Source organism: Gleimia hominis (assembly GCF_002871945.2).
GTDB classification, from domain to species: Bacteria; Actinomycetota; Actinomycetes; order Actinomycetales; family Actinomycetaceae; genus Gleimia; species Gleimia hominis_A.
In genome coordinates this window covers 1,383,815-1,845,187 of record NZ_CP126963.1, presented here as the reverse complement: position 1 = coordinate 1,845,187, position 461,373 = coordinate 1,383,815, and the positions used below count along the sequence as shown (strand labels likewise).

Here is a 461,373-nt window from a genome sequence, read left to right as displayed (position 1 = left end):
AAAGATTGGCGGCAGTCAGAGGTAGGCTGTCGCTCTGCGCCGATCAGGCGGCTGCTGCGAAATGGTGGTTGAGCATGCCCATGGCCTCCGTCAGCGCCGAGGGCCCAATGCCAAAAGCTCTCTCCACAAGGCGCACCTCGCCCCTGATGCCGGGCTGCAGGCACCAGGGGCGAGCCTGTCCTTTGCGCAGGGCTCGCATGACTTCGAATCCCTTGATCGTGGCATAGGCCGTGGGGATCGATTTGAAACCGCGCACCGGCTTGATCAGTATCTTGAGCTTTCCGTGATCGGCCTCGATCACGTTATTGAGATACTTCACCTGCCGGTGGGCCGTCTCCCGGTCCAGCTTTCCTTCGCGCTTCAATTCGGTGATCGCTGCACCATAGCTCGGCGCTTTGTCGGTATTGAGCGTGGCAGGCTTTTCCCAGTGCTTCAGGCCTCGCAGGGCCTTGCCCAGGAACCGCTTCGCTGCCTTGGCGCTGCGGGTCGGCGACAGGTAGAAATCGATCGTGTCGCCCCGCTTGTCGACTGCCCGGTACAGGTAGGTCCACTTGCCCCGCACCTTGACGTAGGTTTCATCCAGGCGCCAGCTCGGATCAAAGCCACGCCGCCAGAACCAGCGCAGCCGCTTCTCCATCTCCGGGGCGTAGCACTGGACCCAGCGATAGATCGTCGTATGGTCGACCGAAATGCCGCGTTCCGCCAGCATTTCCTCAAGGTCGCGATAGCTGATCGGATAGCGACAATACCAGCGCACCGCCCACAGGATCACATCACCCTGGAAATGGCGCCACTTGAAATCCGTCATCGTTCCGTCCGTCCAATCTCCGCCAAGCATGCTCAAGCTTCACGATTTTTGCAACAGAGCCATATCGACAACCTCTCGCGCAACCAAGACATCGCGGTCGGACTGCAAGTGATCTTGAAGCCACGGGCCCGTCCCACCCCGACATGGACCTCGATGCCCGAACGGACGTTAGATTTCGAGTTCTAGGCGTTCTGCGATGAAGGTTGGATCCCAGCCGGGATTGAAAGTGTCGACGTGGGTGAATCCGAGCCGCTCGTATAGGCCACGCAGGTTCGGGTGGCAGTCGAGCCGCAGCTTGGCGCACCCCTGCGTTCGCGCGGCATGGCGGCAAGCCTCGATCAGCGCGGAGCTGACACCCCGGCCCGCATGTGTCCGTCGCACCGCGAGCTTGTGCAGATATGCGGCCTCCCCCTTGAGGGCGTCGGGCCAGAACTCGGGATCCTCGGCCGACAAGGTGCAACAGCCGACGATGCCGTCGCTGCAACTCGCGACTAGGAGCTCGGATCTCAGGACGAAGGTCTCCGCGAATGTCCGGTCGATCCGCGCGACGTCCCAGGCGGGCGTTCCCTTGGCGGACATCCACGCCGCAGCGTCGTGCATCAGCCGCACAACCTCGTCGATATCACCCGAGCAGGCGACCCGAACGTTCGGAGGCTCCTCGCTGTCCATTCGCTCCCCTGGCGCGGTATGAACCGCCGCCTCATAGTGCAGTTTGATCCTGACGAGCCCAGCATGTCTGCGCCCACCTTCGCGGAACCTGACCAGGGTCCGCTAGCGGGCGGCCGGAAGGTGAATGCTAGGCATGATCTAACCCTCGGTCTCTGGCGTCGCGACTGCGAAATTTCGCGAGGGTTTCCGAGAAGGTGATTGCGCTTCGCAGATCTCCAGGCGCGTGGGTGCGGACGTAGTCAGCGCCATTGCCGATCGCGTGAAGTTCCGCCGCAAGGCTCGCTGGACCCAGATCCTTTACAGGAAGGCCAACGGTGGCGCCCAAGAAGGATTTCCGCGACACCGAGACCAATAGCGGAAGCCCCAACGCCGACTTCAGCTTTTGAAGGTTCGACAGCACGTGCAGCGATGTTTCCGGTGCGGGGCTCAAGAAAAATCCCATCCCCGGATCGAGGATGAGCCGGTCGGCAGCGACCCCGCTCCGTCGCAAGGCGGAAACCCGCGCCTCGAAGAACCGCACAATCTCGTCGAGCGCGTCTTCGGGTCGAAGGTGACCGGTGCGGGTGGCGATGCCATCCCGCTGCGCTGAGTGCATAACCACCAGCCTGCAGTCCGCCTCAGCAATATCGGGATAGAGCGCAGGGTCAGGAAATCCTTGGATATCGTTCAGGTAGCCCACGCCGCGCTTGAGCGCATAGCGCTGGGTTTCCGGTTGGAAGCTGTCGATTGAAACACGGTGCATCTGATCGGACAGGGCGTCTAAGAGCGGCGCAATACGTCTGATCTCATCGGCCGGCGATACAGGCCTCGCGTCCGGATGGCTGGCGGCCGGTCCGACATCCACGACGTCTGATCCGACTCGCAGCATTTCGATCGCCGCGGTGACAGCGCCGGCGGGGTCTAGCCGCCGGCTCTCATCGAAGAAGGAGTCCTCGGTGAGATTCAGAATGCCGAACACCGTCACCCTGCTGCGTAACATCGTTGCTGCTCCATAACATCAAACATCGACCCACGGCGTAACGCGCTTGCTGCTTGGATGCCCGAGGCATAGACTGTACAAAAAAACAGTCATAACAAGCCATGAAAACCGCCACTGCGCCGTTACCACCGCTGCGTTCGGTCAAGGTTCTGGACCAGTTGCGTGAGCGCATACGCTACTTGCATTATAGCTTACGAACCGAACAGGCTTATGTCCACTGGGTTCGTGCCTTCATCCGTTTCCACGGTGTGCGTCACCCGGCAACCTTGGGCAGCAGCGAAGTCGAGGCATTTCTGTCCTGGCTGGCGAACGAGCGCAAGGTTTCGGTCTCCACGCATCGTCAGGCATTGGCGGCCTTGCTGTTCTTCTACGGCAAGGTGCTGTGCACGGATCTGCCCTGGCTTCAGGAGATCGGAAGACCTCGGCCGTCGCGGCGCTTGCCGGTGGTGCTGACCCCGGATGAAGTGGTTCGCATCCTCGGTTTTCTGGAAGGCGAGCATCGTTTGTTCGCCCAGCTTCTGTATGGAACGGGCATGCGGATCAGTGAGGGTTTGCAACTGCGGGTCAAGGATCTGGATTTCGATCACGGCACGATCATCGTGCGGGAGGGCAAGGGCTCCAAGGATCGGGCCTTGATGTTACCCGAGAGCTTGGCACCCAGCCTGCGCGAGCAGCTGTCGCGTGCACGGGCATGGTGGCTGAAGGACCAGGCCGAGGGCCGCAGCGGCGTTGCGCTTCCCGACGCCCTTGAGCGGAAGTATCCGCGCGCCGGGCATTCCTGGCCGTGGTTCTGGGTTTTTGCGCAGCACACGCATTCGACCGATCCACGGAGCGGTGTCGTGCGTCGCCATCACATGGGCTCTGTTGCAAAGATTGGCGGCAGTCAGAGGTAGGCTGTCGCTCTGCGCCGATCAGGCGGCTGCTGCGAAATGGTGGTTGAGCATGCCCATGGCCTCCGTCAGCGCCGAGGGCCCAATGCCAAAAGCTCTCTCCACAAGGCGCACCTCGCCCCTGATGCCGGGCTGCAGGCACCAGGGGCGAGCCTGTCCTTTGCGCAGGGCTCGCATGACTTCGAATCCCTTGATCGTGGCATAGGCCGTGGGGATCGATTTGAAACCGCGCACCGGCTTGATCAGTATCTTGAGCTTTCCGTGATCGGCCTCGATCACGTTATTGAGATACTTCACCTGCCGGTGGGCCGTCTCCCGGTCCAGCTTTCCTTCGCGCTTCAATTCGGTGATCGCTGCACCATAGCTCGGCGCTTTGTCGGTATTGAGCGTGGCAGGCTTTTCCCAGTGCTTCAGGCCTCGCAGGGCCTTGCCCAGGAACCGCTTCGCTGCCTTGGCGCTGCGGGTCGGCGACAGGTAGAAATCGATCGTGTCGCCCCGCTTGTCGACTGCCCGGTACAGGTAGGTCCACTTGCCCCGCACCTTGACGTAGGTTTCATCCAGGCGCCAGCTCGGATCAAAGCCACGCCGCCAGAACCAGCGCAGCCGCTTCTCCATCTCCGGGGCGTAGCACTGGACCCAGCGATAGATCGTCGTATGGTCGACCGAAATGCCGCGTTCCGCCAGCATTTCCTCAAGGTCGCGATAGCTGATCGGATAGCGACAATACCAGCGCACCGCCCACAGGATCACATCACCCTGGAAATGGCGCCACTTGAAATCCGTCATCGTTCCGTCCGTCCAATCTCCGCCAAGCATGCTCAAGCTTCACGATTTTTGCAACAGAGCCCCCAGATCTAACCCACATCCCACCAAGGCCAAGGAGGACCCGCGATGGACGCCACCCGGAACCTGATCACCAACCACCTGGAGATCCCCGCCGACGCCGCCCCGCACGGTGAGATCCAGACTGCCGCCGAGATCCCCTTCAGCGTCCTCGACGAGCTCGCCGAGGAGGTCGGGGCCGAGAAGATCCCCATCCACACGCTCAGCCGCATCGGCTGGCACTACACCAAAGCCGACCAGATCATCGCCCTGGCCAGGCAGCGCGGCCTGTCCGATTGGCGCTACGGCGGCTTCGACACCGACCAGGTGGTCGCCAACTTCCGCGCCACCTACTGCTAGCCCCTCGCACCGTCCCGACCCCCAAGGATCAGGACTGGCCCCACACTCTCCGTTTCGCCCCACACGGTTGGGGCTTTTCTTATGCCCCGAGGAAGGAGCTGCCGCCACGATGACGAGCACGTATCAGCCAACCCGGTTCATGGCCGACGGCTCCACCTACAACCAGCGCAAAGCGGATTTCGCTGTCGCATTCATTCAGGCGCTGCGCCACACGAAAGGCCGCTGGGCAGGCACACCCTTCACACTGCTGGGTTGGCAAGAACAGATCGTGCGCGACCTGTTCGGCACCATCAAACCCGACGGCTACCGCCAGTTCACCACCGCCTATGTGGAGATCCCCAAGAAGCAGGGCAAGTCCGAGCTGGCTGCCGCGATCGCGCTGCTGCTGACGTGCGGGGACGGGGAGCAAGCCGCCGAGGTCTACGGATGCGCGGCCGACCGGCAGCAAGCCAGCATCGTCTTCGAGGTCGCCGCCGACATGATCCGCCAATCACCGGCCCTATCGAAGCGGGTGAAAATCCTCAGCAGTCAGAAGCGCATCATCTACAAGCCGACCAACAGCTTCTACCAGGTGCTCTCGGCTGAGGCGTACTCCAAGCACGGGTTCAACATCTCCGGTGTCGTCTTTGACGAGCTGCACACCCAACCCAACCGGGCCCTGTTCGACGTGATGACCAAGGGCTCTGGTGATGCGCGCACCCAGCCGCTGTACTTCCTCATCACCACCGCAGGCACCGACACCCACAGCATCTGCTACGAGCAGCACCAAAAAGCGCGCGACATCCTGGCGGGCAAGAAACACGACCCCACCTTCTACCCGGTGATCTACGGCGCAGACCTGGATGATGACTGGACGGATGAAAAGGTCTGGCACAAGGCCAACCCCTCGCTTGGCGTCACGGTGCCGGTGGAGAAGGTGCGGGCCGCGTGCAACTCGGCTCGCCAGAACCCCGCCGAGGAGAACTCGTTTCGCCAGCTGCGGCTTAACCAGTGGGTCAAGCAGTCCGTGCGGTGGATGCCCATGCACATCTGGGACGCATGCGCAGACCCGGTAGACCTAGACGAGCTGGAGGGCAGACCTTGCTACGGCGGGCTGGACTTGGCCTCCACGACGGATATCACCGCGTTCGTGCTCGTCTTCCCGCCCTACGGGGAGGACGAGAAGTACCGGATCGTCCCGTGGTTCTGGATTCCCGAGGACAACCTCAAGCTGCGGGTGGCGCGTGATCACGTGCCCTACGACCTGTGGCACGCCCAAGGCTTTCTTGAGACCACGCAAGGCAACGTGGTCCACTACGCCCACATCGAGCACCTCATTGAGCAGCTCGGCGAGAGGTTCGATATCCGCGAGATCGCCTTCGACCGGTGGGGCGCAGTCCAAATGAGCCAAAACCTCGACGATGCCGGTTTCACCGTCGTGCCCTTCGGGCAGGGCTTTAAAGACATGAGCCCACCGAGCAAGGAGCTGATGAAGCTCGCACTCGAAGGCCGCCTCGCCCACGGGGGCCACCCGGTGCTGGCCTGGATGGTCGACAACATCCATGTACGCACCGACCCGGCAGGAAACATCAAACCCGACAAGCAAAAGTCCACCGAGAAGATCGACGGGGTTGTCGCCACCATCATGGCCCTTGACCGCGCGATCCGAGGCGGCAGTAGCGATACGGGCACATCCGTGTACGACTCGCGCGGGCTGCTCGTCTTCTAACGCTCACGACAACGCAAAAGGAGGCCCCTGTGGGACTTTTCGACTGGCTACGCGGCACCAATGCCCGGCAGGTGTCGAACCACCAGCTGTCCTCGAGCTACAGCTTCCTGTTCGGGCCCACCAGCTCCGGGCGCACAGTCACCGAACGCTCAGCGATGCAGATGACCGCCGTTTATTCGTGCGTGCGGATCCTGGCGGAGGCGATCGCGGGCCTGCCCCTGCACGTCTACCGCACCGAGAAAGACGGGTCGAAGGTCAAAGCCACCGACCACACGCTCTACCGGCTGCTGCACGATGAGCCCAACCCGGAGATGACCAGCTTCGTCTTCCGCGAGACCCTCATGACGCATCTGCTGCTGTGGGGCAACGCCTACGCACAGGTCATCCGCAACGGCCTCGACGAGGTCATTGGCCTGTATCCGCTGATGCCCAACCGGATGAGTGTGGGCAGGGATGAAAATGGCAGGCTCTACTACGAGTACCAGACCACCAGTGACGAACCCGCCGGTGAGTGGTCTCGCATCCGGCTGTCGCCTGCTGACGTGCTGCACATCCCAGGGCTCGGGTTTGACGGGCTGGTGGGTTACTCGCCGATTGCGATGGCGAAAAACGCGATCGGCATGGCGCAGGCCTGCGAGGACTACGGGGCGTCGTTCTTCGCCAACGGGGCCGCCCCTGGCGGGGTGTTGGAGCATCCGGGCACGATCAAAGACCCGTCTCGGGTGCGCGAGTCCTGGCAGCAAACCTTTGGTGGGGCCCGCAACGCCAACAAGGTCGCGGTGCTCGAAGAGGGCATGAAGTACACGCCCATCTCCGTCTCCCCGGAGCAGGCGCAGTTCTTGGAGACACGCAAGTTCCAGATCAACGAGATCGCCCGGATCTTCCGCATCCCACCGCACATGGTGGGCGACCTCGAAAAATCGAGCTTCTCCAATATTGAGCAGCAGTCCTTGGAGTTCGTGAAATACACCCTCGACCCGTGGGTCATCCGCTGGGAACAAGCCCTGACCAAGACGCTGCTTAGCCCGCGTGAGAAGCCGAGCGTGTTCGTGAAGTTCAACCTCGAGGGCCTGCTGCGCGGCGACTACGTCTCGCGCATGAACGGCTACGCCGTGGCCAGGCAGAACGGGTGGATGAGCGCCAACGACATCCGCGCCCTCGAAAACCTCGACCGCATCGCTGCCGCTGATGGCGGCGACTTGTACCTGGTCAACGGCAACATGCTGCCGCTATCCATGGCCGGGGCCTACGCCACCACCCAGCGCACGCAGCAGGACGCACCGCCTGGAGAAGAGCAGCCTTCGGTGGAACAACGAGTTGAAAGGAGGAGCCGGTGAGACGGTTCTGGAACTGGGAGCCACCCGCTCCCGACATTGATAGCCCGGCAGGTAGTGATACCAGCCGGGTTTTGCGTATCAACGGGGTGATCGCTGAGGAGTCATGGTTTGACGACGACATCACCCCGGCCCTGTTCGCCTCCGAGCTGGCTGCAGGTTCCGGTGATGTGACGGTGTGGATCAACAGCCCCGGCGGAGACGTCGTCGCGGCAGCCCAGATCTACAACATGCTCATCGACTACCCAGGCCACGTCCGCGTCCATATTGACGGGATCGCGGCCAGCGCCGCCAGCGTGATCGCCATGGCAGGTGAGGTCGTGGCGATGAGCCCGGTCTCGATGCTCATGATCCACAACCCGGCCACCCTCGCCGTCGGTGACGCCGACGAGCTGGGCCGGGCCATCGACATGCTCGCAGCGGTCAAAGAATCCATCATCAACGCCTACGAGCTGAAAACCGGGATGAGCCGCGCCAAGCTCGCACGCCTCATGGATCAAGAGACCTGGATGGACGCGCGTGCCGCCATCAGCATGGGCTTTGCCGACGACTACCTCACCGGCAGCCGCACCCCACCCGACCCAGACGACGAGGACGGCGAGGAGCCGGACAAGCAGAAACCGTGGCCGCCGACGTCACGAAACCCCGCCCCGCTGGGCGATGCCGCCAGCGGGGTGTGTTTTGCCCGCAAGCCCGCCGAGCAGCGTCTCGTCGCACACCTGACCGACACGCCACCGACCACCCCGCCACCAGCCCCAGAGCCCACGCGGCCTGCGGGTCGAAAAGTGGTGGACCTGTACGCCGCCCTGATCAACCACACCCACTAACCAGCAAGGAGAATCTTTCCCATGTCCACGATGACGATTTCTGACCTTCGCGCCCGCCGCGCCGACACCTGGGAGAAGGCCAAGGCCTTCCTCGACGAGCGCCGCGGCACCACCACCGGCTGCCTTTCCGCCGAGGACGACCAGACCTACGCCCGCATGGAAGCCGATATCGACAAGCTCACCAACGAGATTGCTCGCGCCGAGCGCGCCCAGCGCCTGGACGCTGATCTGGCACGGGCCACGAATGCGCCGCTGACCTCGATGCCCGGCCAGACCGGCGAGGAGAGCGAACCGAAGACCGGCCGCGCCACCGCCTCCTATAAGCGGGCGTTTTGGGATGCGATGCGCCTGAACGCCTCTCCCATGGAGGTGCGCAACGCCCTGTCGGAGGGGGTCGATTCCGAGGGCGGCTACCTGGTGCCCGACGAGTTCGAGCACACCCTCGTGCAGTCCCTGGTTGAGCAGAACATCATGCGCGGGCTTGCCAACGTCATCCAGACCACCAGCGGGGATCGCAAGATCCCGGTCGTGTCCACCCACGGCAGTGCTGGGTGGCTCGATGAGGGCAAGCCCTACACCGAATCCGACGAGACGTTTTCCCAGATCACGCTCTCGGCGTTCAAGCTCGGCACGTTTTTGAAGATCAGCGAGGAACTGCTCGGCGATTCGGTCTTCGACGTCGAGGCCTACCTCGCCGCCGAGTTCGCCCGCCGCATCGGTGCCGCCGAAGAGGAGGCGTTCCTGGTCGGTGACGGCAAGGGCAAGCCGACCGGCATTTTCGACGCCACCGGTGGCGGTATCTCGGATGTGACCACCGCGAAGGCCGCCGACATCACCGCCGATGAGCTCATCGACCTGCACTACAGCTTGCGCGCACCGTATCGGGCTCGGGCAGTGTGGCTGATGAACGACGCCACCGTGAAAACCGTGCGCAAGCTCAAGGACAACCAGGGCCAGTACCTGTGGCAGCCAGCACTCACCGCTGGTGCCCCGGACATGATCCTGGGCAAGCCGGTGCACACCTCCACGTTCGCACCCGAGATCAAGGCGGGCGCGAAGACAGTGGCGTTCGGTGACCTGTCCTACTACTGGATCGCTGACCGGCAGGGACGCTCCTTCAAGCGCCTGAACGAACTGTTCGCCACATCCGGCCAGGTCGGTTTCCTCGCCTCCCAGCGCCTGGACGGCAAGCTCGTCCTGCCCGAGGCCGTCAAGATCCTCACCCAGAAGACCGGAGCCTAAAACCCCCACGCAACGAATAGGAGGTGGCAGCCATGAACCACCAGCTCATCGACCAGGTCAAAGCCAACCTCATCCTCGCCCACGACGCCGACGACGAGCTCATCGCCAACCTGGTGGCAGCTGCCACCTCCTATGCCACCGCCTACCAGCACCTACCCGGCGACTATTACGAGACTCGCGAGATGCCAGGGTCGACCCGGCAGGCGATTGTGATGCTGGCCAGTCACTTCTACGAGTCGCGTGACGGCTCCACGGCCGGGTTCTGGTCCGACAAACCCGATGCCGCCAAAGCCATGTGGGCCGCGGTGAACACGCTGCTGCGCCTTGAGCGCGAATGGAAGGTGTAACCCATGGCAGGCATTGGCAGTATGCGAGAAACCATCAACCTCATCACCCCCGTAGCCCGAAGGGACGCTGCGGGTTTCACGGGCAGCAGCGAGCAGGTGGTCGTCACGGTGCGCGCCTACCGCCAGATGAGGCACGCCAGCTCAGCGTGGGTCGACCGTGCCGCCTACACGCAGGCCACCGTCTTGTTCCGCATCCGCACCATCCCCGGGCTCACCGTCTCGGAGGTCATGCACATCGCCGCTGCCGATGGCCGCTACGTCATCGACACCGTCGAGCCCATCGGCGGCTACATCGAGATCCTTGCCCACCGTCTGCAACCGGAAGGAGCCCATCATGGCGCGCGTCCAGATCCGACTCCCCAATAAGTACATAGACGCACTCGAGGCCACCTCACGCCTGCTGGACACTGCAACCGACGAAGTTCTGACAGCTGGCGCGAACGTGGTCGAACCACGCATGCGAGCCAACCTCGCCGCCGCGATCGGGCAGGCGACCACCACGCCGTCGCGCTCAACCGGCCAGCTCCTCGGGGCCCTGGGTGTCACGAGCGTGAAGGTCAACTCACGAGGCGATCACAACGTCAAGGTCGGTTTCGCCGAGAACCGCCGCGATGGCAGGTCGAACGCGCTCATCGCCAACGTGCTTGAGCACGGCAGGAGCAACCAGCCCGCACGCCCGTTCCTGGCACCGACACGCTCCCAGACCAGACGGGGCGCGATGGAGGCGATGAAAACCGTGCTTAAAGCCAAGCTCGACGGGATCACACCATGACCATCCCGCTTTTGGAAACCCTCACCACGGTCGCTGACCGGCTTGATCTGCCGATCGCGGTGAGCCTGTTTAGCGCCTCGCCCGCACCGGATACCTATCTGGTGGCCACCCCGATCGGCGACACGCTGGAGGTGTTCGCCGACAACACCCCGAGCGTCGAAGTCGAAGAAGTCCGCCTCGGCCTGTTCACAACTGGCAACTACCTGACCTGGCGAGACACGCTCACCCACGCGCTCGTCGACGCGGGGCTGGTGGTGACCGCCAGACGCTACATCGGCTTCGAGGACGATACGGGCTACCACCACTACAGCTTCGATATCAGCTGCCACCACCCGTTTTAACGAAAGGACGAATCACCCATGGCCACGATTGGTCTTGACAAGCTCTACTACGCCACGATCACCGAAAACCCCACCACCGGCGAGGAAACCTACGCCAGCCCGAAGCCACTGGCCAAAGCGATCTCAGCGGAACTCTCCGTCGAGGTCGCCGAGGCGATCTTGTATGCCGACGATGGGCCCAGCGAGATCGTCAAGGAATTCAAATCCGGCACGCTCACCCTCGGCGTGGACGACCTAGGAGCAGAAGCCGCAGCGGCACTGACCGGTGCCACCCTGGATGCCAACGGGGTGCTCATCTCGTCCTCGGAAGACGGCGGCACACCGGTAGCGATCGGGTTCCGTGCCGCCCGCTCCAACGGCACCTTCCAGTACTTCTGGCTCTACCGCGTCAAGTTCGCCCTGCCAAGCACCACGCTTGCCACCAAGGCCGACTCGATCACGTTCTCCACCCCGAGCATCGAGGGCACGATCCTGCGCCGCAACAAGCCAGACGCGAAGGGCCGCCACCCGTGGAAAGCCGAAGCCACCGAAGGCGACCCCAAGGTCAAGGCCGAGATCATCACCGGCTGGTACCAGTCCGTCTACGAGCCCGCCGCCACCAGCCCCGGCAAGTAAAGGAGCCCGCTCATGACAAACACATCCTCGATTGATGCTGCCGGGCGCAGTGCGACCGTGACGATTGGTGGGAGCGAGTACGAGCTGGTGCTCACCACCAAGGCCACCCGGCTGATCGCCGAGCGCTACGGCGGGCTGGACAAGCTCGGAGCCGCGTTGGAGACCTCCGAGGACCTCGGCCAGACACTGACCGAGGTGATCTGGCTGATCACGCTACTGGCCAACCAGTCAGTGCAGATCCACAACCTCATCCACCGCGACAACCCGCGCCCGCAGTTGACGGAGGACGAGGTGGAGCTGCTGACGGTTCCTGCCGATATCGCCGACTACCGGGGTGCGATCGCTGAGGCACTGCAGCGAGGCACCCGCCGCGACATCCTCACCGAGCCAGCCCCAAAAGTGAGCCCGGCAGCGGACGGATAGTCGAATCCGACCGGGCAGTGTTCACCCGCCTGACCTACATCGGTTTAGCCCACCTCGGCCTGAGACAAGACGAGGTGGGCCTGATGGTCTTTGGTGAGCTCCTTGACCTGGTGGACTGCTGGCGGATCGAGACAGGACGAGCGAAACCAGCACGGGTGTGGTTCATCGACGACATCATCCCGCCCGGGATCTAACCCCACTGACAGGCAGGTGAATCCTCATGGCTGACTCATCGTTTGGTCTCAAGATCGGTCTGGAAGGTGAACGCGAGTTCAAGCGGGCCATCACCGACATCAACCGTGAGATGCGGGTGCTGGGCTCGGAGATGAAACTGGTGGCCTCCCAGTTCGACAAGAACGACAAGTCCACCCAGGCGCTGGCCTCCCGCAACCAGGTGCTGACCAAAGAGATCGAGACCCAAAAGGCCAAGATCGAAACACTCAAGGCCGCGCTGGAGAACTCGGCCGCGTCGTTCGGGGAGAACGATTCGCGCACGAAAAACTGGCAGATCCAGCTCAACAACGCCGGTGCCGAGCTCAACGAGCTGGAAAAAGAGCTCAAGGCCAACAATGATGCGCTCGGCGAGTTCGGTGACGAGGCCGACGGTGCAGGCGATGATGCGAAAGACGCTGCCAAGGATGCCGGGCATTTGGAGGACGCGGTCGATGATCTCGGCGACGAGATGGACGACACCGGGGATAAGACCCGGATCTTCGGGGACGTGCTCAAAGCGAACCTGGCCGCCGAGGCGATCGTCGCTGGTGTCAAGGGCATCGGCAAGGCGATCACGAGTATCGGCCGGGGTATGGCCGATGCGTTGAAGGACGGGGTGGAGTACAACGCCCGCATGGAGCAGTACACCACCAGCTTCACCACGATGCTCGGCGATCAGGCAAAAGCCCAACAGCTGGTCAACGACCTGAAAACCCAGGCCGCGAAGACCCCGTTCGGCATGGAGGATTTGGCGAAGAACACCCAAACCCTGATGGCGTTCGGTATCAGCGCCGACGAAGCTACCCGCAGACTAGGCCAGCTCGGTGATATCTCCCAAGGTGACGCGCAGAAGATGGAGTCACTGACGTTGGCGTTCGCCCAGATGTCCTCGACAGGCAAGCTGACTGGCCAGGACCTCAACCAGATGATCAACGCCGGGTTCAACCCGCTGGAGGAGATCTCCCGCAAGACGGGCAAGTCCATCGGCGAGCTGAAAGAGGAGATGGCCAAGGGCGCGATCAGCGCGGACATGGTCGCTGACGCGTTCGCTTCGGCAACCGAGGAAGGCGGCCGTTTCCACGGGGCGATGGAAGCCCAGTCGAAAACCTTCACCGGACAGCTCTCTACCATGCGCGACGGCATCGACAACCTCAAGGGCCTGCTCGCCCAAGGTTTGACCGACGCGCTGGCTGGCACGGTCATGCCGATGGTCAACGGGTGGATCGATGAGCTCACGGCAGCCTTCGAGCAGGGCGGCGCCCCGGCGTTGATCGACAAGCTCGGCGAGATCCTGCAAGAAGCACTCGCGTTCATCGCCGAGCAGCTGCCGATGGTCGTAGAGACCGGCATGTCGATCCTGACCGCCCTGCTGGAAGGCATCATCGAGGTGTTGCCGTCGGTTGCCGAGACAGCGGTGATGCTCATCGTTGCCTTGGTGGAGGCGATCATTGAATCCCTGCCAGCGTTACTGGAAGCAGCCCTGCAGATCATCGCCACCTTGGTCACCGGGATCGGTGAGGCTCTACCTGAGCTGATTCCGGCAGCAGTGGAGATGATCGTCGCCCTAGTGCAGGGGCTGGTCGATAGCCTGCCGATGATCTTGGATGCCGCGCTACAGCTCATCCTTGGGCTCGCGCAAGGCTTGCTGGAAGCGATCCCGGTGCTCATTGAGGCGCTACCACAGATCATCACCTCGATCGTGGAGTTCCTGGTCGCTGCGATCCCGCAGATCATCGAGACCGGTATCGCGTTGTTGACCTCCTTGGTCGACGCGCTCCCGGAGATCATCACCGCGATCGTGACGGTGCTGCCACAAATCATCACCGGCATCATCACCATGCTGCTGTCGGCCCTGCCGCAGCTCATCGAGGCTGGCGTCAAACTACTCACCGCCTTGATTGGGGCGCTGCCGCAGATCATCAGCACGATCGTGGCCGCGCTGCCGCAGATTATCGCAGCGATCGTCTCGGCGATCGGTGGGGCGATTCCGCAACTGGTCATGGCGGGTGTCGAGCTGTTGACCGCGTTGATTACGAACCTGCCGCAGATCATCTCGACCATCGTGGCGGCGATCCCGCAGATCATCACCGGGATCGTGGGCGCGGTCGGTCAAGGGGTCGGCCAGATGGCCTCTGCTGGCGCGGACCTCGTGCGGGGCTTGTGGAACGGCATCCAGTCGCTGGCAGGCTGGCTCTGGGACAGGGTTACAAGCTGGTGTTCTGACATTTGGGATGGCATCACGGGCTTTTTCGGCATCAACTCGCCGTCCAAGGAAATGGCGTGGGTCGGTGACATGCTCACCCGAGGCCTGGCCGGAGGTATCGAAGACACCGGAAGCCGCGCAGTCGCAGCCGCCGAGGACTTCGCCGCAGACACCCTTAAGGCCATGAGCGAGCTCACCAGCGGTATCGACGTGCCGATCACCACCAGCCTGGAGCCGGTCGATCTGACCCCAACCCACCTGCAACCACCGCTTGCAACCACCAGCCACAGCGCTGTCGGCCAGGAGGCAGGGCGCGCAGGAGAGGTGGCGGGCATCGTCGACCAGACCGCCCGGGCACTGCTGGAGGCCATGGACATCAAGGTCGTGCTCAACGACGGCGCGCTGGTGGGCAAACTCGCTCCCGGCATCAACCGCCAGTTGGCTCGTATCAACTCCCACCACACGGTGCTCGCTACAGGAGGAGGTGTCTGATGCATGGTTTCACTCTCGACAAGACAGTGTCCTCAACGTCGCTGGGCCTGAGGCTCACCGGCCCGGTCGACCTACCTGTCGCCGAGCGGGTCACAGACGATATTGAGGTGGCGGGCAGGGCCGGGACGCTGACCCGCCTGGGCGGCTGGCATGACACGTCGATCACGTTGCCGCTCGCGATCAAAGGCAGCCTGGCCGCCTACCACAAAGCCGCACTGGCGCTGACCCGGGCGGCGACCATTCACCTGTCCCACCAGCCCGAGGCGTTCCACAAGATCAAACACGCCTCCATTAGCCCGCTGCGCACGGACATGTCCTCGTGGGGATTCTTCGAGGCGCACCTGGTGTGCGAGCCGTTTAGCTACCTGGATTCTGGGCTGACCACCCACACGCTCACCGCCTCCGGGCAGATCACCAACCCTGGCCTGGTGGATGCGGCACCGATCATCACGATCAGGGGCACCGGGGCGTTGACGCTGACGATCAACGGGGCCGCCTATCGCGTTCAGTCACCGGCAGGGCAGATCACCCTGGACTCGGCGCGGCTTGTCGCGCACGTGGCAGGCCGGGTGCATACCGACGCGCTGACCGGCACGTTCCCGATCCTTACTCCAGGGGTCAACCGGGTCACTTTGGGTAGTGGCATCTCCAAAGTCGAGATCACCGGGAACTGGCGAAACCCCTAACCCGGCCCATCTCTTTGCTCCCAGTGCGCCCGTAGCCGTTTCTTTGGCTGCGGGTGCACGTCTGTGAAAGGAACACCACCGATGCTCACCGTGCATGCCCCGACTGCCACCACGTTCACCGCCACCGGCGAGGGTGTCCTCGACCCTGAACTGATCGACGCCCGGGTCGTTGAGGAACTCGGCGGAGCCTACCAGCTGACCGTCACCTATCCAGCCGATGGGCCGCTGGCCTCAAAGCTGGTAGTCGAGGCGATCATCGCAGCCCCTGTTCCCGGCACCACCATCCGGCAAGGGTTTCGTATCCACGAGGTCACAACGAGCCTGGACGGGCTGTTGGAGGTCACCGCCTTCCATCTGTTCTACGACCTGGCAGGCAACTTCATCGCCGACACCTTCGTGGTCAACAAAACCCCCAAGGCAGCCCTCGATCAGCTCCTTAGGTCTGCGACCACGCCGCACCGGTTCACCGCGACCAGCTCCGATACGGCCACCAGGGCCTCTGCGCGCGTGGTGCGGATGAACCTTGCCGCCGCGATCATGGACCAGGGGTCGGATAACACGTTCGCCTCCCGGTGGGCCGGAGAGCTCACGCGCGATAACTGGCACATCCACCACGCCGCCACACGCGGCGCGGATCGTGGGGTCGTGATCCGCGATCGCAAGAACCTCACTGGTTACACCTCGACCATCGATCTGACGAGCGTGGTCACCCGGATCGTGCCGGTCGGGTTTGATGGGATCACCCTGCCCGAGCTCTACGTCGACTCGCCACACCTGAATGCCTACGCGATCCCGCATATCAAGGTGATGCGCTACCCGGACATCAAAGCGATCGCCGACGCAGATAACCCCCGCGAGGACGAAGTACCTCTGCCGCAAGCACACGCCCTTCTGCGTCAAGCCGCTAAGACCGAGTTCACCACCAACCACGTCGATACGCCTGCCGCGAGCTACACCGTCTCGTTCGTTGATCTCGCATCGACTGCCGAGTACGCCGACCTCGCCGAGCTGGAGACCGTCCTGCTGGGAGACACGGTGACGGTACAGCACGCCGACCTGGGCGTGTCCCTGTCAGCGCGGGTCGTCGGCTACGAATACGACCCGCTCCAGCAGGCGTATGTCTCGGTGGAGCTCGGGTCGGTTGCAGGGAAGTTCACCCAGATCACCCGCCAGATCACCACCGCGCAGACGGCCGCCCAGATGGCTGCTGATCTTGCTGGCGTGGCGCTGGCATCAGCGGACGGGAAATCCACCAACCATTACGGGCCGAAACAGCCCGCTGCCGCCCGCCTCGGGGACACGTGGTTTAGGGACAATGGCGAGAGCATCGAGATCTGGATCTACCAGCTCACCGACACCGGCGAGCCCGGCTGGGTTGCCCTTGCCACGGACCTCAACCATGCTCAGGTCAGCGCTGAGCTCGCCGAAGCTCGCGCTGAGGTGGAGGCCGCGAAAACCGCTGCTGACGATGCCCAAGCTGCCGCTATCGCTGTCGCTGCTCGCCTCACCGTAGCCGAAGCCGAGATCGGCCAGGCGCGCGAAGCAGCCAGCCAGGCCGAAGCCACAGCACGGGAAGCTGAGGCTGTAGCCGGTGAGGCTGGCATGAAGGTGACCGGGCTTGAGAGTTCAGTCTCCCAAGCACAGCACCGTGCCGATACGGCCTACGAGACGGCACGGCAGGTTCAAACCAGCAGCGAGGCCCGGTTCACTGAGCTGACGAACGCGGATAACAGCCTAGCCTCGTCGCTTTCAATGATGGCCAGCGACCTGAACCTGCGTGTGCGCTCAAGCGAGATCGTCTCCCAGATCAACATCTCACCCGAAACCATCTTGATCGCCGGTGAGCGCATACACATCACCGGCCGAACCAGTATCGATGACGCCACGGTCACTACCGCGATGATCGCCAACGCGGCGATCACGGACGCCAAGATCTCCAACCTGTCGGCTGCCAAGATCACCACCGGCACGCTCGCGGCTGCCAGGATTGCGGCAGGCTCTATCACCAGTGACAAGCTCACGATCGCTGATGGGTTCATTAAGACGGCGATGATCGCGGACGCGGCGATCACGGACGCGAAAATCGGCTCGTTGTCGGCATCGAAGATCACCACCGGCACCCTGTCTGCGGCGAGGATCGCGGCCGGGTCGATCACGAGCGACAAGCTCACAATCTCCAACGGGTTCATCAAGACGGCGATGATCGCGGATGCGGCGATTACCTCGGCGAAGATCGGTGCGCTCGACGCGGGCAAGATCACCACTGGTGTGCTTAATGCCTCGCGTATTGGGGCGAGGTCGATCACGGCGGACAAGCTCGCGGCGAACGCGATCCAAGTAGGACTGGCGGGCTGGACGAGTTCGATCCGGATTACGCCAACACAAATCTCGTGGTACTCCGGGTCCTCATTGGAGGGGACGATCACGTCGTCTGGTCTGCGGTTTTGGTACGGGACGCGTTACATCGGTGAAATGGCCCGCCGGGCGAAAAAGGATGCCACCGATATCCAAGGCATCGTCAACCAGTTGGCCTACCGGGGGGACTACGTCGCTTGGACGTATCAGACGACCTCCACCGGCGACTATTTCACGTGTCTGACGTTGGATCCAAAGGGCAAGTTCTATGGGCGGGCAGGGATCCACCTGGGCGCTGACCTGCGGATCAACGGGAACAAGGTCTACACCTCTGACACCCGCTACGTCATGTTTCAAGACGTAGCTTTCAGCGGGAAAGGCACCTACGCCACTTTGTCGGGTTCCAGCGGGCTGGCACGGATCGGGTTCCACACCTACGACCTGCTCATCACCACGAATGGCACGTTCTACAACATGTCGCGGGCCTTCGACCGGCTCAAAGACCTGATGACAAGGGTCAACGAGATCATCCGCCGACTGAACTACGGCTGGATCGTCTCCATCTCCGGCTCCGGGTCGAACATCACCTGGACCAACTACAACAACACCGGCTTGTCGGCCATGTCCACCAGCCTCGTCTAGAAAGAACCTTTACGCATGCGTGTACTGATCGCTAACCGTCACCTCGGACCCATCCACGACCTTCTCGAAACGATGTCCCTCAAGCCCGCTCAATCGCGGGCGCGCTCCAAACTGCTCAAGTTGGTCAAGGACGCGCAGTTGCGGTTCGGCCAGGACGAATACGACCTCGTCACCACCCACGCCATCCTCGACGAGGAGGGCAAGCCCGTCATCAGCGAAGACGGCACCTTTCAACTCACCGGTGGCACCGACCTCGCCGAATTCCTGACACTGCGCGAGCAGCTGTTGGACTCAGTGGCTGAGGTGGATGGCCCCACTTACGCCACCCACCTCACCGATATCGCACAGCTGCTAGCCGACTACGACGAGCCCTTAGCCGGTGAGCAGGCGGAGGCATACAACGTTCTGTTCGACGCTGTAGAAGCAGCCCAACATGACGCAGTGAGGACAGCGGAGGTCGGTGACACCGATGAGTGAGAAAACCTCAGCCGAAGCAGGTGATGGCGAGGAAGTGGTGATTCACCCGATCGAACCAGCCCAGCCCGACCCGGTGCCTGTCCCACCAGCCGAAAACAGCCCCGAACACGTCGAGGAAGTCGGTCCGTCGACCGGCAGCCTCGACCTAACCGACACAGTTTTGGACGTCCTCACTAGCCCCAACCTGTAAACCACATCTGGCTTACACGGAAAGCCCGTACCCCGACCACCTGGGTGCGGGCCTTTGTCGTGTGCCCACAAACGGGAAGGAACCCACTTTCTATGTCGCTCAAAGCTATCTGGGCCACGATCCAAACCGGCCTGGCCGGGGTCGGGGCCGTCATCGGCGCGTTCCTCGGAGGCCTCGACGGCCTGGTGTACGCGCTCATCGCCTTCGTCGTAGTCGACTACATCACCGGCGTGCTCGCCGCGATCGCCGAACGCCGCGTCTCCTCAGCCATCGGTTTTCGAGGGATCAGCCGCAAAGTCGTGATCTTCACCCTGGTCGGACTTGCCCACCTGCTCGACGTGCACGTCATCGGAACACCTGGGGCGCTACGCACCGCCACCGTCGTGTTCTACCTGTCTAACGAGGGCATCTCCTTGATCGAAAACGCCACCCGCCTCGGGTTGCCTGTACCAGCCCACATCCGGCGCGCCCTGGACCTGGTCACCCGTGACGTGACAGGCAAACCCGACCTCGAACACCACCCCAACCAAACCACCACCTCAGCAGAAAAGGAGAACCTCTGATGAAGAACTGGGCCACCCTCGAAGCCGACGAAAACCGGCTGATGAACAAGCACTACAGTGCCGGGCGAAGCGGCCGGAAGATCAACAAGGTCATCATCCACCACAACGCAGGCAACCTCACCATCAAGTCCATCTGGGACGTGTGGCAGACCCGCCAAGCATCCGCCCACTACCAGGTCGACTCAGGCGGCCGGATCGGCCAGCTCGTCTGGGATCGCGACACCGCCTGGCATGCAGGCAACTGGGAAGCCAACACCACCTCCATCGGTATCGAACACGCCGACATCTCCTCCAAGCCCTGGCGTATCTCCGAGGCCTGCCTTGACAACGGTGCCCACCTCGTCGCCGCCATCTGCCACTACTACAAGCTCGGACGACCCGTGTGGGGCAAGAACGTGTTCGGCCACAAGCATTTCTCTGCCACCGAATGCCCGGCCTCGCTGGCAGGAAGCCAGCATGCGGCCTACATGGCACGCGCCCAGTACTGGTACGACCGCATGAGCGGCACCAAGCCCGCCCCGACACCACCGGCAAAGCCCACACCGCCCGCACCCAAGCCCTCCGCCAACATCGACGCCCTCGCCGACGCGGTCATCCGAGGCGAGTACGGCAACGGCGAGGAACGCAAACGCCGCCTGGGAGCCAACTACGCGGCCGTGCAGAAGCGCGTCAACGAGAAGCTCACCGGAGGAAACCCCACCAAGCCCTCCGTCAACATCGATGCCCTGGCTGATGCGGTGATCCGTGGAGACTATGGCAACGGTGAGGAACGCAAGCGCCGCCTCGGAGCCAACTACGCCGCTGTGCAGAAACGCGTCAACGAGAAGCTCGGCATCAGCTAACCCACGCGAAATCAACCCTTGGCCCCGTCATCACCTTCATCGAGGTGGTGGCGGGGCCTTTTCTGCGTTTGCGGAGCTGGTGTTTACCGCAGGTCGTCGAACGGGTCGATGACGGACTGCACTCCACAGCTCGGGCAGATGAACGCGATCCTGATGCCTTGACCTTCGCCTGCAGCAAACGGGTCAGGGACACAATCTGAGCCGCATTCTGAACAGGTTCGGTACGACTGGTCGTCGAGAAACACCGGGAGTTCAAAGTCGTCGCCAGTCATCTTCACCCGCCCTTGCTCTGTCGCGGTTCACACGTCGATCGGCCCGCATTGTGAATTGAGCAAAGAATAACTGCCTTATCTGAATAGAGGCGCAGATCCCAGCCACGGGTGCGAACGCGGCAGGGAGCATTGTTTCTGCTGTCCGGTTTCGTCTGGTGCAACCGGCGTATAGGCGACCACCTTTCGCCTCGTTGCCAGGAGGGCCTGCTCATGGCTCTGAACCAGACTAATCACCATCACATCCAGATGATGCGCGCTGCAGGGGTTGCCTACTCTCGTATTGCCGCGCACCTGGATCTGAACGCCAACAGTGTCAAGACCTATTGTCTGCGACACGGCATCACCGTCGACCCTGCCGTTGAGCAGGTCACGGACCCAGTTGGAGTGTGGTGTTTGCACTGCTGCAAGCCAATCGAGCTCCGGCAAGGATCGAAGTTCTGCTCCACGGCCTGTCGACGAGCCTGGTGGGCCACCCACCGCAGAGTGGTCACCGAAGAACTGGTCTGCGCGAACTGCCACCGACAGGTCACTGTTGCTCGCACGAGCCAGGTGAAACGCAAGTACTGCTGCCACCCGTGCTACATCCAGCACCGCTTCAACACACGTGGCGGTAAACGATGAACATGGCAGCCGAGCTGACGGCTCATCACCAGCTCACGCAGGTCAAGAAGCTTCTCGAACGCGGCATCCTCACCCCACGCGAAGCCATCACCGTGTGCCAGCGCCTCGACACCCCCGATGCGCCGCTAGCCGCCCTACAAAGAGCCAGTTTCGTTGACTATCTCGAGGGTTTGAGTGATGTATGGATACAACCTGAAACCCTGTCTGACTAGGAGAAATACCTTGAAGAGAATGGAGCAAATCACCCCGCCACCGATCAGCACTTCTCCGCTTGTGAAAGTGGCAGCGTATGCCCGCATCAGCATGGAAACCGAGCGCACACCGCTGAGTTTGTCCACCCAAGTTTCCTACTACCAGCAACTCATTCACGACACTCCTGGCTGGACGTTCGCCGGAGTGTTCGCCGATTCTGGAATCTCTGGAACCACCACGCATCGACCCCAGTTCCAAGAAATGCTGGCCCTTGCCCGGGAAGGGGCAATCGACCTGATCCTCACCAAGTCGATCTCGCGGTTCGCTCGCAACACCGTCGACCTGCTCGAAACCGTTCGCGAGCTGAAAGACCTCGGGGTGGAGGTGCGATTCGAAAAAGAGAACATCTCCTCAACCAGCGCTGACGGAGAACTCATGCTCACCCTGCTGGCGTCTTTCGCGCAGGCAGAATCGGAGCAAATCAGCCAAAACGTGAAGTGGCGCATTTGGAAAGGCTTCGAAGAAGGCAAAGCGAACGGCTTCCACCTGTACGGTTACACCGACTCCGCTGACGGCACCGACGTGCAGATCATCGAAGAAGAAGCAGCCGTGGTGCGTTGGATCTTCGCCCAGTACATGAAGAAGACCTCGTGCGAAAAGATGGCCGCGCAGCTCATCGCTGACGGTAGGGTTCCACACCTGGCTGACAACAAGATGCCCGGCGAATGGGTCCGTCACATCCTGAAGAACCCGCACTACACCGGCGACCTCCTGTTGGGCCGTTGGTCGACTCCGGAAGGCAGGCCTGGACGAGCAGTACGCAACACCGGCCAGTTGCCGCAATACCTGGTGGAAAACGCGATCCCCGCCATCATCGACCGCGACACCTTCACCGCTGTACAAACCGAGATCGCTCGACGTCGCGAGCTCGGTGCCCGCGCGAACTGGTCCATCGAAACTGTGGCGTTGACGTCGAAGATCAAATGCGTGTCCTGCAACTGCTCGTTCGTGCGCAACGTACGCAATCCGAAAACCCAAAACTCGATCTCCACCGAGCACTGGATCTGCACCGAACGCAAGAAAGGCCGCAAAACCGGATGCGGCACCTGCGAGATCTCTGACACGGCACTCAAAGGCTTCATCGCGCGAGTCCTGGGTATCGATACCTTCGACCAAGAGGTGTTCAACGAGCGTATCGACCACATCGAAGTGCAGGGAAAAGACCATTACACGTTTCATTACACCGATGGCACCAGCAGCTCGCACACGTGGCGACCAAACCTGAAGAAGAGCTCGTGGACCCCAGCAAGAAAAGCCGCCTGGGGTGAACTCTTGCGTGCCCGCTGGGCAGAAGCCAAAAGGCTCGGGTTGAACAACCCACGGCAAGCACCAACACCACCAGAAGCATTGGCGAAGTACCGGGCCGTGGCCAAGGCAGAGGCTGAGCGCCTGCGCGCCGAGCGAGGCGAACGCTAAATGGCCCGCACCGTCACAGCAATCCCCGCCACCCGAGCGCTCCACACTGGTGCTCCACTTGGACAGACAACCCTGCGCAGGGTCGCCGGGTATGCCCGCGTGTCCACCGACCACGACGATCAGGTGACGTCCTACGAAGCCCAGGTCGACTACTACACCCGCTACATTAGCGATCACGCGGGCTGGCAGTTCGTGAAGGTCTATACCGATGAAGGCATCACAGGCACCTCAACCAAACACCGCGCTGGATTCCAGCAGATGGTCACCGACGCGCTCGACGGCAAGATCGACCTGATCATCACCAAGAGTGTGTCCCGGTTCGCCCGCAACACCGTCGACTCGCTCACCACCGTTCGAGCCCTCAAAGACAAAGGCGTGGAGGTCTTCTTCGAGAAAGAAGGCATCTGGACCTTCGACGCCAAAGGCGAGCTCCTCATCACCATCATGAGCTCGCTGGCGCAAGAAGAAGCCCGCTCCATCTCCGAAAACGTCACCTGGGGGCACCGCAAACGCTTCGCCGACGGCAAGGTCACCGTCCCATATTCTCGGTTCCTCGGATACGACAAAGGCGAAGACGGCAGCCTCGTCATCAACCCCGAGCAAGCCAAACTCGTGCGCCGGATCTACAACATGTACTTAGGTGGCATGTCCATCGGAACGATCGCCCGCACCCTCACCGACGAACCAGAGACCTTCACCGCCGCAGGCAACAAGACCTGGTATTACCGATCCATACGAGCGATTCTCACCAACGAGAAATACAAGGGTGACGCTCTCCTGCAGAAGTCGTACGTCGCTGACTACCTGACGAAACGTCAAGTCATCAACCAAGGCGAAGTACCCCAGTACTACGTCACCGCCAGCCATGAGGCGATCATCAGCCCGGCAGTGTGGGACTTCGTCCAAGCCGAAATAGCTAAAGGGGCTAGAGATCAGCGAACCCAGCATCGCACCCGGCCCTTCTCATCGACCTTGGAGTGCAGCCAGTGCGGGCACTTCTTCGGCTCGAAAACCTGGCACGCGGGCAGTAAGTACGAAAAGGTCATCTGGCGGTGCGGCCACAAATACGCAGGCCAGGAAAAATGCGCCACCGGGCACATCAGCGATCAACGACTCAAGGACATGTTCCTTAAGGCCATTCGCCTTCGATTCGGCTCATCGACCGACACAGGTGTCAACCAAGCCGTTCTCGACGCCCTCGACACGAGTGACCTGGAGGTTGAGGCCGCCGGGTTTCTCGCTCAGATCAACGAGGTGGCCAAAAAGCTCCAATCGATGATCGCCCACAACGCACGAGTCGCTCAAGACCAGCAAACCTACGAGAAGGCGTTCAACGCTAGCCACGAACAGCACCAGGCGCTGTTAGCTGATCACGCTGCCGTGGTCGCCGAGATCCAGAACAAAAACAACCGACTGGCCGCCTACCACTATTACATGCAGGAGACCGCCAACCTTGATCTTGAACGCTTGGTCTTCAGCCCATACCTCTGCGTAGCTTTGCTCGATAAAGGCACCGTCGACGTCGACGGCAACGTCACCTTTCAATTTCGCGACGGCAGCACCCAAGTAGTCGCCATCAAGCAGTAACCCAGTATCCACATCTAAGCGCCTGCCAGAACCTGGTGGGCGCTCGCGTAGTCTTGGAGTGGTGGATTGCTTACAATTGAAAATTCTTCAGCAAGTTGAGGACTACGTGACGCCGTTCCAGGTGGTCGAGGGATTCGATGACCGCTGGTGGCACGACAGGGCTGGACGAGTCGGCGACGACACCCTGGGTGGCAAAGAGTACATCCAGTTTCTTGCCGATAGTGTGGAAGTCGGGCGTGCTGAGGTGACAGATTGGCCGCTCTCCGATAGCTATATCGGAGTTGACTCGACGGTGCCAACCAAAGAGATCTGGTTCTTTGAAATCCGCCATGACCTTCGCCGACAGCACTATGGGGCTGAGTTTGCAAGGCATCTGATCAGCCACTACGCAGGTTACCCCTTGATCGCTTTCTCCGAAGGCGCTGACGAGTTTTGGGCAGGAATTGGCTGGCACTATTACCCGCGTAAAGACGGGGATCCCCATTACCGCAAGCTCTTCGTTTCCCGGAAGATCGGCCCATGACCCTCGCTCGCTGGAAGTGAACCAGTCAGGCGGCTAAATCGTAGTTGGCGCGCGTTTGTATCCGTTGTGACATGAAAGTTTCCAGCACACGCCCCTCAAATGGTTGCAGCATTTCCACCAGCGTTTGCACGACGGAGCGTGGCGTATAGAAAGCTCCACCTTCCTTACCCGTTTCTTTGCCTGCAAACTGGCCAAGAAAATACTCGTACACAGAACCGAGAACGTCGTCAGAACCATGATCGGCATCCGATCCAAACCCGATCGTACCAATCAGATCAACAAGCTCACCAAGGCGTTTTTTGTCCAAACCTTCCCGGCCATAGTTGCGCGGGAGGACACCTCGCAGTGACGGGTTTTCACGCTCGATCAGCTGCATCGCCTCATCAATAAGCTGACCGATCTCTGGCTGCTTGGCTTTATCTTGTAACTCGTGCCAGCGGGCTCCTTCGGGCACCCAGAACACGTTGTGCCCCGCATACTCGTCGCGGTCTTCGAGGAAGCTGCTGAACTGTGCATCATCGATGCCGTCTTCGCGTAGTTCATCTTTGAGCACTTTGCGGCGTTCCTCAAACCTGTCAGAAACATATTTGAGGAACACCAGCCCCAGCACGACGTGCTTGTACTCAGATGGTTCCTGGTTTCCACGGAGCTTGTCAGCCGCATCCCAAAGCGTCTGCTCCAAAGTTTTCTTCTTAGCGGCCATATGCTTCCCCCTGCATGCAACTAATCCGATCTACCAAGTGGTAACACACCTAACCTAAAAACAAGTATCAAAAAACCAATCTGCTTCTAATCCTACAAGCTGCACACCTCTAATCGCCTGACAACCCCCGTAAGTAGAGTTGTGACAGACCATTTTCGATTTTGTCGGTTATTTCCAATCTTTCACCGGTTGCTCGCCTCCATTTAATTGTTCTCTGCCCTATCCAACGGCGTTTGACTGCTTCGCGCACGACCCAACGCCGCCTCAATCAAACCTGCGAACAGGGGGTGGGGGCGGGTTGGGCGCGACTTAAACTCCGGGTGCCCCTGGGTTGCCACAAAAAACGGGTGATCCGCATACTCCACGAACTCCACCAGTGACCCATCCGGCGACGTACCACTAAACCGCAACCCCGACTCCCGTTCAATGCGCTCCCGATACGCATTATTCACCTCAAACCGGTGCCGATGCCGCTCCGTCACTTCCGTAGAACCATACGCACGGGCCACCACCGACCCCTCAGCTATCACCGCCGGGTACGCTCCCAAACGCATCGTCCCACCCAAATCAGCCTCACCACTCACAGCCGCCACCTGCTGCTGCATCGTCGCAATCACCGGCTCAGCCACCCCCTCATCAAACTCTGTTGAAGACGCCCCCTCAATCCCAGCTAAACGCGCCGCCTCAATCACCACGCACTGCAAACCCAAACAAATCCCCAAAAACGGCAGGCCATTCTCACGTGCAAACTTGACTGCGCCTAACTTACCTTCAATTCCCCGGGCACCAAACCCACCGGGCACAATCACCGCATCCAAACCCGCGAGCGCCGCCCGCGCACCCCTACTGGTCTCACAAGAATCCGCTGGCACCCACCGGATCCGCGCCCGCCGCCGATGCGCAAAACACGCGGCCCGCACCGCCTCTGCAACCGACAAATACGCGTCATGCAACTCCACGTACTTCCCCACAATCCCAACATTCACTTCCCCAACCGGGTGATGCACCGCCTCAAGCAAATCACGCCAACCACCCCACTCAACGTCTTGGAAAAGCAAGTTCAAGCGGCGGATAACAAACGTATCTAAATGCTCGTCGTACAACACTTTTGGAATATCGTAAATAGACGCGGCATCCGGGCAGGCAACCACCCCTTCTTCACTCACGTCACACATCAGCGCCACCTTTTTCTTCAACGCTTGAGGTAGTTGCCGGTCCGCGCGCAAAATCAACGCATCCGGAATAATCCCAATACTGCGCAGCGTCGCCACGGAATGCTGCGTGGGTTTGGTCTTCAACTCACCGCTTGGCGCTAAATACGGCACCAGAGAGGCGTGCAGAAAAAACGTGTTCTCGCGGCCAACCTCGCGGGGAATCTGCCGCACGGCCTCCAGGAATGGCTGCGATTCAATATCGCCGATCGTGCCCCCGATTTCGCAAATCACCACGTCCGGGGTATTTCCATCCTGGTCAGGCGCTGACATCGCGAGAATATGTTTCTTAATCTCATCGGTAATATGTGGTATCACCTGGATGGTGCGGCCCAGGTAGCCTCCGCGGCGTTCACGCGCAATCACGTCCGAATAGATCCGCCCCGTAGTCACATTCGATTCTTGAGTAAGGCAGCGGTCTAGGAACCGTTCGTAATGCCCCAAATCCAGGTCTGTTTCTGCCCCGTCTTCCGTGACGAACACTTCCCCATGTTCATACGGATTCATCGTCCCCGGATCGACATTCAAATAGGGGTCAAGTTTCTGCATGGTCACCTTCAACCCTCTTGCGATGAGGAGGTGGCCTAAACTGGCTGCCGACAGACCCTTCCCTAAAGAAGAGACAACCCCGCCGGTAACGAAAACGTACTTGGTGTCCGCGTGTGCGCTGGAGCGCGAAATCATATTACTCACGGACCTCCAGTTTACGGCAACGGTGATACCAAATAAAAGTTCCGTCCCATGAAATTTTCGTCACTATTCACGTGTTGGCTTGTAGCACAGTTTTCTGGCGCCTGCGAAAGGCGTGCTTTTGGTCAACTGCGGCCTAGTTGTGGCAGATCAGAGGTGCGGCCGCTTCCACCAGCGCCGACTTTGCAGCGGCGTGGCGGAAGCAGTGCAGCTTAGTGTTTTACCGGCGCTTCCGCTTACGTAAGAGCAGGCCACCGCCCAGCGTTAACAACGCTACAAGCGACACTAAACCAACACCCGCACCCGTAGCGGAGAGCCCGCCAGGCTTACCCTTCTGGGATTTTCCGCTGTGCCCCGGCTTGGTGTTGCCAGGTTTTGTGTCTCCTGGTTGCGTGTTGCCAGGCTTGGCGGTGCCAGGTTTAGACGGCGTGGGTTTACCCTGCTCAGGCTCGGTATTCCCTCCGTTACCGGTTTGCCCGCCAGAACCCGGATTCGCTTCCGCACCATTGCCCGGATCGCCAGGCGTGGTTTGCCCACCAGCTCCCGTGCCCGGCTGCTTTGGTTCCACTAGTCGCAACGCCAGAATGTGCGCGGCGTGCGCATACCCCTGCGTCTCTTCCCAGTTATTGGACTCCGACGGTGGTTCATCAATCACACCATCACCACCCACCAGCAACATCGGCATGCCCTTCATATCCTCAGAGAACGCCACCGCACGCCCAAAACGCGCGTGCTCCGCCGGGCTCGTGAGCGTTTGCACCGCGCCACCCAGATCCTCCAGCTTCGAAATCCCCTCAGGAACCTTCGCTGCATCCACCCGGTAAACCCGGCCACCTCCGGCTGCATTAGCTGCCCCAACCGCTAACTCGGCCGCAAGCAACTCATCCCCGGGACGGGCATCCAAGCTATAACCCAAACCAGCTTCGGCAGCGCCCGTAACAACCCGCACGTGCTTGTCCAACGCAGCTGGATCCGACGGAGCAAACACGCGTTTCGGCGCAGACGCACCAGAAATACCAGAACCGTCCGACGCACCAGATGCACCAGAGGTGCCAGAAGCATCGGACGCGCCCGACGAACCAGAAGTACCGGAATCACCCGGCTTGCCCGGTGCCTCATGGGAATCTTTAACCCCATAAACAATGGCGAAACCGCCGCTGCCAGTGTTCATGATCTCGCCGCCATCGAACCCGATCGCGAACTCGTCCGTGCCATCACCATCCAAGTCACCCAGATCGGCCACCGACGTTCCCGCACCGAGCCGCACGGAAACATCCGACTTCACCTCAAACTCATAACCCGCGTAACTACCAGCCAAATCAACCGACCGACCGGGCTTAGCTGCATTCTGCGCCACAGAAGTAGCACCAGCCGCGACAGAAGTAGCCCCAGCCGCAGCAGAATCTCCAGCCTGCGAACTCGCGTCATCACCAAGCGGCGCACCGTAAACCACCCAGGCTTTACCGGGCACAGTCCCCTCGGGTGACATGGCATTGAAATCCGTAACTACCCAGTCACGCACCCCATCACCATTCACGTCCCCCACTCGGGTGAACGAGTTCATCGTATGCCCATTTGGCATATCAATCCGCAACAACACCGAATTATTAGGCGCATACAAATCCGTCATATCAATTGATTTCTTATACGCCCCACCTTTAATGACAAATGCGGTGCCCGACGTCTTCTCATGCTGGCCCATCGCATACCGCGAATTCGCCACCACAAACCCAACATCGGCCTTACCATCGCCATCCACATCACCTACGCGAGTAATGTTAAACGCCGGCGAACCATCCGTCGGCAAATGAACCTCAAAGCCCTTCGCCGGGTCCAAATCACTCAAATCCACCCCACGCAGGCCCTTACCGCCGTACAAAACCCACACGCGACCCATCGTGTGCGACCCAACTACAATGTCATCTACCTTGTCACCATTCACATCACCCGCACACGCCACGGACAGGCCAATATTCGCGTCCACCGCCGGATCCTGCGTCTTCACCGGCCCGTTAATCTGTATTACTTCTTCCTGAGGTAAGGTGCCACCCGGTGCTTGCCCCGGGATAACCTGCAACTGCCCGGTTACGTTAAACACCCACCCCTTCGTTTCTGTGTCCGCGTAGTAGGGGTCGAACTTCCATTCCGAACGCACCGCAGTCGACGCCACAATGTCCGCCACACCATCGCCAGTTACATCACAGGCTCCACGGGCAATCGCCCCACCGAACCCAGAGGTAAACTCACCGAGCCAACTGCGTTTACCATCCTCATTAACCGGCTTCATCGCCGGCTGAGCTGTGGGATTAGCAGGCTGTGGCACCGACGGCTTCACAGTCTCAGAACCACCCGGTTTCTGCGCTTGCCGCGACATATCCACAGTCCACACATCCACTTTTCCCCGTGCGTCTGCCGTGTAAATCCCCGTGAGGTTATCGCTTCCTCTACGTGGAATCACCCCCACGTGCGTGCCATCGGTCGCATTCGCATCTTCAGTGGCTGCGAACCACGCCCACTGCCCACCAGGAATGTGGTCTACCCCCTGGCCCCGCACCCAGTCTTTCGTGAGCGCGTTTTGCGAAATCAAGAGCGCTCCCGCATGCTCATCGTTCACCGGCCGGCCCGCCAGCAACGCACCGGGCTGCCCGTAACCATCTACCCACGCAACAGAAATCCCGAACCGGCCCTTCACGTTCTGACGCAGCACGCTCCCTGCCCGCCGCCCACCAGAAACCACCAGGTCACCTTCCGTTTTCGTGAAGTCCACAGTGATTCGCGCGTTCCGTTCTTCCATATTCACGAGGGCCACCGCCCCCGCGTTATTCCACGCCCCCGGCGCCCCTACTGCCAAGTCGGTTCGCCCATCTTCGTTGAGGTCCCCGGTTGCCGCTAACGCCGCCCCAAACTCACTGCCGGGCGTCGCGGTGATTGCCTGCGCGTTTTCACTGAGGTCTACTTGTGCCTGCTTCAACTTTGGAGCGAACACTAACACCGTGTCTTTACTTGGAATACCTGCCGCGATGTTCGGCTTCCCATCAACTGCTGACGACACTTCCGCGAGCGCCTTTACTTCTCCGGGGGCCACAAACTCACTATCGGGCTGCAAACTCAGGCCAGACTGGTTTCCCTGCGCGGATGCTTCCTTTCTGGAACGCTTCTGCTCCTCGCGCGGCAGCACGTCTTTCGGTTCAATGGCCTGCGGCTGTTTTCCGCGCGATAAGCTACCTAGTTTTTGCGCGTCGTAAATTCTGATTTTCGTCCCCATGGCGACTGCGAGCAATGGTTTACCCAGCGGCGAAGTGGTTGCCGTAAGTGCAGTTACTTCACCGGGCAGTTTAATCTTGACAACGGCCGAGTCCTCAGCTGTCCCTTCACCACCAGTGCGGTCATCAGTTTTATCGCCTGTCTGGATTTCTGCTTGTTCACCCGCTTGCTTTTCTGCTTGTGCGAAAACTTGCGGCTGCAAGAGTACCAACTCATTACCTGCAGCAACAGCCACCGGCACTGCCTGCGTATTCTTAGGAGTCGCAACTTCATCTTTACTCAATTTCGCACTAGACACACACGTGACCAACGGAGTGTTTTGCTTTCCGGCAGACAGCGGCAAGACAACTTTACGCACCCCGGTTTCCTCAGCAATATTTTTAGAGACCTCTTCACCCGGGTCGCCGTAGGGAATGTGGTCCACTACCGACAGGATATTAGAGTTTGCGAAAATCATGTCCGGCTTACCGTCACCTGTAACGTCACAGCTGGGGGAAGCGAACGCGCCCCCATCCACGTACGCCACGCGGTCTGTTTTCCGCACCACGTCACCATAACGCCCAGTTTTATCACCCGACCACTTCGGGTCGTTTGAATCGTTGTCCGTAGCTTCCCCAGGTTTCTCACCCGCATTAGGAGCCGCAGATTTCAACGCAAAGTTCGGTTTGGTCGCGGCCAAACTTGTGGCTCCAGGAGCCGCGAACGTTGCGCACAGTGCGATGATGGGAATCCCAGCGGCCAGTGTGCACCAACGCTTCTTCCCACTGAGGTTAGTTTTATTAATCATTTTCCACCTTCAGGTCAACTAGGTAAGGCTCACCTAATTTACCTGAATTGTGGAGAAAACCTAAATACTCAATCCATTAAGACAAACCGCCACAGAAGAGCAGTTACCGCACACAAATCGCATTCACTTCTTTGCGAATAACTAGCCGGTGATCGCAAACCGGGGTCCTCATTGGAAAAACTCAGCAGTCGTCGCAAACAATTGGCGCCTCATTGTAAAAATCTTTTGCAATTAGGTTTGTAATGAGGGCCTACTGGATATCTAACCGGCCTCCACCGTAACGGTAATGACGCGTGAACACGATAAGTAAATACAAGACCAAAGCCAACAACGCCACCGCTTAAACGAGCGAATTAAATTCTTGGTAGTTTGGGTTTTTACCTAGACTTTTACCTTGTTTTCTATTATTTATAACGACTTGTGTTGTTGCCAGTATTCATCTTCGATTTCTTCTGGTATGTGGTAATCGAGACCCGCATGTAGGCGGCCTGGTTCGGACGCAAAAGAAGCCGAGGCTGCTTTCATCAGCTCGTTCGTGGCCCTCAACTGCTAAACCGCGGGGCGCAGAGCCGCGTTCTCGGCAATCAAATCTGCCTGTTCCCGTTTCAGCCCGCCGCTTTTACTAGCCGCCTGGACCCTGGCCGTATACCAATAGCCTCCAGCTTCAAAGCGATGGCCTTATCCGCGACCTGGAACGAAAGAAAACCAAAACCACTTCAAAAACCCCTACCTTGTTTACCCCATCGATACGCCACCAAGCCCACAAACCCCAACCAACCCCTCCCACACCTTCAAACGGGAAGAGCCTCTAAAAAGACATTACTCGGCTTTCGATCGTCGCCATTTTAAAGTCTGCGCTAAGTACGTTATGCCACAGACTATTGCACAAATCATTAGAGGCGCAGCAACCCACCATTTCCCAAACCAGGAAATATTGGCAGATATAGATGCGCTTAATAAACAGATAACACCAATAATAAATAGTTTCTCATCAGGTTTCTTTGTCATTGAGATCACCAAGCTGTGTTAGTCAGAAAAACAACCAGTAACAACACCTTCAACAGAGAAGAACTCGAGAAGCAAGTTGAAGGCTTGTCCTCCACCGTTAACTGCGACTGCTTCGCTAGCTTCAGCTATTGCTTGAGACCGGCTAAGGTTTTTATCATTACGTGCAATTTTATATGCCTTAACAGCCGTTTGAGCTACAGCTTTCGCGCCGCCAGCTGCTTTGATAACAGTCTTTAGTTTTGCAACTTTTGAAAACACAAAAATATTTGCCGCAAGTGCTTTTGTTATCCCCCATGCACATGCTCCTATGCTGGCACGGGATTGGCCAACAAAAAGATTTTTACTCTTCCACTGCTCGAATGCTTGCTCATTTTCTAATGCGTTTTCTGGAATGGATTCGATAATCTTAAACGCCATCTCAAGTTCGTTCTCATTCAACTCACCGAAACTGTCAGTATTTGAAGTATGACCAACGTGCGAGTTTTGAGTTTGCGTCTGTGCAGCAACAACAGATCCCATGCTTGCAATAGATAGCGCGCCAGCTGTTAGAAAGGCAGTCAAGGAATAGAAGATGTTTTTCTTGGTTTTCATAATGTTTTTCCTTGTGTTTCATTCCAAATAATTTGGTTATTCCTGGGAAAGCATCCACGCTCAACCTTCAAAACGTGTGTCGGCAACACAATAGAACCCGTACACGGCTCCCTCATGCTTTGCAGGGCTTTATGGTCTGATACTGCTACGTGCATTGTACCGATCAGTCCGGTACATCTCTTGAGTTATGCCCTAAAAATTAACATACCCTTTAGAGTACCTCAACAGAAAAGCCTTATCATTCACTGAAGAACCGAAATTCCCCACTGGTTATACACCGACGAAACCACTTGCCCGGCACCGCGGGGGATGGCGCGGTCACATCCGAAAATAGATCAATATGCCACGAGAGTTCTAGGCTCAAAGTAACCGCATCACACGCGGCTTGCAATGACACTCCCTAGGCAAGAATGCGGTCTTCCACCAAACAAATCACACGGTCTTTCACTTCTTTATGAAACCTTTTTCGGCATAACCCAAATATTCCCATCTACTTAAACGGAAGAAAATGGGAACACTTCAATACCCCTGACCTCATTAACAATGAGGATCTAGCGGATGTCTAACCTACCTCCACCGTGACGGTACGGGCGCGTAAACACGATAAGGCAGTATAAAACCAGCGCCAACAACGCTACCGCACCGGCGGCCAGCATCATCCCACGAAAACCCAGTGGATCCACCAAAGCACCCAGCACAGCCGGCGAGATTCCAGTCCCCATATCCACAATCAGAAAGAACGAGGACACGGCCAGACCAGACCGCGCCACCCCCACTCGATCGACTGATATTGCCTGACCAGCTGAAACGATCGTGGCGTACCCCATGCCAAGAAATGCCGCGCCAACTAACAATACCAGCGGTGAATGCGCCAGTGCGGTTAAACAAATCCCAGCTATTGTGGAAATAATGAGGGGAATAACTACAATGTCGTCACCCTTACGATCTTGAATAATTCCCCCAAGTGGGCGGGCAACTAAAATCACCACACCGTACACTAAGAAATACCACTGGCCTGCAGACACCAACCCAATCTGACGTGAATACGCATCCATAAATGTCAACGCCGCACCGAACGCAAACGCACACATCGCAACAATCGTTGCGATCGGCACCGCTCTAAGATCAAAATAACTACCAAAATCTAGCCAGTGCGAACGCGCCACGCGCCGAGGACGTTTCCGCTCACGCCCCTCCTCAGCCTCAATAATGCGTGCCACGGCATGTGACGTGGTTTCCACAACCCCATCTTTCACATCTAAATGTCGGGCCGCTAACAGGCACATCACCCACGCTAAAACCGCCATTGCGAACACGAAAATGAACACTAGAGTCTGCCCATGCTCAGAGTTATAAAACAGCATTCCCAAAAACGGTGCAAGCCCCGTAGCTAAAGACAAACCCGTGGTGAACCAGCCTGAACCTTCCGCCCTGCGCGACGCCGGCACCTTCATCATCACCGCGCCCGACAGCGCGGTCTGCACCATGCCGTACAAAAACCCGTGCGCAATCCGGATAAGCACCGTAACAGGTAGTGACACCGCCACAAAATACAAGCCGGCCGCCACCATATTCAACGACACCGACCACACAATAATGCGTTTAAACCCCACGGTTTGCGTAAGCTTACCCCCCACAATCCGTGATGCCATCGCCCCCAGCACGAACACGGAGTTCACCAGACCCGCACTCGTATTAGACGCCGCGAACTGCGAAATAGCGAACGAAGCCATCGTTGCCATGGTCATAAAGAACCCCATGGCCACCCCAAAGTTAGCGACGGTGAGCATCGTGAACACCGGGGTCCACAACTTGGGTTTAGATCTAGAGTTTTCAGGCATTAACGGCTCAGGCTCTCCCTTTCTCGCTCAAACTTGGACAACACTCACCTCAACACCGGCCTCGCGCAATTGTTCCACCACGGTGCTGGGCGTGTGCTGGTCGGTGATTATCGTGTCGAAGTCGGTAGTTGGCCCCACTTTGTACAGCGCAGATTTAGCGAACTTTGATGAGTCTACCACCAGCACTTTTTTACGCGCCGCCGCGATCATAGCGCGTTTCACCCGCGCCACATTCTGATTCGGGTGGTACACCCACTGGGCGGAAAGCGCGGTAGCGGACATTATGCACACGTCAATGCGTAACTGGTTCACCGCCGCTTCCGCTAAATCCCCAAAATAAGACTCCGCCCACGCCTCATACTCCCCACCCGTCAAAATCAGCCGCACACCCTGCATTGCCCGCACTTTGCTAGCAACGAATTCTGCGTTCGTCACCACGGTTATAGGCGCGTAGTCCGGTAAATATTTCAACAGGGGAATATTCGATGAGGAATCGTCCATAACCACGGAACAACCCGGGCTTAGGAACTGCCGAGCCTGTGCCGCTAAAGCCCCTTTCACCCGCGGGTTAATCGCCACCCGCACGTGCGCCGCCGCCTCTGTTAAAGACGTTTCTGCGGGCACCACTTCCCCCCGGTTCAGTGACACCAATTGGCTGCGTTCCAACTGCGCTACATCCCGGTACACCGTCATTGTGGACACGCCCAGCAAGCGAGCGAGCTGATCCACGTGAGTCGCCCCCGCCTGCACCACGTGATCCATAATTGCCCGGCGCCTAGACTTCGGGTCCTTCCCACCCGCATGACCATCTGCTGTGCTAGCGTGCAGCCCACCCGCATGACCATCTGCTGTGCTAGCGTGCAGCCCACCCGCATGAGTATCTGCCACCCTAGGGTCCACCTCACCAGTGCGCACAGAAGTGGGAGAGTCCTTCTTATTCTTACGCACGGGGCAGTACCGCCTGCGCCACCACGTCTTTAACGGGCTCAGTGGTTTCCTCATTGAGAATACTCACCACCGCGTTCAAAAGAGGCAGCTCATCTGCGATATCCGCCGCATGCTGACGCACAAACTTGATCGCCAGCCCCGCCGCCGGTACTCCCTCAACGGTCTGTTCCAAACGGTCCATTTCCGCAAGTGCCTGCGCTGGGTTCTCACCCCGCCCCAACCTCACGCCATAAACCTTATTGCGCCCAGACAGGCCCGTGACCTCCAAGTCACCCACGCCAGGCAAACCAAACGCGGTTTGCGGCTTCGCGCCCTGCGACTGGCCCAGCAGCGACATTTCCTTAACCGCCTGCGTAAACGTTGCGGCCTTCAAGTTGTGGTGCGGCACGCCCGTGGCTTCCTCCAGGCCATCTGCAATCCCAAGTGCGATCGCGTAAACATTCTTCATGGGCGCGCAAATCTCTACCCCCACCTCATCATCCGTATGCTCAATCGCATAGTTTTGGGTGGCAGCCGCCTGCGCATACTTCTTCGACACCGCACCATCAAGACAACCAAAAATAGTGGCCGTGGGTTTACGGCCCGCACACTCGTTCGCCTTCACTGGCCCTGCGATCGCCACAATCGGCGGGAGCTCGTTGTAACCGTTTTCTTGCGCAATCCTGCGAATCGCAACGGGAAGCTGCTCAACAGTTCCATCCGGGGCCTCACAGAACCCTTTCGACGTCATCCATAGCGCATCCGCTTTCGCAATTCCCGCGAGCGCCAGCTCCGTCACTTTCGGCACGCCCACTGACGCCACGGACATCACCACCACGTTCGCACCCTCCAGGGCCTCTTCCAACTGGTTCGAACGGTACAGGTGCACGCCCTGTGCAAGAGGTTCTTTGGTGCGCGGATGTGGTTTACCCTGCTCCACCGCGTCCAGGAGGTGATCGTCCAACCACGTTCCCCACAGACGCACTTCCCACCCGGCGTCCACCACCGGGGTGCAAAGCGCGGATCCCATAGCCCCAGCACCTAGTACGGTTATGACTGTCATTGTTCCTCCTTATAGTTCCGCAGCGGGCGATTCCGGCCGCGTAGACGGGTACTTCTCTGCCAGTTGATGTAAGTGTTCAAACGTGTCTTTTAGTTTCGGGTACAGTTCCCGCTGCACGCTCGCTATTTCTTGGTAGCGTTCATGCAGCTTGAGGTCCGGTTCCACGGTATCGCCGTAACGCGCCATCTGTTTAGCTGCGCGAGCCACATCGTCATCGCCAAAAGCATGCACTCCCGCCATCGCGAGCACGGCGGCGCCGAGCGCGGAAATCTCCTCTTCCGCACACACCCGCACGGGCAGGCCCGTGCAGTCCGCCATAATTTGGCGCCACAGCGCAGACTTGGTACCTCCACCCATTGCGCGCAGGCCCCGCAGTGTGACACCGGTTCCTGCTTCTACCGCGTCCAGGTTCAACCGCATCTCAAACCCGATGGATTCCAATATTGAGCGGTACATGTGTGCGCGCGAATGAGTGCCGCGCCACCCCACCACGGCGCCGCGCGCCACGGAATCCCAGTACGGGGATTGCACCGCATTCCAATACGGTAGCGTCACCAACCCTTCGGCCCCCGGGGGTATGTTTGCTGCCGCTCGGTCCAGAGCCGGATCGGGTTCGCCCAGTAGTTTCGGATCCCCAAGAGCCTGCCGGAACCAGCCGGCCAAGTACGATCCGGATGACTGCAGGACCTCAAACACGTAATTACCTGGAATGCCCGACACGTGGGTGCGGAACACGGAATCGTACTTATATTCTGGGCTTTCCACGCCCGCGTTCACCGCTGTGCCAAGGTTTAAGAATCCCACTTCCGGTTCGACTGCTGCCGCCCCTATTCCCGCGGCCTGCCCGTCGCCTAGACCCGCGATCACCGGGATTTCACCGATTCCCCATTCGTTTGCTAATTCCGGTTTCAGGCGCGCCATTTCATGCGACGGCTCCACCAGGTCTGCCATCTGCTCGCGATCCACCCCTGCAATTTCAAGCAGTTCGGGTGCCCAGTCGCGCCGTTTAATGTCGAATAGCCCGAGGGAATCTGCAGCTGCTTGCGAAGTTACCCACTGTCCGGTGAGGTTCCACGTGATGTAACCGTGTACTTCCACCACTTTGTGGGCTTTTTCGAAAACCTCCGGTTCGTTTTGTTTTACCCACGCCATCTTGTAAATCGCGGGCGTAACCCCAGCGGGTTTACCCGAAAGCTCGTGAATATGCGCGTTGCCGTACTGTCGGATCTGATTAGTGGCGCGGCCATCTAACCACAAGATCCCTTTCCGTAGGGGCCGACCATTCGCATCGAACGGAGCGAACGATTCGCGCTGGTGCGTGATCCCGATTGCAGCTACGCGCTGCCGGTTACGGCGAGAGAGTTTCGCAAGTACCTCACCAATAACCGCGTGCGTGGTTTCCCACCACCTAATTGGATTGTGTTCGTACTGGTCCATCGCGGGCGTGTGAAGCTGAATGTTCCGCCGCGCCGTGTACCAAACGTTGCCGCCCACGTCGACAATAATTGCTTTAGTGGACGTGGTGGATGAGTCGATAGCCACGACCAGTGGCCCGCTGCGCATCCGGTTAGTTGGGCTAGACATGTTGCCTCGCATTCTTCGTTGAATGGTGAACTCTGAACACGTACAACCATAACCCGATTCATAACAGAAAACAACATGTTTCCTGTTGTTTTTCACAGCTATTTGTTTCAGCTGGGTGGGTGAGAAGTTTTCAGCGACTTCATATGCGAATCTACACCTGAACCGAGCCCATCAGTATACGGTTCAGCAACAATTGAATTCATACAGTTCTCTCAATCTTTTACACATGCATATCTAGGCAGTTATTTTTTGCCTGGCGAACCTGCGTCAGTGTAGACATTTACGTAAGTATTAGCCGGAAACAACAGCAGTAACATCATTGTTACTACCATACTTAAACTTCTCATCACCGCGCAGGTTTCGAGCAGACGTTTGCACACTACCTCATGCACAATTTCTTAAATATTTGACCAAATTGCGTGAAATAAACCCGTATGGGCCAAAAGTCCCCTATAGTTCTTCTATAAGCGTGTGCGCTGAGGCACATGCAGTTACCCGTTGGTGCGTAACCTCTCTCCACGCACACTTCGATAGTTGTTCGTGTTGTCAATGCCCATCTCAATGAAAGGAGTTCCCCAATGAGTAGCCCTAAGATCCCTAAAGACTCACCGATCTCAGCTGGATCGCAATCAAATAAAGACGAAACAATAATGCCTCCTGGTCGCCCATGGATCCGTCACCTCGGTGGCCTCGTAGGTGGCGTAATCGCAGCAATAATCATCTACCTCATCTTCCCCAAACACCTGTCCCCCGAACTCGCGTCTACGCTCGCGGAAAATGACGTAGAAACCAGCGGCAACATAATCGCAATGACAGCCGCTGTTGCAGTGCTCATGGGGATTTGGTGGATGACAGAAGCAATCCCCCTCGCCGCAACCGCGCTGGTACCAGTCACCATCTTCCCCATCCTCGGGGTGGCAACCTTCAAAGAAGCCGGCTCCCCCTACGCCTCATCAACCATCTTCCTATTCATGGGTGGGTTCTTCCTCGCCCTCGCGATGCAACGATGGAACTTCCACCGGCGGCTCGCGCTAAACATCGTCCTCCTAGTCGGAACTAAACCCAAACGGTTAATCCTAGGATTCATGATCGCATCCGGATTCCTCACCATGTGGGTATCCAACACAGCTACAGCCGTCATGATGCTCCCAATCGGCATTTCCGTACTCACCACAGTGGGACACGTAAAAACTGACGGGGGTAAACCGATCGTCTCGAAGTTTGGGACCGCACTAATGCTCGGAATCGCCTACTCCTCCTCAATCGCGTCCCTATCGACCCTGATCGGTACACCACCGAACGCCCTGCTGCGCGGCTACATGATGGACACGCACCACGTGACCCTAAACTTCGGTAAATGGATGCTGTTCGCCGCCCCCATGGCCTGGATCTTCCTGATCGTCGCCTGGCAAGTACTGATCCGCCTATACAAACCCGAGATCGAAGAAATCCCCGGTGGGAAACAACTAATCCGCGGTGAGCTAGAAAAAATGGGGCCCATGAGTTCGCAAGAAAAAACCGTGTGCGCCATATTTATTTGCGCTGCACTCGCCTGGATCATCATTCCAACCATCTGGCCAGATGGGCCCATTAGCGACGCGACTATCGCGATGGTACTCGCCTTAGTTTTGTTCATCACTCCCGCAAAACCCAATGAGGGAGTAGCGATTCTGGATTGGAACACCGCTAAGAAAATCCCCTGGGACGTGCTCCTCCTGTTCGGCGGCGGCCTATCCCTATCCGCAGTATTTGGAATCTCCGGGCTCTCCCTATGGATCGGTAACCTAGCGAAAGACCTCTCTGGCCTACCGATCGTGGTGATCATTATCTGCGTGACAGTACTCGTGCTCGCCCTAACAGAAATGACGTCAAACACCGCTACCGCAGCGGCATTCCTACCGATCCTCGGGGCAGTTGCTGTGGGCATGGGCATCGACGTGCAACTACTCGTAATCCCCGTGGCCCTGGCTGCCACCACCGCGTTCATGCTTCCCGTAGCCACCCCGCCCAACGCGATTGCCTACGGATCCGGCTACATAACTATTGGGCAAATGGTTAAAGCCGGTATCTGGCTAAACATAATCGGCGTCATCTTCATAACCGTGTGGACCCTAACGTTCGGACCCATGATCCTCGGCATAACCATATAACCCAACCGTCCACAGACCTAACAGAACTCGGGGCCGCGCCACACCAGCGCGACCCCGAGATTTGTACTGAAATAAAAATCCTCGAGCAATTAGTTCTGAAGTTACGTTAAGTAAGTTACGTTAAGTACTAGCTGCCGCTGTGAAACCGCAGGTATGCTGGTTATATGACAGACCATAAGTGCGGCGAGAATCTCCTACGCCTTCAACTCGTACGGGAGAAGTTTATGACTGTGCTTAAAGATAATGGCATGTACGATCCAGCAGTGTTTGGGTCTTCCGCTCGACAAGAAGATTCAGACCAATCTGATCTGGATATTGTAGTGTCAACAGATAAGCCTTTAGGGTTTTTTTCCCTAGCCGTCGTACAAGAAAAATTATCCAACCTTGTTGGCGTACCCGTCGACCTGGTCTATAGACAATCTTTGCTCCCTGATGTTTCGAAACAAATTGAACAAGAATCTATTGCAATATGAAGAAAAACAATCTTGATCTTAATTGAGGAAGCAAGACAATTGGGCAGCGATACGGGGAATGCGAAATCGAATTGTTCACGCTTATACCGGTGTTGACCACACAATAGTTAAGGCTACCGTAAGTAATGATCTTCCAATTCTGGAGCAGTCATTGAAGAAAGCGAAAACCAGACTTGATGAAAGTCCGCAAGACTAACCTCGGGGCCGCGCCACACCAGCGCGGCCCCGAGAACCTAGAGGTTCCCAGCACCTCAAGAAGAAAAAACTACAGCATGCACGACACGCAATCATCCACCTGCGTGCCCTGCAACGCTAACTGGCGGATACGCATGTAATACATGGTCTTAATTCCCTTGCGCCACGCGTAAATGTAGTTCCGGTTCAAATCCCGAGTGGAAACCGTGTCCGGGTAGAACAAGGTTAGTGACAAGCCCTGATCAACATGCTGCGTCGCCACCGCGTACGTGTCAATGATCTTCTTCGGACCAATCTCGTACGCATCCTGGTAGTACTCCAAATTGTCGTTAGTCATGTACGGCGCCGGGTAGTAAACGCGCCCGATCTTACCTTCCTTACGGATCTCAATCTTCGACACAATCGGATGAATCGAAGACGTCGAATTATTAATGTAACTAATCGACCCAGTTGGGGGCACCGCCTGCAGATTCTGGTGATACATCCCGCCCTCACGAATATCAGCTGCTAACTGACGCCAATCCTCCTGCGTTGGAATGTAAATCGTGGACGCATCCAAAAGCTCCCGGACCTTATCCGTCTGCGGCTCCCACACCCCCTCAATGTACTTCTCGAAATACTCACCGGAATAGTACTTTGAATCCTCAAACCCAACAAACGACTCCCCACGCTCACGCGCAATCTTATTCGACGCCCGCAACGCCTGGTAAGCCACCGCGTAAAAATACATGTTCGTGAAGTCCAATGCCTCTTCACTACCGTAAAACACGCCTTCACGCGCCAAGTAACCATGCAGGTTCATCTGCCCCAACCCGATCGCGTGCGACATCGCGTTCCCCCGCTCAATCGACGGAACCGACGCGATATTCGACAAATCAGAAACAGATGTTAAACCCCGGATTGCCGTCTCAACCGTACCCGCGAAATCCGGTGAATCCATAGTCTTCGCAATATTGAGCGACCCCAAGTTACACGAAATGTCCTTACCCACATGCGAGTAAGTCAGATCCTCATTAAACTCCGAAGCCTCCGACACCTGCAAAATCTCAGAACACAAGTTAGACATCGTGATCCGACCCTTAATCGGATTCGCCCGATTCACCGTATCCTCAAACACAATGTACGGGTAACCAGACTCAAACTGGATCTCCGCGATCGTCTGGAAGAACTTCCGCGCATCCACCTTCTTCTTATGAATCCGCTTATCATCCACCATCTCCCGGTACTTCTCCGTAACCGAAATCTCCGTGAACGGCACCCCGTACACCCGCTCCACATCATAGGGGCTGAACAGGTACATCGGTTCCTTATTACGCGCCAACTCAAACGTAATATCCGGAATCACCACGCCAAGAGACAGCGATTTAATCCGAATCTTCTCGTCCGCATTCTCCCGCTTAGTATCCAAAAAACCCATGATGTCCGGGTGGTGCGCATTCAAATACACCGCACCCGCACCCTGGCGGGCACCCAACTGGTTCGCGTAACTGAACGAATCCTCCAGCAGCTTCATCACCGGAATAACCCCGGAAGACTGGTTCTCAATCTTCTTAATCGGCGCACCCGACTCACGCAAGTTAGACAGGTTCAATGCCACTCCACCGCCGCGTTTAGACAACTGCAAAGCCGAGTTAATTGCCCGGGCAATCGACTCCATATTGTCTTCAATCCGCAGCAAGAAACACGACACCAACTCGCCACGCGCCTTCTTACCCGCATTCAAAAAAGTAGGTGTCGCAGGTTGGAACCGCCCATCGATAATCTCATCCACCAAACGCTGCGCCAAGGCCTCATCACCCCGCGCTAAATACAGGGCCACAATCGTCACCCTGTCCTCGTAACGCTCCAGGTAACGCTTGCCATCAAACGTCTTCAACGTGTACGAAGTGTAATACTTGTAAGCCCCCAAGAACGTGGGGAACCGGAACTTCTTCCCATACGCCCGCTTGTAGAGGGACTTCACGAAGTCGAATGAGTACTGCTCCAAAACCTCAGGTTCGTAGTAGCCTTCTTCCACCAAATAATCTAGCTTTTCCTTCAAATTGTGGAAAAACACGGTGTTCTGGTTAACGTGCTGCAAAAAGTACTGACGTGCCGCCTTGCGGTCCGCGTCGAACTGAATGTTCCCATCCTTGTCATACAGGTTCAGCTGAGCGTTCAGCGAATGGTAATCCAACTCCGGCGGCAGTGACGTCTCTAGACCCGTATCCGTTAAATTGTTTGCCAAAACTCTTCCAATCCTTTGCGGACCACATCCACGTCCCGTGGTGTGCCCAGTAGTTCAAACCGATACATGTGCGGGACGTTCAACTTCTTAGCAATAATGTCCCCCGCCAGACAATACGCTTTACCAAAATTTGAATTCCCACCTGTGATCACGCCGCGGCACAAATCTCGGTTCTCTTTCACATTCAAGAACTTAATCACCTGCTTCGGCACAGCGCCCCCCACGTTGCCACCCCCATAGGTAGGTACGACCAGCACGTACGGTTCATCCACGTACAAGAACGGGTCGCGGGGACGCAGCGGAATTCGTTTCGCTTCAAAACCGAGCTTATCCACAAAACGTTTCGTGTTTTCCGTTACCGAAGAAAAATAAACGACATGCACCACTTTCGGGTTGACCTCACCTATAAAACTAAATGACTTCTGTGTATTCTGCGCGGCTGCACTATTCGCGTGGCCCGCCTTACCTGGCTGCCGTGGCTAGTGCGCTTAGTGGGTTTAGTTCGCTACCGCGAGTTCTTTCGCCATTTTCTTAATGAGGTCCGGCCGGTATCCCGCCCACTGCTGGTCGCCAGCCACCACCACGGGTGCCTGCGCAAACCCCAGGGAAGTCACGTACTCGTACGCCTGCTGGTCAACAGTGATGTCAACTGTTTTGTACTCCAGTTTTTGGCGGTTCAACGCCCGCTTCGTAGCATCGCACTGTACGCACATGGGTTTACTGTAAACCGTGATCATTCTGGCCCTTCCGGTTGGTCCGCATCCCTTTTTGGAATGCGTTCTTGAATCTCGCTTGGTGAAAAATCCTACGGTGTAAACACTACACTTAGTGGTTGAGTTTCGCACTACCCACTAAATAGCGTGTTTCTCACAGTTTTCCGCCCACACGTAGTTTTGCGCATTTTAACGCGCTTTCACACGCCTTCGCGCGCTATTAGCCTGAGGGAAAACCGTGGACACCCACTGCCTGCACTAGCATTCCACCACGTTTACCGCTAGCCCCCCGACCGAGGTTTCTTTGTACCGCGAATGCATGTCCTGCCCGGTTTGCCACATCGTTTCAATCGCCGCATCCAGTGGCACCGTGTGCCGACCGTCCCCCCACAGAGCCATGCGGGCCGCGTTAATCGCTTTCACCGCCGCTATAGCGTTGCGTTCAATACATGGGATCTGCACTAGGCCCCCAACCGGGTCGCACGTCATGCCCAGCGAATGCTCCATCGCGATCTCCGCCGCGTTCTCCACCTGCATCGGGGTACCACCCAGTGCCTGCGCAAGCCCAGCAGCGGCCATCGCGGAAGCCGAACCAACCTCGCCTTGACACCCCACTTCCGCGCCCGCGATCGACGCATTCGTCTTAATCAACCCGCCGATCGCGGTGGCTGCCAACAAGAAGTCACGCCTACCCCGCACCGGGTCGGCCTGTCCCTCAGGGCAAAAATGCAGCAAATACCCCAAAACCGCGGGAATCACCCCAGCCGCCCCATTCGTTGGCGCGGTAACCACTCGGTGACCGGCCGCGTTCTCTTCATTCACCGCGAGCGCATACAGGTTCACCCAATCCATTGCCCGCAGCGGATCCGCGTTCGTCCCCACCCACGCGCGTGCGTCGCAGGCAGCGGGCTGGTCACTGGTGCGGTCTTGCAGGTTCGCAAACAGTTTCGAAGCTCGGCGAGCCACGTTCAACCCACCCGGCAGCACCCCCTGGGTGGTGCAGCCCGCTTCTATGCACTGCGCCATTGCCGCCTCAACCGCGTCCAGGTAGTTGTCCAGTTCCGCGTGGGAGTGCGCTACCTCTTCGTTTGCCCGCACCAGCTGCGCGATCGACAGGCCCGCTTGTTCGCACCGGTCCAGTAGTTCACGCGCGGTTGCGAACGGGTAGGGCGCGGCAATTTCGTGGGTTAGTTTCGCGTCGTCAGTTACCAGCGCGGCCACATCCGGGTGGGTTGGGTCGTCTGATTCGTCAACCATCACGAACCCACCGCCGATTGAATAGTAGGTTTTAACTACGCTACCGCCTTCATACTCCGCCGTGAGGGTGAGGGCATTCGCGTGGTACGGCAGTGTCGTAAGGGGGCGGAACACAATGCTTTCCCTGGTGAACGGCACGTCCTGTCCGTTAACACGCAAGCGTTCTTGCTTCGCCACCCGCTCATCAATCCCAGCCACCACTTCGGCTGGCACTGTGGCGGGTTCATAACCTTCCAACCCCATCATTACCGCGCGGTCTGTGGAGTGACCACGACCCGTAGCACCCAGCGACCCAAACAGGTCGACCCTCAGGCGGGTAGGGTGGATGCGTTTTTTCTGGAGGTTCCGTGCAAACGCGGCTGCCGCCAACATGGGCCCCACGGTGTGTGAAGACGAAGGGCCGATTCCGATGGTGAACATGTCGAACACCGAAAGGGGTCTGGGCGTCGTTTTCGCCTCCATCTCACCAGCCATCATCGCGGCTGGGGATGCCCCGTGTGTTTTCTGGATTGAAACCATACTTTCCCCTTCAGGTTCCTCTTGCGAAGCAGCTCAGCACTCACGCACGTACAGTTATATGCCAAACGATACGCGTTTAGCCGCTGATTTACCCGCCGGATCTTACCCGCGCAGCACCAGCCGGATCTTACCCCGCCGCCCCGCTGGCCAACCGGTGTCTCCCACAGCACCCGCCGCCCCTGCCGCCAACAGGTGTCCCCAGTCGGCAACGCGTGTCCCACACCAGCAGTTGCAGTGAGCAAAAGAGGGGCTGTAACCTCAAGCAAATACTGTGGAACAATGTGAGCATGACGACTAGCCCGAATCTGAATCCTGACTCCACTTTTAACAACGATTTTGAAGCTACGTTTAAAACCGCTGGTTCTGATGCGGCCCGCCCGCAGATAGTGATTGCTACTGCCATGCCTATGGAAGCTGCTCCTTTTCTGGAGGTCCTTGCTGCCCAGGAGGGGTTTAAGCAAACTAGGGAGGCTGGGTTAGACATGGCGGTCGGCACCATCGCCGGCAAGCGGGTTGTGGTGGTGACGACGGGCATCGGGTTGGTTAACGCCGCGTATGCCGCCACGATTATGTGCACGCGTTACCGCCCGCAGTTTTACCTGTGTGCGGGCACTACCGGCGGGTTGGCGGCAAGCACGCGGGTGCGGGACGTCTGCGCGGGTACGGACTACACGTATTCGCGGGCAGACGCAACCATGTTCGACTACGAACCCGGGCAAGTACCCGGCATGCCCGCCACGTATCCGGCGGGTGAAACCCTGTTGGCAGCGGCGCATAGTTTGGAGGTACCCGGGTTAACGTTTGGGCAAGTGGCATCTTCTGACGCGTTTATAACCACAGAAACCGTGGAGAATATGCGCACCACCTTCCCCCGCGCCATCGGTGCGGACATGGAAAGCACCGCCGCCGCCCAAGTGTGCGCAAAAACAGGTGTGGAATTCTTATCCATACGCGGCGTATCGGACCTGTGCGGCCCACAAGCTGGGGAAGACTTCCACGTTGACGGGTCCGAAGCCGCCCAAGTGTCCGCGAACGCGGTTCAAGCCCTCCTGCGGGCTCTTCCGTAACCAAGCCTGCTGCAACGAGTAGGTTTAGTGGTTCATTTATGAGGTCTTGCGAGCCCGGTTATTGTGAGGCCTTGCATGCGCGGTTACTGACCCAAAGATGGGGTTTCAAAGCGGGTTTGGAACGCGCCGGCAGCGAGGTCGCGCAAGCCCGTCCAGTTGAACCCAGGCCAGCCGTGAATGCGTTCTAGCCACTCGGCGGGAATCGCAGCAAGTCCCCACGCGGCCCCAAGCACCGCGCCGGTTAATGCCGCCACAGTGGCACTATCCCCACCGGCACGCACCGCCGCTTCAACCCCCACTTGCACGGGGTTGAGCCGTGGGTTGCGTTCAGATTCTTCGACTGCAACCGCGAGCGCCGCATGCATCCCCGCAAGCGCATCCAACGCAGACAACCCGGCTCCCCGCACTCCCCCACCAATCGCCTCTTGAATCAAGGGCCGCTCCAGTTCCGACACCAGTGAACTCGCCAGATGCGGGCGGATCCGAGCCACCGGCTGGTCTTTCACCGAGTGGATTGCCTCAAAAATAAGGGCACTCAAATACCCCGCTGCCGCCACCGTGTGTGGATGCGCAGAAGTAAGACGAGCCACCGACTCCGCCGCGACCGCAGCCTGCCCCACGTTCGTGGCTGCCAACGCGGACAAACCCGAATGCAAAATCAGGTTGTCAGCAAACCGCTCCCGCACCCGCTGCCCTTCGAACCGCTTGTTCGCCAGCTGCGTCAACCCCCCGGTTTCTAAGGTTATTCCCCCGGTTTCGCCTACCCCACCGGTCTCGGCTGTTAGTTCCCCCGCGTCCACTGCGGCCGACAAGAGGGTTTGCACCCCCGAGGGTAAGTCTCGTTCGCCTGCCTTAAACCAAGCGAGCATACGGGTGGACAACTTGTGCAGCCCCGCGGGAGTGGAAAGGCCCGCGGGGGTGGCTTGCGCAGCTGGTGTATACGGAGCGGAAAAACCCGCCTCGTCTTGCGCAACCTCCAGCACTAAAACCGCTAGTTCAACCGGTTCACCCCAGCGGCCCGAACGCATGCGAACGGGCTCGTCATCACGCGGTGGCTGGCGCAGCGACCACGGACTTGCCAACGCGGAACCGCACGCCGCACCCACCGCGGCACCCACCGCCCTCATGAGCCGGTCAGAACTACCCCGCGGCACCAAAACCCCAGGCAAACTCACGATGCGAAAACTCCAAGTAAACTAACGGGATAAAACCCCAGGTGGATTAACGGCACAAAACCGCAGGCAGAACCAGTGGGGTTAAACCCAAGCTTGGGCAAGTACCTCGTAGGAACGCCGCCGCAAAGTCGGATCCCACACGTTCGTCACCACCATCAACTCATCCGCTTCCACATCGGCCGCGAACGCCTCCAACTGATCCACCACCTGCTCGGGCGCACCCGTAATATACGTCGGATCCACCCCGCCGGGCGCATCCTTTGGAACCGGACGGTCCTGCACCACCCAGTCCTCACGCGGGGGCGCCAACTTATCTAACCGCCCGTGAATCAACCCAGACTGCGCCTGCAGCTGCGTGGTCATCAAATAGTCCGCTTCCTGCTTCGTAGGCGCCACCACCACGTTAACCGCCGGCATCAAATACGGAGCAGCACCGGGCGTGCCCGCAGCCTGCGCGTCAAAATACGCCCGGTACGTCTGCGCCGCCGGCTTCAACAACTTCGGCGCAAAATGCGACGCAAACGAATACGGCAAACCAAGCGCCGCCGCGACCTGCGCCCCACCCAAAGACGAACCCAACATCCACAGCGGCACCTGCGTGCCCTCACCGGGAATCGCCCGCACCTTCCGGTGCACCACCCGCGGATTAGCCTGCACCCCCAGCACCGCGGCCTCCGCGCCAGACAACCCCTCATCGGAATCATCAGGAACCGGACCCAAATACGCACGCAACTGCGCAACCGAATCTGCAAAATCATTCAAATCCGCAGACGACCGGTGAAGCGCCCGCGCCGTCACCGGATCCGTCCCTGGCGCGCGCCCCAAACCCAAATCAATCCGATCACCATAAATAGTGGCAAGCGTCCCGTAGTACTCCGCCACCATGAGCGGCGTGTGATTCGGCAACATCACGCCCCCGGCACCCACCCGGATCGTGGACGTGTGCTCCGCCGCGCGCGTCAACAACAACGACGTCGCAGACGACATGAACGTGCGCGAACCGTGATGCTCCGCCATCCAGTAACGCCGGTACCCACACTGCTCCGCCAGCTGCACCAGCTCCAACGAATCATCCAGCGCGTTCTTGCGGGTACGCCCCTGCGACGTTGGTGACAAATCAAGTATTGAAATGGGGATCCGCGTTGACATTTACCATCACCTCACCGGCAATTCTAACCGAAAGCAAACCCGCGGGGCTATCGCGGCCCCACTACAACTACCCGGGGTTACACCCGCAAGCGCGCAGCAGCAACCATCGACAATTAACTGCAACTACCCGCAGCCGATTGCGCAAACCAATGGTTAGTTGCGGAAACCGTGGTTAGTTGCCCAAACCGTGGTTAGTTACGGAAACCGTGCACGGGCGCGGGAAGCCGCCCACCTCTTTCCACCAGGGTTTGCGAAGAAAACTTGGACACCGAGATAACCGGCGCGCGGCCCAGCAAGCCACCGAACTCCACAACGTCCCCCACCTGCGCACCCGGCACCGCAATCAGCCGCGCCGCCGTCGTCTTGTGGTTCATAATTCCAATCGCGGCCTCATCCGCAATCATGCCCGCGAGGGTCTGCCCCGAAGTGTCACCCGGCAGTGCGATCATGTCGAACCCAACCGAGCAGATCGACGTCATCGCCTCCAACTTATCTAAAGTAATAGCCCCCGCCTGGACCGCCTCAATCATCCCAATATCTTCCGACACGGGAATGAACGAGCCCGACAAACCACCCACGTGAGAGCACGCCATCAAACCACCCTTCTTAACCGCGTCGTTCAACAGTGCCAACGCGGCGGTAGTGCCGGGTGCCCCCACTCGCTGCACCCCAATTTCCTCAAGGATTCGGGCAACTGAATCCCCCACTTCCGCGGTGGGGGCAAGCGATAAGTCCACAATCCCAAACCGCACCCCCAAGCGCTGCGCAACCATGCGGCCCACCAGCTGGCCCACGCGCGTGATCTTAAACGCCGCCTTCTTAACTTCCGCGGCCACCACGTCAAAGGACTCACCACGCACTTTTTCGAGGGCACGCTTCACCACCCCGGGGCCAGAAACCCCAACGGAAATCACGGCATCAGGCTCCTCCACCCCGTGGAACGCACCTGCCATAAATGGGTTATCCCCCACCGCGTTCGCGAACACCACCAGTTTTGCCGCGCCTAAACCCGACTGGTCCGCCGTCTTAACCGCCGCCTGCTTCATCACCTCACCCATGCGAGCCACCGCCGACATGTTGATCCCCGCACGCGAAGACCCCACATTCACCGACCCGCACACCACCTGCGTTTGCGCCAACGCATCTGGCAAAGAGTCCATCAGTACCTCATCGGAATGGGAAGCGCCCTTTTCAACCAGTGCCGAAAACCCACCGATGAAATCCACTCCCACTTCCCGTGCCACAGCATCAAGCGTCTGCGCAAACGGAACGTAATCATCCACCCCGCTCGCGGCCGCTACCAGCGCAATTGGGGTAACCGAGATGCGTTTGTTAATAATCGGCACCCCGATCTCCGCTTCCACCTCCCGAGCGACACTCACCAGGTCTTTCGCCTGCGTAGTGATCCGTCCATAAATCCGCTCCCGCGCCCGCTGCGGGTCCGCATCCGCACAATCCAGCAGGTTAATGCCCATCGTGACAGTGCGGATATCCAGTTTGTCTTCCTCGATCATCTGGATAGTTTCGAGGATATTCTGTGCCGTATCCATATTTACAACCGGTGCATTTCGTCGAACAACTGCGCGGCCTGCAGGCGGATCTGCAGTTTCTGCTGCTGCGCCACCTCATTCATATCCGCTTGCAGCTGAGTGATTGGAACCTCATTATTATCGAACTCCAAATGCATGATCATCGTAAAGTAACCATCCATCAAAGTTTGCGAAACGTTCAGAATATTCGCCTGCCGCTTAGCAACCGCGCTGGCGACAGCCGCCACAATCCCCGTGTGGTCCACGCCCGTAACCGTCATAATCGCTTTCATACATCCAATACTGCCAGAAACTGCAAAATCGTCAGTAACCACATTCGGACCGTTTTCATGAGGGCAGTTGGTACAACTAAGCCGCCAGTAACCACGAAGGTGCCTGTGACCGTGAGCGTGGGGAACACCACGCTCGGGGTGATTTGCGTTTGCCCCCTGCGTTTCGATAGGCTTGCAAAGCCTTAAAGCTCGGGTGGCGGAATTGGTAGACGCGCACGGTTCAGGTCCGTGTGCCCTTACAGGCATGGGGGTTCGAGTCCCCCCTCGAGCACCAGTACTTGTGTTTCGAAATCCGTTTCCGTTTTCGGCGGATAACTCAGTTAGTTTAGAAACCCGCAGATAACTAGTTTGCTCTAAATGTCCGTGATTTAAGACGGTCTAAAAGCATTCATTCACATTATTTTCCCTCGAAGGCACACAACTATTCTAGGCACCTACGCGGTAGTAAAGTAAGGTGTATGTAATCGCAGGTCTGCTGCGTACAATGAATACGATTATTAAGGGGTGTGAATGGGACTGCTAGACCGGTTCGAATCCACGGTTGAGAAGGGTGTTAATGGTATTTTCTCCCGTGTTTTCCGCTCTGCCTTAAAACCCGTTGACATTACCTCTGCTGTCCGCAAGTCCATGGAAAGCCACGTTCAAGAGTACTCCCAAGATCACCAGGTGGTGCCCAACGAGTACCGGGTTAAGATTTCCCCTTCAGACATGCGGAACCTCGAAGACATGGGCCTGGACGTGCTCGCCCAAGAGATTCAAGACGGCGCCATGCAGTACGCGCAAGATAACGATTACGCTCTGGTCGGCCCCATTAAAGTATCGTTCGAACCCGGTTCCGAAGAGCTCACCGGCCAGTTACAGATTGACGCGTCCACCCGTCGGGGGGCGGTAGCGCCCGCAACCGGCCAGTCCGCTTCGACCCAGAATCCAATTATTGACATTGAGGGGGAACGGTGGATTTTAACTGAACCCGTGACCATTATCGGCCGGGGCCGCAGCGCGGACATCACGGTGAATGACTCCGGGGTCTCACGCGAACACTTAGAACTGCGGCAAACTCCCGGCGGGGTGATCGCCACTGATTTAGGTTCCACAAACGGCTTGTACGTGGAGGGTCACAAAGTGGATGCCGCCACCCTCGTGGACGGAAACCAGATTGTGATTGGCCGCACCCGCATACTCTTTTGGACTTCCGCAGCGGAGGATCAGTAAATGGCTAGCGACCTGGCATTCAACGTTTTCCGCCTCGCATACCTGCTGTTGCTGTGGGTACTGGTTTTAGGGTCCGTATCCGTGTTGCGACGCGACATTTTCGGTACCGTCATTACGCCGCGCGGTAAAGGCCGGTCGGTTAAAGGCCAGAAGCGGCGGCGCGAAGAAGCCCGTTCGAAACCCACCCAACCCACGTCACTACTCATCACAGGTGGGCCACTGGCTGGCACCACCATGAGGCTGGGGAGTGCGGATATTATTATCGGCCGCTCCCCCACTTCCACCCTCGTTATCGACGACGATTACGCGTCTTCAAGACACGCCAGGTTACATTCACAACAGGGACAATGGTGGATCGAGGACCTCGGTTCCACCAACGGAACATTTGTGGATGATGAACGACTCGCCCGCCCCCGGGCCCTGAACTTGGGTGACAATGTCCGCATCGGTCAAACCACCTTGGAGTTGGTGCACTAATGCCCGTTGATTTCCGTTTCGCTGCCCGTTCTGACGTTGGTTTAGTTCGCAAGAACAATCAAGACTCCGGTTACGCTGGCCCGCACCTACTAGTTTTAGCTGACGGGATGGGTGGCCCAGCCGGTGGGGACATCGCCTCCGCCGTAGCGATCGCGCACCTAGCGCCACTGGATTCCGACGATCACCGTGCAGAAGACATGCTGCACCTCTTACGCTCCGCCCTGCGCGATGCCCACGAGGACTTGATTGAACGATCTTCGAACGATTCGGACCTCAAGGGATTAGGGACCACGTGTATCGCTCTGCTGCGATCGGGAAACAAGATGGCGATGGTGCACGTGGGGGACTCGCGCGCGTACGTGCTGCGCGACGACCAGTTGACGCAGGTGACTACCGACCACTCGTTTGTGCAGTACCTGATTCAAACTGGGCAAATCACCCCTCAGGAGGCACAAAACCACCCACAACGTTCCGTAGTGCTGCGAATCCTGGGGGACACCGACGGAGATGTGGCAGCAGACGAATCCGTGCGCGAAGCCGTGGAGGGCGACCGGTGGCTCCTGTGTTCTGACGGCCTCTCTGGCGTGGTGTCCGCCGAAACCATTGCGCAAACCCTCGCGCAAGTAGACGACCCCGGTCAGTGCTGTGAAAAACTCATCCGCCTTGCGCTGCGCGCCGGTGGCCCAGACAACATCACGTGCGTTATCGCGGACATCGTGCCCGCCGGCCAAGAACCCGTGCAGGCACCACAAATTGTAGGTTCAATCGCAGTGGACCGGGCCGCACCCACCCGCGGAGGCTCCTCCGCAGCCGCCCGCGCCGCCACCCTAAACCCTCAAGCCCCAGAGGAAGATGAGGAAGACGAAGGGGAAGATACCGTACCAAAACGGAAACGGTGGATCACCCCATTTTTCACTCTGCTGCTAGTTGCCCTTCTCGCGCTCGGTGGGTGGGCCGGATACGTGTGGAGCCAAAACCAGTTCTTCGCCAAGGCTAACAACGGTTCCGTAGTGATCTACCGCGGTATCCCCCAGTCGCTCGGCCCGTGGAAACTATTCCACCCCGTAGAAGTCACCCCAATCAAAGTTGAAGACCTGAAACCAGTGGAACAATCAAGGCTTCAAGACCCGGTGCGCCGCTCCTCACGCGAACAAATCGACGCGTACATAAACTCTTTGAACAACGAAAAGAAAGCCTCATCCGCCGAAAAGAAAGACCCATCCGCCAACGCACCCGCGGACGGTGATCACTAAATGGCAACCGCGACAATCACGCCGGCGCGGCGACGCCCGTTCGTTGAACTACTCTTGTTAATCGGCGCGATAGCAGCTGGTTTAGGCGGGTACGTGCTGACCTACATTAACCGCACCGACACTTTACCGACGAACGTGGGATTGCACGCGGGCCTACTGGTAATTATCGCGATTGTCGCAGACCTGGGGGTACGCAAGTTTGCGCCCTACTCCGACCCCGTTATCCTCCCCATGGCGGTGGCCCTATCAGGCGTGGGGATGGCCATGATTTTCCGGCTCGACATGTCGTATAAGCTGCTCGACCAACCGCAAACGGGAATCAAACAGCTCCTCATGACGGCCGCCGGCCTGCTCGCCGCCGCCCTAGTACTCATTTTTGTTAAAGACCATCGGCTGCTGCGCCGCTACACGTTCACCGCGATGATCATCTCTTTGGTGCTGCTCCTGTCGCCCCTGGTGCCGGGTCTCGGAGTGGAACACTTCGGGTCGCGGATCTGGTTGAATCTCGGGTTCGCTTCCATCCAACCCGCGGAGTTCGTGAAAATCACCCTCGCCGTGTTTTTCGCTGGCTATCTGGTGGATAACCGCGACAAACTCTCAATCGGGGGGCCCAAAATACTGGGTTTACGTCTGCCGCGCGGGCGCGATCTCGGCCCCATTATCGTGGTGTGGCTAACGTCGTTAGCGATCCTCGTGTTCCAACGCGACCTGGGGACTTCCCTGCTGTTCTTCGGCCTGTTCGTAGCCATGCTGTACGTGGCCACCAACCGGGTGTCGTGGCTCGTGATCGGCGCGATCTCTTTCATTCCCGCCGCATGGGCAGCGATGCACACGTTCTCGCACGTTCGGCAGCGGATAAACATTTGGTTGCACGCGTTCGACCCGCAGGTATACAACGCGATCGGCGGTTCCGGCCAGGTGGTGCAAGGTCAGTTCGGTATGGCGTCCGGGGGGTTGCTTGGAACCGGGTGGGGGCGCGGCTACCCGCAGTTAGTTCCCTTCGCCCAGTCTGACTTCATCCTGTCTTCCCTCGCTGAGGAACTGGGGCTCACCGGGCTGCTTGCCATCCTCCTCATGTACCTGGTGTTAATCCAACGTGGGCTTCGCGCCGCAATCGGGGTGCGGGATGGCTTCGGTAAACTCTTAGCTTCCGGCATCTCATTTTCCCTAGCCTTGCAACTGTTCGTTGTTCTAGGTGGAATCACGCGCATAATCCCCCTGACGGGTCTGACGGCACCGTTCCTAGCACAAGGGGGCTCGTCGATGATCGCGTCGTGGATTCTGATTGCCTTGCTGCTGCGCATTTCTGACGCGTCCCGCCGGCCCACGCACACGCAGGAGGTGAAGTGAGTGAACGCTCAGATCCGCCGCCTTTACATCCTGGTTGTCGCCATGCTCGCCGCGCTGGCTTTAGCTGCCACTTATATTCAGTTCATCGCCGCGCCCCGGTTGAACGCGGATTCGCGTAACTCCCGCACTTTTTTGCATGCTTCTGAACGTGACCGCGGTCCAATTGTCGTGGCCGGGCGGGCGGTCGCGGAATCCACTCCGATTCCCAAGACTAAACGTTTTGAACGCACGTACCCCGGTAAGGCCCTCTACGCGCCCGTGACCGGGTGGTTTTCCGTTAACTTGGGTTCAGCAACTGGGTTAGAGCAGTATGCGGACACGATTTTGGAGGGCAACGCCCCTTCCCTGTGGACGCAGCGCGTGCAGAACCTCCTTACCGGTGCGGACCGGCAGGGCGGCGGTGTTTCCCTAACTCTCAACCCGCGTATGCAGCAGGCTGCTGCGAAAGGTTTGGGGGGTCGCAAGGGCGCCGCGGTGGCGTTGGAAGCGAAGACGGGCAAGATCCTCACGCTTTATTCTTCACCTTCATACGATCCAACGGAACTGTCTAGCTCTGACAACAATAAGGTCTTAAAACGCAGTGAAGAACTGAGTAAAGATCCGAATAAACCGCTGGTGAACCGCGCGATTGCAGGTAACCGCTACCCGCCCGGTTCGGCATTTAAGATCATCACTGCGGCCGCCATGTTGGAAAGCGGTAAGTTTAACCCCGATTCCACGGTTGAAGGTGGGGCTGCGATCACCCTGCCGGGAACGAACACGAAGCTGCCTAATATTACCGGAATGCAGTGCGGCGATGGGCATCCAACCATGGCGGAAGCGTTCGCACGTTCGTGTAACACGTCGTTTGGCCAGTCCGCCGTCACGGTTGGCGCGGAGGCGTTGCGCAAGCAGGCGCGCGCGTTCGGGTTTGACGAATCACTGCAGATTCCCATGCCTGTCACCGAGTCTGTTTTTCCAGATAATTTGGATGAGGCACAAGTCCCCCTGGCGGGTATTGGCCAGTCGGATGTGCAGGTTACCCCCATGCAGATGGCGATGGTGGGCGCGGCAGTAGCTAACCAAGGTACCCTCATGAAACCGTATTTAATTGACCAAGTACTCAGTTCGGATTTAGAAAAACTGAAAACCACAGATCCGGAGGAACTGGGCCAACCAATCAGTGCGGATACAGCTAAGAAACTGCAGGCAATGATGTTGGATGTGGTGTCTAAACCATACGGCACGGGGCAATCTATGCGCACGGATGCTGCGAAAATAGCGGCGAAAACCGGTACGGCAGAAACGGGAAGCGATCGCACTACCGCCTGGGTGGTTGCGTACAACACGGGGTCGGATAACCCGATGGTGGTGGCCGTGGCTGTGGAAGGTGACGAAACGAGCCCGCACCCCGGTGGTGGTTCGGATGCCGGGCCAATTGCCCGAGCGATGTTGGAAGCGGGGCTCAATGGCTAGTATTTACGCAGGTATGACCCTGGGGGGCCGCTACATGCTGATCCGCCAGATCGCGGTGGGTGGCATGGGTGAAGTGTGGTCCACGCGCGACCAGGTTACGGGCCGGATGCTGGCTGCGAAAGTGTTGAAAGCCGACCTGATGGGGAACCAAACGTTCCTCGCGCGCCTGCGGGTTGAGGCGCGTAATGCCATGGAGGTAACCCACCCCAATATCGCCGCGGTGCTTGATCACGGTGAGGACGACGGTATCGGGTGGATCATCATGGAGCTGGTGACGGGTCGGCCGTTTAATGACTACTTGAAGGGTGGGAATCGGATTGCGCCCGCGCAGCTGCTGCCCGTGTTGATTCAGACGGCGTACGCGCTGCAGGCTGCGAAAGATAAAGATATTGTGCATCGCGACATTAAGCCTTCGAACTTGTTGATTACGCCTGATGGGCAGGTGAAATTGACGGATTTCGGGATTTCTACCACGTCCACGCAGGCGACGATGACGGAGGCGGGGATGGTTATGGGTACCGCTCAGTATTTGCCGCCGGAACAGGCGATGGGTGAGGTTGCGAATCACGTTGGTGACTTGTATGCGTTGGGGGTTATTGCTTATGAGGCACTGGCGGGTCGGCGCCCATTTTCGGGTAAAACCCAAGTGGATGTGGCGTTTGCGCACGTGAACGACCCGGTTCCGCCTCTGCCAGAGGACGTGCCGCACGAGCTCGCGCAGATTGTGATGTCACTGCTTCGGAAGAAACCTCAAGATCGGCCGCAAGATGGCGCAGCTCTTGCGAAACAGTTGACGCAGGTGGCGCGCAAGCTTGGGATTTCCCCGGCTCCCACTGCGCTGACACTACCTGCTAGAACAGACAACTCTAATGCCTCTGGTCACCACAAAATGGGAGAAAGCCCAAACACACCAGTAGCTGTCAACTCCGCCAACTATGGTTCCGCTAATGCGCAACTAGTTGCGTCCCGCTCGAAAACTAGCCCTGCCTCCACGACGTCAAGCTCACCCGCGGAACCGAGTGCCACCAATAGGGCCACTCCCCAGCCGAGCACGCCTGGGTTGCACGATTCCTCATGGCGACATGCAACTAGCCCACCCACATACACTGTGGAACTAGTCGGATTAGCAATAGTTCTATTTGCCATCACTTTCGCAATCGTATTTTGGACCCGCAGCGCCACCGCGAGCGCCTCCCCACCTCAAACGCAGGCAGCGTTAGTGACCACCAGCTTTGACCAAAAACTAGACTCTCAATTAAACGCTACGACAACGGAGGTAATCCCATGGGTTCCGATCAGCCCCAGCTGCTAGCGGGCCGCTACGAGATTAGGGCCATGATAGGTCGCGGTGGTATGGCCCAGGTGCACCTTGGGTTCGACACGCGCCTGTCACGCATCGTGGCGATCAAGATGCTGCGCACCGACTTGGCGCGCGATTCAATCTTCCAAACCCGGTTCCGGCGTGAAGCTCAGGCGGCGGCGTCTTTGAACCATCCTAATATTGTGGCGGTATATGACACGGGGGAAGAGAGTATTACGACCCCGGACGGCAGCCAGGTTTCCATCCCCTACATTGTTATGGAGTACGTTGAGGGCCACACTGTGCGCGACCTTCTGTCGGGTGGGGCGCCTGTTCCTATTGATGAGGCCGTGGAGATCATTTCGGGGGTGCTCAGTGCACTAGAGTACTCGCATTCGATGGGTCTGGTTCACCGCGATATTAAACCCGCGAACATCATGCTAACGAACACCGGCAAGATCAAGGTGATGGACTTTGGGATTGCCCGGGCGATCACGGATTCGCAGGCCACGATGACGCAAACCAACGCGGTGGTAGGTACCGCCCAGTACTTGTCGCCAGAGCAGGCGCGGGGAGAAACCGTGGACGAGCGCTCCGACCTGTACTCAACCGGGTGTGTCCTGTTTGAACTGCTGACGGGTCAGCCGCCGTTTAAAGGTGATTCCGCGGTTGCGGTGGCGTACCAGCACGTGTCTGAGGTACCTCCCACTCCTTCGTCGATAACGGCGGATGTGCCCGAAGCGATTGACCGCGTGGTGTTGAAAGCGCTGGCGAAAGATAAAGCTAAGCGCTATGAGAGCGCGCAGGTTATGAACATGGACTTGCAGCACGCGCTGCGTGGCGGTGCGGTTACCGCCCCCATGGCGTCGGTTTGGCAGAATGAACCCACGCAGACGCGCATGATTAATGCGGCGCAGATGCCTGCTGTGGCACCGACTCGGGTGCAAAAACGTGAAGAGGACAGAGAACCTCAGGAGGAAGAAGAAAACAAGTCACGCAAAGGCTTGTGGATAACACTGGTGTTAGCGGCGCTGGTGATCGCGGGGCTCGTGGCCACATGGTTGTTTATTTCAAACCGGCCGGATCCGAAAGAAGAGATGGTCACAATCCCAACTGGAATCGTGGGGGTTACGCAAGATGAGGCGCGGGCCCAGTTGACGGACGCGGGTTTGAAGATGGTGGTTGGAGACCCGGTTGCGGACGAGACGATTCCGCAAGATTCCGTGGTTTCTGCCGATCCGAAACCGGGCAGTGAAGTGAAGAAAGGCAGCACTGTAACGGTCCGACTGTCTTCTGGCCCGGCGTCCGAGAAGGTCCCGGACCTGGGTGGGCTCACGCAGTCTGAGGCGCGCGACCAGTTAGAGAAACTGGGGTTGAAGATCGGGAACGTGAACTCGGTTGACGACCCATCTGTGGATAAGGACCGCGTGGTGTCTACCGACCCGAAAGCGGGTACGGACGTGAAGCGCGGCGACGTGGTTAACCTAAACATTGCGAGCGGTTACGTTACAGTGCCCGATGACCTCACGGGTAAATCGGAACAGGAAGTGACGGATATCCTTCAAAAACTGCGTCTGTCTACCCGGTCCACGCAGGTGGAAACGTCGGATGCGCAACCGGGAACGGTGATGGATGTGCAACCGGTGGGGTCGGTGAAGATTGGGGACACGATCACGATTACGGTGGCGAAGGCAGCGCCCACCCCGACGCCGACGGTTACGCAGCAACCGTCAGAGGAACCGCAAGAGGAACCGTCGGAAGACCCAAATAATAATGGGGAAAACCAGCAGAACTAGTTAAACAACCAGCAGAACTAGCCGAACAACGGATAGAACTAGTTAAACGGTGGGCTGAACTAGTTAAACGGTGGCGTCTCCTAGGTGGAAGTATTCTTGTGCCCACGGGAAACCCCACTCTAGGAGCGCGTACGCGACCGCGAGGATCAGTATTATCGATTCGATGACCTTCAGCCATTTCGGGCCGGGCAGGTGTTTGAAAATCCAACCGTACATTTACTTCGCTGCCTTTCCGAGTAGTTCCGCTGGTTTACCGGTGTCGCGTGGCACCCAGTGGTGGAGTTTTGAGTACAGAATGTAGCGTTCTGAGTTGCCGAATTCGGGGTGGCACGTTGTGAGGGTCATGAGCCGGTCTTTTGGCTGCACGTCCCACTGGTGGGGTACTGGGTTAAGCACTTCACCGGCGTCGGGGTCCACTATCTCGTGGTCTGTTACTTCGTAAACGAGCCATGCTTTTGGGGTTTCGAATACCATGCGGTCACCGGGTTTCATGATGTCGATGCGCCTGAAGGAGTTACCGTAGGTGCGTCGGTGCGCCGCCATCGCGAAGTTACCTAGTTCCCCGGGTTGTTGAGTGGTGTCGTAGTGGCCTGCGTAAGACAGGTCGAGCAGTCTTTGGTCCGTGCCTTCCACGACGGGGATCTGCATGTTCCATTTAGTGTTGTGTAGAACTCCCATGACTTCACCGTGTTTTACCCGGTCGAACTCGGGTGGGTCGTCGTAGCGTTCTTCCCCTGGTTTTTCACTTGCTGGCTTGAGGTTCTTTTCGAACTGTGCCACTGCCGCTGGATGGTTGTCGGAAACCTGCCAAGAGGTCCAGTACAGCTGCCAGAACACGTACAGGCCGAGGATCAGGCCGATTGTAATCAGAATCTCGCCGATCACACCGATGATACGCGACAACATGCTTGGTCCTGATTTTTCAGCAACTGCTGTGTGTCTGGGCATACCTACTCCATCGCTTTCGCATACTTTAGTTCCGCCATTTTTTCTGGCGTCTTAATCGTAATCTCACTATTGTCTTTAACGCTAAACCCTAGGCCGTATCGCACCACATATGCTTGAATGACTTGTATTTGAGGGTCGTTGTTAAGTGCGCGGTGTAGCTGCGCGTTGTTGCCGATTGCGCTGATCTCGTATGGGGGTGAGTACAGGTGCCCGTCGATGTTAATCACGTTGCCAACACACCGGATTGTGGACGTCATGGTCACATTGTTTCCCTGCACGCTCACAGCTTCTGCCCCTCCGGTCCAGAGTGCGTTCAGGGTCGCTTCAATGTCTTGTTGGTGTATTACGAGGTCGTCCACGTTCGTGTCTTTCGGCAGCGTATCGGGAACCACCGCGTCCGTTAGCGTCACGGTTATTCCGGATCCGGTTATTCCGCTGGGCACACTGGGTTCCGTTGCATTTGCCGGCCCTTGGTTTTCCAGCTGTTTGTTCAGCTGTGTTGTTAGTTCACCGCGTAGCTGCTGGTTTTCAGTTTTGATTTGGTTTACGACCTGCTGTTTTTTCATCACGAGGGCATGCACATCGGTGCCGGTGTACCGCGCGGTTCCATGGGGATCACCGTGGGGTAGCATGAACAACAGACCGGCGCATGCGGGAACGAGGAATCGTGCGAGCATGGCTGTTACTTTTTTTGACGCACCGCGTCGATCGTTGTTCGCCGCTGGCTGTTCCACCGTTCACCCCCTCATGTTCATAATGGTCCGTGGTTTACTTACAGGCCCTTACTTCTTGATACGCTATGCACGTTAAAGAATCTTGAGGCAGTTCAACTGTAGTGGGCTAACCTTAAAGGTTACGGAAGGGACACTCGTGGCACAGTCAGGTAAGCGCAAGAAGAAGCATAATGAGGATGATAATGAGATTAAGCATTGGACCGATGGGATCCCAATGTCACCCAGCTGGTGGGCTCCCGCGTTCTGCACCATCCTCGTTCTGGGTTTGATTTGGCTGGTTATCACCTACATGACCGGTGCCCGTTACCCGATTCCCGCGATTGGTAGTTGGAATACGGCGTGCGGAGTTGGCTTGTTACTAGTTGGGTTCCTAATGACCCTGAGGTGGCGTTAACTCGAAGCTGTTGTAACTTGGTTGCTGCTTTGTCGGATTGCCTATTTTACATTGTGGTTGGCTGACGGGGGTCGAGTGCTGATTATGATTGCGGGGATGAGGAAGAGTAGTCCAACTAGTCCAAGCGCCCAGCAGACCTCTCGGCTGGCCAGACCTACCCTAACGCTAGTTGCGGCAGGCCAATGTACCAGTAGAGTCCTGCGGCTAGTAATGTGAGCACTAATGTAATTCCCACGAGAGTGAGGATGTGCGCGCGGCGCAGCTGCCTCGGCCCGTTGTACTGTTTTTTGTTCCCCACTTTTACAAGTAGCCACGTGGTGATGGCGCCGGTAATCATACCGCCCAGGTGTGCTTGCCACGAAACGTTAGACACCATGAACCCGTAGATGAGGTTCACTGCGAGCAGCACGACGATGGCTCTGGTGTTCATTCCCGCGTGACGCTGCAGTATGTATATGGCGGTGAACAGGCCAAATAACGCGCCAGAAGCACCTACGTTCCACGTCAGTAGCGCTCCTGATCTGGAACTGGTGATTGCTTCTACAACGGCCCACAGAAGGACCGTGACTGAACCTCCTAGAGCAGAAATAAGGTACAGGGCGGTGAACCTCCAGCCACCCAACGCTTGTTCTACTGACGGACCAACCACGTAGAGCGTAAACATGTTTAACGCCAAGTGGATTATCCCACCGTGCACGAGCACTACGGTAAGCAGTGTCCAGGGCCTCAACCAACCCATTATTGGTAGGTAGGCGAGGTAGTTTAGAGTGCTGTTAGCCAGTTCCCCCAGCGCGCCAGTGGGGATGGGGAGGCGTGTGATTAGGGTGAATGCGGACACAACCACGGTCACAACGAGGATGGTTCGCGTGACCGTGGCTGCGCGTAGTCCGCTTAGATTGTTATAGGAACTCAAGTTTTTCAGCCTGAGGTTACTCGGTTATATCAATGGTGGAAATGGTAACGTCTTCGACGGGTTTGTCGTTCATCCCTGTGGATACGTTCGCGATTTCATCCACCACTGCTTTGGATTCTTCGTCCACTACTTTCCCGAAGATCGTGTGGTGACCTTGCAGGTGTGGTGTGGGTGCAACAGTGATGAAGAACTGTGATCCATTGGTGCCGTGTCCACCACGTTTACCCGCGTTTGCCATGGCAAGCACGTAGGGTTCGTTGAAGTTCAATTCGGGGTGGATCTCGTCGTCGAACTGGTATCCAGGGCCACCCACACCAACCCCTAGGGGGTCACCACCTTGAATCATGAAACCGGGGATTACGCGGTGAAAAATAACACCGTCGTAAAGAGGAGCAGTGGTTTTCTCTCCGGTTCCCGGGTGGGTCCATTCCCGTTTTCCTTCCGCGAGTTCCGCGAAGTTCTGCACGGTTATTGGCGCGTGGTTAGGAAATAGTTCGAGGCGAATGTCACCTTTGTTCGTATGAATAGTTGCTTTCATAGTGTCCAGTTTCCCAGATTTAACTGTCTATGTCTGCTTTGCCGTGAGGGTATCGCGCTAAGTGAAACAGAATTCCCGTGCATTCACGGCTTTTTCAAGGCACAATAGAGTTAGTGTCGCCATTTGTTATCGAGATGGCTTAGTACTCGTTCGATTGAGAGGATTGCACATGGGCAAGAAATTTGACCGTGACACTGAAGCTATTAAGGACGCTGCTCTGCGTCATGCAGAGGAATGGGCCGCTCGGGCACAAGATCTAGCTGAGCAGGGTTACGAGTGGGCAGCTCCGAAGGTAGAGGAAGCTGCGCAGAAGGCGCGTCCCTACTTGGATAATGTTCACGAGAAGGTGGTGGACGACTACCTGCCGCGCATTGAGGAAGCTTCGAAGGAAGCCCGGAAGGCAGCTGCTAAGGACGGCACTTTGATGGAGCGTGCGCAGCGCGCTGGGGATGCTACCCGCAAGTCGTTGTCGAAACCGGTTAAGAAGAACCACCGGTTCGCGAAGTGCCTGGGTTGGTCGCTGTTGGGCACCGCGGTTGCTGGTGCGGGGTATTTGCTGTGGCGTCGCAGCCAGCCGATTGAGGATCCGTGGGCAGAAGAGTACTGGGCGGACCTAGATGCGGATGCGCAGACCACTACGGAACCAGCTCACAAAGAGGAGGCTGGGAAAGACGCTTCTAACGCGGATAAAGCCGGTGAGAAAGCGGACGAAACCGCAGATAAGGTAAAGGGTGCAGCCACGCAAGCCAAACACAAGGCCAAGGAAGCTGGCGAGTCCGTTAAAGACACTGCTAAAGACGTGAAGGATTCTGTTAAGGATTCTTTTAACAACAAGTAGGATAAGCGCTAATAAGCCGATTGGCTACAGTGACTGTAATTGACAGTAACCGTAATAATTGAATGCAGTAATGGGGGCGGGTGTTTCACCCGCCCCCAAAGCTTCTTCTCCCCCTGAGAGTTTCCCCACCTTAGAGTTTTCCTCACCCCAAAGCTTTCACCCGCACCCAAAGCATTTCACGCCACATTCTGAAATTCTAATTTAGATAACTCGGTTTGTGGCTTCGGTGGTATTAATGAACTCAATCAAATTGTCTAGCGCGTGGTCCACCATTTCTTTTACCGCATTCGCCGTGTAAAACGCGATGTGCGGCGTGATCGTTACATTCGGGAAGGACCTCAGGCTGCGCATAATGTCATCCTGAATCGGTTCGTTGTTCCAGTTACTGTTGAACAGCGGCTGGTCACCTTCCACCACATCCAAGGCCGCGCTCATTATTTTTCCGCTTTTTAGCGCGTCTATTAGCGCATGTCCGTCGATTAGTTCTCCGCGCGCGCAGTTCACTAGGCATACCCCGTTTTTCATTAGGTTGAACTCGCTTTCGCCGAGCATGTGATAGTTTTCACCGGTGTACAGGGTGTGGAGTGTGATCACGTCGCTGCGTTGCAATAGTTCGTCTAGTTCCACGTATTCCACGAGGCTCTTGAGGGATTCGTTTGGATATGGGTCGTACGCAAGGATTTCACAGCCGAACCCGGACAGGCACCGAGCTACGGTGGCGCCAATGTTTCCCGCTCCAATGATCCCGACGGTGGAGTTCGATAGCTGATGCCCATCTAAACCGTTCAAAGAAAAATCCTGGATATCTGAATGCCGCGTTATCTGGCGGGCTTTACGCATCGTCATAAGGATCAGCATTACCGCGAACTCCGCTACCGAAGCGGGTGAATAAGAACTGTTAGAAACCTTTATACCCAGCTGTTTTGCCACGTTCTCATCGACGGAATCGTATCCCACTGAACGCAGCGCAAGATATTTTACACCGTTGGCGTGAATATCCGTTAGGAGTGCTTCATCGAAGATTGATTCGAGTACGCACGCCCCCTCATAACCTTTAAGTTCACCTACATTGTCGCGATTTAATGCCTGAGGGATGAGGCGAATCGTATGCCCGTGTTCTTTCCCATACTGTTCAAAGAACGCTTTCTCATCTGGGCGCACGCCAAAGGCGATCAGATCTGACATCTTTTTCCTTTCCAGGTCACAAGTTCGACAGATTATTCAGTTAACCAAGTGATTATTAGTCAAGTAATTAATAGCACGGAAAAAAGCCTTCCAAATCAGACTTTAGTTCGTTTTCTTGAGGTCCTAGCAACTCTTCAAATATGAGCTGACTGTATTGACAACATCCGACTCTTTAGGTGTGTGGGGGTACCTCAGGAGGAAACAAGTAAGCCTGTTTTAGAGCGGAAATCAGCTCTCATTGAGGTGAGAAAACATCGTTTTGAAGATACGAAAAACGCCCACCCGCTAAAAATGCGGTGGGCGTTTGTGCGTAAAACTGTTGTTTTACTTAACTACTGTTTTACTTATCGCTACCTGCGATTGAAACCATGTAGCCGATCATCGCTAGGTTCTTGAAGAAGTGGAGTTTCTGCGCGTTCGCCGCTTCCTCTGTTTCTTCTGACCAGAACTGGTGGCCTGCCACAGTAGTTAACGCTAGGGATGTTGCTAGCCCCGCTGCTGCGGTTCGTTTAAATATCCCCAGGCTCAAAGCCGCCGCACCAGCCATCTGTGCGTAAGCATTGAACTTAACCAGTGAGGACGCTTCCACCGGTAGATCACTCAAACCGACCTGTTCCATCTGCTTTTTAATCATCGGGGCTAATGCTTCCGCATTATCGAGCGCGCTCTTGGCACCCACGATCAAAATTGGAGCCACCGCTAAACGACCAGCAAAATCCGTTAGTTTACTTAACATAGTTTTCCTTTCTCCCCCTTCTAATTCTAACTGGAAACCAAGGGTTTAACCGCGTGAAATCCAGTATCGTTCCTCGATGAAGTCGACATTTGGAACCGGTTAGTACCACTGATTTATCACTTCACAAACAAAGAACCCGTCCGGTTTACTCTCGAACGGGTTCTAGCAAATTCCACTTGGTGGAGCTAAGGGGACTCGAACCCCTAACCCCCTGCTTGCAAAGCAGGTGCGCTACCAATTGCGCCATAGCCCCATTGGGAAAGTATTTTCCCGATGATGTGGTGTACGAACTTAGCTTGGTGGGCCCGGCTGGACTCGAACCAGCGACCTCTTCCTTATCAGGGAAGCGCTCTAACCAACTGAGCTACGGGCCCGCCTAGCGGCGTATCGCACGAATAAAGGTTACACAAGTTACCACACGCGAATCAAACCGATGACAGTGAGTTGCACCACCCAGTCATTTGGAGCGGTGAAACAACTGCACACACTGAAATCCACCGGCTGCTAGCCACGCTAATCACTCGTCCATCAAAGTGATCTTAATACCCCCCACCAACGCGGTAACGAGGTTATACACAAGCGATAATACCGTGGACAGGGCAGTTAACACCACGATATTAACCACCCCGATAAGGGTCGCCATAGACATAACTTGTGGCAGCCTCAAGTAATTCATCATGCCCATAAACGACTTCGCACCCAAAGACGCTAAGAACTTCTCAATCTCAGAAAACACGTGCATACCATCGAGCATCAACCACACAATCAATGTGGCCACCACGCCAGCGATCGCCACCGCAACGGACAGTAGAAAACTAACCTTCATAACCGTCCACGGGTCGATGCGCGTAACCGCCAGCTGAATCTGCCTGGGTGTGTGAGCCGCGTTCTCCACCTCAGCTACGGGCGGTTGGTTCTTCTGGCTCATTACGCCTCCTCATTTTGCGGGTCCGAACCCACAACGTCTTCCGATTGAGATTCCGTGTTAACAGTTTCTACTGATTCCGACTCATCTTCAACAGCCACGGGCTCCTGCGCGTCCTCATCATCTAGATCCGTATCCAAATTACGGGCAACCGCAATAATCCGATCATGATCCCCAGGACGAGCAAACGTAACTCCCTGCGTGTTCCGCCCCGTTCTTGGCACCTCCGAAACCGCAGAACGAACGATATTACCACTAGCCATAATCACCAGTACCTCATCGTCCTCACTGACTTTCAAAGCACCAACCAGGCCACCGCGGTCCTCAACCAGATTCGCAACCTTCACACCTAACCCACCACGGCCACGCGTTGGATACGTATCGATCGCGGAACGCTTCGCGAAACCAGCCTCGGTAACCACCAGCAGATCCGACCCCGGTTCCACCACCTGCATAGCCAGCAGATAATCACCATCGCGGAACTTCATGCCCCGCACACCAGACGTAGCACGCCCCATTGGCCGCACCTGCTCATCATCTGCGTGGAACCGTAAAGACTGACCATCGTGAGACACGAGGATCACATCATCCGTCGCGTTCACAAGGGCAGCCCCAACCAACTCATCCAGGTTTCCGTCCTCATCCTCACGCAAATTAATCGCAATCAAACCACCAGTGCGGGGCGAGTTATACTCCTCCAAACGCGTCTTCTTAACCAACCCAGACCGAGTGGAAAGCAACAAGTAATCTGCCTGCTCATAATCGTGAATCGCGAGCACGTTAGAGATCTGTTCACCAGGTTGGAATGCCAACAGGTTCGCAACATGCTGACCGCGCGAATCACGTCCACCTTCCGGCAGCTCATACCCCCTGATGCGGTACACCCGCCCCAAGTTAGTGAAGAAAAGAAGCCAGCGGTGTGTGGAAGTGACGAAGAAGTGTTCCACTAAATCATTCTCCCGCAGCTTAGCGCCCCGCACACCGCGCCCACCTCGGTGCTGCGACCGGTAGTTATCCACGCGGGTTCGTTTCGCGTACCCATCACGGGTTATGGTGACCACCACTTCCTCTTCAGGAATCAGGTCTTCATCATTCATTTCCCCACTGAAGGGCAAAATGTGGGTGCGGCGCTCATCCCCGTACTTATCCACAATCCCCGTTAGTTCTTCACGCACAATCAGGCGCTGCCGGTTTGGCTGAGCAATGATCTCACGCAAATCCTCCACGCGTTTAACTAACTCCGCATGCTCATCCAGAATCTTCTGCCGCTCCAGAGCAGCCAACCGACGCAGCTGCAAAGCAAGAATCGCGTCTGCCTGAACCTCATCAATATCCAACAGACCCATCAAACCGGTACGCGCTTCCTCAACCGTGGGGGAGCGGCGGATTAAGGCAATAACCTCATCGAGCGCATCCAATGCCTTCAAATAGGCCTGCAAAATATGCAGCCGCTCCAACGCTTTCGCCAGGCGGAACTTGGTGCGCCGCACAATCACGTCCATCTGGTGCTTAACCCAGTAGTGCACAAACCCATCTAGTGACAAAGTGCGCGGCACCCCGTCAACGAGCGCGAGCATATTCGCTGGGAACGAATCCTGCAGCTGCGTGCGCTTGTAAAGGTTGTTGAGAACCACCTTCGCAACCGCGTCACGCTTCAGCACAATCACGAGCCGCTGACCAGAACGCCCAGAAGACTCATCTCGAATGTCCGAAATCCCCTGGATCGTTCCTTCTTTAACGTGCTGCGCAATCCGCGCCGCGAGATTGTCTGGGTTGACCTGGAATGGGAGTTCAGTTACGACCAAACACTGCCGGTTGTGGATCTCCTCCACGTTCACTACCGCCCGCTGCACAATCGACCCGCGGCCCGTGCGGTACATTTTGTCTATCCCTGTGCGCCCCAGGATCGTAGCGCCCGTTGGGAAATCCGGGCCCTTAATAATCTTCAGTAAAGCCTCAAGCAGCTCTTCCCGAGTGGCCTCCGGGTGGTCGAGGTACCAGAACACCCCTTCTGCCACTTCCCGAAGGTTATGCGGCGGAATCCGCGTGGCCATACCAACCGCGATGCCTTCAGACCCATTTACCAACAGATTTGGAAAACGCGAAGGTAAAACTGTGGGTTCTTGGGCGCGCCCGTCGTAGTTATCCTGGAAATCCACAACATCTTCGTCGATGTCGCGCACCATTTCCATTGCCAGGGGCGCCATTTTACATTCGGTGTAACGCGGGGCAGCGGGCCCGAGGTTCCCGGCGGAACCAAAGTTACCTTGCCCAGCCACCAGTGGGTAACGCATGTTCCACGGTTGTACTAGGCGCGCGAGGGCACCGTAAACGGCTGCGTCACCGTGTGGGTGGAAGTGAGCGAGGACGTCCCCAACTACGCGCATACACTTGTAGAAACCGGCGTTCGGCCGGTACCCGCCGTCGTACATTGCATACAGGATCCGCCGGTGCACGGGTTTCAACCCATCTCGCACTTCCGGCAGTGCCCGCCCCACGATCACAGACATTGCGTAGTCGAGGTAGGAACGCTGCATTTCCGACTCAATGTCAACTACGGAAACTTTATGTGCTACCGGTCCTTCAATCTCGGTATTAGCGTCTGCCCCGTGGTTTATTTCGTTACCTTCACTCACTCTTAATCCATTCTCCAAGCTCTACCACAATTGACATTGTTGTCTAAATATCTAGGAAACGAACGTCTTGCGCATTGCGTTGAATGAACGCGCGGCGCATTTCTACGTCGTCCCCCATGAGTAGTGAGAACACCTCATCAGCCGAAGCCGCCTCAGACAATTCCACGAGTTTAACAGTGCGTTTTTCTGGGTCCATCGTGGTCTCCCACAGTTCTTGATCGTTCATTTCACCAAGACCCTTGTACCGCTGTACGCCACCTTCTTTTGGTAGCCGCCAACCGGCCTCGCTACCGTCCCGCAGGTGCTCGTCCCGTTCCCTATCGGAGTACACGAACTCGTGTGGAGCATTCGTCCACTTCAACCGGTACAGCGGCGGTTGTGCTAAGAACACGTGCCCCGCCTCAACAATTGGCCGCATGTATCGGAATAGTAGGGTAAGCAGCAGCGTCGTGATGTGCTGCCCGTCCACATCCGCATCCGCCATCAAAATAATCTTGCCGTAACGCAGTTTTGACAGGTCAAATTCTTCACCGATACCGGTACCTAGAGCGGCGATGAGAGCTTGAATTTCCTGCGAATCCAATGCGCGATCCACCCGGGCTTTTTCCACGTTGAGGATTTTCCCTCGCAGCGGAAGAATCGCTTGAATCCGCGGATCACGGCCCTGTACCGCGGAGCCACCGGCGGAGTCACCCTCAACAATAAAAATCTCACACTCAGCTGCGTTGCGCGACGAACAGTCCCGCAACTTACCCGGCATGGACGCCGACTCGAGCACTCCTTTGCGCCGAGTAGCCTCGCGCGCCTTCCGCGCTGCCAAACGCGCATCCTGAGCGGAAAGTGCTTTCAAAATAATTGCTTTCGCATCGGTGGGGTGTTGCTCCAGCCAATCTCCGAACCGCTGGTACACCTGCTGCTGCACGAACGTGCGCGCTTCCGTGTTCCCCAGCTTCGTCTTGGTCTGCCCTTCAAACTGGGGTTCGGTGAGCTTAATCGAGATGACGGCTGTGAGTCCTTCACGGATGTCGTCACCCGAAAGGTTCTCCCGCTTTTCTTTAATCAGGTTCTTCTCGCGCGCATACTTGTTAACCACAGTCGTCAGCGCGGTGCGGAACCCTTCTTCGTGGGTACCACCTTCCGTGGTGTTGATCGTGTTCGCGTAGGTGTGGATTGATTCCGAGTAGGCCGTGGTCCACTGCATGGCTACTTCGAGCGACATCGTGTCGGTGTCGTTTTCCACCTCAATGTCAATGATGTCGTCGTTGATTACATCCGACTTTTTTGACGCATTCAGGGTTTCTACGTAGTCGCGCAAGCCGTTTTCGTAGCAGTAGGAGACCTGACGGAAGCCTTTCGGTGTCTCCGGCTGGTCCTCACCCACCTCACCGGCTATTTCGTCACCTTCGTCAACCACGCCTTCGCGTTCATCCGTGAGGGTAATGCGCAGACCCTTGTTTAAGAAAGCCATCTGTTGGAAGCGCTGCCGCAAGGTTTCAAAAGAAAACTCTACGGTTTCAAAAATCTCTGGGTCCGGGTAGAACGTCTGGGATGTGCCCGTCTGGTCTGTTTCTTCACCGCGCTTCAGTTCGGTAACCGCGTGCCCGCCATTACCGAACGATTGCCGCCAAACATACCCTTGCCGGCGCACTTCCGTATCAACGCGTTTTGACAGGGCATTCACCACGGAGATACCAACGCCGTGCAAACCACCGGAAACCGCGTATCCACCGCCACCGAATTTACCGCCGGCGTGCAGCACAGTCATAATGACCTCAACGGTGGGCCGCCCCTCGGTCGGGTGCATGTCAACGGGAATACCGCGTCCATTATCTTGAACCCTTAGGCCCCCATCATTTTGGATCGTCACCTCAATGTGATCGCAGTAGCCCGCTAGAGCCTCGTCTACAGAGTTATCGACAACCTCGTAAACCAGGTGGTGTAAGCCGCGTTCACCGGTGGACCCGATGTACATACCGGGGCGTTTACGAACGGCCTCCAAACCTTCGAGTACCGTGATATCAGCCGCCTCATACGTATGTTCCTGCGCGGCGTGTATTGTCTGGTCAGACAAACTGACCTCCCTCACAATCCTTTTAGCCCAAGCCGGGCTGCTAACTAGTTTGTAAACAGCCTTCGAAACCCACTGCTGCCCACCGGTTCACCTGCGCTAGAAACCGTGCAGCCGATTCGATTCTCAAGGGTGTTGAAACTGAATATTACAGCTGTCTTTTCTATTATTTTTCCGCTATTATTTTACCATTTTTGCGGGCCTTTCCCGCGTTCCAAAGCGCTCTTAACGCAGGCAAAAATGTGATGTAGATCCACCCATAAAACCGTGCTCAAACCAGCTAGCCATAAGTGTCTCGCGGCCCTCTGCCAGGTACGCGCCAACCACCTTTTTTCACCCATTTAGGGTTCGCTGGGCCGCGGATAATCACCTGTTTTACAATGCCGCTGCCCAGTTCCTCATCAATCCGTCTTTGCACGGTAGGAAGCAGAATCCGCATTTGGTTCGCCCACGCAGTTGAGGTGGCGCGGACAACGAGGACGGATTCATTAAAACTCTCTACTTTTAAGTGCTGCGAATTCTTAGGCCCAACAATCCGCGTCCAATGCGCAGCAATGGAGGCCACCGACAGCATCCGCGTCCAACCCAAGTGGCTACTCATATTCCCCAGTACGTTGGCTAGTGGCTGGGGGTCAAATCGTGATCGCCCGGTACCTAGTTTTGAAGATGCCATGCCTGGGCGCGTTACCCAACCTTTGTTTTCCGCGTTTGGACCCGCACCAGCGCTGGGGCCATGCTGTTTAGACTGGGAGTTAGATTTGCTGCGTGCCAGCGCAGATGCAGAGCGCGGAAACTGCCCCTTGCTACGCGCCAGTTCCCGTTGCTTTTGTAATGCGCTTGCAGCAAGGTTTTCCGGCTTTTGCTCCGCCCCCTCCTCAGTCTTCTGTTCTATCGTCGGCTCCTTCTTTGGCTCCGTCCGATTTGCGCTGCTAATGCCCAGGTCAGATACTTCCGATTCTTTCTGCGCTTTTTCACTGGACCGGTGGTGTTTATTCATCGCGGTCACCACTACCCGCATCCGCGCTATCTACGTGGGCGCCGCTATCTACATGGGCACCAGCGTTATCCGCCGGCCCAGTGTCAACCCTGTCTACGGTTTGTAACTGTGTTCCCTGGTTTTTATCCCAGACCACGCTAACTGTGTGTGCTTGGATCTGTTCGGGTAGATCGGTACCCACGGCCGCGGTAATAATGGTTTGTTCCGCGCGTTCTATGACTTCCAGTAAGGCACTTCTGCGAGCCGCATCAAGTTCAGAGAACACGTCATCCAAGATCAGCACCGGCGGGTCCACTTCACCAGTGCGCCGATCTTTACTGAGGACTTCAAATGCGCCCAAGCGCAGCGCTAACGCCACCGACCAGCACTCCCCGTGCGACGCGTACCCTTTCACCGGCAAATGATCCAGGTGCAGCTGCAGATCGTCGCGATGCGGTCCAACTAGATTAACCCCACGCGCAATCTCGCGTTTTGCTACATTCGCTAGTGCGCTCGCCAGTCGATCCTCATATCCTTCTATTCCGTCAACTCCGTCTACCGCACTCAATGAGCTTTCATACGATAGGTACAGTTCTCTCGCAGCTTCAGATACCGTTTCGTGTGCCTTGTGAGCCGGGTCTTTTAGCAGCTCGACCAGTTGGGTTCGATACTTCACAACAGCGCTGGCGGATTCTATGAAAGGTTTGTTCCACACTTCTAACGTCGCCGGGTCCACTGGTTGCCCTCGACGTTTTTGCTTTCCAAGCTGTTTTAGTAGCGCCCCGCGTTGACGCGCCACCTTGTCGTAGTCAGATTTGTATGAGGAATAAGCGGGCCAAAGCTGCACCGCCAGATCATCTAGGAAGCGTCGGCGCGCTCCCGGGTCACCGGTCACCAGTTCCATGTCCTCAGGTGCAAATACGACGGTGCGAACCAGACCCAGCAGGTCCCGGGGGCGAACGGAGTTGCGGTTCACTCTCCCGCGGTTAGCTTTACCGCGAATAATCTCTAGCTCAATTACCCGCTCGCGCCCCAAGCTGTGGGATTTCGCTCTAACTACAGCTCCGGGCACTGGATTCTCGCCGGGCATGGGAGCGCGCACAAGTGCAGTGTCGGCTGCGACGCGGTGGGAAGAAAAGCTAGACAGGTATGCGAGTGCTTCCACCAGATTCGTTTTTCCCTGCCCGTTTGCGCCCAACAGTACTGTTGTTCCTGGTTGGAATTCCAGTACTGCGTGGCGGTAAGAGCGGAAATCGTCGAGTGCTATGTGAGAAACAAACACTGAGAATTATTCTTGCAAACTAGGCGGTTGGGTACAGTTAAATTCCAAACCGGATTGGCATCAGTAGGTACCGGTACGTGAGGTCATCTTCCCCGTCTTGTTCGTTTTGCCCCGTAATCACAGCTGGCTTCATGGGTTCGGTGAAAGAGAACCGAACGTAGTCGGTATCTAATGCAGATAGTCCGGCTTGTAGGAAACTGGGGTTGAATGCCGTTTGGAGTGCTTCCCCATGCAGCGCCACGGGTACTTGTTCGGAGGCTTGTGACGAGTCATCTTGCCCGGCCCGCAACGTTAGTTCTTCTCCCTCAAATATCAGCCTCACCGAGGTTTTTTGTTCGGCCACCAAGGATACGCGTTTCACCGCTTCTAGGAGTACGTCGCGTTTCACTACGGCGTGGACATTGGTTTCTTCTGGGAAGAGGCGTCGCACAGGTGGGTATTCCCCATCCATTAGCGTTGAGGTGGATTGGCGCGCTCCGGCGGTAAAGCCTACCAGGGAGTTAGGCCCGGTTTGTTCTATGTCAAAGGCAAAGTCCACGCTTCCAGCAGAAGTCATAGATTTAGCGACTTCTGACAGCGTTGAGGCTTTCACTAGCAATGAGGTGGAGACACCTGCTTCGGAGGGGTTCCATTTGAACTCTTTCATCGCTAGTCGGTACCTGTCTGTACCTAGGAAGGTGATGGTGTCGTCGTCAATTTCGATGCGTACCCCGGTGAGAAGTGGGATTGTGTCGTCGCGCGATGCCGCGATGGATACTTGGCTAATGGCTTCTGAAAGCACTTTGGAGTCGAAACTACCGCGGGTTTGTGGCATTACCGGCATAGTTGGGTATTCATCCACGGACATTGTGGCGAGGACGAAGTGGGCTGCCCCGCATTCGAGTTTCATCCGGGTATCCTCGAGTTTGCAGCGCACTGGTGCGTTCGGCAGGCTCTGGGTGATTGATGCTAGGAGTTTACCGGGAACCAGGATGTCACCTGGCACATCTACTTCCGCTGGGATTTGAGAGCGAGTAGAAGTTTCATAGTCGTATGAGGAGAGTTCAAGTACTCCATCCTCAGCAGTTAAACGGATTCCAGCTAGAATGGGCACAGATGGACGTTTAGGCACTGTCTGTGCTGTCCACTTAACGGCTTCTTTAAGGATATCCCGGGGAACGGTGAAATCCATGGTGCCTACCTTTCAGTGCGAGGATGACAAGAACTCTGCTGTACAACTTTACGCGATTTGTGATCTAAGTTCATATCTGTGAGAGAACTGTTCATTTGGTTTTCAAGGCGACATGCCGAGTTCGCGTTTCTCCACATGCGGGGAAATGAGATTTTTTGTAATTAGTTAGTTCGTAGTAGTTATAGGGGCTGTGAATTGTGTGCAAATGTTGTAATTCACGCGTCTTGCTGCGGATTAAATGGTGGATAACAATTGGGCACAACCTGTGGATAAGTGGATGGAACTGTGGAAATCTGTATGTATCCCTCAAAGTTATCCACAGATTTTGGTCTGAAAAACCAATTTTTCCCCACTTATCCACAGCTTTCCACAGGCTGTCTGTGGATAACACTAGTGTTGGCGGGCTTTTTGTTAATTCTTCCGGTTAGTTCGGTGACGTGGTTGTAAATTTCGCGCTTCATAGTCATCTCTTTAGAGATCTTCCGATTGGCATACATAACCGTGGTGTGATCGCGCCCACCGAAGGCTTGACCGATTTTAGGTAAAGACAAGTCGGTGAGCTCGCGGCACAGATACATCGCTATTTGACGTGCTTGCACGAGTTCGCGAGAGCGGTCGGCAGAGCACAGTTGTTCCACAGTGATGTTGAAGTACCCGGTTATCTCGCCCATAATCAGCGAAACCGTGATTTCGGTTTCGTCACTGTCCGAGAGAATATCTTTCAGCACCAGTTCCGCGAGCTCTCGGTTAATGCGTTGGTCCGTGAGGTTTGCGTACGCGGTTACGCGAATTAGGGATCCTTCTAGTTCGCGAATGTTAGAGGCGATGCGTGACGCAATGTACTCAAGTACCTCAGGGTCAACATCCAGGTTCTCCGCAGTGGCTTTCTTACGTAGAATCGCGATGCGTGTCTCCAGGTCTGGTGGTTGAATGTCAGTGAGTAGCCCCATTTCGAAACGTGAACGCATCCGGTCTTCGAATCCAGACAGTTGTTTCGGTGGAACATCGGAGGTAATCACCACCTGCTTATCCGCGTTATGCAAGGTGTTGAAGGTGTGGAAGAACTCTTCCACTGTCTGTTCTTTACCTTGAATGAACTGGATGTCGTCGACGAGGAGGATGTCGATTTCGCGGTAGCGGCGTTGGAAATCTTCTGCTCGATCGTCGCGGATTGAGTTAATGAAGTCGTTCGTAAACTCTTCAGAGCTGACGTACCGCACCCGCAAATGTGGGTATAGAGACAGTGAGTAATTACCGATGGCGTGCAGTAAGTGCGTTTTCCCCAGCCCTGACCCACCGTAGATAAATAGTGGGTTGTAGGCTTTTGCTGGCATTTCACTAACCGCGGTGGCGGCGGCGTTGGCAAATCGGTTGGATGAGCCGATTACGAACGTGTCGAAAGTGTATTTGGGGTTGAGTCGCGTATCCACATCGGTCCCGGTGGGCACATTGGCACTGGTGGGCGCACTGGGTTGGGTGGGGGCGTTTGGTTTTTCTTGAGGTTCATCTGCCTCACCGGTGGAAGGTGACTGCTTAGTTTCGCTGTCAGTTTCCGCGTCGGTGGCCACGGCTTGTTCTTCGATGTAGCGGTTTTCGAGGCTGGTGTCGACTGAGAAGGCGATGCGCACGCTTTGGCCCATTACTTGCGCGAGGTTTTCGGTGAGGGTTTCGTATACGCGTGACTCGAGGTAGTTCTTAGTGAAGTCGTTGGGCACGGCAACGAGGATGGTGCCTTCAATAATGCCTAGGCATTGGGTCATTTGGATAAACGCGTATGCGGCGGGGCCAATTTCTTGAGCGTCGAGCTGTGAGATCGTCTGGTCCCACGCTTGCTGCAGGGATGGACCTTCCAATTGGGCTCCTCACCTTCTCGTGATGTTTAACACTGTCTAATATCTGAGCGTATCCCCTAGTGTGTCACTTTTGCACAGAAATCAAAAAGTTATCCCCAACATGGGGACAAGCTTGTGGATAAACACTAGTGAGATTACATGAATGTGATTATCTTGCGCTTTCTGGGAATTGTCCGAATTGCACAGCCTGTGGATAAATAGTTTTCAACAGTTTCACGCGTGTAGTTATCCCCACCTCTATCCACAGGTGTGGAGAACTTTGTGTGAGGGGAACTAAACGTGGCTGCATTGACGGAACTATAGGCTTTTATTAGGCTGTGATAGTTGCATAAGTGCGCCCTTTTGGGCGTGAAACATGGCGCGAGGGGTTTGCGAGGGTGTTAGCTCGATTTCTTTCGTGTCACCGAGGTAGCTTCGAAGGCTGTGGCCTTCAAGAACGAGTAACGAGGAGAATATCGTGACTAAGCGAACTTTCCAGCCGAACAACCGTCGCCGCTCACGCAAACACGGTTTCCGTCTGCGTATGCGCACTCGCGCGGGTCGTGCGATTCTTTCAAACCGCCGCCGCAAGGGTCGCGCTAAGCTGTCTGCTTAAGTGTTACCGGCCGAACATCGTTTGCGGGAACCGGAACTTTTTCGGCTAGCGACGCGCCGTGGACGGCGGAGCGGTAATAGCGAACTAGTTGTTCACGCAGTAACCGGCGAGGAAATACAAGGAACCCTCGTCGGTTTCGTCGTACCTAAGCGGGTGTATCCGCGGGCGGTGGATCGGAATCGGACGAAGCGGCAACTGCGCCACCTCATGCGCGAAAGATTAGTGATTATCCCAGATCAGACGCTGGTTGTGGTGCGTGCCTTACCGGGAATCAGGGGAAGGTCTTTCGCTGAGATTGAAACTTCATTAGACAGTGCTTTGACGCGCACATTAGCGAAGTTAAAACGGTTTGAACGCGAGCGATTGCAGCAGATGAAACGGAACCGAGGGAAACTATGCGAAGCATTTTAGCGCGCGTACTGATGGTTCCAATTCGGTTCTATCAGCGCTTCATTTCCCCTGGTTTGCCGCCTACTTGCCGGTATTATCCGTCGTGTTCAGCGTATGCAGTTAAAGCGCTTGAGGTGCACGGTCCGGTAAAGGGTTTGATTTTAGCTGTGTGGCGTTTACTGCGGTGTAACCCGTGGTCGTTAGGCGGTGTGGATCATGTGCCGAAGGTGGGCAGGTGGAAACCGGAACCTTACGTGCGTCTCCCGTTGGACGAGTTCGAGTGCGAGTCTAATGAGGCTCCCAGCTGCGAGTTGGAAGGGGACCGCAGTAGTGAGTCTGATGAGGATTTTGGGGATAAACCCTCTAAGGTTCTAGGGGAGAAATCCTCTAAGGTTTTACAGGAACAGCCGGGTAGCCTGGCTAACAACAGCGGTGGCGAATGCGCCATCAGGAATCATTAAAGGAGCTTAAACCGTGTGGTTTGACAAACTTCTCTACCCGTTCAAGGTAGTGGTGGCTTGGATTATGGTGCGCCTGCACGACCTGTTGGTGTTCCTCGGGATGGATGACGGGCCGGGTATCGCATGGATTTTGTCCATCGTGGGCCTGACTGTGCTGGTGCGCATTATTTTGATTCCTCTGTTCTTTAGGCAGATTCGTGCCTCACGCAATATGCAGCTGGTGCAGCCGGAGCTGAAGAAGCTGCAGGAGAAGTACAAGGGAAAAACGGACCAGGCGAGTAGGCAGCGTCAGAGTGAGGAAATGATGGCGCTCTACCGGGAGAATGGGACGAGCCCGTTCTCTTCGTGCCTGCCGATTTTGGCGCAGATGCCGATTTTCTTTGCTCTGTTCCGCGTGTTGGCATCCACTTCCCAGATTGCGGCCGGTACGTACGCGGGGGGTGCGAATATTGGGCCGTTGAACTCGCGGTTGGCATCCGATATTGAAAACTCCACGCTGTTTGGGGCTCCGCTTTCAGCGAGCTTTACGACGACTAACCTGTTCTCGTCGAAAGTCGTGATTGTGGTGATGATTCTTCTGATGGTGTTCACGCAGTTCATCACTATGCGGCAGTTGACGATGAAGAACATGCCGGCGTCGGCAACCAGTTCGGATAACCCGATGATGCGTAGCCAACGCATGATGATGTACATGATGCCGGCAGTTATCGGTGTTTCTGGGTTCTTCTTCCAGGTGGGTGTGCTGATTTACTGGTTCACCACGAACTTGTGGACGATGGGCCAGCAGTTCTGGACTATCGCGCGGATGCCCACGCCGGGTTCGGATGCATACAATAAGCTGACGGTGCGGCGTCGGAAAGAGTATGTGGAGTGGGCGCGCCCGGAGTTTGAGAAATATGATGAGCAGTACCGTTCACTTTCGGATGATGATTCACAGGAGCGGGAGCAGCTTTTAGCGCGCACCCTCAAGAGCATTAAATCGCAGGCACGTAAGCAGAAGGTGCCAACGAAATTTCCTGATGATGTGACGCCTGAGGTACAGTTGTCGGCCTATCGGGAATTGGCGTTTAACGAGTGGGATGGTTTGCCCGATGAGCGGTGGGCGAAACGGTTTAAACCCCGCGCTGCGACGAAGCAAAGGCGTGGTGAACAGCCGAAACGTTTAACGAAGCGGGAGCGTGATCAGAAGGCAGCTGCGGCTAGGCGGCGTGCTGAACGTGAAGCGCAGATGAAGAAGCGGAAGAAAGCGAAAACTAAGTTGTCTGCGCAGGAGTTGGAGCAGCGTAGGCAGGAACGTCGGAAGCAACGCCGGGAAGCCGGTAAGAAAAAGAAGAAGGATAAGTAATGTCTGAGGAATCTAAAGAGCGCGTGGCCGACCTCGTTAAAGAGGGCGATATTGCTGCGGATTTTCTAGAGGAACTGTTGGATATCGCTGATTTTGATGGGGATATCGAACTGGATGTTGAGAACGACCGTGCGATTGTGGACATTGTGTCTGATGAGGCGGATTCGGATTTGGAACGCCTGGTGGGTGCGGATGGGCGCGTGCTAGACGCGTTGCAGGAGTTGACACGGCTTGCGGTGCAGACGCAAACCGGTGAGCGGTCACGGTTAATGTTGGATATCGCGGGATTCCGTGAGGATCGCCGGCAGGAGCTGCGCGAGATTGCCGGGGAGGCGGTTGCGCGTGTACGGATGCACGATGAGCCGGTTAAGTTGGACCCGATGAATCCGTTTGAACGCAAGATTTGTCATGATGTTGCAGCGGAGGCGCAGCTGCATTCGGAGTCTGAGGGCGTTAACCCTAACCGGTGCGTGGTGATTTACCCCGCTGATTATGAGGTTGCGCAGGCCGATGATGATCAGGATTATTCTGAGTCCGATACCTATGAGGGTAACAATGGTTCCGCGGTGGAGTCTGAGTTGGCTGACGGCTCCGACCAGGATTCCAATCAGACTGCTGATCAGATTGCTGATGAGGACTAATCGTTAGCTGTGGAAAACGATCTGGGTTTCGGTAATGCGCAGGAGCGGGGCCAAGAACCGGCAGAATCGAGTGATTTCGGCAAATTGGGCGATTTAGACCAGACGCCTGAGGCTGCGGGTTCGTCTACGCAGCCGGGGCGCGGCTGGGAAGGTGTGGTGCCTGCGCGTGGGGTGGACTTGGCTGAGTTTGATTCTTTGGAGCGTCCTAATGACACTTTGGGGCATCCAAATGATGTTTCGGAGCAGCCCAATGATGCTTTGGAGAAGCCCAATGAGGCCGTGAAGAAGTTTTTTGGACCCGCGTTTAGTGCGATTGAGCATTTTGCCGCCATGCTTGAAGACGAGGGGGAGTTGCGCGGATTGATTGGCCCGCGTGAGCTTCCACGGCTGTGGTCGCGACACTTGGTGAATTCCGCAGCGATTGTTGATTTTATTGGTGCGCGCAAGCAGGTTATGGATATTGGATCTGGAGCAGGCTTTCCCGGTATAGTCCTTGCTACAATGCGCCCTGATTTGGATGTTCACCTTACCGAACCTATGGAGAGACGCGTCGAGTGGCTTGAAGACGTGGTCTATGAACTGGGTTTGGATAATGTGACGATTCATCGGGCGCGAGCAGAAGATCTGCATGGTGTGGGTGTAGCGGATGTGGTTACTGCGCGCGCGGTGGCTGCGCTACGAAAGCTGGTGCCCATGACGCTGCCGTTGGTTGCCTCTGGTGGTTCATTAGTGGCTTTAAAAGGCCGGCAGGTGGACGCGGAGATTAATAATTCGCAGAAAGTGCTGCAAAAGTTTCACGTGAAACATGTTGAGGTGCATGAAGTGCCGTCGATCATGGAAGAGGAATCCACACGGGTGCTGGTAGCAACGAAAGCGAAACGCCACCCCAGTAATCGAAGCAGAACTAAACGCGGTGGGCGCGATAGTAGAAAGTCAAGTAGACAACGGCGCGCTCGATAGGACTTCTTTACCCTCTGGGCTAGCAAACCTCTACAGTCGGCATTTAGCAGAGCTTTGTTAGCTTGGCACCACTATTTAAGTGACCCTGCCGATTTTAACCGGTTGGTTTTTACGCTGCCGATTATTGCTCGCGTTCACTTGTTCTCTTAGATTCTTACTATGCTTCATAGTTCCTCTAAGTTTGTTGCGATTGCTCATCTCTTCCTTTGTAGTTGTTACTGTCCGTCAAGGCCTGCCCGACAGGCGTTTCCCTTCAAAAATCCTACTTGCCAATCGCGAGGAACGTTGATATTCATGGGTTCTGCTTGCTAATTGCCTACGGGTGTTGCTCTTCATGGGTTCTGCTCGCTACTGGCTTACGGACGTTACTCTAGGGGGTTTTACTTGCTAATCACTTACAGGCGTCGCCCCTAAGGAATTGTGCTTTCTATTCGCTTATAGGAATTTCGTTTTCATAGGTAGATTTATGGTGCGAACCGCGGGTCATTAGGTTTTAGCCCTCCCACGCTACTACCTTCATTTCACCAACCATCAAGCCGCGTGTTTCACCTAGGTGGCGTAGGTACCTCAACGGAATGAAAATGTGGATAAATAGCGGAAATACGCCGCAAATGCACAAGTAAAACCAGGGGTAATAATGCACTATACACAGGTTGCGGGTTGAGTGTCTTTTATGTGGGTTCACCGATTAGACTTAGTGGGTAAGAAAGGAGATCCGGTGGCCCTAGAGTCGAAGGAATCATTCGCGGACGAGCTAGCACGCTTAGCCCAAGAACGCGCGGAATTAGAGGGAATTAGTTTTCAGCACCCATCCCGCACACAGGTGATTACCGTTGCGAACCAAAAAGGTGGCGTAGGTAAAACCACCTCCGCAGTGAATCTTGCGGTTGCTTTAGCACAGGGTGGGTTAAAGGTTATTGTTATTGACTCTGATCCACAGGGGAATGCTTCCACAGCTCTTGGTATTGATCATCAACCCGAAGTGCCTTCTACTTACGACGTACTGCGCGGTGATAAAGAACTAGCGGACTGCCTATATCCAAGTGAAGAGTCAGAGAACTTACTGGTTTGCCCCGCTACGATCGATCTCTCGGGTGCTGAGCTGGAGTTATCTTCCGCTGCCCAACGTGAGTACATTCTCCGTCGCGCCCTGGAGATTTTCCTTTCCGTCCACCGGGATGTGGATACAATTATTGTAGATTGCCCACCATCTTTGGGGCTGCTAACTTTGAACGCATTTGTTGCGGCAGATCAGGTGCTTGTTCCGATTCAGGCAGAGTATTACGCACTTGAGGGTCTCTCAATGCTGTTGGGAACGATAGAGAGAATAAAGGAGTATCTGCATCCGAAGCTCGACATTGGTGGGATTTTGATTACTATGTTTGACCGTCGCACTAATCTTTCTTCGGAAGTAGCTGAAGAAATTCGCCGATACTTCCCTGAACAGGTTTTCAAATCAGTTGTCCCGCGGTCAGTGAAATTATCTGAAGCACCTAGTTTCGGAACGAGTATATTTGGCCATGATCCACGAGGCGCAGCTGCTCTGGCATATAAGAAAGTGGCGTTGGAATTAGCAAATAGAATGGCAGGAAAGTGAAGATGGCGGAGAAATCGAGACGTGCACTAGGGCGAGGTTTGGGATCGTTGATTCCGACGCGAGAAGAGAATGTTTCACGTGAAACAATTTCGCACGCTGACAAACCCCGCGATGTGTTCTTCCCTGCATCGGACAGTACTGCCAATAGGCAAGATAGTATTCGGCGTACTTCTACCTTGGCTCAGGAACTGCTTAAGCCTTCAGATCGGAGGAGGAAAAAAGCGAGCAAGACGAACGAGAAAGAACCTACTCGAAGCTTCACCAGTTCCGCAAAGAAGACTCCGAAGCTAAAGGATGCTGATGGAGTACCTCCGAATAAAGGTGCCGATAGCAAGACCAAGCAAGCACAAGAGCCAAAAGTGTCCAGCGAAGCATCCACTAACGTGAAAACTGGAAACAAGGAAGCACAGCTGGAAAAAAGGGATACTAAAAGTCGCGCCAAAGGTAAGGTCAAGCGCGATAGCTATGCGCGCAAAGACGGTAGCACAGTGAAAGCGAATGACACGACTACGACAATGAAGCTTTCCGGTAATGGAGTCAATGAACAGTCGTTGCAGTCCGCTACAGATGATTCCGGGCTTGTTCCAGTTCCAGGTGCTTCTTTTGCCCAGTTGGATGTGGATGTCATAATTCCGAACGTGCGGCAACCCAGGCAGGTATTCGATGAGGATGAACTGGCTGAGTTGGCAGAGTCGATTGCACAAATGGGGGTTTTACAACCAGTTGTTGTGCGTCCTATAGCGGACTTGGATGATCCGCTATATGAGGATGTTATTGGGAAACGAAAAGAAATTGGACTTGATCGTGCTCCTCAATATGAACTGATTATGGGCGAGCGGCGGTTGCGGGCTTCAAAAGACGCTGGTTTAGAAAGCATTCCAGCGATTGTTAGGGATACCGATGATACACAGATGCTGCGCGAAGCACTGCTGGAGAACTTGCACCGGTCTCAGTTGAATCCAGTGGAGGAAGCTAGTGCTTACCGACAGCTTTTAGATGATTTTGGTTGTACCCAAGCGGAACTCTCAGCAAAGATTGCGCGCTCACGCTCTCAGATAGCCAACACTTTGCGGCTACTGAAGCTACCGGCGAGTGTTCAAATGAAACTTGCTTCGGGTGTACTTTCAGCTGGGCATGCGCGGGCACTTCTCGGACTCGACTCTAAACAGGAGATGGAGACGCTTGCCGACCGGATTATTTCCGAAGGACTGTCCGTTCGCACAACAGAAGAGATTGTGGCTCTAGGTGAAGTTAGTTCGAAAGCGCGGCCTAAACGCAAAACGCGGATATCAACTAAGCCTTTATCTGCAAATGCTTCAGCAGTTGTAGATCGGCTTACCGACATTTTTGACACAAGGGTAAGTGTAGTAGAGGGTAAAAAGAAGGGACGTATTGTCGTTGAGTTTGCCGGGGAAGAGGACTTGGCACGCTTAAAAGAGCTTATTGGAAAGCTAGCAGCACGCGATTAGAAGGTGCTGGGAAATTCCGGTTTACGCTAACTATGCTTTGCATATCGCGTAGACGGTGATTTAGTTAGCACGGTCTTTCTCAGCCTGCGGCTGACCAACAGCATATGAAAGTACATACCGTTAATAACTGTTTGTTTATCGGGAACGTTTGTGTCCTTGATGAGTCCGGGAAATATGGGTTCACTCGAGAATATGGTGTTTGGAGTACCAAGAGGGGCGGATTGTTTCACGTGAAACAATCCGCCCCTTGCCTACATCCTTCGATTTCTATTGTCTGAAGTATCGGCATTTAAAAATGGAATTCAGTTTTAGGATTCGAAAAGGGCTCTGGAGACCCGAGCAATTGGGTCTAAGCAACGCGAGTGCGGTGCTCTGCAAATAGGGGTTAGAATCCTGTGTTAAGTGTGTTAGTTTCAGTGTCTATAGGTCCACCTTCATATTTAGGTAGGTCACGAAGAATCCTGCAGGGGTTACCCACTGCGATAACATCAGCGGGTATATCTTTGACAACAACTGATCCAGCTCCGATAACGGAGTTATCACCGATGGTAACCCCTGGGCAGACAATAACCCCGCCACCGAGCCAGACGTTATCACCTATGGTTATTGGATCTGCAGCTTCCCAACGCGCTTTTCTTGGTTCAACTTCAAGCGGGTGCAGTGCGGTAAGCAATTGAACGTTGGTTGCGATCTGACAGTTCTTGCCAATGGTTACTCGCGCGACGTCGAGGCATGCGAGGCCATAGTTAACAAATGTGCCTTCGCCAATGTAAGTATTGCTTCCGTAATCGAAGCGAGCTGGTGGGCGAATGTGTACATCTTCGCCGATACCGCCTAGCAGAGCTTTGTATTCTTCTTGGGCTCCGGCGGGGTCGTAAGGGTAGCGATCTTCTGCGCGCCGCATTGCGAGGAGAGCTTTTTTGTATTGTGCGGCGAGTTCTGGGTCTTCTGCAATGTACCAGTCTCCAGAGTCCATGCGTTGTTTATTGCTGCGTTCGTCGTGCCGAAAATTATTAGTCCTCATAGTAACTAGCCTACTGTAGCGCGCTGATGTAGGACACATGAACATAAGCAAGGAGCTCTGTAGTTAGCGTGCAGGTGCGGTTTTGATAAGGATGTTATCCCGGACGATTGAATCGGAACATTTACCTCGTATAGAAGTGTTGCCTAGTGGGAGAATATTTAGTGGAAGTGGAATACCTGGTGGAAGTACAACATCTAGTGAGTGGCAACGTCTACATAGAGGCACTATTTGGTAGAAGAGCAATGTCCAGTAAGAGAGTGTTAACTGGTATAGAAACGCTATGTGGAACATAGGAGTTTCGTATCCGCCAGTTGACCGTCGAGTTCGTGAAATAGTGCGGTTGGGAATAGGGTGCGCGTAAGTCGAAGAGACTATGGATTTCGGGATAGTAAATGCGTCATAGAGCGGTAGTCAACAATGGCAAGAAATCCATTGGATAGTGCTAGTAGGAATTATCAGCTAGTGTAGCGCAGAGCACTTCAAGACGGTAGAGAGAGGTATCAACAACTGCTCGCAACTCTTCTGTCGCATACACTTGCATCCTTCTATTGATTCTTCATGCAGCTCCGTAATAGATTCCCTCAGGACAATTTAGGTGTTGTTAGTTTGCTTTGTGATCAGTAGTTGTTCCGGTGTAGGAACTCTTCTGGAACGTAGCTCCAAGGGTACGGAGATCATCTGCACGCCTGAGAGTTAATAGAATAAGAACCAATGTGTTTCACGTGAAACAATTCTGATCAAGACCCATGCTGTACTGTTACGGATTCTGCGCAGAACTCAATCGTGATGAGCAAGGACTTACTTAACATGAGTCGCTTACGCAAGAGCCGCTTTTAGCCTCGTACAGAAGCGCTAAAGGCGAAAGCGTGTACAAGAACTCTACGCAGTGTCTAAAGTAAAAACTTCACTGGGTATCTGACACAAACGCAGCCAGTTGCTCGCTTATGAACCTGAATTACCTGCATAAAGAAAAACCAACACTAGTTGATAAAAGAGTCAAAAGAACAAATACGTCATTTGTTGGTAATTCTGAGAGAGCATTGCACTTTTACAAACTGAGCTCTCCGAGCTGAGATCGGTTACCGCCTGCTCTTTTTGGGAAGTGAGTAGTTTTGGGAAGTGGGCAGTTTGGAAAGTGGATAGTATGAGGTGACGTTCCTTGGCAGTATCCATTACAGAGCTAGCGCATTGGGAGACATGTATTCGCGGGCCTTGCGTCCGTGGAGTCTGGTAGTTCTGATGAGAAGGGGACATTCCGATCGGGTCGAGGCTTTGAGTATTCGAGTGTCTTAGAGAAGCAATCTCTAGGGGTAGTTTTCTTGAGAAATGATGATTATGAGTATTGTCCTTCCTAAGAGCTGCCATCCAATTCACTATTGGGATCTGCCAACCAATTTGTTAATAGGATTTGCCAACCAATTTACTTCTAGGACCTGAAAACCAATTCGCTTTTAGGACCAACTCACTTATTTCCCCTCATGACCTTACAACTCATTCGCTAAAAATTAACGGGCAGCTTTGAAACGTTCGTTCAAGACTCACTGGGACAAAACTGGCAAAACAAAATATAGGTAACTGGACACAGTCAAATGAAAACGCGCCCCAAGAAGACTGTTAGTACAATTGCAGTACTAGTGCATCAGTGTTAGTGTAATTACACGCAGTGCGGTTTGGTAGTCAAAGTGTTGGTGACGTAGCTAGCACACCAAGACGCAGGAACAGGAAAAGAATGTCAGCATTTCTTGCAGTATTAGCGATCATTCTTACGATCCTGGCAGGATTCCTCATGGTAAAAGGATATAAACCGGTGATAGTCCTTTTAGGCACCGGGTTTGTTCTGCTCGCTGTATCGCTAATAGTAAACCCCTCTGTTTACCTACTTGAAAAAGACATCACCTCGGGATCGCGATGGTTCGACATTCTCGGGCTGTTCGAGAGAATTGCAGGAAGCCAACTGACCGGTGTCGGGCTCATAATTATGGCAGCCGGTGGTTTCTCCGCATACATGAACAAGATCGGTGCTGCCCGCGCGCTAGTAGAAGTCGCCTCGGGTGTAGTGTCGCGAATCCGACGCCCGTACCTACTCCTAATTATCGCGTACTTTCTGGGGCAACTACTAATGATGGTCATTCCATCGGCAGCTGGCCTGGCGATCCTACTACTCGTAGTGCTACTACCAATCCTGAAAAACGCGGGCGTTAACCCCGCCGCAGCAGGTGCCGTGATCGCCACATCCAGTGCCTTACCGATGGGGCCAGCAACCGGCACCACTGTTCTTGCAGCCGACATCGTCGAAATGTCCCCAGCAGTTTACTTCGTCCAAAACCAACTGATCGTAGCGGTACCCACAATTATCGCAATCGCCATTACTCACGTATTCACACAAAAGTACTTCGATAAGCGTTCAAAGGCCACCACTGTAGATAAAATGGATGAAAAAGATGAGGGTTTAAAAGCCCCTAAATGGTACTCAATACTCGTGGTGTTACCCATCATCCTCCTGGTTATCTTCAGCCCGATTATCAACGACTCGATAGAACTATCAACCGTGTCCGCGTTCGTACTGGTATGGGCCATCGCAAGCGTAATCGAAGCAATCCGTGGTCGCGGCGGAAAACAAATAGTCAACGGCTCTACTGAGTTTTTCCAAGGAATGGGAAAAATGTTCGGATCAGTAGTGGCCCTAATTATCGCCGCGCAATTCTTCGCGGAAGGCCTCAAAACAACTGGCCTAATAGACCTGCTCATCAACTCCGCAGAAAAAACTGGGTACGGAGTAACACTCATGATTGTCATCTTCGCGTTAACCGTTGGGTTAGTAACCTTCCTAACTGGCTCCGGTGTGGGTGCATTCTCTGCATTTGCCAAACTCGCCCCACAAATCGCCACAGGGTTAAACTCGTCGGCCACACAACTAGTAACCCCAATGCAGTTTGCTTCCGGTCTATTCCGATCCATGTCGCCGGTTTCCGGAGTGGTGATTGCCGTCGCAGGTGGTCTCGGAGTGTCCCCCCTTGAAATAGTTAAACGAACCGCAGTGCCGATGATTGTCGGCAGCATAGTGATGACCGTCCTCTCAATGACACTCATCTAAAATCGCTTGTTCCGCTCAAACCAAAAACAGAAAGGTCAAAATGGGATTCGGTGCACTCAACTCATCCTTAAGTAAGAAAGGCTATGTAACCTCAGAATTTGCCCAAATATGGGACGAAGTAGCGGTACTAAAAGCAATCGTAAACGTGGAAGTGGCGCTCGCGAAAGTTCAGGGTGACAACGGGATGATCCCAAAAAACGCTTCCCAACTAATCAGTGAGCACGCGAAAATAAGCGACGCCCTGGTAGAAAAAGCGCGTGCCGGCAAAGTCGGTAACCCCCTCATAGCAGCGTTAGACGCAATCAGATCACAAGTGCCAAACGAAGTTCGCGGATGGGTGCATTTCGGTGCAACCAGCCAAGATATTCTCGACACCGGGCGAGCACTACAGATCAAACAAAGCTACAACTGGTTGTTCCACCAGCTCGATGAACTGAAGCAAAAAATGGCGACGCTAGCGGAGGAACACGCTGATACTTTAATGGTGGCGCGGACAAACGGTCAACATGCTCTACCCACCACCCTCGGAACCCGTTTTGCCCGCTGGCTAGCAGAAATAGAACGTTCACAACAACGTCTGCATGACGGATACGAGCGGGCAACATTAGTTCAATTCTCCGGTGCCGCGGGCACATACGCTTCCATGGGGAAAGAAGGAATGTCTGTGGCCCAGTCAATCGCGGCAAAGCTTGAGTTGTCGTTTGAACCCGTGCCATGGCATGCTTCACGTGACGCAATCACGGAGCTTTGCTGCACCTTGGCGATCTATGGGCAAAGCCTGGCGAAGATAGCTGAAGACCTATTCGACATGCAACGCACTGACTTGGCGGAAGCGCGGGAGCAAATGGATGCACACGCATCAGGCTCATCCACGATGCCTCAAAAACTGAACCCGTTCACAACAATGAAGATTTCTGTGGGCGCTCGGCTGGCAGCGGGGTTAGCGGCCACAGTCTTAACTCAACCACCAGCGTCGTTCGAACGTGACCACCGGAGTTTAGAGGTCGAACGAGACGCGCTACCACAGATTTTTATTGCTGTAGAGCACGCGGCCGCGAAACTTTTGCGGTTACTAGACCAACTAGCTTTTAACGAAACCCAGCTGGTTAACAACACGTTGCTTGAATCGCCGCTGCTCATGACGGAGGGAATCATGATGGTGCTGGCGAAACATATTGGCCAAGAAGCAGCGCACGATTTACTACAGGACTTCGCTAAAGAATACCGGGTTAACCGCACGCCGCTGAAGGAGTTTATGCTTGCCAGCGAGTACGCGAATGAAGTTGAAGATATTGATTTTGAGGCACTAGAGGACCCGAGGGGATATTTAGGGATGTCAAGTGAAATCTCACGCGATGCAGCTAAGCGGTTTCAAAATCAGTTGGGTGAATAAAAAGATCTAACTCGTCGTTAACGGATTCTAGAAGCTGTGTTCTTTCGGTCGAAGTGTCACTGTTCAGTGTTTCAACTGCGTATAGGAGGGACTCGAGGGTGAGCAGCAAGGTGGCTCTACTTTTGAATCGCGCACTTGCCGAACTGTTAATCAGCAGAAAGTGATCCGCGTAGCGGCGCAAAGGCGTGGTGGGACGATTGCTCAGCAAAATAGTTGTGCCACCACGTTTCTTTGTGAACTGTAGAATCCGGTAGGTGAGTTTTGGATGCCGGTCAAACGAAGTCGCTAGTAGCAACGAATTGTCCGTAATATCAACCAGGTCATGCGCTGTCATATCTGGCGCACTAATTAGGTTCACATCGGGACGCTGGTATTTAAGCATTAATGCGAAGTAGTTGATGAGAGTCCGCCCGGTTGCGAAAGACGCCAAATATACTGGTCGGGATTGGTCAGCTAAAAGTTTACTTATGGCAATGAAATCCTCACGTGAATACAACGCTAGTGTTTGCTGAATGTCTTCGAGAGCTAGTGAGAATTGTTGTTCTAGTTCAAATCCAGGTTCCTGAGGTATTTGCGCCGTGGAGGAGCGCTGCAAAGGCCGGTCGAAACTCGTGGCAACCTCGGTGCGAAGTGCATTAGAGAAATCCCGGAAGTTCTCGTAACCAAGTTTTCGAACAAACCGGGTGATACTCGCCGTGGAAACTCCGGCGCCTTCACACATGGATGCTAAATCTCGGAATGCCAAATTTGGGTAATCGGAGGCAAAAAAGTCTGCGATCTGCTGATCCGCAGGCGTAGGGTTGTCCAGCAGTGCTATGCGTTCAAAAAGCCCTTTATCGCTCGGTTTAGTGTCAGTCATTACGCCTCCTGGTGAGTATTTTAGTCTAGCAACGCCCGCAGTAATAGAACGGTTGCTCGTATAAGGGTCGGTTATATAACTGTCGGTATAACAGCGAAATGCGCCTCGCAAACGTTGCCGTAGGTTTCCAGTTAATTTAAGAGTTAATCTATGAGACGAGTATTTTAAGCCGAATAACCTCAAGTGGGCATTCCGATATTCACCGAAATAGGGAAATAGTTCGGTTTGATCTGCATAAACATACAGGACTTTCAGCACAAGGAAAATGTGATGCAGATTATATACTGAAAGTGCCTGGGAACAAAACCTGTTCACTTGGGTAACATAGCGAGGTAAATTTCATGAAACGGGAAGCTGAAACGAACGTAGCGTTCACACATGGAAAACTCATTGACGGTACCGGGGCAGATCCAACGGAGGACAGCCTCGTGCTGATTAAAGGCCAGAAAATCGAATACGCTGGCCCCTACAAAAAAGTACCCCAAGAATACGTGGAAAGAAACATCAGTGAGAAAACAATAATGCCCGGGCTGATTGACTCCCACGTGCACTTCACAGGTAACGAAAGTGACGACGACACCCAGTGGGTGCTGGACGACCCAACCGAAAAAACAGTTATCGCAGTGCAGCAAGCGCGCGATGCCGTAGAAAGTGGTTTGACCACGGTGGGGGAAATCTCGCGCTCTGGCGTAGCTATCCGCAACACCATCAACGCCGGCATAATCCGCGGGCCACGCATGGTGTGCACGGGCCTGGGATTCTGTAGAACCTCCGGCCACGGAGACTCGCACAAACTCCCCCTCGACTACAACAATGCATCCCACCCCTGGGCGCAGCGCGTAGACGGACCCTGGAACCTCAGGCACGCAGTAAGAAACCGGCTACGTGAAAACGTGGACGCCATCAAAATCTGGGCGACCGGCGGGGGTATTTGGCGGCACGACGACAAACTGCTGCAGCACTACACGCAAGAAGAAATTAACGCGGTAGTTGACGAATGCCGCATGGTGCACATTCCCGTGTGGTCGCACGCAGAAGGGTACGAAGGGGCGCTCGCGAGCGCGAAAGCGGGGGTGCACCTGATTATCCACGGGCAGACCCTCAACGAAGAATGCCTCGACATTATGGCGGAAAAAGGAATCTACTTCTGCCCAACCATTCAGTTCTTGGAACAGTGGTTCAAGACATATCCTCCGGAGTACAACCCGGAACAAGACAAGTACCCCGGTGAAACTCGGGAGGAACGCGAACTGGCGCGCGTGTACGACAACTTGCGGAAAGCGGACGCAAAAGGAATCACCCTGGTTACTGGTTCGGACTCGTTCTGCTCCTCACTCACTCCGTACGGGACGACGCTGATTGGTGAAGTGTACGCATTCGTGGAGAAAGCGAAGTTCTCCCCCGTTTACGCAATTCGCTGCGCGTCTTCAAATGGCGCGAAAATGCTGGGTGTTGATGAGGTAACCGGCTCGCTCGAAAATGGGAAAGCCGCAGACCTGCTGGTAATCAACGGGGATCCAGCTACAAATATTCGTGACCTGAAGCGCGAAAACATGGACGTGATCATGAAAGAAGGTGAGTTTATCTACGGGTAGTGCATCGCTCCACCAACGCGGACTAGCTCGTTAAAAACGCAGGCTGACCCGCAGAGCAGGCGGGTTAGTTTCATCGCGAACACGGGTTAGTCCGCAAAACAGGCGGGTTAGCTGACAACTCCTCGGTTAGCCCGCAGCAAAAGCGAGTTAGCTGACAACTCCTATTAACAGTGAGGCAATCATGAGTGAGACACAAACTACAGGGATGAAGAAGTCGCTCAGCCTGTGGAACTACTTCACCATGGGTTTTGGTGCGATCGTTGGTACCGGCTGGGTACTACTCGTTGGGGACTGGATGATCATGGGTGGCGGCCCCATCTCCGCGATGCTGGCATTCGCCGCTGGCGCCCTGTTCTTACTACCCATCGGCGCGGTCTTTGGGGAACTCACCGCCGCTATCCCCATTTCCGGTGGCATCGTAGAATACGCCGAACGGACCTTCGGTAAAACCGCGGGGCACATGACCGGCTGGTTCCTCGCCCTGGGTAACGCCATCTTGTGCCCGTGGGAAGCCATCGCAATCAGCGCGCTGCTGTCGAGCATGTGGGCGGACCTACCGGGCTTAGAGTGGATCACCAGCATCAAACTCTACGAAATCGCAGGGTCACCCATCTACCTGATCCCCACTTTGGTTGCCGAAGCGGTATGCCTGCTAGTGATCTACCTGAACTTCCGCGGAGCCAGCGCCGCCGCGAAACTCGGCAGCTTCCTCGCCAAAGCCCTATTGGCTGGCATGCTGCTCGCCATGGTTACCTCACTGTTCATCGGATCCCCATCCAACTTACTGCCCACATTTGCGCGCGTGTCCGCACAAAACTCCGGTTCAGTTGCGGGGGTAACCACCACCGCCGGCACGTTCCTAACCGCGTTCCTCGCTGTCCTCGTAATCACCCCGTTCTTCTACACCGGGTTCGACACGATCCCTCAAAGTGCAGAAGAAGCGGGCCCAAACTTGAACTGGAAAAAATTCGGCCGAATCATCGGTCTAGTCTTACTCGCATCCGGCCTGTTCTACGTGATCTGCATCTACGCGTTCGGAACCATATTCCCCTGGCAAGAATCCGTTGCCGACCCCGTCCCAGCCCTGTCATCAATCCTGAAAATCTCCATATACCTATACATCCCCATGCTGGTGATCGGCACAATCGGCCCAATCGGGCCCATGAACGCGTTCTACGGTGCCACCGCGCGAATCCTGCTGGCGATGGGACGCAAAGGACACCTCCCGCGCTCGTTCGCAAAAATCCACCCCAAAACCGGCACCCCCGTGGTGCCGAACATAATCCTGGCGGTAGCCACCGTTGTCGGACCGTTCCTAGGTGGGAACCTGCTGATCCCACTCACCAAAGTAGACGCACTCGCCTTCGTAGTGGCCTGCACCGTAGCGGCCGCCGCTTGCCTGAAGATGCGGTTCACCGAACCCGACCTACCACGACCCTACAAAGTACCCGGAGGCAAAATTGGAATCGGAATCGCAGTGCTAGCAGGCCTAATTTTAGTTGGCTTACAAGTAATCCCCGGTTCCCCCGCAGTTCTGGATCCAGTCTCGTGGTGCATCGTAATCGTGTGGTTAATCGCCGGCGTGGCACTACGTTGGGTGGCTTCACGTAATTCAAGTAAACCAACGCTCGCGGCGTAATGCGGCTAGACAGTATGCCAAAACGCTTGCGTAAGCTCTTTGCGATCCGCCGTAGTAGTCTTCTTCAAAATATTGTGCACGTGCACCTTAACCGTGGATTCAGACAAAAATAGTTCGTTTGCGATTTCCCGGTTCGTGCGGCCCGCGAGGATATGGGTAAACACTTCCACTTCCCGTTCCGTCAAATTGCTTGAGGCCCCAAAAACCCGAACGGCCGACAGCAAGAACACTTCGTCGGGCCCCACCGACTTCTCCGGTGGTTCCTCAAAGTGAGCGTGCAGAATCCGCGCGCCACTACCCAAAATGAACACCATCCACGTGAGGTACAAAAGATTCTCCACAAAATTGCGCTCAGGTAAAAATGGGCGCTCATTAGCCACCCCACTGTGCCCGGGGAGAATTAAAATAAACACCACATTCCACACAATCGTACCCACCGCTAACAACGCTGTTAACACGTACAATAAGCGGTGGCGTTTAAGCCTAAAGCGCTGCACCCTCCCAGATTCTCGGAAGTACCTCACCGCTAAAAAGACCAATAGGGCAATTAGCGCTAACCCACGCACAGTGAAAAAACAAAACTCCGCGTACTTCTGCTCCTCAATTAACAGTAAAGCAGCGGTCGAAAGAACCAGCACGGAAACTACGGGCACCACCGCCCAACGCAAATCCACTTCAATAAAAGCCAAACAAACAAGCCACATACAGCCCGTTAATATAGCCGCAAGAATCATAGATTCCACAGGGCTTGTAATCGAATAGATAGTGCGGGGCTTGTGTCCCATCACGAACGAAGAACGCAGCACCAATGCTACGTCGAAGAAGTAAGTGAAAAAGCAAAGAGCGGCGAATAGGTACGTGTTACGGCGTGAAAGTAAGAATATTGAAACGCAAATAGCTGACGTCAAACCCGAGGTTAGTAGTACTACAAGAGTGTAGTAAAACAATGGAAATGACATCTCTCAACTTTCGGCTATATGAATGCGGACGCACTGGTATATTACCAAGATGCGTCCGCAATCAATATAGGTTTAGTTGAGTTACGAGTAGATCATAACCTGAGCTACCAAACAGACTCCACCGAATCCAAAGACAAATACCACCATTGGCCAGACGAACTTCAACCAGTGCTGATATTTCATATCTAACATCTGTAGCGTTGCCATCACCAAACCGGTTGGTGCCAAGAACAGCATTGCGTACTGGCCCCACTGGTAAGCACACACGATGATCCACCGTGGGATCCCAACCGCGTCGGCTAGCGGCGCCATAATCGGCATGGACAACACCGCCAAACCAGATGAAGACGGAACCACGAATCCGAGCAGGAAGAAGATCACCAGCATCATAATCGCGAACAGCGGACCACTCATCCCAGAGACCATCTGCGTTGCGCCGTGCAGCAGCGTGTCAGAAATCAACCCCTCGTTCATCAACAGGTTGATACCGCGAGCCAGACCAATAATCAGCGACACCCCAACCAGTGAAGAAGCGCCCTCAATGAACGCGTCGTTCAGCTGCTTCTCACTCAACTTGTCTTCACCAAACACGGACAGGAACATCACGATCACAGCGATCGTTAGGAACGAAGCGGCCATGGTGGGGAACCACCAGCCCTTAGCCATAACGCCCCAAACCATAATCGGGAACGCAGCCACAAACAGGCACAAGCTAAGTTTCTTCTGCCAGTTGAAGTTCTTCGCTTCACTACCACCCATAGACCACTGCTTCTGGAACTTCTCGTGATCCTCATAGGTAAGGCTCGACGTCGGATCTTTCTTAACCCGGTTGCAGTACCGCCACAGGTAAGCGATAACCACCGCGCCACCAACTACGCAGCCAGCGGCCCTCCAGATAATCCCCTCCGTAAATGGAATACCAGCAGCAGACGAAGCGATAACTACCGAGAACGGGTTAATGGTAGAGAACGTGGTGCCCATTGAACCAGCGAGGAAGATGGCGCCCACGCACACGATCGAGTCGTATCCCATCGCTAAGAATATGGGCACCAAGATCGGGTAGAACGCAACCGCCTCTTCTTCCAAACCACACAGGGAACCACCCACGACCATGAATAGCGAAACGAAGAACACCAATAGGAACTCGTGTCCCTTAGTTTTACGCGTCAACGCTATCAGGCCGGATTCGAATGCCCCCGTGGCTCTCACCACCCCGATGAGTCCGCCCAGCACAAAGATGAACACCATGATGTCCACCGCTTCAATTGTGCCGCGCACCATCGCGTTCGGAATGTCAGTGATACCAGCTGGGTTAGATTCCAACCGCTCATACGAGTTCGGAACCGAGATCGGTTTATCCAGAGCACCCGAGGTGAACTGTTTAATATCGATCTTTACACCCAGGTCATCCAAAGTTTCTTGCGTCGCTGGAAGATCTTTAGTATCACCCTTAGGTTCCAACACCTGTAGTTGAGAAGTGTCAGTGTTATAACTTAGTTTTGCGTACGCACCGGCAGGCACAACCCATGTGGCGATCGCAGCTGCGACCGTCAAGATGAACAGGATCGTAAACGCGGTGGGAACATTAAAACGCCAATGATGCTTCTTACCCCGGCGCTTAGTTTGCTTATCTTCGACCGCAGTGTTTTCACCGGCAGTCGCACTGTGTTCACTCATCGCAGTTACCTAACTTTCTAGCCGACGATCGACGTGCCGGCGCGGTGGTTCAAACCATCCTTAGCTTTCGCCAAAGACGTGATGATCGCTTCTGCCCCCGGGTTGTTCTTAGCGAACTGAACACAAGCCTCTACCTTTGGCAGCATGGAACCTTTAGCGAACTGGCCGTCAGCCATGAAGCCCTCCATAGCCTCAACACTTTCCTTGCGTAGCTCACGCTGGTCAGGCTGGTTGAAGTTTACGTACACGCTGTCCACAGCCGTCAAAATCAGCAGGGTGTCCGCACCCAGCTCCGAAGCCAGGAGGGCGGCGGAACGGTCCTTATCGATAACCGCTGGTACACCGCGGAACCCATCGCCCTCAGCGACAACTGGAATGCCACCACCGCCGGAGGCAACCACCACAGTATCGGTCTCTGCGAGAGTCTTAATGGTCGGCATCTGCACGATCGCCTTCGGCAGCGGAGAAGCAACTACCCAGCGCCACCCACGGCCTGAATCCTCCACGTAGGTGTTACCCGTTTCTTCCATCAGCTTCTTCGCTTCGTCCTCAGTGAAGAACGCGCCAACGGGTTTCGACGGAGCTTCGAACGCTGGGTCGTTCTCATCAACCTCAGTTTCCGTCACCAAAGACACGGCCTGGCCAGGAAGGTTACGACGCGTAATCTCCGCGTCGATTGCCTGCTGCAAGTGGTATCCAATGTAGCCCTGGGACATTGCGCCGCACTCCGCAAACGGAATAACCGGGGTGCCAGCACCCGCTTTAGCGGCCTCATCCGTAGCCACCTTAATCATGCCTACCTGAGGACCATTACCGTGAGTGACGATAACGTGCGCACCCTCTTGAACAATGTCCACAATAGATGTGGCGGTCTGCTTGATTAGCTCTAGTTGCTCCTCAGGTGTTTTCCCAAGAGCATTTCCCCCCAAAGCAATAACAATTGTTTTACCCATTAAAAGACCTCAATATCTTTCTAAAAGTCGGCATAGAGCCCGTAGCTTAAGTGCCGAACCCCTGGCGTTACCCACCGCGTGCACCACCACTCGGGGCAGCGCACATAGTGGAATCGAATTTGTAAAATTTGCTGTGAAGGGGACTTGCCGGATCGTGTGAGGCAAGTCCCCTGCGCGTCCAAAAGACGCTACCTAGCAGACCAAAACCCAACCGGCTTAAGTGCGCCGGCAACGGTTTTAGCCTTCAGGTTCGAATGCTTACCGCAGTGACGCCACCATTACAGCTTTGATGGTGTGCATACGGTTCTCGGCCTCGTCGAACGCAATGTTAGCGCTGGACTCGAACACATCCTCCGTTACCTCAATGCCGTTGGCCAGATCCGGGTACTGCTCCGCAATCTGCTCGCCAACCTTGGTTTCAGAGTTGTGGAACGAAGGCAGGCAGTGCAGGAACTTCACGTTCGGGTTCCCAACCTTCTTCAGCATCTCTTTGTTTACCTGGTACGGCATGAGCATGTCGATACGCTCACCCCACGACTCGATTGGCTCACCCATGGATACCCAAATGTCGGTGTACAGGAAGTCCACATCTTTAACACCGGCTTCCACATCTTCGGTTACCGTGATGCGTGCGCCCGACTCTTCTGCGAACTTACCGCACATGTCCTGCAGTTCCTTGGTGGGCTGCAAAGACTTAGGCGCTACGATCCGCACGTCCATCCCCAGTTTTGCACCAATGAGGAGCAGGGAGTTCGACACGTTGTTGCGGCCATCGCCCACGAAGGCGAACGAGATCTTGTTGATCGGCTTGTCGGTGTGCTCACGCATCGTCATGACGTCAGCGAGCATCTGGGTGGGGTGGAACTCGTCGGTCAGGCCGTTCCATACCGGTACGCCGGCGTAGTCAGCGAGTTCCTGAACCAGTTCCTGTTTGAATCCGCGATACTCGATGCCGTCGTACATGCGGCCCAGTACCCGAGCCGTGTCTTTCATGGATTCCTTGTGGCCAATCTGTGAACCCGTCGGATCCAGGTAGGTGACCTGCGCACCCTGGTCGTGTGCAGCAACCTCGAAGGAGCAACGCGTACGTGTCGAGGTCTTCTCGAAGATCAGGGCGATGTTCATGCCCTTCAGCAGCTGCTGTTCCACACCCGCGTACTTAGCGCGTTTGAGGTCCCGCGCCAGGTCGAGCAAGTACATGATCTCTTGCGGTGTGTGGTGTACCAACGACAGTAGGTTACGGTTCTTCAGGTTTACAGCCATGAAAAATTCCTTTCCTCGTCGACGCATCTTCGCATCTTCGCAGTGAGGACGATTCAGCGCCGAAATGTTTTTCTTGCGGCACAGCTCACACTTCCACACTGGCTCAGGAACCGAAACGTTTAAACCAGGTTGAATCGAGGATAGATCCGGGTTTAGATCACCCTAATTAGTATCTAGAATCCGCTACACCCTAACTAAACCCGCAGTTTTAAAACCGATCTGAGTTGTCAAAGAGTACGCGAGGAAAGCGCGTGCACCCCCGATTACTTCGCTATGCGCGCCTTCTAAACCACGCGTTCGGGGCTAGGCTCGCGAACTTAGCACTGCGCGGAAGCTATTCTTTCGTATTCTCCAGGTCGGCTGGGTCAGTTCCCTCTTCCGCACCGTCGGTATCATCCACCGCCGTGTAAGCCAACTGGTTCAGAATCTGCGTGAACGAACTATCCGCCTGCGCAGCTTGAGGGAAAAGCGACGTATCCGTCATTCCGGGCACCACGTTCGCGTCAATAAACCACGGCGCACCCTCATGGTCAACAATCAAATCAATGCGCGACAGGTGGCGCATACCGAGCGCCTCATGCACCCGCACAGCCACGTCCTTAACTGAATCTGCTTCATCGTCACTCAAACGTGCGGGCACAAAAAACCGTGACCGCCCCGGGTTGTAACGCGCGTCATAATCATAACGCCCATCCTCAGCAACAATCTCCACCGGGGGAAGTGCACGCGCAGTATCCGTCACATCCAACACAGAAACCGCGACCTCACGGCCCTCAACAAAATCCTCCACCATAACTGCATCCCCATACGAAAACGCATCTACCAACGCGGCACGCAACTGGTCTTCGGAAGTGGCCAGCGAAATCCCCAGGGCCGAACCCCCATCTGCGGGCTTCACCATAACTGGAAAGCGGAACGAATCATCAATCGCGCGGATAATCCCCTCCGCACCCACCTGGCGGAACAATGACTGCGACAAACTAACCGAAGCTGGCGTCAACACCCCATACTGCGACACCAACGCCTTCGCCGACGGTTTCGACGACGCCAACACACACGCATCCGGCGTGGAACCCACATACGGGTACCCAAGCAAGTACAACAAGTCCTGCAAAGACCCATCTTCACCCACAGAACCGTGAATCATCGGCCACACCAAATCTGGGTCAAACTCCGACAACGTGGTAAACAGCTGCGCGTTCAAATCACACACCTTAACCGCGTGACCCTCCCGGCGCAGCAGCGTCGCCACCCGCCGGCCAGACCGCAAAGACACGTCCCGCTCATGCGTTAAACCACCAGCAACAATCAGAATCCGCAACGTCACACCCGTCTCCTAAACACTAAACCCATCAACGCTGATCTGGTGCGGGCGCACTCACCGAATCATCCGACACGCGTGCCCGCACATTAGTACCAAACATCTCAACCAACTCCTGCTCCGCCGAAATCACCCGCGAAAGGCGGCGCACCCCCTCACGAATCTCCTGCGGAGTCGGATAACAAAACGAAAGCCGCATATGGTCACCACCCCGACCATCCGCATAAAACGCCGTGCCCGACACGTACGCAACCAAACCGGTCACCGCGCGCGGCAACATCGCCTTCGCATCCAACCCATCCGGCAGCGTCACCCACGTGTAAAAACCACCATCCGGCTTAGTCCACGAACACGACGGCAAATAATCCTCCAACGCCTTCATCATCGCCTGGCACCGCTCCTCATACATCCCGCGGTACACCTTCACCTGCGAATACCAATCGTAGTTAGACAAATAATCCTCGATCGCCATCTGCCCAACCATCGACGGCGAAAGAATCGCGGACTCCGACGCCAATACCAACTTATCGCGCACCGCATGCGGCGCCAACGCCCACCCAATGCGGAAACCCGGGGCGAACATCTTCGAAAACGAACCCAAATACACCACGCCCTCAGGATTCAAAGACTGCAATGCCGGCAGTGGATCCGCCCCAAACCCCAGCAGGCCATACGGATTATCCTCCACAATCAACACGCGTTCACGCCGGCAAATTTCCACCACCTGCGCACGCCGCTCCTGCGACATCGTCACTCCCGCCGGGTTGTGGAAATTCGGGATCGTGTACAAAAACTTAATTTTCCGCCCCGAGGCACGCACTTGCTTAATCGTCTGCTCCAACGCATCCGGCACTAAACCGTCATCATCCATCTCAATGTGGACAATATCGCCCTCATACGCCCGGAACGTGCCCAACGCCCCCACGTAAGACGGGGCTTCTGCCAACACCACGTCACCGCGCTCAAGGAACAGTTCCGACACCAAATCTAACGCCTGCTGCGACCCCGTCGTCACCACCACGTCATCGGGATCCGCGGTAATCCCGTCGTACGTCATCACTTCTGTAATGCGTTCCCGCAACGGTTCCCAACCCTGCCCAGAACCGTACTGCATCGCCTGCGTCCCATCACGGCGAATCAACTCCGCCGCCGACTGCGCCAAACGGTCTAACGGCAAATCCTTAATATTCGGCATGCCACCCGCCAAAGACACAACCTCGGGGCGCGACACGACCGCGAACAACGCGCGGATCTCAGACGAACGCAACCCGTGCGCTCGGGCGGCGTAAGCATCGAACCAGGGGTCAAGCCTCGTACCCTCATTCACACTCCGCGCATCGCGATCAGTCACGTTGTCCTCAATTCATAGAAGTAAACACACTAACCCTGTCCATTGTGCCACCCGTTACACAGAAGAGAAAAGAAAACGCGCATCCGTGGACAAAACCCACGCATGCGCGCTTTCTAAAACCGAAACCTAACCCGGCGGGAAGTCATCCCGGCAACTTAACTTAGCCCGGGGGAACCTGTTGCCCCGCTCCGGGGAAAACTGCTATCCCAGCTCGGGGGCCAGCTGTTATCCCAGTAGCGGCTCAATTTCGGACTTCAACTGTACTTTTGGCCGACCCCCAACGATCGTTTTCACAGCCTCCCCATCTTTGAACAGGATCATGGTGGGGATAGAAACAATCCCGAACTTCATCGCGGTATTTGGATTGTCATCCACGTTCAACTTCATGACCTTCAACTTACCGTCCAGATCTGCAGCTACCTCATCGATAATCGGTGCCATCTGCCGGCACGGGCCACACCACGGCGCCCAAAAATCAACCAAAACCGGGGTAGTGGAATCCACAACCTCCGCCTGGAACTTAGCATCTGTTACATCAAGAACCTCAGACATAAAAACTCCTTAACCCAAATAGTGCTGTGCATCCAACGCTGCCCGGCAACCCGTGCCCGCAGCAGTAACTGCCTGCCGATACGTGGAATCCACCACGTCACCGCACGCAAACACCCCCGGAATCGGGGTGCGGGTAGACGGTTCATCCACCTTAATGTAACCGCCCTCCAGCGGTAACTGATCTTTCACCAAGTCCGTGCGAGGCTCGTGGCCGATCGCCACAAACAAACCGGACGCGGGTACATCGCGGCGTTCACCCGTGACCGTGTCCTCCAATGTTACGGACTCCAGGGTCTGCGTTCCCTTCATGTCCACAACCACGGAATTCCACGCGAACTCAATCTTCGGATCCGCCATCGCCCGATCTGCCATGACCTTCGAGGCACGCAACTCGTCGCGGCGGTGCACCACCAGCACAGATGATCCAAAACGGGACAAGAACGTCGCTTCCTCCATTGCGGAATCCCCACCGCCAACCACGACAATCGGTTTGTCGCGGAAGAAGAACCCGTCACAGGTAGCGCAGTAGCTTACGCCACGGCCCGCAAACGTTTTCTCACCCTCCAAACCCAGCTCGCGGTAGGCGGAACCGGTGGCGATAATCACGGCGCGTGCCCGGTACGTATCCTCGTCGGTCTCCACCTCTTTAACCTCGCCCTGTAGGCGCAAAGCAGTGGCGTCTTCCATGCGGATGTCCGCGCCAAAACGTTCAGCTTGGCCCCGCATATTCTCCATCAGCTCCGGCCCCAAAATCCCTTCTGGGAAACCCGGGAAGTTCTCCACATCCGTGGTGTTCATCAGCGCACCCCCGGCGGTAACCGCGCCCGCTAACACCAAAGGCGCCAAGCCCGCGCGGGCTGCGTAGACCGCGGCCGTGTACCCGGCTGGGCCCGAACCTACGATGATCAAATCGTGTACGTTCTGTTCAGTCATAAAACTCCACTGGTCAATCACAAAGAGTTACAGCACTAATCGTTACAGTACTCATCCAACAACTAACACAACTCTACAGGCACCCACTTTATTCCCGCGCCCCAAGCCGCATGCGCTTCCAGCGAAACACAGGGTCGCGAGCCCCGAAATCTGCGCCCCATCCGCGCGCGCCAGGAGCGCCCCCAGAGCACACCCTACGGCCTATTTGACACGCAGTTCGTTTATTTTCACGCGGTAATGCGATTCGTCATCCACGGGTAGGGACACGAAGTCGAGTGTCACCACTTTCCCTTTCGTCACCTCAGAAGGCTTCAAGGTGGTCGTCCCCTTCATTGCCGCGGACGTCAACACTTTCGTTTCGAACGGCTTGGACCCATCGCCTACCCGCAGGTCCACTTGCCCACCTTCAATCGGCCCGTCGAATGAAACTTCCTTCACGTCCGCATCCGCTTTCAGGTGCACGATCAGGCGGATCGTGTTCTCCGGGGGCAGGTCCGGGTTCATAAAGTACCGGCTTTGCCACCCCGTATCTGGGTTCCCGTCAAACATTTGCGCGGCCTGATCCGGGTGGTCGCCACCGTCATTTTGGAACGAAACCACTTCTATAGAATCCACTTGCGGCGCACTAGTTTGCGGTTTATTCGCTTGAGGCTCCTTCTTCTCCTGAGGTTCTTGCGTCTCTTTCTGCGGTGCTGCCGCCGCGGGTTTGGGTGAGTCTGACTTGGTGAAAACACTCGGCAGAGAAGTGTTGAACAACGTCAGTGTGGCAATCAGCGCAGCCACCACGGTGAGGGAGGCAAACAGGATAATCGTTGGCCGCGTCGGGTCCACGCTCGCGCCCTCGTTGAACTCGTCGAACGAAGTGCGCACGCTATGCAAAGAATGCGACAGTGCCCGCGTCCCAGACGGTAGAGACAGGACGCGTCCCCGCCCCCGCTTCAAGGTCTGCAACCACGGTTGCCCCTCTTTTTCCGCTGTATCCGCGGTATCAGCGCCAGGTTCCCCATCGGTAGAGCCAGCCGACTCCGCCTCACCGTCCTCGTGGGCTCCACTTGTGGGCACCACCTGGGGAATACCCGTGGTCCGCAGCTGCGTTTCTTCCGCGTGGTCAGCGTCCGTATCCACCGGTGCCTGAGGTTCAGTTTCAGACTCCTTCGGCACGGGTAGCGCCCGCCACTTCGGCAACTGCGACAACGCTCCTTCCCCATCGAGTGGCTGCGCGTTAACCACCTCATTCACAAACGCCTTAGTCGTGTCTTCCGGTTCCGCTGCACTTTCACCCGGTTCCGCCGTTTCAGACACCTGAGGGGCTGGCGCACCTTTCGGTTCTCCTGCCGACGTGGGTGTCTTATCCGACGCCCGCATCTGATCTAGCACGTCACCACGCGAATGCCGAGGCTCATGCTGATCGACCTGCGGGTCAACCAACAGGTCCTCAAAATCTGGTAAAGACGCGCGCTCCCCAAGATTACGCCGCGCCTGCTTACCCAACCGCTCTCGCAGCTTCTTCTGCAACGCCTGGGTAGACATCGACTGGTTAATCCGCTTTAGCGCCCCGGTAACAGCTTGAGTGAACGAACCGGTGGACTCATCCGGGGTGTCCGGCTTCGGCGTAGACTGATCTTCACGCTCAGCATCAGACATGCGCAACCCCCTCAAAAAACACGGTAAAAACCAACAAAATATTCACACTCAGCTTAACGCAACGCGTATCCCACCGGCGCATACGCACCGTTTAACAACACACACGCGGTGCAAATCACTACAAGAACCGGCGCAGCGGCGGAATCCGGCGCGACAACACCACCAGCGCCCGCTGCGAATTCGCCCTATCGAACGCAATCAAGAAACCGAAGAAAACACCCGTCACAATCACGCCGGTAAACAAGCCCCGCCAGAGGGCACCCAGCAGACACACCAGGGCCGAACCCGTCGCAAACGGGCCCACCACGTGCAAAAACGCGGCCCCCACCAAAGCGGCGGAAATAGCAAAAAAACCGTAGCGCAGCGCGTCGTTAATAACCCGCAGCGGATCCGCGTCCGGCAGCTTGTGTTTCACGTAGAACGCGGCAATCACCCCCTGCGCAATCCGCGACAGCGAATCCGCAACCGAAGCTCCGAGCAGCCAGAAAGTCGGGTGGATAAACGCCTTCAACGTCCACGCCAGCGCAATCCCACACAGCGTAGGCACCAGCACCGTGAAGAACACCGGGCGCCCATCCTCAAGGGAATAAAACACGCGTTGCGAAAACAAAATTACCGCCGCCCCAGCCAAACCCGGCAGCAAAGCAATCAACACGTCCACGAAACCCGACAGGATCTCAACCGAATTGTTAGGCCCCAACGCCTGAAAAACCGGGGCTGCTGCCGCCCCCACGCACGCCGCTAACCACAGCGTCAACATAGACGTGATACGAACCCCAAAATGGTACTGCTGCGCCATCATCAAATGATCATGATCCGCCGCAGACGCCGCCAGGCGCGTGAACAACGCCGTCGCAATCGAAACCGAAATAATCGACTGCGGCAACATATACACCATAAACGTGTACGACATTGCGGCGTTAGCGGGCGCAAACGTGTCGTGCGCAACCCCCCAACTGTTCGCCGCCGCCGCAATATTCGAAGTCGACAAGTACCCCAACTGACCCACCGTCAACGTGGCGAACACCCACGCCGTCAGTTTGGACGCCGAACGCAAGTTCGCGCCTCGGAAATGAAAATCAAGCCGCAACCGCACGCCCGCGGAACGTAAAAACGGGATCAACATAACCGCCTGCACCACTACCCCCAGCGTGGTGGGGGCTGCTAACAGGGCGGTGCGACTCCAATCCCACGTGGCGGCGTCCAACAGGTCCCCGCCGGTGCCGTACACCATCATGAAAACCAGCAGACCCACAATGGCGACCACGTTATTAACCACCGGTGTCCACATGTACGGGCCGAACACGCCGCGCGCGTTCAACGTTTCTCCCAACAGGGAATACAGGCCGTAGAAGAAGATTTGTGGCAAGCACCAGACCGCAAAAATAATCGCCAAATGCTTCCACTGCGGATCCATCTGCGCCGCAGAAATCTCCACCAGCACACCCGCCCCAATCACCATCAGCGTGGTGAGCCCCAGCAGAATCAACCCCGCTAACGTGAGCAACCGGTTCACGTACGCGGACCCACCGCGGGTTTTGAACGCCCGCACAATTTGAGGCACCAAAATCGCGTCTAAAAGCCCCGCAGCCAGCATGTTGAACACGGTGTTAGGGAGGGTATTCGCCACTTGGAACGCATCGTTAGCACCCGTGCCCCCAACCGCGACCAGCAGCAGGCCCCAGCGGACGAACCCGAGTAGGCGCGACACGATTGTGCCCGCCGCCATAATCGCCGTGGAACGAGCAATAGACGTCTGCTTCGGATCCCCCACCAGCTCTTCGTTATCTGGGGACATTAAACCTCCTTGGATGTAGAGGCACGTCTACCACCTCGAATACTACGCACAACACCTATCACTAAAAGCACTGCCAGCGCAGCACCGATAGCGAACGTTCCTTTTGACTCCCACCCGGCACGCACCCGCACCACGATTTCACGTGGTGGGTGTAACGCTTTACCCTGCGGATTCGTTAAGGATACGCGAACTTTTACGTTACCGGAACCAATGCCTTCGGTGGGAATCCGCACCAGTTTTGCGGTCCGCCCCGCCACCTGTGTTTTCTGCGCACCCCCGAGGCGCAAACGGGGGTCCAACGTGGTGGCAGTGACGGTTACGTTCGCGGTGTCCGCCAGTTTGTTACTCACCGTTATCGGCAGGTTCGCTTTGGAATCCAGCAGGTTAATGGGCGCGGACCGGGCGACCACCAGCGCTGTTGAGATTGCCTGAGCCCGCTTCTTCAGATCCGTTAAAATCTGCTCTCTTTGCTTCGCCGTTTTGACACTGCGGGCCACCAGCAGGGCATCTTGACGCAGCCGTGCCGGTTGCGTATCCGTGTCCGCCACCGCGGCGGCAACCGCGTTCGTGCTGGCGAGCGCCGACATGGTTGCTTCCGCTTGGCTCGCGTTAATCCCACTGGTGGGGCGGTGTTCCACCAGTGTTTCCCGCACTCGCGCTTGCGTTATGTCCGCGTTCAAAAGCGCGTTTAGGGGGGTCGGTTTCACCCACGAATTATTCATGAGGGCCCGCAGCCGCTCTACGGTATTACTGGTGAGCTCCGTGGGCGCTGCAACCGCGATCGACCGGGGTTCGTATGGCAGTTCGCGGGTGATTATCGCGGTGCTGGCGCGCAACAGTTGACGCACGTTGAACTCTTCCGCAGGGGTTTTCGCCGGCTGGGCAATTAGATTGTCGATACTCTGCTTGGTGGCAATGATGCGCGTACCCGCGTTCGCCGCATCCCCCTGCAGCGTGACGCCCGAGCGGGGGTCAACACTGAACACGGCACTGGGCGTGTAACTGGGGTAGTAAACCGGTGCGAGCGCCTCGTCAGATGTGATGATCACCCGGTCTGCCCACGCGCGCACGGTAACGCGATCCAAAGCGGTACCCCGCGCCCACACGACGTTATCAACGGTCGGTAACTGCGCCTCATCAGCAGCTTTATGCACCCCAATAGATGCTTTCGCCAGCTTAATGAACGCCTTGTTTTTGGTATGCGCCAAATCTGCCAGGTTCGCGCCCAACGCCGGTAGCGTAACCGGGGTTTGCCGCGCCGAAACCAAGTCTTGCACCAGCTGCTTATCCGTATTTAGTAACTGCGATTCCACCGCAACCGCCACCCCCGGGACCGTGGTCAGCCGCGGCACCAGGGGACCGGCCGGGAACTGCGGCTTAAGGTTCTTATCCAACTGCGTCCCAACCGGCACCAGCGCCGTTACTCCAACTGGCTGCAGGTCCGTTTGCGAATCCCAAATAATCACCGACCGCGCCGCCGCCTGCACGGCCTCACCCTCGTCGTTTCCGGCAGTTGCCTGCTTGTCCGCTCCCTCGCCGGCAGTTGCCTGCGTACCCGCTCCTTCGTTAGGAGTTACCTGCGTACCCTCATCCGCATCTGTATCTTGCGCGGATTTCTCCTGCGTGGCCTGCACGGACACCTCCACCCCCCGCGGCCCCCAGTTGAACGCGTCATATATAGGGAGCGAATGCGTCGGCACCGTGAACTTCACCGTCCGCGTCTGCTCCGCCTGCAGGCTGGGTAGTTCCTCTTGCCCAACCGCTAAACCACCGCCCCCTTTTCCGCGCAAATAATCCGTTAACGCAGCCATCGTCGCGGCAGAATCCTCCCGCACACTCAAGGTCGCTAACGCGCGTTCAAAACCTTTTGAATGCGCCGTCACGGTCGCCGTCACCGTAACTTCCGTCTGGTCCGTTAACACCTGAGGGGATATCGACTCAACCGTAACCTCCAACGGCGGCGCTTTAGCGGGCTCTGTTCTTAACCCCTCCAGCCGGCCCACACCTGCTGGTTTCGCATGGGTCCGCACAACCTGAGGGTATCTAGTTAGCGGTTGAAGCTCGGCGCGGGACACCTCGGGGGTACTAGTCGAAACCCGTGCAGTGGCGCTCGCGGAAGGGGTTGCTAACCCGCTCCACACCAAGGTAAACAAGGCGGTCAGTACCCAGCAGACCACCAAAACCGGGCGGGCCGCGTGCCCGCGGCTGCGCCGCCTCACAGGCGCACCACCTCAGGGGGGTAAAGTAAGTCAATCGCTAACGCAACGATACGACGCTCATTCGGATACACAAGGCGTGCAGAAACGCGGTCTAAACGAACCCACGCGGCATCCTCCGCCTCGTGATCCGGATCGTTCTCAACCGTTATCGAACCCGACTCGTACTCCAACAAATAATGGTGCACCACCTTGTGAATCCGCTTGTCAAAAGAAGAAAACCAGTAGTCAATAGACGCCAGCGGTGCCACCACCTGGCCCGTGATCCCAGTTTCCTCCGCGATCTCCCGCACCGCAGCCACCGGGGCGGACTCACCCGGTTCCAAATGTCCCTTCGGTAAACACCACTCAATCTTGCCCGCCCGGTTCCGCCGCGCAATCACCGCCACGTACGGGTGACCCTTCTCAATGCGCACTACCAAGCCGCCCGCACTAGTTTCATCCACCACCAGCGTTGGGGTTTTACGAGCTCGAAAACGCCGCTTCCGCGGAGGGCGCGGTACCCCCAGCGGGTGGCGACGATTACGTGAAGACATACCCCTACTCTATTAGGCGAGCGCAAAAAAGTGTCTATTCACCAACGTTAGCGCCTAGCGTTCTAGCGCCGCCGCTGCATTTCTGGCACTCTTATAGGGATGGATACGACGAACTATGTGGGTTGTGGGTCGCAAACCACGCTACTGGCGAACGCTCACGCGGCATTCAAACACCTGCCGAAACAAATCGTGGAACTCGGACACGTGTTTACCGACGCCGGGTTCGAACTCGCCCTCGTGGGCGGCCCTGTGCGCGACGCGTTCCTAGCGAAAACCCCCCATGACTTCGACCTCACCACCAACGCTCGCCCCGACGACACGCAAGAACTACTGCGCAAATGGGGAGCGAACACGTGGACGGTAGGGAAAGCATTCGGCACCATCGGCGGGCAAAAAGCGGGTCTCACCGTTGAAGTCACCACCTACCGCACCGAAGAGTACGACAGTACCTCACGCAAACCCACCGTGCAGTACGGCGACCACCTGGAAGGTGACCTTTCGCGCCGCGACTTCACCATCAACGCGTGCGCAATGCTGCTGCCACAGCTGAAACTCGTGGACCCCCACGGTGGGTTAGAAGACCTGGCGGAAGGCGTGTTAAAAACCCCGGTTTCCGCCCAGCAGTCTTTTGACGACGACCCGCTGCGGATAATGCGGGCCGCCCGGTTCACCGCCCAACTGGGCATTGACGTGTCCGAAGACGTGATGGCCGCAATGTCCGCGCAAGCTCCGCGCCTGCAGATCGTGTCCGCAGAACGCATCCAAGCGGAACTGCACCGGCTCATGATCAGCCCGTATCCGCGCCGCGGTTTAGAACTCATGGTGTACACCGGGGTGTGCGACGAAGTGCTCCCGGAGTTCTCCGCGTTACGCGACACTGTCGACGAACACAACCGTCACAAAGACGTGTTTGAGCACACCCTCACGGTATTAGACAACGCGATGTCCATGGAAACTGACGAAACCGGCCCGGTTCCCGCCCCCGACTTCATCCTCCGTTTCGCCGCGATCATGCACGACGTGGGCAAGCCCGACACCCGCAAATTTGAACCCGATGGAACGGTTTCTTTTCACCATCATGAGGTCGTGGGGGCAAAGCTTACGCGGGCGCGCATGCGAGCTCTGAAGTTCGACAAAGCCACCACCAAAGCCGTGACCAAACTGGTGCGCCTACACCTGCGGTTCCACGGTTACGGTGAGCAGGGGTGGACGGACTCGGCGGTGCGTCGCTACGTGGCTGACGCCGGTGACCTACTGCAACGCCTCCACCGCCTGACCCGTGCGGACTGCACTACCCGCAACCGACGCAAAGCCAACTACCTGCGGGCCGCGTACGACGACTTAGAGGCGCGGATCGACCAGCTTGCCAAACAGGAAAAACTCGATGCGGTACGCCCGGACCTCAATGGAGATCAGATTATGAGCATCCTCGGATTAGAACCGGGTCCACAGGTGGGACAGGCCTACCAGTTCCTCCTCAAACTCCGCATGGAAGAAGGACCTCTGGGGCAAGAACGGGCCGAAGAAGAGCTTGTGCAATGGTGGAAAACGCACAATAAGTAACATTTACGTAAAAACGTATTACCCTTATTTAAGACAAGCGATTATTTAAGGAGCAGTATGACAATCGAAACTCCAGCTCCAGCGTCAGCCGACATCGGCGTGTGGGGAATGGGCGTGATGGGATCGAACCTGGCTCGAAACCTCGCGCGCAACGGCTACGACACCGCGGTGGGCAACCGGACGGAACCGAGAACAGAACAGTTCATCCAAAAGCACGGTAGTGAAGCCGATTTCGTGCCCGCCCCAACGATGGAAGACTTTATCGCAAGTCTGCGCCCACCCCGCGTGGGAATCATCATGGTTAAAGCCGGTGCCCCCACCGACGCCGTGATGGAACAAATGGCCAACCTGATGGACGAGGGTGACATCATTGTTGACTGCGGTAACTCCCTGTTCACAGACACGATTCGGCGTGAAAAATGGTGCCGAGACCGCGGCCTTCATTTCGTTGGCGCAGGTGTTTCTGGGGGTGAGGAAGGTGCCCTGTGGGGCCCATCGATCATGCCTGGGGGCACCGCGCAATCTTACAAGCGTCTTGGCCCCATGTTCGAAAAAATCTCGGCGCACGTAGACGGCAAACCGTGCTGCATGCACATCGGTGCGGACGGTGCTGGCCACTTCGTGAAAATGGTGCACAACGGGATTGAATACGCAGACATGCAGGTGATCGCCGAAGCCTACGACCTGCTCCGCGCCGGCCTGGACCTATCCCCCCTGCAGATAGCAGACATATTTGACCGGTGGAATGAGGGGGAGCTGAACTCGTACCTCATTGAAATAACTGCGCAAGTACTGCGGCAAGTAGATGAAGAAACCGGTAAACCCCTAGTTGATTTGATTGTGGATGCGGCGTCGCAAAAAGGGACGGGTAAGTGGACGGTGCAGAACGCGCTGGACCTCGCAGTACCCGTAACCGGGATCGCCGAAGCCACGATGGCGCGTGGCGCCTCTTCCTCACAAGAATCTCGTTCTCTAGCGCAAGCGCGCTTCAAAGGCCAGGTGAGCGAGTGGAACATCACGGACCCAGACGCGTTCATTGAGGACGTGCGCCAAGCCCTGCTGGCATCAAAAATCGTGGCGTACTCGCAAGGTTTCGACCAGATTACCCGCGCCGCCACGGAATACGGATGGGACATTGACCGAGCCGGGTTGGCGCAAATCTGGCGGGGCGGCTGCATTATCCGCGCCCAGTTCCTAACTGACATCACGCGCGCTTACGAAGCCGACCCCACCCTGGCTCTGCTGATGGCCGGAGACTACTTTGCGGAACGGATCGAAGATGTGGAACCCGCGTGGCGACGCATCGCCTCCGCCGGCGTGCAACACGGCATTCCCACCCCCGTGTTCTGCTCCACGCTGGCTTACTTCGACCAGATCCGGGCGCAACGCCTGCCGGCAAGCTTAATCCAGGGGCAGCGGGACTTCTTCGGTGCCCACACGTACCAGCGGGTAGATAAACCCGGTGTGTACCACACGCTGTGGGCCCAGGAGGGGCGCCCTGAAGAAAGGCAATAAAACTTGAGTGACACCCACGGTCGTAAACCCAAACGTTCCGGCCTGCCGAAACGCCAAGACCTGAAACGCAAACGCGCAGAAGAAGACTACGCGGCCAACCAGGCGCGCCGGAACTCGGATTCCACCGGCCCGAACCGCTCCCACTCCAACCGTGACACCACGCACCACAGCAGTGGTGGACGCGGGGGAGCCACTGGGAGTACTGCCCGCGGTGAAACCGGGCGCGGTTCACAACCAAGGTGGAAACCACGCGGCGGCAGCGCGAGCGAATCGCAGCGCAAGACGGGAACGAAACTGGTGGGTGCCTCAAGCGGGAAAAAAGCGAGTGCTAAAGGCGCGAGCCAAACCGTTAGAAGCGGGAAAAACAGGAAAACCGCAAGCGAGAACGGGCGCAAACCCCAGCGGAAATGGCCCAAACGGTTAGGCGTGGGCCTGCTGTGCACATTCCTGGGGTTAATTATCGTTGGGGTGGCGGGATTCGCAATCGCATACGCCACAATCCGCGTGCCAGAACCTGGGGAGTTCGCGCTCGCGCAAAAAACCACGGTGTACTACGCGGACGGGAAAACCGAAATGGGCACGTTCGCTGAGATGAACCGCACCATCATCGACACCTCCCAGATTCCCGACTACGTCGGGCAAGCAGTGGTGTCTTCCGAAGACCGCACCTTCTTCACAAACTCCGGGATCGACCTGAAAGGTATCGCCCGCGCCTTCATTAACAACATTACCGGCGGGGACCTGCAGGGGGCCTCCACACTGTCACAACAATACGTGGAGCGCTACTACCTGGACACCACCACCGGGTACCTGGGGAAAGCTAAAGAGGCGATCTTGGCCCTCAAGATCAATAAGCAGCAAAGTAAAGCCGAGATCCTCGACAACTACCTGAACACCATCTATTTCGGACGCGGCTCATACGGCATTGAAGAGGCCGCAAAGAATTATTTTGGAATCCACGCGAAACAACTGAACGTGTCGCAGGCGGCAATGCTCGCGGGAATCATCCCGGCACCATCCGCGTGGGACCCGGCGCAGAACATGAATATGGCGCAGCAGCGGTGGGAACGCGTGCGTAAACGCATGGTGGAAGACGGGTGGATTTCCAGTGACGACGCCAAAAAAATGAAGTTCCCCGACACCATCAAAGGCGTCAAAAACGAATCCATGAAAGGTACCAACGGGTACCTGATGCAGCAGGTGCGCAGTGAACTGGCTTCGCAAGCTGGTATCAGTGCGGAACAGGTGGATTCGGGTGGCTACAAAATAATCTCCACGATCGACCAGAATAAACAAAAAGCCGCGGTCGATGCCGTGAACGCGCTGCCGGAAGGGGCGAGCCCAAACCTGCACGTCGCCCTGTCGTCCGTCAACCCAGAAAACGGGGAGACTTACGCGCTGTACGGCGGTAAGGACTACCAGAAGATCCAACGGAACGCAGCCACGCAAGATATTGCGATGGCCGGGTCTACTTTTAAACCCTTCGGGTTGGTTGCTTATGCCGCTGAGGGAGGTTCGTTGCACGATCGCTACAGTGGCAACTCCCCGCTGACGCTACCCGATGGCACCACGGTGCATAACTACGCGAACCAGTCTTACGGCACGGTGGACATGGTGCGCGCTACCGCCCTGTCGATCAACACCGCGTTCATTCAAATGAACCAGAGCATGGGGGCGGCAAAAACCCGCGATGCGGCAATCAAACTGGGGATCCCAGAAAAAACCCAAGACTTGGACGAGAACCTAGGTAATATTCTGGGTTCATCCGCGCCCCACAACATTGACCTAACCCGCGCGTATTCCACGATTGCTGCGGGTGGGCAGCGGACCACCCCGCACATTGTCCGCGAGGTCACGGACACGGCCGGCAACACACTTTACCGCGGTTCCACAGCGAAAGAGGAAGTGTTTAAAGCCGAAGACATGTCGAAAGTACTGCCGGGGTTGAAGGCAGCAGCCCAGTGGGGGTCAGCGGACAAAGCGCGGAACTTGGGGCGGCCGGTAGCTGGTAAAACCGGTTCGTCAGAAGAAAACAAGTCCGCCCAGTTCGCGGGGTTCATTCCGCAAATGGCCACGGTAGTCACCATGTACCAGGAGGGGGATAACGGGTCGGTCCAGTCGATCACCCCGTTCGGTGGTTACGGTGAAATCACGGGTGCCACCATCCCGGGCGACCTTTGGCTCAAGTACATGGCTGCGGCCACGGACGGGATGGAAGTGAAAGACTTCGACTGGGTCACCACACCATCAGGTGGGTCGAGTTTCCAACAGGCACCCCCGCCGCCCGCGCAGCCGCAGCAGGAGGAACCTAGTGAGGAACCTTCCGAACAGGTGCAAGAAGAGGAAGAGCAGCCGCAAGAACCTCAGCGGCCCCAGCCAGAACCTTCCCAAGAGCCTGCGGAACCAGAACAACCGGAAGCACCCTCCCCAACGGAAGAACCAGACCAGTAACTGGCGGGTAACTGGCGAATAGCTGGCGGACCGGGTTTGAAGGTCTGTGCCGGAAGTCTGCTTTCAGTCGCATCCCTGGCGCGCAAGCTGCAGGTCTTGGTTATACATACCGGTTCAGCGCAGCAAAAAGGCCGCCTCGGAAAGAAAATAACCGGGGCGGCCTCTAATAGAATCCGGGCTTAACCAGAATCTAGTTAGTACTCACGCAAAATCAGTATTAAAGCTAAAACGCGTGGGTTACTTAACGGCGATTACGCGGACCTTGATTTTTGCGTGAACATCCGCGTGCAAGTTAACCTGCACGTCGTAGTCACCGACATACTTGATCGCGTTCTCAACCACGATGCGACGGTTGTCTACTTTAATCCCGGTCGCAGCCTCAATGGACTGAGCGATCTCTTTGGTGGAAACCGCGCCATACAGAGCGTCTGTCGCGGACGCGCGTTTCTCAACCTCGTAGAACTTAACTTCCTCAAGCTTGTCGCGGGCCTCGCGGGCATCATCGATGCTGTCGTAAGCCTGCTTGCGGCGACGTTCGTTCAGTTCGTCAATTACCCGCTGTTGCCCGGGTGTCCACCGCGCAGCGAGGTTGCGGGGAACCAGGTAGTTACGAGCGTAACCGTCTTTAACAACAACGACATCACCGGCGAAACCGAGGTTAGGGACGTCGTGGGTCAAAATGAGTTTTGCCATTGTGAGTCTCCTTCCTTCGGTTTAGCGGCCAGAGCTTGAGTAGGGCAGCAGAGCCATTTCGCGCGCGTTCTTAACGGCCTTAGCGATCAGACGCTGCTCTTGCACGGACACGCCGGTTACGCGACGAGCCCGGATTTTACCGCGGTCCGACACAAACTTGCGTAGCAGTGCGGTGTCTTTGTAATCGATTTTCCCGATCTTAGGTGCCCGTGGAACGGTCATCTTCTTCTGGATCGGCTTGCGAAGTTTAGGCTTCGCCATAGTTGATCTCCTTGAAAATACGTTGACTTTAGAAAGGTGGGTCCTCGTTGTAAGCGGGCGCCCCATCAGTTGCCCACGGGTCGTCCGACGACCCACCGGGGGCCGCGTTGTAATTACCCGTGTTCTGCTGCTGGTAGCCGCCCCCGAACGAGCTTTGACCACCGGAGTTGTTCATACCACCCTGGTTGTAACCGCCACTACCGCCGTAGTTCGACTGGTTGCGGGTAACCTGTGCGCGCGCAAACCGCAGCGCGGGGCCTACCTCGTCAACCTGCATTTCAACTACGGTCCGCTGGCCGCCGTCACGCGCTTCGAAACTGCGTTGCGTCAACCGCCCCTGCACAATTACGCGCATGCCTTTCGACAGGGAATCCGCTACGTTCTCGGCTGTTTCACGCCACACGGAGCAGCGCATAAATAACGTGTCGCCGTCTTTCCAACCACCGGACTGGCGGTCGAAGGTGCGTGGTGTGGAAGCTACCGTGAAGTTAGCTACTGGCGCACCAGAATTGGTGTACCGAATCTCCGGGTCGGCAGTTAAGTTACCGACAATCGTGATGATTGTGTCTCCGGCCATTGTGGACTCCTAAGGTGCTGGTAGTGGTTACAAAAAGTGGTTAAGAACAGTGCTACTTCGCGTTGGGGCGCAGTAGTTTAGTGCGCATCACTGTTTCGTTGAGGTTCAGAACACGGTCCACTTCTTTCGCCATGTCAGGCGTGGTGGTCATGTTCACGACCACGTAGATGCCGTCAGAGAAGTTCTGGATCTCGTACGCCAGCCGACGCTTACCCCAAATATCGACGTTCTCGATGGTGCCGTCCGCTTCAGTTACCTTAGCGAGGACCTTATCCATCGAGGGGCCGATCGTGCGTTCGTCAACGGTGGGATTGAAGATCACCATCAGTTCGTATGCACGCATTACTCCCCACCTCCTTTGGACTCAATCGGTCACGGTCGTTCCGTGACAGGAGGGATTATGCGGTTGGTTCCCACAGCCTCACGCGAAAACCCGTAAGAATATGCGAACCAACAAACAATGTTACCGGGAAAGCGGTGTAAAAACTAGAGGAAGAAGTGTGTTCTTCATCGGCACCCCGCGGTTTCGTTTAGGCTGGAAGTACGCGGGCAAGGAGGCGACACGTGGACCAGCAGGCGATATGGCTAGACCGCCAGCACGTGGCGGTACCGAAGTGGGTTGGTGGCGGCGTGCACATGCTCATCAGCGGCCCCGAATGGGCACACCCGGGGGATGCGTACACGCAGCGGGTCGTCCTCGAAAACGCAGGTGGGCAAATCCCTCCCGGTGGGGTCGACTGGCAGACAGGTGGGCCGCACGGGGAAACGCGCGGGTGGCGCGGCCTGGTTAAAAGCGAAGACTACCGGGTGATGCACCTACCCACGTCCGTGACGGACGAGGTGCTGCGCCAGTGGCTCACGTGCCAACTATTGGTGGAAGGTGAACGGGGAGAAACTGGGATCCAACTCGCGGGTGTGCTCGACGACGTGTACGCACCGGCGCGCCATGCCCGGCTCGGAGCGTACGTAGCCGGGATGGGATGGCGGTTCGCCCTTTGGGCCCCCACGGCACGCAACGTTTCGCTCAAAATATGGCACGGCGACAAACCCCAAACGATTCCTGCTCGGCGCGACGACCTGACCGGGGTGTGGGACGCGTATCTGAACGCGGAAGAAGACGATGAATACCTGTGGATAGTGGACGTTTACTCCCCGGCGGTGGGCCGGTGGGTGGTGAACGAAGTTACCGACCCCTACGCCGTGGGTCTAACCGTGGACTCGCGCCGATGCGTGCTAGTGGACATGGAAAACCCCGCGCTCTTTCCAAAACATTGGCCCACCCCCGAGCCCATCACCAACCCGTGTGAACGCGTTATCTACGAACTCCACGTGCGCGACTTCTCCGCCGCTGACACGTCAATCCCCCTGGCGGACCGGGGGACCTACCGGGCGTTCACCCACCCCGACTCCGATGGGATGAAACATCTGGCGAAACTGCGGGAAGCCGGGGTGAACACCATCCACCTGCTTCCCGTATTCGACTTCGCTACCGTACCCGAAAACCCCGATCAGCAACACAACCCCGTGATTGAACGGGCACGTGGGGCGGCGCTGGAACCTCAGGAAGAAATTGGGCGGGTGCGTAAAAAAGACGCGTACAACTGGGGGTATGACCCGCTGCACTATATGACTCCGGAAGGGTCGTATGCCACGCAGGGGCATCAGCGTGGGGGTGCGCGCGTACTGCAGTGCCGGCAAATGATCGCTGCGCTAAACGCGACAGGGTTTGACGTGGTGGTCGACCAGGTATTTAACCACACGTACGCGGCGGGGCAGGATCCGCATTCGATTCTGGATCGGATTGTGCCCGGCTACTACCATCGCCTGTGCGGAAACGGCCGGGCGTATTCCACCACGTGCTGTCCGAATGTGGCGACGGAACACATGATGGCGGAAAAACTCATGGTGGAAGCCGTGGCGTTTTGGATCCGCAACTACCGGGTTGGCGGTTTGCGGTTCGACCTGATGGGGTTCCATTCGCGCCAGAACATGGAGAAAGTGGTGGCGCAGCTACCGGCCTCCGCCTACGTTTACGGGGAGGGGTGGGATTTCGGTGAGGTTCAAGACAACGCGGTGTTCTACCAGGCGAAACAGGGGCAGTTGGACGGCACCGGGATCGGTTGTTTTAACGACCGAGTGCGCGACGCGCTGCGCGGGGGAAGTCCGGTGGACGCGTCCATGCGGTCACGGCAGGGGTTCGCATCCGGATTACTTTCGGCACCTAACGGGGTCAGTACCCTGGGTTGGGACGCGCAGCATGAGGCCCTGGCGCGCGCTACCGACAGAGTGAAACTGGCGCTGGTGGGGAACCTGCGTGATTACCCACTGGAGCCCACGGCCGAGTCCGCGCCGGATCCTTCAACTACGCCAGGAGTGAGCGCGAAGGCGTCCTCAACGCCAAATGATGTCTTCGCGGCCGCGGCGGCGGGCGCGTTTGCGACACAACCGGCCGAGAGCGTGAACTACGTGGAAGCCCACGACGACGAAACCCTGTACGACGTGATGGCGTATAAACTACCGACCCACACGTCTACGCGGGAGCGGGCACGGGCCTGCATGCTGGCGCTCGCGGTGGTGACGTGGGGGCAGTCACCGGTGTTTTGGGCGGCGGGCATCGAGATTTTGCGGTCCAAATCTATGGACCGCGATTCGTTTGATTCGGGGGACTACTTCAACGCGATCGATTGGACGCTGCACACGCATAACTTTGGGATTGGCTTGCCGCCGCGCTGGTCTAATGCGCAGAACTGGGGCCTGATGGCACCGCTGCTTGAGGACGCGCGGCTGCGCCCCACCACCGCGGACATGCGCTGGTCGTTCGCTGTTGCCCGCGAGTTCTTACGAGTCCGCACGCGCTACCGGGCACTCACCCTCGGGGACACGCAGCAAATTATCCGCCGCGTCTTTTTCTTGCCCGCCCCCGCCGGGGTGGTGGTGATGCATATTAATAATGAGGGTGGCTGCGGGCGCGAACCCCACCTGCTCGTGTGCATCAACGGGTGGGCGCAGCAACAAACCGTGGCCTGCCCCCAGCTGGCTGGCACGCGCTTGCGTGTAAACCCGGTGCAACGCGACGGCGCAGACCACGCCGTCATGGCCACCGTGCAGTGGGACCAGGCCGCGGGAAAATTAACCCTCCCCGCCCGCACCGCCGTGGTGCTCACCGACTAGTGTTTTAGATGCATCCACGCGCCGCCGCGTACCCTCAGGCCCGTGGTAAGGGCGCGCATGCCGGTGAACACGACTGCGAAAGCGGCCCACACGAACACCACCACCCAGGTTTGCCCCGCGGTATCTAGTGGCCGTGCTCGCGTGGAAAGATGGGCAATGAACCACAGTAATGGCAGGTAGGGAACCAGGTTGATTACGCCCGCGAGCGCGAGATACCGGTTGTCGCCAGCGCCGATCAGGATGCCGTCCATCATGAACACGAATCCGGCGAGGAACTGGAACAGGCCCGCCACCAGTAGGCCCGCGGTGGCGGCGCGGCGCATCGCGGGGTCGGTGCCGAATATCCAGGGCAGCAGTGGGGAAACCACCATGAGGGCCACGCCAATCACCGTGCCCGCCGCGATTCCCCAGATGACGATTTTGCGCACTACCATGCGGATTTGGTTGGGGTTGGCGGTACCGCTGTCTTCTTTCCCGAGGGCGTGGCCAACCAGTGCTTGCGCGGCAATCGCGAGGGCGTCTAGGGCGAATGCGGCGAAATTCCACACGGTGTTCACCACCTGGTGGGCGGCGAGGGCGACGGTGCCGGCACTGGCGATGGTCCACACGGTCGCGAGGATCGCTAGGCGCAGCGTGAGGGAGCGCAGCAGGAGCGGGAAGCCGGCCACGGTGGATTCCCACACGGCCCGCAGGTTGAATCCGAACCGCGCGTGGTGTTGGCGGGCGCTGCTAACTACCACGGAGCTGAGCACGATCGCCATCAGGGTTTGCGTCAGAGCGGTACCGATGGCACTGCCCTTTACCCCCAGGTTCAGTCCGTAGATGAGGATCGCGTTCAAGATCGCGTTCACCACCGCCCCACCGGTCGCTACGTAGAGCGGGGTTTTTGTATCCAGCGCGCCCCGCAGCGTTCCTGTGGCAGCGAGTACCACCAGCATGCCCACCAACCCGGGGGAGCAGTAATGCAGGTAGTCAAGTGCGTGTGGGAGTACCTGCGGGTCCGCTCCGAAGAATATGAGGAGGGGGCGGGCGAAAATCATGAACCCGGCTGCTAGTGCGGCGCCGAGCACGGCAGCTAACCACATTGCGTTGATGCCCGCCTGCATGCCTTCACCAACTTTGCCGGCACCGAGGGCGCGTGAGGTGATGGCGGTGGTGGAGTACGCCAAGAACACGCATATACCCACCGCGGTCATCAGCACTGTGGAAGCGAGGGATAGGCCTGCCAGTTGCGCGGTACCCAGGTGGCCAACCATCGCGGAGTCAATGGTGGTTAGCAGTGGTTCGGCAATTAGTGCGCCCAGGGCGGGGAGGGCGAGGGTGATGATTTGCCGGTTCAACGACTGGCCAGAAGTGGGGTCGTTTGTGGGTGGGGTGTCGTTTTTATCCACCAATTTCGCTACCAATCTTTTTACACAGGGTGTGGACAACTCTGTGGACAACTTACCGCAGTTTCGCGGCGTTTGCCCGCTTCGTGACGTGCGAAACATCCACCCGTTTTCCACAACTTATCCACAGGTTTGGGTATTAATTCACTATTTATCCACAGATTTGCGTGGTTTATTCACAGCCTGAGGTTGAGTTAACGCCTTCGTGTGGGTATCCTCAGCGTGCAAACCACACGGGTTTGCCACACAAAGTTTTCCACGGGGTCGGAGGTAGTAGGCGTTGGCGTCTGTTGAGTTTGACCGCGTCCCCCCTCAAAATATTGAGGCTGAACAAGCGGTCCTAGGGTCCATGATGCTGGACAAGGATGCGATCACAGACGTCGCGGAAATCCTGGTGCCAGAAGATTACTACCGGCCCGCTCACGAAACTGTGCACCTAGCGATCATTGAACTGTACTCGCGGGGCGAACCGGTGGACGCACTAACCTTGTCGGCAGAACTGAAACGCAACGGAGACTTGGAACGCATTGGTGGGGGCGAGTATCTACACACCCTCATGGCGTCCGTGATTACGCCGGCGAACGCGGATTACTACGCGCGGATTGTGCGGGAACGCTCCCAACTGCGTTCCCTGGTGGAAGCGGGTACGCGCATCGTCCAGCTTGGTTACGCCGAAGCCGGTGGGGACGTTGATGACATTGTTGACGCGGCCCAGTCAGAGATTTTCGCGGTTTCAGAACGCCGCCACTCCACGGACTATGTGGCGCTGTCCGAACTGTCGGACCCGCTGCTAGCGGAACTAGAGAAGATTGAGAAGAACAAAGACGTCTCCCTGGGTGTTCCTACGGGGATTCACGATTTGGATTCGCTCACCACGGGGTTGCAACCGGGGCAGATGGTGATTGTGGCGGCGCGCCCCGCGATGGGTAAGTCCACGCTCGCCCTGAACTTTTTACGGTCCGCCGCGATCCACAACGACATGGCGTCAGTTGTGTTCTCACTAGAAATGTCGCGCGCAGAAATTGGGATGCGCCTGGTGGCCGCTGAATCCCAGGTGCGGTTTGGGAAAATGCGGCGCGGTGACATGAATGCGGACGAGTGGCGCAAAATCACCCAAACCATCGCGGAGATTTCCGAAAAACCCCTGTTTATTGACGATTCCCCGAACATGGCGATGAACGAGATCCGCAGTAAATGCCGGCGCCTGAAGCAGCAGAACAACTTGAAGCTCGTGGTGATCGACTACTTGCAGCTGATGACGTCGGGCCGCCTGGTGGAGTCGCGCCAGCAGGAAGTGTCGGAGTTCTCGAGGTCCTTGAAACTGTTAGCGAAAGAACTGGAAGTGCCGGTGGTGGCGGTTGCGCAGCTGAACCGTGGGCCGGAGCAGCGGACGGATAAGAAACCCATGCTCGCGGACCTGCGTGAATCCGGTTCGCTAGAACAGGATGCGGACGTGGTGATGCTGCTGCACCGCCCCGACTATTATTCTGAGGACGAACGGCCCGGGGAAGCGGACATTATTGTGGCGAAGCACCGCAATGGGGAAACCCGCACTATTCCAGTGGCTTTCCAAGGTCACTACGCGCGGTTCACCGACCTGGCTCGTGACATGGGGTAAACGCGGGCTGCGTGGTATGAATTAATTGATGATTACTAAGGGAAACTCCAGTACTGGCACTGGGTCTAAGAGGCGTTCCCGCTCCAGTAAGCCGGCTCCACTGTGCCCGCTTCGCCCCGGGGAACCGTGCACCCTGTGCCAAGCGTTCGTCACCGGACCTCAAGACTGTCAGACGGTGCGGCTGGTAATGGAAGATCCAGAACTAAGGGCGATCCTGGCGGAAAAACGTCGGGCCTATAATGAGCAGCAGAAGAAGTTGAAGCTGAGGAGTTAAGATGTCACAAAAACCACCGGTCGCAATGATCGTCGCAGGGTCGGAGGCCACGGGGGCAGCAGGAATCCAGGTGGATTGGAAGACGCTGCACCAGTTGGGCGTGTATGGCATGGGTGCCATCACCTGCATCGTTTCGATGGATCCGAAGAACAATTGGGATCACCGGTTTGAACCGGTTCCACCGCACATTATTGCCGACCAGATGGAAGCGTGCATTAACGCGTTTGAACCCGACACCGTGAAGCTCGGGATGATGGGTACCGTTCCTACAATTGACACGGTTTCGAAAGCGTTGAGTGAGCGCGAATGGAAGAACGTTGTAGTTGACCCCGTTTTGATTTGTAAAGGCCAGTTTGAGGGCCCGGGGGCTGAGGTGGATGAGGCGTTGCGCGACAAGCTGCTACCGCTGGCAACCGTGGTTACCCCGAACGTGTTTGAGGCCTCCACCCTGTCGGGCATTGAGGTGACGGACGAGAAAACGTTGGCGCAGGCCGCGCAGCGAATCGGCGAGATGGGGCCGCGTTACGTGCTCGCTAAAGGCGGGATGGAACTACCTGGTGAGGAAGCGGTGGACCTGCTTTGGGACGGTCAGAAGATCACCCGTTACGCCGTTAAGAAAGTTGGGGATAAGCGCGTTAACGGTGCTGGTTGCACGATGGCCGCTTCGATTACCGCGTACTTGGCGCGGGGGGAAGATGTGCATGAGGCCGTGCGGCGCGCTAAGCAACTGGTGACCGCCGGGATTGAAGCTCAGATCAGCTCGAACGTGCCTGTGCCGGCACTGTGGCAAGGTGGTGGCGTGAACCGCGGGTAGTGGCGCGGCATAGACGCGGGTTGATTTATTACAGCCTGACTTAGACCACCTACGTGCCTTGCATAGGGCGAGACTCCTCGAATGGGGAACCGGTAACTCGGTTTTCTTTTCGGGGAGTTTTTGCATGCGCAACGCACCTGGCGGTGGAGTGCGCTTAGTTACGTGTAGAACCTCGTGATGTAATGCACCTCATGTCAAAAATGTATCCCAGGGAACGCGTAGGTTAACAAACCGAAACAGGAGCTAAAAGCTTAGAAAATACGCTACAAGTAGCAGAAACTTCTGTTTACACTCGAATTTGTGCCAGGTAAAAACTGTTTTGAACAGGTTGTATCCCAACTGGTCACACCTCTTGTTTTCGAAAGCACACCACACGTTTCGTAAGAAAGTAAACAGGAATGCTTGAACTGACCGAGATTAAAAAATCGTTCGGCGACAACCGCGTGCTCGACGGCATTAGCCTCACTTTGGGAAGCGGCGAAATCATGTCGATTCTAGGCCCCTCAGGCTGCGGTAAAACCACTTTGTTGAACATAGTTCTAGGCATCACTGAACTCACGGGCGGGCAGATTGTGTACAACGGGGAAAACCTGACGGACACGCCCATGGAAAAACGTGGGTTCAACATCGTGTTCCAAGACTACGCACTGTTCCCCAACCTCACGGCATACGAAAACATTACGTACGGTCTGCGGAACAACCCCGATCTGTGCACGGAAGACGAGATCAAAGATATGATCAGCCTGCTGGGCCTTGAAGATCACTTGAACAAGAAAATCGACGAACTGTCTGGCGGACAAAAGCAGCGCGTTGCCCTAGCCCGAACGCTCGTGATGAAACCGCGACTCCTGCTGCTAGACGAACCCCTGTCCGCCCTCGATGGGGTAATCAAAGAATCCATTAAGACAAAAATCCGTCAGATCGTGGACCAGTACAATCTGACCACCATCATGGTTACGCACGACCCCGAAGAAGCGTGCACAATGAGCGACCGGGTGCTGATCTTAAACGACGGTGGAATCGCCCAATACGACACACCTGAGAACATCATTGAACACCCCGCCAGCGACTTCGTTCGCCAGTTCATCTTGCGCCAGCTGGAAGTTAAGCGCGACAACATTTTCTCGCTGTTCCAAGAGGGACTCCCCACCTCAAACAGTGACCTCGACTCACAAAATGCAGCGCAGACCGGGGCAAAAGAAGTGCGCGAACCCGTACTGTCTGGCAAGGTTGAAGGCTAAGACACATGTCCATTACCGCAGTGAAAAACCGCTCCCGCATGCCCAAAAACGAAGCTCTCCAAGCGCGCAAAAGCCGGCATCGACAACCGGAACTGTGGACGCTGTTGACAGTGGTCAGTGCCGCGTTCTTACTGTTCTTATTCATCCCCCTCGCGCTCGTCATCTGGAACTCGTTCAACACGGGTACCGGGCAGATAACGCTGTCGAACTACGCGGCGGTGCTACACCGCCCAGACTTCATCCAGTCGGTCATAAACTCCCTGATTGTCTCTGCCCTCGCAGCTGGCATCGCAGTTGGGATCGCGTTCTTACTCGCGTACACGGTGAACGCCACGAACGTTCCGCGCGGCCTCAAGCGAATAATAAAACTGTTTACGCAACTCCCCATGCTGCTGCCCACCATCACGTACGGGTTCGCGATCATCTACTCATTTGGTAAACACGGGCTGATCACCCGCATTTTCGGGTTCCAACTGTTCAACATCTACGGGTTCAACGGGCTGCTGATCGGCTACGTGGTGTACACGCTTCCCACGTGCTTTTTGCTGATCCACAACAGTTTCCAGTTCGTAGACAAGAAGTTCATTATCGTGTCGCACATCATGGGGGACCGGCCGCTGAAAACCTTCTTGAACACGGTGGTGCGGCCCCTGGTGGGCACGATGTGCGTGGCGTTCATCCAATCTTTCTTCCTGGCGTTCACCGACTACGGTATTCCCACGTCGGTGGGCGGTGAATACGACGTGCTCGCGATGACGCTGTACAACCAGATGCTGGGGTCGATCCCGAACTTCCACCGCGGCGCCGTGATCGCCGTGTTCATGCTGATTCCATCTATCATTTCGATCATCCTCATGACGATCCTGGAGCGGTACTCCATTCGGTATGCGAAAATCTCCCAGGTGGATCTGCCGCGCGGGGTGCGGCGCGACTTCTTCTGCGGCACCGCGTCAATCTTGTCGCTCGGCGCGGTGCTGAGCTTGTTCCTGGTGATCATCATCATCCCGTTCGTGTCCGAATGGCCGTTCAACCCCGCGCCCACGCTGCGCCACATCACCGCCCTGTTCACCGACCCGAGTTTGAACATGGTTTACACGAACTCGTTGTACGTGGCGGTGATGACCGCGATCGTCGGCTGCCTATTCGCCTACGCCACGGGCCTGGTCACGTCCCGCTCCCGGTTGCCCCGCGGGGTCCGCCGGGTGGTTGATTCCATTTCTGCAATAGTGAACACCGTTCCCGGCATGGTGCTCGGTATCGCATTCCTTCTCACGTTTTCGGGCACCAGTTTGCAGAACACGTTTTGGATTCTGATTGTCGCGAACGTCGTCCACTATTTCGCCACGCCCTACCAGATGATTAAAGATTCGCTCACTAAGATGAACGCGTCTTGGGAAACCACTGCCCGTCTGATGGGGGATAGTTGGTTTAAGACAATCTTGAGGGTCATCACACCTAACGCTTGGCCCACTATTTTGCAGGTATTTGGGTACTATTTTGTGAACGCGATGGTCACGATCTCTGCGGTCGTGTTCCTCACGGGAGCGCGCACGCAGGTGGTGACCACTGAGATTTCTGCGTTACAGCACATCGCGAAGTTCGATTCCGTGTTTGCCCTGTCCCTACTGATTCTGGTTACGAACCTGCTGGTCAAAGGTGGGATTGCGCTCGCTACTCGCAACCGCCGGGCGGTTAAAGCAAAGAAGCGGGCGAAGTCTAATATTCCCGTTAACCCCGCGCAGGTGGCGGATACGCGGACAACGGTGCGCCGGGACAGCCGGGTTACCGCCGGGAAGCAGTTGGAAGCGTCGGGGTCGCGCAACTTCCCACTGCCCACAACCGGGAACCGGAAGGCCCGCAATATCCTCACGGGCGTGTTCGCCGCGTTGCTAACCAGTTTCCTGATCCTGTTTGGCACGGGCGCGCTCTCGTCTGCGTCCGCTACGCGCGGGCAGGTGGTGATTTACACGAATGCGGACGATGAGGCCGTGGTCGCCTTCCAAAACGCGCTCGACAAGCATGGGATGAAGGGCCAGTACATTGTGCAAAACTTCGGTACCTCAGAGCTCGGCGGCAAGATCCTCGCGGAAGGCAAAGCCCTAGAGGCGGACGTGATTACGATGAGTTCTTACTACATTGATTCCGCGCAGCATCGCAACAGCATGTTCTTACCACTAACAGATATTGAGTCTCGCCTTTTGGGGGATTCTGGGATTGCGCAGGCTCCGAAGTACCGCCGGCCCGCCACCGCACAAGAAGGTGCGTTGATTATCAACAAACCCGCTCTTAAAGCCGCGGGCGTGCCCGCACCGAAGAGTTTGAAAGATTTGGCGGACCCCAAGTACGAGGGGTTGATTGCAGTTCCGGACATGGAGGGTTCGTCCACCGGTTGGCTGATGGTGCAGGCGATTGTGGATGCCTACGGGTTAGATGGGGAAGGTAAGCAGGTGATGACCGGCATTGCCCGTAACGCTGGCCCGCACATGGAACAGTCTGGCTCCGGCCCGCTCAAGGCGGTGCGTTCGGGTGAGGTTGCGATTGGGTTTGGGTTGCGCCACCAGGCGGTTGCGGATAAAGCCCAGGGCCTCCCGATTGATTACGTGGATCCGATGGAAGGTAACTATTCGTTAACCGAGTCCGTGGCGGTTCTCGATAAGGGCGAGTCGGCTAATCCGAAGGCGCAGAAAGTGGCTGCTATTTTGATTGATGAGGGGCGGGAGGAGATTCTGTCGACCTACCCAACACCACTGTACGAAGGTGAGCATAAGGCGAAGAACGCGTCCGTGCGGTCGAAGTTCTTCCCGCAGTCACTCACCGTGGATTTGTTGCAAAAGCACCAAGATTTTTCGTCTGCTTGTAAACGCGCAGCTGGAAGGAAGTAGGAATAATGCAGAAAAACTACAAGTTGCTCACCCCCGGTCCGCTCACAACTACGGATTCGGTGAAGCAGCAGATGCTGTTTGACCACTGCACGTGGGATTCAGACTACATGCAGATTACCGAGGGGATTCGCGCTCGGCTGCTGGAGTTGGGGCACTGTGATCCAGCTGAGTACACGGTGGTGCTCATGCAGGGTTCGGGCACGTTCGGGGTGGAGAGCGTTTTGACGTCCGTGGTGGGTATGGACGACAAGGTGCTGCTGTGCACGAACGGGGCGTATGGCGACCGGCAGGTGCAGATGTGTGACCACGCGGGCGTCAACTACGTGCGCTATAACGTGGAGTACGACCAGGTGCCGGACCCGCAACGGATCGAGCAGATTCTTGACGCTGACCCGTCCATAACCCACGTGTCGATGGTGCATTCGGAAACCACGTCGGGGTTGCTGAACGACATCCAGCCGGTCGGTGAGTTAACGGCTGAGCGGGACATCACGTTTATTGTGGACGCGATGAGTTCGTTTGGGGGAATGGAAATCCCAGTGCAGCAGTGGCACATTGACTTCCTAGTTTCTAGCGCTAATAAGTGCATTCAGGGAGTGCCGGGGTTCAGTTTTATTATTGCGCGACGCCAACCGTTGGAAGCTTCGAAGGGGCAGGCGCGGTCTTTGTCATTAGACCTGTGGGATCAGTGGCACACGTTGGAGCAGGCCGGTGGGAAGTGGCGGTACACGTCCCCAACGCACGTGGTGCTTGCGTTCGCACAGGCGCTTGAGGAGCTGGCGGCAGAAGGTGGGATTCCTGCCCGCGCCGCCCGGTATGCGCACAATAACCACCGGCTCATCACCCGCATGTGCGCCCTCGGATTCCGCACTTATCTAGAGGACCACCAGGGCCCGTTCATCACCACGTTCTATTACCCGGATGCGGTGCAGGTAGATTTTGCCGACATGTACGCGTTCATTAAGGAACGTGGGTACGCTATTTACCCCGGTAAGCTCACAAACGAAGAGACATTCCGGGTGGCGAACATGGGGGAGATCTACACGTCTGACATTGACCAAGTTACCGACCTGTTCGCCCAGTACCTGGATGCGCGTGGCCTGTTGGGAAAGATTGGGTTTGATTCGCTTGAGGACGCGCGCCACGCCATGGAACAGGCAAGTGCTTAGCCTGGGCCAGGCACCTGCGGAGCACAGGGATTTAGCGAGGTTCAGCAAGAGCCTTAGGTGGGGAAGAATTCACCGAAGCTGGGCAAGGACCTCGGGCGGACAAGAACCTCAGGCGTGCAAGAACCTCAGGCGAGAAAGAAAATAGAACTAGAAAAGTGAGGGAGTTTTGATGGCTAGTAAACGGTTTGACGCAGTGGTGTTCGACTGGGCGGGCACGACGGTGGACTACGGGTGTTTTGCGCCCGTGCAAGCGTTTATGGACGCGTTCAAAGAGTTCGGGGTGGAACCCACGGTAGCGCAAACGCGTGAACCCATGGGGATGAGTAAACGCGACCACGTGGCTACCATGCTGAAAATGGAGGGGATCGCAAACGCGTGGCAGCAAACGCATGGGAGCGCCGCGAGTGAGGCGGACGTGGACGCGGTTTACGCGAGATTTGAACCGAACCTGTTCGCGATTTTGGAGCAGTTCGCGGCCCCGAAGCCGCACGTGTTAGACGCGGTAGCTAGCTTGCGGGACATGGGTGTGAAAATCGGTTCCACCACGGGGTACACGGATCAGATGATGCACGTGGTGGCGCCAAAAGCCGCGGAGTTGGGATACGAGCCGGACTGCTGGTTCTCCGCTGATTCTACAAACGGTTTTGGCCGCCCGTACCCGTACATGGTGTTCCGGAACCTGGAGGCACTGCACTGCCAGGATGTGCGCCGCGTAGTCAAGGTGGGGGACACGGTGTCGGACATTCAAGAGGGCAAGAACGCGGGGGTGTTCACCGTAGGAGTAGTTGAGGGAAGTTCCGCGATGGCGCTGTCGGCAACTGACTTCAACGCGCTGAGTGAAACCGAGCAGGAAGCCGCGCGTCAGCAGGTGCGTTCCGTGTTCGTGCAAGCGGGAGCGGACGCTGTCATCGACAACATGGCGCAGCTTCCCGGGCTGGTGGCGGACCAAAGGTAGCCCCGAACTAGCTGTCCGCATCACCTAGGTTTCGAACTGCTGCCGGCCCCAACGCTACTGGAAGTTCTTGAGGACCTGTTCGGCCACTTCCGTGAGCCCGTCGATGGTAGCGTTATCCGAACCGGAACTGACGGTGAGGAACGCGTTGCCCACCACAGCGTGCACCGCTTTTTCATTCTGCCCACTGAACGTGCCTTCCACGGATTTTTCTACCCCGAAGGCAGGTTCCGTGCCGGGCAGGTCCACGTCCGTCACCTTTGTACTAACTTTAGTTGGGGGTGTACCCGGTTTGTTCACGGTCTTCGTGGGGCACTGTTTAGACACGTCCTCATACTTCTTAGCGGCCTTGTCTAACCCGCCGTTGTCGAAACGGAACACGGACACGATAATCGAGTTGTCATCCGTTGCCGCGGAAGCCGCTAGCGTAATCGTGTTTGTGAAGTCAATATCGAGCCAGCGTTCCGTGTCCGGCGCGCAGTTATCCGGGTCCACGCTCACGTCCCGCAGGTAGTACGACTGCCCAGAATCCGTTTCGCTCTTAATCGATTCCGTTAACGAGGCACTATCCTGATCTACGTGCAGCGGGTACCCCCCAACGGAGATGCCCGCGAGTTTCTGGTCGATCTGCGCCCCGGTCAGGTCGTTCAACTTGTATTGAGGCTGTGGGGATGCCGGCGCGGTCGCCGACGCGCTCGCGGAAGCAGTTGACGGCGCCTCAGATTGCGGGGCAGTGCTGCTAGAGCACGCCGCCAGACCCAAAGAGAGGAACGCGGCTGCCGATACCGCCACCGCCGTGCGAGCCAGCGAGCCCATTGATTCAGTATTTTTACGTGCAGTACGCCGACGCGGATGTCGTAACATTACTTCCCCTTGGATCCACTGAGCATTTTCTTCTTAGATGTTAACAGCAACCCGAATCACTAACCCTAGGCCCCAAGGAATCTCCCACCCCGGCTTGCGCGCAGATCCCCACCCGGGTTTACGCAGAAACCCCCACCCCGGGTTTACGCAGAAACCCTCTACCCACTGGAATATGGGGTTTAATCCAGTGGGCAGAGGGCAGTTCTAAGGCAGCCCGCGCTGTTACGCCAGTGCCTGCAGGGCCTTAAATGACTTCTCCGCGCTCTTCTTCGGACCTCCGTCCGCCGGGGGTTCCTCATCAATCATGATGTCTTGTTCCAGCACGTAGTACCCGTCAAACCCGGCTTTGTTAAGTGCCTCAACGACGGCTTTGAAGTCGATATCCCCATCGCCAATCGGGGCGAACATACCGTCTTTAACGCCTTGCGACCACGTGAGTTCCCCGGGCAGTAACTTATCCGTCATCTCTTTGTGCACATCTTTTGCGTGCACAATGTCCACACGGTCCGCGTACTTTTGCGCGAGCGCCACCACGTCCGCACCACCGGCTGCCAAGTGTCCGGTGTCCAAGCACAACCCCACCTTGGAGTTATCCAGCACCTTCTCTACCTCATCCACGTTCTGCACCATCGTGCCCCAGTGCGGGTGAATGCACGCGGTCACCCCCGCTTCCTTACACACATCCGTGATGCGAGAAAGGTTCGTGAACAGAGTCTGCCACCCCTTTTCATCTAGCACGGGGCGGTTGTCGTAGCCTTCCTGCCCAGAATCGGCAGCGAGAATCAAATACTCACCACCGGCCACTTTGAACGCCTCCAACTCTTTTTTCACCATCGGAATCGGGTCAAAATCCGGGTCGTGCATTACCGCTAAGAAAAACGCACCCACCGGTTTCAGTCCGTACTTATTCACCACTTCTGCACGCGCCTGAGGTTCTAGCGGCAACCATCCCTGAGGGCCAAACTCCGTGGCCGTCAACCCCATTTCTTTCATTTCCGTCAGTACGCGGTCTGGGGACATCTGGTACCCCCAACCGGGAACCTCACATACGCCCCAAGAAATAGGTGCTCCAGCAATCTTCATTTTGTTCTCCTTACGATTTTTATTCGTGAGGACATGTGGTCCTCACCAGGTAACTCTTCATGTTTCCCACAAGCACGAGTGTGGGTGCTCTGCTATTTACAGTTCGACAACCTTGCCTGACCGCGCGGACTCGTCCGCCGCCTGGGCGATCTTTAGGGCGACGATTCCATCCTCGATCCCAGGGGTGAAGTCGCGCTGGCCGTTAACTGCCTCAATAAACGCATCCAACTCGTTGTAGTACGCAGCTTCGTAGCGTTCTAAGAAGAAATCCAAGTACGGGTCCAACGCGTCAGAATGCTCCCGCTTAGACACGCGCACCGTGGTGGGCCGCACGTTCTCTGCGAACGCCGAGCCTTCCGGGCCGGACACCTCAAGCCGCTGGTCGTAACCCGTGGCGCAGTGCCGGTTGTTAATAATGGTCGCCACCTTCCCATCCCTATTGGTAAGAACAATAACGGCGGCGTCAAAATCACCGGTGTCCTTCAGGTCCTCTTCCAGGTTCTGCCCGGTTGCAGACACCGTAGCAATGTCCCCTAGGAAGAAGCGGGCCATGTCGAAATCGTGGATTGTCATGTCTTTGAAAATCCCGCCGGAAACCTTAATGTAATCTTTCGACGGTGCTGCGGGGTCGCGCGAAATAATGGTCACCTGCTCAACCGGGCCCAGTTCCCCCGCCTGTGCAACGGTGTGAATCTTCGCGAAATTCGGGTCGAACCGGCGGTTGAAGCCCAGCATAACCCGCGCATCCTCGCCCTCTAGCTGAGCGCGGATACCTTCCGCAGCTTCCACTTCCATCGCAATCGGCTTCTCACACAACACCGCTTTACCAGCTTTCACCCCCGCCACAATGTGCTCAATGTGCAAAGGAGTGGGGGAGCAGACTATAACCGCGTCTATCTCGGGGTCGTTAAAAATGTCCGCTGCGTCGGCTACGGCTTTCACACCGTATTCTTGCGCAAGGGCTTCGCGGGCCTCCTCAACCGGATCTGAAATGGCCACCAGCTGCGCGTGCGGGTGCTGACTAGTCGACCGGGCATGCACCTTCGCGATGCGGCCGGCCCCGATAATTCCAAAGCGAATCATTAAGCTCTCCTTTGAGTGCGATTAGGGTAAATATTAGATGTTGTTGGGGTGAATATTAAGCGATATTCGAATCCGTATTATGAGGTTTTGGCACGGCAGGTGGGGCTAGCCACCCCACCCACCGCACCGACCACCTGGCTTTAGCATCCGCATTACCTGCTGGTTTTCACAAGTACTTGGCTTCTCAGTTAGCTAAGTGTGTATTCAGGTAGCTGCGTAGCGTTCGACAGCTGCGTTTGCTGGGTTTAAGGCGCGGGAACAATCACGTCTCGTACCAGCGCGTCCAAATCTGAGTCCGCATTCAAGAACTGGCGCAGGGTCTTGCGGGTGGCCCCGAAGTCCTCAAACTCTTCCGGCGTCATACCATCTTCCTCATAACTGCGGATGAACTCCGGGATTCGCCGCAACTGCTCCAGGTAGTACTCATCGACCGGAATGTCCATGCGCGGACCCTCAAACTTGTAATCCGAATCGTTAATCAGCTTCTGCCACTTGAACGGTGGGGAAACCACCACGTCACCACCTTGGAACTCGCTCCACTGCAACACGTTGCGGAATGCAGCGGCAAGCAGGCGGGCGCGGAAACCACGTTCTTTGAAGATCTTGTACGCGTGCTTGAACGCTGCAATACCAGCCCATTCTAAAGCGGAAGGATCAATAAAAATGCCCTCGCGCTTGACGCAGTCCTTCAACCAGTCATCGAGGCGACCCACCATGATCGTCACCACGGGCCCCATGTTCTTAGTTTCCAAACCCTCGGCATCACGTTTCTTTAGGCCCCGTTCAATCGCCTCGGCGGCTTTCACAGCCTGTGCAACGGTGAACGAAACCGTCACGTTAACGGACACGCCCCGGTAGGTGGCGTCTTCAATCGCTTCTAACCCCGTCTTAGTGGCGGGAATCTTCACCACAATGTTGTCCGCCATCTTGTGGAACTCTTCCGCCTGGTCAGCGAGCTTTTTCGCATCCCGATGGAAACGCGGGTCGGTCTGTACCGATAGGCGGCCGTCGCGCCCATTCGTTTCTTTGAACGCCGGTTCCAGCAGCTTGGCCGCTTCAATTGACATGTCTTTTACTGCCCGCCAACCAATCTCGGACTCGCCCCACGTGGGGTTGTCTGCGGCAATCTTGCGGATCCGATCGGTCCAGATCTCTGGATATTTTGAGATCGTGGTGTAAGCAATGACGGGGTTGCAGGTGGCGCCCACACCGCCGTAAGAAATTGATTGTTTCAGTTCGTTCAGATCAGACGAGTCATTCCACAGGGCCGTGGGCGTGGCTTCAACCGCGTCACGCAGTGGGCCGGGGGTGGGCTTGATCTGTGCCATCGAGCATCTCCTTTGTTTGCTTTCTTGGCGCGTGGCAGGCCACTTTGCCCGCCGTTGGCGCTTGTGTGTACATACTCATTTAATGACAGTTGTCACCGGCTTGTCAAGCGATTGTCATAACAAAGTGTGGGGCGGGGTGTGTCACTGTGCAAACAGTGTAAAGCGGAATGAGTACAGGGATGGGCGGTACACGTGGCGACCCACCTCAACTACCCGGCCTTCCGCGGTATAGGCAGTGCGTTCCATGGTTAGCAATGCCGCTTTCGGCTCGTCGCCCAGGATCTTGGATTCTTCTGCAGTGGCCGCGCGTGCACCCACTACCTGCGTGGCAGAGGCAATGTGGATGCCTTTTTGTTCGAACGAATCGTACAGGCCGGTTTCTTGCAGCTGAGACCATTCGGGCGCTAACTCTAGTGGCATGTGGTTCGTCAGTATCGCCAGAGGCTGTCCATCCACGCTGCGCAAGCGCGATATTTTCAGCACCCCATCGCCTTCAGAAAGCCCAAGCATCTGGGCTTCGTCCGCGCTGGCCTCAATAATCTCGTAGCTGAGGACCTTCGTGGTGGGGGTAAACCCGGCTTTAATGAGGTCTGCGTTCAAAGACGACAGGGCCAGCGGGCGATGCACTTGCGAAGGGGTCACCCGGGTACCCACGCCGCGGCGGCGGGTTAATAGCCCGCGATTCACCAGCTCTTGCAACGCCCGCCGTGCGGTGGGGCGCGATACGTCCAGACGTTTCGCCATTGAGATCTCGTCTTCAACCAGTTCGCCAGGGGGAACAATACCGCTAACAATTGCTTGTTCAAGCGGTTCTGCGATTTGCTGGTAAAGAGGCTTCGCACCGTTGCGATCTATTGTCACCTGTACCTCAAAGGGCTGATTCATAGTTTTCACCTGTTTACTGCGCCTACTCATAGGTCGTTGTCCAAATCCTTGCACGTGCCGGGTTCGTGCAGCAGCTGCACGACATCTCGATAGTCAATAATATGTCAGGTTAATACGTTTATGGGAACGGACAAAGTCACTCCTGTGCCATCTTAGTTGGCGCGCGCTAATGATTTGTAGGGTCAAATGCCTTGCAAGTGCAAACATTTGCTTTTAGAGTACAAGAGTGTCGGCAGTTGATGCGGTGAAAGACCACCGCGTGGGCGCGGAAGCTGCAAACGTAGGCTTAAAATACGCCTCACTGCCCTAATAGCATGCGAGGGAGCAAACTATGAAGGAAAAGAAAACACTGGGTGTAGGTGTCATCTCTTTAGGGTGGATGGGTCGCTTGCACACTCGTTCTTACCGCGCGTTAGCGGAAAAATTCCCGGAACTAAACGTCGACATCCGCTTGGTGGCGTGCGCGGATATTTTAGAAGAGAACCAAAAATGGGCTACGGAAGTGCTCGGCTTCGAGCGGGCTACTGCGGATTACCACGAAGTAATTGAGGATCCGCAGGTGGACGTAGTTTCTATCTGCGCACCAAACTATCTGCACCACGAAATCGCGCTGGCAGCCGCGCAGGCTGGGAAGCCGTTTTGGATTGAAAAACCCATGGGGGTGAGCGCGCAGGAATCCAAAGAGATCGCGCAGGCCGCGGCGAAAGCGGGGGTGGCGACGTCGGTTGGGTTTAACTACCGGCACACGCCAGCGATTGAACTGGCTCGAAAACTCATCCGTGACGGCAAGATTGGGCGGGTAACGAACGTGCGTTGCTGGTTGATTGCCGATTACGCATCCGCTCCAGAAGGGCCTTTGACGTGGCGTTATTCGCGTGAACGCGCGGGCGCTGGCGTGGTGGGCGATCTGATGAGCCACGGCGCGGACCTGGTGCAGTACCTGGTGGGGCGAATCGCCTCGGTGTCGGCGCTGACGGACACGTTCATTAAGGAACGGCCGATTCCAACCAAGATGGGTGTGGGCCACGGCGGTTACGAAGTTGGTGACGAAGTGGGGCCGGTGCAGAACGAAGACTACGTGGCCATCATGATGCGCTTAGACAACGGGGTCGTGGGCACGCTTGAATCTTCCCGCGTTGCAGTTGGGCCGCGGGCGGAATACGTGATTGAGGTTTACGGTACGGATGGGTCCCTGCGCTGGAACTTCGAACACCTCAACGACCTGCAAGTTTGTATTGGCAAAGACAACGGATTCCAACAGGGGTACGTGCGGGCCATGGCCGGTGGGGACTTCCCCGAGTTCTTGCGGTTCCAACCCGGGGCGGGTACCTCCATGGGCTTTGACGACATGAAAGTGGTGGAAGCCAAGCAGTTCATTGAGTCGGTGCTGACCGGCGAGCAGGTAGCTCCCTCTGCAGCGGACGGGTGGTCGGCTGCGGAAGTGGACGAGGCCACGGTGGCTTCTGCGGCGGATGGGCAGTGGCACGACGTTGCCCGCGTTGAAGGCGCCACCACGTTCGACAAGTAGGGGCCGGCAGTGAGCAAGATAAATATTGACAGTACAAAGCAAGAAGTTAGTGCTGCAGTTGCAAAAACACCAGCAGCAGGTAAACACCGGTCTGTTGGGGTTGTAGCAGCGGTCGCCACCCTCGGTGGGTTCCTGTTCGGTTACGACACGGGCGTGATTTCGGGTGCGTTACCGTTCATGTACATGCCCCACGCGGCGGGTGGTTTGCATTTGACTGCTAATGAGGAGGGCGCGGTTGGCGCCACCTTACTGCTCGGCGCCGCGCTGGGTGCGCTGATTGGTGGGCGCATGTCCGACCGGTGGGGGCGGCGGCACAATATTGTTCTGCTGGCGGTCGTGTTCCTGATTGGTGCGTTGGGCACCGCGGCGGCCCCGAACGTATGGGTCATGTATGTAGCACGAGTTATCTTAGGGTTCGCCGTGGGTGGTGCTTCCGCTACCGTGCCGGTGTATTTGGCGGAGACCGCGCCGAAGCGGATCCGCGGCCGGATCGTGGCGGTTGACCAGGTGATGATCGTGACGGGCCAGTTGATGGCTTTCACGTTCAACGCGATCATTTCGCAGATTTACGGTGGCCCGCAGATTGATATTGAGAAGGACCCGGGTGGGTTACTGGAACCGGGTATGCAGTCGTTTGACAATGTGAGCCACTTAGCGTCCTCAAAAGGTGGAACGCTGGACCCGGCCACGTGGTTCGACTACGTGTCCAACCTGGTGGTCGCGGGTGGTAACGGGAACGGGTGGCGGATCATGCTGCTGCTGTGCTCTGTGCCCGCGATCGCCCTGTGGATCGGGATGCGTCTGATGCCAGAGTCGCCCCGCTGGTATGCGGCTAATCAGAGGTATTACGAGGCGATTGGGTCCCTCAAGCAGGTTCGTGACGAGGCCAAGGATGGGCCTGTGGAAACGGAAATGCAAGAGATCCTAGAGAAACAGCGGGAAAAACGGGAGGAAGTGAAGGGGACGTTCGCGGATATTTTCCGCACCCCCTGGATGCGGAAACTGTTTTTCGTAGGCGTGTTCTTAGCGATTTGTAACCAAACTACGGGCGTGAACACGATTATGTACTACGCCCCGAAAGTGTTGCAGTACGCGGGGATGGGCACGTCCGCGGCGATTACCGCGCAGATCGCGAATGGGGTGATGTCGGTGATTGGCTGCCTGTGTGCCCTGTGGATGATCACGGCGTTTAGGCGCCGCCAGATTCTGATTACCTGTTTGTTCAGCGTGTTCGTAACGCTCGCGGTGATTGCCAGCCTGTTCCATTTCACGATTCAGCCGGCAATGGATTCGCACGACGTACCACCCCTGTGGGCACCGCTGGTGATCCTGGCGATGATGGGTGTGTTCATGCTGGTTGTGCAGGCTGGTAACGGCCCGGTTGTGTGGACGATGCTGGGGGAGATGTTCCCTGCCCGCGTGCGTGGGATCGCGAATGGTGCGGCTGTGTTCTGCATGTGGGTGGTGAATGCGTTCATCACGTTCACGTTCCCGCACATGATGGAAGCGTGGGGTGGGGCCGCGACGTATGGTTTTTACGCGGTCATGAACCTGGTTTTCGGGTTCATTTTGCTCAAAATCATGCCAGAAACGTCCGGTTATTCGCTTGAGGAACTGGAGCTGCGCATGGAGCAGCGTTACTCGTAGCACTGGCTGGTCCGATCTAGTGTGGAGCAGTTCTAGCGAGGAGCAGTTCTGGCACTAAATAGGGGTGGTGGTCACGCCTTTGAGGCATGACCACCACCCTTTTATTCACTTGTGGCAGACGTATTCACTTGCGGCACAAGCGCGGTGTTTAACGAGTTGTTGAACCCCGCGCAGGTTACGCAGTAGTGCGGTTTAGCGGATGCGCCGCTTCAGCAGCCACGCGCCCCCTCCGATGGCTAGTGCTAATGCACTCAGCAAAATGACGGTGCTGGCGGTGCTACCGGTGCTGGCGATGTGCGTGCCGGCTTGATTCGCACCCGGTTTACCCGCCTGGTTCGCGTTTACCGAACCACTGCCGGGTTTGCCCGCCTGGTTCGAGGTCGGTTGGTTCGCGCCAGGCTTGCTGCTGGGGTGGTTGTCCCCTGGTTTGTCGGGGTTGTTCACACCGGGATCACCTACGCCCGGTTTGTCTGGGGTTTCCTCACCCGGCTGGCTTGGTTCACCGGTCCCGGGGTTCTCTGTGTCCACCTTCTTTTCGAGGTCAAAACCGACGATGGCGCTGTTGTGGTCTGAAGCGCGGAACACGTTGGGGTTGTAGTAGTTGGTGCCGGTGGCCATGAAGTTTGAGTACTGCCTGGCTTGGCTTTCGTACGCGTTCGCAGTCCAGATGTCGTGGCCCTTGTAGAAGTCCATTCCGGCTTTGGAAACCATGATGTGGTCCAGTGAGCCGAGCATACCGCCGTACGAATACGTGTATTCTGCCCAGTCGGTCATGGATCGTTTCGTGGGGTGCTCTGCCGTGTTCATCAGGTCTGCGTAACCGGACTGTTTCAGGATCTGGATTGGGTCTTCACCGGAGTAGGAGTTGAAATCGCCAACCAGTAGGGTGAAGTCCGGTTTAACTGCATCTGCTTTTGTAGTGACAACGTCCACTAGGTCTTGTGCCTGTCGGGTACGCTCCCCGTTGTTGTTGCCCACATCGTACGCGGGGCCTTGGGTTTTCCCCGGATTGTCGTTGTCTGAACCGCTGAGTTTACTGCCTTTACTCTTGAAGTGGTTGTTCACTACCAGCAGTTTCTTACCGGATTCCTGGTGCTTAAAAACTTGCGTTAATGGTGCGCGGTCTAGTGTAGCTGCTTGAGGCCGGCTGCTAACCCCATATTCCGCGTCACCCACAAGGCTGACAACACTGGAGCGGTAGAGGAACGCTTGCCGGATCGCGTCGTCGGTACCGAATGCCGGTTCTTTCTTCGGGGTTGGCACGTAGTTCCACTTCTGGCTTGGGTCGGCTTGGTTTAGAGCTTTCACGAGGTGCTCGAGGCTCTGGTTGGGGTTCGTTTCGAACTTCTTGTCGTTCTCAATTTCTTGCAGAGCCACGATTGCTGCGTTTTGCTTGCCGAGCGTGTTGATGGCGGCAACGATCTTGTCTTCTTGACGCTTCAACCCGTTTTCGTCCCATGCGCCGCGGAGGGGGCATTCGTAGTTACCTGCTACGGGCACCGACTGGTCCCAACGATTCATCTTTGGAGAACACAGGGGTTTACCGTTCTTATCTTTCTCTGTGGAGTTCACACCCAAGCTGGTGAAGTAGTTCAGCACGTTGAACGTCGCTACTTTCAGGTTGCCACCCACGTCAGCGGGTTCCGCTTCGGCTACGTCAGAGAAACTGATGAACTCATCTGCCGCTGGAATAGAAGTGGTGGGGTCGAGCACCCACTTGCCGCGCGTGTAGGTGATGACCGCTGGGCTTTTGAACGTGACTTCTGCGCCTAAGGTTGGTCCTGCTTGCGCGTTGTCTGCCACGAACGGCAGGTGTTTAGGCGGAGTAACCTGGGCTTTTGCACTGTTGGAGTCAAACAGGTCGTCACTGCCATCATCAACCGTGATGAGGTGGGTTTCGTTGTACTGCGCCTGAGCTTTTGCTTCCGCCGAACCGGGAGTTCCCACCTGGGTGGGTTGTGCCGGGGCTTTATCTCCGTCGGTGAGCGAAATCTGGCCGGTGGTGGGTAGTTTGTACGAGTCCGTTAACCGGAACTGCCCCTGCGGGTTAATCACCATGCTTTGGATCTTGTTGGCTTCCTCAGGGGTTTTCGGTGCGGGTACCTGCGCGGGTTTCACCAGGCCGGTTTTCTCACTGCCCAGGGTTTCGACGTTCTTCACGGAGGTGGTTAGGGTCGTTACCCCATTTGGGTCGCTAACCTTACCGTCCACTTGCACTTCGTCGCCCACGTGCAGTGTTTTGGACGGGTTGGAAAGTTTAACGAATACCGCTTGCGACCCTTCGTACCCCTCAGGTACTTCACTTGTTGGCATTTGCACGGTGAAGCCGTCGCGACCATCCCAAACAGCGGTGACGATTCCTTGGATTGCAACCTGCTTGTTCTTGTAATTTTTCGGGTTCCCTTGGATGTCACTGATCGCCACCGTGTCCGCAGCGCGCGGCGTGGCTTGAGTGGTTTCGTCCGAGGTACCCGCGTCCTCATTTTCGTCCGAGGTACCCGCCTGCTCGTCTGCGCTCTGGGAAGTGTCTTCAGAGGTTGTCGAGCCGGTGGGGGCCGAGGTGTTTTCACCGGTTGGATCCGGGGCAGCGCTCGCGGTGGCTGTGGAATCGGTGCCGGTTGGGTCGGAGGTAGGAACTGCGACGCCGGTGAGTGGAGTCGACAGGACGAGTGCTATGGAAGCCGCTAAAGCGGCGGATGAAATGGGTTTCAACACACGCATAAACGACACTTTCGTCTGTGGTGGACAGTAACGATAAAAGCGTATAACTGCCAGCACGCTCCGGTTGGGCGATCGATAGAAATGCCTGCAATTAGTTCAAAAAGTGAACGATGATTAACCCAACTGGGCTGCGGGGTGTAACGCGCACTTAACGATTCGGTAACCTACCCCACGATTCGACCTTTGTTATAACAAATGCTTGACTTTGGCCTCAAATGTCGTAATACTGAAATAGAGCAAAGACGCGGCCGCAGGTAAATTTGTGCAAACGGAAAAGAATGCGCAACTACTCACGGCAGAAAGGAACCAAAGATGGCTCAGGCACACAAACAGTACGAAGTGGTGACCATAGGGCGCAGCGGAGTCGACATTTACCCTCTGCAAGTAGGCGTTGGCCTGGAAGAAGTGGAGAGTTTCGGCAAGTTCCTCGGCGGCTCCCCAATGAACGTGGCGGTCGCTGCAGCGCGCATGGAACACTCCAGCGCAATCATCACCGGAGTGGGGGACGACCCGTTCGGAAACTACGTGCGGCAAGAAATGAAACGCCTCGGCGTATCCGACCAGTATGTAGTTACAAATGAGAACTATAATACGCCGGTCACGTTCTGCGAGATCTTCCCACCCGACCACTTCCCCCTGTACTTTTACCGTGAACCATCCGCACCCGACCTCGAGCTGAAGAACCAAGACATTCCCCTCGAAGTGGTTAAAGACGCCAAAATATTCTGGCTGTCGGTAACCGGTTTGTCGGTAGACCCCTCGCGTTCTGCGCACCACACTGCGCTGGACGCGCGGAAAAAGAATGGGTGGACCATCGCTGACCTGGACTACCGGGACATGTTCTGGGAGTCAGAAGAGGTAGCGCACCGCGAAGTGTCCCGAATGCTAGAAAAAGTGAACGTCGCGGTGGGTAACAAAGAGGAATGCCGCATCGCGGTTGGGGAAACCGAACCGGAACGCGCTGCCGACGCGCTACTGGAACGCGGTGTGGAAGTCGCGATCGTGAAGCAAGGCCCCCTGGGTACCCTCGCGAAAACGCGCGAAGAACGCATTACCGTGCCCGTCACCAAAATCGAAGCGATGAACGGGCTTGGGGCCGGTGACTCCTTCGGTGGTGCGCTGTGCCACGCACTTCTGAGCGGCTGGGACCTACCAAAGGCAATCCAGTTCGCCTCAACCGCGGGTGCGATCGTGGCTGAACGCCTAGAGTGCTCCACCGCGATGGCTACGGAACAGGAAGTGTTCGACAAGATCGCTCAGCACCCCGAGACCGAACCCATAGTGGAGGCCCTGTAATGTCTGTTATCGAACAGATCGCAAACATCCGGGCGTACGAACCCGAAAAGATTGCGCAGGCCCTCAAGAAACGCCCCAAAGCGCAGATCCCAAAAGACCAAAAGCTGCTGATCATCGCGTGTGACCACCCGGCTCGCGGGGCTTTGGGTGCGGGGCGTAAACCAATGGCAATGGGGTCGCGTGAAGACCTGCTAGAGCGGTGCGCAGAAGCACTTTCGCGCCCCGGCGTGCACGGATTCCTTGGAACCGCGGAGATGATAGAAGACCTCACGCTGATGGGGGCGCTGGATAACAAACTGGTGTGGGGGTCCATGAACCGCGGTGGGTTGCAGCATTCCAAATTCGAAATGGACGACCGGTTCAACTGCTACACGCCCAAAGGAATTGAGGAAGCGGGGTTGAATGGGGGGAAAACCCTGTCGCGCATCAACTTCGAAGACCCCGCAACTGTCGCCACCTTGGAGTCAACGGCGCAGGCAATCAACCAGTTGGCCGAGCGCAAACTCACCGCGATGGTGGAACCGTTCATTTCGGAGTGGAAAAACGGCACTGTGGTCAACAACCTCAGCACCGACGCGGTGATCCGGTCGATTACGATCGCGGCGGGGCTGGGCACCACGTCGGCCTACACCTGGTTGAAACTTCCATGTGTGGACAATATGGAGCGCGTAATGGCATCAACTACCCTTCCATCGCTTATCCTAGGAGGAGAAGTTCCCGACGACCCCGATGAAGCACTGAAAGGTTGGGCTGGTGCGTTGAAGCTCCCGAACGTGAAAGGCTTAGTAATTGGGCGGTCGTTACTGTTCCCACCGACGGGAACGGTGAGCGAAGCAGTGGATGCAACCGTGAGTTTGCTGTAACCACTCGCTGAGAGATTTTTTGTGAGGACATGAAACATGAATGACAACGATAAATACGTAATCCGCGCGGGAGAAACCGCACACGACCAGTTCGAAACAGACCTGACGATCGAGCGGGCCGGCTGGGAATTCAGCGCCATCGCAGTGCTCGGGCTGGAGGCCGGGCAAAGCCAGACCCGCAACAGTGGAGACACAGAACTCCTCGTGCTTCCCTTCGAAGGGGGCTGCACCGTAGAGGTAAACGGTGAAACGTTTGAGATTAAAGGCCGTGAATCCGTTTTTACCGGCATCACAGACTACATATACATTCCCCGCAACACGGAGTTCACCGTCACCTCCAAAAATGGGGGTCGGTTCTGCCTGCCGGCAGCGAAAGCCACCAAGGACCTCCCGGTGCGGTACTGCCCGGTAGAAGAAGTGGTGACGATGCTACGCGGCGCGGGTAACTGCTCGCGGCAAGTTAACAACTACGCGCTCGGCAACGAACTGGAAACCTCACACCTACTGGTCACAGAGGTGCTGACGCCGGGCGGAAACTGGTCGTCCTACCCGCCGCACAAACACGATGAACACAACGAAAACGAACGCGTGCTCGAAGAGATCTACTACTACGAGGTCCGCGAAGGTAACGGGGGGAAGAACGGGAAAGAAGGGTTCGCGCTGCAACGTATCTACCCCTCACCGGGTAAACCAATCGACGTGTGCACCGAAGTGCGTTCGCGTGACATCGTGATAATGCCCTACGGCTACCACGGTCCCTCCGTCGCAGCGCCCGGCTACGACCTGTACTACTTGAACGTGATGGCGGGGCCGGCGGAAGACTCCACGTGGCTCATGACCAACGACCCGCACCACGATTGGGTACGCGAAAACTGGAGCGATCAAGCAATCGACCCGCGCCTACCCATGACCCCGATGAACGACTAGTCGTCACCCACGTTATTAAGGAGAAACAAACATGAACCCAGATGTGCAGACCGTGCGTCTAACGGTTGGGCAAGCCGTGGTGCGATTCCTGGTGAACCAATACGTGGAACGCGACGGTGAACAAGACCGTCTGATCGCCGGTGCGTTCGGCATTTTCGGACACGGTAACGTGGCTGGCCTGGGGCAGGCCCTACTGCAAAACGAGTTGGACCCAGACGCGGACGGGGGCGCAATGCCCTACTACATGCCGCGCAACGAACAGGGACAAGTGCATGCGGCGGCCGCATTCGCGAAGGCGAAGAACCGGCGCCAAGCCATGATGTGCACCGCCTCCATTGGCCCGGGGTCGTTAAACATGGTCACGGGAGCTGCCCTGGCCACCACGAACCGGGTGCCGGTGCTCCTGTTCCCCTCAGACCAGTTCGCCACCCGCGTGCCCGACCCGGTGCTGCAGCAGGTGGAGAACGAAATGACGTTGGACACGAGTGTGAACGACGCGTTCCGCCCTGTCTCCCGGTTCTTTGACCGCATCAACCGACCCGAACAGCTGATCCCCTCTTTGATGCATGCGATGGCAACGTTGGTGGATCCGGCGGACACCGGGGCGGTGACGATCGCGCTGCCACAAGACGTGCAGGCGGAGGCGTTCGACTGGCCCGTAGAGTTCTTCAAGAAACGCGTGTGGTACATTCCCCGCACCCCCGCGGACCCAGCGGCAATTGAGCGGGCAGTGAACCTCATCAGACAGGCGAAACGTCCCATGGTGATCGCTGGGGGCGGCGTTAAATACTCTGAGGCAAGTGAAGAACTGCGCGAGTTTGCCCGCATCACCGGAATTCCTGTGGGGGATACGCAGGCGGGTAAAGGGGCGATTAACTTCGACCACCCAGCGGCGATTGGTGGGGTCGGTTCAACCGGTGGGGATTCGGGTAACCACATTGCCGACAAAGCGGACCTCGTAATCGGGATTGGTACGCGTTACTCGGATTTCACCACGGCGTCGCGCACGGCATTCAAGAACCCGGATGTGCAGTTCGTGAACGTGAACGTGAAGCCGTTTGACGCGGTTAAAAATGCCGCCCAAATGGTGGTTGGGGATGCGCGTGAGGTTCTGCGTGCTCTAACCGACCAGTTGCGCGACTACCGGGTGAGTGAAGCCTACGAGCAAGAGGTCACGGCGGAACGGGAAGCGTGGCTCGCGAAAACCCACGAGTTGTACCACCTGGATCACCAGCCGCTCCCGAGCCAGCTGGAGGTGTTTGGGGCGCTGAACGAGATGATGGGTGATAACGACATTGTCATCAACGCTGCCGGTTCTATGCCCGGTGACCTGCAGGCCCTGTGGCAGGCGAAGACCCCGTTGCAGTACCACGTGGAGTACGCGTTCTCTTGCATGGGCTACGAGATTCCCGCGGGGATGGGGGTGAAGATGGCACATCCAGACAGCGAGGTAGTTGCGATCGTTGGCGATGGCACGTACCAGATGCTGCCGATGGAACTGGCGACGGTGGTGCAAGAGAACCTGAAGGTCATTTATGTTCTGCTGCAAAACCACGGGTTCGCGTCCATTGGGGCGCTGTCGGAGTCCCATGGGTCGCAGCGTTTCGGCACGCGTTACCGCGCGGGGGCGGGGGCGCCTCATAATGAAGATGGTGATTTGCTGCCGGTAGATATTGCGAAGAACGCGGAGTCTTGGGGGCTGAAGGTCTACCAGGTGCACACGATGGAAGAGTTCCGGCAGGCGTACCGCGAGGCGCAGGCAGATGATCGGGCCTGCATGATTCACATTGAGACGGACCTGTATGGGCCGAATCCGCCGAGTTCCTCGTGGTGGGATGTGCCTGTTTCGCAGGTGTCACGCATTGAATCGACCCAGCAGGCGTACGAGCAGTACAAGCAGAATAAAGCGCGGCAACGTCACTATTTGAAGTAGTTTCTTGAGGTGTGGCGCCGCTGCTTGCGGTTCTGGCAGGCGGCGGTGGCACGCGCCTCTTGGGGCGCTGTGGCTCTTGCGTTTTTGCGGCGCATAAAAATAACCGGAACAGTTGTTATGACTGTTCCGGTTAATCGTTTGCGGTTGATTTTGAACTATCTGTGGTCGCGTCGTCGTTGTCGCGGTGCATGGGTTACTTCACTTCCGCAATCAGGTTAATGGAGAAGCCGATTGCGATTGCGGCGGTCATCAGCCCACCCACGATGGTTAAAACGGGGCTGGAAACCAGGATTCCACCGATGGTAATGGCGGAAGAAGCGACCAGCAGCAGGGTGAACAGTAGTGGCATCAGGGTGGCGATGGACGCTACCGTGATGTCGCGACGCGCTTCTACAAGTGCAGTTGAGTATGTCATTAAATGCTCCTTTACTTCTTTGTGCAGGAGCCGTGTCCGTGCTCCTGCACGGACGTTGTGCTGTTGTCCCAGGTGATTCGCGATGGCTGAGAACCTCGCGTCACCCATCGACACTTCTAATGTACGAACAAATGGGTTGAATAGTCGACAATTTTTGGTGTAGATCTGCTCACAAATCCCGCTGTGAAGCGGAAAGCGTATGTAAAGAGATGTGCCTGAAAACTCGTGCGATCGTTAATGGCCGGGATGCCGGCAGGAGATGCCTAGCGACGGATAGTTGGGGGCACCTCCTTTAAAATAAATGTAATGACAAATTGGGTTTGGGACGTTAGACTTATATGCGTAAGCCACAGGGCACCACCGCTCCGTGGTGCTAACGACGAACACGACGAGGAGTTCGATTTAATAATGGAAACACTGAAGCTTTGGATTAATGGGGAGTACTACGACGGGGAACCCGCCGAGCAGGTAGATGTGGAGAATCCGGCTACGGGCAAGGTGGAGAGCAAACTGAACCTCGCCTCAAAAGCAGATTTGGACCACGCGGTAAAGGTCGCTAAAGAAGCGCAGAAGAAGTGGGCGAAGGTCTCCCTTGCCAAGCGCGTGGAGATCATGTTCAAGATGCGTCACTTGCTGCTTGAGAATCAAGATCACATGGCGAAGCTGATTGTGGCGGAGCATGGGAAGACGTACACGGATGCGATTGGGGAGATTCAGCGGGGGCGCGAGACCCTGGATTTCGCGTGCGGAATCAATAATGCGCTCAAGGGGCAGATGTCGTCGCAGATTTCCACTGGCGTAGATATTCATACTGTTCAGTACCCGGTGGGGGTTGTGGCGGGGATTTGCCCGTTTAACTTCCCCGCGATGGTGCCGATGTGGATGCACCCGCTGGCTTTGGCGACTGGGAACGCGTTCATTTTGAAGCCGGCTACTACAACCCCGTCGGCGTCCTTGTTCACGGCGGAGTTGTACAAGCAGGCGGGGTTGCCGGACGGGTTGTTCAACGTGCTGCCGGGTAACCGGGAGATCGTTACCGAGATTTTGACGCACCCGGGGATTGACGCGATTTCGTTTGTGGGTTCCACCCCGGTTGCGCACATTGTTCAGGACACGGGGGTTACCCACGGTAAACGCGTGCAGGCGCTTGGTGGGGCGAATAACCACGCGATCGTTATGCCGGATTGCGATTTGGAGTTCGCGGCTAAGCACATTAGTGCCGCTGCGTTTGGTGCGGCGGGTGAGCGTTGCATGGCGCTGCCGATTGTGGTTGCTGTGGGTGGGATTGAAGATAAGCTCACGCAGCTGGTAGCGGATGAGGCGAAGAAGATCAAGGTTGGCTCTGGTTTGGATGAAGAGAACGAGATGGGCCCCGTGATCGACAAGGCTGCGAAGGAACGCATTGTTGGCCTGATTGATGGTGCTGAGAAGGCAGGTGCGGACGTGGTCTTGGATGGTCGTGATTACGTCGCGCAGGGTTATGAGGGCGGCCACTGGTTGGGCCCAACGATTGTTGAGAACTGCCCGACGGACACGGATCTGTATAAGCAGGAGGTGTTCGGCCCGGTCCTCACGGTGGTTACGGCGAAGGATTACGATGAGGCCATTGAGATTGTGAATGCCTCGGAGTTCGGTAACGGCGCCGCTATCTTCACGAATGACGGTGGGGTTGCCCGCCGGTTCACAAACGAGGTGGAAGCCGGAATGGTGGGGATCAACGTGCCGATTCCAACGCCGGTGGCGTACTACTCGTTTGGTGGGTGGAAGGAATCGCTGCTTGGGGATCACCACATTCATGGTCCGGAGGGCGTGAATTTCTACACGAAGGCGAAGGCGATTACGTCGCGTTGGCCGTCTGAGGCTGGGATGTACGAGGCGACGATGTCGTTCCAGCGTGAGGAGTAGGTTCTGGCGGAAGAGTAGAACATTTGTGAACCGCAGCTCACCGCCTGTGTGAGTATTGGGTTTGCGCGTGTTTTGGTGGCGTGGTGGCTGTATGGCTGCCGCGCCACCGCTTGTTTATGCGGTACCCTTAACGGGTGAACTGGCTGTTTGACCTGTCTTTTGCGGAAGAATACGCGCTGTCACCCCAGCGCGTGGTTTCGGCTGCTGGTGTGGATCGGCCAAGTGATTTGCAGGATAGGCATTTGCGGGAGTTACCTATGTTCGCGGGGCTAAGGGATACGCAGACGCGTCGGTACTTGGTGGCGACGTTGCGTGATTCTATTCGCAAGCGGGAGCGCTTGTGGTTTATGCCGATGACGCAGCCGGTGTGGGAGGAGTGGTCTGCGTATTTGCCCGATGGGGTTTTGGAACCGTTGGGTGGTGTGCATGAGGTTGCGGGCGAGCAGGTGGTGCCGGTTGGGATCGCGCCGATTAAGTTGGTGGAGGCCCTGGTGGATCGGGGTGGGCGCGCGGATTTGGAGTTTTTGACGCAGGCGCTGCGTGATGTGGATGGGTTGTTGATTAGCCCGCGGGTGTATAAGAAGTTGCTTGCGGCTGGGGTGCCGATTATGAAGCGGATGTTGTTGACGCGGTATGCGACGAATCCGCGGGTGATTGCGTATGCGGTGGTGATTATTTATTCGGCGTTACGGGCGTTGCCGGTGATGTTTGTGCCGCAGTTTCATGGGTCTGTGGCGGTGTTGTGGGCGATTGATTTGGGGACGGCGATTCCGTATACGTGGGGTGTGTTGGCGATGGTGACGGCGCCGCGGTTTCGGATGCGTTTGCTTGGCATGGTGGTTACGGTGGCTACGTTTATGGCGCCGTATATTTATTTTGGGTTTTATGGGGAGCATTACCCGCCGTGGATTTGGGGGATTATTGCGCTGCTTATTGCGGGTACTTTTGTGCTTGAGGGTTATAAGTGGTGGGGTGATCGGCGGATTTCACGGGCGCTGGTTAGGACGGTCGGGCCGGCCGCGCCAGGTGCGTAGGGCTGATACGCCGAGGATCCAGATGCCGCTGATCCACCAGGGGATGCGCAGCCACATGGGGATGTGGGGGAAGGTCCAGACCATGATGGCGGTGGAGGTGACCCAGATGATTGCGGCAACTGCGTTTATGGCGCGGTATTTTTTGACGCGGAACGGGTGGAGCCATTTCCAGGGGACGACGGCGAGGATGGTGAAGACGATGACGACGAGCCAGTTGACGATGGGGCCGGAGTGGAAGAGCCAGAGAATGAGGACGACGATGTTCCATGCGGCGGGGAAGCCTACGAAGTACCAGTCTGCGGATTTCATGCGGGTGTTTGCGTAGCAGAACATGGATGATGCGAGGGCGCATATGGCAGCGATTATCGCTAGTGGGGTTGGGCCTAGTGGGATTACTTTGACCATGAATACTGCGGGGATGAAGGTCCACGTCATGTAGTCGACGACGTTGTCCATCATGGTGCCGGAGAACCAGGGGATCACTTCTTGTACTTTTGCCTTGCGGGCTAACGGGCCGTCGATGGCGTCAACAATTAGGGAGACGATTAGCCATCCCCACATGGCTTTGTAGTGTCCTTCGCCTAGCGCGCGTGCGGCCAGTAAGACCCAGAGGAGACCTGACATGGTGAACGCGTGTACGCACCAAGCCCACACGTATGCGGACAGTGGCCACGTTCTTGTCTGGCTGGTGGCGGTGTTATCCAAAATAAAACTCCGTACACTCCGATCGCAACGCCCAAATAGACGTCTTTCCTAGTGTAAACAGCCTGAGTGGATTTTTGAACAACCCGCAGGTATACCGCGCGTATCCAGGTGTGTTCATATTGTGGCTTGGGTTGTATTTTGAGTTTATGAGTATGAGGGAGCTTGTTTTCTCAATGGTTTGGAGAGCACTTTGAGAAGTATATGTGTGCTAGCCAATTGGTGGTTTAGCCCAGCTGAGTTGATTGCTCAATAGATCACCACTTCAAGAGTATTTGTAATATCATTTAGGAATGGTTATTACTCTACGAAATTTGCTATTCGAGAACCCAAGATAAGGGTGGTATATGGCGTGTCTAAAGGGTTATGTGTTTTCCTAAACCGTCTTCTAGCTGTATAAATAAGCTTATAAAAAGAGTGGACGTTGCTTTTTTGTCAACCATCGTCTATCGTTTGTAACGACAAGTGAAGGTTGGTTGTGCGAGGTTGCGGAACCGGCTTTTGCTGAAGGCTCCACTTAGAATAATGAATCCAACGACGGATGCCGAGCAAGCACAGGAGAACACATGAGTGACCAAAAGCAGGTGAGTTCGTTTACAGACGGCGAACTCAATGACCTCATTAAGAAAACCCCACCCAACGGTAAAAAACGTTCAATCCCGCTAATTGCAGCGGTAGCTACCCTAGGATCACTACTCTTCGGGTACGACACCGGGGTGCTCGCTGGAGCCCTCCCGTACCTATATATGCCAAACGCCGCAGGTGGGTTACATTTGAACCCAGTGGAAGAAGGGCTCGTCGGTGGCCTGCTAATGGTTGGCGCCGGCTTCGGAGCGATAATCGGGGGGCGACTTTCAGACCGGTACGGGCGGCGCCACAACATCCTGCTGCTCGCCGCCATTTTCTTCTTCGGTGCCCTTGGATGCTCACTGTCTCTCAACTTCTGGATGCTGTGCATTTTCCGCATAATCCTCGGGTTCGCAGTCGGAGGTGCTTCCGCCACCGTTCCCGTTTACCTTGCGGAAACCGCGCCCAAAGAAGTCCGCGGACCAATTGTCGCGATCGACCAGTTCATGATCGTGTTCGGACAATTCCTCGCGTACTCCATGAACGCCATCATCGCCCGCATCAACCACGGGCCACACGTAATCACCGAAGCCGGCGAATCCATCGACTGGGACCACGCGAAAGCCATGAGCGACCTCGTAGTCGTTGGTGGCAACGGAGCTACCTGGCGGTACATGCTCATCCTCGCCACTATCCCTGCCATCGCACTGTGGATCCTCATGCGCACAATGCCAGAAACCTCCCGCTGGTACGCCGCTAAACACCGCTACCACGAAGCCATCGCCTCCCTCAAACGCGTGCGCGACCCCAAGAAACACAACCTGGGGCTAGAAGTGCGTGAAATGATCGAGGTTAACCGCGAATACGAAAACCAACCCCAAATGACACTCCGGCAAGTATTCGCCACCCAATGGACCCGAAAAGTACTTTTCCTCGGCGTCGCAATCTCAATAATTGACCCGCTCACAGGTATCAACACCGCGATGTACTACATGCCGAAAGTACTGCACGCAGCTGGGTTCTCATCCGAAAACGCGATCATGCTGAACGTGGTCACCGGCTTCTTTTCTTGCATCGGCGCTGCAATCGGAATCTACTTCGTCGCAAGATTTGCCCGCCGCCACGTCGCAATGTACCAAGAAACTGGGATCGTACTATCCCTATTTGGGCTCGCCGCCCTCTTCTTCTGGGTTATTGAACCGCACATGGATGAGGCCGGGAACATCGCCAGCACAGTTCCCACGTTTGCGCCTTGGGCAGTGCTCGTCATAATCACCGCGTTCCTGTTCTTCAAACAATCCGGAACCGTCACCTGGGTGCTCGTCTCCGAAATCTTCCCCGCTAACACGCGGGGCGTCTCGCAAGGCACCGCGGTGTCCGTCAACTGGTTCGCAAACGCTGTCATCACAGCCATTTTCCCGTCCATGATGGCGTACCTCGGAGGGGCAAAAACCTACCTCGTTTTCGCCCTCATCAACTGCGTTTCCCTGTACTTCTACACGAAGATACTGCCGGAAACCAAGTACCACACGCTCGAGGAACTGGAGGCCGAGTTCGAAAAACGCTACTCCAAATAAGCGTGCGTCCACGCGAATTCGGACTGTCTCGAACACGCGGTGACCTTCGCGGCAAACAGGTGGTGAGCACGCCTCGCGCTGGGGAGTCTCGCACGAAGGCGCGCGGGGAGCGAAGAATCCCCGTAGAAGGGCGCATATAGAACGCCCAAGCACGCAGGCACGCAGGAAGCGAAGGCCATCGTAGAAGGCGTATATGGAAGGCCCACGTAAGCCGGTTTCAACACCGCAGTGGGCCTTCAGTGCCTCAAGAATAAAACCGTCTAAAGCACCAGGTAGATTGAACTGATAACCGTCAGCGTGATGACAATAGGGTCGAACACGGACTGTTTAATGTAGCGAATTACCCAGCGTCCAAACAGCGCACCAATAATCACAAAAATGGCGAGCGCGGCGTCCACAGGTAAAATCGCGGGGGTGATCAGGCCAATCCCAATTGAAAACGGCAACTTCACCACGTTAATCAAGAAGAAGAACCACGCGGTCGTACCTAAAAAGCGTTTAACCGGAAAGCGTGACCACAAGAAATACAACGTCATCACCGGACCGCCAGCGTTCGCAGCCATCGTGGTGAACCCGCCGAGCATTCCATAGAACGTGCGGGCAAACCCGTTTTGCGTGCGTTCATCCGACACTTCTGCATCCGTTTTTACCCTTGAGGCCCCCGCTGAATCACCGGCACCCGGCTTGTCGGCGCGTTTCGAAGCCCGCATGTTGAACAGGGTTATCGCCGTCAACACCAGTACTATCCAGCCGATTGACCGCTTCATAACCAGGTCGGAAGTGAAGTTCAAAAAGATGGCGCCGACCACCACCCCAACCACCACGGTGGGCAGTAGTTTGCGCAGCGTATGCCAATCCGCGTCCCGCCGGTATGTCCAAATTGCAATCAGATCACCAGTTAACAAAAGCAGCAGCATCATGGCGGTTGACGCGCGCGCTGGGATCACTGCTGCAAACATCACCACCGACAGTGTGGCCGAACCCGGGAAAGCTGTTTTAGACAGCCCAATAAAAAGCGCGGCTGCGATCAGAGTAACCCATTGTAAAACGGTGAGTGAGGCCATGGTCTAATAATACCTACAACCACAACTGAGGATCATTTGTAAACACAATATGGTGAAACCTCTTCCAATTCATTACCGCATAAGATAGGCTATTAGCGCGCGCCAAAACAAGTGGGTGGAGCCTCCACGTATTGGTGAGCAATATTTGCTAGGTCAAAGCTGAAGGGTGTGCAGCGGCCACCACCTCAGGAAGAAAAGAACAAAAAACAACACGGAAGGATTCGGCAATGACGTCGAAAGCACGTAACCTAGACAACCCCAAATTCTCAAAACTCGCCATTGGCGTGTGCCCCGACCAGTGGGGCGTGTGGTTCCCCAAAGACGACAAACAAATGGACCCGCGCCAAGCGTGGGAAGAAATGGCTGAAGCGGGGTTCGAAATCATCGAAACCGGGCCATTCGGATACTTCCCAACCGATCCGAAAGAACTACAAAAATGGTGCGACGAATTCGGCATGAAAGTAGTGGCCGGCACCGGATGGGGCGTGCTGCACAAGAAAGATCAGTGGCCCACAACCGAAAAAACGTTTCGCGCAATCGCAGAAACGCACGCGGCTGTAGGAGCGGAATACATCGTGCACCTGCCGCCCCTGTACCGCGACGACAAAACTTGGGAATGGACCGACGACCGCGTGCTGTCTGACGACGCGTGGAAACTGTACGTAGAGAACGCGAATAAGCTCGGGCAAATGCTGCTAGACGAATACAACTTGAAGATGGTGCTGCACCCGCATGGGGACTCGCACATTGAAACCCCAGAAGAGATCGCCCGAATTTTCGACGCCACCGACCCAACGTATGTGAACTTCTGTCTAGATTCCGGGCACGTGGTGTACGGCGGTGGGGACCCCGTGCAGTTAATTAAGGACTACCCGGAGCGCATCACGTACGTGCACATCAAAGCGTTCGACGAAGACATCACCCGGGAGGCGCACGAAAAAGACTGGCCGTTTGGCGAAGCAGTGGCGAAGGGGGCGTCAGTTTGCCCACCCAAGGGACTGCCAGAAATGCACGAGTTTGTAGCCGCGCTAGCCGAGCTCGACCGCGATATCTACTGCATCTGCGAGCAAGACTGCTACCCGTGCGACCCCTCGTTCCCCAAGAACAATGCGATAAACATGCGCAATTACTTGGCCGAATGCGGACTGGGAATGAAATAAGGAGGAGTTATGTCTGAGCTAAAAATTGGTTTGATTGGCGCGGGAGGAATGGGCCGCGCACACGTAGACCGCATAGAAAACGAGCTATCTGGAGGGCGAATTACCGCAGTTGCGGACCTGAACCGTGATGCTGCGCGGGAAGTGGCGGAACCTTTGGGTGCGCGTGTGTTCACTTCGGGCCGGGAGTTGATTGAATCCGACGCTGTGGACGCGGTGCTCATCGCGACGTTCGGTAAGGTTCACAAACCGGACGTAATCCGTTGCATTGAGGCGGGTAAATACGTCTTGTGTGAGAAGCCGCTCGCCACCACGATCGCGGATTGTGAAGCGATATTGGCAGCGGAGCAAAAGGCGGGTAAAAAGCTCGTTACCGTTGGTTTCATGCGGCGTTTTGACGCCGGGTACCAGCAGATGAAACAGGTGCTTAAAGCCGGTGAACACGGGTATGCAACCCTGGTTCACAACCGACACCGGAACCCGTCGGTGCCCGAGAACTACACGTCGCGCAACGCGATTGACGACACTGCGATCCACGAAATCGACACGATGCGGTGGCTGTTGGATGAAGAAATCACGTCGGTGCGCGTGGATCGGCCGCGGCTGACCTCTAACCGTTTTGAGGATTTGGTTGACCCGATTGTGCTGGTCATGTACACGGAGTCGGGCGTGCGCATCGATGATGAAGTGAATGTGAATATCGACTTCGGCTACTCCATTGAATGCGAGGTGGTGATGGAAAAGGGTACAGCGCGCCTGGGGGATCAGGAACAAATCTTTATCCGCGACCGCGCTGGGAACCGTAACGCTATTTGCCGTTCGCATATTGATCGTTTTCACGCTGCTTTTAACCAGGAGGTTCAAGAGTGGATCAATGCCGTCAAAGCGGATCGTCACACGGGTTCCACCGCGTGGGATGGGTATGCTGCCACGGTGGTGGTGGAAGCTGCATTAGATTCCGCTTCTAATGCGGCGGAAACTGGTGGTGGGCCACTGGTGGATGTGCAGATGATTGATAAACCTGCGCTGTATAAATAGCGCCGGTTGCGGGCAGGTAGGGCCTGGCTTAACGCGCGTTAGAATTATGCGCTACACTCATATGTAAGAACATTATGGTTGATGTTGGTGAGGGTGCCGACGATGGCGCCCTCACCATAAAGAACTACAAAACTATTGGACGAAGAGGACATGATGGTTGATATTGCACTAGATCCAAACATGTACTACCTAAACATGTCGGCGCCTGAAACGATCCATAAGGCAGCGCAGCTGGGATACGAGTATGTGGAGCTGTCACCGCGGCGCGATTTCCACTTTTGGCACCACTATCCGAAGGCCGACGACAGGTATATTGCCGAGTTGAACCAGGCGGTTAAGGACACGGGAGTGAAGATCCGGACGCTGAACCCGGTGTTTAACTGGTCGGCGGTTGATGAGCAGGAGCGGCAGGCGCAGGTGCGGAACTGGAAGCGACTGTTGGAGATCGCTGACCAGTTGGATGTGCGCACCATTACGTCGGAGTTTTCTGGTGACCCGAATACGCCTCGTCAGTGTGAGCACCAGTGGTACAAGTCAATGTTCGAGCTGGTGCCGACGTTCGAGAGGTATGGGATTGAGCTGAACATGGAGGCTCACCCGTACGACTTTGTGGAGCTTAATGACCCGGCGGTAGAGATTGTGCGGGGCATGAACTTGGATTGGGTGAATTACGAGTATTGCTGCCCACACACGTTCCATCTGTCGGACGGGGCGGGGGATGTGGAGCGGATGCTGCGCTACGCCGGGCCTAAACTCAAGGCGGTGCACGTGGCGGATGTGTATAACCACAAGATTAACGATGGGAACCGCTACATCATTAACCCGCCGGGTGTGGATGCACGCGTGCATCAGCACAACGAAATTGGGGACGGGGAGGTACCGTGGGACGAGCTGTTCGCTACGCTACGGGACATGAAGTTCGATGGGGTCCTCACGGTCTGCATGTTTGGTTGGATTGAGAAAGCGGATGAGGCGAATGTGCGGATGCGCGAGAGGTTAGAGAAAGAGTTTTCCGCGTAGACTTGGGCGTATGAATCAGGTTACGCAGGCAGACGTGGCGCGCGAAGCGGGGGTTTCGCGCGGCCTCGTTTCTTTGGCTTTGTCGGATTCTGCGAATGTTGCTGAGGGGACGAAGCAGCGGATTCTTGAGGTTGCACACCGGCTGGGGTATTCGCGTAACTTGGGGGCGGCGATGTTGGCGGCCCGCAGTTCGTCTTTGGTTGGGGTTTTGTTGCCGAACTTGCGTAATCCGTTTTTTGAGTCGGTGGTGTCTGCGATTCAGCAGGTGGCTGATGGGCGGGGTGTGGTGGCGTTTACTGCCACTGGGAATTCGCAGGTTGAGCGCGAGAAGCAGGTGTTGCGTTCGTTTTGTTCTTTGCGGGTAGGTGGGGTGATTGCGGTTTCCCCCATGCTTTCTGCTGCGCAGCTGGCGGATGTGGTTGGGAATACGCCGGCTTGTTTGGTGGGGGCCAGTAGTTATGGTGCTCCGGTTAGCGCTGTTCATATTGATGAGGGTGTGGCCGCGCGTTTAGCAGTCGATCATTTATTGGAGCAGGGCTTTGGTGAGCTGGTCGTGTTGTGTCCGGCGGGTGAAGCTAAGGACGCGGCGATGCGGGTGAGGTCTGAGGAGCTGGTGAGGGCTGCGAAAGCTAGTGGCGCCTCGCTCCGCATGTGTCCTACGGATAATCCGTATGACGAGGTTCGTAGGGTGCTCGATGCGGCGCGGGTTTCGTTGCCAAATGAGGGCCGCGCAACTGCAAGTTCGACTGTGCTAGGCGGTGGCGCGCCCCCGTCAGAGCGTTCTGTTGCGAATAAAAGACTGGGGATTATTGCGTATAACGACCAGATTGGGGTTGAGGCAGTTTCAGCAGTGCGGTCCCTGGGGCTGCGTTTGGGGGTTGAGGCTGGGGTTTTGTCTTACGACAATACGTTTTACGCTGATCGTGGTGAGCGCGGAATAACCTCGATAGATCAGACCCCGGTGCGGATGGCGGAAGCTGTTTTTGAACTGTTGGAGGATACGAACGGGGTGGCTCGGGACGTCACACTGGAACCACAACTAGTGGCGCGTGCTTCCACGGAAGCGCAGTAGAGCAGATCGTAACAGATTAATAACAGAAGTTGCGCACTCTAGTTTCTCAGGCGCTATTTCAGCGTAATTAACTTAGCACGCACGGTTTATTTTATTGGCCTAGCAGAACTGTATAGCACAGGGGGGGCGAAGATGTTCAAAGAGTTTTCGCGTTTTAGAGGTGCGCGGGTGGAGCCAGTGTTTTCGGGCTTGAACTGGGTTGCGCCGCTCGTGGAGGTAGTGCTGGGTAGTTTTTTGGTTTGGTATTTTTGGACTCATCCGAATGAAGTGGAGGGGACACCGTTGTGGGTGATTCCCAAGATTGCAGCAGCGGCGATGGTGCTGATTGTTATCAGTGTAGTAGTAGGTTATTTTAACTCCGCATTTTCTGCGCGTTGGGCCGTTAATCTCCTGTTTTTTGTAGCGGTGTTGATCCTCGCTGGAGTGATGGTCGGATACGTGGGGGCATTCAAAATGATCACGCAGGTTCCCGATGTTGCCACTGGGTTTTTCCATGGGGTAACCGTAAGTATCACTTCAGTGTTAACGCTGGGGTTCGTAGGTGCGGGGGTGTCCGCGTGGCATTTGTTGCGCCGACGTGGTGAGCAGCCGACGTGGTGAGTAGGCAGCATGGCGAATAGACGACGTGGCGAGTAACCAGCGCCTAAGAGCGTAAAAGTTAGAACGTAGAGACGCGGTAGTCAAAAAACATTGCCTGTGGCCACCCAGCTGCAAAGCTAGGTGGCCACAGGCGTTTTGTTCGCAGCATCCACATGCTCCACGAAAAATCTATTGACAGGACAAATGGTATGTGTTTAACTAGAAACAACCTTAACGCGCGTTAAAAGAGTCGCGGTAGCTTTTGGAGAAAGCCTTTTTCGGGTTTAGAACCGGCTTGCGCGCGTTGGGTACGACAAGGATGTTGAGTATTAACCTGAGGGGGAACCGAAGATGCAGCAACTCTCTGTAGCCGTGATTGGTGCGGGCATGGCGGGCCGCACGCACGCGAATGCTTGGCGGCAAGCAGCTACGATCTACCACGCGCCTTTCCCGCACGTGCGTCTCGCGACGATTGCAGATGCGTACAAACCATTCGCACAGTCCGCAGCGAAAGACTACGGGTTCGAACACGCCACTGATAACTGGCGGGACATAGTGGAAGACCCCAGTATCGATATCGTTTCCATCGTCGTTGCTAACAAACTGCACCGTGAAATGGCGCAGGCCCTCATAGAGGCTGGCAAACACGTGTTGTGCGAAAAACCCCTCACGGACACGCTTGAAGACGCGAAAGCAATGGCGCAGCTAGAAGCGGAAGCAGACGTGGTTACCGGACTGGGTTACACCTACCGGCGCAACCCCGGTATCTCTCAGATCGCCCGCATGGTTAAAAACGGAGACTTCGGCACAATAAACCACTTCGATGCTCGGTACTGGTGCGACTACGGGGCAGACCCCAAAACACCGATTGCCTGGCGGTACACCGGCCCAATGGGCTCGGGTGCGCTTGGGGATGTGGGCAGTCACCTGATTGACACGGCCGAATACGTGATGGGGCCAATACGGTCAGTTTCCGGGGCGCGGCTGACCACAGTAATTAGCGAGCGGCCACAAATGGACGGGGTGGTTGCTGGTGGCCGCGGCGTTTCAGTAGACGGGCCCGCTAAAATGAGTGCGGTCACTAACGACGACGTCGCCACCTTTACCGCCGAGTTTGAAAACGGTGTGAGCGGCACGTTCTCGTGTTCCCGCGTGGCTTTCGGGTACCCCAATGCCCTCATGTTCAACGTAATAGGAACGCAAGCAACCGCGGGGTTCGACATGGCACGCGCAGGGGAGATTACAGTAGATGACCAATCTGGACCAGAACACTTAAGGGGGCAGCGGCGCGTACTGGTGAACCCAGAGTTTCCGTACTTCAAAGACGGTTCCTCCATGGCATTCGCGGGGGTTGGATTTACGCAAATAGATCAGTTCACCATTCAGGCACACGCGTTCATCCAACAGGTGCTCGGTATCGATGATGGCCTGCCGAAGTTGCCGTCATTCGCACACGGGTACCGGTCTATGCGGATCCAGCAGGCAATCGCGCGCTCAGCCGCAGACGGTGGAACTAGCGTAACAATCGAGTAGGCGCGCGGGTGCCATCAAGTAGCCGCTGCACGGTAATGAAGCAAACGCAGCGAAGCAAACGAGTGCCCGCAGCGAAGCAATCAATCAGCACGCAGCAATCAAATAACTAGGAAAAGGAAAAAACAATGGCGTTAACACTTGGAGCTTACACCGCTTGCATATCTAACCAGACGTTGGGGCAGGCATTGGATACCCTCAAGAAAATGGGGCTGTCGGGTGCGGAAGTGAACGTGGGTGGATTTATCCCCTCCCCGCACGCACCTGTGGAATCCCTGCTTGCTAGCCAGACAGCGCGCGAAGAATACCTGGGGGTGTTCGAAGAAAAAGGGATGAAACTGGCGGGGTTTAATACTTCTGGTAACCCGCTGTCGCCGTACAAGGGGACGGGGCAAAAACACGCGAACGACCTCAAAGCAGCAATCAAACTCGCGGGCCTGCTGGGGGTAGAAGAAATCGTGTGCATGTCGGGCCTACCTGGGTCTGATGAAAGCGCGAAATACCCAAACTGGGTGGTGAACCCGTGGGATAACGTGTACATGGAGATTAAACAGTATCAGCGCAGCGTTGCCATCCCGTTTTGGAAAGAAATGGACCAGCGCGCGCAAGACGCCGGTGTAAAGCTGGCGCTCGAACTGCACCCGCACAACCTCGTGTTCAGCCCCAATGGGTTCCTAAACTTCGCTGAAGACATTGACGCTAAAAACGTGGGAGTGAACATGGACCCCTCCCACCTGATGTGGCAGGGGCTAGACATTGTGCAGGCCACCAAGTATTTGGGCGAACATATTTTCCACGTGCACGCAAAAGACACGGCGATTGAACCGGGGGTGCGGGTGAAAGGTGTGCTCGACGCCGAGTTCGGTTATGTCCCAGAAAGTGCGCCCGATGAACAAAAGTACCCCACGGGGCCGGCATCGTGGTGTTCGGTTTGGCCACAGGATCCAGCGTGGCGTTTCGTAGCGCTCGGGCTGGGCCGCAACCACGCCGGTGTTGAACACAACGTGGACTGGTGGGCAGCCTTCCTGCGTGAAATTGCGGCGATCAACCCGGATATGAATGTAAATATTGAGCATGAGGACAAGGCTTACGGCCCGCTGGAGGGGTTGAAGATCGGCGCGGACACGCTTTTGGCGGCGAATCGCAAACTGTGACAGCCGGGTAATCAGCCACCCGCTAAACTAGGGGGTATGGTTCGACGGGTGACGCAGGCGGATGTGGCGAAAGCCGCGGGGGTTTCGCGTCAACTCGTTTCGCTGGTGGTGCGTGGGGACAAACGGGTCTCCCCCCAGCGCCGCACAGCGGTTTTACAAGCAATCGAAGAACTGGGCTACCGTCCGAACGCGGCAGCCCAGTCTTTGGCTTCTAGAACCACGAACAACCTGGGGTTATTGGTGCCTAGCTTTGAAAACTCGTTTTACGGCGAGTTCGCGGAAGCGTTTACGCGTGCGTGTGCGCGGCGTGGTTTAACCGCGTTGGTGAACGTGAGTTTGTCGGACCCTAACCGGGAGCAGGAAGCGATTGACCGGTTTGTGGAACTGCGGGTCGATGGCTTGGCGTTGATTTCCCCGCTGATTGACCAAGGGGTGCTGCAGCGAGCAGCCGATGAGATGTCGGTTTGTTTAGTGTCGAATAATGTGGCGCCACAGAACGTGGACCTGGTGCATACGAATGATTTTGAGGGTGCCCGCAGCTGCGCGCTGCACCTGCTTGATCAGGGGTATCGTGACGTGGTGTTCCTCGGTCCGTTTCGCAACATTAAGGGTGATACAACTTATGAGCGCATTTATGGTTACCGCGCAGCGATGGAGCAGCGGGGCCGGCGCGATGACATCACGGTGATTATTGTGGACGATCGGGCGGATGTTGCGGCCCGCGAAGTGCTCGATGAGTTCGGGGCAGACACCGGCATTGTTTGCCACAACGATTTGCTGGCGGTGGAGCTTCTGATGGCGATTCACAACCGCGGTTTGGTACCGGGCGCCCACGTGGGGGTTACCGGGTTTGATAACACGCGCCTTGCGTACATGCCGGAGCTTTCGCTCACTTCTGTGGATCAGCAGCTTGAGGGGTTAGCGGAGGCGAGTGTGTCGGTGCTGATGGAACGGCTCGATAATCCGGATGCGCCGCAGCGTGATATTGTTTTGGAACCGCGGTTAATGCCGCGCGGATCCTCAAATCCGCATCGCTGCGGAGAGTACGGACCGCGGTCGCTCCCGAAAACCAACTAGTAAATGTAAGTACAAAGCCCTAGCGACGGTTGCTATTTGTGGCTATGCTGGGACTGTAATCTACTTGCGGCAAAGCGGGATTCGCCTCAAGTGGCAAACTAAAGAACTGAACGCATTAACTTCAAAGGAGTTGTTATGTCAGTACAAATACCGGAAACGATGAAAGCTGCGGTGCTTCGCGATTACGACAAGGGCTTGGAGGTAGAGGAGATCAAAACTCCGCACCCCAAGAACGCAGAAGTGCTAATTAAGGTCTCAGCGTGCGGCATGTGCCATTCTGACCTGCACGTTATCTCTGGTTCGATTGAGTTCCCTTTGCCGTGCGTGCTGGGCCACGAAGTGGCGGGCGAAATTGTTGAACTGGGGCCCGGAAATGAACACACGGGGCTCAAGGTGGGGCAGAAAGTTGCTGGCGCGTTCTTGATGCCGTGTGGGCAGTGTGAGTTCTGTGCGCAGGGCCGTGATGATCTGTGCTCAACTTTCTTTGACCTCAACCGTCTTAAAGGCAAGTTGTACGACGGGAAGACTCGGTTGCAGAGCCTGGATGGCGAAGAGATCGCGATGTATTCAATGGGTGGTCTAGCCGAGTACGCGGTGATTCCATCTACGTCGGTGGCACCGGTTGCCGATAACGTGGATCCGGTTGCGGGCGCGATCCTTGGGTGCGCAGCTTTGACCGCGTTCGGTGCGGTGCGTAACGGTGGGGACGTGCGTTATGGGGACACGGTTGCGGTGGCTGCCACGGGCGGTGTGGGGTCGAATATTATTCAAATCTGTAAGGCGATTGGTGCCGACAAGATCGTTGCGATTGATATTGATGACGAGAAGCTGGAGGCCGCGAAGAAGCTTGGTGCCACTCACGTTGTGAACTCTGCTAAGCAGGATGTGCGCGAAGCCGTGTTTGCTGCGACCGATGGTGTGGGCGTTGATATTGCGTTTGAGGCACTGGGCGCGCCCGCTACCTGGAAGTCTGCGTTAGATTCGTTGCGCGATGGTGGAAAGATGGTTCCGATTGGTTTGGGCGCGGGGGTGCAGACCGCGGATGTGGAGATTAACCGTACGGTCCGCCGGTCGCAATCCATTATCGGTAATTACGGTGCGCGCACGCGGAAAGATTTGCCGCAGGTAGTGAAGCTGGCGGCGCAGGGCGATATTGATTACAAGTCGATCGTCACCACTCACTACTCACTAGAGCAGGCGAATGAGGGATACCAGAAGCTGCGTGAAGGCAAGATTCTTGGCCGCGCTGTAGTGGATATGTCTCTGTAGGTGCTGTAGTGGATATGTCCCTGTAGATACCACGAGTACTTGACGGCGCTACTGTTTTTACGTGCTGTCAGTACGCACACATTTGCTGCGCGCCCCAGTTCGGATTCTTATCTGCCCCTCAAATCGGGTTTTTATCTGCCCGATCGGGTGGGTTGTCTAAGTAATCGAGTGTGGGCGCGCAGCTAGTTCCTGGTTGCGAGGATCATGTGGTCTAGGTCGTCTAGGATCTCGGCGATTGCACCCGGCTCGATCCCAGGTTCATTGCGGGCCCGCAGCAGTTCGTCTTGCGCGGCTTTCAGCGCTCCAATCCGAAGTTCTTTGGTCTTTTGGATCAACTGTTTTCGATCTTCTTTACTGCGCTCGGAGTTTTCCTTATAGCGAGCAAAACGGTTCTTCAACTCTTCCTGGGCTTCTTGGCGTGATCTTGAGTTAGGGCGTCCCTTCTTTTCTAAAATGTAGTTCGCAGCGGCTTTGCGCGCGCGCTTTTGCAGGTCGTCAATGGGCTGGGTAGTGTCGTTTAGATTAAGAGTCCGCATGAGGGATGGAAGGGTCAGCCCGGGGATAACCATGGTTACCACCAGGAACACCAGGGAGATTACCGAAGCTTCATGGTGGAGTGTGGCAGAGGCGCTCGCGGGAATAGACAGGGCTAACGCTAAGGTGACTAGGCCGCGCATCCCACCCCACGTCATCACTAGCACTTCTTGTATGTCTAGTGGAGCAACAAAGCAGCGTTTGCGCCGCTGATTAATTTTTGTCGCAATAAGCATCCAAATAAAGCGCACGATAATTACTGCGACTCCCAGTACCAGCCCAACTAAAGCGGCGTGCCACAGCTCGGTGCCGATTTCGTCTATTGCGGCGCTAACGGAAAGGCCGATTAACCCAAATGCCACGCCTGTGAATAGCATTTCGATTGTGTCCCAAAACGCGGCTCCCGACAGGCGGTCCGCTGCGCTTAGACGGGCTCTGGAGGTCAGTTCAATCGCGACTATAACGACTGCGATAACACCGCTCGCCTCAATATGCTCAGCAACTGCATACACCGCAAAAGGTAAAACCCAGGTCAAAGCATTTCGGGCTGTGACGTTGTTGACATGGTCGCTGAACCACGCTGCTGCTCGCCCCACCGCTAGCCCCAGTATCACCGCGGCTACCACAGCCCATAAAAAGCTCTTGATGCCATCGGCTAAAGATAGTTCGGAGCCAGCCAGTAGCGCGTTTAACCCTAGGTTGAATGTCACGATCGATGCGGCGTCGTTAAACAGGCCTTCGGTCGATAGGGTTGAGGTGATGCGTCTAGGGATACCTGCGGATACTGCAATAGCATCAACTGCCACCGGATCTGGTGGCGCTAAAGCTGCAGCCAGCACGATTGCTCCAGCCACGCCCACCACCGGGAGGAGCCATAGTATTAACCCGGTGAGCACACCGATCGTAACGAACACGAGAGCGATTGACAGTGAGGCGATCGTCGATAGTTGAGTTTTGATTGCTCCCCACGTCATTTTGCGTGCAAGGGCCCACAGTAGGGGCGGGCACCGGACATGGTTTATCTACCTGGATTTAACGCGGATGAGCTGGTGGATGCGCGGTTGATAGCGGCACTTAACGCACTGGTTGATGATGGGCTGATTGGTGCGTGGGGAGTGCGTGCGCGCACGGTGAAGCAGGCGATGCGGGCAATGACGTTCTTGGGGTTACAAAATGTGGCAGTGAGTCCGCGTGAACTTGGGGACGCGGCAATCGCAGGTTTGGTTGCCAGCGCGAAGCGTGCCCGTAAGCAACTATCGGTTGTGGTGGAAAGTGAAGTAACGCCAAGTTTATTGAAACCAGTTGCGAAACCTGCGTAAGCGGTTGAATCAGGTGTTTCAGAATGGGTAGATCAGTGTTGGGTTACGTATTCCAGAACCGGCAGGTCGATGCTGAGTTACGAATTCCAGAACTGGGAAATTGGAAAACGCTTGATGCCTAGCGCCAAAAGTGTGGTTAACAGCGGAAGGGCCCAGGCAAACAACACATGGTTTTGCGACGTTAGAACGTTCCAGGTGCTGCTTGACTCGGGGGGAATGAGGAGGCCAAATATAAGGGTGGCGCCCGAGGGGAGGATCCATGTGTAGCGGGCGCCCAGAGTTTCACGTGAGATAATGCAGGTGGCCCACAGGAAGCAGAACAACCGTGGAATTGCTAATACGTATAGGTCATTGCCCCAGTATCCAAGCCAAACACCAAGTAGTAAGCAGGTGGTCAATGCGCCTAAATTCCAAGCAAGATCGAAGCCCTTACGTGCATGGCAGCTGTAGTCTTGTTCGAAACCGGGGGTGGTTAGCGAGAATAGAGATATAGGTATAAGTAGGCTAATAATCCGTCCCAGGGGAGTTACCCCGCCAGGTTGGGATAGTGAATGCACTTGTGCGTGCCCACCAATAAGTAAACTTGCGACAAAAGCAGCTATACAAATGCATGTGACCGCACAGAGGTGACGCACGCGGGCGTGGGTTCGTAATATCTGGAACATGCTTAGTGCTTTTGAGTAGAAAGTTTGAACTGCTGATTTGCCCATTGTTTTTGAACGTGTTTGGGCTGTTTTAATACGTTCTTTACCCGTTCGATTGTCGGCTCGTCGTACAGTTCTGGTGTTGTCTCCGAGTTTGGGTGCGACTCGAAAACTTCTTCTAGCTCGGTGTGTCGTTTAATATTGTTGTAGTTCGCCCCTGTCAGAGCTGCGGTGAAGAGCCAGAGCTCTAGATTACTGCGTGCTTCGCTAGCTTGTGGGGTCATGTCTAGGCCTGTGTAGTAGCGGTTCGTAACAGTTAAAAGGTAGCTTGTTCGTAGTTGCGCCTGGTTGGTGCGCATATTTGCAGTTATGGGGATGGATTTTGACGCGTTAGCGGTTCCATCCAAACCGAGTTCTTCTATTCTTGAGGAAAGATGCATCCCAGTTGGTAAATAGTGGGACAGTGCTTGGGTAAACTGTGAAAGTGGCTGTAATGCCCACTTGTGTTCGTGCCAAACACAGATCTGCGGCGAAGATGCGGTGCAGATTGGATCCGCTGGTGTGCGTAATACAATCTGCGGACGAATGGTCGCCACTCCCATCGGAGTGGCGAGAACTACCGCAATAGTTGCGGCAACTAGAAATTTTTGAGGATTAGAAATAACTGGGTAGGTGTTGATTGCTAGTAAGAACATAGCAATAGTAGCGGTAACTAGCGCAAGTAACGTCCTTTTATCAATGTCTTGGTAGGGTTCCGTAGTTCCATATTGAGTGCAGAACAATCCGGCTGCAAAACTTAGGATAAATGCGAGCACCGGGGATACGGTACGGGGTAACGCGAGTGCGGTGATAACGTGACCGCAGGATATGGATAGCAGCATTAACGCTAGGTAGCCTGCGATGGGTCCCCATATTGGAATTGCGTCGGGACTGCTCATTTCCTTATATGAAATAATGTTGGCGAAAACCACGAGGCTGAGGGCGCATAAGAATGCGACTAGGAGCACAGGGCTGATGGTGCTTAGATTAGCTTGTAGTTTCTTGCGAGGGGTAAACCTCATCCAATTGCGTAGGTTTAGTGATGCCTGTCCGCGACTTATATGACATTGGATAGAAGCAAATATTGGGCTCAAGAAAAGTAGGGGCAGTAATCCCATAGAGGCAGTTGCCGTAGGGGAAACAAGCCAGTTGTTACGCTGCCATAAAAGGAGGGCGCAGGCCGCCGTCGTGGATATTGCATAAAGCAATGCGAGGTTTTTCAGTCGGATAAATGTGGGTGGTGTTTGCGAGGTCATGCTCTTGTAATAAAACTAGGAATGTGGAATAAAGTTCTCTTCTGCTACTCGTTCAAAATTTGCGCTAGGCCTGCTTCTGCTTTGCTCATATTTGCAACTATGCTGTTTTGAGCAGCAGATTCGAGGTTGGTTACTGTGCCGTCGAAATGTAGTTGTTTATTGTGGAGCACAATGACCCGGTTTGCTATATGTTGAACATCTTCAAGCAGGTGTGTGGAGATGAGCACTATAGGTGCTAAGTCGGCTTGGAGGTACTTGCGAAATTGTAGTCTTTGCACGGGGTCGAGACCGACGGAAGGTTCGTCTAGGATCAGAAAATCAGGTTCACCTATAGTGGCTAAAGCAAGCCCAACTCGACGTAGCTGGCCGCCTGATAGGTTGCCCATTTTATCGTGGGTAAGCTTCGTTATTTCAAATCTATGCAGCGCCAGCTCTATCTCCGAGGTAAGTGATTTCCTGGTGATACCGCGCATCCAAGCTACGTACGCTAGGAACTGGGAGACCTGTAGGCGTGGGTCGTAGCTCATGCGTTGGGGAAGATAACCGATACGACTGGTTATGGTCGTGTCTCTGTTGGTGTAAACATCAGCCCCATTTAGTAGGATGCGGCCGACTTGAGGTTTTAGTTGGCCGGCGAGCGTTCGTAGGAGCGTTGTTTTCCCAGCGCCATTTTTCCGAGCAGTGCAATCGTTCCACATGAAAGTTCGGTGGAGATTCCTTCAAGTACGGTGGTTCGACCGTATCCTTGCTGAAGCTTCTCGATCGTTATGCATGGACGGTGCATAGCACCTATCCTCTCATGCCGTCCCTATTGTTGGAGCCTCTTCGGAGTAGTACCTTTTGAGTCCGTTGCATTAGAAACGACGTCTGTTGAGGTCTTGTCTGTTCGCGAGAGGTCGGCTGTTTGCGCACGTACTTTAGGTTTGCGGGTCACTAGTTTGTGTCCGCCCCACAATGCGAGGAATGCGAACAAACCAATGTATGTCGACAGCACGGAGGTGAATGACGCGGTACCACGGAAGAGTTCGTGGTTCTGCCCAATAATCACGACCAGCACCATAGCTAGCGCCACGATCGGGCCTGCCGGGTAGAACCGTGCTCTAAATGGTAGCTCACTCAACTTGTGTCCTTGCGCTAAGAACGCGCGTCGGAACTTGTAGTGACACCAAGCTACGCCCGCCCAGGTGACGAACCCCGCTAAACCAGAAACACTCACCAACCACAAATATGCGGCACCATCACCAATTAACGAGGTTAGGAACGCGAACCCACCCACCGCAGTGGTTGCGATCAACGCGTACATGGGAATCCCACGGCTGTTCACCCTCGTGAAAATCTTGGGTGCTTTACCGGAAACCGCCATCGAGTACAGCATCCGCGAAGATGCGTACATGCCGGAGTTACCAGCCGAAAGAATGGCGGTTAAGATTACGGCGTTCATGAGGGTTGCTGCCCCTAAAATACCGGCTCTTTCAAAAATGAGGGTAAATGGTGACACCGCCACATCCTCCACGTCGGAGGCAAGCAGGTGGGGGTCAGTGTACGGAAGTAAGAAACCGATCACTATGATTGCCCCGATGTAAAACAGTGTGATCCGGAAGAACACGGCGCGCACAGCCCGGGGAATTGTTTTCTCAGGATCATCGGCCTCCCCAGCAGCAACAGCCAGAAGCTCCGTGCCCTGGAAAGAAAAGCCAGCGATAATGAAGATCCCGAAAGTGCCGAAGAACCCCCCAACAAACGGGGCGTCCCCCGTGGTCCAATTGGAAAAGCCTGGGCTTTCACCAATGATCCCTAAAATCATGGTGACCCCCAGGGCTAAGAAAATAATAACTGTGACCACTTTAATTAAGGAGAACCAGAACTCGGTTTCCCCGAATCCTTTTACGGTGAACGCGTTCACCAAAAATAGGAGCGCGAGAAAAATGGCGGACCACACCCAAGCGGGCACGCCCGGCAACCAGTACCGCATCACGATCGCAACTGCTACCAGTTCGGCCGCCACCGTGATTGCCCAGTTGAACCAGTAGTTCCAACCTTGTGCGAAACCGAATGAGGGGCTCACCCACCTGGTTGCCCACGTTTCGAACGAACCTGAGGTAGGTAGCCACGTGGACATTTCGCCAAGCGACTGCATCAGCAGGTACACCATTATGCCGATCCCACCGTAAGCTACGAGCGCTCCACCGGGGCCGGCTGTTGAAATAGACCCACCGGATGCAACTAGCAGGCCCGTACCAATCGCACCACCAATCGCGATCATGTTCAGGTGGCGAGCGCGTAGGCTTCGGTGAAGGTTCTCTTCGCCCGGCGCGCCAGTGCTGCTTCTTGGCTTAGACATGCATAATTCCTCAGGCTTCAACGATAAAATCGGTATAGGGTCAAAGTATCCCGCACACTAAAGATTTGCAAAGTACCACGCCTGTTTTAATCAATGATCGCGTGTTGAGTTCGCCGCAATTCAATTAATCTGCCGCTAATCTGCCGGTGTGGAATCTGTTGCTAATCTGCCGGTGTGGCATCTGCCGCTAATGTGTCGGTGTTGACTCCATCGCGATCCCACTGTTAATCGTGCGGGTGCTGAAGAAACAATATGAGTACTAGAGAGAGAAACAATACGAGTAGTAGTGAAAGCAGGGACATGACGCGCACTCCGCCTGCGTACCGCGGGGTATACCCTACGCGCGTGTGGCATCCGCGCGCTCACCAGATTCCGCTGGAAGGTAGTGTTCGCGATTGGTTCGCGCAGCGTTACCCCACCTTGTCGCCCACCCAGTTAGATCAGATTTTTGAGGGCGGCTGGGCTGTCGACCGCTGGGGGCAGCCGATCCCAGCTACTGCACCAGCAGCTGTGCTAACCCGGGGCGTGTGGCTTTACCGGCCGATTGCGGACGAAGTGCGTGCTCCCATTGAAATCCCAGTTGTTGCGCGCGGTGATGGGTGGCTGGTGGCAGATAAGCCAGCGGGTATCGCCACGATGCCGCGTGGCGCATACGTGGCGAGGTCACTGACTGTGGCGTTGCGCCGGCAAGAACACAACGATCAGATTGTGGCGGCCCACCGGTTAGACCGATTGACTTCTGGTTTGGTGCTTTGCTCAACGCGGGCCTCTACCCGGGCGGCGCTGCAACGCCAGTTTGAAACTCGGCAAGTCGCTAAGGCTTACGCGCTGCGTGCCCCCGCATTCGATTTGGAGGCCCCGCAGATTTCCGTTCGCACAGTTGATTTTGAAACGATTAGACATAAGTACCCCGTGTTGTGCGACCTGACCGAAGCTGGTGCTTTCAAGAAGTTTTGGGAGAATTTGGCTTTGGATACGTATTGGCTGGAGGTGCGGAGCCGCATTGAACGCGACCCAGAGCGCATGCGGATGCGGGTAGGTACCGGAGCGAGTAACGCTACAACACTTTTCGCACCGCTACCGCAAGTGAGTTCACAAAAGACTGCATCGTACCGCACGACTGAGACGGGGGCTATGTCGTTGCGAGAGGCCGGAGTGGCGACTTCACCGTACCGGGTGAATTCGCAAGAGACTGCGTCGAACGGGCAAATGCCGAACGATCAAATTGGGGCGGAGAAATCTACCCAGTACCTAGCGATTCCAATAACTGGACGCACCCATCAGATTCGCCTGCACTGCGCAGCTCTTGGAGCTCCGATAGAAGGCGACCCACTTTACGGGCTTGACGCACGCGGTTGCAGCCCAGGTGATGGGGTGGAACCCGGATCCTCGCAACCAGTGGAACCCGGGTCCTCGCAACGAATTGATGCGTATGAGGAACCCGACTGCGGCCCTGGGGTAGCGCTTAGATCAATTGCTTTAGGGTTCGCGGATCCCTCAGGCAAAAAGAAAATAATTATTACTGGATAATAGGGAACGGTCTTGTGAAACAGACCTTTTGAATATGAAGAACATAGAACATGAAGAGCATTTAATATGAGGAACGCTGAAGATAAGGACCATATTCTGAATCCGAATGGCTCTTACACACGCAGGGAGCGATGGTGAAGATTTGGAAGAAAAGGCGGCCGGGGGCGTTACTTGCGGAAGTTTTCCGCTTAGAGCACAAGAATCTCGAAGTTAAGACTCTTAGGGTAGCAGTTATTAAATAAAGGCGATAGGCTAAAAGTGTACTGGGTATCACACAATGTGTTACCTCGGAAACCATTGAGATTCGGAGTGAAAATGTCTGAGAAAAAAGATGTCAAACCAGGCCCTAACGGAGGGGTAGTTAAGGACGTTGCCAAGAAGGATCCGGCTGGCAAAGAGGTAGCGCCAAAGATTGGTCAGGAAAAGAATGGTAAGACCACTATCGCTGATCAGGTTGTAGCAAAAATCGCTGGCTTGGCAGTGCACAAGATCGAGGGTGTGCACGACGTAGGTGGCGCGTTCTCTCGCGCACTCGGCTCCGCCCGCGACCTAGTGGGAGCAAACGAGAACATTAAGCAGGGCATCTCCGTTGAGGTAGGCGAAGAGCAGGCCGCTGTTGACCTCACAATCGTAACTGAGTACCCGTACCCCGTGTACGAAGTGGCGGACAAGGTTCGCAAACACATCATCGACGGGATCCAGGACATCGCTGGCCTGGAAGTTACCGAAGTGAACATTGAAGTTGCAGACGTCTACATTCCCGAGTTGGACGATAAGGACGACGAAGAAGAAGACGACAAAAAAGACGAACCAAAGAAAAGTGAGCGCGTAAAGTGAACCATACTCAAGCAGGCATGTTTGCCGGCGCCATCCTAGCGGTCGTCGCAGTGGTGCTGGGTTTCTGGCCTTTCCTACTCACCGTCGTATTCATGGCAGTGGGCGGACTACTTGGTAAAGTGCTAGCTGGTGACATTGACGTGCGCGACCTTACGGATTCGCTGGCGGGTAACCGATCAACGACGTCCGATTAGGGGGCGGCGTGAATAAGACCAGTAAAGGGCACACCACTGTCCGCGCGAAAGCACTGCGCTCAGTGGCTTTGGCTGCAGCCCAAAAAGAGTTCCGCGTCCCCAGCTCACAAATCACTGTGAACCTGGTTGACGACGGTTCTCGCCTGGGCCTGCAGATACAAACGCCCGTCCGCGCCGATCAAGTTGACGATGTCGCAGCTGGTTCAAACACGATTTTTGAGGTAGTAGACGCGGCCCGCACCCGGATGAAAACCGCGGTGGACCACACTGGTGGCCACGCGGTGGGTGCGATCAACGTCGACATCAACGGCGTGTGGGCGGACAACAAGCCGAAAAGGAGGGTGCGATGAATAACCGGCATGTCAACTACATGATTCGTCGTGAAACGCACTCCCCACGAGCAGTACTAACAGGCGTAGTAGCCCTCATTGTCGGGGTGCTGGCAACTTGGTTAGCTGTAGAAACCATTCTCTACATGGCGAACACAAAACCACTACTGGCATCCCCACCACAAATGGCTGAGGCCATTAAAAACCCAGGTAGTTACGGCGCTCCAGCAGCGATCATCACAGTTGCTGTTATCGCCGCGCTGATTGGGCTCTTCCTGATCATCGTTGCTCTGAAACCCGGACGCCTCGACTGGCACGGGTTAAATGACCAGCGAACAGCATTTGTGGTAGACGACAGGGTAATCGCCTCCGCGCTATCGAAAACTGCACGTGAAGTGGCAGGGCTACCAGCCGGGCAAGTAACCACCCGACTCTCCGCCCGCACCGCGGAAGTAACCGTAACCCCCACTTCTGGGCAAGCAGTAGATAAGCAAGCGATTCAAAGTGCCGTCCAGAAACAAATCGAATCACTCGGATTCGCTGAACAAGTGAACGCAACCGTGCGGATAAACGAGCGAGGGAGGGTACCGAACTAATGAGGCACTACCCCAGAACACTGAACCGGCTATTCCTCGGAATCGTTGGTTTAATAATGCTCGCCATCAGCGTTGCACTGATCCTCACGTTTGCGATGGACCAAGCCCTCAAAATGTGGGAAGACACCATTCAAACGTCAACTGAATGGATCGCTAGCATTCACGAACAAACGATAATCAACGCGAACACCTCCTGGATAGGAGTAGCCGCAGTGGCTATCGCCGTGATCATAGTGATCCTTATGCTGACTGCGATTTTCGGTCAAGGTGGCGGCAAATCCCGCCGCGTCGGCCGGCAACAGTCCGAAAACACTGAGGGCCGAACCCGCACAAACATCGGTTTTGTACGCGACATCGTGCACCACGAGCTGGAAGACAACCAGTGGATAGTGGGAGTAGGCGCACAAGCCTACAACGTGAAAGGAGACGACTCGATCCTCCTGCGCGTATCCACCCACAAAGGCGCGCCACCCGAACAGGTGCGTGCCGACGTGACACGAGCGATACAAAAACTCGATTCCGTACTCGGAACCGAACCACCGATATGCGTGCGGATCCAAAGCGACTGGCGTTCAATCGGACGCAGCGCAGAACGCGTGCAGTAACCAAATAACTAAACGCACTTCCCACCTGGATAAAGCAGGTGAGATAGCGTGAAACCAGAGGGCGCATCTACAATAGGTGCGCCCTCTGAACACGTACTTACGCTATGGCAAACATAACTGCGGACCCCCAACAGGGACCTGCCGCTGACGCACGCCCTAAACACCGAACGGAGCCACGATGCGGAAACAACCCGGATGGCCCAGTACACAAGTGGGAGCGATCGTACTCGCCGGCGGAACCGGCCGCCGCCTTGGAGGACAGTCAAAACCAAACCTGAAACTAGCGCAAAAACGACTCCTCGACCACGTGCTCGACGGGCTCCTCAAATCCGGATTCACCGCCCCCAACATTGCTGTAATAGCCCCCGAAAACGTAGACGTACCCCCAGGAGTTCAACGCGCACTAGAAAACCCGCCACACGGCGGACCCTTAGCCGGGCTCGCCGTGGGGTTAAAGGCTCTAAATAACTGCGAAGCCGTTTTTGTAACCACGTGCGACGCCCCGTTCTCCGCCCAACTCGCAACCCAGCTAATTGACGCACTCCACGCGTGCACTGCCGACGGTGTTTGCGCCATAGGAACCGGCAACTATGCGCAGCACCTACTGGCGGCATACCGCACGCAGTCCCTCAAGAAAGAAATTGAAAAACGAGGTGGGCAAGTGCGGAACGTATCTGTAAAACGGTTCGTTGCCCCCATGCGGCTGCGCACGCTGGAGCTTGACGACGACGCGCAAATGGATATTGACACGTGGGAAGATTACGGGCGCGCTGAAGAGTGCTCAAGCAGCGGAAAAGTGCTGGGCGGAAACGATTCAGTGGTGAACACGAGTGAAACAGTGACCTGAAGCTAGGTAAGGTTGCTTCTGGGTGAGCCTTTATACTGATTGAACCGAGTTTTCGTGAAAGTGGAGTAGAAGTATGACTGAGGAGAATTCGCAAGAGCACCCCTTCGACAATGCATCGAACCGGGATGCGGAACCCGCCCCACCACCCCCACCGCCACCGAGCCGACCAAAACACGCGGAGCGTAGCGATCAGGAAGCAGAGATTCGGCCTTCGCACGCGGAAACCAGAGATGAGCGGGTCGAAACCAGCCGAGAGCACATGGAACCTGACGCCGGCGCGGTGAAAAATGAAGCGCAGCAAGTGGAAGCCGGTGCGCAGAATGCGGCACAGCAAAACAATCCGTGGCAACAAGCCGGGTTCCAGGCGCAGCAATCGCACAACGCGCAGAACACGGATCTGGGTGGCAGTTTCAAAGCCGGGACGCTGATCGGCTTGACCCTGGTGCTAGCGCCCCTGGTGGTCTTGCTTGTGCTTGTGGCGTTTAGTTTCGCCAGTGATAATCCTCCGAGTGCGTCCACTTACTTCGGAGGCGCACTTCTGTTACTCAACTTCGTGTTTGGTGGCAAACTTGGTGCCGAATTGGTGCCCAGCAACATTGATCCGACTGGGCTACTTGAAAGTTTTGGCGCGAGCATGCAGTCCACCGCAACCGTGCAAGTATTTCTAGTTACCTTCACTGCGGTGGCGTTCTTCTGTGCCGCAGCAGTGGGAAAACGCGTGGTTTCGCGCGATCCTCTTGAAAAAACTGCGCAAGTCGGAACAGCTATTGTTTCCACCTGGCTCAGCGCGTACTTGATATACGCCATTTTGCAGCTGATTGGCAGCTCACTAGACTCCACTACCACCTTCCATCCCGACTACGGACGCCCACTGTTCTGGTTACTGATTATCGCGGCAGTCACCGTCATACGCGTGGGTTCGAAGACGGGACTGAAGGATGCGCCCGGCCCAAACAAGGTGGTGCGCGCATGGCGTTACTGCAAACCCGCTGTCGGCACGTACCTCATGAGCTCCCTGGTGGTTATTGTGACCTTGTTCGTGTTGATTCTGGGCAGCGCCATAATTGCAGGCGAATCTGGCGAAAGCTACATTGCGCTCATCGCCGCCACGGTCTTACTGTTTGTGAACCTACTTCTCGCCGCGCCCGCGTTAATACTCGGAACGGCTGTTACTAAAACCGATGGGGATATGCAGTACGCCAGCATCTGGGGCTTGTCGCCCACGCTGACGCTGATCCTGATTGTGATCCTTCTAGTGTTTATTGCAGTCACAATATACGTGCGTACGCGACTACGAGGTTTCGACACATCATGGAAGAGCTACCTAACTGACATCGCCGTGTTCGCAGTGGGAGGCATCCTGGCGGTACTAACCTTCAGCTTCGTACTGGACGGTATGCCAACACTGGCCACAGAGCTGCTGAATATTGGGGCGATCTCGTTCAAGCTCAGTGCCTCCGCGGTTTTGATCCTCGCTATTTACGCAGCAGTTATTTTCGCAGTGCAAAGCTGGGGAGTGCCGTGGTTGATCCGGAACTTCTCATTCGTCTCGAACCTGTTTGCCCGCATAGTCACCAGGCCCACCGGCCGGTTCTTCCACACATTTAGTGAAACTGATCTAGTGGTAGCCGGGCTGCCCCGAACGGACGAACTGCAACGTAAGTTTGAATCAGTGAAAAACCGTTTCGCACGCCCGCCACACAAACCCGCACCGTGGCAAACACAAGCGTCTCAGGATTCGCAAGGTGCGCAAGCGCCTCAAGAGAAGCAGAATCCGCAAGGTGAGCACAACTCGCAAGGAAAGCAGGGGTGGCAAGGCGAGCAAGCGCCTCAGGGGAAGAATGATCTGGGTAATTATGGTACAGATCAACCCCCGTTTGAGGAGCCAGATTCTGGTGATGAACGGTAAATTAGATACCAGATACTGAAACGCGTAACGTCCCCACGGTGCAAAAGTGCCGTGGGGACTGTGCGGAAACGGTAGCTCAAATAACAGTAGCTGGAATACGGGGTCAAGAACGTTCGATACGCGGCGTGAGAAGAGACGGCAGTGGAAGAGAAAACGCAGGTAGGGGACCTGGGGGAGATCCTGGGGAATGTGGCGGCGCTGAGCCCCGCGCAAAACGCTACCCTCACCGCACTGTCCGACGCGGTGGAACCACTCACCGTAGCGCGGATCGCTAAGATTCAGGGCGTGCACCCGAACTCAGTTCGCGACACGTTGAACGCGCTAGTTGAAAACGGGTTAGTGGTCCGGTCACGGCAAAATCCAACGGGTCGGGGCCGTCCATCTTGGGTGTATGAGGCCGTGGCTCCCGCCTCGCTAGATGGTTTCGCAATGCAGTTCGCCACCATGTGCGCTGCCGTTGCCGACTACCTGCAAGACACGAGCACAGACCCGTACGCCGCCGCCCGATCCGTAGGACACCGGTGGGCACACCGAGTTGCGAAAGCAGAACCAGCCGCAACCTTTGAACCAACACAGCGCAGCGCAGATGATTCCGTTAAGAAGCCTGCGCAGACTGGGGGAGTGGACGGCTCAGGAAAGAAATCTGCCCAGGCCGGAGGGGTGGGCGATTCGGTTAAGAAGCCTGCGCAGACTGGGGCGGACGCTTCCGTATCCACGCGGCCAGGTGAGGGCAGCGAGCTGAACTTAAATCAGTGTGTTACTCAACTGCGGATGTTTCTCTCATCCCTAGGGTACGCAGCCACAATGGGTCAGCAGCCCGGTGTGATCGAGCTTCGGCACTGCCCGATCCGCGGGCAGATCGGGCCGGCACGCAGCGCGAGTGGCAGTGGGAAACAGGAACGCAACCAGATGCCGCTGGTGTGTGCGATTCACCAGGGAGTTCTAGAAGGCCTCATGGAAATTAACACGCATGGCCGCGCCGCCGTGACCCTCCAAGCTATGAGCAGCCCCGGCCGGTGCACAGTATGTGTCCAATCCCTGCCGGAAGCACCGCATTCAAGTGTGCATCCAAACCCTGCCGAAAGCACCGACTTCGCTCGAGAAGGAAAAATCTACAAGAGTGGAAGCACTGCCCAGGTGGACGGCAACAGGTCCTAAACTTGCTACTTAAGTGTGGTGCGTCAGAGTTTCATGATCCCGATGTGTAGGAGTATCTAACTGGAACGTGCAGTGCTCCACCGCAACGGGAAAATGCTCCGCTAAACAATCCTGCAGCTTATGCAACACATCTGGCCCACAACCATCCCGGTAGCAACGCGGATCCACCGTCACGTGCGCAGTGAGTGCCACCAACCCCGTCGAAACCGTGGACCCATGCATATCGTGCACATCAATCACATGCTCAATGCGCATCATATGCTCCCGCACCTGCTGCAAATCCAAACCCTCCGGAGTTTTCTCAAGCAACACATTAACCGCCCGCACAAACATCCGCGCAGCCCGCGGCCCCATCAGACACGCAATAATCAACGACGCAATCGGGTCTGCAGCCGCCCAGCCCGTCCAGTAGATAACGCCCGCTGCCACCAGCACAGCAATCGAACCTAAGGCGTCATTAAGAACCTCAAGAAAAGCGGCCTGCAAATTTAAACTCTGATCCCGATGCGACAGCAAAATCACTAACCCCACCGCGTTCGCCAGCAAACCAACAACCCCAAAAACAGCCATTTGCGGCGCCAACACGTGCGCAGGTTCGAAAAACCGGGTGATGGCTTCGTACGCCACCCACACGCAAACAACCATGAGGATACCCGCCTGAAACGCAGCAGAAACCGCTTCGACACGGACAAAACCCCACGTGTACTCATCACTGCGGGGCCGGCGTGAAAGAACCGCGGCCACCAGGGCGATCACCAGGCCCATCGAATCGACAAACATGTGCCCAGCGTCCGCAGCTAGCGCCAGCGAACTGGTCCACCACGCACCCACCAGCTCCGCAGCGAACACCGTGGCGGTGAGCGTCAGAACGATCGCTAACGGCCGCACTCCCGCAGCGCCCGCATGTGAATGAGAATGATCATGAGACATAGCACAATGGTTGCGCAGCAGCATAATAGAAGCATTATCATCTCAAAAACTGAAACGGTCTTGCGTGGGACGGATTTAAGATTTCACGAGGCGCGTTATCGCCTGCATGGCTTCCGCAAGTTTATCATCGGCCTGCGGCCCACCCGCCTGCGCAGCGTGCCGCACACAATGATCCATGTGGTCTTCCAACAAGTGCAACGCCACGTTCTCTAACGCAGATTTCATCGCAGAAATTTGAGTGAGCACGTCAATGCAATACACATCCTCATCGATCATCCGGTGAATCCCCCGCGCCTGCCCCTCAATACGCTTCATGCGCATCAAATACTTCTGCTTATCACTCGTATAACCGTGCTCCACCGAAATCCTCCTGCCCTAAACCACGCCCAGTAGCCGCCGCGTCGTGTAGCTGCCGACGCCTGGTGTATTTGCCGCTGCTTCTTGTAGTTGCTGCCCCGGGGACCTGGGGCAGTTACGCCCGGCCCTAGCAGTTACGCCCGGCCCCTAGAGAACCTCCGCCCCCTACGAGAAAACCTCACCCAGGAAGTGGGTAAAAACCACCGGCGCGCCTTTAGTGTAACGCGCCGGTGGCACAACCTGAATCTAGAAAAGAACCAATTCGCCGCCTAACGGACTATCACCACGTGCAGGTTCCGGGGCCCATGAACCCCGTTCACACGGATCAACTCAATGTCCGAGGTGGCAGACGGGCCCGCCACCCACGTAGTTGGACGCGTCGGATGCTCCCCCAACAGTTTCACCGCCTGAGGGACCGTGGGGAACACGTGGTCCCCACGCACCACCACCACGTGTGTGTCGGGTACGAGCGTGAGGGCCCGCCGACCCTGATCTTCAGTGCCGTCCAGCATGATCGTCCCCGTGTGCGACACGGCGCACCGCGACGCTGTGACGACCGCGTCAATTTGATCCAGCTGGTGGTTCGTGAGCGGTGCCTCAGGTTGTTCAACCGTCACCGTCACCGCGTCTAAACCAGCCCGCCACTCTTGCGGTAACCCTCGTGGAATCACCGCGGTAGCCACCCCCTCAAGCGCCTTTTGAATCGCCGCAGGCACACCCTTCTCGTCCGTGATCTGCACGTGCGCGTTGTAATCCTCCAACGCCTTTACAAACACGTCAATCACCGGGTCTGAACCAGGCGCGTTCTCCCCCTCCTGAATATAATCTCGAGATACCTGCACGGGCGTAATCGGATTATCCCGCAGTGCGTGGCGTATGCGCCGTAGCACCTCTGCTTTCGCCACATTATCTTCAGCCATAGTCCGCATGCTAGTTCTGCTCCTTCCACCACGAACGGAACGTCTGTTTCGGCGGCACCGGAATATCGTGCGAACGCGTCCAAGTGGACACCACCGGCAGGGGAAGCGGACCGATCTTACCGGCCTTACCACCCAAAATGTTACCCAGCGAAGCTGCGTTCCCAGCGGTTTCCATCCGCTGCCCACTGCGCATCACCTGCGACGCCGCCCGCATCGCCAAATCCCAACCCGAAGGGATCCCCTTGCGACCCGCATCCTGGTACTTACGGCGGTTCTCCACAATAATGCCCGGCAAGTCAATATGCACCGGGCACGCATCCGCGCACGCGTTGCACAGAGAACATGCGAACGGCAGGGTTGAATCCGGATCCGAATGGTCGAACCCATCCACCATCTGCGGGGTAAGTGAAATCCCAATCGGCCCCGGATACACCGAGTTGTAGGCGTGGCCCCCGACTTCCTCGTACACCGGGCATATATTCAAGCACGCTCCGCAGCGAATACACGACAGCGCCTCGTGCCCCACCTCGTCCGCCAACACTCGCGTGCGACCATTATCCATGAGGATCAAGTGGAACTCTTTTGGCCCATCTCCCTCATGCACCCCCGTCCACATCGACGTGTACGGATTCATCCGCTCACCCGTCGCCGAACGAGGCAGAAGCTGGGTGAACACCTCATAATCACGATAAGACGGCACCAGCTTCTCAATCCCCATCACGGTAATCAGCGTTTCCGGCAGAGTTAAACACATCCGGCCGTTACCCTCAGACTCAAAAACCGACAGGGTACCCGTCTGCGCAATCCCCATGTTCGCACCCGAAATGGACACTTTCGCATCCAAGAACTTCTGCCGCAAGTGCGCGCGCGCCGCCATCGTCAACTCGCGTGGCTGCGCTGAAATATCATTCGGAATATTGCGCATTTTTGCTTTAAAAATTTCTCGCACTTCCGCGCGGTTACGGTGAATCGCTGGAACCACCACGTGCGACGGCATGTCCTCACCCAACTGGACAATCATTTCCGCCAGGTCTGTTTCCCACGCGCTGATCCCCAGCTTCTCTAAATGCTCGTTGAGGTTAATCTCTTGCGTCGCCATGGACTTGACCTTAACCACGTCGTCCACGCCTTTATCCTGCAAGATCCCAGACACGATCCGGCATGCTTCCTCACCGTCCCGAGCCCAGTGGACAATCCCCCCGTTCTTCTTCACGTTCGCTTCGAACTGCTCCAGTAACTCCGGCAGCATCGCTTGCGTGCGTTGCTTAATCGCCCCGGCAGCTAACCGCAACTGTTCCCAATCCGGCATTTCGTCTACGCGCTGACCGCGTTTGTTCCGAATCGTGTTCGTCGCATGCCCGATATTTCGCCGCAACTGCGTGTTCTGCATCTGCCGTTTAGCCGAAGACGCGAAGTACTCTCCCCACCGCAACGGGTCGTCCGGAATTGGCACGCCCGGTGTCCAAGACTGCGGCTGCTCAGAAGAATGCGCGCTGCCCGTTTTCTTCCCAGAATGCTTTTGCGCCAATAGTTCAACCAACATTGGTGTTATACCCCCACTTTCGTTGTCGTCTCCGGAGCTGCCCACGGTTCATCCTGAGTGGGAGCCAGTACCTCCGCAATATGAATCGCACGAATCCCCGCATTAGCACGGGCAAGACCGCCCCCAATATGCATGAGGCACGAGTAGTCACCCGCGACCACCATTTCCGCGCCCGTAGACTGAATATTCGCCATCTTTTTCGCCAGCATCGCGGTAGACACGTCCGCGTTCTTGAGGGAGAACGTGCCCCCGAAACCGCAGCACGCACTGGCGTCCGGCAAGTCGATAAGCTCTAACCCACCCACCTTGTTTAACAGCCGGTAAGGTTTGTCCCCCAGCTTTGTGATCCGCAGTGAGTGGCACGTGGAGTGATACGTGACCTTGTGTGGGAAGTACGCGCCCACATCTTCCACGCCCAACACGTCGATCAGCAGTTCCGGCAGGTCGTAGGTGAGGTCCGCGATCCGCTGCGCGGCTTTAGCGAGCCGGTGTTCCTCAAGCGAATTCGCTACCAGAGCCTGCTGGTGGCGGATCGAACCGGTACACGAACCAGACGGAACCACGATCGCGTCCCACTGCCCGTCAAGCACGGGTTTGAACGTGTCCACATGGTTCTTGATGAGCGGTAAGGCCTCGTCGTAATACCCCGTATTAATGTGCATTTGGCCGCAGCACCCTTGCTGCTGGGGGAAGTAAACGTCGTGCCCTAACCGCCGCAGCAAATGCACTGTGGCCTGCGCGGCTTGCGGAAACATGACGTCTGAAATGCACGTCGCGAAGAGTGCGATTTTCATACCGTTTTCCTTTCGAGGAGGTTGACTATCTGGAGGTTCTAAATGACGTGATGCAGGCCGACCAGCAGCGCAAGTGCCACGAGCATTAACGCGGAGATTGGGGCTAGACGGCGCAGCAGTTCGGGTTCGGAGTTCGGTTTGTCAATTGCCCCAGCTGCGATCGCGAGGTTCTGGGGTGACACGATCTTGCCGATCCCGCCACCGATTGTGTTTGCGGACAGCAGGAGGGACGGGTTCGCCCCAACGGTGTGTGCCGCAGTGGTTTGCAGGTCGGCGAACAGGGCGTTTGCGGATGTGGCGGAGCCAGTTACGGCGGTGCCGATCCACCCGAGCACGGGGGAGATCAGCACGAACGCGCCGCCCGCACCGGACATCCACGCGCCAATAACCCCGGTTTGGCCCGAGAAGTTCATGACGTACGCCAGCATCATCACCGTGGCGATCGTGAGGATTGCGATGCGCAGACCATAAATGGTGGTGCCCAGGGTTTTGAAACCTTGTCCAACAGTGAATGGGAACTGCTTGTTCGCCGTTTTGGCGTATACGAAGGTTACGACGATTGCGGTGAGGGCAATGAGGGTGCCGGGTGAACTCAGTGTCGCCAGGGAGAACTGGGTGGAGGGGTTCACCGCCCCATCTGCGGTGAGCAGGTGCCCGTCCAAACCGGGCCAGCCGAACTTGATATCCGTAGCTTTCAACGCTGCCGGCAAGTCGAACCCGATGGTCCACAGTTTCGCCACCCCGAACACCAGCACCACCAGCCAGTAGGGCATTAGTGCGAGGGTAGCGCGTTTGCCGGTGAGTTTCGCATCTGTTTGCGTGCGTTCGGTTTCGGGCGTGGTGGGTTTCCACACTTGCAGCAAGCCGGTGACCGCGGCGAACCCGAGGAGGGACGCGAGGATCGCGGTGAGTTCATACGAGAAGTAGGTGGCGACCGCCCAGTGCCCGAGCGCCGTCACGATTCCGGATGCTAGTGCCACGGGCCAAAGCTGCTTTAACCCCCGTTTCCCATCGAGAAGTACCAGCAGGCCCAGGGGGACGAACCCGGCGATGAACGGGGTGATGATTCCCATTTGTGCGGCTACCTCGAGGGGGTTTTGCTCCCCGATTCCCGCGGCGGTAGTAACCGGGATGGCCACGGCACCGAAACCAACGTTGATTGCGTTACCAGTGATCGTCACGACCGCCGCTTTGATGGGTTCCACCCCGATCGCCACGAGCATTGCGCACACGATCGCGACGGGCGCACCGAAGCCCGCTAGGCCCTCGAGGATTCCGCAGAAACTAAAAGCAAGCAAAAGCGCCTGTATCCGCCGGTCTCCGGCTCCGACCACGTTGAACGCGGCGCGCACGTCCGCGGATCGGCCACTGCCCTCAGACAGGTTATAAAGCCAAACGGCAGTGATGATGATGTACAAAATGGGAGTAAAAGAAAACGCCAGACCCTGGGAACCAGAAAGTAAAGCCAGGGAAACCGGCATTTTGAACCCAATCACAGCCACCACCAGTGCGGTCGCCAGTGAAATGAGTGCACACCAGTGGGTTTTAACTTTAAAAACACCCAGGAGAATGAAGAACACGAGCAGCGGGAGTAAACCCACTAACGCGCTTATGAAGAGTGAACCACCAATAATGTGCTCACCCGGAGTGAAAGTTACGGCAACCGGCATACCTCGGACCTCTATCATCGTTGATCGAAACTTCGCTGCAACAAGCAACGCGTTACGTAAAACTCTATGCTATGGCCCAGGTAACACCAGAAAACCGCTACAACCCGCGGGTTCTGGGCTCAACGTCCTAGACAATTTGGGAGCGCATGTGTTGCCTAATTGTCAGGCGTGAGCCCGGGGGAGAGACCGGTGTTTAGTTGCCCTCCCACAGGCGGATTGACCCACCTGGAATCGCGTTAATGAGGTTAGCGGTGTAGTCGCGCTGCGGGTTTTTGAACAGCTCATCAGTTTTATTTGCCTCAACGACCCTGCCGTGCTGCATCACCACCACGTCATCGGCCATTTGCCGCACCACCGCGAGGTCGTGAGTGATGAACAGGTACGTCAGCAACCGTTCGGTCTGCAAACGCGACAGCAGCTGTAGAATCTGCTCTTGCACCAGCACATCCAGGGCCGACACGGCTTCGTCCAGCACAATCACCTCGGGGCCTAAGGCGAGTGCCCGGGCGATTGCAACGCGTTGGCGCTGCCCACCCGACAGTTCCCCGGGGTAGCGGCGCATCGCAGACCGGGGAAGCTGAACGGCATCCAACAGTTGTGCCACACGTTCTTGCCGCGCTTTCTTATTTCCGCGCTTATGCACCCGCAAAGGCTCTTCTATACAGCGGTAAACGGAGAATGTGGGGTCCAGTGAACCGTAGGGGTTTTGGAACACCACCTGCATTTTGGAACGCATTTTGAACAGTTCTGTTTCTCCCACCGTCGATAGGTCCGTGCCCTTGTAGAACACTTTCCCGGACGTGGGGTTGAGGAGGTTCAAAATAATGTTCGCCACCGTGGATTTACCTGACCCAGATTCACCCACTAGCGCGAGCGTGGTACCTTGCCGTACGGTAAACGACACGTTGTCCACCGCCCGCAGTTTGGATGCCGCCCCTCTTTGGCCGCGCACATCAAAGTCTTTAACGAGTTTTTCAACGCGAATTATCTCGCGCGTATAGTCGTAACCTTCGACGCTTTTATTCAATAATTCGTCTGAGGTCTCCCCCTGCTTGAGTGCCGCTTGGATCCGCTGCGACGCCAGCGATGGGGCAGCGGCAACTAAACGCTGCGTGTACGGATGCTGAGGCTGCTGAAGAATCTGTAGGGCCGGGCCCGATTCAACGACGCGGCCGCGGTGCATCACCACCAGGTGGGAAGCGCGTTCTGCCGCCAACCCCAAGTCGTGGGTAATGAACAACACCGCGGTACCAAGCTCGTGCGTCAGGTGCTCCAAGTGGTCCAGAATCTGGTGCTGCACGGTTACGTCCAGCGCGGAGGTTGGCTCGTCCGCAATCAGCAGTTTCGGCCGCGCCGCCAGGCCAATGGCGATCAATGCCCGCTGGCGCATCCCGCCGGAGAACTCATGGGGGTACTGCTTGGCCCGCCGTTTCGCGTCTGGCAGCCCCGCTTGTTCCAACAGTTCGGCAACGCGCTCGTGGGCGGCACTACCTTTTGTAATGTTGTTTGCGGTGAGTGTTTCTTTAACTTGCGTTCCGATTCGCCACACGGGGTTCAGGTTCGACATGGGATCTTGAGGTACCATGCCGATCTGACTGCCCCGCAGCTCAATTAGTTCCTTCTCTGAAAGCCCAACGAGTTCGCGCCCATCGAACTGGATGGATCCGCCCGTTACTTGCCCGCTGCCGGGCAGGAGGCCGTTGATGGAGCTGGCGAGTGTGGATTTACCCGAACCGGATTCACCCACGATCGCTACCGTCTGCCCGGGGTACACCGTGAGGTTTGCTTTCCGTACCGCTGGCACCATGCCGGTGGAAGATTGGAAGGCTACTTCCAAATCCGTAATTTTTAACAGTTCTTTCATTTCTTTCGTGCCTTTGGATCTAGAGCGTCGCGCACCACGTCGCCCATCATGATGAAACTCAAAACGGTGAGTGCCAGTGCGCCCGCCGGGTAGAACAGCACCATCGGACGGGTCCGCAGGGAAGCTTGGGCTGCGTCTATGTCATGTCCCCAAGACACCACGTCGGGTGGCAGTCCAATCCCGAGGAAGGAAAGGGTTGCTTCGGCCACAATGAACGTGCCAAGCGCAACCGTTGCGTACACGATTATGGGTGCCGCCGCGTTGGGCAGGACGTGTGCGACGAGGGTGGAGAACCCGGGTCTGCCCAGTGCTTTCGCAGAGGTTATGTATTCGTTTTGCTTAATGCTCATAACGGCCCCGCGGGTAATCCGAGCGATCTGCGTCCACCCGAATGCTCCCAGCACCACGGCCACGGTCACGACCGTGCGGGAGCCTTTGAACATTTGCATCACCACGATCGCAGCCAGAACAAATGGGATCGCGAAGAAAATGTCGGTGATACGCGACAGAATCGTGTCTACCACGCCACCGAACCAGCCGGCGACCGCGCCGAAAAGCACGCCGACGATCACGGCGATCGCGGTGGCTAGTACCCCCACAGTAACGGAGGCGCGGGCACCATAAATGGTGCGGGCGTACACGTCGCAACCCTGCCGGTCAAAACCAAACCAGTGCCCAGGTTCGGGGGTTGCTAAAGACTTCGTCAGTTCGCAGTACGCCGGGTCAGTGCCCGTAAATAAACTGGGAAATGCGCTAACAACCACGGCTACTGCGATGATAGCAGCGGAGACCCAGAACACTGGGCGGCGCCGCAAGTACTTCCACGCTTCCCCCCACATGGACGATGGCGCAGACTCGTCCCTAACTGCGTCCACAGCCCCCAGACCGGTCTCGTCAATATCGCTAACGTAGTGTTCCTGGCCCGGTAAAACAGTTTTGAAATCAGCCATTGCTCAAATCCCCTTCCTTAGGAGTACCGGATCCGCGGATCCAAGGCTGCGTACAACAGGTCAACCAGGAGGTTCGCAATAATGTAAACCACCACCAGCACAGTGGTGAATGAAACCACGGTGGCGGCTTCCCCACGCACAATCGCCTGGTACATCGTGCCACCCACACCGTTGATAGCGAAAATACCTTCGGTAACAATCGCTCCGCCCATCAACGCTCCCAGGTCACCACCCAAGAACGTGACCACGGGAATCAGGGAGTTACGCAAAATGTGACGGTTCATAACCGCGGTGCGCCCCATGCCTTTAGCCCGTGCGGTACGCACGTAATCCGCCGACAGGTTCTCTGACACGGATTGGCGCGTGAGCCTCAAGACGTATGCGAAAGACACGGCTCCCAAAACGATCGCGGGCATTAAAAGTCGGTAAAAAGACGTATCTGGCCCAACGGTGGCGGGCAGCAGCTTCCACTGCACCCCCACAACGAACTGGAGGACGAAACCGATTACGAACGTGGGGACGGAAATCACGAGCAACGAAACCACCAAAACGGTGGAATCGAACAGGCCTCCGCGCCGCAAGCCAGCTACCAGGCCGAACCCTATGCCGAGCACAGCCTCAAAAATAAGGGCCATAACCGCCAGTTTTACGGTTACTGGGAACGCGCCCGCCATCACTTCGTTAACGGAACGGCCCGAAAACGTGGTGCCGAAATCGAACGTCACCACGCCTTTCAAATAAAGCAGGTAGCGCACCAAGAACGGTTTATCCAGGTTGAACTTAGACGCTATCTCTGCGCGCATTTCTGGGGTCATCCCCCGGTCCCCACCGAGCGCAACCACCGGATCACCAGGCATCAAATACACCATGGCGAAAATCAGGAAAGTCGCGCCCAAGAACACAGGAATCATCTGCAGTAGGCGCCGGCCGACATATCGCAGCATCGAACTTCCTTTGAATAAGTAGAAAACAAAAAATGTGTACACGTGGGGGCGGCCCGCTCGCAAGAGCCAAGTTGGCCGCCCCCAGTGTTTAAAGACGGTACAGAACCGCTATTTCTTCACGATCTTGTAAGCTTCCGGCACGCCCTGCCAGTTGAATACGACGTTGTCGACGTTAGTTGACCAGGCGCCAACTGAGTTGTCGTACCACGTGGGGATTGAGGGGAGTTCCTGCAAGAGGATCTCTTCCGCCTGCTGGTACTTCTGGTTCGCGTCGTCAACCGACGTGGCCGAGTCCCCTTCGTTCAGAAGCTTGTCGAACTCGGGATTCGAATAATCCACGTCGTTCGCACTTCCATTGGTTTTAAAAATTGGTGTGAGGAAGTTTGACAAGCCCGGGTAATCCGCCTGCCAACCGGTGCGGAACGCGGTCTTAATAGTGCGGTCCGTAATCTCGGTGCGCAGTGACTTAAAGTCTGGGTAAGACTTCCCCTGCGCGTTAATGCCGAGCGTGTTCTTAATCGAGTTCGACACGGCATCCGCCCACCCCTGGTGGCCCCCATCCGCGTTGTAAGCAATCTCAAAAGTGCCAGAGAACTTCGCGATTTCATCGGCCTTCTGCCACAGTTCTTTAGCCTTTTCCGGGTTGAACTGGAGAACTTCATTGCCCTTTAGTTTATCCGTGTAACCGTTGATAACGGGAGCGGAGAAGTCTTTAGCGGGCGTGCGGGTCTTGTGGAATACCGTGGACGTAATTTCGTCGCGGTCAATCGCCATGGAAATAGCTTGGCGCCGCAAACGCCCCTCCTCATCGTCTTGGAAGTGTTCAATGTAGGGGATGGAAAAGCTTTGCGACGTTGCGACCGGCTTGTTAGAGAACCGGCCGGCCACGTCCTGCTCATAGGTGGCGAACGCGGACTCGTCTACAGCATCAAGCACGTCCAGGTTGTCGGCAAGTACATCCGCGTAAGCGGCATTCATTTTCGTGTAGAACTTGTATACCAACCCATCGTTTTGAGGTTTGCGGTCCCCCTGATAGTTCGGGTTCGGCACCAGGGTGGCTTGCACATTGTGCTCCCAAGCGCCCTCTTCTTTCATTTTGTAGGGTCCGTACCCAACGGGATTCTCTCCGAACTCGTCCGTTACCTTGCCGTCGTTGTCGAACGCGGAATCAGGTAGGGGAGCGAACGCGGAGTAGCCTAAGCGCAGTGGGAAGTCGGCAGTCGGTTGGTTTAGTTCCACGGTGAAGTGGTAATCGTCCACCTTCTTCAACCCGGTCAGTTCGGAATCCTCTTTGTCGGAGTACCCCTTGATCGGTTCCATGAATGCGCCAGATAGGCGTGCATTCGACAGCTTACCCGCGTCATTCCAAGCTTTAATGAAGTTGTCGGCCTTCACTTCCGTGTCGTCGGAGAACTTCAAGCCTTTCTTGAGCTTGATGTCGAACTTTGTGGAGTCGCCGTTCGCATCAATGGATTCCGCGATCTCATTGTGCGCCTCGCCTTTTTCGTCATAGTAGACAAGGCCTGCGAACACCATGTCGATAATTCGTCCGCCACCCACTTCATTGGTGGCGGAGGGGATCAGTAGGCTCTGCGGTTCCGTTCCGTTTAAGGTCACGTAGTTGGAACCACCGGTTGCTCCCGAGTCGCCAGACTCGTTGTCCCCACCGGATCCGCACGCAGCGGTTGTGAGGGCCAGAGCGGCCGTAGCAGCAAGAGCTGCCATTCTTTTCAGGTTCATTATTCTTCCTTCGCTCGCACAACTGTTGGGGATAGGTCGTTGTGTAACTGTGGACTCTACCAAAGCGATATTGCCCTCAGAAAGAAGTCTTACTAAGTGAGAAGAAAACGTTCAGCGAAGTGATATAACCGTGTGAGTTGCAGAATATTATGCCCCCGTAATCCGGCGCTGGTTCACCATCTAGCGAGTGGAGTGAACGCGCTGCCTACAGTGCGGAAATTATTGCCTCCACCGAAGCCTTTGCGTCGCCGAACAACATCTGGGTGTTGTCTTTAAAGAACAGTGGGTTCTGCACGCCGGCATAACCGGTAGCCATGGAGCGTTTAAATACGACCACGTTCGCGGCCTCCCACACGCGCAGCACCGGCATTCCCGCAATTGGGGAGCCCGGTTCTTCCGCAGCGGGGTTAACCGTGTCGTTTGCGCCGATCACGAGCACGACGTCGACGTCACCGAAGTCGTCGTTAACCTCATCCATTTCTTTAACGATGTCGTACGGTACTTTCGCTTCTGCCAAAAGCACGTTCATGTGTCCAGGCAGGCGCCCAGCTACCGGGTGGATCCCAAACTCCACGTCCACCCCGGATGCGCGCAAACGATTCGTCAGATCTGCAACGGGGTACTGTGCCTGCGCCACCGCCATGCCGTAACCGGGTGTGATCATAACCTTCGAGGCGTCTTTCAGTAGTTGCGCGGTTTCACTCGCTGTGATCTCGCGGTGCTCACCCTGTTCCTCATCTTTGGATGCGACTGCGCCATCGGAACCAAACCCACCTAAAATGACGGACACGAACGAGCGGTTCATGGCTTTACACATGATGTAAGACAGGTACGCACCCGAGGAACCAACCAGGGCCCCCGTGATAATCAGCAGGTCGTTGCCCAGCATGAACCCAGCGGCTGCGGCAGCCCACCCGGAGTACGAGTTCAGCATCGACACAACCACCGGCATGTCCCCACCGCCGATAGCTGCCACCAGGTGCAAGCCGAGCGCAAGCGCGATTATCGTCATAACTACCAGCAGGGTGATTCCCAAACCGGTTACGCCGTCTTGGCGCACAAAGAACACCATCAGCACGACCGAGATGATGATCGCCGCGAGGTTAAGCAGGTTCCGCCCCGGCAGAGTCAGGGGCGCGCCCTTCATCTTCCCAGATAGCTTCAGGTACGCGATAATAGAGCCGGTGAACGTGACGGCACCAATAAAGACCCCGAGGAATACTTCCCCCAGGTGGAAGCCACCCAGGGCAGCGGACGCCCGGTCTGGCGCCAAATAAGAGTTGTACCCAACGAGCACTGCGGCTAAACCAACGAATGAGTGCAGCAGAGCGATGAGTTCGGGCATCCCCGTCATCTCAACCCGTTTGGCTCGGATAATGCCGATCACTGCGCCTGCCGCCATCGCGACGGCAATCAAAATTGCGGTAACTAGTACGCCCCGGTCTGGATGCGAGGTTAGCGCCAGTGCGATTGTAGCGGCCACCGCGATGGTCATGCCGATCACCCCGGCGTTGTTACCTTTTTGCGCGGTCTCTTGGTTAGACAGGCCCGCTAGCGCGTATATGAATAGTAGTGCGGCCGCAATGTAGGCCAGTGCAACAATCGAGTTCAGTCCAATTCCGAGCATGGGGCCTAATCCTTCTTGAACATGGCGAGCATCCGGTGGGTGACCGTGAATCCGCCGAAGATGTTAATGGACGCAACCATGATGGCAACTACCGACAGGGCAGACACCAGGAGGTTTGCGGAGCCGACTTGCAAAATAGCGCCCACCAGGATGATCCCGGAGATCGCGTTCGTAACAGACATGAGGGGCGTGTGCAGTGAGTGCGTGACGTTTGTGATCACGTAGAACCCAACCACCACCGCGAGTGCGAGCACCATGTAGTGGCCAATCACTGCGGTGGGGGAGGCCAGCACGAGCGCGGCCAGCACCAGGGCGGCGAGGCCACCGCCGAGAATCCGGTGGCGCTTCTTCGCGGCTGCCTTGCGGGACTGTTCAGCTTTCTGCTTTGCCTCTGCCGCCGGATCTGGTTTCGCAGCCGGAGTCGGGCGGGCCGCAGACACTTTGATGGGCGGCGGTGGCCACAGGATGTCGCCGCGGTGGGTAACGGTAATGGCGCGCACCACCTCGTCATCCAAATCTAAGTTCAGCTGCCCATCCTTATTGGGAGTGAGTAGTTTCAACAGGTTCACCACGTTCTGCCCATACAACTGGGAGGACTGGGCGGGCAGGCGAGCGGGAAGGTCCGTGTAGCCGACGATCAGCACCCCGCTGTCCGTGGTGGTGACTCTTCCGGCTTCAGTGAGTTCGCAGTTACCCCCGTTTGCCGCCGCCATATCGACGACGACGCTACCGGGTTTCATCTGCTCCACTGCGCTGCGGGTGAGCAGCACGGGGGATTTGCGGCCCGGTACGTTCGCCGTGGTGATTACAATGTCTGCCTGCGCCGCCTGCTGCGTGTACAGTTTCTGCGCCGCATCTAGGTCGTCTTGGGACAGTTCTTTAGCGTATCCATCTGTGGATTCTTGCTGCGCCACGGGAATCGGCACGAATGTTGCGCCCATGGATTCGACTTGTTCCGCCACTTCCGGACGCACGTCAGTGGCGTACACTTGCGCGCCCATTGAGTTAGCGGTACCGATTGCTGCCAGACCAGCCACGCCCGCACCAATTACGTACACGCGTGCCGGAGGCATCTTCCCAGCTGCCGTGACCTGGCCAGTGAACAGGTGGCCAAAAACGCTCGCGGCTTCAATCACCGCCCGGTAACCAGCCACGTTCGCTTGAGACGACAGCACATCCATCGACTGGGCCCGCGAAATGCGCGGCACCGTATCCATTGCGAGCGCAGTGATCTTGCGTTCCGCCAGGCTATCGGCCAGGTCTTCATTGCGGGCGGGGGCAAGTTGAGCGATCAGCGTGGCCCCTTCTTTCATGAGGTCCAACTGCTCGGTGGTGGGCGTGCCAACGGACAGGACGATGTCTGCTCCCCATGCGGAGGGGGCGTCACCGATGTGCGCGCCCGCGTCCTCAAACTGGTAATCCGGGTAGTGGGAACACTCCCCAGCACCGGATTCCACCGTCACTTCGTAACCTAACTTAATTAGGTTCCCCACCGATTTGGGTGTGGACGCAACTAAACGACGCTCCGTCCCCTCATTGGGCACACCTATGCGCACGACGTCTCCTTCGAAGTTTCACATTTTGTTAACAATTGATCTTGTAAACAATTGGAGGATATACGAATATCGATCCTAAATCAGCATAAATCTAAACCCGCATTCGCGTGGTCTTATGGCCCCCGGGTAGTGCTTATAGTGCTTGCGCGGCGGCGCGAGCAGCTGGGCCGAACGCGTCTAGGATCGCCCCCACGTTCTCGTCCGTGTGCGCACTGGACACGAACCAGGCTTCGAACGGGGAGGGTGGGAGGTAGATGCCCTCGTCCAGCATGGCGTGGAAGAACGCGCGGTACGCGTCCGTGTTCTGCGCTTTGGCTTGCTCGTAGTTATGCACGCCGTGTTCGGCAGGGCCTTCCCCCAAGAATAGCGAGAACAGGTTCCCCGCGTTGTTGATTGTAAATGGAACCCCTTCGGCTTGCAGTGTTTGCGCGAGGTTCGAACGCAGCACGGAAGAGACGGAGTTTATCCGTTCGTACATGAGGGGGGTGGCAAGCTCTAACGTGGCGAGCCCCGCCGCGGTCGCCAGGGGGTTGCCCGACAGGGTCCCGGCCTGGTACACGGGCCCGAGGGGAGCGAGTAAATCCATATATTCTGCGCGCCCACCCACGGCCGCCAGGGGCATTCCGCCACCAATCACTTTGCCGAACGTGAAGATGTCCGGGGTGTACGCCGCGATTGAACAGGAGGGGTTCGTCGCCGCTTTCTCACCCAGCGCTTCGTACCCCCAATATCCGGAGGGGGAGACGCGGAAGCCAGTTAGGACCTCGTCAAAAATCATGAGGGCCCCGTGCTCGGAGGTGATTTCGCGGATCGCCTGGTTGAATCCCTCGGGTGGGGTAATGACCCCCATGTTCGCGGGCGCGGCTTCAGTAATAACCGCGGCGATTTCGTTGCCGCGCTGTTCAAAAACGGCGCGGAGGGCCTCGGTGTCACCGTAGGGAATTACGATGGTGTCTTTGCTAGTGCCTTCGGTGACGCCAGCTGAACCAGGCAACCCTGCCGTGGCCACTCCCGAACCAGCTTCGGCAAGCAGTGAATCTGAATGCCCGTGGTAGCAGCCAGCGAATTTTACGAGTAGGTCGCGGTTTGTAGCGCCGCGCGCCAGGCGGATAGCCGTCATCGTGGCTTCCGTACCGGTGGAAACAAACCGGAGTTTCTCTGCGCACGGAACGCGCTCTTGCACGGCCTGCGCCAAACGGGTTTCAGAGGCGGTGGGCGCGCCAAAACTCAACCCTGCCTCGGCGGCTTTTTTCACGGCCTCCACTACTTCTGGGTGGCAGTGTCCCAGCAGAGCCGGCCCCCACGACCCAACGAGGTCGACGTACACTTGCCCTTCCACATCGCGGACCAGGGCTTGCCCCGCGGATTCAATGAAACGCGGTACACCCCCCACGTTGCCGTAGGCACGAACCGGGGAGTCCACACCCCCGGGAATCACAGTTTTAGCGGCTTCGAACAGTTCTTTGTTCGACAACTGCGTTGACGCAGTGGGGGTTTCGTCCGAATCAAAATGTGTTTCAACCATGGGATCAGTCTAATGTAGGCGCCGCACCTACCGCAGAAACACCCGTAAAAACTACCGCAAACTCCGCCGCTCACAGACGCAAACGCGCTGCTGCCCACGAGTAAACGCGTGGTTGCCAGAAGCTGGCGTTTAGAGCAAACCCGCCGTCCACGTGAGTGCGTAGTACGGCAGCGTCACGGTTTGTTCGGTGGCATACCCCAGGTGGTCAAACAAGTACCAGCGCAGGTTGTCTTGCATACGCCCCCGGTTGCGTGGCGTTGACCGCAGGTAGCTGGAGCGGGTTCGGGCCAGCGCCATTATTGGTTCTGGTAGCATGCGCACAGTGAACGTGTCCACCGTCAGTTCGGGGCGGGTAAACTGCGGGCCCAGTTTCGGGGGCGTGTCTGGCCTGTGCACATCCCCCGACCGCATAATCCGCGTGAGGCGGTGCACCCACTCGATGCGCACATCCAACTGGTTAAAAAGTATCGCCACGGCCCCGTCTGGTTTGAGGATCCGAGCCAGTTCCGCGCTCGCGGCCTGGGCGTCGACCCAGTGCCAAGACTGAGCGAACGTAACCAGGTCTATGCTTGCCGCAGGCTGGTGGGTATCTTCCGCGGTCGCGTCAATGCAGTTCACCCCCCGTTCCAATGCTTGTTGTCGCATCGCGCGAGCGGGTTCCACGCCCTTGACCTGCGCGTTTGGGGCCGCGTCCATTAACTGCCGGGTGAGGATCCCCGTGCCACACCCCACGTCCAACACCTCACCGTCGCCCGCGAGATTAGCCAGAGCAGTGATCGTGGACTGCGGGTAGCGCGGCCGGTACTGGTCGTACTCACCGGTTGCGCGTTCAAACGCGTTTTGAGGTGCGTGTCGGTCCCAAGGTTGCTTATCGCCCACCGGGTGTGGCCGGCCTGGTTCGGTGGGTGGCAAAGCTGGGGGAATGCGCATGCCCATCAGCATAGCGCGGTGCCTCAAAAAGCATAAAAAAGAAGGTAATCCAACAGAATACCAGTATTAGAGACGCTTTGCGGGGCAAATCAGGGAAGTTGGTACGATGCATGGAACCATCAACGGGTTGGAAGAAGAGAGTACCCAAATGAAGTTTCGTGATAGTAAAACCTATACGTTAGTCATCACGGGCCTGGCGCTGTTCGCCATGTTCTTTGGTGCTGGTAACTTGATTTTCCCCATTATGATCGGGGTGGACGCCGGTACAAACGTGTCGTGGGCACTGATTGGGTTCCTGTGCACGGGCGTGCTGCTGCCGGTGCTGGGCATGATTGCGGTGGCAACGTCACAAGATGGGATAACGGGGATTGCGAATCGGATTGGGCGAGTGCCCGGGCTAGTTTTTACCGTCACGGTTTTCTTGTCGACCGGCATGCTCTACGCGATTCCGCGGGTGGCAACCGTCAGTTACGAAATGTCGGTTAAACCCCTCCTCACTTCTGGTGGGCAGCCGTCGGACATAACTTCGGCGGACGCCGTTGGCCTGGCGGTGTACACGCTCGTGTTTTTCGCGGTGGTGACCCTCATGGTGCTTAACCCCACGGAATTGTTGGAACGCATTGGAGCGTGGCTCACGCCTGCGCTGGTGATTTTGCTGGTCGTACTTATTTCGGCGGCGTTCTTTAAGCTCCCGTCCACAGCGGTGGCGCCGGCAGCTAAGTTTGCGGACAATCCGATGCCCACCGGCATAATCGAAGGCTACTTCACAATGGATGCGCTCGCCTCGTTCGTGTTCGGCATCGTAATTATCGTGTCGCTGCGCAACCGCGGCTTCAAGACGAAGCAGCAGGTGTTTTCGGGAACTGCGAAAGCCGGAGTGATCGCGGGTACCTTGCTGGCACTCGTTTACATTGGGCTCACCCTGTTGGGTAACCGCGTAGCCGGGCAGGGGCTGACGAATGGGGCGCAAGCACTTGCCACCGCTGCGTCTTCTTTGTTCGGCCACGGTGGGCAAGTGATTTTTGGGCTCATCGCCTTGCTCGCGTGCCTTACCACCGCAGTCGGTTTGGTGGGGGCTTCCGTTCAGTATTTCCGCACCCTGTTCCCCCGCGTTGGGTACAAGCAGATGGTTGCCGTGCACATTGCGGTTTCCCTCTTGTTGGCAAATATGGGTCTGGAGGCTATCCTCAAGGTTGTTGCGCCCCTCAACCAGTTCATTTACCCAGCTGCGATCTGCGTGATTGTGGTGTGCTTGGTGGACATTCCGGTGCCGGGAAAGTTGAAGTGGGCGTATCGCCTTCCCGCTTGGGTAGCGTTCTTCATTTCTGCGTTTGAGGCCCTGTATTCAACCGAGCTACCAGCTTTTGAAGGCCTGCGCTACTACATGGACATGCTTCCGCTGGGGCAGGTGCAGATGGCTTGGGTTATGCCCGCGCTGGTGGCGCTCATTGCAGGCATGGTTCTTGATGCGTACCAGGGGCGCATTAAGCACGAGTTTGAGGACGTGGCTGAATCTGACGGCGCGATCCTGGAGGGTGCACGCGGCTTATAAAACAGTCTCTTGAGGCACAGGGCTAGTCAATGCTCGGTGCGCAAGGTACCTAAAGGTCGGGGCGGCAAGCGAGCGAGCCCCGGCCTTTAGGGTATGTCCAGGGCGTGCGCCACTTCGTCCACTATTTGCCGCATCGCGATCCGCGCCTGCTCGGGTTTGCCTTCCCACACGGCTGCGCCCACGGCCTCATGCGCATCTAACGCTTCTGGTTTTGGACGCTGCGGGTACATGTGCAGTTCCACGCGGCCGCGCAAAACGGTGGCCACCACGTCGGCGAAAGCAGAGAACAGTTCGTTCCCAGAGTGGCGCAACAAGGTGGTGTGGAACTGGATGTCGAGCACGTGGAACTCATCGAGCTCACCGGCTTCCCCGGTGCGGCGCAGCTGCGCCGCCAGCACGGGCATCAGGGCGCGTACTTGCGCAGGCGCCACTTGCGCGGCCGACGCGGCGGCAGCCGGTTCGATCGCTAACCGCAGTTCAGTCAGGTCAAGCAGTTGTTGTTTACGGTGGGTGGAAGCAAGTTTCCATTGAATTACCTGCGTGTTCAACGCGTCCCACTGCTGCACCGGGTTTGGCACCAGTCCGACGCGACGCCGAACAGTCACGGCGTTCACCGCTTCGAGTAGTTTCGCAACCTCGCGCGCCACTGTGCGGGAGATTCCGAACCGGTGCTGGATTTCTTCTAGCGTGAGCGCGGTCTTCTCTGGCCAGTCGCCATCGAGGATTTCCACAGCCAAGGTAGTGCAGATGCGTTCGTACAGTAATGCCTCTCTTTGCTGCTGATTGTCCAACATAGCTCCCCGCTCTCCCGCGCACTAATTCTTACATATTTCTATATGCGGGTGGTATTTTGTCCCCTCATGCTTATAATAAGTACTACGATTTGATCGATAGGTGCTACCTAACGGGTGTGGCGGCCTACGTGTGGCTACCGGACCGACGACGAAGTTGAAGGAGAACGCATGAGCATTCACGTAGTTGTGATGGGCGTTGCTGGCAGTGGCAAATCCACTGTTGCAGAGGCGATACACGATCAACTGGGATACACGCTCGCAGAGGGAGATGAGTTCCACCCTCAGGCAAATATTGACAAAATGTCCGCTGGCGTACCTTTAAATGACGAGGATCGCTGGCCGTGGCTACGTTCCATAAACACGTGGATGAAAGACAAGGCGGAGGCAGGCGAGTCCACCGTCGTGTCTTCGTCAGCGCTCAAACGTGCGTATCGGGACGTGTTGCGCGACGACGTGCCCGTATTCTTTATTCACCTGGAGGGAACCGAGGAGGTTCTGGCGCAGCGGATGAAGGAGCGGCCCCACCACTTTATGCCCGCCTCACTGCTGCGCAGCCAGTTCGAAACCCTGCAGCCCCTGGAGGCTGATGAGGGAGGCGTAGTGGTGAACGTCGACGGCAGTAAAGAATCGGAAATACAGCAGGCAATCGCCGCAATCGAAAAGCTCCAGGCTGCGCACTAGTTAAAGGATGCGAACTCGGTAAACGCGGAGCATTAAGAAAATCAGTGCCGCACCACATAATCGCGGCAGATTAATTAAACAGGGTTAAACAAACAGGGTTAAGTAGAGCAAAGAAGCTAAAATATGAGTTTGATACTTGCTGCTTTGGCGGGCATTATCGTCATTGTTTTGTTGATATCGCTGGGGAAGGTCCACCCGTTTATCGCACTCATGGTGGGGTCGTTCACCATGGCGGTATGCGCGGGGGTGCCGTTCGATAAGTCGTGGGACTCGTTCACCGCCGGCGTGGGATCCACCGTAGCTGGAGTTGGATTACTAATCGCGTTCGGGGCGATTATTGGCACCTTATTGTTCGCCTCCGGTGGGGCGGACGTAATCGTGGACACGATCATGGGGAAAACCCCAATGCAACTATTGCCGTGGGCCCTCACTCTGATTGCGTTCGTAGTGGGGATCCCCATGTTCTTCGAAGTCGGGGTCGTGATCTTGATTCCCGTGGTCTTGTTCGCGGCAAAACGGTCTAAACTACCCGTCATTTTGCTGGGCATTCCCGCGCTCGCGGGCCTATCTACCCTGCATGCGTTCGTACCCCCGCACCCGGGGCCACTGGTAGCTATCTCAGCTCTTAACGCGAACCTCGGATTAACGCTTGGGCTCGGGTTGCTAGTTGCGATTCCGACCGTGGTGGTGTCGGGGCCGCTGCTGGGCAAAGTACTGGCCCGGATGCCGCTGGACACTCCGGTTATTGGTGAGGACGCACGCGGGGCCGAGCAAGAGCTGAAGCGCAAACCCTCGTTCGGGCAGGCGATGAGCGTGATTTTGCTGCCAGTCGTCTTGATGCTAGCCGGTTCCGTGGTGGACCTACTCGGCATGCAGGAGCAGGCGTGGGGCCGGGCAATTGCGTTCATCGGCCACCCCCTCAGCGCCCTGTTCATCACCACTATCGTTGCCATGTTCGTACTTGGATTCATGCAAGGTGGAACCCGCGACTTCATTAACGGACAGGTGGGTAAATCGCTCGCTTCCGTTGCGTCGATCCTCCTAATCGTTGCTGCCGGTGGTGGTTTCAAACAGACCCTGGTGGATTCCGGAATTGGCGATGTGATCGCCCACGGGCTCACGGGCGCGGCGCTGAACCCGCTGCTCGCCGGCTGGTTAGTAGCCGTACTGATCCGCTTGGCAACCGGTTCGGCAACCGTGGCAACAGTGACCGCATCCGGCATCATGGTGCCCCTCACCGCCGGCATGTCCCCCACGCACTGCGCCCTCATGGTGCTTGCCATCGGAGCAGGGTCCGTGTTCTTCTCCCACTTGAACGACGCCGGATTCTGGCTGGTTAAAGAGTACTTCGGGATGACCATCATGCAGACCATCAAAACCTGGTCGCTCATGGAAACCGTGCTCTCCGTAGTTGGGCTAGTGTGCGTGCTCGGCATGTCCGTGGTGATATAGCCACCCCCTCAAGCCGCAAAAACGTATTTGCGAACAGGCCCCTTAGGTGAAAATACCGCTACACCTAAGGGGCCTACATTTATCACGTATTCGTGGCGCGCTAACAAAAACGGATGCGCCAACGAACCCTGGGGGCGTGATGCCGGCGAGTTCGCTTCCGGACCCCGCACGCTAACGAACCTGGGCGCGTCAGTGGGGGTGAACTACCCGGGCGAGGTTAGCTCTGCATGAACGCGTGCAGCGCGGGGTCTAACGCCCAGTAAGTCAACACGATGTCCGCGCCGGCCCGGACGATCCCAGTGATCGACTCCGCAATCACCCGGTCGCGATCTAACCAACCGTTACTGGCAGCGGCCTCCACCATCGCGTACTCACCCGACACCTGGTATGCCGCGACAGGCACCTGCGACTTCGCAGCCACGTCCGCAACCACATCCAGGTAAGACGCCGCCGGTTTCACCATCACCATGTCTGCGCCTTCAGCCAGATCCAGCAAGGTTTCGCGCATTCCCTCACGCCTATTAGCAGGATCCTGCTGGTAGGTCTTGCGGTCACCTTGCAAACCCGAGCCCACGGCGTCGCGGAACGGACCAAAATACGCAGACGCATACTTCGCGGAATAAGCCAAGATCGAAACCTCTTCAAAACCCGCGTCATCAAGTGCGTTGCGGATAACCCGGATCTGCCCATCCATCATGCCCGAAGGTGACACCACGTGCGCACCCGCACGCGCCTGCGCCACCGCCATCTGAGCATATAGTTCTAAGGTCGCGTCGTTATCCACCCGACCATCATCAGTGAGCACCCCACAGTGGCCATGGGACGTGAACTCATCCAAACACGTGTCCGCAACCACCACGAGGTCATCGCCCACCTCGTCACGCACCGCAGCTAACCCGCGGTTCAACACGCCATCATCGGCCCACGCCACCGACCCGCGCGCATCCTTATCGTTATCCAGCGGCACGCCAAACAGGTCAATCCCACCGATACCCGCGTCAACGCAACGGCGCGCCAACTTCCTCAAGGAAGCTTCCGTGTGCTGAAACTGCCCGGGCATGGACGCAATCGGATTGGGATCTTTAATCCCATCACGAATAAAAGCGGGCAAAATAAGCTGCCGCGGATGAACCCGGGTTTCTCGCACCAACGCGCGCATCGCCGCAGTTGTCCGCAGGCGGCGAGGCCTAAAAAACGGTTTCTCAATCATAATGTTCCTTCCCAACTATCAATCTGCAGCCACCTTCCGAACCGGTGGTGGCCTCGTGAACGTCCCTGCACCGCTAGTGTTTTTGAAAAGCTTGCTCCACTGCAGCGACTAAACCAGCTGCTGTTTGCGTCTGCGCAACCGCGTCCACACTGAACCCAGCGGCTTGTGCGGCGCGGGCACTGGGCGGGCCAAACGTGACCACCCGGGAAGAGTCAGGCAGTGGGCCCAACAAGTTCGCAGCCGCCTGCGCATTTGACGCGGCGGTGAACACTACCGCGTCGAACATGCCCATGGTCCACCCCGTGCTTACTTCCGTAGGCACGGAAGTAACCGCAACCGTGTCGTACACCGGGGTCTGATCCACCCCCCACCCTTTGCGGGTGAGCTCGTCTTTAATTACGTGCCGGGCCTTAGCGGACGCGGGAACCCACAGATGCGGATGCCGCGTGAAACCAGGGGGTGCGGACGTGAACTGGTGACAGAACTCCTCGGCAGTGACCTTTTCTACGACCTCAAAATCTATTTCAATCCCCACTTCACGCAGCTCGCTTGCGGTACTTTGCCCAAGTGCAGCCACGCGGAACCCGTGCAGCGAAGACGCGCGGGCCTGCCGCCACACCTCCCGCAGCGGCGCATAATCCGGCTGGTCCGCATACTGCGCGGCAGCGGGCGAATCAGCGGACGCGAAAGCAGCGAATGCCTTAACTGTCCGTTTAGACGTGAACACCACCCAATCAAAAATCCCCGCCATCAAATACGGCAACGGATTGGTGTCTAATTCAGTGCGAGTGAGCGGATGAGCGTGCACATGAGCCCCCGCTGCGCGCAAGGACGCACTGAGGTTATCCGCCCCAGACCGGGGAATAAACACGCTCCGGCCCGTAAGAGGAGCGTCCGAACGATCCACATCCGGAGCCGTCCGTCCACCCCAACGCTGTTGCTCGGGTTCGTCAAAGTCCGACGGTTCCGCGGAACGGGATGTCGGAGGTTCATAAACGCGAGCGGTTGGCGTTCCAGTGGCGGCACAATCCTGTGCCCTGTTGGTTCTGGCGGGGGCACTGTGACTGGCGCGGGCGGGGGCACTGGGAGTGAGTCTGGTTGGGGCACTGTGACTGGCGCGGGTTTTAGTGGCAGACAGGTCAGTTACTTCCCCTGCCCCCGCAGCTAACAACTGCGAGGCCATGTTTAACCCCAGTTGGTGGGCCGGCTCGTCATTATCTGGCTCACCAGTATGCGGTAGATCAGCATCGGACAAATCAGTATCGGGCAAACCCGCATCCGGCAAAGACGTGGAAAGCACGCGGGATACCCGTTGCGAACCATCGGTGGAAAGCACTTGGGCCTCCAGAGTTAAGGTGGTCGAAGAAGCGTGGGCGCGCGCACCAACCGGAGCCGCACAACCCGCCTGCAGTCCCTCCAACACAGCGCGTTCCGCCACGGCCTCCATTCGGGCGCGGGGATCATCCAGTTTTCCGAGCAGGTCCAGAAGCGGTGAGTCCGCTCGTGCCTCAACCGCTAACGCCCCCTGCGCTGGGGCGGGGATGGATTCCAAAACCGGGCTGGACGCCCACTTCGAATCCAACCGCACCAAACCAGCGCGGGCAAGCACCACCGCATCTAAATCACCCGGCTGACCCACCCCGCGAACCCGCGACAACCGCGTGCCCACATTGCCCCGAATATCCACAATCTGCAGGTCGGGGCGGGCCGCTAACAACGCCGCTGCACGGCGCGGACTCCCCGTCCCCACGCGCGCCCCCGCCGGCAAATCCGCAAGGGCTAAACCACGGGCAGTTACCAGCACGTCCGCGCGGTCCGCTCGCGGTGGCACGGCCGCAATCACCAACCCGGGCACGGGGGCGGTCGGCAAATCTTTGAACGAATGCACCGCAATGTCGCACTCACCAGACAGCAGCGCCAATCGCAATGCCGCCGCGAAAACCCCCACGCCACCGAGTTTCGACAGCGACTGCGCCGTCACATCCCCCTGCGTATGAATAGGAGTGAGGGTGACGCGCGCCCCCAACTGTTCAAGCGCGGCTGCGATCAAACCACTTTGCGTGCGGGCAAGCTCAGACTTGCGGGTGCCCAGCCGGATCTCAACCACGCGGATTCACCAGCCCCTGCACTGCCGCGCGCGAAGCCGGGACCACGGCCGCGAACCCTGATCCAGCCACCCACGCGCCGCACACAGCCAGCCCCTGGTAGTCCTCCAACTCCTGCTGCAAGCGCGCCACGTGAGCGCGGTGCGTCGGGGTTTGTGGCGCCAACTGCCCATCCCAACGCACCAGCATCGACCCCACCACTGCATCGGGTGAAATACTCGCGCCCATCGCTTGGTTCACATCCGCGAGCGCGTCCTCCACCGTCGGCTGTGGGTACGGCTCATCCGCCCGCCCGTACGAAACCCGCAGCAAGTGTCGGCCAGCGGGGAGCACTTCGCGCATCCATCCCCACTTGTACGACAGGTGCGATACCGCTTTCGCCCCAATAATCCGAGTGTTCTTGGCGCTCGTTGCCGGTGGCGCGGTCGGATCCTTGGTTTGCTGTGTGCCGTGTGCCGGGGTGATTAGCAGGCCTGAGCCGCGTGGTCCGGCGTCTAGTTCCGGGGCTTGTAGCATGAGGACCTGGTGGGCAATCGGTGCGCCCAACGGCAGCTCCCACGCAGTGATCTTAAGTGCTTGCGACAAAAGCTGCATGGCTTGCGGACCGGGGAGGGCCACAACCAGCCGGTCCGTGTGGATCTGCTGCACTTCACCAGTGGGCACCGGGTCCGCCGCCGGGTCCGCACCCCGCTCAGTTGCCTGTACGTCCACGGTCCAAAGCGCATCTGCCTCGCAGGTCGCCTGGTTTCCGTCCCCGCTCGAACGGTCTTGGCCTGCGCTAGCCGAGGTTTGCCCCATGCTTGCGGAACCTTGGGAGGCATTCGCATGCAGCGCGGTTACCGCGTGTCGGGTGAGCACGTTGCCGCCGCGGGCCACCACTTCCGCCTGAAGGGCTTCAATCAGCCGGAACATCCCCCCGTAGGTTTGCGCTACCTTCGGCCCCGGGTTCGCCCGGGCAATCCGCGCGGTTGCGGCCAGTAGCGACCCGGTTTCTTTAAGTCCGATCCGTAGGCCAGGCACGGTCGTGTCCACCGCCAGGCGGTCTAAAGTGTTCGTGTGGATCCCACCCGCAACCGGTTCCACCAGGTGGCGTGCCACTGCTTCGCCCAGCCGCGTGGTCACCAGCGATTCCATGTCCTCGCAGTCCGCCCCCACCTTTGGGTCCATCGTGAGGTCCTGTTTTGCCCGCGCCACCCCGCTTTCCCCAATCGCGGTGAGCACTTCTGGCGCATCAATATCAGCCGGTAAACCCAAGGACCCCTCAGGAATAGGATAGGTCTTGCCTAAAGCCTGGTTGTAAATCCAAGACCGCCCCGTGGGAGAGCACGTTTCTAAGCCGAGCTCATCCACCAGCTCGCCTACAGCGGGGGAACGCGTCGCCCACGATTCCGCCCCAATATCGAACGGGACGCCCGCTAGTTTTGCGGACGCAATCAACCCTCCGGGCCGGCCCCGAGTCTCAACCACCATCGGGCGTAACCCCTGCTTCGTGGCTTCAAACGCGGCCGTCATCCCCGCCAGACCACCACCGACGATTACGATATCTGCTTGCATACTCATTCTTCCTCCTCGAAGTGTGATCCGTGGATCCGATTCGCAGCCCGCTGTGGCGCTGAAGCGGGGGCCGGTTCTTTTGCGGTTGAGGCGGTCTTGGGCCGCGCTGCTGCGGCCCGTTTCGGTTCCATTTCCGCCAAGGCCAGTTCCAATTCCGCTGCCGCCTGTTCAATTTCTTGCGGCTTCAAACTGTGGGCGTACCCCACCAGTTGCGTCAGTACCCCCGGATCCGCGTTCGGTGGCACGCCGTGCCCCAGGTTTAAAATGTGTGCTGGCGCCGCCAACCCGCGCGCCAGTACGTCCAGTGCATGCGCATTCAAATTCTGCGTGCCCGCGAACAGCATGGCCGGATCCACGTTGCCCTGCAGCACGACCCCAGGGACTTTCTTCGCTGCCTCGTCAAGTGGAACACGGTGATCCACACCCACTGCCTGCACACCGCGGCCCATCAGGTCCAACACCCGGTCCGTATTCGTTCCAAAGTGGATTTTTGGAACCTCAATATTTTCTAGCGTGAGGTGCGAATACGGCCACACGTATTTTTTGTACGCGGCGCGGGATAAAGACCCGGCCCAGGAGTCAAAAAGCTGCACTGCATCTACGCCAGCTTCAATCTGCACGTTCAAAAACGCGTTCGAAACTCGCGCGCACCAACGCATCAACCGGTCCCATAAACTCGGAGCCTGCACCATTAGGGCGCGGGCCGCTAAATGATCTTTCGAAGGCCTGCCTTCTACCATGTAGGCCGCGAGCGTGAAAGGTGCACCCGCGAACCCTAGGAACGCTTTGTCATCATCCAATTCTTGGCGCACAATCTGCACGGCCTGCGCAATCGCTTGCGGATCCTCTAACTGCGGGGCAGGCAGATTATTCACATCCGCTTCCGTGCGCACCGGATGGTCCAGTACGGGGCCAACCCCAGGTTGGATTTCTACCCCCACCCCCGCGAGGCGCAGCGGCACCATGATGTCAGAAAAGAAAATCGCGGCATCCACGTCGTGACGCCGCACGGGCTGCAGGGTTATCTGTGCCGCGACCTCCGGAATTAAGCAAGACTCGAGCATACTAATTCCTTCTCGCAACGCTCGGTACTCCGGTAAAGATCGACCCGCTTGACGCATGAACCAAACGGGAATGCGGCTGGGGCGCCGGCCCGACAGAGCGGTGAGAATATTCGATGCCACGAAACGCCTTTCTGAATACAAAACTCCTATCTCCTACGGATTATGCATCAAAACAAAGGTCTTTGCGCAACCTTGCGCGAGCCTCAAAACCCCACACCAGCAATGACACTCTGTCATATAAACATGAGGTGACGGCATGTCACATAAAACGGGTTTGAGTGTTGAGAAAAATGCGTTGAATCGTGGTTTGATGAAGGCATTGTGACTATGAAAGTTTTCAGTTTCAACCACCGCGACCACGCCCTGGACGTGATCGAAAGACTCAGCCCCCTGGCCCAGGATGATCTGGAAGTAACCCTGCGGCAGATCCCGGGGGTGCGGGGCGCCGTTGTGCTCGCCACCTGTAACCGCATTGAAATCCTCGTTGAATGCGACCCCGACGCAGCCCCCAGCCGCGATGCGGAGACTGCGATTGCGGACCTATTGGCCGCCCCGCTGGTGGGGACTCCACTTGCTGGCGAACGCGCCCGCACGTACGAAGGGGAAGCGGTTATTGACCACCTGTGCACCCTGGCGTGTGGATTGGAATCCATGGTGGTGGGGGAGCGGGAGATCACCGGCCAGCTGCGTCACGCCCTGCGGCGGGCAGAACGTAACCACACCACATCTGGTGCCACCACGTCCGCAATCAACTGGGCGCTACAGACCGCACGCATTGTGGAGCGCGAAACTGGGTTATCAGGCATGGGCCGCTCGGTTGCATCCGTGGCTTTAGACCACGCGGCGAGCCTCTTGCCCGCATGGTCGGACGTGACGGTAACCATGTTCGGTACGGGTTCGTACGCCGGCGCGACCGTAACGAACCTGATTGACCGCGGGTGCCGCAAAATCTACGTGCATTCACGCACCGGCCGAGCCAAGTCTTTCGCGCACGGCCGGGGCCTCACCGCCGTGACCAGTGACGAACAGTTGCAAGGCGCTCTGGCGCGCACCGACCTGATTGTTTCTTGCCGCGGCTTGGGGAGCCCCACCGTCACCACTGAGCACGTAGCCACCCACGTGCGCGATGGGCACCACCGGTTCGTGGTCCTCGACCTCGCGGTTGTGCGGGATGTGGACCCGCAAATAGCGCAGTTCGATGGCATCACCCTGATTGACTTAGAAACCGTGCGTAGCTTGGTGCCAGATTTAGCTCCAGAGCGCACCGAACGGGCCCGCCAAATTGTTTCTGAGGAGGTACGCGGGTACCTGTGGAAAGAAAATGCGCGCCAACTGGGGCCAACTATTCACGCACTCGATAATTACATGCGCACCCTAGTGGATGAGCAGATGCGGCGCCTCCCGGAACGGCCACTGCGGCCCGACGACGTGGAGAAAGCGCTCAATCGGATGGCACGCAAAATCCTGCATCAGCACACCACCGCGGCCCACACTGCCAGCGCGCACGGGCAGGCGGGGCAGTTTATGCAAGCGGTGCGCATGCTCACGGGCGTGAGTTCCGAGACACCAGAGGCTTCACGAGCGCAAGTGCGCAAACCAGTGGGCAGCACTGAAACACCAACCGAGACTGAATCCGCTTCGAACCAGATTCTAGACGCCGTTAAGGAGAGCGCTTGACTAACACCGACCCCCTTTCGCCCTACGATGCGGTACTGCTGTGTTCCTACGGTGGGCCCGACGGGCCAGCCGCAGTGCTCCCATTTATGCGCAACGCCACGAAAGGCCGTGGGGTACCTGATGAGCGGTTAGAAGAAGTTGCGGTTCACTACCGTGCTTACAACGGGGTTAGCCCCATTATTGCGCGGAATAACGAGCTTGTGGAAGCACTTCAGAATACGCTTTCTTCCCGAGGATCCACCCGGCGCGTGTATTTAGCGAACCGTAACTGGCATCCATTTTTTAAGGAGACTCTCCGGCGGATGATCCACGCGGGACACCGCCGCATCCTCATGCTGCCCACCGCTGCGTTCGCCAGTTATTCCGGGTGCCGGCAGTACCGGGAGGACGTGTGGCAGGCCCGCCAAGACCTCATTGAAGAAGGGGTGGTGGGGGCCAGGGACCTCCAGGTTGAACGCGCCCCGCTGTACTATGACCAGCCAGGATTGGTGGAAACGAACGCGCAATCTGTGGCTGCCGCCTGGAAGGAACTGCTAGATCAAGGGGTGCAGAACCCGCGGCTGCTGCTGGTAACCCACTCGATCCCAAACGGGATGAACGCGGCCTCGGGGCTACCTGGGCACAACTATGTTGAGCAACACGTGGAGCACATTAACGCTTTACTGACGCACCTGGAGTTTGAACCGAAGTGGGAACTCGTGTACTGCTCCCGTTCCGGCCCCGCGTTCGTGCCGTGGCTAGAGCCGGATGTTAACGACGCGATCACCACGTGCGCCAACAGTGGTGTGGACGGGGTCTGCGTGGCCCCGATTGGGTTCGTGCAAGACCACATGGAGGTGGTGCACGACCTCGACACGGAAGCTGCGCAAACCGCGCAAGAACACGGGTTAGCATTCACCCGCGCCGCCACCGCAGGTACCCAACCCCTGTTTGTTGAAACGTTAGCGCAAGTGCTGGAGGTCCGCGCCGCCCACGCCCGCTCCGGGATGGACCCGCGCCTCACTGGCCATTCGTGGCACGACGCAGATGTGGACGCATGTTGCGTGGAACGCCCGGGCGCTGCGATCCCTCATGCAATATCACAAGAAATAACGAAAGAGGAAACGATGACAACTGGACATCCACATGGACATGCTGGCTCCCATCCCGGTGGGCACCCCGGCGGGCATCCTCACGAAGCACATCCCACTGGGCACCAGGCGGGGCCGGCGGATCCGCGTGACCACAAGGTAAGTGCCGACGAAGTTAACGCGAAAGACCACTATTTCTTGTTCACCGCGCTGGCGGACATGCGTGAATACGACGCGGAAAACGCAACGGAACTGGCGAAAGAAGTAGAGGACGCGATCGCCGCCCACGACGTGACGGTGCGTGGGTTCTACAATGTGGAAGGTTTCCGTGCGGACGCGGACCTGATGGTGTGGTTCTACGCGGACGAGGCGGAGAAGATCCAAAAAGCATACCGGGCGCTGCTGGACTCGCAGTTGGGGCAGTCGTTGGAACCGGTGTGGAACAATTTTGCGGCCCACATTCCCGCTGAGTTCGATGCCGCGCACCTGCCAGCTGCGATCGACGGTTCCGCTCCGCGCGAGTGGTGTGCGGTATACCCGTTTGTGCGGTCCCTGGACTGGTACTACCTGAACCCGAACAAGCGCCGCGCGATCTTGCGTGAGCATGGAATGAACGGGAGGGACTTCTTGGACGTGAAGATCTCCACGCTCGCCAGTTTCGCGTTGGGTGACTACGAGTGGATGATCACCCTGGAAGCGGACTCACTAGATCGAGTTATGGGCGTGCTTCGTAAACAGCGTGAAGTTGAAGCCCGCTTGTACACGCGGATTGACACCCCGTTCTACACTGGGCGCCGCATGGAACTAAAAGACTGGATCGCACGGTAACCACCAGTTAGTTAAACCCCGAGGCGGTGGTGCTAGTAGACGCTAGCGCCGCCGCTTTCTAATTTGCTGGTCGAAGACACATACTGGTAAAAATCACACCTAAACTACTGGGTTAGTTCTACTTCATTGCTGTTGAATGAATGCGTGGCACATCCGTAAGTATGAGGTCCTTGGTGTCGCTAGGGAATGCTAGCCCACCAGGATCCAGACTCATTCTTAGTCACGTAGATGAACACTTCTTTGTGCGTACTATCAGGTACAAGCACAGTAAAGAAACCAGAATGTGGATCTATTTCTTCTACCTGCCCAAGATGAACGTGTTTATTTTCGACGTCGTTTCTGAGCGTCCGTGTCGCAACAGGATTATTGAGAATCCGCTCGAGTTGTTCGTAGTTCTTCTTATTAATAGTAGAAACTGTTTTGTTTGCCAGGTTCTGCACTCCTGCTTCAGAGCGGTTTGAGGACCTTAAAAACCATGCCGTAGCTAATAGAGCCAAAACTACTGCAGCTACCAGTATTATCTTCCAGTAGATTGAACTTCGATTATGTTCTGTATGCATAGAACACCCCTCCTTTCCAATCCAGAAGAACCTGGTTCAAGCTACGGCGGTAGCGATTAGCGCTGTGGTATGTGAAGTAAGGTACGCCGTTGCTGTAATACGAAACCATCATCGTGTGAATCTTTTGATTCGAATTTTTAGGCTTAACCTGGAGTACATCACCTTTTCGTAGTTGCCATACGTTTGACAGCATAGATGTACGTCCACTACTGCGTGCAAAAGTTGCCCAATATTCTACGCTGGTCCACGACCTACTCTGATTAAATCTTGAGTACCACCAGTAGTTGGCATTTCGAAACCAACCGGGTTTATCTTTCCAACCACCTGCTCTTAAAGCTTGACTGACAAAGTTTGTGCAATCTCCGCCATTGCCCTTGAACGATCGATACGCAGGATTATATTTGTTCCAATACCTTTCAAGGTAACTGGCCATGGCTGCATAGTTATATCCTTTCGCACGAAACGTCTCTTTCACCTGCTTGTTGGCCTCATCCAGACGCTCAGTAGATGCGGGAGTGGCACCTTCTAAGCTCAGCCGCGTCTTTGCGTCATCGAAACTCTCTGCATTACCCTCAACGAGCGATTGAGCTTCCTCAAGTGGTAGCAATCCAGTTGGTTCCAAGTACTGATCCTTAATAACCTCCCATTTACCTCCCGGTAGCGGAGAGAAGGTGAGCGCGTGATGGGTCTCATAACCTGTCTCCGTGCTATTAGAACAGATTGTCAGATACGTCGTTTCAGTTACAATAGCTTTAACAGTTCCATTGCGTTGATGAGTGGTTGAATTAATAACAGTGTTAGTGCGCGAATCGCAATAGGTTTCTCCCATGCCTGCAAGCTCTTTGCGATACCGCTCAACTGCCTGTTCAAAGCGTTCATTCCCAACACTATTGCGCTCAGCACTTCTTCTGTCAATCTTATGAGGGGAGTCGTCAAGCCCGTATCCATGAACCAAGATGGAGGCATCCGCCTGAAATTCTTTTGTTGCGACTTGTGCTAGCGCCTGGGGATTGAGTGGGGGTTTCTCACCCGAATCTGCGAACGCGGTTGTTAGTGAACTAGTCACTAGCATAGTAGTAAGCGCAAAAAACAATGATCTAAAATGCATATGCTTAGTGGTCCCCATATTGATACTCCTAACATGACATCATTGTCGGATACTATAGAAACGAAAGTGTTCTCTAGAAGAGTACAAGATCGTTATCGACCTGACAAGAGTTTTCCACCAGATCGTCACCTTCTTACCAAAATTCTACTGGAATTGCGACGAAAGGACTAGCGATGAGGCGGCGGGTGAATAGTTTTCTGGCACCCGCTTATTTGTAGGGGCTGAGGAGCACGAAGAAGGTGAGGATAAACAGGAACTGGGCGGTGATGGGTGCCCACAGGGTGTTGAACATGCGGCGCAGTGAAAACAGGAGCACGCCGGTTATTGGCCCGGAAAGGGCGATGACAATCATGTAGGTGTGCGTGCGGGCAGTTAGAGCAAGCGGAAGTATCCACAGGGTAGAAGCGAGCATGACAACCAGCGCCACCCAGTGGTCACGGCGGATAAACGTACGTGCCCGGGCCACAACAAAGCCGCGAAGCACATACTCTTGCGAAACCGCCCAGACCGCTGCAGTTAGGAACCCGACGGTGAACTCGCTGGTGGAAATATCCGATTCGTTCAGGGCGTAAGCGATGATGATGATTATCCCCAGCACGGTCAGCACACCCATCAGCCACCATAGGCGCGAAATCCGTGGTTGAATATGCAGGTCGTAGAACGGTTCGGGTTCTGCGGATAGGGCGGAGCCGAATCGCACGTCATCATCGGTGTCCAACGGGGGAGCGTACGTGGGGGCGCGCCCTCCTTTTTCTGGGGGAACATACTCCGGTTCCGTCCACGCGACGTAAGAAAGCCGGGACCTGCGCAGCCACGCGCGCGCCACCAGGGCGGATACGAACACGGGAAGCGAGATTTCAAATAGTGCCGGCTGCCAATAGTGCAGTTTCGCCAGCGCTGGAATGTCTTTTGAAAGCAGGTGCACAGCGGCAAAATGTCCCACTAGTCCAAGGGCTAACAAAACGGTGAAAATAGCAAAAAACTCCGTGCAAAACCGCGTTAGTCCCCGTTTCTTACTCAGCCGCATCAGAACTATCTTCCAGTCTGGATTGAGTGGTGGAGGCCGCGGTAACTTCACCGGGCCCACCTGAATGCGTAGTTTCTTCTCGGACAGCTTGGGTTTGTTTGCGGGCGGAATGTTTGCCCCAAAGCCTCACGATTAAATAGATGGCAAACAAGGCGAGTAAAGCGGGGAAAACCCAGGTGGGAACCGCTTTACTGACTGCGAGAATGCGGGTTTCCCATGCTACCTGCGTGGAGGAGTCCAATAAACTAGGCAGGTTAATTTGCCCACCTGTGAAAATGAGAACCAGGCCGAGGAGGGCAAAAATGATCCCGGAAATCAGGTTCAACCAAGTCGTTGACCGCCCCAGAACCTGCACGGGGCGGGGCCGCAACCAACCTTTCTGGGCGATATCGAATGCTTCCCACAGCCAGGCAAGCACCCCGATCGGCAGAGCCATCCCCAGGCTGAAACAAACCATGAGCCCAACCCCGGTGAGAGTGGAACCACCCCACGCAGCGCCGGCCAGCACCGCCCCTAGAATCGGGCCGGAACACCCGATGGCAGCTAAAGAATAACCCGCGCCCAATGCGAACACAGCGAGAATGGACGGGGCTTTTTCGCCATCACGCTTTGTGCCCCGAGCCATCAACCGCGACGCCGCCGCGGGAGTCGGGAGGGACACGGCGAAAGCGTGCGCCACTCCGAACAGCAGAACCAACACCCCCAGGACGGTGGCGATTGTCGCCGTGTGTGCACGGATGAACCCACCGAGCGTGGCGGCAAACGCACCCATCGGAACCGTGACCGCCAGGATCCCAAGCAGCAGTGCGAACGTGCGGGAAACCAAAACCCGCGGCGATGTGAACGCGTACGCAAAAAATGCGGGTAACAAGAGCGCGGAACAGGGGGCCACCAGGGTTAACACGCCGCCAAGAAACGCTGCTAAATAGCCGATTTCCATACTTTCCCTACTTCGCGGAAGCCTCTTCAGCCTGCTTCTTAATCGTATTCAAGAAGTACTGCGTGGGGTAGGCCCCCGAAATGTAAGTTTTGTTAATCGCACTGAACGGGGTGGATAGAATGTTCAGTTCCTGCTGGGCCTTCTGGGTTTCTAACTCCACGGTCTGTTTGGTTTGCGCCGAGTCTAAATCGGCCTCAAACTTCTGCATATCTTTAATTCCACTGGCCTGCGCGATTTCTAACACGGTGTCGCGCGTGTACTCAGGGTGGCCGTTACCTGCAACGGAGTACGCGTGCTGCACGAACTGCCAGAAATGCCCCTGGTTCGCCGCAGCCTGCCCACCGTACGCCGCTATGTCAGAACCGTAATTGCGGAAAATCACGTTGTTGCGAAACTCTAGGCGCAGCTTTCCCTCATCCGTTAGCTTTTTCAAAGACGGGAACGTTTCGTGAAAAAACTTGGTGCACATTGGGCACGAGTAGTCTTCCATCATCACCATCACCACGGGTGCATCCACCGGCCCGAGGGCCCGCGGGTCACCTTTTTCGCGATGCGCTTGCTGCTGTAGTACCTGCTGAATATTCGTGTCGGGCGGGGTTTGCGCGTACTCATCTTCGATCGCGTCCTCCCCCTGTTGTGCCTGGGCTGCATCCGACTGGGAATCTTGCGGCGTCGCGTTCCCATCCGCTGGGGCCGCCCCCTCTTGCGAATCACTATTCCACGACTTAGTTGCATAGAACGCGATCACCAGCACCAAGGCAACGGCGGCGGCTGCGATCAGAATCTTCAGGGCCCGATTACCTTTACTCGGCGTACCCGGCTTGTTAGGTCGCGTGTCTTGTGTTTTTCCCATAGAAAAAGCATCTCACATGTGCCCAAGTACCCTGAAAGCGAGATTTCTGTGGGCGTGTGCGGCTAGAGAACCTACACGAGGTCGCGTTTTTGGAGGATACGCAGGGCGATCCACCCCAGGGGCGCGCGGCCGTAGAAGGTGACGAGGCGGTACAGGAGCGCGGTGGAGATCGCGATCCCACCAGGTACCCCCACGACGGTTAGGCCTGCGGTGAGGGTTGCTTCCACTGGGCCAACCCCACCGGGGGAGGGCACTACGGAGCCCAGTGAGTTCGAAGCCAGGTACGTGACCGTTAGCGTGGTTACGTCCAGTGAGTAGTTGAACGCGGCGAGGCACGCCCCGAACGTGGTGACGAATGCGGCGACGTTCAGCAGGTTCCCTAATATGCCCATGATCAGGCGGCGGGGTTCGCTGACGATCCACACGAGCCGGCTCCACATTTGGTTCCACGTGGGTTCGATTTTGCTCCAAATCCACGTGCGGATACGCGGCACAGCGGTGATTGCGATCGTTATGAGGCACACGACGACCACCACCCAAACAATCGTGGAGGTCTCGATGTCGAAGGTGGCGGAACGCCCTGTGAAGATCACGATGAACAGGAGGGCGGTGATGGTGATGACCAGTTGGGACACTTGCACGAGCGCGACGGTGGCGATCCCAACTGGGGTGTCTACGCGGCGCTTGTTTAAGAACCGCAGGTTCAGGGCGGCGGGCCCAACCCCGGCGGGTGCCACCATTGTGACGATTGAGGCTGCGACCTGTACGAGCGTGGCTTCGTGCAGAGAGATTTTTTCTGGAGAGAACGCTTTGAGTGGGATCGCTGCCCCCAGGTAGGTGACTAGGGAGGCGATTACCGCCACGATTATCCACCACGGGTTCGCGTTCGACACGGCTTTGATGACGGATTGGAAGTTCAGGGAGCCGAGCAGTACCCACAGCGCGATCACTCCGATGATGGTGATTGCAACCGTGCGCATAGAGAATCGTTGCAGGTTTAGGGTTGGCACTTCCTCTTCGGCCACCTCACCGGTCATGTGGGAGCGCAGTTCGGTGAGCATTTCCCGGTTTTCCCGCAGGGCTTTGCGCGTAATGGTTGGCAAGATCGCGGGTTGAAGCGTGGGGGAGGCGAACGTGATGGTTTTTTTGCCAAATACTTGTTGAGCTAGGGTAACGGCGCGTTCCGTACCTATTTTGAGGGACACAGCGGTCACTAGTTGCGCGATGTCGATGCGTTGGCTCAGGGAGGAGGCGGCGACGTTCCCGTCTTCCCAGTTCAGCAGCCACGGTTTATTCGACTCGTCGAACGCAAGCGAGTTCTGGTCGATCACCCGGTGCGTAATCCCTTGTTCGTGCGCGGTTTTCAGTTCCGCGTACAGGCCCACTATTGCGGTGTCGTCCAGTTCTTCGTTTGGAATTTCGGTGAGGGGACGCAGCCCGGGGACGCGTTGCTGCACGGTGACTGCCAGCGCTCCGGACGCGCCGAGACCAAGCACGGCGGGTGTGGCTACCCCCGCTTTGTGCGCTGCGATTTTGACGAGGGCTTCGCGTTCCATCATCGCGGTGGTGGAGGTGGTGAGTGCGCGCGAAAGGCCGCGCAACCGCAGGTTGTTCCACAGGTCTTTCAGCAGGGAGTACACGCGCGCGTCGGGGTCTAGCACCAGCAGTTCGTACATGTTTCCCGCTTCGTCCCAGCATGCGTAATGCAGGTTCGCGTCACTGCGCCGCAAGCTAGGTACCTCCACGTTCACCACCCGAGGTTCTTGCGATTCCACCTGTTTGCAGCCCAGCGGTAGGAACGGCGCATTCCACACGGAACGTTCGCGCGGGACCTCATGGATTTCAAAAGTAGCTAAGGGCCGTTCGGTTGTGTCCACGTCTGTGCGCACGATGTGGGTGGGAATAATCCCGATTCCGAGGAGGGCGTCAACCAGGTCGGTTAGGCGCTCATCGCTTTCTGTAACCCCCATTATCCAGCGCGTGGCAACTCCCACGAGGCGGCCTAGTAGCACGGAAATCAACGCGCCCGACAACGGTAGGGTAGAGCGCAGAACGTGAATAGATGTGAACGTAAAAAGCGCGAACCAGGAGTAGCGGATCATCCGGTTGCGGTTAGATTCACCCGAAACAGTCAGCAGAGTTGCCATGGTCGCTGCCATCGCGTCGATCGCCACGCGCGTGCCTGTCTGGGAAGAAACCAGTAGGCGCCCCAGCAGCCAAACCGGCAGGTGCTGGGCGAATACTTGCAAAAGAGTACAGATGGCGACCGTGACTACGGAGGCCGCTACCGCCTCAAGAATAAGTGGAAACCGGCTTTTCAACAGCAGGTACCCCACGATCGCGACGGGAGCGATGAGGATGAACGCGGATTCTACGAACGTGATGGGCAGAAGCAGGATCTGGTGGAGCACATCGGTGAGTGCGGACCGCACGTCTTGCGCAACAGCGGCGGTAGTGGAATGCGCGTACGTGCTTAACAGCAGCAGGGAGCCGATCCCAAGGATACATAGGGTGAGGTCGAACGCGTCTTCTGCGCGGCGGGCCCGCCCATTAATCCGGTCGGACACTAACACGGGTTGGGGAAGCCGAGACACCGCTGTTAGCGCAGAAGGGGACGTGGAGCTCATGGTTTCCAGCTTACGCAAACACGCGCGGTAGTGAGAACACCACGAGCCGACGCGGCTTGGGTGTGTGCAAGTGTGCAAGCACACCGATTCTTTCGGTAGTAAAACCACGCGCACCCTTTAGGCTTAGAGATGTTTGAATCGTTTAGCACACGAACTGGAGGCCCGAGGTGACTGCACTGGCTGCCGCGTTGGCGTATTTGCCGCAGTGGTTGGAATCGTTCATTAACTGGTTCAAAGACCCAGAGTCACTGCTGCTCGCGTTGGGCCCGTGGGTACTGGCGGGCGTGGCGCTGATTGTGTTTATCGAGTCGGGTGTTTTGTTCCCGGTGCTGCCGGGGGATTCGCTAGTGTTTTCCGCCGGTTTGCTGCACGAGCGGCTGGGGCTGCACCTGTGGACTTTGGTGGCGGTAATTGGGGTGTGTGCGCTCGCGGGCTCCCAGGTGGGGTACTGGTTGGGAGCGCGGTTTGGCCGCAGGTTGTTTAAAGACGACGCGCGGATCTTGAAAACTGAGTACCTGGTGCAGGCGGAGCATTTTTTTGCTCGCTATGGTGGGCGCGCGTTGGTGATTGGCCGGTTCGTTCCGTTTGTACGCACATTTGTTCCGCTTGTAGCGGGGATGGCGCGGTACCACCACGTGCGGTTTTTGCTGTGGAACCTGGTGGGCGCCCTGCTGTGGGGTTCTGGCCTGACCGTCCTGGGAGCCGCGCTTGGGGGCGTGCAGTTCATTCACGACAACCTGTCCGTAATTATCCTGGTAATCGTATTCGTGTCCCTCCTTCCCATGCTCGTTGAGTTTCTGCTGCACCGCGCGCGCGAAAAGAAAAAAGACGGTTCGAAAACGAGCCCTTCCAACCTGGATGCTTCGAAACAGGATACGGATGAGGGGGGTCGCGCATGATTCTGTGGTGGCTGCCGGCGCTCATGTTCGTGGTGTTGGTGGCGCAGTACGGGTGGGCGCGCAGCCGCGCAGCGAACCAGGGGCCCTTGTTTGCACTTGCGGTGGCGCCACTGGTTTCGTTTGGGTTTATCACGATTTTGACCGCGTTGTTGTCGCGGCTTTCACCGGTTAGTTTAGGTTCGTTAGCAGATTCTTTGGGGTTTAATTCCCATGAGGGACTCTGGCGCCCCATACTCGTATTTCCCACGCTCGGTGTGCTGGCTGTTTTGGGCGCCGCGTGGGCGCGAACCTCAAGCAAAAATCAAACGCAATCCCGACGGGACGGACAGGCGCAAATCCCACGTAACGGCCAGGCGCAGGCTTTAAATGGAAAGTGGGCGTTTGGCCGGCTGCAGGCGGTGGCGGTAGCGGTTGGTGTGGCCGGTGGATTAGTTCCCTTTTACTGGGTGGTGGATGCACGTAACCCGTTGCAGCAGTGGGATCCGTCGTTCCACTTGAATGCGGTTTACACGGTTTCGAAAACTCATGAGGCGTTCCCCGTCGGCGCGTTAGACCCGATGATGGGTCACGGCCCCTCAAACACGTATTATCCAGACGGGTGGCATGCGTTCACCGCGCTGTTCACCCCGCTGGGGCAAGGCACTGGAGTGGCACAGGCCGTGAATGCGTCCAGCGTTGTGCTAGTGGTGTGCTGGGTAGTGGGGATGGCAGCGTTGCTGCAGCAGCTGCGGTTGCCGCGCCGCGCCCAGCTGATCGGGATTGTACTCGCCGGGTTCGCCCTGTCTTTTCCCGCGGATTTCATCTCTATGTACGCGCAGTGGCCGAACGCGTTTTCGATCGTGATGCTGCCCGCACTGATTACCATTTCCGTGCACTTGGGACGCATACTGGCCGGACGGGTGGAGACCCGGATAAACCGCGCCAGTGAGGTGGTGGCTAGCGTAAAGGGAACTCTCCACAACAAAACGCGCGCCAGCGCCTCCCGCGGTGATTTGCCTTCCAGTGATTTGGCGTCACGTGATTTGCTGCCAGGTGATTTTCCTTCTGGGCAAGTAGCAAACGGTGCGCAAACCCCGGCCCCGTTGCGGTCCGTGGTGGCGCTGCTGGCGGTGTGGCTGGTGGCTGCGGTGGGTGCGGTTGGGTTGCATCCGATTAGTTTCTTTAACGCGGTCGCGGTGGTTGTTGTCCCGGTGGTCGCGTGGTTCATCACTCGGATCCGGTGGGCTTGGCAACGTGGGGCACGGGGCGTCGCCGGCGGGCTCGCTGCCGTGATTTTAGTGCTGGTGGGGGCGCTCGCGGGGTTGGCGATGAGCCCGCTGACCCGATCTGTTGGTTCGTTTGCCCGCGACCACTCGTGGGGCGCCGCCCTGATCCGCCCGTTCATGCCCGCCCCACCGTTTCCAACCACAGTTGGGTACGTGCTGTACTCTGCGGGCCTCGTTGCGTTGATCGCACTGGGGTTGCGCGCATTGTGCCGCCGCCCAATTGTGCGCGATTCTGCCGGAGTGGGGCCGCGTTGGTTAGCGGGGTCGTGGCTGCTGTTCGCATTCTTGTTGTTCTTGGCGAATGCCCCAGATTTTGGCTTGAGGTTCCTCGCGGGCCCCTGGTACACGGATGGGCGGCGGATTGCGGGCGCGATGATGGTGGTTGTGGTGCCGCTCGCTGCCCTTGGGGTGCACAGTGCGTGGTGCTGGTGCGTTGCCCGCGCGCGGGGGCGGCGCGGGATGTCGGTTGCGGTTCCGGTGGCTGTGGCTCTGGTGTGCGTGCTTTCGTTTGATACGCGTGTGGCGGCGCTGCGCACGGTTTATGACCCCCAGAATCTTGGTAAGGCAGGGATGGCGTCGGCGCAGGAACTGCAGTTGGCACGGTCCGCGAAGCTCGATGGAGCGGTAATTGGAGATCCGTCGCAGGGCACGGTGTATTTCCAGGCGCTGGGCGGTAACCGGGTGCTGTTCCCTCAACTGTCTATTACTGAACCCGATAAACAGGTGCGGCATTTGGTGTCTGGGTTTAAGAATATTCACTCGGACCAGGCGGTGTGCGCGGCATTGCGGAAGATGGATGTGCGCTACTTTTTTGAGTCGCCCGATCGGAATTATTACAGTACTCCCAGGTCGCACAAGTGGCCGGGTTTCTACGGGGTGGATACTTCCAAAGGGTTTGAGGTTGTAGCTAAAGCGGGTGAAAGCACGTTGTATCGAATAACGGCGTGTGGCTTGTAGTTAGCAAGCGGATTTTCTGTGTGCGGCGGCCCCCGGGTGGGGGCCGCCTCCTCATGCGGACCAAGGTCCTAAGTGGTAGCGTGGAAATCCCTGGGACCGCCTCAGTGTGGACGGCATTTTCCCAGGTGAGAAGTGGCGTGAGAGCGCTGATGTTCAAGTATTAGGGAGGTAGCCGAAATGGCTTACAAGACCACGAACCCTTACACCGGCGAGGTCGTCAAAGAATTTGATACCGCTACCGACAATGAGGTTAAAGCGGCTTTGGATAAGGCGCACGAGGCGTTCAAGAGTTGGCGTGATACGAGTTTGGAAGATCGCGGTAAGGTTTTGCAAAAGGCCGCGGACCTGATTCGTGATAAGAAAACGGATTTGGCGAAAATCATTACTTTGGAGATGGGTAAGGTTTTGCCCGAGGCCGAGGCGGAGTTAGATATCTGCATTGGCATGCTTGAGGACTATGTGAATAACGGCGCGAAGTATTTGGAGCCGCGCACGCTGGAGTCCGAGAAGTACGGAAAAGGGAATTGCCAGTTGGTTTACGAACCGCAGGGCATTATTTTTATTGTTGAACCGTGGAACTTCCCGGCTTACCAGATTGTGCGGGTGGCGGCGCCACAGTTGATGGCCGGTAACGTGGTGGTTTTGAAGCACGCGTCGATTGTGCCGCAGAGTTCGCAGGCGTTTGAAGATTTGTTCCGTGAGGCCGGGTTGGTTGAAGGTGGTTTCACTAACCTGTACTTGGCTCACGAGCAGTCGGAGCTGGTGATTTCGGATCCGCGTGTGCGTGGTGTGGCGTTAACGGGGTCTGAGGGTGCTGGTGCTGCGATTGCATCGCTGGCTGGTAAGTACCTCAAGAAGTCCACTTTGGAACTTGGTGGTGCTGACGCATTTATTGTGCTTGCTGATGCGGATATTGATAAGACCGTGGAGTGGGCTGTGTTTGGTCGGCATTGGAACGCGGGCCAGGTGTGTGCGGCGTCTAAGCGGATGATTATTGTTGATGAGGTTTATGACGAGTTCGTCGAGAAGTACCGTGAGGGCGTAGCGAAACTGCGGGCGGGTGATCCGATGGATCCGCAGACTCAGTTGTCGCCGCTGTCTTCTGCGGAGGCGAAGACGAAACTGTTGGAGCAGATTGAGAAGGCGAAGGCAGAGGGAGCAACTGCGGAGGAACTGGGGGATCCGGTTCCGGAGCAGGGGTTCTTTGTACAGCCCACGATTTTGACGGGCATTAAACCGGGTACGTACGCGTATTCGCATGAGTACTTTGGTCCGGTTTCGCAGTTGTACCGGGTTAAGGACGAGGCGGAGGCCATTGAGTTGGCTAACGATTCGCCGTTCGGCTTGGGTGGTTCCGTGTTCACATCTGATGAGGAGCATGGTAAAGAGGTGGCACGGAAACTGGACACCGGCATGATCTTCATTAACCACCCGACGGGTGTGGGTGCTGACATTCCGTTTGGTGGAGTGAAGAACTCCGGTTACGGCCACGAACTGATTGACCTGGGTATCCACGAGTTTGTGAATGCGAAACTAGTGGTGAACGCCGGGATCGACAGCGAGTTCTAAACAACGCTGATAGGGCAAAAGCTCAGTTAGTATACTTTCCCCCGCGATTCTTGTGGTTCGCGGGGGAAAGTATTGTGCTGGGGGATAATCTAGGGCTCGGTTAGCGCCTATTTCGCGGTTTTCAACCGAAGTGAGTTCAGCACAACGATAACTGAGGAGCATGCCATTGCTGCGCCTGCGATCATGGGGTTCAGCAGGCCCGCGATCGCCAGTGGAATCGCCGCAACGTTATAGGCAAACGCCCAGAACAGGTTCTGTTTAATAACTCTTAAAGTGGATCGCGAAATCCGGATAGCAGTTGCAACTGCTTGCGGGTCCGAACCCATCAAGGTAATGTCCGCAGCTTCAATTGCCACTTCCGTTCCCGAGCCCATAGCCATCCCTAGGCCACGCGTACCCGCCTGAGCTAAAGCCGCCGCATCATTCACTCCGTCACCAACCATCGCGACAACGTGACCGTCCTGCTGCAGGTCCGCCACTACGTCCCGTTTATCGTTGGGCAGTACGCCGGCGTGCACCTGGCTGATTCCCACCTGGTTCGCAACATGCTGGGCTGCGCGCTCATTGTCACCGGTCAGCAACACCGGCTCCACCCCAAGGCCACGCAACTGCTGCACCGCGTCAGCCGAGGACTCCTTCACCTCATCGCGCACCCAGAATGCTCCCAAAACCACGCCGTCACTCACCTGCGGGTCTGCTCCAAACTTCGTAGAGTGGCCTGGTACCTCAAGGGAACTTCGCGCCTGATCGGAAGTGGAAGCCCCCGCGGAACCGGGCGCATCAGAAGAACCGGCAGTAATGCGCGAACCCAAATCGTGGCGGTTCAAAACGGTGGCGGTGTACCCGGCTTTCTCAACGGTGTCCACCAGATCCTGGTCGCTGACGTCGTCAAATAGTTTTACTTGCGCCTGCTCGGTCGCCAGGTTCACCTGCGCATCCACACCCGGAAGCTTCTTCAACTTGCGTTCCACTCGCCGCACACAAGACGCGCACGTCATCCCCCCGACCGCTAAATCCACAGAATAAAGCGCCTGAGGGTCCGCGGAACCATCCGCCGCCGAACCCGTGGGCGCAGCAGAGCCCACGGCGGTGGGGCCTGCACTAGCACTTTCTCGCATAGTGGCGCTGTAGGCAGAAGTGCTGGCAGCTGCCGTGTTGGTAGTCGAAGTGCTGGCGCCGGTGTCGGTGGCAGAAGTAACTGCGGTTAGGGGAGCGGTGGCAACCAGGCTTACGGTGGCACCGGATTCCTCACCGGCTGTGATTTGTTCAGTCAGCGCGGAAGTATCGAACCCGATTGATGCCATCCACCTGGGGCTGCCAACGAACACGCGCTGGTCTGCCACGGTGGCGCTAACCCCATGGCCCGCATGGTTCACAAAGTCCGTGGCTTCCACCGCCTCAGAGTCGAAGCTGCCGCTACCATAGTCCGCTACCGCTTGCGCAATCGGATGCGACGAACCGGCCTCAACAGCGGCAGCTAAAAGCGGCCCGTCGGCAAAATGTGCTGGGGCGGATCCACGGTTCTCGTCTGGCTGATGCTTTCGCGAGTGCGCATGCTTACCAGCGAAACGTGGTTCAGCTGACACAAAGCGGTCCACATGCATCTGCGCTTTAGTGATCGTCCCGGTTTTATCTAACACAGCGGTGTCGATCTGCCGGGTGGATTCCAAAATCTCAGGGCCCTTAATAACAATCCCCAGCTGCGCCGCTCGGCCCGATCCAACCAGCAACGCAGTGGGCGTAGCCAAACCCAGCGCGCACGGACACGCAATCACCAACACCGCCACCGCTGCCGTGAACGCTGGCTGCACTCCCGGCCCCCAAATGAGCCACCCAACCAGAGTTAACAGCGAAATCACCAGCACCGCCGGTACGAACACAGCAGACACCCGATCTGCTAAACGCTGCACCGGCGCTTTACCCGCCTGTGCATCCGTAACCATCTGCCCAATCCGCGCCAAAGTCGTGTCGGAACCCACGCGAGTGACCTCAACGGTCAACTGGCCATCCGTGTTAATCGTGGCGCCCGTAACCTCATCATTCACACCCACCTGAACGGGGGCGCTCTCACCCGTCAGTAACGACGTATCCAAAGCCGCGTGCCCACGCACCACGAGCCCATCAGTCGGAATCTTCTCCCCGGGCTTAACCACCACCAGGTCACCCACCTGCAGTGCGTCAACATCCACCAGTTCCACCCCACCAGCAGGCACCACCCGATGAGCTTTCTTCGCCCCCAGTTCCAACAAGGACCTCAGCGCATCACCCGCCCGGTAACGGGTCCGCGCCTCAGCCCACCTCCCGGCCAGCAGGAATGTGGTGACCATGGTTGCGGCCTCAAAATAAATCTCCGCATGCGACGTAGATGCATCTTTCGGCATGAGGGACATGTCCATCTGCATCCCAAGCGTGCCCGCACCCCCGAACAACAACGCCCAAACCGACCACATGGAAGCAACAATAACGCCCATCGAAACGAGCGTGTCCATGGTAGACGAACCATGCCGGGCCGCGCGGAACGCCGCCACGTGGAATGGCCACGCGCACCACGTCACCACCGGCGCAGCCAGCGCCGCCACAACCCACTGCCAACCGGTGAACTGCCACGCGGGCACCATCGACAGAGCCATCACGGGAACAGCGAACCCCACCGCCACAAAGAAACGCCGCTTAAGATCCTGTGCGCGGCGCTGCACATCCTCACCAATCTGCGCGTGCTGCATGCTGCCTCCCTAACTCAACAACGCCAACCGCCCCACACAACCTGGATGCGTGCGGGGTCGGTTAACTCGTCTTTATTTACCGGTGAACGTTTACCGGTTAATTGAAACCAGGTCGTAACCGGCCTCGTTAATGGCTTCGCGGATCGCGTCGTCCGAAATCTCCTTCGAAGTTTCAACCCGAGCGTGGCTGACCTTGTCCTCACCCGCATTCAAATCCACATCGACGGTATTAACCCCGTCGATTTCACCCAGTTCTTCCTTCACGGACGCAACGCAATGCCCGCAAGTCAAACCCTTAACATCTAGCGTGAAAGCACTCATGTTTCCTCCTACAATTCCCGCTTCCCAGTTCTAATGCTATTTGGGAATCGTTTCCGACTATACCCCCGAGGGGTATGCATGTCTAGGGTGTTTATTGACTTCTGCGCTGCCAGGTGGGGATGAAAACCATAGACTGAACTCATGGGGGTACTGGGCAACGCGATTCGGAAGCTACTGACCGCACACACGCGCCAAAATGCCTCAAAACCCGGTGACGAAGGTGTTCAACCACCTCGATTTGGCCCCCAGCGCACTCCCGTCCGGGCAGGTGCTTACCAGCGGGGCCGTGCGCGCACTGGCGACAGAACCCGCGCTGGCGACAGAGCCAGCACCCAAACTAACGCTCCCACCCAAGCACAGCTGTACCACTATTACTCTGCCCGCCAGGTGCCAGAAACGATGCTGCTAATAGATGGGGCCCGGCAACTGGCCCCTCTCATCGGCCGATTGGCAGGCAACGCGGCCGCGGGAATCTTCGCGTCCCTACCCGTGTGGGACGCGGGGGTACGTGCGCAAATGGAGAGGCAAGTGGTGGCGCGGGGCGAACAGATCGTCGAAGAATCCCAACGCGTGTTCTTCGACATGCCCGGCCTAGACACCTTGGTGATCCAAGCGGTCTGCCGGGTTGCACACGCCGTGTCTGCCGCATACCGCAGTGGCCTGCGGGTAGATCAGCTGCTCCACCCGTCGCATAGCAGCCAACTGGCCGAGCGGATCGCCCGCCTCCCACGCGGCGGATACGAATCGTTCATGTCCTTTTTCCTCGCCGCCGGCACCGCCATGGGCCGGTTCAGGGGCGGTGACGTGCGGGCAGATTTAATGTATGAGGACGGGCGGGAACGCCCCCTGCCTCGCGGTCACGCCCACGGGCAAGTAAGACGATTTACCGCCCCCGAGTCACTGCAGGACATGGCAGCGGATATTGACGACATTTACTGGGCCGAAACCACGGGTGCGATCGTGAAAATCACCCGGGTGGGCGCGGGACCGCAGCGGCGCTGGCTCATTTCAATCCCCGGGACGGATTCAGTTGAGCTGCGCACCACCCACAACCCCGCGGGTACCGAAACGAATATCCGCGAAATGTTGGGCCTGCGGTCCGCGGTTCGCATGGGGGTTCTAGCAGCATTCCGGCAAGCCATGGAGGCCGAAGGGCTCGACCCAGCTGGGTCGGATCGCGAACGTGTCACTATTGTGGGGCATTCGCAAGGTGGCATGGTGGCGCTCGGGTTGCTTCAAGAGCAAGTGCTGGCGATAGATGGGATTGTGACCCTGGGGGTACCTGGCCGGCGGGTGCGCATCCCCGCGGGGGTAACCGCGATTGCTGTGGAGCACGACCAGGATGTGATTCCCGCTTTCGACGGGCGGCCCCGCCGTTTAACCACCGACCGCGTGGTGGTGGGCCGGCGCCTTAACCGCCCCCGCAGCGGCGCATTGTATTACGCGCATTCTTCTGCGACTTACACGGACACGATTCGCCTGTTAGAGCGCCGCGCCCGCGTGGAACCGTTTTCGCGCATGGGGCGGGCGGTACGCAAACTTCAAGAACAGTTAGCGCACCCGGGGGAGAGAACGCGCGTGTACCATTTTGAGATTTCCCAAGACATTCTTGAGGGAGGGCCACCCTCGATTGACTCTGTATACGAACACATGGGGCCCGTGTGGCAGCCCCCGGACGTACCGTTGCCGGGGTTTGGAGGTAGTGAATGAGGTTCCGTGACCTGTTTGGAACAAGGGATGCGCGGGGGCGACGCCGACGTTTTCCAGTGAACAAGTTCCGTTCCGGTAAAGTGCCGGAAGTACGTAACCCGCTAATAATCGGTGGGATTGGCGCAAGTATTCTGGCTGCGTCGACCGCGTTGAAGTTTTTGCATAACCCAGATGTGGCGGCCGATGATCTGGCGCGGCACCTAGCCCAAGAACTGGAGGGTCGGCACGGTTTCGTTTCCGTTTCCGCCCAGGTACGCCGCGGGTTCGGTAAGCCAGCGCTCGCACAGGTGACCCTCAAGGTGCAGGATATGGCTCCGCATCCGACTGGTCAGCAAGCGCCTGAGGCACTGTGTGCTCTGTTGGACGAGGTAGCTCGGACCGTGTGGAACTGGGGCACCCCAGCTCCGATTTCCATTAGCGTGCAAGCGCAAGTGGGAGAGCATCCGGACAGTGAATGGGATTTGCGCAGCGCTGGGTTCAGCGACGCCACGGCCCGGCCGGCGGAACTGTACGAACGTTACGGTGCACCCGCTGCCGACCCGACCTGGCGCCCATAATTATGCAAACAGACGACCCAGTGCCACAAAACAGCCGGCCCTAATTGGGCGACCCGGCTCCACAAAACGAACGGCTCCCTTAAATTGCCGCGGAACCCTTAAGTGCGCCCTCGCCTGGTCGGACCCCTTAAGTGCGCCCGTTACTGGGGCTTGGAATGCTCGTCACCAAGAGGTGGGCACGGGCGCGCCTTCGCGGTAGCCGGACGCAGATTGCAACCCCACGATCGCGCGTTCTTGGAACTGTTCGATCGTGCGCGCTCCCGCGTAGGTAAACGAAGACCGTACGCCAGAAACGATCTGGTCAATCAGGTCCTCCACCCCGGGGCGTTCTGGATCAATGTACATGCGGGCCACCGAGATGCCCTCCTCAAACAGGGCTTTGCGGGCCCGATCAAAATCAGACTCGCCGGAAGTACGGCGCGTAACCGCGCGTTTAGAAGCCATTCCGAACGATTCCTTATACATGCGTTGGTGCGCGTCGAATTGCACGTCACCGGGCGACTCATAGGTGCCAGCGAACCACGAACCAATCATCACGTTAGACGCCCCCGCGGCCAACGCCAACGCCACGTCACGAGGGTGGCGCACACCCCCGTCAGCCCACACGTGCGCCCCCAACTCTTTCGCGGCAGCCGCACACTCCAAAACTGCGGAGAACTGCGGGCGCCCAACTCCGGTCTGCATCCGCGTGGTACACATCGCGCCCGGGCCCACACCGACCTTAACGATCGACGCGCCCGCCTCAACTAAATCACGTACCCCAGGTGCGGCCACCACGTTCCCCGCTGCAATCGGGAACCCATCTGGCAGAGCGCTGCGCACCTGCCGCACCGCATCCATCATCTTCGACTGGTGGCCGTGCGCCGTGTCCACAACAATCACATCCACCCCAGCCTGCACTAGCTCCACGGCACGCTGCGCGGGGTTGCGATTCATCCCGATTGCCGCGCCGATACGCAACTGGTTCTGCGCATCCACCGTGGGTTTGTAGATCGTGGAACGCAATGCCCCCTGCCGGGTCAGTAACCCCACCAGCTCACCGGCCTTATTCACCACGGGCGCCAGTTTGCGGTGCTCGGATTTCAACTGGTCAAACGCCTCCACCGGGTCAATGCCCTCGGGTAACGTCATCAGTTTCGTAGTCATCACTTCACGCACCTGCGTGAACCGGTCCACGTCCATCACGTCAGACATGTCCACCATGCCCACGGGCACGTTTGTCTCCGGGTTCACCACCACTGCTGCCCCATGGGAGCGTTTTGGCATTAATCCCAGCGCATACCCGCACGTGTGATGCGGTTTCACCACCACGGGCGTGTCGTACACCAGGTGGCTGGCTTTCACCTCAGAAACCGTGGAAACCACCACGTCCAACGGAATGTCTTGCGGAATAATCGCAATCCCCCCGCGGCGTGCCACCGTCTCTGCCATCCGTTTACCCGAAATTGCCGTCATATTGGCAACCACCAGGGGAATGGTGGTGCCCGTCCCATCACTCGTAGTGAGGTCCACGCGGCGGCGTGAACCCACGTCAGAACGCGACGGCACCATGAACACGTCGTCGTACGTCAGATCGAATGAGGGTAAAAGATTATTGAGGAACTTCACACGCCAAGCCTACCCAAAAACCACGCGGTTTGAAGCAACTCACAGGGGCGCGTGGTTAGATAGCACCTACACGCTAGTGGTGGCGCGTTGAACCACCTGCGGGCTCGGCATTACCCGGTGTTGATCTTCGCCAGAATCCATCGCATCGATCAGCACTTGTGCACTCGCGCGCCCCAGGGCCTCAGGATCACGCGACAACGTGGAAATAGAAGGGGAAAAAACCCGGCACAATACCGAATCTTCCCAACTAAACACACCCACGTCAGCGGGAATCGCTTTGCCTTGCGACAAAAGATAGTTAACTCCACCCAATGTGAGCATCTCGTTATCGTAAATAATCACGTCCACTTCGGGGTGGCGTTCCACAATCATGCGGGTAATCGCTGCGCCCGAATCTTCCGTGTAATCGGAGTTGAATGCGTACGCCTGCTCCAACCCCAAATCGCGCGCCTTATCTAGAAACGCTTGTTTGCGCACCGTCGTGTGCGTAAACGTTTCAATCCCAGAAACGTAGGCGGGAAAGCGGAAACCTTGCGCGAACACGTGGTTCACTACCGCATGCATCGCCAACGCGTCGTCCACAGAAATCGACGACCCCGCCCCCTGATCGTGCCCCACCGACACGGAAGCTAGGCCCAGGTCTTTCACAATCTGCGGGCGGGGATCATTATCCTTGAGGTCCACCAGCACCACGCCCCCAACCCGGTGGTTCGAGGCCCACTGCTTGTAAATCTCAACTTCTTGCGCAATGGTTTGCGCCAGGCGGAACACGAGGGGGCGGGAGGATTCCGCGAATACTTCGGCCAAGCCGCACAGGAATGGGAAGTAGAACCCTTCGTCGCGCACCGTTTGAGGGGGTCGGGTGAGGACGATGCCGAGCGCATCCGTTTTCCGTAGCGATAGTGCTTTCGCCGCCGGGTCTGGTTGCCACCCTAAATCGTTGGCGATATTGATGATGCGGGTGCGAGTGGCCTCCGAAACCCCAGGTTTACCGTTCAGCGCAAAACTAACGGCGCCGGGGGACACGCCGGCCTCCTGAGCAATATCGCGGATAGTCAACCTAGACATAAATCTATGTTACCTCAATCACTAAAGGTGTTCAGTTATTTGAAATAACTGCGCGTTAAGCCTTGACAAACTCCACTATAGCGGTTTAGTTTATTTAGTGGAAGTGGCAAGGAGGCAACATGCACGACAATCATCATCTGTTAGAAGCCCGCGCAAAACGCACGCTCATTGAACGTATCCGCCCCGCGCAGTTCACCAAACTGGCAGATGTGAACGTGTCCGCATGGAACGTGACACAAGACCAGACGCGGCCCGGACAGGGCGAACCAGTTCCGTTCAAAGACGCGAAGCAAGCTACTTACGAACCGGTTCAGATCGGGCAGACGTGGGGGCCGGCTTGGGGAACCACTTGGTTCAAGCTGGAGGGGAGCGCTCCTAAAACCAATCAAACCGTGGAGTTACACGTTGATCTAGGGTGGGAAGACCACTCGCCCGGCTTCCAGTCTGAGGGCCTTGTTTACACCCCGGATGGGCAGATCGTTAAAGCCGTTAATCCGCGTAACACTTGGATACCACTTACGGCCGGGGAAGATTTTTGCTTCTACATTGAGGCCGCGGCAAACCCCTTGCTGCTGGGCATCCCTCCGTTTGAGCCCACACAGTTAGGCCGCAAAACCACGAGCCCAGCTGAGCACATTTATAAACTGGCGGGCGCGCAAGTGGTGGCGGTGAACGACCAGGTGAGGGGCTTGGCGTTCGACATTGAAATCCTGTCTGAACTTGCCCAAACCTACAGTGATGACGACGCGTTGCGGCTGCGTTTCGCCCAGGTCGTCAACCAAGCCTTGGACGCGGTGGATCTAGATGATATTAAGGGGAGCGCACCCGCGGCCCGCCGCGTCCTTGAACCCGTGCTGGCTGACCATGCCAGTAAACACGCGCACCACCTAACGGCAGTGGGCCACGCCCACATTGACTCCGCGTGGTTGTGGCCGGTGCGTGAAACCCGACGTAAAGTTGCCCGCACAATCTCTAACGTGCTGCGCCTGCTTGACGACGGACACGAAATGATTTTCGCGCTCCCAGCTGCCCAACACGTGGCCTGGCTCGAAGAGGACCAGCCGGCACTGTTCGCCCGCCTCAAGAAGTGGGTAGAAAAAGGCAAGATTGTGCCCGTTGGAGGCATGTGGGTGGAGCCCGACGCGATGCTGCCCAGTGGGGAATCACTGTGCCGGCAACTCCTCCTGGGGCAAGAGTATTTCCAGAACAAACTCGGGGTCCGCTGCGACGGCGTGTGGCTCCCAGACTCATTCGGATACTCTGCAGCCCTACCGCAGATCGCTAAACTCGGGGGCGCCAAATGGTTCCTCACGCAAAAATTTCTTGGAACCAAACCGACGTATTCCCACACCACACGCTGCAGTGGGAAGGCATTGACGGCACCCGCCTGTTCACCCACTTCCCACCGGTCGACACCTACGGGGCAGAGATCAGCCCCGAACAGGTGCGGCATGCGGAAACGAACTTTAAAGATAAAGCACAGGCGTCAAGCTCACTGCTGCCATACGGTTACGGTGACGGCGGCGGTGGGCCAACCCGGGACATGCTCGAGCGGGCAAAGCGGATGGAAGACCTCTACGGTGCACCTACGATCGCGCATGAAACCCCGGACACGTTCTTTGCCCGGGCAATGGCCGAGCGACAAAACGTACCCGTGTGGGTGGGGGAGCTGTACTTGGAACTGCACCGCGGTACCCTCACCTCGCAGGCAAATACCAAACTGGGTAACCGGCAGGCAGAAGCTGCACTGCGAGAAGCGGAACTGTGGGCCACCCTGGCTGCGCTCGAAGGCCGCTTCGAATACCCGTACGAGCAGTTGCAGAAACTGTGGGAGAACACGCTGTTACTACAGTTCCACGACATCCTCCCCGGCTCGTCAATCGGGTGGGTGCACGAGGAAGCCGAGCGCGACCACGCGGCCGTGGTAGCTGCCGCCGGAAAGATCGCTGCCGAAGCGTGCGCGGCGCTCGCGGATGGGCAAGACCTGTTCTTCAACGCCGCTGCGGTACCCACCCAGGGGGTGGGAGCGTTCGCCGCGGGAGTTCCTGAACACGTGGCGCCGACCAAACTTGAAACCGTGGATGGTGGTTGGGAGCTGTCTAACGACGCGGTCACTGTGCGAATCGGCGCGGATGGTTTGGTGGAATCGCTGCGCGGCGCGGATGGGCGCGAAGTGGTGCCCCCGGGGGAGCGCTTGGGCCGGTTGAACCTGTACCAAGATTTCCCGAACATGTGGGACGCGTGGGATTTGGACGAGTTCTACAAGGCGAGTGAGCGCACGCTGGTGGCTGACCGGGTTGAAGCCCGCGGTGATCGCGTGGTGGCGCACTATCAGACCAGCAAGTCCAGTTTCACCGTTACCTACGCCCTGCCTGAGGGAGAGGCAGCACTGGAGGTCACGGTGGATGCAAACTGGCAGGAAACCGAGAAGCTGTTGAAGCTGCAGTTCCCGGTGGATGTGCACACGGACCAGGCGGCGTACGAAACACAAATGGGGTACTTGACCCGTCCGATTAACGAGAACACCACCTGGGAGTCCAATAAGTTTGAGGTTGCGGCACACCGATGGGTGCACGTGGCTGAGACCGGTTTTGGAGTGGGGATTGCTAATGAGGCCACTTACGGCTGGTCGCATTCCCGGCATGTCCGCGAGGGCGGGGGTACGTACGTGACGCTTGGGGCGTCTTTGCTGCGCGCTGCTATTTACCCCGATCCGATTCAAGACCGCGGGCACCACACCCGCCACTTCCGAATTTTCCCAGGCGCGGGCTTGAGGGACACGGTTGCTCGAACGCAACGCATGAACGCCCCGCTGCGTCACATCACGGCTGATGCGGCTGCTGATTCGGCCGCACTAAATCGCGAGTGTGCGGTGCCGACGTTCATTGAGGCTGCGGATGGCTTTGTGGTGGAGACCGTGAAGCTTGCGCAAGACCGCAGTGGGGACGTGATTATCCGCGGGTACGAACCTGTGGGGGCGCGGGTGAATGCGCGGATCCAGTTCGACCGGCCCGTAACCGTGAGTGCGGTGGATGTGCTGGAATCCGCGGACACGCACGTGACGCTCCCAAGTGTGGTGACGGAAAATAACGAAACCCACTTCGAGCTCGCTCCGTTCCAGATTGTGACTTTGCGAGTGAAGGCGTAAGCGATGAAGGTCGGTGTTAACTACGTGCCGCGCAGCGGCTGGTTCTACTCTTGGTTGGATTTTGATTCCGATGAGGCTGCGCGCGACTTCGACGCGATCGCTCAGCTTGGTTTGGACCACGTGCGCGTGTTTCCGCTGTGGCCAGTTTTGCAGCCGAACGCGAGCCACATTCGCGCTCAGGCGGTGGAGGATGTGCGCACCCTCGCGCAGTTGGCAACGCAGCGGGGCTTGACCGTGAGTGTGGACGTGCTGCAGGGCCACATGTCGTCGTTCGACTTCTTACCGGCGTGGACGCAAAGTTGGCATCAGAGCAACATTTTCACTGACCCCACGGTGGTGCAGGCACAGGGGGCGCTGGTGCGGGCACTGGCGGAAGCGCTGCGGGACGTCGATGGCACAACGGGGCTTTCGCTCGGTAACGAAATCGTGCAGTTCGCGGCTGAACGCCACCCGTTGCGGCACGAGTTGACGACCCAGCAGGCGGGCGCATGGCTCACCCAACTGCTCAGCACCGCCGAAGAGTACTGGCCGGCGGGGCAGCATTCTTTCTCATTTGATGACGACTTAGTGTTTGAACCCACCCAGCCGTTCACACCGCGGCACGCGTTGGAATGCGGGGATATCATTACGGTGCATTCGTGGGTGTTTGGCAAAATCGGCCAGCATTACGGTAAAGACCATCCGCGATTAGTGTTGCTAGCCCGCTACCTGCTGGAGCTCATGCGCGCCTGGCAGACGGAGTTGGGACAGGTTAAACCCCTGTGGCTGCAAGAAATTGGCGCGCCCCTGAACTACCTGAGTGCCAAGAATGCTCCCGCTTTTGTGTCGCGCACACTGTCGCACGTGGCGGCGGTCCCTGGGGTGGATGCCGTCACCTGGTGGTGTTCGCACGACGTGCATCGCAGCCTCACGGGGTTTCCTGCCGTTGAGTACGATTTGGGTTTATTTGATTCTGAGGGAAACGTGAAACCCGTTGGACAAGCGCTTTCCCAGTGGATTGCAAACCAGGCGCCGCAGCCTGAAACCCCGGATCAAGCTCCGCAGCCTGAAACCCCGGATCAAGCTCCGCAGCCTGAAACCCCGGGCCAGGCTCTGCAGCCTCAAGAACCTGGGGCGCGCCCGATTGCGATTCCCAGTGTTGATCATGAGGATGCGCGCGTGCTGGTGCGGCCCAGCGGGCAAATATTTGAGCAGTGGGCGCAGGCCATTGAACGCGGTGCCCCCCGCGCTCTGCAAGTAACGAAAAACTCGATATAGCTATTGCGTTAGGAAACCTAAGAAGGAAACTATAAGAAAGGAAGATCCCATGCGATCCATAGCAAAGAAGCTCGTGGCGCTCGCTTGTGCCGGCGGTTTAACCCTAGGCATGACGGCATGCACTGGCGGGTCCGGCACCAGCAACGAGGGTGGGGGTGAAAAGAACGCAGCTGCAGGTGAAGTGGAAGGTGACATCACGCTACAAACCTGGTCGCTCAAGAACGACAAATTCACCCCGTACTTTGAAAAGCTCGTTAAAGACTTCGAGAAAGAAAACCCGAAAGTCAAAGTTAAGTGGATGGACCAGCCTGGCGACGGGTACGAAGATAAGCTCCTGCAGCAAGCTAACGCAGATGAGCTTCCCGACGTGGTGAACATTCCCCCAGAGTTCGGCCTGCCCCTAGCTAAAGCCGGTAAACTCATGGACTTGAAGGGGGCGGAAAACAACGACCTCGACAAGTACGTTAAAGGCGGGGTGGAAGCCTACCAGTACCCCGGGGTCGAAGGCTCGTACGGCTACCCGTGGTACCTTGGGGTTTCGTTCAACTACTGGAACAAAGATCTGCTGAAGAAAGCCGGTATTGACAAGGCCCCAGCGAACGAAGAGGAGTTCCTAGCGGACGCGCAGAAAGCAGCCGAGAAGGGTGTGGCCATGGTGTCACAAGCCCCCTCAATCGGAACGCTGTCTGCCCGCGGTGTTAAAGTGTGGGATCCGGATGCACGCAAGTTCACGTTCAACTCTGAAGACGGTGTAAAAATCGTTGAGGAATACGCGAAACTCTACCAGGCGGGCGCTATCCCAGCGGAACTAATCACCGCGGTAGATAAAGGCAACATCGGCAACGAAGCGTTCTACAAAGAAACGCTCGCCGGCATCCAATCCACCCCCTCATTCGCGGACGACGTGGTCACCAACGCCCCCAGTTTGGAAGGAAAAGTGGAGGTAACCGAACCGTGGGAAACCCCGCAACTGCTGGTGCAGGGCGTGGCCGTGGCTAAGAACTCCAAGCATCCGGCAGCAGCGTTAGCGCTCGCGAAGTACCTCACGAATAACGAAAACCAAGTGGCGTTCGTGAAGATCGCTAAAGGGTTCATGCCCGGCACGCAAGAAGGTAACAAAGACGCTGCTAGCTTGCGGGACGGGTCGGAGACAGATCTGATGAAGCAGGCGCTGGACGTATCTGGTAAAACCGTGCAGCGGGCAGAGCTGCTAACCCCTGTGGAAATGTCAGATGAAATGAAAACCGCGGTGTTGCAAGAGATTGCGTTAGCACTGCAGGGTAACAAGACCCCGAAGGAAGCTCTGGACAGCGCGGTGCAAAAGTGCAACGCGATGATCGAGCAGTAAAATCGGGTAGATAATAAGGATCGGGTCATGAAAACACATCGTTGGTATACGCCCTACCTTTTGGCGGGGCCAGCTGTGCTCTGGGTCTTAGTGTTCTCGCTGTGGCCGTTCATTAACACCATTTTCCTCTCGTTCACGAATGCGCGGCCGCTGCGACCAGCTGAGTTCACGGGGTTGGAGAACTACGCGAACCTGTTTCATGACCCCCAGTTTGGGGCGGCACTCATCGTCTCACTCGTGTACGTGGTCGTATGCGTGCCGCTCCTAACTTTCTTACCGCTACTGCTAGCCATGCTGGTGCAAAAGAAGATCCCTGGAATCGGGTTTTTCCGCACCACCTACTACTTCCCGGTGGTTGCGTCCGTGGTGGTTGTGGGCATTATTTGGGCGTGGATTTTTAACTCCCGCGGCATCGTCAATGAGGCCCTGCAGATGGCTGGGCTGGTGGATCAACCCATTAACTTTCTGGTGGACCGGTGGAAGTTGCTGTTGTGTTCCATTGCCCTAACAGTTTGGAAGGGGATGGGCTATTACATGGTCGTTTACTTGGCGGCACTAGCGAATTTGGGGCGTGAGGTTCAAGAGGCCGCAACGCTTGACGGTGCCACCTGGTGGCGGCGTTTCACTTCGATCGTGATTCCGAGTGTTAAAGGCGCGATGGCTCTGGTGTCTGCTCTGGTGTGTGTGGCGGCCGTGAGGATTTTCTCTGAACTGTACGTACTGTCGAATGGTACGGGTGGCCCCGGTGGGTTAGACCAGTCGATCGTGATGCTGATTAAACGGATCGGTTCTGGGTTGAACGGGAACTTGGGGTACGCATCCGCAATGTCGGTGGCCTTGTTCTTCTTAACAGTTGGCCCCCTGTTGTTTGTTGCGTACATGAACTATGGCGGTAAAGCCACGATTGAGAAGTGGCGAAAGGACCGGCAGAAGAAGAAGCGTGCGACCGCGAAACTCGCGGCCCGTGAGGCCGATGCACACCGCAGTGGCATAGCTGCTGCGACTGGGAGTGTGGCTGTGCAGAAAGGTGGAAGGCAATGAGCGCGCAGGTGAAATCGGGGCGCGGTAAAGTGGCGCGGTTGAAGTGGTATCAGCGTGGTTCACTGCCGTATGAGCACGCAACCCCCACCTTGTTTATCGCCAAGTACGTACTTCTGATCTTGCTGCTGATCTTAGCGGTGGGCCCGTTCGTGTGGCAGTTATCTACCTCTTTTAAAGGGGCTGCGGAAGATATTTACCAGTTTCCACCGAACCTCATTCCAATTGAACCAACGATGGCTAACTACGCGGAGGTTGCGCGGCGCATCCCAATTTTGGATTACGGGTTGCATTCGGTGCTGGTGGCGGTGGCAACCGTTGTGTCGAACACGATTTTTGCAACCTTGGCGGGCTATGCGATTGCGTGTATGCAGTTTCGGTTTAAGAAAATTATTATTGGCATCTTTTTGTCTACCCTGCTGCTGCCTGGTGAAGTTACGCTGACCAGCCAGTACTTAACGGTTAAGGGCTTAGGGTTTGATAACTCCCTGGTGGGCGTGTGGTTACCGGGTGCGATCGGGGCGATGAACGTTCTGCTCATGGCGGTTTCGTGCCGGATGATCCCGAAGGATACTTTGGACGCCGCTACAATTGATGGTGCAAACACGTGGCAGCGGATCCGCTACGTAGTGTGGCCAAACGTGAGGGGCATGGTTTCAGTGGTGGCACTGTTCAGTTTTATTGGCGCATGGGACGATTTCTTGTGGCCACTGGTGGTGCTGAACGACCCGGCGAAGTACACCCTGACCGTGGGGATGCAGTACCTGCAGTCTAACTTCGGGTCCAACCCGCGCGTGGTGGCTGCTGGAACCGTGATTGCACTGATTCCTATCATTATTATTTTCTCAACCATGCAGCGGTTCTTCTTCCGCGGCGTTGAAGAAGGAGCTCTTAAAGGCTAATGACACAACCAGAAAATCATATGCACGCAGACCATGCAGGCACCTCAAATGTGAACGACGCTGCTGACGCGCACTCGCTTTCTACCACAGGCGTTGAGGGGAAAGGTGCTCTAACGGGAATTCCATCGCAGCAGTGGCGGCATATGCAGCGGGATGCGTTGGTGGAGTTTTCTAAGAATGCGCAGTTGCCCGGTGGTTTTGGGTATTTGGACGCGAACGGGAAGCATCAGGCTGACCACGGGGTAGAACTGTGGATCAATGGCCGGTTCACCCACGTGTATGCGTGCGAAGTGCTGCGTGGGAACGAGCGGGCGCGCGACCTGTTAGACCACGGTATTCACGCTCTGCTGCATTCGCTGCGGGATCCAGTTAACGACGGTTGGTTCGCGGCAGTAACGACGAACGGGCAGGAACCGTTTACGGATGCGGATCGGATTAAGCAGTCATATTCGCATGCGTTCGTGGTGCTCGCCGCCGCTTCAGCATTGCAAGCAGGGCACCCTCAAGCGCAAGAACTACTGGACGCGGCACTGGGGTTGACGGAGAAGTACTGGTGGGAACCGCAGTTTGGGCGGGTTCGGGAGGCCGCTAACGAAGACTGGTCGGAGTTTGATTCTTACCGCGGAATTAATGCGAATATGCATACGGTGGAGTCTTTCCTAGCGGTTTACGATGCCACGGGGCAGCGGCGTTATTTGGATCGTGCGGTTGCGATTTGCCGGTTTGTGCTGGAGGGTGCGCGTGGTAATGACTGGCGGATTGTGGAGCATTATGCGCAGGATTGGACGCCGCAACCAGAGTACAACCGGGATAAGCCTGCGGACCCGTTCCGCCCGTTCGGTGCAACCGTGGGCCATGCTTTTGAGTGGGCGCGGTTAGCGCTGCAAGCTGCCGTTGTGTATTCGCGTTTAGGAGAAGACGTGGCTTGGGCACAGGATGCGTTCAACTTGATTCACGCGGGCGTTCAGGATGGTTGGGAAGTAGATGGTGCGCCCGGTTTTGTGTACACCACTGATTTTGAGGGACGCCCAGTAACTCACGAGCGGATGCACTGGGTGGTGTGCGAGGCGCTGAACGCAGCATACGTGGCACGCCACGCGCAGGCCGAGTGGGGGCTTGAAGTGGATCCCAAGTATGAGGAATGGGAAGCACAGTGGTGGCAGTACGCGGACAAGTACCTGATTACTGCACCGGGTAAGTGGCGGGAAGAACTGGATCAGAACAACGAACTGTCAGAAAAAACGTGGACAGGTATGCCAGAGATCTACCACGCCTACCAGGCCCTGGTACTGCCCGATGGGGACTACGCGGTTTCCTTCGCCGAGGCAGCGCACGCCTAAAGCTTCTTATACCCCCTAGTCTGAAATACGCTCAGACATTTTAGTTATGCTGAGGATTGAATGGTAACTACCGTGACGTAGGTCTGAATTAGCATGTATGAGCCAAAGAAGGTGTGGGGAGTGGACGAAGAGTTCGGTAACTTGAATGATGTAGAACGCAAAATTATGGAGACGGTTTCGGACCGCACTGGGGTTCGTCCGGAACGTTTCGCCGAGGAAGCTCACGAACGCGGGGTAGAACTATCCGATGTCGTAGACGACTATGAAACGATGGCCACGTATTACGAGTATGGAGAAGACTCCCTAATGTTCCCAGAGGATGACTTCTTCGGGTTTTTCTAGCCGACTGTTGCGATTTGCCGCCCGACAACTAGTCTGGGCGGTCAGAAGCCAACGATCCCACCACACTAAATCCAGTTAGCGTGCGATCAGTGCCCTAGAACTCCTACTACCTTTGGCGTCTAGATGACTATTCTTCTTAGCCATCTAGACGCATGTAGGGCGAGCTAAACCCCGCTATTTCAACGAAACAACGGGGTTTTTGCGGAGATGGCGGGATTTGAACCCGCGAGGGGCGAACGCCCCAACCTCCTTAGCAGGGAGGCGCACTAGGCCACTATGCGACATCTCCAATGGGTAATAGCCTAACGGCCACATAAGATTCTACCAAACTGAACGCACGCAAAACGCCGCGCCATTAAGTGTGCTTAGTGTTACAGCCCGTTGATTTGGAAAAACCCATCGCAGGCAGCTAAAGTTAAACCCAGGTTGAAGCGGTCAACGGTAATTCCGTCCGCTCAAAACTGAGCGCTCGTAGCTCAACGGATAGAGCATCTGACTACGGATCAGAAGGTTGGGGGTTCGAATCCCTTCGAGCGCGCCCCATCTCCTTCTTGGTGAGACCCACCGGGAAGGAGATATTTTAATTTTCCTCCCACTTCCGCCACACCCGGACCGCCTCACCAGCGGCAGCGGCTGTGAACGTCAGTGGACAAGCACCTGCGCATGATCGGCGGACAAGTCTTACACGGACAAGTCTTACAAGGAACGCCGAGCAAACGACTTACAAGTAACGCCGCGCAACCGACTTACAAGTAACGCCGCGCAACCGACTTACAAGTAACGCCGAGCAACCGAAACGGTTTCGGCTCCGTAACCGCCACCAAAAAGATTAGCGTGCACAATCAACATGTGCAGCTGATGTAAACCAATCCGGGATTCCCACCCATCTGCAAGCGCAGACTCCTCGTTGTAACCCGCGTAAATATCCTCTAAATAACGTTGCCCAAACACACCTAGAGCAGCCAAGTCAGACTCCGCATGCCCACCCTGCGCAGCCGGGTCAATCAGCACCCCCGTCACATCCGCCAACGCCGCGCCCTCGCGCGAACCTAAACCCGCGCGCCGCGGCCCCTCAGGCAAATCCGCAGTCGCAGACCAAATCACATTCCCCGTCCACAAATCCCCATGAATCCGCGCCGCCGCAGTGTGCACTAAACCAGGTTGAGGGCTATCAAACTCACCGTCGCGCAAACGCTCACACAAGCGTTCAATCACAGCCGCACCCCGGCCATCAATCGAACCATTATCCACAGCCGGCTTAAGGTTCGGCAAAATCCTATCGCGCGCCAAAAACGCACCCCACGAATCCAAAGCCCGCTCCGCCGACGGATACGCCAACTCACTGCGGCCCATCCACCCATCACCATTCCACCCCGTTGGCGGCTGCCCAAAATAATCCGCGCCCACCGCATGCGTCACCGCCAACGCCCGCCCAAACTGGCGTGCCGCCGCCTTTGTGACCGAACCGGCCCCAACCGCGCGCGTACGCAACTCACCGCGCTTCACACTCACCACTGGCACAACGTGTGCACCACCATACTCCTCACCTTCCGCCAGCCAGGTTAAACTCAACGCTTCAAGCTCAGTGTTAGTAGGATTGATACTGTCCGTTTTAATGTAAACATCATCGATTCTAGAAATACCCATGCAACTACCCTCTCACGCATAATGCTCTAATGAGCGTCCATGCGATAGGGTAACGGGGGAGCGAAGGAGGCATCATGGAAGAAACCGTAGAGCAAATAGAAGATTTGCTATCGCAAAGTATCACCGCGAAAAACGCGAAACAGGTTTCCGCCCTAATAACCTCCCTGAGCATCCCCGAGCTCACCGCGCTCGTGGAACGCATCCCGAAAGCTAAAGCGGCGGTGGTGCTGCGCCTACTTGACCTAGACCGCGCCTCGCGCCTATTCGAAACGCTCGACCCCGCACACCAAGCGGACCTCATCACGGCGCTGCGCACCGAAGAAGTACTCGAGTTCTTCGACGAACTAGATCCAGACGACCGAGTTTCCCTACTGGACGAACTACCACAATCCGTAGCTCGCAAACTGTTCTCAAACCTCACAAAACAAGAACGCGAGTCCACCAGCAAACTACTCGGGTTTCCAAAAGACGTAATCGGCCGCCACATGTCTCCAGAAATCGTGGACATCCACGACGACATGACAGTCGGCGACGCGCTCGCAATCGTCCGGCACGTAGCAAACGACATGGAAACCATCTACACCCTGCCGGTAGTAGATAGGCAACGCAAACTCGTTGGCGTCACCTCGCTGCGGGAACTGTTTATGGCGGAATCGTCAACCATAATTTCGGAACTCATGACAGAAGCCGTGCGCGCCCACGTGAACGACGACGCCGAAACCACAGCCCGCTGGTTCCTCCCCCTAGACCTACTGGCCATGCCGATCGTGGACAGTCAAGAACGCTACGTCGGCCTCCTAATGTGGGACGACGCCGCAGATATCGTTGAAGTTGAGGACACCGAAGACTCCGCGCGTTCAGGTGCGTCCGAACCGTTGGGCCAACCCTATCTCGCGACCCCAGTGCTACGGATCGTGCGGTCCCGTATAGTCTGGCTGCTGGTGCTGGCACTATCCGCAATCCTCACCGTGCACGTGCTCGACACGTTCGAATCCACACTCGACAAAGTCGTTACCCTAGCCCTGTTCATCCCCCTTCTCACCGGTACGGGTGGGAACACCGGTAACCAAGCAGCCACCACCGTCACCCGTGCCCTCGCACTCGGAGACGTAGAGAAACGCGACGTTGTGCGCGTACTAGGCCGGGAAGTTCGCGTTGGCTTCACCCTCGGTGCCGTGCTTGGTGGAATCGGATTCATCCTCGCCTCCCTCGTGTTCAACTACCAGATCGGCCTGGTTATTGGGCTGACACTGCTGTCCATCTGCACGATGGCCGCTTCCGTCGGTGGCGTAATGCCGATCATCGCCCGGGTGGTGGGCGCAGACCCCGCAGTGTTCTCCAACCCCTTCATCTCCACGTTCTGTGACGCCACCGGCCTGATCCTCTACTTCCTCATCGCCAAAACCGTACTCGGAATATAAACAAACAGAAGGTGCTTGCACCGCCCGCGCAAGTACCTCAAACGAAAATAAAACCGCCCCCATGGTTACATGTACAACACGCTATGGGGGCGGGCTATGTGCACGCCAACTAATCGGCAGCGCACCGGGCGCAAACGCAGAAATGTGATTTACGAATTTCCGCTTGTTCCATTTCTGCGAAGTCTGAGAAGATCGAAAGCTGAAGAACAATGTGGAGAAAGAAGGCTCGGCTTTGTCAGTTGGCAAAGAAGAAGGGTTCAAGCAACCAGACGAAAACAACAGCGGGGAAATCCGCATCCCAGGCGTAAAACGCGTATTCACCCCCAGCAGGATCCTCGTGGTACTACTCGTGCCACTAGCAATGTCGTTGGTGGCCGTGTCATCCGTGAACGTCGCGCTCCCAACAATCGGCAAATCCCTACAGGCTTCCGACGCGAGCTTGCAGTGGGTGCTGTCTGGCTACGCCCTCGCGATCGGTATCTCCCTAATTCCTGCGGGGCGGCTGGGGGACCTTTTCGGACGGGGCCTACTGTTCCAAATCGGCTTGGTGATATTCACCATCGGCTCCGCCCTGTGCGCAATCTCTTCCGACCCGACGCACCTGAACATTTTTCGTATCATCCAAGGCATCGGCGGGGGTATCTACTCTCCGCAGATTATGGGGATTATCCAACAAACCTTCTCTGGCCAAGCCCGGGCGCGAGCGTTCGGCTTGTTCGGCATGGTGGTTGCGGTTGCGGTTGCTGTGGGGCCACCGATTGCCGGGGCGATCATTAACCTGTTCGGCCCAACCATTGGGTGGCGCTACACATTCATGATGTACCTGCCCCTCGGCCTGCTTGGTATCGCACTCGCATTCATCTGGCTGCCGTTTGAACGCGAACGAATGTGGATTCGGCGGCGGCGTGCTCGCAAGCAAGCGCGGCGCGACAACCGCCGAAATAAACGTGAAAACCGGGGGCAAAGCCCCGCTGCAGCACAGCCTGACGCGACCAGCGGCGAGCCGCGATCCAAGCAGAAGATTGACCTTGACCCCGTTGGGGCGCTACTCGTTACCGCCGCAGTACTGGGAATTATGCTGCCGTTCACTTCCCACACTTTCAAGTGGTGGCTGCTGCTGGTTTTCGCCGCGGGCATCGGGCTGCTGTTCGCCTGGTACGCGTGGGAGAACTGGTATAAGAACCGCGGTAACTACGCGATGGTGGATCCAGATCTGCTGCGGATCCCCTCATTTTCCTTCGGTACAGCCGTGTCCGGCGCGTACTTCTTAGGGTCCACGTCCATATTCGTAATCTCCGCTATTTTCCTGCAAAACGGTCTTGCGTTCAGTGCTCTGGCGGCCGGGAGCTTCTCAGTACCAAACGCCCTGGTTTCTATGTTTGCGGCCCGCTGGTCTTCCGAACGGGCACTCACCTGGGGGCGTTCCGTTATCCAAATCGCGCTCGGCACAATGATGGTCGGTACCGCACTGACCGCCGTCGTGGTGGCGTGTCACGAAATGTTTGGCCTATCTATCTACTGGGTGATTCTAACGCTGGCTATACTCGGGTTCGGACAAGGCGCGGTTGGGTCTGCCAACCAAACCCTGTCCCTAGATGAGGTGCCCGTCAAACACGGTGGTGCTGCCGGTGGGGTTAAACAAACTGTGGAACGCCTCGCCACCGCAATCGGTAACGCGATCATCACCGCAGTGTTCTTCGCAGCAGTGCCCGCGGTGGGATACTCGTGGGGAACCGTGACCGCGCTGTGCATCGTGCTAGGTATCCAAACCATTGCGATAAGCATCGGCTGGGTCGACAAACGTCGCGCCGACCGGCTCCGCAAATAAGACCGAAGGCCGGTATGCATCGCAGGCAATCGCACGCGTTCAGGTGCGAAGTACCTCAGCGTTGTGACGCGGGAGGGGTAAGCACCTGGGGTGGCGTAAACACCCAGGGGGAGTGGGGCATGCGCGCCAACTCGAAGCGGTGCAAAAACTGCTTGGCAGTGGTGGCTTGAACCCCGACCGACCTGGCAATTATTTCGGTAACGTCACTCACCGAGTACCCCAGGGTCAGGAGGTCACGCAAAGTCACCGCACCATCGCGCTTAGCTAGCCGGTCTCCGCGCGCATTCACAACCAGGGGTACGTGCACGTATGTGGGCTGAGTGAACCCTAACTCGTGGGCTAAATACGCTTGCGTTGCCGAGGTCTGCAGCAAGTCGTCCGCCCGCACCACCTGATCCACCCCAGCGTGCGCATCGTCAACCACCGCCGCGAGGTTATACGCCACCGCGCCGTCCCCCCGTTGTAGAACCACGCAGTCAATCGGGTCCGTCCGCTTACCCCAAACCGCGTCTTCAATCGGCCACGTTTCCACTTGAGGGTTCAAACGCCACGCCGGGCGACGCCCTTGCTGCAGCAGCTCGGCGCGTTTGCGATCGCGCTGGTGCGCATCCAGATTCCGACACGTCCCCGGGTAGTGGCCCACTTGACCATTTGGTGCGACCGCGGCCTCTCGGATTTGTTTGCGCGAGCAAAAACACTCAAACAGCAATCCCTTAGACCGCAGTGTTTCCAGCGCCCGCAAATGATCGGCGCGACGCGTTGATTGATACTGCACCGGCCCATCCCAGTCCAACCCCAGCATCCGCAAGTCCTGCACCTGACGGGCCGCTGCCCCCTCACGCACCCTATCTATATCTTCTACCCGCAGAACGAAACGGCGCCCAGTTTGCCTAGCCAGCGTCCACGCCAACAACGCGGTCCGCAAGTTACCCACGTGCAGGTCCCCAGACGGGCTGGGAGCGAAACGACCAGTATTACTCACCCCCTTATTTTATGTGCGCAAGCAGCCACGTGGTTGATGGACGGTGACTCTATGCGCGTATTTTACGTGTGCGTGTGGCCGCGCGGGTTACGGGCCGGTGATTCTACTCGCACGAGTAGCCACGTGGTTTACGGGCCGGTGGGAATGGGGTATAAACTGGCCGCTGGGAGGGGTTTCATGAGGTTTTCCAACCGCCGGCGCACGAAGTTAAAACGCGGCTACGGTGCCGGTAAAAACGGTAAACAGCCCGAAGCGAATCCCGGCGAAAATCGCGCGCAGCCCGAAGCGAATGCCCGCATCTACCACCTCAACCCCTATGCACTGATTTTTATTGGCGGAGCACTTGGTGCCTCCACCCGCGCGGGAGTCGATGCGCTTGTCAGCGGTGGGTTCAGTTTATTCACCGGGCCTGCGATTACCCTCATGCAGGTAGAAACCCAACTTGCAACTTCAACGGTACTGGTGAACGTGGTGGGTGCGTTCCTAATGGGGGTACTTACTGGCGTGTGGGCGCGTAAACGCGGCAATAACCCCAGTTGGGATCGGATTAAACTACTTGCCGGCACGGGTTTCTTAGGGGCGTTCACCACCTATTCGTCGTTCGCACTGGCATTAGCGCGTGAGGTGTCACAGGGCGCGGCTTTCTCCGCGGTGATCCAGGGTGGTTTGGTGCTGCTGCTCGGCTACGTGGCGGTGTTTTCAGGCATGTTCATTGGCAAACTCGGGCAAGGAACCGCAGGGCCACAAAAACAGGCTGGGGGACCGGGATGATCGCTTGGATACTACTGCCGTTCGCAGGCGGGCTTGGAGCACTGTGCCGGTACGCAACGGAACTACGGTTACGCGGGTTTTTGAGCGCTCACACGGGGTCCACCACACTGTCGCCCTATTTGGATGAGGCCGCCCGCACCTCCGTGTGGCGGATCAGCGCACTCGCGTGGCCCATTATGTTGATTAACCTAATCGGCTCGTTCGTAATGGGCGTGCTGTTCGGGTTCCTATCGCAATACGCGGGAGTGTGGCTGGTGGTCGCCACCGGGTTTTTGGGTGGCTACACCACGTTCTCAACGGCCATGATGGACGTGTACACCATGGCACGCGTAGCCCGATCAGCCCGCACCTGGGCGGCCGCATGCTTAACCTGTGTGGGCACCGCGGTCCTGTGCGTGCTCACCGCCGGGCTAGGCCTTTGGTTATCTACCTGAAGTGCGCGAGGCTTCCACTTGGGGCGCTAAGTTTCCGCTCCTGAGGGTTGCTACGCACCACGCGCCGCCCAAGCGTTACCCGTTAGCGGCGCCTGCGTTTAAGCCCAATTCCCACTGCTGTGAGCGCACCTCCAGCTAGCAGCAGCGGTACTATCGCCAGCGCTCCCGTGCGGGCAATCCCAGACTTGTGGGCGCCATTTGCGCGCTGGTTCTGCTGCGCTCCGCCTTGCTGGGATGGTTCGGAAGCCCCGGTAGTTGGCTTCGGCGCTGGGGTACTTGGAGTCCCCGCTCCGCCGGAAGATCCACCGGCAGGCCCCTCAGAAGACCCGTCAGAAGGACCAGCAGAGGGTCCCTCGGAAGAACCGCCGGAAGGGTTGGAAGAAGGCTCATCGCCCGGAACGATCCCGGTGGCTGGTTTGGGGTAGTCCGGTTCGGGCACGGCTTCCAGTTCCGCACTCGGGGGTTCGGGTTGCTGCCGGAAGTTCAGTTCTGCAACATGTGTGAACGGTTGCCCCTTCACATCCGCGCCCGCTTTCAGCATCACGTACCGCGCTTTCACCGGCCCATCGGCCTCTAAGTCAACGCGTTGGTGCTCGTACACAGCGTTTGGCCACTGGCCTTGCGCCACCGGTTTGAATGCGTCCTCAGAATCAAGTGGGAACGCCGCCACCCCATCCGTGTTACCCGCGGCGGGGGTACCGTAATCGTCTGCACCCGGCTGGGGCAGTTCAGTGTCGGTCGCGACCTTGAACTCGTATTCACCAATCTGCCCGTTCTGCACCGCTCCCGTTTGCCGCGGCGTGTAAATCGCACCGGTCAGGTCGTATTCCTTCCCCAGGTCCACTACTAAATAATGAGGGGGCGCGTCCTCTTGTGGTGTCCACCGCGTGTGCCAATACGTCTGCGGGTCCCCATCGATAGCGGCGGTCGCTAAACCAGAGGGGCGGGCCTCCCCCTCGGTGGCCTGTGAATCCCACGCCACTACTTTCGCAGCTCCCATGGGCACCACCCCGGTGTCAACCACCGTGGTCGAGCATTCGCGCACCAACTGGTCACCCGCTGCCTCTAACGTGACCTGCAGTTTCGCGGTGCCCGCCGTGTCCTCTGGGGCGCGTACCTTAACCGTAGTGGTTTTGGCGCCGTCAGCGGCATCACTGAAGCGCGCGGGCTTAGTGAGGGCCCGCTGGTTGTACTCATCAATCGGTTCCGCACCTTCTTGCTGCACGTCCCTCGGTGCAATCGCAACTGCGGGGGAGACCTGCCAGTTTTGCGGCACCGAAGTGCGTAGTTTCGCGTTCCCCGAAATCCCCTGGGTTGTGATCGCCACTTCCGCCTGCTGGCCAGCGTTGATCTGTGCGGGGCAGCTAACTGTCAGCGAAGTCGTCCCCGTAAGCGTGTACCAAGTGTCCGCTTGCGCCTCAAACTTAACTACCCCATCTTTACGAGTGGTTTTAACTTCGTTGTCATCCGCATCCCGAACCACAACGGGGCCTTGGGCTAGGGCAGTGCGAATACTCAACGTTTGCGTATCCTGCGAATGTACCTCAATAGTGGTGGCTTGCCCGTCTTTCCACGGGGTATTGACCGTCACGTTGCGCGGTGCCCGCAACCCAGAAACGGAACCGGACCGCCACGCCCCCGGAAGCGCTGGGAGTACGTCAATCACCTGGTCATTGCCATGCAGCAGCATTTGCGCTACCCCCGAGGTACCCCCAAAGTTCCCATCAATCTGGAACGGCGGGTGCACGTCCCACAGGTTCGGGTACGTCGATTGTGTCAGTAGTTGCCGCAGCATCAAATGCGCATGGTCGCCGTCACCTAGCCGCGCCCAGAAGTTAACTTTCCACGCTTTCGACCAGCCCGTTCCACCGTCCCCACGGTCTTGCAGCGTCCCTTTCGCCGCGTCAGCTAGTTCCGGCGTGGTGGCCGGTGAGATTGCTTCCCCTGGGAACAGGGCGTACAGGTGCGATGTGTGCCGGTGATGCGGCTCCCCCGACTGTTCCAGCGCAGGGTCTTTCCATTCCTGTACTTTCCCGTTGTGCACCCGCAGGCCTTTATCCGTTTTCTTGAGGGTCTGCGCGAGCCCTTCGGTGAAGCTGTCGCTAACCCCCAGGTCTGTAGCGGCCGCGAGCGTGGAGGTGAATAGTTCGGTGATTATTTGCTGACTCATCGCGGCCCCAGCGGTGTAGTAGCCGTGTTCAGGCGAGTACGAGGGGTTCAACACTAGGGATCCGTCGCGCGGGTCTTCGCGCAGAAAGTCTTGGTAGAACTCAGAGGTGGCCTTTAACATCGGGTACGCGCGGTCCCTCAAGAAGGTTTTGTCGTTGCTGTAGAGGTAGCGCTGGTAGAAACCTTGTGCGAGCCACGCGTTCGCTTCTGGGTACCATGAGGCCGTGGGCCAGTCGAATACGCCCGTGAACCCCCAGGGGTTGGTTTCGTTCATCACCACCCAGCCGCGCGCGTCGAACAGTTCTTTTGCGGTCACCTGCCCGGCTTCCGCCAGGTCGGAGGTGAAGTTCAGGTACGGGTCGTAGGTTTCCGCGAGGTTCGTGGTGAGGGCAGGCCAGTAGTTCATCTGCAAGTTAATGTTCGAGTGGAAATCCGCTGACCACGGTGGGTTGTTTTTGCGGGTCCACACGCCTTGCAGGTTCGCGGGTTGGGAGCCTTCGCGCGAGGAGGAGATGAGGAGGTACCTGCCGTATTGGAAGTAGAGTGTTTCGAGGTATCGGTCCGCGTCGGTGGTTCCTTGGTACGCGCGCACCAATTGCTCTGTGGTGGTGTTTGGCGTGGGCGCGTTTAGATCCAGCTTCACCCGGTTGAACAGATGCTGATAGTCCTGCACGTGTTCGGCCCGCAGGGTTGCGAACGGGGTTGCGGCGGCCCGTGCTATTTTGCGGTCTACCGCGGTCTTTGGTGCTGTTTGTGTGCGGTAGTTAGGGAATGCTTGCGCGTAGTTGGTGCCGCCCGCCCAGATTATGGTGGCGCTGTCGGCGTCTTTAACGGTTAGGTCACCATTTTCCCCCGCCGTCACCGTGCCACCTTCCGTAACTACCTGCACTTTGCCGTAGTACTGCAACCCGTTGTCGGGGCTTTTACCACTTAGCGTAATCGCGTTTCCTTCTGCTTTTACTTCAGCTTCAGAAAGCGCTTGAGGGGTTTTCAACTCGGGGGTCAACCCCCGGTCGTAGGTGAGGTGGAAGTTCACAGCCGCGCCTTGGTTTGCACTGATGTGCTGGGCAATAACCCCGGCGGGGTAAGAGGCGATGGCTTCGCGTTTAAACTGGGTTTGCCCCACGTTGTACTGCACGCCCGCAACGGCTTGGTCGATGTCTAGGTGGCGCTCGTATTGCGTGTAGTTCTGCGCATTTGGGGTGTCTACTTTGAGGATCCCGAAGTTTTGGTAGTTACCGTATCCGGCCTTGGGGTGTCCGATTGAGCTGATTAGTTCTTGCGACGCTTCCAGGCTGCCGTTCGTGTCAATGGTTTCTTGGATTTTCTTCAGGTTCGCTTTTTTCTGCTTGAGGAGGTCGGCTGGTGGATTGCCGTAGTTGTACCCCTCAGTTCCTGGCCCGCCGGTCCATAGTGTGTCTTCGTTGAGGACAATCTGTTCGGCCCCCACCTGCCCGTAGAGGGTGGCGCCCATCGAGCCGTTACCAATGGGGAGTACTTCGTGTTCCCACCCGTCGGTGGAGCCGTCGGCGTCGGTTATGACCCCGGGTTTGTTGTACCGCAAAATCATGTTGGCCTGCGTATTCTCGATTCTGTTTTCGCCGCTGCGCGGGCTGGTTTGAGTGGTGGCGAAACTGGCGATGGGAGCCAGTATTAATGAGGCGGTCAGAACGCCCCCTATTAGCTTGCCAAATCTGCGCATGATTTTCTTTTCTATATCGGCGTCACTGCCGGTAGGCCGGGTTAGATTACGAAACAGCGTGCTCGAAGCTGAGCACTTACGAAAGAATAACACGATTCAGATCACCTTTAGCCCCATTTGAGCAGGTCTGCGCACAACTAATCAGACCGTGCGCAGGTTGAGTCGTCAATTCCGCATTACACGCAGTTTAAGTGTGCTAGCTTCAAAGCAGACCTGGCGCGCTAACAGCCGATTGTTAACGCGCAGCACAGAAAGGGAAACCCAATGTCGCGCAAGACCCTAAATACTGCGAGAAGCCTAGTTGGCGCAGTAACTGCCGCTGTTCTATGCGTGCTGCTTGCAGTAATCGCACCGGCTGCGTACGCAGACGAGTTGGTTCAAACCGTGTCGGTTGCTGACTTCGGTGCGAAGGCAGATTCGAAGCAGGATGCGGCGGAGCCTGTCAAGGCAGCCATCGCGAAGGCGAAAACCATGGCAGAAAAAGGCGCTTCCGTGCGGATCGTGTTCCCCGCGGGCAGATACGATATTTACCCGGATAAAGCACCCCAGCGCACACTGTATGTTTCTAATACGGTGGGGGCGGACGCCTCATATAAAGAAAAACGGATCGGTGTCCTACTGGAAGATACAAAGAATATAACCGTGGATGGCCAGGGGTCTGAAATAGTTTTCCATGGGAAAATGACTACGTTCGCGGCGATTAATAGTGAGAATGTTTCGTTCAAAAACTTTCAGGTAGATTTCGAAGTTCCGTCTGCGATTGATTTAACGGTTGAGGCAGTGGATCCGGATGCTGGGATCGCTACCGTTTATGTGCCAGAAGAGTACAAATACCGGGTTAAAGGCAGTGACGTTGAATGGTTTTCCGATAAGAGCCCGTATACGCATGAGGCCTACTGGACGGAGCGAAACGCACTGCCGTACGTGCAACGCTACGACACGAAAAGTGGATTAACAGTGCGCGGCGACGTGTGGGACAACCCGATTTTCAAGCACGTGGCCGGTGTGAAAGACCTGGGCAATAACCGGCTCGAGTTTTCCTACACTCAGATGGAGTCGGAACTGAAAAACGCGCGGGGAATAAGCTACCAGATGCGGCAGACAGTGCGCGACCACCCAGGGGTTTTCTTATGGAAAGACAAGAACATTCAGCTGGATGGAATCGACTTTCGGTTCTTACACGGTTTCGGGGTAGTGGGCCAGTCGACGGATACGGTGCGGATGAACAACCTCCACTTTGGTGTGGGAGTTGGGACGGGCCGCAGCACCGCCGGGTATGCGGATTTCATTCAAATGTCTGGTTGCAAGGGCGCGGTTGAGGTAACTAACTCCACGTTCTCTAACCCACATGACGATCCGATTAATATTCACGGAACCTTCCAGCAGGTGGTAGAGCGGATTTCTGATCGGAAGGTCCGCGTGCGATACATGCATAACGAGACCGCTGGATTCCCCTCGTTTTTTGTGGGAGACCAAGTGGAGTTCATGACGCAGGGCAACATGATTCCGGTGCGCGATTCGGTGCGCACAGTGGTGGCTGTAGATGGTCCAGACGGGCAGGGTGGAAACCTGGGGCAGGGGTCAGGTAGTTTAACGGATACTATTCTTACGTTTGATCAGCCTATTCCTCAAGAAATAGCAGTGAACGAGCACGTGGTTGAAAACATTACCTACACGCCGAATGTGACCATTAAGAATAATGTTTTCAAAGAAACTCCTACGCGTGGGATTTTGGTTACTACCCGGGGGAAGGTTCTGATTGAAGACAACCTGTTTGACGGCATGGGTATGGCTGGGATTTATATTTCGAATGATGCCCAGGGGTGGTACGAATCCGGGCCGACGCGGGACGTGACTATTCGCGCGAACACTTTCCAGCGGTCTGGGGCGCAAGCGATTTTGGTGGAGCCAACTAACCCCACGGTGTCTAGTGAAGACACGGTGCATAAAAACATGACAATTGAGGACAACACGTTTTACGTGTCGGATCAGCGGGTTTTGGATGCTAAGTCAGTTAGTAATTTGAGGTTTGTGTCCAACCGCGTGTACCGGCAAACTGTGTCCGATGGTGTGCAAATAGATGGTGACCAGACTGTTGAGGTACCTGTTGGCAAGGCGCATCATATTAAAGCCCGGCCGGTGTTTAAGCCTGTGAATGGGCAAAAACTGTTTGCTTTCAACGGTGATAAGCAGGTTGTGCTTGCAAATAATACGTACGATGTTGGGCTCAACCCGCAAGCAGAGCTAGAGAATATGGATGCGGGTGAACTCGACAACTCGGGTGATGGCACCGCGCCTCAAGACGGTGGGATCGCTGTAGAAGATGCTAGCGGTGCGGAAAATGCTGCTGCACAAGATCGGGTGGCAGGTGAGTCTGGGAAAGTGTTTTTTGTTAGCGCGGACCCAGCTGTAGCCACGGTGGATAGTGCCGGGGTGGTTACTGGTAAGAGCGTTGGGCAGACCACTGTGCAAACCTATGTTTTAGCGGGGGAGCGGCGCCTACCGGGCCCAGTCGTAGCAGTCGCGGTTGAACCAGCTGATGTGGAAACCGCGCCGGGAACTGAAGAAAGTGGATCTGAAGAAGGTGAAGCCGGTCAAGGTGAGGCCGGTCAGGGTGTAGCTGGGCAAGAAACAGACTCGTTACGGGACCACCCGTCGTCGGTAGCTACTCTGTCGAAAGCTGTTTTCTCTGGCCTGTCACGCGATTGGAAGTTTACTGCAGGCCAGCTGCATTATTTCGCAGCTGACCGTGCGAAAACTATTTCGGGCAAACTAGCAGCAACGGATGCGGATGCTGAAGTCACGGCCACTTTGAATGGACAGCCGGTGGAGCCAACTGAGTTCGCAGGCACTTTGTTGCGTGGCCGAAACGTACTTGAAGTTACGGTACGCGCCGCGGACGGCATCACCGTGAACACGTATCGGTTTGTCATTGACCGCATCAGCAGTAATGACCCGGGCACGGGAGAACCGTCGGATCCGGGAACAGTGGAACCTGCGCCTGAAATAACCGATCCCACCACTCCAACGGAACCGGAACCGGAGCAAACCCAGCCCGCGGAAACGAACCCAAGTACTGCGCCGCAGCAACCGGCAGCTGGAAAGCAGAATCAGTCTGCTGCGCCGGGCAAGAAGCCGGCGGTGAAGAAAGTGCGGAAGCTGGTGCGCACTGGGGCGCCCGTGTTGGGGTTGGGAGCGGCTGCTGTTTGTGCTGGTCTAGGGGGCGTGCTCTTGTTGCGACGCAGAAAGTAATGATACCGATCACTTTTAGGGTCTATTTTTGGACTCGTTTGAGCAATCGAATTTTCACAGTGTAGGCTCGAATCAGCACCGTACAACATGAGCCAGTGTGAAAGGAGCTCGGATTATGAGTCGCCCTGCTATTAACACTGCGCAAAACATGTTGCCCGAACATACGGGGCAAACAAGTTCGGAAGACGGGCATGCGCCAGGTGCGTTAATTGAACTGCGGGACCTCACAAAAAAATACCCGGTGCGTGGCGGCAATGAAGTGGTGGCACTAGACCGCGTTAATCTTAGTGTGGAACGCGGATCTATCCACGGTATTGTCGGCCAGTCCGGTGCCGGCAAGTCGACACTGATTCGCTGCTTAACCGCATTGGAATCCCCAACTGAAGGTTCCGTGACCCTCGGGGGTGTAGAACTGACCAAGCTGGGGCACGCCCAACTTAGGGAAGAACGCCGCAGCATCGGTATGGTGTTTCAATCCGCTAACCTACTGGACGCCCGCACCGCACTCGCGAACGTGGAATACCCCATGAAAGTTGCCGGCACCCCAAAGCAAGAGCGGCGCGAACGCGCACAAAAACTCTTAGAACTAGTGGGCCTGGGTAACCGTGGTACCTCGTACCCCGCGCAACTATCCGGTGGGCAACGCCAACGCGTTGGGATAGCGCGGGCGCTCGCGGCAAAACCAAAAGTGGTGCTATGCGACGAACCCACGTCCGCGCTCGACGCGGAATCCACCCGGCAAGTATTAGACCTTTTGGCGCAGATCCGCGACGAAATGGGCGTAACTATCATCATCATCACCCACGAAATGGGGGTGGTGCGCGCAATCTGCGATTCCGCAACGTTGCTGGAGCACGGAAAAATCGTTGAATCCGGATCCATTGAAAGTATCGTCGCAAACCCGTCGTCGCGACTGGCGCAAGAACTGGTGCCCATGCCGTCCCTAACTGAAGAAGCGGTAGCGCAAGACCTCACGATTATAGACACCATGTTCACCTCCACCCCGGGGGTACCCACGGGATCAACCGTGATGTCACTGGCCTCCCGGATGGGCGCTGACGTGCTCGCGGGAACATTCGAATCTTTCTCTAACGTGCAGGTAGGGCGGTTAGCGCTTGGCGTCCCGCAGTACCATGCGGATAGAATTATCGAAACACTAAAAAATAATCAAGTATATGCGGAGGTGAGGGCATGAGCGCGGTGCTATCGAACATAGGAACTGCCCTGATGCCCGCCACCGCGTCGTTAACGCACGCGTGGGTGCCACTGGTGGCGAACAGTGACGAAACCTGGTTCAACAACCCCGCGGTACAGCGCGCGTTCTGGCCCGGCGTGTGGGAAACGTTAGCGATGACGGGCCTTTCCACTTTGTTTACCGTCATCATCGGCCTTCCCCTTGGGCTTGTATTGATTGCAACTGGCCGCGGCGGCCTATTCACCAACAAGCCGTTGCACCAAGTACTGGCCTTCATCGTGAACTTTGGGCGGTCCATCCCGTTCCTCATTCTGATGATCGCAATCATTCCGTTTACCCGCCTAGTGGCTGGTTCCTCAATCGGATGGAAAGCAGCGGTAGTGCCCCTCACGGTAGCGGCCATCCCGTTTTTCGCTCGCCTCGTAGAAACCGCGGTGCGCAGTGTGGACGACGGTAAAATCGAAGCCGCACAAATGATGGGGGCCACTCGCGGGCAAATTATGCGTGACGTGCAAGTGCGCGAAGCCCTCCCAGCGATAATTGATGCAATCACCGTGCTTGCGATCACGCTCATTGGCTACGGGGCGATGGCGGGTGCGCTCGGCGGCGGTGGTCTTGGACAACTCGCGATGAACTACGGGTACAACCGCTTCATGCCAGACGTAATGGTGCTGGCGGTAATTGGCGTGTACGTAATCGTGCAGATCGTACAGATGGTAGGCGACATGTGTAGCCGGCTGGTGGACCACCGCTGAGCCACCACCAGCCGGGTTAGGTCCCCAATTAGCGTACCTGGCCAGCACTATCTCAAACTCATTTCGACTTTTAAGAACAGGAAATAATCATGCGTTTCTCACGTGTTTTCGCTGCAGTGGCAGCATCAGCAGCGCTCGTCTTAACGGGCTGTGGTTCAACCTCCGGATCCGATGCCGGCAGTGACGGGTCGGGCAGTGACTCCGCGGTTACGACATTGAGGGTAGGAGCGTCGCCATCCCCTCATGCGCAAATTCTGCACTTTATAGACGACAAACTGGCTAAAGACGCGGGTCTAAAACTAGATATTGTGGAGTTCACGGACTACGTACAACCGAACCAGGCGCTCGCGTCGGGGGATTTGGACGCGAACTTCTACCAGACCGTGCCGTACCTAAAGAAGGAATCGAAGGAACGCGGGTACGATTTTGTGCCCGGTAAACCCGTGCACCTGGAACCGCTTGCGATCTACTCGAAGAAACATAAGGACATTAAAGAAATTGGTGACGGGGCAACCATCGGGATCATTAGCGACCCGGTGAACCAAGATCGGGCGCTGCACCTGCTGGAGCAAGCGGGGCTGGTGGAAGTGCCACAGGGAGCTGAGGACCTCACGATCGACAAAGTTAAAAAACTAAAGAAGTTTGATTTTAAAGAAGTTGAGGGGCCGCAGCTTGTGCGGGCACTGCAGGATGTGGACGCGGCGGTGATTAACGGAAACTTCGCGAGTGAAGGCGGGTTGAGTGCGGCGGATGATGCTTTGCTAGTTGAATCGCCAGAAAACAACCCGGCAAACAACGTGTTGGTGTGGGCAGCGAAAGATAAAGATGATGAGCATCTGAAAAAACTGGATGAATTACTGCACAGTGATCAGGTGAAGAAATTCATTGAGGACACGTTCAAGGACAAGTCGGTCATTCCCGCGTTCTAACCTCACGTGATCCTCGCGTTCTAACGTAACGCGCTAACCGTTAAATAAAACTTCTGCCCGGGTTGACACCTGTTTGTCAGTCCCGGGCAGAGGTTTATTTGGATTGGAACCCTATTTGTCGCAAGAGGAGAACAAGGGGGTTTGTGTGCTGCATCTCAGTAGGTGGGATGTTTCTAAAAATAACCTTGCAATAAAACGTGCTTGAACTGCAAGAATGCTGCAAAATAGCCGAATGAAAGTTGATGAGGTTAACAAAAAAGCACACAAGCTGTATAGTGTAATCATGCTATAACTATCATTTGACTAAAATGGTGGGAAAGCTAAATTAACACAATCCCTCTATTGGTGTGTGCGACCTGGGTGAAGGACACCTGGGTCGCCATACCTGTATTTTAAGGACCACACAGACCATGTTTGGAAAAACTTCATATTTCGCAAAGGGTGTGCCGCCTGCGCGGATGCGCGGCCGTACCTTGCTTGCCATGTTGATGTGCCTTTGTCTTGCCATATGCGGTGGTTTGCTAACCACAACGGCGTCTGCTGCAGACGATAACTATAAGATTACGGTACACGCGTTAAACCCATCTGAGAATGCCCCCAAACTGCCCGACCCAACTGGTGAAGCAATTGAGAATACAGACGGATACGTGCCAGTGAAGGGAGTTGAGTTCACACTCGAAAAGTCGACGATTGACACGACCACGAATGAGGGGCTAGCAGCTGCGAGTGAACTTATCTCCGCTAGTGACAATTGGATTTCTGGTTTTGAACCAGATCCGACTTTCGAAGCTCGCGTGGCTGTTAGTGATGATGAGGGCCTCGCGGTATTCGATTCTTTACCCGCTGGCCTCTATTTGCTGACACAGACGAAAACCCCCACTGGGATGTCTTCGGCGGAGCAAGCATTGATTCTAGTCCCGCTCACGGATCCGAAGTCGCCCCACGAGATGATCAGTGACATACATGTTTATCCGAAGTCTACGGATGCGGGCCAGATAACTAAAGAATTGCTTACGCACACCGGGGATGTAATTACTAAGGGGTCGGAAGTTACGTACTTAGTTAAAATCCCTATTCCGCAAGGGATAGGATATTCGCCACTGACGAAGTTAGAGCTAATAGAAAAGCCGGGCGCGGGGCTACAAATATCCCGTTTCAAGGAAGGCAGTGAGGAGTCTCCCTTTAATTATCTTAAGGAAGGGGACGCTAAAATATTCTTCGCTTCGCCGACAGATACACCGAACCCGGATCTGTCGGGTCTTCCGCTAGACTTGAAGTCCGATATTACCGAAGGTGATCACTACGACATTATTTGGAATGATGACGGCACTGTAACCGTTGACTTTATAAACCTTGGGTTCGATGAGCTAACTGGCTACCCCAACTCGGAGGTTGAAGTATGGTTGGGTGGGTTGGGGTATACCGGTACGCAATATTTTTACGCCATTGTAAAAGCCAATGTCGTGGACGATACTGTTGACCCAGTTAACAATGCGGAGTTTATCTGGGCGACAGAGAAAAATCCGGGGGAAACATCGATTGTGACGGATCCGGAGAATCCAGAAGCGCGTATTCCGATGGTGCCTTTAGAGATTAATAAGGTGGATGAAGCGGATTCGTCGAAGCTGCTACCGGGAGCTACGTTCCAGGTGTATCCGTGCAAGGTGGTGGATGATGAAAACAATCCGTTTTCAAAAGAGTTTACAGAAAAGCCACAGATTGAGGAGAATGCGAAACCTATCGCATTTGATGGAAAAACTGAGTTCACAACCGACGCTAAAGGGTCCACTGGGGTGATCGGTAAAATCAACGTTGGTGCCCGCGTGTGCGTTGTAGAGACGAAGTCTCCCGCAGGTTACGAGCGGATTCCAGCGCCTTTGAGTCACGATATGGTGGCTTTGAAAGGCAGTGCAACCAGTAACGTCATGACTGTTAAGAACATTAGTTCCAGTACGATAACCGGCAAACTACCACTCACAGGTGGGGCAGGTATTGCTTTATTCCTTATGATCGGTGCTGGCCTATTGGGTGCAGCTTACTATTATGCTCGTAAGAATAAGGCGCAAGCGTAGTGTGTTGAACACGGTGCGCGTCAACAGATGAGTAAAACTTCTGCCCGGGTTGACACCTGTTTGTCAGGCCCGGGCAGAGGTTTATTTGGATTAGCGCGTTGTTTGCAGCTAGGGGTGGTTAGTCGATTACGCCGTAGAGCCTGTCCCCGGCATCCCCAAGGCCGGGCACGATGTAAGAGTGTTCGTTCAGACCTTCATCGATCGCACCGGTAACGATAGTTACGTTCGCCCGATCGCCTACCGCTTCTTCGAGGGCTTTGAGACCCTGCGGGGCGGATAGGAGGCACAGGCAGGTGACGTCGCGCGCCCCGTGGTCTAGCAGGTAGTCGATTGCCGCGATCATGGTGTGGCCGGTGGCGAGCATCGGGTCGAGGATGAAGCACTGGCGGCCCTCCAGGTCTTCGGGAAGCCGATTAGCGTACGTTTCCACCTGGAGGGTGGCGTCGTCGCGGACCATCCCGAGGAACCCAACTTCCGCGGTGGGCAGTAGCCGCATCATGCCGTCTAACATGCCGAGCCCGGCCCTCAGGATAGGAACCACTAGGGGGCGGGGTTTTGATAAACGAGTGCCCGTCGTTTTAGCGACGGGCGTTTCAATTTCAACATCTTCAACAGCGATGTCTCGGGTGGCTTCGTAGGTCAGTAGCATCAACAGTTCTTCTGTTAGATGACGGAAAGTCGATGACGGCGTTTCCTTCTGACGCATTTCAGTTAATTTGTGGGCGATCAGGGGGTGTTTTACTTCTATAACTCGCATGCTTCTAGAATACCGTGTGAAGCGTGTGGAGTGGAATATTTGCCGCGCGGTGTGAGCCGGCCAATTTCGTTGGACGGCTTCGTAGGTTACCGGCTGAACGGGCTGAGTGGTTTAGTGATCGGATGACTGCGCGGCGTAGTGGTTGGGAGTTGGATTTGGAGCGGATTCAGGGTTACGAAAAGGCGATGGCTCGGGCATTGCGTTTAGCGCAGCAGGCTGGCGAAGCGGGTGACGTGCCGGTTGGGGCTGTGGTTTTAGATGAGGCCGGCCGGGTAATTGGGAAGGGTTTTAATGACCGTGAGGCCGCAGGTAACCCCGTGGGACACGCAGAAGTGAATGCGTTGGTGGCGGCAGCGAAGCAGCGGGGTGGGTGGCGGCTTGAGGGCTGCACGCTGGTGGTCACGTTGGAGCCGTGCACGATGTGTGCGGGGGCAGTGGTGGCGTCGCGCGTGCCATGCCTGGTGTTTGGAGCGTGGGATCCGAAGGCGGGGGCGTGCGGTTCGGTGCGGGACGTGGTGCGTGATTCGCGTTTGAACCACCAGGTGGAAGTTGTGGCAGGTGTGTTAGAACACGATTGCGAGTTTGTGCTGCGCAGATTTTTCGCTTCGCGTAGAAACATGTAAACTTGAAAGCCGAATGCTTCGCGTCGCTTCTTTTTGATGTTTGAGGTGCTGAGCGTTCTAAGGTGGAGTGTCCGAGCGGCCGAAGGTGCAGCACTCGAAATGCTGTGTGGTGCAAGCCACCGTGGGTTCAAATCCCACCTCCACCGCTTTCCTGTTTTTGGGGCGCACCAGTTTTTGGTGCAGCGTGTTTGTGGACAACCATGTCTTTTCTTCGTCGCGCAATGTACAGTTAGAACTGTTCTAACCCTTTCCTTCAACACTTGCGCGGGAGTAGTAATGTCACGTCAGCGTCGAGCGGCAGCTCAGTTTGGTAAACCCTCAGTAAGAAAAGCACGTCACAGCCGTGGGATGGCGCGTGTAAGCACGGGCCTTGGGTTGAGCGCAGTTTTGGCGCTCACAACCGTGGTGCCTGGAATGGCAGCCGATTCGGCACCTGAGGAGAATAACCTCCCTCAGGAAACCGAAAAGGACACGAACGCAAACCAAGGTTTGCCTACTAACGCAGCGGAATCTGAGCAAGCGGTAGAAACCACGCAGGCTGCGCAAGAGGAAGCTGGTGCTGAGCTGGAGGCGGCGAAAACTCAGGCGGGTAAAGACGCCCAGGCGGTGAAGGCGGCGGAGGCTGCGGCGGACACTGCGGCCAACGAGGTTAAGGCGGCGGATGCGGCCGGGGAATCAGCGGTGGCGAAGGTGCAGGCGGATATCGCTGCTCGCGTGGAGCAGACGGAAGCGAAAGTTGCGGCGGCGAACCAGGTGCTGGAGAGGGCGCAGGCAGATGCGGATACTGCTGATTCGGCGGTGCGGGAAGCGCAGGCAGTTTTAGAGAAAGCTCAGGCGGGGGCGTCGGATCCGGAGGAGATCGCGGCTGCGAAGGAAGCGGCGGAGCAAGCGCAGGCAGACGCGGCGGCAGCGGAGGCTGCGGCTAAGCAAGCGCAGGATCAGCTTGCACAGGTGAATGCGGAAAAGTCGGATGTGGAGCAGGAGCTGGCGCAGGCGAAACAAGCGTCTGAGGCAGCGGCCGCGGATTTGGCGACTGCGCAGAAGGCGGTTGAGGACGCGCGGGGAGCCCTGCAGGAAAAGCAGGAGGCGTTGCAGAAACTGCAAGGTGAGCTCGGTGACGATGAGGCTCTGAGTGAGGCGCAAAAAGCGGTGGAGGACGCGCAGGCAGCGTTGGATCAAGCGCAAGCGCAGGTGGATACGCAGAAGCAGACTGTTGCCGCAAGTAACGCGGCTGTGATGGAGAAAATGACGGAGCTGCGCAGCAAAGAGGAAGCGGTAGCAGCTGCGGAAGCTGAGCAGCAGGCCGCACAAACCACTTTAGAGCAGGCGCAGCAGCAGGCCGAGCGGGCGCAAGCGCAAAAACAGGCGGCTGACATGGCCGTGCAAGATGCGCAAGCGGCGTTGGAAAAGGCTCAGCAGGAGAAGCTGCAAGCGGATAAGGCAGTGGAAGCCGCGCAGAAAGAGTTGGACGACGCTAAAGCTGAAGCTGCTGGTAACCAAGGTGGCATAACGGTTGAGCAGGCACAAGCGAACGTTGACAAAGCTAAGCAAGCGGTAGAAGCCTCAAAAGCAGAAGCGCAGAAACAATGGGCGCTAGGCTCCAAAGGATTCTTCGAGAAGAACGGATCCGAAGAGGCTTTGAAGGTGTTCGAGACCGAGAAGCTAATCAATACTGGTAGGCCCTATTTGGAAGCCACTCACCTCGGTGCTGAAGGGGACGCGACTTCACTGGAACAGATGAAGGCATCATTGAAGTACTTGGCCCAAGCGAATGAGATTAGGGCTAAAGAAGGTGGTATAGATGGCCGTAAACTCACAGAATTAAGAGTTACAGACTTCGATATGGCTGTAGCCCAGCATAACGCGAACTGGTCATCCACAGAGATTGAGCACTCTAAAGCCTACAACCCGCCTTATGAGAACCTGTCTTGGGGCGCTGATGATCCTTTCGAGGGCTGGTTCTACGAAGAGAGAGAAATCTTTGAAATACTGCGCGCGAATGGGTTCAAGAGCCGTACCGAAATGGAAGAGGCACTAAAAAATCCAGAGATCAAGAAAAAATATGGCATAGATGCCAACGCGGCATTTGTTGGACACTACACCAATCTAGTTGATCACTTGATGTGGTCTGAAAAGGGGAGTGGTGCGGACAATCAAACTATGGGGTATGGCAAAGCCGCTACTAGAGGAGACCTCAGACCGTATCGACGGGTCGATAGCATTGTCCTAAACGAACAAAGCGTGGGGACCGCTTATTCAGTTGCGGAATACACCAGGATGTTCACGGAGTACTACGACGTTCTGAAAGCCCAGCTTACTGATGGTTCTGCCGAAGCTAAAGCAGCGTTAGATAAAGCGTTGAAAGACCTCGAAAATGCGCAGAATAACGCAACATCAGACACTGTGGAACAGAAACAAAAAGAGCTAGACCAAGCGAAAGCAAAAGCCGAGCAAGCGCAAACCGCGGTAGACAGCGCGCAAAAAGACCTCACCGACAAGCAGGGTGAAGCGTCGAGCCGAGCAGAAGAAGCTCAGGCGGCCACCAGTAAAGTTACTGCTGCACGAGCTGAAGTTGACGTCAAGCAACAAACTGTGAGTCAGGCGAAAGCTGCGTATGACGAAGCTGATCAAGCAGTCACAGATGCACAAACCAGCCTCGAGCGCGAAGAAAACAAACTCAAAGCAGCGGAAGAACTCGTTGCAGTACACCAGGAAGAACTCAAAAACGCTCAAGATAAACTAGCTGCGCTCAGTGGCGACGACGCAGCGCTGAAAGAAGCGCAGGACGCCGTTGCAAAAGCCCAAGAACAACTCGATGCCAAACAAGCAGCGTTAACTCAAGTGCAGGCAGAAGCACAAAAAGCAGCGCAAACTCAAAATGCTAAACAGCAAGCACTCAACCAGAAAAACTCGCAGCAACAGAGTGCTGAAACCAAAGTTGAGCAAGCGCAACAGTTAGCACAAGACAAGTCGACCGACGCCGATCAGAAACAACAGGCGTACAACCAGATGCTCGCCGTTGGGAACGGGGTGGAAGCAGCCACCAAGAACCTCCAGAAAGCGCGGGCGGCAGCAGACTCCGCACACAAAACATTAGAAACCGCCAAAGCAGACGCAGAACAAGCAGAGCAAAACCTAGCGGACACCAAGCAGCTGCAAGTAAAAGCACAGTCCCTCAAATGGGATGGTGTGGACACTCAGAAGGTAGACGCACCAGAGTTCACCCCCATCAACACGGCGGTCGCGAACCTCAAAACAGCAATAGAAGAAGCGCAAGCAGCGCAAGAAACGCTCGCAGAAGCGAAAAAGCAAGCCAACGCTTCAGCCACCGCGCTCGCGGCAGCACAAGAAAAATACGACAATGCGAAAGCTGCATACGCAGAAGCTAAACGCGCATACGACTACTACCACGTAACACCCGCTGCAGTTAAAGGGACAGTGCCAGACGCATCCGACCCCTCATCGTGCAAAGTGAAACCATTCGTCACGATCCCAATCAGCGACCACGTGCACTACACTCTCAACAGTGAAGGAGTGAGCGCGGGCAAGCACGAATACGAGTACGGAACGTCCGTAACCGTAAAAGCGCAACCAGAAGACCGGTTCGCGTTCCTCCCAGGAGCGAAAAACGAATGGGAATTCCACGCTGAACTGCCGAAACCATGCGCACCCGAAACCGGTGGGGAAGAAACCCCCGGCACCGGCGAGCAAGGTAACCAGCCCGGCGGCCAAGGGAATGAACCCGGTGAACAGGGCAACCAGCCCGGCGAACAAGGTAACCAACACGGTAACCAGGGGACGCACGGCCAGCAAACGACACCAGGCGCCGGGCAGGGTGAGCAACCTGCTGGGAATGCGGTGAACCCGGGCGCCACGCACAAAACCCCTGCTAAAGCACCAGGATTCAAACACGTGACCCTAACGCAAGCGAAGGAATCCAACCTCGCGTCCTCCGGTTCGCAAGCAGCAGGCCTGGTAGCACCAGTGGTTACCATCACCGGGCTGGGGCTTGCAGCACTAGCAATCGGCAGGCGCAACAGCGTAAAAAACCAGGGTTAATACGGCAACCCTCGGGGTAGCGGCGCAAAACCCCACGGTTAGTAGAGCGTTAACAAGTAATTAGAGCACGCGGCCAGTACCGACCCGGTTCCATACCAGCGGTACTGGCCGCGAAGCATATCCACTACCCCAAACCCCAGTCCCAGATTTAACCCGAAAAAATCCGTAGAATATGCGTATGAACAACTCTTCCGCAACACAAAAACAAACACCCCAGAAACCGTCCGCGACGTCCTCTCCCTCGCCACGGGCGGGCAAGACAACTAGCGGCGACTCCAAGGCGCAGCAGTCGCACAGCCACTCGTCAGGGGCACACCGCTCAAGCAAACATCAGCCAAGGGGTGCGCGGAAGCGGCCGTTCAAAACATCACCGGCAGTTAAAAACGGGTGGATCACCGACCAGCACGGCTCCTGGGGCATGGCATTTTTCCCACTGATCGCCGGCCTAATCCTGGCTCCACTGGGAGCGGTGCACATCCTGCTTGCACTCGCGTGGACCAGTGGTTTCCTCTTCTTCGGGGCCGCTGAAAAATGGGTGAAATTCCACTTCCGCACCCGCTACCGCAAAGCCACAACCACCTACGCCATCACCACCGGGCTGCTCGGCATCCCACTACTCATCGCCCGCCCCACCTTGGTGTCGTGGGCACTTGTCTACATTCCCCTGGTTGCAATCGCCGCGATCACCGCGTGGCAACGGAAAGAACGCGGCATGCTTTCGCGCACAGCCACGATCGCCGCATCCACACTACTCGTGCCCGTCGCCGCCACGATCTCCACCGCAGAAGTGTTCTGGCAAAGCAGTCCACTGATGACGCACGCCTGGTTCCTCTGGTGCCTACTGTTCACCTACTTCCTCTTAACCGTGCCGTACGTCAAAACCCTGATTCGAAAGCGTCGTTCCAACCCGTGGCTAATCGGCTCCATCACAGTCCACGCGATCGCGTTCGCCGTGATACTGCTTCTGTTCATCCGGGGTCTAGTTTCCCCGTGGCACGTGTTCGCGTGGGCAATCACCTTGGTGCGGGCAGTGGGTATGCCAGTTTCCGCGAGGCTGCGGGAAAAACCGTGGCCGCCGCGGGCAATCGGGCTGCCGGAAATCGCCCTGTCCGCCCTGATCGTGGTTACATTACCGTACTGAGCCGCCCACCAGCAGGTCGTGGAATACGTGGATTAACCGCTCGTTGTCTTGCGGTAGTCCCACGCTGACCCGCACCCCCTGTGGGAACGCCCGCACTGCAACCCCTTGATCTAAGAAACGTGCGGCCAACTCCGCGGGTGGAAGGGGACAGTCCTCGGCGGGTATCCAAAAGAAGTTAGTTTGACTATCCCACACTTTTAACCCTAGGTTTCGCAGCGTTGTGATCGTCGCGTCGCGCTGTTCACACAGAGCCGCCACCGCTTCTTCTACGTAACCGCGGTTTCGTAGCGCAGCTAAAGCTGTGGCCTGCGCGGTTGTGGACACGCCAAATGGAGTGGCGACACGCGTGATCGCTGCGATCAACTCCTCGTGTCCCACCAGGTAGCCGACGCGTAAACCCGCTAAACCGTAGGCTTTAGAGAACGTGCGCATAACCACCAGGTTCGCGAACTCGCCGAGCAAACCCAACGCGGTCGCAACCCCTGGGGCAGAGGCGAACTCAATATACGCTTCATCCACCAGCACCATCACGCTGCTGGGTAGACGCGACAAGAATTCTCGCAGTGCCTGCAGGGTGATCGCGTTCCCAGTGGGATTGTTTGGGGTGCACACAATCACTGCGCACGTGCGATCGGTTACTGCTGCGAGCATTGCATCCAGGTCGTGATCCCCCTTGTCGGTGAGGGGAACGGCCACTGGTTTGCATCCCACGGTTGGGACGGCGATTGGGTAGGACTCAAAAGACCGCCACGCGAACACCACTTCGCTACCCGGGTGAGCCACAGTAGTTAGCGCGTGCAGAAGGGTTGCGGAAGAACCATCCCCAACTAAAATCTGCTGCGGAGTAACCCCATGCATTTGCCCCAACGTTTCACGCAGTTCGGTGCAGGCCATGTCTGGGTACCGGTTAACGGATCGTGCTGTGTCTGCGAATGCCGTGAGCACAGCTTCGGGTGGCAGGTATGGGTTCTCGTTGGAAGATAATTTTGCTGGGTTTTCCCCCTGAGGCCGTTTGCCCGGCACGTAGTTCGGGAGTGCGGCAACGTCGGGGCGAATCGAAACATGGCAGTGGTTCATAACCCCAGTTTACGCCCACGCCACGGGGGCTAGAACACAGCCCAACAGCCTGGGAAAAGGTGCCCCACGAGCCGCGGAGCGCTTGCCGCACGCCCTTGACGGCACCTAGCTGGGCTTTACCGGTTGGCTGGTTCCCAGCAGGGTGGCTGTCTGGCTGGGCTTGACCCGGCAGGGGCTGGAATCAACTGGGTGGCTCCCTGGTTAGGGGGTTTACTTGCTCGCCTCCTTAACGCGGTCCAGGTCAAACCGGAGTGCGGTAGTAACCGTATCGTCCCGCAAACCCAATTTGTCACGCCGCTGTTGCGCCAGCGCGTCAAAGTTAACGTCTCCTTTACTGTCGGCCTCCAACGCATCTGCAACATATCCGGGCAATGAATGCGCATAGTCACGCTGAGAAATAGAGTGCACCATTATGTGCTCATTGGTGCCGTGAGCGGTGTAACCATCCAAAGCGGGGACGAAGTCGGCGGTGTTCATGTAAGAAACAACTGATGTGTTCTCGAGCCCGCGAATTCCATCTATTGGTGATCCAGCGGCGATCACACTTGCCACGTTGTACTTGTTTTGCATTAGTTCGGACCCGGCAAGCGAGGCAGCTGCCATCCCACCTTGTGAATGCCCTGCGAACTCCACGGCATCACCGGGCTGAATTCCTGCGCTTTTCATCGCGTCAGCCACACTTTGCTCCAAGTCCGTGACCAAACCACCCATGATCTTCACATCATTCAACCCATCAGCTGGGTTTCGGCCCACCATCCACGTTTGTGTCCCCCGCATGTTCACGGACCAGCTCGGGCGGCTAGACCCGGGGGTGTTGTGACGTAGGATCTCAACCGTATTAGTGTTCTTATCACCCGTCGTGGTTGCCAAATCGTGCACTCGGTTCAGCACATCTGCTGAGTTCATAGGCGTATCAACTTCAACCCCGGGTTCTTTACCGTTTTTATCCTTTAAAGATTGCACGGGAATCACACAGTCACTGTTCTTGCTCAGACGATTGGTGAGCATGCCACACACCGCTGCATCTCGTAAACCAAAGTGAGTGTTAATCGAATCGAACTCGTGTACCTGTTTCCCGGTTGAGGATTCTCGGATTCGAGTTATCGGAAAGAAATTCGGGTCGGTCGCGCGCACGAGCCGCTCCCAAATTATGGCTATCCCCCGCGCACTTTGCCGCACATCCTCACGCGGGTCCAGAAAGGGCGAGTAAATGTAATAGCCACCAAAGATTTCTGCTATTCCCCGTTTGAGGAACTCACCGGCTTTCTTCAGTGAGAACGGTCCAGTCAAAATACTGTCACCGCGTTTGCTCTCGTCTTGCCAAAATGCGACTATCCCAAGCGGAAGCGCAAACTTCCGTTGCGCATCATTAATAACGGGGCCCAGTAGGCGGGAAGCAGGGGTAATCAAGTGCGCGGTATTTATGCCCCGCAACTGGTCGCCAGATAACCAAGATGCTATTCCCAAAGTCGGACTGAATAAGCCGCGCACCTGGTTTTCTACCGTATCCATGATTCTTGCTACGTACGATAAGTTAGTGGCAAACTCATCCAGCTCCGCGATGGGAATAGCAGCGTTAGCCGCATCCAGCTGAGCAGCAGCGGAGCTTCCAAACGGAACAGTCATGGCGGTGGCTTGCACTGGAATACGTGCAAGACTGATCGCTGCCTGGGCGATCTGCAGCTTCGCCACAATTGTTTTCGCTGTGAATGCGGCTAGAAGAATGCTCACAGTGTTCACTCGGGTCTGGCCCGAATCTATTAAGACACTCACGGTGCCCCCACTAATGCGGACGCCACTTGGGCGACCTGTAATGCCTGTAGTTTCTTGCAAGACGCTTGGGCTTGCCGCGCTAACCCGGCGGCGTGCTCCACTTTGTCTGCGATTTCGCGTTGGCGGGACCGAGCCGACGCGGCAGCCGACCCTTCCCACTCCATCGCGAGGTCACGCACTGCTGATGCGCTGCTCTCTAGGGAAATACATGCTCCCGACAATGAAATATCTGTTATGAAGTCCACGTAGAAAAAGTATCGGACCGCAAAGGGGGCAATAGCGCGGAGCACGTCCGACTGTGTACACGCCCATCCTGTGTATTAGGCCTATCCACAGCACCGGGTAGTTTACACCGGCGGTTAATGCGTGTTGTGATGAGCGCCTTATTGTTCTCATACTGTTTTATGCAACAATTACTGTATGAGCATCGACCTTTCGACTATTCAGCCTTCGATCGCGTTAGGGCCCCTGGATGGCCGCTACCGGCGCGTTGCCGCTCCACTGGTGAACCATCTGTCGGAACCCGCGTTGAACCGGGCGCGGGTACACGTCGAAGTCGAATGGCTCATCTTCTTGCTCGACCACCAACTACTGCCCGGCGCCCCACAGCTTACTGGCGCGCAGCGTGATTACTTACGCAGTATCGCTAAGGATTTCGACGCGGACGCGATCGCGTGGATCGCCCAGGCAGAAGCGCAGACGCGCCACGATGTCAAAGCAGTTGAATACTACGTAAAACACCGCTTAGACAACGCGCCAGCGGACCTGGAAGGTGTAGAACTAGACGGTGCAAAACTCAAAGCCTTGCACGAGGTAGTGCATATTTTCTGCACCTCGGAAGACGTGAACAACCTGGCGTACGCCCTGGGAATTAAAGGGGCAGTTGAGCAAATCTGGTTGCCAGCCGCACGCAAACTTGAAGACCAGTTGCAGGTAATGATCCAAGCGCACTCCGCTACCCCGATGCTGGCACGCACCCACGGGCAACCCGCGACCCCCACTACGGTCGGTAAAGAACTCGCCGTTTTTGCGCACCGACTTTCGCGCCAGCGTCGCTGCGTAGAGGCCACCGAGTACCTCGGGAAAATGAATGGTGCAACCGGCACGTACGCGGCGCACGTGGTGGCACTACCGAACGTGGATTGGATAGCGGTCACCGAAGAGTTTGTGGGTAGCCTCGGGTTGCAATGGAACCCCCTCACCACGCAAATCGAAAGCTACGATTGGCAAGCGGACCTGTATGCACACGTTGCCCACTACAACCGGGTGGCCCACAATCTGGCGACTGACGCGTGGACGTACATTTCAATGGATTACTTCCACCAGAACCTGCAGGCGCAAGGCAGTACGGGGTCGTCCACAATGCCGCATAAGGTCAATCCGATTCGGTTCGAAAATGCGGAAGCGAACTTGGAGGTGTCGTGTGCGCTGCTCGACAACCTCGCGCAAACGCTTACGACGTCGCGGATGCAGCGGGACCTCACGGACTCGTCCACCAAACGCACGATCGGGGTGGCGTTGGGACACTCCCTCCTCGCGCTCAATAACCTGCGGCGCGGGCTGGAAGGCGTGGACGTGAACGCAAGCAAAATGCGTGCGGACCTTGAAAATAACTGGGAGGTCCTGGGGGAGGCCGTGCAGCAAACCATGCGGGTGCTAGCGATAGCGGGTGTTAAAGGGATGGAAGATCCATACGAGCGGCTGAAAGAACTCACGCGCGGACACAAAATAGATGGGTCTTCCATGCGATGTTTTATTAAAGAACTTGGGCTCCCAGCGGAACAAGAAAAACGCCTGCTGGCCCTAACTCCTGCGAACTACGTGGGGGTGGCCCCCATGCTTACCCAATACATAGGGAAATAGATTCCTAAATAAAGGGAAATGTCCCCCGCAAAGGGAAATAATTTCCTAACTAGACAGAAAGAACCCCTCAACAAGTCACACAAAACATGACCCAACTGCCGGTAATGCGTGCAATGCGCATACACTGCGAGAACGCGGTGCACACGTTATGCGGTACACACGCTCAGCAAGTGGAGTAAACACGCGTAACTGCAGCGCTGTGAACAGCAATAAAGTGCACGAGGCGAGCGGCCTGAGCCGCGTTCTTCCGAGCGTCGCAAGCAAAACTAGCGCGAGTAGCGAAATGCGCGGTGCAAGGGGAATAAATGTGGGTAGAACAAGTGTTGAAGTGACGGCGAGAAGAGGGAAGATTAACGAAAAGGTCGATAAATGACGTCAACTACTGAACCAAAACTGCGGCGAACACTGTCGGTCACGGATTTGATCGTGTACGGCATGCTGTTCATTGGGATAACCGCGCCGATGGGCACTTTCGGTGTGCTCGACGCACGAAGTGGTGGGGTTACCCCACTCGTGTTCGTAATCGCGGTTTGTGCGATGGGAGCTACTGCGTACTCGTATGCGCGCATGAGCCACGCGGTACCTAAAGCCGGTTCCGTCTACGCGTATTCCGAAGTGGGGCTCGGGAAAGGACCTGCCTTCTTTGCCGGCTGGATGCTGTCTTTGGACTACCTGTTCATCCCCGCGATGGCGGTGCTGTTCATGGGGATCGCGACCCACGCGCTGGTGCCTTCCCTCCCGGTTTGGGCGCTCACGCTAGCGGGCGTGGTGCTGGTGACGGTTTTGAACCTTTTGGGCGTTAAGCTTGCAACAAAAGTTGGCATGGTCATGTTGATTATTGAGGTCATCGCCCTGTCCGTGTTCCTAGTAGCAGGCCTGTGGGTGCTGTTCACAGTGGGGCCGCAGAGGCCGTGGCTGTCACCCATCATTGGCACGCAAACCTTGGATATTCGCGGTGTGCTCGGCGCAGCAACGGTAGCTGCGTTAGCGTTCTTGGGGTTCGATGCGATCGCTTCGTTCGCTGAAGAAACCACTGGGGACACGCGCGATGTGGGGCGGGCACTCGGCTGGTGCCTAGTGGTTGCCGCGGTTTTGTTCGTAGCGCAAACTTACGTGGCGTCGTTGCTCACTCCGTATTCTCCGGAGGTTCTGCGCGCTCACCCGGACCTGCAGGGAACTGCTTTTTACGACATGCTCGACGCGTCCATCGGATCGTGGTTGCATTTGCCGATCACGATCATGCGTTCTATCGGCCCGGTTTTCAGTGCGCTCGTGGCGCAGGCAGCGGCGTCACGTCTTTTGTTCGCGATGGGTCGTGACCACGACCTTCCGGCTTTCTTGGGGCAGGTAGATGCGCGTGAGGGCGTACCGCGCAACGCCACGCTCGTTTCCGCGGGGATCACGCTGGTGGTCTCTACGGTCGCTGCGTTGCATGCCGATGGTTTGGAAACCCTGTCTACGATGGTGACGGTTGGGGCGCTGGTCGCGTTCGTCTTTTTGCACATATCCGTGATCGGCTACTACGCGCGCAGCCGCGGGGAAGGGTGGAAAGCCGCGGTGGTGCCCATCATCGGTATCATCATCGTGGTGAACCTGCTGGTAGATGCCGCGCGCCTGGCACTAACTATTGCCGCTATCTGGGCGGTGGTCGGCGGTATCGTGTACGCGGCTAGACACATCCGCGGCCAGCGCGCCCGCAGTTAAACACGCGGGGTGTAATCACCTGGGCGGTGAGCGCACCCGCAGCTAAACGGGTGCGGCGTAAAGCGAGATAGCTGCGCAGCAGCGGCCCAGCAGGCTAGTCGGTTAGATGGTTTGCTAGGGCCGCTGCTTCTTTCAAGAAGCCCACCAGTAGGTCCGCAACCGCACTGTAGAACTCGCTCGAGCCCTCACTGCGAATCCCCTTCACCACGCGCGCGCACAAGGGGCCGGCGTGGTCATCTAGAAAAGTGGAAAGCACATGCGCGTGCTCAGACAAGTCCGTGTTCTCGCGTGCGCATTGCGCCAAAGTGGTTGCGAGCACCCCCACGAATCCCACCTGGTTCGCAACGTGCCCGAATTCTAAGTGCTGCAGATGTGGCTGCGCGAAACCATAGCGCGCATACGTGCCCGCCAGCGTCTGTTCCCCCTGGTTTGCGTCGGCTCCCGCCGCCGCAGCCTCAGTTTTTGGCACGCACCCACCGGGGCCAAGCAAAGCATTGTATTCGCCGGATACACGCAGCGGTCCACCTGCCATAAGGGTCCGGAGTTTACGCACCCCCGCTTGCGAATCCGCATCGCGCAGCGGCCACAAGTCAAGCATCTGCGTGTCCCGCAAGTTCAGTTCCATACCGCGTGAAGGTGGGGCAGCAAGCAGCATCGCCAGCACGGACGCTGCTGTTCCAAGCCGAGTGCCCCTACTGTTCGCATCATCCGGCTCGGGTGTTTCCAATGGGTCGAACCGGATCATAATGCCTCTAACCAGTCGCGTTTAACGTCCGCCCGTTCCCCGGCGCCAGCATTCTTGACTTTTGAGAGGTCAGTGCCAGCACTCTTACCTGCCGAACGGTCAGCGTCAGCACTTTTGCCTGCCGAACCGTCCGTGTCGCCACCGGATGGTATTTCGGTTTTATTTCCTGAGGTAGGGGCGCTATCCGCACAGTCACCATCTGAACCAGTTTGCTTACCAACGGTCGCTAAACCGGCGTTGACCAGCAGTTCTTGCCACTGTTCTAGCAGTTGCAACGTTAACGTTTGCACCCCTTTAAACCACTGGGTAGACGCTTCCCTCAAGGCTGCACGCAACATGGGCGGGCCCCAAACCAGCAGGTGGCGGGCAGAAAAATCTACCGCCACCCCGACGGCTCGTTGCGCGAACAGCTCTGTTTGCGCTTGCGCCGCCGTCATGCACGCGTGCGCTAAAAACGACAGTTCCAACCCAATGTGGTCATCGGGCTCGTTGTTAAGTTTGGGTGCCTCAAGGTCAAGCTGAAGGTACTCTAAACGGACCTGCAGGGTGTCGCGGTCAAAAATCAAACCATCATCACCCGTGTGCACGGACTCGTACGGAGGTACCACGGCTGGCCCAGTTAACCCATACACGCGGTTCATGTCTTGCCACCGCGCGTACTCACCCTCATCCGCCCCATCGGCAAGCAGCTGCCAAGCAGTTTCAAAACCATTAAGCGGCCAATGCGGACCCATCTGCACAAGCTCCGCCGCAGCGGCGTTAGAAAGCGGACTCAACTGCAGCGTAGACGCCACCGTGAACGCTTGCGCAAAATCCTCAAGAACCTGCGAATCAATACTCATACTCACCCGAATGTCGTGTTCAACCCAACGTGAATCAAACCTTCATAATGCATGCCGCGCCCAATCAGTTCCGTAACCAACGCGAAAACGAACGCGGCCCCAAGACCCCACACTAATGCCCGGGCGGGGCGGCGGCTAGTATCCCACGATTTACGCGCCACCCACGCGGTCAACACCACGGCAATCACCAGGGTGACCAGGCGAGTCACCAGGTAACCGTGGGCTGTCATCGCCTGCGCCACCGCGTGCTCCACACCGGTCCCCAACGCCAATTGCGGTACCCGCACGCCGTAAGCAACCAGCAGACACAGGCCCGCCACCACGGATATTACGTTCGACATGCGCAGCGAAGCGGTAGATAACGCGTACGCATCCGGTTCGAAACTACCTTCAGAAAAGAAACCGCGCGAGACAAACCCAACGCTCTTTCGCCACCGCGAAACCCGGGTTCCCATCATCGGCTGCCCCGCGCCACTACTGGGCTTCGGAACGCGGGTTTGCGTGCGGCGCTTGTGTGACACCCCAAGCGTAGCGGTTAACGCAACCGCCACCGCCAACGGGCCGGTGAACAGTGTGGAACCGAAGAACAGCACCCACGTGAACCACGAATGCCAAGCCGGCACCGTAACCGTAAAGTAGTAAACCCCACTCATCGAAATGATCAAAAACAGGCCCGCCACCGCGGTTAGGGCCGCTAAAACCTCGCGGGTGGTGCGGGACAACCAGTTGAACCACTGGGTGAGGGCAAACACCGCGCCGAACGCGCCGTAAGCCACCCCGCTGACCAGCTCGCGCGACAGCCAGGAACTCCCCAAGTGCAGCAGTGTGAACGGTGAGTGGAACGGGTCGTGTAGGTGGAAGAAAGCCGCGAAAAAGCCCAGTATCAACAACGGGCCTGCCGCGTAGAGCCCCGCGTTCGTGATGCGATCAACCGCTGTGCGATCCACGCGCCTCAAACGCCCTAAAAACTGGATTAAACCCAGCGTCCAGAACGCGCCCACGGACATCTGCGCAACGACCGTGAAAATAATCATAGGCAGTTCGCCCACATGCATTGGATTCTCCTACCTAAATCTCTTTCGGGCTCTGCACCATGCCGGTGCCCCGATCCCACTTCTGTGCATCCCGGTGCGGTTTAATCACCAGGTTCGGTTCTGTAATCGAAGGGTCAGGTAGGGGCGCAATCCCCGCTTCGCTACCGTACTCTTCCCGCAGCGCATCAATCGGCCCCCACCCCAAAGCCCGGGTTGGGCACGCATCCACACACGCCGGATTCTGCCCCTCCACCCGGTAGTCGTAACACAGGTCGCATTTAGACATGTGGCCCGTGCGCGCATCCAACTGCGGCGCCCCATAGGGGCAGGCCCACTGGCAGTACCGGCAGCCCACACACTTGGACTGGTCGACGTACACCGTGCCGTCCTCCCGCTTAGTCATCGCGGTGGTGGGGCACACTTGCACGCACACCGGGTTCACGCAGTGGTTGCAAGAAATCGACGTGTAGTAGCTGAACACGGATGGGGTAAACGTGTTCTCCGCATCGTTTTGCGACCACGAACCACCCGTGTATTCCACAACCTTGCGCCAGTTCATCCCCAGGGGCAGGTCGTGCTTGTCCTTGCAGGCAATCTGACAGGCCTTACACCCGTTACACACGTTCTGGTCGAATACGAAACCGTAGTTCGCGCCCGGTTGCGTCAGCGGCGCATCTACCGTGTTTGAACGCCCCGGGGCGGGTATCTTCTCGTTACTCATCTGTCTTCCTCTTCACCTATGCCTTCACCACTTGGGTTCGACGCCTATGCCTTCACCACTTGCGCGAGGGTGGTGTGCACGCCCATGCCTTTCGCCAGTGGCGTGGGGTGCAGGGACGTCAATGTGTTTACGGACCCGTTCACGTCCACCGGTTTATTTGGGTTCGCGCCCTTCGGCGGTTTCACTTCCGTGGATGGTTTCGGGTCGTACCACGCGCCCTGAGGGACTGAAACCGTGCCGGGGCTGATCCGCGTCGTCACTTTCGCAGGCAGCCGGATGGTGCCGCGCGGGTTGTAGACAAACACGAGGTCGTCGTTCTTAATCCCCCTGGTTTTCGCGTCAATCGGGTTAAGCCACACGGTTTGCACGTGCGCTTCTTTGAGCCATTCCACGTTCCCGTACGAAGAGTGGGTGCGGCCTTTGAAGTGGTGTCCGATCACCTGCAGTGGGTAATCCGGGTTCTCCTGTGCTTCCGCCGGGCCTTCCCAGGTTTCAATGTATTCCGGTAGGGCCGTGAGTGTATCGCCCTTGCGCTGCTCGTGGATCTGCCCGAAGTGCCATTTTTGCCCCATGTCTTGGAGGCGTTTGGAGTAGATCTCGATCTTCCCAGACGGCGTGTCCAACGGGTTCGCTTGCGAGTCTTCGCGAAAGTCCGCCATGGGTACCTCGGAATCAACTTTGCGCCGGTAGATTCCCATTTCTTTCCACTGCGAGTACGTGGGCAGGTCGGGGTCTTCTTCGCGGGCGGCAGCAATCGTGGCTTCCAGCCATTCCTCACGCGTTTTCCCACCCGTGAACTCGTCTTTCAACCCTAGTTTTTCCGCTAGTAGGGTGCAGATGTCGAAGATGGATTTGCATTCGTACAGCGGTTTAATCGCCTGTTGCGACACGATCCCGTACGCCATTGGGGTCGCGTTTTCCCCCTGGTGGAAGTCCGATTCTTCCGACGTGGACGTGCCTGGCAGAATGTAATCTGAGTACCGTGCGGTCACGGTTTTCATGATGTCGCACGTGACGATCAGTTCACAGTTTTCTTCATTCTGGAGGATCTCTACCGACCGGTTGTTATCTCCCGTTTGGTTAACGAGCGAGTTCGAACCGTAGTTGAACACCGCTTTAATTGGCACTTCCAGTTTCGTGTTCGTCGGGTTCCCATCCTCGTCCACCGGGACTTTCAGGGCCCGCACGCCCGGTTCTGGTTTTACCCCCACCCCGGCGTTGAACGTGTCTAGTTCGGGGCCGCGTTCAATCGCGTCGAGCCATCCGAATACGGAAATGATTTTGTTTGAGGGGTTCGTGTACTCCGTGTTAAAAATCGGGTCTACCGGTAGGGAAGAACCACCTTCCCGGCCACCAGTACCCCCACCGGGGACGCCGATGTTACCGGTTACGGCTGCGAGCAAGAAGATGGCGCGGGCCGCGTTCTCACCGTTCGCGTGCCGCTGCGGGCCCCACCCTTGGCTGATTGCGCACGGTTTAGCACCGGCGATTTCGCGGGCCAACTGTTCAATGCGCTTAGCAGGTACCCCTGTTATGCGCGCTGCCCACTGCGGTGTTTTCGCTGTCTTGTCTGGGCCCTTACCTTCTAGGTAAGCGCGGTAAGAGGAGTTCTTCGGTGCGCCTTCGGGCAGGGTGTCCTCATCAAACCCCACGCAATACTTGTCTAGGAACGCTTGGTCGTGCAACCCCTCTTTGAGCATCACGTAAATCATCCCGGCGATCAGGGCGGCGTCCGTTCCGGGCCGCAGCGCAACCCATTCGTCACCAAGCGCAATCGACGTTTCGGAGTAACGCGGGTCGATCACAATGGTTTTCACATTCGCGTGCTGTTTAACGTATTGGGTGACGAAGGTTTGTCCACCGCCAGACATGCGGGTTTCTTGCGGGTTGTTACCGAACATGACTTGCAATTTTGAGTTCATCACGTCGTCAAGCGAGTTCGTGTTTTGCCACCCGCCATAAAAATAAGGGTATGCCTGAGTTATGCCCGTGGTGGAGTAGTCCGAGTAGTGGTCCAGGTACCCGCCGTAGAGGTTCAGTAGCCGCGCCACGGGCGTCGTATTTGGCGGCCATGAGCAAGACATCGTGGAACCAAGTACCCCCGTGCCGTAGTTAATGTAGAACGCTTCGTTCCCGTAGTCGCGTTTAATCTCTTTCATTTTCTGCGCGATTTCGGTTAGGGCCTGGTCCCAGCTGATTTCTTCCCACTGGTCGTCCCCGCGTTTAGTGCCGGCTTTGCGCTTGAGGGGGTGTTTGAGACGATCCGGATTGTAGATGCGGTGGCGGATTGACCGGCCGCGCGGGCAGGCGCGTACCTGCTGGTTCCCCAGCTCATCTGTACCCGTGTTGTCGGGTAAGACTCGTACCACCTGCCCGTCTTTAACCTGTAGCCGCAGGGGGCAGCGTGACCCACAGTTCACGGTGCAGGCTGACCACACGGTTTTATCTACGTCGGTGCGTCCGGTTCCGTTTGCCACGAGGGCTTGGCCGTGAATGGAGTACGGGTTTTTCTGGGTGGAACACCCTACGAGTCCGAGCCCCGCACCGGCCACGGCTGACCACCCGAGGAACGACCGGCGGGTTACCCCACCGCGTTGTGTGGGGGTTTCAGATGAAGGTTCTGCTTGAATGCTGGCTTTCGGCTCTTTCTGAGCTTCGTGTAGTACTCGCAACGGCCCTCCCTGGAGTTAATAACTGCCTCAATAGTAACGGTTGTTTCCGTCAAAAATAGAGGACGAAAGGGAAGCGTTAACAGTAACCGCAAATTCTTCTTTGACCCGGCTTGAGGCGCGCAAATACGGGCAATGATGGATTTTCTGAGGTGAGCGACGCCTCATGATTTAGTGCCAAGAAAATCTTTTAAAACAGTAAGCAATTACTTAAATACTATCCAGGGCTTTTCTAAAGAGAATTTCTGGGAATGCCAAAAACAATACTTCAGCGTCAAAGCATGAATTGGCTAATGGGACGTTAATGCGAATATGATGCCGCGGAACCTATTTTGAATGCCGTTTTTGCATGCCGCGCACACGCGCGTAAGCCACGGTGGGCTGGGAAACATGGTCGGGGTGACAGGATTTGAACCTGCGACCTCTTCGTCCCGAACGAAGCGCGCTACCAAGCTGCGCCACACCCCGAAGTCAAAGTGACTTGATTAGTATAGCCAAGCGGCTGTCAAACCACCAAAAGACGTTCGCAACGGTAAGGAACCTCACGCGGAATGCAAGGTCACCAAGCTAACCTCGGGCCGACACGCAAACCGCACGGGCGCATACATGGAAGTACCTAAACCAGCGGACACGTTCAAAACTGCGGACCCCTCGGCGCTGTACCAGCGGTGTAAACCACGTACCATGTCGCGCGGCACATCGCAGTTACTGACAATCGCCCCCACGCTCGGCACGCGCAACTGTCCACCGTGCGTATGCCCTGCGAACAGTGCTTGCGCCCCCAGGTGGACGAACTCGTTGAGGACCCGCTGGTAGGGGGCGTGTAACAGGGCGATCCGCAGCGCCTCAGGCGCATTCCAATCCGCATTCGGAACGGGCATGTGGTCGCGGTGAATATGCGGGTCATCCACCCCCATCAGCGCCAGCGTGCGCCCGTCCTCCAACCGCACATGCCCCGCGCGGTTGTTCAAGTTAACCCAGCCGGCGTTGTGAAAAAACGCTTCCAACTCCTGCCACGGCAAATCCGGTTCTGTACGCGACACTCGGTTGAACGCGTGGCGGCGCGAACCCACCAGGTAAGAATGCCACGGTTTTGGCTGCGGCGAATAATAGTCGTTAGAACCAAACACGAACGCGCCGGGATGGCCCAGCAGAGGCTCGTACGCCCGGCGCAGCATCGGCAACCCCCGGGTGGACCCGAAGTTATCGCCCGTAGACACGACGAAGTCGAACTCCAGCTCCGCCAAACTGCGCACAAAATCAACTAAGAAATCCTGGCCCGGAAACAGGTGCAGATCAGACACGTGCAGAACCCGCACTGGCGCAGCCCCGGTGGGCAGCACGCCGCGGGCATCCACGTGACGCACCGTCGGCCACCGCCGCTCCACCTGCGTCCACGCCAACCCTGCCACCGCAGTTGCCGCCACTGCCGCGGTTGCGTACCCAAATCGTGTTAAAACTGGTTTTTTAGGCACTATTCGCCGTCGTCTTCCTCATATTCGTAAACGTACTCGTATTGAGGTTCGGCATCCCGCTCACCCTCGTCTTCAGCCTGCTGATGCTGCGGCTCACGAGCCCGCGCGGGTTCGTCCTTCTTCCCGTTAGTCAAGTCTGCCTCAGGGAAGTTCATTACCTCCTGGCCCTCCAAAGCAGACTCCATGTACTGCTTCCACATCGGAGCGGTGAACGTACCACCATAAACCGTGCCGTAGTACGTGCCGTTAACGGTAATGCCATTCATCGACGCCGAAGACTGGGATGCGTAACCCGCCCACGCGCCGGTAATCAGCTGCGGGGTACCACCCACGAACCAAAGACCCGCGTTGTTATCCGTAGTCCCGGTTTTCCCGATGTGCGGACGGCCAATGTCAGAGGCGCGGTAGAACGCGCTCTGCGTGGTTTGCTGCAGCACATCCGCCACCTGGTTCGCATTCTTCTCCGGTATCGCTTGCGAACAAGAGGACTTGAACTTCGCAACCTGCTTACCATCCCGATCCGTCACCTCGGTCACGGACATGGGTTTGCACAACTTACCTTTATTAGCGAACGCAGAGTACGCGCGCGCCATGCTCAGCGGGGTTGCCGGTGCACCAATAATCGACGACGGGTGCGGATCCAACCTGGAACCATCGGGCTTAGAGATCCCCAGGTCTTTCATGCCGTCAAAGATCTTGCACATATCCAACTGTGTCGCCATGTGCGCGTAAGCGCGGTTCACAGACTTCTCCGTGGCCTCAATAATGTTGAAAGACCCGGGTTTACCGTCCACATCCTGCACCGTCCAGTTGTCCGCCATCTCGGGGGCGCATGGAATATTCCACTCTCCTCGGCTGAAGTGAATGGAGTGGCCTCCAACCCGTTCATATGCGGAGCGGCCCTCACGGAACCATTCGAGCATCGTGAACGGCTTCAACGCTGACCCCGCCTGGAACCCATCACCACCACCGTGTGCCTTATCGGCCGTGATCGAGTTCTGTGTTGCCCCCGGGTTCTGCTCCGTGGGGGTGCCGAAGTTCGTGTTCTGCGCCATCGCTACAATTGCCCCGTTGCGTGGATCCATAGAAACTATCGCTGTGTTGGCACCCGATGGGTCGTTAATTGGAATCCGATCTTGCACCGCCTTGAACGCTTTCGCCTGCAAGTCCTTATTCAACGTGGTTTTAATGGTTAAACCACCACGCTGAAGTTTTTGTAATCGGTCTTCTTGGGATTCCCCGAACTCTTTTGACCGCAGCAGTTCAGATCGCACGTATTCACAAAAGTACGCGGCGTTGCCAGCTCCCGCACACCCCTGGGGAGTGTAGTCGGGTTTCAACATTTTCTTCACTGGGATTTTCACGAACTTGTCGTACTCTTCTTGCGTGATCTTGTTTTGCGCCAGCATTGACGTTAGGACCGTGTCCCGCCGATCCTGAGCCGCATCCGGGTTCCGCAGCGGATTGTACTCATTGGGGGATTTAACAATTCCCGCTAGCAGCGCAGATTCTAACGCGTCCAGTTTCGCAGCTGGTTTTGAGAAATACAGGTGCGCAGCCGCCTCCGCCCCGTACACGTTGGGGCCGAACGGGGCGATATTCAAGTACCCCGCCAGGATCTCTTCTTTCGACAAGCGCTTCTCTAGATCTAGAGCGTAGCGTGCCTCGCGCAATTTCCGCCCGATGGTCTGCTCGGTTGCCTCATCAATCATGTCCTGGTCACCTTTTTGCAAACCAGCTTCCAGAAGCGAGTTCTTCACATATTGTTGCGTGAGGGTAGACGCACCCTGCGTGGACCCGGACCCACCGAGGTTATTCAACGCGGCGCGGGCCATGCCCTCAGGATCAATGCCTTTATGGTCGTAGAACCGGCGGTCCTCAGTGGAAATAACCGCTTGCTGAAGGTGTTTAGAAATCTTGTCGAGCGGAACAACGATCCGGTTTTCCGTGTAGAACGACGCTAAAACCGTGCCGTCTGACGCCACGAGAGTGGACTGTTCCGACGGGGGGACGATCTTCAAATCGGCGGGGAGGGAATCAAAAACCTCCGGACCGGACTTCACCACCATGCCCGCTAACCCAAGGGTCGGAACTAAAAGACCCGAAAGGAGCACACCCGCCAGTGCGCACACCGCAAGGAACGCGGTGAGGAGCCGGGCGAGCTGCGGTTTTTTGACCGAGCGAATATTCGAATGAGGCATGTTCTAAGCCTACGACGAACCGGCCCTTCGCTGCCTAACTGGAGGCCGATTGGTAAAAACGCGTTCATGTGTGTATGGTCACAATGTAGAGAAGGTTACGTATTAAGACGTATCAATGGGGTGCAAATGAAATACGAATACGCGGATAGCGATCAGAGCTGGGCAGCGAAGGCGCTGTGTGCAACTGATTCTCCCGACGCGTTGTTCGTTCAGGGCGCAGGTCAGCGTCAGGTTCGATCGCGCTGTTTTGCGTGCGAGGTGAGGTTGGAATGCCTGGCAGACGCGTTGCAATCAGAAGCTAACTTCGGAGTCTGGGGTGGGTTAACTGAACGGGAACGCCGGGCCATGCTCCGCCACTACACGGATGTGAAGGATTGGCGCGAATGGATCTTACATTCAGATGATCCGTTAGCGGAAGAGATTCGCACGCCGAAAGTACCGAAAGTTCTCGCGCGCGTTCGTCGCTAAAACGCGTTCGCCCTGTGGGGTCAACTTCTGGTGGTGGGGTTCAACTGCGCGGATTTGTAGCTTAGGATGGGTTACATGCAGAAATGGGAATACGCAACGATACCGTTGCTGGTGCACAGTACAAAACAGATTCTGGATCAGTGGGGCGAAGACGGGTGGGAACTCGTGCAGGTCGTTCCCGCACCCGCTAACCCCGAAAGTCTTGTGGCGTACCTCAAACGCCCCAAGCAAGACTAGCGACTTCGAAATAAGACTAGTTAGTTCCCTCGGGAGTTTAAGCTCGAAGCAACGCTAGTTAGTTCCGGCGTGCGGCTAGGCTCGCGGCAACGTTAGTTGTTTTTGGCGTGCGTTCAAGTTCATGGAAACACTAGTTAAATAATTGCGTTGAGGCCCCAGCAGTGCTGGGGCCTCAAAGTGTTTAAAACTGCGGTATCTGTGCGCGCACTATTACCGCAGGTGGCGTGCTACCGGGCGCGGCGGGCGAGCCGATCCAAGTCCAGTAGTGTTACCGCGCGGCCTTCGAGCTGGATCCAGCCGCGAGAAACGAAGTCTGCTAAAGACTTGTTAACAGTTTCGCGTGAGGCACCCACGAGCTGCGCCAGTTCCTCTTGCGTGAGGTCGTGAGGGACGTGCACGCCGTGGTCAGTTTGAGTGCCGAACCGGTCCGCCAGGTCCAGCAGGGCTTTGGCGACGCGGCCGGGTACGTCCGAGAACACCAGGTCGGCAAGTGACTCGTTGGTGCGACGCAGACGACGCGCCAGTGAACGCAGCATGTGCCGCGCCATCGTCGGGTTCGTGTCCAGAATTTCCACGAGGTCCGAGTGCTCCAAGTACAGGAGCGTCACCGGGGAAACAGCGGTTGCTGAAGCGGTGCGCGCACCCGGGTCAAAGAGGGTTAGTTCGCCAATAATCTCACCCGGCCCAAGCACTGCCAGCAGATTCTCCCGCCCATCGAGCGAGGTATGGCCCAGCTTAATCTTGCCTTCCGTGATGATGTACAGGCGGTTGCCTTGGTCGCCTTCTTCGAATAGGACCTCACCGCGACGCAGCGTTGTTTGTCCCATCCGCTGACGCAGTGAAGTCTGCTGCTGTTCGTCTAAACCATCGAACAGTGGGACCTGACTGATGTAGTTACTCTCCACGATTTCCCTTCCATCTCCGCTGTAAACGGTGTTGTGACTGCGCGCGACTGAGCCGCGCTCTGAAATCTCTTGTGATGCCTTTAACAAGTTTATACATAAAATGCAGTTGAAGCTATCAATCTGACTGCTGCGTGGTTCCAAACCTGCGGTTTCCAACCCGTTGTTTTAAGTTTGTGGTTTTGAGCTAGGCTGGCGGGTATGCACACGAACGCCCCTGCTGTTGCAAAAAAGTTGGCTCACCTGTATCCCGATGCGCACTGCGCGCTAGTGCACCGTAACGCTTACGAACTGCTGGTGGCTACTGTGCTTTCGGCGCAAACCACGGACGCGCGGGTTAACACGGTTACCCCGCAGCTGTTTGACCGCTATCCCACGCCCACAGATTTAGCGAATGCGGATCCGGATGCGGTTGCGCGCATTGTTCGCCCACTTGGGTTCCAAAACCGTCGCAGTAGCCAGTTAGTACGGTTAGGGGCAGCTTTGGAAAATAGTTTTAACGGTGAGGTACCGCGTGAACGTAAGCAACTGGAATCCCTGCCGGGGGTGGGTCGTAAAACCGCGCACGTGGTGATGGGCAATGCGTTTGGGGTGCGGGCAATAACTGTGGACACGCACGTGGGACGGTTAGCGCGCCGCCTGGGGTGGAGTAAACACAAAGCCCCGCTGGCTGTGGAAAAAGATATTGTCCGGGTTCTGCCGGATGCGGATTGGACAGTTCTGTGCCACCGGTTAATTGAGCACGGTCGGCGCGTGTGCCATTCGCGCCAACCCGATTGTGGGCACTGCGAACTGGCGCAACTATGCCCATCCGCCAGCGTCTGACCGCGCTCGCGCACGCCTACGGAAGTCTGGCCTCGCCTTCGCCCGCCTACGGAAGCTTCAGCCCATTCGTACTCATCCGCCGCCATCTGATGGCAGCGGTGTTCACGCGTACGGTTCGAGGTGTTTGAACACGGCTTTGGTGACTTCCACCGGTGCTTCCTCGGTGGCGTAGTGGCCCCCCGGAACCTCAAACGTTTGAATCGGATCTTGTACCCACTGTTGGTCTCGCAGGTAAGCGGCCCGCGTATGCAGGGGATCTTCGCGCGCCATGACGGTGGATACGGGCCGGTCGATTGTAGTGTCGATTCGTGATCGGGTTTTGTGTGTGAGCGCGTGCGCACGGATCGTGGCCTCCAACGCGGTTTCTGCTGCGAAGGGGCGAGAGAACGCGTAGCGGTACGGGTCCAGGGGGAAGTGACTGCCGGGGGCGCACAGCGTTTGCGCGCCCATATCAATAAGTCTGCCTGATTTCAGTAGCGCCCGGTTGAGGTACGGGGCGCGCGTAAGGGCAAGAAGCTTCATCACCGCTGGCGGGTGGTTAAGCGTGGTGGCGCACAGCGGGTGGGGGCTACACACGGACATGAGGGAGCGCACGCGTTTGGGCGTGGTGGCCGCGAGGATCCAGCCGAGAATTCCCCCAGGCCCGCGCCGATTACGTGCGCGTTGGTGTAGCCGAGGGCGCTGATTACGGCGGAGATGTCTGCGGACATGCGCAGCGGGTCTTGCCCGTGGGGTTGCAGGTCGGAGTTACCGAATCCGCGCAGGTCCATGGCGATTGCCCGCCAGTTGGCGTCTCCGAGGCTAACGAGCGTGTGTTTCCAAGACAGCCACGTGCGCGGAAAGCTGTGGAGCAGCAGGACGGGCGTGCCGTCTTCGGGCCCGTGAATGGCGACGTGGAAGTTTACGCCCGCCGCGTTGACGGTTCGGTGGGACCAGGGGCCGGAGGGCATGAGTAACGACCGGCCCATCGTGTTGGACATGGCCGGTCGTTTTGAAAACTTGGAGGTCACTGCCTACTTTTTCTCCTCATTCTTGTGGCCGTGGCCTTTGTTGAGGGTTGTGGGTGAGATCTGTTCGATTTGCGTGCGGATCTGCTGTTCGTTGCGTCCGTCGCGGCGCGCGAGGATCGCGATGAGGCCGAGGAGGAACGTGATTAGCCCGGCGGTGAAGATGGTGCCGCTGAAACCCGTGTATTGCAGGTGGTGGGACACGTTTGCGCCGAACGCGTTCCATGATTCCAGCCACGATTGTGCGCGTTGCAGGTAGTTACTGGTAAGGGCAGGTACGGCGAGGGGGAGGAGACCTCCGGCCATCATGATGACACCACCGATGAGTGCTCCCAGTGAGGAGCGGATGCACAGGCAGGCGAGCACGATGACCACTATGCCACCGCCGGCGAATTCGATGAGGGCCGCGGGGTTAATGTGGCCGCTGTCCATCGCGTTGCCGGGCGCTAGGGTAAAGCGGGCTGCGGCGTCAGACAGGAGGTACCACGCGAGTGGTAAGCCGATTAGGTACAGGAAGAACGAGAGTACGCGTGCTCCCACGCGCGATGGCAGTTCGGGAACCACGGAAGCTTCGTCAAACAGGGAGTATTCCGCTTCTTCTTCAGGGAAGCGGCGGGGGTGCCACGCGGTGGTGCCGGGAGTGTCTTGCGGTTGCGGTTCCGGGTCTACTTTGAGTAGGGACTGGCGGCGCACTTTGGTGGACTCCAGGTCGTCATCCTCGTCCTCCCCGTCTACGGCGAGTTCTTCGTTGTCCTCTGCAGACCCTGTATCCGGGGCGTGCATCTGCTTATCCGCGTTCGCGTCTGACTGCGTTCCCGCTGACTCCTCTGCGTGCGTGTTTCGCGCGTCAGTTTCTACGTCTGCGTGCAGATCTTGGGTGGCGGGTTCGTCCAAGTCTAGTTCGTGCGGGTCTTGGGAGTAGACGAGGGGCCGGGGTTCCTCAGGTTCTTCGGGTTCAACTTCGGGAGGTTCCTCGTCTGCGAGCCGCCGCGCCAAGACATCTTGAGGGATACCACCTCCGGTTGCGGGCAGTGTTTCGTCCGTTTGGGGGTTGGAGTGTGGAATGGAGGTGCCGGTATGGTCAGCAGCGGTGTCAACCGGGTTGGTACCTTCCGTAGGGGACTGTGAGGCTGGCATGGAGGACTGTGAGCCCGGTGAGGAGGTGCGTGTTTGGGGGATCTCATCGTCTGCTGACGGGGTGATCAGATCTGAATGCGTGTCTGTCTGATCGGTGTCGTTGGGGGCTAGTCCCCACGTGGGGGCATCATCATGTTCAGGGTGTTTAGCGTTCGGATCACTCATAGGAACCTCCTCAATATATGATTCCACGCTAGTGGCATGTGCAGTGATTGTCGTTTTGGCACGCCCGCACAAGACACTTTGACCTCATGTCATCCACTGGTTTGTGGGGTGTGGGCAAGGGCGATGGCGTGTGTGGTGGTGGCTAGTAGCACACCAATGGTGGCACACACGGGCATCGTCATTTGCCAGGCAATTATGGCACTGTTATTCGGGGTGGCGGTCACGTCCGTTAGGGTCGTCACGGTTGGCACCACGATTAACCCGGGGATGAGGAAGAAAATCCACGCGGCTGCCTGCACGGCCCCAACCGAAATGTTCGCCAGGAAGGCTAATGCCATTGCACCCAGGCAGGTGAGGACGATCAGTGCAACTTCACCGCTGGTGCGGGCGGGCAGTAGCGACGCGTCCCCAAGGCGGATGGCGTCCACATTGCGGGGTGCGAGGACGTAGAGCATGCCGATAATGGCTCCGGACAGGACGAACGCGCAGGTGAACGCCAGCCAGGCGGGGATTCGCGGGTTGGGTTGCGGGGCGCGGGTAGTCATGTACTTGGTCATGAGCGTTACCCCCACGCAGATGCTGCACGCGTATAAAGGCAGTTGGGTCCAGCGCGTGAGCGCTTGCGTGCACGAGCTGGCGCCCAGTAGGCATTGGGCGGCATAGATGAGGGTGAGGGCCGCGGACCAGATCGTTAGCACCGCCATCCCGGCGTTAGACCACCGCACAGTGTGCGCAATGAGGAGCAGTAGGATAGCGCTGCCCAGTACCCCTAGCTGACCGGTGGGGGACGCTAAGGGAGTGCCGCCCGCGCCGGCGTTTAGCAGCCGCCCCACGGAGGTGAAGAGTAGTAGGAGCGCAGCGGGCGCTAGAACAAAACTAAGCGTAACGATGATCGCTGGGCGCACGGGTTCGGTGGGGTTGAACAGGAACCTGGATTCCCCCCATTGCGTGGCGCTAGTTTTGCTCATGTGTTCAGCTTATGCCAAGCTTTCGAGCCGAGGAAACCTCCGGTTGGTCTTCACTGGACTGCGGCGCCTGTGGAAACTATCTGTCCACACCCACGCGGTTCCTCAAACACCTAAAACCCACATCTCAAAAACTTGCGGCGGGTGGTTGAGTGGACGCATGAACGTGGTTGTAGAAGTTGGGGCGCCCAAACGAGATCAGGTGGAAGCGTTGGTAACGCTCGCGGGTGAACGCGTAGTTGAACGCGCGCAGGCGAGTGAGCCATACACGCTCATAACTGATGGTAAAGAACCACATGCTGCTACTTTCGAGGCAGGTGCAGCTCTTGCACCTTCAGCCGAGGCGTGTGCAACTACTGTACTTTCAGCAGAGACAGGGGCAACGTCAGCACCTTCAGCTGAGCCCGCGGTTCCGCAGCGGATTATCCGCCTGGGTGTGGACGTGCAACTTCCCGGGGAGGAAGAACAGTTCCTGACACTGTTAACGCGTCAGCACGGGGCGGGGAACCGGCACCCACTGGTTGTGGTGGGTGCGCACGGGCGGGCGGGAACCACTCGGGTTGCTGCCGAGGCAGCGTATTTGACGGGGCCGCTAGCGATAGTGGACTGCAGTGATGATCCGGCTTTCGCCGCGCGGGTAGGGCGGGTAGATAAGGAAATTGAGTATGTTGCGAGTCGCGAAGTCCAGTTCGATTCCCCGCCTCTACCGGGTCGGATACGGAACCGGCGGATCGCGGTGGTGGGCACGCAATCACAGGCGCCGCCGCAACTAACAGATACTGGTTTTAGCCGGTGGGTACGGGGTGTGACGGCTGCGATGCCACTGGTGATTGACGCGGGAGTTATGCGGCCCGAGTTGCTGCGGGCACTGCCTGCCTTAGATCCATTGATCTGCCTGGTTTCGCGCGATCCGACGCGGACCCGCAGCGCACTGGAACGGTTAGCTGGACACCGCGTGCACGCCGTGGTGGGGCCGTGGAAAGTACGGCGCGTGGGCCGAAAACACGGAGCACTAACCGCAGCGGTTACGCGTTCGACCGCAATGTATCGACGCTATGTGGCGCAGGAGACCACTGATGGGAATCCGTGAAGTTAGACAAGCGTTAGCGCGCCGCAAGAGCGCAGGTAACAGGCGCGCAGTTGAATCAGCTGGTGGGGCTGACGGGTACGAGGCAGATGTAACCTGCGCGGCCGGTGCGGTAGATGAGGGGATGGCTCGGCTGGCCTCCACCCGTCAACTCTTGCAAGAACTTGCGCAGGTGAATGCTAGCCTTGCGGGCCCAGATCCGTTCTTGCTGCGGCTGCTAGCTGAACCGGCGGTCACGGACGTGCTCGTTAACCCCGCGGGAGTGTGGGTGGAACGCGGCGGTAAGTTAGAACCAGCTGGGCAGCTCCCGCGCGCTATGGATGTGCGGGCACTGGCCGTGCGGATGGCTGCGGCTGCAGGGGTTCGTTTAGATGACGCTGCTCCAATCGCGGATGGGACGCTGCCGGATGGAACGCGGCTGCACGCGGTCTTGTCACCACCGGCTCAGGGTGGGCCTGTGATTTCTCTGCGCACCAAACGCCCTCGCAGTTTCACTATGCGAGAGCTTATTGCAAACAACACGGTGGATCCCCTCACCGCTCAAACCATTGAGCAGCTGGTTAAAGCCCGTGCCTGCGTGATCCTCACGGGCGCTACCGGCAGTGGAAAAACCACACTATTGTCTGCAATCCTCAGCCTGGTGCCCGCCGATCAACGGATCATCTGTATCGAAGACGTCCCGGAGTTAGCTCCCCACCACCCGCACGTGGTTAGTTTGACTTCTCGGAACGCAAACGTGCAGGGGCAGGGCGCGATTTCGTTAACAGAACTGGTGCGCGCGGCGTTGCGTATGCGTCCGGACCGGATTGTTCTGGGTGAGTGCCGCGGCGCGGAGATACGCGAAGTGATGGCGGCGTTAAACACGGGGCATGAGGGTGGCTGGGTTACGCTTCACGCCAACGATCCCGCGGATGTGCCGGCGCGCCTCGCGGCCCTGGGGGCTCTTGCCGGGTTGACGGAGGACGCGGTGTACAGGCAGGCAGTTGCCGCTTTTGACGCGGTGATTCACGTGGAAAGAACTCCGGAGGGGCGCAAAGTCGCACAGGTGTCCGTGTTCGAACCACACTTGCCGTTACAGGCCATTCCAGCGCTCACAATGGGGCGAAAAGATGAGGCGTGGCAGCAGTTGAAACGGATTTTGACATGATGCTCGTGCTCAGCCTCGCCCTAACCTCAGTGGTGAGTGTGAGTGCCGTTTCCTTTGAGGTTATGCGGGCGCGGCGTTTCCGCGCTTACTGGTGGGATCGGCCCAAAACGAGTGTGCAACCGCAGGCTATTGACGACCCAGCGGTCCTGCTTGCCCACGTGGTTTCGCGCTTGAAATGCGGCCTGTCAACCTCAGACGCCTGGGCGGGAGCGCTCGCGGGCACGCAAGCGCAAGTGCGTGTGGGGGCTTGGAGAAACAGTGCGCAATCGGGGGCGCAGCGAAACAGGACCCGGGCCAAGGGTGGGTTCGCGATGAGTGTCGCGGCGAGTGTAGACGACCTGGGCGTACCTGAGCTAGTGCGTAACCACGCCGCGTTCGCACCCTACCGCAGTTCCATCGTGGCGGCGTGCCAGTTAAGCCACGATTTAGGTACCCCGTTGGCGCAGACTCTTGAAGTCGTACTTGAGGGCATTGAAGACGCGAAAGTGGCAGATCGGGCGCGGCGCGTGGCTCAGGCAGGTCCGCGGTTGAGTGCGCGGCTCCTCCTGTGGCTCCCCGCGCTGGGGTTGGCAGCCGCCTGGTTACTGGGCGCTGACCTGCCTGGCATACTCTTCGACGGCGCCGCAGGTTCCCTCGCGTTAGCACTGGGAATCGTGCTGTGGATCGCCGGGCACCGGTGGACGCGCAAAATGGTGCTGGCCGCGGCGCAGACCAACTCTGAGGGCGTGGATCCGGTGATAGAAATCAACTTGCTCGCATCGGCACTGCGGGTCGGCTCATCCATCCCCCACGCATTGGAAACCGTTGCGCGCGCATGCGCAGATCCACCACTTAGCCACATGGGGACGCTGCTGCGGTTAGGATCTCCCCGCACGCAGATGCCAACGCCTCATGAGTATCACGCAAAAATTTGCGATGCCCTGTGGCCCGCCTGGTCCGCTGGTGCATCCCCAATGCAACTCTTAACTCTGGCGGCGCAGGCGATACGAAAAAACCGGTTGACGCAAACCCAAGAGCAAGCCCAGCAGCTGGGAGTAAAACTCGTGCTTCCCCTCGGCCTGTGCCTACTGCCCGCTTTCGTGTGCATAGGGGTGGTGCCAATCGTGATCATGCTGTTCACAGCAGTGTAAACACCGCCTTTGCACCCATTTTGTCGCACAAAGCCTAAGAGGGTCCCATAGCTGTCCTATAGTTTTGGCAAAAACCGCTGCAATCAGTTTGAGGCACGCTTACAAACTGCCTGTGGACAAGAGTTATGCACGACCTCAAGAGTCCACTGCGGAGCAAACCGCGCGGACCTACTGTTTGGAAACTCGAAACAATAAAACCATCTCGATAACCAAACAGGACTGGTGAAGATATCGGGATTACCAGGCACACACGCAAGAACACACAAAACAGAAAGGTAAAACCATGCGTATTAACAAGCAAATTACCGAGCAGCAAGATGCTGCACTAGTGCCGATAGTGCACCACTTGGATGATGACGAAGCGGGGATGGTCACCGCGGAATACGCCGTGGGTATTATCGCGGCGGTCGCCTTTGCGGGGCTCCTGCTGGCGGTCGTGAAATCCGGGAGCGTGCAGGGTCTGCTCGAGGGCATTATCTCGAAGGCCCTTAATGTATAACGTCTACTCAGACAGAGGAGAGCAGGGGATGGTGAGTGCCGAAACTGCAGTCACTATCCCCGCTATCCTCGCAGTATTAGCACTAGTATTAGGCGCCGCAACCGTCGGATTAGCCAAAGCTGACGCCTGTCAAGTTGCTCGCACCGCGGCGCGGGAAGCCTCCATCGGGCAAACCACTGCCGCTGCCGCGCAAATGGGACGCGGATCCGTCTCCCGCCCCACTTCCGTAACAATCGCTCAACAAGCAGACACGTACGTGGCGATAGCCACCGCATCTCACGCGTTCGTGGCAGTCGTGCCCGCGCGCTGCGAAGTCGTTTCCTCCAAAGAGGATCCGGAACCGTGAGCGGCAGAGCTGAGGAGGGCAGAACCGTGAGCGGCAAAACTGATAACTCGGAAGCTGGGTCGGGGACGGTCTACGCGCTCGCGGTGATCCTCGTGGTCCTCATAATAGGAGGGCTGGTGGTTGCGACCGCCATGATGTACGCGGTGAAAACGAAAGCACGCGCAGGTATAGACATGGCGGCGCTCGCGGCGGCCGACGCCATGCTCAGTGGGCGCGGTGACGAGTGTGCGCGTGGGCAAACTATCGCCAGCCGAAACCAAATCGCACTTACGAAATGTGTCAGTGACGGAAATGACGTGTGGTTAACCGGGGCGCGGACCTTTGAGGTACTCGGCCAAACAGTCCCCATAACAGTGCGCGCAAAAGCCGGTTTACCAGCGCAAACAGGCTTTCAGTAGAGTAGGGGAACCCGGTGTGTGCGCACCCTTAAATCACCGCGAGGGGCTAGTGATGATAAATTCTTTTCAGACGCAGTGCCATAAACATTTGCGTCCATGGGGATTCCATCCTGGAAGGGAGAGCTGGGGTGGAATCCTCACCTAATTCCCCAGCAAAACCCACCGCGCACCAGTCGCACCGTGACGGGGCACAAAACCGCGTGTTTGATACGACTCGCACAAAAACAAAACGCGCGCACTCACTCGGGGCAGTGCTGCACTAAGAAACGCAACAGAGCTAACGCACCAGGTTTAGATAGTGGCTCGTTACCGTTACCGCACTTAGGGGATTGGATGCAGCGCGGACAACCGGCCTCACATTCACACGTGGCGACCACATCCAGCGTCGCCTCAACCCACTGGCGGGCATGCAACCAACCGTGGTTAGCGAACCCAGCGCCACCCGGGTAACCATCGTGAACAAAAACAGTGGGCGCATGCGTCTGCTCATGCTCCGCAGTTGACAAACCCCCTAAATCCCACCGGTCACACGTAGCTAACAACGGTAAAATCCCAATCGACGCATGCTCAGCAGCATGCAGCGCCCCAGGTAAAGCCCGATCCGCAACCCCCGCCGCGCGCACAGCCTCAGAATCAATCTCCCACCAAACCGCCACGGTCCGCAGCGTATCCGCAGGTAGTGCTAACGCAGTATTAGTCACAAACTGCAACCCCGGCAGGCGCAGCGTGTCAAAATCAGTGACCTGGCTCGTAACCTCAACATCACCAACACACCAACGAACCGCCCCGTCCGCACTCACCCAACTGTCTGCCTCACTCAAAATCTCCACGCTCTGATGCACAGTCGGACGCGTACGCAACCGGGTCGTCACCGGATTCACCAACGCAACCCGGCCCCCACCAGTACCGGCAGACGAACCAGATGCCCCCGGGGTGGCCGGCACTCGGGTGAGCTCACTAACCTGATACGTCCGCCCCTGATGCACATAAATCGCCCCCGGATGCACCTGCGAATGCGCCTGATCTGCATTCACAGTGCCAATCACCGACCCCGTGGACTCATCCACAACCTGCACCTCCCCAGCAGACCCGCGGATGTCCGTCAAATCCGACGGCCGCATCGGCAACGCCACATTCCAAAACCAACCCGCCGGGCGACGCCGCAAATACCCATGAGCCGCTAACTGTTCAAAATACGACACGTCCGGCAGACCAAACAGCTGCGCATCAGCCGGTGTCAACGCCAACTCGGCCGCAGCCGCACACAAATGCGGGCCAAGCACAAACGGGTTAGCGGGGTCAAACGTAGACGCCTCCACCTGCTCCAACAGCATCTGCGGGTGGTGAACCAAAAAAGAATCCAGGGGATTATCGGACGCAATCAACACGGAAACCCCCGCGTCACCGGAGCGACCCGCACGCCCCACCTGCTGCCACATGGACGCGCGGGTCCCAGGCCAACCAGCGGTGATGGTCGCATCCAACCCAGAAATATCAATCCCTAACTCAAGCGCATTCGTCGTCGCCAAGGCCCGCAGGGAACCGGTGCGTAAAGACTGTTCGAGTTCCCTGCGTTCCTCAGGCAAAAAACCACCCCGGTAAGCCGCCACCTGAAACCCACACCCGCGGGCTGCTAACTGCTCCCCCGCCTGTGCCGCCAGCGTTTCCGCCGCCCCGCGCGAACGCACAAAAGCCAATAGGCGAACGCCCCGCTCCACCAGGGCACTCACCAGAACAGCGGCTTCAGACGTGGCGGAACGGCGTTGGAACTCACCGCGCATAACGCCCGTGCCGTCCTGCGCCGCGGCAACGGCACGCAGGTACTCTTCAATCGGAACTTCATCCAGCATCTGCTGCGCGCCCTGCCACAAAACTAAATCGTGCGAACCAGCGGGGGAAGTGTCCTCATCCACGCAGGTAATCTGATCGGAAGAAACCCCAATTAAACGCGCCGCCGCATCTGCTGGCTCCGCGACGGTGGCGGACAGGAAAACGACCACCGGTTGTGCACCTAAATGGCGGGCGAGTCGTAGCAGTCGGCGCAGAACCATCGCGATATGCGACCCCAGAACACCTCGCCAGTAATGCATTTCGTCCACCACAATGTAACGCAACCGGGCAAGCAAACGCGTCCACCGTTCATGGCCGGGCAGTAGCACGTGGTGCAGGTAATCGGGGTTTGTTAACACGATGTCCGCTTGGGCTCGCGCCCAGTCTTTCGCCTCCGCAGCCGTATCCCCATCCGCAAGCCCAATGCGGGCCGCCAGCTGGTTACCGGCAAGCGCGTGCAAAGAATGCATCTGGTCGGCCGCGAGCGCTTTCGTAGGCGCTAAGTACAGGGCCGATGGACGGGCGTGCAGTGCGGATAGGCGCGTGGAATCCCCCTGTTCGACCGCGCTCAGAATCGGTGCCCACGCAACCATGGATTTACCTGATCCCGTGCCCGTTGCGACCACGGTGTGGCGGCCGTTCCACACGGCGTCCATGCCCTTTACTTGGTGGGCCCACGGTTTTGCGATACCGCGGGTTTCGAACCGGTTGCGTACCTTTGGGTGCACCCACGTGGGCCACGGCTGCGCCTGCCCGTCGCGTTGAGGAACGTGAATCGCGGTGATCAGACGGTCAGAACCGGCCGCGATGCGGGTGAGTACCTGTAGGATGTCGTCGCGTCCGGGCCGCTGTTCAGCAGCAGCCATGTTCGGTGTCTCCGATTTCGCAAGTTCCCATCCACCCGTGGCTTTGTGCCCGGTCTTTTTTAAACACCCACCACACCGTGTTGCGGACGAAGTCGATGGCTTCGTAGGTTTGTGACATGCCGACCACCAGGTGGGTTTGCAGTTGCGAGTTAGTCATTTCCACACCCACGTCCGCCACGTAGTTCGCCACTACTTTGACACCGTTTTCGTTGGGGCACGTGTAGACGGTTGGGAAGAATTCTTTACGGTTCCACGCGTCTGCGCTGGTGAAGATCGCGGGTTCGTATTTTTCTGCGGGCGCGAGCCCGGTGTGCCACACCAGGCGCATTGACATGAAGTTGGTGGCGGGGCACAGGGAGATCGCGAATGAGGAACCGTTCAACTCGACGCATCCGATGTTGGGTCCGATTAGGGTAAATAGGCCTCCGAGGTCTTCGGCGGCGTGGCTTATGCGCGCGAGGGTTACGGGCGTGCGAGTTTGTTCCGTGACTACCTGCGGGTTGGCCCGCCCCCGCGCGTGTGAGTTCCGTTGTTCGACCCGACCCCTCGCGTGGGGGTTGGGTTGTTCGGCCCGACCCTGCGTGCGGGGATTGGATTGTTCTACCCGACCCCGCGCGTGGGGGTTCCGTTGTTCGACCCGCAAGTTCGGCACGGGGTAGATGCGCGCGCTCTTGGAAACTTCACCTATTCCCGCGTTCATCATGCCGGCGCCCGGTTCCGTTCCGATTGTTTCCTCGCCACACGGTTCCGTTTCGATCGTTTCCTCGGCGCCCGGTTCCGTTCCAACTGTTCCTCTTTGGAGCGGGCAAGTTTGTCCCAGAGCCTGGTTGACTTCTCCTCCACTCGGGTTGGTTTCGTGCCATTTTCCTGAGGGGGTGTCTGTCCCAAAAGTAGTTACCGTCGGTGCGTGGGTTCCCGTTCCGGCATCGGCGGTGGGTTCTTCGAGTTCGCGGCTCACGTTGGCGAAGAAGGCGACCATGAGCGGCATGTTGCGCTCGAGCGTGTGAATAATGTGCGTGCCGGTGGTGCCGTCCGTTATCAGTGAGTTCGCCTCTGCGCACAACTGGTACTGGTAGTGGTCCACGTGCTCCAAGTACGCTTTGGGGATCGGGTGCATGCGGTTGCATTTACGCACCTGTTGGGCGAGTGCCTCAAAACTAGTAGGATCTTGCGCTATCCCACGCCAGCGCCCGCGGATCTGTAGTACGGACGGGGCGGCGATACGGATGGTGATTACTGCGTGGGAGGCTTCGAACACGAACCCGTCTTCGTGGGGTTTGAAAGGCAGGTCGATTACACTGCTGTTTAGAAACTCTTGGAGTTGGTGGAGGTTCAGATGGGGTTTATTTACCATCGTCACTCCTTTCCAAGAAAATTTCGGTCGTTCGAATAATGTCGTTACTAGTTTAGCGTTACAACTAAGGGGAGGCTTCCTCCCTTCTTCAGGCTAGAATAGTTGCTTGCGTTATGCGCGTTGGAGGGGTTTTAGGAGGATCTGGTTAATGACAATGGCACAAATAATGCGCTCTAGGGCGCAAGGCCGGCGGAACCTACGCGTGGCGTCGTTTGTGCTGATGCTAGTCCTACTTGTGGCTTTAACGATGTTCGCGGTGCGCAGCCAGTTGGGGCAAACCATGGATCAGGTGGCGCTAGATACGGTTGCGGCAACGGGCGCGCGCTTCCGGTGGGTGTCGGCCATTATGCAACGATCCGTGTCGCCTATCACAATTGGGGTTGGCACTGTTCTGGTGATGCTCGTGGCGGTGGTGGTGCGCCGCCCTGCGCTTGCACTGCGTCTGGGGGTGCTGGTGGTGGGCGCGAACGTCACCACCCAGGTTCTGAAAACGTGGGTTATCGCCCGCCCGTTCTTACATATTGGGGTGGACTTACCGAACTCGTTTCCCTCAGGCCACATGACTGTTTCACTGTCTTTATCACTTGCCCTCGTCATCGCGTGCAAGCAGCGGATTAGGTCTCTAGTTGCTTTGATCGCCGCCCTGGTGAACGCCCTGGTTGCGATCGCGATCATGGGGGTGGGGTGGCATCGGCCCGCAGATATTGTTGGCGCAGTAATTGTGGTGGCCTTGTGGGCGCTGGTGCTGGTACCTCAAGAAGAAGCGACGCTGCAACGCGACCCTACGGGAACTGCGATGCTCACCGCTTCGGGGGCATTAATGATTGTGCTGCTCGGCCTATTGACGTTGGCGAACAGTTTGTACTGGCCGGTAGTGAACGCGGTTGAGGGCGGCCAATGGGTGGAAGAAGCGGTGAAGGCCCATCATTGGCCCGCAGTTGCGCTGAGTGTGGAACTGATTGCGTTCGCTCTAAGCAGCGTGGTTTTTCTGCCTGCGTTCATCACTTATTTGCAAAGCGGACGCGTAAATGCGCCGCGGAATACGGGTAGTAAACCGCGGCGCACCAACGCTAAATCCCAGCGTCCCAGCCGGTAGAGCACCGTACTAACACTAAGGCGCGGCGCCCCGGTGGGGCGCTCCAGCCGGTAGAGCAATGCGCACCGACACGAGTGCGCGGGGTCCCAGTGGGGCGCGTTTAGTTTTACCGCTCTTGGGTGGACTCTGTTGCGCTCTTCCAGATGTTGATCCCAGAGTCTTTGGCGTGCTGATCAATCTGTTTAATCTCTTCGTCTGAGAACTCGAGGTTCTCGAGCGCTCCCAGGGAGTTCGCTAACTGTTTCACGGACGAGGCTCCCACGAGTGCGGAGTCGACGTGGACACCACCGCGTTCACGCAGCACCCAGGCGAGTGCCATCTGGGCGAGTGACTGGCCGCGTTCTTTCGCTATGTCGTTGAGTGCGCGAATGTGTTTCAAGTTCGCGTCCGACAGCCAGTCGGGGTCGAGTGATTTCCCTGCTGCTGCGCGGGAATCCTCAGGAATACCATCTAGGTACCGGTCGGTGAGCATGCCTTGCGCAAGTGGGGAGAACGTGATGGCACCCATGTTTTCTTGCGCGAGGGTCTCCAGAAGCTCATCGGTTTCAATCCACCGGTTCAGCATAGAGTAGGACGGCTGGTGGATCACCAGGGGGGTACCCAGGTCACGCATAATCGATTGGGCCCGTTTCGTGTCCGCCGCGGAGTAAGAGGAGATCCCAACGTACATGGCTTTCCCACTCGTCACCGCGCTGTGGAGGGCAAGCATGGTTTCCTCCAGGTCCGTGTCCGCGTCGGGCCGGTGGGAGTAGAAGATGTCCACGTAGTCTAGGCCCATGCGGTCGAGGGACTGGTTCAGGCTTTCGAGTAGGTATTTGCGTGAGCCCCCGAATCCGTAGGGGCCGGGCTGCATGTCCCACCCGGCCTTTGTGGAGATCACGATTTCGTCGCGGTAGTGCGCCAGGTCTTCGTGGAAGATGCGGCCGAAGTTCTTTTCTGCAGAGCCGCGTGGGGGCCCGTAGTTGTTCGCCAGGTCGAAGTGGGTGATGCCGTGGTCGAATGCGTAGTGGACGATGTCGCGTTGAGTTTGGAGGGGTTTGTCGTCACCGAAGTTATGCCAAAATCCAAGCGAGATGGCGGGGAGTTTCAGCCCGGTTGTGCCGAGGCGGCGGTAGGGCATTTTATCGTACCTATCGTCAGAAGCTTTGTAGAGATCGGCACTTTCTGTTAGTGGAATCATGGAGTCCTCCCTTATTTTGTCGACATCTTAACTTCTTATTCTTTTTACTATTTTATAAGAATGTGGGTGGCGAATAATGCATGTTCCCTTATAGTTTAATGTGTTGAGGCGATAGTCTGGCATCGGTAGCATGCGAACTCGAAGGAGAATACTGTGGATCCAAACCTTGCGAAGAAGGCCGCTGATCCGAACACCCCGCTCGACGAGCTTTACGATATTGCGATTGCGCATCCGGATTTGCGCCCCCAGGTGGCGGGTAACCCGACGGCGCATGAGTATCCCGCGTTGATTGAGTGGCTGGGGGAGCTAAATGATCCACAGATTGACGCTGCGCTAGGCAAGCGTGCTGGCACTGAAGAAGCCGATCAACCCGCGCAAGCTGAGTCCGCGTCGCAGTCTGCTGAACCTCAGCAGTCTACTGCACCTTGGCGGGGTGAAGAACCTCAGGAAACTGAAGTGGTGGAACGCGACCAGGACGTGGAACAGACCACGTTTTTACCGCCCGTGGATGATCGTGAGGGCGGGCAAACGGAAGCGTACCCGCCGGCGTATTACCCGCACGGAACGCAGCGGGCGTACGGGGAAGCGCAACAGTACGAGCAGAACCAGGTGGATGAGTTTGCGCAGGGCAGCCAGTATGCGGCGGCCGCAGCGGAGCAGGAACAGCAGTACCAGGAGGCCCCGCAGGGCGGTTCGTCGAATACTCGAATAGCGGTGGTTATCGCCATCCTCGCGGTGGTTGCAGCGGTGATGCTGGGGTTGTTCGTAGCGACCGTGACGGGGTATTTGACTTGGGGGAAGACGGACGAATCACAGCCGGCAGCGTCGGAGTCCGCGTCGGCAGAACCCACTTCGGAACCCGAAACTCCGCAGGCCACTGAAGAGGAAGAAACGCCGGAGCCGTCGGAAAGCCCTTCGAGTAAAGAACCGGGGTACCCGGCTCCAGCGGGAGCGGTTCGGGCTGCTGCTTTTTACTCGCCGTCGGAGAATATCCGGTGCACGATTCTTGCCGATCAAGACAAAATGGCGTGCCAAGTTTACGAATCTGTTGAGGATCCGATTGGCGGTGGGCAAATCTGTGGTGGTACCGGCGGGTTCGCAGTGGAAGGCACTAAAGATGGAAGCCGGTCCATGTGCGGTGACCTGGGGCTGGCAGACGACATTAAACTTTTGGATTACGACAAGGCCGCCACGTTCGGTAACTACGCGTGCGTGTCCCGTTTTAAAGGCATGAGCTGCTGGAACACGAAAACCGGCAAGTCATTCGCGGTTTCACGCCAAGGCTGGGCCAGCGGCAGCGATGGTGAAATCGCAGAAAACGCCTTCCCCTGGGGGCAGTAACTGTCGTTTCGATCCCAGCTAGCCCGGGCCGGTATCTTTCGTTTCCCCCGGAGGTCCCGGCCGTTAGCTTGCTAGAGCGCTTGGTCAGCAGCTTGCAGGATGTCGGACACGTTGCCTTCAATCCGCAAGGTCGCGTAGTTGTCGGCCGCGGTGGGCCCCAGGTTCACGATTGCGAAGTCTGCGCCAGATTGCAGGCCCTCAGATACTACCCACAACCCGGTACCAACCAGAAGTGACGTGCCTAAGGCGAGTACGACGTCGGCGGCCGCGGCTGCTGCGTAGGCGCGGGACATAGCTTCCATCGGCAGCATTTCCCCAAAAAACACGACGTCCGGTTTCAGCACCCCACCGCACTTCGGGCATGGCGCCGGTTCAAAAGTAGACGCATCCGCACCCGCCTCATCTGCCTCAGCTAGAATCGCGCAGTGCGCTGGATCTGGGTCATCCACCACACTGGGGTTCAACTTCCGCATCCACTCATCCACGTCCTCACGCGGAAACTGCGAACCACAACTAGTGCATGTCACTAGGGCGAACGTGCCGTGCAGCAGCATCGGATCCTTTATCCCAGCGCGCGCATCTAAGCCGTCCACGTTCTGCGTCGCCACTCCGTTCACGAGACCTTCGGCCTGCCACTTCGCCACCACGCGGTGCGCGGGCGTGGGTTGCAGGCGGGTGACGGCACGCCAAGTTTCCTGGTTGCGCTGCCACACCCAACGTTGCCACTTCTTGTCGGACATGAACAGGTCGTAATCCACCGTGGGGGTTCCGGAAGATCCGGTGCCGCGGTAATCCGGTAAGCCCGCGTCGGTTGACATGCCGGCACCAGCTACGATCATGGTGGTGCGCCCGCGCATTAAGTCCGCTAACTGTTTACCCGCTTCTTGTGTTGTTGAGGTCATATCCCCATCATAGGCACAAATAAAAACTCGAGGGTCCAGCCAGCTTTCCTGTGACGTCGGTGCTTATTCTTGCCCGGGCAGTAGCTTGCAGTTTTCCGGCTTGCTGATTTGCGCGTTCTTGTCTTGCAGCACGGTTTTCGCCTGCTCTGGAGGAAGCATGTCAGAGAAGTTTTCGCCAAGCAGAATCGTGAGCTTGTCGTTGGGGGAGGCCGAGAACTTCACTTTCGCATCTGGGAACACGCGGGCCAGTGAGTACGCCTGCGCAACGTGGTCGGCATCTGCCGTTATTTGCGTGGCCCCGTAGAACTGCCCAACGTAGTTACCCGTGTCCGTAACTTTCACCCCGTAGCTTTTGAGCGCGTCTTGCACCGAGTTCGCAAGCCCAGATCGAGACGTGGCGTTTAAAATAACCGCTTTGGTACCGTCTAGTTTTACGCCCGCGGCATTTTCTGGAGGGCAGGGCACGTCTCCGCTTTTTTCAACGTACTCGGTGCTTTCAGAAAAGTCTGAGATGAAGGGGATGCGGATGGTGCCTGCTAGAACCAGGATGGAGATGAGGGTAACCGCAAGCATCACGACCGCGATTACGGTGAACACTTTGCTTTGGCGGGCTTCGCGGAACGCTCGGTACTGTTGCCGCGGCGTTAGTGTGGGCGCGGGGTTGCCAGGAGGGGGCGGGGTGTTGTTGCTCGGTGCAGTCACGGATCCTAATTTACCTGATCTGGAGGATTTACCGGATCTGGAGGTTAAGCGGCGCGCCACCGGTTCGCCAGCTGAGTGAGGGCAATGTTGATGGCCACGTAAATCACTGCGATCAGCGCGTAGGTTTGAATGTAGGAGTTTGACTGCGCGGAATACAGCTGCCCTTGGTGCATCAGGTCAGCGTAGGAGACGACGAAACCGAGGGTGGAGTCTTTGAGTAGCGACACGAGCTGGGTCAGCAGGTTGGGGGCCACTAACCGCAGGGCTTGGGGAATCACGACGAGCCACGACACTTGGTTCGAGCTCATCCCCAGTGATAGCGCAGCTTCGGTCTGCCCACGTGGAACAGCTTGAATGCCGGCGCGGAACACTTCGGCAGTGGTGGCGGAGCAGCTGATGATCATGGGGACCACCAGCACCCAGAACGTGGGCAGGTTAAGTCCGTACCGGGGCGCTGCAAGCAAGAACGCGTACACCAGCAGCAGGAGGGGAAGGGAGCGGAACACTTCCACCCAACCGCCTACAGTTAGGGATACGACCCGGTTTTTTGACAGGCGCCCGAGGGCAAGCAGTAGTGCCAGGGGGAAGGTGAATACGGCGGCCACCAGGGTGGCGGTGATTGTGCCCAGTGCACCGCGGCCAAAGAACCTCAGCAGGTCGGGCTGTAGAAATGGGAGCCACTTGTCGGGTTCCAGCTGGTAGTTCCACCACAGTTGGTACCAGCCGCCCGCGATCGCGAGGGCAAGCAGGACGACGAACACGGCGGAGACAATGAGGATGTTGCGCCGCCCTTTGGGGCCGGGTTCGTCAAAGAGTATCCGGGTGGGGGTAACTTTGCGCCCTTGGCCGGTTTTGTTCTTGAGGTTGGCGTTGCGTGTGCTCATGCCATCTCTCCTTGTTCCTGTTGGAACCGTTCCACCGCGGCGCGGCCTTCCCGTTTGGTGGGGCGGGAGAACCGGCGGTCTACACGGCGTTGAAGCCACACGCCTAATGCGCCGCCCCCGAACGCGATCGCCAGGTAGCAAATGCCAGAGACCACGAACATGAGTACCGCTTCGGCGTAACGCAGGTTCAGTTGCTGGGTTATGTTCGTTAGTTCCGCAACTCCCACTGCGGATGCCAGTGAGGTACCAATAACTGTTCCGATAAAGACGTTAACCAGTGGTTGAATCATCGATGCGAATGCTTGTGGCAAGATTACGTAACGCAGTTGTTGGAACATGTTCATCCCCAGGGCGCGGGAGGCTTCCGACTGCCCAACCGAAACCGTGTTGATGCCTGACCGGATGGTTTCGCACACGAACGCAGCTGAAGATAGGACGACGGCGAGGGTGGCGGCGGTGAAGAACGATAGTTGCAGGCCCGCGTCGGGCAGGGCGAAAACCGTGAGGATCATGAGGGTCAGCAGCGGGATGTTACGGAAGAATTGCACGTAGAGGGTGCCGAACCCCCTCAGGACGGGAACGGGGCTGACCCGGAAAATGGCGATTATGGTTCCCAAGATTAGGGCACCTATGTAGCCGAGCGCGGCCATCGCGAGGGTGCGGCCGAGCCCGGCTAACAGTAGGTCTGCGTTATTTAGAACAATCTGCATCTAGGTACCGTTAATTCTCTTGTGGCCGTTATTTTTGTGCGGCCTTCCCGAAGTCCCCGATGGTGGGTGGTTGCGGGGCGTTCCCTTCCATGAAGGGCCCCACTGTTTGTTCCCACAGGCGTTTCCACGAGCCGTCTTCTTCAATAGTCTTGAGGAATTTGTTGACGAACTCTTTGGCTTCCGGCTGGTCTTTGGGCAGGCCGATGCCGTAGAGGTCTTCGGTGAATGGTTGGCTGGCAACTTTCAGTTGTTTGTTCTGCTCGTTCGCCACGGCGGACAGGAGCATTGCTTGGTCTTGCACGTATGCGTCTACGCTGCCTTGCCGCACCGCTGTCATGCACGCGGCGTTGTCTGCGAACGTGGACACTTGCGCGCCCTCAACGTTGTCTTGGATGAAGGGGATTGCGGTGGAGTTAGACTGGGCAGCAACTTTTTTGCCTTTGAGGTCGTCTAGGCTCTTGATGCTGTCGTTGTCGGATTTCACCATGATCGCGAGGCCGGAGGAGTAGTAGGGGCCTGCGAAATCTACTTTGTTTAACCGCTCTGGGGTTACGGAGTAGGTGGCGATCACGGCGTCTACCGCCCCGTTTTCGAGGGAGGGCTCGCGCGTGTCGGGCGTCATGACGGTCATGTCGGCTTGGTTGCCGATGTCCGCATTTTCACCGCCGAGGATGTAATGGGCGAGTAGGTGGGCGATACCGGCGTCGAATCCGGTGTCGCGTCCGGTGGCGACGTCTTGGAGGGAGAAGATGGGGGAGGTGGAGACCCCGCCGTAGCGGAGTTTACCGCGCTCTTTAATGGCTTTGGCCCACGCGTTGTTTTCGATTTCGTCGTCTTCCGCAACGGGGCCTTGGGCGGCGAGCTGGTCGAATTCGTCGACGGTTATGCGTTTGCCTTTGGTGGTTTCGTTTTGTGAGGTTGCGCTGGGGTCATCTTGGGCTTGAGGGCGTTCGGCGGGGCCGGAGCAAGCGACCAGTCCCATCATTGTGAGTGCTGCGGCTGCGGCGGCAGCGGTAACTCTACGTAACTTCATCTCTTGTTCCTTCCTATTTTTCTTTGCCTACGTTGTTTGAGTGTCCCAAGATGGTGGAGAGGAAATCTTTGGCGCGTTCGCTCTTGGGGTGGGTGAAGAATTCTTCAGGCGTGTCTAGTTCTACGATACGTCCATCGTCCATGAATGCGACTTTGTCGGCGACGTGCCGGGCGAATCCCATTTCGTGGGTGACGATCAGCATGGTCATGCCGTCGTCAGCTAGTTCTGAGATCACGTCGAGTACTTCGGTGATCATTTCTGGGTCTAGCGCCGAGGTGGGTTCGTCGAACAGCATGATTCTGGGTTTCATTGCGAGGCACCGGGCGATCGCGACGCGTTGTTGTTGCCCGCCTGATAGTTGCGAGGGGTAGGAGTCTGCTCGGTCTGCTAGGCCCACGCGTTTTAGGAGGTCGCGGGCAGTGGTGCGGGCGGCATCGGGTTTTTGTTTCCGAACTTTGATGGGGGCGAGCGTTATGTTTTCGAGCGCGGTTTTGTGTTCGAACAGGTTGAAGGATTGGAATACCATTCCGATGTTTGCGCGGATGTTGGCGAGTTCTTTACCTTCTTGAGGTAGTGGCTTTCCGTCTACTTCAATGGAACCCGATGTGATGGTTTCGAGTCGGTTGATGCAGCGGCAGAGTGTGGACTTGCCGGAACCGGAGGCGCCCACTAGGGCGACGACTTGTCCCTCGTGAATATCTAGGTCCACACCTTTGAGGGCTTCGAAGTTACCGAAGCTCTTATGCACGTTTCGAATCTGCACTAAAGGAGTGCCTGCTTGCGTTCTCCGCGTGGTGTTTGCCTGCTTTCTACCCATGTTTAAACCTTGGCACGGAACAGTGGTTTATGCGCGATTTGGTCGCGTTTTGAGCGGTAACTCACCCGATTATGGGTTGATTTGGCGCGGTTTTTTCGCTGTCAGTGATAGTACTAGACTTTCCGCTTGGTGCTGACATCAGGCGCGTTCAACGAGTTCGGATAGGGAGCGGTATTCAGTTCGTTTCGTGTTTTGCGAGTTGGCGGCCAGTACGTCTTCGACGGGGATTTCTTCTTTGGAGGGGCGGGCGGCGAGCAGGGCCCAGAGGATGCATGCGAGGTCAACGATTTCTTGCATGAATGCACCGACCACGGCGGGCATTATGCCGGCGGCACCGATGATCATCAGTAGTATCGATAGGCCGATCCCAATGCCGATTGCTTGCATGGCGACGCGCATGGTGCGTTTGCCGATGGTGATGGTGCGGGATGCGCGGTAGATGTCGTCGTGCATTACCACTACGTCGGCGGATTCGGAGGCGGCGGAGGAGCCGCGTGCGCCCATCGCGATTCCCACGTCTGCGGTGGCGAGCACTGGGGCGTCGTTGACGCCGTCACCAACTGCGGCTACGGGATGGGAAGCGGTTTTAACGGTGTCCACTTTCTGTTTGGGCAGTAGGGAGGCGTGCACTTCGTCGATTCCCACTTCGTGGGCGATGGACTTTGCGGTGGTTTCACCGTCACCGGTGATCATCATGACGTGTTCCACCCCGGAGTTTTTGAAGGTTTCAATTGTGGTTTTCGCATCCTTGCGTAACACGTCTTGCATTACGAACGCACCGGCCCACTGGTTGTCAATGCGTATGTGGATGAGGATTTGTCCGGCTTGAGGTTCGGGGGCGCGTTGGTTTTGGTCGAGCCAGCGGCCAGAGCCCACTTCGACGAGTTGACCACTGACGGTGCCGATTACGCCTTTACCAGTTTTTTCTGACACGCCGGTGGCGGGTGGAGTCGGGGTGCCGAGTTCTTGTGCGGCGGTGACGACTGCGGCTGCGAGCGGGTGAGAGGAGTGGGTTTCCACTGCCGCGGCTTTTGCGAGCACGTCTTGGGCGTCGAAATTTTGGTCGATTAGGATGCGGATGAGTTCGGGGTGTCCGTGGGTGAGTGTTCCGGTTTTGTCGATCGCAATGGTTTGGATTTTTGCGAGGCGTTCGAGGGTGCCGGAGTCTTTGATGATGATGCCTTCTTTTGCGGCTCGGTTCATGCCTGCGAGGAAGGCGACGGGCGCGGCGATGAGGAGTGGGCAGGGGGTGGCTACTACGAGCACTTGGGCGATGCGCACTGGGTCTCCGGATATCCAGAAGGCTACCCCTGCGATTATGAACGCGATGATGGTGAAGGGAACAGCTACGCGGTCTGCGAGTCGCACCACGGGAGCTTGTGAGTCCTGCGCTTGTTGAACGAGTTCGATTATCTTTTGGTATTCGGAGTCTGCGGCGCGGGCGGTGGCGGTGATGGTGATGGCGTCGGAACCGTTTACTCCGCCGGAGAGAATTTTGTCGCCTTTTTTGTGTTCGACGGGAAGTGGTTCGCCCGTGAGGGAGGATTCTTCGGTTAGTGCTGTGTCGGATTGCAAAGTGCCGTCTACGGGGATGACTTCACCGGGGCGGATGAGGAGGTGGTCGCCGATTTCGATGGTTTCGATTGCGACGTCGGTGGGGATGTCGTTGCCGTCTAGTTTGTGTGCGGTGGTGGGAGCGCCTTCGAGGAGTCCGGTGAGTTGGCTGCGGGCACGTTGACCAGCGTAGTCTTCTAGGGCTTCACCGCCGGACAGCATGAGGCAGACGATTAGGGCGGCCCAGTATTCGCCTACGAGGACGGTGGAGATGATTGCGGTGATTGCGAGCAGGTCGACGCCCCATGCGCCAGCCATGATTTCTTTAACCATGTTCCACGCAAGGATTGCAGCCATGATGAGTGCGAATGCGGAGACGTACCATTGGACCCACGGCTGGTGTGCCCACGCCATGGGGGCTGCGGTGATTCCGACCGCGAGGGTTGCCGCTAGTTCTGGGTAGCGTTTTAGGAAGCTAACAATTCTTTGCATATTCTTATTGTTCTTGAAAACCAGCAGAATATCTAGCAAGACAAGGCTGAACTAACCGCGTGATAGCAAAGTAAAGGATATCCTAACATGAGTTAGGTTAGGCGCGGCTGGGTGTAATGCGTAGTGTGCCTTGAGGTGTAAAAGGATCCCTCATGTACCCGGCAGAGCTACCCTATCCTTGCTGCCTTCCGGCCCTGGGGAGGTTCAGGAGATACCGTCACACGAGGGATCGGCCTCTAGTGTACATGATCGGCTGGGGGTGATGCGATGCTGCGTGTGTTGTTTAAGTGAGTACGGCTGAACCAAACCCATGTTAAACTCGTATCCATAAGTGGTTGCCGACTATCGAAATAACTTAACGTAAGGGAGCGTTTGTGATGGGTTTCGCGGAAGACATTAGCCCTGCTGCGGCGTCGGTAGCGCAGGTTTTGCATGCGCGGGGATCTGCCACTATAAGCCAGTTGGTGGAACGCTTGGATAGCTCGCGACCTACTGTTAAAGCGGCGTTGGATGCGTTGATTCAGCGTGGCGTGGTGGATGAGTTGGAAGAAAACGTGGCTACGTCTGGGCGTCCCGCTTCGAAGTACCGTTTGGTCGCTGGTTCGATGCTCACACTTGGGGTGTGGTTGATGGACAATCGGATCGGGTTTTCTCTGGCGGGTCTGGATGGGGCGGTTTTACGGGTTCACACGGGCACGTTGGATTCGACATTGTCGCGTGAGGCGCGGTTTGAGCGCGTGGTCAAGGCTGCGAATGAGTTTTTGCAAGGCGATGAGCCTGAGTTGGTTTCCGTTGCGGTAACTGGCGTGGTTGATGGGGGAGTTGTTAGTCGTTCTGAGATGGTGCCGCAGTGGGCGAATTTTCCCCTCAAGAAGCGGCTCGAAGACGTGTTTAACTGCGATGTGTTGGTGAATAACAATCTGAATCTTGTGGCGTTGGCGGAGTATTCTGCGCGGCCGGGCGGGGCGGATTCGGGTTTGTTGTATGTGGATATTGGTCAGGCTGTTAACACGGGTTTGGTTATTGATGGGCGGATTCATGAGGGCGTGGGTGGCAGCGCTGGGGAGATAGCGGACTTCCTGGGGGCAGAGCTTAATGCCCATGCGGGGCAGGCGGATGCGTTGACTCGTACCAGAAGAATCGCGTTGTCGATTGGGGCGGTGTGTGCGGTGGTGCGGCCGGAGTGTGTGGTTTTGGGGGCTGCAGACCTGGTGGATGGCGAGCAGGTTGAGGAGGTGAAACGTGAGTTAACGCGCATGCATCGCAATGGGGCGCCGTCGATACCGATTGTGGGGAACGCGTTTGGGGCTGAGGCGGCGTTGGTTGGGGCCACGGTTCTTGGCGTTGAGCAGTTGGTGCAGCGTTTGTTTGGCGCGCCTGCGGTGGTGCGGTTGAAACCGGAGTCGGTGAGTACGGTGCGGGCGGCGTTTCCGTCTGTTGCTTTGAGCGGGCCGGTGGGTTCGCAGCGTCGGCTGCGGGTTGCGGTGATTGGTGCGGGGGCGCGTTCTTCGTTTGCGTTGGAGGTGGAGCGTGCGGAGTTGAATGCGCAGATTGTGTTGGTGTGTGATCCGCATCCACTGGCGAAGCAGCGGGTTAGGCAGCAGTTGGGCCGGGATATTCCTGTAGTTAAGACGATTGCGGAGGTGGTTGATGCGGATATTGATTGTGCTTTTGTGTTGACGCCAGATTTTACGCATGCTGAGGTGTCGATTGCGCTTCTTGAGGCTGGGGTTGCGGTGTATTTGGAGAAGCCGATGGCGATTTCGGTTGAGGATGCAACGCGGATTCTTGATGTGGCGTATCGGACTGGAACGCGTTTGTACGTGGGACACAATATGCGGCATATGGCGGTGGTTCGGGCTATGCGTGATGTGGTTACGAGCGGTGTGATTGGGGATATTAAGGCGATTTGGTGTCGCCATTTTGTTGGGAATGGGGGTGATTATTACTTTAAGGATTGGCATGCGGATAGGTCGAAGAGCAATTCGTTGTTGTTGCAAAAGGGCGCGCACGATATTGACGTTATGCATTGGCTGGGTGGCTCGTACACGAAAGTGGTTACGGCGATGGGACAGCAGTCGTTGTATTCGCAGATTGAAGACCGGGCGGATCGGAGTGACCAGCTGATGGGGGAGTTCTTTTCGTTAGAGAACTGGCCGCCTTTGAGTCAGAAGGGCCTCAACGAAATTGTTGATGTGGAGGACTTGTATATGGTGAACATGCGGTTTAACAATGACGTGCTGGCATCATATGTGCAGTGCCATTACACACCTGATTACTGGCGTAACTACACGGTGATTGGCACGGATGGGCGGTTGGAGAACTTCGGTGATTCAGACGGTGGTGTGGTGAAGGTTTGGACGCGTAGAACTACTTACTCTGCAAAAGCAGATTTGGAAATCCCGATTGTGGGCGACGAGCGGGGACACAATGATGCGGACAGAAAGAAAGTAGCTGAGTTCATTAATTTCATCCGTGGCCGTGCCTCTATTGACGCGAACCCAATCAACGCGTGGAACGCAGTCGCAGTAGGCGACTTAGCAACCCAATCACTACGCAACAACTCAGAACTAAAAACCGTACCCGAACTGCCTGAAAAACTCTTGCAGTACTACGCGAATAATCAAGCAATCTCGCCAATGAGATAACAAGGAAAAAAATAATTAATTAACAGGAGGACCAAAGATGTTTTTCCCTAAATTACGTAGAGTTTGCGCGGTCGCCGCGACTGTGCTGCTTCTTGCCGGGTGTTCCGGAGGAGGTGATGCCGGCGGTGATAAGACTCAGGATGTTAACGCGGACACAAAAGCCAAGCTGAACATTTCCATTTGGGACAAGAACCAGCTTCCATCGCTAAATAAGATGATTGAAGGATTCAACAAAAAGTATCCGAAGATCGAAGTGAAACCGTCGGTAGAGGACTACGACAACTACTGGCTCAAAATGCGTACTCAAGCTGAGAGTGACAATCTCCCAGATGTCTTCTGGATGAACGGTCCAAATTTCCAGCTTTACGCATCAAATGGGCAACTTGCTCCGCTCGAAGAGCTTGCTAAGAATAAGCAAGTAGATAAGGGTAAGTACCCTGAGGCATTAGTTGATTTATACACCTACGATAATAAACTGTATGGCGTTCCCAAGGACTTCGATACCATCGGCGTCTGGTATAACAAGAAGCTTCTGAAAGAGGCCGGAGTTGATGAGCCGAAAGATAACTGGAGTTGGGATGAGTTCCATGACGCAGCAGTAAAAGTGGGTGAGCATTTCAAAGATAAAGGTATCCACGGCGTTGTGACGAATATTGTGGGGTCAGGGCAAACCAGCTATTACAACACGGTTCCTGCGTCTGGAGGATCTATTCTGAAAGATGGGAAGTCCGGTTATGATTCGCCAGAAACCATTAAAGGCCTACAGTTGTGGGCAGATCTCATTCACGATGGGGGTATGCCACAAACGAAAATGATGTCTACCACGTGGCCAATAGATATCTTCTCGTCCGGTAAAGCCGCAATGCTGTGGGATGGCTCCTGGGTAGCTGGCCCTCTTAAAGAAAAACTCGGTGATGATGCTGGAGACTACAACGTAGCTTACTTACCAAAAGTTAAGAACATGTCGACAGTAATCCATGGCATGTCGTGGGCCGTGTCATCAAAAACCAAGCAAATGGCTGCGGCTCAAGCACTTGCGGCATACTTAGGGTCTGAAGAGGCCCAGCTCGTTGATGCACAAATGGGAACAGCAATTCCGGCATATGTAGGAACTCAAGATGAGTGGCTGAAGGTTGCTCCGGATTGGAATCTCAAGGGCTTTATCGACTCTGCGGAGAATAACTCAGTTCCATACCCCGTTTCTAAAAATACATCGGCGTGGAACGAGAAAGAGAACGAAATTCTCGTGCCCGCGTTTGATGCAGGCGGCTCAATGGAGGACGCCGCTAAGACGCTTGCTTCAGAGATGAATGATCTTTTAGCTAAAGAAAAGTAGTTATGAAAATAACGACTAATGGGCGTGGGAGGAGCGTCGGCTCCTCCCACGCCAAGAAAAAGAAAACCGATGGCTGGTGGCCCCTCTTATTCATTGGCCCGCTGATGCTAGGAGTGGTTGTTTTTTACCACTACCCGATTGTAAAGAACTTTTACATCTCCTTCACGCAATCAGGCGCCTTTGGAAACAACGTTGAATGGGTTGGTCTGCAGAACTTTAAGAACCTGTTCGCGAACTCAGATTTCAGCTCAGCGCTGATGAACAACCTAATTTACGTAGCGGCGATTCTGCTCGGCATCCCACTCGCGCTGGTGGTGTCAGCACTATTAGCAACTCCAGGGCTGAAAGGGGCACGCATATATAGAGGCATGTTTTTCTTGCCCTATATAGCAATGCCTGTTGCGGTTGCCCTTGTGTGGAAACTGCTACTTAACGGTGATTTTGGTTTGGTAAACCAAGCTTTATCGAAGTTTGGTGTTGAGAATCCGCCTTACTGGTTGACTACCCCCGGTTTTGCACTTGCAGCAGTGTGTCTATTTGGGGTTTGGGCATCGATAGGCTTTAACGTCATCATACTGTCAGCTGGGATATCCGGTATTCCCCATGAGTTATATGAAGCAGCGTCGCTAGACGGAGCAGGAAAGCGACAGCAATTCTTCTCAATTACTGTTCCGTTGCTAGCTCCTTCAATTTTTCTCTTGACCGTCGTGCAGACCATCAGTGGATTTCAGTTATTCGATGCTCTATTTGCACTTATGGGGACTAATAATCCAGCGTTACCACATACTAAATCATTGGTGTACTTGTTTTACTCTGAGGCATTCACCAACAACGACAAAGGCATGGGAGCAGCAGTGGCAGTAATTATTCTTCTGATAATAGGTGGAGTCACAGCTTTTCAATTTCACATCCGTAAAAAATGGATTGACCAATGAGAAAACGTAGTAATAACTCTCTTTTCCTTGTCCATGCAGCTCTGCTGGGTGGCGGTTTCATAATGGCGTTCCCATTCCTGTATCAGTTGCTCATGTCGGTTTCCACAGATGCGCAAATTTCATCTGTTCCACCGACATTGATACCAGATTCTATTCATATTGAGAACTATGCGAATGTTTTCAAGGAAATCCCATTTGGAAACCAGTTTGTGACTTCAGTATTGATCACAGTTATACGTACGATTACGCAGTTAGTACTGTGTTCTATGGCTGGGTACGCATTCGCGAGAATGAACTTTCGCGGCAGGAACTTCCTCTTTGCGTTACTGCTCATAATTCTGATGGTGCCAGGGCAAATATATCTGATTCCCCAGTACCAGATAATACAGAATTTGGGATTATTGGATACAGTTGCGGGAATTGTCATGCCGGGTCTTTTCTCGGCATTTGGAACATTCCTAATGAAGCAAGCATTTGAAGCTTTACCGAAAGAATTAGAAGAGTCAGCACGAGTGGATGGTGCAGGCCATCTTCGGATCTATTGGAAAATAATGCTGCCTTTAGTGCGTCCATCGCTTTTTGCGGTGGGAATAACGACCGTTCTGTGGTCTTGGAATGAGTTACTTTGGCCTCTGGTGGTTACCAGCCGACCGGAATCCATGCCGCTATCGGTTGGAATAGCTACCCTTTCGGGGTATCGCGTCTCTGAGTATGCACTAATGATGGCTGCGTCCACGCTTGCAATGCTTCCCATTTTTGCGCTCTTTTTCTCCATGCAAAAACACGTAATAGAAGGATTAGCCTACACAGGTATTAAGGGATAAGAATGATGCTACGTTCGAGAGTATTCAAATCTGCTGTTTTATTGCTATCTGCCGCGTTTGTATCGACGTTTGCAGTGGTGGTTGATACCGATGCAGCTGAACTTAATAAGGGTCTATCCACTTATAGTGCTCTACCACCTTTCGAAGCGCCGATAGATCGAGATACCCCTCAAAAGGAAGGGTATGTGCTACTCGCATCGGATGAGTTTAATACGAAGGATATTAACCACTCACTTTTCCTTGATGAGTATTTACCGCACTGGTCTAACGGAGAAACACGACCAGACTATGTTGTGAATAATGGAACACTTAAACTGCGGTTAACAAAGAACCGAGCTGGTTGGGATCCAATTAAAGACCCTGGTACTAAAGTGTCTTCGATCCAAACTTACGAAAGAGATGACTTGCACAGGTGGGCTGATTACGAAGGGCCTATTCGTGAAGTTCAACATTTTCGCGGGCACCTGCAAAAGTATGGTCATTTTGAGCTGAGAGCGCGTGTAGCAAGGGGAAGCGGTTCACATACTGCGTGGTGGATGATAGGTGCAAACCAGGGAGAAGCCGAGCACTCAAATGTTGATGGTCGCGAAACTGGGGAAGTGGATGTTTTCGAAATTTTGGGTGCTAAGGATGCTACAGGGGGTCAGTTTTCAGTTCATCCGTGGAAGGATACTCTTGGTGTATTTCCAACTAAGCAAAAATTCTCTTTACCCGGTGAAGAGAGTTTTGCTGATGACTTCCATGTGTTCGAATTTGACTGGGATGAGTCTGGGATGGCAATGCAGATTGATGGAGAATTGGTTGCGAAAACGCGCTCCACGATTGGGTACCCTATGTTAACCCTGTTGGGAATATATGAAAACGAACGAGGTGGATGGAACGGACAGTATGATCCGAGTGTTCCATACCCTAAAGAATTTGAGATTGATTATTTCCGTGCTTATCAGAAACAACCTACGCTTCCATACGAGCGAACAATCGCGGATGGCTACTTGCGTGGCAATACTAGATCGGATCGGTGGGTAGCCAGGTGGTTAGGTGGTGCAAACAATGATGCTACTTTGACTAACATATGGGTGCCCAAAGCGGGTGAGTATGTACTCACTTTTGAATACAGGTGTAAAGATCCGAGAGGATTTAGGGTACTTGTTAACAACACTCCTACTGCGGTTTTCGGCGGACTTAATACAGGCAGCTTTAAGGGAAGCTTTGCTAGGCAGCAAGTTCGTGTAGCTCTCAAAGAAGGTTTGAACGCAGTGAGTGTAGATAATCCGCATGGGCCTGCACCAGATTTCGGCAACCTAACAGTGGCAGAGTCCGATGCCGACTGAATTGTACGAATAGCAGCCGTATGTGGAAGCATGCCCTGTCTGCTTCCACATACGGTTCTAGTCACTTTGACCGTCTACTAAAGCCATAGTTCTTGAGGAAAATATGCGTTCATTAGTCCCCCATCCCGTTAGCGTGAAATGGCGAGAAGATAGCTTTCTATTAACTAAAGCATCAACAATAGGGCCGACAGATTCAAAGATCTGTGATGCTGTTCAACACATTCTTGCTGAGACAACCGGTTTTACGCTTTCAACGTCTAATAGTGCGGATATTGAGGTTACAAGTGAGACCAGCCTTCCGCCCGAAGGCTACCGTTTAAATGTTGAACATGGGAAGGTGGAAATCTTTGCTGCAGATTTGCGTGGCGCTATTTGGGCGGCTCAGACCTTGCTGCAGCTTGCTGATCCCGAAATATTTGCTGCTCCTTTCGCAAGAGAAAGCTGGAAGCTCCAAGGTGGTGAAATAGTAGATTACCCAGCATTCTCTTGGCGTGGTGGTTTGCTGGACACGGCTCGTCATTTCATTCCTTATTCAGATTTGTTGGTATTTTTGAAATGGCTTTCTCGCCATAAGATTAATGTCTTCCATTGGCATTTGACTGACGATCAAGGGTGGCGTTTTGCTAGTGATTCGTATCCGAGGTTAGCGGAGGTAGCGAGTTGGCGCCCTGAAACTGTTACGGACGCATGGGGCGGTGACCATGCGCCGCACGGAGGACTATATACGCCGAGCCAAATAAGAGCGATATCCAGGTACGCTAATTCGCTGGGCATTGAGGTTGTTCCCGAGATTAACTTTCCAGGTCATATGACCGCAGCATTAGCGGCCTATCCAGATCTAGGTGCATCTCCGAAGGCAGCGGATGTGAGCGGTAGTAAGGGGGTGCACGAGAACGTAATCAATTTTTCACGAGAAACACTGCAGTTTGTCCATACGATTTGGGATGAAATCCTCGAGTTAACTGGCGCCAAGTATGCCCATATCGGTGGTGATGAGGTTCCTACCACGCAATGGGAGAATAATGCTCATGTTATAGATTTTGCGCGGAAGCATGGCTATGCCCCTTCAAAAGTGCAACGTTGGTTTACGATCTACTTGACCGATTGGTTGAAGCAGCGGGGGGTGCAGCCTATTGGGTGGGATGAGGTTATTAACGGGGGAAGGATAGAAGGTCTTGCTTGCCAAGCATGGCAGAGTAGTCAGCGAGGATCGAAGTCCACTTCACTCAATATGCCTACTATAATGACCCCGCGTGCTTTTACGTATTTTGACTATTATCAATCGAAATCGATGAAGGAACCATATTCTATGGGGAGTTATCTTCCTTTGGAGAAGGCATATAGTTTCGATCCTTTGTCTACTATTACGGAAGACAAGAAACACCTCGTTTGGGGATCACAGTTTCAGGTTTGGACCGAATATATACCCGATTACAGGGGCGTGGAGTACGCTGCGTGGCCTCGAGGGTGTGCGTTTTCCGAGGTAGTTTGGTCCGGCGAGAAGAAAGCCAGTTACGCAGCTTTCCTGTCTAGGCTTAAAAAGCATTTGGAGCGCTTGAATGCTTCGGGGGTAAACTACCGTCCGCTGGAAGGGCCTAGGCCTTGGCAGGTTGGCGGTGGCTTTCGCAAACGGCCGAATGGGGAGCTTCTTGAGGAAGAGCCGTGTGTGAGTAGATAGAAAAAACAGATTGGTCTTCCTCCGTGTACTGTCTCCGCGATTAGTAAAGTGCTGAACTCTGCACGTGTGTCCTTTGACACTGCGGTGGTTTGATGTGGTTGGTAGTGTGAGAGCATGAATATTGGTGATTCTGATTTGAAGACAACGGGGATTGCGCTTGGTGGTAACACCTTTGGGTGGACCGCCGACGTCGCGCAAACCGCAGATATTTTAGATGCGTTCGTTGAACTGGGTGGCACGCTCGTGGACACCGCTGACGTGTACTCAGCTTGGGCAGAAGGCAACGAAGGTGGTGAATCCGAAGCTGCCATGGGGCAGTGGCTAGAAAAGCCGGGCAACCACAAGAAACTAGCGGTCGCCACCAAAGTGTCGCAAAAACCTGGGCGGGAAGGCCTTGCCCCAGAAAACGTTCGTAAAGCAGCCGAAGAGTCATTAGAGCGTTTGCGCATAGATCAGATTGACCTGTACTACGCTCACCAAGATGACGCAGATGTGCCGATGGACGAAATGGCACATGCTTTCTCCGAACTGGCTAGCGAAGGCCTCATAAAAGAAATTGGTCTTTCGAACTTCGAACCAGACCGCCTGGAACTGTGGATGGAAGTAGCGAAAGATAAAGGCTACAAACTACCAGTCGCCCTGCAGCCCCACTACAATCTTGTGTTCCGAAAAGACTTTGAGGCACAACGGCAAGACTTCGCGCGTAAATGGAACCTCGCGGTGTTCCCCTACTTCTCACTGGCAGCCGGGTTCCTCACCGGTAAATACGAGCGGGACACCGCCATTAACGGTGACCGCGCCTCGATGGTAGATGTGTACGTGAACGACCAGGCGTACGACGTGGTTGACGCACTCCGGAAAATCGCGTCTGCCCAAGGCGTAACACCCGCAGCGGTGGCTCTCGCGTGGCTGCGTGCCCGAGATACCGTCGCCGCGCCACTCGCGTCCGCACGCAACGTCGAGCAACTAGAACAAATCATGCCTGGCGCACAGCTGGAACTATCAGACACAGACCTCACCGTTCTAACTGAACTGTCGAAAGGCCTGTAACCAAACTCCAACAGAGCTCCAGTAACAGAACCAAACGGCTGCGCATCCCAACTCCGGGGTGCGCAGCCGTTTTACTTGAACCATTTTCTAACCCCTAGGTACACAGTCCTTGCCGCGCCGCTCCATAACGCTATATCCTAACGTTAAGTTCGAGGGGTCGAATCCGGAAGGGGTGGGGAGCTCGGCTCACCCACCGCAACCTCGAGGAGGCACGTGTGGTAGGCAGTCGCTCTGCGCCGCGCAGGCCCCTCAGGAAAAAATAGCGAAAGGGAACCACATGGAAAACGTAACTGAAACGCTGCGCGAGGCCGGCTTAACAAACCGGTCTGTAGCCGAGTACGTCAACGAATGGGCAGATTTGCTTAAACCAGACAAGATCGAGGTTATTGATGCTAGGGACGACGCGCGATTAATTGAGGAGGCACTCGCGGCTGGGGAGATTGCGCCGGCTGGGGAAGGGCGTTATTACTCGCGGTCGTACCACAAAGACACGGCCCGGTCAGAAGAACGCACGGTTGTTTCCACGCACAACCCGCGGGAGGAGGGCGTGTACAACAACTGGCGCGACGCTAGCCGGGTGACGCAGCTGCAGAAAGAACGCATGACGGGCGCGTTTGCAGGTAAAACCATGTACGTGTTGCCGTACTTAATGGCTCCGGTTGGGTCTCCGTTAGAAAAATGGGCGCGGGGCGTGGAAATCACCGATAACCGCACCGTGTGCCTACAAATGATCCGCATGGCCCGCGTGGGTGTGCAGTATCTAAATGATGTGGAAGATGAGGGTATGTTCGTCCGCGCGGTGCACGTCACTGGCGATTTGCAGAACTTGGGGCAGGGTACTGATCATGACCAACGCCTGTTCGCGACAGTTGCGGATGAGCGCACGATATTGCACTACGGATCCTCCTACGGTGGTAACGCGCTGCTTGGCAAGATTGCGCACGGATTGCGCCAGGCCTCATACGACGGGTGGGTGTCGGGCGAATTCATGTCTGAGCAGTTCATGCTCATCGGAATTAAAGACAAAGTAAAAAACAAAACGTACTACGTGTGCGGCGGATTCCCGTCGGCGTCCGGAAAAACGAATCTTGCGATGATGCTGGCGCCAAAAGCGCTGGGGGAGCGCTACGAAGTGCACTTCTACGGTGACGACATCGTGTGGTTGCGTGTGGGAGACGACGGGCGTATCTACGGAATGAACCCTGAATACGGGGCGTTTGGCGTGGCAAAAGATACAAACTGGAAAACGAACCCCACGGCGATGGACTCGATTGAACCGGGCACGAACGTGCTGTTCACTAACGTGGCTTACAATCCAGATACTCAAGAGGTGTGGTGGGAAGGTAAGACCCCGGATTACCCGCAGGACGTGTCCGGTTGGTTGGACTGGAAAGGGCAGCCGATTGCGAACCGGCCGGCTGACAGGCAGCGTTCTAAGGCTAAGGGAGATGAGTGGGCGCATCCGAACTCGCGGTTCACCACCCAGTTGGGGAATGTGCCGAATGTGGCGCCAGATTACGAGCGGCCACAGGGCGTGCCGATTGACGCGATCATTTTTGGCGGCCGGGTAGCGGATAGGGAACCGCTGATCCGCGCTATTACCGACGTGGCGGAAGGTGTGTACGACGGGTTGACGATGGGCGTGCAAGCCACGTTCGCAGCAGAAGGTAAAGAAGGGGTAATGCGTTATGATCCGATGTCTATGCGTCCATTCATGTCTTATCCGGAGGGTGATTACGCGCAGCACTGGTTGAACGTGATTGGCAGCGCGGAGTATAAACCGATTTTTGCGCACGTGAACTGGTTCCAACGCGACCCCGAGGATGGGCATTTCTTGTGGACTGGTTACCGCGACAACTTGCGGGCGTTGCTGTGGCTGCTGGACCTAAAGGAGGGCAATGTAGAGGGCGTTGCTTCACCAGTTGGGATCTTACCTAAGAAGAGCGAGCTTAACCTGGATGGTTACGAAGGTAGTGACGCAGATTTAGACAAGATTTTGACACTCGATTACGCGGTGTGGTCGCAAGAGATGAAGAGTCGCGAGCAGCATTTGCTGCAGTTTAAAAATTTGCCTGAGGAAATTTGGCAAGCACACCGCAAAGTAGCGCGCGAAGTGCAGGAAGCTCAGAAGTAGTAACGCTGCTCCGCCTAAAATATCGCCGGCGAGTCTCAAGTGCCGTGGTCGTGCTTGAGACTTCGCTGGCGGATTAGTCGTCTTGGAACTTTGGCTCTGGGGCTTTTGATAGGGGGCTGCGAAGTAGCTGCGTGACGACGTATGCTTTTTGTGTCCACTATTATTATTTGAACGGAGTGGTTTTGTGATCATGAGTTTGGCAAAGATCCCCGATTATTGTGTGCCGAATCTTGCGCACACTGGTTCCACCGCCATTTGGGCGGCTGGCGTATCCGCTATCTTGTTGATAGCGGGTATTTTTTTGCTCCTGAGGCGCCGGCGCAACTTCGGTATTGTGGCTGCGTTTGCGGTGCTGGCTCTGGTGCCGATGGGGTTGGCGGTTCCTCAGGCAAATGCGGCTGAGCAAGCGGGAACGGCGAAGGCGTGTCCAGCTGGCTACCACTATGATCCTGCGCGCGATAACGCGGGTGGGGCAGTGACGAAGCCGGGCGCAACCGATCCTGGTGCAAACAAGCCGGGCGATAGTAAACCGGGTGAGGGGAACGAGCCTGGTGCTAGCGGCCCGGGAACCAACAAACCGGGTGAAACCCCGGGTTCGAACCCGTCGGAACCACCGAGTGGGAACGATCCGAACGACAAACGGTCGGATGCGGACGAAAGCTGGATGAAGCCTCAGGCGACGTACACGCTGGCGGCGGATGGGTCGACTGGGAAGACGGCTAGTGGTGAGCAGATTATTAACTGGGATATCGCGAAGAAAACTGTGCGGGCTTACTACAATGCGGATGATAAGGGGATTGCTAATAAGACTCAGTCGCCTTATATTTCGGATGTGACTGCGGTGGTTGGTAAGGCAGCGGAGCAGGTTGCGGACCGGTGTCAGGCTGCGGTGGCTGCGGGTAAGAAGCCGGCGGCAGTGTTCGACTCGGATGATACGACGCTGTTCACTTACGATATGGAAGATGCGTATATGCATTTCATGTTCACGCCAGATAAACAGCAGACATGGTTTGATGGTAATCAAATGCCAGCTACACCGGGAATGGTGGATGTGGTGAAGCGTTTGTCGCAGGCTGGTTGCGAGATTATTGGTTTGACGGGTCGGAAGGATTCGCAGAAGCAGTACACGGTAGATAATTTGGCGGCTGCGGGTTATGTGGATGCGCAGGGTGAGCCGGCGTTCAATATTGACCGGTTCTTCACGAAGTTCAATAAGGGTGCGCAGATGCCTCAGTATTTGCAGAAGCAGGGGCGTTGTGACATGGAAAATAATAAGTGTACGACGGTTCAGTTTAAGGCGGGGACGCGTCAGCATATTCAGGAGGATCTGGGTTACACGATTGTTGGTAACTTTGGGGACCAGTGGTCGGATCTGCAGGGCGGTTATGCGCAGCAGGCGGTGAAGTTGCCGAACCCGTCGTATTACTTGCCGAGCCCGGATTTGCCGGAGGCGGAGCAGGCTGATGCGGCTGCGGGGATGGCTCCGGCGGAGTACACGTGGCAGGTGGCTGCGGATGGTTCGTCTGGGAGTGCGCCCGGTGTTACGGGGGATCAGATTCCGAATATGGATATTGTGAAGGCGACGATCCGCGAGTACTACGGTTCGCATCTTGATGAGGCTGGTGAGCGGGTTGCTGATTTGAACGATTCCCAGTATGCAAAGGAATCGCGGGCGCTTGCTAAGAAGAATGGTGAAGACTTGGTGAAGCGGTGCGCTGCAGGTGTTGCGAAGGGGCAGAAACCGTTGGCGGTGTTCGATGTGGATGACACGATGTTGTTGACGTATTCGATGCAAGAGTCGATGGATTTGAACTGGTCGCACGAAGCTGAGATTGATTATTTGAAGACTAATTATCATTCGCTACCTGCTGTGCCTGGAATGGTGGATGTGGTGAAGGAAGCGAAGAATGCTGGTTGTTCGGTAGCTGTGTTAACTGGGCGTGAGGCACAGCTTACGGATGTTACGAAACGTAACTTGCTTGAGGCTGGGTACCCACAGTTCGACCAGTTTGTTTTGAAGGCGAGTTCGTTGAAGGCTGAGTTACCGGATTGGGTGAGTTGCGCGCAGGACAAGTGCACAACTGTTGAGTACAAGTCTTCGGTGCGTAAGCACTTTGAGAATGACCTTGGCTACCGGGTGGTTGGTAACTTTGGGGATCAGTACTCGGATTTGAAGGGCGGCGCTTCTGACCGCGCCTACAAGGTACCGAACCCCGCGTACTACCTACCGTGATTAGTTAGTAGTTTCTTTTCCCATGAGGCACTGCGGTACTCGATGGACCGTGGTGCCTCATGTTTTACCTACCCTTCTCGTACGGTTTTTGAATATGCGATAATGAAGGCGGAGGGAAGTTGCTCACACCTTGTCTATCTCGCAGAAGTAACTGAAAATCACTAGGTGACAGGACATTTCTGCTGATCAACAAGGTGCTCCCCACGCATGTGGGGATGAGCCCACGCCGAACAGAAAAAATCCCACTCCAGCAGGGTGCTCCCCACGCATGTGGGGATGAGCCTGGCGGGCGACCCAACGCTCGCAGCTAGGTTGGGTGCTCCCCACGCATGTGGGGATGAGCCGCTTATTCCCCGCCCTCAAGTCCTTGAATTACTGTGCTCCCCACGCATGTGGGGATGAGCCCCGGCTCACCACCAACCCTGAGTTCTCCCCACGGTGCTCCCCACGCATGTGGGGATGAGCCGGCCTGGGTCACGGGGTTTTATCTGGCTTTTTGGTGCTCCCCACGCATGTGGGGATGAGCCATCAGCTGTGAAACCACGCAAACCACGACCAGTGTGCTCCCCACGCATGTGGGGATGAGCCCTGGAAGTAATGGACTACTGGCAGCTATACGCAGTGCTCCCCACGCATGTGGGGATGAGCCTTCCCGTCGACGGTGAATCTGGTTTTGGAGGACGTGCTCCCCACGCATGTGGGGATGAGCCCAACCGCCTATCGTCCTCCGATAGGTACAAGCCGTGCTCCCCACGCATGTGGGGATGAGCCTTGCTGTGCTAGTTTCGGGTCCCCCCATTTGACGTGCTCCCCACGCATGTGGGGATGAGCCCATGATCCGGCTTCTCGGAGACCCACTATGCGAGTGCTCCCCACGCATGTGGGGATGAGCCCTGACATCTCCCAGTCTCGCATTAGTCGCATTCGTGCTCCCCGCGCATGTGGGGATGAGCCAACCGCGCCCTGACCATTATCCCTATGATCAAAGTGCTCCCCACGCATGTGGGGATGAGCCGAATATCTGGGAACCGGGGTTTAGTAGCGCTCGGTGCTCCCCACGCATGTGGGGATGAGCCCACGCTCACCGCGGAGCGCCTCACCGGCCACGTGTGCTCCCCACGCATGTGGGGATGAGCCCTGCCAACCCTACGTCGCGCCCTACCCTCGCATGTGCTCCCCACGCATGTGGGGATGAGCCCCACGTTCCGCAAACATATGAACCACGTTCTTAGTGCTCCCCACGCATGTGGGGATGAGCCCCACATCTGTAACATCCACTACACATGCTGCAGGTGCTCCCCACGCATGTGGGGATGAGCCCCACCTACGCGAACGAGGGCCACTACAAAGGTAGTGCTCCCCACGCATGTGGGGATGAGCCGCTGTCAGGGGATATGCTGCAGGACTACGGAGCGTGCTCCCCACGCATGTGGGGATGAGCCCTGAACGAGAAAGCCACTCACGCCGCACAACAGGTGCTCCCCACGCATGTGGGGATGAGCCCAGGAGCCATGGGCAAATACCAAGCCGACCGCCGTGCTCCCCACGCATGTGGGGATGAGCCGCTGGGTCTGTGACTGCGTCTATGAGTCCTGAGGTGCTCCCCACGCATGTGGGGATGAGCCCCCCCGGCAATGGAGGTGACGCAGCAGGCGCATAGTGCTCCCCACGCATGTGGGGATGAGCTGAGAGGAGTTGAGAGAAAATGCTCAACGACATTACCAGAGTGTTTGAAACGATCGATACAGTGGTGATAGCGGCAACCGCCCTCGTCGAAGTTTTTAGACGCAACAGAGACGGGGACGATTAGCCAATCAGGTGAGGCCACCCACAAACAAGGGGGTCTCAGCTTCAACCATACACGAGGAGAAGAGTAGAATGAAACATTTCCGAGGAATCACGCTAACTGGATTGCTGATTGTGATGCTGCTGGTCCTGGACCTGCCTGTAGTGGTGGAGTTCCCACTCGCAGTACTGTCCCTGTGCTTAGCCGTGTACTGGCTGCGAGCGGCCTTGCGGGTCGCGCGATAGGGAGGGTGGAATGACCGTACAGTATTTAACCGTCGCAGATTTTGCGCACAGGTGCTCCCCACGCATGTGGGGATGAGCCCGACAACTACATCACCTACCCACTGCACGCCATGTGCTCCCCACGCATGTTCGGATGCTCTAAATGGGGTGTTTGTGAACCGGATTTCAAAGGGGGCTACAACAAATGAGAACTATAGCCGCTCGTGTTTGGGGTGATAGCTAGTTCTGGATCATTTCCATGCGGATAGATGGTGTGCAGCGCCCGACCCAAGCATTTTCCCTCACTGAAACGCAAGTTATGGTTGATTACCTTTTGGATGCCTGCGGGCAAGGTGACGTTCGCGCCGATCTCCACGTCCTTTGCTAGCTCTACACTAGTTCTTGTGTACGAGGCTCGTGTCGCTGTGTGAGTCCAACTTGTCGCTTGTGTCTGTGCATGTGAGTCCACCTTGTCGCTTGTGCCGCGCTGCCACACAATAATCCGTCTAACGCTGACACTTGGATATGGACGGCCGTTAGATGCGTACAGATATGAGTGTTACAACTACCACACGACCTCGCCGTAGAGCGCACGCCTAGCAGTTGGCAATGAGCAGCTGATGTGGCATTTTCCGTAGCGGGCTGGGTATGCAATACCGGTAGTAAGAAGGCCGTGCGCGGTTAGGATCGGTTCCACTCCTCCGGCGAGCCATTCTTTATGCAGACCCGTTCTTGCAGCGACTTGGCCCTCCCCTCAACTGATCTTTCAGCGGGATTAACAACTATCTGATCTAGCGATATACCTCCAAATCGTACCCGCCACGCGTTTCTAACCACAGTCGGACTATACGGAAGTTTTTTAAAGGTAAAAGGTGAACCAGAATTGCGCTACATATTAAGAAAAACCCCGCCATTTCAACGAAACAGCGGGGTACTGCGGAGGATGGGGGATTCGAACCCCCGAGGGCTTGCACCCAACCCGCTTTCCAAGCGAGCGCCATAGGCCACTAGGCGAATCCTCCAGTGGTTGAGTCTGCGTCGCATAAAGCCTGTTACCTCAACGGTTTGCTCATTGTCCGAAGAGGTGCTTTAGTGCCTCAGACGAAAACACAACAGCATAAAGTGTAGCTAATTGTGTCTACGTAAGTCGAACTAGACGTTGTCAGATCCGTAACACTGAATTACTAGGCGGATTGGGAACCTCTCAAAATACGCATTTCCACACATAAGAACCACATGAGAACCAGTGGGGCCCGTGGCGTACCATTGGTAGTTGGTAGTTGGTAGTTGGTAGTTGGTAGTTGGTGGTTGCGGTGCGGCGTCGGTGTCACGTCGTAAATAACCAGGCCGGGAGGGGACGTGTCGAAAACGAAGAAAGCAGCAGGTTCAGAAAGCACAGCGGCACTGCAAGAGCTGCATAATAAAGGCATTGCGTTTGAGGAACTTGCGTACCACCACGAGAATGATTTCGACGGTGGGTTCGGTAAAGAAGCGGCGCAGAAGCTTGGATACGACCCTTCGGAGGTGTTCAAAACTTTGATCATTGAGGTTGATGATGAACCGTACTCGGTGATTATCAGCGCGGCGGACCGCGTGTCCCTCAAGAACCTGGCGCGCGTAACTAAAGGGAAGAAAGCTAGTTTCATGGATCCGCACAAAGCGCAGGTGCGAACAGGTTACGTGGTCGGTGGCATCAGCCCGTTCGGGCAAAAACGTCCCTGCCCGGTGGTGGTTGACGCGCACGCAACAACACTTGAATACATGATTGTGTCTGGGGGTGGACGGGGGCTTTCCGTGCGGCTACGAACCCGCGACCTCATCGAAGCAACCCACGCAATAGTTGGCGATTTTGCCGCCAGGTAGATGCACAATGCCCGCCCGGTAGATGTGCAGTTACCACCCGGTGGCCACCCCAACTAGTTGGCAGCCAACCAAGTGTTCACTAACTAGCCGCCAACCAGCCAAGTGGCCGCCAACCAGCCGCCCGGTAGCTACCGTGGTTAGACAGACATGATTAAGAGTCGGAGTTCAGGTTAGAGTTCAACTGTGAGTACAGCACTGTATCGTCGGTATCGTCCCGAAACGTTTGATGAGGTGATTGGGCAGTCCCACGTCACCGAACCCCTTAAAGCAGCTCTGCGTGCTAACCGGGTGACGCACGCGTACTTGTTCTCAGGCCCGCGAGGGTGCGGGAAAACCACGTCCGCGCGGATCCTTGCCCGATGTCTGAACTGTGCACAAGGCCCCACGGACACTCCGTGTGGTAAATGTGAGTCCTGCGTGGAACTAGCCACAGGTGGCCCCGGTTCCTTAGACGTGATAGAGATCGACGCGGCCTCCCACAACGGTGTTGACGACGCTCGGGAACTGCGTGAACGCGCCACGTTCGCGCCGGTGCGCGACAGGTACCGCGTATTCATTCTTGACGAAGCACATATGGTTACGCAGCAGGGATTTAACGCGCTTTTGAAGCTGGTGGAAGAACCTCCGGAGCATGTTAAATTCATTTTCGCTACTACGGAACCAGAGCGGGTTATCGGGACGATTCGCTCGCGTACTCACCACTACCCGTTCCGCCTGGTGCCCGGCGATATCATGATGCCGTTCCTGCAGGACGTGTGCGACCGTGAAGCGATCAGTGTTGAAGAAGGTGTGCTTTCTCTGGTGGTGCGGGCCGGTGGCGGGTCCGTGCGAGATTCTTTGTCGGTTCTTGACCAGTTGATGGCCGGCAGTGCGGATTCGCAGTTAACGTATGAAAGTGCGGTTGCCCTACTTGGGTATACGGATGACGCGCTTTTGGATGACGCGGTTGGTGCGTTAGCGCAATCCGATGGGGCCCGTATTTATAGTGCGGTTGAGCGGATGGTTGATTCCGGGCACGATCCGCGCCGCTTTGTTGAGGACTTGCTGCAGCGCCTGCGGGATCTGCTGATTATCACTGTTGCCGGTGAGGGCGCGCGCGACATTCTGGGGCAGCTGCCTAAAGCGCAGGTGGATGCCATGTATGAGCAAGCGAAAGAATGGAATCCGGCGCGGTTGTCGCGGGCAGCAGATTTAGCTGATGAAGCGTTGCGCACCATGGTTGGGGCAACGTCACCTCGTCTGCAACTAGAGTTACTTGTTGGCCGCATTTTAGTGGAGGCCTCGCAAGCTGCGGTGTCGCCGCATTCTCAGGTAAGTGGAGCTTTTGCCGCGGGGCCGCAGGGAGTCGGGGCGCAACCCACGGCCTCGCAGGCGTCTGGTGCGCGACCAGCAGGACCTCAGGGGAATGGACCACAATCTGCCGGGCCGCAGGCAACTGGTGAAGGTGAGGAACCGCTGTCTAACGCGCAGATTGCTCGGGCGGAACTGCGGCGGATGCAAGCGGAAAGACGGCGTGCCCAGCAAGCGGAACTTCAGAAAGCAGAGCCGGAACCCCAAGCTCAGCAGCCCGCACAGACGCCTGCGGATGCCTCGCGTGCAGTACAACCCCGTACGACAGAGCCGGAACCTGCGCAAACACCTGCAGCCATTGCGCGACCAGAGCGAAAACCAGCTGCAACCACCCCTCAGGCAGGGCAAGAATCGGCTACCGGAATGCCGCAGAGAGAGCAAGAATCGGCTGCTGAACGGACAGAGCCGGTAAATGCAGGATCTGTCGAACGGGATCGCGCGCCGATGCAGGATACGGGTGGTGACACCGTTCAGGGTAGTTGGGAGCGGTTCCTTGAAACTGTGCGCACGCTCCGGTCTTCGTCGCGGTCACTTATGGAGAACGCGGACGTGGTGGCGGAAGACACGGAGTCAGTTACGTTCGGGTTGATGAACGACACGCTCGTGCGTATCTTCATGAGTGGGCACGCACCAATAATCGCGCAGGCGGTTAAGCAGGTTACTGGCAGTGCAAAAACCGTTCAGGGCGTGGTTAAAGGGCAAGAACCGGGTGGCGCTCCGGCTGCTTACGATCACCAACCGGACAGAACCATGCCGTCCGCACGCTCCGCAAGTGTTCCTGCGGCGCATAGTGCTGCGGAAACCTCCAGGAATTCAGGTAGTTCCGGTTGGGGGCCTGTGGCGGTACCTGGTCGCGGACGAAACCAAACCGCACGCACCGCAGAGCAAAACACTTCCACCCATGAGGGGTCCGCGCAACCCCATGAGCCCCATAATCCATCTGAGCAGGGCACCCCCTCGGGGCAAAAAAACGCAGCCGAACCTGCGGACGACTCAGCAGGCAAACCCGCCAGTGGTTCGGCAGGGGATGCGGCAAATAATGCGACGGAGGTGGCGAAAGATCCGCAGTCAGACAGGTACGCGTCCGCGGAAGATGAAGGCACTGGGCTAGCGGAGAATATTGCGCAAACCAGTGACGAACCTGCAGTACCGTCGCTGAATGTGCCTGAAGAAAAACCAGAGGGCGAATCCACTGCAGATGCGCGAGCGCAGGCGGACGACATTCCGCCAAGCGAAGCATTCGCTACAAGCACGCAAACGCAGGCGGGTCACAATGCTCCGCACAGTCAGCCGAACCATATTCCAAAAAGCGAAACACCTGCCCATGACCCACAAACCCAGCCGGGTGCCCGTGACGGAAACGAGGAAACAGGTGCCGATACAGACGCGGATTTCACGGGTGGAGCGCGTAGGGATGACGCGGATTTCACGGGTGGGGCGCGTAGGGATGACGCGTCGGTCGAGTCCACAGTACAGATAGGTTACCCGGTGGTAGAAAAACTGTTGGACGCCCGCATCCTTGAAGAAATCCCAGAAAACCCAGAGGGTGGTAGATAGTGTACGAAGGTGCTTTAGCGGACCTGATTGAAGAGCTCGGTACGCTCCCGGGGGTTGGGCCTAAATCAGCGTCCCGGATTGCGTTCCACATTTTAGCGTCCGATAAAGATGAGGTGTTCCGGCTCGCGGACGCCCTCAAGCAAGTTAAAGAAAAAGTCAGGTTTTGCGAAATTTGTGGCAATATTGCCGAAGGGCAGAAATGCTCTGTGTGCCTGGATCCGCGCCGCGACCAAACCGTAATCTGCGTGGTAGAAGAAGCGAAAGATGTGGAAGTAATCGAACGTACCGGTTCATACCGCGGGCTCTACCACGTGCTTGGTGGTGCGATCGACCCAATTAGAGGTGTGGGCCCAGACCAGTTGCGGATCCGTTCGCTCATGTCCCGGTTGTCAAACGCGGTTAAGGAAGTCATTCTGGCTACCGACCCGAATATTGAGGGGGAAGCCACCGCTACTTACCTGGCGCGCATGCTGGAATCAATGCAGGTGCCAACCTCGCGGCTGGCACTCGGCCTACCGGTTGGTGGGGACTTGGAATACGCGGACGAAGTGACCCTCGGGCGCGCATTCGAAGGCCGCCGCACCGTGGAGTGGTAGAGGAATGCGTGTTCACTCACTGGTCGTCCTAAAGAACGTGTAAAGGAACGGTTTAAACTGAGGGCAGGTTGCGTGCGCCAACTGCGTAGCCACCAGTAAGATTGGCTAGAAAAACCAGCTAGTTGGATCACGGGTATGCAAACCAACAGGGCCTGTAGTTCGGTCACGGCCGGAACTGTAGGAAAGAGGTAGGAGAGAACGCGTGGCACTCATTGTGCAGAAATACGGTGGCTCATCCGTGTCAGATGCGCGGGCGATGCTGCGGGTGGCTGAGCGCATAGTGGACGCTCGTAAAGCCGGTCACAACGTGGTTGTGGTGGTGTCCGCGATGGGGGACACCACTGATGATCTACTGGACCTGGCAAGCCAACTGAACCCGGACCCACCGATGCGAGAGATGGATATGCTGCTGTCCGCTGGTGAACGCGTCTCCATGTCGTTGCTGGCAATGGCGATTAACAACATGGGGGTTAAAGCCATGTCCTACACGGGTGCGCAGGCGGGGGTGTTAACCGATAGGCATTTCGGTAAAGCCCAAGTGACCGGCATGGTGCCAGAACGCGTGGCCCGCGCAATCCATGATGGGGTCGTGGCGATCGTCGCTGGGTTCCAAGGTGTTTCCTCAGACGACGAAGTCACTACGCTTGGGCGTGGCGGTTCAGACACCACAGCGGTGGCGCTCGCAGCAGCGCTCCACGCGGACGTGTGCGAGATTTACACCGACGTGGATGGCCTGTTCACCGCGGACCCACGGATCGTGCCGACCGCCCAGCGGATCTGCCGGATCAGACAAGAAGAAACCCTAGAACTAGCGGCCCACGGGGCAAAAATCCTGCACCTACGCGCAGTCGAGTTCGCCCGCCGCTACAATGTGCCCCTGCACGTGCGTTCCTCGTTTTCAAAACTAGATGGCACTTGGATCGCTAACGACCCCGCCCACCCAGAACTAGAAGGTATCGTCCCCGACGCGGCATTAGAGGAGGAAGCTGTGGAAGCTCCAATCATTTCAGGGATCGCCCACGACAGGTCCCAAGCGAAAATCACGATAATTGGTTTAGATGACAAGCCTGGCACGGCAGCTCGTTTATTCTCCCTGGTGGCGGGTGCGGACGCGAATATTGACATGATCGTGCAGAACCTTCCCACGTCCGGTTCCGGACGGGCAAATATTTCGTTTACTTTGCCTGAGGTAGATGGTGAACGCACGATGCAGGTGCTTCGCGATGCACAAGCTGAACTTGGTTTCAAAGAAATGCACTATTCGGAAGGGATCGGCATCCTCTCGTTAGTTGGTGCGGGGATGCGCACCAACCCGGGGGTGTCCGCTAAATTGTTCGACGCCCTGTCGCAAGCCGGTATTAACATCGACCTGATTTCCACGTCAGAGATCCGCATCTCCGTCGTTGTTAAATATGAGCAGTTAGACGCCGCGGTTCGAGCCGTACACTCTGCTTTCGACCTAGATTCAACCGATAGTGAAGCTGTTGTTTATGGAGGGAGCGGACGATGAAAGAACTAACTCTGGCAGTCGTCGGAGCCACCGGGCAGGTGGGCCGGGTTATGCGAACAATACTGGAAGAACGCGAGTTTCCAGCAACTCACGTCCGTTTCTTCTCATCCGCCCGGTCTGCCGGCACAGAGTTGGAGTACGCGGGTAAAACCGTTGTGGTAGAAGACGTGGCGACTGCGGATTACTCCGGTATTGAGATAGCTGTGTTCTCTGCGGGCGCCAGTGCCTCACGCGAATACGCCCCAAAATTCGCCGCCGCCGGAGCCGTGGTGGTAGACAACTCGTCTGCGTGGCGGGGCGATAAAGACGTGCCACTGGTGGTAACTGAAGCGAACCCGCAGGCTATCGCCCATCGACCCAAAGGGATTATCGCGAACCCGAACTGTACCACCATGGCGGCAATCCCAGTGCTGAAACCACTCCACGACGCCGCGGGGCTAAAACGCCTGTTCATCTCTAGCTACCAGGCGGTGTCCGGATCCGGGTTGGCGGGCGTTAACGAACTAATCAGCCAGGTGAAAGCCGGGGCGGAACAAGACCTGACGCAACTGGTCACAAACGGGCACGCACTAGACCTACCGGACCCGCAGGTGTACGCCGCCCCAATCGCATTTGACGTGGTGGCGCTCGCGGGCAACCTAGTTGACGACGGGTCCGCGGAGACTGATGAGGAACAAAAACTACGCAACGAATCACGCAAAATCCTCGACCTACCTGACTTGGCGGTGTCTGGTACGTGCGTGCGCGTCCCCGTTTTCACCGGGCACACGTTGACTATTCACGCGCAGTTCAACCAACCCATATCCCCTCAAGAAGCAAAGAAACTGTTGGAACACGCGCCCGGTGTGGACGTGGTGGAGGTACCCACGCCGCTCGCGGCTGCTGGGCAAGATAATTCGCTGGTGGGGCGAATCCGGCAAGACCAAGCCGTTGAAGATGGGCGCGGCCTGGTGCTCGTGGTTGCGGGTGATAATCTGCGCAAAGGGGCGGCGTTAAATACGGTGCAGATCGCGGAGCTCGTGGCACAAGAGGAGAACGTGTAGGCCGAAAACGCAGCCTAAGAAATCGAGATAACACCCAGAAAAACGTGTTCTAAAACCAGCACTACCAGAGCGATCGGTGATACTGCTCACATCTAGTGGCTTGTGAAATATTGACGCGCGCCGGACACGTTGTACATAGTGGTAGGCACAAAGTCGATACTGTAAACACCCTTTTTGGGAATACGTCAACCGTTTTCTGCGCCGCTGCCGTCTAGTGGTCGCGGTGGAAGTGGTGGGAGCGCACTGCGCCTTGCAAATGCGTGTGCGCATTCGCCGCTAGTTTGGTTTGCGCGTATTCGCCACGGGTGGAAAGGAACCGATATGTCAACGATCGATCTGAAGTCCGCTGATTTTGAGAAGACGATTACGGATAACAATATTGTCCTCATTGATTTTTGGGCGTCGTGGTGTGGCCCCTGCCGCCAGTTCGCACCTATTTATGATGAGGCTTCTGGTCGCCATGAGGATGTTGTGTTCGCAAAAGTGGATACGGAAGCAGAACAGGAGTTAGCGGCGGTAGCGTCGATCTCTTCGATTCCCACGCTGATGGCGTTCCGTGAGGGGATTGCGGTGTTCCGTCACTCCGGGGTTATTCCAGGGGCCGCGCTTGATGATGTGATCAAGCAAATCAAAGAGCTGGACATGGATAAGGTCCGTGAGGAAGTGGCGGCGCAGAACCAAGCTGGAAACCAAAGCTAGGCTGCTAACTCGCCGCTAACCGCGGGGGACCCTGATTAGTGGGCTGCTGGTAGTGCGCCGCGGAGCTCACGCCCCGCGGTTACGCTCCAATAGGTGCCGGCTCCGCGGTTACGCTCCAATAACGGGGCACCTTAGGTAGGTGGCGGACGTGCTTTCACCAGCGCGTACGTTGCCTGCCTGTTCGGTGCCAGCTAGGTCCTCATCTTCGCCGATAAAACGCAGGTCCCGCACCGCTGGGTCGACGCGTGCGATGGCTTCTTCACTGGCACCCACGGCACGCAAAATGAAGTTCTCAACCTGCGTCATCACGCGTTGGCGTTCGTTTTGATCGCGGGGTAACGCCTGGGCGGCTAGGCAAGAGTGGATCAGGTTGATGATCTGCGCGTTCGGCTCCACGGTGATTGCCTGCTGTGTTTTCGCGTTGTTCAGCAGGTGGTGCAGGATGTGCGCCACCAGTGAGCCGTGAGCTTTGAGTTCACTGTGGAATCCGGCGGTGGCAACTCCGCGCAGCGACGTGCCTTCTGCTAGGTGGTAGCGTTTTTTCAGCTCCAGTTGGGCGCGCACGTAAATGCGTAGTTGGGTGATTGGATCGCGAGAGAGCTGCAGTGCTTGCGATAGGACGGTCGCGAATTCTTCGGTGGCTGCACTCATTAGTGCCAGCAGCAGACTTTCTTTATCTTTGAAGTGATTGTACACGGCTGTGCGCCCCACTCCGGAGACTTTTGAAATCTCTGACATGGTGATCTGTTCGAACGGTTTTTCTTGCAGCAAGCTAGAGAGCGCATCAAAAAGCGACTGTCGCGTCTTTTCTCGGTGCTCACCTATGGAGGATCCAATAATTCTCGGCATACCAGTATTATGACACTTACTGCCTTTTCGTCTGTAAAGCTTGGATTGTGAGATAGGTTTTACGTTTCAAAGTTGAGACTCCTTCCGCCTCCTTCACGCCTTTTTAATAATCTTGAGGGCATGGCTCGCTCTTCAAGCAGTTCTTCCACCCCGGGGTTTGCTGCGGCGGTGAAACTAAGTTTGCCGGTTGCAGCTGGGTACTTGCCACTCGGAATTGGGTACGGGATGTACACGGTAGCTGCCGGGATTTCGTGGTGGTGGATTATCCCGATGTCACTGCTGGTGGCTGTGGTGTGTGCGGTTATTGGTTTGGCTGCAGGTAAAGACCTGATGTTGATTGTTGCGTTGTTGAGTTTCACTTTAGTTTTACCCCTGCGTGTCAATGCATTGCAGGGTGGGCGCTTCAGTTGCCATTTTGGTGGCCGTACGGCTCGCCGCAGTGATAGTTCCATTGGTCGCAGTGGTCACGACTTGGATCACGGTGGTGGAAGTGAACCGCGTTTGTTTCCAGATAGAACGGATGTGGGCCCGTGATGTACGTAGTGTCTGTGATACTGATTGCTTCTGTGGTTACGTTTGTTCTGCGTGCCGCACCGTTTGTCGTATTGAAGCGTCTTGCTGACAGTGAGGTTCTACGTGAGATCGGTGCGTCAATGCCAATCGGTGTGATTGTCATCTTAGTGTTTTACACGTTGGCGGATTTCAGACTAGTATTTGAAGATTTCAGGTTGGGTTTTGAATAGATGCGGGCACTACTGCAGAGTTAAAGGTTGTTAAAGACCGCTTCAACAATCGGCCAGTTAGGGCCAAGCCAGGGGAGTGCCCGTGCTTGCGGTAACGTAACCCATTGTAGTTTTGAATGTGAATTTCCAACCTGAGGGGTGGACAGTGGGCCGGCAACCCACACGTACATGCGCCGGCCACCGAGGATCGGCCAGGTTCCCTCAGGAGAATTTGGACAAGGAAGAAAACGGTGAATCTTTATCGCACAGTTGAGTTCTTCGCGGATCTCCCGTTCCAATGCTGCAAGGGGTGCTTCAGCAGCTTCAACTTTGCCGCCGGGCAGCTCGTACTTCCCAGCAAGTTCGGGTGGATACGAACGCTGCGCGGCAAGCAGTTTTGGCTGATTGTGGGTGGTGTTGATGATCGCGGCGGCGACAACTGGTTGAAGTGATTCTTGATCCATATCCCAATTGTAGGTGTGTGCGTGCCGAATCGAACCACAGGTGCGGTCGATTTTGCTCATGAGGCCCATATGCGGCTATACTTACACGTGCTGCTAATAGTTAATCTAATAGCCGCGCGGGCGTAGTTCATCGGTAGAATGACAGCTTCCCAAGCTGTAGAGGCGGGTTCGATTCCCGTCGCCCGCTCCACTATGACGTCGAAAATGATAAGTACCCTTTTGCGTTAGCGAGTACGCCCCAAGGGGGTCAAGAAAATCGCTTGCGTTAGCGAGTGTATAGCGCGTTTGCCCTGACCTGCGGAAATGCTTTCCTCTCTTTCGACCGAGCGAGCGTTTGCGTTAGCAGGCGTTGATTTGGTCGAGGTGGATAGCGTGGTCGGCGACCTCGGTAACGAGTTCAGCATCGTGGGTGATGACGATGACGACGGCACCAGTGTCAGCGAGTTTACGCATTACTCGGGAAATCGCGACAAGGTGCTTGTAGCCAACACCTGATGTCGGCTCGTCGAAGATGTAGACCTTCTTGTTCGCGGCAAGCGCTGTAGCAATAACCAGACGTTGACGTTGCCCACCAGACAGCGCTTGCGGATGATCGGACTCGTGGTCGGTGAGGTCGAGTTCTTTAAGGATCGCGTGGGCGTCGATGTGTTGTTTTTCGACTCTGGTTGCCCCGAGCGTAACTTCGTCAATGACTGTGTCTGAGAATAGCTGCCGGGTGGGGTCTTGCATGACAAGGTATGCGTCCCGGCTGGCGAATTTTTGCCCATTGAGTGTGATGGATGCACCTTTGGCTTTTTCGAGTCCGCAGATGATGCGTGCCAGTGTTGATTTTCCTGACCCGCACGGGCCTAACAGTGCGGTGATTTTCCCTGCCGGGAAGAGCAGATGGCCGATGTTGAGAACCGGGTTTCCGTGGCGGTAGGCGAAGGTGAGGTTGTCAATCTCAAGCCCATCTCCTGCCGGTTCCGGAAGTTGTGGCATAGGCACAGTCACTAGGGATCGCAGCCCAAGCTGTTTACGCTCCTCATCTGGCATGGCATAAAACTCCTCGCCGGTTGCGGTGAGGGCGATGTTGCCTTTGTCGAAGCAGTAGACACGGTCAGCAATCTCGGAAAGGAAACTTAGCCGGTGTTCAGCAATGATGATGGTGTGTCCATCGGTTTTGAGCATGGCGATGAGTGTGGCGAGTTGGTCGATAACGTCAGCGGACAAGTTCGCGGTCGGTTCGTCGAACACGATCAGCGACGTGTTGTTGCACATGGCGACGGCGCAGGCCACGCGTTGCATCTGCCCACCCGACAGTTGTGTGACGCGGGATTCCAACAGGTCGGCGATACCTAACTCGGCTGCAACCTCGTCAATGCGGGCACAGATCTCCTGCGGGTCGCGGCCGAGATTTTCTGGGCCGAAGGCGAGTTCTTGGCGCACGTGGGTGGTGTAGAACTGGGTGCGCGGGTTTTGAAACACTGTCGAACAGTGGTGGGCAAGCTCTGATAGATCTACTCGTGCCACGTCAATGTCGTCGACTGTGACGCTTCCGGTAAGGTCGCCGTCGTGGAAGTGCGGGATGAGCCCGTTAAATAGCCGTAGTGCGGTGGTTTTTCCTGACCCTGACGCGCCACACAGCAAGGTGACAGTTCCCTGCGAAATAGTGAGGTTGGCGCCATTGATTGAGGGGTGGTCTGCTCCTCGATAGGTGAAGGTGACCCCAGTTGCTTGGGCTATTGTCATAGGACGATTCTCCATATCGCGAAGCTGATAACGATGAGCAGAATGACCGCGTCGATCACACGGAATTTCACGACCGTGACTGAGGTGGGCTTTGCGGTTCCGCCCAGTCCGCGTACAAGGGCAGCAGATGCCAGTTCGTCTCCGCTGCGTACCACGGTCGATAGCAGCGGGATTGTGAAGTATTGCGCCGCACGCAGGGAAAGCGCGGACATGCCGCGTAGTTTCATGGCATCTGAGATCGCTTTAACCTCGTGGCCGATCACGGGCAGCACACGTAACGCGACTGAGATCGGGATCGTGAAACAAGTCGGGATCCGTGAGCTGGCGAGTGCTTTTTGCAAGGTGGCAGGTCGGATCACACCGATCGCGTAGGCTCCCATTCCTGCGCTGACACTGAATCGCCACATCCACTGCAAAAACAGCACGAGGAACGCGCTGGCCGTTGACTTCCACACCAGTGGTATCACGAAGACGAGTGTGCCGAGAGCCGCAAACGTGGCCAGGTAGACGGCCACCCAGCTCGGGCGCACGAGCGTGTTGGGGTTGATCGTAGCGCTCGCCAGCATCACGGCGGCGAATCCGCCCAGAGCACACACGAACCACGGCGAGTAGGCACTGTAGATCGTGGTGGAGACGATGACGAGCGCTACGATAATCGTGCGCGGGTCGGGAAGTTTAGACAAGACCGGCCCGTTCAAAGTGTTTGCGCGCCACCCGGGTTCCCAACAGACCAGCAAGCCAGCCAACGATGAGCATCACGACGAAGAAGCCCAACAGAATCGGAATCGTGACAACCTGCGCCATCTTCGCGGCATACTCGGCACCCATTTGTTCGGCGATCTGCGACATATATGCGTCTTGGTTCATAAATAGCGGCATCCACGGGGAAACATAGATCGGCAGGATAAACAGTGCATATGCCAGCGGGACACGAACTTTCACGCTCTTCGGCCCCTTGGTGATCACCAAGTCAGCGAGCAGGCCGAACACAGCGGCGATCGCAATTCCTCCCACCCAATGACCCGTTACGAAGAAGAGGACTTCGATGAGGATCAGCATGATGGTCAATGCCCCCATCTTCGGAGTGCGGGCAGTAAACAGCGCAAAGACGATGCCGTTAACGAGGATAGAAAGCAGGAAACCGGCATACATGGCAGCCGGAATGAACCCGAGCATTCCGAATGCAAACACGATGACAAACATCAAAGCGGTGAAGACGCCGATATTGATGAAGTCGCGCGTGTTTAGGCGCGAGGACGTGGGTGTGGACATAGTTATTCCTTTCATGATTGTGAACAGTGCTGTGTTTTAGACGAGTTGCCATCCGGCGGCGTTGATGCGCTCTTGCCAGAAATCGCGGTATTGACCTGGCTGGTTGACCAGCTCGTCGTGGCACCCGCGCTGGGCGATACGCCCACCGTGGGAGAGCACAATGATTTGGTCAGCTTGGCGAATGGTTTCAAGTTTGTGGGCGATCACGATCAGTGTGGAGTGCCTGCGTAGCTCGTTCATCGCCGCAACAATGTTGGCTTCATTTTCCGCATCCAACGCGCTGGTGGCCTCATCGAACAGCGCGATCGGGGCCTTCTTCACCAAGGCGCGGGCGATAGAGACGCGTTGGCGTTCCCCACCTGACAGTGCGCGCCCGCCAGCACCCGCCAATGAATTCCAGCCGTCTGGGAGCCGGTTGACGATTTCCGTCACGCCCGACAGGTCAGCCGCCCACCTGATTTCTTCATCGGTAGCTTCTGGGTTGCCAAGGCGAATGTTGGCCTCGAGCGTGTCATTGAATAAATAGACGTCTTGGAAAACGAGAGACACCTGGCGCATCAAATCTTCGGTGGTCTGCTCGCGCACATCAACCCCGCCAACGTATACGCTGCCGGACTGCACATCCCAGAAACGTGCAACCAACCTCGCGATTGTGGTTTTTCCGCAGCCGGAAGGGCCAACCAGGGCACACATGCCGCCTTGCGGGACATGGAAGGAAATATCACGGAGAACCGGGGTGTCCGGATCGTAGCCGAAGGCGACGTCCTCGAAACGAACATCACCAGGAGCGCTCACCGGGGTGGAGACATCGGGTTCGGACAGTTCGGGAGCGTCCATGACCTTGTCGACGTGATTCATCTGCTGGCGGCGTTCTTCCAGCCCGGTCATGCAGCCACCGATGTCTTGGAGCATGGTGGTGAACCGCAGGCACATGCCGATGGTGACCACAGCGTTCAACGCATTCATCTGCCCGCCGAGGGCGAGTTGGGCGGTCAGCCAAATCATTACCACGACAAGGGCTTGGACGAACACTCCGTTTATCAGGTTCGCTAATGTTTCGATCCACAATGCTTTGCGGCTTTTGCGGTCAGCCTGTTTGAATGCCCGATCAAGGGCCGGGTAGTCATCGGCGACATGGCAGGAGCGCAGCGCGCCTTGGCAGGTGGCGAATTCGACCATGCGAGCCGCCAGCTCCGATTCTGCTGGTTCGGAAACCTGCTTGCCCTTATCGAGAAGCACACGGGAGATATGAAGGAAGGCGAGCATGATCGGGAAGGCGATCGTCAAGGTCAGTCCCAGCCGCCAATCCCAGAACCACGTGCCCACAGTGATCACCAGCACGGCTGAGAGTTTTTGGACGAGGGAAAAAATGAAATGTGCCGCCGACTCACCCAAGTTCATCATTTCCTGGGTGACCATGCGCGACAGCCGTCCAGAACTACCCGAATCGAACACTCCCAACGGTAGGCGGGCTACCTTGTTGCCGACCGCTTGGTGTACGTCGTGAATGAACCCGAGGGCCCCGATATAGCCGGTGCGCATGCCATAAAACTCCGTGCCCACGCCCAGCACCGCGATTACCGCCAAGGCGATGAGCCATCCCCAAAACGATAACCCCCACACCGGCATTCCGGTCGCTAGGGCACTTGCTGCGGGAAGCAGAGTCAGCAGGGCAAAGCCGTGACACAGTCCTGAGACCGCACCCCACGCTTGACCGACCGAGAGGTCTCGCCACGAGGCGGGTTCCATCAAACGCTTAAAGCGTGGCAGCAATAGTTGATTCATCGTGTCATCTCCTCGCATGCACCTTGGGCAAGAAGTGCCTGATAGTGCGCATTACCCACCAGCTCGTCGTGTTTACCGACCACAGCAATGCGCCCGCGTTCCATGACGACGATTTGGTCTGCCCCTCTGATCGAGGCCAGTCGGTGGGCGATCACAATCACGGTTCTGCCTTTGGCAAGAGTCGAGAGAGCTTGTTGGATTTTCGATTCCGATTCCGGGTCCGCCATCGCCGTCGCCTCGTCCAACACCAACACTGGGGCATCAACCATGAGCGCCCGGGCGATCGCGATACGGGCTGCCTGCCCGCCCGAAACGTGGGTATCCTCACCCAACACAGTGTCGTAACCATCTGGCAGGCTCATGATGAACTCATCGATCTGCGCCGCCCGCGCCGCCTGCCGCACCTGATCCAAGGTTGCGTCTGGCGCGCCAAGAGCGATGTTGTTTCGAATGGTGTCGCGAATAAGCTGTGCATCTTGCAGGACAAATGCGACCGTCGAATACAACACATCCTGGGAAATGCTCTTTAGATCAACCCCGCCAATAGTGATCGTGCCAGCATCTGGATCATCGAAGCGGGCAATCAAACTCGCCAACGTCGACTTTCCCGCGCCCGAAGGCCCAACCAGCGCGGTCACCGTGCCTGCCGGAATGCTCAGGCTCACTTCGTCTAACGCTTGGGTCTCGTCATAGGCATACGACACACCCCGAATCTCGATATCATGACCCTTTGGCGTCTGCGGCATATCTGGCTGAGGCAATGCCGGTAGCTCCATGACGTTCACCAGCCGTACTGCCGCAGACCCTGCGAGCTGGTACGACCAGGCGATGGTTGCGACTGCCATCAACGCTCCCGGCAACACCAAGGCGATCAACGTGGTCGTTATCACCTCGTAGATGCTCACCCAACCGGCGTTCATCATCAACGCGCCACCGCCAAGGTTCACGATCAACAACACCGGGATCGACACCCACGAAAATGAGGCGACCGACATCGACACCAGCGGCATGCACCATGCCCGGTAGAACTTAGAAAACTCGTTAGCTGCATCTAAATAGGCTTTATGTGCTTGGCCGACCTTGCCGAACGCTTTCACCACTGAGATACCGGCAACGAACTCGGCCATCGTTGCCGAAACCTGAGCGAGCTTGGTATCCATTTGTGCGGTCTTCTCATTCATCCCACGCATCGACATGCCATACATGCCCACATAAATCGGAATCGTCGCAATCGACAGCAGAGCGAGCCGCCAATCCACCACGAACGCATAGGCCAACAAGGCGAGCGGGGATACGATCGCGTTCAGTTTCTCAATCGGCCCGTGCGCAATCACTGTGTGCACCGTGGCCGTATCATCCTGAATGGTCTTGCGGATCTTCCCCTCACCCTCGCGGGTAAACCACGACAGCGGAGCAGTCGACATGCGGGCGGCAATCTGGCGGCGCATTTGATTACGCAACGACAGGTCAATAAAATGCGTCACGCCCAATGCAACAAAATATAAGGTCAACCGGGTCATGTATGCGCTGACGAGGAGTATGACGATCCAGTTCACTCGCGCCGGGTCCACCTGGTCTTGCATAAGTTCTCTGCCAAGCTCCACCAGAGCCACATACGGGGCAATGGCCAACACCCCGGAGGCGAACGCTAAGACCTGCGCGACGAACAGTTTGCCTTTCACCGGCTGCGATAGCTGACGGATCGCGTTCTGGCCAGCGACAGATTTTTCCTTCGCCGACCCATACTCGCCTTCAACAACCTGATCCATTACACTATCGTTCACGCAAACACCATCCTTATTAGATAAGGATAACCTTACCTAATTTCTGGGAGGTGTGTCTAACCGTGCACGTCAACCGATACGAGCATCACCCTTTCAGGGCAATCCTCACCTGTTCACCAACTCGGAATACGAACCGGATCGTATCCTCGTCTACGATGGCGTGGTCGATCAGTGCGCTCCACTGCGCGGGGCGGAACTCGCTCACAGGTTCGCCCGCCAGATCGCCTAGGGCTGTGGTGACGGCGGCATGCTTGGCAGTGTTCGCTGCAATATCTGCCTCTAGGCTCGCTTTGCATGCGAGTGTCTTACGGCAGGCAGTATCGAGCTCTGTGTACTTGTTTTGGTAGGCGTCCTGGTCGAGCGCGCGTTGCTGATTTTCGGCTATCAGTGCTTCGATCTGCTCAGTGAGTTCCACGATTTTTGTTTGGCAAGCGGCGGCTTGTTCTTCCAAACGGCTCGTATCAAACATGGAGTCAAAGATTTGCAGTAGCTGGCTTTGCCGTGGCTGGCGGGCGATCAGTTGATTGAGCGCTTGGACGAAAGAATCCTTGATCTGCTCGTCTTTCACCGTCGCGCTGCTGCAAGGGTGTTCGCCTGCGTATTTATGGTTGCATTGCCAGACTGTGTACTTATATTTCGTGTTCGACGCCCACGTCTTACGCCCATACCACGACCCACACTGCGCACACTTGAGCCTGGTGGAGAACAAGCCGACCTTCGCTGAGGATATGTTGCCATGCCTGGTGGCGAGCTCGTATTGCACCTGATCCCAGATACGCGGAGCAATAATCGGCTCGTGATTACCTGATACGTAGTATTGGGGCACTTCACCCTCGTTGACCTTCATCTTCTTAGTAAGAAAATCGGTGGTAAACGTCTTTTGGAGAAGGGCATCGCCCTTATATTTTTCATTCGACAAGATCGAGCGCACTGTCGACGTTGACCACACTTCTTTCCCACGCGGGGTGAGAATCTTACGCTGCGCGAGCTCGGTTTTAATCTCACTGATCGCCATCCCGTCAAGGAAAAGCTGGTAGATCAACCGGACAGTCGGTGCCTGGGTTTCGGCAATGACGAGGTTACCGTCCGCTCCTTTCTTGTATCCGAGTAGGGATTTGTAGGGCACCATGATTTTTCCATCGGCAAAACGTTTCCTATGTCCCCAGGTGACGTTCTCGGAGATGGAGCGGGATTCTTCTTGCGCCAGTGAGCTCATGATCGTGATCAATAGCTCGCCTTTGGCGTCGAAGGTGTAAATATTTTCCTTCTCAAAATAAACCTCGACGCCTGCGTCTTTGAGCTTGCGCACGGTAGTGAGCGAGTCGACGGTGTTGCGTGCGAACCGGGAGACGCTTTTGGTGAGGATCAGATCGATTTTGCCTGCCAGGGCGTCATCGATCATGGTTTGGAATCCCTCACGGCGCTTCATAGAGGTGCCAGAGATACCTTCGTCGCAGTACATGCCCGCGAACTGCCAATCATTACGGGAGCGAATGTAGGTGGTGTAGTAGTCGATTTGCGCCTCATATGATGAGGTTTGTTCTTCCATCTCGGTAGAGACTCGCGCGTAGGCGGCGACCCTTCTGCGCGCCGGTACCCCAGATGAGGCTGCGGCAGATCGAACCTTCTTTGTTGCGGGTATCGCAGTGACCGTGCGACTCATGCCAACCACCCCTCACTGGTTAAGCCCACCGGCGTCATAGTTCCATCCGCGAGGTGGAAGGTGAGCTGATGCTCGAAGGCCTCGATCATCACGACCTGCTCGCCAACCTGGACAGGGTCGAAACCCTGGGTGCCGAGCATGTCTGCGCAGGCTTGTTCGAGGAGCGTTTCGCGCAGGTTGTGCCCCCTACAGGGATTGCCGTTCCCGGTGCAGGCACTCCAGCAGCGCCAGAACTTGTATGAGGTTCCAGACTTGTAGGTGCGGGTTTTGCGTTGATAGTTCTTCCCGCACGCCGCGCAGCAGATCCGCCCGGTGAATACGCCCGTGTTCTTTGACGGGGTCGCCGCCGGGCCCACCTCACGCCTGTGCGCGATTTCTGCTTGCACCGTGTCAAACATCGCCTGATCAATGATCGCTGGGAGGGCTTGCTCGACCCAGTATCGCGGCAGCTCCCCGTCGTTGAAGGAGCGTGTGGGTGCTTGGATTGTGGGGCGGTACATTTTCTGTAGCATTTGGCAGCCCTTGTACCGCTCGTTTTCGAGCATGCGACGAAACACGGATCCGTAGAACCGTCCCCCTCCCCGAGAGCGTTTACCTTCAGCGTTGAGCATGCCAGCGGTCTTTTCCGGGCTGATCCCATCGAGATAATTGGCAAACAGTAAGCGCACGATCTTGGCTTCTTCGTCGATGATGGTGAACTGGCCGTTTGCCCAGTGGTAGCCATAGACAACGAAGGAGTTCGTGCCACCGTTCTTGTATCGGTTGCGGATTGCCCATTTCACGTTCTGGGATAGCGAGCGTGATTCTTCTTGGGCGAACGAGGCCAGCAAGGTTAACAGCAGTTCCCCGTCAGCGCTAAGGGTGTCGATACGTTCGCGTTCGAACCGTACGGCCACGCCAAGGTCTTTGAGCTCACGGACCGTAGCGAGCAGGTCGACAGTGTTGCGGGCCAGGCGTGAGATTGATTTACACAACACAATATCGACACCCCCGCCCCTGGCTGCGTCCATCAAGTCGGCCAGGCCTTGCCGGGATTTCGTTGACGTGCCGGTGATACCCTCGTCGATAAACACGCCTGCATAGGCCCATCCGGGTGTGGACTGGATCAGGCGCGAATAATACGAAACCTGCGCCGATAGGGATGCTAACTGCTCTGTGCCGTTGGTTGAGACCCTCGCGTATGCTGCTACGTTGACCAGTTTCGGGGTCGGCGGCCGAACTGGTGTCACCACACTGATGTGTGCCACGTTTTCTCCTTTCGCGTTAGGTCTATACACGCTCTAAAGGCGGTGTTTATCCAGTCGTTTCGCCCACAATCTGTGGTTGATAGATCGGGTTCCGGTCCTCCCACAACAGCCGATAGGCACGCCGATACTCTGAAGATGTGAGCACACCCCGACTTGCCAGCATGCTTAAGACGTGAGCGTCAGTAATAAAGGCGAGTTCTCGGGCGAACATCTCAGGCTGTGTCATCTGATCAACCCGAGCCGTGAGAGCGTTCATGGTCGTCCGCCACGGGTGCCGAAGCGAGCACGTACATAACAGGCGTGGCAGCAGTACTTTTGGCCCGGTTTGTCCACGATCGCGAAGCGGCGTCCGCAGTGCGTACAGGTCTGCTCGCGCACTGGCTCGGTTTTCTGTCGGTGCCGCCACGCTTTATGTCTGCATGCGGGCGAGCAAAACCGAGCCCGAACACCTCCCCGAATGGGGCTGGCACACCACTGGCATACCTGCCAGGCCATCACCAACCCGGCGTCGAGATTTCGGTTGGTGCAGTACGAGCGGACCTGGTCACGAGTCAGGGCGCAAAACTCGGCAATCGCTTTATACCCCCAGCCCGCCGTGCGCAGGTTACGGATACGTTCTTCTTCAATGTTCTTCACAGTGGGGTCACTCCCTTCACCCCACTGCCGACAAACCCGTATGTGTTAAATCCGTCCGTAAAATGACGAAAAGCCCCGCCACCACCGGCTTCCCGAAAGTTGGGAAGTCACAGTGATGACGGGGCTTCAATACGCCACAGGGGCGTGCGGGGTTAGTAGCCGAGCTTGGCGTTCACTCGCGCTTGCACAGCGCTGTAGAGGTTTCCGAGACGGCGTTTACGCTCTTCGCCGTTGCCGTAGTCGCCACGGATCACGGCATCGGCAAGAGCATCGATGTTGGGCCCGGCGGGCTTCGTGGGCGTTCGGCCGGAGAGCTTTTCGTTGACTCGCTGTTGGACGGCGGCGTAGTTGGCTCCGAGGCGACGTTTGCGCTCATCCCCGTTGCCGTAGTCGCCACGGATCACGGCATCGGCGAGAGCGTCGATGTCCGGTGTGGCTGGTGCTGGTACTGGGGTGTTGCCGGTCATCTGCTCATACCAAGACTGTGCTCGTGCCATATACGCGGTGTGCTGACTGCCTGCCAGCGAGGCGGGGCATTCGGTCGAGGAGAAGTTCTTGTGCCCGAACACGTTCTTACCCCAGACCGGGCGGCCAAGACCGTAGAACTTGCAAACGGCCGCGACGAGGTGTGCTCCGTTATCCAAACATGCGTCGGATACCGACCAAGGATCGGAAGAAACATCGGCGTGTTCGATGCCGATACTGGTGGTGTTGGCGGCAAAGTTGCCTGCATGCCAGGCGGTGTCCCGGTCCCACACGAGCTGGCCGATGCGTCCGTCAGTTTGGACTTGGTAGTGGGCGGAAGCAGGACGGGACTGCCACACGTCGTAACAGCCCCTAATGGTGAGGTTTCCGGCGTTGTGGTGGATGATGACCTTATCGATCCGCCGACCGTTCCTGCCGGGTGTGTAGTGTGTGTTCATGATGAGGTCGATGTCGGCCTCAAGCGCGAGCCAATTCTTCATCAGTGAATCTCCTTATCTGTTGGGTGTTCAGCGGTTGTTTCGGTCAGTGAGGGTCTGGTGTCGGCGCGGTTCGCGATCGCATCCAAAGCTCCACGCATCTGGGCAGGCACAGGCAGACCCAAGCGGGTGGCGTTCTCGATCAGGGAGATGCCTTCGTTGGATAGGTAGAAGAAAATGACCGCCGCACGAAGCACGCCGGGTGCTCCGAGAATATGGACGTCGATGAGGTGGGCGAGGCCGACGAGGGTAAAGATGAGGATCTTGCGGCTGATACCCCTAAAACCGACGGATGAGCTGAGGCGGCGCTCGTTGATGGCGGCCAGCACCCCGGTGATGTAGTCGGCGATAGCGAAGACGATCAGGGCATAGACGAGGCCGTCGAGACCTCCAAGATAAGCGGCGAGCCACGCACCAATACCAGCGATGCCGGTTTGGATGGCGTGCCAGATGGCGTTTAGAGACATGAGAATGATTCCTTTCGTGGGCATAAAAAATTGCCCACACCCACCAAGGGGTGAAGGCATCAAAAATTGGTGTAGCACTGGGCTACATGGTCGGGTCAGTCAAGACCTCGAGAATTGGCAGGCTTAAGTCGAAGAATGCCGCCTTGGGCGCTGGGAGTTCTTGGGCTTCGATGGTTTCTGCTGGTGGTACGGGTGTGGTGTCGGATTCGACTGGGACGATGGGTAGCTGCACTTCTTCGCTAGATGTTGACTCATCGGCCGTGACTTCAGCCAGTTCTGTGTTCTCGTTGTCAATGTTCATTGGCCACCCTTGGTGATGGCGTCGTAGAGGACGTCGTAGGCTTCCGCCGCCACGCCAGACAGCTCACCCTCATAGCCGTCAAGAAGTGCTTTCACGTCCTTGTCGTGGCCGTCGTAGGTCGGGCCAGATACTTCAGCGATCGACGCGAGCAGGGCTTGGCGAGCTTCGAGGAATTCACTCGCTTTATCGGGGTCAGCGAGAGCAAAGGTGCCGTCGTTACCAAAGACTGGGCGACCCTGATCGTCGAGTGTTGCGAATTGGGTGACGAGGTCGTATTCGTCCTCCCCAAACCGAGCAATCGCCTCCCTCACCAACGTTAGAAGTTTCGAGCGGGCACGGGACTGTACCGCCTTCAACGGCATATTGGTGAGTAGGTCGGCGACGGGTTGGAGGTGCTGGTTGGCGATCTTGATCTTCATCAGTGTTTCCTTTTACTTATGCGAGGTTGGTGGACATGGTCGATAAGCCAGTGTTGGAGAAGTACCGCCACGTGATGTTCGATCCGGTTCCGGAGATGGATGTGATCCACCCCTGATTGAGCAGGCTGAGGATCGCGTTCATCCGCGACATCAAATCTTTGGTGCGGTCGAATAGGCGGGTCATGTTGTAATACGACCCATTGGTGACGACCATGACGTCGTAGGTGTGGAAGACGATCTTCGCCAGCCCATTGCTCGACGCCCACCCGGCGTAGGTGCCTTTCCCGGTGAGCGTGCAGTCTTGCAAGGTCACGTAGCGCGAGCCGGTGGTGTAGAACTTGTAGCCGTTGGTGCGCAAGTCAGCACCGAGATGAATGCCGGCCTTGCCGTAGAAGCGTCCCTTCGGATCCAGGGTGAGGCAGGTGTAGTAGGTGCCGTCGGAAACCGTCTGGTATGTCCAGGCCACATAGTCGCCTTGATAGGCGACCTGGTTGACGACGCCTTGCACGTCGGGCTTGTCCTTGTGAGCACGGCGTGCCATTTCCCCGATGTAGCGGGTGCCGTACCAGAATTTCATCCCGGAACTGGAGATTGTCCCTTCCAAGGTGGAGCCGTTGTACCAAGCGATCTGATACGGGGTGATGCGGATAGATTGCGTCCAGCCTGCTAGGCCTACTTGGATGGCGTTGGTCGCGAGCTTGTCTGCCGTAATCGAGCGAGCCCCAATCCGTGTCGCCGACAACGTCCCGGTGGTGATCTTCCCAGCATCCAGCGAAGCAATCTTGGCCGATGTGACCGCAGCGTCCTTGATCATCGCGGACTGGATAAAACCGTTAGCGATCGTCAACTTGTCCGAGGTAATGGACCCTGCTGCGATGCGTGCAGCCGACAAGGTACCGGTCGTAATCTTCGACGCCGATAGACTGCCAACCTTTGCGTCCGTGATCGCGGCGTTGGCAATCATTGCGGTGGTGATGAACCCACTCGCGATTGTCAGCTTGTCGGAGGTAATACTTCCCGTGGCGATACGGTCAGCCGCCAAGAACCCAGCCGTGATCTTGTCTGCCGACAGTGAGCTGATTTTCGCGTTGGTGATCGCGGCATCAGCGATGTGTGCGGTGCCGATGGCGGCGTCTGCGATGTGTGCTTGGCTGATCGCTTTCGACCCGATCATCGCGCCACCCACCGGTGTCTGCTCCCATTGGTTGTTGGTGAGAATGTATTGGCGGGCGATCACGCCGTCTACGCGCACTTGCCATAGCGCACCCTCCGGCCTGCCAGCCGCGTCCGCTACGCTCGGGTCAACAACGGCAACCGTGAGCCGCCCATCCGAGGTAACCGCAACGTCGTGGGCATCTTGCGCCAACTGGGTAGCACCAGCGGCTGCGGTATTGGCCTGGTCAATATCGACCTGCGCCGAAGCCATCTGAGTGGCGACAGCATCGGCGGCGGTTTGTGCGTCTTGTGCGGTGGTGAGGGCTTGGTCGACCTGCGTGCGTGCTGCGTCGAGTTCCGCGCTGATCTGTGCATGGTTCAGATCGGTGGCGAGGGCGACCCAGCCGGGCTGCCCGGTGTCGGTGAGCCGGTATATCCAGATTTCGGTGGTTTCGCCGTTGCTTTTGAACCATGTGTCGCCGAGCTGTGCCTTCTCGGGCTGGGTGGTGCCGTAGTGGTTGGTGTTCTTCCCATCAGCGCTTGCGAGGGCGAATCCTGCCGTATCCGATGCAGCCACCGCCGTATTGATGGCAGTCTTCACTTGCCGGGTGACGGACGTGAACTTCCGAGCAGTAGAACCCAGTTCGACCGAAATGTACTGGAGCGCGAGTGGGTTGTATTCGTAAGCGACCACCCGTGCCGTGAGCGCAACACCAAGATCAGCGTGGCGGACGGTCACGGTGTCGCCAATTTCGACGGTTTCCAGCCGTGCGAGGTCAGCGTATTCACGGGTTTGTGAAAGGTCAGTGAAGCGGATCTTGTACGACCCGGACGGCTCATCCACATGCTTGGCGCTGAATTCTGCTGCTGCCAGATGGCGCAACTGCGCGTGTGCTTGGTCGAGTGGAAGCTCGCCTTCACGTGGGTTGTCTTTATCCGTGATGGCTTTGACTTGTCCGTAGCGGATGACGCGGATACGCGGCACCACATAATCACCCAACTTCAGCGAATCCACATAGAGCTCGGGTAGGAGTAGGCCGTCGTAGCCCACCGGGAGAATCCGCGTCGCCACCGTCGAAAAATCAATGGATGACTCAAACCCAGTGAGGTTCTTCCGATCACGGATGACAACGCCTGTATTTCGCCCACGCCGAGCGGAGTGATGGATATGGAAATTATCGCGGGCCAGTTCGCCGCCCCAACGCGAGATGAGCGTGTTATCCTCGCCCGCATCCATGAGAGCTTGGGCGATGGGCATGCGTACCATCCGTGCCGAGGATCGCGTCACCGTATCCGAGCTTGTGGCAGTGAAATTATGGTTGGTGTTTGCCGCGCCAAGGATTTGAGTGAGTGCATCTTTCGCGGTTTTGTTGACAACGTAGGTGTCGGCGATGAGGTTCGCGGCCAGATCATAGAAGACATGAAACGCCGTCACTTCCAGCGTTCCTTCGAGGGTGGTGACGACCTCGCTGATGCGGAAACCCTGCCGTTGCTCCAGTCCTGGCACGGGCGCTGCCACAATGTTCTCAAGTACGAGGTGCGTGGCTGCGGGGCCGTCTGCTGGGTAGGTGAAGGTCAGTGAGAATTCGCCGCCAAGTTCCTCAACCACGATCGGGTTGATGATTTCCCGATCCAAGACTCCTAGCCCGGTGGTGGTGAATGTCGTGGCGGTGCGGTCGTGAACCGTAATCATGAGTGAGCCTTCCAAACAAAACAATTTGGCCACCCCACGAAGGGATGGCCATCGGAACTTGCGTGAGTTGGGTGTTAGGGGTTGCGCCAGTTCGGCGTGATCACGATCTTCGAAATACCCGCGCCGAGCGTGAGGCGATTGATCCCAGGCTTGAAGGTCGGGAAGGTTTCGGTGAGCGCATCGGTCTGGATTCTCCCGTGGGCGTGTGCGACGAGACGCGCGCTGTCGAGCGTGACGGAACCTGCTGGCGAATTCACGTGATAGACGCGCGCATTGATCGTCAAAGACAACGCTCCGGTGCCAGTAACGGTGATGATCGGATCCGCATCGAGTAGGCCGGGGTTCGTGATCGTCCCAGATGCAGTGAGCGTTACCGGATTCAATCCCTCGGTCAGGTAAGTGAAGGGCTGGCAGGTCAGGCGCGCGGTGAAGAACCCCCACCCCGACAGCTCCCGGCGCAGTTCGCTCACTTCGCAGTGCTTAACCTTGCGGTAAACACCAGGCTCGGCAGTCAACGCAATCGTCGAAGAGCCCGTCAGCTCGTGAGCAGCCTGCCGATACTGGTCGAGCCCGTCACGAACAGGAACGGCGAGCTCAAGCTCGATCTCGGTATCCTCCCAGCCCGTGAAGCGCGTGAGGGTTCCGGCGCGTCCTTCGACCTCAATATCATCCACCGCACGGACGGCTGCGGGAATCGCCACCGGCGCGACGAGCCGCAGACCAAGCGACGCGGACGTCACCGTGTTGTCCAGGGTGAAGCCATACATTAGTAGCCTCCTGCCATCACGGTCTGCCGCCGATCAAGGCGTGCGAGTTGCTTGTCGAGAGCGGGTGCGAGTTTGCCAACCAGCGTCCCATCCGACAACGTCACTGAAATATCCAAAGACCCGAGGATGCGTTTTGCTGTTGCATCGACGATGCTCGCGACATCCACCCGCTCACTATCAGCATTGCCACTCGTATCGCGGCTGATAGCTATGGGTTGTGGGGTGAGGTCAACGGCAGGTACCTGTAGATCCGCCACCGCCTCGATCGGGACGCTCAGCCCGTCTTCAAGGTCGGCGAAGGCGTCCATCGTGTCCCTAGCTAAACCAGTAGCGGCGGTGACGGCTTCGTTGCCGTCCGTGCGGATGGAGCCTGCGAGGCCTTCGACAAGCATCTGTCCTGCCCAGGCCATCTTGCGAGATGGTGAGTGGATACCGAAGAAGCCGGTGATGGAGTCCCAAATTCCGCTTGCCCAGTTCGAGACCCGATTCCACAACCAGCCCGCCAAGCCTTGGATGCCATTCCACAGGCCGTAGACGAGGTTCTTACCCGCCTCCACCATCTGCCACACGCCCTGCCCAACAGCAGACACAATCCCAGAAATAATCGATGGGATTGCTGCGACGATTGTGGAAATGATCTGCGGCAGGTTTCGTACCAACGCGGTGAGGAGTTGGATGCCTGCTTGGACGAGTTGCGGGATCGCCCCACCAATCGCCGATACAATACTGGCGATAATCTGCGGGAGCGCGGCGACGATCGTCGTGATGATCTGCGGTAGCGCCCCAATCAACGCCGTCAACAACTGAATGCCTGCTTGGATCAGTTGTGGGATCGCACCCACCACGCCGTCCACGATTGCAGTAATAATCTGTGGGAGTGCTGCGACGATTGCTGTGATGATCTGAGGCAGCGCCCCGATCAAGGCGGTGAGTAGTTGGATTCCTGCTTCGATGATCTGCGGGATCGCCCCCACAAGGAACGTGACAATCCCGGTGATGATCTGTGGGAGGGCTTCGATGATGATGGGAATTGATGCGATGAGTCCTTCGGTAAGTCCGGTGATGAGCTGCAACGCCGCATCAAGAAGCAACGGGAGGTTATCGACCAGGCCCTGCACTAAAGCCATGAGCATCTCCACCGCCGCAGGAACCAGTTCCGGTAGTGCTTCGCCGATACCAGAGACGAGGGTGGCGATGATCTGAATCGCCGCCTCCAACAAAGACGGCAACGTTTCGATGATTGCTTCTACTAAAGCGATGATCAGCGTCACGGCTGTTTCTGCTACTTGTGGCAACACCTTGATAATGCCTTCAAGGAGCGCGGTCAAAATGCTCATGCCGGTCTCGACCACCATCGGTAGCTGCTCAGCAATAAAACCAAGTGCTTCTTGCAATACGCTACCGAGAGTGTCGATGAGGGCGGGTGTTCCTCCTTCTTCGAACGCTGTCGTGAGTTCGTCGATCCAGCCGTTGACCATCGGCAACACCGAACCCGCCAACGCCTCAGAGACTCCGCCTGCGAGGAGGCCTTTGAGGTTTTCGATCCCGTCCTGCATTGTTGCGAGCTGGCCGCTAAAGGTCTTGGATTGGGCGTCCATGGCTCCGTAGAAGCGACCGCCCTCAGCAGTAGCACTGGCGAAGGCGTCAGCGACCATATCAGCCGAAATAGCACCCTTCGCCATATCCTCTTTCAGTTCACCAATGCTTTTGCCGGTCTTGCGGCTGATTTCCTCTAACGGGTTGAATCCGGCGTTGATCATCTGCAGCAAGTCCTGCCCCGTGAGCTTGCCGGTCGAGGACATTTGGGCGAAGGCGAGCGTCAAGGACTCCATCTTCACCGCGTCACCTTGGCTAATGTCGCCGATTTCGTTGAGGTGCTTTTTCGCATCCTCCAAGCTCATGCCAAAGCTCAGGAGGGTTTGCATGTTGCCCGCGAGGTCCTCCATACCAAACGGAGTCTTTGCCGCCTGTACTTTCAGATCATTGACGAGTTTTTGGGCTTTGGCTTGATCGCCGAGCATCGTGGTGAAGGAAGTCGAGTATTGCTCCATGCGGGCGTTGTACTCCACGCCCTCTTTCAAGGCTCCGACCATGCCGCGACCGATCGAGGCGATCGCATGCCCGATACCCTTCACCCCGGCGATGATGGCTTCGGAGGCGAGGTTGGCTTTCAACACGTCGCCGAAGATGCGGATTTTGGAGCTGGTGGAGTCCATCTCGTCTCCGAGATCATCGACCGCGCCCTCAAGACGTCCTGCGTCCTTCGCAGCCCCCTTCGCATCATCACCGGCACCGTCGACCTCGTTCCCGAAATCAGAGAGGGCGTCGTTGTTGGCTTTGAGTTCGCCTTCAAGGCGGTTGAGCTCCGCGCCTGCGTTGTTGAGCTGGATCTGCCAATTCTTCGTCCGCGAATCATTCTCACCAAACGAGGAAGCGCTGTTTTCGAGTGCTGCGCGCAGGGTCTCAATCTTCGACTTTTGAGCTTCGATTTCTTTGCCGAGTACTTGGTTGCGGGCGGTGAGGGCTTCGGCGGACTTGTCGTTCTTATCAAACGAGGACGCCACAAGCTTCATCTCACTGCCGAGAACACGCATCTCGCGGTTAATATCCGTGATCGCGCGCTTGAACTCACGCTCACCCTCAAGCCCGATCTTCAAACCAAAACTGGAGTCGGCCATAGGTCTGTATTCCTTCGCGTTGCTGGGGGTTAAAATTGGCTAGAGGATGAGGAGGAATCGTGTGGGCCAATGTTGTAACTAATCGCCGGTGGGTATGGCCGTTGTTTGCTTTACTCGTCATCGGTACGGTCGTTTTCGCTGTTTTGTGGATGAGCGGTGTCGTGCATCCCGTCACGGGCATCGCTAATGCAGCAGGTTTCGCAATATGTGCGATCGGGCTTGTAGCGTGGCATCTTGCCACTCGTGGTTTGCAGCGATGAGCATTCCGGTGCTTTTCCTCCACGGACTTGGTGAGACCCCGCAAGCCTGGAATGGTGTCATCAACGAGTTCGAGAGCATTGACGCGCTCACGCCCACTGTTTTCGGTCAGCCATCAGGAATGCCATGGTCGTTACATGAGCGCACGGACGAACTCGCCGCATCACTGAATGATCCAGTCGACGTGGTTGGATTATCTCTTGGTGCGGTGATGGGTCTTGATCTGGCTATACGGCACCCGCACATGGTTCGCTCCCTGTTTCTTTCAGCTCCGCAGGCGCGCCCTCCTAAAGTATTGATGTGCATTCAAAGCGTTCTCATGCGAGTCTTGCCTGAGCGTCTCGTGTGCCCACCACAGATTTCCAAGCAACAGTTGCTGGAAATCCTGCGTCAAATATCAGCCATTGATTTTGAGCCAGAGCTTGGAAATATCGCGGTTCCAACGACGATTGCGTGCGGCTCGAAAGACCGTGCGAATCTTCCTGCCGCCCGCACCATCAGCCAACAGATCCCACCAGCCCGCCTCATCGTTGTGCCAGACGCGGGTCATCAGTGGCATCAATCAATGCCCACGCAATTCGCTCACGAACTAAAAGCCCACTGGAACAGTATCTAAATCCCGGCAGGAATCACGTCGTCGATGAACCATTGACGTAAGGGTTGGGCTCTGCCGGTTTCGAGTCGCCAGCAGTCGACCAGATCCAAGAGTTCCCCGAACACGGTTAAGCCCACCTCCACCCGCGATAGGTGGAGATGGGCCATTCCGATATACGCCAGCCGCGTGAACACAGCCTGATCGTTGTCGACTACGCGTCCACTGCTGGTGCTTTTGGGACTGGCTCGGTCAGGATGTCTCGGCGTGTGCCTCGTTGGAGGGCTTCGGCGATCGCGCCACGATAGTCCGCCAGATCAGCAGGCACAGTGAGTAGTTCAACCTCATCCACGCTCAGCTCTGGGCGCTTGCCGTCTGGGTGGCGGTGATTGTGGATCTGGACTGACTGGTTGGCTAGCAGCGTGATCAGCCAAATCACCTCACCGAGCGTTTTACCCAGATCATCAGAGGTTTCGAGGGCCTCGCCGAGGTGCTCAAGTCCGCCGTAGCGTTCGGCGATGAGCCGGGTGGCGCGGGTGGTGAGCACCAATTCGAACGGCTCCCCACCAATCAGCACAGTCGCTGACCGGCCAGACTCCACCGTGCTTGCAGCCTTAGCGTTGCTGGTTTTCTTGCTCATGGCTTTCAGTCCTCTCGGGCTAGCTGTTGGATGCGGGTTTCGCGCTGGTGGTGGCGGGTTCATAGACTTGCGCATACCAGTTCGTGATCGTCTCGGGCTTGACCCCGGTGCTGCCTTCGGTGACTTCGGCCTTCCACGGATGACGCCCCTTTGTATCCGGCTTGTTGCGGCGCAGAATCGTGCCCTCAATGCTCGGGGTGGAGAACGTGATCGAGTCAGCCTTGGTGGCCAGCGTTTCTGTTGGCAGGGCGAACTTGACACGGTACAGCCAGAAATACTGATACTTCCCATTGCTTCGTGCGGCTCGGAAACCTATCGCCACTGGAGACCCACCGTCCTCGGAGGCTGAGATGAGCACCCCGTTAGAATCCACGCTCGCGCCAGTCAAGGCGGCGGCTGCTTCACCACCCAGATCATCAATCCCCAAAGTGAGGGTTCCGGATTTGAATTCCTTGACGATCTCGGAAGGGCCGTCATCGGCATACAGGATCGCTTCAGCCACCTCGACGGAGAGTTCAGCGGAGATAGCTTTGGCCAGCGGTTTGGGTTTGGCGTAGGTTTCCTCACCCGTATCGGGGTTTTCGGTGATCGTGGCGTAGTAGAGCTTGTCTAAACCAATAGTTGCCATGAGAAATTCTCCTTATCTGTAGATGTGGTGGGTTGCGACGTCTATCGCGTAATGGTGAAATCCGGTATCAGCTTCAAAGCCGACATACGTACGGCCAGTAATCGTTAAACCGGCGTCGAGCAGGGCGCGGGTAATGCGGTTACGCAGGTCGAGATAGTTAGATTTCGTGAAAAGTGCGAGGCGAACTTCCTCAACCTCGATACTGGGTTGATTGTCTGCGAACACGTCCAACACGTCCGTCAGCGGGGTTGCCACCAGATACGTCTGCGACGCTGGCGTCGTCGTGTAGAGGCTGACTTCGAACGGCAAACCAAGCTCGTCAGCGATCGTCGTGAGTTGTTCGAGGAGTGCGGTCATGGTTTGACCTGCTCAATCCGCGCCGTCAACGCCGTTTTCATGGCCTCGATTGCACCACGCCGTGTTTGCGACCGTGTGGGTGCAAGAAACGGGCGCGCAGGTTGGTTGGATCGGCCGTGTTCGAGGACGTTGGCGATCAACGCATTCGCTCTGCCGTCGCGGCGGTTCTCAGCGAAGCCAACCTTAATGTTGTGATCGCCTCGGCTGTTTACTTTCACCGAGGTCGTACCAAGCGCAGCGAGAAGCTGTCCTGTTGAACGCGAGGGATTCTTGGTGGCGCGTCCGATCGCGCCGGTGAGGTTTGCTCGCATACGCGGCTCAACCACCGCAGCCCCCGCCTCCAACACCTCATCAGCCGAGGTTTCCAGCACGCGGCTGGCAGCATCAAGGGAATCAATGAACGCGTTTGGCAAGCGAATCTGAACTCTAGCCACGGGGCTCTCCTTCGGGCGTGGTCTGGTGGGCGAGAATCTCGACGTAGCGGCCGATGACTTCGACGGCGTCGATCACATACCTGCCCTCGGGTCCGCTGATCTGCATATCAGTGGTCACGGATAGTCCGGGGATGGTGCGGATGCGGAAGAGAACGTCGGCCTGTGAGTACGCTGCCCGGTTCACCCACGCGCTCGATGCGTGCCGCACCTCGATCTGCGCCCGCGCCGTCGCCTTCACTTCATCGCGTGTGGTGGTGAACCCCGCCTTATCGCGGACGACGACCGGGATGATGAGGTCGATCGTGGTGCGCATGGATCCCAAAGAAGCCATTGGTCTACACCTTCCAATCCCGATCCAGACGCAGCAGATTGTTCACCGCGCTCCACACCGCTTTAGCGGCATCCGGTTTATCTGCCCAGAACCCTGCCGTGGAACCATCACGCGACTCGTAGAAATGCGAGGCGAGCATGACAACGCCCTGCCTGGTTGCCCCAGACATGTCGTGTGTCTCGTAGTGGTTTTCGGGCAGGTGCTGGAAAGAACATGCGTAGGAGGTGGCCGCATTCACCAATGCGACAAGCAGCTTGTCGTCATCGTCGAAGGTGATGAGCAGGTTCGCCTTCACCTGCGAGGTAAGCTCTGTTGTGGTCATTGCGGCCACCTCCTTATCTGTTTAGGCTCCAGTCTTTTGGGTCAGAACTTTGATCGCTTCGGGTAGGACGAGCTTGCCGTCCAGTCGCTGCGAGGCGAGGAATCCGACCTGCCCGGTGGTGGCGAACAACTCGTTCAGCCGCTTAAACGAGCGTCCCTGGCGGTCGGCGATCCAGTAATACGACAAGTCACCGAAAGCAACCGTGGACGCACCAGCCTTGATTTCCGGCACGAAGGTGCTCGTGTGGACGGGGCGGCCAAGGACAAGGTCTGGGGTTCCTGTGGTCAGGGCTGGCTGCCACAGATACTGGCCGTTGCCGTCCTTGAGCTTGCGGATGGTTTTCACGGTCGAGTCGTTCATCAGCCATACCGCGTTCTTCCGATACGGGCCGCGCAAACCGTAGTGCAGATCGATGAGTTCATCAGCCGTAATATCGCTCGCCTTGCCCGTAGTCAGTGCCTTCTCACCACCACCAGTGGCTGCGAAAATACCGGTGGGCTTGCCCTTTCCGTCCCCGGTGAGGAAGGCTTCTTCTTCGGCAGCGCCGATACGGCGAGCAAACTCCGCCGCCAGGTACTGCTCGACATTAAACGCGCTATCGTTCAAGAGTTCCTCTGAAATTTTGAGGAAGGTGCCGAGCTTAAACGCGCTCAGCGTCACCTGCGTGAAGGCTTCATCTGACTCTGTATATGGCTTGCCTTCATCGAGCCACCCAGCAGTACCATGCGTGGAGACGACCGGGATCTTCCGATCCCCGCTGGTGGTTTGAATGACCTTCGCCAAGGAGCGCATGATGTTCTGATCTTCCAGTGAGGAGATCAGCGTGCGTTCAAACTCGTCAGGCACCAGATAGCCGCCCTCGGTATCGACGCCCTCGGACAGTGCGTTGCGTACTTCCATCGGTGAAATGTTCAGTCGCATCGCATCCCAAAACGCCCGCTTATACGAGGCGGTTGCTCGAGGTGCAGTCGGCTTGGCTTCATCATCAGGGTTCATGCCTGGCATTGAGGTCAGCGGCGTGTTGGTTGCCTTGGCGAGGTCGGCGTCGCGGCGCAGTGCACGTTCGGAACGGGCGATTTCATTGGTGAGACAATCGATCTCGGCTTCCATCTTCGCGTAAGCCTGATCATCTTCAGCCGACAAGCAGCCCGATGTAGCATCGCGGCGCTCATCGAGGAAGGCCTTCGCCTTCTCCCAAACATCTGCGCGCTTGGTACGAAGGTCAGAAACAGAAAGTGAAGTAGACATGAGTGTTGGTCCTTTCAGTGGGGTTGGTTAGCTAGTTCGGCGTACAAATCAAGAACCCGCCGACCAACAGGCACGGCGGGAGTAGCGGTGGGGTGTGGTGGTCGCACCGGCTTCGGCGGTGATGTGGCGGTCAGGTGTGCGACGAGTTTTTGCTCGGCTGCTCGGCGTGAAAACACCGTGCCTTGTCCCACGTTCTTGGGTGGGAACACCTGCCGCTTCAGCTCCTCATCGTCGTCTTCGTCTGGATCGTCTGGAGAGTCGACCTCGTCCTCATCATCTGGGTCGTCATCCGGGTCATCGTCGGGCTTCTTGGGTTCGACCGCGAAGGCGGGGTTGCGCTGGCCGGTGAGGAGTTCGTCGGCGAAACCCATGTCAATCGCGGCACGGGCATCCATCCACGTCTCGGCATCCATGAGCTTGGACAGCTTCGCCCGGCTCAGGTTCGTCTTTTCCTGGTAGGCATTCAGGATCGAGTCTTTGACCGAATCAAGCATGCTCATCGCACGTGCGAGTTCGTCCTTATCGCCAACCGCCATCGTCGCTGGGTTATGAATCATGAGCATCGAAACCGGACTCATAGCCACGGTGGATGCGGCCATTGCAATCACGGACGCGGCCGATGCGGCGATACCGTCGATATTGACGGTCACCTCGCCTGGGTAGTCGATGAGCATGTTGTAGATCTGCGCCGCAGCCACAACATCACCACCCGGGCTGTTGAGCCAGATCGTCACCGGCCCGCTACCCGCGTTGAGTTCGGCTGCGAAGATGGCGGGTGTGATGTCATCATCGAACCAGGATTCTTCAGCGATTGTGCCGCTAATACGCAAAACCCGGACACTACTTGCGTCCGGGTCAGTGTTGTGTGGCTCGGGTGTGAGCCAGTTCCAAAAACGTCTCATATCCTCCTCCTTACAGAAGATTCACTCATAGGTTCCTCAGCCGGTTCAGGCTCTGGTTCAGACTCGGTTGTCTGCGCGTATGCCCCTGCGAGACCGAGCGGGAGCATATTGCCGTTGACTAGGTAGAGGTCGCCGCCAGCTTCGGCAGGGATCTTGTCGAGGTTTTCTAGTTCGCGGATATCGTTGGCGCTCATCCACCCGTTCTGCCGGGCCACCGCATACCCATTCATTCGGGATTCGTAATCCCCACGCAGCAAGCCTTCGAGGTTGAACTTCACATAGATCTGCGGCTTCTCGCGCGGGCTGAGCAGGGTTTTGGTGATGGCTTGTTCGAAGCGGATCACCCACGGATCAAGCGTGTACTTCACAAACTCCAACGACTGCTGCTCAATATTGGAAAACGAGGATTTTTCGAGGTCGCCGATCATGTGCGGCGGAATACGGAAAATGCGGGCGATCTCGTTGATCTGAAACTTCCTCGTTTCAAGGAATTGAGCTTGTTCTGGGCTGACGGAGATGGGCGTGTATTTCATGCCCTCTTCCAGTACCGCGATCTTGTTGCCGTTCCGTGCGCCGCCGAACGTTGCCTGCCAGGACTCCCTAACTCTGGCGGGGTCTTTGATCGTGCCCGGATGCTCCAACACCCCACCAGGAGCAGCACCGTTAGCAAAAAACGATGCGCCGTAGTCTTCTGTTGCTTGGGCGAGGCCGATGGCGTTTTTCGCCATCGCAATCGGGCTATAACCAACCAGGCCGTCAAAGCCCAGGCCGGGAATATGGAGGACATCGCGCGCGGCCAACGTGATGGTCTCGTATCTTCCTGTTGGTTCGTCCCATGTGCGCTGATACTCGTAATACAAACGCCCGGCTTCGTCGCGTCCGACGGTCATGCGGTTGGGCATGAGCGGATACAGGCCGATGACCTCGTCGCGGCCGTTACGGATCACCTGAGCAAACGCATTACCCCAGAGCAGTAGGTGGGTCATCAACGTTTCGCGGAACACGAAGCTCGTCATCTCTGGATTCGGCTCATCATGCAGCAACCGATACAACGGATGATCGAACGCCTTCACCTTCGCGCCATCAGCGTCTTGCTGATAGACATGCAACGGCAGGCCCGCGATAGCTTCAGCCAAAATCCGCACACACGAATACACCGCAGTCATCTGCATCGCCGAGCGTTCCGTCACCGGACGCCCAGAAGACGTCGCCCCAAAGAAAAAGCTATAACCAGAGCTGATCGCGTTATCGTCAACGGAGCGGGCAGTGTCGCCACGCAACCAATTCAGAAAACCCATGTGCATACCTTTCAATGAGAGAATCGGTAAGAGAAGGAGGAGATAGCGATGACCGAGAGTTCGTTCCAACAAGCAAAAGAGGCCTATCGAAAAGCGCGTCTCGTTGAACGCGAGAAAATCCGTAACTTGCTTCGATCCATGAATTTCGAAGTAGTCGACGGCCCTCAAGCCGGAGAAGGTCCTTTCTCCTACCCAAAGAGATCAACGCGCATTCGCCCACAACTAGACCTAAGAAACTGGATGTGGGTAGAAGGAACGTCACTCAGCGATCCTTCAATCCAGGTTCTCGTCACACTGCAAGTACTTGACTGGGAATGGGAAGAGGAGGATGGCAAGTTAAAAAATACATCGAGAAATGTGCATGCCCTGTTTGATCGTTTAGGCGTTATTCCTTTTTGCGATGCTCCGCATCCGAAGCTTCGACCAGGTGCGCGTTCAAAATTCGCGACATGCAACCTCGAGGCCGATAAGTGGGTTAAGAACGCAGTTCTCAACGATCAGTTCCATACGGATATTGACCTCCCGCTGGATGAAATCAAACTTCATAATCTCGAGCAGATAATCCGAACGCGATGCTGTCACGCCTAAATAACGAATAATCCGCGCTCGTCATAAACGCTGCCGCTCACATGTCCGGTGCCGTTTCGAATGGCGCGATCCAACGCCATGATGGTGGCGACCACGCCGTCGATCTTCTCGGTGCTCTTTTGCTTGTCGGGTTTGATGTTTCCTGCTGGGTCGGTACGCACGTGAATGTTATCGACCATCCACGACAGTACCGGATGTCCGCCATGCGCCAACCTGCCCTCCAGCGCGAGCTTCATCAGCTCCTTCGACGGCGGGCTCATGTCTTTGAAACCCTGCCCGAAGGGAACGACGGTGAAGCCGAGTCCTTCGAGGTTTTGGCTCATTTGGACTGCGCCCCACCGGTCGAAAGCAATCTCCCGAATATCAAACCGCTCACCAAGGGTTTCGATGAAGGTTTCGATTGCGCCGTAGTGGACGACGTTGCCCTCGGTGGTCTGCAGGAAGCCTTGCTGGTGCCAGAGGTCGTAGGGCACGTGGTCACGAGCCACCCGCAGTTTGAGGTTGTCTTCGGGGATCCAAAACCAGGGTGCGATCACATACGGCTCATCACCGGTCTGGGGTGGGAAGACGAGGACGAACGCGGTGATGTCCGTCGTGCTCGCGAGGTCGAGGCCGCCGTAACAGACCCGGCCTTCCAGATCGGACAGGTCTACGGGAGCCGAGTTGTTGTTCCACACGTGCATGGGCATCCACCGCACTGACTGCTTCACCCACTGGTTCAGGCGCAGCTGCCGGAACGTGTTCTCCTCAGCCGGATTCTGCCTGGCCGAGTTGCAGGCTTGGCGAACCTTCTCAATCGGCACCGTGATCCCCAGCGAAGGGTTGGCTTTCGCCCACACGGCCTCGTCGGTCCAGTCATCCTCGCGGTCCGCGCCGTAAATGACCGGGTAGAACGTCGGATCAACCTTCTTGCCGGCCAGCACATCGAGGGCTTTCTCGTGCTGCTCGTAGCAGATCGAATGTGTGTCGGTGCCAGCGGTGGTGATCAGGAAGTACAGGGGCTGGGTGCGGGCATCGCCTGAACCTTTCGTCATGACATCGAACAAGGCACGGTTGGGTTGGGTGTGCAGCTCGTCGAACACGACCCCGGAAATGTTGAACCCATGCTTCGAATACGCCTCTGCTGAGAGGACTTGGTAGAAGGAGTTGGTGGGCTTGTAGACGATGCGCTTCTGGGAGCGCAGGATCTTCACCCGCTTGGACAAGGCGGGGCTCATGCGCACCATGTCTGCGGCGACTTCGAACACGATGCTCGCTTGCTGACGATCCGCCGCGCACCCGTACACTTCGGCACGCTCCTCACCGTCCCCGCACGTCAGTAGCAGAGCGACAGCGGCCGCGAGCTCTGATTTGCCCTGCTTCTTGGGTATCTCGACGTAGGCGGTGGTGAACTGGCGGTAGCCGTCTTCTTTGACCGTGCCGAACAAGTCACGGATGATTTGTTCCTGCCAGTCGATGAGATGGAACGGCTTGCCCGCCCAGCGCCCTTTGGTGTGCTTGAGGGCTTGGATGAACGCGACCGCGAAGTCGGCCTTCCGCTTGTCATAGGTGGAGCCTTCGGCCATGAACCGGGTCGGCGTGTAGGTGTCGAGAGTGCGCATCACGCCCTTCAGGCTCCTTCCTGTGCTGGTTAGTTGGTGTGGGCAAGCGCCCAGGCGATGGCGTGGCCGGCGTCTTCGAACAGTTCCTCAGCCTCAGCAACCAGGGCGAGTTCGCATTCAATGAAACTGCGGGCGTCCGATCCCCAGCCAGGGATGGGCTGCTCGGCGAGTTTGTAGACGCGGGCGTCGTTTCCGATCCGGCCTTTGCCCAGGTGCCGGTATGCCGAGGCGAGGACGAAGTCTCCGTAGGCGATAACCGTGCCGTAGCTGTCGGTCGCGATCTGCAGCTGCTCCATCGTGACCTTGCTGGTATTCATGACCTCGCTCCTTTATTTCTTGTTCGATCATGTACATACAGCCATAGGTGTGCGCGGTTATCCAGTCGCTTTTCGCCGGTTCTCCGCAAGGAACTCAGTGGTCGGATTTGGGCAGGGTTTTCCATGCTGCGTTGCCTTCCAGATTCGCTAGCAGGACTCGGCGCACGTGCTTGTAGTTGTCGCCGATCATGCCCAGGCGCAGCAACCAGCAGCGCATCGCATACTTGTCATTTCCACCTGTCTTGGCAGGCTTCGCGGAGACTCTCGTGGCGGTTTTCGCGTGCTCGATCATGAGCTGAATCAGCACGCTGACCGCTTCAATCACCTCCGCATCTGGGAGCTGGTCAAACCAGGCAAACTCAACGGTCCCTTCCGCCTCATCGATCGCCATGGGCGTAGCAGGAATAACCAGTGCCTTAGCGATGAGTGCTCCCTTGGAGGCGAGCAGGGCGTCGAGCTTCGCGCCTGTGGCCTCGTCCCACCTGGTCGTGGGGAATGTGAGCGTGAGTCCGTAAACCTCACCCGCAGGCGCAAACCCGGCCGCGCTCGCGGCGTCGGTTATCGCGTCGCCGTCTGCGTTGTCTGGGAGGTGGAGCACCCAGTCCCGATCCAACCGCGCCTCACCAATCAGATAGTCAAAGGTGGGCATGCCAGCATACCTGGCTTTCACGCCAAGATGTTCCGCGATGACTTCGGCGAGTTTCTTACGCCCAGCCTTGTTCGGGGTAAACTCGATCGTGGTCATCGGGTCACCTGTTCAAACCAAGAATCAACCAGTCGCAGATAGCCATGCGGGTCGTGTTCGATCGCACCGGCAACCAGGGAGAAGTTCCACTTTCGTGCAATGTCGAGGGCTTCTTCAATGTCCCAGATGTTGATGCCTGCCTCCAGCATCTCGCTGATCTCGATATGTAGATCACTCATGACCATCCTCCATCTCATGTTTCCCCCTTGTCGGGGTTTGTTTGGTCATGTACATACAGCCATAGGTGCGAGTGCTTATCCAGTCCCTGCGCGAGCAAAATTCTTCAGTCTTTCAAGGACGTGGCGAGCAACGGGCAAAGCGATCGCGTTACCCCACAACTTGTACTGGGCACTATCACTGGTTGGATTCTCCAACCAAGTAGTGACTTGGCGTGCGGTTCGTGGTTTCACGCCGCGCGCCAAGTTCCAGGTAGCCCAAATGCCCGTCCAATACTCGATGTCCTCGCTTGTCGGATCCTCGATAGCAAGACCGTCACACCAATCGTCAGGAAACCCCTGCAACCGGGCACACTCGACCGGCGTCAACCGCCTGGGGCACAGCGACGAGCTGGCGACCATGGGCGGATCGGTGTAATCCGTGGCCAGCAGCGCACCTGCCTGATCCTTGGTGACGCGGGTGAAATAGTCGGCCTTGGATGCGGCATAGACGGGCTCCAAGATGACCATGCCGCCCTGATTGCAGGTCGGCTCCCCGCCTTTCAAGTCGAGGGTTTTCGACACTTCCGCTTCGTAGCCGTAGTGGCCGCCACCGCTGCGGGACTGGTGGATCGAATTCAGGCCAAACACCCTGCGTTCTTCTGGGGCGTCGAGGAGGATGGGGACGTTGGTGGGTGAGTTGCCCATCCGGGCAGTCAGCGTCTGCACCACCCCCGAGGAGTTAACGGTCAACCTCGAGTCCTGCGGATGATGATCCAACAACATCACCGAGCTGCTACGGCCTCCAAGGCTTGCTTCAGGGGTGTGGGCATGGTCTTGTTCTTGCGTGCCGCACGATTCAGGATTCCTTGGCAAGCTCGCGGGCTCAAAAAGAATCTCGGGTGCGGATCGGCCTGCAAAATCTGCGACAAGGTAGATGCGGCGGCGTCGTTGGGCGAGGCCGAAATGTTGCGCATCGAGTACACGCCATGCCAGTGAGAATCCCTCACCCATGACACATCCCGCGTACGGCCATCCACCCTCAGGGACAGGCATATCAGGCGTGCTCGGGTCGACGATGCGCGTGAGCGTGGTAAGGACGGTGGCGAAATCGGATCCTTTGTGTGAGGAGAACGCGCCAGGGACATTCTCCCAGATCGCGTAGCGTGGAAACATTCCATGGGTTGCTTTCCTCATCTGGTCGATAATTCGTACAGCATGAAAGAACAGACCCGAGCGTTCACCCGCCAGGCCTGCTTGTTTACCTGCAACGGATAGGTCTTGGCAGGGAGAACCAAACGTGATCACATCCACCGCATCAACATCAGCCCCGTTGACCCCGGTCACATCACCCACATGAGTGAGCTGCGGCAGGCGGCGGGTCGTAACGAGAATCGGAAATGGTTCGATTTCACTCGCCCACACAGGACGAATACCCGCCTGAATACCTGCGAGAGGGAAACCACCCGAGCCATCAAACAAGGAACCCAACGTCAACTCACTCACGGTTCACCCCTCTTAACATCGCGCACCAAATCCAAATACGCATACTCTTTGCCGCCTCGCAGGCAAGTAATCCCGGCAGCGTCCCCTGTATGTTCGGCATAACGGCGCAAAATAACGCTCGCGTATTTCTCATCAAGCTCCATGCAGTAGGCGATGCGGTCGGTTGCCTCAGCTGCCATGAGTGTGGAGCCTGAGCCTGCGAAGGTGTCGAGCACGATCGCGTTGGCCTGCGTGGAGTTCCCGATCGGATACGCCAACAAATCCAGCGGCTTGCTGGTCGGGTGGTCAGCATTACGGCGGGGCTTGGCGAAGTTCCAGATCGTGGTTTGTTTCCGGTCGGCGTACCACTTGTGCTTACCCGTCTTCACCCACCCGAATAGCACCGGCTCGTGCTGCCACTGATACGGGGAACGTCCCAATACGAGGGAATCTTTAACCCAAATACAACAGCCCGACAGGTAAAAGCCTGCCTCAACGAAGGCGCGGCGGAAGTTCAAGCCTTCAGTGTCAGCGTGGAACACATACGCGGACGCGCCCTTCTCACACACGCCCACCATGTTCGAAAACGCTGATAGCAGGAAATCGTAGAACTTATCGCCATCCATCTTGTCGTTCTTGATGGACAATCCGGATCCTGATTCGAAGGCGACGTTATATGGCGGATCAGTCAACACAAGATTCGCACGTTTACCATCCATCAACAACTCGACGTCCTCGACGCTGGTGGCGTCGCCGCACACGAGTCGGTGACGGCCAAGCGTCCAGATATCCCCACGCTCCACGAACGCGGATGCTTCGAGTGCGGCGGTAAGGTCGAAGTCGTCGTCCTCAACCTCGTTCTCATCCAAGGAGCCGATCAACTGCTGGATTTCGGCGTCGTCGAAACCGGTGAGTTCAGCATCGAAATCCGAAGCATCGAGGTCGGCGATGAGGAGGGCAAGTCTGTCGTTGTCCCATTCGCCGCTGATCTTGTTGAGCGCGATGTTGAGTGCTTTCTCGCGGGTCTCATCGAGCTCAACAACGATCACGTCCACGTCCGTGTGGCCGAGATCTTCGAGCACCTTCAAACGCTGGTGTCCACCGACGATGTTGCCAGTGGTGGAGTTCCAGATGACGGGTTCGACGTAGCCGAACTCGGTCAAGGATCGCTTGAGCTTCTCGTATTCGGCATCGCCAGGCTGGAGGTCTTTACGCGGATTGTAGTCAGCGGGCTTGAGTTCACTGATGGGCATTGGTTTCATGAGCATGTGTGGTCACCGCCTTCTTTAATGCGTCGACGTGAGCGAACGAGTTCTCCCAGTGCAAACCGGCATGGCCGAAGTGTCCGTAGGTCGAGTAGCGGGTGTAGCCGGGTGCTCGCAACCCCAAAGCGTCAATGATCGCTCCTGGGCGTAGCGGAAACACCTCACGCGCAGCCTCGGTCAGGATCTTGTCGGAGTATTCACCACTGCCGAGCGTGTCGATGGTGAAGGCGACCGGATCAGCCTTCCCAATCGCATAGGAAATCGCGACCTGGCATTCCTGCGCAAGACCGGAGTCGACGATAGTCTTGGCTATCAGACGCGCCATATACGCACCCGAGCGGTCAACCTTGGACGCGTCCTTACCCGAGAACGCCCCACCACCATGTGGGGCGAGACCGCCGTAAGTGTCGACCATCAGCTTGCGACCAGTGAGCCCCGTGTCTGCCTTTGAACCACCCACCGTAAACAAGCCCGAGGGATTCACCAGAATCTCGGTGTCAGCGCTAATTGGCAGATACGGCTTACACGCGGGTGCGACGATCAGTGTTTTGACCTCAGCCGCAAGCTCGTCCAGAGTCTTCGTAGCGTCGTGTTGGATCGACACCACCACGGTTTCGACTGCTACGGGTTGTCCGGCGGCGTCGTAGCGAACCGTCACCTGCGCCTTACCATCGGACTTGATACCGCTGATCGTGCCGTCCTTGCGGGCGTCATCAAGACGCCCACAGATCTCATGCGAGAGTACGAGCGGCAATGGCAAACGCTGCGGGGTTTCGTTGGTGGCGTATCCGTAGACGGTGCCTTGATCGCCAGCGCCCTGCAACGCAAACTCACTCGTGTCTCCGAAGCGAGCCTCCAAGGACTTGGAAACTCCTGCGTTGATGTCTGGGGATTGGCGGCGTGTCCAGACGAAAACGAGGAACTTCCACGGCACATAACCCGCCTTCACCAGCGCGTAACGCACCGACTCACGAATACGCGGACGAACCTTCGAAGTGATCTCGCCAGTCACAATGATCCTGCGGCCAGATGCCATCACTTCTACTGCAACGCGGGCAGCAGGATCCTCGTAGAGGATATCGTCAAGGATCGTGTCAGCGATCAAATCACAGAGCTTATCGGGATGGCCGATACACACGGCCTCAGCAGTCTTCGTAACAGACATACACACTCACTTTCCAAAGAATCGGGACATAGAAAAGTGCCCACCCATCTCGGGCAGGCACACGAGAATCAAAGGGGTGTTAGGAGCGGGCTTGCAGCAGGCGCTCCATCACGTCATCACCCGGCGCCGAACCTGAGTAGTCGCTGGTGCAGGTGGCGCGCACTATCTCGTAAATCTCGTACCAGTACACGTTCGCTTGCTTCCCGAAAGACTGGGACATAGCAACGAAAGGGGATGCGATCGCAGCCCCTGTGGTTGGGTGTTTGCCGAGCAAGCCGAACTTGGAGATCGCCTGTTCACACTGCACATAACGCGCGAACGCCTGCGCATAGGATTCGATCAAGCGCGGTGCGACGAACTGGGAACAGCCACGTTGATCGAGCCATTGCCATGTTTCTCGGTAGACGAGGTCAGCGCCGAGGGGTTTACCATCACGCTGAATCTCCGACAGATACTCGGCAGGCTCCGGCATCACCTCACCAGCAAGCACCGCACCATCCCCGATATCTGAGCCTTCAAAGTCAAACGGCTCACCCAGCGGATCATCAAGCCGCGTGGCTGGGCGGCCAGCTGCGAGCTTCGCATTCAGCGGATCGGGTTTCGCACCTGCCCGCACACGGCGGCCACCCCGGTTCGTTCCGTCTTTCGCCATAGGTTTTCATCTGCTTTCCTGCTGTGAGACAATTAGTGGCGTGCCGAGACCGAAGACGAAAACTGAACTATTGGATGCCGCCGAGGCGCAGTATGCGAAACTGGACAGCCTCATTGAGGGCATGAGTTCCGACGATCAGCATACGAATTTTGATCCCAGCATCACTCAAATCGGTAAAGAAGCCCACTGGGCGCGGGACAAAAACCTGCGCGACGTCCTTGCCCACCTGCACGAGTGGCAGCGCATGTTGCTTGGCTTCGTCGACGCCAACCGCCAGGGTCAGCCTCGACCGTTTCTTCCGTTTCCTCACACGTGGCGAACCACGCCAGCACTGAATACGGAAATCTGGGAGAAATACCAAGACACGCCACTGGGTGACATACAGGAGATGCTGGCCTCGAGTCATTCGCAGATCATCGAGCTCATCGAAAGCTTCACCGATGAGGAGCTGTTCACCAAGAAACACTTCTCGTGGACAGGAGCCACCTCGTTGGGCTCCTACTTGGTGTCAGCAGCACCCAGCCACTACGAGTGGGCCATTAAGAAACTGCGCGCCCACCAGAAAGCCGCCAGAACAACCCCATAACCAAGCCGCCCCCCAGTAGCTTCTTACCACGCTGTACACCACAGACAGATACTCGGGAGCCTCTGGTATAGGCGCTCCCGTGCGCCTTTTCGTGACTGTCGGGTTCAACGCACTAGGCCTCGTGCCCGCATTCACGCGACATCCGCCCGATCAGCGCTATCCTTAGCAATGCAGGGAAACCCTTCTTGTAGAATGAGAACTTATTGGGGCATACAACTCCTGATGCCGTTGCCTTATCAAAATGTGTAGCGAAAAGTTGAAGGGACTGGTCATCAAAAAAATATCTGTGTTTCTTGTATCCGCTCTGGCATATTTTGTCGGCGCGTGGCTTTTCGCCGCCATCTTTCTACGGTGCAAGGATCAGGATCAGAGATTTTTTGTGGTCTTCTTATTGATGCCACTCATGTATGTGTGTTTCACGATTCTTCTTCTGCTTTTTAATAAGCATTTCATCGGTATTCAATCTGCCCGCGCGTTGCAACTTTCAGCAGGAGCCTTTATCGGACTCTCAGCTTTTCTCTTTTCACTCGATGGTGTCGGCTCGTTAGTTCATAGTGATTCTTTTTCTCAACTGCTGAGCCAGTTTTCCGTTCCCGCCATCGGCGCTCTTGTTGCTGGTGGTGTAGCGCTTGGGTTTAGCGTTTTTACCCAAGCGCCACACCAAGGAAAAGACCAAATCAATTATCGGTAGATGAATTCAGCTAGCTTTCGGCAAGCTGTCAAACGAATCTCTTCCTTGACGTATCCAGCCAGGAACCATCCTAAAACGGCGCTATCCAAGTCGGCATATTCACTTATTTTCTGATATGCCTCAGTGGAATTATTCGCCCCCAAGCTCCAGCCAATCTGCTTGAATCTGTTGGCAAGTTTGCTGGAATTGTTGTAGTACTCTCGCAATGTTGCTGACAGAAGATGAGCGTTGGAGTCGTTGCCGTTTTCTAGCGTGTTAGCGATAACGATGGCATCTCCGTCACAGCAGAGATCGTCACGGTTACAGTTGTTTCCTACCGATTCCCATTTTCCCTTGTCGTTTTTCTTGTCAAGTACTAGCCCCTTCAAGCCAGGATGCTGACGGTAATCGTTACCTTGACCGATTAGAGCTGTGGCCACCTGATCCAGGTTCGCACTGGGATTCCACTCAAGCGTTTTCTGAATATTCTCCATGGCTGTGGCTAGATCTCCAGCCCAGCCAGTCCACGCATCAGGGATAACATTCCAGTTGGTGTATCCAAGTGTTGTTGCCGCCAGATGCGCCAGATCAACCGATTCTCCGGTCTTGTCAGTCATGGATTGCCGCCACGTGTTATCAATATAGCGATTCAAGGCAGCGATGATCTTCTTGCCTACAGCGTCCTTCTCGAGTACGCTCGCGTCAGCACTCCTGAAACTTTCGGCAGACACGGACCAATTCACCGCAGATCCACTACCACCGTCACGCAGGTAGGCTTTTGCTAAATAGTTGAGGATGCAACGCCAAGTCGGAACGGCAATCCACGTTCCCGCACCATGAGAACCCGCAACGTAGTCTTTTCCAACCTTGCCACTGGCACGAAGTTCTTCGAAGCGTTTCTCTAAATGCCAGATCAGATCAATCGGAGCCAGCTTGGTGTAATCAATGCTGGTGTCGGGCGCAGCGCCACCGGCACTCGAAGGAGCAACATGATCAACTGCCGCTGCTTGTCCTGAATAGGCGACCCTGTCTAGGTCAAAACCAGCACCCTTGTAGTCACTGATTTCAGTGAACTGATCATAGTTCCAACTATCAGGAATAGGGAAGCCAAGGTTGCCAGAAAATCCTGTAGACATGTCCGAGACGAACGCGCTTCCAGCGTAGCCGGCTTTAATGATGCGGCTACAAATGTTACGCGAGGCGTAGATACCCACTTTGTATCCGCCTCCCAGGCTTCCACGCACACCCTGGAAATACGGAAGAATGTGACTTGTGACCTCGGGGTCGGTCGCATCGAAATCAACAGCGAAATAGATATACGTTCCCGGAATGCCAAGTCTTTGGGCTGCTTGCCTTGCAAGCGTCGCGTGCCGAGCGCCGTTTTCCCGCGTGAAGTGTCGAAGCTTGGTTGAGTACTCCTGGAAAATCGGGAAGAACTTCATCCCTCCGTTGGTGATGCGTTCAAGTTCTCCGGGGCGAATTGCTTTGAAATAGTCAGACGGATCTTTTGAATCCTGATTCGGCTCAGTCAGGTAACGCCCCACAATCTCATAGCCGTTCGCCTTAAGTAGGTTGAGTCGCTCAGCCGTAATCTCGAAGCGTGTATCGCATGCTTTGCAGGCGCGATTCGGATCACCTTTCGAGGTCAACAGGCTCATCCATGTAGTCGAGTCGACCACCCCGCTTCGTGGGAGCTGATACTTTGCTTGGAATTGCGGAACGAACGTTGACAGTGCGGTTTGTGCAGAAGGATAGATATCGGGAGAAATCCGGTTACACACTAGAGCAACCTGAGCTAGCCAAGCCCACTTCGGTAAACTTGCCGCATTGCTGGGTGTAACTATTGTTAGACGCGCTTTGGTGCCATTGCCGAAATTACCTGTGGCTTCCGCAGGGCTAAATCCTTCAATGGCTTGCAAAACCTGAATCAGAGCAGTGTTCATTTCCCGACCGTAGAGTCCATCGGTTGGGATGATTCCGGTATAAGCGCGATACTGTTGATTGATTTGTTGCTGTGCTTGCCGAATCGCTGAAATGCCCCCATAAGAGCGAAGCAGGACGAATTGCTGCATTGACAACAGCGCTTTCATGACGTCGAGCGTCACAGTGGAATCTCCACCAATGCCCATGTCGCTCTTAAGCTGTTTGATGGCCTTTCCAGTTCCGCTATAGAAATGCGTAGTGATATCGCTGGCACCAGCAGAATATCCCTTACACCACAAAGCACCTTGGATAATGCCGTACACATTAGAAGTCTCCTGCGCACCGTCATCCTGCTGGTGGATGCCGTTAGGCCACCGAGACTGGAAGCGACTGATAGTTCCCGGTCCGAAATTGTTCGCCGTTGTCGTAATACCCAGCTCGATTTGCAGGGCCCGAATCAAAGCGTTGACCGTGCCCCAGCCGGTATATCCGTCCTCTACGACTGAACCGAATCCAGCCTTGCTCCTATAGGTGCGATTGAGCCATTGCTGTGTTTTTAGCACCATTTGATCTGTCATGATTCCTCCTTTTTAGAAACCAGTTTGTTAACTCAAGACAGGCGAACACCTGCCAGAGAGGGATCCAGAACACCGGATGAGAAGCTCCGAGTTTTTGCCCTCACCTGTACGTCCCTGGGAAACCCAAATCCGGACGGACAAAGCGCAAGAAAACCGAGCAACACTCAGCGGGATTTAACCCCTCACTGGTACTGCCGACGAAGCCCGAAGTGTTAATACCTTGTTTGATTCGGGGACTTTGCGCACGGTTGGCCCCGCCCGCTGACCTGTGCCAAGGCGTGAGAGATTCGACGGCCCCAACCCCTAACCGAATCCTCGACTTGTTCCGTAACTTGGCGCTGGAACAAGGTCAATATTTTTAGGGTGGGGAAGTGCTTAGTGGTTATGTCGCGATTTTCAAAAATCTAGTAGGTGTAGACCCGAGGTTGTTGCCTCCATCGGTCATCATCGAGCGCGCTCTGGCGCGAGTGGCAGGGCTTGCACAGGCTTCGGAGGTTATCAAAGTCGTGGGTGCCGCCGTGTTCGAGCGGGAGAATGTGGTGAACCTCTTGTACGGGTGTGTAGCATCCGGCCTCTAGGCAGTCTTCGCAGAGCGGGTGGGCGGCGACGTAGGCGGCACGGATCTTACGCCACCGCGCGCCGTAGCGGCGGTTGATCTTCGGATCCCGTTGATACTTCCGGTAGCGCGCGTCTTCTGCCTTCGCGTGGGCCTCGCAGTAGCGTTCACGGGTGAGCTCAGGGCAACCAGGATGGGAGCACGGGGAGGCTGGTTTGACCGGCATCGCTGGCTCCTTCCCCCTGGATGTGGTGAAGCCCCAAGTTCCCGTGTGGGTTCTTGGGGTTTCTCCTAGTTTTCAACCACTTACATGTTCTCACACCGATATGCGGTTTTCTATCGCATGTTTCGGATACCCGCTAACGCTAGAGCTGTCCGTACAAGGCGGTGGCGAACCTGTCGAGGGCCCGGTTCTTGCGCCGATAGACCGTGTCACGCTCGACGTAGAAGTGATCGGCGATCATCGATACCTTCTCATCTTGTGTCCCCTCGCTGAGGAAGAAGCCTTCGAGGATGAAGCGGTCGTCTTCAGCGATGACTTCCCACGCAGGCAAGAACCAGTCCATGTACTGGCGGGCCTGTAGGTAGCGAGCCTTGTAGGCGTCGATTCGCTCAATGCTCGCGACGATCCTGTTCTCCGAAGCGTGGAGATCGCCAGAAGGTGGTGTGCTGTCCATGCGTGGGGATGCTGGGCTTGCCGCGTCAGCATAAGCCGCCTTGATCTGCTCGTCGGTACTCTCGATGATCTGTTCCATCACCGCATAATCCTGCAGGGCTGCGATCGCGGCTTTCCTTGTGTCGAGGTATTTGGTCATCACATGCATGAGCGTGTCCTTTCAGTGGTTGTAATTTCTGCTGTGACCGCGTCAATCAACGCAGCCTGAGTAGCGTCTTTCGCATCAAGAGCTTTGAGAACGGTTTCATCGAGCGTCCCTTCCGCAACCAGATGCGTGATCGTCACAGGTTCGGATTGTCCTTGCCGATAAAGCCGTGCGTTGGTCTGCTGATAAAGCTCCAGGCTCCACGTGAGCGAGAACCACACCAGCAGGTGCCCGCCTGATTGGAGGTTCAGTCCATGACCGGCCGATGCTGGGTGGATCAAGCCGAGGGTGATCTCACCTTTGTTCCATGTCTCGATATCCGCGCTTGCTTTAAGTTCGCGAGCCTGCGGGAAGCGGGCGGTGATGCGCTGACGGTCATGGGTAAACCAGTAGGCCACGAGCAGTGGGTTGCCGTTGGCTGCCTCGATGAGATCTTCGAGGACGTCGAGCTTGCGCTCATGAACCGCCGTCCATTGACCGTTGCTGGTGTAGATCGCGCCGCTCGCGAGTTGGAGTAGCTTGCCGGACAAAGCTGCGGCGTTCGCGGCATCAATCGTCGCCCCATCAAGGTCGAGAACGAGGTCAGCTTTGAGTTGCTCGTAGACCTTGCGCTCTTTCGGCTCCAGCACCACAGGCATTGTCGTCACCGTCAATTCCGGTAATTGCAGGTGGTCGGTGGTTCTCATCGACAACGTCATGTCACCAATCACACCGTAGATCTCATCTTCGGCACCCGCGCGGGGCTTATAGGTGAACACCTGCATCCCGTTGCGTTTATCGGGTACGAACCAACGCTCCCGATAACGAGTAATAAACCGGCCCAAACGCTCGCCGCCGTCGAGAAGCCGGAACTGCGCCCACACGTCCATGAGCCCGTTCGAGGCTGGCGTGCCGGTCAGCCCGACCCAGCGTTTAACGAAGGGGCGCATTTTCACCAGCGCCGTGAACCGTTTCGCACGGTGGTTTTTGAAGCTGGAGAGTTCGTCGATGACGACCATGTCGAACGGCCAGCTACCGCCCATCTGGTTCACGAGCCAGGGAATGTTTTCACGGTTGATGATGGTCACCATCGCAGACTTGGCTAACGCCGCCAGCCGGTCAGCTTTGGTGCCGACAGCAACCGCGACGGTGAGCCCGTCAAGGTGATCCCACTTGCGAATTTCGGCGGGCCAGGTGTCTCGCGCTACTCGAAGCGGTGCGACAACCAGCACGCGGGAGATGGTGAAGTAGTCGAGCATGAGCTGCCAGATCGCCGTCAACGTGATCACGCTCTTGCCCAAACCCATGCCAAGGAGAATCGCGGCCTCGTCATGGTCGATGATGAACTCGGTGGCGGTGGATTGGTAGTTATGCGGCGTGTAGTGCATCAAGCACCTCCCGTATGCCGTCCACCGAATCAACAACGAAGGTCTGAAAACCCTGGTCGCGCAGTTGGCTCATCCGACGCTGCTGGATTGGCCTGGGTTGTTTGCCTGCTGCTTTGAGTTCAACGAAAACAACCCGGCTGTTCATCAGACATATCCGGTCAGGTACGCCGCTGGTTCCAGGGCAGACAAGCTTCCAGCACAAGCCACCGCAGGCTTCGACGGCTTTCTTCAGTTGGTGTTCTATGGTTCGTTCGTTCATGGTCACTCCTTGAGTTCACTTTTAGGGGTGACGGCATGTGACGAGTCGTTCCTAACCTTTTATATAGAGAAAAACACCATGTAATTTCACATGCGTAAGGTAGGGAATGGCTCGTCACAGCTCGTCACCATGGGGTTAGTTGCCGAACTCGGATGCGATCGCGAGCCCGTAGACGTACATGCCGTGCTTGGTCTTTTTCCGCACGAATCCGGCTTGTTCGACCGCAGCGTTGAAGTCGACCATCGGGCGCGCCCATCCTGAGGTGTTTTGCGCCCACGCCCGATACGTCTGATAGAGGTCACCAGCCCTCTCCGATAAGCCATCCTCGACGTCGCATGAGTCCTCAAGGAACTGCGAGAACCAGTCGTTATCCTCCTTATATGCTTGCGAGGCTTGAACCACCTGAGGCGGGGCTTTGAGCTTGTAGCCCTCGGCGTGGATGAGGCGCGCGCCCTCCATAATCCACGTAAGGATTGCTCCGCCCGCGTTTTCGAACAGGTGGTCGGCGTAGTTCTTCACGTCCGTATCACCTTCGATGGTGGCGTTAAACGGGATGACGATGAGCCTGCGCCAGATGCCTGCGTCCATGGCTCCCACACGCGGCAGGTGATTCGTGTAGAGCACGAGGGTGTGGGAGGGGGTGAAGGCGAAGGGGTCCTTGAACTTTTTCTCTGCCGAGATCTGATCGGTCGAGGCAAGCTGTTTGACGTTCGAGGTTGATAGGCGCATACCTTCTTCGGTTTCAGCCGCGATCAAGAGACGTTTGCCTCTGGCTTCGGCGAGTTCGGGTTTGACGTTGCGGCGCACCCCGACCGTGAGCGCGTCGGCTGAGATCGTGCCCGAATACGTCCCCAACACGCGGGCGATTGTGTTCCAGAAGGTGGATTTGCCGTTTCGCCCGTCCCCGTAGGCGATGACGAGCGCTTCGACGAAAACCTGGCCGATAGCCGCCAAGCCAACAATGCGCTGCACGTAACTAATCAGCTCAGGATCTCCTTGGAAGAACACGTCGAGCGCGTCGGCCCAGATCTGTGCACCCTCATCGCTGGGGCTGACAGCGGTCTGCTTGGTCAGCAGATCGGCTGGGTTGTGCTCGTGGCTTGTGCCGTCGCGCAGATCCCAGGTGCCTGCCGGGGTGTTGAGCTGGTAGGGGTCGACGTCAAGGTCACGGATACGTACCTGCAAGATCGGCCCGGCTTCTTTCAACGTGGCCGTGATGTTGCGTGACAAACGCCTGGAGAGAACGAACTTGTGGTAGTTCTTTGCCTCATCCCACGCCCGGAACGCGGTCGCTTGCACAGGCGTGAGCTTGGCGATGCCGCGTGCTTTCGACGAGGCGGAGGCCATCACGAGATCTGCACCGGTTGCCGTCATGGTCTCCCACGTGGACGCGATCAAGCGGTCGGCTTCCTCGAGCTGGCGGGAGGTCAATTCCTGAACGACGCCTTGTGCAGATAAGTCGTTCTCATCCCACACGCCATGGTCGTAGACAAGCCACTTGGTAGCCAGTGAGTAGCGGATCTTGTTCGCGTATTCGCCAGCTAATGTGTCTGCCTGACCGACATCGGAAAAATCATCCGGACGCAAACCCGCCAACGCCTCATAAGCCTCTGGCGGCAGATAGCCTGGATCAGCAGCGACCTTCGAAGCGAACCTGCACGCGCTATTCCAAATCGTCTGTAATTCGCCCTCGTTGAGCGGTGGTTCGCAAAGGTTGGCTTTGCGATTGAAGAGGTCTCGTGCTTGGTCGGTATCGCCGTAGCGGATGAGGACCCTGCCTGCGAAGCGCGACAACGTAGCGTTGCGCGAGCCTTCACCAATCACAAGAGTGGAAGCATCAAATGCGGCGAACACGTCCTGCTCATCAGCGTTATCGAGCCACGCATCGAGCAACTGGTCGCCCTCACGCACCGTAACTTGTGGGTTAGAGGTGCCGTAGATGAAGCGTCCTGCGTCAAGAGCGTTGCGATCGAAGAAAGCAAACCGCGACGCGAGGCGGTGTTTCAATCCTGCGTATTCGTCTGCGCCTTGTACTTCTCGGATTGGGAAGTAAACGTGGAAACGCGGCCGCGCAGACAACACACCCTTCGCCTTCATGTGATTACGAGACGTGGCGGCCATGAACTCCACGCCCGCCATCACCTCGCCAAGCTTCTCAGGCGTGACCCACTCGGACTCGGTGTCGGTGTGATCGTTGTCGATATCCATCACCACGCAGTCCGAGGCTATGAAGGCTGCAGTTGAGCGGCGATCATTCGCATAGGTTGCGGCTACGTGATCGAAGCCCGCGACTGCAGACAGGGATGCCACGTCGGCGATGGTTTGCTGGTTCGGGTAGTGGTTGTTGTTCTGCACGCCGCTCACATTCGCGGCATAGAGGGTGAAGGGCGTGGTCATGGCGTGACCTCCTTGAAATCAGAATCGAAAGACTTAATCGGCAACTCGAGGTCGCGCGCCCACCCGATCTCTAAGCGCATACCAAGGCTGACGCGTCCCACGTATGCCCAGAGGGCTTCGCATTTAGCGAGCAGCACCCTGTTGAAGAACATCGCCAGCTCCCGCTGATCAGGGTCTGCGTCATCCATGAACTGCGGGAACAACAGGTGTGGGGCGAATGGGATTTTGCCCGCGCTCACTGCGAAGGAGCAGAATTGGCGGGCGAGCTCAACGTTCGCTTGCACGTCGCCTGAGTAGGGCGAGCAGATATAAATCAAGGGCCGGTAGCCGAATTGTTCGCGCTGCAGCTTTTTGAGCGCGTGGTAGCTGGTTAGGTCCAGGTAGCCTTCGGTGTTCTTCTTCGAAAACCCAATATCGAGTGTCGTGGCGGTCATGCTTGCACCTGACCTTGACGCTCGATGACAGGCAGAATGCCGAGCTGGTTCTTGAGCAGGTCGTAGATGAACAGACGCCCCTTTTGCGTCCAGTACATGTGGGTGCGGGTCTGCCCCTCGCCGTATTCGTGGGTCTTGGACTGGGTGTATCCCTGCTCGGCGTACTTCGCGTACAGGAACCACCGGTCCGACTGATGGAACTGCACGTGAGCATCACGCAGGATCCGGTTGAGTTTCTTCGCGGAAAGTCCGTAGTCCTTCGCAATCGCGGTCGTCGTCAACAACGAATCGGACTGCAACACGAGGTCGTAGTACGAGACTTTCGGTGCCGCCTCAAGTAAGGCTTGCTCTGCTGCCAGGCGCTTGGCCCGCTCGGCACGCAGCGTGGCGATGGCATGCTCGAGGAACTCATCATCAGCGAGCAGTTCGTCGTATGCGTACATGCCGTGGCGGCGAATCGTCGGCAACACCTCATCGAACACCCAGGATTCGAACTTCTGCGCTGCCGGGAGCTTTGAGGAGATGATGAGGCGGTACAGGTTGCCCTCGGTAATGAAGCGGACCTGCTGGATTCCACCAGCGGTCTCAAGGGGGTGGTAATTTGCCACCCCCTTGCAGTGTAGCTTCACCGCGTTCGTCGGATCCTGGTAGCCGAGCGCGGTGGCGACGTCCTTGCCGCAGAAAAGGATCTGGCCATCAGTGGTGATGGTGCGAATGGTGCCGAACACGTCGTTGGTGAATGTTTGAATCTGGTTTCCCATGGCGGGGTTCCTTCCCGAGACCCCGTCGAGAAAAAGTCGTGCCGGGCGGCACAAGGAGTTAAGGGCCTCACCCCACTGCCGACGAGCCCGAAAGTGTTAAATCACGGGTACTCAATCGCTTCTCGTTCTGGCACGATTGGTGTTGAAGCCCCGGTGGAGCGCTATCTGTTAGAGCAATCTGGCAGGTATTCTCGCCGGGGCATAGACAAATTTCTCGAGTGCTCTGTGTGGAAGAACCATCATTCTCTTGCTACAGCGGTGCCGACACGGTGGTCTTTTAGACAACATGACCGGTTCCGCTGCCCGCCTCGGTGGGAGCGCAGGGTCGGTTCTCGTTTCTTAGCGGTCTTGGATAAGCTTTCTTCTCTGATGGTGATACTTCGCCGAGTTCTTGATTCTGTCGCTGTTTTCGCGGTATAGTGATTACCACTAGTACCGGCTCGCTTGTATCGGTTTCCGAGACAGGTCAGAGCCGGTCTTCATGTTTTTGGAAGCAGGTGGGCTGGTGGTCGATAAACCGTGGGCCAGTATCGATGAGCAGATTAATATTCTCACTCGTCGTGGCCTATTGGATGCCGGTGATTACCGCCGCGAGTTATCTACTGTCGGCTATTACCGGCTTTCGGGATACTCCTACCCGTTGCGTCAGATCGCTCCATCTGATTCGCCGCAACGGCGTTTGGACCATTTCGTTCTCGGTGCACGTATGGGGCATGTGGTAGAGCTGTACGAGTTTGATGAGCGGCTACGCTTGGCTGTGTGGCAGGCGCTATGCAAGCTGGAGGTGTGCCTGCGAGTTGACGTGGGGCACGTGCTGGGTGAGATCGATCCGTTCATTCACCTCGACCTCGAACGGATTTGGCCATCGGGGGCGATGAATCACAGAGCAGCATTCTTTACGCAGAAGCTCACCCAAACACAGTCGCGCTCTACAGAAGATTTCGTCAAGCATTACAACCAGACCCACGACGGTCGTTTGCCGGTGTGGGTGGTTACCGAGATTCTTGAGTTCGGACAACTCGTGACCCTGTTTTCGTTGGCTCCCTTCGAACAGCGTCGTCGCATTGCTGACAAGTACTTGGCACGTGCCGACGAGTTGGAATCGTGGATGCGCACTGCGAATTACATTCGTAACATATGCGCTCACCACGCCAGACTATGGAATAGGCAACTCGTTATCCGTCCACTGGTCAAACACCGCCGCAACGACCAAACGCTATCGGCCGTGACACATTCTTCAGGACGTATGTACACCGCGCTGGTGATCACCGCATTCCTCTTGCGACGAGGAAATTTCACCGCTGAAATACAGGCCATCAGCGACGTCCTAGACAGTTTCCCCACCGAAATTCCTGGCGTCGATCTAACGCACATAGGTGCCAGCCCCAGCTGGAAACAAGATCCCATCTGGACAATCAACAGCTAATCCTTACGGTAATAGGCGCACTCATACCCATCCGCGTCCAACGGCAAACCTTCGGCCCAGGCTGGGAGCGTCGACATAAGAGCACATGCATCAGTCACGGTGAAGCCGGAATTTTCGGGTTCGTCGATGACGATTTCGTCGTGAACATGCATCACAATCTGGTGCCCCGCCTTGGCGACTGCGTGCATGCCAGTGACGAGAAGGTCGCGAGCGATCGCCTGGACGATGTTCTCGACGAGTTTTCCACCGTAGGTTTCTAACTGTCCCCAGCGTCTGGCTGTGGTGGTTCCGGTGTAGGTGACGCTGGTGCCGCCCCAACGGTTCTCACCCAGACGCGGCTGCACATAGGCAAGCCGTCTACCAGAGGGCAGTTCGATGAAGAAAATCCCAGACTCAACGCTAAAGCGCAGGTTGCGTAGCCGGATCGGCTGGCGCGACGAGATCGCAGCGATGGCTGCTTCTTCGACGTCCGCCCAGAGCCCAACGATGTGCGGGTTAGCTTGCCGCCATGCGTCCACGATCGGTTTGAGTTCGTGCTCAGCGAGTCCCATATTGAGGGCTCCCATAGCTTTGAGAGCACCGACCGAGCCGCCATAACCACAGGCGAGCACCGCAATCTTCCCCTTCTGACGAAGCTCACCATTAACGCCGTGCTTTTCGACTGGGACGCCGAACATGCGCGACGCGGTCTCGCAGTAGAGGTCTTTCCCCTCACGAAACGCTTCAAGAGTCGAGGTTTCTCCTGCGAGCCATGCGATAACGCGCGCCTCGATTGCAGAAAAGTCCGCGACAATAAACCTGTGGCCGGTACTAGGGATGAAGGCGGTCCGGATGAGTTGGCTGAGCGTGTCGGGCACGGACTCGTAGAGCAGCTCAAGTGCGTCCAGGTTGCCCGTTCTGACGAGCGTGCGCGCTTGGTCGAGATCAGGCAGGTAATTCCTTGGCAGGTTTTGGACTTGGACGAGGCGTCCGGCGAAGCGCCCGGTACGTCCTGCTCCGTAGAACTGGATGAGCCCACGAGCCCGGCCGTCACTGCCTGCGACGTTTTGCATCGCCTGGTATTTCTTCACCGAAGATTTAGCCAGATCGCCGCGAAGTTCGAGGACTTCCTTCACCGCGCCAGTCGCGGTATCGAGGGCGGAATCGACCTCGGCTTTCGCTAGCGATTCGAGTTCGCAACCTCTGGTGGCAAGCCATTGTTTGAGCTGGATCGGCGAGTTAGGATTGTCCAACCCCGTGAGCTTCTGCGCCCGAGCAAGCGACGCGTTGCGGTGGTGCTCGTCCACGGCAACGGCATTATCGACGAGCGTGTGGTCGAGAAGAATCCCGGCATCATTAATGCGTTGGTCAAGAGCGTAGGTGTCCCATTCGGACTCTGGCATCGGAAAACAAGCCAGTCTGTCGTGGATGGCTTGTTCGACTTCGACGTCACGACGGTTGTAGTCAATGAAATGTGCCCATCCGGTCGGATCAGCCGATGGTGGATTCCTGTGTTTGCCGCCATTCAAGACCGAGGGCGTGGCGGGTGTACAAAACTGCTTGATCAGCTTGCGTCCGGCGCTGTCTTTCTGCACGTCAAGCTTCAAAACCGCGGCTATCGCGTCGAGGCTCATCGGCAACCCCAAATAGGCGCTCCACACCATAGTGCAGCGCCACTGCCTTGGGTCAAGAAACCCATCACCGAGAAGCTCGGAATGATGAGTGCGTAGCCAGGCAGACAGGCAGACTCGTTCGAAGGCGGCGTTATGCGCCCACTTGACCACATCCGGATCCACCAGTGCCGCCAGCACCTCGTCGGGCATTGATTGTCCGTTGGCGAGATCCACTATTTCGACCGGGCCGCCGTCGACCGAATAGCTGAAGAGCAACAGGTCGAAGTCTGGGTGCTCGCAATACGGGTAAACACCCGCCTTGGCGAGCTGAACAGGACTGAAAGTCTCGATATCGCAGAAGAGTGTTCGCATGACGGGGTTCCTTTCACATCAGAGGAAAAGTGGAGGGAACCAACAAGATGTGCTGATTCCCTCCACGTGTGGGGATGGTTAGTTCAGGAAGTCGTCATCAGCCGCGAAGGAACCGAAGTCGGTCTCAGCGGAAACTCGTCCACCGCCAAGGCTCTCGCCGTCACGGGTCTTTTGGATATTGCCCAGTGCGCAGGCGATGCCACGGTTCCCGTTCGTGTTGAACGCATAGAAACTCAAGGAAACGCGGGCGTAGCAGCCAGAATAAACCTCGGCACGACCAAGAATCGGAGCCACGTTCATATCAACAATCTGTGGAGCAGTCAGAGAATTGGCATTCAAGAAGTAGGCGCCCTTGTAGGCTTCGTCGTCACGCTCAATATCTCCATCGCGCAGCGGGAGCTTGAGGGCTGCCTTGTTGGGTCGCTTGCCACCAAACTTCCCGATACCTGCTTCGATGGCTGCTTCCACGGCCTTCTCGATCGCGGTGATAGTGGCGGTGTCGGACTTGGGGATAATCAGGGAGACGGAGTACTTCGGTTTGCCTCCTTGGATGGAGTTCGGCTCCCAAATATGGGCGTAGCTGAGTCGTACTTCGCCGGTAACAATGCGAGTTGGGTTAGTAGCGGTTGTCATGTTTCTTTCTTCTTTCTTCTAGTTGTCGTTACTGAAATCGGTGGCCGCACTCACCAGGTCGAGCGCTGGCCGTTTATCGGACGCAGGAACCAACGTGGGTTTGCCTGCAGGTTTGGTGACGTACTCGCTGAGGATCTCGTTGAAGGCGGGTTTACCCATCAGCTTTTCCATGGCTGTGAGGGTGATGAGCTTGCGATCCCAGATGTCCCTATAGCCAGCAGCCTCAGCAGCCTTCGCAACATCGGTTTCGGAGGTGTATTTGCGTACCGACCGTCCGGCGACGAGCTTGAACCCCTCAAAGACCACGCCCTGATTGACGGCCTTGGACAGCGCGTAGGCTTCCACGTCCGACGCCCAGGTTTTGAGCTGCGGAATCCGTGTGAGCACGTCAGCAATCTCTACGTCCGTTAGTTCTGCTGGTGGGGCGAATTCGAGCTTGGCAAGTTGAAGGTTGGCTTCGGCTCGTGCTCGACACGTTGGCGCGATACGACAGAACTGACACCACGAGCCCGGACAAAACTCACCCTCACCAGCCGAGGCCAGCTCAGCTTTCGGTTTCACCTCGGTTTCAGCCCACTGTTCGAGCTCGGCAACAGAGATTTCCCAGGTGTCGACGTTCGCCCGGCGCGGCTGATAGATCGTCACTGATACCGTCTCGATGTCGTACAGGCTCCCGAAAGCGTGGAGCGCACCGAGCGCATACAGCATCAACTGCGGGTTGTTCACGGCTTCAACCAACACGCCTTGCCCGTATTTGAGATCAATGATCTGCAAGGTGGGTTCGGCGATGATCACGCAATCCCCGGTGCCAAAACTGCCAGGAACAATGTGGGAGAAGTCCAGGCGCTGTTCGATCAGCACCTGCGGATCGCCACAGGTCTCCTGGGCGATGGAGATGTGTTCTTGCACAAACGACACATAGTCGTCGGTCAAGGTTTCCATCTCGTCATCAATCCAGGCCGAGACCGGACGCTTCGAGCGCTGCTTGAGAGCCCTGCGGAGTTTGTGCTCCGCCAAGGCATGAGCGGCGGTTCCTTGCTCAGCAGCAGCAGACGTTGACTCCGGCTCATCCGATTCGAGCCGAGCTGAAGGTGTGCAGTTGAGCCACCTGTGTGCCCCAGATGCCGAGAGGAGGGCGTGGTCAGACGGTGTCATTAGCAATCTCCTTCGCCTGTTCGAGCAGCCAGCCGAACTTCGACGGATCCACCGCTGAGAGCTTGTCCGCACCAGCCTCGACGATCAGCTCACGAACCTTTGCGGTGTGGCCTTGCGCTGAGAGCTCGGAAAGAAAAGCACGTACTTCTTCGAGCGCCACTACCGGTTCAGGTTCAACCTCCGGCTCGTCCGCGAGTAGTTCTGGCTGGCTATGCACAGCTGGGATGGTTTCGAAGGGTTCCTTGATCTGCAGGGCAAGCTCTGGGCGTTCACCAGGCATTCCTGCGTGGTCTTCGAAACTCTCCTCAACGATCTGCTGAGCCCGCGCAAGCAAATCGGCGAGCGACCGCAGCGCCTGGTTCCCATCACGAATAAAGGCATTGAGCTGTGACATCATCATTTGGACTCACCCGTCTTGAGAGCATCAGCCAATGCCATGAGGTCGTCATCGGTGTTTTCGGTGATGTCGATCTGCTTGACCGAATCACCAGGAACAAGAATCATGACTTTGCGCGGGCTACCAAGCAGTAGGCGCATGAACCGTTCACGCAGCGTCACGTTCTTAGTTGCGACGATTCCGGGGTCGTCAGGGATACGCCGGGCAATATGAAGCTTGAGACTATGTCGAGCCATCGGGCTTACCTTTCTTCCTCATTTGTGGGAGTAGCCCGGTTGGCTTCTCCCTTTCACCCCACTGCCGACACCACCGAAAGTGTTAAATCGGGCATCCTCAACCGCCTGTCGAATCAGCGGTTTTACCTCTGCCACTAGCTGCGATACCCGAGCACGGGTCAACCCCATATCGCGTGCCACCTGCGCCTGATTGAGCTTGTCGGTTGCAAGAAGGCGCGTCATCACCTCATGATGCTGAGGATCCAAACCAGCGATGACGCCACGCATAGCCTCGAGCTCACGGGTGTGCTCGACGCTGTCCTCGCGTTCGATGACCTGGTCTTCAGCGCTGATACCCGGTGAAGCTGGATCAAGGTCGATGTCGAGCATCTGCTCATACGAAAACGGCTTGTTATTCGGGACGCGGCATCCACGTCGAGGACCGCACTCAGCCCCGCACGTGCATGTCTTCTTACCCTTGCCGCGATCGGCGCGAACCGCCTTATGCGTGGCCGTTTCTTCTGCGTTCCACAACTCGTCGAGAATCTTCTGCGGTGTGCGGGGCTTGACCTGGTTGAGTGGAACACCAGTTGTGGCGGCGCGTTGCTGGCGGTCGGTTGCGATCATGAGAGCGAACTCGCCAGGGTCAATGTCGAAAGTGTCAGTGATGGACTCGTTCTTGTTGTTATCTGCTTCGTGCCTGAAGGTGACCTTCATCGAAGGATCTCCATTTCTCCGGGAATCCCGGTGATTTGGAGACCTGATCTGTTTGGCTCAGATCACTGGTGAGAACTGCTAGGAAGACGACAAAGGCGAGCCACCCCACACGCCCCTCAGCAAAGAGGGGTTGGGTGAGGTGACCCGCCGAGCGCTCCCAGAGCAGGTCTCACTAGTGATTTGTTTGTCTAACCCCACGGCCTGCACCCGCCATAGGGCTTGCTCATCCGCCAGATGAGCTCCCGAACAATCACGCTCAGGCTTGGAGAACGTCAGTGCCGGTGGCCACCAGCGCTACCGTCCCCACCCACCCGGTCCGAACTGTGTCGAAACCGAGTGGGCTGTGTACGACTACTTGCCGCGCTTGGACGGCTTAGTCTGCGCTAATGCCGAGGCGGCAACGGACTTGGTCCGCGCCGAAGAACGGCCATCGCGCAGCACAGCTGATGCCTTGCGTGCCACAGCACGCGATGTCTGCTTACGGTTCCTACCCACGCTCTTCACCTCCTTCGCTCTCGCTACGACACCCACCACCACTTGGTGCGTGTTCATGAGCGTTCGCGCGAGTCGGCGTGCGATAATGAGATGACAGTTGCTCGTCTCGTCGGCTCGTGTTTTGCTCACATACTCATCAAACGCTGTGGTTTTGGGACTTCAGATCGGTGAGGGAAGCAAAAACTGGGACTTCTGGGACTAGTTTTGGGACTCGGCATAGAGGAGCGTGACGCATATGGGTTTGCCCGAGTTTTGTCGCGCTGTTTATAAGCGGAAGAGTCCCATCACTAACCAGGCAAAATTCGTCCAAGCCGTATTCCAACACGCTGGCAGCGCAGAGCGGTTAGATGACGAGTACGCACGCAAGATCTTCACCGGAGCAAAACCGATCTCCGAACCGCAATACGAATCATTTTCAACGCCGGTGAACAAGAAATCTTTGCATGATTTCCTTCTTAGCCACCTGAGGCCCCTCCCAAGCACGAAGCGCACGTTGGATGATCGTTGCCAAGAAGTCGGCAAAGACGCCGGGCTGCCCTCAACCCTCACTATCGAACCAGAAGCGTTCATTTGGGCACTCACAGATTGGTTCGACGCGATCATCCACGATCCAAACCATTGCGATGTCCTCGAACACTGCTACCGACTTCGCCTTGAAGGCCAGGAACCAGACGAGATCAACCCTGCACCGCAGCCGCTCTATCAAGGAGATCGCGTCGACGTGACGGAACCGCCCGCACTGCAAAAACACAAGCCAGGATTTTGGGCCGAGTTCACTCACACATGGACACTGCGCAACGTTGGCAGCATCGACTGGACCAGTCGGACACTCGTCTGTACGAATCCAACAGACCCGCGAATACGACCCGTCGGCACCAAACAAATCGCCATTCCTGAAAGCCCACCAGCGACAAGAAAGTTCATCAAGATTTCTTGCACGTTTCGGGCGCAAGGCTATGAAGGGGCGGCCTCAAGCCACTGGGAAATGCGCAACCAGGAAGGCGAGAACTGCTTCCCTCAAGCGACTACAACATTCAATGTCGATGCCACAGTTATTAACCCGGATCTTCACTCGACAAGGTAGGGATGATGAGCGAAGCTGAATTAGAAAACTGGGTCACCATGAAAGAAGCACAAGCTCACCTCGGTGTGCGCCGGGAAACCATCACGAAATGGATCGTGACGCACAATCTTCCCGCCTACAAAGTCGGCAGGGTCTGGAAATTCAAACTCTCAGAAATCGACGAATGGGTCCGCACCGGTCAAGCCGCAGAAGAACCACATCCCAACAACACTCACGAGCCTAAGGAGGAACGCTAATGCCAGAACTGAACTGGGTCGGCAAAGACAAGGTGATCACCCACCACCTCGACGTTCCCTACCGCGTCCTCGACCGCCAATACTCCTACAACGAGCACGGGCAGCATCAGGAGGATAACGGCTCCCAGAACATGATTATTCACGGTGACAACCTCGAAGCCCTCAAAGCGCTCCTGCCTCGCTATGAAGGAAAAGTCGACTGTATCTACATCGATCCTCCCTATAACACAGGCAACGAAGGCTGGATCTACAACGACGCCGTCAACGATCCACGAATCAAGAAATGGCTCGGTGAAGTCGTCGGCAAAGAAGGCGAAGACCTCTCCCGCCATGACAAGTGGTTGTGCATGATGTACCCGCGCCTGCGCCTGCTGCAGCGGCTGCTTGCACCGACTGGTGCTATTTTTATTTCGATCGACGACAATGAGGCTGCCCACCTGAAGGCTATGTGTGACGAGATCTTTGGGGCTCGTTGTTTCGTGGCTGATATTTCGTGGCAGCGCACCTATTCGACCCGTAACGATTCCAAAGGAATCCCTGCCGAGGTTGAGCACTTATTCGCGTTCTCCAAACAGCCCGACTGGAACCCCAACAAGCTCGAACGCACAGCCGAAATGGATGATAAGTACAGTAATCCTGACGGCGATAGGACTGCTTGGACGAGCTCAGATGCATTCGCTCCGGGAGCAGCTACACACCAGGGCATGGTCTACGCGATTCAACACCCATTTACGGGAGCAATGATCTATCCGGGCACTGGGAATTGTTGGCGTTATGAACAACCGGAGATGTTCCGCATATTTTCTGGTTGGACTGCCTATGAGTTGAAGGATCTCGATGACGCTGCGAAGCGCGCACGGGTGTGTGGCGTACCTGCTGATGAAGTGAAGCCCGGCGTTTTGGGTCTCGTATTAGCGAAACCGTTGGAGGAAGCTCAAGCCGATGCGCGCGCAGTGTATGAACGCGGCCAGTGGCCTCGCTTCTACTTCACCAAAGGCGGCGAAGGTGGCGTCCGTCGCAAGACATACCTCGATAGTGTGGGTGGGCTGCTACCGACGAACTTCTGGCCATACGAGGTTGCCGGTCATACGGATGAGGCGAAGAAGGAGATCCGTGCGATCTTTGACGGCCGTGTCGCGTTTGATACTCCGAAGCCAACCCGGCTCATCGAACGGATCTTGAAGATCGCAACTAAACCGGGGGACATCGTCCTCGACTCATTTGCGGGGTCTGGTACGACGGGCCATGCAGTGCTCAACGTCAACAAGTCCGATAAAGGCGAGCGTTCATTTATCCTTGTCGAGCTAGGTGATTATGCCGACTCGGTGACTGCTGAGCGTGTCCGTCGCGCGATCACTGGCTACAAGGGCGAGTCAGAAGAATCGATCACGCTGTACGAGCACAAGCTCACGTTGACGGCGATGAAGAAAGCCGACGGCCTGCTCGCCGAGGCAAACAAAATCTACCAGGAAGCTCAGGGCAAGTACACCAAGGTCTCCCGCCCGAAGATCACCACGAAAGTGACAGGTAAATCGGGTAGCTCCTATCTACAAGTTGTCGCCACACAGTCTCACGACCATGACGTTTCGGGTACGGGAGGTGACTTCTCCTTCTATGAGCTTGGCGCGCCGCTTCTTGTTGAGGGCGATTTGAATCCCAATGTTCCTCTTGAGCGGGTCCGTGAGTATGTGTGGTTCACCGAAACGGGGCAGCCGTTTTCGAATCCGCCCAGTGCCCATCCGTATTTCCTGGGTCGGCATGAGGATGCGTCGTTGTTTTTCGTGTATGAGCCGGATCGTGTGACGAGTTTGGATCGTGGCTATCTGGCTTCTATCCCGATCGAGTGTGCGGCTAGTTCGTATGTGATTTATGCCGATACCTGTTTGTTGTCGGATGAGGAGCTGCGCTCGCTGAATATCACGTTCAAGAAGATCCCTCGGGATATCACCCGTCTCTAAGGAGTGTTGGTCATGGAGTTGAAGAAGTATCAAAACCGGGTGATTGCCGATCTGGAGGATTACCTCACCCAGCTTAACGAGCAGCCCACTCTGAGCGAGGCTTTCAAGATGTTTTGGGAGTCTCGCCAGATTGAGGTTGGCACCCTGCAGATGCCGGGCTACCAGAATGTGATCGATGGTGTTCCGCACGTGTGTTACAAGGTCCCAACTGGTGGTGGGAAGACGTTTTTGGCGTGTGCGTCGGTGAAGCCGATTTTTGAGGCTTTGCCGCCGACGCGGAAACAGGCTGTGGTGTGGCTGGTGCCGTCGGATTCGATTTTGACGCAGACGTTGGCGGCGTTGAAGAATTCCTCGCACCCGTATCGGCAGAAGTTGAATACTGATTTTGGTGGCCGGGTTGAGGTGTATTCGAAGGAAGAGCTGCTGGCGGGGCAGAATTTCAGCCCGTCGACGGTGGCTGAGCAGTTGTCGGTGATGGTGCTCTCGTATGACTCGTTCCGCTCACGGACAAAGGACGGGCGCAAGGCATACCAGGCCAATGGGAATCTGGCGTCGTTCTCGACTGCGTTTGGTGCCCCGGAGCAGCTGATCGAGAACGCGGATGAGACGGCTTTGTTTCAGGTGATTAACCAGTTGAATCCGGTGGTGATCGTGGATGAGTCGCATCACGCGACGAGCACGTTAAGCCAAGAGATGCTCACGAATTTTAACCCAGCGTTCATTCTTGATTTGACCGCGACCCCGAAGCGGCAAGCGAACGTGATCTCGTATGTGGATGCGCTCTCGCTCAAGAACGAGAGCATGGTTAAACTTCCGGTCATTGCGTATAACCGGTCCTCGCAAAAGGATGTTGTTACGGATGCGATCGATCTTCGCCGTTCTCTAGAGGTCGCCGCTACACAGCAGTATGAGAATGGTGGCGCTTATATTCGCCCGATCGTGTTGTTCCAGGCTCAGCCGAAGACGAGCGAGGATGCGACTTCGTTTGAGCGGCTGCGTGACAAGCTGGTTAAGGCTGGTATTCCTGCAGAGCAGATCGCGATCAAGACCGCCGACGTAAACGAGCTCAAGGGCGTGGATCTGCTCAGCGAGGAGTGTCCGATCAGGTTCATCATCACCGTGAACGCGTTGAAGGAAGGTTGGGACTGCCCCTTCGCCTACATTCTGGCGTCGTTGGCGAACAAAACCAGCCAGGTTGATGTTGAACAGATCCTTGGCCGTGTTCTGCGCCAACCCCACGCGAAGAAGCAGCCGAATACGTTGTTAAACATGAGTTACGTGTTGACCTCCTCGAACGATTTCGGCGTCACGCTCAAACAGATCGTTGCAGGGCTCAACAGTGCCGGATTCTCCAAGCGCGACTTCCGTACAGCCGATCAAGTAGCTTTCGACTTCACTGGTGCGAACCAGTCCAGCAAACCTGCCCCTACGTCGTCAGACTCAGTGGAAGGTATGGACGTTGAAGAGTTTCTGGAGTTCGATGAAGAACAGGTTGCAGCGGATTTAGATGCGCGAGAAGAATCCGCTAGTTCACCAGAGCCTTCGCCGGATCTGACGGTTGCTTCGATGATCGAGCAGGCGGCTCAGCAGGGTGCGGACTATGAGCAGGAGGCCGAAGAAGCCGCCCAGATGGGTGAGGGCTTCGTGCCTTCGGATTTGGAGGATGCTGTGGACACGAGCTTCGTGAACCCCGAATTCGCTGACGAGATCGAAACCCTTCGCCTTCCCCAATTCGTCATCCAAGAGCCTGGATCAGCATTGTTCCCGACCGCTCATGAGGGATACAACGAGCTCAAGCACGAGGCACTAGCCGGTGACTTCGACTTGGCTACGAAAGACATCGATATCGACTTGTCGACGGCCGATGAGCAGATGTACAAGATTGACGTGCGAAAAGACTCAGAGGTTCCTAAAGCCTTCCGGATGTCGAGTACCGACCAGAAATTCATGCGCGAACACTTCTCGAAACTGAGCATCGAAGGACAAAAACGTAACACGGCTGAAGCGATCTACCAACGGATCAAACCGATCAATTCGATCACTGACTCTGACCTGCGGGCATACATCGTGCGGACGGTTGAGGCCTTCGGCACCGAGCAGCTGCTGACCTATCAAGAGCACCCGCATGCGGTAGCAAGCAAGGTCAAACAGAAAATTGACGGTCTTTTGGAAGCGCACAAGGTCAAGCGGTTCTATGAGGACATCGAGACCCGACGCGTTGATGTTCAACAACTCTATGCGTTCCCGAAAGCGATCCAGCCCATTCATGCTTCCTCCCTGATTGGCGGCTCCCTGTATGGGGCCGAAGACAAGATGAATGGCTTTGAGCTCGAACTCGCTGGTCGCTTCTCTGGAATGGACAACGTTCGCTGGTGGCACCGTGTCATTGAACGCAAGGGCTTTTGTCTCAATGGTCCGTTCAACCACTACCCAGATTTTGTCGTGATGACCGCTAGCGGCACCATCGTGGTTGTCGAGACCAAGGGTGAGCATTTGAAGAACGACGATTCTAACCGCAAGATTAGGCTCGGGCGGGCGTGGGCGAACATGTCTGGCAATGGCTATCGCTACTACATGGTCTTCGAAGATGGCGTCACTCCACCGGACGGGGCGGTTACTTTGTCGGAGCTCGTGCGTATCCTCGAAAAGCTGTAGGCGGGAAGGACACCTTTTGGGAGAATACGAGATGGCACAGGCGACAATCACATCAACGCTGCGCGGCGACACGTTTGCGTCCACGTTCACCGAGGTGGCGCATTCGAACACGTTAGGTCTTCGAAACGACGAACAGTTACGCCTGTTCCATCTGTCTGTCCAAAACAACCGCTTCGACCACACAGCCCTCGTCAAGTTCCTCAAACGAAACGTTGGACGCTACGTCTTCTCGCGCGCCGAATACGAAGGCTATAAGCAGCGAGACGATCTCGAAGAAGTCGCTCTCGACGCTGTGAGCCGGATGCGTTCACAACAAGACGGCATGGGGCTGGGCGAAATCTTGCTCTACGTCCTGCTCGAACAAATTCTCGAAGCACCCAAAGTGCTGAGCAAGATCGAGCTCAACCAGGCCCGAGGCCAGATCCACAGCCGCTGCGACGCCATCCACCTACTCACACCAGACGGTCAGCGAACCACCAGCAGTATCGTGTTTGGAACCTCCAGCGTGGTCGGCAACATTGGGGATGCCATCACTGCAGCATTCGACCGCGTCGTAGACATCGAGCAGAACCGCTCAGACGAGGTTCAGCTCGCTGAGAATACCGTGTTCACCAAGACCCTCGACGCAGCGACCGCAGGCTACGTGAAGGATCTGTTGATCCCGAAGCCGGGTGGGGCACCCGGGTTCGATACCGCTTATTCGATGTTTCTGGGTTACGACATTGGTCTAGATCCGAAAAACTATGGCAATCAGCAGTATCGGTCTGCGCTCGATCAGAAAATGCAGGGAGATATCGCCGCGCACGCCCAAATGATCGCCAACGAGATCAACACCCGAAACCTAGATAACTACTCGTTCTACATTTACGTTTTGCCCCTCAATGAAGTAGACGTTGACGCGGTCGCAATCATGGATGGGCTCGTGGGCGGGCAAGGTGGTAGCCATGTCTGACAAGCAAGTAACAGTCGGCGATCTCGTATTTGCCGACATCGACTCCAACGAATTCCTCAAACAGCTGTACGCCAACCTGCTCCACAACTACGGCTTACATCGATTAGGGCTGGCGAATCGTCAACCATACGACGTGGATCTTGAAGCAGCGCTGCGGTTCGCTGACCTGCTCTCGAAATCAACCCACCCCACCAACCGTGACCAGCATAGGGTATGGGCGCAAGAAATCGCGCTCCTCTGCCACATCCTGTATCCGAATGATCCCCGCACGAAAGCATACGTTCCTGCAATCTTCACCACGCTAGGCAACTACCCAGGCCTGAAGCAGCTGGGCGTGACTTCCGATGCAGGCATCCTCGACGCCGCATTCAACGCCTACCAAGCCGAATACCTCACCGTACCCGGTGATAGGTCGATGAAGTTCTTCGCGCCGCAAAAGAAAATCTACGACCGCCTCACTGACGGCAAGTTTTCCTTCTCAGCCCCAACATCCTTGGGCAAGTCCTTCATCATGCGCACCTTCATCACCAACCAGATCAAATCCGGGGTGAAGGCCAACTTTGCGATCATCGTGCCGTCAAAAGCGCTGATCAACGAGACGCGCTCGAAACTGATCGCTGACCTTGGCGAAGACCTAGAACGACACAACTACCGAATCGTCAGTGCTGCAGGTGACATCGTGCTCGAAGGCGATCACAACTTCATCTTCGTACTCACCCCAGAACGCCTGCTTTACCTTCTGATCGGCAAACCTGCGATCGAATTCGAGTACATCTTTTTCGACGAATCACACAAACTCTCAGGCAAGAACAGCCGCGCCCCGTTCTACTACCAAACCGTGACAATCCTTCAACACCGCCACAAGCCACCACACTTCGTCTTCGCTTCACCCAACATTCCCAACCCAGAGGTATTCCTAAGGCTGGTTGATCCAAACTCTGACGAAAATGAAACCAACGCGGTCGCAACCCAGTATTCGCCAGTCGCACAGTTCAAATACCTCGTCAACCTGCACGAAAACACCATTTCCAGTTACAACGACCACACCCAAGAATTCACGCACCTAGCCTCACTTCAAGCTCAGGACGCTACCGTACAGGGCATAACCCGATTTGTTAGTGAATCATCACGAGGTTCAGATCACCGTGGGCAAACCATCGTGTTTCATTCTGCCCGACATCACGCAGTGCAAGCGGCACGTGACTATGCCCAGGGTTTGGCAGACCTCAACGATAAAGACTTGGACGCTCTCGCAAAAGACATCGAACGCGACGTCCACGAGGACTACTACCTCAGCGATCTCATCCGTAGAGGCGTCAGCTACCACATCGGCTACCTCCCACCAGCAATCCGCGAACGCATCGAAGGCCTGTTCCGCGAAGGCAAAATCTCGACACTATTTTGTACCAGCACGCTTCTAGAAGGAGTCAACCTTCCCGCCGACAACCTCGTCATCACAACCAACAAAATCGGCAGAGCAGGAATGACAACAGTCGACTTCAAGAACCTGATCGGCCGAGTCGGACGTATCGAGTTCAACCTCTACGGCAACGTATTCATCATCGTGGGCAACCAACTTGCATCCGAGCAAAAGGCAAAGGAACTCCTGCAAGCGAACGTTCCTGCACAGACGCTATCCGTGCAAACCGACTCACAAATTATCAGCAAGAAAATGAAGCAAGGAGTCGTTGCTGATCTTCAAGAAGGACAGATCGAGTTCGCCAAGGGAGATGAAAGCTACGAGCGCTACAACATGAAGCGCAAATTCGGACTCATGCTCTTACGCGACATCACCACAGGACGTCAAAGCCTGGTGCGTGAAGAATTCTCCGACTACCTCGACGACCAAACCATCAGCCGAATCCGAGAGTCCTTCGCGCAAAGAGAAGGGCAACAAGACGACGACATCAACGTATCTGTCGACCAAGCAGAATCCTTAACTCAAGCTGTCCGAGCCGGACTCAAATACCCGCGCATCTCTCCAGACGGGAAGTTCAACTACGACGAAACTCTCGCGTTTCTCGAAAGGCTCGCCTCAATCTTCAAATGGCGCGTCTACGACCCCGAAACACTCGGAAAAACAGATAAGTACGGCAACCAGCTCACGATGCTGCGCTGGTACACCGTATTGCTTACACAATGGATGGAAGGTCACGGACTCCGTTCGATCATGAACCGTGCCCTCCAGTACCGCCTGCAACAAGGAACGCTCTACATCAAAGGGCAAGGAGAGATCCGTTACGAGAACACGCTCCAGCACCGCAACATCGTCATCAGTGAAATCCTGAAAGTTCTTGAAGACGTCATCCTCTTCAGCCTGTCGAACTACTTCCTCAAATTCTCCAACGAATACAAGAAGGTCCACGGAGTAGAGCAGTTCGACAACGACTGGTACGAATACGTCGAGTACGGCACGACGAAACAGAAAACCATCCTTCTCCAACGGCTGGGATTCACCCGCGAGAGCGCCACCTACATTCGAACCAACGTTTCCAATGCAATCTTCCTTCACGAAGGAAAGCCCCACCTGAACCCGATTCTTCTCGAAAGCTCGAACATCAACGTCCGCAAAGAAGCCAACGAAATCAGATACAACGTGCCAGAAGCCTTCTCGATGCCAGATTTTATGTTCTAGCCCCCGCACTAGGTACCCGCTAACGCAAGCACTCGCCCAGACCCCCTTGGCTTCAAACGGACGCCACCCCAGTGGGCGTTACAGCGACGACCGTCGGATCGCCAAACCTCCAGCGAAGTAGCGAGCAGCCCCAGAAACAGCAAAACCCCTGTTCAAAAGGGGTTCAAGGGCTCAAGCGGCTTTTATCATTTTCGACGTCTAAGTATCTCTATCCCCAACCCTGAGACAAGAGAAATGTTTTCCCTAGGAGTAAAGGATCACACAGTCACCGAAGTAGTAAACGGTGTTGCTCGCACTCAAGATAAGAGCATAAATGAACACATAAGCGCGGTGTCTCAGGTAACGGCAGATGAGTCAGCGCAAATTGTAGGTGTCATTAAAGAAGATGCTGTTTCCTTTATGGATTTCAACTACTCGTTACCCGAAGGATATGGGCTTGAAAAACGATCGGACGGTGGTCTTAATTTAGTTTCCAAGGAAGGTGCGGTAGAAGGTGAAATTGATACTCCCTGGGCGTTAGATGCAAATGGAAAAGAACTGGCGACTAATTTTGAGTTAGTTGACAGTAATACGCTGAGGCAGCATGTGAGCACCCAAGGGGCGACCTTCCCCATCATGCTAGACCCATCGTGGTCGTGGTGGCTAATTACCGCAGGAAAGTGCGCAGTATCTGTAGCACCTCTTCTTGTCACTGGCGGAGCAGCTATACTAGCGCGAGCACCGAAACTAATCTCATTTATTAACAAGCTGTCAAAGACACCTAAAATCGCAGCTGCAGTAAAAAAGGTAGGCGGCGTTAAAAATGCTGCAGTTGCTGCAGTTAACAAAGGGGTAATTACATTACGTGGGAAACTTCCAAAAGGGGTAGCTTCTAAACTTCCGTCTCCTAAGCTGACGCCGAAAGACAAAATCTTTATAGCTGCCGCCTGGCCTTTCTTGGTTGATAACTTCTGGGATCTGATAGGAATTGGTAGTTGTTATTCTCTTGTGAGAGGAAGGTGAGCTATGTATTTTTGGCTAAGCCTTACTGCTAACATTACTGGGGCGGTCTTTTCTGGAGCGCAATTCGCTCGGATTGGCACTATCCTCAAGAATAAGGAAGGTGAGGATCGAGATAGTTCCTTCATTTTCTCATCTGGACTACTAGCTTTTGCCATCCCATTTTTCAGCCCGATATCGCATAATATAGGAGCCTCTGCCTCACTATTTATTGCCCTAAGTGCCGTATCGACGCTCGTGGTAAGTCGTTCTATTAAATAGACAATATCAGGTGTTGGTCTTCATAGAGAAGCCGAGTAATTATTATCCCCTATGAAGACCAACACAAGATAAACAAACCTAAGTTTGACGTATTATGCCCCTGCCTTCTGGGTGAGGATTTTGACTGCTTCGGGTAGGACGAGCTTGCCGTCAAGGCGCTGGGAGGCCAGGAACCCGACCTGTCCGGTGGTGGCGAACAGTTCGTTGAGCCGCTTAAAGCTGCGGCCTTGCCGGTCGGCGATCCAGTAAGAGCCCAGATCCCCAAAGACGACCGTGGACGCACCGGCCTTAATCTCAGGAACGAAGGCTGAAGTGTAAACGGGGCGGCCAATGACAAGGTCTGGGGTTCCTGCGGTCAGGGCTGGCTGCCAAAGGTATTGGCCGTTACCGTCCTTGAGCTTGCGGATGGTTTTCACGGTGGAGTCGTTCATCAGCCACACCGCGTTTTTACGATATGGGGCACGAAGGGCGTAGTGCAGGTCGATGAGTTCATCAGCCGTAATATTCGTCGCCTTGCCCGTGGTCACAGCAGACTGTCCGCCGCCAGAAGCGTTGAAGATACCGGCGGGTTTACCTTTGCCGTCTCCGGTTACGAAGGCTTCTTCTTCAGCCGCTCCAATCCGGCGAGCAAACTCAGAGGCGAGGTACTGCTCGACATTAAACGCCGCATCATTAAGCAGTTCCTCTGAAATCTTGACGAAGGTACCCAGCTTAAACGCGGACAAGGTGACCTGGGTGAAGGCTTCATCCGACTCGGTGTACGGCTTGCCCTCATCGAGCCACCCGGCAGTTCCGTGGGTGGAGACGACTGGGATCTTGCGGTCCCCGCTGGTGGTTTGAATGACCTTACCCAGGCCTCGCATGATGTTCTGATCCTGCAAAGACTGGATGAGCGTGCGTTCGAACTCGTCTGGCACCAGGTAGCCGCCTTCAGTATCGACGCCCTCGGACAGGGCGCCCCGCACTTCCATCGGTGAGATGTTCAGGCGCATCACGTCCCAGAAGGCTCGCTTATAGGAGGATGTAGCGCGTGGGGTTGTGGGCTTGACCTCGTCATTGTCGGGGCCCATGCCGGGCATGGAGGTCAGCGGCATGTTGGTTGCCTTAGCCAGGTCGGCATCCCGGCGGAGGGCTCGTTCAGAGCGTGCGATCTCGTTGGTGAGCTGGTCGATTTCGGCCTCCATCTTCGCATAATGCGCATCATCTTCAGCCGACAAGCAGCCGGTAGCAGTGTCGCGGCGCTCATCGAGGAAGGCCTTCGCCTTCTCCCAAACATCTGCGCGCTTGGTGCGAAGGTCAGAAACAGTCATAGAGGTTGTCATGGGTGGTGGTCCTTTCAGTGGGGTTGGTTCGCTAATTCGGCATACAAATCAAGAACCCGCCGACCAACAGGCACGGCGGGCGTAACGGAGGGGCGTGGTGGTCGCACCGGTCTCGGCGGTGATGTGGCGGTCAGGTGCGCGACGAGCTTTTGTTCGGCTGCTCGGCGGGAAAACACCACACCAAGACGCTCGTTCTTCTTGGGCGGGAACACCTGGTGCTTCGGATCTTCATCTTCCTCGTCTTCGTCGGGTTCGTCTGGGGAGTCCACCTCGTCCTCACCGGAACCATCTGGCGACTCAACTTCATCGGGTTCGTCACCGTCAGGTTCTTCGCCCGGCTCAATCACAAACATTGGGTCGCGTTGGTTGGTGAGGAGTTCGTCGGCAAAGCCCATGTCGATCGCGGCGCGAGCATCCATCCACGTCTCTTGATCCATGAGCTTGGACAGCTTCGCCCGCGACAGGCCCGTCTTCTCCTGGTAGGCGTTCAGGATCGATTCTTTGACCGAATCAAGCATCGACATAGCACGTGCGAGTTCGTCCTTATCACCAACCGCCATCGTGGCAGGGTTGTGAATCATAAACATCGACACGGGGCTCATAGCGACCTTCGTAGCAGCCATCGCGATCACGGACGCGGCCGATGCGGCAATGCCATCGATATTGACGGTCACTGTGCCTGGGTAGTCGATGAGCATGTTGTAGATCTGCGCCGCAGCCACCACATCACCACCAGGCGAATTGAGCCATACTGTCACCGGCCCCGACTCAGCATTCAACTCTGACGCGAAGATACTGGGTGTGATGTCGTCATCGAACCAAGATTCTTCAGCAATCGTGCCGCTAATGCGCAAAACCCGGACACTACCTGCGTCCGGGTTATCGTTGTGTGGCTCGGGTGTGAGCCAGTTCCAAAAACGTCTCATATCCTCCTCCTTAGGAGAAGCTCGTTACTCGAAGGCTCCTGGGCCAGTTCAGGCTCCAGTTCGGGTTGGGCTGATTCGTTGGCTTGGGTGGTGGCGTAAGCCCCTGCAAGACTGAGCGGGAGCATGTTCCCATTCACCAAATATAAATCCCCGCCAGCCTCGGCAGGGATCTTGTCGAGGTTTTCCAGCTCGCGGATATCATTGGTGCTCATCCACCCGTTCTGCCTGGCAAGCGCATACCCATCCATCCGTGACTTGTAATCACCTCTCAGTAAGCCTTCGAGGTTGAACTTCACATAGATCTGCGGCTTCTCACGCGAGCTGAGGAGGGTTTTAGTGATGGCTTGTTCCCACCTGATCACCCACGGGTCCAACGTGTACTTCACAAACTCAAGTGACTGCTGCTCAATATTGGAGAAGCTAGATTTTTCGAGGTCACCGATCATGTGCGGTGGAATACGGAAGATTCGAGCAATTTCGTTGATCTGAAACTTCCTCGTTTCAAGGAATTGAGCTTGTTCTGGGCTGACGGAGATGGGCGTGTATTTCATGCCCTCCTCCAACACAGCGATCTTGTTCCCGTTCTTCGCGCCGCCGAACGTGGACTGCCAGGACTCCCTGACGCGCGCGGGGTCTTTGATCGTGCCCGGATGCTCCAACACCCCACCCGGAGCCGCACCATTGGCAAAAAACGACGCGCCATAGTCCTCGGTAGCCTGCGCCAAGCCGATGGCGTTCTTCGCCATCGCAATCGGGCTATAACCAACCAGCCCATCAAATCCCAGCCCTGGAATATGCAACACCTCGTGCGGGGAAAGCCGCACGGTTTCGAACCGCCCGGTGGGTTCGTCCCACGTACGTTGATACTCGTAATACAGTCGCCCAGCCTCATCACGCCCTACGGTCATACGGTTAGACATGAGCGGATAGAGGCCAATAATCTCATCGCGTCCGTTACGCAGTACTTGGGCAAACGCATTACCCCAGAGCAACAAGTGCGTCATCAACGTTTCGCGAAACACAAAACTCGTCATCTCCGAGTTCGGCTCATCATGCAACAACCTGTAGAGCGGATGATCCACGGCTTTCACCTTCGCACCATCCGCATACTTCCGGTAAACGTGCAACGGAAGGCCAGCAATCGCCTCAACCAAAATCCGCACACACGAATACACGGCAGTCATCTGCATCGCGGAACGCTCGGTGACGGGACGGCCCGAGGTGGTGCCGCCAAAAAAGAAGCTATACCCGGTGCTGATCACATGATCCTCCACGGGGTGAGTATTCTCGCCACGCGCCCAATCAAGAAAACCAATGACCCTCATCTTCTAGAAGCGCAAACATGAAAGTGGCACCTGCCAAAAAACAGATGCCCACAATAAGAAAGACTTTGCAGACTAAATTTACCCCTCAGACAGGTTCCGAATGCCTAATTCGCGTAGCTTCATCTCAAGTAGTTCTGAAAGTAATTCATCGGAGAGAAACCATTCCTTACCGGTAGTGGATTGGAAATCCTTAACAATCTTCGATCGCACTTCCGCCAAAGGCATTTCAGCAATGGTTTTGGCATTCAGAAAGATGACGCGCTCCAAGGAAGCAGCCTCCTCCGGTTCGACGCGATTACGTAAAAGACTCACGGCGTATGTAGATACTTGCAGTTTGTCTGCTATGTCGACAAGAGCATTCTTCATCCATGATATTTCAGTTACAATTTCTTCGTAAAGATTATCCCTTATCAGACCGCTCACTAGGACTCCTAAATTGGGAAAACAATCTGTATAGCTTGTACTATCCAGTAAGCCACATCGCGACCAACAACTGGGGGTAACTTGTCCTGCACAGTCCCCCAAACTAGGTGGTCATATTTTAGTAGGTCTTTAATAACCGGGTCAATTTCATACATAGCATTTTCTACGCGTTTAGCTTGCGATTTTGACAACCAAGTTTTGGCATTATTGATAATAAATTTACGATTTCTTGATACTTGTTTGAGGGCTGCCTTGATTGCCCATGTACCGACACTTTTCTCCTCGTACTTTGAATCAGAGGTTTTCTTCAAAATATTTTGCCCAGAATCTTTAGCATAATCCCTATTCTGAGCGTGCTGCACCTCAATTTGTGCAGATGGAGCGATATTGATATTCGAAACCACGCTTTGGATTTGACGAGTGTCAGGAGAGTAGAGGGGTTCAGCTGACGCTATCGCCGTACCTGATAGGGCAATAGTCAAGCTCAGGCTAGCGCTAATGATAATGTTGCGTATTTTCATGTTTTCTCCTTGTGTGTCTTACCTCCCGCGTCGCGTTGGTGGCCTCTGTTCCGCCATAGCCGCTTGACTATTACAGGGGAAACCTCCTCGTCTTCAAGGATTGAAAATAGTGTGCCATAAGTCCCATTTTCTCGTCAATGGTTTTTCTTCACTTAAATTAACAGCAGCCCCATCTCGTCATATACACCGCCGCCATTATCGCCCGGCTCGAACGGCACCACCGTGAACCCGAGCCCCTCGAGGTTCTGGCTCGTTTGGACGGCTCCCCACCGGTCGAAGGCGATCTGGCGAATATCAAACCGTGTGCCCAGCTTTTCGATGAAGGCCTCAATATGCCCGTAGTGGACAACGTTACCCTCGGTCGTCTCAAGAAACCCCCGAGACTGCCACAGGTCGTAGGGAACGTGGTCACGATTCACCCGAAGTTTCAGGTTGTCTTCAGGTATCCAAGACCACGGCGCGATCACATACGCGCCCTCACCATTCTGGGGTGGGAAGACAATCACGAACGCCGTAATATCCATCGTGCTGGCGAGGTCGAGTCCGCCGTAGCAAACCCGGCCTTCCAAGTCGGAGAGATCAACGGGTGCTGAGTTTTGGTTCCACACGTGCATGGGCATCCACCGCACCGACTGCTTCACCCACTGATTGTACTGCACCCCAGATGTTGGATGATTATTTAATAGTTTCTTCTGAGGAGGCTTAATGAGTGCACTGCAGGTCAATACCCTGTTTGATTCACGGTTTCATGTGCGAGGTTGGCCCCGCCCGCTGACCTCTGATAAGACGTTAGAGATTCAAGACCCCCAGTCTTGTCTGAGATGATTTGGGATTAAAAGAAATGAGTCCTCCATTCTAGTAAAGAACCCATTTCTTGTATCAAAATAGGTGTGAACTTTTCTTGTGTCTATCTACTTTTTTCTTTGAGAGTAGACATGAGCGCCCTCAATAGCCCCCGCGAATACTGCTGCAACCAAAGATACCTGTAGGTTTCCTGCTGTTGGCACGATAATGTTTAACACATTAATTACTCCGAAAACCACAAGACCACAGAGTAGCCCCAAAGCAAGTGGAATGAGGATGTGTTTCACGGGATCACCAGCACCAGAAAAGAGAGCCGACTCCGGTGGCGATACCACCTGTGATAGCTCCAGCGCCAGCACCGGCACCGCAGGCTTGAGGAATTACTCCTAGCCAGCCGCCCACGCATCCGGCAACAGCTCCACCTACAACACCGCCAACAGCATTCTTACCCACACATTTCCCGTATTCTCCCCAACTGGAACGCTCAGAATAGGCACCGAAACGAGGTTGAGCCTGCTGTACGTGCAACGTTCCGTTAGCGAGAATAGAGTATTTAACGCTAAACCTATTGCCCGCCCCATCAGCCAGAGTTTGGGGCATGACCTCAATCGTCTTCCCCTCGTTGTTAACGATCGTCACCTGGCTATCTTCCGTAATGAAGTTACCATGTGTTAACGAAACCAACACAGAGCCATCAGATCCACCCTCAGCCTTGTAAGTGGTTAACTCATGAACTGTTGCATCGACAGTTGTCATGGTTTGAGGGGAGAAAACACTCGTCGAAGTACTGGTAGCTAACGCCGCAGTGGGAAACGAGAGAACAGTAACTGTGGCTACTGCGGTAACCTTATTTGCGAACACCGTGATACCTTTCTAATCTACTTAACATGGCGTTCGAGTGCTGCTCTAAACGTCGCTAACAGCGCTCTGGCTAGTACGATTAGTATCGTACTCCGGTTACGGGTGGGCTTGGCTGCTAGTTGTTGATAATGTGGTTGTGGTCACCGTTTGTGGTGGTGTTTTGTTTTTATGCTGCGAGACTTAGATTCTCTGTCTGTTGTCTGGCGAGGATGAGTTCGTATACGACGAGGGGGGATGTGCCCAGGGCAGAATGAAGGCGTTTGTGGTTGTAGAAGACTTCAATCCAGGTGGCTACCTCGTCAATGACTTGGCTGCGCGTGGTAAATGCGTGCCGGTAGAAATATGTAACTTTTAATGTGGCCCAGAAAGACTCGGCTATCGCGTTATCCCAACACACACCGGTTTTACCCATGGACAAGGTAATCCCAGCTTTCTTAGCGTAGTGATCGAGCTCGTGGGAAGTGAACTGGACCCGATTAAGACAACCTTTATCCCATTTATGTTCACAACAGTCCTCATGGGGGCATTCATCAATGTTGTTCTTACCCGCGTGGAACTGATGAGTTGAGACAGTTTCCAACCGTTGCCGTTTCATTGAGCGGGCAACCGTCTTCTTATCCACGCGTATGCCCTTGCGGGAAAGAACTCCACGAATGCGAGGAGCCCCATACACTTGGCGGTTTTCTTCGAATACTTGGGCGACTGTGCGGTCAAAAGCGACACGCGAAACCGTCGTTCTCCTCGCTGTTTACCGGCTTTCACACACGCATAATAGCCGCCGCGTGAGACCTAAAGAATCTTTGCCATCATCGAGATCGCATAGTTTGCCTTCTGCGCATCCATCAATTCGAATCGTTGATAGGATGGCGCGTCGCGGCGAAAAAGGCGCTTGCTTTTCCTAAAACTCGTTCTCCATCCTCAACCTCAGGTTCTCACGGCTAAGCTCATGAATCTGAGCTTTCAACTCTTCAAGTGCAGCTTCACCTTTTACTTCACCCTCACGGCGCTCTCTCCCTACTCTGACCCACCGGCCCAAGAGTTGCTCTCCCACATACAGCTCACTAGCCACCGACACGATCATACGACCCCCGTCAATAACCAACCCAGCCACATCACGGCGATACTCATCCGCAAACTCACGCCTCTTCCCCATTCTTACCAAGCACCTTCCCAGCAGGAAAACCCCGCATAACTAAGCCCCAACAAACAAAAGGTAAGCCCAGCCGAGCGCGTGATCGTTTGCCTTACTTGTGTGGTGGCGCGTAGCCAGTCAAAAAAGCTCACGTGGTGACCTACCTTCAAACGTTTATAACAACAAAGGGGTGTCCTTTGAAATTCTAGAATTTCAAAGGACACCCCTCAGAAAATAGCGCTGCTAAGAGCAGAGTAGATCTCTAATTCATATTCTCTACACTATTGATGCCAAACTCTATTCTTCTTCTGAAGCATCTGCGTTTTTCTCGATCTTCCAAGTTGCCATATGCCCGATAAGAGCACCAGTGCAAAGAACTCCTCCAAGCCCTAAGGTATTCATCCTAAAGCTAAGAATCACTAGAAGAAGGCCGACAATACCGATAAAGAAGAATAACGTTCTCGCGAGTCGTATTCCTACCATAAAAATCCATTCCTTACTCAAAGCAGGCACTATAGATATTTCCTAGATTAAAAAGCTCAATCAAGAACTGCTGAGCCTCAGGACCAGCTGCCTTAGCTGCGTCCTTCACTCCGGCTGTAACCGCTGTTTTAAAAGAGGCTTTCGCCGCCCTCTGTGCGTCGTAGACTCGTTTAAAGTTTTTAACGAATGTTGTCGCACCACCTGCAGCTTTGAGTGCTGTGCGGATCTTGGTTACTTTAAAGACTGGTAGATTTGTTACCAGCGCGAGACCGATGGCACTCACACACCCCACCACGCCATAAGTAGTAACCGGCTGTTCTTGGGTAGGTATAACAGCGCCTAATCTATTTTGAAGCCATTCTTGGGTTTCGGCATCCCCCGGCATGTAGCACACTATCAGGGATTTCTTCAATCGCTTCCAATGCGGCTAACAGGTGATCTTCCGACATTGGAGGGGCAGGGAACAGCCCCTCATTCTCGCTCGTTGAATCCGAGATTCCTGTAGCCATCGACTTACTTGAGAGAGAAGTACAGATATTGTCGAAGATCGATCGACCCTTTCTAGAGCTCCTGGCTCTGCTGCCGAAGCAATTCCTGCAGCACTGACGACAAGAGCCCCAGCCGTTACTAGAGATGTGCATCCTCGGATAATACTTTTCTTAATTATCATAGTACTTCTCCTTACGTTTCGTTCCAGAATCCTGGCGATTCTTGGGGAGTTTTCCACGTCCGACATGAAAAGAAAATGTGTGTCGGTCACACAACAAAACCCGTCTTAAGGGTTTCCCTATGCTTCACAGAAACCTCTTTCTGTTCCTACTACGCGGTATAACATCAAAACATATTGAGGTTAGTTATCAATTTGTGATGATGAGATTATCATGGCTAAATATGCTCTGCAACCCAAACGCCTTCCACATATTTAAAGGAGAAATAGCCCCCGCCCGTCATACACACTCCCGCTCGGCTCAGCATTTCCGTCTCTGACGGCTCGGTCGAGAGCCATGATGGTGGCGACCACGCCGTCGATTTTCTCTGTGCTATTTTTTTTCGGGTTTGATGTTGCCTGCCGGGTCACGGCAAACGTGGACGTTGTCGACCATCCAGGCTAGGACTGGGTGTCCGCCATAGGCTAACCGACCTTCAAGCGCGAGCTTCATCAGCTCCTTTGAAGGCGGGCTCATGTCTTTGAACAGCCAGAAATACGCGTCTGCCGAGTGGGCGCAACGGCGACAAACACCAGATCACAAGGTCTCCAGAACGCCAACGCCTCAGCATCGCAAAAAGCCGCAGGCTAGTTTGCTCCAGCGTGGCGGGATACGACTACTGCGGGCGCTAACGCTCCAAGAAGTCCAATCACAACAGCTAAGAATCCAAAAACGTTAATCGTTGTGGGCTCGTTAAAGATGTAGAACGATCCAACCCCGGTGAGACTAAGCGTCATAAAAACCGAGTACAGTACACTCCCGGCGCGCACCCCCGAGACTTTGAAAGCACACAAGATGCCAACAACAGTGAGCAAAAGATAGAACGCTAGCGGCGAAAACACCAGGTAGTCGGCTGCTGCCAAAGGAGCATCAACATTCAACGCGAACCACGACAGCAGGACACCGCCAAGGACCCCTGTCATGGTTGTAACGAGCGGAATGTACCTCATTATGCCCCCTCTATGCACATGAACTGAACGTATGGGCAACGCGGACGGCACCCCAATACACTTCAGCGGTCGCCAAACATGATGCGAGAGTCGGTCCGCTGGAGTAGGTCGCGCGGCAATTGTTCTTCAAATTACTCTTCAACGACGCATCACATGACCGCGAGGCGCAACCTTTACTCTCGTAGCACATATCGTGCAGTGCACACGGACCCCTAAAATCGGCGTTCTTGCCAAAAGGATTAGGGAATTCATCAGGCGATTTAGTGCAGTAATCGTGAAGAGAACCCAGGGCAGGGTTGTAAACATAGTTTCGCGGAACCCCGATAAGGGATGCTCGATACCCGAAGTCGTTTTCACTCTCATCTGTTTCAGTAGCACCCACATACTCGACTCGGAAATAACGAATCCCGCTTTCCTGGCTAGAAAAAGTAACCACATTATTGGAGACGCTCATGGTTGCAGCCCATGTTGCACCATCCATGTCGACTGCGGATACGGAATCGATGAGACCAACAAGCTCATGCCCGGCGTTTGAGATGAAAAGTGATTCGCCGTCATTTGTCGTCGCGTATGAATATCCGAGGTTTGAGGGAAGAGAATACTCTGCTACCCCGGTAATTGCTGCAATCTTCTTGGGAACAGACAGTGGTTTATCGTTCGATGCGGTAACAACACGATTCTTTTCAAGTTTCACATTGAGGATCTCAGCGTACTCTCCGGGCGATTGCGACTGCGAAGAGCCTGAAGATGCTATACACGTCGAGGTGGTGGAAGAGTCATTTTGTGGGAAACCGTGAGCTGCTGAAAACCCCTGTAGACTAAATACGAGGCTACTAGCCGCAACTACCGCGATGCCAAGACTTTTAGTAAGTGAAGTTCTCATCGCGGCACTCCTCACGGTGGGGGCTCAGATATCTGACTGTCCTTAACGCTAGCACACGCTGGTGACGTAGCGCACTATTCGAACATGAAGGGATCGACGAGCTAATAGGTGTAGAGCCTTGGGGTTTCTCCTATTTTTCAACCACTTACATCATGACAGGCTCCGAAGCGCGTCTTCCATCGCATGTTTCGGATACCTTTCGACGCAACGATTGCAATCCGCACCTTTAGCCGTAGAGGGCGGTTGCGAGCCTGTCCAACGCCCGGTTCTTACGCCGGTAGCCGGAGTCGCGTTCGATGTAGAAGTGGTCGCGAATCATCGTCACCCGCTCATCCTGAGAGCCTTTACCGAGGAAAGAAGTTCTCCAACACGTAGCGGTCGTCCTCGCTTAGGACTTGCCAGGCGGGCAGGAACCAGTCCAGGTATTGGCGGGCTTGCCCGTACCGCTCTCTATACAGGTCAATCTGATCTAGCGTTGCGGAAAGGCGCTGTTCGCCGGCGTGCGGGTCGTCCGACCTGGGTTGCCGGCGTTTGCGGTGGTGTGTGAAGGTGTCCGGGTTTTCTTCTGTTTGAGTAGATGGGGATAACTTAGGACATGCCGAAGAAGGTTTGATCATGTTGTGTTGCATGCTGATAGGGCTGCCAGTTCACGTCCCACGAGGTCGATCACTACGCTAGGAAAGTCGGGATCGCCCTGCCCATGGGTAAGATTGGAGTGTGTTGGGATAACGCGATGGCTAAGTCTTTCTGGACCACATTAAAAGCGGAGTATTTCTACCGGCACGCATTTATCACACGCAATCAAGTCATTGACGGGGTAGCCACCTGGATTGAAGTCTTCTACAACCACAAACGTGTCCACGCGACTCTATACCCAATCGAATACGACCCCATGCTTTCCAGACAAGAAGCAGAGGATCTAGGTCAGGCGGTATAAAAAAACACCACCGCTAACATGTGGTGACAGGCATAATGTTCACAACTGGCGTCCAGGCCCATTCCAAGATTCTGTCGGCACCCCCAAATCTTATATCCCTCGTGTAAAGACGGACAGGGTTAGAGGTTGAACATGTCCTCAGGCTCTTAGATTATTATGATTGTGTAAATCATTTTTGCGGTCCGCGAGGACTGTCTTTATCACTAGAGAACACTCTCGAAGCGATTACTGTTAGCAATATTGAGCCCACAATCGTTGCAATCCAAAAAGTAGGTTCCGATAATGCACCCTCACCTTTAGCTAAACAAACAATTAGCCAAAGCAGGACAAAAATCGTAACGAAAAATCCCAATGAAAACACTAGCTTCATGTTCATATACGTCATTCTCCCGATCAAAATACACATGAAACAGCGGCAACTGCTAGCGCAGAAGCCACAAAAGCCAGTATCGACCTGTGAGCGCGAAGACGGCCAGTTCGTTGACCGCTTGACCCGTTTCCGTAAACGAGTTCCCATGCGGTGGGTACCGGGCATTTGCCGATTACCCCATTAATGGACGAGAAACTGGTGGAAAAGTGTGTAAACCAACTACCCTCGCATTGCTACGCCAATCCGCCAGTAGCCCATGAATGCCACATCTGAACGTTTCACACCGCATTCCTTAACTAGGTAGCGTCGCGCCTGCTTCACCACTCCAGATTCACCCGCGATCCAGTAGAACGTGCGCGCAGCTGCCCGCGTAGTTTTTACGCCTGGTTCTTCCTCTGCCTGAGGGGTTGTACCCGAGGTCTCAGCACCCGCTTGCGCACCAGGATCCGCGCTGGTTGCTTTCTCATTTGAACTGGCTCTGTCTAGCTGCGCTCCCGAAGCGGAGTACAGAGGAGTTTCCCAAACCAGCGGCGCCTCCGCAGTTTCCTCAATCTCATCAAGCGCAACCACAGTTCCACTCTCAGAAGGCGCAACGATTTCCTCCAACGCTGGTAAAAGTGAGCTCCCATATTCCCCGCCGTTGCGGGGTAGCCAGTGTACCTGCACCCCCTCAGGACTATTAATATGCAATTCATCAGCAGCGGTGGGAACTTCAATTAAAGCCGCTCCCCGCATGGTCCGCTGGGTGTCATTACCAGCCGCAAGGTCCTCCAAAATGCGGGCAATCGCAGGGGCTGCAGTCTCGTCACCAACCAGTAAAATCTGTTCAGCATCTGCGGGTGCGAACTCGATTCCACCCGACTGGGCGCCTGCCGTGGGGAACACGCCAATTACCTCGTCACCCACCTGAGCATCTTGAGCCCACCTGGATGCCGGCCCGCTTTCCTCGCCATCCGCCTTACCGTGCAGCACAAAATCAACCGTGAGAACCAAGTGTCCCGCGTCCTTAGTGAGTTCACGAATCGAGTACGTGCGCATCCAACCGCGCTCTGTTTCGTCAAGACCCAGCCACGCCTGATACCAATCCTGAGTTTTCATTTTCGGTAGTTGTCCTGAGGAAGGCGGAAAAATCAGCTTAATCCGTTGGTCAAACGGCTGGTGCGGTTCCAACTGATCTAGCCGCGGAGAGGTAAAAGAAATCCGGCGGAAGTTCTGCGAAAGGTCGCTAACGGCTCGTGTGCTGAGGGTCATTGGCTCAAAAGTCATAGTCACTTCCTCAAAATCGCATCTGATTGCAGGTCGATCATTTTTAAGTGAGTTTAGCAATACCTAACCTGGCTGTACAGAGGAGGCCGGGCAGCGGAATCCTTCCTACTGAAAAACCACCATGGGATTTCTAAACCATAGGAATCGGGTAAGATTCAGGCATGGGACAATCCGAATTCAGTATTGACGACGACGGTCCGAAACGAAGACCGAAACTCTGGTCGCGAGCCTTCGCCCTATCCGGCGCATGCGTGGGCGCACTTCTTTGCGTAATGGCATACGTGCAAAACTGGCTTGGGTAAAATTGGCTGCGTAATATCCGGCTGGTATTCGGTTGGCAGCACAAGTAGTTCTGGCAATAGTACGAATAGTGAGAATAACAGGCGGGGGAATAGCGATTTGTATGTAGCTTCCCTACACTACACACTAAAACCTAGTCTTTAGGAACTCGATGAAATCGCAAATTCGCAGCTGGCTTTCCCTATTCTTCATAGATGCGATGACGGGTATGGCCCACGGCCTGTTCGCCACCCTCATCCTGGGCACAATCCTGATCCAAGTAGGGGGCCTGATCCCAGGCTCCGTGGGACACTTCTTTATAATGGTGGGTTCAATCGCCTCCCTCTTAACCGGCGCTGGGATCGGCCTGGGGGTCGCGAACCGGCTCGGTGCCTCTACCTACGTGGTAGCGGGAACAGCGTTAGCAGGCATGATTGGTGCGCACGCCTCAAAATTCTTTCCGGAGGCGTTGTGGACGGCATGCAGATGCAACTGCAAGGCCCGGGGGAGCCGCTGGGTGCCTTCATCGCCTCGTTCGTAGCTGTTGAAGTTGGACGCCTAGTTGCTGGTAAAACCCCGATCGATATTCTGGTCACCCCGTTCGTAACGCTCTGTTCGGGAGCGCTCGTAGGACTCGCTATTGGCCCGGGCATTTCACGGGTAATGACCACGCTGGGGGCGATGGTGAACTGGGGTACTGAACGTCAACCCCTATTAATGGGCATAATCGTGTCGGTACTGATGGGGATTATCTTAACTCTGCCGATTTCTTCCGCCGCACTGGGGATTGTGTTAGGACTTTCTGGGATCGCTGCGGGCGCGGCGACAGTCGGGTGTTGCTGCCAGATGGTTGGTTTCGCCGTGTCCTCGTACCGTGAAAACAAAATCTCTGGCTTAATCTCACAAGGCATTGGCACATCCATGCTGCAGGTGCCCAATATCATGCGCCATCCGCTAATCTGGATCCCACCCACGCTTGCATCTGCCATCCTAGGGCCGGTGGCGACTATGGTGTTCCACATGGAGTCGAATGCAGCTGGTTCTGGGATGGGAACTTCAGGGCTAGTGGGGCAAATAATGACGTGGAACGTGATGAGCCCGCAGTATTCAACGATGGGATTACTACTATTAATACTGCTGATGCATTTCGTGGCACCTGCACTTCTCTCTCTTGGGATCAGCGAATTCATGCGTAAACGCGGGTGGATTAAACCCGGGGATATGCGACTAGCGGACTAATAGCAGCTAGCCGGCGGGCGCGCGGCAGTTGGGGGCGTACTAACGGCAGCTGCCTTAAGCAAGCTAATGCCACCACCTTGCGTATTGGTTAGAACCACCGCGACCTGCATGTACTACCCTCAAAAATGTAGCTGGTGTGGTGGAGATCATTAGAAACCTGCGTGGCCCTATTTAATGCTTTAATGCTTTAATGCGTATAGTGTCATGGTTTTAGGGCAGACTAAGTCAAGTATTCGTAAAGCCGGGACCTTAGTCCAGAGGGTAATGTTTAACCGTTCTATTTAGGAGGACGGTATGGACAAGAGAATCTACAAGAACTTCGGGAAGATCTTCGGTGTGATCTTGCTGGTCATCGGGCTCGCCGCCCTGTGTGGTGGCTTGTTTGCGCGTTCGTTTATCGCGGGGCAAATGAAGGCGCAAGACATTCAGTTCCCAGATAAGCAAGCGATTCAGGCGCAAGTGGACTCCGGTGCAATTGATTCTGAAAGCGGCAAGGTGCTTTCGCAGTGGGCCGGTCAGAAAATGACCACCGGTGACCAGGCGAAAGCGTATGCGGATAACTTTATTGCCCAGCACATGCAGGGCGCGGCGAAGCGGGCTGGCGTGCCTGGCGCGACGTTCGCTACGGTTACGGGAACTATTAAAGAAAAAGAAGCTGCCCTGCAGAAAGATATTGAGGCTGCAAACCCGGGTGCGGATGAGCAGCGCGTACAGCAGCTTATGGAAGCGGAGGCAACCAATCCCCTCACCAAATACGAGTCGGCACGTGATTTGAAGTCACTAAACGACTTGAAGAACGACACGTTCTTTCAAGGGAACGTGCTGCGCGGAACTTTGCTGAACGTGTACGGGTGGTCGCTATTGGGTCAGATAGCGCTCTACGCGGGGATTGCCCTGACGATCGTGGGCGTGGTGCTCGCAGTGTGGGGATTTATGCGCCCGAAAAAGACGGCGGCGAAAGCGCGTTCTTAATAAAACAATCATAGATTAGGCTACGTGTGTGCTGAGCCTGCAGCAGCTGCGGCGCGCGCAATCACTTAAATAAACTCCATATGCTGAACGTGGTACGGCGGTAAACGGCATTGCGCAATGAGCGCTTTGGGTTCTTAATGAAACCCATGCCTTTACGGCCGTATCCTGGTATTACGGCGCGTTTCAGTGATCGTTTGAGCCGCCCCGAGGTGCGTGCTTTGAAAGATCGTTTAAAAGATGGTTTACGCATTCCAAACTTCATGCTTCCAGAATAACCTTAGTGTGTAGCGAGTCTAGTAAGTAATCGGGGCGACATGCACAATAGTGTTTTAGATATCTGATTCCGCTGTTTTATTCCCGTTAGGCTGACCGTGAAATAAGTCGCTCCCGAAGGCAATTGAGGGCTACCTTACGTAGTCTGATTGGTAGTTGCCCACGTGATTTGGAGGTAGGGCATGCAATTTGGAGTTTTCTCGGTCTCGGATATTACAACGGACCCGACTACGGGGCGTACCCCCACGGAGCATGAGCGCATTAACGCTGAGATAACCATCGCGAAGCACGCGGAAGATATTGGTTTGGACGTGTTCGCGATTGGGGAGCATCATAATCCGCCTTTTCTCTCGTCCTCACCAACCACGTTGCTGGGATATATAGCGGCGCAAACTGAACGGATTATACTGTCTACCTCTACCACGTTGATCACTACGAACGACCCGGTGAAGATCGCGGAGGAATACGCGATGCTGCAGCATTTAGCGGGTGGACGAGTGGACCTCATGATGGGACGTGGGAACACGGGGCCGGTGTACCCATGGTTCGGTAAGGATATTCGCCAGGGGATTCCGCTTGCGATTGAGAACTATGCATTGTTGCGCCGATTGTGGCGAGAGGAGAACGTGGATTGGGAGGGTAAGTTCCGCACTCCGCTGCGTGGCTTCACGTCTACGCCCCGCCCGTTGGATGGTGTGCCGCCGTTTGTGTGGCATGGTTCGATTCGTTCGCCTGAGATAGCGGAGCAGGCTGCGTACTATGGGGACGGGTTTTTTCACAATAATATTTTCTGGCCGATGAGCCACACTAAACGCATGATTGCACTGTACCGCCAGCGTTTTGCGCATTATGGGCATGGAAAGCCTGAGGAGGCGATTGTGGGGCTTGGTGGACAGTTTTATATTGCTCGCAATTCGCAGGATGCGAAGCGGGAGTTCCGCCCGTATTTTGATAACGCTCCGGTGTACGGTAATGGACCGTCGATGGAGGAGTTCACTGAGCAGACGCCCCTTACGGTTGGTTCACCGCAGAAGGTTATTGACCGCACACTTTCGTTCCGCGAGCACGTGGGGGATTATCAGCGTCAGCTGTTCTTACTTGACCACGCGGGGTTGCCGCTGAAAACAGTGTTGCAACAGTTGGATTATTTAGGGGAGATTTTACCTACGTTGCGGGCTGAGTTTGATTCCCGGCGTGAGGCTGGGGTTCCGCAGGCACCTACGCACGAGTCGCTAATTGCCGTTCGTGAGCGTGAGACTGCTGGACAGAATAGTTCTGGTGGGGAGTCTGGGGTAAAGAGTTCGGATTCGCAAACGAGTACGCGCCGGCAGGTTGATGATGTTACGGGTGGGTCTTTTTACGCGCAGCAGGATTCTGATGAGGCATCTGTTGCTAATGCGGATTCTTTGTTACGACAGGCGGAGAAGTAGTTGGGGCCATGGGTGCCAGCTTAGGAAAGTGAAGGTGTTTCTGTGAGTATTGTTGTGGTTTCGGCTTCTTTGTCGCCTAGTTCGTCTACGCATCGGTTGGGTTCGGATCTTGCGGCAGCGGTGGTGGAAGCTGGTGTGGAAACCGAGGTTAAAGAGATTTCTTTGCGCTCTCTGGCGCATGCGCTGGTGGATAATTTGTTGACGGGTTTTCCTTCACCACAGCTGCAGGAAGCTGTTGATGCGGTGGTGGCTGCGGATGGTTTAGTTGCGGTTACACCGGTTTATAACGCGGGTTATTCGGGTTTATTCAAGTTGTTTCTCGACGTGCTTGAGAAGGATTCACTGCGTGGAAAACCGGTGTTGTTGGGCGCGACGGGTGGTTCGCCGCGGCATTCACTGATCACTGAGTATGGGCTGCGTCCACTGTTCACTTATATGCATGCCAGTGTGGCGGCAACTGCGGTGTATGCGTCGACAGAAGATTTTGGTGCTCACGCGGCGGATTCGGATGGTTCGGCTGGGACCACGTTGCGGCGGCGGATCAGCCGAGCTGGCCGTGACCTCGCAGCTTTGATTCGGGCTCAGAACCCGGGTGCGTTGCAGAATGCTGCCCCCACCTCACCTTCGCAATCAGATTCGTTTGAGGGGGCGGCAACTAATGCGAACGCTAGAGCGCAAGAACTATTCCCCGATTTCAAACCCATGGGTGAGTTGTTCAAACAAGAACGAGATTAGCGGGAGCACTCATTTACCCCGTCTAGCGCGAAGTCGTTTTCTCTTCTTCCCGCGAAGTTTGTCGTATACTACGATTTCATGGAGCAGTACCGGCTTTCTGAGCGTGATGAATTGTCACTTGATGCTGCTAAGTTCTACTATTCTGGCTTATCTCAAGCGGAAGTTGCGAAGCGGCTCCACTTGGGACGCACAACTGTGTCGAAACTTCTAGCACATGCGCGCAGGCGGGGATTTATTCAGACCGTGGTTAAGGACCCTCGGGAAGACGATAAAATACTGATAGAAACACTTCAACATCGCTACGGTCTGCACGAAGTCGTACTTATTTCACCAGCGGATACAACAACTGATGGGATCCGCAAAGCACTTGGTGTGGCTGGTGCACAGACGCTATCTTCGCTGGTGCGCGATGGTGACACGATCGGTATGGTTTATTCGCGTACCGTAGCAGCTTTAGCTAGTAATCTGGGTTCGCAAACTCGCAGCAACGTGAGTGTAGTTGAACTAAGCCGCGGTCTGACCTCTCCGCAAGATACTGTGAACTATTACCCAAGTGCTTTAGCGCATTTAGCCAGCGCTTTCGGTGGCCACTACTTCCAGCTAGGTTCACCACTATTTGTCTCAAGCGTGCAAGAGAAGAACCAGCTTTTAAACCAGAGTTATTTGCGTGAGGTCCTTGCCATGGGCGATTCGTGTCGGATCGCGGTGTATACGGTGGGGGACCCGGTGAGCAATAGAGAGTTGATTCTAAAGACGCCAATACTGCCCAGGGAAAGGGAAGTAATAAATCAACGGGCTGTGGGCGATATTTGTTCTAGGTTTATAGATAGCCATGGTCGCGTCTGTGTTCCCGACCTTAATAATCGGACTGTGGGGATCTCGCTTCCATCTTTGCGTCGTAAAGAGCAGAAAATGCTAATCGCTGGTGGAACACGCAAAGTGGAGGCAGTGTTTGCAGCACTTGAAATGGATACGTAAACCGCTTGGTGACGGATTACAGTACAGCTTCGGCCATAGTAAAAAAGTTGAAAAACAGTCTGTTTAATAAGAGAGAACAACTCTAACTTCTGGTAACTAAAGGCACGTTTGTTCTTATCTGGCACAATCGTTCTGGCGGTTCGTATTCAGTAACCGACGTCCTTCCACCTCATTAACATGAATGCGGAAGGAGAAAACAATGGCGATATTTCCCATAGATCATACTTTGCTTAAGCCGGATTCCACTCGGCAGCAAATTCAAGCTCTTTGCAAAGAAGCAGTTGAGTATTCGTTTGGTGCCGTGTGCGTGAACCCCAGCTGGGTTAAAGAATGCGTTAATAATCTGCATGATACTGCAGTAAAGGTGTGCACAGTGGTTGGTTTCCCGCTCGGAGCAACTACCCCGCAGGTGAAGGCGTTTGAAGCGAAGCAGGCACTTGAATCGGGTGCGAATGAACTAGATATGGTGATGAACATTGGCGCTGCAAAGGATGGTGATTGGGGCGCAGTCCAAAGTGATATCGAGGCTGTGGTTCAAGTAGCACGTCAGTTTGACGCTATAACGGTAAAAGTAATACTTGAGACTTGCCTGTTGACGGATGAGGAAATCAAGTTGGCATGCAAGACTGTGGTTGCTGCAGGCGCGGACTTTGTGAAAACCTCAACCGGATTCTCAACCGGGGGAGCCACCACTGCTGACGTGGCATTGATGCGAGAAGCAGTGGGGCCAGACTTTGGGGTTAAAGCCTCAGGTGGAATCCACTCAAACGAAGAAATGGAAGCCATGCTAAAAGCAGGTGCAAATCGGATAGGAGCATCCGCGGGTAAAAAACTATTGGAACGGGGGGCTAACTGACCATGGCAACAAAAGAAGTCCCTGTGAAAAACACTTCGTTTGGTTTAATTAAAGACAGTTCCCAGCAGATGCCAGATGGGTACCTTAGTAAAACCCCTATGATTCAGTACCTGTTGGTTTCCATTTGCTTCCCGATGTGGGGTATAGCAGCAAGCTTGAACGACATTCTTATCACGCAGTTCAAGTCCATTCTCGAACTAACAGACTTCGCTTCGGCATTTGTACAATCCGCGTTCTACGGTGGTTATTTTGTACTTGCCATCCCTGCATCGCGCGTGATCCGCAAGTGGAGTTATAAGACGGGTATTCTTATTGGGCTGAGCTGCTACATCATTGGTTGCACGATGTTCTTCCCGGCTTCCAAAATGGCTACCTATTCTGTGTTCCTAGCTGCACTGTTTGCTATCGCCACGGGATTGTCATTCTTAGAGACGTCGTGCAATACGTACTCTTCAATGATTGGGCCACGCAAATCTGCAACTCTGCGGCTAAATATTTCCCAAACTTTTTACCCGTTGGGGTCCATTTTCGGAATCCTGCTTGGGAAGTATTTGATTTTCACCGAGGGGGATGCGCTCCATGTTCAGTTAGAGAATCTAACGGGCATTGAAAAACAGCAGTTTGCAGAACAGATGCTGCAACGTACACTCGGGCCATACCGGTTCATAATAATTGTCCTCGCAATACTCCTGATTATTCTGGCGATCACTCAAATGCCACATTGCAAGCCTCTTATGGGAAAGAAAGAGGTGGGTGCGACGATTGGTGAGACCTTGAAGTATTTAACCCGCAACAAGGACTTCTTGTTCGGCATCTTCACCCAGTTCCTATACGTCGGTATGCAAACTGCGGTTTGGTCGTTCACAATCCGGCTTGCGCTGAACTTAGATACAAGCCTCAATGAGCGGAGTGCCTCGAACTTCATGATCGGCGCATTCATCGCGTTCTTCTTAGGGAAAGTGATCGCGAATATTCTCATGACGAAGTTCAATGAGAACTTGGTGTTGATTGGATACTCGATTTTCGGCATGCTGGCACTGCTGTGGGTGGTGTTCGCTCCGAATATGAGCGCCGTTTACGCTGCGATTTTAACATCCGGTCTGTTTGGCCCGTGCTGGGCAACCATCTATGCAAGAACCCTAGATTCGATCAAGGACAAGCGTCACACCGAAACCGGTGGAGCCGTTATCGTGATGTCTATCATCGGGGGTGCTGTGGTGCCGCTGGTGCAGGGGTATGTTTCGGATGCAACGGGTTCGATGCAGACCTCATTCGCAGTGTCACTGGTTTGTTTCGCAGTGATTTTCGTGTATTTCGTTAAGCATTTCAAAGAAGAAAAGAACCGTTTCTAGGAGAGCAGTAAAAGTGTTACAAATCCCAATTTACAAAGAAGTATTTTCGAATGAACCCCAGGTTCTTTTGGAAAACGACAGGTTTAGGGTGGAGGGAAAACGCTACCGCACCGGAATTGAGTCGCTCACATTAAGTAACGAACGTGGGTACGTGGAAGTCCTTCCGTTTATGGGGCAGATTATTTGGGACGCAAACTTCGACGGTCACAGTTTGCGTATGAAGAATATGTTTGAGGTTCCGCAACCAGCTAAAGAAATAACAGATACGTACGGTTGCTTCGCGTTCCATTCCGGTATCTTGAGCGCGGGTTGCCCTTCCCCTGAGGACACGCATCAGATGCACGGTGAGTTTCCCTGTGCACCAATGGACCAGTGCTGGCTTAAGGTTTCTGATGATGCTGATGCTGTTCGCGTGGTGTCTTCGTACGAGTATGTCAAAGGATTTGGCGATCATTACCGGGCACAGCCATCCGTTACTTTGCGTGCGGGTTCGGGTCTGTTTGATATTGGTTTGTCTGTAACCAACTTGTCTGAATACATGCCGCTGTCAATGCAGTACATGTGTCACATGAACTACGCGTTTGTGGAAAATGGGAAGTTGGATCAGTCGATTGGTAAGAGTGCTTTCAAGTTGAGGCGTTCTATTCCTGCGCACGTCACCCCGACTGAGGAATGGACGCAGCTGAATGAGGATATTATTTCGGGCAAAGTGGACGCGGATGACCTGTCTGCAGCTAAAGGGTTTGATCCTGAGATTGTGTATTTTGCTGATGACTTACCTCAATACGGCGAGGACATGAAGTTCACAATGACAAGTCCAGATGGGACAGTTTTCGCTACCCAGTTCAAGAGCTCAGATTTTCAGGTTGCAACTAGGTGGATTCTGTACAATCCTGATCAGCAGGTAGCAGCCTTTGTGCTGCCTGGTACGTCGCGGCCGGAAGGTTTTTTGGCAGCGGAAAAGGCTGGGACGGTAGTTAGAGTTGAGCCGGGTGCAACCCGCACGTTTGTGGTGACAACTGGAGTGGAGGGCTAATTGTGGATATAGCTGTTATTGGTTCTAATATGGTGGATTTGATTTCATATATTCGCCGTATGCCAAGTGAGGGGGAGACGATTGAGGCCCCTGATTTTAAGATGGGTTGCGGTGGTAAGGGTGCGAACCAGGCGGTTGCGGCTTCACGTTTAGGTTCGCGCGTGCTGATGCTCACCCGGGTGGGGAACGACTTGTTTGCCGATAATACGATCCGCAATTTTGAGGAAAATGGGATTGACACGACCCACGTTCTGCGCACTGATGCCACTTCAGGGGTTGCACCGATTTTTGTGGATCCGGATTCTAAGAACTCCATAATTATCGTCAAGGGTGCGAACGATAAGCTCACGCCGAAAGATATTGAAGATGCGTCTGAGGAAGTGAAGGCCTGTAAGCTTATTGTTCTGCAGCTTGAGATCCCTTTGGAAACGGTTTACGCAGCTATTCAGTTCGGTAAGGAACATGGTATTCCCGTGTTGCTGAACCCTGCTCCTGCTCAGCCCGACCTTGTTTTAGAGAAGGTTAAAGACGTGGACTACTTTATGCCCAACGAGTCTGAGCTGTCGCTTCTGACGGGTATGCCAGTGGAGACGATTGACGATATCCGTAATGCGGCAAGCGCATTGTTAGAAGCGGGGGTGAAGAACGTGATTGTGACACTGGGGGACCGCGGGTGCTTGTGGATGAACAATCACACGAATACCCTCATTGAAAGCACCAAGGTGGATGCGGTTGACACCACTGGTGCGGGGGATGCGTTTATCGGGTGTTTAAGCCACTACCTCATGCAAACTGATGATGTGGAGGTCGCGTTGAAAGCCGCGAACCAATACGCAGCGGATTCGGTAACGAAGTACGGGACGCAAACTTCCTACGCTACAGCAAAGGAATTCGCGGGGATTTACCAGGCGTAACGCTTGTGTGCACGGCCTGAGACCTGCGTGCTCGGCATGAAACCTACGTGCCTGGCGTAATATCCAGCGCCCCACCTGCCCGGTGTAGCGTCCCGCACCCCACCTGCCTGGTGTAGCGTCCCGCACCCCACCTGCTATGCGCGTAACCGCCATGTTCTGTGTGGTGGCTTGTGTGTGGCGGGTGGGGTGTTTACCGTTGCAACCCGCCGAGGTTCGCTGCAATCGCAGTTGAGGCGGGTGGGTTTGCATATATCGCTCAGCGCTCTTACCCGTTATAGCCTGGAGGTATGACTGTTAACGAAACACTTGCTATAGATACGCACGCTCACGTTTACCCAGCTCACTACCTGGATTTGTTAGAAAAGGCTGGGGTGGATCCGGATACCACTGCGATTGCGCGGGGAATGAACGCCGATTCTTCCGATGAGGACATGCGAACCCGCCTGCAGTGGATGGATAAAGCGGGGGTGGAGCAGCAGGTGCTGGCAGTGACTCCGCAGGTACCAGCGAACGCGCAGACCACGCAGTGGATTAACGACGAGTACAAGCGGCTGATTGACGCGTACCCGGGGCGGTTCCAAGCCTATGGCGCACTGCCCTTACCGGACGTTGAGGCCGCGCTCGCGGAGCTACCACACGTGTTTGAACGCGACTTTTTAGGCGTCTCGCTGCCCACGGTTTTTCGTGACGGCACCACGTTAGATGATAAGTCTTTTGCCCCCGTGTGGGCGGAGTTGAACGAACGTCACGCAGTGGTGAATATTCATCCGACGGGATCCGGGGTGTGCTCACCGTTGATTGCAGATAAGGGCCTGGCGTGGGTTAATGGCGCGCCCGTAGAGGATGCGACTGCTACCCTGCATCTTCTAAAAGCTGGGATCCCCGGTAAATACCCTAATATTCGCTTCCATATTGCGCATCTGGGTGGCGACTTAGCGTTCATGTTCCAACGCATAGAGGACAATTACACGGACTGGGATGCGTTCCCCGCGTCCCCTCAAGAAACGTTGCAAACCTTCTATTTCGACGCCGCGAACTTCTATGAACCCGCTCTTCGCCTAGCGGTCGAGAGTTATGGGGGAACACAGATTCTAGGTGGTTCCGACCACCCCTACTTCCAAGAAGACAAGTACGTGCGCGCATTCGATTACGTGCGCAAAGCCAATTTGCCTGAGGAACAACGCAACTCGATACTCCGCACAAACGCGCAAAAACTGTACCAACTGGGTTAACTAAGAGAGGGATTCTCGATAAAAGCCTCTAACGCAGCGTAACAAGCGCCCTTAGAGGCTGAAAAGAATCCATGCGGGTTTGTTAATAACCTGGTTTCGCTCCACTTTGAGTTAAGCAGGCGTTTCTTCAGCTCCTTCTCTATTTTTACTGCCCCGAAGTCGAGAAGTGCAGCTAGGTTTCCACCAAAAATGACTACGTCTAGGTCTAATAGATTTAATGCGTTTGAAATAGCTATGCTTATGGCTTTGTTGGCTTGATCAATTGCTTCTATTGACTTACTTTCACGCTTCTTGTAGCTGGCGAGCAATCGAGTGAAAGTGGAGTTCTCGGGTAGCCCAGCTGCTTTCAGTAGTGCATCTTGCCCTACAAATTGCTCCAGGCACCCATTTGAGCCGCATCTACAGAGTGGGCCTGCGGGGTCAACACACATATGCCCGATTTCGCCTGCCCAATTGTGAGATCCCGAGAACAGCTTAGAGTTGAACATGATTGATGCGCCAACTCCGACTTCGCCAGACACATACAAGAATGATTTATTGCTGGAGAAACTCCCCGGAGCTGAGTACAGCATTGAATATGCAGCTGCGTCGGCCTCGTTCATAAGACAACCAAGTGAGATGGGATCAGGCAGAGACAAATATGTCTCTGGCACAACATTTTTCCACCCTAAGTTTGGGGCAGTAAGAATCGTCTTGTCCTCAGTGGTTAGGCCAGGTATGCACAAGCGTGTTCCTGTAATGCAGCAACCCTTAGGCGGTGACCACTGCCGTACCATTTCTCCTAGGCGAGGTAACACGTATTTAGGGTCAGAACTGCGAAAGTTATCCTTCTCAACAGCCGAAAAGAGAGTGTCACCTGCAAGGTCAGTTACGGTAACCGCTAGATAGCTGATGTTGACTTCCATGCCGATAGCAGCGTAGGTCATGGGTCTGATCTCTAGTGGTAATGACGGACGGCCGATACGCTCTATCTCCGGTGTGCGTTCCGTGAGTAGTCGGGCGTGTAGTAGTTCCGCAACAATCCTTGAAACAGTAGCCTTTGTTAGGCCTGTTTTATTCGCAATACTCGCTCGCGGGAGAGGAGTGGGCGAATTGAGGATTGTTTGCAGTACCAACGACGTGTTTTGTTTCCGCAACGTTCCTGGTCTGGAGGCGTTCAACTTCTTCCTTTCATTACATGAGCAAATATTATTCTATGTGTTTGTCGACGGGAAGTACCTAGTGGGTCAAGTTCGCGGAAAATTCACTTTGTTCCAACTTCTTAACAGGGGTTGACAGAAACTGCAGTCGGTATTAGTTTAGACCTGTAACTAAATGGCGCGGGTGAGGTTGCTCGTGTTCAGTTCGATGATGAAATGGAGTCAATAAGAATGTTTACGCCAAAGAAGGAAGATAACTTTACATTCGGACTTTGGACCGTTGGCTGGCTTGCGAATGATCCGTTTGGAGACCCAACGCGCCCAGCGTTAGAACCTTGGGAGTACACAGAAAAGCTTGCAGAAATTGGGGCTGCGGGTATAACTTTCCACGATAACGATGTATTCCCGTTTGATGCGTCTGATTCTACGCGAGACAAAATTGTAGAAAGAGTGAAGAAAGCCTGTGATGAAAACGGGCTGAAGATACCGATGATAACCACAAATACCTTCACTCACCCCATTTTCAAAGATGGGGGATTGACCAATAACGACAGGTCTATTCGCCGCTTCGGATTAAAGAAAATTCTACGTAACGTGGACTTGGCTGCTTCGCTTGGCGCAAAAGTATTCGTAATGTGGGGTGGTCGTGAGGGGTCTGAGTATGACTCATCGAAAGATCTCAACGCAGCATTTGAACGCTACAAAGAAGGCCTTGATGCGGTAGCTGGGTACATAAAAGAACAAGGGTACGACTTAACGATCGGCCTTGAGCCTAAGCCCAATGAACCCCGGGGCGATATTTTCTTGCCTACAGTTGGGCACGCTTTAGCGCTAATTGCGGAGCTGGATAATGGAGATGTGGTTGGCCTGAACCCAGAAACTGGCCATGAGCAAATGGCAGGACTTAACTACACCCATGCGCTCGCACAAGCGCTTAATGCGGGAAAGCTGGCACACATTGACCTGAACGGACAATCGGGAATTAAATATGATCAAGACAAAGCCTTTGGTCATGGGGATTTGGCCTCCGCGTTCTTCACTGTAGATTTGTTGGAGAACGGATTCCCAGGTGGTGGACCACGGTACGAAGGGCCTCGTCACTTTGATTTCAAGCCATCGCGTACAGAAGGCATGGACGGTGTTTGGGAGTCAGCTAAGGCGTGCATGGAAATGTACCTAATGCTGAAGGCAAAGGCAAAGGCGTTCCGTGAAGATCCGAAGACACAAGAGCTTATGGAAGCAGCCTCGATACCAGAACTTGCCGTGCCTACGATGAGTGACGGAGAAAGCTATAGCGATCTGCTTGCATCGGACGACATTGATGTCGAAGCTGCTGCATCACGTGAATACCATTTTGTGGAACTTTATGAACACGCAATGCGCCACTTGATTGGGTAGATCAGTGTACGCAGGAATAGACTCTTCGACGCAGTCAGTAAAAGTACTGGTTGTTGACGATGGCCAAGTGGTTCGTTCTGGTCGCGCGTCACATCCATCTGGAACTCAAGTTCCTCCCGATGCGTGGTGGGTTGCGCTAAAGCAGGCTATTGAAGAAGCGGGCGGGATTGAGGACTGTGATGCTGTTTCCATAGCTGGGCAACAGCACGGCATGATTCTGCTTGATAGTGGCGGAAACGTGCTTAGAGACGCAATGCTATGGAATGATACGTCCAGTGCCCAAGCGGCTAGTGACCTTATTGAGGAGCTAGGAAGGGATTGGTGGGTGCACGCATGTGGATCCGCTCCTGTCGCGTCTTTAACGGTTACAAAGTTGCGGTGGATAGCTGATAATGAGCCGGAAACCGCGCGTAAAACTGCAGCCGTTTGTCTTCCGCATGATTGGCTATCGTGGAAATTACGAGGCTCAGAGGACATAAACGATTTAGTTACAGATCGATCTGATGCTTCTGGAACTGGATACGTCGACGCAAAAACAGCCCAGTATCGGTGGGACATCTTGGCTCACGCTCTCCGCATCTCTGAAGTGGAAGCCAAGCAAATAGTTCTGCCTAGAATCGCTGAACCGTTCGAATCCATTGGAACAGTTAAACCTGAGTTTGGCACCGCTGTCGTAGGCCCGGGGTTGGGCGACAATGCGGCGGCGGCTCTTGGGTTGGGGCTACGTCCAGGTGAAGCCAGCATCTCGCTAGGCACGTCTGGTGTAGTTGCTGCTGTGTCGAAGAGTCCTGTTATGGACCCTAATGCTGAAGTAACTGGTTTCATGGATGGCACAGGAAATTGGTTACCGCTAGCATGCACTCTCAATGGTGCGAGAATCATTGATAATGTGAAGGATCTGCTGGGAGTGGGCTACGAAGATTTTGATTCGCTTGCTATGAGTGGCGACTCAAAAGGACTCACGCTGGTGCCTTTCTTTGAGGGAGAACGCACACCGAACTTGCCTCACGCAACAGCAGCTTTGCATGGAATGACTTCAAATAACATGGACCCTAAGTGCTTTGCCAGAGCTGCGTTCGAAGGGCTGGCATGCCTGCTTCGAGGAGCCTTGGAGGCGGTGCTTCGGTGTGGTGTTCCAGTGAAAAGAGCTGTGCTGATCGGGGGCGGCGCTAAGTCACGCGCTGCGCAAACGATTCTTCCGGGAATCCTAGGTATACCAGTGGACCTTGCGGATCCTGGTGAATACGTTGCACTCGGAGCTGCGTGGCAAGCAGCAAAAGTGCGCGATCCGCAACTTGGTCCCTGGCCAGTTGAAAGATCGGAACTTATGGGGCCGGTTGGTGCCGACAGGTCACGGGCGGAAGCAATATGGCAACGATACACAGAAGTAGCGTCAGACATATTCCAAAGTGGGGAAGATTCGCAATAACGGTTTCTTACCAAATCTAAGAGTTCGTATCTTCTGATTACGAACTGAGTTTTCTGGGGTGGGTTGAATAACGCATCCTTATGCTTACACACAGGAGTATTAAGCAAAAATGAGACGTACTCGCAATATGTCTACCCTAAATATGGGAATGATCTATTTTTTTGGATCATTAGGCGGCCTACTATTCGGATATGACACCGGAGTAATATCCGGAGCAATTCTCTTTATTCAAGATCAACTAAATCTAGCGGAGTGGGGACAAGGGTGGGTCGTTAGCTCGGTCCTGCTAGGTGCCGTGATCGCTTCGCTATTCATAGGACCACTCTCAGACAGGTTAGGTCGGCGAAAACTGATACTGATCGCATCTGTTGTATTCTTTGTTGGTGCAATCGGGTCCGGTGTCGCCCCAGGTTTTTTTAGCCTGGTAGCGTCGCGCATAGTCCTTGGTCTAGGCGTTGGAATTGCATCTTCGTTAATACCTACGTATCTTTCCGAGCTCTCGCCGGTAGACAAGCGCGGTTCTTTAACGGGCCTATTCCAGTTAATGGTCATGTCCGGAATTCTCTTAGCATATATTTCAAACTACGCGCTAGCCGGTTTCTTCCACGGTTGGCGATGGATGGTAGGTCTAGCTGCCGTACCTGCAGCAGTTTTGTTAATCGGGGCTCTGCTACTACCTGAAAGCCCTCGCTTTCTTGTACGCCATGGTGACGAGCAAAAGGCTAAAGTCATTCTTGCCGCAATGTATAAGACCCATCCAAACGAAGTTGAAGCTCAACTAGAGGATATTCGAAGGCAAGCAGAAGCCGAAGACGGAGGCTGGGCCGAGTTGTTCGGTCCTGAAGTACGCCCCGCATTGATTGCCGCGATAGGCCTAGCAATATTCCAACAGGTAATGGGGTGCAATACAGTTCTGTATTACGCACCGACTATATTTACTGACGTTGGATTCGGCATCTCGGCAGCATTGATTGCCCATATAGGAATCGGTGTGTTTAACGTAATAGTGACAGCAATAGGCATCAAAGTTATGGACCATGTTGACCGAAAAACGATGCTTATAGTTGGCGCTATTGGCATGGCGGTTTCTCTATTTATTATGAGTTTTTCAATGCGATTCTCAGCCGGGCACATGACAGCAGCCTGGATCTGTGCGTTAGCCTTGACTGTATATATTGCATTCTTCTCTGCAACTTGGGGCCCCGTTATGTGGACAATGATTGGTGAGATGTTCCCGTTGAATATTCGAGGCCTGGGGAACTCCATGGGGTCTACCATTAACTGGACCGCAAACGCAGTAGTATCCCTTACTTTCCCGCCATTACTCAACTTCTTTGGTACTGGTTCGCTGTTTGTGGGGTACGGTGTACTGTGCGTTGCAGCGATTTGGTTTGTAAAGGTCAAATGCTTTGAAACGCGTAATCGTTCACTCGAAGAAATCGAAGACGGGCTTCGTGCCGCACATGCAAGAAAGATTGCTTTAAAGAAATAATATTTACAACGCTGGGGTTAGTAGGGCACCAACCTACTAACCCCAGCTACCTTTTTCCACTACTTTCGTTTGAGTTTTCCACGGTTTAGCTGCAGTACAATGTCTGCGCGGCGCGTAACTTCTTTAGAGTGAGTTACAACGATCACGCACTTATTCTGCTCGTGAGCTGCCGCGCACAGAATGTCCAGAATTGCCATGCCCGTCTGCGCATCCAAATTACCTGTAGGTTCGTCAGCTAAAATCACCGGCGTGTCCGCCGCCAATGCGCGTGCCACCGCCACCCGCTGCTGCTGCCCACCAGAGAGTTTCAACACGTTACGTTTAGCCTGCTGCGCCGACAACCCCAGTTCCTCAAGCAAACCCAAATCCGCATGCCGGTCAACCAACTTCAAATTCTCTTCGGGAGTCATGTACTCAATCAAGTTATAGTCTTGAAACACCAAACTCACATTACGTTTCCGATGGTGCGCGTAACCACGTTTCGCAACGTCCTCACCATTAAAACTAACTGTCCCCAAAGTCGGCGTATCCAAACCTGCTAGTAAACCTAACAAAGTGGTTTTACCCGCGCCCGACGCACCTACAATCGCATACACCTTACCGGCCTCAAACGCCTGATCAATCCCATCAATCACCCGCGTACCGCCCGGGTAAGAGAACGAAACATTATTCAAAGAAAACAAAGCCATAACCAACCTCTTAAACTAACTACTTAAAACGCATTAAACCTAGTGCGTGCTCGTCAAAATCTGCTTAGTACTACGCCTCGCAATCAGCAAAAAAGCTAAGCACAGTGCCACAACACAAATCACTACAAGCGCAACACACGCAGCACCGCCCGCGGCGAAAACGTGAGGGACATCCACCCCCTCAACAAAAATCATTACCCCCAAACCGGCCACTAAACCAAAGACTGCTGCTGGTATGGCGAGCAGTAATACCTCCACCAAAAACTGGGTGAATACCTGACTTCTATGAAGCCCAATGCTGAGCAGTACCCCCACCTCATGCAAACGACCGCGAACCCAAAAAACCAGCACGAACGTGACCGCCAACAAGCTGGCCACCCCCAACACTGCAAGTAAAGTATTCAACCAAGACACTTGCGTAACAGCGGCCTCCAACACAGATTTGAACGCATCAACGTTACTGCTTACCTTCAACCCATGCTTGAGCGCAATATTCTGCGCCGAATCAAACGCGGCGTGTAAACCAGCCGCGTCTTTCACAGGAAACACCGCTTCAGCAACCGACCCCACACCAGTGGCAGGCGTGACAACAGTGTTCTCTACCATCTGGTCTGGCGAAGTAACCGCATCCTCATTCGGAGCCTCAAAAATCCCCACCACCTTAAACGCCTGCGTAGTGCTAGCTGCTGAGTGTTGCGTAGTGCTAGCTGCTGTACCCGGCGTATTTCGACCTGCCTGGCCATGTGTATTTCCACTTGCTGGACCGGAAGATCCACCAGAATCCACGCCAGAGAAAGCCAGCTGAACCACGGACCCTACACGCCACCCATTTTTAGCGGCGAGTTCGCGGTGAACCAACATGGGCGCGGCAGCATCCGCATTCTTAGCGAACCCAGCCCCCTCAACAATCCGCCACACCTTCGTTTTAAAACCCGGAAGCCGGGCGGAACTATCCACCCCAAGTACAGACACGCGTGCCGGCAGGTTGCCTTCCAGCTGCACCCCCTGCGGTTGCACAATCTGGCCATCAATCTGCGCAGTTGTACGGGAAACCAACGTGGGGGTACCAACTTTTTTAACCGAACTGAACTGGTCAAGCGCAGCCCGTGGAATCTCCGTTCCATCCGCTGGGGCAGACACCGTGAATCCCGCATCCACACCAGACGTGATTGCGTTAGACGTGACAGCTGCAGCGAACCTCCAGCATAAAACCACGGTAAGCAAAACCGCTGTCACCGCTAAAATAAAGCCCAAAATCAGGTTCTTCACGCCCCTACGTGAAATCGCTAACCCAGCACGGCTCAGACCACTCATACCAACTGGCTGACCACCCGCATAAGCTTGGGCGCACTCATTAGACGTATTCGTCATCGGATTACCTACCAACCCTCTTTACCGGTTCGCAAACAAAGCCTTCGGGCTGGTGCGTAACTGGAACGCAGCCGCAACCCCCACCGCAAGCACCGCAACCACGCAGCCAGTAAGAATGCCAAACCCAAGCGAAGAGCCCGTGACGGAAACGTTCAAGTGGTCAATGGTGCGGGTAACATCAGCAACCTCTAGCCCACCACCGAGCTGCGCACCAGGCGTGTCCAGTTCACCTAACTGCGACTGCACCCGGCCCAGCGCCTTTGTTCCCATCCACTGCGCCACCGGCCCGCTCACTAGCCACGTGAGTAACCCAGCAGGAACTAGTACGTACACGCATTCCAACACATACTGCCCCAGGATCTTTAACTTGGAATCACCCAAACTCATGTAAATCGCGCTTTCACGGCGCCGCTCACTGACCCACAACAAACTAACCAAAATAAGTAAAATAACGGCAAAACCAATGCCAGACCAAAGCACTGTACCAGTCAATGAATGCAAACCGTCCACGGCCTGTGAAATACCTGTAAACACATTTGCCGAGGCCGTCAACTGAAACATGTTCCAATCCACATCCAGTTTCTTCGCCGCATCCATCACCGGTGCCGGATCACCCTTTGTGAAAAACGTTGCGTCAACGTAGTTCGCGGTATCCAAACTAGCCCCCGCCAACTTAGCGGCCGAACCCAGGTCCGTATAGATCGTATTGCCCGCATATAACAACCGATTTTGTGGCTGCTCCGCAGGTTTTCCCGCTAGCGTTCCCACGACCTCAACGTCGATTTCACTTTGCGGTTTGCCCTCGTTGTCCGCGTCAAACGGGTTCGTTGAGAGTGTTATCTTTGAACCCAGTTTCCACCCGTTCGCCCGCGCTAGTTCCTCATGCACAAGTGCCTTCCCCGCGTCCTTATTCTTGAGGTGGCGGCCGCTCGAAAGCTTCAAAGTGCCCGTCCGCAGGGGAGTAGCTAACGCGGAATCACTTGCCCCGCTTAGCATCACAGCACTCCCGAACTGGCGTTCCTTTTCACCAGCAAAAAACTGCGCATCTGCTGGAACAGACACCGGTTTACCACTTTTAATATCCGCAACCGTGTCTATCCGAGTGAAGTAGTTAGTGACGCCTTCTAACTGCGATATTTTTGCAATGTCCGCCCGTTTAACCACGCCACCACCGCGTGGCGTACCGGGGTTATTAGCCCGATTGTTCTCTAAAACAAAAGACGATAGCAGGCCCTTTCCGGCTTTTTTGCCGGCTTGGTTACTGGCGTTAGTGATTGCGTGAGCACTAACCACAGTCGTCATCATAATGGTCACTATTAGAGTAACTAGTAGTGTTTTTAACGGTTTGCGCCCAGTAACTAGCAAGGCGCGTGAAAATATGGACATCGCGTTCTAATATTTCTAGTTCAGGCAACCGCATCAAACGTTGATACGATCGCTATTTCTTGTATTACCGATAAAGAAGTTAGAGTATGCAACCATACGAAACCTGAAATGAAACTGAAAGTTATATGAATATGGTTGCGCTGCGTGCACCTCAGGCTTGGAATTGTTTTTTGAATCCTTCTGCTGAGGGGAACACGTCGCTCGCTACAACAGTGTTTTCTAGGTACGCAAAGAGCGTGTCAAGGCCTAGACGTAACGCGCCCAAGCAGATTGCGCGCGGGCCCAGTGCGGAAGCGGAAACCTGTGGCATTACCGGGCACCAATGCCTCAGGTTTTCTACAAAACGTTCCAAGAACAGGTCGGAAAATGCGGAGTACTTGCCGCCCACCACCAGGTGCGATGGAGCGAGAGTGAGAACCATAGCTGCGGCGCCAAGCGACAGGGCGTTGGCGAAATCGTCAATAACTTCTAACGCTTTGCTTTCTCCGGCGCGGGCCGCGTTGAAGATTTCCGTGCGGCTCGTGATTTCGTTGGTTTCGTACACGCGTTTCGCACACGTTTCTGCTTCAATGTCTTTCCACCGAATCGGGGTTAGCTCCCCGATCAGCCCGGCTGCGCCCTGTAGTCCGCGGTGAATCTGCCCGTTAATAATCGCCGCCCCGCCGGTGCGTTCACCAGAAAGGATGTACACGACATCGTCGTGGCCCTCCGCCGCACCGCGCCACGATTCCCCTAGAGCGCCGAGTGCACAGTCGCCCGCCACAACAGTTTCGCAACCAAGAACCGCAGACACTTCTTGAGCGATGTTAGTACCCCGCCAATCCGGCATTCCGGAACCACCGTAGTACGTGACCACCCCTTCGTTGACCACACCGGGGGAAGCCACCGCACACAACGTAATGTCTTCGATCGACAGCCCAGCTGCTTTCACCGCTTCACACCCCGCCTCAGTAGCATCCAGCAGCCGCTGCTGAGCGGGAGTTTTAGCGTCCAGATCGACGGTGAGTTCGCTTAGAACCTCACCGAATAAATCACCTACCATCGCCGTGCAGTGGTGCGCACCAATATCCAACCCGAGCACGTGAACGGTATTTGCGTTCAAAGCCCACCGGGTAGCGGGGCGGCCAAACGAGTTATCGGGCGCTAACTGTTTAACCCACCCGAGGTTGTCCAGGTCCGCCACTATGCGTTCAACAGCGGGGCGGGAAACGTTGATCTGCGTAGAAAGGCTGCTGATGGTTTGCGCAGACGTGAGCTGGCGGAACGTATTCAGCAGGTTCACCCGCCGCTGCACTCGACGCGGCGCCCCCTGAGGCGCGTGTTGAGTTTCCTGCTTCGAATCAGTTCGCGCTTGCGGCCGGGAGGTGGTGCGGGGAGCGCGTTGAGTTCGTGGGTTTTCGTGGTTACTTGACATACATATGAAACTAACGTAATAATGTGTGTCTAGCAACTCAAACTTGCTGAAATAGGGGTACCTAACGACAACAGCGTCTTCGGTTTACCGCACAAATAGCAAGAAAACTGGGCGAAGAAGCTGAACCGCAATGATGGGAGCGCAGATGACAACCACTGCCGTGCAACCGACCCGCACGCAAAATCGCGGGGGATTACGCGGGCGCCTGCGCGCAAACAAACCTGCGCGTGGCAACAAACCGGGCCACAAGCACAGCAGTAAGGATGCGCGCGCAGCAATCTGGTTCCTTGCACCCGCGGTTCTCGGGTTCCTCATTTTCTATTTCGTCCCGATTGTGCGCGGGATTCAGATGTCGTTTACCGACTGGAATTTGCTTGAGGACGCGCACTGGATCGGTTTTGACAACTACACGCGTTTGCTCAGCGACGCCACGTTCCTCAACGCGGTAAAAGTAACCGTCATCTACGTGGTGGTAAACATTACGACGCAAACCATCTTGGGGTTGTTGATTGCGGTGTTGATGCAGCGGGTGTCCCAGTCCACGTGGGTGCGCTCCACCCTGTTGTTGCCATGGTTGGTTCCAAACGTGACGATCGCGGCGATTACCCTGTTTATCCTGGACCCAACCGTGGGGTTGCTGAACCATGTTATTGGGTTTCTAGATATTGGGCCTATTTCGTTCTACGGTAACCCAGATATAGCGATTTACACGGTGGCGCTGGTGAACTCGTGGCGGAACATGGGGTATACGGGCCTGCTTCTGTTCGCGGGGATGCAGACGATCCCGAAGATGATCTACGAATCCGCCGACACGGAAGGCGCGTCCACCTGGCAGTCTTTCCGCTTCATTACAGTGCCGCTGCTGCGCCCCATACTGGTGATGGTGATTGTGGTTTCGATGATTGGTTCGTTCCAGATTTTCGACACGGTTTCGGTAGCGACTAAAGGTGGGCCGGGTAACGCCACGCGCGTGATCTACCTGTATATCTACGAAAAAGCATTCGAGCAGTTCGACATGGGGTACGCGTCCGCTATGGCGGTGGTGCTCATGGCAGCCCTCGTGATCCTAACGCTTTTCCAACTGCGCCTCGCACGCTCAAACGAATCGGATATGGACTAGGTATGGCGGCAAAACGAAAAACAAGCTCAGGCAAACTAGCTGGCTGGGGGCTACTGATCCTCCTAATGGTCGTCACGGTTCTGCCCCTTCTGTGGGCAGTGCGCACAGCGATGACGCCTAACCCAGAGGTTTTCTCGGGCAACTACTCGTTGATTCCAGAAAATGCCACGTGGATTAATTTTAAACGTGTGCTCGGCATGACGACTCCTGAAGAAAGCGTCGCCGCCGGCGGAACCGCAGCCACCATCAACTTCTGGTTGTACATGCGTAACTCACTAATATTCGTAGCTATCTTGGTGGTCGCGCAAGTAACTACTTCAACCATGGCGGCGTACGCACTGTCTAGACTGCACTTTCGGGGCCGCGACACGATCTTCGTAATCCTGTTAACCGCCCTCATGATTCCCCCGATTTTCATTGCCCTGCCAAACTTCGTGCTCATGGACCAGTTGGCGTGGATCAACACTTTCCAAGGCCTCCTCGCCCCATACGTTTTGATTTGCCCGTTCGGGATTTTTTTCTTGAGGCAGTTCATGCTCTCTTTGCCGCGTGAGGTTGAGGAAGCGGCGATGATCGATGGGGCGTCGCGGTGGACAATTTTTCGCAAAATGATTGTGCCCATGTGCGCCGCGCCAATCACCACGCTGGCGATTATCCAAGCGGTTTTCGGGTGGAACGAATACATGTGGCCGCAATTGATCGCTAAGGCAGAGAACGTGCGGCTACTGAACGTGGCGCTGTCCGTATTCGCGCAGTCCTCCCCCTCAACAAGACCAGACTGGGCGGGTCTCATGGCAGCGGCAACACTGCAGATAATCCCCATGTTCTTACTGCTCCTGATTTTTGGGAAGCGTTTAGTGAACTCTCTAGGGCTAACAGCGGCGAAGTAGCGGCTGGTTAGAAAAATTTGAAAGGGAAACAACCATGAAGAATAAGATAAGCAAACTAGCAGCCATGGCGGCGGCCACGTGCCTGCTTTTAGCAGGATGCTCTGGTGGTACCTCTGTGTCGGGCGAAAAAGCAAAGGATACTAAGGCGAGTGATAGTAAAGAAATCACGTACCGCCTGTGGGACCCGGGCCAGCAAGCCACGTATCAGAAGTGCGCGGATGCGTTCGAGAAAGACAGTGGCCTCAAGGTCAAAATCGAACAGCAGGGGTGGGACGATTACTGGAAGAACCTGACGACCGACCTGGTTTCTGGTACCGCCCCGGATGTGATTACAAACCACGTCCAGTACTACCCCGAACTGGTGGGGAAGAAGCAGATTATTGACCTGAACCAGTTCATCAAAGATGATGAGATCGATTTTTCTAAGTACACCGGTGAACTAACTAAACTGTGGGAAAAGGATGGGGCGCGTTACGGTATTCCACAAGATTGGGATACGATAGCGTTCGTTTACAATACAAAACTCGTGGAAGATGCGGGTTACAAAGCTCAGGATCTGAACAAGCTCACTTGGAATCCCAAAGATGGGGGTACGTTCGGTAAACTCATCGCGCACCTAACGGTGGATAAGAACGGTAAGCGCGGGGACGAACCCGGTTTCGATAAAGATAATGTTGAGGTCTACGGCTGGGGCTTAGAACAAGGTGGCGGCATTGTGGGCCAGGGTCAGTGGTCTTGGCTGGCATTATCTAACGGGTTTGAATATTTGGATAAGAACCCGTTTGGCACCGAGTACAAGATGAGTGACCCGAAGCTAATAGAGTCGATTAGCTGGTGGCAAGACCAGATTAAAGCCGGTTTTGTTACGCCCCTGGAGGTCGCTGGGCCACTTGGTTTGGAACCGATGATGGAGCAGGGGAAGGCCGCGCTCGTACCGGATGGGTCGTGGCGGATTAACTTGTGGACGTCTTCAGAGAAGAACGAGTTTGCGTTCGCTCCGCTACCAACTGGGCCGGTGGGGCAGAAGACGATTATTAACGGTTTAGCTCCGTCGATTACGAAGCAGGCGAAGAACCCGGAGAATGCGTGGAAGTGGGTTAAGTTCCTTACTTCCGACAAGTGTCAGGCGATTGTTGCCAAAGATGCGATCGTGTTCCCATCGCTGAAGGAGTATTCGGAGAAAGCTGCGCAGGCACACAAGGATGCTGGCCACGATGTTTCGGCGTACATAGATATTGCGCAGGACCCGCAGAAGCTGGCTTACTACCCGATTACCAATAATGGTAATGAGATTTCCAGTGAGGGGCAGGTAACGTTTGATGAGATCGAAAACTTGTCGGTTACCCCGCAGGACGCTCTACCTAAGTTGAATGAGAAGGTGAACAGTATCCTGTCGAAGTAAAAGCCCGGTGGGGTGCGCGGCATTACTCGTGAACACCTCCTATGTGCACCCCACCGTTAACCTCACACGCGTTAACCGCAGGTGTTTACCGCACCGACAAGCTGCCATCCACTCCCTCAGAAAGCTTCACTTTACGGCCAAGCGACTGCCCACCCCCTCAAAAAATGTAAGGATGAAAACCCCATGAGAATCACGTCACCAGCAGGAACGATCCACGTGGACGCCCCCGCACCGGGCGGGCAAGAAACTGCCGGCGGGGATTTAAATAGCGGGCACCTAATTAAGGGAACCCACGTGAAGGTCACCCACAACTGGGGTGCGCTTGAGTATTACCGGCACGGGTGGAACTCTTGGACGCCCACGCGCTGGTGGTCGCTCGAGCGGGATCCGTGGCGGATCTGGGATAACCCGCTGCGTAGTTTAACTGCAGAAGATGTGGTGAACGATTCAACTACTAAGCACTGCTCCTCGATGGTGACCGCGGTTGTTTCCGAGCAGGGGGAAGTGCTGCTAGTTGGGGCGCTAAGCGGTTCCACCCCGGTGCTGACGCTTACGCCAAATACGATCGAAGCAACGTGTATAGATGCAGGTAGCGCGCACGCGAATGGTGGCGCCTGGTTCGTAACCACGGGGGCGGAGCAGGAAGTGTTCGCCCGCTATGCAAAAGCCCTTGCGCAATACCGCCAACTACCAGAACGCGAGCAAGCAGTGGATGTGCTCGGTGCGGTGTGGTCTTCGTGGTACTCGTGGTTTGAAGAGGTTTCCGAACAGATCATCACCAGTGAGATTCCTGCAGCGAAAAAACTGGGCTACGGCGTGGTACAAATTGACGACGGCTGGGAACGCAAAGTGGGGGACTGGCGGGCGAACCAGAAGTTCCCGCGTGGCATGAAACCTGTGGTGGACGATATTCACCAGGCGGGTTTAAAGGCGGGGCTGTGGGTGTCACCGTTTATTGCTCTGCCGGGCACCCCCACGGTAGAGGCTTATCCGGAACTGTTTTTGCATAACGAAGATGGCTCGCTTACCCCCTCCGGGTTTAACTGGGGGCAAGAATACTACGCGCTGGACTTTTCGAAACCGCAGGCACACGACTGGTTGGCGGAAACCATGAGTGAAATCGCGGGGTGGGGTTTCGACATGTTCAAACTCGACTTTTTGTACGCAGCAGCAGTGCAGGCGCAGCGGCAGCATGGTATGGACCGGGAGGTTGCCTACCGCGCGGGCTTAGAGACGATGCGTGAAGCGGTCGGGAACGACGTGTACTTGCTCGGTTCCGGTGCGGTAGTGAATGCGTCGCTGGGTGTGTTGGATGGTATGCGGGTGGGGCCGGATACGGCGCCGTATTGGGATAATACGGAACGCAAGCGGGATCCGTCGGGCCCGGCGGTGGTGAATGCGCTTCGCAATTCGCTTTCGCGCACCTGGTTGAAAACGTTGGCGGATTGCGACCCGGACGTGGCGTATTTTCGTACGCGGGGTTCATTGTTGTCGCCTGAGGTAAATGCTTTAACCGCGCAAGCGGGGTTGGTGTGTGGATTTGCGCAGTGTTCAGACCCGCGGGAGTGGCTCAGCGAGGAGGAAGCCGCGCTCGTGCAGCGTTGGATTAAGGAGTTCAACAATCATCCGCACGTTGAACAGGTAAGCCGCTACACCTACCGTGTTGACGGGCAAGAAGTGAACTTTGACGAGTACTTGAACCCAACCTCACGCATCTCAGACCGGCTCTTGGTGAAGTGAGAGCCGTTTTGACGCAATAGGGACTGCGCTTGGTGGAACGGTAGCGGCTTTGTAATGACTGGGCTACGTTCGCACGCCGTTAAAGTCCTGCCTTTGACTTGTGGAATGTGAAAAGATTTATGGTGGCAGTTAGTTACCGGCTGCAACCATGTAGGCCAGTTTGTGGCTAGTGGAAATGTGGGTGCGGTCTGTTAGCTGTCGCGTTGGTGGAGTTGTAAGAGAGGAACGTGGAGGCAGATCGTGTCCGTAACTTTCATTCCGCACTGGAGCGATCCGCAGGGGGCGCGGCAGGCAACCGAACTGTTTGAACAGACTTTCACCCCTTTTAGTGGGGTGGTGGGGATCGCGCCGGGCCGGGTGAACCTCATTGGTGAGCACACGGATTACAATGACGGCTTGTGCCTACCGATAGCACTTCCGCACGCGACGTTTGTGGCGTTCCAATGGCGGGACGACGATGTGGTCCGTTTAGTTTCTAAGGGCGCGAGCCTGTGGGAAGGCCGCATTAGTGACATTAAACCCGGAATGGAATCTTCTTGGGTTAACTATGCGGGTGGCCCGGCGTGGGCACTGGGGGTTACCCGGGGTTTTGACGCTGCGGTCGCGTCTTGTGTTCCACTTGGAGCCGGGTTGTCGTCTTCAGCTGCGATCGAATGCGCGATGGCTATCGCGATGGAAGTTCCGCCTACTGCTGATCCCAGTTCAGTTAGGAAAGATTATATTAATGAGGAGGCGCGCACCCGCATTGTGAATGCCTGTATTCGCGCGGAAAATGAGGTGGCGGGCGCACCCACTGGTGGGTTAGATCAGACGGCGTCCGTGTTCACGCAGGCGGGGCAGGCGTTGAAGATTGATTTCCACGCGGGTACCCACGAGCTGGTGGAAGCAGATTTCCGCGCGCACGGGCTGGAACTGTTGGTGATGGACACGCGGGCGTCGCATTCCTTAACTGATGGGCAGTATGGGCAGCGCCGCGCCCAGTGTGAACAGGCCCGCGACCTGCTGGGGCTACGTTCATTGCGGCAGGCGAAACTTGAAGACCTCCAGCGGCTACCAGAAGAACTGCAGCCCAGGGTTCGGCATGTAATAACGGAGAACCATAGGGTGGAAGCCACTGTTGAGGCCTTGGCGAACCAAGATTACGCGCAGGTGGGGGAGCTTTTTGCGGCCTCCCACGAATCTTTGCGCGATGACTATGAGGTTTCTTGCGTGGAGCTGGACTGCGTGGTTGAATCCGCTGTGCAAGCGGGTGCGCTCGCGGCCAGGATGACCGGTGGTGGGTTCGGTGGGTCTGCGATTGCCCTGGTTCCTCAAGAAAATAGTGAGCAGATTGCCGCGCACGTGCAAGAAGAAAGTGTGCGAAGAGGGTATGCCGAGCCGCAGTTTTTAGAAGCATACGCGGGTGCGGGAGCGCGGATTTTTACTCACGCGTAGAATTTGGATTTGAACGAGGGAGAGACGCAAATGGCACACACGGACAATCACCAAACCAACACTCAACTAAGAAGCCAGGCTTATACTCAACTGCATAACGAAACGCGCGCGCATTCGGATACTGAAGCGCAGCCGCGCAACCAAGCTGACGCGCAATTGGGTGAGCAGCTAAACGCTGAGCAGGCGAAGGCGCTGGAACTGAACTTGAAAAAGCTGCGTGCAGATGGGGCGTCGCGCACGGCAATGCGCGTGTTTGAACGCTATTTCCATCAGGTTGCGGCAGGGGCTACGGGGCTGATCCCGGAGTCTACAATAACGCCAATCACGGACGTGGAGCGGATTGAGAACACGCAGGTGGATCCCGATGATGCGCGTGAGGCACTGGGCCGCACAGTGTTTTTGAAGCTCAACGGTGGGTTGGGTACGTCGATGGGGTTAGATAAGGCGAAGTCCCTGCTGCCGGTGCGCAACGGCGAGTCGTTTTTAGACATCATGACCCGTCAGATTCTTCAGGTGCGCGAACGCACTGGGGTGGATGTGCCTTTGTTGTTCATGAACTCGTTCCGCACCCGGGCCGACACGCTGAACGCGTTAGATTCGAAATTGCGCACCGACCTGCCGCTTGACGTGTTGCAGAACCGGGAGCCGAAAATCCTGGTGGATTCACTCGAGCCAGTGAGTTGGGATAAGAACCCGGAGTTGGAATGGTGCCCGCCCGGCCACGGGGATATTTACACGACGCTGTATGACGGGGACGTGCTCACCCAGTTGTTGGATGCTGGGTACCGGTATTTAAACACGTCGAACTCGGACAATCTGGGGGCGTACCCGTCGGCGTCGATTGCTGGGTGGTTTGCGGCTTCGGGCGCGGACTACGCCCCGGAGGTGTGCGAGCGCACGCTTGCCGATTTGAAGGGTGGGCATTTGGCGCGTCGCAACAGCGATCGCCGCGTGATTTTACGTGATACAGCGCAGACCCCGCAGGAGGACATGCATCACTTTACGGACCTGCATCGCCACCCGTTCTTTCACACGAATAACTTGTGGTTCAACATCGAGTCACTGCGCGATTTGCTACGTGAAACCGAGGGCGTGGTGGATCTGCCGCTGATCCGCAACGAGAAGAATGTGGATCCGACAGATGGTTCGTCGCCGCGCGTGATTCAGATGGAGTGCGCGATGGGGGCGATTGTTGAGAAGTTCGCTCACGCCACCCCGATTTGCGTGCCCCGCGGCCGCTTCTTACCGGTTAAGACCACGAATGATTTGTTGACTGTGCGTTCGGACGCGTACGAATACACCGATGAGGCTCGGCTCGTGTTGCGTACCGACGCCGCCCCAGTGGTGTCTTTGGATTCTAAGTACTACAAGTTCATTCAAGATTTTGAGGCCCGCTTCCAAACCTTGCCGTCTCTGGCAGGGTGCGAGTCGTTCACTGTTGAGGGGCCGTGGACATTCACTGGCAACATTGCGTTTGAGGGCCGCGTTGAGCTACGTGGGGGTGGCACCGTGTGCGGGGCGTAAAACCGGTTCTTTTCCCAACCCAATTACGGCCACGCGCTAGGACTAAGGTCCCATAATAGGCATTGCCAATCATTAAATACGCAAGCACGTAAAAAATAATTAGATTAACATTTTATTAAAATTGTAGGCGTTACCTGCATTTATTCATGGTTCAACGGTAAGTCCATGATACGAAATAACAGTCGAATTATTTTTCCATTAGAAGTACTGTCTAACAGTAACGGTGGTTAAGTGTGGTCTGAGGTGGTTCATCTTGTTGCGTCGAATCGGTGGTAAACGATCCGGTTTGCTGCGCCTTATCTCTTTATTGAGTGTGTGTGCACTGGTGTTACCACTATTTGCTCAAGGTTTTATCGATTCGGCATTCGCAGCGGATGGGAGCCAGAATCCGGACCACGACCGCATTCCTCCGCGTAAAACCAATACGCAACCGGTGGTGGGAAGTAAAGATGACCCGTGGCCAACGGACTACACCCGGCCAGATGATAGTACCCACGATGTGGAGCTAAAAAACAACCGCGTTGCCCTCATCTTTGACTTCCACGGTATGTACACTTGGGAAACTTTGGGTGGGTACCTACCGAAGCTGTCTGGCACGTGCCCAAGCGCGTTCTTGAACACGAGCCCAACGGGATGTAGGCCGAACCGCGACCAGGTGGCAACGATTAAGCAAATCATTGCGCGCCTACGTGGCCTCCCGATGTCACTTGGGGTTTACACATCCGATTCCACCACAACACCTGCGCGCCCCTACGCAATAGGTAACCCACCGAACCTCCCTTCTACTTCTATTGAGACACAAGCGGGCTACCAAAAAGTCATGAGTATGCTCGATAGGATCGACGCCACCGGCGGCACGGGGAAAGGCCTTACCAACGGCAACACTTCGCAACTCGACTTCGCACTGCGCCAGGTAGTTAAAGACAATGCGCGCGCCAAATATACGGACATCGTTATCTTCAGCCCAGGGATTAACCTTCAGAGTCAATATACCTCTGACAATGACGGCAAACTTAGCACAATTCAGCAAGCTGACAAGCTCCGCCGCGCAGGTGTGAATATCCACGTCATGGCGATGGGGCAAACCTACTCTGACAAGCCACAGTTGTGTCGAATCGCGCTCGGCCCAAACGCTGAGAATGAAGTCGATACCTGTGCGAAACTGATGGGTCGCGAGGACCTGAAGAATATAAACGACCGTACGTATGTAAAGATCTACGGTTCTCAAAATGAACGCCGCGACAGCATTGCCAGTGTGTACCACGACTGGAAAGACTTCAGTAACGCATTTAGTAACATGTTCCTTAGCCCGCCGGATAAATCCCCTAATGACGTGCGCAATGGCCTGTTCGCGGATGCGGTTACGGAGCTACTGGATCGCAGCCGGGTGTTGTCAATAACTAATGACATGGTGGATGAAAACTTCCGGTATGTGCGCCCCAACGTGGGAGTACAGACGAAGATTACGTTCAACCAAGCGGGGGTCAGTGTAAACGAAACGAAAACTTCAGGTACAGACGGTATCAGCGAATCTGACATTAATAACCGCCAGGTCACAGAAATGCGACCCCAAGCGCAGGCAGACAAGGTGTTAACGCGATTCAACGGACACAATGCACGTTGCTTTGGGTACGTGAACTCCAAATACTGGGAAACTGAGAAGTCCGAGAACTTCTACCCCGACAATATTAACGACGCAAAAGGAAACCCAATCGGTGCGAAACTGACTGCGCGCCAACAAACTGCTTACACACACATTAAGTGCAACTTCTACTATCGCGATACACAGCCAACAGAAATCACCAAGTTCGTGCAAGTGAACCCGCCTATTCAGATCGCGAACGAAGTGAAAAACATGACCATTAACTACGAATGGTCGTGCGTAGACCCGCTCGGGGTCGACACGAAAAAAATAATCGCGCAAGGTGACGCCAACCGCCTGGTTGAATCAGCGGTAACCACGTGGGAAGGCGACATCCCAATCGGGAACTACCGTGAATCCCAGGGGCAAACCGCGCCTCAAGATCCCATGAAGCTACCGGTTGGTGCTAAATGCACGATAAAAGAAACCGCGCGCTACTCTAATAAGGTTAAACAAGAGATTATTCAACGCGCAATCAACCACACGCAAAGTTGGAAACCAGACGGTAACAACACGAAGTTTGAAAACACCACGCCCGCTGACAGCTACGGTGGGTCCATCGCAGATGGGTTAACCACCTCAACCACCGCCACGGTGCTCTACCAGTTCACGGACGTGAATGACCCTCTCGATGAGGATGTTGCAACAACATTCCAGTCGAACTCTTCGCTCAGCGGTAAACAGGTGACAATCGATGTCTCTATGGGATACGCGGGGATGAACCTGCTTCCCTCAGGGCAGGTCGCGCCTAAACAAATCCCCATGTACTACGAGTGCCGGTACATGGCGGACAAAGACAAGCCGCCAGAGCTGGACATTTCATCAACAGCCCCCGGTAACCCGTTCTTCGTTGGCCGGGGTGTAGTAATGGTGAACACCGACGGCACCCCCACCAAACTACCGAGCAAAGATGGAGAAGCATGGCCGGTGGGAACAAACTGCGTATTTACCCCCGATATCCCTCAGGAGCAAGGATACGGACAGTACCACGACCAAATGTGGACGCCCGAAGGTTTCAAATTTGATAACAAATGGGAAGCTGATATGTGTTTGAACACCACGGGTGAGCAGGGCGTGAAGTATGCATCCTGCAACTCCAACTTCTTCTGGGCTTCCAGTGAGGGAGCGAAGCACATTCACCTGCAGCAGGTACTCAAGCGTGGGGAAGGTGACCTGCAGATAACTAAGGTAGTGGACGGCGACGCGCAAAGCACTTTAATTGGGCAGGCTTTCGAAATGAACCTGCAGTGCGTAGACGAAAACGGCAAGTCACTGCCGATAGACGATGGTAAGTTCGATGGCAAAATTAACTTGCGTCCCGGTGGACACGAGATCATCAAGAACGTGCCAACGCATGCACGCTGCACCCTTACGCAAGATCAGCAAGGCTGGGAATCCACACTGAAAAACGTGGATATAAACCCCACGCCGTCGCAGGAGTTCACGCTCACGTCTGCCACGGACACCAAAGAGGTCACGTCTACCACTACTGCGAACTACAAACGCGGTACCCTTACGCTGAGCCACAAGACACTGCTAGAAGACGGAACTGGCGTTAGTGCTGCTGAAGCTCAAGGAGTGCAGAAAACCTCAACTATCACCTGCACGGACCCGAACGGGGAGCAAAGCACAGTTACCCGCGAATACACAGGCGATGGCCCCCAGAACCTCGACGGCGATTACCCGGCAGGTACGGTGTGTGACATCTCAACCAAAGTGACTGGGGACCTACCGGAAAACACGCAGGTGTCCACTAACTCGCCCCGGATCCAGATTGCGCCCGGTGGCAACACCGTGAACGTCACCAGCACGTTCCGCCCCACCACGGCGGGGGAAGTGGCCATACAGGTTACGCGTACCACGCCCGCGGGCTTGGAACCTGGCTTGGTGAAACTGTTGCCCACTAGCATGAACTTGAAAGTTACTTGCGGTGACGTTATCCAAACGGCCGCAGTAAAATCTGGTGACACTGCAATCTTCGCAGATGACACGGCACTGCTTTCAAACTCGCAGTGCACGGCGCAGCTAACGGGTGCGGACGGTAAAACTCTGGTGCCTGCACCGTTTAAAGCGACGCTCAACGTGTCGGATGAGGGAGCGACTGCGCAAAGTGAGGACGTCAACGCGCGAACCTTCACATTCACCTCACCGGCGGAGGATGCGACCAAGAAACTGGACGCGACTATTGCGTATGAGATTCCAGAAGCACCCGTGTCGTTGCAGGCCAACAGCTCTTTGAGTGTTGACAAGAGCGAGCTGGGGGAAGATGCGGACGCGGCGCTGGCGAACTGGAAAGATGCGTTCTTCGCAGGCCCGTATGCCAGTGCGAAGCTGATTCCATCAGCGGTGTGTACGTTCGGTGAAGGCGAGAATAAAGTTGAGCGACGTTTCAACGCGCAAGTGTCACGAATAGGTGAGGGCTCACGCGCGTCGCGTGACCTGCCGGTTGGGTGGGACTGCACCTTAACTTTGGACAACAAGCGCATGACGCGAATCCCCGGTTCCGACTTCAAGGGCGGTGCGTTAACACTAGACGGAACCTCGGTGGATGTTGCTGAAAATGACGGCACTACGACGATGAGTTTTACAGTTACCGAAGATCCGCAAGAACTTGATCTGGCGTTGAACTACCAGATGCAAACCGCTAGCTTTAACCTCAAAAAGAAGGTTGGTGGCGACGGGGTCGCTGTGATTTCGAAATATCGACCGTTCAAAGTGAGTTACACGTGCTCTTTGAACGGCCAGCCGATTGACGTGCCTGCACCGTGGAAAATCGATACGTCCGGAGCTCGCCCGACAGCCATTGCGCAACGCGGCGCTTTTGCGGCTACGCAGTCGGTGATGACCTACCGGTTCCAACAGGGGGAATGGGCACAAGTTAAAGGCTTGCCCGCCGGGGCAGAATGCAGTGTACAAGAACACGCGGACATTAGCAGTAAAGACGGGGGCGTAGCCGAAGACGCGGCTTCTTGGGCATCGCGGTGGGAAGTGATGAATGACTTCCGGGGCCGCACGGACCTGAAGAACTCGTGTGCAAGAGCGGGCGACCGCGAGTGCCGTCCTGGTGGCGAGCAGATTAACTACGGTGTTTACGTAACGCTGCCGGTTGATCAGCCAGCTAAACCTTCGAACGGTGAGGAAACGGAGAAGGAAAACCCAGCTCAGCCTAAAGAACTATCAGAGAACTTCTTCGGCACCGTGGTCGCGTGGAATACGTACACGTATATGAAGTCCAAAGTAGAACTGGATTTGAAGACGTCTGGAAATGGCACCGCACTTTCAGATGGCACGGAGTACACGTACACCCTGTATTGCAAACCTGTGCAGTTGGAGATTCCGGACGACTTGCCTGCCGATGAGAAGAAAGAGTTCGAGGAAATTAATGAGGCAAACGCGGCAGCTATTTTGCGTGAACCGATTACGTTGCGTGACACTGATAAGGACCGTAACGGTAAGTACAAGATTGAAGTGCCTGCGAACTACCGGTGCATTTTGACCCAGCAGGCGTTCAATGAAGGCGACGCGAAAGTTGTGACGAGCATTGACACAGGTAACGCGGACGTCACCAAGCTCGATGCCGATAAACCGTTCGAAGAGCAGGATGCGTGGAAAAAACTGTTCAGCCTCACTCGGGACTACTTGAAGGACCCGGATCTGCAGTTGGCCACTAACCCGGCGGAGAACGCGGCGTGGGTGTTCCAGATTGATCCGAAACGGGTTGAGGAGAATAAGAACCTCATCAAGTTGAATGTGGATGTGAACTACGACCGGCCGCAGGCTGGGGAAATCACGCTGAAGCACCACCTGGATACTAATATCTTGGCGGGTAACACGATTGAAGATGGTGCTATAAACATTGGGAACAAGTTGGACATTGGTAGCTTCAATGTGAAGTACCGGTGTGAGGACTTGTATGCGACGGATTCTAATTCGAAACCGCTCGTGTACCAGGGTGAGGCGGAACTGGCTAAAGATGGGACCGCTAAAGTGCCTGAGAGCGCAGATTTACCAGCGGGTGTAAAGTGCGAGTTCGACTTTAGGGACAAAGGGAAGTCGCCGATTGCTGACTACCCGAGCATCGGTGCTTACGGATTCGTGTCAGTGGATAACCGCGTGGATGGCAAGTCGGATGCTAAGGACTACCCCCCGGTTGTGGAAGACAAAAATATCGTGATGACGGTTTCCGATGTTAAGCCCGTGCCTGGTGATGGTACAGAGGCGAACGGGACCACGGTGACGTTCACTACCGCCTACCTTTTGGGGGCGCGGTCTGTGCGGTGGGGATTGTACCCGCAGGGAGATCGGGCGAAGGACATTTTCGGTGAAAATGCGCAGGATGGCTCGGCGGCGGTCCCTTGGGATTACACGTGTGAGGCGTCTGCTTTGCCGGAAGACTTGTTCAAGACTTTGGGTTACGAACAGGTTGATGGTAGGTGGGTGAAGTCTGGTACGCAGAGTGTGAAACCGGGAGGTACCGGGGAGATTGCGGTTCCGTTTGGTTCGAAGTGCGCGGTTAAGCGCGGTGACGTGCCGGACGCGGTTCAGTCTGAGTTGAAGAAACAGGGGCTGGCGGACGCGTGGTCGGTGCTGTATCCGACACAAAATGAGGTCGCGTCGACTGTGAACAATAAGGACCCGAAGTTTGAAAGTACGGAACGTCCGGCTTTGGATTTGAAGAACGGGTTCGTGTTAGATACTGAAGATAAGGCGTTTGCCGCGGTTTTGGTGACTGTTTATAAGGACAAGGGCGAGATTCACGTGCAGCGTGTGATTGCCACTGATGGGGATGCGGACCGCCCGTTCCGTGATAGTGATGCGACGGGTGGTGAGAAGGTCGCTGATGGCGCGCAGGTGTTCAAGATCTATCCGGCGATTATGGGTGGTGACGCGCCTGTGGCTAATCGCGAAGCGGGTTCTACTTTGGAGAGTTCGAGTTCGCGGCCTGACCGGGATAATCCGGTTCCGGTTGAGTGGATTACTAATGATGCGGGTGAGTGGCGGTTTAAGGCTGATGTGAAGCCTGGGCAGTCGTATTTCCTTGAGGAAGTGCGTGCTGGTGCGGGTGAGTTGATGCCGCAGTTGTGGCGGTTTGACGTGGTGGCTGTGAATGAGCCGAATACGGATGCTGGTTCGTTTGGTGAGGATTACGTGGTGAAACTCGCTGAGTACACGGAGCATGCGGGTTTGGTGAAGGTTCAGAATCCGACGTCTGACGGTCAGGTGGATGTTCCGACTATTAGCGTGGCCACTTTGAAGTCTGGGGCTATGCCGTTCACGGGTGGGTTCCTCCCGTGGGTTATTGCGGCTGGTTTGGGCTTGTTGGCGGCCAGTGGCTATGTGGTGTACCGGCGACGGAAGGAGCTGGAGTAGGGCACTAACAGAGGTTTCCCACACCCCACGGGGTGGGTTAGTCCTCACACTGTGGGGATCATAAAGGTAAAGAAATATAGCAACCCAAGAGAGATCACGAGAAATCGAGGATAGGTAAATGTTTACGAAAACTAGAAAGTTGGTGCGCTCCGCAGTAGCAGCGGTTGGCGTACTAGCGTTAACCGCGATGGGCGTGACAGCCGCCCAAGCAGACACACAGATTGACCCGGATCACAAAGGCTCAATCACAGTTCACGCACTGAACCTTAAGGAAGGCGCGGATCCTATTGATCCTACCGGTGCTGAAGTTACGGATCTACCGGAGTCCACGCCCGTCAAAGGTGCAGTCTTCTCACTGCAGAAGTCCACTCTGAACCGCTTGGACAACGCAGACTTCGCTAAAGCGCAACAGCTAACGCCGCTTAGCTTCGGCGACACCGATGCTTCATTTGGCACTAACGGCACCATGACCTCCGCACCTACAGGGGACAATGGGCAGGTCAAGTTCGATAATCTGGAGCCAGGCATCTACCTGCTGAAGCAAACGGTAACTCCCAAGGGAACCACCGGTATTGCTCCGGCAGTTGTTGCTATCCCAATGACCGATCCTTCGAGCGGTGGCACGAATTACCTTTACGACGTGCACGTATACCCGAAGAGCAAGACTCTAGACAACATTTCGAAAACCAATATTACTGACGAGAACACGCCGGTAGTACAAGGGTCGAAGATGCAGTTCCGCGTCGATACCCCCATCCCATCGTTGGCTCAAGCAGCCGAGGGAACGGAAGCTGAGAAATTTACAAAGTTCGAGGTTGTAGATACTCCTTCCGATGCACTGCAGACTGATGGAGATAACGGCAAGGTCCTCAAAGTTCAGGTTGTTTCTGCAAAGGACGCTGAAGCTGGAAATGATGCGATTACGCTAGATGACGCTGATTACACCTTTACTCACGCAGAGGCCACAAATGCGACTGTTGCTCTCACAGAAACTGGTCTTGCGAAGGTGCAGAACGCTCAGGGTAAGTTCCTCCGTGTCGAGTTTGAGATGACCGTTGTGGGCGATCCTGCAAATGGGATTAACAACACTGCGACGGCAAACATTGAGACGGACCGTGGAAACACCTTCACCCCGACTACACCGGATGATCCGGACAACCCGGTCGTGAAGGCTCAGGACATTACGATTAACAAGACCGGTCAGGATCAGAAGCCCCTTGCTGGAGCGAAGTTCTCAATCTACAAATGCGATGCTGACGGTAAAGCGACTGGCGATCCAATCGCTCCTAAGACCGGTGGAGACACCGTTTGGACCACGGACGATGCTGGTAAGGCAGTGATCGGCAAGGTGATCACTGGTTCGAAGGTTTGTATTGTTGAAACTCAGGCTCCTGAGGGTTACGAGAAGCTAGCTTCTCCGGTTGTGCACACGGTAGATATGGACGCGGCGAAGAACACGGTTAACATCGAAAACGTTTCGTCTGATTCGATCCGTCAGCACTTGCCTCTCACTGGTGGTGCAGGTATCGCCCTGTTCCTCCTGATTGGTGCTGGACTGCTTGGTGGTGCGTACTACTACGCACGTAAGCAGCGCGAGCAGGCGTAAGTAGGTACAGGCTGGCCCACCTCCTCAGGTAACAAAAACTGAGGGGAGTGGGACCCGGCTGAACACCTCCTCGATTAAGTGTGAGGTAGCAGGGAGAATCGGTGCAGGAACAGGCAAAACCCGGGAAACGCGCACACCACAAAGGGCAGCGCAACAAATACAAAAGCCACACAGGCAACCCGGGTAAACCCCGCCGCACCGCCCTGCTACCCATACTGCTCGCAATAGCTGGAATCCTCGTACTCATGTACCCCGTAATCGCCACCGGTTGGAACAACCTAAGGCAAAACGAAGCTGCGGAACAATACTCCAAAGCAGTCGCCGGGCAAGACATGACAGCGTGGAACAAAAGCATCAAAGAAGCCCGCGAATACAACAAACAAGTACCCGGTATGCCGATCCTAGACCCGTGGCTCGCCCGCGTGTCCAAAGACAACAACCCATACCAAACGTACTTGTCCAAACTCGCGCTAACACCACAAATGGGACGCCTCATAATCCCAAAAATCAACGTGGACCTACCCATCTACCACGGAACCGACCCGAAAACCCTTGAAAAAGGAATCGGACACCTCTACGGCTCCTCACTCCCAGTAGGTGGTAAAAACACCCACGCAGTACTAACCGGACACTCCGGCCTCCCATCCGCAACCCTCCTAGACCACCTCAAAGAAGTAGTCAAAGGCGAATCCATCTACGTCCAAGTTGGAGGTGAAAAACTACGCTACAAAGTCAGCGACATCCGCGTAGTCCTCCCCACCGAAGTAGACGGACTCGAAGTAGCAGACGACAAAGACCTACTAACCGTACTCACCTGCACACCATACGGAATCAACACCCACCGGCTACTCGTCACAGGTGAACGAGCGCCCCTAGACAACCCGCAAGTATTCACCGAACCAAACGGAACCATGTGGACATGGTGGATGATCGCAATCACTATCATCTGCCTACTAGCCTTACTAGCACTCATATACTGGTTATGGCGCCGCCACCAACGCCGCAAACAACGCGAACAAACACGTCAAAACCAAAGGGCCGCCAAACGCGCCCAAACTCGACGTACAATACTAGAAAAGCCCAAACCGCAGTCACAGCCTGAAAACCAGGCAACAACGGCGCACAGTGACGACCACACCGGGCACAACCCACAGTCGGACCAACAGGCCAATAAGGAAAGCTGAAATGAACACGCTACGAAATAGGATTCTCGCCGGGGTAGCCGCAATCCTAGTTACCCTCTTCGGGGTAAACGCAGGAGCGTGGGCCACAATAGGGGGCGACCCGAACCCCAACAACCTCACCAGCATAGACACCAGTCGCGACGGCAGCCTCGAAATCCAACGCACCGCAGACAACCCATACAACGACAACGCCACCCACTGGACCACCAACGTAGCGGGTATCAAATACAGCATCGCCCGCGTCACCGGCCTCAAACTGAACAAAGAAAACTGGGACACCATCCGTAAACTCACGCCCGAGACCGCGCAGAAACACGGTTTAGAAAATACGCGTGAGGGCGTGACGAACTCGGAAGGTAAAGTCACGTTCTACGGGCTTGAACCCGCGGTGTACCTAGTGAAAGAAGTAGTGGCGGAAAACGCGCCGAAAGAATACGAACCCACCATGCCGTTCGTACTTACCGTGCCCACGTGGAACGACGCCACCAACGAATGGGTCTACCACATTTCCGTAACCCCAAAGCGCGCGCCAGAACAGCCTACGCCAGAGCCGACAACGCCACCGGTTAAACCCAGCCCCTCGAAGCCTGCTAAACCCGTGCCTACAGATAAGCCGCACAAGTCAGACAACCACCTGGTCCGCACCGGTGCTGCCGTGCTGGGAATAGGTTTGCTTGCAGCATCCGCAATCGGGTTCGGCCTACTGCTTGCTGGTAAACGCCGCGAAAAAGACGCGCAGTAAACAGGTCAACGCACCTGCTCAAAACTGTTAGACCCCACTTCTACGTGGCTGGCTAAACCCCGCTTTCACGCGGCCGGCTAAACCCTACTTTCGCACGGCCAACTAGACCCCACTTCTACGTGGCCGGCTAGACCTCGCTTTTGCACGGCTGGTCTAAAACGTATTCAAATAGGTGAAAGTCGTGCAGGTCCGTGGTGTCGTAGTCGACGTGGAACAGGCCCAAGTCTTTAAAACCATAATCGGAATACAGCTTCATGCCCGGCGTGTTTTGCTCCAGCACGTCTAAACGCACGATTACGCAACCGAGCTCACGCGCAACCTCCAGGGCACCATCCAACAAAAACTTCGCCACCCCACGCCGCTGATACCCGGGCACAACCCCAAGGGCGTGCACAGCCAGCACCTCACTGGGCGCGGCGTCCACCAGCCACGGTGCTGCCTCATATCCTTGGGGGACGGCTTGATCCAGGGCCATCACCCCAACCAGTTCCGCATTGGCCGGTTCCGGGTCGGCAGGTTCTTGACCGGCCAGTTCTTCACCAACCAGTTCCGCACCAGCTGGATTCGCGGCGCCCGCAGCATTGCCAGTCCCGGAGCTGCGCGCCCCAAGTCCCGGCGCCGCCCCGTGTTGGAGGGCGATGAACATCTGCCCACGCTCAATCCACCGCGCAATGTCCTGCTCAGACGGGTGATTCTCCGTGTGCCAGTGCCTGTACGTGACCTCAGACGCTAAAAAATCCTTAATTTCCTTGTACGCGCCTTGCGTGCGCGCAAGATCTTTCCCGTCCGCTTGTTTCAGTTCCAATCCCGTTTGAGGCACTGCCCACTCCCAACACTGTTTAAACAAAACCCATTCATAATATCGGGCGGACAACCACGCGCATAATACCGGGTGCACAACCACGCGCCAAAGGTCACGCGGGGTTGTGGTAAGTGGGGGAGTGGGGTCATGTAGGGTTGAAGTATGGTTGTAGGCAAATTTGAGGAAGTAACCGGTAGCCAGTTTCTGCAAATAGCGCAGGATTTGGACGTGACCTTACCAATAGAGCAAACCCCACACTGGGACCGGTACGACCAGGCGATGGACGATCGGGGACCGTGGCGAAAGCTCGTGTGGTACGTGGACGGGCAGCCACGCGCCATGGTTAGCCTTTCTCTGTATCAAGACACCGGGTTCCGCTACCTGTGGGCCAAAAAGGGGCCGATTTGGGTGGGGGATAAGCCCACCGCCGCAGAAGAACACGCGTTCCGCCAGCAACTAGTGGCAGGAGTTAAACGGATCGACCCCCTTATCGTGTTCGTTCGCCTACACACATGGCACGAAGCCGATGATCTTGAGGACCTACTGCAAACCATGGGGTACGACCGCACCGTGGTGATCAAACTCGCTGGGCTTAGTGATGACCAGATCCTCAAGTCCTTTGACGCTAAAGGCCGCCGGGCAGTACGTCAACGCCTACGAAACCCCGCGTTGTCCGCAACGGATGACACGGATAAGGCGATGGACGTGTTCGACCAACGGTACGAAATCTTAGAAGAAACCGCGGACCGCGACGGGTTCACCATTAACCCCCGCACCACGTACCAAACGATGCTGTCCATGCTCGGACCTAAATACTGCAAGCTTTACACCGCGCGGTTAGATGGGGAACCGGTGTCGTGGGCGATCGCCACAATCCATGGGAAAGACTCCGCGTACTACTATGGGGCGTCAAACGCTAAAGGCCGCAAAGCCGGAGCGTCCGACCTGCTGTACTACTTCATGGCATGCTCACTAGCTAAAGAAGGTGCGGCGTACCTGGACCTCATGGGAATCGACTCCCCACGTGCCCCCGAACTAGCGGGCGTGGGCCGATTCAAACGCAAGTACTCCAAAGAAGTCACCGAGGTCCCTGGGCCGTGGGACGTACCCGTACACCCCCTGTACTACCGGGCGTTGCAGGGGGCGAAACAGTTGCGGCACAAACGCCGTGAACTAGCCCAAGACCTCAAAGACCGTTTCACTAACTAATCCAAAGGGTAGTGTAACTAGCGCCGAGCAGCGTCTTCGAACTAGCCAGGTCGAAAGCGTGGACTGCGCTAACTAACGTGCGTGGCAGCGCAGCCCATGGTCAGCCGCGTTGCCACGCAGCTTACGCTCCGTCGCGCAGCTTTCGCTCAGCCGCTCGGGTTACGCAGGACGCGCTCAGCCGCTCGGGTTACGGAGGTTTCGCTCCGCTGCGCGGTCGCGCCTAGAGGCATCGGGGTGTTCTGAAATGTAAAACCGGTGCGGTACTTCTGCGGCTTTAGAAATACCGATCCGCGTGGTTTCAAGAATCCGCTCATCCGCACGCAACTGCTCACGTTTCAGTTGCAGTGGTGGTTCGCAAAGATCATGCCCCGTTAAACTCAGATCCACACCCAGTGCCTGGCACACTTTACCCGGCCCGTTCGTCCACTCTTTCCGCGCGGTGGGGCGGCGAGCGGCAACTACCTCAAGCCCCACCAAAGGTTCCACAGCGCGCACCAAAACGCCCGCACCAAAACCCGCCTGGCCGCACACCACGTTCAAACAATGGTGGATCCCATAACTGAGGTATACGTACGCGTGGCCGGCAGACAAAAACATGGCTTTGTTACGTGGGGTTTGGCCTTTAAAAGTGTGGCTCGCGGGGTCGTTCTGGTCGTAGGCTTCAACCTCCACAATCCGCGCTTCCACGCGGCCGTCGCCAATGGTGCTGACCAGGCGGCACCCCAACAGTTCACGCGCCGCCTGCGGGGCCGGTAAGTTCAACCACTCAAAATCCATACTAGCCACCATAGTGCTTCACCAGAACACGTGCCCTGAGGGGGCGTGCGCTTTGGCCCATAGGCAGTTTTTTTGAGGCACTGTCCACGCTTAGTGTGTAGGTAAGTCTTTCCCGCGGTTCTATAAGGCTCTTTACACCTACTCTCTATGGTTCTCCACACCTATTTTCTAAGACTCTCTACCTTTAACTTAGGTGAGCCTTGCTAAATGTGGGTGGTGTGGCCTATTATTTTTCTAGTCCTCGAAACGAGGGTCTCTCCCAACGAAGGGCGCGCATCTTTTTGGTGCGCGCCCGAAAAAATGGGGGTACCACGTGGCAGTGATCCCACCCAGACCTGCCCACAGTGAAAGCGAAACTACACAATGCGTAACAAAATAATTGCCAGCGCACCGGCCATCATCTTTGGCCTCCTCATCGCCATCGCACCCCAAACATTCGCCACCCCATGCCCAGTGACGGGCATGCCAATGGCGTGCCACTGGACCGCGCAGGCTTCACTTGGAATCGGTGTTGTGATCGCACTCATGGGCGCGTTCGCCCTGATGTCTCCACCTGCGATGCGAGCGGGAATCTCTATCGGAGTGGTGCTCACCAGCGCGTTAGAATTCGCAGTTGTGACCGTACTGATCGGCGTGTGCGACGACCCAATGATGCACTGCCACTCCGTTATGAAACCCACCCTAATCGTCGTATCCGTACTCGCCCTACTGTGCGGCGGCATCGCATTCGCGCTCGACCAGCGTGCCGCGAGTGCCAGCAATAAACAAACCGCGAACGATACTAACCGGCGGGCCGCGAACCCTACCGGTAAGAGGTCAAACTAACTGGACGGTTATGATAGCGAATCAGCGGCTGGGGAGTGTAAACCAAACCAATCGGGCGTGAACCGGCAGAACAGAGTTAGAAAGAGGAAGTGTGAAACAGGGGAGTGGACTGTGGCGGTACCTGGCAGTACAGAATCTGCGGCAAGCAGGGCTGCGCACCGGAGTGCTGACCACAGTGGTAGCTATCTTGACGTTCGTGTTCTACGCGGGGTCACTCATGTCCCTCAACCTGTATTCGGGCCTAACTAACCTGCAAAACCGGATGGGCGCGGACCTCATGATCGTCCCCAAAGACGCTCGTGACCAAGCCGAACAGGTGATGCTCGAAGGTGGGCCGCAAACCTTCTACTTCGACACGGACGTGCTGGAGCAAATCAAATCCGTGGCGGGCGTAGAGGAAGCCACGGCACAAACGTTCATTGCCTCCCTAAACCTCGGGTGCTGCGCGGCGAAAGTGCAGATCATCGGGTTTGACCCGCAAACAGACTTCGTGATTCAACCGTGGATCAAAACAGCGTACAGCGGGAACCTCAAAGATGGGGAACTGATTGTCGGCTCCAACGTACACCCGTCCTCAGACGGAAAAATCCGCCTGTTCCGCCACCGTTTCCCCGTAGCTGCGCAGCTAGCAGGTACCGGAACCTCATACGACAACACCGTATTCGTAAACCGCAATACCATTCGCGACATGCGTAAACGGGCCGCGGGAATCGGCCGGCGGACCCTACCTGAATCGCAAATCGACAACGCCGTCTCCGCAGTGATGGTGAACGTGGGGGACCGGTACAAGTCGCAAAAAGTGAAAGACCGGATCCGCGAACTACCCGGCATGGAAGACACCGTCACCATCTCGCCCGCAACCCTAACCAACAAGGTGAAAGCGGGAATGGACATCGTCACCCTATACGTCACCGGGTTCGTGGCCCTATTCTGGGTCGCCGGCCTAGCAGTACTGTTCGCCGTATTCACCTCGGCCGCGCAAAGCCGCAAAAAAGAACTCGCTTCATTACGAATAATGGGCGCCACCCGCCGGCTACTGGCCCGCATGCTCATGCAAGAAGCAGTTGTGATCGGCGTCATTGGTGGCGCAATCGGATCTGGGTTGGGAGCGCTCGTCATGTTCCCATTCGCGTCCTTTATCCGCCAAACCGTGCAACTACCGTACTTAGAAAGCGGTTTTACCACCGGCGTGTGGCTCGCCGTTGCCTGTATCGCCGGCGCCGCCCTAGTTAGCGTACTTGCGTGCGTCACCAGTAGTGGCCGCATGCTCAGTAAAGAAACGTATTTAACCTTGAGGGAGGGGCAGTGAACACACACGCAGAGGTAAAGCCCAAAAAAATAGTTGAAAGCGAAGCTGAGCCCCTGCTGGAAGTTACCGGGCTGACCCGTGAGTTCACCCGCCGAGGGGAAGTGTTCGCCGCGGTAGACGACGTGTCCTTTACGGCAAGTGAAGGCATGTTCCTCGCGATAGTGGGGCGATCTGGAAATGGGAAAACCACGCTACTGAACATGATCGCTGGCCTGCTGGACCCCACGGACGGCACCGTGCGGATAGCCGGTCAGGACATCGCCGCACTCGACGACGCCCACGTGTCCGCACTACGCAACCACACCGTAGGATACGTGACGCAACGCGAAACACTTCTGCCTTCCCTAGACGTGTGGCATAACGTATTATTCCCAGCCCGCATGTACAAGAACGCGGATTCAAAGTGCGAACAGCGGGCACAAGAGTACTTGCAGCAACTACAAATCGACGAACTCACGGACGCATACCCGCACGAACTCTCCGGCGGAGAAATCCGCCGCGTAGCCCTTGCCCGCACGCTGGTGTGCGCACCAAAACTGCTGCTGGTAGACGAACCCACAGGCGACCTGGATGCGCAAAGCACCAGTTTAGTACTGGACCTCCTGGAAGAACTCGCCTGCAAAGGCACCGCAATCCTAATGGTGTCCCACGACCCCGAAGCGATCCGCCGCGCCCACCACACCTACCGGATGGACGCCGGACAATTGCTAACAGATCTGGATAAATAAACCACGCCCGAAGCGTTCATGCCAAAATGGAAGCATGTTGTTAAGTGATCGCGATATCCGCCGCGCAATCGAAGATGGGCGCGTGGCACTGGACCCGTGGGACGAACCCATGCTGCAACCCTCCAGCGTGGACGTGCGGTTAGACCGGTACTTCCGACTGTTCGACAACCACAAGTACCCAGTAATCGACCCGGCGAAACCACAAGAAAGCCTCACGCACCTGGTGGACGTGGGGCAAGAAGAACCATTCGTGCTGCACCCCGGAGAGTTCGTACTCGGCTCCACGTTCGAACGCGTCACCCTCGGGTCCGACGTTGCCGCCCGCCTGGAAGGCAAATCTTCCCTGGGCCGCCTGGGGCTGCTGACGCACTCCACCGCCGGATTCATCGACCCCGGTTTCAGCGGACACGTAACCCTCGAACTATCGAACACGGCAACGATGCCGATCCTGCTTTACCCCGGTATGAAGGTGGGGCAACTGTGCTTCTTCCAACTGTCCTCACCCGCCGAGTTCCCCTACGGGTCCGGCGCCACGGGGTCTCGCTACCAAGGGCAACGCGGCCCCACGGCTTCACGCTCACACCTCGGGTTCGAATGCGTTAACGTGCCCGCATCCGCCGATTTTGAAGGCAAACAGCTATGAGTTTTAGTAAGCCAAACCGCCCTCAAAACAACGAGGAGGAACAGGGGAACGCGGAACCAGACCGGATTCCCATCAGTGAACGCATGGCGAAACTCGACGACGAACCCCTCTCGCTCGAACCCGTGCCCACGCTAGCGGACCTGTTCGCACAAGGTACTCCACAGGTGGGGGACGTGAACCAGGATGTGCACGGCCCAACGCTAACCGTGACGCAAGCGGGGGCTTTGCAGGCAACAGACGTGCGCGCCGCCGTGGACGTGGCGGGCATAGATTTCGCACACGCCAACCACCTGGACCCTGCGAAAGGCGAGGACCACCACCTCCTGCTCGTACACGAAAGCGTGGACCCGCGAGAGCTGGAAGCCTTGGCCGTGTCCATTTGGGACGACGCCGGCTGGGTAGAACCCGGGGTACTGCGGTTAACGCGGGATGCCCGGCTGCGCGGACCCTGGCGGGTGGACAATACTGTGCGCCGAGCCCTGGGTACCCCCACCAGCTACAACCAAGCGTGGGTTGTAGACGTGGCACAAACCCGTACCGCCCCCGCACCCGAAGTGCTCCGCAAAGTAGACGACCTGGCTGCCGCTTTCCCAAAGGGCATGCCCACCGGTTTTGAGTTCGAAATTCTTGAGGCACTGCGGCGAATCGCCCGCCGGCTCGCAGGCGCAATCCGGATCAACACCTCGGGGCGAATCCTTGAACCCGACGCGGATTCCGCGGTGACAATGAGCGTGTTCTCACCCCGTTGGGTAGAAGAAAACGACCTCACGGAACTGCTGAAAGGCTACCTGCCGGATATAGTTAACGTTAGTGAACTGGCGTCACTGCCACCCATTGACTCCCCGCAGCGCGTGCAAACCCGTGAGGAAGTAGCGAAAGCCATTGACATTCCCGAAAACGAGTTCACACAAGCCGCTGAAGTGGCGCGCATAGCTGATGAAAAAGCTGCGCAAAAAGATTTCGTGGTCCGCGGCTACGCATTAGTCGCATCGGCGGGAAACACCTCAAGAATCCAAATCACCGCAACCCCAGCGGACTACATCCCCCCAACGCTCAGGTTCGAACAGTGGCCCCAGGGGCGGGCCGTGGAATACCAAATCATGTGGATACCCCCACAGGTGTACCGCAAATCCCTGTCTAAACCCGGGCGTGCCGTGCGGTTAGAACGCATCCGCGTTAAAGACCAAATCGAATCCCTAGCCGGCACCATCGCCCGCGCCACCGCAGGCCAAGTCCTGGACGAAGACCACTTCCTGGTTGCCTTCGAATAATCAGTTACTTTATTGACAAACCCTAGCTGCCGGTTTGGTTGAAGATTGGTATGCCAGTGAGTGATTACCTGTTGGAAAGAATCTATTGTGTTGAAAGGTACAAGTAGGTTAGTCAAGATCGAACGGATGGTGGTAGCGTCACCCGTTTTATGACAAGCCAGCTAACTAGGCCGGCCATTGTGATCACCGCGCCCAGCAGAGAAAAACGGGGGTCAATATCTGCTTTGAGCATGTATCCGAGCCAGGAACCGGCGATTCCTCCGATGGCGGTCAGGGAATACGACCAGCCCACTACAGTGCGGAAATCAGCTTGGTTTAGACACGACTGGCGTAGTGTGGAAATCGCGAAGCGCACGCACCACGCGGAGGAGGACGCCACGATCAGGCTGGCGAGGACAATGAAAAAGCGGAACGGACCATCCGGCAGTGCGATGATTACCATGAGTACGGTCAGATAGGTTCCGAGCATGATTATCAGAAATATGGTGATAAGGCGAGCTGAGCCTCGGTCCTGAACGTTGCGCATGAGCCGGGCCATCAGCAGAGGAATGAGGGCTTGAGCGAGGCCCATTGCAAACAACATGGTTCCCAGGCGCACTAAGGGCTTGTCTCCGCTGTTCGCTAACCACAACAATACATAGGTTGCGATCATTGCTGGCGCTAGGGATAGAAAGAATGAGAACACTGGAGATAGGACACCAAATCTGAGAACGTGCCGAGGACTGTGAGGGAGCAAGAAATCTTTGATAGAGCCCAAGAACCCTTCCGGCTCGTCTTCGTTTTCTTCCTCAAGGACGTGTTGTGGATGGAAGGTTGCGGTGGAACGCCAGCGAAGAACAACCACTAAGAAGGAGAAAGCAATATTAAAGCCGAGGATGACCGCGATTCCGGTAGAGCTAACGAGTGCTCCCACTGGGCGAGCCAGCATGAGCCCAGCGGTACCGGTGGCAACCGAAATAATCGTATTTGCTTGCAGCACTAGCTGGGCATCCACCTGCCCAATGTCGTTCAGGTAGAACTCTTCGGCCAGGTCTACTATGAGCGGCAAGATTGAGGCTATGAGAAGATACCCTATCAAAATCATTGTGAGGTAACCATCCCCGAAAGCTAATATCAACGTCACTGTGATGAGGGAGATTCCGACGTCGGTTAGTTCGCAGGCAACCAGCACCGCACCGGGGTCGCGTTTTTCTACTATCTTGGCTACCGATGCGGCAAATGAGTCTTGCAAGTCGGTGACGGTGGAATACAGTGGCACCCAGACCACCGGTAGTACACCTAGAGCTACCAAACCGGTGGCAGCCCCCTCGATCATTTCGGAACCAATAAAGGAAGTAATAAGCCCCGCAATCATCAGATATTGGGCGCGCCGCACTAAAGCTAGACGGAAAGTCATTAGTTTCTCCTTGCGACAGGGTTCCACGCATTTCACAAGCTCATATCGGTTAATTCATACTGGATAGTTTCCTCCAGGCTCGTACTGATCACCTGGTTCGTATTGATTAAGTTGTTTCAATACATCCGCTTCCAGATGCAATATGAGGGCAACTAACTAAGGCGAGGATTACTAATCGCCTCTTTTCATCATCATCGATCGTATATCCTCTCCCGCCGGTACGCGGGATCCCGAGCCGTTGTTACCTGCAATCAGAGTTGCACCTCTCGCGAATTGTAATGTGCCCGGAACCTGCTGCCACGATCAGAACGCACAGTACAGATCGGTGACGTCATGGCCTTTTTTACGCGGGGAACAACCACCGCATTAATGATTTCTGCAGTCAAACTAGAGTTCAGATGGAGCGCCTGTCTAGAACCGTACTTACCCCGACTGCTGGTGGGAAAACGGCTGGTTCTCACTTGAGCTCAGCTGCATGGGCTCGGTGCGTCCCCTCTGCCCTCAGCCAGCTGGTTGGTCCGCTGGCGGACGCATAATGGCTGCGCGTGCTTCTAAGCGGTGATAACCGGTACAGTGAGCCTGGGAGCAGTTTTTGACGTTGAGGGGCGCGAAAGTGGGGTCTGGTAAGTGATTGCAGTACTATTGATCCACGCGCTAGCCGTGGCACTCGCCCCCGTGGCGCTGCGATACGTGGGCCGGAACGCACTGCTCATGCTGGCAACCGCCCCCCTAGCCGGAGTGGTCTGGGCGCTCGCACACACCAGCAGTGTCTTCAGTGGCGACATCCTCGCAGAGGAGTATTCGTGGGTGCCCGCGCTCTCCCTTGACGTGGCTTTTCGCTTAGATCCTTTGTCGTGGCTCATGGTGCTAGTCGTCAGCGGTGTCGGGGCACTGGTGATGGTGTACGCTGCCCGATACTTCTCTGAAAACGCCGCCTCCCTAGGCCGGTTCAGCGCCGTCTTCACCGCGTTCGCGGGCGCCATGTTCGGCCTCGTCACCGCCGACCATCTGATGATGGTCTACCTGTTTTGGGAAATGACTACTATCCTCTCATTCCTGCTAATTGGTCACCACTTCGACCGCCGCGCCGCCCGCGCTGCTGCCCGGCAAGCCATACACGTAACTGGCGCCGGCTCGCTCGCCATGTTCGCCGGTTTCGTCATGGTTGCCCACCCCACGGGTGGTTCCTACCGGATCTCTGTTCTTGTGGCCGCCATTCAAGCCGGCAGCTACGACGTTCACTCACCCCTGGTTATAGTGGGGGCGATCCTCATCATCTGGGGTGCAGCTGCTAAATCCGCGCTCGTCCCCCACCACTTCTGGCTGCCCGGCGCCATGGCGGCCCCAACCCCCGTGTCCGCCTACCTACACGCCGCCGCTATGGTGAAAGCCGGCGTGTATCTCATCGCCCGGCTCACCCCAGCGTTCACATACGTACCCGGCTGGTCCCCCCTCATCGTAATAATCGGTCTGGCAACCATGGTTCTGGGCGGGTACCGAGCACTGCGGCAAATCGACCTCAAACTAGTCCTCGCCTACGGAACCGTGTCGCAACTAGGATTAATCAGCGCAGCCCTCGGATTCGGCACTTCCGCCACCATGGCGGCGGGTCTGGGTATGCTCATCGCCCACTCCGTATTCAAATCAGCCCTGTTCATGAGCGTTGGGCTGGTTGAAAAAACCACGGGAACGCGGGACCTGCGGGAACTATCGAACCTCATGCGGTACAAACCATGGCTAGCCGCAGCGGGTGGGATCTGCGCAATCTCAATGGCGGGTGTGCCCCTGCTCCTGGGATACCTGGGGAAAGAAGCGTTCGTGACCGCGCTCGTAGACGGTACGCACGCAGTGTGGCTGCTAGAACTCATGCCCGCATCAAACCTGGGAATGCGCGCGGTAGAACTAGGGTGTCTTGCGGTACTCGTTGGGGGCTCCATGTTCACAGTCGCGTACTCGTGGCGCTACTGGTGGGGAGCTTTTGCCCCCAAACGTGTAAAAGTGGACATGAAAGTAGAACCCACCCCGGCGGTATCCATCGCCCCGATCGTGCTACTAGCCGCCGCATCCCTGGCGGGTGCGTACCCCGCGTGGATGGATGCGGTCACGAACCTGATCGCAACGGGCATGCCCGGAGATAGTCATATTGCCCTGTGGTCCGGGGTTGTGCCCGCGGTGTGCACGGGCGCGATCCTAATTGGGGGTGCCTACATGGCGGTTAAACGCCCCGCCGTTGCCCGGCTGCAACGACGCCTACAGCCCAAACACGTGAACGTCGTCAGTGCCTACCGGTGGTCCGTGATAGCACTAGAGAACTTCTCGGCTCGCATCACCGCCATATTGCACCCCGGCTCTCTACCGTGGGACGTGAACACTATCCTGGCGGTGTTCGCCGTTATCGTGGTTTACGCACTCGCCCACATTAGTGACCCGACGGTTAAGCTGAGCTTGTGGAACTCCCCGCTTGAAGTGGGGATCGCCGTCGTGTGTGCTGCCGCCGCAGTGGTCGCCGTGCAGGCGCGGAGGCGAATAAAATCCGTGATTGCCCTGGGCGTAGTGGGCTCCACCATGGTGCTTTTGTTCGTGATCTACGGCGCTCCCGACCTGGCTCTGACCCAATCCGTGGTTGAAATCGTCTCTTTCATCGTGTTCGCCCTCGTGCTGCGCTCCCTACCCCGCTTCTTCTCGAACCGACCCCTGCAGATCTCCCGCTGGCTCCGCCTAGCCCTGGCATGCACCGTTGGAGCTGCCGTTTCCGTAGCCACGATTTTCGCAGTGCAAGCCCGGGTTCACGAACCGTCCTCAGACCTCATGAAAAAAGAAGCCCTCCCATTCGGATACGGCACCAACATCGTGAACGTCACCCTGGTGGATATTCGGGCGTGGGACACCATTGGGGAACTGTCCGTGGTGCTCGTGACCGCAACTGGGGTGGCGTCCCTGATCTACCTTTCGCGCCGCCACACCCGCATTGAACGAGCCCCACGCGTATCCGTCGGATCCTGGCTCCCCTCCACCGCCCGCCTGTCCCCGCTGCAGCGATCCGTGATGCTAGAAATCGGGGTGCGACTCATGTTCCCCACCCTGATTGTCGTATCCATCTGGCTGACCCTGGTGGGCCACAACAATCCCGGTGGTGGGTTCGCCGGTGGGGTAGTGGCCGGGATTGCACTGGTATTGCGATATTTAGCTGGAGGGCGCGCGGAACTCTGGTCGGCCCTACCGATTGCGCCAGGCCGCATGCTAGGACTGGGGTTGTTCATCGCCGCGATCGGGGCGCTCATGCCCCTGGCTCAAGGTAAACGAGTACTAGAATCAACCCCCATCGACATTCCCCTCGGGTTCGTTGGCCAACTGCACTTCACCACCGCGCTCGTGGTTGACATTGGTGTGTACGTGCTCGTGTTTGCCCTCGTGCTAGACCTACTGGCTTCCCTAGGCGCCCAAATCGACCGCGACCGCGAACAGTCTCAAGCGCAGCGGCAAAAGCCATCCCAGAGCCAAGAGAAGGACGTGAAACTGTGAACACCCCATCGTTAACTGTGATCGCATTAGGTGGGTTCCTGATCGCGGCTGGCCTGTACCTGGTGATGGAACGCACCCTCACGCGCATAGTCATTGGCCTAGCGATCCTGGGGCACGGCGTGAACCTGCTGATTATCGCCGCGGGAGGCCGGCCGGGTGGGCCACCCCTATTGCAATCCACCGCGCCGGAGCAAATGTCTGACCCCCTGCCGCAAGCCATGATCCTCACGGCGATCGTCATCGGTATGGTAACCACCGCGTTCGGGATGGCATTGGCTTACCGGTCGTGGCGCCTAACTGGCCACGACGAAGTCATCGACGAAGTGGAAGACCGGCGCGTAGCCCGCCGTGAAGAACGCGAAGAAGTACTCGAGGACCTCGCTGCAGACTCAACCGGGGAACTAGACCCTGGGGTGGACTACGATGCGGAGGCCACCTCGTGAGCTGGATGCTTCCCCTGCCCGTCCTCCTGCCGCTGTTCGGAGCCGGCCTTGCGCTCGCAGCTGGCCGCCGCCCGCGGGTGCAGCAACTGATCTCCCTCGTAGTGCTGATTGCGGTACTGGTAGTGGGCGTGGGGCTCGCCCTGGGGGCACGTAACGGGCCAGTGGTGCTGGACGTGGGTAACTGGTCCGCCCCCGTAGGCATCACCTTGGTAGCCGACCGGCTCGCGGCCCTCATGCTAGTAATCTCGCAAATAGTGACCCTGGGGGTGCACGCCTACTCAATCGCACAAAACCTTGCGGACGAAGACCCGGACGTGCCCATCGCGATCTACCACCCCACTTATCTGGTGCTGACCGCTGGCGTGTCGAACGCGTTCCTCACCGGTGACCTGTTCAACCTGTACGTGGGTTTCGAAATCCTGCTAACCGCGTCGTTTGTGCTGATCACCATTGGGGGCACCCGCACCCGCACCCGCGCGGGCACCGTGTACGTGGTGGTTTCCATGCTGTCTTCCGTAGTGTTTTTGATTGGGATCGCGTTGGCGTACGCCGCGACCGGCACGTTGAATATTGCGCTGCTGGCCGTGCGGTTCCAGCAAATCGACCCGTCGGTAGCTGGCATTATCCAGTTCATACTGCTGGTGGCGTTCGCGATTAAGGCCGCTGTGTTTCCGCTGGCGGCGTGGCTGCCGCATTCGTATCCGACTGCGCCCGCACCCGTCACCGCCGTGTTCGCGGGTCTGTTGACGAAGGTGGGGATTTATTCGATTATTCGCCTGGAAGTGGTTCTTTTCCCAAACCAGAACGTCAGTGACCTGCTGACCGTCGTGGGCATACTAACCATGATTGTGGGAATCCTGGGGGCCGTTGCCCAGGATGATATTCGCCGCCTGCTGTCGTACACACTCGTGTCGCATATCGGTTTCCTCTTGTGGGGGTTGGCGCTGGGCAATAAGGCGGGTTTGGCGGCCGTCATTTTCTACGCGATCCACCACATTTTGGTACAAACCACCCTTTTCCTACTTTTGGGTCTTGTTGAACGGCATGAGGGATCCACCTCGATGCGTACCCTCGGCGGCTTGATTCGAACCCACCCGATGCTGGCGGGCATGTTCCTGATCGCCG

387 protein-coding genes, 9 tRNA genes, 1 other RNA gene, 8 pseudogenes and 1 CRISPR repeat array (2 of these 406 only partly in view) are annotated in these 461,373 nt (G+C 56.3%); of the genes and pseudogenes, 200 read left to right on the top strand and 205 right to left on the bottom strand.

Features of this window, described 5'->3' with window-relative positions; genetic code table 11:
- A protein-coding gene (locus CJ187_RS08120; protein WP_102217309.1) for a hypothetical protein crosses the window boundary here: on the top strand, positions 1-25 show its final stretch. The gene continues 296 nt to the left of window position 1, outside the view; the window shows 25 of its 321 coding nt (coding positions 297-321); the start codon falls outside the window, past its left edge; its stop codon occupies positions 23-25.
- Positions 26-43: 18 nt separating this feature from the next.
- On the opposite strand, the gene CJ187_RS08115 is transcribed toward CJ187_RS08120, so the two are convergent.
- The 3 genes from CJ187_RS08115 to sul1 all read right to left on the bottom strand — a co-directional run bounded on the left by CJ187_RS08115 (position 44) and on the right by sul1 (position 2,456).
- Positions 44-808, bottom strand: a complete 765-nt coding sequence (locus tag CJ187_RS08115; RefSeq protein ID WP_001389365.1) for an IS6-like element IS6100 family transposase — start codon at positions 806-808, stop codon at positions 44-46.
- Between the two features lie 168 nt (positions 809-976).
- Positions 977-1,477: a GNAT family N-acetyltransferase gene (locus CJ187_RS08110; RefSeq protein WP_000376623.1), complete on the bottom strand. Its 501-nt coding sequence runs from the start codon at positions 1,475-1,477 to the stop codon at positions 977-979.
- 127 nt (positions 1,478-1,604) lie between these two features.
- Positions 1,605-2,456 carry a sulfonamide-resistant dihydropteroate synthase Sul1 gene (sul1, locus tag CJ187_RS08105; RefSeq protein ID WP_000946487.1) on the bottom strand — a complete coding sequence of 284 codons (852 nt, stop codon included), beginning with the start codon at positions 2,454-2,456 and terminating at the stop codon, positions 1,605-1,607.
- A 101-nt stretch (positions 2,457-2,557) separates the two neighbouring features.
- Here sul1 and intI1 point away from each other — a divergent pair.
- Positions 2,558-3,313, top strand: a pseudogene (gene intI1, locus CJ187_RS08100) (class 1 integron integrase IntI1); the annotation flags it as partial.
- A 54-nt stretch (positions 3,314-3,367) separates the two neighbouring features.
- On the opposite strand, the gene CJ187_RS08095 reads toward intI1, so the two are convergent.
- A complete protein-coding gene (locus tag CJ187_RS08095) occupies positions 3,368-4,132 on the bottom strand; it encodes an IS6-like element IS6100 family transposase (protein ID WP_001389365.1) in 765 nt (254 codons plus the stop codon).
- Between the two features lie 105 nt (positions 4,133-4,237).
- On the opposite strand from CJ187_RS08095, the gene CJ187_RS08090 reads away from it, so the two are divergent.
- The 18 genes from CJ187_RS08090 (at position 4,238) to CJ187_RS08005 (ending at position 20,800) form a co-directional block, all read left to right on the top strand.
- Positions 4,238-4,528, top strand: a complete 291-nt coding sequence (locus CJ187_RS08090; protein WP_060797819.1) for a hypothetical protein — start codon at positions 4,238-4,240, stop codon at positions 4,526-4,528.
- A 109-nt stretch (positions 4,529-4,637) separates the two neighbouring features.
- Positions 4,638-6,236: a terminase large subunit gene (locus CJ187_RS08085; RefSeq protein ID WP_041631002.1), complete on the top strand. Its 1,599-nt coding sequence runs from the start codon at positions 4,638-4,640 to the stop codon at positions 6,234-6,236.
- Between the two features lie 29 nt (positions 6,237-6,265).
- A complete protein-coding gene (locus tag CJ187_RS08080) occupies positions 6,266-7,573 on the top strand; it encodes a phage portal protein (protein ID WP_102217279.1) in 1,308 nt (435 codons plus the stop codon).
- Positions 7,570-8,397 (top strand): head maturation protease, ClpP-related, encoded by an 828-nt coding sequence (locus tag CJ187_RS08075; protein ID WP_102217280.1) that lies wholly within the window; start codon positions 7,570-7,572, stop codon positions 8,395-8,397. Before CJ187_RS08080 ends, CJ187_RS08075 begins: the two co-directional genes overlap by 4 nt.
- 21 nt (positions 8,398-8,418) lie before the next feature.
- Positions 8,419-9,639, top strand: coding sequence for a phage major capsid protein (locus CJ187_RS08070; RefSeq protein ID WP_102217281.1), 1,221 nt, complete (start codon positions 8,419-8,421; stop codon positions 9,637-9,639).
- Between the two features lie 32 nt (positions 9,640-9,671).
- Complete coding sequence (locus tag CJ187_RS08065) at positions 9,672-9,986, top strand: head-tail connector protein (RefSeq protein ID WP_102217282.1); 315 nt, start codon at positions 9,672-9,674, stop codon at positions 9,984-9,986.
- Between the two features lie 3 nt (positions 9,987-9,989).
- Entirely contained in the window at positions 9,990-10,352 is a 363-nt protein-coding gene (locus CJ187_RS08060; RefSeq protein WP_102217283.1) for a phage head completion protein, read from the top strand.
- Positions 10,321-10,758 carry an HK97-gp10 family putative phage morphogenesis protein gene (locus CJ187_RS08055; protein WP_102217284.1) on the top strand — a complete coding sequence of 146 codons (438 nt, stop codon included), beginning with the start codon at positions 10,321-10,323 and terminating at the stop codon, positions 10,756-10,758. The genes CJ187_RS08060 and CJ187_RS08055 overlap by 32 nt, the downstream gene beginning before the upstream one ends.
- The gene (locus CJ187_RS08050; RefSeq protein WP_007000815.1) at positions 10,755-11,099 is read left to right on the top strand and encodes a hypothetical protein; all 345 of its coding nucleotides are present in this window, start codon (positions 10,755-10,757) and stop codon (positions 11,097-11,099) included. Before CJ187_RS08055 ends, CJ187_RS08050 begins: the two co-directional genes overlap by 4 nt.
- An 18-nt stretch (positions 11,100-11,117) precedes the next feature.
- Entirely contained in the window at positions 11,118-11,714 is a 597-nt protein-coding gene (locus CJ187_RS08045; RefSeq protein WP_005295596.1) for a major tail protein, read from the top strand.
- Between the two features lie 12 nt (positions 11,715-11,726).
- Entirely contained in the window at positions 11,727-12,137 is a 411-nt protein-coding gene (locus CJ187_RS08040) for a hypothetical protein (protein ID WP_100622304.1), read from the top strand.
- Positions 12,138-12,357: 220 nt separating this feature from the next.
- On the top strand, positions 12,358-15,045 hold the full coding sequence (locus CJ187_RS08035; protein WP_102217285.1) for a phage tail protein: 2,688 nt from the start codon (positions 12,358-12,360) through the stop codon (positions 15,043-15,045).
- Positions 15,045-15,731 carry a hypothetical protein gene (locus tag CJ187_RS08030; protein WP_102217286.1) on the top strand — a complete coding sequence of 229 codons (687 nt, stop codon included), beginning with the start codon at positions 15,045-15,047 and terminating at the stop codon, positions 15,729-15,731. Before CJ187_RS08035 ends, CJ187_RS08030 begins: the two co-directional genes overlap by 1 nt.
- Before the next feature lie 81 nt (positions 15,732-15,812).
- A complete protein-coding gene (locus tag CJ187_RS08025; RefSeq protein ID WP_102217287.1) occupies positions 15,813-18,728 on the top strand; it encodes a phage tail spike protein in 2,916 nt (971 codons plus the stop codon).
- 15 nt (positions 18,729-18,743) lie between these two features.
- Entirely contained in the window at positions 18,744-19,205 is a 462-nt protein-coding gene (locus CJ187_RS08020; protein ID WP_102217288.1) for a DUF1617 family protein, read from the top strand.
- Entirely contained in the window at positions 19,198-19,395 is a 198-nt protein-coding gene (locus tag CJ187_RS08015) for a hypothetical protein (protein WP_100086745.1), read from the top strand. Before CJ187_RS08020 ends, CJ187_RS08015 begins: the two co-directional genes overlap by 8 nt.
- Positions 19,396-19,487: 92 nt before the next feature.
- Positions 19,488-19,958 (top strand): phage holin family protein, encoded by a 471-nt coding sequence (locus tag CJ187_RS08010; protein ID WP_102217289.1) that lies wholly within the window; start codon positions 19,488-19,490, stop codon positions 19,956-19,958.
- On the top strand, positions 19,958-20,800 hold the full coding sequence (locus CJ187_RS08005) for an N-acetylmuramoyl-L-alanine amidase (protein ID WP_102217290.1): 843 nt from the start codon (positions 19,958-19,960) through the stop codon (positions 20,798-20,800). The genes CJ187_RS08010 and CJ187_RS08005 overlap by 1 nt, the downstream gene beginning before the upstream one ends.
- A 347-nt stretch (positions 20,801-21,147) precedes the next feature.
- Here CJ187_RS08005 and CJ187_RS08000 read toward each other — a convergent pair whose 3' ends face one another.
- Positions 21,148-21,645: a hypothetical protein gene (locus CJ187_RS08000; RefSeq protein WP_146003130.1), complete on the bottom strand. Its 498-nt coding sequence runs from the start codon at positions 21,643-21,645 to the stop codon at positions 21,148-21,150.
- A 44-nt stretch (positions 21,646-21,689) separates the two neighbouring features.
- Between CJ187_RS08000 and CJ187_RS07995 the strand changes: the two genes are divergently transcribed.
- From CJ187_RS07995 to CJ187_RS07980, 4 genes are all read left to right on the top strand, one after another.
- Positions 21,690-21,905 carry a dihydroorotase gene (locus CJ187_RS07995; RefSeq protein ID WP_102217292.1) on the top strand — a complete coding sequence of 72 codons (216 nt, stop codon included), beginning with the start codon at positions 21,690-21,692 and terminating at the stop codon, positions 21,903-21,905.
- Positions 21,906-21,924: 19 nt separating this feature from the next.
- Positions 21,925-23,361, top strand: a complete 1,437-nt coding sequence (locus CJ187_RS07990) for a recombinase family protein (protein WP_102217293.1) — start codon at positions 21,925-21,927, stop codon at positions 23,359-23,361.
- Entirely contained in the window at positions 23,362-24,948 is a 1,587-nt protein-coding gene (locus tag CJ187_RS07985; protein WP_102217294.1) for a recombinase family protein, read from the top strand.
- Positions 24,949-25,024: 76 nt separating this feature from the next.
- Positions 25,025-25,471, top strand: a complete 447-nt coding sequence (locus CJ187_RS07980) for a GCN5 family acetyltransferase (protein WP_197408649.1) — start codon at positions 25,025-25,027, stop codon at positions 25,469-25,471.
- 25 nt (positions 25,472-25,496) lie between these two features.
- On the opposite strand, the gene CJ187_RS07975 is transcribed toward CJ187_RS07980, so the two are convergent.
- The 8 genes from CJ187_RS07975 to CJ187_RS07940 form a co-directional block, all read right to left on the bottom strand.
- On the bottom strand, positions 25,497-26,174 hold the full coding sequence (locus tag CJ187_RS07975) for a type I restriction-modification system subunit M N-terminal domain-containing protein (protein ID WP_233187390.1): 678 nt from the start codon (positions 26,172-26,174) through the stop codon (positions 25,497-25,499).
- Positions 26,175-26,377: 203 nt separating this feature from the next.
- Positions 26,378-28,069, bottom strand: coding sequence for a CTP synthase (locus CJ187_RS07970; RefSeq protein ID WP_102217038.1), 1,692 nt, complete (start codon positions 28,067-28,069; stop codon positions 26,378-26,380).
- Positions 28,070-28,295: 226 nt separating this feature from the next.
- Positions 28,296-32,126 (bottom strand): FG-GAP repeat protein, encoded by a 3,831-nt coding sequence (locus CJ187_RS07965; protein WP_102217037.1) that lies wholly within the window; start codon positions 32,124-32,126, stop codon positions 28,296-28,298.
- A 1,026-nt stretch (positions 32,127-33,152) separates the two neighbouring features.
- Positions 33,153-33,725 carry a hypothetical protein gene (locus CJ187_RS07960; protein ID WP_102217036.1) on the bottom strand — a complete coding sequence of 191 codons (573 nt, stop codon included), beginning with the start codon at positions 33,723-33,725 and terminating at the stop codon, positions 33,153-33,155.
- Positions 33,726-34,276: 551 nt separating this feature from the next.
- Positions 34,277-35,566 carry an MFS transporter gene (locus CJ187_RS07955; RefSeq protein WP_102217035.1) on the bottom strand — a complete coding sequence of 430 codons (1,290 nt, stop codon included), beginning with the start codon at positions 35,564-35,566 and terminating at the stop codon, positions 34,277-34,279.
- Positions 35,567-35,593: 27 nt separating this feature from the next.
- Positions 35,594-36,454: a DeoR/GlpR family DNA-binding transcription regulator gene (locus tag CJ187_RS07950; RefSeq protein WP_233187389.1), complete on the bottom strand. Its 861-nt coding sequence runs from the start codon at positions 36,452-36,454 to the stop codon at positions 35,594-35,596.
- Between the two features lie 52 nt (positions 36,455-36,506).
- On the bottom strand, positions 36,507-37,556 hold the full coding sequence (locus CJ187_RS07945; protein ID WP_102217034.1) for an NAD(P)H-dependent glycerol-3-phosphate dehydrogenase: 1,050 nt from the start codon (positions 37,554-37,556) through the stop codon (positions 36,507-36,509).
- 9 nt (positions 37,557-37,565) lie between these two features.
- Complete coding sequence (locus CJ187_RS07940) at positions 37,566-39,140, bottom strand: xylulokinase (RefSeq protein ID WP_102217033.1); 1,575 nt, start codon at positions 39,138-39,140, stop codon at positions 37,566-37,568.
- 578 nt (positions 39,141-39,718) lie between these two features.
- On the opposite strand from CJ187_RS07940, the gene CJ187_RS07935 reads away from it, so the two are divergent.
- The 3 genes from CJ187_RS07935 to CJ187_RS09440 all read left to right on the top strand — a co-directional run bounded on the left by CJ187_RS07935 (position 39,719) and on the right by CJ187_RS09440 (position 41,959).
- Positions 39,719-41,290 (top strand): SLC13 family permease, encoded by a 1,572-nt coding sequence (locus CJ187_RS07935; protein WP_102217032.1) that lies wholly within the window; start codon positions 39,719-39,721, stop codon positions 41,288-41,290.
- 224 nt (positions 41,291-41,514) lie between these two features.
- The gene (locus CJ187_RS07930) at positions 41,515-41,763 is read left to right on the top strand and encodes a nucleotidyltransferase family protein (RefSeq protein ID WP_158237756.1); all 249 of its coding nucleotides are present in this window, start codon (positions 41,515-41,517) and stop codon (positions 41,761-41,763) included.
- A 22-nt stretch (positions 41,764-41,785) separates the two neighbouring features.
- Positions 41,786-41,959, top strand: coding sequence for a HepT-like ribonuclease domain-containing protein (locus CJ187_RS09440; protein ID WP_350223579.1), 174 nt, complete (start codon positions 41,786-41,788; stop codon positions 41,957-41,959).
- Between the two features lie 69 nt (positions 41,960-42,028).
- On the opposite strand, the gene nrdE is transcribed toward CJ187_RS09440, so the two are convergent.
- The 4 genes from nrdE to CJ187_RS07910 form a co-directional block, all read right to left on the bottom strand.
- The gene (gene nrdE / locus CJ187_RS07925; RefSeq protein ID WP_102217029.1) at positions 42,029-44,185 is read right to left on the bottom strand and encodes a class 1b ribonucleoside-diphosphate reductase subunit alpha; all 2,157 of its coding nucleotides are present in this window, start codon (positions 44,183-44,185) and stop codon (positions 42,029-42,031) included.
- On the bottom strand, positions 44,170-44,571 hold the full coding sequence (nrdI, locus tag CJ187_RS07920; RefSeq protein WP_102217028.1) for a class Ib ribonucleoside-diphosphate reductase assembly flavoprotein NrdI: 402 nt from the start codon (positions 44,569-44,571) through the stop codon (positions 44,170-44,172). The genes nrdE and nrdI overlap by 16 nt, the downstream gene beginning before the upstream one ends.
- Positions 44,572-44,682: 111 nt before the next feature.
- Positions 44,683-44,922, bottom strand: a complete 240-nt coding sequence (gene nrdH, locus CJ187_RS07915; RefSeq protein ID WP_102217027.1) for a glutaredoxin-like protein NrdH — start codon at positions 44,920-44,922, stop codon at positions 44,683-44,685.
- Positions 44,923-45,156: 234 nt separating this feature from the next.
- Positions 45,157-46,674, bottom strand: coding sequence for an L-serine ammonia-lyase (locus CJ187_RS07910; protein ID WP_102217026.1), 1,518 nt, complete (start codon positions 46,672-46,674; stop codon positions 45,157-45,159).
- Between the two features lie 287 nt (positions 46,675-46,961).
- Here CJ187_RS07910 and mtnN point away from each other — a divergent pair, with 287 nt between their 5' ends.
- Positions 46,962-47,741: a 5'-methylthioadenosine/S-adenosylhomocysteine nucleosidase gene (mtnN, locus tag CJ187_RS07905; protein ID WP_102217025.1), complete on the top strand. Its 780-nt coding sequence runs from the start codon at positions 46,962-46,964 to the stop codon at positions 47,739-47,741.
- 83 nt (positions 47,742-47,824) lie between these two features.
- Here mtnN and CJ187_RS07900 read toward each other — a convergent pair whose 3' ends face one another.
- The 4 genes from CJ187_RS07900 to CJ187_RS07885 all read right to left on the bottom strand — a co-directional run bounded on the left by CJ187_RS07900 (position 47,825) and on the right by CJ187_RS07885 (position 51,887).
- On the bottom strand, positions 47,825-48,916 hold the full coding sequence (locus tag CJ187_RS07900; protein ID WP_146003115.1) for an ADP-ribosylglycohydrolase family protein: 1,092 nt from the start codon (positions 48,914-48,916) through the stop codon (positions 47,825-47,827).
- Positions 48,917-48,997: 81 nt separating this feature from the next.
- Positions 48,998-50,065 (bottom strand): LLM class flavin-dependent oxidoreductase, encoded by a 1,068-nt coding sequence (locus CJ187_RS07895; RefSeq protein ID WP_102217023.1) that lies wholly within the window; start codon positions 50,063-50,065, stop codon positions 48,998-49,000.
- 191 nt (positions 50,066-50,256) lie between these two features.
- Positions 50,257-51,615, bottom strand: coding sequence for a PFL family protein (locus CJ187_RS07890; protein WP_102217022.1), 1,359 nt, complete (start codon positions 51,613-51,615; stop codon positions 50,257-50,259).
- 2 nt (positions 51,616-51,617) lie between these two features.
- Positions 51,618-51,887, bottom strand: coding sequence for an ACT domain-containing protein (locus CJ187_RS07885; RefSeq protein WP_102217082.1), 270 nt, complete (start codon positions 51,885-51,887; stop codon positions 51,618-51,620).
- A 187-nt stretch (positions 51,888-52,074) separates the two neighbouring features.
- Between CJ187_RS07885 and CJ187_RS07880 the strand changes: the two genes are divergently transcribed.
- From CJ187_RS07880 to pknB, 8 genes are all read left to right on the top strand, one after another.
- A tRNA-Leu gene (locus tag CJ187_RS07880) sits at positions 52,075-52,161 on the top strand.
- Between the two features lie 236 nt (positions 52,162-52,397).
- Positions 52,398-53,099 carry an FhaA domain-containing protein gene (locus CJ187_RS07875; protein WP_102217021.1) on the top strand — a complete coding sequence of 234 codons (702 nt, stop codon included), beginning with the start codon at positions 52,398-52,400 and terminating at the stop codon, positions 53,097-53,099.
- Positions 53,100-53,576 (top strand): FHA domain-containing protein FhaB/FipA, encoded by a 477-nt coding sequence (locus CJ187_RS07870; RefSeq protein WP_102217020.1) that lies wholly within the window; start codon positions 53,100-53,102, stop codon positions 53,574-53,576.
- Complete coding sequence (locus tag CJ187_RS07865) at positions 53,576-54,829, top strand: PP2C family protein-serine/threonine phosphatase (RefSeq protein WP_102217019.1); 1,254 nt, start codon at positions 53,576-53,578, stop codon at positions 54,827-54,829. Before CJ187_RS07870 ends, CJ187_RS07865 begins: the two co-directional genes overlap by 1 nt.
- Positions 54,830-56,179 carry an FtsW/RodA/SpoVE family cell cycle protein gene (locus CJ187_RS07860; protein ID WP_102217018.1) on the top strand — a complete coding sequence of 450 codons (1,350 nt, stop codon included), beginning with the start codon at positions 54,830-54,832 and terminating at the stop codon, positions 56,177-56,179. It abuts the gene before it with no gap.
- Positions 56,180-57,634 carry a peptidoglycan D,D-transpeptidase FtsI family protein gene (locus CJ187_RS07855; protein ID WP_102217017.1) on the top strand — a complete coding sequence of 485 codons (1,455 nt, stop codon included), beginning with the start codon at positions 56,180-56,182 and terminating at the stop codon, positions 57,632-57,634.
- On the top strand, positions 57,627-58,946 hold the full coding sequence (locus tag CJ187_RS07850) for a serine/threonine-protein kinase (protein WP_102217016.1): 1,320 nt from the start codon (positions 57,627-57,629) through the stop codon (positions 58,944-58,946). The genes CJ187_RS07855 and CJ187_RS07850 overlap by 8 nt, the downstream gene beginning before the upstream one ends.
- The gene (gene pknB, locus CJ187_RS07845; RefSeq protein ID WP_102217015.1) at positions 58,919-60,730 is read left to right on the top strand and encodes a Stk1 family PASTA domain-containing Ser/Thr kinase; all 1,812 of its coding nucleotides are present in this window, start codon (positions 58,919-58,921) and stop codon (positions 60,728-60,730) included. The genes CJ187_RS07850 and pknB overlap by 28 nt, the downstream gene beginning before the upstream one ends.
- Positions 60,731-60,793: 63 nt before the next feature.
- Here the strand turns inward: pknB and CJ187_RS07840 are convergent, their stop codons facing one another.
- Genes CJ187_RS07840 through CJ187_RS07830 form a run of 3 tightly spaced genes read right to left on the bottom strand, consistent with a single transcriptional unit; the run spans position 60,794 to position 62,412 of the window.
- Positions 60,794-60,946: a hypothetical protein gene (locus CJ187_RS07840; RefSeq protein WP_199171115.1), complete on the bottom strand. Its 153-nt coding sequence runs from the start codon at positions 60,944-60,946 to the stop codon at positions 60,794-60,796.
- Complete coding sequence (locus tag CJ187_RS07835; RefSeq protein WP_233187388.1) at positions 60,947-61,636, bottom strand: class E sortase; 690 nt, start codon at positions 61,634-61,636, stop codon at positions 60,947-60,949.
- A 44-nt stretch (positions 61,637-61,680) separates the two neighbouring features.
- Positions 61,681-62,412, bottom strand: a complete 732-nt coding sequence (locus CJ187_RS07830) for a DUF881 domain-containing protein (RefSeq protein ID WP_102217013.1) — start codon at positions 62,410-62,412, stop codon at positions 61,681-61,683.
- A gap of 136 nt (positions 62,413-62,548) precedes the next feature.
- Between CJ187_RS07830 and CJ187_RS07825 the strand changes: the two genes are divergently transcribed.
- Positions 62,549-62,806 carry a cell division protein CrgA gene (locus CJ187_RS07825; protein ID WP_102217012.1) on the top strand — a complete coding sequence of 86 codons (258 nt, stop codon included), beginning with the start codon at positions 62,549-62,551 and terminating at the stop codon, positions 62,804-62,806.
- 154 nt (positions 62,807-62,960) lie between these two features.
- On the opposite strand, the gene CJ187_RS07820 is transcribed toward CJ187_RS07825, so the two are convergent.
- Positions 62,961-63,719, bottom strand: a complete 759-nt coding sequence (locus CJ187_RS07820; RefSeq protein ID WP_102217011.1) for a rhomboid family intramembrane serine protease — start codon at positions 63,717-63,719, stop codon at positions 62,961-62,963.
- Between the two features lie 16 nt (positions 63,720-63,735).
- Entirely contained in the window at positions 63,736-64,257 is a 522-nt protein-coding gene (locus CJ187_RS07815) for a peptidylprolyl isomerase (protein ID WP_102217010.1), read from the bottom strand.
- Between the two features lie 169 nt (positions 64,258-64,426).
- Here CJ187_RS07815 and CJ187_RS07810 point away from each other — a divergent pair, with 169 nt between their 5' ends.
- Positions 64,427-65,095, top strand: a complete 669-nt coding sequence (locus CJ187_RS07810) for a YtxH domain-containing protein (RefSeq protein ID WP_199171114.1) — start codon at positions 64,427-64,429, stop codon at positions 65,093-65,095.
- A 201-nt stretch (positions 65,096-65,296) separates the two neighbouring features.
- Here CJ187_RS07810 and CJ187_RS07805 read toward each other — a convergent pair whose 3' ends face one another.
- From CJ187_RS07805 to dnaA, 11 genes are all read right to left on the bottom strand, one after another.
- On the bottom strand, positions 65,297-66,280 hold the full coding sequence (locus CJ187_RS07805) for an NAD(P)-dependent oxidoreductase (RefSeq protein WP_102217009.1): 984 nt from the start codon (positions 66,278-66,280) through the stop codon (positions 65,297-65,299).
- A 340-nt stretch (positions 66,281-66,620) separates the two neighbouring features.
- Positions 66,621-67,016, bottom strand: a complete 396-nt coding sequence (locus CJ187_RS07800) for a DoxX family membrane protein (RefSeq protein ID WP_102217008.1) — start codon at positions 67,014-67,016, stop codon at positions 66,621-66,623.
- A gap of 177 nt (positions 67,017-67,193) precedes the next feature.
- A tRNA-Ala gene (locus tag CJ187_RS07795) sits at positions 67,194-67,269 on the bottom strand.
- A 44-nt stretch (positions 67,270-67,313) separates the two neighbouring features.
- Positions 67,314-67,390 (bottom strand) — tRNA-Ile (locus tag CJ187_RS07790).
- Between the two features lie 143 nt (positions 67,391-67,533).
- On the bottom strand, positions 67,534-67,944 hold the full coding sequence (locus CJ187_RS07785; RefSeq protein ID WP_102217007.1) for a DUF3566 domain-containing protein: 411 nt from the start codon (positions 67,942-67,944) through the stop codon (positions 67,534-67,536).
- Complete coding sequence (gene gyrA / locus CJ187_RS07780; protein ID WP_269843598.1) at positions 67,944-70,529, bottom strand: DNA gyrase subunit A; 2,586 nt, start codon at positions 70,527-70,529, stop codon at positions 67,944-67,946. The genes CJ187_RS07785 and gyrA overlap by 1 nt, the downstream gene beginning before the upstream one ends.
- Positions 70,530-70,620: 91 nt before the next feature.
- A complete protein-coding gene (gyrB, locus tag CJ187_RS07775) occupies positions 70,621-72,648 on the bottom strand; it encodes a DNA topoisomerase (ATP-hydrolyzing) subunit B (protein WP_102217005.1) in 2,028 nt (675 codons plus the stop codon).
- 277 nt (positions 72,649-72,925) lie between these two features.
- On the bottom strand, positions 72,926-73,642 hold the full coding sequence (locus CJ187_RS07770; RefSeq protein ID WP_158237755.1) for a DUF721 domain-containing protein: 717 nt from the start codon (positions 73,640-73,642) through the stop codon (positions 72,926-72,928).
- Entirely contained in the window at positions 73,635-74,903 is a 1,269-nt protein-coding gene (gene recF, locus CJ187_RS07765) for a DNA replication/repair protein RecF (protein WP_102217003.1), read from the bottom strand. Before recF ends, CJ187_RS07770 begins: the two co-directional genes overlap by 8 nt.
- 37 nt (positions 74,904-74,940) lie before the next feature.
- Positions 74,941-76,074, bottom strand: coding sequence for a DNA polymerase III subunit beta (gene dnaN, locus CJ187_RS07760; RefSeq protein WP_102217002.1), 1,134 nt, complete (start codon positions 76,072-76,074; stop codon positions 74,941-74,943).
- Positions 76,075-76,427: 353 nt separating this feature from the next.
- Positions 76,428-77,927, bottom strand: a complete 1,500-nt coding sequence (gene dnaA, locus CJ187_RS07755) for a chromosomal replication initiator protein DnaA (RefSeq protein WP_284667387.1) — start codon at positions 77,925-77,927, stop codon at positions 76,428-76,430.
- A gap of 457 nt (positions 77,928-78,384) precedes the next feature.
- On the opposite strand from dnaA, the gene rpmH reads away from it, so the two are divergent.
- From rpmH to CJ187_RS07715, 8 genes and pseudogenes are all read left to right on the top strand, one after another.
- A complete protein-coding gene (gene rpmH, locus CJ187_RS07750; protein WP_102217000.1) occupies positions 78,385-78,522 on the top strand; it encodes a 50S ribosomal protein L34 in 138 nt (45 codons plus the stop codon).
- Complete coding sequence (rnpA, locus tag CJ187_RS07745; RefSeq protein WP_102216999.1) at positions 78,523-78,933, top strand: ribonuclease P protein component; 411 nt, start codon at positions 78,523-78,525, stop codon at positions 78,931-78,933. It abuts the gene before it with no gap.
- Positions 78,918-79,373 (top strand): membrane protein insertion efficiency factor YidD, encoded by a 456-nt coding sequence (yidD, locus tag CJ187_RS09490; RefSeq protein ID WP_102216998.1) that lies wholly within the window; start codon positions 78,918-78,920, stop codon positions 79,371-79,373. The genes rnpA and yidD overlap by 16 nt, the downstream gene beginning before the upstream one ends.
- A gap of 13 nt (positions 79,374-79,386) precedes the next feature.
- Positions 79,387-80,718: a membrane protein insertase YidC gene (gene yidC / locus CJ187_RS07735; protein ID WP_102216997.1), complete on the top strand. Its 1,332-nt coding sequence runs from the start codon at positions 79,387-79,389 to the stop codon at positions 80,716-80,718.
- A pseudogene (locus CJ187_RS07730) lies at positions 80,718-81,209 on the top strand (protein jag); the annotation flags it as partial. The gene yidC and the pseudogene CJ187_RS07730, both read left to right, overlap by 1 nt.
- Before the next feature lie 366 nt (positions 81,210-81,575).
- A pseudogene (gene rsmG / locus CJ187_RS07725) lies at positions 81,576-82,238 on the top strand (16S rRNA (guanine(527)-N(7))-methyltransferase RsmG); the annotation flags it as partial.
- A gap of 799 nt (positions 82,239-83,037) precedes the next feature.
- Positions 83,038-83,916 carry a ParA family protein gene (locus CJ187_RS07720; RefSeq protein WP_269843592.1) on the top strand — a complete coding sequence of 293 codons (879 nt, stop codon included), beginning with the start codon at positions 83,038-83,040 and terminating at the stop codon, positions 83,914-83,916.
- A gap of 2 nt (positions 83,917-83,918) precedes the next feature.
- On the top strand, positions 83,919-85,385 hold the full coding sequence (locus tag CJ187_RS07715; protein WP_102216994.1) for a ParB/RepB/Spo0J family partition protein: 1,467 nt from the start codon (positions 83,919-83,921) through the stop codon (positions 85,383-85,385).
- Positions 85,386-85,770: 385 nt separating this feature from the next.
- Here CJ187_RS07715 and CJ187_RS07710 read toward each other — a convergent pair whose 3' ends face one another.
- The gene (locus tag CJ187_RS07710; RefSeq protein WP_102216993.1) at positions 85,771-86,409 is read right to left on the bottom strand and encodes a sugar O-acetyltransferase; all 639 of its coding nucleotides are present in this window, start codon (positions 86,407-86,409) and stop codon (positions 85,771-85,773) included.
- A gap of 1,729 nt (positions 86,410-88,138) precedes the next feature.
- Between CJ187_RS07710 and dcuC the strand changes: the two genes are divergently transcribed.
- Both dcuC and CJ187_RS07700 read left to right on the top strand, forming a co-directional pair.
- Positions 88,139-89,503 carry a C4-dicarboxylate transporter DcuC gene (gene dcuC / locus CJ187_RS07705; protein WP_102216992.1) on the top strand — a complete coding sequence of 455 codons (1,365 nt, stop codon included), beginning with the start codon at positions 88,139-88,141 and terminating at the stop codon, positions 89,501-89,503.
- A gap of 40 nt (positions 89,504-89,543) precedes the next feature.
- Entirely contained in the window at positions 89,544-90,896 is a 1,353-nt protein-coding gene (locus tag CJ187_RS07700; protein ID WP_102216991.1) for a lyase family protein, read from the top strand.
- Here the strand turns inward: CJ187_RS07700 and CJ187_RS07695 are convergent.
- Positions 90,865-91,755, bottom strand: coding sequence for a MurR/RpiR family transcriptional regulator (locus tag CJ187_RS07695; RefSeq protein ID WP_102216990.1), 891 nt, complete (start codon positions 91,753-91,755; stop codon positions 90,865-90,867). The two genes, CJ187_RS07700 and CJ187_RS07695, sit on opposite strands and share 32 nt — an antisense overlap.
- 341 nt (positions 91,756-92,096) lie before the next feature.
- Here CJ187_RS07695 and CJ187_RS07690 point away from each other — a divergent pair, with 341 nt between their 5' ends.
- Together CJ187_RS07690 and CJ187_RS07685 are read left to right on the top strand one after the other, a co-directional pair.
- Positions 92,097-93,350, top strand: a complete 1,254-nt coding sequence (locus CJ187_RS07690; protein WP_102216989.1) for a metal-dependent hydrolase family protein — start codon at positions 92,097-92,099, stop codon at positions 93,348-93,350.
- A 181-nt stretch (positions 93,351-93,531) separates the two neighbouring features.
- Positions 93,532-94,989 carry an APC family permease gene (locus CJ187_RS07685; protein ID WP_102216988.1) on the top strand — a complete coding sequence of 486 codons (1,458 nt, stop codon included), beginning with the start codon at positions 93,532-93,534 and terminating at the stop codon, positions 94,987-94,989.
- Between the two features lie 5 nt (positions 94,990-94,994).
- Here CJ187_RS07685 and CJ187_RS07680 read toward each other — a convergent pair whose 3' ends face one another.
- From CJ187_RS07680 to CJ187_RS07625, 12 genes are all read right to left on the bottom strand, one after another.
- Positions 94,995-95,678, bottom strand: a complete 684-nt coding sequence (locus tag CJ187_RS07680; protein ID WP_284667375.1) for a helix-turn-helix transcriptional regulator — start codon at positions 95,676-95,678, stop codon at positions 94,995-94,997.
- A gap of 351 nt (positions 95,679-96,029) precedes the next feature.
- The gene (locus tag CJ187_RS07675) at positions 96,030-97,625 is read right to left on the bottom strand and encodes a YfcC family protein (RefSeq protein WP_102216986.1); all 1,596 of its coding nucleotides are present in this window, start codon (positions 97,623-97,625) and stop codon (positions 96,030-96,032) included.
- Between the two features lie 17 nt (positions 97,626-97,642).
- A complete protein-coding gene (arcC, locus tag CJ187_RS07670) occupies positions 97,643-98,578 on the bottom strand; it encodes a carbamate kinase (protein WP_102216985.1) in 936 nt (311 codons plus the stop codon).
- Between the two features lie 258 nt (positions 98,579-98,836).
- The gene (locus tag CJ187_RS07665) at positions 98,837-99,841 is read right to left on the bottom strand and encodes an ornithine carbamoyltransferase (RefSeq protein ID WP_102216984.1); all 1,005 of its coding nucleotides are present in this window, start codon (positions 99,839-99,841) and stop codon (positions 98,837-98,839) included.
- Between the two features lie 334 nt (positions 99,842-100,175).
- Positions 100,176-101,168 carry a D-alanine--D-alanine ligase family protein gene (locus tag CJ187_RS07660; protein WP_102216983.1) on the bottom strand — a complete coding sequence of 331 codons (993 nt, stop codon included), beginning with the start codon at positions 101,166-101,168 and terminating at the stop codon, positions 100,176-100,178.
- Between the two features lie 25 nt (positions 101,169-101,193).
- Positions 101,194-102,513 carry a PLP-dependent aminotransferase family protein gene (locus CJ187_RS07655; RefSeq protein ID WP_199171113.1) on the bottom strand — a complete coding sequence of 440 codons (1,320 nt, stop codon included), beginning with the start codon at positions 102,511-102,513 and terminating at the stop codon, positions 101,194-101,196.
- A gap of 225 nt (positions 102,514-102,738) precedes the next feature.
- A complete protein-coding gene (gene trxA / locus CJ187_RS07650) occupies positions 102,739-103,065 on the bottom strand; it encodes a thioredoxin (protein WP_102216981.1) in 327 nt (108 codons plus the stop codon).
- Between the two features lie 9 nt (positions 103,066-103,074).
- Positions 103,075-103,998 carry a thioredoxin-disulfide reductase gene (gene trxB, locus CJ187_RS07645; RefSeq protein WP_102216980.1) on the bottom strand — a complete coding sequence of 308 codons (924 nt, stop codon included), beginning with the start codon at positions 103,996-103,998 and terminating at the stop codon, positions 103,075-103,077.
- 201 nt (positions 103,999-104,199) lie between these two features.
- Positions 104,200-105,642, bottom strand: a complete 1,443-nt coding sequence (locus CJ187_RS07640) for a hypothetical protein (protein WP_102216979.1) — start codon at positions 105,640-105,642, stop codon at positions 104,200-104,202.
- Positions 105,643-105,760: 118 nt separating this feature from the next.
- A complete protein-coding gene (murJ, locus tag CJ187_RS07635; RefSeq protein ID WP_102216978.1) occupies positions 105,761-107,440 on the bottom strand; it encodes a murein biosynthesis integral membrane protein MurJ in 1,680 nt (559 codons plus the stop codon).
- Positions 107,440-109,617 carry a DUF6049 family protein gene (locus CJ187_RS07630; RefSeq protein ID WP_284668102.1) on the bottom strand — a complete coding sequence of 726 codons (2,178 nt, stop codon included), beginning with the start codon at positions 109,615-109,617 and terminating at the stop codon, positions 107,440-107,442. Before CJ187_RS07630 ends, murJ begins: the two co-directional genes overlap by 1 nt.
- Before the next feature lie 38 nt (positions 109,618-109,655).
- Positions 109,656-110,192: an NUDIX hydrolase gene (locus tag CJ187_RS07625; protein WP_102216976.1), complete on the bottom strand. Its 537-nt coding sequence runs from the start codon at positions 110,190-110,192 to the stop codon at positions 109,656-109,658.
- Positions 110,193-110,291: 99 nt separating this feature from the next.
- Between CJ187_RS07625 and CJ187_RS07620 the strand changes: the two genes are divergently transcribed.
- The 3 genes from CJ187_RS07620 to CJ187_RS07610 are packed head-to-tail and all read left to right on the top strand — an operon-like array spanning position 110,292 to position 115,721.
- Complete coding sequence (locus CJ187_RS07620) at positions 110,292-111,755, top strand: CCA tRNA nucleotidyltransferase (RefSeq protein ID WP_199171112.1); 1,464 nt, start codon at positions 110,292-110,294, stop codon at positions 111,753-111,755.
- A gap of 57 nt (positions 111,756-111,812) precedes the next feature.
- The gene (gene gndA, locus CJ187_RS07615; protein ID WP_102216975.1) at positions 111,813-113,270 is read left to right on the top strand and encodes an NADP-dependent phosphogluconate dehydrogenase; all 1,458 of its coding nucleotides are present in this window, start codon (positions 111,813-111,815) and stop codon (positions 113,268-113,270) included.
- A gap of 3 nt (positions 113,271-113,273) precedes the next feature.
- Complete coding sequence (locus tag CJ187_RS07610; protein WP_233187387.1) at positions 113,274-115,721, top strand: transglycosylase domain-containing protein; 2,448 nt, start codon at positions 113,274-113,276, stop codon at positions 115,719-115,721.
- 237 nt (positions 115,722-115,958) lie between these two features.
- Here the strand turns inward: CJ187_RS07610 and rplI are convergent, their stop codons facing one another.
- Genes rplI through rpsF form a run of 4 tightly spaced genes read right to left on the bottom strand, consistent with a single transcriptional unit; the run spans position 115,959 to position 117,595 of the window.
- The gene (gene rplI / locus CJ187_RS07605) at positions 115,959-116,414 is read right to left on the bottom strand and encodes a 50S ribosomal protein L9 (protein ID WP_102216974.1); all 456 of its coding nucleotides are present in this window, start codon (positions 116,412-116,414) and stop codon (positions 115,959-115,961) included.
- 21 nt (positions 116,415-116,435) lie between these two features.
- Positions 116,436-116,675: a 30S ribosomal protein S18 gene (rpsR, locus tag CJ187_RS07600; protein ID WP_102216973.1), complete on the bottom strand. Its 240-nt coding sequence runs from the start codon at positions 116,673-116,675 to the stop codon at positions 116,436-116,438.
- 28 nt (positions 116,676-116,703) lie between these two features.
- Positions 116,704-117,252 (bottom strand): single-stranded DNA-binding protein, encoded by a 549-nt coding sequence (locus CJ187_RS07595; RefSeq protein WP_102216972.1) that lies wholly within the window; start codon positions 117,250-117,252, stop codon positions 116,704-116,706.
- A 52-nt stretch (positions 117,253-117,304) separates the two neighbouring features.
- The gene (gene rpsF, locus CJ187_RS07590; RefSeq protein ID WP_102216971.1) at positions 117,305-117,595 is read right to left on the bottom strand and encodes a 30S ribosomal protein S6; all 291 of its coding nucleotides are present in this window, start codon (positions 117,593-117,595) and stop codon (positions 117,305-117,307) included.
- A gap of 221 nt (positions 117,596-117,816) precedes the next feature.
- On the opposite strand from rpsF, the gene CJ187_RS07585 reads away from it, so the two are divergent.
- Positions 117,817-120,423, top strand: a complete 2,607-nt coding sequence (locus CJ187_RS07585; protein WP_102216970.1) for an alpha-1,6-glucosidase domain-containing protein — start codon at positions 117,817-117,819, stop codon at positions 120,421-120,423.
- On the opposite strand, the gene CJ187_RS07580 is transcribed toward CJ187_RS07585, so the two are convergent.
- Entirely contained in the window at positions 120,420-121,814 is a 1,395-nt protein-coding gene (locus tag CJ187_RS07580) for an MATE family efflux transporter (protein WP_233187386.1), read from the bottom strand. The two genes, CJ187_RS07585 and CJ187_RS07580, sit on opposite strands and share 4 nt — an antisense overlap.
- 277 nt (positions 121,815-122,091) lie before the next feature.
- On the opposite strand from CJ187_RS07580, the gene dnaB reads away from it, so the two are divergent.
- From dnaB to phnX, 7 genes are all read left to right on the top strand, one after another.
- Positions 122,092-123,429, top strand: a complete 1,338-nt coding sequence (gene dnaB, locus CJ187_RS07575) for a replicative DNA helicase (protein ID WP_102216969.1) — start codon at positions 122,092-122,094, stop codon at positions 123,427-123,429.
- Between the two features lie 28 nt (positions 123,430-123,457).
- Positions 123,458-123,703, top strand: coding sequence for a DUF6767 domain-containing protein (locus tag CJ187_RS09435; RefSeq protein ID WP_102216968.1), 246 nt, complete (start codon positions 123,458-123,460; stop codon positions 123,701-123,703).
- A gap of 1 nt (position 123,704) precedes the next feature.
- Positions 123,705-124,517: a bifunctional hydroxymethylpyrimidine kinase/phosphomethylpyrimidine kinase gene (gene thiD / locus CJ187_RS07570; RefSeq protein ID WP_102216967.1), complete on the top strand. Its 813-nt coding sequence runs from the start codon at positions 123,705-123,707 to the stop codon at positions 124,515-124,517.
- A 398-nt stretch (positions 124,518-124,915) separates the two neighbouring features.
- Positions 124,916-125,758 carry an ABC transporter ATP-binding protein gene (locus CJ187_RS07565; protein ID WP_102216966.1) on the top strand — a complete coding sequence of 281 codons (843 nt, stop codon included), beginning with the start codon at positions 124,916-124,918 and terminating at the stop codon, positions 125,756-125,758.
- Positions 125,759-125,763: 5 nt separating this feature from the next.
- Positions 125,764-128,640: an extracellular solute-binding protein gene (locus CJ187_RS07560; RefSeq protein WP_102216965.1), complete on the top strand. Its 2,877-nt coding sequence runs from the start codon at positions 125,764-125,766 to the stop codon at positions 128,638-128,640.
- A 5-nt stretch (positions 128,641-128,645) separates the two neighbouring features.
- Entirely contained in the window at positions 128,646-129,809 is a 1,164-nt protein-coding gene (gene phnW / locus CJ187_RS07555; RefSeq protein WP_102216964.1) for a 2-aminoethylphosphonate--pyruvate transaminase, read from the top strand.
- Between the two features lie 169 nt (positions 129,810-129,978).
- Entirely contained in the window at positions 129,979-130,764 is a 786-nt protein-coding gene (gene phnX / locus CJ187_RS07550) for a phosphonoacetaldehyde hydrolase (RefSeq protein ID WP_102216963.1), read from the top strand.
- A gap of 54 nt (positions 130,765-130,818) precedes the next feature.
- Here the strand turns inward: phnX and CJ187_RS07545 are convergent, their stop codons facing one another.
- The 5 genes from CJ187_RS07545 to CJ187_RS07525 all read right to left on the bottom strand — a co-directional run bounded on the left by CJ187_RS07545 (position 130,819) and on the right by CJ187_RS07525 (position 136,004).
- The gene (locus tag CJ187_RS07545) at positions 130,819-131,625 is read right to left on the bottom strand and encodes a hypothetical protein (protein ID WP_146003114.1); all 807 of its coding nucleotides are present in this window, start codon (positions 131,623-131,625) and stop codon (positions 130,819-130,821) included.
- 222 nt (positions 131,626-131,847) lie between these two features.
- Entirely contained in the window at positions 131,848-132,708 is an 861-nt protein-coding gene (locus CJ187_RS07540) for a TIM barrel protein (RefSeq protein ID WP_102216961.1), read from the bottom strand.
- Between the two features lie 96 nt (positions 132,709-132,804).
- A complete protein-coding gene (iolG, locus tag CJ187_RS07535) occupies positions 132,805-133,791 on the bottom strand; it encodes an inositol 2-dehydrogenase (protein WP_102216960.1) in 987 nt (328 codons plus the stop codon).
- A gap of 245 nt (positions 133,792-134,036) precedes the next feature.
- Positions 134,037-135,119, bottom strand: coding sequence for a transaldolase family protein (locus CJ187_RS07530; protein WP_102216959.1), 1,083 nt, complete (start codon positions 135,117-135,119; stop codon positions 134,037-134,039).
- A gap of 141 nt (positions 135,120-135,260) precedes the next feature.
- Positions 135,261-136,004, bottom strand: coding sequence for a GntR family transcriptional regulator (locus tag CJ187_RS07525; RefSeq protein ID WP_233187385.1), 744 nt, complete (start codon positions 136,002-136,004; stop codon positions 135,261-135,263).
- A 331-nt stretch (positions 136,005-136,335) separates the two neighbouring features.
- Between CJ187_RS07525 and CJ187_RS07520 the strand changes: the two genes are divergently transcribed.
- Both CJ187_RS07520 and CJ187_RS07515 read left to right on the top strand, forming a co-directional pair.
- The gene (locus CJ187_RS07520) at positions 136,336-137,532 is read left to right on the top strand and encodes a Gfo/Idh/MocA family protein (RefSeq protein ID WP_102216957.1); all 1,197 of its coding nucleotides are present in this window, start codon (positions 136,336-136,338) and stop codon (positions 137,530-137,532) included.
- Positions 137,533-137,541: 9 nt separating this feature from the next.
- Positions 137,542-139,179, top strand: a complete 1,638-nt coding sequence (locus tag CJ187_RS07515; RefSeq protein ID WP_102216956.1) for an MFS transporter — start codon at positions 137,542-137,544, stop codon at positions 139,177-139,179.
- A gap of 192 nt (positions 139,180-139,371) precedes the next feature.
- Here CJ187_RS07515 and CJ187_RS07510 read toward each other — a convergent pair whose 3' ends face one another.
- The gene (locus CJ187_RS07510) at positions 139,372-141,900 is read right to left on the bottom strand and encodes an ExeM/NucH family extracellular endonuclease (RefSeq protein WP_102216955.1); all 2,529 of its coding nucleotides are present in this window, start codon (positions 141,898-141,900) and stop codon (positions 139,372-139,374) included.
- A 312-nt stretch (positions 141,901-142,212) separates the two neighbouring features.
- Here CJ187_RS07510 and iolC point away from each other — a divergent pair, with 312 nt between their 5' ends.
- Genes iolC through iolD form a run of 4 tightly spaced genes read left to right on the top strand, consistent with a single transcriptional unit; the run spans position 142,213 to position 146,919 of the window.
- Positions 142,213-143,196, top strand: a complete 984-nt coding sequence (gene iolC, locus CJ187_RS07505) for a 5-dehydro-2-deoxygluconokinase (RefSeq protein ID WP_102216954.1) — start codon at positions 142,213-142,215, stop codon at positions 143,194-143,196.
- Complete coding sequence (locus CJ187_RS07500; RefSeq protein WP_102216953.1) at positions 143,196-144,059, top strand: Cgl0159 family (beta/alpha)8-fold protein; 864 nt, start codon at positions 143,196-143,198, stop codon at positions 144,057-144,059. The genes iolC and CJ187_RS07500 overlap by 1 nt, the downstream gene beginning before the upstream one ends.
- 36 nt (positions 144,060-144,095) lie before the next feature.
- Positions 144,096-144,986 carry a 5-deoxy-glucuronate isomerase gene (gene iolB, locus CJ187_RS07495; protein ID WP_102216952.1) on the top strand — a complete coding sequence of 297 codons (891 nt, stop codon included), beginning with the start codon at positions 144,096-144,098 and terminating at the stop codon, positions 144,984-144,986.
- A gap of 31 nt (positions 144,987-145,017) precedes the next feature.
- Complete coding sequence (iolD, locus tag CJ187_RS07490) at positions 145,018-146,919, top strand: 3D-(3,5/4)-trihydroxycyclohexane-1,2-dione acylhydrolase (decyclizing) (protein WP_102216951.1); 1,902 nt, start codon at positions 145,018-145,020, stop codon at positions 146,917-146,919.
- Positions 146,920-147,112: 193 nt separating this feature from the next.
- Here the strand turns inward: iolD and CJ187_RS07485 are convergent, their stop codons facing one another.
- The gene (locus CJ187_RS07485; RefSeq protein WP_146003113.1) at positions 147,113-147,334 is read right to left on the bottom strand and encodes a hypothetical protein; all 222 of its coding nucleotides are present in this window, start codon (positions 147,332-147,334) and stop codon (positions 147,113-147,115) included.
- Positions 147,335-147,742: 408 nt separating this feature from the next.
- Here CJ187_RS07485 and CJ187_RS07480 point away from each other — a divergent pair, with 408 nt between their 5' ends.
- The gene (locus CJ187_RS07480; protein ID WP_102216949.1) at positions 147,743-149,239 is read left to right on the top strand and encodes a CoA-acylating methylmalonate-semialdehyde dehydrogenase; all 1,497 of its coding nucleotides are present in this window, start codon (positions 147,743-147,745) and stop codon (positions 149,237-149,239) included.
- A gap of 134 nt (positions 149,240-149,373) precedes the next feature.
- Positions 149,374-150,273 carry a hypothetical protein gene (locus tag CJ187_RS07475; RefSeq protein WP_102216948.1) on the top strand — a complete coding sequence of 300 codons (900 nt, stop codon included), beginning with the start codon at positions 149,374-149,376 and terminating at the stop codon, positions 150,271-150,273.
- Here the strand turns inward: CJ187_RS07475 and CJ187_RS07470 are convergent.
- Positions 150,226-150,978: a CDP-alcohol phosphatidyltransferase family protein gene (locus tag CJ187_RS07470; protein ID WP_102216947.1), complete on the bottom strand. Its 753-nt coding sequence runs from the start codon at positions 150,976-150,978 to the stop codon at positions 150,226-150,228. The two genes, CJ187_RS07475 and CJ187_RS07470, sit on opposite strands and share 48 nt — an antisense overlap.
- Before the next feature lie 563 nt (positions 150,979-151,541).
- On the opposite strand from CJ187_RS07470, the gene CJ187_RS07465 reads away from it, so the two are divergent.
- On the top strand, positions 151,542-153,119 hold the full coding sequence (locus CJ187_RS07465; protein WP_102216946.1) for an MFS transporter: 1,578 nt from the start codon (positions 151,542-151,544) through the stop codon (positions 153,117-153,119).
- Positions 153,120-153,379: 260 nt separating this feature from the next.
- Here the strand turns inward: CJ187_RS07465 and CJ187_RS07460 are convergent, their stop codons facing one another.
- Entirely contained in the window at positions 153,380-154,183 is an 804-nt protein-coding gene (locus CJ187_RS07460) for a sulfite exporter TauE/SafE family protein (protein WP_102216945.1), read from the bottom strand.
- Positions 154,184-154,410: 227 nt separating this feature from the next.
- Between CJ187_RS07460 and CJ187_RS07455 the strand changes: the two genes are divergently transcribed.
- The 9 genes from CJ187_RS07455 to CJ187_RS07415 all read left to right on the top strand — a co-directional run bounded on the left by CJ187_RS07455 (position 154,411) and on the right by CJ187_RS07415 (position 164,079).
- Complete coding sequence (locus CJ187_RS07455) at positions 154,411-155,343, top strand: sugar phosphate isomerase/epimerase family protein (RefSeq protein ID WP_102216944.1); 933 nt, start codon at positions 154,411-154,413, stop codon at positions 155,341-155,343.
- A 9-nt stretch (positions 155,344-155,352) separates the two neighbouring features.
- Positions 155,353-156,378: a Gfo/Idh/MocA family protein gene (locus tag CJ187_RS07450; RefSeq protein ID WP_102216943.1), complete on the top strand. Its 1,026-nt coding sequence runs from the start codon at positions 155,353-155,355 to the stop codon at positions 156,376-156,378.
- Positions 156,379-156,531: 153 nt separating this feature from the next.
- Entirely contained in the window at positions 156,532-157,398 is an 867-nt protein-coding gene (locus tag CJ187_RS07445; protein WP_102216942.1) for a sugar phosphate isomerase/epimerase family protein, read from the top strand.
- Between the two features lie 10 nt (positions 157,399-157,408).
- Positions 157,409-158,470 carry a LacI family DNA-binding transcriptional regulator gene (locus CJ187_RS07440; RefSeq protein ID WP_102216941.1) on the top strand — a complete coding sequence of 354 codons (1,062 nt, stop codon included), beginning with the start codon at positions 157,409-157,411 and terminating at the stop codon, positions 158,468-158,470.
- 168 nt (positions 158,471-158,638) lie between these two features.
- Positions 158,639-159,070 carry a hypothetical protein gene (locus tag CJ187_RS07435; RefSeq protein WP_146003112.1) on the top strand — a complete coding sequence of 144 codons (432 nt, stop codon included), beginning with the start codon at positions 158,639-158,641 and terminating at the stop codon, positions 159,068-159,070.
- A gap of 330 nt (positions 159,071-159,400) precedes the next feature.
- Positions 159,401-160,582, top strand: a complete 1,182-nt coding sequence (locus CJ187_RS07430) for a Gfo/Idh/MocA family protein (RefSeq protein ID WP_102216939.1) — start codon at positions 159,401-159,403, stop codon at positions 160,580-160,582.
- A gap of 125 nt (positions 160,583-160,707) precedes the next feature.
- A complete protein-coding gene (locus CJ187_RS07425; protein WP_102216938.1) occupies positions 160,708-161,733 on the top strand; it encodes a sugar phosphate isomerase/epimerase family protein in 1,026 nt (341 codons plus the stop codon).
- Between the two features lie 36 nt (positions 161,734-161,769).
- The gene (locus CJ187_RS07420) at positions 161,770-162,810 is read left to right on the top strand and encodes a LacI family DNA-binding transcriptional regulator (protein WP_102216937.1); all 1,041 of its coding nucleotides are present in this window, start codon (positions 161,770-161,772) and stop codon (positions 162,808-162,810) included.
- A gap of 135 nt (positions 162,811-162,945) precedes the next feature.
- On the top strand, positions 162,946-164,079 hold the full coding sequence (locus CJ187_RS07415) for a zinc-binding dehydrogenase (protein ID WP_233187384.1): 1,134 nt from the start codon (positions 162,946-162,948) through the stop codon (positions 164,077-164,079).
- A 182-nt stretch (positions 164,080-164,261) separates the two neighbouring features.
- On the opposite strand, the gene CJ187_RS07410 is transcribed toward CJ187_RS07415, so the two are convergent.
- Positions 164,262-165,608, bottom strand: a complete 1,347-nt coding sequence (locus CJ187_RS07410) for a cation:proton antiporter (protein ID WP_350223588.1) — start codon at positions 165,606-165,608, stop codon at positions 164,262-164,264.
- Positions 165,609-165,626: 18 nt separating this feature from the next.
- Here CJ187_RS07410 and CJ187_RS07405 point away from each other — a divergent pair, with 18 nt between their 5' ends.
- Entirely contained in the window at positions 165,627-165,932 is a 306-nt protein-coding gene (locus CJ187_RS07405) for a hypothetical protein (RefSeq protein WP_102216935.1), read from the top strand.
- A gap of 667 nt (positions 165,933-166,599) precedes the next feature.
- Here the strand turns inward: CJ187_RS07405 and CJ187_RS07400 are convergent.
- The 3 genes from CJ187_RS07400 to CJ187_RS07390 all read right to left on the bottom strand — a co-directional run bounded on the left by CJ187_RS07400 (position 166,600) and on the right by CJ187_RS07390 (position 170,212).
- Positions 166,600-167,871, bottom strand: coding sequence for a hypothetical protein (locus CJ187_RS07400; protein ID WP_146003111.1), 1,272 nt, complete (start codon positions 167,869-167,871; stop codon positions 166,600-166,602).
- 44 nt (positions 167,872-167,915) lie between these two features.
- Positions 167,916-168,569, bottom strand: coding sequence for an ABC transporter ATP-binding protein (locus CJ187_RS07395; RefSeq protein ID WP_102216932.1), 654 nt, complete (start codon positions 168,567-168,569; stop codon positions 167,916-167,918).
- A gap of 110 nt (positions 168,570-168,679) precedes the next feature.
- A complete protein-coding gene (locus CJ187_RS07390) occupies positions 168,680-170,212 on the bottom strand; it encodes an amino acid permease (protein WP_102216931.1) in 1,533 nt (510 codons plus the stop codon).
- Between the two features lie 300 nt (positions 170,213-170,512).
- On the opposite strand from CJ187_RS07390, the gene CJ187_RS07385 reads away from it, so the two are divergent.
- From CJ187_RS07385 to CJ187_RS07345, 9 genes are all read left to right on the top strand, one after another.
- Positions 170,513-171,742, top strand: a complete 1,230-nt coding sequence (locus CJ187_RS07385) for a pseudouridine synthase (protein WP_102216930.1) — start codon at positions 170,513-170,515, stop codon at positions 171,740-171,742.
- A gap of 315 nt (positions 171,743-172,057) precedes the next feature.
- Positions 172,058-172,579: an Asp23/Gls24 family envelope stress response protein gene (locus tag CJ187_RS07380; RefSeq protein ID WP_102216929.1), complete on the top strand. Its 522-nt coding sequence runs from the start codon at positions 172,058-172,060 to the stop codon at positions 172,577-172,579.
- Positions 172,576-172,773 (top strand): DUF2273 domain-containing protein, encoded by a 198-nt coding sequence (locus CJ187_RS07375; RefSeq protein ID WP_199171110.1) that lies wholly within the window; start codon positions 172,576-172,578, stop codon positions 172,771-172,773. Before CJ187_RS07380 ends, CJ187_RS07375 begins: the two co-directional genes overlap by 4 nt.
- A gap of 8 nt (positions 172,774-172,781) precedes the next feature.
- Positions 172,782-173,123, top strand: a complete 342-nt coding sequence (locus CJ187_RS07370) for a hypothetical protein (protein WP_102216927.1) — start codon at positions 172,782-172,784, stop codon at positions 173,121-173,123.
- Entirely contained in the window at positions 173,120-173,698 is a 579-nt protein-coding gene (locus CJ187_RS07365; RefSeq protein WP_102216926.1) for a DUF6286 domain-containing protein, read from the top strand. Before CJ187_RS07370 ends, CJ187_RS07365 begins: the two co-directional genes overlap by 4 nt.
- On the top strand, positions 173,698-174,303 hold the full coding sequence (locus CJ187_RS07360) for a hypothetical protein (RefSeq protein ID WP_102216925.1): 606 nt from the start codon (positions 173,698-173,700) through the stop codon (positions 174,301-174,303). The genes CJ187_RS07365 and CJ187_RS07360 overlap by 1 nt, the downstream gene beginning before the upstream one ends.
- A 178-nt stretch (positions 174,304-174,481) precedes the next feature.
- The gene (gene mobA, locus CJ187_RS07355; RefSeq protein WP_102216924.1) at positions 174,482-175,150 is read left to right on the top strand and encodes a molybdenum cofactor guanylyltransferase; all 669 of its coding nucleotides are present in this window, start codon (positions 174,482-174,484) and stop codon (positions 175,148-175,150) included.
- Between the two features lie 73 nt (positions 175,151-175,223).
- Positions 175,224-177,059 (top strand): hypothetical protein, encoded by a 1,836-nt coding sequence (locus tag CJ187_RS07350; RefSeq protein WP_102216923.1) that lies wholly within the window; start codon positions 175,224-175,226, stop codon positions 177,057-177,059.
- Positions 177,060-177,200: 141 nt separating this feature from the next.
- Complete coding sequence (locus tag CJ187_RS07345; RefSeq protein WP_102216922.1) at positions 177,201-178,217, top strand: helix-turn-helix transcriptional regulator; 1,017 nt, start codon at positions 177,201-177,203, stop codon at positions 178,215-178,217.
- A gap of 9 nt (positions 178,218-178,226) precedes the next feature.
- On the opposite strand, the gene CJ187_RS07340 is transcribed toward CJ187_RS07345, so the two are convergent.
- From CJ187_RS07340 to CJ187_RS07275, 14 genes are all read right to left on the bottom strand, one after another.
- Complete coding sequence (locus CJ187_RS07340; RefSeq protein WP_102217076.1) at positions 178,227-179,147, bottom strand: cation diffusion facilitator family transporter; 921 nt, start codon at positions 179,145-179,147, stop codon at positions 178,227-178,229.
- Positions 179,148-179,222: 75 nt separating this feature from the next.
- Positions 179,223-179,513 (bottom strand): metal-sensitive transcriptional regulator, encoded by a 291-nt coding sequence (locus CJ187_RS07335; protein WP_434737346.1) that lies wholly within the window; start codon positions 179,511-179,513, stop codon positions 179,223-179,225.
- Positions 179,514-179,773: 260 nt separating this feature from the next.
- Positions 179,774-180,433 (bottom strand): LutC/YkgG family protein, encoded by a 660-nt coding sequence (locus CJ187_RS07330; RefSeq protein WP_102216921.1) that lies wholly within the window; start codon positions 180,431-180,433, stop codon positions 179,774-179,776.
- Position 180,434: 1 nt separating this feature from the next.
- Positions 180,435-181,967 carry a lactate utilization protein B gene (locus tag CJ187_RS07325; RefSeq protein WP_102216920.1) on the bottom strand — a complete coding sequence of 511 codons (1,533 nt, stop codon included), beginning with the start codon at positions 181,965-181,967 and terminating at the stop codon, positions 180,435-180,437.
- Between the two features lie 5 nt (positions 181,968-181,972).
- Entirely contained in the window at positions 181,973-182,761 is a 789-nt protein-coding gene (locus CJ187_RS07320) for a (Fe-S)-binding protein (protein WP_102216919.1), read from the bottom strand.
- A 38-nt stretch (positions 182,762-182,799) separates the two neighbouring features.
- Complete coding sequence (locus CJ187_RS07315; protein ID WP_102216918.1) at positions 182,800-184,431, bottom strand: L-lactate permease; 1,632 nt, start codon at positions 184,429-184,431, stop codon at positions 182,800-182,802.
- 193 nt (positions 184,432-184,624) lie between these two features.
- Positions 184,625-186,295 (bottom strand): dipeptide ABC transporter ATP-binding protein, encoded by a 1,671-nt coding sequence (locus CJ187_RS07310; RefSeq protein WP_102216917.1) that lies wholly within the window; start codon positions 186,293-186,295, stop codon positions 184,625-184,627.
- Positions 186,292-187,245 carry an ABC transporter permease gene (locus tag CJ187_RS07305; protein ID WP_102216916.1) on the bottom strand — a complete coding sequence of 318 codons (954 nt, stop codon included), beginning with the start codon at positions 187,243-187,245 and terminating at the stop codon, positions 186,292-186,294. The genes CJ187_RS07310 and CJ187_RS07305 overlap by 4 nt, the downstream gene beginning before the upstream one ends.
- A 17-nt stretch (positions 187,246-187,262) precedes the next feature.
- Positions 187,263-188,189 carry an ABC transporter permease gene (locus tag CJ187_RS07300; RefSeq protein ID WP_102216915.1) on the bottom strand — a complete coding sequence of 309 codons (927 nt, stop codon included), beginning with the start codon at positions 188,187-188,189 and terminating at the stop codon, positions 187,263-187,265.
- Positions 188,190-188,297: 108 nt separating this feature from the next.
- Positions 188,298-189,929 carry a peptide ABC transporter substrate-binding protein gene (locus CJ187_RS07295; protein ID WP_102216914.1) on the bottom strand — a complete coding sequence of 544 codons (1,632 nt, stop codon included), beginning with the start codon at positions 189,927-189,929 and terminating at the stop codon, positions 188,298-188,300.
- Between the two features lie 205 nt (positions 189,930-190,134).
- On the bottom strand, positions 190,135-191,556 hold the full coding sequence (gene pntB, locus CJ187_RS07290) for a Re/Si-specific NAD(P)(+) transhydrogenase subunit beta (protein WP_102216913.1): 1,422 nt from the start codon (positions 191,554-191,556) through the stop codon (positions 190,135-190,137).
- Positions 191,557-191,561: 5 nt separating this feature from the next.
- Entirely contained in the window at positions 191,562-193,112 is a 1,551-nt protein-coding gene (locus CJ187_RS07285) for a Re/Si-specific NAD(P)(+) transhydrogenase subunit alpha (protein WP_102216912.1), read from the bottom strand.
- 133 nt (positions 193,113-193,245) lie between these two features.
- The gene (hemL, locus tag CJ187_RS07280; RefSeq protein WP_102216911.1) at positions 193,246-194,637 is read right to left on the bottom strand and encodes a glutamate-1-semialdehyde 2,1-aminomutase; all 1,392 of its coding nucleotides are present in this window, start codon (positions 194,635-194,637) and stop codon (positions 193,246-193,248) included.
- A 129-nt stretch (positions 194,638-194,766) separates the two neighbouring features.
- Complete coding sequence (locus CJ187_RS07275; RefSeq protein ID WP_199171107.1) at positions 194,767-195,567, bottom strand: class I SAM-dependent methyltransferase; 801 nt, start codon at positions 195,565-195,567, stop codon at positions 194,767-194,769.
- Between the two features lie 148 nt (positions 195,568-195,715).
- Between CJ187_RS07275 and brnQ the strand changes: the two genes are divergently transcribed.
- Entirely contained in the window at positions 195,716-197,119 is a 1,404-nt protein-coding gene (gene brnQ, locus CJ187_RS07270) for a branched-chain amino acid transport system II carrier protein (RefSeq protein ID WP_102217074.1), read from the top strand.
- An 86-nt stretch (positions 197,120-197,205) separates the two neighbouring features.
- On the opposite strand, the gene CJ187_RS07265 is transcribed toward brnQ, so the two are convergent.
- The gene (locus CJ187_RS07265) at positions 197,206-197,913 is read right to left on the bottom strand and encodes a FadR/GntR family transcriptional regulator (protein ID WP_102216909.1); all 708 of its coding nucleotides are present in this window, start codon (positions 197,911-197,913) and stop codon (positions 197,206-197,208) included.
- 168 nt (positions 197,914-198,081) lie between these two features.
- Here CJ187_RS07265 and CJ187_RS07260 point away from each other — a divergent pair, with 168 nt between their 5' ends.
- Both CJ187_RS07260 and CJ187_RS07255 read left to right on the top strand, forming a co-directional pair.
- A complete protein-coding gene (locus CJ187_RS07260) occupies positions 198,082-198,594 on the top strand; it encodes a gluconokinase (protein ID WP_102216908.1) in 513 nt (170 codons plus the stop codon).
- 123 nt (positions 198,595-198,717) lie between these two features.
- Entirely contained in the window at positions 198,718-200,046 is a 1,329-nt protein-coding gene (locus CJ187_RS07255; RefSeq protein ID WP_102216907.1) for a GntP family permease, read from the top strand.
- A gap of 217 nt (positions 200,047-200,263) precedes the next feature.
- Here the strand turns inward: CJ187_RS07255 and hemB are convergent, their stop codons facing one another.
- From hemB to hemE, 4 genes are all read right to left on the bottom strand, one after another.
- Positions 200,264-201,256: a porphobilinogen synthase gene (gene hemB, locus CJ187_RS07250; RefSeq protein WP_102216906.1), complete on the bottom strand. Its 993-nt coding sequence runs from the start codon at positions 201,254-201,256 to the stop codon at positions 200,264-200,266.
- A 73-nt stretch (positions 201,257-201,329) separates the two neighbouring features.
- The gene (gene hemC / locus CJ187_RS09430) at positions 201,330-203,363 is read right to left on the bottom strand and encodes a hydroxymethylbilane synthase (RefSeq protein ID WP_158237753.1); all 2,034 of its coding nucleotides are present in this window, start codon (positions 203,361-203,363) and stop codon (positions 201,330-201,332) included.
- Positions 203,356-204,921 carry a protoporphyrinogen/coproporphyrinogen oxidase gene (locus CJ187_RS07235; protein ID WP_102216905.1) on the bottom strand — a complete coding sequence of 522 codons (1,566 nt, stop codon included), beginning with the start codon at positions 204,919-204,921 and terminating at the stop codon, positions 203,356-203,358. Before CJ187_RS07235 ends, hemC begins: the two co-directional genes overlap by 8 nt.
- Positions 204,918-206,099, bottom strand: coding sequence for a uroporphyrinogen decarboxylase (gene hemE / locus CJ187_RS07230; protein WP_102216904.1), 1,182 nt, complete (start codon positions 206,097-206,099; stop codon positions 204,918-204,920). Before hemE ends, CJ187_RS07235 begins: the two co-directional genes overlap by 4 nt.
- Before the next feature lie 207 nt (positions 206,100-206,306).
- Here hemE and CJ187_RS07225 point away from each other — a divergent pair, with 207 nt between their 5' ends.
- Together CJ187_RS07225 and hemQ are read left to right on the top strand one after the other, a co-directional pair.
- Positions 206,307-207,656, top strand: coding sequence for a glutamyl-tRNA reductase (locus tag CJ187_RS07225; RefSeq protein ID WP_102216903.1), 1,350 nt, complete (start codon positions 206,307-206,309; stop codon positions 207,654-207,656).
- Positions 207,653-209,554 (top strand): hydrogen peroxide-dependent heme synthase, encoded by a 1,902-nt coding sequence (gene hemQ / locus CJ187_RS07220; protein ID WP_102216902.1) that lies wholly within the window; start codon positions 207,653-207,655, stop codon positions 209,552-209,554. Before CJ187_RS07225 ends, hemQ begins: the two co-directional genes overlap by 4 nt.
- A 179-nt stretch (positions 209,555-209,733) precedes the next feature.
- On the opposite strand, the gene CJ187_RS07215 is transcribed toward hemQ, so the two are convergent.
- From CJ187_RS07215 to CJ187_RS07190, 6 genes are all read right to left on the bottom strand, one after another.
- Positions 209,734-210,114, bottom strand: coding sequence for a hypothetical protein (locus CJ187_RS07215; protein WP_146003110.1), 381 nt, complete (start codon positions 210,112-210,114; stop codon positions 209,734-209,736).
- Positions 210,098-211,240 (bottom strand): amidase domain-containing protein, encoded by a 1,143-nt coding sequence (locus CJ187_RS07210; protein WP_102216900.1) that lies wholly within the window; start codon positions 211,238-211,240, stop codon positions 210,098-210,100. Before CJ187_RS07210 ends, CJ187_RS07215 begins: the two co-directional genes overlap by 17 nt.
- Positions 211,241-211,430: 190 nt before the next feature.
- Positions 211,431-212,165, bottom strand: a complete 735-nt coding sequence (locus CJ187_RS07205; RefSeq protein ID WP_284667330.1) for a hypothetical protein — start codon at positions 212,163-212,165, stop codon at positions 211,431-211,433.
- A gap of 70 nt (positions 212,166-212,235) precedes the next feature.
- Positions 212,236-213,189 carry a cytochrome c biogenesis CcdA family protein gene (locus tag CJ187_RS07200; RefSeq protein WP_102216898.1) on the bottom strand — a complete coding sequence of 318 codons (954 nt, stop codon included), beginning with the start codon at positions 213,187-213,189 and terminating at the stop codon, positions 212,236-212,238.
- A 7-nt stretch (positions 213,190-213,196) separates the two neighbouring features.
- Complete coding sequence (locus CJ187_RS07195; RefSeq protein WP_102216897.1) at positions 213,197-214,042, bottom strand: DsbA family protein; 846 nt, start codon at positions 214,040-214,042, stop codon at positions 213,197-213,199.
- Positions 214,043-214,113: 71 nt separating this feature from the next.
- Positions 214,114-216,669, bottom strand: a complete 2,556-nt coding sequence (locus tag CJ187_RS07190; protein WP_102216896.1) for a lysylphosphatidylglycerol synthase transmembrane domain-containing protein — start codon at positions 216,667-216,669, stop codon at positions 214,114-214,116.
- A gap of 167 nt (positions 216,670-216,836) precedes the next feature.
- Between CJ187_RS07190 and CJ187_RS07185 the strand changes: the two genes are divergently transcribed.
- From CJ187_RS07185 to CJ187_RS07175, 3 genes are all read left to right on the top strand, one after another.
- The gene (locus CJ187_RS07185; RefSeq protein WP_233187383.1) at positions 216,837-217,568 is read left to right on the top strand and encodes a DedA family protein; all 732 of its coding nucleotides are present in this window, start codon (positions 216,837-216,839) and stop codon (positions 217,566-217,568) included.
- Complete coding sequence (locus tag CJ187_RS07180) at positions 217,565-219,790, top strand: DUF6541 family protein (protein ID WP_102216895.1); 2,226 nt, start codon at positions 217,565-217,567, stop codon at positions 219,788-219,790. Before CJ187_RS07185 ends, CJ187_RS07180 begins: the two co-directional genes overlap by 4 nt.
- Positions 219,791-219,967: 177 nt before the next feature.
- Positions 219,968-221,359, top strand: coding sequence for an NAD-dependent succinate-semialdehyde dehydrogenase (locus tag CJ187_RS07175; RefSeq protein WP_102216894.1), 1,392 nt, complete (start codon positions 219,968-219,970; stop codon positions 221,357-221,359).
- Positions 221,360-221,466: 107 nt separating this feature from the next.
- Here CJ187_RS07175 and CJ187_RS07170 read toward each other — a convergent pair whose 3' ends face one another.
- Positions 221,467-224,082 carry an HAD-IC family P-type ATPase gene (locus CJ187_RS07170; protein ID WP_102216893.1) on the bottom strand — a complete coding sequence of 872 codons (2,616 nt, stop codon included), beginning with the start codon at positions 224,080-224,082 and terminating at the stop codon, positions 221,467-221,469.
- Positions 224,083-224,172: 90 nt separating this feature from the next.
- The gene (locus CJ187_RS07165) at positions 224,173-224,403 is read right to left on the bottom strand and encodes a heavy-metal-associated domain-containing protein (RefSeq protein WP_102216892.1); all 231 of its coding nucleotides are present in this window, start codon (positions 224,401-224,403) and stop codon (positions 224,173-224,175) included.
- Positions 224,404-224,544: 141 nt separating this feature from the next.
- Between CJ187_RS07165 and CJ187_RS07160 the strand changes: the two genes are divergently transcribed.
- Positions 224,545-226,113: an alpha/beta hydrolase gene (locus CJ187_RS07160; RefSeq protein WP_102216891.1), complete on the top strand. Its 1,569-nt coding sequence runs from the start codon at positions 224,545-224,547 to the stop codon at positions 226,111-226,113.
- Positions 226,110-226,670, top strand: a complete 561-nt coding sequence (locus CJ187_RS07155; RefSeq protein WP_102216890.1) for a hypothetical protein — start codon at positions 226,110-226,112, stop codon at positions 226,668-226,670. The genes CJ187_RS07160 and CJ187_RS07155 overlap by 4 nt, the downstream gene beginning before the upstream one ends.
- A gap of 162 nt (positions 226,671-226,832) precedes the next feature.
- Here the strand turns inward: CJ187_RS07155 and CJ187_RS07150 are convergent, their stop codons facing one another.
- Positions 226,833-228,278, bottom strand: a complete 1,446-nt coding sequence (locus CJ187_RS07150) for a GuaB1 family IMP dehydrogenase-related protein (RefSeq protein WP_102216889.1) — start codon at positions 228,276-228,278, stop codon at positions 226,833-226,835.
- A gap of 66 nt (positions 228,279-228,344) precedes the next feature.
- Positions 228,345-229,346: a LacI family DNA-binding transcriptional regulator gene (locus CJ187_RS07145; protein WP_102216888.1), complete on the bottom strand. Its 1,002-nt coding sequence runs from the start codon at positions 229,344-229,346 to the stop codon at positions 228,345-228,347.
- 119 nt (positions 229,347-229,465) lie between these two features.
- Between CJ187_RS07145 and CJ187_RS09425 the strand changes: the two are divergent.
- The 8 genes and pseudogenes from CJ187_RS09425 to CJ187_RS07110 form a co-directional block, all read left to right on the top strand.
- Positions 229,466-230,946 (top strand): annotated as a pseudogene (locus tag CJ187_RS09425) (alpha-mannosidase); the annotation flags it as partial.
- A gap of 30 nt (positions 230,947-230,976) precedes the next feature.
- Positions 230,977-232,494 (top strand): glycoside hydrolase family 38 C-terminal domain-containing protein, encoded by a 1,518-nt coding sequence (locus CJ187_RS07140; protein ID WP_350223587.1) that lies wholly within the window; start codon positions 230,977-230,979, stop codon positions 232,492-232,494.
- A gap of 3 nt (positions 232,495-232,497) precedes the next feature.
- Positions 232,498-233,751 carry a glycoside hydrolase 5 family protein gene (locus tag CJ187_RS07135; protein WP_102216886.1) on the top strand — a complete coding sequence of 418 codons (1,254 nt, stop codon included), beginning with the start codon at positions 232,498-232,500 and terminating at the stop codon, positions 233,749-233,751.
- 49 nt (positions 233,752-233,800) lie between these two features.
- On the top strand, positions 233,801-235,099 hold the full coding sequence (locus CJ187_RS07130; RefSeq protein WP_102216885.1) for an extracellular solute-binding protein: 1,299 nt from the start codon (positions 233,801-233,803) through the stop codon (positions 235,097-235,099).
- Between the two features lie 27 nt (positions 235,100-235,126).
- The gene (locus tag CJ187_RS07125) at positions 235,127-236,140 is read left to right on the top strand and encodes a carbohydrate ABC transporter permease (protein WP_102216884.1); all 1,014 of its coding nucleotides are present in this window, start codon (positions 235,127-235,129) and stop codon (positions 236,138-236,140) included.
- Complete coding sequence (locus CJ187_RS07120) at positions 236,137-237,039, top strand: carbohydrate ABC transporter permease (protein ID WP_102216883.1); 903 nt, start codon at positions 236,137-236,139, stop codon at positions 237,037-237,039. Before CJ187_RS07125 ends, CJ187_RS07120 begins: the two co-directional genes overlap by 4 nt.
- A complete protein-coding gene (locus tag CJ187_RS07115) occupies positions 237,039-238,379 on the top strand; it encodes an AGE family epimerase/isomerase (protein WP_102216882.1) in 1,341 nt (446 codons plus the stop codon). The genes CJ187_RS07120 and CJ187_RS07115 overlap by 1 nt, the downstream gene beginning before the upstream one ends.
- Positions 238,380-238,472: 93 nt before the next feature.
- Positions 238,473-238,721, top strand: coding sequence for a hypothetical protein (locus CJ187_RS07110; RefSeq protein ID WP_102216881.1), 249 nt, complete (start codon positions 238,473-238,475; stop codon positions 238,719-238,721).
- A gap of 202 nt (positions 238,722-238,923) precedes the next feature.
- Here the strand turns inward: CJ187_RS07110 and CJ187_RS07105 are convergent.
- Positions 238,924-239,010, bottom strand: a tRNA-Ser gene (locus tag CJ187_RS07105).
- Between the two features lie 176 nt (positions 239,011-239,186).
- Between CJ187_RS07105 and CJ187_RS07100 the strand changes: the two genes are divergently transcribed.
- A tRNA-Arg gene (locus CJ187_RS07100) sits at positions 239,187-239,259 on the top strand.
- Between the two features lie 233 nt (positions 239,260-239,492).
- Here the strand turns inward: CJ187_RS07100 and CJ187_RS07095 are convergent.
- Positions 239,493-240,368 carry a fructosamine kinase family protein gene (locus CJ187_RS07095; protein WP_102216880.1) on the bottom strand — a complete coding sequence of 292 codons (876 nt, stop codon included), beginning with the start codon at positions 240,366-240,368 and terminating at the stop codon, positions 239,493-239,495.
- Between the two features lie 74 nt (positions 240,369-240,442).
- Here CJ187_RS07095 and mgtE point away from each other — a divergent pair, with 74 nt between their 5' ends.
- A complete protein-coding gene (gene mgtE / locus CJ187_RS07090) occupies positions 240,443-241,789 on the top strand; it encodes a magnesium transporter (RefSeq protein ID WP_102216879.1) in 1,347 nt (448 codons plus the stop codon).
- Between the two features lie 211 nt (positions 241,790-242,000).
- The gene (locus CJ187_RS07085; RefSeq protein WP_233187382.1) at positions 242,001-243,617 is read left to right on the top strand and encodes an MFS transporter; all 1,617 of its coding nucleotides are present in this window, start codon (positions 242,001-242,003) and stop codon (positions 243,615-243,617) included.
- 55 nt (positions 243,618-243,672) lie between these two features.
- Here CJ187_RS07085 and gluQRS read toward each other — a convergent pair whose 3' ends face one another.
- The gene (gene gluQRS / locus CJ187_RS07080; RefSeq protein ID WP_102216878.1) at positions 243,673-244,599 is read right to left on the bottom strand and encodes a tRNA glutamyl-Q(34) synthetase GluQRS; all 927 of its coding nucleotides are present in this window, start codon (positions 244,597-244,599) and stop codon (positions 243,673-243,675) included.
- Positions 244,600-244,776: 177 nt separating this feature from the next.
- On the opposite strand from gluQRS, the gene CJ187_RS07075 reads away from it, so the two are divergent.
- On the top strand, positions 244,777-245,370 hold the full coding sequence (locus CJ187_RS07075) for a fluoride efflux transporter FluC (RefSeq protein ID WP_158237752.1): 594 nt from the start codon (positions 244,777-244,779) through the stop codon (positions 245,368-245,370).
- Positions 245,367-245,804, top strand: a complete 438-nt coding sequence (locus CJ187_RS07070; RefSeq protein ID WP_102216876.1) for a fluoride efflux transporter FluC — start codon at positions 245,367-245,369, stop codon at positions 245,802-245,804. Before CJ187_RS07075 ends, CJ187_RS07070 begins: the two co-directional genes overlap by 4 nt.
- A gap of 82 nt (positions 245,805-245,886) precedes the next feature.
- On the opposite strand, the gene CJ187_RS07065 is transcribed toward CJ187_RS07070, so the two are convergent.
- Positions 245,887-249,675, bottom strand: coding sequence for a glycosyl hydrolase family 95 catalytic domain-containing protein (locus tag CJ187_RS07065; RefSeq protein ID WP_146003109.1), 3,789 nt, complete (start codon positions 249,673-249,675; stop codon positions 245,887-245,889).
- Positions 249,676-249,939: 264 nt separating this feature from the next.
- On the opposite strand from CJ187_RS07065, the gene CJ187_RS07060 reads away from it, so the two are divergent.
- The 5 genes from CJ187_RS07060 (at position 249,940) to CJ187_RS07040 (ending at position 257,878) form a co-directional block, all read left to right on the top strand.
- On the top strand, positions 249,940-252,927 hold the full coding sequence (locus CJ187_RS07060) for a right-handed parallel beta-helix repeat-containing protein (RefSeq protein WP_102216874.1): 2,988 nt from the start codon (positions 249,940-249,942) through the stop codon (positions 252,925-252,927).
- A gap of 148 nt (positions 252,928-253,075) precedes the next feature.
- Positions 253,076-254,122, top strand: a complete 1,047-nt coding sequence (locus CJ187_RS07055; RefSeq protein ID WP_102217071.1) for a methionine ABC transporter ATP-binding protein — start codon at positions 253,076-253,078, stop codon at positions 254,120-254,122.
- Positions 254,119-254,877: a methionine ABC transporter permease gene (locus CJ187_RS07050; protein ID WP_102216873.1), complete on the top strand. Its 759-nt coding sequence runs from the start codon at positions 254,119-254,121 to the stop codon at positions 254,875-254,877. The genes CJ187_RS07055 and CJ187_RS07050 overlap by 4 nt, the downstream gene beginning before the upstream one ends.
- Before the next feature lie 89 nt (positions 254,878-254,966).
- Positions 254,967-255,806 (top strand): MetQ/NlpA family ABC transporter substrate-binding protein, encoded by an 840-nt coding sequence (locus CJ187_RS07045; protein ID WP_102216872.1) that lies wholly within the window; start codon positions 254,967-254,969, stop codon positions 255,804-255,806.
- Between the two features lie 410 nt (positions 255,807-256,216).
- The gene (locus CJ187_RS07040) at positions 256,217-257,878 is read left to right on the top strand and encodes a SpaH/EbpB family LPXTG-anchored major pilin (RefSeq protein WP_102216871.1); all 1,662 of its coding nucleotides are present in this window, start codon (positions 256,217-256,219) and stop codon (positions 257,876-257,878) included.
- 118 nt (positions 257,879-257,996) lie between these two features.
- Here CJ187_RS07040 and upp read toward each other — a convergent pair whose 3' ends face one another.
- Positions 257,997-258,635 (bottom strand): uracil phosphoribosyltransferase, encoded by a 639-nt coding sequence (gene upp, locus CJ187_RS07035; protein WP_102216870.1) that lies wholly within the window; start codon positions 258,633-258,635, stop codon positions 257,997-257,999.
- Between the two features lie 122 nt (positions 258,636-258,757).
- Here upp and CJ187_RS07030 point away from each other — a divergent pair, with 122 nt between their 5' ends.
- The 4 genes from CJ187_RS07030 (at position 258,758) to CJ187_RS07015 (ending at position 264,458) form a co-directional block, all read left to right on the top strand.
- Entirely contained in the window at positions 258,758-259,258 is a 501-nt protein-coding gene (locus tag CJ187_RS07030; RefSeq protein WP_233187380.1) for a nucleoside deaminase, read from the top strand.
- A 61-nt stretch (positions 259,259-259,319) separates the two neighbouring features.
- A tRNA-Ser gene (locus CJ187_RS07025) sits at positions 259,320-259,404 on the top strand.
- A gap of 268 nt (positions 259,405-259,672) precedes the next feature.
- A complete protein-coding gene (locus tag CJ187_RS07020) occupies positions 259,673-263,317 on the top strand; it encodes a hypothetical protein (protein ID WP_146003108.1) in 3,645 nt (1,214 codons plus the stop codon).
- Between the two features lie 172 nt (positions 263,318-263,489).
- Positions 263,490-264,458, top strand: coding sequence for a YwiC-like family protein (locus tag CJ187_RS07015; RefSeq protein ID WP_102216869.1), 969 nt, complete (start codon positions 263,490-263,492; stop codon positions 264,456-264,458).
- On the opposite strand, the gene hisC is transcribed toward CJ187_RS07015, so the two are convergent.
- The 3 genes from hisC to CJ187_RS07000 form a co-directional block, all read right to left on the bottom strand.
- A complete protein-coding gene (gene hisC / locus CJ187_RS07010; RefSeq protein WP_102216868.1) occupies positions 264,447-265,535 on the bottom strand; it encodes a histidinol-phosphate transaminase in 1,089 nt (362 codons plus the stop codon). The two genes, CJ187_RS07015 and hisC, sit on opposite strands and share 12 nt — an antisense overlap.
- A 210-nt stretch (positions 265,536-265,745) precedes the next feature.
- On the bottom strand, positions 265,746-267,266 hold the full coding sequence (locus tag CJ187_RS07005; RefSeq protein WP_146003107.1) for a hypothetical protein: 1,521 nt from the start codon (positions 267,264-267,266) through the stop codon (positions 265,746-265,748).
- 38 nt (positions 267,267-267,304) lie between these two features.
- Positions 267,305-267,598 carry a hypothetical protein gene (locus CJ187_RS07000; RefSeq protein ID WP_146003106.1) on the bottom strand — a complete coding sequence of 98 codons (294 nt, stop codon included), beginning with the start codon at positions 267,596-267,598 and terminating at the stop codon, positions 267,305-267,307.
- 130 nt (positions 267,599-267,728) lie between these two features.
- On the opposite strand from CJ187_RS07000, the gene purB reads away from it, so the two are divergent.
- A complete protein-coding gene (gene purB, locus CJ187_RS06995) occupies positions 267,729-269,171 on the top strand; it encodes an adenylosuccinate lyase (protein WP_102216865.1) in 1,443 nt (480 codons plus the stop codon).
- A 369-nt stretch (positions 269,172-269,540) separates the two neighbouring features.
- Positions 269,541-270,875 (top strand): APC family permease, encoded by a 1,335-nt coding sequence (locus CJ187_RS06990; RefSeq protein WP_102216864.1) that lies wholly within the window; start codon positions 269,541-269,543, stop codon positions 270,873-270,875.
- A 94-nt stretch (positions 270,876-270,969) separates the two neighbouring features.
- Here the strand turns inward: CJ187_RS06990 and CJ187_RS06985 are convergent, their stop codons facing one another.
- The 8 genes from CJ187_RS06985 to CJ187_RS06950 form a co-directional block, all read right to left on the bottom strand.
- A complete protein-coding gene (locus CJ187_RS06985) occupies positions 270,970-271,620 on the bottom strand; it encodes a hypothetical protein (protein ID WP_102216863.1) in 651 nt (216 codons plus the stop codon).
- Positions 271,617-272,462, bottom strand: a complete 846-nt coding sequence (locus CJ187_RS06980) for a TorD/DmsD family molecular chaperone (RefSeq protein ID WP_102216862.1) — start codon at positions 272,460-272,462, stop codon at positions 271,617-271,619. The genes CJ187_RS06985 and CJ187_RS06980 overlap by 4 nt, the downstream gene beginning before the upstream one ends.
- Positions 272,463-272,464: 2 nt before the next feature.
- Complete coding sequence (locus tag CJ187_RS06975) at positions 272,465-273,517, bottom strand: dimethyl sulfoxide reductase anchor subunit family protein (protein WP_102216861.1); 1,053 nt, start codon at positions 273,515-273,517, stop codon at positions 272,465-272,467.
- Positions 273,518-273,530: 13 nt separating this feature from the next.
- The gene (locus CJ187_RS06970; protein ID WP_102216860.1) at positions 273,531-274,217 is read right to left on the bottom strand and encodes a DMSO/selenate family reductase complex B subunit; all 687 of its coding nucleotides are present in this window, start codon (positions 274,215-274,217) and stop codon (positions 273,531-273,533) included.
- A gap of 44 nt (positions 274,218-274,261) precedes the next feature.
- A complete protein-coding gene (locus tag CJ187_RS06965; RefSeq protein WP_233187379.1) occupies positions 274,262-276,889 on the bottom strand; it encodes a DMSO/selenate family reductase complex A subunit in 2,628 nt (875 codons plus the stop codon).
- Between the two features lie 388 nt (positions 276,890-277,277).
- Positions 277,278-277,354 (bottom strand) — tRNA-Pro (locus CJ187_RS06960).
- Between the two features lie 74 nt (positions 277,355-277,428).
- A complete protein-coding gene (locus CJ187_RS06955; RefSeq protein ID WP_102216859.1) occupies positions 277,429-278,361 on the bottom strand; it encodes a metallophosphoesterase in 933 nt (310 codons plus the stop codon).
- Positions 278,361-280,562 carry a transglycosylase domain-containing protein gene (locus CJ187_RS06950; protein WP_102216858.1) on the bottom strand — a complete coding sequence of 734 codons (2,202 nt, stop codon included), beginning with the start codon at positions 280,560-280,562 and terminating at the stop codon, positions 278,361-278,363. Before CJ187_RS06950 ends, CJ187_RS06955 begins: the two co-directional genes overlap by 1 nt.
- A gap of 126 nt (positions 280,563-280,688) precedes the next feature.
- Between CJ187_RS06950 and CJ187_RS06945 the strand changes: the two genes are divergently transcribed.
- Together CJ187_RS06945 and CJ187_RS06940 are read left to right on the top strand one after the other, a co-directional pair.
- Positions 280,689-281,030: a WhiB family transcriptional regulator gene (locus tag CJ187_RS06945; RefSeq protein WP_102216857.1), complete on the top strand. Its 342-nt coding sequence runs from the start codon at positions 280,689-280,691 to the stop codon at positions 281,028-281,030.
- Positions 281,031-281,105: 75 nt separating this feature from the next.
- Positions 281,106-281,267, top strand: coding sequence for a DUF4177 domain-containing protein (locus CJ187_RS06940; protein ID WP_102216856.1), 162 nt, complete (start codon positions 281,106-281,108; stop codon positions 281,265-281,267).
- 227 nt (positions 281,268-281,494) lie between these two features.
- Here the strand turns inward: CJ187_RS06940 and CJ187_RS06935 are convergent, their stop codons facing one another.
- Complete coding sequence (locus tag CJ187_RS06935; RefSeq protein WP_102217068.1) at positions 281,495-282,172, bottom strand: Crp/Fnr family transcriptional regulator; 678 nt, start codon at positions 282,170-282,172, stop codon at positions 281,495-281,497.
- 198 nt (positions 282,173-282,370) lie between these two features.
- Between CJ187_RS06935 and nth the strand changes: the two genes are divergently transcribed.
- Positions 282,371-282,994, top strand: coding sequence for an endonuclease III (nth, locus tag CJ187_RS06930; RefSeq protein ID WP_102216855.1), 624 nt, complete (start codon positions 282,371-282,373; stop codon positions 282,992-282,994).
- A 102-nt stretch (positions 282,995-283,096) separates the two neighbouring features.
- On the opposite strand, the gene CJ187_RS06925 is transcribed toward nth, so the two are convergent.
- From CJ187_RS06925 to CJ187_RS06910, 4 genes are all read right to left on the bottom strand, one after another.
- Positions 283,097-283,516: a hypothetical protein gene (locus CJ187_RS06925; RefSeq protein WP_284667300.1), complete on the bottom strand. Its 420-nt coding sequence runs from the start codon at positions 283,514-283,516 to the stop codon at positions 283,097-283,099.
- Positions 283,516-284,004 (bottom strand): alpha/beta fold hydrolase, encoded by a 489-nt coding sequence (locus tag CJ187_RS06920; protein WP_284667298.1) that lies wholly within the window; start codon positions 284,002-284,004, stop codon positions 283,516-283,518. The genes CJ187_RS06925 and CJ187_RS06920 overlap by 1 nt, the downstream gene beginning before the upstream one ends.
- A 3-nt stretch (positions 284,005-284,007) precedes the next feature.
- Positions 284,008-285,303 (bottom strand): hypothetical protein, encoded by a 1,296-nt coding sequence (locus CJ187_RS06915; RefSeq protein WP_102216853.1) that lies wholly within the window; start codon positions 285,301-285,303, stop codon positions 284,008-284,010.
- Between the two features lie 89 nt (positions 285,304-285,392).
- The gene (locus CJ187_RS06910) at positions 285,393-286,271 is read right to left on the bottom strand and encodes a hypothetical protein (protein ID WP_102216852.1); all 879 of its coding nucleotides are present in this window, start codon (positions 286,269-286,271) and stop codon (positions 285,393-285,395) included.
- A 157-nt stretch (positions 286,272-286,428) separates the two neighbouring features.
- On the opposite strand from CJ187_RS06910, the gene CJ187_RS06905 reads away from it, so the two are divergent.
- From CJ187_RS06905 to CJ187_RS06880, 6 genes are all read left to right on the top strand, one after another.
- Positions 286,429-287,358, top strand: a complete 930-nt coding sequence (locus CJ187_RS06905; RefSeq protein ID WP_102216851.1) for a hypothetical protein — start codon at positions 286,429-286,431, stop codon at positions 287,356-287,358.
- Positions 287,345-288,502 carry a TadA family conjugal transfer-associated ATPase gene (locus CJ187_RS06900; RefSeq protein WP_102216850.1) on the top strand — a complete coding sequence of 386 codons (1,158 nt, stop codon included), beginning with the start codon at positions 287,345-287,347 and terminating at the stop codon, positions 288,500-288,502. The genes CJ187_RS06905 and CJ187_RS06900 overlap by 14 nt, the downstream gene beginning before the upstream one ends.
- Entirely contained in the window at positions 288,472-289,632 is a 1,161-nt protein-coding gene (locus CJ187_RS06895; protein ID WP_102216849.1) for a type II secretion system F family protein, read from the top strand. The genes CJ187_RS06900 and CJ187_RS06895 overlap by 31 nt, the downstream gene beginning before the upstream one ends.
- Before the next feature lie 283 nt (positions 289,633-289,915).
- Positions 289,916-290,131 (top strand): DUF4244 domain-containing protein, encoded by a 216-nt coding sequence (locus CJ187_RS06890; RefSeq protein WP_102216848.1) that lies wholly within the window; start codon positions 289,916-289,918, stop codon positions 290,129-290,131.
- Positions 290,124-290,477, top strand: coding sequence for a hypothetical protein (locus tag CJ187_RS06885; RefSeq protein WP_158237750.1), 354 nt, complete (start codon positions 290,124-290,126; stop codon positions 290,475-290,477). Before CJ187_RS06890 ends, CJ187_RS06885 begins: the two co-directional genes overlap by 8 nt.
- 26 nt (positions 290,478-290,503) lie before the next feature.
- Positions 290,504-290,875, top strand: a complete 372-nt coding sequence (locus tag CJ187_RS06880) for an Rv3654c family TadE-like protein (RefSeq protein WP_158237749.1) — start codon at positions 290,504-290,506, stop codon at positions 290,873-290,875.
- A gap of 239 nt (positions 290,876-291,114) precedes the next feature.
- Here the strand turns inward: CJ187_RS06880 and CJ187_RS06875 are convergent, their stop codons facing one another.
- Together CJ187_RS06875 and CJ187_RS06870 are read right to left on the bottom strand one after the other, a co-directional pair.
- On the bottom strand, positions 291,115-293,571 hold the full coding sequence (locus CJ187_RS06875) for a DEAD/DEAH box helicase (protein ID WP_199171106.1): 2,457 nt from the start codon (positions 293,569-293,571) through the stop codon (positions 291,115-291,117).
- A complete protein-coding gene (locus CJ187_RS06870; protein ID WP_102216846.1) occupies positions 293,558-294,925 on the bottom strand; it encodes a hypothetical protein in 1,368 nt (455 codons plus the stop codon). The genes CJ187_RS06875 and CJ187_RS06870 overlap by 14 nt, the downstream gene beginning before the upstream one ends.
- Before the next feature lie 148 nt (positions 294,926-295,073).
- Between CJ187_RS06870 and CJ187_RS06865 the strand changes: the two genes are divergently transcribed.
- Positions 295,074-296,021 (top strand): phosphatase PAP2 family protein, encoded by a 948-nt coding sequence (locus tag CJ187_RS06865; RefSeq protein WP_102216845.1) that lies wholly within the window; start codon positions 295,074-295,076, stop codon positions 296,019-296,021.
- A gap of 106 nt (positions 296,022-296,127) precedes the next feature.
- Here CJ187_RS06865 and mgrA read toward each other — a convergent pair whose 3' ends face one another.
- Positions 296,128-297,201, bottom strand: coding sequence for an L-glyceraldehyde 3-phosphate reductase (gene mgrA, locus CJ187_RS06860; protein ID WP_102216844.1), 1,074 nt, complete (start codon positions 297,199-297,201; stop codon positions 296,128-296,130).
- Between the two features lie 153 nt (positions 297,202-297,354).
- Here mgrA and CJ187_RS06855 point away from each other — a divergent pair, with 153 nt between their 5' ends.
- A complete protein-coding gene (locus CJ187_RS06855) occupies positions 297,355-298,542 on the top strand; it encodes a hypothetical protein (protein WP_102216843.1) in 1,188 nt (395 codons plus the stop codon).
- Positions 298,543-298,613: 71 nt separating this feature from the next.
- On the opposite strand, the gene CJ187_RS06850 is transcribed toward CJ187_RS06855, so the two are convergent.
- The 8 genes from CJ187_RS06850 to ffs all read right to left on the bottom strand — a co-directional run bounded on the left by CJ187_RS06850 (position 298,614) and on the right by ffs (position 305,870).
- Positions 298,614-299,444 carry a Sir2 family NAD-dependent protein deacetylase gene (locus CJ187_RS06850; protein WP_102216842.1) on the bottom strand — a complete coding sequence of 277 codons (831 nt, stop codon included), beginning with the start codon at positions 299,442-299,444 and terminating at the stop codon, positions 298,614-298,616.
- 63 nt (positions 299,445-299,507) lie between these two features.
- Positions 299,508-300,146 carry a LytR C-terminal domain-containing protein gene (locus tag CJ187_RS06845; protein WP_102216841.1) on the bottom strand — a complete coding sequence of 213 codons (639 nt, stop codon included), beginning with the start codon at positions 300,144-300,146 and terminating at the stop codon, positions 299,508-299,510.
- Positions 300,147-300,190: 44 nt separating this feature from the next.
- A complete protein-coding gene (locus tag CJ187_RS06840) occupies positions 300,191-301,030 on the bottom strand; it encodes an amino acid ABC transporter permease (RefSeq protein WP_102216840.1) in 840 nt (279 codons plus the stop codon).
- On the bottom strand, positions 301,027-301,740 hold the full coding sequence (locus tag CJ187_RS06835; protein ID WP_102216839.1) for an amino acid ABC transporter permease: 714 nt from the start codon (positions 301,738-301,740) through the stop codon (positions 301,027-301,029). The genes CJ187_RS06840 and CJ187_RS06835 overlap by 4 nt, the downstream gene beginning before the upstream one ends.
- Before the next feature lie 28 nt (positions 301,741-301,768).
- Positions 301,769-302,773 carry a glutamate ABC transporter substrate-binding protein gene (locus CJ187_RS06830; RefSeq protein ID WP_102216838.1) on the bottom strand — a complete coding sequence of 335 codons (1,005 nt, stop codon included), beginning with the start codon at positions 302,771-302,773 and terminating at the stop codon, positions 301,769-301,771.
- Between the two features lie 13 nt (positions 302,774-302,786).
- Positions 302,787-303,590, bottom strand: a complete 804-nt coding sequence (locus CJ187_RS06825) for an amino acid ABC transporter ATP-binding protein (protein WP_102216837.1) — start codon at positions 303,588-303,590, stop codon at positions 302,787-302,789.
- Positions 303,591-303,728: 138 nt separating this feature from the next.
- A complete protein-coding gene (locus CJ187_RS06820; RefSeq protein WP_102217066.1) occupies positions 303,729-305,636 on the bottom strand; it encodes a heavy metal translocating P-type ATPase in 1,908 nt (635 codons plus the stop codon).
- 138 nt (positions 305,637-305,774) lie between these two features.
- Positions 305,775-305,870, bottom strand: an RNA gene (ffs, locus tag CJ187_RS06815) — signal recognition particle sRNA small type.
- Between the two features lie 143 nt (positions 305,871-306,013).
- On the opposite strand from ffs, the gene CJ187_RS09420 reads away from it, so the two are divergent.
- From CJ187_RS09420 to CJ187_RS06760, 10 genes are all read left to right on the top strand, one after another.
- A complete protein-coding gene (locus tag CJ187_RS09420) occupies positions 306,014-308,284 on the top strand; it encodes an ROK family protein (protein ID WP_102216836.1) in 2,271 nt (756 codons plus the stop codon).
- Positions 308,285-308,321: 37 nt separating this feature from the next.
- A complete protein-coding gene (locus tag CJ187_RS06800; protein ID WP_102216835.1) occupies positions 308,322-309,620 on the top strand; it encodes an ABC transporter substrate-binding protein in 1,299 nt (432 codons plus the stop codon).
- A 2-nt stretch (positions 309,621-309,622) separates the two neighbouring features.
- Positions 309,623-310,555, top strand: coding sequence for a carbohydrate ABC transporter permease (locus CJ187_RS06795; protein ID WP_199171105.1), 933 nt, complete (start codon positions 309,623-309,625; stop codon positions 310,553-310,555).
- Positions 310,552-311,379: a carbohydrate ABC transporter permease gene (locus CJ187_RS06790; RefSeq protein ID WP_102216834.1), complete on the top strand. Its 828-nt coding sequence runs from the start codon at positions 310,552-310,554 to the stop codon at positions 311,377-311,379. Before CJ187_RS06795 ends, CJ187_RS06790 begins: the two co-directional genes overlap by 4 nt.
- A gap of 2 nt (positions 311,380-311,381) precedes the next feature.
- Positions 311,382-312,710: a family 16 glycosylhydrolase gene (locus tag CJ187_RS06785; protein WP_102216833.1), complete on the top strand. Its 1,329-nt coding sequence runs from the start codon at positions 311,382-311,384 to the stop codon at positions 312,708-312,710.
- 103 nt (positions 312,711-312,813) lie between these two features.
- Positions 312,814-314,388 (top strand): beta-N-acetylhexosaminidase, encoded by a 1,575-nt coding sequence (locus CJ187_RS06780; RefSeq protein ID WP_102216832.1) that lies wholly within the window; start codon positions 312,814-312,816, stop codon positions 314,386-314,388.
- 114 nt (positions 314,389-314,502) lie between these two features.
- The gene (locus CJ187_RS06775; protein WP_102216831.1) at positions 314,503-315,438 is read left to right on the top strand and encodes an aldo/keto reductase; all 936 of its coding nucleotides are present in this window, start codon (positions 314,503-314,505) and stop codon (positions 315,436-315,438) included.
- A 277-nt stretch (positions 315,439-315,715) separates the two neighbouring features.
- A complete protein-coding gene (locus tag CJ187_RS06770; RefSeq protein ID WP_102216830.1) occupies positions 315,716-317,572 on the top strand; it encodes a phosphoenolpyruvate carboxykinase (GTP) in 1,857 nt (618 codons plus the stop codon).
- 190 nt (positions 317,573-317,762) lie between these two features.
- Positions 317,763-319,805, top strand: coding sequence for an HAD family acid phosphatase (locus tag CJ187_RS06765; RefSeq protein ID WP_102216829.1), 2,043 nt, complete (start codon positions 317,763-317,765; stop codon positions 319,803-319,805).
- A gap of 194 nt (positions 319,806-319,999) precedes the next feature.
- Positions 320,000-321,492: a CRISPR direct-repeat array (repeat unit 28 nt; unit sequence GTGCTCCCCACGCATGTGGGGATGAGCC).
- Between the two features lie 191 nt (positions 321,493-321,683).
- On the top strand, positions 321,684-321,836 hold the full coding sequence (locus tag CJ187_RS06760; protein ID WP_158237748.1) for a hypothetical protein: 153 nt from the start codon (positions 321,684-321,686) through the stop codon (positions 321,834-321,836).
- Between the two features lie 916 nt (positions 321,837-322,752).
- On the opposite strand, the gene CJ187_RS06755 is transcribed toward CJ187_RS06760, so the two are convergent.
- Positions 322,753-322,837, bottom strand: a tRNA-Ser gene (locus tag CJ187_RS06755).
- A gap of 337 nt (positions 322,838-323,174) precedes the next feature.
- Between CJ187_RS06755 and ybaK the strand changes: the two genes are divergently transcribed.
- The 6 genes from ybaK (at position 323,175) to trxA (CJ187_RS06725) (ending at position 330,433) form a co-directional block, all read left to right on the top strand.
- Complete coding sequence (gene ybaK / locus CJ187_RS06750) at positions 323,175-323,678, top strand: Cys-tRNA(Pro) deacylase (protein ID WP_233187378.1); 504 nt, start codon at positions 323,175-323,177, stop codon at positions 323,676-323,678.
- Positions 323,679-323,861: 183 nt separating this feature from the next.
- Positions 323,862-326,585, top strand: a complete 2,724-nt coding sequence (locus CJ187_RS06745) for a DNA polymerase III subunit gamma and tau (RefSeq protein WP_233187377.1) — start codon at positions 323,862-323,864, stop codon at positions 326,583-326,585.
- A complete protein-coding gene (recR, locus tag CJ187_RS06740) occupies positions 326,585-327,181 on the top strand; it encodes a recombination mediator RecR (RefSeq protein WP_102216828.1) in 597 nt (198 codons plus the stop codon). The genes CJ187_RS06745 and recR overlap by 1 nt, the downstream gene beginning before the upstream one ends.
- A 202-nt stretch (positions 327,182-327,383) precedes the next feature.
- Positions 327,384-328,691, top strand: a complete 1,308-nt coding sequence (locus CJ187_RS06735) for an aspartate kinase (protein WP_102216827.1) — start codon at positions 327,384-327,386, stop codon at positions 328,689-328,691.
- Positions 328,688-329,734: an aspartate-semialdehyde dehydrogenase gene (locus tag CJ187_RS06730; protein WP_102216826.1), complete on the top strand. Its 1,047-nt coding sequence runs from the start codon at positions 328,688-328,690 to the stop codon at positions 329,732-329,734. Before CJ187_RS06735 ends, CJ187_RS06730 begins: the two co-directional genes overlap by 4 nt.
- Before the next feature lie 321 nt (positions 329,735-330,055).
- Positions 330,056-330,433, top strand: coding sequence for a thioredoxin (trxA, locus tag CJ187_RS06725; protein ID WP_102216825.1), 378 nt, complete (start codon positions 330,056-330,058; stop codon positions 330,431-330,433).
- Positions 330,434-330,541: 108 nt separating this feature from the next.
- On the opposite strand, the gene CJ187_RS06720 is transcribed toward trxA (CJ187_RS06725), so the two are convergent.
- The gene (locus CJ187_RS06720; protein WP_102216824.1) at positions 330,542-331,282 is read right to left on the bottom strand and encodes a TetR/AcrR family transcriptional regulator; all 741 of its coding nucleotides are present in this window, start codon (positions 331,280-331,282) and stop codon (positions 330,542-330,544) included.
- Positions 331,283-331,402: 120 nt separating this feature from the next.
- Between CJ187_RS06720 and CJ187_RS06715 the strand changes: the two genes are divergently transcribed.
- Together CJ187_RS06715 and CJ187_RS06710 are read left to right on the top strand one after the other, a co-directional pair.
- Positions 331,403-331,816: an AzlC family ABC transporter permease gene (locus tag CJ187_RS06715; protein WP_102216823.1), complete on the top strand. Its 414-nt coding sequence runs from the start codon at positions 331,403-331,405 to the stop codon at positions 331,814-331,816.
- Positions 331,816-332,025 carry an AzlD domain-containing protein gene (locus CJ187_RS06710; RefSeq protein ID WP_102216822.1) on the top strand — a complete coding sequence of 70 codons (210 nt, stop codon included), beginning with the start codon at positions 331,816-331,818 and terminating at the stop codon, positions 332,023-332,025. Before CJ187_RS06715 ends, CJ187_RS06710 begins: the two co-directional genes overlap by 1 nt.
- A 20-nt stretch (positions 332,026-332,045) precedes the next feature.
- On the opposite strand, the gene CJ187_RS06705 is transcribed toward CJ187_RS06710, so the two are convergent.
- Entirely contained in the window at positions 332,046-332,528 is a 483-nt protein-coding gene (locus CJ187_RS06705; protein WP_269843587.1) for an NUDIX domain-containing protein, read from the bottom strand.
- Positions 332,529-332,584: 56 nt separating this feature from the next.
- Here CJ187_RS06705 and CJ187_RS06700 point away from each other — a divergent pair.
- Positions 332,585-332,658 (top strand) — tRNA-Gly (locus CJ187_RS06700).
- A 149-nt stretch (positions 332,659-332,807) separates the two neighbouring features.
- Here CJ187_RS06700 and CJ187_RS06695 read toward each other — a convergent pair.
- The 14 genes from CJ187_RS06695 to CJ187_RS06630 form a co-directional block, all read right to left on the bottom strand.
- A complete protein-coding gene (locus tag CJ187_RS06695; protein WP_102216821.1) occupies positions 332,808-334,199 on the bottom strand; it encodes an ABC transporter ATP-binding protein in 1,392 nt (463 codons plus the stop codon).
- Positions 334,196-334,882 (bottom strand): energy-coupling factor transporter transmembrane component T family protein, encoded by a 687-nt coding sequence (locus CJ187_RS06690; RefSeq protein ID WP_035757771.1) that lies wholly within the window; start codon positions 334,880-334,882, stop codon positions 334,196-334,198. The genes CJ187_RS06695 and CJ187_RS06690 overlap by 4 nt, the downstream gene beginning before the upstream one ends.
- Positions 334,875-335,471 (bottom strand): MptD family putative ECF transporter S component, encoded by a 597-nt coding sequence (locus CJ187_RS06685; RefSeq protein WP_102216820.1) that lies wholly within the window; start codon positions 335,469-335,471, stop codon positions 334,875-334,877. The genes CJ187_RS06690 and CJ187_RS06685 overlap by 8 nt, the downstream gene beginning before the upstream one ends.
- A 36-nt stretch (positions 335,472-335,507) precedes the next feature.
- Entirely contained in the window at positions 335,508-337,256 is a 1,749-nt protein-coding gene (locus tag CJ187_RS06680) for an ABC transporter ATP-binding protein (RefSeq protein WP_102216819.1), read from the bottom strand.
- Positions 337,253-339,040, bottom strand: a complete 1,788-nt coding sequence (locus CJ187_RS06675) for an ABC transporter ATP-binding protein (protein ID WP_102216818.1) — start codon at positions 339,038-339,040, stop codon at positions 337,253-337,255. Before CJ187_RS06675 ends, CJ187_RS06680 begins: the two co-directional genes overlap by 4 nt.
- 85 nt (positions 339,041-339,125) lie before the next feature.
- Entirely contained in the window at positions 339,126-340,703 is a 1,578-nt protein-coding gene (locus CJ187_RS06670) for a recombinase family protein (protein ID WP_102216817.1), read from the bottom strand.
- Positions 340,700-341,950, bottom strand: coding sequence for a recombinase family protein (locus CJ187_RS06665; RefSeq protein WP_102216816.1), 1,251 nt, complete (start codon positions 341,948-341,950; stop codon positions 340,700-340,702). Before CJ187_RS06665 ends, CJ187_RS06670 begins: the two co-directional genes overlap by 4 nt.
- A gap of 788 nt (positions 341,951-342,738) precedes the next feature.
- Entirely contained in the window at positions 342,739-343,551 is an 813-nt protein-coding gene (locus CJ187_RS06660) for an N-acetylmuramoyl-L-alanine amidase (protein ID WP_102216815.1), read from the bottom strand.
- Positions 343,551-344,015 (bottom strand): phage holin family protein, encoded by a 465-nt coding sequence (locus CJ187_RS06655; RefSeq protein WP_199171104.1) that lies wholly within the window; start codon positions 344,013-344,015, stop codon positions 343,551-343,553. Before CJ187_RS06655 ends, CJ187_RS06660 begins: the two co-directional genes overlap by 1 nt.
- A gap of 82 nt (positions 344,016-344,097) precedes the next feature.
- On the bottom strand, positions 344,098-344,316 hold the full coding sequence (locus tag CJ187_RS06650; protein ID WP_096882535.1) for an acetyl-CoA carboxylase: 219 nt from the start codon (positions 344,314-344,316) through the stop codon (positions 344,098-344,100).
- On the bottom strand, positions 344,313-344,735 hold the full coding sequence (locus CJ187_RS06645; protein WP_102216813.1) for a DUF1617 family protein: 423 nt from the start codon (positions 344,733-344,735) through the stop codon (positions 344,313-344,315). The genes CJ187_RS06650 and CJ187_RS06645 overlap by 4 nt, the downstream gene beginning before the upstream one ends.
- A gap of 16 nt (positions 344,736-344,751) precedes the next feature.
- Positions 344,752-347,583, bottom strand: a complete 2,832-nt coding sequence (locus tag CJ187_RS06640; protein ID WP_102216812.1) for a phage tail spike protein — start codon at positions 347,581-347,583, stop codon at positions 344,752-344,754.
- Between the two features lie 74 nt (positions 347,584-347,657).
- Positions 347,658-348,350, bottom strand: coding sequence for a hypothetical protein (locus CJ187_RS06635; protein ID WP_102216811.1), 693 nt, complete (start codon positions 348,348-348,350; stop codon positions 347,658-347,660).
- Positions 348,350-351,028 (bottom strand): phage tail protein, encoded by a 2,679-nt coding sequence (locus CJ187_RS06630; RefSeq protein WP_102216810.1) that lies wholly within the window; start codon positions 351,026-351,028, stop codon positions 348,350-348,352. The genes CJ187_RS06635 and CJ187_RS06630 overlap by 1 nt, the downstream gene beginning before the upstream one ends.
- A gap of 256 nt (positions 351,029-351,284) precedes the next feature.
- On the opposite strand from CJ187_RS06630, the gene CJ187_RS06625 reads away from it, so the two are divergent.
- The gene (locus tag CJ187_RS06625) at positions 351,285-351,902 is read left to right on the top strand and encodes an alpha/beta fold hydrolase (RefSeq protein WP_102216809.1); all 618 of its coding nucleotides are present in this window, start codon (positions 351,285-351,287) and stop codon (positions 351,900-351,902) included.
- Here CJ187_RS06625 and CJ187_RS06620 read toward each other — a convergent pair.
- From CJ187_RS06620 to CJ187_RS06575, 10 genes are read right to left on the bottom strand one after another with little or no spacing between them, the layout of a single operon-like run.
- Positions 351,899-352,048, bottom strand: coding sequence for a hypothetical protein (locus tag CJ187_RS06620; RefSeq protein ID WP_169740224.1), 150 nt, complete (start codon positions 352,046-352,048; stop codon positions 351,899-351,901). The two genes, CJ187_RS06625 and CJ187_RS06620, sit on opposite strands and share 4 nt — an antisense overlap.
- A gap of 44 nt (positions 352,049-352,092) precedes the next feature.
- Positions 352,093-352,518, bottom strand: coding sequence for a hypothetical protein (locus CJ187_RS06615; protein ID WP_102216808.1), 426 nt, complete (start codon positions 352,516-352,518; stop codon positions 352,093-352,095).
- A 19-nt stretch (positions 352,519-352,537) separates the two neighbouring features.
- Positions 352,538-353,146 (bottom strand): major tail protein, encoded by a 609-nt coding sequence (locus tag CJ187_RS06610; RefSeq protein WP_096882528.1) that lies wholly within the window; start codon positions 353,144-353,146, stop codon positions 352,538-352,540.
- Between the two features lie 12 nt (positions 353,147-353,158).
- On the bottom strand, positions 353,159-353,503 hold the full coding sequence (locus CJ187_RS06605) for a hypothetical protein (protein WP_096882527.1): 345 nt from the start codon (positions 353,501-353,503) through the stop codon (positions 353,159-353,161).
- Positions 353,500-353,937, bottom strand: coding sequence for an HK97-gp10 family putative phage morphogenesis protein (locus CJ187_RS06600; RefSeq protein WP_102216807.1), 438 nt, complete (start codon positions 353,935-353,937; stop codon positions 353,500-353,502). Before CJ187_RS06600 ends, CJ187_RS06605 begins: the two co-directional genes overlap by 4 nt.
- Positions 353,930-354,268 (bottom strand): phage head completion protein, encoded by a 339-nt coding sequence (locus CJ187_RS06595; RefSeq protein WP_102216806.1) that lies wholly within the window; start codon positions 354,266-354,268, stop codon positions 353,930-353,932. The genes CJ187_RS06600 and CJ187_RS06595 overlap by 8 nt, the downstream gene beginning before the upstream one ends.
- Before the next feature lie 4 nt (positions 354,269-354,272).
- Positions 354,273-354,590, bottom strand: coding sequence for a head-tail connector protein (locus CJ187_RS06590; RefSeq protein WP_102216805.1), 318 nt, complete (start codon positions 354,588-354,590; stop codon positions 354,273-354,275).
- 21 nt (positions 354,591-354,611) lie between these two features.
- The gene (locus tag CJ187_RS06585) at positions 354,612-355,838 is read right to left on the bottom strand and encodes a phage major capsid protein (protein WP_096882523.1); all 1,227 of its coding nucleotides are present in this window, start codon (positions 355,836-355,838) and stop codon (positions 354,612-354,614) included.
- A 14-nt stretch (positions 355,839-355,852) separates the two neighbouring features.
- Positions 355,853-356,740 carry a head maturation protease, ClpP-related gene (locus tag CJ187_RS06580; protein WP_096882522.1) on the bottom strand — a complete coding sequence of 296 codons (888 nt, stop codon included), beginning with the start codon at positions 356,738-356,740 and terminating at the stop codon, positions 355,853-355,855.
- Positions 356,737-358,038, bottom strand: a complete 1,302-nt coding sequence (locus tag CJ187_RS06575; protein WP_102216804.1) for a phage portal protein — start codon at positions 358,036-358,038, stop codon at positions 356,737-356,739. Before CJ187_RS06575 ends, CJ187_RS06580 begins: the two co-directional genes overlap by 4 nt.
- A 48-nt stretch (positions 358,039-358,086) precedes the next feature.
- Here CJ187_RS06575 and CJ187_RS06570 point away from each other — a divergent pair, with 48 nt between their 5' ends.
- The gene (locus CJ187_RS06570; protein ID WP_102216803.1) at positions 358,087-358,626 is read left to right on the top strand and encodes a hypothetical protein; all 540 of its coding nucleotides are present in this window, start codon (positions 358,087-358,089) and stop codon (positions 358,624-358,626) included.
- On the opposite strand, the gene CJ187_RS06565 is transcribed toward CJ187_RS06570, so the two are convergent.
- The 8 genes from CJ187_RS06565 to CJ187_RS06530 all read right to left on the bottom strand — a co-directional run bounded on the left by CJ187_RS06565 (position 358,623) and on the right by CJ187_RS06530 (position 366,011).
- Positions 358,623-360,227: a terminase large subunit gene (locus CJ187_RS06565; protein ID WP_102216802.1), complete on the bottom strand. Its 1,605-nt coding sequence runs from the start codon at positions 360,225-360,227 to the stop codon at positions 358,623-358,625. The genes CJ187_RS06570 and CJ187_RS06565 overlap by 4 nt on opposite strands.
- A gap of 29 nt (positions 360,228-360,256) precedes the next feature.
- A complete protein-coding gene (locus CJ187_RS06560; RefSeq protein ID WP_004007615.1) occupies positions 360,257-360,544 on the bottom strand; it encodes a hypothetical protein in 288 nt (95 codons plus the stop codon).
- Between the two features lie 94 nt (positions 360,545-360,638).
- Positions 360,639-361,289 carry a hypothetical protein gene (locus CJ187_RS06555; RefSeq protein ID WP_004007616.1) on the bottom strand — a complete coding sequence of 217 codons (651 nt, stop codon included), beginning with the start codon at positions 361,287-361,289 and terminating at the stop codon, positions 360,639-360,641.
- The gene (locus CJ187_RS06550) at positions 361,286-361,468 is read right to left on the bottom strand and encodes a cell division protein (RefSeq protein WP_227469325.1); all 183 of its coding nucleotides are present in this window, start codon (positions 361,466-361,468) and stop codon (positions 361,286-361,288) included. The genes CJ187_RS06555 and CJ187_RS06550 overlap by 4 nt, the downstream gene beginning before the upstream one ends.
- Positions 361,469-361,543: 75 nt before the next feature.
- Positions 361,544-362,950 (bottom strand): DNA cytosine methyltransferase, encoded by a 1,407-nt coding sequence (locus tag CJ187_RS06545; RefSeq protein WP_102216801.1) that lies wholly within the window; start codon positions 362,948-362,950, stop codon positions 361,544-361,546.
- Positions 362,947-364,197: a site-specific DNA-methyltransferase gene (locus CJ187_RS06540; RefSeq protein WP_199171103.1), complete on the bottom strand. Its 1,251-nt coding sequence runs from the start codon at positions 364,195-364,197 to the stop codon at positions 362,947-362,949. Before CJ187_RS06540 ends, CJ187_RS06545 begins: the two co-directional genes overlap by 4 nt.
- On the bottom strand, positions 364,169-365,359 hold the full coding sequence (gene metK / locus CJ187_RS06535) for a methionine adenosyltransferase (protein ID WP_004007620.1): 1,191 nt from the start codon (positions 365,357-365,359) through the stop codon (positions 364,169-364,171). Before metK ends, CJ187_RS06540 begins: the two co-directional genes overlap by 29 nt.
- Before the next feature lie 79 nt (positions 365,360-365,438).
- A complete protein-coding gene (locus tag CJ187_RS06530; RefSeq protein WP_004007621.1) occupies positions 365,439-366,011 on the bottom strand; it encodes a P27 family phage terminase small subunit in 573 nt (190 codons plus the stop codon).
- Between the two features lie 40 nt (positions 366,012-366,051).
- Between CJ187_RS06530 and CJ187_RS06525 the strand changes: the two genes are divergently transcribed.
- Together CJ187_RS06525 and CJ187_RS06520 are read left to right on the top strand one after the other, a co-directional pair.
- The gene (locus tag CJ187_RS06525; RefSeq protein ID WP_102216799.1) at positions 366,052-366,597 is read left to right on the top strand and encodes a ClbS/DfsB family four-helix bundle protein; all 546 of its coding nucleotides are present in this window, start codon (positions 366,052-366,054) and stop codon (positions 366,595-366,597) included.
- 256 nt (positions 366,598-366,853) lie between these two features.
- Positions 366,854-367,288 carry a hypothetical protein gene (locus tag CJ187_RS06520; protein ID WP_227469326.1) on the top strand — a complete coding sequence of 145 codons (435 nt, stop codon included), beginning with the start codon at positions 366,854-366,856 and terminating at the stop codon, positions 367,286-367,288.
- On the opposite strand, the gene CJ187_RS06515 is transcribed toward CJ187_RS06520, so the two are convergent.
- From CJ187_RS06515 to CJ187_RS06480, 8 genes are all read right to left on the bottom strand, one after another.
- Positions 367,279-369,768 carry a glycoside hydrolase domain-containing protein gene (locus CJ187_RS06515; protein WP_102216798.1) on the bottom strand — a complete coding sequence of 830 codons (2,490 nt, stop codon included), beginning with the start codon at positions 369,766-369,768 and terminating at the stop codon, positions 367,279-367,281. The genes CJ187_RS06520 and CJ187_RS06515 overlap by 10 nt on opposite strands.
- A gap of 404 nt (positions 369,769-370,172) precedes the next feature.
- Positions 370,173-370,550 (bottom strand): HNH endonuclease, encoded by a 378-nt coding sequence (locus CJ187_RS06510; protein ID WP_102216797.1) that lies wholly within the window; start codon positions 370,548-370,550, stop codon positions 370,173-370,175.
- Positions 370,551-370,689: 139 nt separating this feature from the next.
- Positions 370,690-371,148: a hypothetical protein gene (locus tag CJ187_RS06505; protein WP_199171102.1), complete on the bottom strand. Its 459-nt coding sequence runs from the start codon at positions 371,146-371,148 to the stop codon at positions 370,690-370,692.
- Positions 371,139-372,512 (bottom strand): DEAD/DEAH box helicase, encoded by a 1,374-nt coding sequence (locus tag CJ187_RS06500; RefSeq protein WP_102216796.1) that lies wholly within the window; start codon positions 372,510-372,512, stop codon positions 371,139-371,141. The genes CJ187_RS06505 and CJ187_RS06500 overlap by 10 nt, the downstream gene beginning before the upstream one ends.
- Complete coding sequence (locus CJ187_RS06495; RefSeq protein ID WP_101486025.1) at positions 372,493-372,771, bottom strand: VRR-NUC domain-containing protein; 279 nt, start codon at positions 372,769-372,771, stop codon at positions 372,493-372,495. Before CJ187_RS06495 ends, CJ187_RS06500 begins: the two co-directional genes overlap by 20 nt.
- Before the next feature lie 135 nt (positions 372,772-372,906).
- Positions 372,907-375,168 carry a phage/plasmid primase, P4 family gene (locus tag CJ187_RS06490; protein WP_004010828.1) on the bottom strand — a complete coding sequence of 754 codons (2,262 nt, stop codon included), beginning with the start codon at positions 375,166-375,168 and terminating at the stop codon, positions 372,907-372,909.
- Complete coding sequence (locus CJ187_RS06485; RefSeq protein ID WP_102216795.1) at positions 375,165-375,602, bottom strand: DUF7768 domain-containing protein; 438 nt, start codon at positions 375,600-375,602, stop codon at positions 375,165-375,167. The genes CJ187_RS06490 and CJ187_RS06485 overlap by 4 nt, the downstream gene beginning before the upstream one ends.
- Entirely contained in the window at positions 375,599-376,363 is a 765-nt protein-coding gene (locus CJ187_RS06480; RefSeq protein WP_102216794.1) for a phage antirepressor, read from the bottom strand. Before CJ187_RS06480 ends, CJ187_RS06485 begins: the two co-directional genes overlap by 4 nt.
- A gap of 481 nt (positions 376,364-376,844) precedes the next feature.
- Here CJ187_RS06480 and CJ187_RS06475 point away from each other — a divergent pair, with 481 nt between their 5' ends.
- Positions 376,845-377,789, top strand: coding sequence for an Abi family protein (locus CJ187_RS06475; RefSeq protein ID WP_036324253.1), 945 nt, complete (start codon positions 376,845-376,847; stop codon positions 377,787-377,789).
- Here the strand turns inward: CJ187_RS06475 and CJ187_RS06470 are convergent.
- The 6 genes from CJ187_RS06470 to CJ187_RS06445 all read right to left on the bottom strand — a co-directional run bounded on the left by CJ187_RS06470 (position 377,786) and on the right by CJ187_RS06445 (position 382,870).
- Complete coding sequence (locus tag CJ187_RS06470) at positions 377,786-379,753, bottom strand: DNA polymerase (protein ID WP_102216793.1); 1,968 nt, start codon at positions 379,751-379,753, stop codon at positions 377,786-377,788. The genes CJ187_RS06475 and CJ187_RS06470 overlap by 4 nt on opposite strands.
- Before the next feature lie 78 nt (positions 379,754-379,831).
- Complete coding sequence (locus tag CJ187_RS06465; protein ID WP_102216792.1) at positions 379,832-380,386, bottom strand: DUF2815 family protein; 555 nt, start codon at positions 380,384-380,386, stop codon at positions 379,832-379,834.
- Between the two features lie 18 nt (positions 380,387-380,404).
- Positions 380,405-381,541 (bottom strand): DUF2800 domain-containing protein, encoded by a 1,137-nt coding sequence (locus CJ187_RS06460; RefSeq protein WP_102216791.1) that lies wholly within the window; start codon positions 381,539-381,541, stop codon positions 380,405-380,407.
- Entirely contained in the window at positions 381,528-381,941 is a 414-nt protein-coding gene (locus CJ187_RS06455; RefSeq protein ID WP_071129490.1) for a hypothetical protein, read from the bottom strand. The genes CJ187_RS06460 and CJ187_RS06455 overlap by 14 nt, the downstream gene beginning before the upstream one ends.
- Positions 381,938-382,174, bottom strand: a complete 237-nt coding sequence (locus tag CJ187_RS06450) for a hypothetical protein (RefSeq protein WP_062613111.1) — start codon at positions 382,172-382,174, stop codon at positions 381,938-381,940. The genes CJ187_RS06455 and CJ187_RS06450 overlap by 4 nt, the downstream gene beginning before the upstream one ends.
- Positions 382,175-382,192: 18 nt before the next feature.
- Positions 382,193-382,870 carry a sigma factor-like helix-turn-helix DNA-binding protein gene (locus CJ187_RS06445; RefSeq protein ID WP_102216790.1) on the bottom strand — a complete coding sequence of 226 codons (678 nt, stop codon included), beginning with the start codon at positions 382,868-382,870 and terminating at the stop codon, positions 382,193-382,195.
- A gap of 730 nt (positions 382,871-383,600) precedes the next feature.
- On the opposite strand from CJ187_RS06445, the gene CJ187_RS06440 reads away from it, so the two are divergent.
- The 7 genes from CJ187_RS06440 (at position 383,601) to CJ187_RS06410 (ending at position 393,887) form a co-directional block, all read left to right on the top strand.
- Positions 383,601-384,449 (top strand): NBR1-Ig-like domain-containing protein, encoded by an 849-nt coding sequence (locus CJ187_RS06440; protein ID WP_071129489.1) that lies wholly within the window; start codon positions 383,601-383,603, stop codon positions 384,447-384,449.
- Positions 384,450-384,454: 5 nt separating this feature from the next.
- Complete coding sequence (locus CJ187_RS06435; RefSeq protein WP_062613108.1) at positions 384,455-384,685, top strand: helix-turn-helix domain-containing protein; 231 nt, start codon at positions 384,455-384,457, stop codon at positions 384,683-384,685.
- Positions 384,685-386,643, top strand: coding sequence for a site-specific DNA-methyltransferase (locus CJ187_RS06430; protein ID WP_071129488.1), 1,959 nt, complete (start codon positions 384,685-384,687; stop codon positions 386,641-386,643). Before CJ187_RS06435 ends, CJ187_RS06430 begins: the two co-directional genes overlap by 1 nt.
- 12 nt (positions 386,644-386,655) lie before the next feature.
- Positions 386,656-389,298: a DEAD/DEAH box helicase family protein gene (locus CJ187_RS06425; protein WP_102216789.1), complete on the top strand. Its 2,643-nt coding sequence runs from the start codon at positions 386,656-386,658 to the stop codon at positions 389,296-389,298.
- A gap of 31 nt (positions 389,299-389,329) precedes the next feature.
- A complete protein-coding gene (locus CJ187_RS06420; protein ID WP_062613102.1) occupies positions 389,330-390,250 on the top strand; it encodes a HamA C-terminal domain-containing protein in 921 nt (306 codons plus the stop codon).
- A complete protein-coding gene (locus CJ187_RS06415) occupies positions 390,243-392,885 on the top strand; it encodes a DEAD/DEAH box helicase (RefSeq protein WP_233187376.1) in 2,643 nt (880 codons plus the stop codon). Before CJ187_RS06420 ends, CJ187_RS06415 begins: the two co-directional genes overlap by 8 nt.
- Positions 392,886-393,215: 330 nt before the next feature.
- Positions 393,216-393,887, top strand: a complete 672-nt coding sequence (locus CJ187_RS06410; protein ID WP_284667239.1) for a hypothetical protein — start codon at positions 393,216-393,218, stop codon at positions 393,885-393,887.
- Between the two features lie 350 nt (positions 393,888-394,237).
- Here CJ187_RS06410 and CJ187_RS06405 read toward each other — a convergent pair whose 3' ends face one another.
- From CJ187_RS06405 to CJ187_RS06330, 16 genes and pseudogenes are all read right to left on the bottom strand, one after another.
- The gene (locus CJ187_RS06405; RefSeq protein ID WP_102216787.1) at positions 394,238-395,467 is read right to left on the bottom strand and encodes a phage major capsid protein; all 1,230 of its coding nucleotides are present in this window, start codon (positions 395,465-395,467) and stop codon (positions 394,238-394,240) included.
- A gap of 14 nt (positions 395,468-395,481) precedes the next feature.
- Entirely contained in the window at positions 395,482-396,393 is a 912-nt protein-coding gene (locus tag CJ187_RS06400; RefSeq protein WP_102216786.1) for a head maturation protease, ClpP-related, read from the bottom strand.
- Positions 396,390-397,655, bottom strand: coding sequence for a phage portal protein (locus CJ187_RS06395; RefSeq protein WP_284667236.1), 1,266 nt, complete (start codon positions 397,653-397,655; stop codon positions 396,390-396,392). The genes CJ187_RS06400 and CJ187_RS06395 overlap by 4 nt, the downstream gene beginning before the upstream one ends.
- A 141-nt stretch (positions 397,656-397,796) precedes the next feature.
- The gene (locus CJ187_RS06390; protein WP_102216785.1) at positions 397,797-398,141 is read right to left on the bottom strand and encodes a hypothetical protein; all 345 of its coding nucleotides are present in this window, start codon (positions 398,139-398,141) and stop codon (positions 397,797-397,799) included.
- Between the two features lie 8 nt (positions 398,142-398,149).
- Entirely contained in the window at positions 398,150-398,662 is a 513-nt protein-coding gene (locus tag CJ187_RS06385; RefSeq protein WP_102216784.1) for a hypothetical protein, read from the bottom strand.
- 200 nt (positions 398,663-398,862) lie between these two features.
- A pseudogene (locus tag CJ187_RS06380) lies at positions 398,863-399,321 on the bottom strand (terminase TerL endonuclease subunit); the annotation flags it as partial.
- Between the two features lie 436 nt (positions 399,322-399,757).
- Positions 399,758-400,327: a hypothetical protein gene (locus tag CJ187_RS06375; RefSeq protein ID WP_102216783.1), complete on the bottom strand. Its 570-nt coding sequence runs from the start codon at positions 400,325-400,327 to the stop codon at positions 399,758-399,760.
- 166 nt (positions 400,328-400,493) lie between these two features.
- Positions 400,494-400,922, bottom strand: a complete 429-nt coding sequence (locus CJ187_RS06370) for an integrase core domain-containing protein (protein ID WP_269843594.1) — start codon at positions 400,920-400,922, stop codon at positions 400,494-400,496.
- Positions 400,905-401,018 (bottom strand): annotated as a pseudogene (locus CJ187_RS06365) (IS3 family transposase); the annotation flags it as partial. The pseudogene CJ187_RS06365 and the gene CJ187_RS06370, both read right to left, overlap by 18 nt.
- Before the next feature lie 207 nt (positions 401,019-401,225).
- On the bottom strand, positions 401,226-401,480 hold the full coding sequence (locus tag CJ187_RS06360) for a transposase (RefSeq protein ID WP_102216781.1): 255 nt from the start codon (positions 401,478-401,480) through the stop codon (positions 401,226-401,228).
- A 276-nt stretch (positions 401,481-401,756) separates the two neighbouring features.
- The gene (locus tag CJ187_RS06355) at positions 401,757-401,963 is read right to left on the bottom strand and encodes a hypothetical protein (RefSeq protein ID WP_233187374.1); all 207 of its coding nucleotides are present in this window, start codon (positions 401,961-401,963) and stop codon (positions 401,757-401,759) included.
- Positions 401,956-402,354, bottom strand: a complete 399-nt coding sequence (locus tag CJ187_RS06350) for a hypothetical protein (protein ID WP_199171101.1) — start codon at positions 402,352-402,354, stop codon at positions 401,956-401,958. Before CJ187_RS06350 ends, CJ187_RS06355 begins: the two co-directional genes overlap by 8 nt.
- 510 nt (positions 402,355-402,864) lie before the next feature.
- A pseudogene (locus tag CJ187_RS06345) lies at positions 402,865-403,135 on the bottom strand (terminase TerL endonuclease subunit); the annotation flags it as partial.
- Between the two features lie 101 nt (positions 403,136-403,236).
- Positions 403,237-403,599, bottom strand: coding sequence for a hypothetical protein (locus CJ187_RS06340; RefSeq protein WP_146003103.1), 363 nt, complete (start codon positions 403,597-403,599; stop codon positions 403,237-403,239).
- Positions 403,600-403,609: 10 nt separating this feature from the next.
- The gene (locus CJ187_RS06335; RefSeq protein ID WP_146003102.1) at positions 403,610-404,482 is read right to left on the bottom strand and encodes a hypothetical protein; all 873 of its coding nucleotides are present in this window, start codon (positions 404,480-404,482) and stop codon (positions 403,610-403,612) included.
- Positions 404,483-404,826: 344 nt separating this feature from the next.
- Positions 404,827-405,099, bottom strand: coding sequence for a hypothetical protein (locus tag CJ187_RS06330; RefSeq protein ID WP_199171100.1), 273 nt, complete (start codon positions 405,097-405,099; stop codon positions 404,827-404,829).
- 71 nt (positions 405,100-405,170) lie between these two features.
- Here CJ187_RS06330 and CJ187_RS06325 point away from each other — a divergent pair, with 71 nt between their 5' ends.
- Positions 405,171-405,419 (top strand): integrase core domain-containing protein, encoded by a 249-nt coding sequence (locus CJ187_RS06325; RefSeq protein WP_350223586.1) that lies wholly within the window; start codon positions 405,171-405,173, stop codon positions 405,417-405,419.
- A 589-nt stretch (positions 405,420-406,008) separates the two neighbouring features.
- On the opposite strand, the gene CJ187_RS06320 is transcribed toward CJ187_RS06325, so the two are convergent.
- Positions 406,009-407,055, bottom strand: coding sequence for a siderophore-interacting protein (locus tag CJ187_RS06320; RefSeq protein WP_199171099.1), 1,047 nt, complete (start codon positions 407,053-407,055; stop codon positions 406,009-406,011).
- A gap of 161 nt (positions 407,056-407,216) precedes the next feature.
- Here CJ187_RS06320 and CJ187_RS06315 point away from each other — a divergent pair, with 161 nt between their 5' ends.
- The 12 genes from CJ187_RS06315 to CJ187_RS06260 all read left to right on the top strand — a co-directional run bounded on the left by CJ187_RS06315 (position 407,217) and on the right by CJ187_RS06260 (position 418,351).
- Complete coding sequence (locus CJ187_RS06315; RefSeq protein WP_158237746.1) at positions 407,217-407,357, top strand: hypothetical protein; 141 nt, start codon at positions 407,217-407,219, stop codon at positions 407,355-407,357.
- A 149-nt stretch (positions 407,358-407,506) separates the two neighbouring features.
- Positions 407,507-407,875 (top strand): PTS sugar transporter subunit IIC, encoded by a 369-nt coding sequence (locus tag CJ187_RS06310; protein WP_284667229.1) that lies wholly within the window; start codon positions 407,507-407,509, stop codon positions 407,873-407,875.
- Entirely contained in the window at positions 407,815-408,573 is a 759-nt protein-coding gene (locus CJ187_RS06305) for a PTS transporter subunit IIC (RefSeq protein ID WP_284667227.1), read from the top strand. The genes CJ187_RS06310 and CJ187_RS06305 overlap by 61 nt, the downstream gene beginning before the upstream one ends.
- 294 nt (positions 408,574-408,867) lie before the next feature.
- Positions 408,868-409,545: a hypothetical protein gene (locus CJ187_RS06300; RefSeq protein WP_102216775.1), complete on the top strand. Its 678-nt coding sequence runs from the start codon at positions 408,868-408,870 to the stop codon at positions 409,543-409,545.
- A 455-nt stretch (positions 409,546-410,000) separates the two neighbouring features.
- Positions 410,001-411,248 carry an LLM class flavin-dependent oxidoreductase gene (locus tag CJ187_RS06295; RefSeq protein ID WP_102216774.1) on the top strand — a complete coding sequence of 416 codons (1,248 nt, stop codon included), beginning with the start codon at positions 410,001-410,003 and terminating at the stop codon, positions 411,246-411,248.
- Between the two features lie 42 nt (positions 411,249-411,290).
- Positions 411,291-411,983: a CE1759 family FMN reductase gene (locus tag CJ187_RS06290; protein WP_102216773.1), complete on the top strand. Its 693-nt coding sequence runs from the start codon at positions 411,291-411,293 to the stop codon at positions 411,981-411,983.
- 78 nt (positions 411,984-412,061) lie between these two features.
- On the top strand, positions 412,062-412,961 hold the full coding sequence (locus CJ187_RS06285) for a sugar-binding transcriptional regulator (RefSeq protein WP_102216772.1): 900 nt from the start codon (positions 412,062-412,064) through the stop codon (positions 412,959-412,961).
- 199 nt (positions 412,962-413,160) lie between these two features.
- Positions 413,161-413,817 (top strand): deoxyribose-phosphate aldolase, encoded by a 657-nt coding sequence (gene deoC / locus CJ187_RS06280; protein ID WP_102216771.1) that lies wholly within the window; start codon positions 413,161-413,163, stop codon positions 413,815-413,817.
- Between the two features lie 2 nt (positions 413,818-413,819).
- Entirely contained in the window at positions 413,820-415,169 is a 1,350-nt protein-coding gene (fucP, locus tag CJ187_RS06275) for an L-fucose:H+ symporter permease (protein WP_102216770.1), read from the top strand.
- Positions 415,170-415,182: 13 nt separating this feature from the next.
- Entirely contained in the window at positions 415,183-416,205 is a 1,023-nt protein-coding gene (locus tag CJ187_RS06270) for an aldose 1-epimerase family protein (RefSeq protein ID WP_102216769.1), read from the top strand.
- A gap of 2 nt (positions 416,206-416,207) precedes the next feature.
- On the top strand, positions 416,208-417,119 hold the full coding sequence (rbsK, locus tag CJ187_RS06265) for a ribokinase (protein WP_102216768.1): 912 nt from the start codon (positions 416,208-416,210) through the stop codon (positions 417,117-417,119).
- Between the two features lie 287 nt (positions 417,120-417,406).
- The gene (locus tag CJ187_RS06260; protein ID WP_284667221.1) at positions 417,407-418,351 is read left to right on the top strand and encodes an amidohydrolase family protein; all 945 of its coding nucleotides are present in this window, start codon (positions 417,407-417,409) and stop codon (positions 418,349-418,351) included.
- On the opposite strand, the gene CJ187_RS06255 is transcribed toward CJ187_RS06260, so the two are convergent.
- Both CJ187_RS06255 and CJ187_RS09415 read right to left on the bottom strand, forming a co-directional pair.
- Entirely contained in the window at positions 418,348-419,277 is a 930-nt protein-coding gene (locus CJ187_RS06255) for an ROK family protein (RefSeq protein ID WP_102216767.1), read from the bottom strand. The two genes, CJ187_RS06260 and CJ187_RS06255, sit on opposite strands and share 4 nt — an antisense overlap.
- 72 nt (positions 419,278-419,349) lie before the next feature.
- Positions 419,350-419,466: pseudogene (locus tag CJ187_RS09415) on the bottom strand (helix-turn-helix domain-containing protein); the annotation flags it as partial.
- A 255-nt stretch (positions 419,467-419,721) separates the two neighbouring features.
- Here CJ187_RS09415 and xylA point away from each other — a divergent pair.
- From xylA to CJ187_RS06240, 3 genes are all read left to right on the top strand, one after another.
- The gene (gene xylA / locus CJ187_RS06250) at positions 419,722-420,888 is read left to right on the top strand and encodes a xylose isomerase (protein ID WP_102216765.1); all 1,167 of its coding nucleotides are present in this window, start codon (positions 419,722-419,724) and stop codon (positions 420,886-420,888) included.
- A gap of 4 nt (positions 420,889-420,892) precedes the next feature.
- Positions 420,893-422,317: a xylulokinase gene (locus tag CJ187_RS06245; RefSeq protein WP_233187373.1), complete on the top strand. Its 1,425-nt coding sequence runs from the start codon at positions 420,893-420,895 to the stop codon at positions 422,315-422,317.
- Positions 422,318-422,426: 109 nt separating this feature from the next.
- Complete coding sequence (locus CJ187_RS06240) at positions 422,427-423,809, top strand: sugar porter family MFS transporter (protein ID WP_350223577.1); 1,383 nt, start codon at positions 422,427-422,429, stop codon at positions 423,807-423,809.
- A 59-nt stretch (positions 423,810-423,868) separates the two neighbouring features.
- Here the strand turns inward: CJ187_RS06240 and CJ187_RS06235 are convergent, their stop codons facing one another.
- The 4 genes from CJ187_RS06235 to CJ187_RS06220 all read right to left on the bottom strand — a co-directional run bounded on the left by CJ187_RS06235 (position 423,869) and on the right by CJ187_RS06220 (position 428,669).
- A complete protein-coding gene (locus CJ187_RS06235; RefSeq protein WP_102216762.1) occupies positions 423,869-424,498 on the bottom strand; it encodes an ATP-binding cassette domain-containing protein in 630 nt (209 codons plus the stop codon).
- Positions 424,499-424,537: 39 nt separating this feature from the next.
- Positions 424,538-425,869: an FtsX-like permease family protein gene (locus CJ187_RS06230; RefSeq protein WP_102216761.1), complete on the bottom strand. Its 1,332-nt coding sequence runs from the start codon at positions 425,867-425,869 to the stop codon at positions 424,538-424,540.
- Positions 425,870-425,890: 21 nt separating this feature from the next.
- Entirely contained in the window at positions 425,891-427,174 is a 1,284-nt protein-coding gene (locus CJ187_RS06225) for an FtsX-like permease family protein (RefSeq protein ID WP_158237744.1), read from the bottom strand.
- A gap of 232 nt (positions 427,175-427,406) precedes the next feature.
- Complete coding sequence (locus CJ187_RS06220) at positions 427,407-428,669, bottom strand: ROK family protein (RefSeq protein WP_102216759.1); 1,263 nt, start codon at positions 428,667-428,669, stop codon at positions 427,407-427,409.
- A 145-nt stretch (positions 428,670-428,814) separates the two neighbouring features.
- Here CJ187_RS06220 and CJ187_RS06215 point away from each other — a divergent pair, with 145 nt between their 5' ends.
- The 10 genes from CJ187_RS06215 (at position 428,815) to CJ187_RS06170 (ending at position 447,323) form a co-directional block, all read left to right on the top strand.
- Positions 428,815-429,789, top strand: coding sequence for a carbohydrate ABC transporter permease (locus tag CJ187_RS06215; RefSeq protein WP_199171097.1), 975 nt, complete (start codon positions 428,815-428,817; stop codon positions 429,787-429,789).
- Positions 429,790-429,791: 2 nt separating this feature from the next.
- Positions 429,792-430,679, top strand: a complete 888-nt coding sequence (locus CJ187_RS06210) for a carbohydrate ABC transporter permease (protein ID WP_102216758.1) — start codon at positions 429,792-429,794, stop codon at positions 430,677-430,679.
- Between the two features lie 34 nt (positions 430,680-430,713).
- Positions 430,714-432,081, top strand: a complete 1,368-nt coding sequence (locus tag CJ187_RS06205; RefSeq protein WP_102216757.1) for an ABC transporter substrate-binding protein — start codon at positions 430,714-430,716, stop codon at positions 432,079-432,081.
- A gap of 183 nt (positions 432,082-432,264) precedes the next feature.
- The gene (locus CJ187_RS06200; protein WP_102216756.1) at positions 432,265-433,821 is read left to right on the top strand and encodes a glycoside hydrolase family 36 protein; all 1,557 of its coding nucleotides are present in this window, start codon (positions 432,265-432,267) and stop codon (positions 433,819-433,821) included.
- A 240-nt stretch (positions 433,822-434,061) separates the two neighbouring features.
- A complete protein-coding gene (galK, locus tag CJ187_RS06195; RefSeq protein ID WP_233187372.1) occupies positions 434,062-435,255 on the top strand; it encodes a galactokinase in 1,194 nt (397 codons plus the stop codon).
- Between the two features lie 243 nt (positions 435,256-435,498).
- Entirely contained in the window at positions 435,499-436,779 is a 1,281-nt protein-coding gene (locus CJ187_RS06190; RefSeq protein ID WP_102217056.1) for a UTP--glucose-1-phosphate uridylyltransferase, read from the top strand.
- 253 nt (positions 436,780-437,032) lie between these two features.
- Complete coding sequence (locus CJ187_RS06185) at positions 437,033-443,791, top strand: DUF5979 domain-containing protein (protein WP_146003101.1); 6,759 nt, start codon at positions 437,033-437,035, stop codon at positions 443,789-443,791.
- A gap of 118 nt (positions 443,792-443,909) precedes the next feature.
- The gene (locus tag CJ187_RS06180; RefSeq protein ID WP_102216753.1) at positions 443,910-445,397 is read left to right on the top strand and encodes a SpaH/EbpB family LPXTG-anchored major pilin; all 1,488 of its coding nucleotides are present in this window, start codon (positions 443,910-443,912) and stop codon (positions 445,395-445,397) included.
- A gap of 101 nt (positions 445,398-445,498) precedes the next feature.
- Positions 445,499-446,581: a class C sortase gene (locus CJ187_RS06175; protein WP_233187371.1), complete on the top strand. Its 1,083-nt coding sequence runs from the start codon at positions 445,499-445,501 to the stop codon at positions 446,579-446,581.
- A 1-nt stretch (position 446,582) separates the two neighbouring features.
- Positions 446,583-447,323, top strand: a complete 741-nt coding sequence (locus tag CJ187_RS06170; RefSeq protein WP_102216752.1) for a pilin N-terminal domain-containing protein — start codon at positions 446,583-446,585, stop codon at positions 447,321-447,323.
- 127 nt (positions 447,324-447,450) lie between these two features.
- Here the strand turns inward: CJ187_RS06170 and CJ187_RS06165 are convergent, their stop codons facing one another.
- Complete coding sequence (locus tag CJ187_RS06165) at positions 447,451-448,143, bottom strand: GNAT family N-acetyltransferase (protein ID WP_102216751.1); 693 nt, start codon at positions 448,141-448,143, stop codon at positions 447,451-447,453.
- Between the two features lie 144 nt (positions 448,144-448,287).
- Between CJ187_RS06165 and CJ187_RS06160 the strand changes: the two genes are divergently transcribed.
- Positions 448,288-449,334, top strand: coding sequence for a lipid II:glycine glycyltransferase FemX (locus CJ187_RS06160; protein WP_102216750.1), 1,047 nt, complete (start codon positions 448,288-448,290; stop codon positions 449,332-449,334).
- Positions 449,335-449,508: 174 nt separating this feature from the next.
- Here the strand turns inward: CJ187_RS06160 and CJ187_RS06155 are convergent, their stop codons facing one another.
- Entirely contained in the window at positions 449,509-450,111 is a 603-nt protein-coding gene (locus tag CJ187_RS06155; RefSeq protein ID WP_102217054.1) for a DNA-3-methyladenine glycosylase, read from the bottom strand.
- Positions 450,112-450,474: 363 nt separating this feature from the next.
- Between CJ187_RS06155 and CJ187_RS06150 the strand changes: the two genes are divergently transcribed.
- From CJ187_RS06150 to CJ187_RS06130, 5 genes are all read left to right on the top strand, one after another.
- On the top strand, positions 450,475-450,936 hold the full coding sequence (locus tag CJ187_RS06150) for a DUF4418 family protein (RefSeq protein WP_102216749.1): 462 nt from the start codon (positions 450,475-450,477) through the stop codon (positions 450,934-450,936).
- Between the two features lie 91 nt (positions 450,937-451,027).
- Positions 451,028-452,245 carry an ABC transporter permease gene (locus CJ187_RS06145; protein ID WP_102216748.1) on the top strand — a complete coding sequence of 406 codons (1,218 nt, stop codon included), beginning with the start codon at positions 451,028-451,030 and terminating at the stop codon, positions 452,243-452,245.
- Complete coding sequence (locus CJ187_RS06140) at positions 452,242-452,973, top strand: ABC transporter ATP-binding protein (protein ID WP_199171096.1); 732 nt, start codon at positions 452,242-452,244, stop codon at positions 452,971-452,973. The genes CJ187_RS06145 and CJ187_RS06140 overlap by 4 nt, the downstream gene beginning before the upstream one ends.
- Positions 452,974-453,007: 34 nt before the next feature.
- On the top strand, positions 453,008-453,616 hold the full coding sequence (dcd, locus tag CJ187_RS06135; protein WP_102216747.1) for a dCTP deaminase: 609 nt from the start codon (positions 453,008-453,010) through the stop codon (positions 453,614-453,616).
- Complete coding sequence (locus tag CJ187_RS06130) at positions 453,613-454,887, top strand: hypothetical protein (RefSeq protein WP_284667202.1); 1,275 nt, start codon at positions 453,613-453,615, stop codon at positions 454,885-454,887. The genes dcd and CJ187_RS06130 overlap by 4 nt, the downstream gene beginning before the upstream one ends.
- A 112-nt stretch (positions 454,888-454,999) precedes the next feature.
- On the opposite strand, the gene CJ187_RS06125 is transcribed toward CJ187_RS06130, so the two are convergent.
- Positions 455,000-456,283, bottom strand: a complete 1,284-nt coding sequence (locus CJ187_RS06125) for an MFS transporter (protein WP_102216745.1) — start codon at positions 456,281-456,283, stop codon at positions 455,000-455,002.
- Between the two features lie 627 nt (positions 456,284-456,910).
- On the opposite strand from CJ187_RS06125, the gene CJ187_RS06120 reads away from it, so the two are divergent.
- The 3 genes in view from CJ187_RS06120 to CJ187_RS06110 are tightly spaced (at most 5 nt apart) and all read left to right on the top strand, a layout consistent with a single transcriptional unit that may run on beyond the window.
- Complete coding sequence (locus CJ187_RS06120; RefSeq protein WP_102216744.1) at positions 456,911-459,805, top strand: Na+/H+ antiporter subunit A; 2,895 nt, start codon at positions 456,911-456,913, stop codon at positions 459,803-459,805.
- A complete protein-coding gene (locus tag CJ187_RS06115; protein WP_102216743.1) occupies positions 459,802-460,248 on the top strand; it encodes a Na(+)/H(+) antiporter subunit C in 447 nt (148 codons plus the stop codon). The genes CJ187_RS06120 and CJ187_RS06115 overlap by 4 nt, the downstream gene beginning before the upstream one ends.
- A gap of 5 nt (positions 460,249-460,253) precedes the next feature.
- Positions 460,254-461,373, top strand: the 5' portion of a protein-coding gene (locus CJ187_RS06110; RefSeq protein WP_233187395.1) for a Na+/H+ antiporter subunit D. The gene runs 626 nt beyond the window's last position; the window shows 1,120 of its 1,746 coding nt (coding positions 1-1,120); the start codon lies at positions 460,254-460,256; its stop codon lies beyond the right edge, outside the window.

Coding starts and splice junctions, on each gene's coding strand:
- CJ187_RS08115 (WP_001389365.1), bottom strand. CDS start 808: ATGACGGATTTCAAGTGGCGCCATTTCCAGGGTGATGTGATCCTGTGG.
- CJ187_RS08110 (WP_000376623.1), bottom strand. CDS start 1,477: ATGGACAGCGAGGAGCCTCCGAACGTTCGGGTCGCCTGCTCGGGTGAT.
- sul1 (WP_000946487.1), bottom strand. CDS start 2,456: ATGTTACGCAGCAGGGTGACGGTGTTCGGCATTCTGAATCTCACCGAG.
- CJ187_RS08095 (WP_001389365.1), bottom strand. CDS start 4,132: ATGACGGATTTCAAGTGGCGCCATTTCCAGGGTGATGTGATCCTGTGG.
- CJ187_RS08090 (WP_060797819.1), top strand. CDS start 4,238: ATGGACGCCACCCGGAACCTGATCACCAACCACCTGGAGATCCCCGCC.
- CJ187_RS08085 (WP_041631002.1), top strand. CDS start 4,638: ATGACGAGCACGTATCAGCCAACCCGGTTCATGGCCGACGGCTCCACC.
- CJ187_RS08070 (WP_102217281.1), top strand. CDS start 8,419: ATGTCCACGATGACGATTTCTGACCTTCGCGCCCGCCGCGCCGACACC.
- CJ187_RS08065 (WP_102217282.1), top strand. CDS start 9,672: ATGAACCACCAGCTCATCGACCAGGTCAAAGCCAACCTCATCCTCGCC.
- CJ187_RS08060 (WP_102217283.1), top strand. CDS start 9,990: ATGGCAGGCATTGGCAGTATGCGAGAAACCATCAACCTCATCACCCCC.
- CJ187_RS08055 (WP_102217284.1), top strand. CDS start 10,321: ATGGCGCGCGTCCAGATCCGACTCCCCAATAAGTACATAGACGCACTC.
- CJ187_RS08050 (WP_007000815.1), top strand. CDS start 10,755: ATGACCATCCCGCTTTTGGAAACCCTCACCACGGTCGCTGACCGGCTT.
- CJ187_RS08045 (WP_005295596.1), top strand. CDS start 11,118: ATGGCCACGATTGGTCTTGACAAGCTCTACTACGCCACGATCACCGAA.
- CJ187_RS08040 (WP_100622304.1), top strand. CDS start 11,727: ATGACAAACACATCCTCGATTGATGCTGCCGGGCGCAGTGCGACCGTG.
- CJ187_RS08035 (WP_102217285.1), top strand. CDS start 12,358: ATGGCTGACTCATCGTTTGGTCTCAAGATCGGTCTGGAAGGTGAACGC.
- CJ187_RS08030 (WP_102217286.1), top strand. CDS start 15,045: ATGCATGGTTTCACTCTCGACAAGACAGTGTCCTCAACGTCGCTGGGC.
- CJ187_RS08025 (WP_102217287.1), top strand. CDS start 15,813: ATGCTCACCGTGCATGCCCCGACTGCCACCACGTTCACCGCCACCGGC.
- CJ187_RS08020 (WP_102217288.1), top strand. CDS start 18,744: ATGCGTGTACTGATCGCTAACCGTCACCTCGGACCCATCCACGACCTT.
- CJ187_RS08015 (WP_100086745.1), top strand. CDS start 19,198: ATGAGTGAGAAAACCTCAGCCGAAGCAGGTGATGGCGAGGAAGTGGTG.
- CJ187_RS08010 (WP_102217289.1), top strand. CDS start 19,488: ATGTCGCTCAAAGCTATCTGGGCCACGATCCAAACCGGCCTGGCCGGG.
- CJ187_RS08005 (WP_102217290.1), top strand. CDS start 19,958: ATGAAGAACTGGGCCACCCTCGAAGCCGACGAAAACCGGCTGATGAAC.
- CJ187_RS07995 (WP_102217292.1), top strand. CDS start 21,690: ATGAACATGGCAGCCGAGCTGACGGCTCATCACCAGCTCACGCAGGTC.
- CJ187_RS07990 (WP_102217293.1), top strand. CDS start 21,925: ATGGAGCAAATCACCCCGCCACCGATCAGCACTTCTCCGCTTGTGAAA.
- CJ187_RS07985 (WP_102217294.1), top strand. CDS start 23,362: ATGGCCCGCACCGTCACAGCAATCCCCGCCACCCGAGCGCTCCACACT.
- CJ187_RS07975 (WP_233187390.1), bottom strand. CDS start 26,174: ATGGCCGCTAAGAAGAAAACTTTGGAGCAGACGCTTTGGGATGCGGCT.
- CJ187_RS07970 (WP_102217038.1), bottom strand. CDS start 28,069: ATGATTTCGCGCTCCAGCGCACACGCGGACACCAAGTACGTTTTCGTT.
- CJ187_RS07965 (WP_102217037.1), bottom strand. CDS start 32,126: ATGATTAATAAAACTAACCTCAGTGGGAAGAAGCGTTGGTGCACACTG.
- CJ187_RS07960 (WP_102217036.1), bottom strand. CDS start 33,725: ATGAAAACCAAGAAAAACATCTTCTATTCCTTGACTGCCTTTCTAACA.
- CJ187_RS07955 (WP_102217035.1), bottom strand. CDS start 35,566: ATGCCTGAAAACTCTAGATCTAAACCCAAGTTGTGGACCCCGGTGTTC.
- CJ187_RS07945 (WP_102217034.1), bottom strand. CDS start 37,556: ATGACAGTCATAACCGTACTAGGTGCTGGGGCTATGGGATCCGCGCTT.
- CJ187_RS07940 (WP_102217033.1), bottom strand. CDS start 39,140: ATGTCTAGCCCAACTAACCGGATGCGCAGCGGGCCACTGGTCGTGGCT.
- CJ187_RS07935 (WP_102217032.1), top strand. CDS start 39,719: ATGAGTAGCCCTAAGATCCCTAAAGACTCACCGATCTCAGCTGGATCG.
- CJ187_RS07930 (WP_158237756.1), top strand. CDS start 41,515: ATGACTGTGCTTAAAGATAATGGCATGTACGATCCAGCAGTGTTTGGG.
- nrdH (WP_102217027.1), bottom strand. CDS start 44,922: ATGATCACGGTTTACAGTAAACCCATGTGCGTACAGTGCGATGCTACG.
- CJ187_RS07910 (WP_102217026.1), bottom strand. CDS start 46,674: ATGGTTTCAATCCAGAAAACACACGGGGCATCCCCAGCCGCGATGATG.
- mtnN (WP_102217025.1), top strand. CDS start 46,962: ATGACGACTAGCCCGAATCTGAATCCTGACTCCACTTTTAACAACGAT.
- CJ187_RS07895 (WP_102217023.1), bottom strand. CDS start 50,065: ATGTCAACGCGGATCCCCATTTCAATACTTGATTTGTCACCAACGTCG.
- CJ187_RS07890 (WP_102217022.1), bottom strand. CDS start 51,615: ATGGATACGGCACAGAATATCCTCGAAACTATCCAGATGATCGAGGAA.
- CJ187_RS07885 (WP_102217082.1), bottom strand. CDS start 51,887: ATGAAAGCGATTATGACGGTTACGGGCGTGGACCACACGGGGATTGTG.
- CJ187_RS07875 (WP_102217021.1), top strand. CDS start 52,398: ATGGGACTGCTAGACCGGTTCGAATCCACGGTTGAGAAGGGTGTTAAT.
- CJ187_RS07870 (WP_102217020.1), top strand. CDS start 53,100: ATGGCTAGCGACCTGGCATTCAACGTTTTCCGCCTCGCATACCTGCTG.
- CJ187_RS07865 (WP_102217019.1), top strand. CDS start 53,576: ATGCCCGTTGATTTCCGTTTCGCTGCCCGTTCTGACGTTGGTTTAGTT.
- CJ187_RS07860 (WP_102217018.1), top strand. CDS start 54,830: ATGGCAACCGCGACAATCACGCCGGCGCGGCGACGCCCGTTCGTTGAA.
- CJ187_RS07850 (WP_102217016.1), top strand. CDS start 57,627: ATGGCTAGTATTTACGCAGGTATGACCCTGGGGGGCCGCTACATGCTG.
- pknB (WP_102217015.1), top strand. CDS start 58,919: ATGGGTTCCGATCAGCCCCAGCTGCTAGCGGGCCGCTACGAGATTAGG.
- CJ187_RS07840 (WP_199171115.1), bottom strand. CDS start 60,946: ATGTACGGTTGGATTTTCAAACACCTGCCCGGCCCGAAATGGCTGAAG.
- CJ187_RS07835 (WP_233187388.1), bottom strand. CDS start 61,636: ATGTTGTCGCGTATCATCGGTGTGATCGGCGAGATTCTGATTACAATC.
- CJ187_RS07815 (WP_102217010.1), bottom strand. CDS start 64,257: ATGAAAGCAACTATTCATACGAACAAAGGTGACATTCGCCTCGAACTA.
- CJ187_RS07810 (WP_199171114.1), top strand. CDS start 64,427: ATGGGCAAGAAATTTGACCGTGACACTGAAGCTATTAAGGACGCTGCT.
- CJ187_RS07805 (WP_102217009.1), bottom strand. CDS start 66,280: ATGTCAGATCTGATCGCCTTTGGCGTGCGCCCAGATGAGAAAGCGTTC.
- CJ187_RS07800 (WP_102217008.1), bottom strand. CDS start 67,016: ATGTTAAGTAAACTAACGGATTTTGCTGGTCGTTTAGCGGTGGCTCCA.
- CJ187_RS07785 (WP_102217007.1), bottom strand. CDS start 67,944: ATGAGCCAGAAGAACCAACCGCCCGTAGCTGAGGTGGAGAACGCGGCT.
- CJ187_RS07770 (WP_158237755.1), bottom strand. CDS start 73,642: ATGAATAAACACCACCGGTCCAGTGAAAAAGCGCAGAAAGAATCGGAA.
- dnaN (WP_102217002.1), bottom strand. CDS start 76,074: ATGGATTTCACCGTTCCCCGGGATATCCTTAAAGAAGCCGTTAAGTGG.
- yidD (WP_102216998.1), top strand. CDS start 78,918: ATGCGAAGCATTTTAGCGCGCGTACTGATGGTTCCAATTCGGTTCTAT.
- CJ187_RS07715 (WP_102216994.1), top strand. CDS start 83,919: ATGGCGGAGAAATCGAGACGTGCACTAGGGCGAGGTTTGGGATCGTTG.
- CJ187_RS07710 (WP_102216993.1), bottom strand. CDS start 86,409: ATGAGGACTAATAATTTTCGGCACGACGAACGCAGCAATAAACAACGC.
- dcuC (WP_102216992.1), top strand. CDS start 88,139: ATGTCAGCATTTCTTGCAGTATTAGCGATCATTCTTACGATCCTGGCA.
- CJ187_RS07700 (WP_102216991.1), top strand. CDS start 89,544: ATGGGATTCGGTGCACTCAACTCATCCTTAAGTAAGAAAGGCTATGTA.
- CJ187_RS07695 (WP_102216990.1), bottom strand. CDS start 91,755: ATGACTGACACTAAACCGAGCGATAAAGGGCTTTTTGAACGCATAGCA.
- CJ187_RS07690 (WP_102216989.1), top strand. CDS start 92,097: ATGAAACGGGAAGCTGAAACGAACGTAGCGTTCACACATGGAAAACTC.
- CJ187_RS07685 (WP_102216988.1), top strand. CDS start 93,532: ATGAGTGAGACACAAACTACAGGGATGAAGAAGTCGCTCAGCCTGTGG.
- CJ187_RS07675 (WP_102216986.1), bottom strand. CDS start 97,625: ATGAGTGAACACAGTGCGACTGCCGGTGAAAACACTGCGGTCGAAGAT.
- arcC (WP_102216985.1), bottom strand. CDS start 98,578: ATGGGTAAAACAATTGTTATTGCTTTGGGGGGAAATGCTCTTGGGAAA.
- CJ187_RS07665 (WP_102216984.1), bottom strand. CDS start 99,841: ATGGCTGTAAACCTGAAGAACCGTAACCTACTGTCGTTGGTACACCAC.
- trxA (WP_102216981.1), bottom strand. CDS start 103,065: ATGTCTGAGGTTCTTGATGTAACAGATGCTAAGTTCCAGGCGGAGGTT.
- trxB (WP_102216980.1), bottom strand. CDS start 103,998: ATGACTGAACAGAACGTACACGATTTGATCATCGTAGGTTCGGGCCCA.
- CJ187_RS07640 (WP_102216979.1), bottom strand. CDS start 105,642: ATGTCTGATGCTGAGCGTGAAGATCAGTCTACGCCGAAGCCGGACACC.
- murJ (WP_102216978.1), bottom strand. CDS start 107,440: ATGTCCCCAGATAACGAAGAGCTGGTGGGGGATCCGAAGCAGACGTCT.
- CJ187_RS07625 (WP_102216976.1), bottom strand. CDS start 110,192: ATGTCTTCACGTAATCGTCGCCACCCGCTGGGGGTACCGCGCCCTCCG.
- CJ187_RS07620 (WP_199171112.1), top strand. CDS start 110,292: ATGGATACGACGAACTATGTGGGTTGTGGGTCGCAAACCACGCTACTG.
- gndA (WP_102216975.1), top strand. CDS start 111,813: ATGACAATCGAAACTCCAGCTCCAGCGTCAGCCGACATCGGCGTGTGG.
- rplI (WP_102216974.1), bottom strand. CDS start 116,414: ATGGCAAAACTCATTTTGACCCACGACGTCCCTAACCTCGGTTTCGCC.
- rpsR (WP_102216973.1), bottom strand. CDS start 116,675: ATGGCGAAGCCTAAACTTCGCAAGCCGATCCAGAAGAAGATGACCGTT.
- CJ187_RS07595 (WP_102216972.1), bottom strand. CDS start 117,252: ATGGCCGGAGACACAATCATCACGATTGTCGGTAACTTAACTGCCGAC.
- rpsF (WP_102216971.1), bottom strand. CDS start 117,595: ATGCGTGCATACGAACTGATGGTGATCTTCAATCCCACCGTTGACGAA.
- CJ187_RS09435 (WP_102216968.1), top strand. CDS start 123,458: ATGATTACTAAGGGAAACTCCAGTACTGGCACTGGGTCTAAGAGGCGT.
- thiD (WP_102216967.1), top strand. CDS start 123,705: ATGTCACAAAAACCACCGGTCGCAATGATCGTCGCAGGGTCGGAGGCC.
- CJ187_RS07565 (WP_102216966.1), top strand. CDS start 124,916: ATGCTTGAACTGACCGAGATTAAAAAATCGTTCGGCGACAACCGCGTG.
- CJ187_RS07560 (WP_102216965.1), top strand. CDS start 125,764: ATGTCCATTACCGCAGTGAAAAACCGCTCCCGCATGCCCAAAAACGAA.
- phnW (WP_102216964.1), top strand. CDS start 128,646: ATGCAGAAAAACTACAAGTTGCTCACCCCCGGTCCGCTCACAACTACG.
- phnX (WP_102216963.1), top strand. CDS start 129,979: ATGGCTAGTAAACGGTTTGACGCAGTGGTGTTCGACTGGGCGGGCACG.
- CJ187_RS07545 (WP_146003114.1), bottom strand. CDS start 131,625: ATGTTACGACATCCGCGTCGGCGTACTGCACGTAAAAATACTGAATCA.
- CJ187_RS07540 (WP_102216961.1), bottom strand. CDS start 132,708: ATGAAGATTGCTGGAGCACCTATTTCTTGGGGCGTATGTGAGGTTCCC.
- iolG (WP_102216960.1), bottom strand. CDS start 133,791: ATGATTCGCTTTGGAATTATCGGGGCCGGCCGCATCGCGAAGGTGCAT.
- CJ187_RS07530 (WP_102216959.1), bottom strand. CDS start 135,119: ATGGCACAGATCAAGCCCACCCCCGGCCCACTGCGTGACGCGGTTGAA.
- CJ187_RS07525 (WP_233187385.1), bottom strand. CDS start 136,004: ATGAATCAGCCCTTTGAGGTACAGGTGACAATAGATCGCAACGGTGCG.
- CJ187_RS07520 (WP_102216957.1), top strand. CDS start 136,336: ATGAAGGAAAAGAAAACACTGGGTGTAGGTGTCATCTCTTTAGGGTGG.
- CJ187_RS07510 (WP_102216955.1), bottom strand. CDS start 141,900: ATGCGTGTGTTGAAACCCATTTCATCCGCCGCTTTAGCGGCTTCCATA.
- iolC (WP_102216954.1), top strand. CDS start 142,213: ATGGCTCAGGCACACAAACAGTACGAAGTGGTGACCATAGGGCGCAGC.
- CJ187_RS07500 (WP_102216953.1), top strand. CDS start 143,196: ATGTCTGTTATCGAACAGATCGCAAACATCCGGGCGTACGAACCCGAA.
- iolB (WP_102216952.1), top strand. CDS start 144,096: ATGAATGACAACGATAAATACGTAATCCGCGCGGGAGAAACCGCACAC.
- iolD (WP_102216951.1), top strand. CDS start 145,018: ATGAACCCAGATGTGCAGACCGTGCGTCTAACGGTTGGGCAAGCCGTG.
- CJ187_RS07485 (WP_146003113.1), bottom strand. CDS start 147,334: ATGACATACTCAACTGCACTTGTAGAAGCGCGTCGCGACATCACGGTA.
- CJ187_RS07480 (WP_102216949.1), top strand. CDS start 147,743: ATGGAAACACTGAAGCTTTGGATTAATGGGGAGTACTACGACGGGGAA.
- CJ187_RS07465 (WP_102216946.1), top strand. CDS start 151,542: ATGAGTGACCAAAAGCAGGTGAGTTCGTTTACAGACGGCGAACTCAAT.
- CJ187_RS07460 (WP_102216945.1), bottom strand. CDS start 154,183: ATGGCCTCACTCACCGTTTTACAATGGGTTACTCTGATCGCAGCCGCG.
- CJ187_RS07455 (WP_102216944.1), top strand. CDS start 154,411: ATGACGTCGAAAGCACGTAACCTAGACAACCCCAAATTCTCAAAACTC.
- CJ187_RS07450 (WP_102216943.1), top strand. CDS start 155,353: ATGTCTGAGCTAAAAATTGGTTTGATTGGCGCGGGAGGAATGGGCCGC.
- CJ187_RS07445 (WP_102216942.1), top strand. CDS start 156,532: ATGGTTGATATTGCACTAGATCCAAACATGTACTACCTAAACATGTCG.
- CJ187_RS07440 (WP_102216941.1), top strand. CDS start 157,409: ATGAATCAGGTTACGCAGGCAGACGTGGCGCGCGAAGCGGGGGTTTCG.
- CJ187_RS07430 (WP_102216939.1), top strand. CDS start 159,401: ATGCAGCAACTCTCTGTAGCCGTGATTGGTGCGGGCATGGCGGGCCGC.
- CJ187_RS07425 (WP_102216938.1), top strand. CDS start 160,708: ATGGCGTTAACACTTGGAGCTTACACCGCTTGCATATCTAACCAGACG.
- CJ187_RS07420 (WP_102216937.1), top strand. CDS start 161,770: ATGGTTCGACGGGTGACGCAGGCGGATGTGGCGAAAGCCGCGGGGGTT.
- CJ187_RS07415 (WP_233187384.1), top strand. CDS start 162,946: ATGTCAGTACAAATACCGGAAACGATGAAAGCTGCGGTGCTTCGCGAT.
- CJ187_RS07405 (WP_102216935.1), top strand. CDS start 165,627: ATGGTTTATCTACCTGGATTTAACGCGGATGAGCTGGTGGATGCGCGG.
- CJ187_RS07400 (WP_146003111.1), bottom strand. CDS start 167,871: ATGACCTCGCAAACACCACCCACATTTATCCGACTGAAAAACCTCGCA.
- CJ187_RS07395 (WP_102216932.1), bottom strand. CDS start 168,569: ATGTGGAACGATTGCACTGCTCGGAAAAATGGCGCTGGGAAAACAACG.
- CJ187_RS07390 (WP_102216931.1), bottom strand. CDS start 170,212: ATGTCTAAGCCAAGAAGCAGCACTGGCGCGCCGGGCGAAGAGAACCTT.
- CJ187_RS07385 (WP_102216930.1), top strand. CDS start 170,513: ATGACGCGCACTCCGCCTGCGTACCGCGGGGTATACCCTACGCGCGTG.
- CJ187_RS07380 (WP_102216929.1), top strand. CDS start 172,058: ATGTCTGAGAAAAAAGATGTCAAACCAGGCCCTAACGGAGGGGTAGTT.
- CJ187_RS07365 (WP_102216926.1), top strand. CDS start 173,120: ATGAATAACCGGCATGTCAACTACATGATTCGTCGTGAAACGCACTCC.
- CJ187_RS07360 (WP_102216925.1), top strand. CDS start 173,698: ATGAGGCACTACCCCAGAACACTGAACCGGCTATTCCTCGGAATCGTT.
- mobA (WP_102216924.1), top strand. CDS start 174,482: ATGCGGAAACAACCCGGATGGCCCAGTACACAAGTGGGAGCGATCGTA.
- CJ187_RS07350 (WP_102216923.1), top strand. CDS start 175,224: ATGACTGAGGAGAATTCGCAAGAGCACCCCTTCGACAATGCATCGAAC.
- CJ187_RS07340 (WP_102217076.1), bottom strand. CDS start 179,147: ATGTCTCATGATCATTCTCATTCACATGCGGGCGCTGCGGGAGTGCGG.
- CJ187_RS07330 (WP_102216921.1), bottom strand. CDS start 180,433: ATGCGGACTATGGCTGAAGATAATGTGGCGAAAGCAGAGGTGCTACGG.
- CJ187_RS07325 (WP_102216920.1), bottom strand. CDS start 181,967: ATGTTGGTTGAACTATTGGCGCAAAAGCATTCTGGGAAGAAAACGGGC.
- CJ187_RS07320 (WP_102216919.1), bottom strand. CDS start 182,761: ATGAAAATCGCACTCTTCGCGACGTGCATTTCAGACGTCATGTTTCCG.
- CJ187_RS07315 (WP_102216918.1), bottom strand. CDS start 184,431: ATGCCGGTTGCCGTAACTTTCACTCCGGGTGAGCACATTATTGGTGGT.
- CJ187_RS07310 (WP_102216917.1), bottom strand. CDS start 186,295: ATGAAAGAACTGTTAAAAATTACGGATTTGGAAGTAGCCTTCCAATCT.
- CJ187_RS07305 (WP_102216916.1), bottom strand. CDS start 187,245: ATGGCTGATTTCAAAACTGTTTTACCGGGCCAGGAACACTACGTTAGC.
- CJ187_RS07300 (WP_102216915.1), bottom strand. CDS start 188,189: ATGCTGCGATATGTCGGCCGGCGCCTACTGCAGATGATTCCTGTGTTC.
- CJ187_RS07295 (WP_102216914.1), bottom strand. CDS start 189,929: ATGAACCTGAAAAGAATGGCAGCTCTTGCTGCTACGGCCGCTCTGGCC.
- pntB (WP_102216913.1), bottom strand. CDS start 191,556: ATGCTCGGAATTGGACTGAACTCGATTGTTGCACTGGCCTACATTGCG.
- hemL (WP_102216911.1), bottom strand. CDS start 194,637: ATGGTTGAAACACATTTTGATTCGGACGAAACCCCCACTGCGTCAACG.
- CJ187_RS07275 (WP_199171107.1), bottom strand. CDS start 195,567: ATGCGCATTCCCCCAGCTTTGCCACCCACCGAACCAGGCCGGCCACAC.
- brnQ (WP_102217074.1), top strand. CDS start 195,716: ATGAAGTTTCGTGATAGTAAAACCTATACGTTAGTCATCACGGGCCTG.
- CJ187_RS07265 (WP_102216909.1), bottom strand. CDS start 197,913: ATGTTGGACAATCAGCAGCAAAGAGAGGCATTACTGTACGAACGCATC.
- CJ187_RS07260 (WP_102216908.1), top strand. CDS start 198,082: ATGAGCATTCACGTAGTTGTGATGGGCGTTGCTGGCAGTGGCAAATCC.
- CJ187_RS07255 (WP_102216907.1), top strand. CDS start 198,718: ATGAGTTTGATACTTGCTGCTTTGGCGGGCATTATCGTCATTGTTTTG.
- hemB (WP_102216906.1), bottom strand. CDS start 201,256: ATGATTGAGAAACCGTTTTTTAGGCCTCGCCGCCTGCGGACAACTGCG.
- CJ187_RS07235 (WP_102216905.1), bottom strand. CDS start 204,921: ATGAGTATGCAAGCAGATATCGTAATCGTCGGTGGTGGTCTGGCGGGG.
- CJ187_RS07225 (WP_102216903.1), top strand. CDS start 206,307: ATGAAAGTTTTCAGTTTCAACCACCGCGACCACGCCCTGGACGTGATC.
- CJ187_RS07215 (WP_146003110.1), bottom strand. CDS start 210,114: ATGCATACAGAACATAATCGAAGTTCAATCTACTGGAAGATAATACTG.
- CJ187_RS07210 (WP_102216900.1), bottom strand. CDS start 211,240: ATGGGGACCACTAAGCATATGCATTTTAGATCATTGTTTTTTGCGCTT.
- CJ187_RS07200 (WP_102216898.1), bottom strand. CDS start 213,189: ATGGAAATCGGCTATTTAGCAGCGTTTCTTGGCGGCGTGTTAACCCTG.
- CJ187_RS07195 (WP_102216897.1), bottom strand. CDS start 214,042: ATGGGAAAAACACAAGACACGCGACCTAACAAGCCGGGTACGCCGAGT.
- CJ187_RS07190 (WP_102216896.1), bottom strand. CDS start 216,669: ATGAGCTCCACGTCCCCTTCTGCGCTAACAGCGGTGTCTCGGCTTCCC.
- CJ187_RS07180 (WP_102216895.1), top strand. CDS start 217,565: ATGATTCTGTGGTGGCTGCCGGCGCTCATGTTCGTGGTGTTGGTGGCG.
- CJ187_RS07175 (WP_102216894.1), top strand. CDS start 219,968: ATGGCTTACAAGACCACGAACCCTTACACCGGCGAGGTCGTCAAAGAA.
- CJ187_RS07170 (WP_102216893.1), bottom strand. CDS start 224,082: ATGCAGCACGCGCAGATTGGTGAGGATGTGCAGCGCCGCGCACAGGAT.
- CJ187_RS07165 (WP_102216892.1), bottom strand. CDS start 224,403: ATGAGTGCTTTCACGCTAGATGTTAAGGGTTTGACTTGCGGGCATTGC.
- CJ187_RS07160 (WP_102216891.1), top strand. CDS start 224,545: ATGGGGGTACTGGGCAACGCGATTCGGAAGCTACTGACCGCACACACG.
- CJ187_RS07155 (WP_102216890.1), top strand. CDS start 226,110: ATGAGGTTCCGTGACCTGTTTGGAACAAGGGATGCGCGGGGGCGACGC.
- CJ187_RS07145 (WP_102216888.1), bottom strand. CDS start 229,346: ATGTCTAGGTTGACTATCCGCGATATTGCTCAGGAGGCCGGCGTGTCC.
- CJ187_RS07140 (WP_350223587.1), top strand. CDS start 230,977: ATGGCCGAGCGACAAAACGTACCCGTGTGGGTGGGGGAGCTGTACTTG.
- CJ187_RS07135 (WP_102216886.1), top strand. CDS start 232,498: ATGAAGGTCGGTGTTAACTACGTGCCGCGCAGCGGCTGGTTCTACTCT.
- CJ187_RS07130 (WP_102216885.1), top strand. CDS start 233,801: ATGCGATCCATAGCAAAGAAGCTCGTGGCGCTCGCTTGTGCCGGCGGT.
- CJ187_RS07125 (WP_102216884.1), top strand. CDS start 235,127: ATGAAAACACATCGTTGGTATACGCCCTACCTTTTGGCGGGGCCAGCT.
- CJ187_RS07120 (WP_102216883.1), top strand. CDS start 236,137: ATGAGCGCGCAGGTGAAATCGGGGCGCGGTAAAGTGGCGCGGTTGAAG.
- CJ187_RS07115 (WP_102216882.1), top strand. CDS start 237,039: ATGACACAACCAGAAAATCATATGCACGCAGACCATGCAGGCACCTCA.
- CJ187_RS07110 (WP_102216881.1), top strand. CDS start 238,473: ATGTATGAGCCAAAGAAGGTGTGGGGAGTGGACGAAGAGTTCGGTAAC.
- CJ187_RS07095 (WP_102216880.1), bottom strand. CDS start 240,368: ATGGGTATTTCTAGAATCGATGATGTTTACATTAAAACGGACAGTATC.
- mgtE (WP_102216879.1), top strand. CDS start 240,443: ATGGAAGAAACCGTAGAGCAAATAGAAGATTTGCTATCGCAAAGTATC.
- CJ187_RS07075 (WP_158237752.1), top strand. CDS start 244,777: ATGAGGTTTTCCAACCGCCGGCGCACGAAGTTAAAACGCGGCTACGGT.
- CJ187_RS07070 (WP_102216876.1), top strand. CDS start 245,367: ATGATCGCTTGGATACTACTGCCGTTCGCAGGCGGGCTTGGAGCACTG.
- CJ187_RS07065 (WP_146003109.1), bottom strand. CDS start 249,675: ATGCGCAGATTTGGCAAGCTAATAGGGGGCGTTCTGACCGCCTCATTA.
- CJ187_RS07060 (WP_102216874.1), top strand. CDS start 249,940: ATGTCGCGCAAGACCCTAAATACTGCGAGAAGCCTAGTTGGCGCAGTA.
- CJ187_RS07055 (WP_102217071.1), top strand. CDS start 253,076: ATGTTGCCCGAACATACGGGGCAAACAAGTTCGGAAGACGGGCATGCG.
- CJ187_RS07050 (WP_102216873.1), top strand. CDS start 254,119: ATGAGCGCGGTGCTATCGAACATAGGAACTGCCCTGATGCCCGCCACC.
- CJ187_RS07045 (WP_102216872.1), top strand. CDS start 254,967: ATGCGTTTCTCACGTGTTTTCGCTGCAGTGGCAGCATCAGCAGCGCTC.
- CJ187_RS07040 (WP_102216871.1), top strand. CDS start 256,217: ATGTTTGGAAAAACTTCATATTTCGCAAAGGGTGTGCCGCCTGCGCGG.
- upp (WP_102216870.1), bottom strand. CDS start 258,635: ATGCGAGTTATAGAAGTAAAACACCCCCTGATCGCCCACAAATTAACT.
- CJ187_RS07030 (WP_233187380.1), top strand. CDS start 258,758: ATGACTGCGCGGCGTAGTGGTTGGGAGTTGGATTTGGAGCGGATTCAG.
- CJ187_RS07020 (WP_146003108.1), top strand. CDS start 259,673: ATGGCAGCCGATTCGGCACCTGAGGAGAATAACCTCCCTCAGGAAACC.
- CJ187_RS07015 (WP_102216869.1), top strand. CDS start 263,490: ATGCGTATGAACAACTCTTCCGCAACACAAAAACAAACACCCCAGAAA.
- hisC (WP_102216868.1), bottom strand. CDS start 265,535: ATGAACCACTGCCATGTTTCGATTCGCCCCGACGTTGCCGCACTCCCG.
- purB (WP_102216865.1), top strand. CDS start 267,729: ATGAGCATCGACCTTTCGACTATTCAGCCTTCGATCGCGTTAGGGCCC.
- CJ187_RS06990 (WP_102216864.1), top strand. CDS start 269,541: ATGACGTCAACTACTGAACCAAAACTGCGGCGAACACTGTCGGTCACG.
- CJ187_RS06985 (WP_102216863.1), bottom strand. CDS start 271,620: ATGATCCGGTTCGACCCATTGGAAACACCCGAGCCGGATGATGCGAAC.
- CJ187_RS06980 (WP_102216862.1), bottom strand. CDS start 272,462: ATGAGTATTGATTCGCAGGTTCTTGAGGATTTTGCGCAAGCGTTCACG.
- CJ187_RS06975 (WP_102216861.1), bottom strand. CDS start 273,517: ATGCATGTGGGCGAACTGCCTATGATTATTTTCACGGTCGTTGCGCAG.
- CJ187_RS06970 (WP_102216860.1), bottom strand. CDS start 274,217: ATGAGTAACGAGAAGATACCCGCCCCGGGGCGTTCAAACACGGTAGAT.
- CJ187_RS06950 (WP_102216858.1), bottom strand. CDS start 280,562: ATGCCTCATTCGAATATTCGCTCGGTCAAAAAACCGCAGCTCGCCCGG.
- CJ187_RS06945 (WP_102216857.1), top strand. CDS start 280,689: ATGAAATACGAATACGCGGATAGCGATCAGAGCTGGGCAGCGAAGGCG.
- CJ187_RS06940 (WP_102216856.1), top strand. CDS start 281,106: ATGCAGAAATGGGAATACGCAACGATACCGTTGCTGGTGCACAGTACA.
- nth (WP_102216855.1), top strand. CDS start 282,371: ATGCACACGAACGCCCCTGCTGTTGCAAAAAAGTTGGCTCACCTGTAT.
- CJ187_RS06925 (WP_284667300.1), bottom strand. CDS start 283,516: ATGAAGCTTCTTGCCCTTACGCGCGCCCCGTACCTCAACCGGGCGCTA.
- CJ187_RS06915 (WP_102216853.1), bottom strand. CDS start 285,303: ATGAGTGATCCGAACGCTAAACACCCTGAACATGATGATGCCCCCACG.
- CJ187_RS06910 (WP_102216852.1), bottom strand. CDS start 286,271: ATGAGCAAAACTAGCGCCACGCAATGGGGGGAATCCAGGTTCCTGTTC.
- CJ187_RS06905 (WP_102216851.1), top strand. CDS start 286,429: ATGAACGTGGTTGTAGAAGTTGGGGCGCCCAAACGAGATCAGGTGGAA.
- CJ187_RS06900 (WP_102216850.1), top strand. CDS start 287,345: ATGGGAATCCGTGAAGTTAGACAAGCGTTAGCGCGCCGCAAGAGCGCA.
- CJ187_RS06890 (WP_102216848.1), top strand. CDS start 289,916: ATGCGTATTAACAAGCAAATTACCGAGCAGCAAGATGCTGCACTAGTG.
- CJ187_RS06885 (WP_158237750.1), top strand. CDS start 290,124: ATGTATAACGTCTACTCAGACAGAGGAGAGCAGGGGATGGTGAGTGCC.
- CJ187_RS06875 (WP_199171106.1), bottom strand. CDS start 293,571: ATGGCTGCTGCTGAACAGCGGCCCGGACGCGACGACATCCTACAGGTA.
- CJ187_RS06870 (WP_102216846.1), bottom strand. CDS start 294,925: ATGGTAAATAAACCCCATCTGAACCTCCACCAACTCCAAGAGTTTCTA.
- CJ187_RS06865 (WP_102216845.1), top strand. CDS start 295,074: ATGACAATGGCACAAATAATGCGCTCTAGGGCGCAAGGCCGGCGGAAC.
- mgrA (WP_102216844.1), bottom strand. CDS start 297,201: ATGATTCCACTAACAGAAAGTGCCGATCTCTACAAAGCTTCTGACGAT.
- CJ187_RS06850 (WP_102216842.1), bottom strand. CDS start 299,444: ATGACCTCAACAACACAAGAAGCGGGTAAACAGTTAGCGGACTTAATG.
- CJ187_RS06840 (WP_102216840.1), bottom strand. CDS start 301,030: ATGAGCACACGCAACGCCAACCTCAAGAACAAAACCGGCCAAGGGCGC.
- CJ187_RS06835 (WP_102216839.1), bottom strand. CDS start 301,740: ATGCAGATTGTTCTAAATAACGCAGACCTACTGTTAGCCGGGCTCGGC.
- CJ187_RS06830 (WP_102216838.1), bottom strand. CDS start 302,773: ATGAAGTTACGTAGAGTTACCGCTGCCGCCGCAGCCGCAGCACTCACA.
- CJ187_RS06825 (WP_102216837.1), bottom strand. CDS start 303,590: ATGGGTAGAAAGCAGGCAAACACCACGCGGAGAACGCAAGCAGGCACT.
- CJ187_RS06820 (WP_102217066.1), bottom strand. CDS start 305,636: ATGCAAAGAATTGTTAGCTTCCTAAAACGCTACCCAGAACTAGCGGCA.
- CJ187_RS09420 (WP_102216836.1), top strand. CDS start 306,014: ATGGGTTTCGCGGAAGACATTAGCCCTGCTGCGGCGTCGGTAGCGCAG.
- CJ187_RS06800 (WP_102216835.1), top strand. CDS start 308,322: ATGTTTTTCCCTAAATTACGTAGAGTTTGCGCGGTCGCCGCGACTGTG.
- CJ187_RS06795 (WP_199171105.1), top strand. CDS start 309,623: ATGAAAATAACGACTAATGGGCGTGGGAGGAGCGTCGGCTCCTCCCAC.
- CJ187_RS06790 (WP_102216834.1), top strand. CDS start 310,552: ATGAGAAAACGTAGTAATAACTCTCTTTTCCTTGTCCATGCAGCTCTG.
- CJ187_RS06785 (WP_102216833.1), top strand. CDS start 311,382: ATGATGCTACGTTCGAGAGTATTCAAATCTGCTGTTTTATTGCTATCT.
- CJ187_RS06780 (WP_102216832.1), top strand. CDS start 312,814: ATGCGTTCATTAGTCCCCCATCCCGTTAGCGTGAAATGGCGAGAAGAT.
- CJ187_RS06775 (WP_102216831.1), top strand. CDS start 314,503: ATGAATATTGGTGATTCTGATTTGAAGACAACGGGGATTGCGCTTGGT.
- CJ187_RS06770 (WP_102216830.1), top strand. CDS start 315,716: ATGGAAAACGTAACTGAAACGCTGCGCGAGGCCGGCTTAACAAACCGG.
- CJ187_RS06765 (WP_102216829.1), top strand. CDS start 317,763: ATGAGTTTGGCAAAGATCCCCGATTATTGTGTGCCGAATCTTGCGCAC.
- CJ187_RS06760 (WP_158237748.1), top strand. CDS start 321,684: ATGAAACATTTCCGAGGAATCACGCTAACTGGATTGCTGATTGTGATG.
- CJ187_RS06730 (WP_102216826.1), top strand. CDS start 328,688: ATGAAAGAACTAACTCTGGCAGTCGTCGGAGCCACCGGGCAGGTGGGC.
- trxA (WP_102216825.1), top strand. CDS start 330,056: ATGTCAACGATCGATCTGAAGTCCGCTGATTTTGAGAAGACGATTACG.
- CJ187_RS06720 (WP_102216824.1), bottom strand. CDS start 331,282: ATGCCGAGAATTATTGGATCCTCCATAGGTGAGCACCGAGAAAAGACG.
- CJ187_RS06715 (WP_102216823.1), top strand. CDS start 331,403: ATGGCTCGCTCTTCAAGCAGTTCTTCCACCCCGGGGTTTGCTGCGGCG.
- CJ187_RS06710 (WP_102216822.1), top strand. CDS start 331,816: ATGTACGTAGTGTCTGTGATACTGATTGCTTCTGTGGTTACGTTTGTT.
- CJ187_RS06705 (WP_269843587.1), bottom strand. CDS start 332,528: ATGAGCAAAATCGACCGCACCTGTGGTTCGATTCGGCACGCACACACC.
- CJ187_RS06695 (WP_102216821.1), bottom strand. CDS start 334,199: ATGACAATAGCCCAAGCAACTGGGGTCACCTTCACCTATCGAGGAGCA.
- CJ187_RS06685 (WP_102216820.1), bottom strand. CDS start 335,471: ATGTCCACACCCACGTCCTCGCGCCTAAACACGCGCGACTTCATCAAT.
- CJ187_RS06680 (WP_102216819.1), bottom strand. CDS start 337,256: ATGAATCAACTATTGCTGCCACGCTTTAAGCGTTTGATGGAACCCGCC.
- CJ187_RS06670 (WP_102216817.1), bottom strand. CDS start 340,703: ATGAGTCGCACGGTCACTGCGATACCCGCAACAAAGAAGGTTCGATCT.
- CJ187_RS06660 (WP_102216815.1), bottom strand. CDS start 343,551: ATGAAGAATTGGCTCGCGCTTGAGGCCGACATCGACCTCATCATGAAC.
- CJ187_RS06655 (WP_199171104.1), bottom strand. CDS start 344,015: ATGTCTCTAAACGCCATCTGGCACGCCATCCAAACCGGCATCGCTGGT.
- CJ187_RS06650 (WP_096882535.1), bottom strand. CDS start 344,316: ATGAACATTGACAACGAGAACACAGAACTGGCTGAAGTCACGGCCGAT.
- CJ187_RS06645 (WP_102216813.1), bottom strand. CDS start 344,735: ATGAAGATCAAGATCGCCAACCAGCACCTCCAACCCGTCGCCGACCTA.
- CJ187_RS06640 (WP_102216812.1), bottom strand. CDS start 347,583: ATGATTACGGTTCACGACCGCACCGCCACGACATTCACCACCACCGGG.
- CJ187_RS06635 (WP_102216811.1), bottom strand. CDS start 348,350: ATGTATGGCTTCACCCTGGACAACACGGTGACGTCCGCGTCGCTTGGT.
- CJ187_RS06630 (WP_102216810.1), bottom strand. CDS start 351,028: ATGGCCGACTCCAGTTTTGGTTTGAAGATCGGGCTTGAGGGTGAGCGT.
- CJ187_RS06625 (WP_102216809.1), top strand. CDS start 351,285: ATGAGCATTCCGGTGCTTTTCCTCCACGGACTTGGTGAGACCCCGCAA.
- CJ187_RS06620 (WP_169740224.1), bottom strand. CDS start 352,048: ATGGCCCATCTCCACCTATCGCGGGTGGAGGTGGGCTTAACCGTGTTC.
- CJ187_RS06615 (WP_102216808.1), bottom strand. CDS start 352,518: ATGAGCAAGAAAACCAGCAACGCTAAGGCTGCAAGCACGGTGGAGTCT.
- CJ187_RS06610 (WP_096882528.1), bottom strand. CDS start 353,146: ATGGCAACTATTGGTTTAGACAAGCTCTACTACGCCACGATCACCGAA.
- CJ187_RS06605 (WP_096882527.1), bottom strand. CDS start 353,503: ATGACCGCACTCCTCGAACAACTCACGACGATCGCTGACGAGCTTGGT.
- CJ187_RS06595 (WP_102216806.1), bottom strand. CDS start 354,268: ATGGCTTCTTTGGGATCCATGCGCACCACGATCGACCTCATCATCCCG.
- CJ187_RS06590 (WP_102216805.1), bottom strand. CDS start 354,590: ATGACCACAACAGAGCTTACCTCGCAGGTGAAGGCGAACCTGCTCATC.
- CJ187_RS06585 (WP_096882523.1), bottom strand. CDS start 355,838: ATGTCTACTTCACTTTCTGTTTCTGACCTTCGTACCAAGCGCGCAGAT.
- CJ187_RS06580 (WP_096882522.1), bottom strand. CDS start 356,740: ATGAGACGTTTTTGGAACTGGCTCACACCCGAGCCACACAACACTGAC.
- CJ187_RS06575 (WP_102216804.1), bottom strand. CDS start 358,038: ATGGGTTTTCTGAATTGGTTGCGTGGCGACACTGCCCGCTCCGTTGAC.
- CJ187_RS06570 (WP_102216803.1), top strand. CDS start 358,087: ATGACCGAGAGTTCGTTCCAACAAGCAAAAGAGGCCTATCGAAAAGCG.
- CJ187_RS06565 (WP_102216802.1), bottom strand. CDS start 360,227: ATGCGCACTCTCGACACCTACACGCCGACCCGGTTCATGGCCGAAGGC.
- CJ187_RS06560 (WP_004007615.1), bottom strand. CDS start 360,544: ATGAATACCAGCAAGGTCACGATGGAGCAGCTGCAGATCGCGACCGAC.
- CJ187_RS06555 (WP_004007616.1), bottom strand. CDS start 361,289: ATGACCACGATCGAGTTTACCCCGAACAAGGCTGGGCGTAAGAAACTC.
- CJ187_RS06550 (WP_227469325.1), bottom strand. CDS start 361,468: ATGAGTGATCTACATATCGAGATCAGCGAGATGCTGGAGGCAGGCATC.
- CJ187_RS06540 (WP_199171103.1), bottom strand. CDS start 364,197: ATGCTCATGAAACCAATGCCCATCAGTGAACTCAAGCCCGCTGACTAC.
- metK (WP_004007620.1), bottom strand. CDS start 365,359: ATGTCTGTTACGAAGACTGCTGAGGCCGTGTGTATCGGCCATCCCGAT.
- CJ187_RS06530 (WP_004007621.1), bottom strand. CDS start 366,011: ATGGCGAAAGACGGAACGAACCGGGGTGGCCGCCGTGTGCGGGCAGGT.
- CJ187_RS06515 (WP_102216798.1), bottom strand. CDS start 369,768: ATGACAGATCAAATGGTGCTAAAAACACAGCAATGGCTCAATCGCACC.
- CJ187_RS06510 (WP_102216797.1), bottom strand. CDS start 370,550: ATGCCGGTCAAACCAGCCTCCCCGTGCTCCCATCCTGGTTGCCCTGAG.
- CJ187_RS06505 (WP_199171102.1), bottom strand. CDS start 371,148: ATGCATGTGATGACCAAATACCTCGACACAAGGAAAGCCGCGATCGCA.
- CJ187_RS06500 (WP_102216796.1), bottom strand. CDS start 372,512: ATGCACTACACGCCGCATAACTACCAATCCACCGCCACCGAGTTCATC.
- CJ187_RS06495 (WP_101486025.1), bottom strand. CDS start 372,771: ATGAACGAACGAACCATAGAACACCAACTGAAGAAAGCCGTCGAAGCC.
- CJ187_RS06490 (WP_004010828.1), bottom strand. CDS start 375,168: ATGACCACGCCCTTCACCCTCTATGCCGCGAATGTGAGCGGCGTGCAG.
- CJ187_RS06485 (WP_102216795.1), bottom strand. CDS start 375,602: ATGACCGCCACGACACTCGATATTGGGTTTTCGAAGAAGAACACCGAA.
- CJ187_RS06480 (WP_102216794.1), bottom strand. CDS start 376,363: ATGGGAAACCAGATTCAAACATTCACCAACGACGTGTTCGGCACCATT.
- CJ187_RS06475 (WP_036324253.1), top strand. CDS start 376,845: ATGTTTTTGGAAGCAGGTGGGCTGGTGGTCGATAAACCGTGGGCCAGT.
- CJ187_RS06470 (WP_102216793.1), bottom strand. CDS start 379,753: ATGCGAACACTCTTCTGCGATATCGAGACTTTCAGTCCTGTTCAGCTC.
- CJ187_RS06465 (WP_102216792.1), bottom strand. CDS start 380,386: ATGACAACCGCTACTAACCCAACTCGCATTGTTACCGGCGAAGTACGA.
- CJ187_RS06460 (WP_102216791.1), bottom strand. CDS start 381,541: ATGACACCGTCTGACCACGCCCTCCTCTCGGCATCTGGGGCACACAGG.
- CJ187_RS06455 (WP_071129490.1), bottom strand. CDS start 381,941: ATGATGATGTCACAGCTCAATGCCTTTATTCGTGATGGGAACCAGGCG.
- CJ187_RS06450 (WP_062613111.1), bottom strand. CDS start 382,174: ATGGCTCGACATAGTCTCAAGCTTCATATTGCCCGGCGTATCCCTGAC.
- CJ187_RS06445 (WP_102216790.1), bottom strand. CDS start 382,870: ATGAAGGTCACCTTCAGGCACGAAGCAGATAACAACAAGAACGAGTCC.
- CJ187_RS06440 (WP_071129489.1), top strand. CDS start 383,601: ATGGGTTTGCCCGAGTTTTGTCGCGCTGTTTATAAGCGGAAGAGTCCC.
- CJ187_RS06435 (WP_062613108.1), top strand. CDS start 384,455: ATGAGCGAAGCTGAATTAGAAAACTGGGTCACCATGAAAGAAGCACAA.
- CJ187_RS06430 (WP_071129488.1), top strand. CDS start 384,685: ATGCCAGAACTGAACTGGGTCGGCAAAGACAAGGTGATCACCCACCAC.
- CJ187_RS06425 (WP_102216789.1), top strand. CDS start 386,656: ATGGAGTTGAAGAAGTATCAAAACCGGGTGATTGCCGATCTGGAGGAT.
- CJ187_RS06420 (WP_062613102.1), top strand. CDS start 389,330: ATGGCACAGGCGACAATCACATCAACGCTGCGCGGCGACACGTTTGCG.
- CJ187_RS06415 (WP_233187376.1), top strand. CDS start 390,243: ATGTCTGACAAGCAAGTAACAGTCGGCGATCTCGTATTTGCCGACATC.
- CJ187_RS06405 (WP_102216787.1), bottom strand. CDS start 395,467: ATGACAACCTCTATGACTGTTTCTGACCTTCGCACCAAGCGCGCAGAT.
- CJ187_RS06400 (WP_102216786.1), bottom strand. CDS start 396,393: ATGAGACGTTTTTGGAACTGGCTCACACCCGAGCCACACAACGATAAC.
- CJ187_RS06385 (WP_102216784.1), bottom strand. CDS start 398,662: ATGAAAATACGCAACATTATCATTAGCGCTAGCCTGAGCTTGACTATT.
- CJ187_RS06370 (WP_269843594.1), bottom strand. CDS start 400,922: ATGAAACGGCAACGGTTGGAAACTGTCTCAACTCATCAGTTCCACGCG.
- CJ187_RS06360 (WP_102216781.1), bottom strand. CDS start 401,480: ATGGGGAAGAGGCGTGAGTTTGCGGATGAGTATCGCCGTGATGTGGCT.
- CJ187_RS06340 (WP_146003103.1), bottom strand. CDS start 403,599: ATGAGGTACATTCCGCTCGTTACAACCATGACAGGGGTCCTTGGCGGT.
- CJ187_RS06335 (WP_146003102.1), bottom strand. CDS start 404,482: ATGAGAACTTCACTTACTAAAAGTCTTGGCATCGCGGTAGTTGCGGCT.
- CJ187_RS06330 (WP_199171100.1), bottom strand. CDS start 405,099: ATGATCAAACCTTCTTCGGCATGTCCTAAGTTATCCCCATCTACTCAA.
- CJ187_RS06320 (WP_199171099.1), bottom strand. CDS start 407,055: ATGACTTTTGAGCCAATGACCCTCAGCACACGAGCCGTTAGCGACCTT.
- CJ187_RS06315 (WP_158237746.1), top strand. CDS start 407,217: ATGGGACAATCCGAATTCAGTATTGACGACGACGGTCCGAAACGAAGA.
- CJ187_RS06310 (WP_284667229.1), top strand. CDS start 407,507: ATGAAATCGCAAATTCGCAGCTGGCTTTCCCTATTCTTCATAGATGCG.
- CJ187_RS06305 (WP_284667227.1), top strand. CDS start 407,815: ATGCAGATGCAACTGCAAGGCCCGGGGGAGCCGCTGGGTGCCTTCATC.
- CJ187_RS06300 (WP_102216775.1), top strand. CDS start 408,868: ATGGACAAGAGAATCTACAAGAACTTCGGGAAGATCTTCGGTGTGATC.
- CJ187_RS06295 (WP_102216774.1), top strand. CDS start 410,001: ATGCAATTTGGAGTTTTCTCGGTCTCGGATATTACAACGGACCCGACT.
- CJ187_RS06285 (WP_102216772.1), top strand. CDS start 412,062: ATGGAGCAGTACCGGCTTTCTGAGCGTGATGAATTGTCACTTGATGCT.
- deoC (WP_102216771.1), top strand. CDS start 413,161: ATGGCGATATTTCCCATAGATCATACTTTGCTTAAGCCGGATTCCACT.
- fucP (WP_102216770.1), top strand. CDS start 413,820: ATGGCAACAAAAGAAGTCCCTGTGAAAAACACTTCGTTTGGTTTAATT.
- CJ187_RS06260 (WP_284667221.1), top strand. CDS start 417,407: ATGACTGTTAACGAAACACTTGCTATAGATACGCACGCTCACGTTTAC.
- CJ187_RS06255 (WP_102216767.1), bottom strand. CDS start 419,277: ATGACCTACGCTGCTATCGGCATGGAAGTCAACATCAGCTATCTAGCG.
- xylA (WP_102216765.1), top strand. CDS start 419,722: ATGTTTACGCCAAAGAAGGAAGATAACTTTACATTCGGACTTTGGACC.
- CJ187_RS06240 (WP_350223577.1), top strand. CDS start 422,427: ATGAGACGTACTCGCAATATGTCTACCCTAAATATGGGAATGATCTAT.
- CJ187_RS06235 (WP_102216762.1), bottom strand. CDS start 424,498: ATGGCTTTGTTTTCTTTGAATAATGTTTCGTTCTCTTACCCGGGCGGT.
- CJ187_RS06230 (WP_102216761.1), bottom strand. CDS start 425,869: ATGACGAATACGTCTAATGAGTGCGCCCAAGCTTATGCGGGTGGTCAG.
- CJ187_RS06225 (WP_158237744.1), bottom strand. CDS start 427,174: ATGATGACGACTGTGGTTAGTGCTCACGCAATCACTAACGCCAGTAAC.
- CJ187_RS06220 (WP_102216759.1), bottom strand. CDS start 428,669: ATGTCAAGTAACCACGAAAACCCACGAACTCAACGCGCTCCCCGCACC.
- CJ187_RS06215 (WP_199171097.1), top strand. CDS start 428,815: ATGACAACCACTGCCGTGCAACCGACCCGCACGCAAAATCGCGGGGGA.
- CJ187_RS06210 (WP_102216758.1), top strand. CDS start 429,792: ATGGCGGCAAAACGAAAAACAAGCTCAGGCAAACTAGCTGGCTGGGGG.
- CJ187_RS06205 (WP_102216757.1), top strand. CDS start 430,714: ATGAAGAATAAGATAAGCAAACTAGCAGCCATGGCGGCGGCCACGTGC.
- CJ187_RS06200 (WP_102216756.1), top strand. CDS start 432,265: ATGAGAATCACGTCACCAGCAGGAACGATCCACGTGGACGCCCCCGCA.
- CJ187_RS06190 (WP_102217056.1), top strand. CDS start 435,499: ATGCGCGTGTTTGAACGCTATTTCCATCAGGTTGCGGCAGGGGCTACG.
- CJ187_RS06180 (WP_102216753.1), top strand. CDS start 443,910: ATGTTTACGAAAACTAGAAAGTTGGTGCGCTCCGCAGTAGCAGCGGTT.
- CJ187_RS06170 (WP_102216752.1), top strand. CDS start 446,583: ATGAACACGCTACGAAATAGGATTCTCGCCGGGGTAGCCGCAATCCTA.
- CJ187_RS06160 (WP_102216750.1), top strand. CDS start 448,288: ATGGTTGTAGGCAAATTTGAGGAAGTAACCGGTAGCCAGTTTCTGCAA.
- CJ187_RS06155 (WP_102217054.1), bottom strand. CDS start 450,111: ATGGATTTTGAGTGGTTGAACTTACCGGCCCCGCAGGCGGCGCGTGAA.
- CJ187_RS06150 (WP_102216749.1), top strand. CDS start 450,475: ATGCGTAACAAAATAATTGCCAGCGCACCGGCCATCATCTTTGGCCTC.
- dcd (WP_102216747.1), top strand. CDS start 453,008: ATGTTGTTAAGTGATCGCGATATCCGCCGCGCAATCGAAGATGGGCGC.
- CJ187_RS06130 (WP_284667202.1), top strand. CDS start 453,613: ATGAGTTTTAGTAAGCCAAACCGCCCTCAAAACAACGAGGAGGAACAG.
- CJ187_RS06125 (WP_102216745.1), bottom strand. CDS start 456,283: ATGACTTTCCGTCTAGCTTTAGTGCGGCGCGCCCAATATCTGATGATT.